Source organism: Cupriavidus sp. HE11, from assembly GCF_056097175.1.
This window is the reverse complement of the sequence record NZ_CP184465.1, coordinates 681,522-1,142,894: the sequence shown is the minus strand read 5'-3', so window position 1 is coordinate 1,142,894 and position 461,373 is coordinate 681,522. Positions and strand designations below refer to the sequence as shown.

Below are 461,373 nucleotides of genomic sequence, written 5' to 3'. Positions count from 1 at the left end.
ATGGAGGCCGCCTTTGCCGCAGCACCGCGCCGCAAGGCCGCCGCCTTCGCGTCGGCCACGTTCACCGGCATGGCCGCGCCCACGCTGGACAACGCCGCGGCCATGGCTACCACGACGGTGGGTTCGTCGCTGAAGGTGTCGTATGCCGACGGCACGGAGCAGGACTACACGCTGGCCTACCAGCCGTTCTTCGTCACCGGCGACCTGGTGCCGGACGGCAAGGGCGGCAAGGTGCTGGCCGGCGGCTACTACGACATCCAGAACCGGCCGATCATGGACACCTCGGTGCCGGGCAAGACGCGCCATTTCTATTCCGATGCTCCCGACGGCAGTTCGCTGCTGACGCTGCGCAACGCCAGGGGGCGCGGCGTCAAGGGCAACACGGTGTTCGCGGTGGTGCAGTTCGAGTACACCACGCGCGACCAGGCCGACGCAGAGATGCACGGCATGCTGCCGTCGCCCATCGCCGTGCTGACGCTGGACCAGGACCCCAGGACCGGCAAGCTGAGCCTGGTGAGCTATCACAACGTGGACACGTCTGGCGTGAACGGGCTGTGGATCACCTGCGGCGCGAGCCTGTCGCCCTGGAACACGCACCTGTCGAGCGAGGAATACGAGCCCGACGCGGCCAGGGCCAGCACCGACAAGAAGCTGCGTGGCTTCAGCCAGCACCTGTATGGCGATGCAGGACGCGCCAATCCGTACCACTACGGCCACCTGCCGGAAGTGACCGTGAACCCCGACGGCACAGGGTCGATCCGCAAGCACTACTGCCTGGGCCGCATCTCGCACGAACTGGTGCAGGTCATGCCCGACGAGCGCACGGTGCTGATGGGCGACGATGCCACCAATGGCGGCCTGTTCATGTTCATCGCCGACCGTCCGCGCGACCTGTCGGCGGGCAAGCTGTATGTGGGCAAGTGGCACCAGACATCCGGCACCGGCCCGGGCGCGGCTACGTTGTCGTGGATTCCGCTGGGCAGCGCCAGCAGCGACGAGATCCGCAAGCTCGTGGACAGCGGCATCAAGGTCACGGACATCATGGACGTGCAGTTCAAGGACCCGGAGGATGCGAGCTACACCCGCATCCTGTTCGACGGCAAGCCGAACTGGGTCAGGCTCAGGCCGGGGCAGGAAAAGGCCGCCGCGTTCCTGGAAACCCACCGCTACGCCGCGCTGGTGGGTGGCAGCCTGGGTTTCACCAAGATGGAAGGCACCACCGTCAATATCGCCGACAAGAAGGCGTATTCGGCCATCTCGCGCATCGAGTCCAGCATGCTGGCCGGCAATGCCGCCAATGCGGGCGATATCCGCGTGGAAGGCCCGTACTCGGGCGCGGTCTACGAGCTGAACCTGCGCGGCGCGCAGTCTGACCAGGCGGGCGCCCGCATCGACAGCGAATGGGTGCCGGTCGACATGGCGGCCGTGCCGGCGCTGGTTTCGGAAGACCTTGGCGGTGGCCCGAAGAAGGCGCAGGACGCGCTGGGCAACTACGCCAACCCGGACAAGGTGGCCACGCCGGACAACCTCAAGTTCTCCGAGACGCTGCGCACGCTGTTCATCGGCGAAGACAGCAACACGCACGTGAACAACTTCCTGTGGGCGTACAACGTCGACACGAAGCAGCTGTCGCGCGTGCTGTCGTGCCCGGCCGGTGCGGAATCCACCGGGCTGCACGCGGTGGACGAGATCCACGGCTGGACCTACATCATGAGCAACTTCCAGCACGCCGGCGACTGGGAAAAGGGGCTCCATGACAAGGTGAAGGGCACGCTGGACCCGCTGGTGCGCGCCAACTACAAGGACCGCTTCGGTGCGGCCGTCGGTTACCTGACGGCCACGCCGTCGGCGTTGCGGCTGAACCGGCGCGCGTAACGCACGCATCGGACCTTTCCGACCCTGTCTGACTACGCAGGCAGGGCAGGCCTGCTACCCTGTGGGCTGGCGCCAGGCGCATCGCCCGGCGCACGCTCACAGGAATCCCCATGACACAGCCCGCCGCAGACCTGACCGCGCGCCGCATGGCGCCCGCCACTGACCGCAACCGCGCGCCCATCCTGGCCGTCTTGCGCGACGCCCTGCCGAAAACCGGCACGGTGCTCGAGATCGCCAGCGGTACCGGCCAGCATGCGGTCTACTTCGCGGCCGCGCTGCCCGGGCTGACCTGGCAACCCAGCGACCCCGATGCCACGCACCGCGAATCGATCGCGGCCTGGACGGCTCACGACAAGACTGCAAACGTGCTGCCGCCCCTGGCCATCGACGTCAGGCAGGAGCCCTGGGGCATCGACGCGGTGGATGCCATCGTCTGCATCAACATGATCCACATCGCGCCATGGGCCGCTGCCGAGGCGCTGTTCGCCGGCGCCGGCCGCCGCCTGTCGCCGGGCGGCGTGCTGTATCTCTATGGTCCGTACCGCCGCAACGGCGCGCATACCGCACCGAGCAACGAAGCATTCGACCGGCAACTGCGCGTGGCCGATGCCGAATGGGGCGTGCGCGACATGGAAGCCGTGATCGCACTGGGCGCGGCGCAGGGCCTGACCTGCGCAGAACCGGTTGCCATGCCGGCCAACAACTTCAGCCTGGTGTTCCGCAAGGCCGCTTGAGGGCTGCGCGCAATGGAATGTTGCGGCATGGCGGTGTGCTTCCGCGTTCTGCCACCAGCAGTTCATGCATTCTCGGCAAGCGTGCGCTGACGCTCGACGCCCGGCATGGCGAGATAGTCTGCCTGGTCGGCATTCCGCGATGAACAGGGATAGTGCGATCAGCGCGTGACGGACTGCCTACCCCCGCACCAGCATCACCACCGCCGTTGCAATCAGGCATACCGCGAATGCCGCGCGCAGGCGTCGCTCGGGCATGCGGTGGGCCAGGGCCACGCCCCAGGAGATTGTCAGCATGCCGCCGAGCGACAGCGGGATGCCGCTGTACCAGTCCACATGACCGGCGTGCGCGTAGGTGAGCAGGGCGACCACGGCGCCGGGCGTGACCAGGGCCAGGGCCAGCCCCTGGGCGGCGGCCTGGCGCATGCCGAACAGGCCGACCAGGGCAGGGGCGGCTACCACGCCACCGCCCACACTGAAGAATCCGGAGAACGCGCCGCCGACCACGCCAACCGCCGGAATCCAGGATGCGGATACGCGGGCCTGCTGGTGTGTCGCGGCGCGGCCGGGCAGTAGTCGCCAGAGGAAGTAGAGGGCCAGTCCGATCATGAACACGGCGAAGATGCGGCGCAGCAGGGCGGCGTCGATCGACGTGGCAAGTCTTGCGGAAAGATAGGTGGACAGCATGGCCGACAGGCCAAGGACGACGGCGGTCCTGAGATCGATATCGGCGCGCTTGCGGTATTGCCAGAAGCCGATCACGACATTGGGCGCGATCATGACCAGTGAGGTGCCTTGCGCCAGCTGCTGGTCCATGCCGTACAGCAGGCCGATGGCGGGAATGGCGATCAGGCCGCCGCCGATGCCGAACAGGCCGCCGACGCCGCCGAGTAGCCCTCCAAGTCCGAAGATGAGCAGGGCGGACAGCAACGAATGGTCAGGCATGGCGAATCAGGGGCGGGTACGGATCTGGCGAGCCCCGATGATACGCGGACATGGAGCAGACATTAGGGAAATTACCGACACGAAGCCGGTCGCGCAAGGCGGGGATCGGCGGCCCCCGCCCTGACTGCCGGGCCGATCAGTCCACCTGGGCGCCCGACTGCTTGACGATCTTCGCCCATTTGTCGATATCGGTGCGCAGCGTGGTGGCCAGCTGCTGGGGCGTGCCGCCCAGCGCTTCGGCGCCCTGCGCGGCCAGCTTGTCGCGCAGCGACTTGTCGGCCAGCGCAGCCTGCATGGCCGTGGACAGCTTCTGCACGACGTCCTTCGGCGTGCCGCGCACCGCGAACAGTCCGACCCACAGGTCGCCGCTATAGCCGGGCACGGTTTCGCCGATGGCCGGGATATCGGGCGCGAACGGCGACCGCTTGGCCGAGCTGACGCCCAGCGCGCGCACCTTGCCGGCCTTGATGTGCGAGAGCACCGACGGCAGGCTTGCGAACGCCATCGGCACCTGGTTGCCCAGCACATCGTTCAGTGCGGGCGCCACGCCCTTGTACGGCACGTGTTCCAGCTTGATGCCGGCCGTCGTGTTCAGCATTTCGCCCAGCAGGTGGTTCAGCGTGCCGTTGCCGGCCGAACCATAGCGATAGAAGTCGGGCTTGGCCTTGGCCATCGCGATCAGTTCCGACATCGACTTGGCCGGGAAGGCCGGATTCACCACCAGGACGTTGGGCACGGTGGCAACCAGCGAGATCGGTTCGAAATCCTTGACCGGATCGAACGGCACGCTCCGGTAGAGCGACGGGTTGATGGCCTGCGTGCTGCTGATGGTCATCAGCAGCGTATAGCCGTCGGGCGTGGCGCGCGCGGCAGTCTGCGTGCCGATATTGCCGCCGGCGCCGGGACGGTTTTCCACTACCACCTGCTGGCCGATCCGCTGCGACAGGTCGGCTGCCACCAGCCGCGCAACGATGTCGTTGGAGCCGCCGGGTGCCTGCGGCACGATCATCTGGATCGGTTTCGACGGATAGGTGTCTGCCTGGGCGTGGCCGATGGCGGCTGCCGCCAGCGCCAGGCCGGCCATGGCGCGAAGGGTACGGGTCATGCTGTCTCCTGATGAGTGCGGCCCGGCCGGTGTTATGGAGTCTTGCCGGGCGTAGTGGCGCTCACTCTAGCCCAGGCCTGCACGCAGGAGAAATTCAATCGGCGACTGGCGCCATAAGCTTTTCTTATTGGCCTGCCCCGCCAGGCGGCGGCGCGGCGGCTGGCTCGCGGGCCAGCTGCCAGCCGCCGCCCATCGCCTGGTACAGGGCCACGCTGGCATTGAGCCGATCCGCGTGGGCCTGGATCAGGTTCAGTTCGGCGCTGAACAGTTGCCGTTGGGCATCCAGCTGTTCCAGATAGGGCGAGTAGCCGGCGCGATAGCGATTGGTGGCATGGCGCAGGGCGGCCGCCAGCGCGTCGCGCTGATCGCGCAGCCGTGCTTCCTGTTCGCCCAGTTTCTGTACGGCGGCCAGGTTGTCGTTGACCTCGCGGAAAGCCGTCAGCGCCACGCGGCGGTACGCATAGGCGGCCTCGTCGCGCTGGGCGGCAGCGGCGTCGGCGCCGGCCACGATACGCCCGCCTTCGAACAGTGGCGCCAGCACGCTGCCGCCAAGGGTCCAGATCCGGATCGGATTGGCTAGCCCGGTGACATAGACCAGCCCGCCCGAGGCGGTCAGCGGGATGCGCGGCAGATAGGCCTTGCGTGCGGCGGACAGGCTGGCGTCGGTGGCCGCCAGCGTGTATTCGGCCTGGGCGACGTCGGGGCGCCGCCGCAGCAGTTCGGACGGCAGACCAGCCGGTACGGGCGGTTGCTGCAGTGCCCGCAGCGGCAGGCCGCGCACGATGGTGGCCGCATCGGGATTGCCGACCAGTACGCCCAGCGCGTTTTCCTGCCGTGCCACGGCCAGTTCGGCCTGGGGCACCGCCTGGGCGGTCGATTCATACTCGGCACGTGCCTGTTCGTATTCGAGCTGTGACGTATAGCCGGCCCGGGCACGATCGCGCGCCAGCCGCAGCGCATCGGCGCGCGAGGTCAGCGTCTGGCGCACCACGTCGAGTTGGGCATCGAGCGCCCGCAGTGTGATATAGCCCCGCGCCGCGGCGGCCGACACGGACAGGATGGTGGTGTCGCGTGCCGCCTCGCTGGCCAGCAGGCTGTTGCGCGCGGCGCCCACTGCGTCGCGGATGCGCCCGAACAGATCCACCTCGTACGAGGCATCGAACGCAAGCTGCCCGGTATTGAGCGTGCCCGCCGTGCCAAACGCATTTATGGCGCGGGCGCGCGTCCCGCTGGCCGTGAAGTCCAGTGTCGGGAACAGGTCGGCGCGTGCGATGCGCGCCTGGGCATCGGCCTGGCGCACGCGCGTGACGGCGATGGCGATATCGTCGTTCTGCCCCAACGCCTGGGTCACCAGCGCGGTCAGCGCCGGATCGCCGTAGGTCTGCCACCATTCGCGCTCGATGGCGACGGTGGGGCCCGGGTCCACACGCCAGGCGGTCGGCGGCGCGACGGGCTCCGGCACGGGCGGGCGCGGTCCCATGCATCCGGCCAGCAGCACGGCGATGGCGGGCAGCGCGGCGCGGCGCGTGAGGCGCAGCGCGATGCGGGGCGGAACGCCGATCCGGTGTGTCATCGCGTCGGCGGCCGGTTGGTGCTGGTGTCGACTTCGGCCTGCACCGACATGCCCGGGCGCAGGCGTTCGGCCATCGGCTGGTCGGGGTCGATGGCGATGCGCACCGAGATGCGCTGCGCCACCTTGACGAAGTTGCCCGTGGCGTTGTCGGCGACGATCACCGCGAATTCGGAGCCGGCCGCCGGCGACAGGCGCTCGACGCGGCCGGTCAGGCGGGCGTTGTCCAGCGCATCCACGCGGAACGTGGCCCGCTGGCCCGGTGCCATGCGCGCGGTCTGGGCTTCCTTGTAGTTGGCGATGACCCAGCGCTGCGGCGGCACCAGGAACATCAGCTGCGTGCCCGATGTCACGTACTGGCCCAGCCTTGCGCCGATCTGGCTGAGCCGGCCGTCCTGCGGCGCGTTGACGATGGTGTTCGACAGGTCGATTGCGGCCAGCTGCAGGGCGGCGCGCGCCTGTTCCACGGCGGCCTTGAGCCCATCGCGGCCCACGATGATGGCTTCCACATCCTGCCGGGCGATTTCCACCGCGGCGCGCGACTGCTCGACCGCGGCTTCGGCCTGGCGCAGCGCCGCGCGGGTCTGGTCGCGCTCGCGCAGCGACACCGAGCCATCGGCCACCAGTTCGTCCACGCGCTTCATGTCGGCCTGGGCACGCAACAGCTGGGCGCGGGCGTTGTCGGCATTGGCAAGTTGCGACTTGACCGTGGCCTCGCGGGCGCGCTGGGTCTGGTCGGCGTTGGCGAGGTTGGCGATCTGCGTGTTCAGCGACGCACGTGCCTGCGCCACGCGCTGCCGGTAGATCCGGTCGTCGATGCGCAGCAGCACCTGGCCGGTCTTGACCAGATCGAAGTCATGCACCGCTACTTCGGTCACGTAGCCGCTCACCTGCGGGCTGATGATCGTGGTCTGGCCGCGCACATAGGCGTTGTCCGTGCTCTGGATTGCCGGCGAGAACGGCGGCAGGCCCCACGCGTACAGGATGATCAGCACGCTCACCAGCGCCACGACGATGATCAGCGCCGTCAGCCGGCGCGAACCGCGCGGCGGTGCCCAGCCCTTGGGCGCGGTCTCGACCTCCACCGGGTCCTTGAGCCGCTCGGGCTTGCCGGCGGACGGTGGGGCGGCGGGGCGATCGGATGGCTCGGGCGAGGTGGGCGAGTCGGGCGGCGGGGTCAAGTGCCTGTCTCCGTGGATGACGACGGTGGCGGTGGCTTCTTCTCGGGAACATGGCCCGGCACCACCCTGTTCAGGTACAGCGCCAGCAGCCAGACGAACGTGACCGTGGACAGGATGCCGATCACCAGGAACACATCGTTGAACGCCAGCACGTTGGCTTCGCGCGTCACCTGCTGTGCCAGCGCCATGGCGCCCTCGGTCTGGCGCAGCACCGGGTCGGCCAGCACGCGGCTGTAGACGTTGCCCAGCAATTGCAGGCGCGCGGCGTCGAGCGGATCGGACAGGCTGATGCCCTGCACCAGTGCATGCGAATGGAATTTCTCGCGCCAGGTCTGGAACGTGCCCAGCAGCGCCGATCCGGCCAGCCCGCCCAGCGACTGGGTGATGCTGAACAGTGCGGAAAAGCTGACGAAATGGCTCATGCCGCGCTGCAGTGCGCTGCCCATGCCGATCAGCAGCGTCGGCCCCAGGAAGTAGACCGCGGCAAACGCGATCAGCGACTGCGTGAAGTACATGTTCTGCGGGCGCGTCAGGTTCGTCGAGCCGGCGTCGACGAACGCGCCGATCGCGATCAGGATCAGCGAAATGCGGATCGGCCGCCCCAGGTTCTGCGGGTTCAGGGTCAGCGCGCTGGCGGCGATGCCGGCCACGGTAGCCATCGACACGACGATATAGAGCGAGATCAGCTGGTCGTTGCCCATGCCCAGCGCCGTCAGCAGGCCCACCGCGCCATACGGCTGTTCGGACAGCAGGATGCGCACCGAGGTAGCCACCACGGCAAAGCGGATGATCGCCATGCTGCCAAGCCAGCGCGTGTTGAGCAGCGGATTCACGCGGTTGTGCTCGATCCACAGCGCAGCCGCGATCAGGATCACCGCGCCGCACAGCGCGTAGCCGAGCCACGGCGCCTCGGTCCACCACAGGATGCGGCCCTGGCCCAGTACCGCGCACAGCAGCGCCATGCCGGGCGCAAACAGCGCGAAGGTGACGAAGTCGAGCGGCTCGAACGCCTTGATCCGTTCGCTGGGCGGCAGCGGCAGCAGGGTCACCGTCACCAGCGACAGCAGCGACAGGCCAAATTCGAACTGGTAGAGCGTCTGCCAGTTGCCTGCTTCGAGCATGCCCGTGGAAAACGTGCGCGCCAGCGGCGTGGCCAGCTGCGGCACGCCGAAGCCGATCACCACGGCGCGCATGCGATGCCGGGCCGGCAGCGACTGGATGATGTAGTAGAGCGCCAGCGTGGACATGCCGCTGGCCGCGATGCCGTTGGCGGCGCGGGCCAGCAGGGCGGTGGCGAACGAGTGGGTCAGCAGGTGCGCGCCGGTGACCAGCGCGTAGGACAGCAGGAAGACCTTGGTGAAGCGCTGCAGGCCGTACTGCTGGCGGAACTTGATCACCAGCATCGACATGCAGACATTGGTCATGACATAGACCGTGGACAACCACGCGGCCTCGTCGCTGTACAGGCCGAACACCCCCTGGATGTTGTTCAGGTTGGCCACCACCAGCGCGTTGCCGAAGCCGCCGGTCAGCCCGATCAGCACCCCCACGCAGAAATAGGCCACGCGCCGCGGCGTGGGGTGGTCTGGCGTGGCAGGCGACCCCGGCATCGACGGCCGTTCATGCGGCTTGAACTCGTAGCTGGCAGTTGCCATGGCTGACTGGGTAGGCGACGAACGACGAGGGATGTGGCGATGATGCGGGAGGAACCGGCGCGTGGCAAGCGCGGGCCGGGGCGCCGCGCCGGGCTTGGGTCGGCCGCTAGCGGGTTTGCAATGCCGCTGGCGCCAGCGAGCCGCCTTCTGCAATTCTTTCCTTGACGATCTCGCGCAGCACGTCGGCCACGGCCTCTGCCGCGTTGGACCTCGGCAGAGCGCGCGGCCAGCACAGCGACAGCGTGCGCCGCAGTTCGGGCACGATGCGCCGGCGCGGCACGGCGGCGTCGCTTTCGTCGAGCGACGAGGCCGGCAGGATCGTGCAGGCCAGCCCCTCGCGGGCGGCGGCCAGCAGGAACGGCAACGAATCCAGGTCGGCCACCACGTTCAGGTCGATGCCGGCCTGGGCAAAGCGCCGCTCCACCACCTCGCGCAGGCCTTGCGATCCGCTGGGCAGCACCAGCGGGATGCCGTCGAGCGCCTTGAGCGCCACCGTCTCGGTGGCCTTGCCGCGCGGCGCCGGGCCGGGCGGCGCGCCGATCAGGTACAGCGGTTCGCTGGCCAGCGGCTCGGGCTCCACGGCGCGCGACGGTGTATCGCGGAACAGGATGGCAAAGTCGAGACGGTTCTGGTTCAGCAGTTCGGAGATATAGCCGCTCATGCTCTCGAACAGCTGCAGCCGTACCTGCGGGTAGCGCTGTCGCACCGCACGCACCAAGGCCATGCCGAAGGCGGCGGCGGCCGTGGTGGGCAGCCCGATGGCTACGGTGCCCGAGACCTCGGTGCCGGCCACGCGCACGTCGGCTCCGGCAATCTCGATCTGGCGCAGGATATTGCGCACATGCCGGTAGAGCGTCTTGCCGGCTTCCGTGGGGCGCACGCCCTTGGCGCCACGATGTACCAGCGGCACGCCGAATTCGTCTTCCAGCGCGGCCAGCTGCTGCGACAACGCGGGCTGTGCCACGCACACCACCTCGGCGGCGCGGGTCAGGCTGCCGTGGTCGACGATGGCCACGAAATAGCGCATGGCGCGGATGTCCATGATTACGGGTCTCCCCCCTCGGCTTATCAGATATGAAAACTCCAGGGTATTGATTCTACTTATGGTGCCTTCCGCAATCCCTATTTCACATGGCTGGCGGCCGCGGGTAGATTGTCGGCATCGCGCCATGCGCATCTTTCGCCCCCGACACTGCCATGTCCAGACCGCTTGAAGGCATCACCGTAGTCTCGCTCGAACAGGCCATCGCCGCGCCGTTCTGCACCCGCCAGCTGGCCGACCTGGGCGCCCGCGTCATCAAGATCGAACGTCCGGGCCCTGGCGATTTCGCACGCGCGTATGACACCCGGGTGCGCGGGCAATCGTCGCACTTCGTCTGGACCAACCGCTCGAAGGAAAGCCTGACGCTGGACGTCAAGGCGCCGGGCGCCACGCCGGTGCTGGAGGCCCTGCTGGAAAAGACCGACGTGCTGGTGCAGAACCTGGCGCCGGGGGCATCCGCGCGGCTGGGGCTCGACTATGAAACGCTGTCGAAGCGCTATCCGCGCCTGATCGTCTGCGATATCTCGGGCTACGGTGGCGACGGCCCTTACCGCGACAAGAAGGCCTACGACCTGCTGGTGCAGAGCGAATCGGGCTTCGTGTCGGTGACCGGCACGCCCGACGAAGGGGTCAAGGCCGGAGCCTCGGTGGCGGACATCGCCGCCGGCATGTACGCCTACAGCAACGTGCTGGCGGCGCTGATCGAGCGGGGCCAGACCGGGCGCGGCAAGCGTATCGACGTGTCGATGCTTGAATCGATGGTCGAATGGATGAGCTTCCCGATGTATTACGCGTTCGAAGGCGCCGAGCCGCCGCCGCGCGCCGGTGCCGCACACGCCACGATCTATCCCTACGGGCCGTTCCCGACCGGCGACGGCAAGACCGTGATGCTGGGCCTGCAGAACGAGCGCGAATGGGCGGTGTTCTGCAAGGTGGTGCTGCAGGAACCCGAACTGGCCACGCAGGCCGCGTTTGCCACGAACAGCCTGCGCAGCGCCAACCGCGCCCAGTTGCGGGCCCGCATCGTCGAAGCCTTTGGCCGGCTCAGCGCCACCGAGGTGGTGGCGCGCCTGGAAGCGGCGAAGATCGCCAACGCCAGCGTCAACACCATGGCCGATGTGTGGAATCACCCGCAACTGGCCGCCCGCGAGCGCTGGCGCCAGGTGGATACCCCGGCCGGGCCGATTCCGGCGCTGCTGCCGCCGGGCATGACCGATGCGCGGATGGACGCCGTGCCGGGCGTCGGCCAGCACACCGATGCCATCCTGGCCGAAGTGGGCTGCAGCGCGGCGCAGATCGCCAGCCTGCACGCCGACGGTGTGGTCTGAGGAGGGCGGCATGAACACAACCCGCGCCCTGGCGCGCGTCCCGCGCAGCTACCTGTTTGTACCGGCGTCGCGCCCGGAACGTATCGGCAAGGCGATTGCGGCGGGTGCCGACGCCGTGATCGTCGACCTGGAAGACGCCGTCGCGCCGGATGCCAAGACCGAGGCACGCGATGGATTGAATGCCGTATGGCGCACCTTGCAGGGGCAGGCCGACGCGGCTGGCGTGGCGTTGCTGCTGCGCGTGAATGGCGCCGATACGGTGTACTTTGCCGACGATCTTGCGTTTTGCCGGACACAGGCAGTGCAGGCCATCGTCTTGCCGAAGACTGACAGGGCGTCGCTGGCGGCCCTGCGCGCCGTGCTGCCCGATACGCCGTGCCATGCCTTGCTGGAAACCGCTGTCGGTTTTGTCGATCTCCCCGATGTGGCACGTGCGCCCGGCGTCACGCGCCTGCTGTTCGGCAGCATCGACCTGATGTTCGATCTCGATGTGATGGATGACGACCTGCCGCTGCATGCCTGCCGCAGTGCGCTGGTGCTCCACTCCCGCGCCGCCGGCCTGCCCGCGCCGGTGGATGGCGTGTGCACCGCCATCGGCGACGCCCAGGCGCTGGCCGCCGATACGTTGCGTGGACGCCGCTTCGGGTTTGGCGCCAAGCTGCTGATTCACCCGAACCAGGTAGCGGGTGTGCATGAGGGGCTGGCGCCTTCCGATGCCGAAGTGTCATGGGCCCGCCGCGTGGTGGAGCAGGCTGCCGCCGCCCAGGGGGCAGCTATTGCCGTCGACGGCAAAATGGTCGACCGGCCGGTGCTTGAGCGTGCTCAAAGAATCGTGGGCGTCTCAACTAGTTAATATTCTATTAATGTTTTAACGAAAAAACATCCACGCAGCCATTTACGCTTGCGACACGCCAATCGGTGTTTTCCCTGACCGGTGGGTTCGACGCAAATGCTGAAATTTATCGGCAGGATGAAAGCCGCTTGTAATCAAGATGCTGTCAAATGCGCATGGGAGATCGTGCGCTGTCCGGCATAAGGAATAAAGGGGCGCCATTCGGGCAAGAAAGAACAATAAAAGTCACTTGTCCGGTGCACCATTCGGGTGGCACGGTCGTTTACTGCAGACTGAAAGTCGACTTGAGCCAGACTGATCGTGCATTTTCCTGTTTCCCGTGCCGCCGCGGCAACGCTGCTTGCCCTGGTGGCCAGCGCTGGTCACGCCGCCAGCGAGCCGATGCCGCCCGACGGCCCCTGCGTGCCACCACCGGCCAAGGCTGCCCTGACTTTGGCGCAGGCGCGGCTTGACGCGCTGCGCTGCAACCGCGACATCATTGCCGCCCGCCGGAATGAAGAGGCCAGCCAGGCCGATATCCAGATTGCTTCCCAGCGGCCCAACCCGGTGCTGAGCCTGGGCGTGGCGAATATCAACCCGCACCTTGGCGTGGGCGCCGGCAACCTGCGCAGCAAGACGGTGGACTCGACCGTTCGCGTGGACCAGGTCATCGAGACGGCCAACAAGGGTAATCTGCGTACCGAGGCCGCCCGCAAGGCCAGCGCCGCCGCTGGCGAACAGACCCAGGCGGTGGTGGCCCAGCAGTTGGGCGCCGTGGACCAGGCCTGGTACGAAGCCGCGGTCAGCCAGAACCGCGTGGAAGTGCTGACCGAGACGGTCGGGCTCTACGGGCGGACCCAGCAGGCCAATGAAACACGGCTCAAGGCGGGCGATGTGTCGCGCGCCGACGTGACCAAGCTCCAGCTCGAAACGCTGCGTGCCCAGAGCGACCTGCGCGCCGCCATCGCCGACCACAGCAGTGACAAGGCCGCACTGGCCGCCGCGATGGGCGTGCCCGGCACGCTGATGGACAACCGCCTGGTGGCGGACTGGCCGGCGCCCGATGCGACGGTGCCGCCGTTCGACCCCGAGGTGCTGCAGCGCCGCCCCGACGTGACGGCCGCCGAAGCGCGGCTGGCCGCCGCGGCGTCGCAGCGCGACCTGGCCCGTGCCGGCCGCGTGCCCGACGTGACCGTCGGTGTGCAGTACGAGCACTATCCGGTCTCGGAAGCCAATACCACCGGCAGCGGCAACAGCTACGGCGCCTTCGTGTCGATTCCGCTGTTCGTGCGCCACAGTTTCGGCGGCGAGGCGCGCCGTGCCGAGGTTGACTACTACGCTGCGCTGGATGACCGCAACCGCATCCTGCTCGAGGCCCAGAACGAGATCGGCAGGCTGCGTGCGCAGCTGGATGCCGCCCGGGCGTCGCTGCAGCAGATGCGCGAATCGGTGCTGCCGGCCGCCGAAAGCGTTGCCAACAGCGCAGAATTCGCCTATTCGAAAGGGGCCAGCGGCGTGCTGGACCTGCTCGATGCACGCCGCGCGCTGCGCCAGACCCGTGTGGATGCCGTGGAGGCACAGGGCAACTATGCCAAGGCATTGTCGGCATACCTGACCGCGCTCCAGTCCACTCAATCCGATATCAACAAGCTTCCCCAGGTTCGTACCGATGCGTCGCGCCCTTAATATCCCGTCTCTCTCCGGCCGTTTCCGCATGGCCGCCGTGGTGTCGCTGTGCGCGCTGGCATTGGCCGGCTGTGGCAAGAAGGAAGTCCCGGAAAACGATGACGAGCCGAAGATCACCGGCCAGACGATCACGTATCCGGCCAGCGTGAAGGCCCTGTCGGGCGTTGTCGGCCAGCCCGTGCAAAGTGGCGGCGACCGCATGCTGAGCATGCCGGGCCGCCTGGTCTGGAACGAGGACAAGACCGTGCGCGTTGCCACGCCGTTCGTGGGTCGCGTGATGGAAATCATGGTGCAGCCAGGCACCGCGGTGAAGGCCGGCCAGGCACTGGCCATGCTGACGTCGCCCGACTACGGCGTGGCCCAGGCCGACGCCCGCAAGGCCGCCGCCGACAGCGCCGTGGCCGCCAAGGCCCTGGCCCGCCAGCGCGAGCTGTACCAGGCTGGCGTGATCGCCCAGAAGGACCTGGAGCAGTCCCAGGCGGACAACGCCCGCGCTGCCGCCGACCTGGCGCGCACCCAGGCCGCGCTGCGCATGTATGGCGCTGGCGGTGGCGATGCCGTGAACCAGCGCTTTGCGCTGCGCAGCCCGATCGACGGCCTGGTGGTGGAGCGCAATATCAATCCGGGCATGGAAGTGCGTCCCGACCAGCAGCCCAACGCGCCGCTGTTCCTGATCACCGATCCCAGCACGCTCTGGGCGCAGCTCGACGCCACCGAGGCCGACCTGGGCCTGTTCAAGTCCGGCATCAACGTCCAGCTGATCAGTGCCGCCTACCCGGGCGAGACGTTCACGGGCACCGTGGTGAAGATCGCCGACTATGTCGATCCGTCCTCGCGCAGCGTGAAGGTGCGCCTGGCGGTGCCCAACGCCGACCGCCGCCTGAAGGCCGAAATGTTCGTCACGGCCAGGCTCCAGGCCGCGTCGTTCCAGGGCATCGCCGTGCCGTCCAAGGCCGTGTTCCTGGCCGACAACAAGAACTATGTGTTCGTGCGCACGTCCGCCGCGCCGTTCGTGTTCGAACGCCGCGAGGTCAAGCTGGGCGTGTCGTTGCCGGGCACGACGGAAGTGGAGTCGGGCCTGAAGGCCGGTGATGTGGTGATCACCGACGGCAATCTCTACCTGCAGGACATCCTGCGCGATGCCACCGCGGTGAATGCCGTGCGTGCGGCCGCCAAGCAATAAGGGCGGCCCGATGATCCAACGTATCGTTCATTTTGCGCTGCACCAGAAGCTGTTCATCTGGCTCGGCCTGATCATCTTCATCGCGGGCGGCCTGGCCGCCTTCAAGAACCTGCCGATCGAGGCCTTCCCGGACGTCTCGGACATCCAGGTCAACATCATCACGCTGTACCCAGGCCGCGCCGCCGAGGAAGTGGAGCGCCAGGTCACGATCCCGATCGAAACGGCGCTGGCCGGCACGCCGAACTCGGTGCGCGTGTTCTCGCACACCCAGTTCGGCCTGTCGTTCATGATGGTGACCTTCAATGACAAGGCCACCGACGTCACCGCGCGCCAGCAGATCATCGAGCGCCTGCGCAGCGTTGACCTGCCCGACGGCGTGCAGCCGGAGCTGGCGCCGCTGTCCACGGCCATCGGCGAAATCTTCCGCTTCCGCCTGACCGGCAAGGGCTATACGGCGCAGGAACTGCGTACGCTGCAGGACTGGGTGGTCGAAAAGAACATGCGTCAGGTGCCGGGCGTGGCCGACGTGGTGACCATTGGCGGTTCGATCAAGCAGTACGAGGTGAACCCCAACCTGGGCCGCATGCGCGACGCCAAGATCTCGCTATCGCAGCTGTTCACGGCGTTGCAGCGCGGCAACTCGAATGCCGGCGGCGGTGCGGTGGCCCATGGCCGCCAGCAGTACCTGCTGCGTTCGCTGGGCAGCTTCCGTTCGTCGGCGGATATCGCCAACGTGGTGGTGGCCGAGAACAACGGCACGCCGATCCTGGTCAAGGACATTGCCGAGGTGAAGATCGGCTCGGCGCCGCCGCAGGGCCTGATGGGCCAGGACAACGAGGACGACATCGTCTCGGGCATCGTGGTGATGCGCAAGGGCGAGAACCCGTCGGTGGTGCTTGAGGCACTGAAGCAGAAGATCGAGCTGCTGGACACGCAGATCCTGCCCAAGGGCGTGAAGATCGTGCCGTACTACGACCGGTCCACGCTGATCGACAAGACGCTGCATACGGTGTTCGGCAACCTGGTGGAGGGCGCGCTGCTGGTGCTGGCCGTGCTCTACCTGTTCCTGGCCAATGTGCGCGCGGCGGCCATCGTGGCGCTGGTGATCCCGCTGTCGCTGCTGTCGACGTTCATCGGCCTGACGTGGGTGGGCATTCCGGCCAACCTGCTGTCGCTGGGTGCGATGGACTTCGGGATCATCGTCGACGGCGCGGTGATCGTCGTCGAGAACATCTTCAAGCGGCTGGGCGAGCTCAAGGAACAGCAGATCAAGGACAACAAGGCGCGGCTTTACGCGATCCTGCAGGCCACCACCGAAGTGGGCCGGCCGACCGTGTTCTCGATGATCATCATCATCGCGGCGCACATCCCGATCTTCACGCTGCAGCGCCACGAGGGCAAGATCTTCGCGCCGATGGCGTACACGGTGACGGGCGCGCTGATCGGCTCGCTGATCCTGTCGCTGACCGTGGTGCCGCTGCTGTGCCACCTGCTGCTGACCAAGAACATCGCCCACGAGGACAACTTCGTGGTGCGCTACTGCAAGCGCATCTACGAGCCGATGCTGGCCTGGGCACTGGACAACAAGAAGACGGTGGTGGGCATTGCACTGGGCCTGCTGGTGGCGACCGTGGGCGTGGGCAAGTTCCTGGGCAGCGAATTCCTGCCCGAGCTGGACGAAGGCTCGATGTGGGTCAGCTTCGACCTGCCGGCGTCGGTGTCGCTGGACGAGGCGCGCGATCAGGCCCGTATCCTGCGCACCGTGATTCGCAAGACGCCCGAGGTGAACACCACGATTTCCAAGGTGGGCCGCCCCGACGACGGTACCGATCCTAAGCTGATCAACACCGTCGAAATCCTGGTCGACCTGAAGGCCGACAAGCAATGGCGCGCGGGTTTCGACAAGCGCAAGATCATCAACGAGATCAACCACAACCTGCGCCAGTTGCCGGGCATCGAGCCGAACTTCTCGCAGCCGGTGCGCGACAACATCCTGGAAAGCATCTCGCAGATCAAGGGCCAGATCGTGATCAAGGTGCAGAGCGACAGCCTTGAGCACAACAAGAAGGTGGCCGACCAGATCCTGGCGAACGTGCAGTCCGTCCAGGGCGTGATGCGCGCGTTTATCGACCGCGACGGCGAATTGCCGCAGTACGTGCTGGAATTCGACCGTGCCCAGGCCGCCCGCTACGGCATCAACGTGGCCGACGTGCAGGACCTGATGGAAAGCGCGCTGGCCGGCAAGGCCGCCACCGAGCTGTGGGAAGGCGAGAAGCACTTCAGCGTGGTGGTGCGCCTGAAACCGGGCGAGCGCGAACTGCCGAACCTGCCGAACATCTTCATGCAGACGGCCGACGGGGCGCAGGTGCCGTTGTCGCAACTGGTGACGTTCCGGGCGGCGTCCGGCGCGATGAACATCAGCCGCGAGAACGGCCAGCGCACCACGTCGATCGGTATCTTCATCCACGACCGCGACATGGGCAGTGTGGTGAAGGACATGCAGGCGCTGGTGAAGAAGAACGTGAACGCCGAGGACGTCAAGATCAGCTGGTCTGGCGAGTTCGAGAACCAGGAACGCGCCATGGCGCGGCTGTCGATCGTGGTGCCGCTGTCGGTGCTGCTGATCTTCCTGCTGCTGTTCAACGCCTTCCAGTCGTTCAAGAGCGCTGCGCTGATCATCTCGAACATCCCGTTCGCGCTGATTGGCGGTGTATTCGCGCTGTTCCTGACCGGCATTCCGCTGTCGGTCTCGGCGGCCATCGGCTTCATCGCGCTGTTTGGTCAGGCGGTGCTGAACGGGGTGGTGATGGTGACCTACTTCAACCAGCTGCGCCAGGAAGGCATGCCGGTGCGCCAGGCCGTGCTGACTGGCTCGATGGACCGTCTGCGCACGGTGCTGATGACGGCCATGCTGGCCATGCTGGGCCTGTTCCCGATGGCTATCTCGCGTGCCATCGGCTCGGAAACGCAGCGCCCGCTGGCCATCGTCATCATCGGCGGCCTGATTACGGCCACGCTGCTGACCCTGATCGTGCTGCCAACGCTCTACGAGTGGATGGTGGGCCGCAACTGGCCGGACGAGGAAGGCCAGTCGAACAACCATAACCGCCTGAACGATTCCATGGCGAATTGAGCAGGGCTGACAGAGCGGCAACGAAGACCGGGGCAATCGCCCCGGTTTTTTTTGGTCCGTCGCCGAGAGGCAAGGGATGACTGCGGGTTTCCGCAGGGGGATGCGGCCAGTTCAGTCCAGCACGGCGGCCTCGTTTCTTCCACCAGCCCCGCATAGCGAGGATATGACCCGGATGCCGCGCGACGGCCAGGCGCTGAACGGAGCGAAGCAGGGCATATCGATATCGGCTTTCGTTCGTTCGCGTTCCCGGGTTTCCTGCCTATGCTCATCGGCTGGACCGTATTGCCAACGCGCACCCGCGTCTCGCCACCATGACCAACGCCTTGCCGCCCGCCCGGCTTCACCTGAATCTCAACGCGCTTCACTCGGGCTTCGTGCCGTCGGCCTGGCGCCTGCCCGCCAGTGATCCACGCGCCTTTGTCGACGTGCAGCACTATGTCCGGCTGGCGCAGATCGCAGAGGCTGGCAAGTTCGATGCCATCTTCCTGGCCGACAATGCGTCCATTGCCGATCAGGTCAACTTCCGACCCATCACCGCGCTGGAGCCCACCATGCTGCTGGCCTGCGTGGCGGTGGCAACAAGCCATATCGGGCTGGTGGCAACGGCTTCGACGAGTTACAACGAGCCCTACAACATCGCGCGGCGCTTTGCCACGCTGGATCATGTCAGCGGTGGACGCGCCGGCTGGAACGTCGTGACCACGGCCGACGCCGGCTCGGCGCGCAATTTCGGCCGCGCCGCGCCGCCGGACCATGCGCAACGCTATGCGCGCGCCGACGAGTTCACCAGCATCGTCAAGGCGTTGTGGGATAGCTGGAAGGACGACGCATTTGTAGGCGACCGTGATTCGGGCCGCTTCGTGGACACCGAAAGACTGCAGCCGATTGCCCATCACGGGGCGTTCTTCGATGTGCAGGGGCCGCTGAACCTGCCGCGCCCGCCACAAGGGCATCCGGTGCTGTTCCAGGCCGGTGGATCGAACGACGGGCGCGAACTGGCCGCGCGGCATGCCGAGGCCGTTTTTTCGGCGTCGCAATCGCTGGAAGAGTCGCGCCAATACCGCGCGGCGCTGAACCGGCGCGCCGAATCGCTGGGCCGGAGCCCGGCGGCGATCAAGGTCCTGCCGGGCCTGACAACGATCATCGGCGCCACCGAGGCCCAGGCACGCCAGCGGCGCGACGCGCTGGTCGACCTGATACCGTGGGACTACAGCCTCAACCGGCTGGCTGGCACGCTGGGCATTACCGCCGACCAGCTGTCGCTCGATGCACCGTTGCCGGACGGTCTTGTGCTGCCGGCCAATGGCAACCACACGTTCTTCCACGCGACGATCGCGCTGGCACAGCGCCAGAACCTGACGGTGCGTGCGTTGATCCGCGAGCTGGCGGGCGGGGGCGGGCATCGTGTCATTGTGGGCACGCCCGAGCAGATCGCCGATGATATCGAGCACTGGTTCCGCAACGGTGCCGCCGATGGCTTCAACCTGATGCCCGATGTGCTGCCCGATGGCGTGCAGGATTTCGTGGACGGCGTGGTGCCCATCCTGCAACGGCGGGGACTGTTCCGCACGGATTACGAGGGCAGTACCCTGCGCGAGCACATGGGACTGGCCCGCCCGGCAGGCAGGGCGCACGCACGCGCGGCGGCGTAGTCCGCATTTGCTATCTCGGATTACTTCTTGGACCGGGGGCGAAGGGCTTCATAGACTGGTGCTTCCCAAACTCTCGCACCTGTCATCATGAAACGACGCTCCGCCTTTGGTGTCATCGCCGCGCTGGCTCTGGCGCTGACCTTGCCGATTGCATCGGCCTACGCCCAGACAGCGGGCGGCAAGACGTTGAAGGTGGGCGTGCGGGGCGGCGTGGACGAGGAAATCTGGGAGGTCGTCACGCGCGAAGCCGCCAGGAACGGCCTGAAGGTTGAAACGGTGATCATCACCGGCACCGCCAGCCCGAACGAGGCGCTGAACAACGGTGACCTCGACGCCAATTCGTTCCAGCACATCCCGTTCCTGCGCGACCAGATCCGGCAGCGTGGCTACAAGATCGCCAACGTGGGCGACACGCTGATCTCGCCGATCGCTTTCTACTCGCGCAAGGTGAAGTCGCTGGAAGCGCTGCCCAACGGCGCCCGCGTCGGCATTCCTAACGATCCGAGCAACCAGACCCGCGCCCTGGTCATTCTGCGTGATCATGGGTTGATCAAGCTGAAGGACGGATTCGACCCGTACACGGGTACGGTGTCTCTGGCCGATATCACGGCCAATCCGCGCAAGCTCGAGTTCATCGAAAGCGCATCGGTGGTACTGCCGCGCGCGTTGCCCGATGTCGATGCGGCGGCCATCGTCAACACGTTCGCATACCAGGCGGGCCTGATCGCCGCGCGCGATGGCATTGCGGTGGAAAGGCGCGAGAACAACCCCTACGTCAACGTGATTGCCGTGCGGGAGAAAGACAGGAACGCACCGTGGGTGCCGCAGCTGGTCAAGTCGTACCAGTCGGAGGCAGTGCGCAGGTTCATCCTGACAAAGTACCAGGGTTCGGTGATTCCGGCGTTCTGAGGGCCGACGGCAAGGGGCTATCGCATGCACACGATCTCGCAATTGCCGGCACGTGACCCGCACATCGTGTTCGAGCAGGTTGGCAAGACCTATCCGGGGGCGGCGTCGCCTGCACTGGCGGACGTCTCGTTCACGATCGAGCGGGGCGAGGTGTTCGGCATCATCGGCCGCAGCGGCGCGGGAAAATCCACGCTGCTGCGGAGCATCAACATGCTGGAGCGGCCCGATCGGGGCCATGTGTGGATAGACGACACCGACATCGGCCGCCTCGACGAGCATGGGCTGGTCAGGCTGCGCCGGCGCATCGGCATGATTTTCCAGCACTTCAACCTGATGTCCGCCAAGACGGTCTTCGACAACGTGGCCCTGCCGCTGCGCGTGGCCGGCGTGCGGCGCGCCGAGATCGAAACCCGCGTCGGTGATCTGCTGGCAACGGTGGGGCTTGCCGACAAGGCGCAGGCTTATCCGGCGATGCTGTCGGGCGGACAGAAGCAGCGCGTGGGCATTGCACGTGCGCTGGTGCATCGTCCGGAGATCCTGTTGTGCGACGAAGCGACTTCGGCGCTCGATCCCGAAACGACCGAACAGATCCTCGCGCTGCTGCGCGGCATCAACCGGCAGCTTGGCCTGACCGTGGTGCTGATCACGCATGACATGGCCGTAATCGAGGAGGCGTGCGACCGCGTGCTGGTTCTGGACAATGGTCTGGTGAAGGAACAGGGGCCGGTGTGGCGCGTGTTTGCCACGCCACAGGCCGAAGCCACCTTGTCGCTGCTGCGGCCCCTGCGCAAGCGTCTGCCGGCAAGCGTTCATCCTGTGGAGGTAGCCCACCGTGTTGCCAATGGCTGAAAAATACCTGAAAGCGTTCGGCGAAACCCTGCTGATGACGGGCAGCGCCTGCCTTGTGGTGTTCGTGGTCGGCATGGCATTGGCCATTGTGCTGACGGTCACCGCGCCTGGCGGGCTGGCCCCGAGGCCGCGCACGAATCGCGTGCTGTCGGTGCTGGTGAACATGTTCCGCTCCATCCCGTTCATCATCCTGCTGGTAGCCATGCTGCCGGTCACGCGGCTGATTGTGGGTACCACGATGGGTACGTGGGCGGCCGTGGTACCGCTCAGCGCACACCTGATACCGTTCTTCGCACGGGTGTCGCAGGTGGCGCTCAACGAGACCGACGCGGGGTTGATCGAAGCGGCGCGCGCAATGGGCTGCCGACGCTGGCATATCGTACGGCACGTGCTGTTGCCGGAGGCGCTGCCGGCGTTGATCGGAGGCGCTACGGTGACCGTGATTGCAATGATCGGGTCATCGGCCATGGCCGGTGCGGTGGGGGCGGGGGGGCTCGGTGACCTGGCGATCCGCTATGGCTACGAGCGCTATGAAACGGCCGTGATGTTCAACGTGATCGGAATCCTGGTGGTTCTGGTCACGGCGGTGCAGTTCGCGGGCGAGCGGCTGGCCCGCCGCTTCGATCACCGGCGATAGCGACGCCGCTGTGCCCATCGGGGCACAGCGGCAGCTCTTCAGAAGAGGCCGGTGGTAGGCGGCGGTTCGTCCTTCAGCAGCCATGCGCCGACAGCCGCGGCCTTCCATTGACGCGGATTGTGATTGGCTACGGTGCGGGCATTGCGCCAGTGCCGGTCAAGGTTGTACTGGCGGTCGCAGGTGGATGCCCCGCCGACATCGAACGCCAGCTCGGCACTCTTCAGCGCGGCCGCCACGGCGAAGTACTGCGCCTGGGCGACGTCGGTGGATGCCTGCGTCAGCGATGCGTTGCTCAGGTTGTCCGCCCACGCAGCGTCTATGGAATCCGCGGCGCGCAGCGTGGCGGCTTCGGCCGCAAACACCTGCGCGGCAATCTGGCCAATCGTTTCCTGCACGTAGGGATCGTCCACCGATCGCTCCGCCGAACTGTGCTTGATCGGCCGGGCCTTGTTGCGCGCGAACCAGACCGCATCGTTCAGGGCGTTGCGTGCGATGCCGGCTTCCGTGGCGGCAAGAAACAGCTGGAAGACCGGCGAGACCGGATTGCGGCGGTCGCGCGGAAGATGGCTGGCGCGCAGTTCGTCCGCCTCGACACGCATGTTCGTGAATTGCGTGGTGCCGCTGGCAGTCAAGCGCTGGCCGATGGTGTCGAAATCGTCGACCAACGTCATGCCGGCTCGCTCGCGAGGCACCGCGAAGTGCGTTTCCTTGCCAGCCTCGTCCACGGCAATGGAGCTGATCCAGTCGGCATAGAGCGCGCCGGTACTGTAGTACTTGGTGCCGTTGACCACGTAGTGATCGGCCTGGCGCACGATAGTGGCCTGAATGGCGCCATGCTTGCCGCCGCGCTCCACGCCACCGTTGCCGACGATGTGGCCCGCCAGCAGCCGATCAAACCAGCGCTTGCGCTCGGCGTCATTGTCCTGACCCGCGAGCAGCCCTTCGATGAGTCCAAAGTTGGGCCGCAATGCCTGAGCCAGGTTTGCATCGACGGCGGCCAGTTCCTGCACAAAGCGGATCGCGTCGCGCATGCTGCCACCGGGGCCACCATACGCCTTCGGGATGCGGAAGGTCAGCAGGCCGGCATTGGCTACCTGGCGGGCAAAGTCGAAAGGCAGTTCGCGGCGGCCTTCTCGCTGCGCAGCATCTTGCGCGATGGCGGGCAGCAGTGCCTGCGCGCGCTGGCGCAGCACGGCCACATCCGGGGCCGGAATCTGCGGTTCAGGCGCCGGCGGCCGGGGTACCGCTGCCGCGTCGGTAGCGACAGCGGGCGCGATGGATTCTTGAAATGGCATGCAGTTGTCCTTCGGGTCTCTCGTGGAATGAGCACGAAAGACATCGTGCAGCAATTCTCGCGACCGGTAACGACCGATTTCGCATGCCGTTATGCGGCTAGTGCGTGGCGCCCCCGATTTCCTTGAGATCGACGGACACTTCCAGTGCGGTGGCTACCATGACCTCGACGGCGGCGATCAGCGTGCCAATATCCATGCTCGGCGCGCCAGGGTGCGCAGCGGCCATCTGCGGCAGGTACGGCACGTGGATGAAGCCACCGCGCAGCGTCGGCCGTTCGGTTGCGATGCAATGCAGCAGCGAATAGAAGATGGCGTTGCAGTTGTATGTGCCTGCGGACTGCGAGACCGATGCGGGGATGCTCGACGCGCGCAAGCGCCTGACCAGTGCCTTGATCGGGAGCGCGGAGAAATAGGCGACGGGGCCGCCGGGGATCACGGGTTCGTCGACGGGTTGCCGGCCGGCGTTGTCGGGAATGCGCGCGTCCACGACGTTGATTGCCACCCGTTCGATCGATACGTCGCTGCGTCCGCCCGCTTGTCCCAGGCACAGAACGACGACGGGATCGACCTCTGCGATGGCGTGCAATAGTGCCTGCCGGACGTCGGCGATGACGCAGGGCAGCTGGCGCGCCACCACACGGGCGCCGCCAATCACGCGCGCATCGACGGCGCGGGCCGCTTCCCATGAAGGATTCAGGGTTTCGCCATCGAATGGCTCGATGCCGGTGACAAGTACGGTTTGCATTTGGCGCTGCTCTCAGGAGAGGCGAATGGGAAATGAGATGGCCCATCGTAACGACCGGCGCGGGATTCTTGAAATGGATATTCGATATCCGTTAAATTCATGGCATGAATCTATCCCGGATCGACCTGAACCTTCTCGTGGCGTTCGAGGCGCTATATCAGACGCGCAGTGTCACGCTGGCCGGCAAGCGCCTGAACCGCGCCCAGCCGTCGGTGAGCAATGCGCTGACCCGGCTGCGGGCGCTGTTTGGCGACGATCTGTTTGTGCGCACCCATGCCGGCATGCAGCCCACGGAGCTGGCGCACGCGCTGATGCCGGGTATTTCGTCTGCGCTCGACCACGTTCGCCAGGCCGTGGGCCAGTCGGTGGCGTTCGACCCGGCCGCGCCGGCCGGGCGGAGCTTTACCATCGCGGCCACCGACTACGCCGACATCGTCCTGTTGCCGCATGTGATCGGCCGGCTCAGGCGGCAGGCGCCGGACATCGATCTGCGGATCATGGCGCTTGACCGCGCTGCCCTCTACGAGCAACTCGATCAGGGCGTGGTGGACGTTGCGATTGGCGGACACCTCGCCGCACCGAAGCGCATGGTGCAGACCAGGCTGTACGAGGAAGACTTTGTCTGCATCGCCAGCCGTTCGCATCCACAGCTAGGTACGCGTGGCCGGCGCCGCGGCATCGACCTGAAGACCTATCTGCAGCTGCCTCATGCGCTGTTTGCTCCGGGCGATAGTGGATCGCGGCGCGGGGTCATCGACGGCAGGCTGGACAAGCTGGGCCTGCAACGGCGTGTCGCAGCCACGTTCTCGCATATCGTGGCACTGCCGCTGGCAGTGGCGCACAGCGATCTGGTGGCGACCGTTGCCAGGCGGGTGGCACTGAGACTGGCGTCCCCCGAGGTGCAGATCCATGAAGTGCCCGAGGAGCTTGCCGATACCGCATTCGACATCGAGCTGATTCACAACCGGCGTACGCAGGCCGATGCCGCGGCCGTGTGGCTCAGGCAGGAGATCCGGTCAGCCGTCAGTGACATGCGCTGACGTGCGTGCATCAGGCCGGGTCGCGTTTGGTGTGCCAACCTCACGCCTGCCGGCCTGTTACCACGTGTATTTGACCCCCAGGCGCCCGATGAATGCGTGGTAGGCCTGCGATCCCCACTGCCATCCGACGTTGCTCCAGCCGGTCCAGCCCTTGCGCCCCTGCACGTCGAGCCCCAGCTTGACCTCGTAGCGGTTGCTCGGATAGAGGTCGCCCATCGACACGCCGTTCAGCGCGACATTGTTGTCGACGCTGTCGTGCCACCAGTTGAGAGTCAGGTAGGGCTGGTAGCGGTGGCCCTTGTCGTCGATCCAGGTGCGATGCAGCCGCACGCCCAGCCGGGTGATGATGCCATCCGAATCCGCGCCGCCGACCTGCGTGCCCGACGGTTCGGTGAAGGTGCCCTGGTAGCCCCGGACGTAGATGACCTGGGCCTGCGGTTCGACCACCCAATCCCGCGTGTGGCTGGGCAGCCAGGCATAGCCGGTCTCGGCGGATAGCGCGAGCACCTTCGAGTTGTAGCTGGCCTGCTGCAGCAGTTCGCCGTTGACGTGGTTGTTGAACCAGCCGAACTGCATCCACAGGTCGGTGTACCAGCCCAGGCGGGACTTGTCGTTCTGGAACCAGGTGCCGTAGACGCCGACGTTCACGCCTTGCACGTCGCTGTCTGCCTTGAACGGGTTGCCGGCGGCGCGCCCCGTGCTCGATCCCCAGTTGTACCCGAGCATGCCACCCAGGTGCAGGCGGTCGTCGCCCCGGAAAAGCGACCACTGTGCGACGTCCCCGCCAAGCTGGAGCATCCATGCCGTGCTCTGTGCGTCGAAGGTGCCGTTGCTGGTGCGCGAGCCGATGTCCTTGCCGACAAGGCGCACCCAGCCCGCCCCCCGTTTCTGGTCGTCGTTCTCGAAGGTTTGTTGCTCGGTCCATTGCGGCTCGCCCAGCCGGTCGTGCAGGCTGTGCACGAGGAACCCCGCCGCCAGCCGCTGGTTGGCCAGGTAGGCGCCTACCTCGGGCCGGAACAGCGGCACGATCACATCGGGATTGGGCGCCGGGGGTGTGGGCGGCGTTGGCGGATCGGCCCGCTCGCTGCGCAGATACCAGGCGTCAGGGTTCGTGCCATCGGCGGCGCCTCGGAACAGGCGGTATTCGTAGACGCCGGCGACGGCACGGCCAGACTGCGTGAACGCGCTGGCTCCGGTAGTGCCGCCGTTGACGACGTCCACCACCAGAATCCCGTTGCTGTGGGTCAGCGCCCCCTGGCCGCCGGCATTGGTGACTCGTAAACCAGACGTGCCGGACGCCGTGCCGCCATCGATGACGAGCTTGTCGGATGGAGAGCCGTCGGTACCGAGCGCGGTGTTGACGCCCAGCACGCCGCCGTTGCCCACGTAATTGCGTGTGGTCAGCGTCTTGAACGTGCCGCCGGTGGGTGCCGTGAATGCCACGGTGCCAGCGTTCGCCACCTGCTGCCGGACGGTGGAATCGCCGGTGACGGACCACGTGCTGGTGCCGTCGACACTGACATTGGACGCCCCCAGGGACGCGCCAGACCAGCGCGACGCCGTGGCCAGCGCCAGGTTGGCGGTGGCGGCGTCATCGACGACGACGTTGCCCGCCAGTACGCTGCCGTTCTGGGCCGTGATATCGACCAGCGTTGCCTGCGGCGGCGGCGTGCCGGGCGGGGTGGGGTTGGGCGCGACCGCGCGCAGCAACTGGGTGCCGCCCGTTATCGATGTCCGGTCGGCGGTGATGGTGGTGGGGCCGCCGAACGCGTAGATGGCGCGGCCGTTGGGCGCGGTGATTTCGCCGCCCGTCACGATGACGCGATTGGTGAGCGTTTCCGAGTAATTCTGCGTGTAGATGCCCAGCGTGCTGCCGGTGGTCGTGACTTTTGTGTCTGTCAGTGCGATCGTGGGGCCGACGCCGCCCGTCACGGTCTGGCCAGTCACGAGATAGAGGGCGCCTGAGCCCGAGGCGGTGACGGTGGAATTCGTGGCGCTCACGAATCCGTTCTGGTCCGCACCCAGTGCGTAGCTGCCTGCCGCCGGGGTGTTGACCGTGCTGCCGGTCAGGTTGATGCTGTTCAGCCCTGAAATCGTTCGCGCGCCGGCATATACGCCATAGCCGTCCGACGCATTCATGTTGATGGTGGTGTTGGTTGCGTTGATCGTGCTTTGGGACTGAAGCGACCCGTTGCTGCTGGGCGACGCGCGCAGCCCGGCCGGCGTGGAGTTATTGACACTGACCAGGTTCGACGCGGTGCCGGTATTACTGACCAGGGCTGCACCTGGCGACGCGCTGACGGTCATGGTGGTGCTGCCTGCACGGTTGATCGTGATGAGCGAATCCGCAAGCGTGACACTTGAACTGGTGCCGGCGTTGGCGGCGCCGGTGAAGCGCGGATCGCCGGCATATGCCACCACGCCGGAGCTGGCGTCGGCACCGTCGATGGTCAGGCCGCGGAATGTCGCGGTAGATCCGCCGAATGCCACCACCCCGGCACTACCGTTGAGGTACGTCTCACCCGAGCCGGTCAGGTGGATCGACAAGCCGTTGCCGATGGCGGTGTCTGCCTGCGGCGAGGCTTCGAGCACGATGCCGGTACTGCCTTGACCGTTCATGTTTATCTGCGTGCCGGCCGGCAGCGTGAACGTGCCGCCGTTGTTCGCGTAGAGTCCGACCGAGCGCGCGCCGCTGGACGAAATCGTGTTGTTGCCTTGCAGCGTGAGGCTGCTGCCCGCGCCAGACGTGCCCAGGGCAATGGCATTGGGCTGGGTAACGCTCACGGTACTGTCGGTGAGGGTGATACGCCCGCCGCTCTCGGCCACGGCGCCATAGCCGCTGCTGCTTCCGGTGCCCGTGTTCAGGATGTTCAGGCCGCTGGCGGTGATGCTGGCCGCCGTGCCGTACGCCACCGCCCCGGTGCCCGATCCGGACGTGGCTACCGTGACGCCCGGGAGCGAAACGATGTTTGCTGCCGCGCTGCCGGAATTCGCGAAGAGTCCAACCCCGTTGACCGACTGGATACCGATCGGACCGGCCGCGAACCCGGCTGCATTGGGATCCAGCGTCAGCGTGCCGGCCGTCACCGACGTGGCGGATGTCGTGCCGGAGGTTGTCACCGTGGTGTTGCCGACAATCGTCTGGTCGCCAGTCGATCCGTCGTTGACGACCGTCGTGTTGATGGTGCCGGGGCCTAGCGCGCGAGCCAGGAGCGGCGTTGCCGCCATTGCCGTGCAGAGCACATGGAACAGGGTCTTGTGGCCGCCGCTCATTGGCTGCTCACCGGGATGGGCAAGGCAACATCGGGGCGTGCCAGCGACCGCGCGAAGGGCGAATCGGCATTCAGGTAGTCGGTCATCACCTTGCGCAGGATCTCGGCATCGTCGCCAAGCAGGAGCGGATCGCCATCCTTGCCGACATAGTGCACGGTGGCGATGCCTCGCTGCGTGTCGTACAGCGCGGCAACCCGGTGGGCGGGGTTTTCCGGATCGGTCATCCGGCCGAGCAGGTAGGGCCGCTCGTCGATCCGCAGCGGCAGCATGGCCGACGCCGTTACCGCAGGAGGTGGGTCACTGCGTGCCTTGCCGCCGGGCAGCTTGTCCTTGACCCAGTCCGGCACCTGCTCGCCGCCATGGCGCAGGCTCAGCGACAACGCATGGCGGAACGCTGGCGTGGCAGCGTACACATCATCGAACAGCGGACACTGGTTGGCTTGCGTGCATTGATTTGCCATCGCGGCGCCGCGCGGGGCGTCCTGCTGCACGGGTCCCGTGTCTTCGGCCGCCAGCGCCGTGCCTGCCAGCAGCATCAGAAGACAGGCGCAGCAGTGTCTGTGGTGTGATGGTGGTACGCGCTTGCGTGGCACGCGCATGGCGATCGCTCCTCGTTGTGCCTGCCCCGTCTGCCGTCTCGCAAGACTGGCCGTTCGAATCCATTGAATCAAAGTTCACGGGAAAGCATAGTGATGATTTTGGTAAATATGTCTTTAGTGACTTCGAATGGCGTGTGTGTAGATTCTGTTCGGTCAGTGTGTGGGCCGGGTTCATGGCCGGTTCGTCTGGCGCCTGGCCGGAGGCGGAAACAGCGGCCAGACGCCCAGCGCCACCAGGGCCGTCGTCGCCCAGACCACTGACCACGACGTCTGCGCCAGCCAGAGCGGCAGGACAAGCGGCGTCACGAAGAATCCGAAGAACACCACGGTGTTGGCCATGCCCAGCGCGGTGCCCGCGCGGTCGGCCCCGGCCATGGCAGCCAGTTCGGTGTAACCCACGCCGTGCCAAGCGGATACCGCGATACCGGCGAGCGCCAGCATCACTGGCACCACGGCCATCAGCCGGGCGCCTGCGGAACTGCCATGCACGCAGGCAGCCAGCAGCAGGAAGGCCGCCACGGTCATCAGCGCGCAGCCACGCAGATAGGCGCGGCGGTTGTCGTGCCGGTCCGTCCAGCGACCGCTCCAGACACGCGTGACCATCGCGCCCGCCTGGATCGTGACCAGCGTGGCCGTGATCGCGCCAAGCCCGGCATGCACGTAGTCGTGCAGGAAGATCGATGCGAACGTCAGCACTGCGAATTGCGGCACGCAAAGCAGGCCGATAGCCAGCACGATGCGCCAAACGGCCGCCCGGCCAAGCGGATTCGGGCTGCGCAACCGGGCCGCGGCCGTCGCCTGGAAGTCAGGGGGTTCATGTAGCCAGCACCAGGTGAGAACGGCAGAGACGCCGCACAGCAGTGCGACCCAGCCAAAGGCCCAGGCAAAGCCGAAGGTCGATGCCAGCCATGGCAGGGTCAGCGCGCCAATGCCGCCGCCCATCGGCACCGCAGTCTGGCGGATGCTCATGGCAAGTCCGCGCTCGCCTTCATGGAACCAGCGCATGACCGCGCGACCGCTGGCGCCGTTGACGCTGCCACCGACCAGGCCGACCAGCGTCATTGCCAGCACCAGCCATGACAGCGAGGGAATATGTGCGGTCGATCCGATGGCTGGTGTCAGCCAGATTGCCATCGCCAGCAACGCCGCGCTGGTGGCGGCCAGTCCGCCCAGCAACACGGGGCGGTCGCCCCATCGGTCGGCGGCCAGACCCCAGGGCAGTTCGGACAACGCGGTGCCCAGGCCGAGCGCGCCCACGGCCAGGCCGACTTGCGCGGTGTCCAGCTGATAGCCGGTGCGCATCCAGACGGCCGTTGTCGGGATGCCGCTCACGGCGGCCAGTACGCTGGCGTTGGCCGCCACGCCAACGCCCAGTACTTTCCAGCGATGGGAAGGGGCCAGGCGCCGGGCCGGCGCTACGGAAAGTGGAGCGGTGTGCGAGGTCATGGGTGACAGGTGAATGGAGAGTCGTTTGACGCGAACCAGTCTGTCACCGAGAATTCATCCTGAAAATCAGAAAATATTTCACGATTCGTTCGATAAAACAGGATGGTTGCGATGTCCCGAACCAATCTCGATCTGGCTGCGCTGCGTAGCCTTCTGGCTGGCATGGAACTGGGCAGTTTTGCCCGCGCCGCCGACCGCGTAGGCCGCTCCACGTCGGCCATCAGTGCCCAGATCCGGAAGCTTGAGGAGCAGGCGGGCACCCCGTTGTTCCGCAAGTCCGGGCGCGGGCTGGCGCTCACGGCCGCCGGCGAGGCGATGCTTCGCTATGCACGCCGCCTGGTGGAGCTGAACGACGAAGCGGTCAGTGCGGTGCGTGGGGTCGACCTCGCGGGCGGCATACGTCTCGGTCTGCAGGAGGAATTCGGTGAAGGATTGCTGCCCGAGGTACTGGGCCGCTTCGCCCGGGCGCACCCGAAGGTGCGCATCGAGGCGGTGGTGTCACGCAATGCCGACCTGCTGGAACGGATCGACACGGGGCGCTGCGATCTGGCGCTGGTGTGGGCCGACATGCATCCCGCAGTGTCGGACGATGTTGCCGGCTACGCGATGGGACACCGGTTCGTCGAACGCATCGACGATGTGCCGATGTGCTGGGTAGGGGCGGCCACGGGGGCGGCGACGATCCCCTGGCAACCGGGCGATGGCGAGCCGTTGCCGTTGGTGGCCTTTGATCGCCCGTGCCAGTTCCATTCGGCTGCCATGGCTGCGCTGGAGCGCGCCGGCATACCCTGGCGGGTGACGTTCTCGAGTCCGAATCTTGGCGGATTGTGGGCCGCGGCCGCAGCCGGGCTTGGGCTGACAGTGCGGTCGCGCTACGGGTTGCCCGCAGGCGTGCGCGCGCTGCAGGCCGGGGAGTGCGGCCTGCCCGCGTTGCCATCGATGTCGCTGGCAATGGTACGAGCGTCGGCAACGATGCCGCCCGAGGTGGAGCGGCTCGCGGACATCCTGCGCGCAGCCTTGCCCGGCGCACCGGTACAGGGCGTCCTGGCTGCCTGATTCAGCCTGGCGGCATGCCGTTGTGTCAGTCGCGTCAGTCGTCGTAGCGGTCCCCGTGGCGCATCGGCCGACACAGCAGCGCGCCCAGCAGGATGCCGAGGCCCAGGGCCATGCCCAGCGCCTTGACCGGCTCGCGGTGCGTGTATTCGGTCACGCATTCCTGCCCGCGCGACATGCTGTCGGTGACCGATGCCTTGATCGATGCCAGCTTGTCCGATCCCTGGGCTGCCTTTGTCAGGAAGGTCTGCTTGGCAGTCTCGATCGCTTCGCCCGTCAGGTTCGGCAACTGCGCAAGCAGGTCATCCAGATCCTTGGCCAGTTGCCGGGTATCGGCCTGCAATTTCTGCTGGGCGTTGGATGGATTGATGTCGTTGGGGTCATAGGCGGCCATGGGCGTCTCCTGGCTGGATGCGGATGCGGAAATCTGCTGGTGCAGGTTTCATACCAGCGGCCCATGCGCGTCGGCTGGCGGCTGGCCGGCATTCGATCTGGCAACCGGCAGCACCGACTTACCGGCGTTTGTAATTTGCGCCATCGCAACCCGGGGCGAGCGCCACCGATGCGCGTCGGGTGGCCTTTGTGTCGTATGAGAGCAATCTGATTCTGGGCGCGATGAGACAAATACGATTTCGGATGGATGCGCGCTGCGGTATGGTGGTCCCGTGTGATGAAGTCCGCCCACCGAAGAGCGGGCCACAGACAGGCAAACCTTGTTCAGGGGTCAATCATGATGATTTTTCGAAGCTCCACAACGGCAGAACACTGCGCCAACGACGCAATCGATACGAAGCCGCAAGCTGGCCGGCCGGGCGCATCCGGCTACGCAAGAGGGCCGCGCCCAGGGCGCCACGGCGTGGCGGACTGGGCGCCCGTCCTCGCCATGGTGGGGGCGGGGGTGATGTTCGTGCTCTACATCATGACAACGATCAACGCGTCGATGGCCGACAAGCTGGTTGCCGTGACGCGAAGTATCGAGGAACTGGACAAGCGGGTGAATGTGCGTTTCGACGAGATGGACAAGCGGTTCAACGGCCAGTTTGATGCGATGGGCAAACGGATGGACCGCCTGGAGGCGCGAGTCGATCGGACCGACGAGCGGTTGAACAAGCTGGAGACGCAACTGACGTCGATGGACGCCAAGCTGGACCGCGTGCTCGAACTCGTCATCAGGCGCCGCTGACTGGCTGCGCGGCTTGTGCCCTGACTGAACGCAGCGTGGCGATCAAGCGAAGCGATTGTTGCCGATGCTGCGATGGTGCCTATTCCCTGCCGGCGCCGGTGCAGATGCCATGCAGCTTGCGCAGGCCGGTATAGAGTCCCAGCCGCTCCTCGGGCGTCAGCAGGCGGATCACCGAAGCCTGGCCGCGCCGCGCCAGCGGGATCACCTGCGCGTGAAGCGCGGCGCCGGCATCGCTGATCTTGCAGGACAGGCGCTTGCGGGGCGTCGTGCCTTCCGATTCCAGCGTGACAAGGCCGCGGTCTTCGAGCAGTCGCAGCGTGCGGCTGACCAGGGCCTTGTCCGACGTCGACTGCTTTACCAGCTCCGCGAACGACATCGGCTCGCCGTGCGCCAGCAGCGCCAGGATGCGCCATTCCGGTACGGTCAGGTCGAATTGCGTCGCATAGGGCTCGGTCACGCTGCTGCGCAAGGCCGTTACCAGCTGGCTCAGCATGGTCGTCAGAAAATCGTTGACGTTCAGCCCGGTGCCGGCTTCGTCGAGATGCGACCAGGGATCGATGCCCTCGGTGGTGGCCGGAGTGTGCTGGGTGGTACTGGACATGTACGGGGCGCTTAGAAGGTATGCCGGGAAATCGCCCGGAAAACGCCTGCGATTGTCTCACAACGCTTGTTGTTCGCAACTTTGTGGCGCCACGCGTCGTATCCGGTGCCGGGAGTTCATGGGGAGGTTGGATGTCCGTCCGCTGGCTTGAGGCGTCAACCGGCCGGCCGCATGACGACAGCCAGCCCCTTGCCCGCATGGGGGAAGGGGCTGGCATGGCCCGGGTGGACGCTGCCGTCACGCCCCGGGGGCTTCCGGTATTACGCCGCGAAACCGCCGTCCACGTTCAGGCTGGCACCGGTCACGAAGCTCGCTTCCGGGCCCGCCAGGTAGGCGACCATGCTGGCGATTTCGTCGGGCTTTCCGTGACGCGGCAGGGCCATCAGGCCGTGCAGCGATGTGGCGAATTCCGAGTTTTCCGGGTTCATGTCGGTGTTGACCGGGCCTGGCTGCACGTTGTTGACGGTGATGCCCTTGGGCCCGAGGTCGCGCGCCATGCCTTGCACCAGGCCCTTCAGGGCCGACTTGCTCATCGCGTAGGCGGCACCGCCCGCGAACGGCATGCGGTCGGCGTTGGTGCTGCCGATGTTGATGATGCGGCCACCTTCACCCATATGCGACAGCACGGCCTTGCTGGCGACAAACACGGCGCGTACGTTCACGGCGAGTGTCTTGTCGAAGTCGTCTAGCGAAAAGCCTTCGACCGGGCCCAGGAACAGCACGCCGGCGTTGTTCACCAGAATGTCGATCCGGCCGAAATGGATGGCGGCGTCGTTGATGGCGCTGGTGAGCGCGGCGGCGTCGGCGGCGTCTGCGCGGTAGGCCTTGGCGCGGCCGCCGGCAGCCTGGATCGATTCCACCAGTTCCTGCGCGGCGGCGCCGGAGCTCTGGTACGTAAAGGCGACGGCGGCGCCGTCCCGCGCCAGGCGGCGTACCACGGCGGCGCCGATGCCGCGTGCACCACCGGTAACGAAGGCAACTTTGTTCGAGAGCGAGGTCATGATCGGTTTCCTTTCAGGTGAGGGGTTGGTGAGCGAAGTATGGTTTTTGCGATCCCCTACCGGTAGTCACAAATTAAGATCAACTTTTTCAACCGTTGGTATAAGCTTGTGGGCATGGACGCCCTGAACCTGCTTGAATCGTTTATCCAGAGTGCCGAGACGGGCAGCTTTTCGGCTGCGGCCCGCCGGCTTGGGCTGACGCCGGCGGCGATCAGCAAGAACGTGGCCCGGCTCGAGGATCATCTCGGGCTGCGGCTGTTCCAGCGCAGCACGCGCAAGCTCACGCTGACCATGGGCGGGGAGCAGTTTTTCCGGCAGGTGTCCGATCCCTATGCCACGCTGCGCGATGCGTTTGCCAGCGCCGCCCAGGAAGACGGCCGGCCGGCCGGCGTGCTGAAAGTCAGCATGGGCGTGGCCTTCGGGCGCGAATACCTGGTGCCGCTGCTTGGCGAGTTTCTGGCGATGTATCCGGCCATCGTTCCTGACTGGCACTTCGACAACCGGAGCGTGGACCTGATTGCCGGCGGCTTCGACGCGGCGATCGGTGGCGGCATCGAACTGACCGAAGGCGTGGTGGCGCGCGAGCTGGCACGTACGTATGTGGTGGCGGTGGCGTCGCCGGCCTATCTGGAAGGACGGACGCCGCCCAAGCATCCGGCCGACCTGTCCGCGTTCGATGGCATCGTGCGCCGGTCGTCCTCGACCGGGCGCCTGCGGCTGTGGAACCTGCGCAACCAGATTGGCGAGGAAGCCCTGGCCGAGCCGCGCACCCGCCTGATCTTCGATGACCCGGAAGCCATGGCCCATGCCGCGATGCAGGGGCTGGGCGTGGCGCTGCTGCCGATGCCGCACGCCGCGCCATGGCTGGAACGCGGCGCGCTGGTGCGCCTGCTGCCGGGGTGGTGTGCTGACAATGGCCCTCTTGCGCTTTACTATCCCAACCGCAAGCTGCTGCCGCCCAAGACGCGCGTGTTTGTCGATTTCATCGTCGATGCCTTCCAGCGCAAGGGCCTGGCCCGCAGATTCGACGGACGCTGAACTGTCATTTCACGAAGCACCCCACATCGGGAGGGCTGTATGGCAACGGCAGTGCGACGGAGCGTGCCGCTCCATCTCCATATCTGGACGTGGTTCGGCTCGCTGGTGCTGCTGGTGGGGGCGCTGGTCTGCGGCATCAACTACGTGATGACCAAGGCCGCGCTGGAGCGGTCGGTGACGGACACCACGCAGCGCGTCAGCCGCGAAAGCCTGGAGGAAGTCGAGAACCTGCTGCAACCCGCCCAGATGGCGGTCAGGCTGCTCAGCCACAGTTCGCTGGCCGATGCCACGACGCTGGCGCAGCGCAGGCAGCGCATGGCGCTGATGCGCGACGCGCTGGAAAGCTCCCCAATCCTGCAGGCGCTGTATCTCGGCTATGCCGACGGCAGCTTCTTCTATATGCGTCCGCTGCGCGACGAAGGCGAGCGCGCCGCCTACAAGGCGCCTGCAAGCGCGGCATTCCTGGTGCAAAGCGTCGACCACGACAGCGGCAGCGCGGTGGGTCGCTACTACTACATGACTGCCGACCTGCACCCCATCGGCGAGGCCCCCGCCGCCGAGCTTGCCGCCCGCTTCGACGCACGCACGCGGCCCTGGTACACCGAGGCCATGGCTTCCGGCACGGTGGTGCGCACAGATCCGTACATGTTCTACTCCGACCGCGAGTCCGGCGCGACGCTGGCCGTGCGTACGGCCAATCGCCAGGCAGTTGTCGGCGGCGACTTTCGCCTGGACGCACTGGGACAACTGCTGAACCACGAAACGTTGACGCCACGGGCGGTGCTGGCCTTGCTGGACCAGAAGGGCGTGCTGGTGGCGATCAACCGCAAGCCGCCCGAATCCGTTGCCGCGCCAGACTCGCTGAACATGAATCCGGCGGGCCGCCCCGAAGACTACGGACTGGCCGTCTTCACGCGACTGGCCGCCGGCGTGGCGACCCCGCCCGACCCGTCGGCGGGGGCACATGGCATGGCGCTGGAGCGAGCCGATGGCGAGGACTGGTACACGTCGGTCGACCGCCTCAACCCCAAGGATCCGGATTCGCTGGTGCTGGTGTCGGCCATCCCGCAGGCGGAACTGCTGCACGACGCCCGGCAGCAGGCTGCGCTGGGCATGGCCCTGACCGGGCTGGTGCTGCTGCTGGCGTTGCCGGTCACCTGGCTGGTGGCACGCAGCGTGGCGCGGCCGCTGCAATCGCTGGCCGCCGAGGCCGACGCCGTACGGCGCTTCGATTTCGTGCGTCCGGTGTCGGTGCGCTCGCGTATCGGCGAGGTGAACGCTCTTGCGGTGACGATGGACCAGATGCGCGGCACCATCCAGCGCATGCTGCACGTCATGCGGGCCGTATCGGCCGAGCATCGCCTCGACCGGCTCCTGCCGCTGCTGCTGCAGGAAACGCTCAGCGCCGCAGGCGGTCAGGCGGGCGCGCTTTACCTGACGGCCAGTGACGAGGGCCTGAGTCCGGCCGTGGGCTTCGACCGCAGTGGGGCCGAGGTGACCACGATGAACGAGACGCTGACGCTCGATACCTTGCCCCTGGTACGTACGGCCGTGCGCGAAGGCAAGGCGCACGCCGGCCATCTGACGTCTGCCGACGTGGGCGCCGCGCGGCTCGATGTCCTGTCGGGGGCCGCGCCGGTACACGCCGCGGTCATTCCGCTGATCAATCGCCAGCAGGCGCTGCTGGGCGTCGTGCTGGTGCTGCGCGACACGCCGATCGAGGCCTCGCAGCTGGCGTTTGCCAGCACAATGGCAAGCCTGTCGGCCGGCGCGCTGGAGATGGGCGAACTCACCACCGCGCAGCGCGACCTGTTCGATGCGTTTATCCGCCTGCTGGCCGGCGCCATCGATGCCAAGAGCCCGCACACCGGCGGCCACTGCGCGCGGGTGCCGGAACTGGCCAAGCTGTTGGCGCGGGCCGCCTGCGATGCCACCGACGGGCCTTACCAGTCGTTCGACCTCACCGATACGCAATGGGAGGCGCTGCACGTGGCCGCCTGGCTGCATGACTGCGGCAAGGTCACGACGCCCGACCACGTCATCGACAAGGCGACCAAGCTGGAAACGCTGTACGACCGCATCCACGAAGTGCGCATGCGTTTCGAGGTGCTCAAGCGCGATGCGGAAATTGCCTGCCTGCAGGCCGTGGCCGATGGCGACAACCCGCAGGCGGCGCGCGAGCGGCGCGATGCGCTGCTGCATGAACTCGACGAGGAATTCGCGTTCGTGGCGGCGTGCAACGTGGGCGGCGAGCAGATGGATGCCGCGCACCAGGAGCGCCTGAGGCAGATCGCCACGCGCACCTGGCGCCGCACGCTCGACGACCGGCTTGGCATCTCGCACGAGGAGCTGGCACGCCGGCATGACGTGCCAGCCACGCCGTTGCCCGTCATGGAGCCACTGCTGGCCGACCGGCCCGATCACCGGATCGAACGTGCCGCGCGGGACCACATCGCCGACATCAATCCCTGGGGCTTCCAGCTTCGCACGCCCGAGTATCTCTACGATCGTGGGGAGTTGCACAACCTGACGATTTCGCGTGGCACGCTGACCGCGGAAGAGCGCTTCAAGATCGAGGACCATATCGTGCAGACGCAGATCATGCTGTCGCGGCTGCCATTTCCCAAACACCTGCGTGACGTGCCCGAGATCGCGGGCGGCCACCACGAAAAGATGGATGGCACCGGCTACCCCCGGGGCCTCAAGCGCGATCAGATGAGCCCGCTGGCCAGGATGATGGGCGTTGCCGATATCTTCGAGGCCTTGACGGCGGCAGATCGTCCGTACAAGAAGGCCAAGACGCTGTCCGAGGCCGTGGGCATCATGACCCGGCTGCGCAACGAGCACCATATCGATGCAGAACTGTTCGACCTGTTTATCGCGGCCGGCATTCATCGCACCTACGCCGAGCGCTACATGGACCCGGCGCTGATCGACATGGCCTGAGACGCAAGCCCGCGGGCCCTTGCGCCGGGGCATGCCCCATACGCGAAACCGTAGCGTGGACTATGCTTCGGGAGTTCGCACAATGCGTTTCCAGGGGGCGGTGATGAGCGTCGAAAAGATCGAGATTCCCGGCAGCCAGGGCGGCACGCTGTCTGGCCGGATGGAGTGGCCAGACGGTCCGGTGCGCGCACACGCGCTGTTTGCACACTGCTTTACATGTGGCAAGGACAGTCTGGCGGCCACGCGCATTGCGCGGGCGCTGACAGCCCAGGGCATCGCCGTGCTGCGCTTCGACTTCACCGGCATCGGCGCCAGCGAGGGCGATTTCGCCAGTACTAATTTCTCGTCGAACCTGGCCGACCTGGGAGCTGTGGCGATGTATATGCGTACGCGCGGCCAGGCGCCCACGCTGCTGATCGGCCATAGCCTGGGCGGCGCCGCCGTGCTGGGCGTGGCCCGCCGCCTGCCGGAGTTGCGGGCCGTGGTGACCATCGCCGCGCCCAGCGATCCGCGACACGTGCTGGGTTTGCTGGGCGACAACGTCGAGCGCATCCGCGCCGAGGGCGAACTCGAGGTGAAGCTGGCGGGGCGTCCGTTCCGCATCGCGCGGCAGTTCATCGACGATGTGTCTCGCCATGCGCTGCTCGATGAGGTCGCCAGGCTTGGCAAGCCCTTGCTGGTGCTGCAGTCGCCGACCGACGATACGGTGGAAGTCGAGAACGGCCTGGCGATCTTCGAGGCCGCCGCGCAGCCCAAGAGCTACGTGGCGCTGGAAGGCGCCGACCACCTGCTGCAGAACCGCGCCGGTGCGGCCTATGCGGCGAGCATGATCGCGGCCTGGTCGCAGCACTACCTGCCAACGCTGACCGAGGACGTGCAGGCCGAAATTCCCGAACCGGGCGTAGTGGTGGTGGCGGAGCGCCATCGTGGCCGGTACCAGCAGACCGTGCGCGTGGGCGGCCATGAGTTCGTTGCCGACGAGCCCGCCGCATTGGGCGGCGACGATGCCGGCCCGAACCCCTACGAACTGTTGCTGTCGGCGCTGGGCGCCTGCACGTCGATGACGATGCGCATGTACGCCGAGCGCAAGGCGTTGCCGCTGGAACACGTGGCGGTGCAGTTGCGGCACGAGAAGATCCACGCGAAGGACTGCGCCACGTGCGAGACCCAGGTGGGCATGGTGGACCGAATCGAGCGGCGTATCGCGATCAGCGGCGAACTGACGGCCGACCAGCGTGCATCGCTGATGAGCATCGCCGACAAATGCCCGGTGCATCGCACGCTGCAATCGGAAATCCGCATCGACACGCTGCAGGCCTGAGCCACGCGCTAGCCGATTCCCAGCACACGCCGGCGCGCGGCATCGAATGCCGCGCCTTCGGCCACGAGCCAGGCTTCGACCTCGGCCACCTGGGCGGTCTGCCCGTGCGCGCAGACAAAGTGATATGACGCCTGGCTGCGTGCATGGATGCCCCACAGGTCCACCAGGCGGCCAGATTCCAGGTCTTCCAGCACCAGCGCGGAGCGCCCCATGGCCACGCCTTGTCCGGCCAGCGCCGCATTGATGGCAAGTTGCGACAGGTTGAAACGCTGGCCGTCCGAGACATCGGGCAGCGTCAGGCCGGCATGGCGCAGCCAGCATTGCCACTCTTCGAACTCGCCGGCGCCATCCCATGGGCTCACATCGTGCAGCAGCATGCTGGCCCGCAGGCCATCGGGCGATTGCAGCGCGGGGTGCGCCTCCAGGTACGCCGGGCTTGCCACCGGGATCAGCCATTCCTCCAGGAACTGGTGCGCCTTCAGGTCCGGATAGCCGCCCGGGTCGAAGCGCACAGCGGCCTCGGTGCCGTCGCGCAGCATGCGCGAGCGGTCGAGCGCATGGAATTCGCCATAGACACGCAGGCCGATATCCGGATGCTGGCGAAAGAATCCACCCAGCCGGGGCGTGAGCCAGACCATTGCGAACGACGGCGAGCACGACAGTGCAATGGGCTGCTTGTCGCGCGGCTTGCGCAACTGGGTCAGCGTGCCTTCGATGGCCTGGAACGACTCGCGCAGCACAAAGCGCAGGCGCTCGCCTTCCGGCGTCAGCACCAGCGCACGCGGCGTGCGCAGGAACAGCGGCCGATCCAGCCACTGCTCCAGTTGCTTGACCTGCTGGCTGACCGCGCCCTGGGTGACGCACAGCTCTGCCGCGGCCTGTGTGAAGTTGCAATGTCGGGCCGCCGCCTCAAAACAGCGCAGCCAGCCCAATAATGATGCAGAAAGCGTATTTGCCATTAGTCAGGCTAATGCTTGGATCAGTACAAATGGTTTGTCACGACGGTGTAATGGGACAAGAATGGGGTCACCACATCCCGCTTCCATTGCTTCATGCCGACCGATTTTTCCGCACTGCCGCAACAACTGCTCGCCGATCTGCAGGCCGCTCGCCCGGTCTTCTGGGGCAACCCCGACCGCAGCGACGCAGCCGCCGTAACGACCGTCGTGGACGGGTGCGGCATTAGTCTAGCTGATGTGAAGGCCGCCCGGGCGCGCTTCGACAAGTTCGCGCCACTGCTGGCGCGGCTGTTTCCCGAACTGCAGGGCAGCGCGGGCCGGATCGAGTCGGATCTGCTGCCGGCGCCCGCCATGCAGCGTGCGCTGGATATGCCTTCCTCGGCCGGCGCGCTCTGGATCAAGGCCGATCACAGTCTGCCCGTAGCGGGCTCCATCAAGGCGCGCGGCGGTATTCACGAAGTGCTGGAGTTTGCCGAATCGCTGGCGCTGGAACACGGCCTGGTGACGCGCGACGCAGACTACGGCGTGCTGGCCGAAGCCCCGGCGCGCGAGCTGTTCGGCCGCTACCAGGTGGCCGTGGGTTCCACCGGCAACCTCGGCTTGAGCATCGGCGTGATGGCGTCGGCGCTGGGATTCCGGGCCGCCGTCCATATGTCGGCCGATGCCAAGGAATGGAAGAAGGCCCGCCTGCGGGCGCGCGGCGTGGCCGTGGTCGAGCATACGGGCGACTACGCGGCCGCCGTGGCGGCTGGCCGCCGCGAGGCCGATGCCGACCCGTACAGTTATTTTGTCGACGATGAGCGGTCGCTGTCGCTGATGCTGGGCTACAGCGCCGCCGCGCTGCACCTGCACGACCAACTGGCCGATGCGGACGTACAGGTCGATGCCGCGCATCCGCTGTTCGTCTACCTGCCCTGCGGCGTGGGCGGTGCGCCGGCCGGCATCGCGTTCGGCCTGCGCCAGCTCTATGGCCCGCACGTGCATCCGGTGTTTGTGGAGCCCACGCAGTCGCCGTGCTTCCTCGTGGAAATGCTGGCGCCGGGCGCGTCGGTGTACGACGTGGGCCTGACCAACCGGACCGAGGCCGACGGGTTGGCCGTGCCGCAGGCGTCGGAACTGGCCGCGCAGGCCATGCGCCCGCTGCTGGCCGGCGTTTGCACGGTGGCCGACGACACGCTGTTCGCCAATCTCCATCGCGTACGTGAGGCCGAAGGCCTGCGTATCGAGCCGTCGGCTGCCGCGGGCTTCAGCGGCCCGGGCATGCTGACCGGCACCGAAGCCGGGCGCGCCTACCTGGCGCAGCACAAGCTCGATGGCGCGATGGTCAATGCCATCCATCTGGTGTGGACCACGGGCGGCCTGTTCGTGCCCCCCGAGGAATACGCGCGCTTTGCCGAGCGCGGGGCGGCGCTGGCCGCCTGACTTGTCCCTTGACCCGAATCCTGATCTTTCCATTGCATCGTTGCGGAGCTTCATCATGACCCGTTTGCCTTCCCGAATCGCCCACGCCGTTGTCGCGTGCAGCCTCGCAGCCGGTGCCTCGCTGGCGTTTGCGGACACCTTTCCGTCCAAGCCGATCCAGCTTGTGATTCCATTCCCGCCGGGTGGTGCCACCGACGTGATCGGCCGTCTGGTCGGCAAGAAGCTTGGCGACAAGCTTGGCCAGACCGTGGTGGTCGACAACCGCCCGGGTGCAGGCACCATCGTCGGCGCCAGCTACGTTGCCAAGGCCGCGCCGGACGGCTATACGCTGCTGGCCAGTTCGGGCACCACGTTCACGGTGAACCCGGCCATCCACGCCAAGCTGCCGTACGACCCCGTGAAGAGCTTCGAGCCGATCGGGTTTGCGGGCCGCACCGGCCTGATCCTGCTTGCCAACAAGGACCAGCCCGTCAGCAACCTGAAGCAACTCGTGGCCGCCGCCAAGGCGCAGCCGGGCAAGCTGACGTACGGATCGTTCGGCAGCGGCACCACGGCCCAGTTCGCGGGCGAGATGCTGTTCAACCTGGCCGGCGTGAAGCTGCTGCATGTGCCGTACAAGGGCAGCGCACCGGCCATGACCGACCTGATCGGCGGACAGATCCCGTTCACGGTGGATACCGTGGCCGCCGCGATCCCGCAGGTGAAGTCGGGCAAGGTCAAGGCCATCGCCGTGACGACGGCCAAGCGCTCCACGCTGCTGCCTGACGTGCCCACTGCCGCAGAGGCCGGCTATCCCGGCATCGATGCCGATACCTGGCTGGCGCTGGTGGCACCGCGCGGCCTGCCGGCCGACGTCAAGCAGAAGCTGGAAAAGGCGCTGGCCGAAGTGATGGCCGATCCCGAAACCCGCAAGGCGCTGACCAACGCCGGTTTCGAGCCGCTGGACGGCAATGGCGCGGCGGTGTCGGCACTGATCAGCAAGGAACTGCCGCTGATGCGCGCCACGGCGCAGCGTGCGAATATTACGGCCGATTGAGAAGGTCTCTGGAGACAGTAGTGAACGAAGCACAGAAGACGCTGGTGGCGCGCCCCGCCACCGAGTTGCGGCGCATGATCGGCAGCAAGGAAATCTCGCCGGTCGAGTTGCTGGATGCCTGCATCGCGCAGATCGGACAAGTGAACCCGTTCCTGAACGCATTGACGGCCACCTGCTTCGACCGCGCCCGCGACGAGGCCCGCGCCGCCGAACGTGCCGTGCTCGACGGCAAGCCGCTGGGCCTGCTGCACGGCCTGCCGCTCGGCGTGAAGGACCTGGAGGCCACCGCCGGGCTGCTGACCACGTATGGCTCGCCGCTGTATCGCGACAACGTGCCGGCCGAAGACAACGTACTGGTGGCGCGCCTGCGTGCGGCCGGTGCCATCGTGGCCGGCAAGACCAACATCCCCGAGATGGGCGCTGGCGCCAATTCGCGCAACGACGTCTGGGGTGCCACGGGCAATCCGTTCAATCCGAACCTCAATGCGGGCGGATCGTCGGGCGGCTCGGCGGCGGCGCTGGCGGCAGACCTGCTGCCGGTCTGCACGGGCTCGGACACCGGCGGTTCGCTGCGCATCCCGGCCGCCAAGTGCGGCGTGGTGGGCTTCCGGCCGTCGCCGGGCGTGGTGCCGAGTTCGCGCAAGCTGCTGGGCTGGACGCCGATTTCGGTGGTGGGGCCGATGGGCCGCACCGTGGCCGATGCCTGCCTGCAACTGGCCGCGTCGGCCGGGGTGTCGGCGGGCGATCCGCTGACCTACCCGCTCGATCCGCTGTCGTTCCTGACGCCGATGCCGGTGGACCTGGGCAGCCTGCGCGTGGCGTACACCGAGGACTTTGGCTGCTGCGATGTCGACGACGGCATCCGCCGCACGTTCCGCGAGAAGATCGCCGCGATGCGCCACCTGTTCCGCACCTGCGACGCCATCGATATCAATCTGGGCGAAGCGCACCGCTGCTTCGACGTGCTGCGCGCGGAGAGCTTCGTGGCCGGCATGCGCGACGCCTACGAGCGCGATCCGTCGAAGCTGGGCCCGAACACGCGGGCCAACTACGAGATGGGCGCGCGGATGTCGCTGGTGGACAGCGCCTGGGCGCAGGCCGAGCAGACGCGCATCCTGCAGCGGTTCCAGCAGCTGTATCGCGACTACGACGTGATCCTGTCGCCGACCACGCCGGTATCGCCGTTCCCGTGGACGTCGCTCTACGCCGAATCGATCAACGGCGTGCGCCAGGAGAACTACTACCGCTGGCTGTCGCTGACCTACGTGGTGACGCTGACCACGCATCCGGCGCTGTCGCTGCCTTGCGGCCGCGATCACGCGGGCATGCCGTTCGGCCTGCAGATCGTGGGCGGCTTCCGCAAGGACCACGAGACGCTGGGCGTCTCGTACGCGATGGAGCAGGCGTTTGCGGCCATTCCGTCGCTGCGCCGCCCGCTGCCGGACCTGGCCGCGCTCAAGCCGGCCGAGCCCGCGCTGACGTCGATCGTCACCGCGCCGCCGGTGCTCGATGCCAAGGTGAAGCAGGGCAAGGAAGCGTCGGCGGTCTAGTCACCTCGCGCTTGTTGTCTCCCCTGTCCCGCACGGCGGGACGGGGGAGACGGTCTTCCGTCATTTCCATGTGGCGGAATTGACCGGCTGCGCCAGCCCGGCCATCGGCCTAACCTCCTGTCATACGAAAACGACAGGAGACAACCTTGGCAACCGCAGCAATCCGCGCCGCGCGCCGCCTGGCCGCGCTGGTCTTTCCTTTCGCGGCGATGGCCGCACTGGGCGCCGCCGCCGCGCCGGCGCACGCCGCCTATCCTGACAAGCCCATCCGCATCGTCGTGCCGTTCTCGCCCGGCGGCGGCACCGACCTGATTGCCCGCGCAATGGGCGTCGCCATGGCGCAGGACCTGGGCCAGCCCGTGGTGATCGACAACAAGCCTGGTGGCGGCACCATCATCGGCACGGACAACGTTGCCAAGAGTGCGGCAGACGGCTACACGCTCGTGATGGCCACGTTTGCCCATGCCGTCAACCCGAGCCTGCAGCCCAGGCTGCCCTACGACACCGAGAAGGCGTTCACGCCAGTGATGCTGGTGGGCCGTTCGCCGAACGTGCTCGTGGTGCGTGCCGACAGCCCGTACAAGTCGGTGCGCGATGTGATCGCCGCCGCCAGGGCCAGGCCGGGCGCCATCTCGTTTGCATCGCAAGGCCCTGGCACATCGGCACATCTGGCCGGCGAACTGTTCAAGAGCCTCGCAAAGGTCGACCTGAACCACATTCCGTACAAGGGCGCCGGCCCGGCGATCACCGACCTGCTGGGCGGACAGGTGGACATGATGTTCGCCACGGCCTCGGCCGTGGGCAACCTGCTCGAAGCCGGCAAGCTGCGCGCGCTGGGCGTGACCACCTCGCAGCGTTCGACCAGCCCGGACCTGGCGAAGGTGCCGACGATTGCCGAAAGCGGTGTGCCCGGTTACGCGGCGGAAAGCTGGTACGGCCTGTTCGCGCCCGCCGGCACCCCGCCGGCCGTGGTGGCGCGGCTCAACGCGGCCGCCAGGAAGGCTGTCACCGCCGAAGCGTTCCGCAAGCGTGCCGACGCCGAAGGGCTGATCGTCAGCCCGGGCACGCCGGACGAGTTCGGGCGCTACGTCCATGGCGAAGAAACACGCTGGAGCAAGGTCGTCAAGGACTCCCGCATCACGCTGAACTGAGCCTCCGAACATCACATCGAATATCACCTTGAACTCACCATGACCCAATACACCCTGATCCAGCTCGAAGTGCGCAACGGCGTGGCCGTGCTGACCCTGAACCGCCCGGAGAAGCGCAACGCCATCAGCGACGACATGCGCACCGAACTGATCGACGCGCTGGAGCGCGTGACCGCCGACCGCAAGATCCGCGCGCTGGTGCTGACCGGCAGCGGCAAGGGCTTCTGCGCGGGCGGCGACGTGGCCGGGATGCAGCGCCGCATGGACGCGCCGCCGGGCGAGGTCGGCTTCAATGGCTGGACGCGCCAGCAGCGCGTGCATCATTCGGTGGCCCTGCTGCACAACATGCCCAAGCCCGTGATTGCCGCGGTCAACGGCGGTGCCAACGGCCTGGGCGCCGATCTGGCGATGGCCTGCGATCTCGTGATCGCGTCGTCGGCAGCCAGCTTCACGTGGTCGTATATCCATCGCGGCCTGATTCCCGATGGCGGTGGCATGTATTTCCTGCCGCGCCGCGTGGGTCTGGCCCAGGCCAAGCAGCTGATCTTCGGCGGCCGCAAGGTGGAGGCCGGCGAAGCCCTGCAGCTTGGCATCGCCGACCGGCTCAGCACGTCGCCAGAAGCGCTGGTCGATGAAGCGGTGGCCTGGGCGGCGGAGATGTCGCATGGCTCGGCCACGGCGCTGGGGCTGGGCAAGTCGATCCTGAACCAGACCTTCGAGCTGACGGCCGACCAGGTCTTCGCGCAGGGCAGCCAGGCACAGGGCATCTGCTACACCAGCAGCGAACACCGCGAATCGGTCCTGGCGTTCCTGGCCAAGACCGCCAGCAAGGGTTGAGCATCATGGCAGCACATCCTTCCGCCATCGCCCGGCTCGTCAAACCGCGCAGCGTGGCCGTGATTGGCGCGTCCGCCGATCCGAACAAGACAGCCGGCCGCCCGGTGTCGTACCTGACCCGGCACGGCTTTGCCGGCGAGATCTATCCGGTCAATCCGAAGGTCGATGCCATCGACGGCATCCGCTGCTATCCCGATATCGGCTCGCTGCCCCAGGTGCCCGACGTGGGTATCGTGCTGCTGGGTGCCGAGCGCGCGCACCAGGCCGTGCGCGAACTGGCCGAACGGGGCACCGGCGCGGCCATCGTGCTGGCCAGCGGCTATACGGAAACCGGCGACGTGGGTGCCCGGCGCCAGGCCGAGCTGGTGGAGGCCGCGGGCAGCATGCGCCTGCTGGGGCCGAACACGATCGGGCTGGTCAACCTGACCGACAACATCCCGCTGTCGGCCAGCGGTGCGCTCGCCATGGACCATTTCCCGGCAGGCAGCATCGGCGTGGTGTCGCAGAGCGGCGGCATCCTGGGCGCGCTGCTGTCGCGGGCCGCAGCGCGCGGCATCGGGTTGTCGAAGCTGGTGTCGACCAGCAACGAGGCCGATCTGGAACTGGCCGATTTCATCGACTATCTGGCCGACGATCCGGCCACGCGTGTGATTGCGCTGTACGTGGAGAGCGTGCGCAATGTCGAGCGCTTCCGCGCGGCGGCGTTGAAGGCAGCGGCCGCCGGCAAGCCGGTGGTGGCGTTCAAGATCGGCCGCTCCGAGGCCGGCGCCCGCGCGGCGGTGTCGCACACCGGGGCCATGGCCGGCGCCGACCGCATGTACGACGCGCTGTTCCGCCAGGTTGGCGTGATCCGCGCGCAGACGTTCTCCGACCTGATCGACATCCCGGCGGCGCTTGCCACCGGGCGCGTGCTGCATGGCCGGCGCATCGCCGTGCTGACGTCCACCGGCGGGGCCGGCACATTGGTGTCCGATAGCTTGGGGGTGTCGGGCTTCGAGACCCCTGCGCCCGACGCCCGGACGGCCGAACGGTTGCGCGCGCTGCAGAAGGGCGATCACGCCGCGCTGGATCGCAATCCGATCGACGTGACGCTGGCCGGCCTGCAGCCGGACCTGCTGCGCGGCGCCATTCGCGCGCTGCTGGACAGTCCCAGCTACGACGCCGTGACGATCATCGTCGGCTCGTCCGGCCTTGCCATGCCCGGCCTGATGGCCGATGCCATCAACGATTGCCTGCCCGAGAGCGACAAGCCGGTGCTGGCCTACGTGAGCCCGCATGCACCGCAGGTGGCGGCGGTGCTGAACCAGCGCGGCGTGCCCGCCTTCAGCGCGCCCGAAAGCTGTGCGGTGGCCTTTGCGGCGATGCTGGCGGCTGGCGAGCGCCCGGCGGTGGTGCCCGATGCGTCGCTCGCGGCTATCGATCCGGGCAGCCTGCCGTCAGGCTCGCTCGACGAACATGCGGCCAAGCAATTGTTTGCGCGATTTGGCGTGCCCGGCGTGCGCGAGACCGTGGTGCATGACGCGGCGGGTGCCGAAGCGGCGGCGCGCGAGCTTGGCGGGCGCGTGGTGCTCAAGATCCTGTCGGCAACGGTCACGCACAAGAGCGATGTCGGCGGCGTGGCCGTCAACGTGACGCCCGAGACCATCGGCGCCCGGCTGGCGGCGATGACCGACGATGTGCGCCGCCATACCGGCCACGCGCCCGACCGCTTTGTGGTGCAGGAAATGGTGGGCGGTGGCGTCGAACTGATTCTGGGCACCCATCGTGATGCATTGGGCACGGCGATCCTGCTCGGCATGGGCGGCATCACTGCCGAACTGTTCCAGGACACCACATTGCGGCTGCTGCCCGAGTCAGGTGGGCTGACCCCTGCCGAAGCGCTGTCGATGGTGCGCGAGCTGAAGACCTGGCCGCTGCTGGACGGCTACCGGGGAAGGCCAAAAGCCGACGTCGATGCGTTGGTCGATGCTATCGTGGCGTTTTCGCGGATGGCGGCCGCATTGGGGCCGCGTCTGGTGGAAGCCGAGATCAACCCGGTTTTCGTGCTGCCGGCGGGCCAGGGGGTTCGCGCGGCGGACGGCGTGGCGGTGCTCGGCGCGTAACGGACAGGAGAGCGCAGGATGACGGAAGCGGCCGCCAGTGAAGCGGAATCGATCGACAACATGGCGGCAGCCTCGGGCACGCCGGACGCGCGCCAGGCGGCCGGGTTCGTGCACGCACTGACGCAACACGGGCATATCCATACCACCGAAGTCGACGGATGCCGCATCGTGTGGCGCCGCTTCGGCTCGGGGCCAGATGTGCTGCTGGTGCATGGCGGCCATGGCAGCTGGCTGCACTGGGCGCGCAATATCGAGGCACTGGCCGCGCGGCATACGGTCTGGGTCCCCGACCTGCCGGGCTTTGGCGCCTCGGGCGATCCGGCCGATGGCGAGATGTCGACGCTGGTGGCTACGGTGGCCACCGGTTTCGCGCAACTGCCGGTACAGGGCGCGGTCGACCTGGTCGGTTTTTCCTTCGGTGGCCTGACCGCGTCGTACCTGGCCAGCGCGTTGCCCAACGTGCGCAGTCTGGCCCTTCTGGGGCCGGGCGGTCACGGCGGCGTGCGGCGCCAGACCATCAACCTGGTGGACTGGCGGCGCGCCGGCGATGCGGCCGCGCTGGCCGAGGCGATGCGCCACAACGTGGCGGCCTTCATGATCGCCGACCCGGACAGGATCGATGCGCTGGCCCTGCTGGCCTACACCGAGTCGTGCCGGCACACACGCTTCCGCAGCAAGCAGATTTCGCGCGCAGGGGGGCTGGCCGCTGCACTGGACCGGTTCCAGGCCCAGGCCGGCCGCCCCGTGCTGATCGCCTATGGCGAGCACGATGTGACGGCCGACCCTTCCGCCGTGCTGGCGGCGCTGGTCGATGGCCGTCCACACCGTCGGGGCGCGGTAATCGATGGCGCCGGGCATTGGGTCCAGTACGAGGCACACGACGCCGTCAATGCCTTGCTGCTGGACTGGCTGGCACGCCAGGCGGGCTGAACCGGTGGATGCGCGGGATGCGCAGCGCCGGGCGCGCGGCCGGCCAGCCAACCTGCTGGCAAACCGGTCGCTGGAGCGAGGCATCGAGATCCTTCGTGCGTTTCGGCCGGGGTCGGAAGTGCTTGGCAACGGCGAACTGGCCGAGCGCACCGGGCTGGCGCGCTCCACGGTCAGCCGCCTGACGCAAAGCCTGGTCGACACGGGATTTCTCCAGTACGACCCGGCGCTGCGTGCCTACCGGCTGGGCGTGCCGGTGCTGAGCCTGGCCCACGCCATGCGCAGCGGGTCGACGGTACTGCAGCTGGCCGCGCCGATGATGCGCGAACTGGCGCAGGCCGAACACCTGAACGTGGGCCTGGCGATGGCCGACCGCGATGAAATGGTGTACCTCGAATCGATCCGCCATGGCCGCAAGGCGTCGCTGCGCAGCGTGGTGGCGGGGCAGCGCGTGCCGATGGCGCTGACGTCGCTTGGACGCGCATGGCTGGCGGCGGCCCCCGAGGCCGAATATGCGGCGCGCATGGCCGCGTTCTCCGGCAATGCGTCGGGGCATGCCCCGGGTCGCGCGGCGCACTGGCCTGCACTGCGGGCCGAGATCGAGGCGGCAGTGGCGCATGTGCGCCAGCACGGCTGGTGCGCGGCCAGCTGGCAGCCCGAGGTGGTGGCGATCTCGGCGCCGCTGGCGCTTGAACACTATCCCGTGCATGTGCTGAACATCAGCCTGTCCACCCGCGCATCGGTCGCGGAAGTGGCGCGCGAACTGGCGCCCCGGCTGATGCGGCTGGCCGCCGGCATCCGCACCGCCGTGGAGACGGCGCAATCCGAGCCGCTGTAGCGGGCCCGGCTTCCTCCCGACCGCAGCCTTATCGCGGCGCGGCCGCCCAGCGCCGCACTTCGATGGCCTTGACCGCCACGGCGCTGCGCGGCCCCAGCCGCAGGTCTTCCAGCGAGGTCAGCTGCACGCCGCCGCCGGCGGCCGGCAAGACTTCGCCATCCTGCTCCACCACCAGCATCGCCCCGCGCCCGATCGGCGAGTTGTACAGCTCGTGCCAGGTGAACAGGCACACATAGCCGTCCGCTGCATGCACCGCGATGACCAGCTGCTTGCATTGCGCGCGCGGCAGGCCCTTCATGCCGGCCAGGTCGAGCAGATCGGTCAGCAACACGCCGCGCTGCTCGTGCACGTCGCGGATATGGCGGCCCGTGAAGCACTCGATCGTGGCCGGGCCGGCCGATGTGCGCGACATGGACAGCAGCGCGGCGCGGTCGAAGCGGCGGGCACCGGACAGGTCGCCCAGGATCTCGATGCAGTCGGAATAGTGGGTGTGCTTGGTGAAGTAGGGGTCTTCGGCGGTGACAGCGTCGACAGCATCGAGGGCGGTGGGAGCAGCTTGCATCGCGATTCCTGGTTGGGGTTCCGTGTGGCGGGCCGTTGTCATTCCGGCCGGCTTCTGTCATCGTTAACCGCTATATACACGATTACATAACGACGGACCAGAGGCAATTTGCGAGAAGGCGTGCATGGTATGCGGCGCGCCACATATTTCCGCAGGGCCATGGCTCCGCACAACGGGAAGGAGATGGTTCGATGGCATTGCATCGAGGGGAAGCCCTTGGCTGGCGCCGGTTGGCGCTGCACCTGTGCTGGATGGCGCTGTTGCCGGTGGCGACGGCCTGTGGCGGATCGGATGACGCCACGGCCTCTACCAGCCCGCCGGCTGCTACGCCCGCTCCGACCGAGCCGGCCACGCCGGCAACCCCGCAGGCCACGCTGGCGCTGGCCGGCGAACTGACCACGCCGGGGCAGTTGACGCTCTCGCAGTTGCAGGCCATGCCGGCTGCCACCCAGACCGTGTCGTTTTCCAGCGGCAGCGGCCCGCAGACCCATACCTACACGGGCGCCAGCCTGTGGACCCTGCTGAACCAGGCCGGCATCCAGGTCAACGCGGCGGTCCACAACGACGTGCTGGGCAAGTACGTGGTGGCGACGGGCAGCGACAACTATCGTGCCGTGTTTTCGATGGGCGAACTGAGCCCGGACTTTGGCAATCGCGCCAGCCAGGTGGTCTACGCCGAGACGCTCAACGGCACCAGCGCCGCGCTGGCCGCACCGGATGGCCCGCTGCGCGTGACCGCGCCGGGCGACATCAAGGGCGGCCGCTATGTCTCGGGGCTGGTCAGGCTGGAAGTCCGCAGCGCCACGTCGACGGCCGTGGGCGTGGGCGGGGGTGTCAGCACGCAGTTCCAGTTGAGCGGCGCCGTGGCCCGCCCGGCCACCTACGGCCTGGCCGCACTGCAGGCGCTGACGCCGGTCACGCGTACCGTTGGTGCCAATACGTACACCGGGGTCGGCCTGTGGGACCTGGTCAGCGCGGCCGGCATCGTCACCAGCACGGCGGTCAAGAACGACCTGCTGGGCTTCTACGTGGTGGCAACGGGCAGCGACGGCTATCGCACCGTCATCTCGCTGGCCGAACTCTCGCCCGACTTCGGCAACCAGCCCGACATGGTCGCCTATGCGATGAACGGCACGCCGCTGACCACCAACGGGTTTGCCCGGCTGGTGATCCCCAATGACGGCAAGGCGGGGCGCTACGTGTCGAACCTGATCAGTCTCGAGGTGGTGTCGGCGGCCCGATGAACTGGCGCCGCGCGCCCCAGCGGCGCGCGCGCCTGACCAGATGGTGCCGGTGCCCGCGCAGCAGGGCGCGCGTCAGCACGTCGTCGGCCACCGGCATGATCGCCACCACCAGCAGCAGCGCGGCCAGCGGCAAGGTGGCCGAATAGCCGATGGCACTGAAGGCCTGCGCGCCAACCAGCCCGCCCAGGAAGAACAGCCCCACCAGCACGGCCAGCAGCCGCAGCTTTTGCCGGTCGGCCATCACGGGGCCCGGCCCCGAGCGGGCGCTGGCTCGTGCCAGGCCGTTCCAGTAGCACAGCTTGCCAAGCTCGATGCCGATGTCGGTCACCATGCCGGTGACGTGCGTGGTCCGGATTTCGGCATTCGACAGCTTGGTGATCAGCGCGTTCTGCAGCCCCATCATGAAGCACAGCAGCATCACCGTGGCGGGCACGAACAGCCATTCCATGTCGTCCAGGTGCGTGCCGAGCAGGCCGAAGCCCAGCAGCAGCAATGCCTCGAACAGCAGCGGAATGGCGTACTCGCTGCGCAGCCGCGCGCGGCGCGCCCAGTGGATCAGCATGGCGGAACAGGCCGCGCCGCCGATAAACGACGCCAGCGCGCCGATGCCGTTCAGCACCATGCCGTAGCGGTGCAGCACCAGTTCGTCGGCGATCGAGGAGACCACCCCGGACATGTGCGAGGTGTATTGATGTACCGCCAGGAAACCGCCCGCGTTGGCGGCGCCGGCCACGAAACAGAGCACCCGTGCCAGCCGGCGGTTGGACACCGGGTTGCGGCGGTGGGCGGTCAGACTGCGCAGATACCCGAGTGGCATGGCGGCAAGGGCGGGGGCGACGGAAGCCCCCATCATACGACTGCGATGGCAGCGCGTGCATCCCGCTTGCGTACGGGCAGTTGCGCGCCGCAGACAGGCGCCGCGGGGCAGCGCCTCTGGCGCCGCGTCAGGTCAGGCGCGTGTGCGTCACCGATACCACCTTGGCCCAGCGCGTGATCTCGCCCTGCAGGAACTGGGTGAACTGCGCGGCGCTGTTGCCGATCGGGTCGAGCCCTTCGCTGGTCAGGCGCTTGCGCATGGCTGGCGAGGCCACGGCCGCTGCGGCGGCGGCCTCCAGTTCCTTTACCGTCTCGGGCGCCATGCCAGCCGGGCCAAGCAGGCCATACCACGACCGGTAGTCGAAATTCGGGATCACGGCGGCAATCGGCGCCAGGTTCGGAAAGGCCGGCAGCCGCTGCGGGCTGCTGACACCCAGGCCCTTGATCTTGCCGGCCTGCAGCAGCGGCTGCACGGTGGCGACATTGCCCAGCAGCAGGTCGGCCTGGCTGCCCACCACGTCGGCCACGGCGGGGCCGGCACCCTTGTAGGGCACGCTGACGATATCGACCCCGGCCTCGTGCTTGAGCATCTCGCCGGCCAGGTGGTTGGCGCTGCCCACGCCGGCCACGGCCAGGCTGATCTTGCCGGGTTTGGCCTTGGCAAGCGCGATCAGCTCGCGCACGTTGTTCGCCTCCAGCCCGGGGCGCGCCACCAGGATCAGCGGGGAACTGGCAATCAGCGAGATCGGCGTGAAGTCCTTGATCGGATCGAACGGCTTCTTTTCGAACAGGGCCGGGTTGATGGCATGGCTGGTATAGCTGAGCAGCAGCGTGCCGCCATCGGGCTCGGCCTTTGCCACGGCCACGGCGGCGATATTGCCGGCCGCACCGCCACGGTTCTCGACGATGAACGGATGCTTGAGGCGCTGCTCCAGGTCGGCCGCCAGCGAGCGGGCGACGATATCGGTGCCGCCGCCGGGCGTGGCGCCGACCAGCAGCTTGGTCACGGACGGGGCCGCGTGAAGATCGGGGGGCAACACCAGCGCTGCGGACAGCAGCGCCAGAAAGTCGCGTCGTTGCATGGGTTGTCTCCGTTTCTCTTTATGAGGCCGGCGCCTCGTCAGGCGGGCGCCGTGCGGGGTACGTCGCGGCCGGAGGGCGCCGGCCGTCTGGCTGCGATATCAGGCGGTGGCGGCCTCCGTGCCGGCGGCGGCGCGGTTTCCGGCGCTTGCCGACCAGGGCATCAGCGGCATGCCCAGCGTGGCGGCCTGGCGCTGCTCGAAGGCATCGAATGCGGCACTGCGTGCGCTGCCCCGCAGGCCGCCGCGCACGGCACCGGCGCGCACGTCGGTGAAATAGACGGCCCAGTCATCGGGCAGCGGCTGCGATCCGGGCACGGCCAGCCACAGGCGCAGCAGGTGGCGCTTGCGGTCGAATTCCTCGTAATCCTCGAAGTTGGTGCGCGAATGCACGGTCACGTAGTTGTTCAGCAGCTGCATGTCACCTTGTTCGAGTTGCATGGCAAAGCAGAGTTCGGGGTCGGTCAGCAGCGTGTCGAGCAGGTCCAGTGCATCGGTCTGCGCCTGGGTCAGGCGCGGCACGTCGTCAAAGTCGCGCTGCGCGGCCACCACGTTCTTGCGGTTGATGCGGAACGCAAAGGCCGACGGGTGGCTGCCCAGGATCGGCAGCGGGTAGTAGGGTGGCTGCGACGGGTCCTGCGCACCCTGGTAGCTGTAATAGAACGGCTGCTGCAACACGGGAATCAGGTCGGGGCGGCGCTGGGCCACTGCATCGCGCAAGGCGATCGAACTGACCACCTTGCTCTCGCCGCCCGACTTGGCGGCGCGGCGGCAGATCAGACCGACGATATCGCCCGAATCGGTATGGAAGTCCAGCCCGGCATTGGTGTTGTAGCCGCGGCCGTTGGTGGTCTTGTAGGCCGCGCCCACGTCGCGCACATCGTTCATGAAATCGCTGGTGCGGTTCTGCGTGCGGGCCACGCCCATATGCAGGCCCATGCCCCAGTAGGCCAGGCGGGTGTCGTCCTCGCTCCAGCGGTCCACCGGAAAGCCCTTGACCAGGCACATGCCCCAGCGGCCCTGCGTGATGTCCACGGCGCGCGCCAGTGCCTGGCGTGCGCCTTCATCGAGCGGAAAGTCGTCACGGGTCATGTCCAGCGGGGCCTTGCCGACGGACTTGGCATGCGCCAGGGCGTTGTCGAAGCTGGTCACGTCGGCGGCGGTCAGGCGCACGATCCAGGAAGTGTCGCGCTGGGCGTCGGCGGCGAGCCAGGCTTGGGGGCGTTGTGCAGGCATCGGAATCGTCTTCTTTATCGGTTCAGGCTTGGGTTGGAACGGGGGCTGTGCAGCCTTGCGCGACGTCGTGAAGCCAGTCTATGCTTGCCCGGCACCAAGAAAAAGTGACGTTGTTTGACGTCTTTCATAAGGATTCTTGATGAAGCTGGAGACCTTCGCCACGCTGGCGGCCGTGATCGAGGAGGGGTCGTTCGCGGCGGCGGCGGCCACCATGCACCTGACGCCAAGCGCGGTCAGCATGCAGATGAAGCAGCTGGAGCAGTACCTGGGACAGCCGCTGTTCGACCGTTCCGGTCTGCAGGTGCGGCCCAATGCGCTGGCGCGCGAGGTGGCCGCGTCGATGGAAGGCGGGCTGCGGCACCTGAACACGCTGCGTCGGCGGGCGAGCGTGGCGGTGGAGGGCGTGGTGCGGCTCGGGGTGATCGAATCGATGCAGCCGGTCCTGCTGCCGGGCACGCTGCGCTATCTGCGCGAGCGCTATCCGCGCCTGACGGTCAAGCCGCTGCGCGGCCGCAGCACCGGGTTGATGGAGATGGTCAAGGCCGGCCAGCTCGACGCGGCAGTCGTGGCGCGCCCCGAGTCGGGCCGCGTAGCCAGCCTGCGCTGGTATCCGGTGGCGACGCGCGAACTGATGCTGATCGCCCCGCCCGACGCTGGCGGCCGCAACGAGTCGCCGGCCGATCTGCTGGCGCGCTATGACTGGATTCGCTATGACCGGGCCACCGTGTCGGGCGCGATGGCCGCGCGCCATGTCCACGGGCTGTTGCCGGACAAGCGCAGTGCGATGGAATTCGACAGCGTGACGGCGATCGTGGCGATGGTCAGTGCGGGCCTGGGGGTGTCGGTGGTGCAGTTGATGGACCCCACCGTGGTGGACCGCTATCCGGTGCGCCGCATCCGCCTGGGGCCGGACGCCCCGGTGCTGCAGATGTCGCTGGTGCTGCGCAAGGCCGACGAGGACAGCCGGCTGCTGCAGGCGCTCAGGGAGGCGGTGGAGGCCACGCTGAAGACCCCGCGCACGTAGGTCGGGGGGGCGGCTTTCTCCCCTCTCCCGGGCGCAGGAGCGGGGAGCCGCCATCAGTCAGCCATAAGTGGGAGGGGGAAGCAGAGATCAATCCGCCTGCTCGCGCGCCATCAGCAGCCGCACGCTGTCCGCGCGCGTTTCCGCCAGCGCCACCGCCTGTGGAAACAGCGGCTGGCACAGCCGCGTCAGCACGTTGCCGGGCGGCATCTCCACCGCGAGCCGCATGTCGCAGGCGCGCGCCAGCAGCATCGTTTCATGCCAGCGCACCGGCAGTGCCATATTGCGTGCCAGGTCTTCGGCAATCCGGGCCGGGTCGCGCAACTCGCGCGCCGCACTGGCGCTGAAGTAGCGCAGCGCCGGGCGCCGGCACTGGACGTCGGCAAACGCGCGTTGCAGCGCCGCGGCGGCATCGTCCAGCAGCGCGCAGTGCGACGGCACTGCAATCGCCACCCGCTGCGCCGTGCGGGCACCCGCCGCCAGTGCCAGTTCGGCCACGCGGGCCATCGCGGCGTCCGATCCGGCAATCACAAGCTGGGTGTCGGCGTTGTAGTTGGCGACATGGACCGGCATGCCGGACCGGTGCACGGCGGCGACCACGGCTTGCAGTGGCCCTTGTTCCAGCCCCAGGATCGCGGTCATGCCATAACCGGATGGATAGGCGGCCTCCATCAGCCCGCCGCGCTGCGCCACCAGCCGTACGGCATCGGCAAACGGCAGCACGCCGGCCGTGACCGCCGCCGCGTAGGCCCCGATCGACAGCCCGGCCACGGCATCGGCGGCAGCGCCGTCGTCCAGCAGGGCGCGGGCGCTGGCGACGCCGGCCACCAGCAGGCAGATCTGCACGGAGACGGTGGAAGCCAGGTGCGCGGCATCGTCGTGCAGCAGGATGCTGGTGCCCAGCACGTCGCTGGCCTCGGCCAGCGTGCGTGCCACCGCAGGGTGATCGGGCAGCGCGTGGAGCATGCCGGGGCGTTGCGCGCCCTGGCCGGGAAAGGTCAGCAGGGTTGGCATGGGGCGCGCCAGGGGTCTTCGCAGAGCACCGGGCCGGTGTCGGTTTTCAGCAGCACGCGGCCCTGGGTGCGCAGCCGTTCACGCAGCGCAAAGGCGCCGTACGGGGTAGCCACCTGGATATCGAGCCGCACCCCGTCGGTATCGATCAGCGATTGCAGCGCCGCCAGCGTGGCGGTCGAGAGCGGCTCGGGGGCGTCCAGCAGCAGGTCGATATCGCTGCCGGCATGCAGTACGTCGATACCGGAGGCCAGCGTAAAGCCCACCGCGCCGGTCACACCCCACGGGTGCGGCAATGCGCCAAGCTGACGGGAAAGCGGGTCCAGCGCGTGCAGCGCGGGAATCTCGTCGCGGCGCGGATGCAGGCGCCAGAAGCCCTCACGCGCGATATCGAATGGCGAGACCACGGTGGCGCACTGGTCGGCATCGATCCAGCCGGCGTGCCGCTGCGCGCGGTTGCGTCCCCGGACGCCTACCGGGATGCGCGGGATGCGCGCAAGGGTATGCCCCGCCGTATCGCGGTCGCGCCGCACCACCAGTGGCGCCTGCGCGAGCCAGTCCGCATCGGCCCAGTCCGGCACATGGCCCGTGGCGATAAACGCCGCGGGATCGCGTAGCCAGATGAGGTCGTGCGGCCGAAGGCGCATGTCAGTCCTTGTCCTGCCATTGGCTGGCCAGCAGCGCGCGGGCCTGGCGCGTGGCGCCGCGGTTTTCGCCCTGCAGGCGGCTGCGCAGGTCGCGTTGCGGGTCGGCGTCGATATCGGCCAGCGCCTCGGCAAGCTGGCCCTGCACTGCGGCCAGGTCTTGCGCGGCGGGCGCGGCGGCATCCTGCACGGCAATCGTGCGCCACAGCAGACCCAGCGTGGCGTAGTTGTCGAGGTCGTATGCCATCGGCGGCACGGTGGCGGCAAACGCCTCCAGGTCTTCGACACTGCGCAGCGTGATGCGGGCGGCGGCTTCCTTGCCCATCGCGTGGACCTGCACGCCCGGATCGCGCAGCGCCAGGATGCGGTTGGCCTGGTAGCCGTGCGCCAGGAAGGCGCCCGACATCGCCTTGCCCACCAGCAGCGCGATCACGGGATGACCCTGCAGCCGCGCCGTGGCATACGCGGCAGCGGCGCTGGCGAGCGCCTGGTGAATGCCGAAGGCTTCCTCGCGGCGGCCATAGGCCTGGCTGGGCGTGTCGACGATGGCGATGATGGCGCGCTTGACCGGACGGTCGCGGTCGGCGGCCACGGCGTCATGCACGGCGCGCGCCAGCGACCAGCCTTCGAGCAGCCCCACCTCGCCCTGGCGGGCCCGCGGGAATGGGCTGGCGGCGTCGGGAACCACGGCAATCAGGCGCGCGGCACGGCCAGCGGTCTCCACGTCGGCAACCAGGACCGATGCGGGATAGCCGGGCAGCCGCGCGGCGTTGCCGCCCAGGGCGGCCAGCCAGGTTTCGCCCCGGCTCGTGGCGGGTTGTGCAGCGTGTACGGGCGTGGCGCTCATTGACGTTCTCCATAGAGGCGGCGCACGGTGGCCGGGTCCGGTTGATGGACGGTATCGCCGGCGGTATAGGTGGCGATGCGCTGCAGGTAGTCCGCGTAGCGCTCGCTGCGTGCGGTGTCCTGTACGGGCGCGGTTGCCAGTTCGGCCACCACGTCGCGGATCTCGGCCGCGTCGTCGTCGACATAGCGGTCGGCCAGGCCTGTGGCATGGCGTTGCTCGCCGCCGGTCAGGCCCCAGATGAACGGGCGGTCGCGCGAGTCGTATTCGCCCACGCCGGCTTCCTGTTCGATCACGGCCGGGCCGTTCAGGCCAAGGCGCGCCTCACGTGTGACCACCAGTGCGCTGCACAGGCCGGCGGCAATCGACATGCCGCCAAAGCAGCCCACCTGGCCGGCAATCACGCCGATCACGGGCTGGTAGCGGCGCAGATCGACGATGCCGGCGTGGATCTCGGCAATCGCGGCCAGGCCCAGGTTGGCTTCCTGCAGGCGCACGCCGCCGGTTTCGAACAGGATGACGGCACGCGTGGGCACGCCGCGGCGGTTATCGTCGGCGGCCAGTTCCAGCGCACCGGCGATCTTGGCACCGCCCACTTCGCCCAGGCTGCCACCCTGGAACGCGCCTTCGATGGCCAGCACCACGGCGGGCTGCCGGTCGATCCGGCCCTTGGCAACGATCACGCCGTCGTCGCCTTGCGGCACCACGCCCTGGCGTTCCAGCCACGGCGACGTCAGGCCGTCGAAAGGCCCGGCCAGCTCGCGGAAGGTACCGGGGTCCAGCAGGGCGCGCGCACGTTCGCGTGCGCCGAGTTCGACAAAGCTCTCGCGCGAGAGCATTACGGCGCGGGTCATGTCGGCTCCTTGCTGTCGAGGGCTTCGAACGCTTCGGCCAGGCGCATGCCGACCACGCCGGGTGTGGCGCCGAAGTCGTGGATGCGGATCTTCATCGCGGCGCGCGGCTCGGCACTGAACACGCGGTTGAGCTGGGCGTCCCAGACACGGCCGTATCCGTTGATCGATGTGGTGACGTCGATCAACGTCTTGCCGGCTTCGCCCGGCTCGATGATGACTTCCAGGTCGCCAGACCCGACTACGCCCACCAGCACGCGGTGCGCGGCCGGGGCGCCGGCGGCGTATTCGAAACGGAGCTGTTCCATCAATGTTCTCCAGATGGCGCGGCCGGAAGCCCGCCAAGCCGATCAAGAAAGAGGGTGGCGGCCAGCAGGTCGGCGCTGCCGCCCGGCGATGCATGGCGCGCGTGCATCGTCGCTTCGAGTTCATGCAGGCGGCGGCGCCCGGCCAGCGTGCCGATGCCGCCAGCGTCAAGCACCGCGTCGGCGCCGGCCTGCACATCGGCCAGCCCGGCACGGCCGGCGCGCGCCAGCACGCAGGTATCGTCGAGCCGCGCCATGATGGCCAGCAGTGCGTTGACCTGTGCCGTGGGTTCGGCATCGCCGCGTGCGCGGGCCTCGCGCAGCATCGGCAGGCCGATGCCCATCACGTGCGGAAAGCCCGCTTCGGCCTGTTCTCGCGCGCCGCCCACGCCGTAGGCGGCGCGTGCCAGTTCGCCCTTGTTGCCGGTGTGGGCGGGGCGATGCCGGTCGGGCAGGCGGGCGATCACGGCGGCCATCTGCGCGATGGCCTTGGCGTTGGGTACGGTGCCGCGCGTCTTGCCCAGCCAGCCAGCCGCACCGGCCAGCAGGCCCAGTGACCAGATCGCGCCGCGATGCGTGTTGACGCCGCCCGTGGCACGCAGCATGGCGGCTTCGGCCTCGCGGCCCAGCGCACCAAGGCGTTCGCGCAGCGCCATGTCGATGCGGCGCGCCTGCTGTCCGGCCAGCGCCATGGCCGTGAAGCTGTCGGCCAGGCTGTGCGCCGAAGCGATCATCAGCGACAGCGACATGTCGGCATGGGCGCCGTTGCCGCGCGCGTCGACCAGCCCGGGCTTGGGCGCCAGCGTGGCTTCGTCCACCAGGACCGTGACGGCCAGGTCACCGATGGCGGCGGCCAGGCCGGACGGCGCGAAGTTGCGACAAGAGGCCGATGGGAGGGGTGCCAGCGCAGCCATCACCAGCTCCTGAAGCGGGCGGGCGGGTTGTAGAGGCCGCCCGACCATTCCACCAGGTCGGCCATGCTGCGCGCGGCCAGCAGCGAGCGCGTGGCCTGCGCGCGATGCACGCCAAGGTCTTCTGGCAGCGCGATCAGGCCGTCGCTGCGCATCTGGCGCGTGGTGGCCGGATCGTGCCGCATGCCGATCGGCGTGACGCCGGCCACGGCGGCAATCATGCGGCGCCGCTCTTCCAGCGAGCGCGCCTTGTAGAGGTAGGCGATGCCTTCCTCGGTCAGCACGTGCGTGACGTCGTCGCCATAGATCATGACCGGCGCCAGCGGCATGCCGCTGTCCCTGGCAACCTGCACGGCATCCATCGATTCCACGAAGGTCGGCTTGCCGCCGGCCTGGAACGTTTCCACCATCTGCACCACGAGCTTGCGGCCACGGGCCAGCGGATCGTCGGTCTCGATCAGGTCCAGCCAGGCAGGCGTGGCGTGGCGGCGGCCGCCGGGGTTGTGGCCCATGTTCGGTGCGCCGCCGAAGCCGGACAGCCGGCCGCGCGTGACCGTGGACGAATGCCCGTCGCCATCGATCTGCAGCGTGGAACCGATAAACAGGTCTACCGCGTACTGGCCGGCCAGCTGGCACAGCGCGCGGTTCGAACGCATGCTGCCGTCGCGGCCCGTGAAGAACACGTCGGGCCGGGCGGCCACATAGTCTTCCATGCCCAGTTCGCTGCCGAAGCTGTGCACGCTTTCCACCCAGCCCGATTCGATGGCCGGAATCAGCGTCGGGTGCGGATTGAGCGTCCAGTACTTGCAGATCTTGCCCTTCAGGCCCAGCTGCTCGCCGTAGGTGGGCAGGATCAGTTCGATGGCGGCGGTGTTGAAGCCGATGCCATGGTTCAGCGACTGCACGTTGTGGCGCTCGTAGATGCCGCGGATCGCCATCATCGCCATCAGGATGTGTACCGGCTTGATCAGGCGCGGGTCGCGCGTGAATAGCGGTTCGCAGAAGAACGGCTTGTCGGACTGCACCACGTAGTCGATCCAGGAGCCCGGAATGTCCACGCGCGGCAGGTCGGCCGGGTCGTCGACGATCTCGTTGACCTGGGCGATCACGATACCGTCGCGGAACGCGGCGGCTTCCACCAGCGCCGGCGAATCCTCGGTGCTGGGACCCGTGTACAGGTTGCCGTCGCGGTCGGCCTTGTAGCCGGCCGTCAGCACGATCTGCGGCGTCAGGTCGACATAGAGCCGCGAGTACAGTTCGATATAGGTATGGATGGCGCCCACTTCGAGCAGGCCGTCTTCCAGGAACTGCGAGATCCGCACGCTCTGCGCGCCCGCGTAGGCGAAGTCCAGCTTGCGGGCGATGCCGCGCTCGAACAGGTCCAGGTGTTCCACCCGGCTCACGCTCGGGATGATCATGTGCAGGTCATGCACGCGCGACGGATCGGCCTCGGCCAGGGCGCGCGACAGGAAATCGGCCTGTTTCTGGTTGTTGCCTTCCAGCACCACGCGGTCGCCGGGGGCGGTGATGGTCTCCAGAAAGCGCACGATGTCGCCGGTGGGCACCACCTTGCCCGTGGCGATCTTCGCGCCCAGGTCCTGGCGGCGCCGTTTTTCGGTGCGGCGCGTGTCCCATTGTCGTTCCGGTATCGGGTTCAGCATGACGTCTCCGGTGTGCTGCGGTCGTTACGGCAAAGATAGGCCACGCGGTGGCGGGCGAACAATCAACGTCGGCGACGGACCGTTACGGCGGGCGTAACTAAATGCTTAACAGCAAGGTAACCAAACGATTAACCGGACCGTAACGATCATGTGCCGCTGGTTGATTGATGCGGCGCGCCACCGTTCCTAGAGTTGTCTGCAAATGTCCGCCCCACCGGGGAAGCGGCGACTACAACACCAACTGGAGACAACCATGATCATCTACGGAACCGCGCTACTGGCCATCTGCCACCTGGTGGGCCTGTACCTGGGCGACCTGCTCGGCGCCGCCATCGGCGTGAAGTCGAATGTGGGCGGGGTGGGCATCGCCATGCTGCTGCTGATATTCATCCGGCTCTACCTGCACGACCGTGGCCTGATGCCGAAGGAGACCGAGGCAGGCGTGGGCTTCTGGGGCGCGATGTATATCCCCGTGGTGGTGGCGATGGCTGCCCAGCAGAACGTGGTGGCTGCGCTGCGCGGTGGCCCGGTGGCCGTGCTGGCGGCCATCCTGGCCGTGGCGGCCTGTGCCTGCCTGATTGCGCTGCTCAGCCGCACCGGCGACCACGAGCCGCTGCCCCCGCTGCCGGCCGAAGCCGTTTCGCAATAAGCCAGGAGACCGCCATGACGATCGCTGCTCCGGCCATGATGTTCGACAACGTCCTGCTCCACAACGGCCTGGTGACGGCCTTCGCCACCGTCGGCATTGTGATGTGGGTGTCTTCCCAGATATCGAAAAGGCTGACAAAGGGGCGCCTGCACGCGTCGGCCATCGCCATCATGATTGGCCTGGCGCTGGCCTATTACGGGGGCGTGGTCACCGGCAAGGAAAAGGGCCTGGCCGATTTCGCGCTGTTCTCGGGCATCGGCCTGATGGGTGGCGCCATGCTGCGCGACTTCGCCATCGTTGCCACGGCTTTCGAGGTGCAGGTGCGCGAGGCGCGCAAGGCGGGCATGGTGGGGGCCGTGTCGCTGCTGCTGGGTACCGTGGTGCCGTTCATCGTCGGCGCGCTGGTGGCGCGGGCGTTCGGCTACAGCGACGCGGTCAGCATGACGACCATCGGCGCCGGCGCGGTGACCTATATCGTCGGCCCTGTGACCGGCGCCGCGCTTGGTGCCAGTTCCGATGTGATTGCGCTGTCGATTGCCACCGGGCTGATCAAGGCCATCATCGTGATGGTGGGCACGCCGTTCGCGGCGGGCTTCCTGGGGCTGAACAACCCGCGCGCCGCCATGGTGTTCGGCGGGCTGGCGGGCACGGTCAGCGGCGTATCGGCCGGACTGGCCGCCACGGATCGCCGGCTGGTGCCCTATGGCGCGCTGGTCGCCACGTTCCACACCGGGCTGGGCTGCCTGCTCGGGCCGTCGGTGCTGTTCCTGGCGACCAAGGCGATTGTGGGCGGCTGATCAGGCTGATCAGCCGGGCGTGCGGCCGCCGGCCTGCGTCAGCATGCGGCAGACCGCCGCCAGCGCCAGCAGGTTGGGATCGCGCTCGCGGCGGCGCAGGAAGCTGAGCCCGATGGTCTGCTTCATGCCGTAGTCGGCCGTCAGCGGTACGAAGGCCACGTTGCGCGCGAACACGTCGCGCACGCGGCCGGGCAGCAGCGAGTAGCCGATGCCGCCGCCCACGAGGTTCATCAGCGAGAAGATGTCGCCGACCTTCATCACCACGTTTGGCGTGAAGTCGGCAATGCGGAACGCCTCGGCAAAACCGCTCGATGTCACGAATCCGTCGCCCAGCGACACGAACGGCTCGTCGCGGCACTGGCGCAGGTCCACCGCGGCCAGCCTGGCGTAGTGCGAGTCGGCCGGCGTGGCAAAGAAGATGTCGTCCTCGAACATCGGGATCGACTCGATTTCGGCACTGGGCTCGGGCAGCCCCATCAGCGTGGCGTCGATGGTGCCCTGGCGCAGTTTGTCGAGCAGGTCCGCGTTGGAGCCCAGCACCAGTTCGGTCTGCAGTTCGGGGCGGCGCATCTTGATGCCTATCACCACCTGCGGCACGGTCCGGATCGTCAGCGAATAAAGCGATCCGATCTTGAGCTGGTCGGCTGAATAACCGGCGGCCTCGCGCGTCACGCGCACGCCGTCGGCCATGGTCTTGAGCACGTCGCGCGCCACATCGGCCAGCACGTGGGCCGCCTCGGTGGGCAGCAGGTTGCGGCCCTCGTGGCGGAACAGGGCGCAGCGCAACCCCTCCTCCAGCGAATGCAGGGCCCGGTGCACGCTCACTGTGCTGACTTCCAGCATCTCGGCGGCCTTGGCAAGGTTGCCCGTGTCCATGAACGCAAGCAGCGCTTCGAGCTTGCGGAACGTGATGTCTTCGCTGATGCGTTCGGGCATGGCGTGGGGGCGGCGGGAGGGAAGTCAGGACAGGCCACGATGATCGCACACCGGGGCCCTGCGATGTGCATGACGCACGTGGCGGAGCGCTTCCGCCAGGCAATTATTTCGCCCGATGTCACCAGCCCGGCGTGACATATTCCGACATGAATGGCAGGGCGACAGCCGCTGGTCCGCATCCTAGAGTTCAGCCCGTCGACGCGACACCGCGCGTCAAACGAATCGAACCGAGAGGACACACACCATGGCTAACCGCCTCCTGATCGCCGCAGCCGGATCGCTGATGCTGCTTGCCAATGCCTCGGCCTTCGCCTGGAGCGGTGGTCATTTCAATGCCTATACGCCGCGCGGCGAGTTCAGCGGAGGCCATGCGATGTCCTGCGGCGGCGGCAGCTGCTCGCATGCCGGTGGCGCAGTCGGCCCGTGGGGCAGGACGGCCACCAACACCGGCACCGTGACGCGCAACGCACCGGGCCAGTTCTCGAACACCGGTACGGCGGCAGGACCGAACGGTCGTTCGGTGCAGCACGACGGCAGCACCAGCTGCGCGGGCGGCACCTGCAGCCATAGCGGCGACATGACCGGCTCGAACGGCCGCACGGCCAGTACCAATGGCAGCGTGACGCGCGACGGCCCGGGCCAGTACAACTCGTCGGGCACCGTGTCGGGCGGCAATGGCAACAGCTGGAACCATTCGGCGGCGACGAACTGCGCCGGCAACACGTGCGACCGCTCTGGCACCGTCAGCAACAGCTATGGCGGCAGCGTCACCCATTCCGGCAGCGCCACCCGCGTGGCCCCGGGCGTGGTGACCACGGGCGGCGGCAGCACCGTCTACCACGGGTCGACGGTCAGCACTGGCAGCACGGTGGTGGTGGGCGCGGCGCCGGTCTATGTGGCGCCGCTTCCGCCGGTCACGGTGGTGGCACCGGCCCCGGTGGTGGTGCCTCCGCCCGTGCCCGTGGCCGTGGTCGCCCCGGCGCCGGTCGTGGTGCCCGCACCTGTGGTGGTGACGCCGCCTCCGCCGATGCGCGTGGCACCCGTCGTGGTGGCTCCGCCGGTTTATGTGGCGCCGGCCCGGGTGGCCGTCCTGGTACCGGGCCACTGGGTGGGCCGCGTCTGGGTGCCGGCGCACTACGCCTGACCGGCCACGGTTGCACCCACGATTTTTGACCTCACCGGCCAGGGGCAGAACGCCAGGCGCCGGCAATCCAACGGAGTTGCATCATGAAGAAGATGATCACGGTAATGATCTTGTGTATTGTTTCTGCAGGGGCCAGCGCACAGGGCCTGGCGGGCGGCGGTGGTGAAAACCGCATGGAACGTACCGAGCAGGTGCTGTCGCAGTTGCAGACGCGCTTTGTCCACGCCAATACCACGCGTGACGGCAAGCTGACGCGCGAACAGGCGCAAGCGGGGATGCCGATGGTGGCGCGGCACTTCGACGAGATGGATACGCATCACGCGGGCTACCTGACGCTGCCGCAGATCGAGGCGTTCATGGCCCAGCGCATGCGGTCGCGTTGATGGCGCAACAGTAAATGGGCAACACCAGGGGCAGGTCAGTCCAGCATCAAAAATCATAAGAACCGGAGGGATGCCATGGAGCAGGGACACCGCATCATCGTGCTCGACGACGAGGCCGAGCTGCGCAACATGCTGCAGCGCTTTCTGACCGGCCATGGTTTCCAGGTGCGGGCCGTGGCCGACGGCAAGCAACTCAACCGCTACCTGCAGCGCGAGCCCTACGACCTGCTGGTGCTTGACCTGATGATGGAGCCCGAAGACGGGCTCACGATCTGCCGCCGGCTGCGGGCCGAAGGCCAGACGCTGCCCATCCTGATGCTGACGGCCAAGGGCGACCCCGCCGACCGCGTGGTAGGCCTGGATACGGGCGCCGACGACTACCTTGCCAAGCCGTTCCTGCCCGACGAACTGGTGGCCCGCATCCGCGCGCTGTTGCGGCGCCAGAAGATTGCCGCGGGCGACCCGACGGTGATCAGCCAGACCCTGAGTTTCGGGGAATTCCGCTTCGATGTCGGCAAGCAGACGCTGACGCGCGGCGGGGTGGCCGTGGAAGTGCACTCGGCCCAGATGCTGTTGCTGCATGCGCTGGGGTCGTCGCCCAATCGCGCGGTCAGCCGCGAGAACCTGCTGGCGCGGGCCCGCGGGCGCGACCATGACGCGCTGGACCGCAGCATCGACGTGCAGATCCTGCGGCTGCGCCAGATCGTCGAGGAAGATCCATCCAAGCCACGCTTCATCAAGACCGTCTGGGGCGTCGGCTACATGCTGGTGGCCGGCGTGGACGCATGATGCGCCACGTGCTGCCGCGCTCGCTGCTGGCGCGCAATATCGTCCTGCTGGTGATCCTGGTATTCCTGACACAGGCCTGCTCGCTGTTCGTGCTGCTGCACTATGTGCAGCGTCCGCGCGTGGAGCGCGCCGCCGCCGTGTTCTCGCACTACGTCACGCTGATGGACCGCGCGCTCGGCACCATGCCGGCCGGCGAGGCCCAGGCGGCTGTGGCGCGCATGGGCGGCCAGAACGATCCGCCGCCCGACGATCCGCCCGGCGCCGATGCCGCCCACCTGTTCCGCACCTGGCAGCGCGATGTGTTCATGCGGGCGCTGCGGCGCGATCTGTCGCGCGATACCGATGTGCGCTGGCAAGGCAGCGACGAGGACGAAAAGCTCTGGATCCAGGTGCACGCCGCCGGATCGCCCACGTGGATCGCGCTGCCGATGACGGCCGATGCGCAGGCCAGCGGCATCACGGCCGCCATTGCGCTGTCGGCGGCGCTGGCGCTGCTGGCGGCGCTGACCGGCTACCTGCTCCAGCGCCATATCAACCGGCCGTTGCAGGATCTGGCGCAGGCGGCCAATCGCATCCATGCGGGGGATATGCCCGATGACCTGCCGACCAATGGGCCCACCGAAATCGCCGAGGTCAGCCGCGCCTTCAACGACATGACCGAGGCGCTGCGCCAGGCAGAGAAGACGCGTGCGTTGATGCTGGCGGGTGTATCGCACGACATCCGCACGCCGCTGACCAAGCTGCGCCTGGCCATGGCGATGACGTTGCCGCGTGGCACCGACGATGCGTTCGTGGCATCGGTGGAAGGGTATCTCGATCACATCGACATGATCCTTCAGCAGTTCATGGACTACGCCGGCAGCGGCGAGAAAGAGGCGCCGCAGCCCGGCGACCTTAATGCGCTGGTTAGCCAGCTGGCGGCCGATTTCGCGGGGCTGGGGCACGAATTCGAGCTTGACCTGGGGCCGCTGCACCCGGTGGTGTATCGGCCCACCAGCATGTTGCGCATGCTGATGAACCTGATGCAGAACGCGATCAAGTACGGCAAGACGGGCCTTTTCGTGCGCACCTGGCAGGACGGCCAGCAGGCCCACGTGGCGATCTGCGATCGCGGCACGGGGCTGGGAGCGGCCGAACTGGAGCAGCTTCGCGCACCCTTCAGCCGGGGCCGCAATACGCATGGCGAGGGTGGCACGGGCCTGGGGCTTGCCATCGTCGACCGCATTGCGCGGCTGCACGGCGGTGCGCTGTCATTCCGCGAACGCGAAGGGGGCGGGCTGGAGGTGGTGGTGTCGCTGCCGGCGTGACATCGGATGAAATAGTTCTCGCCTGGCCTGTTGCCGGGCTTCGTCCAATACTGGGTCTGCCCGGCACCGATGTCCGGTGCCAACCGAAATCCCAGCAAGGACCCCATCATGAAGACCACTTTCCAGACCCTCTCGTGCACCGCCAGGCAACTGACCATCGCCGCCGTGGCGGCGGCTTCGATGATGATGGCCGGCGGCGCGTCGGCCACGACCATGATCTCCGAAGCGTCTGTGCCGGCTTCGCTGTCGCACGTGCGGGCCGATGTGGTCTATGTGCGCGGCTTCGACGTCAGCGCCAGCCAGGTCAAGGTCGACAACACCATGATGCACCGGATCAAGGCGATGGCTTCGGGCGATGGCACAGGGAGCGCGGACAGCGCCCAGACGCAGGCCGCGCTGGCCGCGCGCAACGCCACGGCCGACGAGATCGTTCGCCAGCTTCAGGCCAGGGGGCTGCGCGCGGTGCGCATCGATGGCCCGGTGCCGGCAGACGCCAACGCGCTGATCGTGGAAGGCCGCTTCGACAGGATCGACGAAGGCAAGCAGCGCCGCCGCACGATGATCGGTCTGGGTGCCGGCAAGAGCGATGTGTCGGCATCGGTGCAGGTGCTGTACCAGCCGGCCCATGCGCAGCCGATCCCGCTGGCACTGTTCGATACCAATGCCGACAGCGGCCATATGCCCGGCGTGGCCGAGATGGCCGTTGTGGGTGCGGCGGCCAGCCACGTGGCGACGTCCGTTGCGGCCAGCGCGGGCGTGCATGGCGCGACCGAAGCGCGGCGCGACAGTGTTGCCGCCGACGCGCAGCGCGTGGGCGACGCCGTGGTCAAGCAGGTGATGGCCGTGCTGGGCCAGCCGGGCGGGGCGGCACGTATCTGAATCGTCCGATCTGAAATGGTTGGAAACGATTGGAAGCGATTGGAAGCGGCAGGAGCGGGAAAGGCACCCACGGGTGTCCTTTCCTTTTTCTGACGCCTCAGATACATTGGCATTTCCTGATTTGCCTGAAATGCCGTGAAACACTACACACGCGAAAACTTCCAGCTAACGCAAAGTGTCGGATTTCACCTGAACCGGGCGCGTAACAGCCTGCTCATGGAGATGGACGCCGCGCTGCGCCCGCTGGATATCACCGCCCAGCAGATGGGCATCCTGCTGTCGCTGATGCGCGGGGCGGCCAGCACGCCGCTGGAGGTGAGCCGGTTGCTGGGCATCGACACCGGCCTGATGACGCGTATGCTGGACAAGCTCGAAAACAAGGGCTTGCTGCAACGGCAGCGCAGCGACGAGGACCGGCGCATGATCCACCTGATCCTGACCGACAAGGGCAGGGACGTGGCGGCGCAGCTGCCCCATATTGCGCCGGAAGTGCTGAATCATCGCCTGCGCAATTTTTCCGAAGGCGAGTTGAACGAGTTCATGCGGCTGCTGCAGAAATTCGCGGACGGCAGCTGAGGCCGCCGTCCGGGGTTCATGCCTGGGCGCGCGCCGGAGCCGCCTGGCGGACGGTGAAGTCCGCAACGAATGCCACGGCCATGGCTACCGCGCCGCACGCAAAGATCAACGAGTAGTTCTCGTGGGTATGCGAGAACAGCCAGGCGTAGCCATAGCCGCCCAGGGCCTGGAACAGCGCAAACGATGCCGTCGCGCGGCTCCAGGCGGCGCGTTGCGCCGTGGGATCGTGCGGCAGCAGTTCCTGTACGCGGCCCAGCACCATCGGCACGATACCCGGTGTGAAGGCGCCAAGCACGATCGTCGCCGCCCACAACGCCACCGTGTGATGCGACAGCGCCAGCAGGCCGACCGCGAGCCCCTGCAGCACCATGGCGATACGGTAGCCACGGCCGAAGCCGATCCGGCCGCCCAGCCAACTGCAGACCACCGGGCCGGCAATCGCGGCGATGCCATACAGCACCCAGTATCCGGCGCCCACCGACGCACCCTGACCCAGGCCGCGCGCCACGTAATCGACCAGCAACATCATGGCGGGCACCAGTCCCAGGGCATTGGCCGCGTACTGGACATAGATCACGCGCAATGTGCGCCGATGCGAGGCCAGCGCGCCGTCGGCCGCATGATGGCCCGCCGGGGTGGCTGCCGGCATGCCTGATGGCGCATCTGTGGCAGGCCAGCCCGCCCAGCTCAGTACGGTGAGCAACAGCGCCACGGCGCCAAGGCCGAACCACGTGGTGCGCAGCCCGAGCTTGAGCAGTTCTGGCACCAGCGTGCCCGATGCAGCGATGCCGAGACCCAGGCCGAGGAAGATCATGCCGCTGACAAAGGCGCGTCGTGCCGGCGCGATGTGCGGCAGGATGGCCGTAGCAACCAGCACCATGATCGCGCCGCCCGACAGGCCCGAGAGAAAGCGCCAGACGAAGAACCAGCCCACCGACAACGGAAACGCGCAGGCAAAGAATGCCGCCGTGACGGCCACCATCAGCCAGCGCAACGCATGCCGGTTGTACAGGCGCGCAGCCAGCGGGCGCCCCAGCAACGCGCCAGCCAGGTAGCCGGCAAAGTTGGCGGCGCCCAGCGTGACCGTATCGGCCGCGCTGAACCAGTGGGCCTGGATCAGCGAAGGGATCAGCGGCGTATAGGCAAAGCGGGCCAGGCCGATCGCCACCAGGCTGGCGGACAAGCCGGCAAACGCGGCATGGAGGGCGCGCGTGTCGAGCGACCTGGCGTTGGGCAGGGTGCCCGGAACAGGGGCGGCGGGGGCATCTTGTGACATGGATATTCCTTCGCGAATGTCGGGGACGAACGTCTCCGCCACGCGGCGGAAGGCCGCGCGGGGCAGGTGTGCAGCAATGGGAGGGCCGGGGCCTGGGTTGCTAGACCGGCGGGGTGTCTGCCGTCTGCAGGCCCAGCGACGCCAGCGCGGGGCGCACCGAAGCCTCCAGCAGGGCGCGATCCGGCATCACGCGCGACAGCACGCGCATGCCCACCTGCAGCGACAGCAGCATGGCGGCCGCATCGCCGGGGGCATGGCTGGGCTCGATGGTGCCGTCGGCCTGGGCGGCTCGAATTGCCCGCTCGAAGAAGGCCCGCAGCAGTGAGAGTTCCAGCGCTACGGCAGCCTTCAGTTCGGGGTCTTCGTTCGAGGCTTCCAGCGCCGTATTGATCAGCATGCAGCCACGGTGCGGCAGTTCGGTGGCACCGCGCTCGACGCTTTCGGCAAAGAATTGCACCAGCGCCTGTGCAGGCGGATAGCTGGCTTCGATGCGGGCAATGCGCTCGCGCAGCGTGCGGTTCAGGTAATCGTCCAGCGCCTGCATGAACAACTGCCGCTTGTCGCCAAACGCGTTGTACAGGCTCGGCTGCGTCAGGCCCATCGCCTGGGTCAGTTCACGCGTGGACGTGGCGTGATAGCCCTTGGCCCAGAACGTTGCCTGGGCGGCGGACAGCGCCGCGTCCGCGTCGAATTGTCGGGGTCGTGCCATGGTGGATCTCGTTTTGTATCGATCTGTATGAAACCGTGGGAGCGATTATAGATCGATCGATACAAAACGCAAGTGACCGATTACATGGCCTCGGCACGGTACCTCTTCACTATTCGTGAAGTGGTCTTCTTGAAATGTGACTTGGCTGCGATGCCCTGCCGTCTCTATATTCCTGCGGTTCCATGCACGGCTTGGCCCACAGGGAGACACAAGAACATGATCAAGAGCTGGATGGCGGCGGGCGCCGCTTCGGCAATGCTGCTGGCGCCGGGTGCCCATGCGCAGGCAACCACGCCGTCGACCGATCTCTACGTGATGATTTCTGGCGGATTTACGGCTGCCTATCAGAAGCTGGCGCCAGACTACGCGGCGCAGCGCGGCGCCCGGCTCGACACCGAACACGGGCCGTCGATGGGCAAGTCGCCCGAAGCCATCCCGAACCGGCTGGCGCGTGGCGAACATGCCGACGTGGTCATCATGGTTGGCTATGCGCTGGACGACCTGATCAAGAAGGGCGTGGTCGATCCGCAGTCGCGGGTGGAACTGGCGGATTCGCGCATCGGCATGGTGGTGCGCCAGGGCGCGACCGTGCCCGATATCCGTACGGTCGAGGCCCTGCGCCAGACGCTGGTGCAGGCCAGGTCGATCGCGTATTCGGATAGCGCCAGCGGTGTCTACGTGGAGCGCGAACTGTTCGCGAAGCTTGGCGAGCCGTCGCTGGCGGCCAAGGCGAAGAAGGTGGAAAAGACCCCGGTGGCGTCGACGGTGGCAAATGGTCAGTACGAAATCGGCTTCCAGCAGGTAGCCGAACTGCTACCCGTGCCGGGTGTGACGTTTGCCGGCCGCATTCCCGAGGAGGTGCAATCCGTCACGCGTTTTGCGGGCGGTGTGCCGGTCAAGGCAGACCATCCTGCCGAGGCCAGGGCCTTGCTGGAATACCTGGCGGCGCCTGCCGCGCAGGCCGTGGTGAAGGAAACCGGTCTCGACTCCGTGCCGCACTGACATCGACACCGTTTTTAAGGGCCAGGCGCACGCGCCTCAGTCATTGCCCGGGGCCGGCCCACGCCGGCCCTTTTTCATTGCACGGCTGCCTCATGCCGCGACGCGCGCGGTGCACTTGCATTAAGCAAATGTGATGCTGTGGGAATTGTCTTACGAATGTTTCAGCAGCGGTCTTCTGCTTTGCCGGGGTGGCAAAACATAACCTGCAACTACAGCAGGGCCACAACGCAATCCAACGGTTTCAGCGCGGAGATTGCCGGGCCTGACAGGTATCCACCTCGAGAAAAGGAGCACGACATGATCGCAAAGAAATGGCTGAGCGCAGCAGTGTGTTCGTTGATGGTGGCCGCGCCGATGGGCATGGCCTATGCACAGGCTGGCTCGAAAGCGGACTATGACGCCGCCGTGAAGCAGGCCGATGCCGACTACAAGATGGCCAAGACCAAGTGTGACGGGATGTCCGGCAATGCCAAGGACGTCTGCAAGGCCGAAGCCAAGCGTGACCATGATGTTGCCAAGGCCAATGCCGAAGCCAAGCGCGACGGCACGGAGAAGGCCCATGCCAAGGCCATGAAGACCAAGGCCGACCGCGACTATGACGTGGCCAAGGAAATGTGCGACGACAAGAAGGGCAACGACAAGGACGTGTGCGTGAAGGAAGCCAAGGTATCGCACGAACGCGCTCTGGGCGAGGCCAAGGTCGACAAGGCCGCCGCCACCGGCACCAGCACCGATGTGGCCGAGGCTCGCGCCGATGCCCGCAAGGACACTACCGAAGCTGCCTACAAGGCTGACAAGGAAAAGTGCGATGCGATGTCCGGCGATGCCAAGGACAAGTGCCAGGCCAACGTAAAGGCCAAGTACGCCAAGTAAGACCGCCCGGATGACACGGGCAACGCGCGAACCGGCACGTACGTGACGCCGCAACGCGGATGATCCACAGTCCACTGACACGAAGGAGCCAGATATGAACTGGGACCAGATCGAAGGTAAATGGGATCAGGCCAAGGGCAAGATCAAGGAAAAGTGGGGCAAGCTGACCGACGACGACATCACCGTCATCAACGGCAAGCGTGATCAACTGGCCGGCCGCATCCAGGAACGCTACGGCTATACGAAGGAACGGGCGGAAGAAGAAATGAAGGCCTGGGAACGGGACGCACGCTGGTAACCCGGCGCACCCCCGGCCCTCAGGGCCAGACACGCGTCATGCGCGGAGGCGCGTGACGACCAGGAAGCGGAGCCTCAGGCTCCGTTTTTTTTTGCCCTACAAGCAACCAACTGACGTGTGACACGATTGTCGATGATTTGTAACAGCGTCAACGTATAATATTTCAACGCGTTACGGATTATTACTAACCGGCCGCCACCCCACGAATTCATCCAACAAAGGGCAGGTCGGCGCGCGTCGCGCCGGATTTCGCCAGCGGCGACGAGGGTCGCAATTGCGTGCTCAAGGTATCGTAGATCAAGGTCTACCGGATCGAGGTCTCATAGAATCGCCGACACGCCAACTAGGGGAGCAGTCAGTCGTGCATGGACCAGTTTCATGTCTGCAGGGGCTTCAGAGCCACGCAGGGGGAATCCTTTACCTGTTGCCGGGCGATTATGTGCGCTATCTGGGTACGGTCGCTTCGATTTCAGCATTTTGCTATCCCACCGGCAGCCGCAAATGGCTGTCGCGCCGGATCAAGCTGGTGGCGCTTTCGGCCGTCAGCCGCAGCGCCACCCAGCCGTGGCTGCGCGCCGCGTCGTCATGTGCGTTGCTGCAGCGCGTGATCGCCGAGCGCCCGCTGGTGCTGGAAAAGCCGTTCCGGCCGCTTGGCGCCTATGGGCTGCGCTTTGGCGAACGTGCCCGGCTGGTGCTGGAGCACTTTGCGGTCATGCACGAGACGCTGCCTGTGTGCGTATGCGACCGCATCTACCTGAGCGGCGGCCTGGACTGGGCCTTCGGTGACGGTCGTTACACGCTGCGGGTGACCGACTCCGGGCCGAATCCCAAGGAAGGCGAACTCGGGCTCTACTGGATCGATAACGAATCCGGCGCCAGTCTGGCGCAACTGAGCTTCTACCTGCGGCGCGCCGCCGACGGCGTGGAGCTCTATATAGGTGGGTTGCAAGGGCCGATGAACAACGCCAGCCTGGACTGGATCCGCGCTGCCACCAAGGCGTGCGAGGGACTCCGGCCCAAGGACGCGCTCATGCAGGCGCTGCTGGCGCTGGCCGGCCAGGTCGGCGCACATCGGATCGTGGCGGTATCGCGCGCCAATCATGTGGGACGCCAGCGGCACCGGCCCCGGGAGATCCAGGCTGATTACGAAAGCTTCTGGATGGAATACCACGGCACGGCGCTGCCCAACGGCAACTTCGAGATGCCGGTGCAGCAGCCCGAGCGAGACATTTCCGAAGTGGCGTCGAAAAAGCGTTCGGCCTGGCGACGCAAGCAGGCGCTGGCTGCATCGATCCGCCATGCGGTGAGTCTGGGCCTGCGTCCACAAGCCGATGCGGCGAGCAACGACGGGTTTGCGCTGGTTGCCGTTCCGGCGGCCTGAGTCGCGTCCCTTGCCGCGATCGGGGTACACCCGGCCCGCAGGGCGGAACGGGTGGGGCGTAAACCCTAGTAGTCTAGCCAGCTAGACTTTTAATAGAGTCCGGTATCGGCCTGATGGGCCGGTGCAGTCACGCACCGGCATCGGCCGCGCCATGTCGCCCACGATGCCGGACGCCACCGACCTTCTTTCCCGCAGCCGCGAGCCGGTCTACCTGCAGCTCGCCACGATATTTCGCCGACAGATCGAAAGCGGTGCGTGGCGGCAGGGCGAGCAGCTGCCATCGCTCGATGCACTGTGCCGCCAGTACGGCGTGGCGCGCATGACGATGCATCACGCCATTTCCCAGCTCGACGCCGAAGGACTCGTGGCCCGCTCGCGCGGCCGCGGCACCTTCGTCAAGGCCGCCGGGCGTGCGCGCCGGCCGCTGGCGTTGCCCATCAGCTGGGACCAGGCCGTGGCCGTGGGCGACCAGCTATCCACCGAAGCCATGGTCGAATCCACCGCCGACGTCGCCCTGCCCGACGATCTGGGCATGCCTTGCGACGGCCGGCGGGCCGACGCCTACCATTTCCTGCGCCGCGCGCACCGGCTCGAAGGCCGGCCCTTTGCCGTGGGCGAGGTCTATATCGCCGCCGATGTGTTTGCGCGCGAGCCCGAGGCGTTCCGCCAGGGCGCCTCGGTCCCGGTGCTCGACCGTTTTCCCGAACTCAAGGTCAATGCCGCCCGGCAGCGCCTGTCCATCGTGCCGGCCGGTGCCGAGTGCGCCGGTGCGCTGGAACTGGCCGTGGGCGCGCCCGTGGCTGAGCTGCGCCGCTTTGCCTGCGTGGACGATGTGATCGTCTATTACGCCCGTATCGAATTTCCCACCGAGTACGTCTGCCTGGATTTCGACCTGCTCGCCAATCGTTGCTGATAACCGCCAACCCGCACGGAACCCAAGATGGAGACACAAGACAAGATGAACGGCGCAGAAAGCCTGGTGAAGACGCTGCTGGCCTGTGGCGTGGACACATGCTTTGCCAATCCCGGCACGAGCGAGATGCACTTCGTGGCCGCCCTCGACCGCATTCCCGGCATGCGCTGCGTGCTGGGCCTGTTCGAAGGCGTGGTGACGGGCGCCGCCGATGGCTATGCGCGGATGGCCGACAAGCCCGCCGCCACGCTGCTGCATTGCGGGCCCGGCCTGGCCAACGGCCTGGCGAACCTGCATAACGCTCGCCGCGCGCAGACGCCGATCGTCAACATCATTGGCGACCAGGCTACGTACCATCGCCCGCTCGACGCGCCGCTGACGGCCGATACCGAAGGCTGGGCGCGGCCCGTTTCGGTGTGGACGCGCACCGCCACGCATGCCGCATCGGTAGGTGCCGACGCAGCGGTGGCCGTGCAGGCGGCGCGCAGCGCGCCAGGTGGCGTGGCCAGCCTGATCCTGCCGTCCGACGTGTGCTGGGATGACGGCGGCCAGGTGGCGGCGCCGCTGCCGCCGCTGGCCGTGCCGAAGGTGTCGCCGGACGCCGTGCAGAACGCCGCGCGCATCCTGCGCAGCGGCCAGCCCACGCTGATCGTGCTGGCCGGCAGTGCGCTGCGCGAAGGCGCGCTGTCCGATGCCCATCGCATCGCGGCAGCTACCGATGCCCGCCTGATCACGCCGATGTCGAACTCGCGTGTGACACGCGGCCGCGGCCGGCTGGCAATCGACCGGATTCCATACTCGGGCGACGCTGCACGCCAGAAGCTTGCCGGCATCCGCAATGTGATCCTGGTGGGCGCGCCGACCCCAGTCACGTTCTTCGCCTATCCCGGCAAGTCGCCGCGGCCGTATCCGGAAGATGCGGCGATCCATGTGCTGGCCCGCGCCGAGGAAGACCTGGGCGAAGCGCTGGCGCGCCTGGCCGATGAACTTGGCGCCCGCAATGCGCAGCTGCCTGCCGCTGCCACCATGCCGGTGGAAGCGGCAAAGGGTGCCATCACCTCCGAAGCCGTGGCCCAGTCGCTGACCGCGCTGCTGCCCGAGCATGCCGTGGTGGTGGAGGAAAGCGTGAGCTTTGGCCGCGCGTTCTATCCGGGCACTGTCCACGCCGCGCCGCACGACTGGCTGCAGCTGACCGGCGGGGCGATCGGTGCCGGGCTGCCGCTGGCAACCGGTGCCGCCATTGCCGCGCCGGATCGCCGCGTGGTGGCGCTGCAGGCCGACGGATCGGGCATGTACACGCTGCAATCGCTCTGGACCATGGCGCGCGAGAAGCTCGACGTGACCGTCGTGCTGCTTGCCAACCGCAAGTACGCCATCCTGCTGGGCGAACTGGCTGGCGTGGGTGCCAACCCGGGCAAGACCGCCATGGACATGCTGGACATCGGCAATCCGGACCTCGACTGGGTCAAGATGGCTAACGGCATGGGCGTCGAAGCCGCGCGCGCCGACAATATGGACGCGTTCAATGACCTGTTCCAGTCGGCCAACCAGCGCAAGGGACCGTTCCTGATCGAACTGGTGATCTGAGTCTCGGGCCTGTCGTCGGGCCACCCGCCCCGGCATGGACCGGGGCGGATCCATGATGCAATACCACTAGGCTGCAGCCGTCATCCACCTGTACCGCGTGTCGACGGCCTGGGCCGAGGACACCGTCGCGGCGCAGCAACGCGCCGCCCTGCGAGGGCGCCTTGGCGGACATGGACCTGGACATGGACCTGGACGTCATCCAGTACCGCACGTTCAAGGTAGGCAACGCCATCGACGAAGCCATCCCGGAAGGCAAGGACACCATCGCATCCTGCCTGCGCACCAGCGGCGACCGCTTCTACATGTTCGGCGGCCGCGACACCGGCAACCTGCCGCTTCAGGTGATGATGACCCTGAACCCGCTCGGCTACCAGGCTCAGCCTTCGGTCTCGGCCCAGCCGGACATGGCCTGGCCGCCGGCGTTGTCGCCGGTCCACAGCAGCACCCGGCCCGGCGTGCCGGCATCGTCGGCGCCACCCACGGCCACGGTGTCCTGGTGGAACAACGGCGCCAGCCCGCGAAAGCCGAAGCGCTTCACGCGGGCGCCGGGCCGCTCGTGGCGCAGCAGTTCCAGCATCAGCATGGCCTGCAGCGGGCCATGCACGATCAGGCCGGGATAGCCCTCCACGTCGCGCACGTAGTCCAGGTCATAGTGGATGCGGTGGGCGTTGAACGTCAGCGCAGAGAAGCGGAACAGCAGCGCGGGGTCGGCCTGCAGCGTGCGGCCGAACTGCGCGGCCTGCTCAAGTGCCGGGCGCGGCGGCTGGGCCTGCCCCTTCGGCGGCATGGCGCGGTAGACGATGTCGTGACGTTCGGTCAGCGCCGTTTCGCCGCCGACCGTGAACACGTGATCGACGGACACGAAATACAACTCGCCGGAGCGGCCGGCCTTGTGCTGGACGTCGGTGATGGTCGATGTCCGCGTGACCGTTTCACCGACGCGCAGGCCCCGGTGGAAAGACAGCTCGCTGCCCGCCCACATGCGGCGCGGTAACGGCACGGGCGGCAGGAATCCGCCCAGCGTGGGGTGGCCGTCCTGTCCCAGCGTGCGCTGCGGGGCGCGCGGCAGGAAGTACAGCCAGTGCCACAGCGGCGGAAGCGGCTGGCTGGCGATGGCCGCACCATCGAGATCGAAGGTGGCCGCGAGCGCCTGGACCGGCTCGGTGGCGAGCGTTTCGGTGCGCGATTCCGAACGGCCGATCCATTCGCGCAGTTGTTCTAGCGTAGGGGTGGTCATGGCGATGGGGGTCGGTTACCAGTTGGCGGTTAGCGGGTAGTCTGGCGCGGTGCGGGCAGCCAGTCGTTGACGTTGGCCTGCTGGTCCAGGCGCCAGACGCGGTCGATGATCGTGCGCATCTCGGCCTCGGAGGCGCCATGGCGGAACGCGCCCAGCTGGATCGCCTTGGCTTCGAGTTCCGGCCGCGACAGCGTGTTGTCGGGATCGCCCTTGGGCACGTCGACGCGCGCTTCCAGCGAGCGGCCATCGGTGGTGCGTACCGTCACGCGGCCGATCCACTGGCGCGGATAGGCGGCGTTGATCTCGTCGTCCAGCGCCATCGTCACCTTGTTGCAGAACGCCGCGATGCGCGGGTCCTGCAGCGCATGCTGCTCGAACTCGCCCAGGCCGGCATGCGTATGCACGGCCACCAGACCCAGCACGGTGCCCATCGAGAACTTGGCCTGATGGATCGTGACCGGGTTCACCACCGGACCCAGCACGTCGATGGCGCCCTGGTGCACGTGTGCGGTCACGGCGTCGACTTGTTCGGCCTGCAGGCCTTCGCGTTGCATCAGCGCCTTCAGCGCATCGGCCGCAGGGTGCGTGTGGCGGCACGACGCAAAGAACTTGAACGACGTTTCCGCGGTGGCCCAGCGTGTGCCGAGCCCGTCGGTCAGGGCGGCGGGGTTGGCGTCGCTGGACATGCCGGCCGCCATGCCTTGCGCGCCTTCCAGGATCTGCTTCGCGCCGGTGAAGCCCGCGCGGGCCAGCCAGGCCGACTGCAGGCCATCGGCGGCCGCCTTGGCAGTATGCAGCTGCTTGGAGTCCGCCGCATCGCGCAGGAATTCCCACAGGCCGGCTGCCTGCGTGCCGGCGGAGCCCAGCGCCTGGTTGATGCCTTCGGCATCCAGCCCGTACAGCTTGGCAACAGCGGCGGCTGCGGCCAGCGTGCCGACCGTGCCGGTGGTATGGAACACGCGGTAGTGCGAGCGGCCCATGAATTCGCCGATGCGGATGCCGGCCTCGTAGCCGGCGATGGAGGCCAGCAGCACTTCGGCGCCGGTCTTGCCCTCGGCCTGAGCGGCGGCCACCACGGCCGGGAACACCACGGCAGCAGGGTGCAGCACCGATCCGTTGTGGACGTCGTCCTGCTCCACCACGTGCGACGACGCGCCGTTGATCAGCGCGGCAAAGTAGGGCGACGTGCGGCGGCGGTCGACGAAGACCTCGGCATCGCCGGACTGCGGCCCCATGGCGGCAGCGAATTCCTGGATGCGGCGGATTGCCGGCGCGTCCTTGCCGGCGATGGCCGAGGCGATCCAGTCGAGGAACAGGTCCTTGGTGCGCTCGACCACGGGCGCGGGGACGTCGGAGAGCTTCAGTTGCGCCAGGAACTCGCAGAGCTGGCGCGTCGGGTAGGTTTCGTTGGGCATGTTCGGCGTTGGCGTCGGGCGGTCAGAACGAACGCGGCAGTTCGAGCACGTGCTCGGCCACGTATGACAGGATCAGGTTCGTGGAAATCGGCGCCACCTGGTACAGGCGCGTCTCGCGGAACTTGCGCTCGATGTCGTATTCGGCGGCGAAGCCGAAGCCCCCGTGCGTCTGCAGGCATACGTTGGCGGCTTCCCACGAGGCATCGGCCGCCAGGAGCTTGGCCATGTTGGCTTCCTTGCCGCACGGCTTGCCGGCGTCGAACAGTTGCGCGGCCTTGTAGCGCATCAGGCTGGCCGCTTCCACGTTGACGTAGGAGCGCGCGATCGGGAACTGCACGCCCTGGTTCTGGCCGATGGGGCGGTCGAACACGATGCGTTCGCGGGCATACCCGCTGGCGCGCTCCACAAACCAGTAGCCGTCGCCGATGCATTCGGCGGCAATCAGGATGCGTTCGGCGTTCAGTCCGTCGAGGATGTACTTGAGGCCGCGCCCTTCCTCGCCGATCAGGTTCTCGGCCGGGATTTCCAGGTTGTCGAAGAACAGTTCGTTGGTCTCGTGGTTGACCATGTTGCGAATCGGCTGGACCGTCAGGCCGTTGCCGATGGCTTCGCGCAGGTCCACCACGAACACGGACAGGCCTTCCGACTTCTTCTTTACCTGGTCCAGCGGCGTGGTGCGCGCCAGCAGCAGCATCAGGTCGGAGTGCTGCACGCGCGAGATCCACACTTTCTGGCCGTTGATCACGTACTTGTCGCCCTTGCGTACGGCCGTGGTCTTGAGCTTGGTGGTGTCCGTGCCGGTGGTGGGCTCGGTCACGGCCATCGACTGCATGCGCAGTTCGCCCGAGGCGATGCCGGGCAGCCAGCGTTGCTTCTGCGCGTCGGAGCCGTGGCGCAGCAGGCAGCCCATCACATACATCTGGCCGTGGCAGGCGCCGGAATTGCCACCGTTGCGGTTGATCTCTTCCATGATGACCGACGCGGCGGTCAGCGGCAGGCCCGAGCCCCCGTAGGCCTCGGGAATCAGCGCCGACAGCCAGCCGGCCTGGGTCAGCGCCTGGACGAATTCTTCAGGAAAACCGTTGTGTTCCTCGATGCGCTGCCAGTACGCGGAGTCGAACTGCAGGCAGAGGTCGCGTACGGCCTCGCGGATTTCGGGGTAAATCTGGTCTTGGTCCTGTGCAGCATGCATGGCAATGTCCGTCTATGTCGGGGGTGAGGCCATTATTCCCGAGCCGCCGCGGCAGCAACATTCGCATTTGCTGAAGCGCGGCTTCTGTCCGGCTTAGGGATGGGCCCGGGGATCGGCTCAGGGTATTCCCGTGGCTTTTCCCGGGCCGTCTCCTCCCTTCGGCAAATCGGAATTGTGTGCAGCGTCCAATGCTTGCACGCTGCGGGTCACGATTCCAGGACAACCAGACGCGTGCCATACGCGCAGACAGGAGACAGTCAATGATGTTCTACCGGCAACTTTCAGCAACCGTGACTTGGGCCGCACTGGCGGCGGCCGCTGTGGTGGTTGTGGCGCCTGGCGTCGCGCGGGCGGCCGACGCCTATCCCTCGCGGCCCATCACCATGGTCGTGCCGTTTGCCGCTGGCGGGCCTACCGACGTGGTGGCGCGCTCGGTGGCGGCGGCCATGTCGAAATCGCTGGGCCAGAGCGTGGTGGTGGAAAACCGGCTCGGCGCCGGCGGCACCGTATCGGCCGCCTACGTGGCGAAGTCCGCGCCCGACGGCTACACGATCCTGATCCACCATAACGGCATGGCCACGGCCCCGGCGCTGTATTCGAAGCTGCCGTACAAGCCGCTGACCGACTTCTCGTTCGTGGGGCAGGTGGCCGACGTGCCGATGACGCTGCTGGGCCGCCATGACCTGCCGGCCAACACGCTGCCTGAACTGGTCAGCTATATCAAGCAGAACCAGAGCAAGGTGAACCTGGCAAACGCTGGCCTGGGCGCCGTGTCGCAGCTGTGCGGCATGCTGTTCCAGAAGGCGATCGGCGTGGACCTGCAGACGATTCCCTACCAGGGCACGGCACCGGCGCTGACCGCACTGCTGGGCGGCCAGGTGGATGTCCTCTGCGACCAGACCACGCAGACGCTGCCCCATATCAAGTCTGGCAAGGTCAAGCTGTACGGCGTGACCACGGCCGAACGCATCCCGGCGCTGCCGGACGCGCCCACCCTGCGCGAGGGCGGTCTGAAGGGCTTCGAGGTCAAGGTATGGCACGGCATCTATGCGCCGAAGAACACGCCGCCGGCCGTGATCGACAAGCTCAATGGCGCGCTGCGCACGGCGCTGAAGGACCCGGCCGTGGTGGCGCGGATGAAGGATCTGGGCGCGGTGATCGTGCCGGCGGACAAGCAGACGCCGGAAGCCCTGCACAGCTGGCTGGCATCGGAGATCGACAAATGGTCGCCGATCATCAAGGCCGCCGGGGTGAGTGCGGACTGAGTGCGGACTGAGATTGAACGCCGATCCAGCGTCTGACGCCGGACTGGCAAGGGGAGGGGGCCGCCGGGCCCCCTTTTCCTTTCGCGTTCAGACCGGCTCTCTCGCCGCGTCGGCCAGGTAGCGGATCAGGGTTTCCGCGAACTGCGGCAGTTCGCGGCCGGGCCGGCGCACCAGGCGCAGTTCGCGCCGCGCCCAGTCGTCTTCGAGCCGGATGAAGCGCAGCACCTTGCGGCTGGCGTAGCGCCGCGCGCAGCTGTTGGGCACGATGGCGATGCCCGCGCCGGCCTCGACCATGCGGCACACGGCGTCGAAGCTGCCTACCTGGATGCGCAGGCTGATGCGCTTGCCCATGCCGCTGGCAATGCGGTCCAGGAACGACTGGATAGCCGATGACTGGTTCAGGCCCACGAAGCGGCAGGTATCGAGCAGGTCGGCAAAATGCAGCGCCTTGAAGGCCGGCAGCGGATGGTTGACCGGCGCAATCACGATCAGTTCGTCGCTGCAGAGCTGCATGGTGTCCAGGTCGGCCGTGGCGACTTCCCCCGCCACGATGCCCAGGTCGGCGGCACCGGTGCCGACCGCCGAAACGATATCGGCGGACAGATGTTCTTCCAGTTCCACGTCGACATCGGGGTTTTCAGACAGGAAGCGCGACAGGCCATTTGCCAGGAACGAGTTGGTGGCCGTGGTGTTGGCCAGCAGCCGTACGCGGCCCTTGACGCCCTTGGCATAGGGGCGCAGGTCCGCATGCAGGCATTCCAGCTGGCGGAACACCTCGCGGGCATGGCGCAGCAATTCGTCGCCGGCGGGCGTCAGCCGCACGCCCTTGACCTGGCGGATCAGCAACTGGGTCTGGAAGGACTCTTCCAGCTGCTTGATGCGCGAACTGGCGGCGGGCAGCGACAGGAAGCTGCGTTCTGCAGCGCGGGTCAGGTTTTCGGTCTCGCCCACGTTAAGGAAGAGGCGCAGGTCGGTCAGGTCGTAGTGCATGGGTTCAGCGAGCGTGAAGCCCACTTTTGTCATTCGTGAATTCCAGAAACTCCGCCGACAATTTATCGTATCCGCCTTGGCAATAGAACGGGTGACGTTCCGGAACCCGGCAATCTCGCACCCAAGGAGGCGAAGATGAGTGGAATGATGGCAGGCAAGGTCGTGGTGGTAACGGGCGCGGGCGGTGGCATTGGCCGCGGGATCGCGCTGGGCATGGCTGCGGCCGGTGCGCGCGTGGTGGCGAACGACCTGGGCGTATCGATGAGCGGGGAAGGCGGCGACGCCGGCCCGGCGCAACGCGTGGTGGAGGAAATCCGCGCGGCTGGCGGCGAGGCGGTGGCCAATACCGACAGCGTGTCCACCTGGGCGGGTGCCAACGCCATCGTCCAGTGCGCGCTCGACAATTTCGGACGCATCGACGCCGTGGTCAACAACGCCGGCAACCTGCGCGACCGCATGTTCTTCAAGATGAACGAGGAAGAATGGCGGTCGGTGATCGACGTGCACCTGCATGGCACGTTCTTCGTCAGCCGCGCGGCCGCCAACTATTTCAAGGACCAGGAAAGCGGCGCCTTCGTCCACATGACGTCGACGTCGGGGCTGATCGGCAACCTGGGCCAGGCCAATTACTCGGCCGCCAAGCTGGGCATCGCCGCGCTGTCCAAATCCATTGCGCTGGACATGGCGCGCTTCAACGTGCGGTCGAACTGCATCGCCCCCTTCGCGTGGAGCCGCATGACCAGCTCGATCCCGGCCGAGACGCCCGAGGAGAAGGCCCGCGTGCAGCGCCTGCAGAAGATGGAGGTCGGCAAGATCGCGCCGGTGGCGGTGTTCCTGGCAAGCGCTGCGGCCAGCGAGGTGAACGGCCAGATCTTTGCCGTGCGCGCCAATGAAATCATGCTGATGAGCCAGCCGCGTCCGGTGCGCTCGGTGCATACCAGCGAGGGCTGGACGCCAGAGACGGTGGCCGAGATCGCCATGCCGGCCATGCGTTCGAGCTTCTTCAAGCTGGATCGCTCGCCCGACGTCATCAACTGGGATCCGATCTGACAGAGGCAAGGGGCGCTCGCCCCTCCTGTCTTTTCCGCGCTTCTCTCTACGCTTCGCCCCTGGCCTCTTCCTGTGCCACGTGTGTCACGCGCTGCACTGCAGCAATTCATGCGCGCGTGGCACGCATTCTGCTCATCTCCCGTTCATGGCGGCTTCACGCACTCGGACTGTGCGATGCGGGCTGGTTCCAACGCTAAAGCGGTGCACGCACGCGGCGGAGGCGGTCTTCCATCCAGGGGCTGGCACTCTCGGCCTGACAGTGCTGACGCGTGGCAACCGCGGCAAGTGGTCGCAGCGATGTTGTCGCCATGACTGGCGCAGAGGCATCGCGTGGTGTCTGTGCGGAACAGTCGGAAGCGATGCGTGGGGCAACGCACGGCACCGGCAATTGGGAATTGCGCAGGTCGATATGCGAAAAGCGGTGCAAATCATGCATTTGCACGATGTCGGTCGCAACGTTGTCCATTCACAGTGGAAACGTGGGTGTAGGACCATGGCTGACAGTGCGTGTCAGATGTGTCTGGATTTGATCGGTCGTTACACAACACGCTGTGCAGGACGCACGTGAAAGGTGTAATGTGTGTCACAAGCATGGTCGATGGCCCGTCGCAGCGGGGTGATGAAACGAGTGTCCGGTCGCATGTCGTGCATGTCATGAGCGTGCATTGCAGCGACTGAACTGACAGCAACACACGGTCAACTCCGGATTCACGTTCGCCGTTATTTGACTATGATGAAGTAAAGACTTCGCAACTTGGCAACTCCACCAAGCCGGGGTGGCGGAACAGCAAAGTTGCCGCGAAGTCTTAGGGGAGTAGAACTACCTTCGCCTCGGACGTGGGACTCTGACGGGAGTGAGGTATGGACATTTTTGGCCACTACGCCACGCGCTTCGAAGCTCGCAAGGAAGAGGAATACAGCATCCAGGAATATCTGGAGATCTGCAAGAAGGATCCTGCTGCCTACGCGACCGCCGCCGAACGCATGCTCGCCGCTATCGGACAGCCTGAACTGGTGGATACCCACCACGATCCGCGCCTGTCCCGACTGTTCTTCAACAAGGTTATCCGGGTCTACCCGGCGTTCCGCGACTTCTACGGGATGGAAGACACGATCGAGCAGATCGTCTCCTTCTTCAAGCACGCGGCGCAGGGCCTGGAAGAACGCAAACAGATCCTGTACCTGCTTGGGCCCCCCGGTGGCGGCAAGTCGTCGCTGGCCGAGAAGCTCAAGGCGCTGATGGAAGAGATTCCAATCTATGCGCTCAAGGGTTCGCCCATCCATGAATCGCCGCTGGGCCTCTTCTCTCCCGAAGAGGACGGCAAGATCATGGAGGAGGACTACGGCATTCCGGTGCGCTACCTGAATACCATTCCGTCGCCCTGGGCCGTCAAGAGGCTGCACGAATTCAACGGAGACATCACGAAGTTCCGCGTGGTGAAGCTGCGCCCGTCGGTGCTGGCGCAGATCGCCATCTCCAAGACCGAGCCGGGCGACGAGAACAACCAGGACATTTCGTCGTTGGTCGGCAAGGTCGACATCCGCAAGCTGGAAGATTTCCCGCAGGACGATCCGGATGCCTACTCCTATTCCGGCGGCCTCTGCCTGGCCAACCGCGGCCTGCTCGAATTCGTGGAAATGTTCAAGGCGCCGATCAAGGTGCTGCACCCGCTGCTGACTGCCACGCAGGAAGGCAACTACAAGGGCACGGAGGGCTTTGGCGCGATTCCTTTCGATGGTGTCATCCTGGCGCACTCGAACGAGGCCGAGTGGCAGACGTTCAAGGCCGACAAGAACAACGAGGCCTTCCTTGACCGGATCTATATCGTCAAGGTGCCTTACTGCCTGCGCGTGTCCGACGAGGTGAAGATCTACGACAAGCTGTTGCGCAGCAGTTCGCTGTCGGCGGCGCCCAACGCACCGAACACGCTGAAGATGATGGCGCAGTTCGCCGTGCTCACGCGGATCAAGGAGCCGGAGAATTCGAACATCTTCTCGAAGATGCGCGTCTATGACGGCGAAAGCCTCAAGGACGTGGACCCGAAGGCGAAGTCGTACCAGGAGTACCGCGACTACGCCGGCATCGACGAAGGCATGAACGGCCTGTCCACGCGTTTCGCGTTCAAGGTGCTGTCGAAGGTATTCAATTTCGACAATACCGAGGTGGCGGCCAATCCGGTGCACCTGCTCTACGTGCTCGAACAGCAGATCGAGCGCGAGCAGTTCCCGCCGGAGCAGGAAGCCAAGTTGATGTCGTACATCAAGGAGTACCTGACCACACCGTATGTGGAGTTCATCGGCAAGGAGATTCAGACCGCGTACCTGGAGTCGTATTCCGAATATGGCCAGAACATCTTCGACCGCTACGTCGTGTTTGCCGACCTGTGGATCCAGGATCAGGAATATCGCGATCCGAATACCGGCGAGATCCTGGACCGCAACGCGCTGAACGACGAACTGGAGAAGGTGGAAAAGCCGGCCGGTATCTCGAACCCGAAGGATTTCCGCAACGAGATCGTCAACTTCGTGCTGCGGGCCCGTGCCAACAACGGGGGCAAGAATCCGGTCTGGACCAGCTACGAGAAGCTGCGGATGGTGATCGAAAAGCGCATGTTCTCCACCACGGAAGACCTGCTGCCGGTGATCTCGTTCAACGCCAAGTCGTCGCGCGAGGATCAGGAAAAGCACGAGAACTTCATCAACCGGATGGTTGAGAAAGGCTATACCCCCAAGCAGGTTCGACTTTTGGTGGAGTGGTATCTGCGCGTCAGAAAATCATCGTAACCGGTTCCGGACGCGGTCTTTTTCCACGGCGCGCTTTTCTTGGCGTCTCTTACCAGGGCGGACGGACGGCATATGGGCACGGTCATCGATCGGCGCGAGAACGGCGGCAACAAGAGCGCCGTCAACAAGCAACGCTTCATCAAGCGCTACCGCGAGCAGATCCGTCAGGCGGTGGCGAAGGCGGTGTCCGGCCGGAAGATCATGGACATCGAGCAGAGCGGGCAGGTGTCCATACCGGTCAAGGACATCTCCGAGCCGATCTTCCATCACGGCCAGGGCGGCAAGCGGGAGTGGATTCACCCGGGCAACAAGAAGTTCGTCAGGGGTGACAGCTTCGACCGCCAGCAGCAGGGCAGTGGTGGCACCGGGTCTCGTGCCAGCGACAGCGGCGAAGGCGAGGACGATTTCGTCTTCACGCTGTCGCGCGAGGACTTTCTCAATTTCTTCTTCGAGGACATGGCGCTGCCGGACCTGGCGAAGCGCCACCTTGCCAAGATTGCCGAGGTGCGCAAGGTGCGCGCCGGCTTCTCGATCGACGGCACGCCATCGAACCTGTCGATCCTGCGCACCATGCGCAGTTCGCTCGGGCGGCGCATTGCGCTGTCCAGCCCCTACATGAAGCGGTTGCACGAACTGGAGATCGAGTACAACGAGGTGCTCGAGAAGGAGGGGCCGTACTCCGAACAGGCCGAGGCGCTGATGGAAAAGATGCGCCATCTGCGTGCCCAGGTTGACCGCGTGCCGTTTATCGAGAAACTGGACCTGCGCTACAACAACCGCGTGCTGAAGAAGCGGCCGCAGGCGCAGGCGGTGATGTTCTGCCTGATGGACGTATCGGGATCGATGGACGAAAGCCGCAAGGATCTGGCAAAGCGCTTCTTCATGCTGCTGTACCTGTTCCTGAAGCGGAACTACGAGCGCATCGACGTGGTATTCATCCGGCATCACACGGTTGCCAAGGAGGTGGAAGAGGAGGATTTCTTCCATTCCCGGGAATCCGGTGGTACCGTGGTTTCAAGCGCGCTGAAGCTGATGGTGGAAGTGATTCATGACCGCTACCCGCCCAGCCAGTGGAACATCTATTGCGCCCAGGCGTCGGACGGCGATAACTGGGCCGGTGATTCCGAGCTGTGCGGCCGGCTGCTGCGCGAGTCGATCCTGCCGCTGGTGCAGTACTACGCGTATGTGGAGGTGGCCTCGGAAGAGCCGCAGAATCTCTGGGAAGAGTACCTCACGGTAAAGAACCAGTTCGAGCACTTTGCGATGCAGCGTATCATTGGTGCGGACGAGATCTATCCCGTGTTGCACGACCTGTTCCAGAAACGTGCGGCGTGGCCGGCCCACAGGTAGCAAGGCATTCGGCAGCAAACCGGCGCTGCGCGTGGCGCGGGCCGGCATGTCACTGGGGAAGTCTATGGCCTATCTTTCGACGGGCTCGGAGTGGACCTTCGAGCTGATCCAGCGCTATGACCGCGAAATCGCCCGCATCGCCGGCGATTTCGGGCTGGACACCTATCCGAACCAGATCGAGATCATCACGGCCGAGCAGATGCTCGACGCCTATGCGTCGGCGGGCCTGCCGGTCGGCTACAGCCACTGGTCGTACGGCAAGCACTTCCTGGCGTCGGAACGTGGCTACCAGCGCGGCTACATGGGGCTGGCCTACGAGATCGTGATCAACTCCAATCCCTGCATCGCATATCTGATGGAGGAGAACACGATGCCGATGCAGGCGCTGACCATCGCGCATGCCTGCTACGGCCATAACTCGTTCTTCAAGGGCAACTACCTGTTCCGCACCTGGACCAACGCTGACGCGATCATCGATTACCTGCTGTTCGCCAAGAACTACGTGGCCGAGTGCGAGCAGCGCTATGGCGAGCAGGAGGTGGAACTGCTGCTGGATTCGTGCCACGCGCTGCAGAACTACGGGGTGGACCGCTACAAGCGGCCCAAGAAGCTGTCGATCACCGAGGAGCAGGCGCGCCAGGCAGAGCGCGAGAACTACCTGCAGATGCAGGTCAACGACCTGTGGCGCACGCTGCCGAAGCATCGCCCCCATGCCCTGCGCGAGGAAGAGGAAGCCGCCGAGTTCGAGGTGACCTTTCCGCCCGAGCCACAGGAGAACCTGCTGTACTTCATCGAGAAGAACGCGCCGAAGCTGCAGCCGTGGCAGCGCGAGATCGTGCGTATCGTGCGCAAGATCGCCCAGTACTTCTATCCTCAGCGGCAAACCAAGGTCATGAATGAGGGCTGGGCCACGTTCTGGCACTACACCATCATCAACCAGCTGTACGAGGAAAAGCTGGTCAATGACGCGTTCATGCTGGAACTGCTGCAGGCGCATACCAACGTCATCTACCAGCCGCCGTACCACAGCCCGTACTACAGCGGCCTGAATCCGTACACGGTGGGGTTCCTGATGTTCCAGGACCTGCGCCGCATGTGCGAGAACCCGACCGAGGAAGACAGGCGCTGGGCGCCCGAGATTGCCGGCAGCGACTGGCGTCAGACGCTAGACTTTGCGATGCGCAACTTCAAGGACGAGAGCTTCCTGCTGCAGTTCCTGTCGCCGCGCGTGATTCGTGAGCTGAAGCTGTTCTCGGTGCTGGACGACGACCGCGAGGGCAAGCTGCGGGTCACCGCCATCCACGACGACGAAGGCTATCGCGAGATCCGCCGCCTGCTGGCTACCCAGTACGACCTGTCGAACATGGAGCCCAATATCCAGGTAACCAATGTCGATATCGGCGGCGACCGCTCCCTGACTTTGCGACATCTACAGCAGGATCGCCGTCCGCTGGCGCAGAATTTCGACGAGGTGATTCGCCACGTCACGCGGTTGTGGGGCTTTACGGTGCGCCTGGAAGTGGTCTACGAGGATGGCCGGCGCGAACTCAAGTACGAGTGCAAGCCGGAGCGCCGCCACAATCTGCATCGCAAGGCAGCCTAGCGCTTCATTGACACCCCCCGCCGCCTGGTGGGGGGGATATTCGCAAGGTGATGTTACCGGGGGCGCCCCTGGCCGCGCGGCCGTGCCGTCGAGCATGCGCCCACGCGCTCCAGGTCCACGCCAGGCAGCAGGTGCAGCAAGCGCACCAGTTCCGACTGGCGGTGCGTGCCGGTCTTGCGCAGCGTATCGCGGATATGCACGCGCACCGTGTGCGGCGACAGGAATTCGCGCTCGGCGATCTCGTTGAGCGTCTCGCCGGCCGCCAGGCGGATGGCGATGATGCTCTCCTTGCGCGACAGCCCGAACAGCGACGTCAGTACGGCGGCGTCAAGCACCGAACGGGATTCTGAATTGCCCAGCAGCATCATGGCCATCGGCAACTGCCACGGCCCTTCCACCGGCTGGCGCGATACCAGCGGCATGACGATGATCGGCACGGGCTGGCCGCCCGAGGTGATGTGCATCCACGAGCCCGCCGCGGCGCCGCCATGGCGGCCGCCGTGTACGGCACTGTCCAGCAGCCTGGCCAGTACCGATTGCAGTGATTCGGGATGCGCGCACAGCACGCCGTTGTCGAGCGCCAGGTTGGAGTCGGCCTGCACCAGTGCTTCGGCCCAACTGTTGGCGTAGCGCACGCGCATGTCGGCTTGCAGCACCATCACGCCGAAATCGAGTGTGTCGAGTCCGGCCAGCCCCATCGAAGCCAGGCCGCTCAGCTCGAAATTGCGATGCTGCATGCGCGCGGCACGTGCCCAGTGCGGCATCACCTGTGCCACGCGCTGGTTGCAATCGAATGGCCGGCAGGCATCGCAACCCGGCGTCGCACTCATCCAGACGCAGACATCGTGCGTATCGAATAGGCGGATGCCATTGGCCAGGCCGTTGCAGTCGAAGGGCGTGGGGCCGTCCGGGTCGGGCCCGGGCAGCATGCCGGCATCGGCGGTGGCCGCCACGGCCGCGTGCGTCGGCAGCGCCCGCATGCTTTCGGGCATGGTGCTGACGCTGGTAAAGCAACCGTGTGGCGTGACACCCAGGCGAGTCTGGCCCGCGAGCTTGTCCCAGATCAGGTAGCTCGGGCTGGCAGAGCAGGTGTAGCGGGAAAACAGGTCGAGGGCCGCCGGCATGGCCGCCACGTCCATGGCGGATTCATAGATGCTATCGACCAGACGATAGAAGACGTCGTCGGCAGACAAGTGTTCGCCCATTTCTTTTTTCCCCGGTGGCAAACGCCTTTTTCCTCAAGACCGCTGCGTCGAGGCGCGGTCATTCTTTGTATGGTCACAATGTCGGGCCCGGTGTTACTGGGAGCGCGTGGCCTCGAAAATGTGTACAGCGATGATCCTGCAAAAGCAGGGTACGGGAATATCCCGCAAAGGGAGGGGGATACGCCGCTTTTCGGCACCGCGCCTGCCTTTCCGCCAACCGGCGCAGGCGGCTGGTGGCCCCCGCGGATTGTCTGAGTTCGCGAGATAGTAATGCGGTGACCCCTGTATTTCAAACGATTCGCGGCCAAGTTCGCTTGTCGCCATTGCGCAAATGCGACAACGCGCCGGCCGCGCGCCCGTATCTTCACATTCAGGTAGCGAATGTTAAGACTTGCCCTTTGTGGAGGTGACTAATTCGGCGCCCGCGCCGGCTGCGGCCGTCAAGGCGGCTTCGGCAGCGGCCCCGTTGTTGCCGCCGTCGACCTGCACGGTCACGTAAGGTGCCGCCATCCGGATGCCTTCGGCATCGAAGTTGCGCTTGAGCCGGACGTTGAAGGCACGCGAGATCTCGGCCTGGGTCAGTGGCCGTGTCTTGAACTGGGCAAGCACCACCTGGCCGTTCGGATCGAAGCGGTCCAGACCCAGGATGTCCAGTCCGGACATCAGGTTGCGGGCGTAGCGGTGGTCGCGGGCCACCTCGGCCCCGGTCTCGCGGATGATTTCAAGCGCGCGGTCGAAGTCGCTCTGGTAGGCAATCGAAACGCTGAACACCGCAAAGGCGTAGTCGCGCGACAGGTTCTTGACCGCCTTGATCTGGCTGTAGGGCAGCGTATGCAGCGCGCCCTTGCCATCGCGCAACCGCAACGTGCGGATCGTCATGCCTTCGACCACGCCGGCGTGGTCGGGCAGTTCGATGGAATCGCCAATCGCGATGGAATCCTCGATCACGATGAACAGCCCCGTGATCAGATCCTGCACCAGGCTCTGCGCGCCAAAGCCGATGGCCAGGCCCACCACGCCGGCACCGGCCAGCAGCGGCGTGACATTGACGCCCAGGTTGGCCAGCACGGCGATCATCGCCACCACCAGCAGTGCCACGAACGAGGCGTTGCGCACAAGCGGCAGGATGGTCTTGGCGCGCAGGCTCGGTTGTGCCGCACGATTGTTGGTGGGTGACAGCGATTGCGTGATCGCCGTGTCGATCAGCAGCCATACCAGCCAGGCCAGCAGCACCACGCCGATCACGCTGAGCACGGATCGAGTGATATGCCGCCCCAGCACGGTCGAGTCGGCCAGCATCATGAGCGACGTGCCCCAGATGCGCGCGTTCAGTTCCAGGAATGCCAGCCAGATGATCACGCGCATCAGCGCCACGCCGAAACGGCCAAAGCGCCGCATGTAGGCCGAGCGCCGGCGGTCGCGCAGCCGGGGTGCCCGGACTGCGGCCTTGGGCGAGCGGCCCGCCACCAGCGTGAGCAGCATGGCGCCCACGAACAACGCCACGGTGATCACGGCCCGGCGCAGGAATTCGTCGGCGCGCCCGGTCGCCATGATCGTGCCGACAACCGACGCCGCCACCACCGCCAGCATGGGCAGGTACCAGGCCTGGCCGGCCATCCTCAGCAGTTCCATCAGCGCCGGATGCTCCTGCCGGAACGCAAATGGGCGGAAGGCGATCAGCTGCCCGACGGCCCGGCGGAACCGCAACGTGAAGACACCAATCAGTACGGCGGCCAGGATATTGGCGAAGGTGCTCACCAGCGCAGACAGGTTTACGCCCAGCGCGGCGATCACGCGGGCATCGGTATTGGCTTCGCCCAGCGCGGCCAGGGCGCCCGTGACGAACAGCAGGATCGGCGAATGCCTGAGCAGGTCGCGCACCGCATGGGCGCGGTGGCCGGACTGGAACAGCGCAAAGATGACCTGGCAGACCGCTGACATCAGCGCGCCGGCCACGATGGCGTAGGCCACCAGCACCGCCCCCATGCTGGCCGGCGTCCGGCCGAAGACCTTGTAGGCCAGCAGCACCGTGAGCGCGAAGGCGACGATCCACGGCCCGATCCGGCGCAGGAAATAGATGCCGACATCGACCCACGACGGCACCAGCGGCAATTCGGTGGAGCGCGCCGGACGCAGCCGGTTGCGGTGCAGCCGGCGCGACAGCTCGAACAGCAGCCACCCGGTGAGCGCCCAGCCAGCCAGCACGATGCCGAACTCGCGCCACGATTCCAGCGCCGCGCGCGTGTCGCCAATCGTGATCGCCTCGCGCAGTTCCTCGCCGGCAAAGCGGATGCGCCAGCGCCAGTACTGCCACGGGCCGCGGTTGTTTTGCGGGGTGTTGTCGATTTCCTGTAGCGCCTGGGTCACCGCGCCGATCAGCCCCGGCGCCGGTGTGCTGGCGGCTGCGGCCGGGGCGGGGGCGTCCAGCCCCCGGCGCAAGGTCTGCAGTTGGGTGAGCAGAGCCTGCCGTTCGGTGTCGCTCTGCAGCGTGCCGATGACATGGTCCAGCGATTTGGCCAGCGCGTCGCTGGCCGCGGGTGCCGACGCGGATTTGTCGGCAGCAGGAGCCTTGATGGCATTCAGCAACGGCGAACCGGCGCCGAAGGCGTGGCCGCTCAGGAGCATCAGCAGCAGGATGGCCTGGAGCCAGGCCAGGGCCGGAAGAAGACGGGGGCGCGAGCTGTGCATGTCAGTCAGAAATGCGGACGGAGTTGGTCGCCATCAGGTGCCATCAGGTAGCCAGCATGCGCGTCACTGTAGCGCATTGCAGCAGGCTGCCGGCAACACGTGGGCTTGCCGGCGCTTTGCGGGAAGTTTCTTAAATTCAAAAAAATTGAATAACTTGTCCGCGAATGGATCACTTTCGCCTCGGGCGGCAGGCCTATAGTTCTGTTCATGGACGGCGCGCAACACAGCGCAAACAAGAAAGCAGCAGCAACGAAGCGCACCGGGACCATTCATACAAACTGAATAAATCTGCAAAATCTTTTACGGAGAGAAATCATGACCAAGACCACCGCCCTCAAGATCGCTTCGACTCTGGTTCTGTCGCTGGCCGCCCTCGGTGCCGCCCAGGCTGAAACGGTATCGGCAGACAAGTATGGCTACACGTTCCGCAGCACGGTTGCCGCTGACAAGTACGGCTATGAATTCCGCACGCACGACGCCTTCACCGACGGCGCCCGCGTCGGCAAGCCCGATACCTTCACGGACGGTGCCCGCACGGTAGCCGGCCTCGACAAGGTGGGTGTCTCGGCAGCCCCCGGACGCACCGCCGACCCGTATCTGGACGGCGCCCGCAATGCCGACCCGTACACGGACGGCGCGCGCTTCGTCGCCGGTCTCGATAACGTGGGTGTCTCCGCTACGCCGGCCCGCACCTTCGACCCGTACCTGGACGGCGCGCGTGCATGATGACTGTTACCCGAAACGAGCAAGGCGTTACGTAACCCGTAACGCCTTTTTTGTTTGTGGAACGTCGGCCGGCGGCCGATTCGGGGGAGCGCAGGCGCCCGTCTGAAGTGGGGTAACGGTTCCCGGAAGGTCCGCGCGGCGCGCCCTGGCGGGCTGTTGATTGAAACGCGGGTATGGAGACGGCACCGGCCTGCCGATATTGGCATGTCGTTTGCAGAACCTGATCGGAGAACACGATTTGAAACGCAGCGCCAGACTAGCCGACCAGGAGACCATCATGTTCCAGACCCTTGCCGCCCACCCCAACGCCGTGATCGTGCGCGATGCCGCGATCGATGCAGCCATCGTCGCTGCCATCGACGCCGCGATGCTGTGCCGTCGCGACGAATACAGCGGTCAGCCGATGGCATGGAAGATGTTCTGCGAAGCCTCGCACGTTGCCACGCTGAACGACGTGGTCCGTTCCGCCTTTATCGAGCGCGTCGCAAACGAACGTGGCGCCGACGTCGCGCTGCGCCTGAAGGCCAAGGCCGAGTCGATCCGGGCGGAGGCCATCGCGCGCCTGATGTAGACGCCCGATCCCCCGCCCGCGCCGCGTCAGGGCAGTACCGGGTTTGCCACCGCGCGGGCGATGATCGCATCGGCATCGCGTTGCAGCAGGAACCGCTGTGTCACGAGATCGTTGGCCGCCACGGTCACCGCCGTCACATAGCCGACCTGGTCGATATAGAGCGATTCCAGCGACGGGCGTCCATCGCCCGCAGCCACCCGCGCGGCCTCGGTCTTGTGGAACGGAATGAACGATCCGGTCAGGTTGGACAGGTCGACAATGCCCGCCGTGGCCACGTAGTTGAACTCCAGACTGGTGCCGATCGGCGCCCGTGCTTCCACGCTATGGATCCCCGCGCGCGGGATGCCGGTCGATGAGTCGGTCTGCGGCACCAGGATCGCGTAGTCGCGGTTCAGATAGGCGGGGGGCAGGATCGTGGCGATGCCGGACTCATCCTCGCGCCGGTACTGCGGGCCGAAGTCGAGCAGCGGATAGCCGTTGTAGCGCGCCAGGTACTGGAAGTCGGGAATCGGCGTCGACGCGCCAGACACGGGCCAACTCACGCCTTTCATCGCGGGCAGCGTCAGGCTGGCAGGCCGTACCAGCGTGCCGTCGGCCAGCGTCGGTACCTGGCTTGCCGGCGGCGTCGTGCCCTTCACCACCCAGTCCTCCAGGTCGATGAACAACGCGCGGAAGGTGTCGTTGTGGTGGATCACCGTGCCGGCCGGATAGACATTGCGCGTGGGGGCGAACGCGATGCTGCTGGCGCCGCCTGCGCCGCCGTGCTGCGTACCCGCGTAGTAGTAGATGCGCACGTTGTCGGGCTGCTTCAGGTCGCGGAAGCCGTTCGCGTCGGTCAGCACCGGCGAGCCCTGCAGCTGCCAGAATTCGGTGCCCGACAATCCGAGGAAGAACTTCGGGCAGGTGCTGCTGGCCGAGCAGCGCGCCATCACGCCGCCGGTCTTGCCGGAGATATCGTCCACATAGTACGTATCGAGCCCGCGCGGCGCAGTCTGGCCGAAGGCCGTGTGGTCGGTGCGCAGGCCGCCGCCGCCGCCGGGCACGGCAAAGCGCGTGTTGATATTGGTCTGCCGCGCGGCCACGTGGGCGTAGATGCCATCGAATACCTTCGAGCCGTCCAGCGCCTGGTTGAAGCCCAGGTGCAGGAACGTCTTCATGGCATTGCCTGACTGCGACGTGCCCTGACCAATCGCGTACCGGATGCGGCCCGCCAGCGGATTCGGCGTGCCGGCGCTATCCGCGGCCTTGTTGCGGAAGAAGCTGACCGTGTCGCGCAAGGCGGCCAGCCCCACGCCCATGACCTTGGGGTCCTTTGCCACGTAGACCAGCTCGTACAGGTACTGCGGATCGAAGCCGCCGCGCAGGCAGACGTTGGCGGGGTCGGCGGTGCCCGGGAAGGGGCTGCCGGCATCGCATTTTGCGAATTTCCAGTCGCTGGCCGGGATGGCCACGCGCGGATCGGTTTCGTTGACGCGCCGGGTCAGCGAATAGCCGGGTTGCGTGTTGTCGAGGCTGGCGGGCGCGTAGGGCAGCATCGTGCCGTTGAACACGCCGCCGGGCAGCGACATCATCGGGGTGGCGGCGGTGGGAACCAGTTCCGAGCGGTAGGTGCCGGTGATCGACGTGCCGTCGGCATTCTTTGCCACGGGTACTGTCACGGTCAGGCGCGCGGCGGTGGACTTGGGTACGTCGCCCTGCCAGGCCGAATACAGCAGCACGTAGCCGCGTTCCAGGTACACCGCATCGCTGGGCGTGGCGGACGGATTTGGCATCGTCAGGATGTTGCCGCGATTGGGCGCGTCGTAGCGCAGCACACCGCTGGCCTTGCTCATGTCCTTCGGCTTGAGCATGACGAAGTCAGCCGAGTATTCGACCATGCCGTTGGCGTTGACCGGTGCCAGCGACAGGTCCTGGATGATGGCGTTTTTGGGGTCCTTCGGATCGACTTCGCCGCTGACGGTGCCGGTCACCTGCTCGTACTGGCCGACGCTGCCATAGGTGCCCGCGAAATCCTGTGTGCCTGTGATTTTCAGGGTCACGGCCGGCGTGCGGGTCGAGCCATTGCCACTGTTGCCGCCGGTGCCGGCACTGCCTGCATTGCTGCCGTTGTCGTCACTGCCGCCGCAGGCCGCGAGCAGTGTGACCGTTGCCGCAAGGGCGAGCGCCGCCGCGTGCCGCCCATGTGCACGTGCTTCCATCGATGTCTCCTCGTCTTTGTTTTCGAATGGCCGTCCCGTCATGCGCGGGAGGCGACTCGAATATAGGCCGCCGCGATTGTGCTGATAAATTGATTGTTTGAATGGATTAATCGATCCTGCAGAAAAGCGCCGGCACGCGGGTGGCGCAGCCATCGGCTACCATGGCGTCTCACTTTCCTGGAGCGCCCACATGCCGCCGCTTGAAACACTGCTGCCTTTCCTGGGGATTGCCGTCCTGCTGAGCCTTGCGCCGGGGCCCGACAACATCTTCGTGCTGCTGCAGTCGGCGATGCACGGCACGCGCGCGGGGCTGACCGTGGTGCTGGGTCTGTGTACGGGCCTGCTGGTCCATACGGCCGTGGTGGCCGTAGGCCTGGCCGCACTGCTGGCGGCATCGGTGGTGGCGTTCACCGTGCTGAAGATCGTCGGCGCGCTATACCTGGTCTATCTAGCGTGGCAGGCGTTTCGTGCGCCGGTGGGGGACATCGGCAAGGATGCAGCCGCCGCGCGCCCCGTCAAGAACATGTACTTGCGCGGCGTGGTCATGAACCTGACCAATCCCAAGGTGGTGATCTTCTTCCTGGCGTTCCTGCCGCAGTTCGTGAATGCGAAGCAGGGTCACGTGGCGCTGCAGATCATGGTGCTGGGCTTTGCCTTTATCGTGGCCACGCTGCTGGTGTTCGGCTCCATCGCGTGGTTCTCGGGCCTGTTCGGCCGCGTGCTGATGCGCTCGGCGCGCGTGCAGCGCGCCGTGAACTGGTTTGCGGGAACGGTCTTCCTGGCGCTGGCCGGCAAGCTGGCGCTGTCGCAGCGCTAGCGCGGTACCGGTCAGGCGAACGTGATCGCGCGGCGCCGGTCGGGGTGTTCCAGGTGCGGCACGTTGTTGAAGCTCAGCAGGCGCTGCGTGCCGCGGCCGACGATCAGTTCGCAAAAGCCGGTGTTGCGGAACTGCAGGTTCAGTTCGATGGCGGTCTGCGTGGGCGCGCCAAGCAGATCGGCGATGGCCCGGCCAATGGCGCCACCGGAGCTGACCACCAGTAGTGCGTCCTCGCGTGCGGCGCCCTCCGTGGCCGTCGATAACGCGGCCTGCATGCGCGTGCCGAATTCGCCCCAGCTTTCGGGCATGCCGGTGAGCTGGTCCTGCGTCCACGCCGCGAATGCCGCGCGGAACGTGCGCCAGTAATCCTGGTAGTCGCCGTTCTGGTGCGCGCGATGATCGGCGCCATTGGTGAAGCTGCGGTAAAGCGTTTCGCCGTCGTATTCGTTCAGGCCCTTGTGCGTGTCCACCGCAATGTCCGTGGCGCCCATGCCGCTCAGGATTTCGGTGGCGGTGTCCTGCTGGCGCACCAGCGAACCGGCCATCACACGCTTGAACTCGACGCCCCGGTCCTTGAAATACTCGCCAAGCCAGCGGGCCTGCTGGCGGCCGACATCCGACAGGCAATCGTAGTTGGCGGCGCCAAACGAGGCTTGGCCGTGACGTACCAGGAAGAGCGTGGCCATGATGTGGAAATCTGCAGAAGAGGATATGGCGCGATTCTAGTCGGGCGATGCCTGCGGGCCCAGCAAGACCCGCAGGAATTCATGACGGCCATGGTTTCGCTGCATGCCGTGCAGCGGGCGGCACGCCGCTGGCGAAGGACCGAAGTCAGTCGAGCGTCACGCCGGTGTCGGCCGTCAGCTTCAGCACCACCGGAAGGTATGCCTTGTACGCACGTTCGGCCTCGGGCGGGGTGTTGCCGATCGGCTCGGCGCCCATTTCGTCGATCTTTGCCTGCAGTTCGGGCGTCCTGACCAGCGACGCCACTTCATGGCCCAGCCGCTCGACGATGGCATCGGGCGTCTTCGCCGGCGCCAGCAGCGTGGTCGGCCCCACGATCTTGTAGGCGGCATCGCCGTAGCCGGCCTCGGCGAACGTCGGCACGTCGGGCAGGGCCCTGGCGCGTGTGGTGCCGGCCACGGCCAGCGGGCGCAGCTTGCCGGCGGCGATGTGCTGGCGCAGCGTGGTGACCGATCCGATCGTCACGTTGACCTGCCCGGCCAGCAGATCGGTGACCATGGGCCCTTCACCGCGATACGGCACATGCAGGATGTCCACGCCATAGGTCTTGTCCATGTAGGCCTGGATGGTGTGCGGCTGCGTACCCGGCCCCCAGGATCCCATGCGGAGCTTGCCCGGTTCCTTCTTGGCATAGGTGATCAGTTCGTTGACGGTCTTGACCGGCACGCCGCTGTTGACGGCCAGCACCGTGCGGGCCATGGCCACGTCCGAGACCGGACGCAGGTCGGTGCGCGGATCGTAGGGCAGCTTCTTGTACAGCGCGAGGTTGGCCGTGATCGGACCCGGGATCGTCATCAACAGCGTGTAGCCGTCAGGTGCCGACTTGGCAACGAAATCGGTGCCGATGATGCCGCCCGCGCCGCTCTTGTTTTCCACTACCACCGGCTGGCCCAGCCGTTTGGACAGCCCGTCGGCCACCTGGCGTGCCAGCGTGTCGGTCAAGCCACCGGCCGGATAGGGCACTACCAGGCGGATAGGCTTGGTCGGATAGTCGCCCTGGCCAGCGCGGCCAGCGGCAGCAGCGACAGCGCCGCGCAGGCAACGCGTGCCGCCCACCGCCGGCGCGGCAACGTGGATTGCTTCATGGTGTGTCTCCTCTTTTTGTGCCCGGTCTGCATGCCAGACATGCCGCTATGGCTGCGGCTGATGCGGGCGGTTGGACAAATGAAGCGAGGGAATGCGGTTGGGGCGGCTTGGCGTAATCAGGCGTCGGTGCCCACGTCAATGCCCAGATAACGGCCGACCATGCGTGCCATTTCGTGGGGCAGGCGCTCGTCGTCCAGATGCAGCGGCCCCGGATTGTTCAACACGGCGTTGACCAGCATCCCGAACACCATCTGCATCGCAAATCGCACGCGCAGTTCGGCTTCCGCGGCCGGGCCGGACAGGCGCGGCACCAGCAGGATCACGAGCCGGTCGATCAGCTCCTGTCCGTTCTTCTGGTGCGGCAGCCACTGCTCGGGATGAGTGGTGGCGTGTTTGAGTGAAGCGCGAATCACGCCGCGATTGGTGCGGCAGCCATTGACCATGAAGCGCATGGTCTTGTCGATGATCTGGGCCGCCGGGGCTTCCTGCCAGCGATGCTCGGCCATGTAGCGCGCCACCGACGCATCGGACTCCTCCATCACCGATGCACGCAGCGCATCGAAGAACGCCATCTTGTCGCGAAACCGGCCATAGAACGCACCCACGGACACCTGGCATGCAGCGGCAATCTGCGCGACCGACACGGCCGCGAAGTCGCGTTCGGCCAGCAACTGGCGCCCGGCCGTCAGCAGGGCCTGCTCGGTCTCCCGGGCCCGACGCTGGCGCGGTGGCTGCAGGATCGACGACGTGTCCACGCGGGGAAAAGCCGTGGTGGGAGTGGCGGTTTCGGTACGTGTGGCAGGGGCTTGCATGGGGCTTTTCCGTATGCGAATTCGGATTCGGTTTTGCACCTTACGATTCGGCCCAATGCACCGTCAAGTCAGGGTTTACGCTCCGGATTTCCAATATATGGAAATTCGTTCCGCTTTTTGACACGATGCCGAATCGACGCCCACACTGGAATCCAGGAGACGACATGCCCATGAACACCCCGGTCGAACAATTCATTGCCGAGCGCCGCCGCGAAGATCCTTCGTTCGGCGGGCTGCTGGCGAAGGGGTTTGCGCTGCTGCGCTGCTTCATCGACGATCCCCGCCCGCTGGGCAACGGCGAACTGTCGCAGCGGCTGCAACTGCCGCGCGCCACGGTATCGCGCATCTGCCGCACGCTGTTCGAACTGGGCTATCTCGACTGGGATCCCAAGCTCGACAAGTACTTTGTGGGCGCGCAGGTGCTGGCGCTGGGCTACCCGTACCTGGCCGGGCTGCAGGTGCGCCATCTGGCGCGCCCGCTGATGCAAACGCTCGCCAACCAGGTGGAGGGTGCCGTGTCGATGGGCGTGGCGCACCGGCTCGACGTGACGTACCTGGAGTCGTGCACGCACATGGAGGGCACGTCCGCGCGGCCAGCCGTGGGCGCGGTGCGCTCGGTGCTGACCACGGCGATGGGGCGGGCGTTCCTCTGCACGCTGTCGAAAAGCGAGTTCGAGAAGCTGATGCTGCTGGCGCGCACCGAGCGTCCGCAGGAATTCGCCGTGTGCTACGAGACCGTCTGCCATAACGTGGCGCACTACCCCAAGCGCGGCTTCACGCTCAACGAAGGCGATGCCGGCGAAGACATCCATGGCGTGGGCGTCTATTCGCGCATCACGTACCTGAACCGGCCGCTGCTGTTCAACTGCGCGCTGCCGGGCCTGCGTGTCAGGCGCGGGATGATGGAAAAGCGCGTGGCGCCGCTGCTGCGCGAGATGGTGCGCGCCATCGAGAACATGGCCGGCGTGGGACGCTAGCCGCCGGGCGCGGGCCCGGATCGCCCGCAAGACAGAACGCCTTGGCACGTACCGGGGCGTCATCAACGGAGACACCATGCAGGACCTGCAGCCCTTGTTGTGCCCGCGATCGATCGCGGTGGTCGGTGCATCGACGCAGCCCGAAAAGGTGGGAGGCGTACCGATTCGCCTGCTTGGCGAACTCGGCTACGGCGGCCGCGTGTTTCCGGTCAATCCCGGTGCCGATACCGTGCAGGGGTTGCGCGCCTACGCGTCCGTGGCCGACATCGGCGAGCCCGTGGATCTTGCCATCGTGGCTGTACCGGCGCCCGCCGCCCCGGACGTGATGGCGCAACTGGGCCAGGCCGGCACACGGGCCGCCGTGGTGTTCACCTCGGGCTTTGCCGAAGTCAGCGGCGGCGACGTCCTGCAGCACGCACTCGCCACGCAAGCCCGCGCACATGGCGTGCAACTGCTGGGCCCCAACTGCCTGGGCGCGATGAACCTGCGCGAGCGCATGTTCGCCACGTTCTCGCCGATTCCGCTCAGTGGCGTGCCGCCGGTCGGGCATGTGGGGCTGGTCAGCCAGAGCGGTGCATTCGGCGCGTACGCGTTTGCGCTGGCGCGCGAGGCGGGCCTGGGCCTGAGCCATTGGGTGACCACGGGCAACGAGGCCGGGCTGCAGGTGGCCGACGTGATCGAATGGCTTGCCAACGATCCGCAGACGCGTGTGATCCTGGCCTATATCGAAGGCGCGCGCGACGGCGTGCGGCTGCGCCGCGCGCTGGCTGCCGCCCGTGCCGCCGGCAAGCCCGTGGTGGTCGCCAAGGTGGGTACCACGGCGGCCGGCGCCAGTGCGGCGCAATCGCATACGGCCAGCCTGGCCGGCGAAGACGCGGTGTACCAGGCCGTGTTCGACGAATATGGCGTGCATCGCGCGCATACGCTCGAAGCATTTTTCCGCCTGGGTTATACGCTGGCGCGCGGACGCCGGCCGGCGCACAGGCAGTCGGCGTCGGGCCTGGCTGCGGATGCGGTGGCACCGGTGGCGATCGTCACGGTGTCGGGCGGCGTGGGCATCATGATGGCCGACAGCGCCGAGACGCTGGGTCTGCCATTGCCGCCGATGCCCGATGCCGCCGCGCAGGCGCTGCGCACGGCCATTCCGTTTGCCAGCACCGCCAATCCCATCGACGTCACCGGTCAGGTCGTGGCGCAGCCACAGGTGTTTGTCGACGCGCTGGCGAATGTGGCGCGCTGCGGCCAGTATGGCGCGGTGGCGGCATTCCTGGCCGGCGGCGTCAATGCGCCGCGCCTGTGGCCCGTGCTGCAGGACACCGTGTCCGCGCTGGAAGCCGATCGGCAAGCCGCGCCGCTGTTGATCTCGGGCGTGATGGACGACGACAAGCGCGCGTGGCTCGAAGCGCGCGGCTGCCTGGTGTTCCGCGAACCCGCACACACGATGGAAGCCGTGGCGGCGCTGGCCAAGGCGGCGGCCATGGAAGCTGCCCCGCATGCCGATGACAGTGCGCCCGCGTTGCCGGGACTGCGGCAGGTCATGCCTGCCGACGCCTCCGCACTGTCGGAGGCCGAAGCCATGGCCTTGCTGGCGCAAGCCGGCGTGCCAGTGGTGCCGCACGGCCTGGCCCGCGACGCCGATGCCGCCGTGGCGCTTGCCGAATCGATCGGCTATCCGGTGGCGGTCAAGATCTGCTCGCGCCATATCCTGCACAAGAGCGATATCGGCGGCGTGGTGCTGAACCTGCGCGACGCCGATGCCGTGCGCGCCGCGTTCGAAAAGGTGCGCCAGGCAGCAGCGCAGGCTCGCGATGCCGGTGGCCACGCGGTGCCGTTCGAAGGGGCCATCGTCGCCGGCATGGCACGCGGCTGGGGCGAGATCATGGTGGGCGTGCGGCGCGATCCGGTGTTCGGGCTGGTGGCGCTGGCCGGCATCGGCGGCACCGCCGTGGAGATCTTCCGGCAGATGGCCTTTGGCCTGGCGCCGCTGTCGCGGCAACGGGCCCGCGCGATGCTGACGCAGAGCCGGGCCGCCGCGCTGTGCAACGGGCACCGTGGTCATCCCGCGATCGACCTCGACGCGGTGGCCGACGTGCTGGTCAATGTATCGCGTGCCGCTGCCGCGATTGGCGACCGGCTCGATACGCTCGAAATCAATCCGTTCATCGTTGGCCCCGACGGGCTGGTGGCGGCGGACGCCGTAATCACGCTGCGCTGACGCAGCGGCCATCCAGACAATACGGAGACAGATCATGCGATCAACGATTCGCAGGATGCGGCACGCCCTGGCGTTGTGCCTGGCGGCAGGCGTGGCAGGCGCAATGACGTTGCCCGTGGCAGTGGCCGCCGATGCATATCCCGGCAAGCCCATCCGGCTGGTGGTGCCGTTTCCGCCCGGCGGCGGCACCGATGTGGTAGGGCGCATGGTGGCCGCGCGCCTGTCGACGGTGCTCAAGGGCACGGTGGTGGTCGAGAACGTGGCAGGTGCCACCGGCACCATCGGCGCGGCACAGGTGGCTCGCGCCGCGCCCGACGGCTACACGATCGTACTCGGCATTTCGGCCACGCATGCCATTGCCCCGGCGATCTTCCCGAAGCTGACCTACGATCCGCTGCGCGATTTCGTGCCCATTGGCCGCATTGCTTACGGCGGCAATGTACTGGTGGCGAATCCGGCGTTCCCGGCCCATGACGTGCGCGCGCTGATCGCGATGGCGAAGCAGCCCGGCGCGGACCTGGCCTATGGCTCGTGGGGCCAGGGCTCCGGCGGGCATCTGGCGGGGGAAAGCCTGAACGTGTCCGCCGGCATCCATTTGCGGCACGTGCCCTACAAGGGTGTGGCGCCGATGCTGAACGACGTGATGGGCGGCACGGTGCCCATCGCCATGTCCGACCTGGCCGGCACCTTGCCGCTGATTCGCAGTGGCAAGGTGCGTGCGCTGGCCGTGTCGGGGTCCGAGCGCTCGGCCGCGCTGCCCGATGTGCCGACGCTTGCCGAGTCGGGCATCGCGTTCCGTGTCGACAGCTGGTACGCGCTGTTTGCGCCGGCCAGGACGCCGCCGGCCATCGTCGACCGGCTCGAAGCCGCGGTGCACGAAGCCATGCAGGACAGCGCGCTGCAGGCACAGATCGCGGCCATGGGCATGCGCTACCAGCCCGTGTCGCGCACGCAGTTCACAAGCCAGATGCGCGACGACGCGCGGGCGTGGGCCGCGCTCGTGAAATCGAGCGGCGCCGCGCTGGAATGAACCCGATATCCCTAGCCATCCGAACCATCGACATGAACCATCCTGCCTTCCCCGCTCATCCCGCCATCGTCCCGCCCGTCCACGCCAGCCCGCAGGAGGCCCTGGTGGCTGCCGCCGCGCTGCCGCTGGTGATCTACGGCTACCCGCTGATCGAGACCCTTCGCACCTGCCGGCTGCAGACGTCGGTGGATGCCCCGACGCGTTACGGCCGTGCGCCGATGAACATGCTGTCCGCCAGCGCGCGCCAGTGGACGCACGAAGACCGCGACATCGTCACGCCCGCCAACGACCTGCTCTACTTCTGCGGCTGGCTGAACCTGGCCGACGGCCCGGCCACGATCCGCGTGCCCGTGCTGCCCGATGCCGACCGCTACTACGTGGTCGAACTGCTGGATGCCCACACCAACAACTTCGCCAACCTGGGGCCGCGCAGCGTGCCGCGCGAAGGCGCCAACGTCGAGATCATCGGGCCCGGCCAGCGAGGCAGCGGCGTGCACGTGGTGCAGGCGCCGACCACCCTGGTCTGGGTGATTGGCCGCGTGCTGGTGACCGGCCCCGACGACCTGGCACGCGCCAATGCCTTCGAGCAGGGCTTCCAGGTCGTGCAAAGCGCTGGCCCGGCCCGGCCGGTCAGCGTGGCGCAGTGGCAGGACACCGACGACGCCGGCGTGGACTTCTTCCAGAACCTGTTCCGGGCGATGCGCGATTTCCCGCCCAGCGCCCAGGAACAGGGCCTGTTCACGCTGCTGCGCAAGGTAGGCATGCGTCTTGAAGACGACGTGGAAGTGGCGGCGCTGCGGCCGTCGATCGTCAATGGCCTGCGCAGCGCCTACGCCCAGGGCATGGCGCTGGTCGAAGCCCATACCCGTAGCCAGGGGCACAAGGCCTGGGGCTACAGCATGCGCCTGGGGATCTATGGCGACGACTGGATGCTGCGTGCCTGCACGGCCATGAAGGGGCTGGGCGCGTTGCGCGGGGACGAGGCCGTCTACGCGATGGCCGATTTCGACGCCGATGGCGAGCCGCTGCAAGGCCAGCACCGGTATGAACTGCGCTTTCCGCCCGGCATGCTGCCGCCGGCCGAAGCGTTCTGGTCGGTATCGCTCTATGGGCAGGATCGCTATTTCTCGGCCAACGAGATCGGCCGCTATGCGGTCGGCGACCGCACCCCGGGCCTGCGCATGGAGGCGGACGGCACGCTGGTCATTCCCATCGGCCATGCCCGGCCGGCCGACGATGCCAACTGGCTCCCCGCGCCGGACGGCCCGTTCTACCTGATCCTGCGGCTGTACCACCCGTCCGCCGGTTTTATCGCCGGCCAGTACACGATTCCCGCCGTACGCCGGATCGGCTGAGGCCGGCGCGGAACACGCATCCCTATATAAGAGAGAAGGAGACACCCACCCATGCCCGAACCCCGCACCGCCGACAGCGTCGGCCTGCCGCAGCTGGCACGCGAAGCCGTGATCTACACCTTGCCGCTCTACGAGATGGCCCGCATGCGCGCGGCCACCTGCCCGCGCCGCAACCGGGCCGGCCAGTTTGCCGGCGACGGCCCCGATTCCTCGCTGCGCTGGGTCAACCACCTGATCCACACGCGCGAACTGCTGGGGCCGCAGCATCGCCAGGTGGTCACGCCGAACAACGACACGCTGTACACCAATGCCTGGATCGACCTGTCGCGCGAGCCCGTGGTGCTTGAAGTGCCCGATTTTGCCGGGCGCTACTACGTGTTGGGTCTGCTCGATTTCTATACCAATCCGTTTGGCTATCTGGGCAGCCGCACCACCGGCACCGGCGCGGGCCGCTTTCTGCTGCACGGGCCCGACTGGCATGGCGAGGTGCCTGCCGGCATGCAGGCCATGGCGTGTCCGACCAACGCAGTGTGGATGATCGGCCGGCTGCTGGTGGACGGCGACGCCGACCTGGCCGCCGGCCATGCGCTGCAGGACGCCATCGCGCTGAAGCGGCTCGATGGCGAACCCGCGGCGTTTGCCTTCGACGTCGGCATGCAGCCGCGCGAGCATCTGGGCGATCCCCAGCGCTTTGCCGCGATAGTCAACCGGATGCTTGCGGACAATCCGCCGCCGCGCGCCGAAGCCGACATGGTGGCCCGCTTTGCCGAAGCCGGGATCGGCAGGGGGCTCAAGCCCACGCCGGCGCAGGTCGAGGCGCTAGGGGCGGCGCTGCAGGGCGTGCTGGCCGACCTGGCCGAGCCGCAGGCGTCCGACATGGGCGGTGGCTGGGCGATGTCGGTGGACGTGCGCGAGTCGTACGGCACCCACTATCTGCAACGCGCGCTGGTGGCGCGCAACTATATCGGTGCGCTGGGCGTGCAGGAGGCCATGTACGTGATGGCCGACCGCTGCGCCGATGGCGCGCCGCTCGAAGGCGGCCATGCCTACCGGCTGCACTTTGCGGCCGACAATCTGCCACGCGTGGGCGCGTTCTGGTCGCTGACCATGTATGACAAGGGCGACTGCATGCTGGTGCCGAACGCGCTGGCGCGCTACTCGCTGGGCGACAGGTCGCCCACGCTGGCCCGTGGCGCCGATGGCAGCCTGACGCTGTACCTGTCGGCACAACCGCCGAAGGATCGCGCATTGCATGGCAACTGGCTGCCGGCGCCGGCCGGGGCTTTCTACGTGGCGCTGCGCCTGTACGTGCCCCAGCCGGAACACCTTGACCGCACCTATCGCTATCCCGCCATCGAGCGGGTGAGGGAGGCATCATGACCCCATCGCAACTGACGCGCCGCCGCCTGCTGGGCGCGATGGCACTGGCCGGCGTGGTGCCGCACGCCTTCGGCAATACGTGGCCGGGCAAGCCGGTGCGGCTGGTGTCGCCCTACGGGCCCGGCGGATCGAACGATACGTCGGCACGCGTGCTGGCCGAGGCACTGAGCCGCAAGTACGGCCAGCAGGTGGTGGTGGAGAACAAGCCGGGCGCCGGCACGCGCGTGGCCAGCGAAACCGTGGCGCACGCCCCGGCCGATGGCTACACGCTGCTCTGGGCCGCCGCGCCGTTCGCCATCAACACGGCTGCGGGGCTGTCGCAGCGGTTCGATATCCACAAGGATTTTGTCGCCGTGGGGCCGCGCGTGCTGGGGCCGGTGTTCCTGATCGTCAATGCGGGTTCGCCGGTCAAGACCGTGGCGGATTTTGTGAAGATGGCGAAGCAGAAGCCCGACGGCGTCACGTTCGCATCGCCAGGCATCGGCTCGGGGCCGCATCTGACGGCCGAGCTGTTTGCCGCGCAGTCGGGATTCAAGGCGCTCAATGTCCATTACCGGGGCGATGCCACGGCCTATACCGAACTGCTGGCGGGTCGCGTCGATGCCACCCTGACCGCGATCACGACGGCGCTGCCATTTATCCAGGCCGGCAAGCTGCGCGTGATCGCAGTGGCCGCAGATGCGCGCACGCCGGTCTATGCCGACGCGCCAACCTTTGCCGAACAGGGCGTGCCTGGCGTGGTGGGCTACGGCTGGTTCGGTATCGTGGCGCCAGTCGGCACACCGCCGGCCATCGTGCAGCAGATCAATCGCGATGCCAGCCAGGCACTGGCCGACCCGCAGATCAACCAGAAGCTGCTGGCGCTGGGTCTGCAGCCGTCGCCGGGCAGCAGCGCGGACTTTGCCGGCTTTATCGATGGCGAGGTAAGGAAATGGGGCGCGCTGATCAAGGCGCGAGGCATCGTGCTGGAATAGGGCCGTCGGGCCGGAGCTTTCAGGCAGCGGCAAAAGCGCTTCACAAGAATGTCATAAAAACGTCACAATACCGGACCGGTCCCTGCCGCGTAGAGCGGGGCCGCATCCGGAGAGAGAAATGACGTTGTTCGCTACCCGCCGCGCCCGGCATGCCCTGGCAGCCATGGTCCTTACCCCACTGGCGCTGACCGCCGGCGCCGCGCAGGCCGCCTGGCCGGACAAGCCGATCCGCATGGTGGTGGGCTTTCCGCCTGGCGGGCCGGTCGATACCCATGCACGCATCCTGTCGGAAAAGCTGCAGCCGATCCTGGGCCAGACCGTCGTGCTCGACTACAAGGCCGGGGCCGCCGGCAATATCGGATCGGACAACGTGGCCAAGGCCGCGCCCGACGGCTATACGCTGCTGATTGCCAATACCGGCCAGATGGCGATCAACGGCTCGCTCTATCCCAAGCTGCCGTATGGCATGCCGAAGGATTTCGCGCCCGTGGCACGTACCGCGCTGATTCCGCTGGTGATGGTCGTCAACAACAACGTGCCGGCCAAAAACCTGAAGGAATTCATCACCTATGCCAAGGTGAATCCCGGCAAGCTCAACTTTGCATCGGGCGGCAATGGCGGCATTTCGCACCTGATGCCCGAGATGTTCAAGCAGGCGTCGGGCACGTTTATCGTCCACATCCCCTACAAGGGCAGTGCACCGGCGCTGACCGACGTAATGGGTGGCCAGGCCCAGATGATGGCCGACTCGATTCCGCTGTTCACCCAGCACATCAAGGCCGGCAAGGTGCGCGCGCTGGCGGTGACGTCGGGCAAGCGCTCCCCGGCGCTGCCCGATGTGCCGACCATGGAGGAATCGGGCCTCAAGGGCTTCGAGGTGGTGGGCTTCTACGGCGTGCTGGCACCGGCAGGCACGCCGAAGGAAATCGTCGACAAGCTGTCTGGCGCGCTGCGCACCGTGCTGGCGGACCCGGACACCAAGGCCAAGCTGGAAGCACAGGGCGCCGAGCCGGCCTGGCAATCGCCGGAGGCCTTTGCGGCAACGATCGTCAGCGAGCAGAAGCGCTGGGGGCAGGCCGTCAAGGTGTCGGGCGCGAAGATCGATTGATGGACCGATCGACGGATCGGCGGGACGGTTGGCGATCTGGCCGGTCAGCCGGTTGGTCGGTTGGTCGGTAATCAGCCGGTGGCCTTGCGGGCCAGTCCGGCACAGGTGCCGACCAGGCTCTGGGTGCAGCACGCGCTGCCGCTCCATTCGCCGCGGCTGACGTTGCCGTCGGGGCCGGCCACCAGCTTGCGCTGGCACTGGCCTACCCTGGCTGGCGGCTCCAGCCCGGCATCGCGGGGGCCACTGCCCGGCGGGCGGGCGACGGGCATTTCGTCCGTCCAGACATAGGCCGTGCCGCCCGGCACGGCTTGCACCGACTGGGGTGGCCCCCACTGTGCCTTGGCCTGATCGATCGGCACCCCTTTCCACGAATCGAAGATGCGCTGCATGGTGCCGGCCTCGATATTGGCGCACGCGGTGGCCAGGACGATGGCGCCGGCAGCCAGCGGCAAGGCGCGGCAGGCGGCAGGTCGGGGCGAAGCAGGCATGGCGGCTCCATCTCGCGGGTGCAATCCCGCCTGTCGGAGACTAGCCGACCTGGCCGAGGGCTGGCAACGCGTCTATGCGCGCCGCCGCACCAAACGGCGTCCGCAACCTATCTCCTTTTAGCCAAACAGCGATGGCTGGGCGTCCGCCAGCGACGCCGTGCGCCTGGGCGCGGTGCGCGGCTTTGCCGGCGATTCGGCCTGGTCAGGTGGGGTGAGCGTGGCCGCAATTGGTGCGCTGGTTGCGATTGGCGCAACCGGGGCCGTCAATACAAAGGGGCGGGCCGATTCCAGCAGCACCGCCGTTGCCTTGAGGCTGGCGAGTTGCGGCGCCAGGATCAGGTAGGTATCGATATCGAAGCGGGCCGGCAGGGCGGTCAGGCCTTGGGCTTCCGTCAGCGTCCCCGCCGTTCCCAGGTAGCACCAGTCCTCGATCACGTGCCAGGGCTGGTCGGGCTGGTCGCCCTCGCGCCAGGCAATCGCCCCATCGAAGGGCCATGGCACGACCGTCAGCGCATCGAGCGCGGCCAGCGTCCGTTGGCGATGGTCGGCCCGCGATTCATGACCCGTGCAGGCCCCCGCGCAGCGCTGCACCTGCCGCGCAAAGCAGGGGTTGCCACGGCGCGCCGTTGGCTCGAGCATCAGGGTGACCAGGCAAAGCTGATGCTCTTCGGCCAGCGCAAGCAGGCGCGCGCGTGCCGCGGCGCGGCTCGGAAATACGCCATAGAGCCTGGCGTGGCGGCTGAAGTCCACCTGTCGATCCGAGCGCAGTCGGGGAGCGGGCAGACCATCGACCATTTCCCATGCGAACAGCTCTTCGTTGTGACGCAACTGATGGTTGTGCAGCGGCCGCAGCGTCTTGACGAGGCTTGCCTCCAGCAGCAAGGCGCCGATCTCGCCGCCGGTTTCGCGCCAATCCACCCGCCTGACCGCGCGCGCGATGCGCATTTCCTTTGGATTGGTGTGATCGCCGGAAAAATGAGCGCGAATGCGCTGCCGCAGGTGGATGCTCTTGCCTATATATAGCAAGGCGTCGTCGTCGCCATGGAACAGATAGACACCGGGGCGGTCTGGCACATCGTCCAGGGCGGTCTCGCTCAGGCCGGCGGGCAGGCTGGCATGCTTGACCAGCGTCCTGACAGCCGACTCGACCAGATCGACGGAATAGAGGCCGTGGATCTTCTGCCAGAACTGCCAGAGTAGTTCGGCGTCGGCCAGCGCGCGGTGGCGGCCCTTGGGTATCAGGTTGAAGCGGGCGATCAGCGCGTCCAGCCCATGGCGCTCCACGGAGGGGAACAGCGACCGGGACAGCCGCAGCGTGCAAAGGACATCGGCGCGGAACGTCACGCCGGCGCGCCGGAACTCGTTCTTCAGGAAGCCGTAGTCGAAGCGGGCATTGTGGGCGACGAACAGTCGGCCCTGTAGCCGTTCGGCCAATAGTTCGGCAATCGACGCGAAGGTGGGTTGCCCGCGCACCATGTCGTCGGTGATTCCGGTCATCCCCTGGATAAATGGCGGGATGCTGGCCTGCGGATCGACAAGGGTGTCCCACTCGTGAATGCCCTCGGGGCCCACTTCCACGACGCCGATCTCGGTGATCCGGTCGCGCTGGGCATCCGGCCCTGTCGTCTCCAGATCCACAAAGGCAATGGGGCGGGCCAGCGCGGTGGCCAGCGCAAGGGCATCAAGCGCCCCCGCGTCCCGGCTGGACAGGCGTTCGGGGAGATAGGTGGGCGGTTCCGGCATCGTCGTCATCCGGCGATTCTAAGGGATCGGAAAATTCTTTTGCGAAACCCCTTGCGCACCTGCCGAAAGCCATCTAATATTCGCCCCCTCGCAACACGAAGCGCACTGCAAACGCAGCAGCGACAAGGGTTTGCGGGGTTGGCAGGGGGTTGGGGTTGCGAGGGTTTGCAGCGCAGACCGGCAGAAAAAAGTTCTGCAAAAACTGTTGACGAAACGTTGAATGCTCTGCATAATCTCGTTTCTCCGCTGCAACGAAATGACGAAACGTCAGCGACGCAGCGACAGCGAACGGCAAAGCCGGCGCTGAAGTTCTTTAACAACCAAACAACCGATAAGTGTGGGCGCTTGATGGCGAACGCCACGGAGACCTCGGTCTGCGTGATGCTTCAAAAGTTATCAGTGCTCGCACAGTAAAACATGTTGGTTTGCGTCGCGAGACGTGAGCCAGTCAGTTTTCTGAGAGTGAGCGACCGCTCGAAAGAGCGAGGTGCTTCGGCACCACACAGAGATTGAACTGAAGAGTTTGATCCTGGCTCAGATTGAACGCTGGCGGCATGCCTTACACATGCAAGTCGAACGGCAGCGCGGACTTCGGTCTGGCGGCGAGTGGCGAACGGGTGAGTAATACATCGGAACGTACCCTGTTGTGGGGGATAACTAGTCGAAAGATTAGCTAATACCGCATACGACCTGAGGGTGAAAGCGGGGGACCGAAAGGCCTCGCGCAGCAGGAGCGGCCGATGTCTGATTAGCTAGTTGGTGGGGTAAAGGCCCACCAAGGCGACGATCAGTAGCTGGTCTGAGAGGACGATCAGCCACACTGGGACTGAGACACGGCCCAGACTCCTACGGGAGGCAGCAGTGGGGAATTTTGGACAATGGGGGCAACCCTGATCCAGCAATGCCGCGTGTGTGAAGAAGGCCTTCGGGTTGTAAAGCACTTTTGTCCGGAAAGAAAACGCTCTGGTTAATACCTGGGGCGGATGACGGTACCGGAAGAATAAGCACCGGCTAACTACGTGCCAGCAGCCGCGGTAATACGTAGGGTGCGAGCGTTAATCGGAATTACTGGGCGTAAAGCGTGCGCAGGCGGTTTTGTAAGACAGGCGTGAAATCCCCGAGCTCAACTTGGGAATTGCGCTTGTGACTGCAAGGCTAGAGTATGTCAGAGGGGGGTAGAATTCCACGTGTAGCAGTGAAATGCGTAGAGATGTGGAGGAATACCGATGGCGAAGGCAGCCCCCTGGGACGTCACTGACGCTCATGCACGAAAGCGTGGGGAGCAAACAGGATTAGATACCCTGGTAGTCCACGCCCTAAACGATGTCAACTAGTTGTTGGGGATTCATTTCTTCAGTAACGTAGCTAACGCGTGAAGTTGACCGCCTGGGGAGTACGGTCGCAAGATTAAAACTCAAAGGAATTGACGGGGACCCGCACAAGCGGTGGATGATGTGGATTAATTCGATGCAACGCGAAAAACCTTACCTACCCTTGACATGCCACTAACGAAGCAGAGATGCATTAGGTGCTCGAAAGAGAAAGTGGACACAGGTGCTGCATGGCTGTCGTCAGCTCGTGTCGTGAGATGTTGGGTTAAGTCCCGCAACGAGCGCAACCCTTATCTTTAGTTGCTACGCAAGGGCACTCTAGAGAGACTGCCGGTGACAAACCGGAGGAAGGTGGGGATGACGTCAAGTCCTCATGGCCCTTATGGGTAGGGCTTCACACGTCATACAATGGTGCGTACAGAGGGTTGCCAACCCGCGAGGGGGAGCTAATCCCAGAAAACGCATCGTAGTCCGGATCGTAGTCTGCAACTCGACTACGTGAAGCTGGAATCGCTAGTAATCGCGGATCAGCATGCCGCGGTGAATACGTTCCCGGGTCTTGTACACACCGCCCGTCACACCATGGGAGTGGGTTTTGCCAGAAGTAGTTAGCCTAACCGCAAGGAGGGCGATTACCACGGCAGGGTTCATGACTGGGGTGAAGTCGTAACAAGGTAGCCGTATCGGAAGGTGCGGCTGGATCACCTCCTTTCCAGAGGCTTGTGTTCACAAGTCAAGCGTTCACACTTATCGGTTGTTTGCTGTTACAGCCAAGGGTCTGTAGCTCAGGTGGTTAGAGCACCGTCTTGATAAGGCGGGGGTCGTAGGTTCAAGTCCTACCAGACCCACCAAGTTATCACGCGGGGGATTAGCTCAGCTGGGAGAGCACCTGCTTTGCAAGCAGGGGGTCGTCGGTTCGATCCCGTCATCCTCCACCACTTACCTGGATCAAGGATCGGGGTAACGAGATTACTTGGTTGGTAGCCAAATGAAAGCATTCAATGCTGAGTGCTTTCATTTGGCATTGCCAAGCGACGCAAGTCGGCTGTTCTTTAACAATATGGGATGTAGTAAAGGTGTCGCGAAGCGTTGATGAGACGCTGCAGTACAAACGCGATACCGGGTTGTGATTGTATCAACCAAAATGTATTTAAGTGATCGAAAGATGACTTGGAATACGGCACAAACGCGAGAACTCAGACCTGTAGCCAGCGTGGATAACGGAAGCGTTAGACACACTCGTTATAGGGTCAAGCGAACAAGTGCATGTGGTGGATGCCTTGGCGATCACAGGCGATGAAGGACGCGGTAGCCTGCGAAAAGCTTCGGGGAGCTGGCAAACAAGCTTTGATCCGGAGATGTCCGAATGGGGAAACCCGGCCCGAATGGGTCATCCCTGACTGAATACATAGGTCAGGGAAGCGAACGCGGCGAACTGAAACATCTAAGTAGCTGCAGGAACAGAAATCAACCGAGATTCCCAGAGTAGTGGCGAACGAAATGGGAAGAGCCTTGCACTCTTTAGCAGAACTGTTAGCAAAACGGGATGGAAAGCCCGGCCATAGCAGGTGATAGCCCTGTATGCGAAAACAGATTTGTGGAACTAGGTGTGCGACAAGTAGGGCGGGACACGTGAAATCCTGTCTGAAGATGGGGGGACCATCCTCCAAGGCTAAATACTCGTGATCGACCGATAGTGAACCAGTACCGTGAGGGAAAGGCGAAAAGAACCCCGGGAGGGGAGTGAAATAGATCCTGAAACCGCATGCATACAAACAGTCGGAGCCTGGAAACGGGTGACGGCGTACCTTTTGTATAATGGGTCAGCGACTTACATTCAGTGGCAAGCTTAACCGATTAGGGAAGGCGTAGCGAAAGCGAGTCCGAACAGGGCGTTGAGTCGCTGGGTGTAGACCCGAAACCAGATGATCTATCCATGGCCAGGTTGAAGGTGCGGTAACACGTACTGGAGGACCGAACCCACTAACGTTGAAAAGTTAGGGGATGAGCTGTGGATAGGGGTGAAAGGCTAAACAAATCTGGAAATAGCTGGTTCTCTCCGAAAACTATTTAGGTAGTGCCTCGTGTCTCACCTTCGGGGGTAGAGCACTGTCATGGTTGGGGGGTCTATTGCTGATTACCCCGCCATAGCAAACTCCGAATACCGAAGAGTGCAATCACGGGAGACAGACATCGGGTGCTAACGTCCGGTGTCAAGAGGGAAACAACCCAGACCGCCAGCTAAGGTCCCCAAATATAGCTAAGTGGGAAACGAAGTGGGAAGGCTAAAACAGTCAGGAGGTTGGCTTAGAAGCAGCCACCCTTTAAAGAAAGCGTAATAGCTCACTGATCGAGTCGTCCTGCGCGGAAGATGTAACGGGGCTAAGCTATATACCGAAGCTGCGGACGCGCGTAAGCGCGTGGTAGGAGAGCGTTCTGTAAGCCTGTGAAGGTGTCTTGTAAAGGATGCTGGAGGTATCAGAAGTGCGAATGCTGACATGAGTAGCGATAAAGGGGGTGAAAGGCCCCCTCGCCGTAAGCCCAAGGTTTCCTACGCAACGTTCATCGGCGTAGGGTGAGTCGGCCCCTAAGGCGAGGCAGAGATGCGTAGCTGATGGGAAGCAGGTTAATATTCCTGCACCGTCGTATGATGCGATGGGGGGACGGATCGCGGAAGGTTGTCCGGGTGTTGGAAGTCCCGGTCCCTGCATTGGAGAAGGCGCTTAGGCAAATCCGGGCGCGGAATTCAAGGATGTGGGGCGAGCGGCTTTATGCTGCGAAGCAATCGGAAGTGGTTCCAAGAAAAGCCTCTAAGCTTCAGTCATACGAGACCGTACCGCAAACCGACACAGGTGGGCGAGATGAGTATTCTAAGGCGCTTGAGAGAACTCGGGAGAAGGAACTCGGCAAATTGGTACCGTAACTTCGGGATAAGGTACGCCCTGGTAGCTTGACTGGCCTGCGCCAGAAGGGTGAAGGGGTTGCAATAAAATGGTGGCTGCGACTGTTTAATAAAAACACAGCACTCTGCAAACACGAAAGTGGACGTATAGGGTGTGACGCCTGCCCGGTGCCGGAAGATTAAATGATGGGGTGCAAGCTCTTGATTGAAGTCCCGGTAAACGGCGGCCGTAACTATAACGGTCCTAAGGTAGCGAAATTCCTTGTCGGGTAAGTTCCGACCTGCACGAATGGCGTAACGATGGCCACACTGTCTCCTCCCGAGACTCAGCGAAGTTGAAGTGTTTGTGATGATGCAATCTCCCCGCGGCTAGACGGAAAGACCCCATGAACCTTTACTGTAGCTTTGCATTGGACTTTGAACCGATCTGTGTAGGATAGGTGGGAGGCTTTGAAGCGTGGACGCTAGTTCACGTGGAGCCGTCCTTGAAATACCACCCTGGTTTGTTTGAGGTTCTAACCTTGGCCCGTGAATCCGGGTCGGGGACAGTGCATGGTAGGCAGTTTGACTGGGGCGGTCTCCTCCCAAAGTGTAACGGAGGAGTTCGAAGGTACGCTTGGTACGGTCGGACATCGTACCTAAAGTGCAATGGCAAAAGCGTGCTTAACTGCGAGACCGACAAGTCGAGCAGGTGCGAAAGCAGGACATAGTGATCCGGTGGTTCTGAATGGAAGGGCCATCGCTCAACGGATAAAAGGTACTCTGGGGATAACAGGCTGATACCGCCCAAGAGTTCATATCGACGGCGGTGTTTGGCACCTCGATGTCGGCTCATCTCATCCTGGGGCTGTAGCCGGTCCCAAGGGTATGGCTGTTCGCCATTTAAAGAGGTACGTGAGCTGGGTTTAAAACGTCGTGAGACAGTTTGGTCCCTATCTGCCGTGGGCGTTGGAATCTTGACGGGGGCTGCTCCTAGTACGAGAGGACCGGAGTGGACGTACCGCTGGTGTACCTGTTGTCTCGCCAGAGGCATCGCAGGGTAGCTATGTACGGAAGAGATAACCGCTGAAAGCATCTAAGCGGGAAACTTGCCTGAAGATGAGGATTCCCTGGAGGCTTGACCTCCTTGAAGGGTCGTTCGAGACCAGGACGTTGATAGGCTGGGTGTGGAAGCGCAGTAATGCGTTAAGCTAACCAGTACTAATTGCCCGTAAGGCTTGATCCTATAACCAGTGTGTTTGACCTGGTTGGACGAGAGTCCGCGTGTGCCGAAGGCATACAAACACAACCTCTTTACTACACCCAGATTCGCTGCGCTGACCTCGGTCAGTGCGGCAACCAGTCATGCCTGGTGACCATAGCGAGTTGGAACCACCCCTTCCCATCCCGAACAGGACCGTGAAACGACTTTGCGCCGATGATAGTGCGGACTACCCGTGTGAAAGTAGGTCATCGCCAGGCTCTTATACCCAGAACCCCCAAGCCCAAAAGCTTGGGGGTTTTGCTTTTGCGCGAAACAAACGCGAAGGGCACGTTGACGGCAAAATGCCCGTCGGAAGTGACTTCCACCCATCATGCCAGCGGGTGCGAAGCCGCAGCAGTTCCACATCAGACCCCTTCGATGCAGCCCTTACCGGAGACTTGTAAAAGCTCAAGGGCACATCCGCCTTATTTCCCCGCAATCCCTGTTGATTGTGCCGATATCGGCGCAAAATCATCCGGCACGCCTTTCGCTCATTAGCGGCTACAGGGACAGCACGTCTGTTGTCCCACTGCTCGCCGGAGGTGAGGCCATGCCGATGATTCGACCCCGAAGTGTGATTGCAGCCGGGGCGCTTGCCCTGATTTCGATATCCGCTTTCGCACAAATGACGCCGGGACCGCGAGATCCGTACACCAGCGGTGCGCGTGCCGGCGACAAGTTCGACCCGTACACCCAGGGCGCTAACAGTTCGACAAGACAAGACCTGGCGCCGCAGCCGCAGACCTATCAGTCGCCTGCGCCTTCATATCAACAGGCGGCGCCGGCGGCTACGATGGAGCCGGATCGTGTTGGTGCATCTGCCTATCGCGGTGACATGCGCTGGAATGGTCCGATGTTGGGCAACCGGCTTGGTCCCCGCAATCGATTTCTCGATGGCGCATAACGAATCTCCGGACTACAGAGAATCCACCACCCCGCCAGCTGGCGGGGTTTTTTATTGAAGTAATCGACACCTCGGGATTTCGATCACTGTTCCAGCCACGCAAAACACTGTCTCGCAAACAGGCTGAGCGGGACGTGCGTTATTCGCTTTCCAGGCAATTCTTTAGGATTCCCCCGGAGAAATGGAGTATTTCACTTCATTACAGCCAATTTTCTGTCATCCTGATTTATCTTCGAACTGGTAGCATATGGGCCGGCGACAAGAATAGGCAGCATGCTTATTGAACTGTTTGCCAGGCAGGCGGCTCAAATGCTGCATTGCGGTATCGGCGGCTCACCTTGGAGGAGGGAGCTGCCGAAGCCGGGGAACCGGCACAGATTGTGTAAAAGACGCCACAAGAAAAGTGAGCGTCTGCAGATATCGGTGAAAACGATTATTGTTGTCGATCGGCAAGACGATGCCCGCCCAGATCGGAGCACGGCCTTACGCACGCAACAGTAGTCCCGATAATCGAAGATTCGGGCAGGACATTTGAGAGTACGGGGAGCAGGATGGTCCAGACGGACGGTCCTGTGCCGGACGCGCGCGCGGCGTGGCCGGTGTTCAGTTTTCCTCCAGGCCGGCGAAGCCGGCGAAAGCAGGGGCCCATGGCGACAATCCGTTGAGCCGTTATCCGATACGTGCCTGGTGCAGGCACGCCAATTGCGTCCACGCGCGTCGTGGCGCCCGCCTGGCTTCGGCCGGGACCAAGAAGACCAATTCCGTTTCATCCTCGAGGAAATCGCTATGCAAGCAATGCGCGCCAGGCGTGCTTTGATTCCAGGCATGCTGGCTCTTGCCGTGACGGCCCTGACCGCCTGCGGCAAGAAGAACGAAGCCCCCGCGGCCCAGACGCCTGAAGTGAAAGTTGTCACGCTGAAGGACGAAACCGTCACGCTGGACACGTCCCTGCCCGGACGCACCCTGCCGTACCGGATCGCCGAAGTACGCCCGCAGGTCAACGGCATCATCCAGAAGCGTCTGTTCGTCGAAGGTACGGACGTCAAGCAGGGTCAGCAGCTGTATCAGATTGACCCGTCCACCTACGAAGCCACGGCGAAAAGTGCCGAGGCCACGCTCGCGTCGTCGAAGCTGCTGGCCGAACGCTACGGCCGTCTGGTCGGCGACGAGGCGGTCAGCAAGCAGCAGTACGCCGAAGCCCAGGCTTCGTACCTGCAGTCGAAGGCCTCCGTGGACCAGGCACACATCAACTTGCGCTACACCCGTGTGCTGGCACCGATTTCGGGCCGAATCAGCCGTTCGCTGGTCACCGAAGGTGCGCTGGTCACCAATGGCCAGGCCAACGCACTGGCGACGATCCAGCAGCTTGACCCCATCTATGTGGATGTGACCCAGCCGTCGGCATCGATCCTGCGCCTGCGCAAGGAACTTGCCAACGGCCAGCTTCAGGGCGCCGGGTCCAACGCCGCCAAGGTGCTGCTGCAGCTCGAAGATGGCAGCACCTACGCCGAAGCCGGACGGCTGGAGTTCTCCGAAGTGGCCGTCGATCAGAGCACGGGGTCCGTGACGCTGCGCGCCGTGTTCCCGAACCCGCGTAACGAACTGCTGCCTGGCATGTTCGTGCATGCCCGCCTGGCCGAAGGCGTGAAGCAGTCGGCCATCCTGGCGCCGCAACGTGCCGTGACGCGAGACCTGAAGGGGCAGCCGACGTCACTGGTGGTCAACGCCAACAACGAAGTGGAGCTGCGCGTGCTCAAGACCGACCGCACCATCGGCACCAGCTGGCTGGTGACCGACGGCCTCAAGGCCGGCGACCGTGTCATCGTCGAAGGCCTGCAGTTCGTGCGGCCCGGTGCCAAGGTGAAGGCGACCGAAGCCAACGCGGCGCAAGCGGGCGCGACACCGGCCTCTGCCCCGGCCGCAGCTTCGGCGCCGGCCGCCAAGTCCTGATCGGGACCGACGCATAAGGATTTGCCATGTCTAATTTCTTTATCGAGCGGCCGATTTTTGCCTGGGTGATCGCGCTCGTGATCATGCTGGCCGGCGTGTTGTCGATACGCTCGCTGCCGGTCACGCAGTACCCTGCCATCGCGCCGCCCACCATCGCCATCTCCGTCACCTATCCGGGCGCCTCGGCGCAGACCGTGCAGGATACGGTGGTGCAGGTGATCGAGCAGCAGCTGAACGGCCTCGACCGGTTGCGCTACATCTCGTCGGAATCGAACTCCGACGGCAGCATGACCATCACGGCCACGTTCGAACAGGGCACCAACCCCGATATCGCGCAGGTGCAGGTCCAGAACAAGCTGGCCCTGGCGCAACCACTGCTGCCGCAGGAAGTGCAGCAGCAGGGCATCCGCGTGACCAAGTCCGTGCGTAACTTCCTGATCATCGTGGGCCTGATCTCGACCGATCCGGCTACCACGCGGGAAGACCTGTCGAACTACATCGTCTCGAACCTGCAGGATCCGATCTCTCGTACCTCGGGCGTGGGTGACTTCCAGGTGTTCGGCTCGCAATACGCGATGCGGATCTGGCTCGACCCGGCAAAGCTCAACAGCTTCCAGCTGGCGCCGCTCGATGTCAGCAACGCCATCAAGGCGCAGAACGTCCAGGTGGCCTCGGGCCAGCTGGGTGGCCTACCGGCGGTGCGCGGGCAGCAGCTCAATGCCACGGTGATCGGCAAGACCCGTCTGCAGACTGCCGAGCAGTTTGGCGACATCCTGCTGAAGGTGAACCCGGATGGCTCGCAGGTGCGCCTGCGCGATGTGGCCGAAGTTGGCCTCGGCGGCCAGGATTACTCGATCAATGCGCAGTACAACGGCAAGCCCGCATCGGGTATCGCCATTCGTCTGGCATCGGGCGCCAACGCGCTCGAAACGGTCAAGAACATCCACAACACGCTGAATCAGCTGGAGCCGTCGTTCCCGCCGGGCATCAAGGCGGTGTTCCCGTATGACACCACGCCGGTGATTGCCGATTCCATCCAGGAAGTGGTCAAGACGCTGCTCGAAGCTATCGTGCTGGTGTTCCTGGTGATGTACCTGTTCCTGCAGAACTTCCGTGCCACGCTGATCCCGACGATCGCGGTGCCGGTGGTGCTGCTGGGCACGTTCGGCGTGCTGGCTGCGTTCGGCTACTCCATCAACACCCTGACAATGTTCGGGATGGTGCTGGCTATCGGCCTGCTGGTGGACGATGCCATCGTGGTGGTGGAAAACGTCGAGCGGGTGATGTCCGAGGAGGGCCTGGGGCCGAAGGAGGCCGCCCGCAAATCGATGGGCCAGATCCAGGGCGCCCTGGTGGGTATCGCGCTGGTGCTGTCAGCCGTGTTCCTGCCGATGGCGTTCTTTGGCGGTTCCACCGGCGTGATCTATCGCCAGTTCTCGATCACGATTGTCTCCGCAATGGTGCTGTCGGTGCTGGTTGCGCTGATCCTGACGCCGGCACTGTGCGCGACGATGCTCAAGCCGATCGAAAAGGGCGACCACGGCGAGCACAAGGGCGGCTTCTTCGGCTGGTTCAACCGCGGCTTCATCCGGTCCACGCAGAAGTACGAGCGTGGCGTGGTGGGTATCCTCAAGCGCCGCGCGCCGTTCCTGCTTATCTACGTGCTGATCCTGCTGGCGATGGGTTTCCTGTTCACCCGGATCCCGACGTCGTTCCTGCCGGAAGAAGACCAGGGCGTGCTGTATGCCCAGGTGCAGACGCCGCCGGGGTCGTCGGCCGAGCGCACGCAGACCGTGCTGGACCAGATGCGCAACTACCTGCTCAATGACGAAGGCAAGATCGTGGAATCGCTGTTCACGGTCAATGGCTTCAACTTTGCGGGTCGTGGCCAGAGCTCGGGTCTTGCGTTCATCCTGCTCAAGCCGTTCAAGGACCGCGAAGGCGATGCCACGAGCGTGTTCGACCTGACCAAGCGCGCGCAAGCCAAGTTCAGCACGTTCCGCGACTCGCTGGCTTTTGCCTTTGCGCCGCCCGCGGTGCAGGAGCTTGGCAATGCCACCGGCTTCGACTTCTACATGCAGGATCAGGCCGGCCTGGGCCACGAGGCGCTGATGGATGCACGCAACAAGTTCCTGGCGCTGGCCGCCAAGAACCCGGCGCTGCAACGCGTGCGTCCGAACGGCCTGAACGACGAGCCGCAGTACGTGCTCGAGATCGATGACGAACGCGCCCGTGCGCTGGGCATCTCGCTGACCGACATCAACAGCACGGTGTCGATCGCGTGGGGCTCCAGCTACGTGAACGACTTTATCGACCGCGGCCGCGTCAAGCGCGTGTACCTGCAGGGCCGTCCCAACGCGCGGATGAACCCCGAGGATCTGAACAAGTGGTTCGTGCGCAACGACAAGGGCGACATGGTGCCGTTCTCGGCGTTCGCCACCGGAAAGTGGGGCTATGGCTCGCCGAAGCTGCAGCGCTACAACGGTGTGCCGGCCGTGGAAATCCTGGGCGAGCCGGCTGCCGGCAAGAGCTCGGGCGAGGCCATGGCGGCCGTCGAGGAAATCATGAAGCAGATGCCGCAGGGCATTGCGTACTCGTGGACTGGCCTGTCGTACGAAGAGCGCCTGTCCGGTGCGCAGGCGCCGGCGCTCTACGCGCTGTCGCTGCTGGTGGTGTTCCTGTGTCTGGCCGCGCTGTATGAAAGCTGGGCGATCCCGTTCTCGGTGATGCTGGTGGTGCCGCTGGGCGTGATCGGCGCGCTGCTGGCGACACTGGCGCGCGGGCTGTCGAACGACGTGTTCTTCCAGGTGGGCCTGCTCACCACGGTGGGCCTGTCGGCGAAGAACGCGATCCTGATCGTCGAATTCGCCAAGGACCTGCACGACCACGGCAAGGGCGTGGTCGAGGCGGCGGTCGAGGCCTGCCGCATGCGTCTGCGCCCGATCATCATGACGTCGCTGGCGTTCATGCTTGGCGTGTTCCCGCTGGCGGTGTCGCAAGGCGCCGGCGCGGGCAGCCAGCACGCCATCGGTACCGGCGTGATCGGCGGCATGATTACCGCCACCGTGCTCGCCATCTTCTGGGTGCCGTTGTTCTTCGTCGTAGTCACGTCGATCAAGGAGCGGCGCCGCAAGTCCGGACCATCCTCCCAGGAAACGGGAGCCCAAGCATGAGAAAGACTCTAATTTGCCTGGCCGCGGCGGCGGCCCTTGCCGGCTGCAGCCTGATCCCGTCGTATGAACGGCCGGCTGCGCCGGTTGACGCGGCCTATCCGCAGGGAGACGCCTACGCAACCTCGGCCGGCGATGCACAGCTGGCCGCCGCAGCGGAACTGGGCTGGCGCGACTACTTTGCCGATCCGCGCCTGCACCGGCTGATCCAGGTCGCGCTGGACAACAATCGTGACCTGCGCGTGGCCGCGCTCAACGTCGACGCGTACCGTGCGCAGTACCGCATCCAGCGCGCCGACCTGTTCCCCGAAGTGGGGGTCGCCGGCCAGGGCACGCGCCAGCGTGTGCCGGCCGATCTTTCCACGACCGGCCAGCGTGTGATCAGCAGCCAGTACGGCGTGTCGCTGGGCACCACGGCATGGGAGATCGACCTGTTCGGGCGCCTGCGCAGTCTCAGCGAGGCGGCGCTGGAGCAGTACTTCTCCAGCGAGGAAGCGCGCCGCAGCACGCAGATCGCGCTGGTAGCCAGCGTAGCCAACGCCTATCTGACGCAGCTTGCGGATGAAGCGAACCTGCAGGTCACACGCGACACGCTGGGCGCGTACGAGCGCACGTACAACCTGACGCGGCGCAGCTTCGAGGAAGGCATTGCATCGCGCCTGGACCTGCGCCAGTCGCAGACACAGGTCGAGAACGCACGGGCGCAGCTGTCGCGCTATACGCGTCTGGTGGCACAGGATGTCAATGCGCTGACGCTGCTGCTTGGCGCCGGCATCCCGGCCGACCTGCCTGCAGGCCTGACGCTGGACCAGAAGCTCGTTGCGGAAGTGCCTGCCGGCATGCCGTCGGACCTGCTGCAGTTCCGTCCCGACATCCTGTCGGCCGAGCACCGGCTGAAATCGGCCAATGCCGATATCGGGGCGGCGCGCGCGGCGTTCTTCCCGCGTATCGCGCTGACTGCCTCGGGTGGCACGGCCAGCAACCAGCTCTCCGGCCTGTTCTCTGCGGGCTCGGGTACCTGGCTGTTTTCGCCGCAGATCACGTTGCCGATCTTCACGGCCGGCAGCCTGCGCGCGAGCCTGGATTACGCCAAGATCCAGAAGGACATCAACGTCGCCACGTACGAACGCACCGTGCAGTCCGCGTTCCGCGAGGTGTCCGATGGCCTGGCCGCGCGCGGTACGTACACCGACCAGGTCGCGGCGCAGACACGGCTGGTGGAAGCCAGCTCCGACTACTACCGTCTTGCGGAAGGACGCTATCGCACCGGTGTCGACAGCTACCTGACCGTGCTCGATGCGCAGCGCCAGCTGTTCACGGCGCGCCAGGCGCTGATCGAGGCCCGCCTGAACCAGCTGACCAGCGAGGTCAACCTGTACAAGGCGCTCGGTGGCGGCCTGAACGAGGCGACCGGTGCGGCGGCGCCCGATGCCGGCACCACCACGGGCAGCACGTCGAACGGCAGCAAGTCGGCGTCCTGACCCCGTCCCGCGGCATGGTCCGCAGGCATGAAGGAGGCGGCTTCCGGGCTGCCTCTTTTTTTTGCGCGAGCCGCACGCTGTGCAGGCAAAAGCGTTGCTGGACTTTCGTAGCGGCAACTGCAACGACATCGTCGAGCTGCTGTTCGTGCTGATGACGCTGGGCGATGACCGGGCGGTGCGCGTCACCTGTGTGGCGGGGGAATGGGTGTATGACCGCGATTCGGGCGGCAAGGCTGGCGGCAATCCATTCGGCTATCCGGCTCCCGCCGCCGAACCGGCACCAGGCGTGCGCCAGTAACTACAGCGTCGACTTGCCGAACAGACTCTCGAGCAGTTCCACCACCAGTTCGGCGGTCTGGTTATGCACGTCGCGCGCAGGGTTCAGTTCGAGCACGTCAAGCGAACCGAGCGCCCCGGTGTCCTCGATCATTTCCAGGGCCAGGTGCGCCTCGCGGTAGGTGGGGCCGCCACGCACCGGGGTGCCCACGCCGGGAGCGATCTGGCTGTCGAGGAAGTCGACGTCGAAGCTGACGTGCAGGTGCGTATTGCCATCGATGCCGGACAACGCCTGCTCCATCGTCTGGCGCATGCCGTTTTCGTCGATATAGCGCATGTCGTAGACCGTCAGCCCCAGTTGACGCAGACGCAGCTTTTCTTCGGCATCGACGCTGCGGATGCCAATCTGGCGGATCTGCTGCGCCAGCAGCGCCGGCGTGACGCCGCTGAGCGCCGTCAGGGGTGCCGGGCCGTCGCCGCACAGGCAGGCCACGGGCATGCCGTGGATATTGCCGGTGGGGCTGGTGCTGCCGGTGTTGGCATCGGCGTGGGCGTCCAGCCACAGCACCATCAGGCGCTTGCCCTGTTCGCGGCAATGGCGCGCGGCCGCGCTGACCGAGCCGATCGCAAGGCAATGATCGCCACCCATCAGCAATGGCATGTGACCCGCGGCCAGCGTTGCATAGGCCGTCTCGAAGACCTGCTCGTTCCAGGCCAGTACCTCCTGCAGGTGCCGCATGCCGTCGACCGGTGCCTGCCACGGGTTGCCGGGTCCGCTCAGGTTGCCCAGGTCGCGCACCTGCAGCCCGTTGCGCGCCAGCGCGCTGGCAATATCGGCCACGCGCAGCGCGTCCGGTCCCATCGATGCACCGCGAATGCTGGCGCCGACGTCAGTGGGCGCGCCGATCAATGTGACTGGCTTCATGCAATCTCCCGGGGGCTGGATGATGCGAATGATGCGTCGTGGTGCTTCCGGTTCAGGCCTGCGCGCGCCGCCGCCGTTCCCGCTTGCGCAGGAAACGGGTCAGATTGGGGGAGGTCATCGGCGTGTTTCCTTTGGCGCACCTGTGGCCGCCATCTGCAAACCTGCTGCCGCCAATCATCGCATCGATCCGAAAAGCCCATCGCAGGAACGCCAAAAATCTTCTGCGGAACCAATTGGGGCGCCCTATAATCCGAAGATCATTGATCGCACAATTATTGATCGGGCAACAGAAATGACATCGGATTCGGGTCACGTGCAGGGTGAGGCGCAGTTGGGCAGCAAAGGGCAGGTGTTGCCATTCCGTGAGTCGCTGCTGGCAATGCTAGGTATCGCCTTTGTCGTGATGCTCGTGGCGCTGGACCAGACTGTGGTATCCACGGCGCTGCCAACCGTCGTGGCGGAATTGCAGGGGTTCGAGTACTACGCCTGGGTTGCCACGGCGTATCTGCTGACATCGGTAGTAACCGTGCCAATCTTCGGCCGGCTCGGTGATTACTATGGGCGCAAGCCGTTCGTGCTGGCATCGATCGTTGTATTTCTGGTTGCTTCGGTGCTGTGCGGCATGGCGTCGAGCATGCCCTACCTGGTGGCGGCGCGTGCGCTGCAGGGGATTGGCGGCGGCATGCTGGTGGGCACGGCGTTCGCCTGCGTTCCCGACCTGTTTCCCGACTCGCATGTTCGCTTGCGCTGGCAGGTCATTCTGAGCACGGCCTTCGGGCTGGCCAACGCGCTGGGGCCGTCGCTGGGCGGCCTGCTGACCGAGTGGTATGGCTGGCGCGCGGTGTTCTATATCAACGTGCCGGTGGGGCTGCTGGGTCTGGTGATTGCCTGGCGCTATCTGCCGCACCTGCGACAGCAGCGTCAAGGGGGGCCGGTTCGCATCGACTGGCTGGGCGCACTGCTGATCGCGGCCGGTCTGGGCAGCCTGCAGCTGTCGGTGGAATGGCTGCCGGAGCGCGGCTTCGATATCGTGACCATCGGCCTGATGGTGCTGTCATGTGCATCGTTCGTCGCGTTGTGGCAATGGTCGCGCCACTGCGAGGCCCCGATCCTGCCGCTGGACATGTTCCGCAATCCGGCGCTGGCGCCGTTGTTCGTGCTTGGCGTGCTGGGCGGCTTTGCGATGTTTGCGCTGTTGCTGTACGCGCCGCTGCTGTTCCAGGGCGGGTTTGGCTACTCGCCCAAGGAAGCGGGCCTGCTGGTCACGCCGCTGGTGGTCTGCATCACGATCGGCAGCATCGTCAATGGCCGTATCATTACGCGCATTCCGCAACCCAACAGCATGCTGTACGCCGGGTTTGCCATGCTGGCGTTGGCGCTGCTGGGGTTGTCGCAGGCTACGCGGAGCATGCATCACAATATGCTGCTCGCCATCATGCTGTGCGCTGGCCTGGGGCTGGGCTTCGTGCTGCCGAACCTGACCGTTTTCGCCCAGCAGACGGCGGGGCGCTCCCATCTGGGCATCGCCACCGCGATGTTGCAGTCTCTGCGCATGGTGGGCGGGATGGTCGGCACGGCGCTGGTGGGCACGCTGGTGACGCGCAGCTATACCGCAGGGGTGACGGCGTCGCTGGCATCTGCCAATGTATCGGACTGGGCGTCCAGGCTGATCGACCCGCAGATCCTGATCGACAAGGCTGCCCAGGCGGAATTGCTGACCCATCTGCAAAAGGCAGGGCACAATGGAGCCCTGCTGCTGGAGCAGGCGCGGGTGTCGCTGGTAAGCGCCATCCATCTGGGCCTGCTGCTGGCGGCCGTTGCGGCGCTGATCGGCATATGGCGGGTGCGCCGCGTACCGCCGATCAGGCTGGCGCGGGTGCACGAACCCGCGATGGCCGCGGACTGATATCTGCCAACTGGAGACTGGATTTTGGAACTGGAGCGACAAAGCCTGGCCGTGCTGCAACAGTTCGGACGCACGTACCGCGCATACGCCGCCGCGTTCGAACAGCGCATCGGGCATCCGTTGCCGCGCTGGCGCATTCTGTTTGCCCTGTACGGGCACGAAGGCCCGATCGCGCAAAAGCCGTTGGCCGACCGCGTGGGCATGGACCCCGGCGCCCTGACGCGCCAACTCAAGGCCCTGCAGGAACTGGGCTGGATCGAGCGCTCCACCAGCGAGCGCGACAACCGCATGACCAACGTGACGCTGACCGACCTGGGTCGCGGCATCGTCGATCAGGCCATGCCGCGCCGTTCGGCTTTCCTGCAGGATGTTCTTGCGGACGTGTCAGAAACGACGATGCACAACCTGTCGAAGGGGCTGGCCCAACTGGAAGCCGGTATCGCCGACGCCGTGGCTCGCACCGAGCGCGACGCCGCCTGACCGGCGGGCGCCGTCCAGCGCCGCGGCTATCCAATACCCGTCATCACCGCCCCCAGCACCGCCGCAATCGCGGCGGGATTCGACGGGAAATAGAAATGGACATACGATGCGATGAGGCTGCCGGCCTGGTACACCGCTTCGCCCGTGCCACCATCGCGCGGCGATACGGCCCTGACCGCCGGCGTCAACGTCGTTGCCGCGCTCGAATAGTGGAACGTATGGCCGCGCAGCACTTCGCCGGTCCCCGGTAGCGTCACCGCCTGGTGACCAATCGCGGCAAGCCTGCGTTGCATCGTCACCGTTCCCGGCAGCAGGCCGGCCATGGCATGGCTGGTGCCATCCTTGTCGACCAGGTGCTCGAACAGCGCCATCATCCCTCCGCATTCCGCCAGCATCGGCACGCCGCGCGCATGCGCGTCGCGCAGGGCTGCGTGCATCGCCGTATTGGCCGCCAGCGCTGCACCATGCAGTTCTGGATATCCGCCCGGCAGCCACACGGCGTCGCATGGCGGCAAGGCGTGGTCGCGCAACGGCGAAAACCACGCGACATGCGCGCCGAGCGCGGTCAGCGTATCGAGATTGGCGGGATAGATGAAGCGGAAGGCTTCGTCGCGCGCAATGGCAATGCGCCGGCCCTCCAGCAGCCTTGGCGGCGCTGGGTTGGCCGCCGGAGCAAACGTGACGGGCTCCGGCAGGTGCGATAGTGGCAGCGCAGCCAGTGCGTCGGCCAGGGTGTCGAGCCGGGTCATGAGATCGGGCAATTCGTCGGCACTGAACAGGCCAAGATGCCGTTCTGGCAGGGTGGCCGAAGCGTCACGGGCCAGCGCACCGGCCCACGCGATGCCCGGCGGCACGCTTTCGCGCAGCATCTCGGCGTGACGGGCCGTACCAACGCCATTGGCCAGTACGTGCATCGCCCGGAACGGCTCGCCATAGTGCGCCAGGCCATAGGCCAGCGCGCCAAACGTCTGGGCCATGGCGCCCGCCTGGATCACCGCCAGCACCGGCAGGCCGAACAGGCGCGCCACATCGGCGCTGCTTGGCGTGCCGTCGTGCAGTCCCATCACGCCTTCCACCAGGATCAGGTCTGCCTGGGCCGCTGCGTCGGCCAGACGCGTCCGGGCGTCGACTTCACCGGTCATCCAGAGATCGATCGACTGCACCGGCGCGCCGCTTGCTGCCGCCAGCAGCGTCGGATCCAGAAAATCGGGCCCGGTCTTGAAGACGCGCACGCGTCGGCCCTGGCGTGCGTGCAGCCGCGCCAGCGCCGCGGTGACGGTGGTCTTGCCCTGACCCGATGCCGGTGCGGCAATCATCAGGGCCGGAACCGTTCGTGCCGGGGGAGCAGGAGAAGATGGAGATGGTGGCAACATGGGCGTAGAGGGCGCGGCGGGCATGCCCACGCGCGGCAGGGGATTCGGCAGGGCCAGGGTGTGTGGCCGAAGGCGTGGCTGATTATAGCGAGCAGCATGCATGGTCAATACCCCTGTGGCAGCACCATGCCTTGCAGGGCCGCGCATTCGAACAGCTCGCGGTCGTTGCTGACCCCGAGCTTGTGCATCGCGCAGTTCTTCTGCCTGCTGATGGTCTTGACGCTGCGGCACAGCGTGGCGGCAATCTCGGTCACCGTGCGCCCGGTCAGGTACAGGCGCAGGACTTCCGTTTCCCGTGCCGACAGCCGCTGCATGCCTTCGCGGCCAATGGGCATCATGGGACGCACTTCGGTGGGCGCCAGCGCCCGCAAGGCAGACTTGCCGATATAGGTAAAGCCGCGCTGCGCGCGCGCGATGGCCGTCACGATCTCGGACAGCTGGCTGTCCTTGAGCATCAGGCCTTGCACGCGGACATCGAGAATCGTGCGCAGCACCAGCGGATTGGTGATCATCGTCAGCACCACCACGGCCATGGCCGGATACCGGCGGCGCAGCGCCGTGATCAGGCGTACCCCATCCAGCTCGGCTGGGCCGGGCATGTGATAGTCGGTGACCACGACATCGGGTCGCAGGATATCGGCCTGCTGCAGCAACTCGGTGGCACTGATCACTTCCCCGCAGACTTCCCAGCCGGTCTGCGTCTGCAACCGGGCCCGGATCGCCGCCGTTATGACGGGGTGGTCGTCGGCCAGCAAAATCCTCAACGTCATCCATCGACTCCTGTCCTGTACACATGTCTCTTCAGCGTTCGGCTTCGCGCTGGCGTCAAAAATTGCGCCGCACGCGGGCGTGGCGTGCGGCGCAAACACGCATCTTCTGCGCGCATCCGGCGTTGCGGATTGAATGGGAGACAATCCGCAATACTGCGATGCCCGGCGAGGTTAATGCGCGCGGGCGTGGATGGGAGTAAGAGGATTCGCAAAATGCACGAAAGAGTCGTGCGATTGCGCAGGGGAAATGAACAAGGCCCCGCGATGTCGCCATCGGGGGCCTTGTCAGCCGATAAGTTTTCTGTGATGCGTGGTGTCTGCCGGACGCGAGGCTCAGGCTATCGCGGCCAGTGCGGGCGCGTGGTGCTGTGCGTGGCGGCGACCGTCGATGGCCTTGAGCGGATCGCGCAGGATCGACGCGCCCACGTCCATGATGTCGCGCAGGGCCGTGCGGTCCTGCACCCGCTGGGGGGTCCAGAAATGCAGCGCCGCCCAGGCGGGGAAGGCTGCCGGGGGGGGCAGGAGCCGGGTCTTGCGGTCGCGCGTGACCAGCGGCACGTTGAAATCCAGTACCGGGCAGATGCCGCCGGCCGAATGCAGCAGCGTGATCTGCGAATGCCACGACGGCACCACCGTCTCGCGATGCCCCGGCGTGTTGGCGCGTCGCGCCAGGAACGCATGCAGCGGGCTGCCGCTTTCGCAATCCTCCTGCAGCAGGATCCAGTCGGTTTCGGCTTCGTCGTTCGTGCCGCCGCGCGTGGCGCTCACCAGGCGCCGGGGCGTGGCGAGGATACTATGCGGCGTCACGCTGTCGGGCACCTGGCCACCATCCACCACGAACGCGCAATCGAGAGCGCCGGCATCGAGACTGTCGCCCAGCGAGGCATCGGCGATGACCGGACGCGTGACGAAGCTGTCTTGCGGAAAGCGTTCGCAAAGGGTGGTGAGGATTTCCGTGATGACCGGATCGCCGATCGACGATGAAAACCCGATCGAAATGCGCCGGCCATTGCCGGCCGCGAGGGCCGTCTGGTCCTGCGGCTGCACCAGCTGGCTCCAGCGCGCAAGGATCTGCCGGGCCGTCTGTTCGAGCCGCATCGCATGCGGCGTTGGCTCAAGTGTGCCGTTGCGCTTGACGAACAGGGCGTCGCCCGTGATCTCTCGCAGGCGGGCCAGGCTGTAGGCCACGGTTGGAATGCGCCCCTGGGTGCAAGCTGCCACCGCGCCAAGGTCGCGGTACTCCATGAGCAGGACGAACACATGCAATAGCTTGGTACTGACGTGCCGCATACTGACTTCTCCCGATCCGAGACTTCTGTTTTTTTTGTTTTGGCGAAGCGTTGCAACTTCGTGACTGCGAGACCTGTCGTTGCCGGTCCTGCCACCACGCAACGCCTGCGACCAATACAGCATGAAACTACAAGAGGCGGGGAACGAAAAACATGTACGCCCGGGTAATGCAACCCGCGACTTTGCACGCGGGCACATCCACGAATGCCGCGCTTCTTCGACGGTGCGTCGAAGGCATGTGCGGTACGGCAGTGGCTCCTCTTCCTCAGGCCCGGACCCGGCAGTCGCCATCATCACCATGACAGTGAGGGGCTGCCGGACGCCTGTCTGCGAACGCCGGAGAGGCGTGCCTTGCAGGCGTTTGAAATTTAGTTGATGCGAAGAAATCTTAATACAACATTTTGGAAACTACTAGAACGGCGTTTGATGTCATGTTTGTCAGCGCTCGTGCAAAGGCGCTTTGTTCGCACATACATACAAGGCGAAAACCCGCACGGTGCGGCCAATACCGGGCGATAGCCAACACGCGGCATTCACGAAACGCTATCGCGCGGGGCACCAGAATAATGTTTCAACCGGATGTTCGGACGTGAATTCGGCATCGGAATATTCCAAGTTGGAAAAACGAAATTTGATGGCATCGGCAATGCGTGCCCCATATGGGGGTCGAGTCCGCATGGCACTGCCGCCGCCAGCGTCGCTGACCCTGCCGACGCATTGATTCAATTTGCTTAACTCGTGCGGCGAAGACACTGAATTCCTTTTGCGCAGGGGCTGGGCTACCTTACCGGCATGAACGGCAGGCCGTTGCGCCCGCCGCGCGGGGGGAGGCCACGAGCGGAGGCATCGGTGAACAGACGCTATTCGGAGGAGCAGATCCGCATGTACCTCGCCGAGGCCGCGAATGGCGTGCCCGTGCGGGAACTGTGCGCGCGCTACGGCTTCAGCGATGCCTCGTTCTATGGATGGCGGGCGAGATACGGGCCGCCAAGGCATGCCGATGCCGCTGACGTGCGGCGCATGCGCCAGCTTGAGGAAGAAAATGTGCGTCTGAAGAGTATGCTTGCGGATGCGCTGCTGCAACTGGAGCTGCTGCGCAACCGTACCGGCAGGCGGGGCAGCAAGGCGGATGCATGACACCGCGGCCGCCGCCCGCAAGCCGGAAGCTGTCGCAAGGCAACGATCGCGTTGCCATTGAATTCTGGAGTTTTTCTGGTGAGAAAGGTTTTTGCAGCCATTGCTGCAGCAGCAGTATGCGTGGTCCCGATCGTCGCCTACGGGCAGGCGACGCCGTCGACGGACCCATCCACGCCGATGATCGCCCCGCCGCCGCCGCGCATGCTCGATCCCGCCACGTCCACCGTGGATGATCCGGGCGCCTCGTCCGGCACATCGCAGCGGGAGCATTGCCGCCAGTTGCTCGACAAGATCAATGCATTGCCCGCGGGGCCGCAGTGGTCGCAGGGGCAGTCGAGTGTCACCACGGCGGACGGGCGCAGCTATTCCACGCTCGAACGGGCGCCCGAACGCAAGCGCCTGGAAGAAGCCTACCGGCAGGAATGCGCGCAGGCCCGCAAGTAAGTCATTGAGATCGGGCAACGGCCCGGGCCGGCGTTGGCAGGCAGGTGTAGCGGTCCTTTTTCGTTTTTGAGGGAGTGATCATGTTGCGCGTGCGACAAATCCTTGCCTGGCTGCTCGGGCTGACCCTGCTGGCCACGGCTGGCAGCGTGTTGGCCCAGGCCAAGCTCGACAAGCCACATCTCGACCAGTTGCTGGCGCCCGTGGCGCTATATCCCGATGCACTGCTGTCGCAGGTGCTGATGGCGTCGACGTATCCCGCCGACGTGGCCGCCGCCGCGCAGTGGTCGAAGTCGAATCAGAGCCTGTCTGGCGATGCCGCCACCAAGGCGGTGGCCAGCGAGCCGTGGGATCCTAGCGTGCAGTCGCTGGTGGCGTTCCCGTCGGTCATGGACATGTTGGGGCGCCAGCCGCAGTGGGTGCAGTCCGTTGGCGATGCGTTCCTTGCGCAGCCCGACGACGTCATGGATTCGGTGCAGCGGCTGCGCGTGCAGGCGCAGAAGGCCGGCACGCTGAAGACCAACGAGCAGCAGAAGGTGGTGACGCAGCAAAGTGGCGGTACGACGATCGTGCAGATCGAACCGGCCAACCCGCAGGTGGTGTATGTGCCTGCCTACAATCCCACCGTGGTCTACGGCGCCTGGCCGTATCCCGCCTATCCACCCGCCTACTATCCCCCGCCGCCGGGGTCGGTGTTCGCGACCTCGCTGGTTGCCGGCATCGGTTTCGGTCTGGGCGTGGCGGCCGTGAATTCTATGTGGGGCGGCTTCAACTGGGGCGCGCATGACGTCAACATCAACGTCAACCGCTACAACAATATCAACGTGAACCAGCGGCTCGACGCGAACCGCGCAAACGTGAACTGGCAGCACAATCCCGCCAACCGCGGCAACGTGCCTTACAACAATCCCAATGTCGCCAACCGGTTCGATTCGCAGCGGCAGCAGGCGCTGGCAAATCGTTCCCAGCCGGGGCAAGCCGGTGGGCAGCGGCTGGGACAAGGCGGTGGAGGCGTACAGAATCCGCAACGGCCGGGGCAGGCCGGTGGCGGGCAAAGCCAGCGCGATGCCGCACGCGACCGGGCCGCGCAGTCGTTCGAAGGCCGCACCGGCCAGTCGATCGCAGGACATGGCTCGCCGGGTGTCAACCGCCAGGGTGGCGGGCAGAACCCGCGCCCGGCCGGGGCCGACCGCCAGCACGCCGACCAGGCGGACGCGCGCAACCGGGCGCGCGACAGCAATCACGCCAACGCCTTCCACGATGCCGGCAATGGCGACCGCATGCGCCAGCAGACCCAACGCGGCGGCAGCGGGCTGCAGCACGCGGGAGGTCAGGCAACGCAACGGTCGATGCCGGAGCGCGGGGGTGGCTTCCAGGGCGGTGGAAACGCGGGTGGCGGACATTTCGGAGGCGGAGGCGGTGGCGGTGGTGCTGGCGGCGGTCATTTCGGTCACGGTCGGAGGTAACGATGAAGCTCAACCAGGGAACTGGCGGAAACGCAGGCGGTTGGAAGTCGTTGCGCGCGCTGACCATGGCCGTGTTGGCGGCCGCGTCGATCGCCGCGCCGGCCATGGCGATGGCGCAGCAGGTATTCCCCTCGCCCGAAGCAGCAATGGATGCGTTGGGCGATGGCGTGGCGCGCAGCGACACCGACGCGCTCAAGCGCGTGCTGGGCGCGCAGTATCTGCGCATCGTGCCGCCGCGTCTGGACCAGCAGGACATCTACGACTTCCTTGGTGCGTGGGCCAACCACCATGCCATCCGCAAGGACGGCGAGAACACGGCCAGCGTGGAAGTCGGGAGCAGTGGCTGGACCTTTCCGGTGCCGATCGTGAAGCGCAAGGCGGGATGGCAGTTCGACCTGGCCGCAGGCGAGCGTGAAGTCCGGGTTCGCCGGATCGGCCGTAACGAGATCGTGGCGATGGACACGTTGCTGCAACTGGCCGATGCGCAGCAGCGCTATGCCGAGCAGGTTGGCAAGGGTGCCTATGCCAGTCAGCTGGTCAGCGCGCCGGGCAAGACCAATGGTCTGTACTGGCCGTCGGCGTCGAAGGAAAACGATAGTCCGCTGGGTCCGGACGCCCTGGCCATGGGCCCGGAGACGCCGCCCGATGAAGCCTTCTTCGGGTATCGGTACCGCGTGATCGCACCGCCGAAGGGCAGCGATGCCAAGTTTGCGTTTATTGCATGGCCTGCGCGCTATGCCGAATCGGGCGTGCATACGTTCATGCTCGACAGCGAACGCCGCTTCTATGAGCGCGACCTGGGCAAGGGCACGGCGTCGCGGGCCGGGGCCATCCGGACGTTCACGCCCGAGGGATGGGACCAGGTGGCAAAGCAGTAGTCAGAAGCCGAGACCGCGCCGAGCCCCATCTGCGCGGTCGGGCGCCACTGAGCGGGGTGCTCAGTCGCCCGGGCCGCGCAGCGCGATGCGCTCCGGGTCCGCGTGGACGTCGGCCAGCCCATCGGGATCGACGATCCGCAGCATGCGGTGCCGCACCGTGATCAATCCCACCGAACGGAAACGCGACAGCAGTCGCGACACCGTTTCCAGTGTCAGACCAAGGTAGCTGGCGATGTCGTTGCGTGTCATCGCCAGCGTCAACACGCCGTCGGAGATGCCGCGGCGCGCCTGTTCGGCCGCCAGGTCCAGCAGCAGCATCGCCAGCCGCTGTGACGCTTTCATCGAGCCGATGGCAACCAGCAGTTCGGCCTGCCGGCTAGCCTGCTGACGCAGGTTGCCCAGGATGGCGGTGCGCAAGCCCGGATCGGCCAGGCTGCCGTGGACGGCTTCGATGGGGATCGAACAGCATTCGGTGTCTTGCAGCGCGACGGCGCTCGCACTATGGGTAGTGGGTTCGTTCGCTTCCAGGCCGCATACGTCGCCGCATTGGAAGAAGCCGCTTACCTGGCGCCATCCCAGGCGCGATTCGTAGACCTGCTTGAGCCCGCCGGTTCGTACCGGATAGACCGCCAGCGTGGGGCGGCCCTGCGCATAGAGCACATCACCGGCGCGCAAGCGCACCCGGCCAGGGGTCAACGGCACTGTGGCGCGCAATGCGCTATCTCCGCCGGCATGGCGACACGCCTGGCGGAATGGGCATAACGTGCAGGAGGGGGCGCTTGCGCCGTGACGGTCGAAGGACATCGCCGCGCGGATCGATCCACTGGATTTTTATCTTGCTCAGTATAAATGTCCCTAAATGACATGTATTTGCCGCCGTTCTGCATTCTTTCGTCGGTATGACGTTAGTTTTTTCGAATCAGATCCCGCGTTCGGGGGTGAGGACGGTCCTGCAAGGAGATCTTTGTTTCCAAATTGCATGTTGCATCTTGCAGACAATGACGGTAATTCGTCACGCCGGCTGTGTTATGCTGCATCGCACAAATACAGGAGGGGACTCGTTCCTAGTTGAGCAGGAGTCTTCATATGGCCAAAAGCCTGTCTCCGGCCTGGGATGCGCAGTGGCGACAAATCGGTCACTCGCAATACCGGGCCGCGAAGCAAATTCGTTCCTGGCTGGGGCGCCTTGATCCGGCGCAGCCGGCCGCACGGCGACTGGGATACCCCGCTGCGGGGGAACCTGCGCCGGTCGAACTGCCCGGTACGTGGCAATCCCACAAGCTGGGCCTGGAACCGCTGCCCGGCGAGCTGGTGCCGCAGCTGTCCTATCGTCTCTATATTCCGTCTGGCGCCAAGGGCGCGTTGCCGCTGGTGGTGATGCTGCACGGCTGCCAGCAAACACCCGAAGACCTGGCCGCCGGCACGCGTATGAACGCGCTGGCCGAGCGCGAGGGATTCATGGTGGCCTATCCGCAGCAGCCATTGCGCCGTTCGGTTCACCGCTGCTGGCAGTGGTTCGATCTCGGTGATGGCGTGGGCGGGCGCGAGGCGCAGGCCGTGGCCATGCTGATCGACGAACTGGCGAGCCGGCCCGACGTACGCACGGGCGAGGTTTATCTGGCGGGCTTGTCCGCCGGGGCGGCCATGGCTGCCGTGGTGGCGTTGCGCTACCCCGAGAAGGTGGCGGCTGTGGGTTTGCACTCGGGCGTGGTGATCGGTGCGGCCGGCAATCCGGGCGCCGGGCTGAAGGCGATGCGCCATGGCACCGAACTGGAACCGGCCCTGCTGCTCGATGCCGCTGGCGTGACGCCCGGTGGCCCCCAGATGCCGGCCATCGTCGTGCATGGCATGACCGATGATGCCGTGAACCCCGTCAACGGCCGCCTGCTGGCACGCCAGTTCCTGACCTACAACGGGCTGAGCGAACGCGCCGGCGAGCGTCTCGATTGCGCCAACGACGCCCCGCCGCTGGAGGCGGGCGACTATCGTGAAGCGCGCTTCGGCCGCTGGAATCGCGATCTGGTACGGCTGGTGGAAGTGGCTGGCCTGGATCACGCCTGGAGCGGCGGCGATGCCAGCGTGCAGTACCACAGCGACATCGGCCCCGACGCGAGCTGGATGATGTGGCAGTTTTTCCGGCAGCATCGCCGGGCGGCATGACGCGGCGGCAGCGGGAATGAAAAAAGGGGAAGGCTTCTGGCCTTCCCCTTTTTTCATTCCGGACGCGCCGGTGAACGCGGCAAGCGTTACATCAGGCTTCGCGCTTGCGCACGAACAGCGCGGTGATGATGCCCATGATGCAGACACCGACCACATAGTGTGCCGGGGCCAGCTTGTCCGTCTTCAGCATCAGCGAGACGATCACCGGGGTCAGGCCGCCGAAGATCGCGTACGAGACGTTGTACGAGAAGGACAGGCCCGAGAACCGCACTTGCGCCGGGAACGCATGCACCAGCACGTACGGCACGGCGCCGATCGTGCCGACAAAGAAGCCGGCCAGCGCGTACAGCGGCAGCAGCAGGTCAGGACGCGTGCCGATGGTGGTGTACAGCAGGTAGGCCGTGGCCGCCAGCAGCGCACCGCCGATGGTCAGCGTCAGGCGGGCGCCGATGCGATCGGCCAGCACGCCGGCCACCACGCAGCCGATCGACAGGAACAGCGTGGCCGCGCTGTTGGCGATCAGCGCCGTGCGGGCGTCGAAGCCGAACAGCGTCTGCAGGTAGGTGGGGGTCAGCAGGATCACCACCACGATGCCGGCCGACAGCATCCACGTCAGCAGCACAGAGATCACCACGGCGCCGCGATGGTCGCGCACCACGGCCTTCAGCGGCATTTCGGCGGCCAGCGCCTTGCGTTGCTGCAGTTCGGCGAACACCGGCGTCTCGTGCAGCCAACGGCGCAGGTACATCGAACCCACGCCGAAGATGCCGCCCAGCACGAACGGCACACGCCAGCCATGGGCCAGCAGTTCCTGCGGGTCGAAGATCGCGTTGATGCTGGTAGCCACCAGCGAGCCCAGCAGGATGCCGGCCGTCAGGCCTGCCGTCAGCGTGCCGCAGGCATAGCCGATGTGGCGCTTGGGCACGTGTTCGGACACGAATACCCAGGCACCCGGCACTTCGCCGCCCACGGCGGCGCCTTGCAGGATGCGCAGCACCAGCAGCAGCATCGGGGCCATCAGGCCGATGGTCGCGTAGGTGGGCAGCAGGCCCATCAGCAGCGTCGGCACCGACATCAGCAGGATCGACAGCGTGAACATCTTCTTGCGGCCCAGCAGGTCGCCGAAGTGAGCCATGATGATGCCGCCCAGCGGGCGCGCCAGGTAACCAGCCGCGAAAATGCCGAAGGTCTGCAGCAGGCGCAGCCAGTCCGGCACCGAAGCCGGGAAGAACAGCTGGCCAATAACCTTGGCGAAGAAAACAAAAATGATGAAATCGTAGAACTCAAGCGCACCGCCCAGTGCAGCGAGGGCAAGCGTCTTGTAGTCCTGGCCGGTCAGCGGGCGGGCGGCGTGGCCGCCTTGCGCACCCATTGCCCCGGCAGTACTGCTGGAGGTGGACATGAAAAGACTCGCATGGATACATTCACATGCGAAGCGCGCAACACGGATGACGTGGAGGGAGACGGCCGAGGGATGACGACACGAACTTGGCGAACCGGGGCCGGCGGGTAAGCAGGCGGGCACGACGGGACGCTTCGCAAAGGCGTAAAGATACCAGATCGACGTGTTTCATCTCCGATTTTCATCAGATTGAATACTAAATCGTCCTTTGCGCTGCCATAATCCGTCTCCATAATGCAAAAGCAAGTGAAATCCGGGGCACAAAGCGCCAAATGCGCGGGGTCATATTTTCTGGGGTGACATGGCTTTCAAGGATTCCATCCAGGCTGCGACAGGGGCGGCCATGGCGACGCCGCGCCGGCGCGTGGCAGTGCGCGTCGCGGGCGGTGTGGTGGCTGCGCTGGCCGTTTTCGGGCTGGCCGGCTATTTCGGCGGGCCGCCGCTGATCAAATACCTGGTAGAAAAGAACGCCACCGAGGCGCTGGGCCGCAAGGTCACGCTGGGTGCCGCGCAAGTCCGGCCTTTCGAACTGGCTGCGACGCTGAACGACCTGACCATTTTCGAACCCGATGGCAAGACGCCCATGCTGACGCTGGGCGAGGTCGAGGCCAATACGTCGGCCGCGTCGATCTGGCATCTGGCGCCCGTGGTCGATTTCCTCCATGTGGACCGGCTCAGCGTGCATGTGGTGCGCAATGCCGACGGCCGCATGAGTTTTGCCGATATCCAGGAGCGCTTTGCCGCGCAACCGCCCAAGCCGGCCGACAGCAAGCCGGCGCGGTTCTCGGTCAGCAATATCGCCGTGTCCAACAGCAGCTTTGTCTATGACGACAAGCTGCTCGATACCGTGCAGCGCGTGGAGAACTTCACGCTGACGCTGCCGTTCCTGTCGAACCTGCCACACGATGTGACGATCAATACACGTCCGTCGCTGTTCGCCAAGATCAACGGCACGCCGCTGGCGCTGGATGGCACGTCGCAACCGTTTTCCGACAGCCACCAGACCGATCTCAACGTCAATCTGGACGGGCTGGAGGTGGCGAAGTACATGGCGTTCGCGCCAAAACTCAAGGATGCGCAGGTCAAGGGCGGGCTCCTCGATTCCCGCCTGAAGGTTGGCTTCCGGCAGGAAAAGGACAAGCAGGACCTGTATGTGTCTGGCACGATCGCGCTGCGCGAAGCCGATGTGCAGACCCATGCCGGTGCGCCGATCGTCAAGGCCGGTCGCCTGGCCGTCGACCTGGATCGCGTGGAGCCGCTGGCGCATACCGCCCACGTCAAGAGCATCGAACTTGAAGGATTCGACCTGCAGACGCTGCGCCGCCAGGACGGTTCGCTGAACCTGGCGACCGCCTTCCTGCCGGAAGCCGCGCCTGTGCCGAAGGCCGCTGCGCAGGCACCGGCCAAGGCGGCAGCGGCAGCATCGGCAGCTGCGGCCGCTGCTGCCGCTTCGTCGGCAGCAGCCTCTGCATCGGCGCCCGCCGCGGCCGGCGTGCAGGCACCGCCCAAGGCCGAAGAGGTGCCATGGTCGTATGTCATCGACCGCGTGACGGTGAAGGAGGCCCGGCTCGGGTTTGTCGACGAACTGGCGCCGTCCGGCCCCGGAAAGCTCGATATCGGTCCGGTCAACATCGATATCGCCAACCTGGCCAGCACCGGCGAGAAGCCCGCGAAGCTCGATGCCAACATCACCATTGCCAATGGTCAGACCGTCAGGCACACCGGCGAACTGGGCCTGAAGCAAGGGACGCTGACGGGTACGTTGGAAACGGCGGGCCTGCGGCCGCAGGGCTTCTCGGCGTGGTGGCCGCGTGCGCTGCACAGCCAGTTTGGCGAGACCGCCGTCAACGCCGAACTGCATTACACGATGGCGTGGGCGCAACCGGTATTCCAGTTCACGCTGCAGAAATCGAGGGTCGAGCTTTCGCCGCTCTATGTGGCCACGCGCGATCCGGTGAAGGTAGCGGCGGCATCGCCTTCATCGCCTTCGTCGCCTTCGTCGCCTTCGTCGGCTTCGTCGGCTTCGTCCGGCGCATCTGCCGCCGCCAATGGCGACGACGACGCCAAGGCCGCGCCGGCCAGGCGCGGCGCCCGGGCGGCGCGTAACGTGCGCACGGCCCGCGTGGCGGATGCTGAAGGTGCCAACCTGCCGCTGATCAACGCCGACAAGCTGATCCTGGACGATATCCAGCTCGACCTCGCCAGGCAGACCTTCGAGGCCGGGCAGGTGGCGCTGGTGAAGCCGCGTTTCGCGGCCACGCGTGATCGCCGCGGCCAGCTGCTGGAATCGGCCCAGATCTGGGCGACCGAGTCCGCCGAGCAGAAGGCTGCGGCGCAGAAGACCGCCGCCAGGCCTGCGCCCCAGGTCCAGGCCAATGGCGGCGCGGCTGCGCCGGGCTGGAAGGTGCGCGTTGGCAAGGTGGCCGTGGATGGCGGCGAGGCACGGCTGGCGGACTATGCGCCGGCCGAAGCCAATCGGGGCCGTCCGGTGATCCACCAGTTCCGCAATATCGGGCTGAGTACCGGCACCATCACCTGGCCGTTGTCGCCGGGGGCGCTGCCGATGAAGCTGCACGCGGAAAGCGGCCGCAAGGGCGTGATGAACATCGACGGCCAGGTCATGCCGACCGGGCCAGCCGCGCAACTGCAGCTGGACCTGCGCGATCTCGACATGGCGCAGTTGCAGCCGTATATGGCCGATCGATTCAATGCCGCGTTGCGCAGCGGCACGATGACGCTCAAGGGCAAGGTGGCCTACGATGCGCCGGCCGGCAAGCCGATCGCCGTGCGCTTCAACGGCAATGCGTTTGCCGGCAACGTGCGTACCGTCGACCGCATTACCGGCGACGACTTCCTGCGCTGGCGCGCGCTGGCGATCAATGGCATCGACTTCAACATGGACGATGCCAAGGGGCCGATGCAGGTGGGCGTCGGCAACGTGGCGCTGAACGACTTCTATGCGCGTGTGATCCTCAATGCCAACGGCCGGCTGAACCTGCAGGACGTGATGGCCGGTGGTGCGGAGAAGGGCGAGGCCGCCCCGTCGACGAGCCTGACGCAGGCCAGTCCGGCATCGGCGCCGGAGGCAAAGCCTGCCCCGCAGGCTGCCTCCGCTGCGCCCGCCAGGGAAGCTGCTGGCCCGAAGCCCCAGATCCGCCTGGGTGGCGTGACGATCAACAAGGGCAACATCAATTTCTCGGACTTCTTCGTCAAGCCCAACTACTCGGCCAACCTGACCGATATGAAGGGTTCGGTGTCGAAGGTGTCGTCGGCCGATCCCACGCCGGCAGACCTCGTGCTCGACGGCAGGCTCGATGACGATGCGCCGGTCAGCATCAGCGGCAAGCTCAATCCGCTCGGTGAGCAGCTCTATCTGGACATCGCGGCCAAGGCGGCGGGCGTGGAACTGACGCGCCTGACGCCGTACGCGGCCAAGTACGCGGGCTACCCGATCACCAAGGGCAAGCTGACCGTCGATGTGGCCTACAAGATCGAGAACGGCAAGCTGGACGCGAAGAACCACCTGTACCTGGATCAGCTAACGTTTGGCGACAAGGTGGATAGCCCCGATGCCGTCAAGCTGCCGGTGCTGCTGGCCGTGTCGCTGCTCAAGGACCGCAACGGCGTCATCGACATCAACCTGCCGGTATCGGGCTCGCTGTCGGATCCGGAGTTCAGCATTGGCGGCGTGATCGTGCGCGTGATCGTGAACCTGCTGACGAAGGCGATCACATCGCCGTTCTCGCTGATCGCTTCGGCATTTGGCGGCAGCGGCGAGGAGCTTGGCTATATCGAGTTCGCGCCGGGGTCGTCGACGCTGACCGATGACGCGCGCAAGAAGATCGAGACCGTGGGCAAGGCGCTCAACGATCGTCCGTCGCTGCGCCTGGAAATCAGCGGGCGTATCGACCCGGCTACCGACGCCGATGGCGCACGCCGCGTCTGGCTGGACCAGCGCGTGGCAGAGGCCAAGCAGCGTGACCTGCGCCGTTCAGCCCAGGCTGGCGCGCAGGCCGAAGAAGGCGAGGGCGGCGACCAGGGCGCCCGGGTGACCGTGTCGAAGCAGGAGTACCCCAAGTACCTCGAAGCGGTCTACAAGCGCGAGTCGTTCAAGAAGCCGAAGAACTTCATCGGCCTCAACAAGTCGCTGCCGCCGGGCGAGATGGAAAAGCTGCTGCTGGAAAATGCACCCGTCACCGATGCCGAACTGCGTGCGCTGGCGGACCAGCGTGCGCTGGCGGTCAAGCAGTCGCTGGAGCGTGACGGCAAGGTGCCCGACTCGAAGCTGTTCCTGACGGCGCCCAAGCTGACCGCCGAGGGCATCAAGGACAAGGGCACGCCGAACCGCGTCGACTTCTCGATCCGGCAGTAGCCGTTGCCCGGGCATGCCGCCGGCCGCGGCGTTTGAACAAAAGCCTCGAACGCCGCGCCGGGTGGCCGAATCGAAACCGCGTATCATTCGCCCCGGACTGAAAGTTTGACGATCAAAGGAGCGAGTGTTGGAGCAGGAAGCGATTGCCTACAAGACCTGGGTTTGCCTGATTTGCGGGTGGGTGTACGACGAGGAACAGGGCTGGCCCGAGGACGGCATTGTGCCCGGCACGCGCTGGGAAGATATCCCCGAAGACTGGCGTTGCCCGGAGTGCGACGTAAGCAAGGGCGACTTCTCGATGATCGAGATCTGAATCCCGGTAGGGATTCAGGGCATATGGGAGTGCCTTTGCCGCAACTCCCGGCACAGGCCGGCGCGCGCGCGCCGGTGTGCGCATCGTGTGTAGCGCATCCGGTACGGATGGCTGCAGCGCCATAGCGCGGACGCCACGGTCAAGACCAGAAGCGCGGCCATCGCGGCAGCGAGCAGTGTCAGCGACATCGCGCCTCCTTCTCTCTCAAAGGCGCATCTCTCAAGCTACCGGGCCGCTATATCAGCAGTGGCAGCGCTTCCAGCACGAGCACCCCCAGCAGCACCCCGATGATTGCGCCCGCGCAACGGCAGCTGATACGCAGCGCCTTGGCGGCCACCGGGATCGCACCCATCGCCAACAGCCCGACGAGTGCCATGGGGATCAAAAACACAAGATCGTGCGCCTGAAGGTGAATCATGGCGGTCTCCTGTCTTGTTTCTTTCTGTTTTCCAGTATAGGCCGTGGGTGGCGAATACAAGGCCGGAAGCGTCAGGGTTGTCCCGCAATGTTTGAAACGCTTGCAGAAATTCTTTCGTGTCGCGCACGTATGGCGAGGGAAGCGTCTGTCAGGCAGTACGTGTGCCACGCCGCGCTGCACAACGCCTGGAGCGGCCCCAGTGTGCGCACGTGCCATGAGCGGTGTCCTATGCTGGACTCATGATGGCCATCATCGGTCACCAATGGAGGAAGCTATGGAACTTCACATGCATTCGCACCATTACGTGCGCCGCCTGCCCGACTGGTCTGCCGCCGCGGTATCGGGCCTGGCCGCGGGTGCGTTGCTGATCGTTGTGGAGATGTTCTGGTCGAGCATGGTCGCCGGCGTGCATCCGTGGGGCACCACTCGCCTGATCGCCGCCATCGTGATGGGGCGCGACGTGCTGCAGACGTCGATGTTCAGCGTCAGCACGGTGGCCGTGGCGTTGATCATTCACTTCGTGATCGGCATTGTGCTGGGCTGCGTGCTCTGTGCCCTGATCGCGCCGTTCCAGCTTGATTCCAGCGTGGGCATGTCGATGCTGGTGGGCGCCGCGTTCGGGGTGGTGGTCTACCTGTTCAACTTCTACGTGATGACGGCCGCGTTCCCGTGGTTTGTCGATGCGCGCGGCTGGCACACGCTGGTGGGGCACCTGATCTTCGGCATGTGCATCGCGCTGTGCTACTGGAAACTGGAATCGCGCGATGTCGTGCATTAGATACATCGTCATGTGATGCAATGCGTTGCGCGCACGGCATGGCCGGGAGCCACGGCCCGCGTGCGCCACGGATGGCAGTCGGGACCGGCAAGGTCCCCACTGCCATTTTTTTGCTGTGCCGCACGCGAGACACCGGGCGCACCGGCCCGCGAGCGACTCCGAACGCGACGGGGCGCGTGTCGCCTTGCAGTGGCCTGAACCGATGCACTAGTCTTATTCCACGTGCGTGAACGGGCGCACCTGCCTGCCCCTGCCTTCCGGCCCGTTCCCTTGCGTGCGTAAGAGGAGGGGGACATGGCGATAGCGGTCGTGCTCGTCATCATGGTTGCCGCTTCGGTGCTCTTTCATTTCCTGAGCCCATGGTGGCTGACACCGCTGGCGTCCAACTGGAAACAGATGGACGACACGCTCACCATTACCCTCGTCATCACCGGCCTGTTCTTCGTCGGCATCAATGTGCTGCTGGGCTACATCGTCTGGCGCTTCCGGCATCGCGATGGCCACCGCGCCGCCTATGAACCCGAGAACCGTCGGCTGGAACATTGGCTGATCGGCCTCAGCGCGGTCGGCATCATGGCGCTGCTGGCGCCGGGCCTGATCGTCTATGCCGACTATGTCAGGCCGCCTCACGAAGCGATGGTGATGGAGGTGGTGGGCCAGCAATGGCAATGGGCCTTCCGCTTTCCCGGCCGGGGTGGCGTACTCGGTACGACGGATCCGCGCTTCACCAGTGCCACCAATCCGATGGGACTCAACCCGGATGACCCGAACGGCCAGGACGATGTAGTCGTGCTGGGGCCGGAAGTCCACCTGCCGCTGAACCGGCCGGTCAAGGTGCTGCTGCGATCGAAGGACGTGCTGCACGACTTCTACGTGCCGCCGTTTCGGGCGCGCATGAACATGGTGCCTGGCATGGTCACGTCGTTCTGGTTCACGCCCACGAAGGCGGGCAAGTTCGACATCCTGTGCGCCCAGCTCTGCGGCGTGGGGCACTACAACATGCGCGGGCATGTTGTAGTGGATGAGCCCGCTGCCTTCGATGCATGGCTGGCAAAACAGCAGACCTTTGCGATGACTCAGGCCAAGGCCTCCCAGCCGGCCGGACTGCCGGGTACTGGCGTGGCCGCCGGTTCGGGCGCCAGCGGAAGTGTCGAGCAGGGCCGGGCGCTGGCGCAGAGCAAGGGCTGCGTGGCATGTCACAGCGTTGACGGCACGCAGGGGGTGGGGCCATCGTGGAAGGGACTGTATGGCAGCACGCAGACATTTGCCGACGGCAGCAGCGCCACCGTCGACGACGCCTTCCTGAAAAAGGAAATCGAGGATCCGCAGGCGCGGGTGGTCAAGGGCTTTGGCCCGGTCATGCCGAAGCTGCCCGTGACCGACGCGGAAGTGGCGGCGCTGTCCGCCTATATCCATTCGCTGGGCTCCGGCGCCGGTGCGGCGCCCCAGGCCGGGAAATAGGCAAGGAGGGACACGATGGCCTACGCCGACGATGCCGCCCATCACGGCCCGCAGAGCTTCTGGACGCGCTATATCTGGAGCCAGGACCACAAGGTGATTGCCGTGCAATACACGCTGGTGGCGATCTTCGTGGGGCTGGTGGGCGTGGCGCTGTCCAACCTGATGCGCATGCAGCTGGGGTTTCCTGGCAAGTTCGATTTCATCGACGCCAACCGCTACTACCAGTTCGTCACCATGCACGGCATGATCATGGTGATCTACCTGCTGACGGCGCTGTTCCTGGGCGGTTTCGGCAACTTCCTGATCCCGCTGATGGTGGGGGCGCGGGACATGGTGTTCCCGTTCCTGAACATGCTCAGCTTCTGGGTCTACTTCCTGTCGGTGATCGTGTTGCTGACCAGCTTCTTCGTGCCTGGCGGGCCCACGGGCGCAGGGTGGACGCTGTACCCGCCGCAGGCGATCCTGCCCGGTACGCCGGGGCATGAGTGGGGCATCATCCTGATGCTGGTCTCGCTGCTGATCTTCATCGTCGCGGCCACCATGGGCGGCCTGAACTACGTGACCACCGTGCTGCAGGCGCGCACCGAGGGCATGACGATGCTGCGCATGCCGCTGGCCGTGTGGGGCATCTTCATGGCCACCATCCTGGCGCTGCTGGCGTTCCCCGCGTTGTTCGTCTCCGGTGTGATGATGCTGCTCGACAAGACGTTGGGCACCAGCTTCTTCATGCCCGCCATGGTATCGATGGGCCAGCAGCTCAACTACAAGGGCGGCAGCCCGCTGCTGTTCCAGCACCTGTTCTGGTTCTTCGGCCATCCCGAGGTGTATATCGTGGCGCTGCCGGCATTCGGCATCGTCTCCGACCTGGTCAGCGTGCATTCGCGCAAGAGCATTTTCGGCTACCGCACGATGGTCTGGGCCATCCTGGCGATCGGGTTGCTGTCCGTGGTGGTCTGGGCGCACCACATGTTCGTGAGCGGCATGAACCCGTACTTCGGCTTCTTCTTTGCCACGACCACGCTGATCATCGCCGTGCCCACGGCGATCAAGGTGTACAACTGGGTCATCACGCTGTGGCGTGGCGATATCCATTTCACGGTGCCGATGCTGTTCGCCATCGCGTTCATCAGCACCTTCGTGATTGGCGGCCTGACCGGGTTGTTCCTTGGCAACGTCAGCGTCGACATACCGCTTTCCAATACCTATTTCGTGGTGGCGCACTTCCACATGGTGATGGGGGTGTCGCCAATCCTGGTGGTGTTTGGCGGCATCTACCACTGGTATCCGAAGGTGACCGGGCGCATGCTCAACGACACCATGGGCCGCATCCATTTCTGGGTGACGTTCGTGGGCACCTATGCCATCTTCTTCCCGATGCACTACCTGGGCATCATGGGCATGCCGCGCCGCTACTACGCATGGGACAACTACAGCTTCATCCCGGAGTCGGCGCACACGATGAACATGTATATCTCCGTGGCGGCCTTCGTGGTGGCGGCGGCCCAGCTGCTGTTCGTCTTCAACCTGTTCTGGAGCCTGTGGCGCGGTCACGCGGCCGGGGGCAACCCGTGGCGCGCCGCGTCGCTGGAATGGCAGACACCACAGACGCCGCCCGTGCATGGCAACTGGGGACCGCATCTGCCCGTGGTGTACCGCTGGGCCTATGCGTACAGCGTGCCGGGCGCCAGCGAGGACTTTATCGCGCAGAACGCGCCACCCGATGCCGGCGGGGCCGAGCCCGAGCCGCATCCCAGCCGGGGAGCCGTTGCATGAATGCCGATCCGATGGCCGCCGAAGCCAGAGCCGGCGTGTTTCGCGTATCACCCGATTCGCCCGGCAGCGGCGCGGGCGGCGATGCCATGCATGGACATGGCCAGCGCGCGCCGGGCAGCACCGGGCTGTGGGTGTTCATGGGCGTGGTGACGGCGCTGTTCACGCTGTTCCTGGCGGCATACATCATGCGCATGGATAGTCCCGACTGGCACCAGATCGCCTTGCCCTGGCAGGTCTGGTTGTCGACCGCGTTGCTGGCGACGGCCAGCGTGTCGATGGCGGTGGCGTCGCGGGCGGCCGAGGCTGGACGGATGGCGCGGGCGCGCGGGGCGCTGCGCCTGGGCGGACTGGGCGCGCTGGCGTTCGTGGGCTCGCAGCTCTGGGCGTGGGCGGCGCTGTACGCCGCGCATGTGGTGCCGGCCAGCAATCCTGCCGGCAGCTTCTTCTATCTGCTTACGGCGATGCACGGCCTTCACATGATCGGCGGGCTCGTGGGCTTTGCGTTTGTGGCGTTCGACCGTGGCAGCGGCACGCGTACCCAGGTACGCATCGGTCTCTGCGCACGTTACTGGCACTTCCTGCTGGCAGTATGGGTCGTGCTGCTGGCTGCGCTGGCCTGGCTGACGCCCGAAGTCGTCAACTACATCTGCGGCCGGGGATGAGGGAGGTACACCGATGAGTTCGCAACTCTCCACGCCGGCGGCGTCGCCGCACGATCACCCACCGGGCGGCCTGCGCGGCCTGGTCGCGGACTGGTCTTCGGACCAGCGCGCGTTCAAGGTGTCGTGGGGCAAGGCGATGATGTGGATCTTCCTGCTGTCCGACACCTTCGTCTTCAGCTGTTTCCTGACCGGCTACATGACCGTGCGGATCTCCACCACGGTGCCCTGGCCGAACGTGGCCGAACTTTTCGGCATGAACATCGGCGGCCGGCAGGTGCCCATGCTGCTGATCGCTATCATGACGTTTACGCTGATCACCAGCAGCGGCACGATGGCCATGGCGGTCAACTGCGCCTATCGGCGCGACCGGATGAACTGCGCCAAGCTGATGTTCGTGACGGCGTGGCTGGGCGAAGTCTTCGTGTGCATGCAGGCATTCGAATGGACCAAGCTCATCGTCCTGGAAGGGGTGAGGCCGTGGGGCAACCCGCATGGCGCTGCGCAATTCGGCTCCGTGTTCTTCATGATTACGGGATTCCACGGCTTTCACGTGACGTGTGGCGTGATCTACCTGCTGGTGATCGCCAGCAAGGTGCTACGCGGCCATTACGACATCAGCGGCAACTACCAGCCGGTGGAGATCGCCGGCCTGTACTGGCACTTCGTGGACCTGGTCTGGGTCTTCATTTTCGCGCTGTTCTACCTTTGGTGAGGCGCATCATGGCATCGACACCAACCCAAGCGGCACCGCACGCCGAGCCGGCCCAGGAGCACGGCGGGCAGTCGCATTCGATCAAGCTGTACCTGAAGGTCTGGCTGCTGCTGTTTGTGCTGTCCACCATGTCGTACATGGTGGACTACTTCAACCTGACGGGCCACCTGCGCTGGTTCCTGCTTCTGCTGTTCATGGTGCTCAAGGCAGGGCTGATCATCGCCGTGTTCATGCATATGGCCTGGGAACGCCTGGCCCTGATCTGTGCGATCCTGCTGCCGCCGCTGTGCCTGCTCGTACTGGTATGGCTCATGGCGGCCGAAGCGGATTACACTTTCCTGACCCGCGGCGTATTTTTCCGCTAGCGTCCCCATGCCGGCGGCGGGCGCCGCGACGTATCCACCACGGACATCGCCTATGCACGCCGTCACCGAAAGCATCCTGCTCTACAACCATGGCCGTGATCCGGACCGGCTGACCATGAAGCTTGCCGCCATCGCGGCGGAGCCGTTCGCGTTCTTTCGTGGTACCAACCATCTCTACGCGGCATCGCTACGAGGCGAGATCGGGCTCGATGCGCCGCGCACCTACGTTTGCGGCGACCTGCACGTGGAGAACTTCGGTTCCTTCAAGGGCGACAACGGGCTGGTGTACTTCGACCTGAACGATTTCGACGATGCGCTGGTGGCGCCATTCACCGTGGACGCCGTGCGCATGCTGTCGAGCGTGCTGGTGGCCGCCCACCAATACGGGCTGTCCGAAGCGGACGCCCGCGTGGCGTGCGCCAACATGCTGGGCGAATATACGCATACGCTGCGCACCGGCAAGCCGCGCTGGATCGAACGCGCCACGGCAACCGGATTGGTCGCCACGCTGCTGCGGCAGGTGAAGCGCCGCCGGCGCGGAGCGCTGCTGGCGGCGCGTACCGTGATGCGCGGCGGGCGCCGGCGGCTCAACCTCGACCGGCGGGCGCTGCGTGCCGACCGTGATCAGCGGGATCGTGCCGCGCACATCCTCGCCATCTACTCGCAGCAGGAGCATCACGGCCATCGCTTTGCCGGGGAAGACGTCGCCCGCCGCGTGGCCGGGGTAGGCAGCCTTGGGTTGGAGCGCTACGTCGTGCTGGCGCATGACTTGCAACTACCCACGTCACGCCGGCTTGTGGATATCAAGCGTGCGGCGCCCAGCGCCTGGGTGGACATGCAGCGTCATCAGCCGCACTGGAGCAGCGACGCCCAGCGCGTGGTCACATCCCAGCAGATCATGCAGGCGGCGTCGCCAGCGCTGCTGTCGTATGTGGCGCTGGACCGGCGCGAGTCGTTCGTCGTCAAGAGCCTGCAGCCAACCACCGATCGCGTGGACCTGGCGCATTGCCGCAACAAGGTGGCGTTGCTCGATGTACTGGCCACCATGGCGCGCGCGGCGGCGTGGGCGCACCTGCGTGGCTGCGGCCATCAGGCGGCGGACCGGATCGAAAAGCTGCAGGACTACGCCGCGGGCGGTCGCTGGCAGTCCATGGCGCTACGGCTGGCGCGGCATGGGCGCGACGTGTCGCTGGCGCAGTGGAAGATCTACGCAGAGGACTACAGGAAGGCGAAGGGAGGGAGGTAGGGAGGCGAAGAGCGCCGCAGGGCGTCGGTACGGCAGAAGGGGCGGGGTACCCCTCTCCCGCAGGCGGGAGAGGGGTAATGCAACGCTTAGACCTGTGTAATGAATTTCGTCACCAGGTAGCCGTCAAAGGTCTCCTGGCCGCCTTCGCTGCCGATGCCGGAGTCCTTGATGCCGCCGAACGGCGTTTCCGGCAGCGCCATGCCAAAGTGGTTGATGTTGACCATGCCGGCTTCCAGGCCGTTCGAGACCTGGTGGGCCGTCTTCAGCGAGTTCGTGAACACGTACGACGCCAGGCCGAACGGCAGGCTGTTGGCGCGACGCAGCACTTCCTCGGTGTCCTTGAAGCGCGTCACCGGCGCCACCGGGCCGAACGGCTCGTCCACCATCAGCTTGGCGTCGTCGGGCAGGTCGGTCACCACGGTCGGGGCGAAGAAGAAGCCCTTGTCACCGATGCGCGAGCCGCCGGCCACGATCTTGCCGCCGCGATGGCTGGCGTCATCCAGGAACTGTTCCATCGAGGCGATGCGGCGCTCGTGAGCCAGCGGGCCCATCTGGGTGCCGTCGTCCAGGCCGTTGCCGACCTTGATCGAGCCGATCACTTCCGTGAAGCGCGCCAGGAAGCGGTCGTACGCCTTTTCCTGAACGTAGAAGCGCGTCGGGGAGACGCATACCTGGCCGGCATTGCGCAGCTTGAAGCGGGCCAGCATCTCGGCGGCCGGCTCGATGTCGGCGTCGTCGAACACCAGCACCGGAGAATGGCCGCCCAGTTCCATCGTCACGCGCTTCATGTGGGCGCCGGCCAATGCGGCCAGCTGCTTGCCCACCGGCACCGAGCCCGTGAACGAGATCTTGCGCACGATCGGCGACTCGATCAGGTACGTGGACACTTCGCCGGGCACGCCCCAGACGATGTTCAGCACACCCGGGGGCAGGCCTGCATCGTGGAACAGGCGCGCCAACGCCACCACGGCGCTGGGCGAATCCTCCGGACCCTTCAGGATCAGCGTGCAGCCGGCACCGATGGCCGCCACGATCTTGCGGATCGCCTGGTTGAACGGGAAATTCCAGGGCGTGAACGCCGCGCAGACGCCGATCGGCTCGCGCACCACGATCTGGCGCACATTGGGGTTGCGCGGGGGGATCACCCGGCCGTAGATCCGGCGGCATTCCTCGGCGTGCCATTCGGCGTGCTCGGCGCAGATGGTGACTTCGGCCACGGCTTCGGCCAGCGGCTTGCCCTGGTCCAGCGTGATATCGCGGCCGATTTCCTTCGCGCGCGTACGGGTCAGTTCCGCCACGCGGCGCAGAATGGCCGAACGCTCCAGCGGAGAAGTCTTCTTCCACGTCTCGAAGGCACGCTGGGCAGCGGCCAGCGCGCGGTCCAGGTCGGCCTTGCTGGCGTGGGGCAGCTTGCCAAGCAGCTCCTGGGTGGCCGGGTTGATGACGTCCTGCTCGCGCCGGTCGCCTCCCTTGACGAATTCTCCATCGATGTAGAGGGCGAGATCCTGGTACACCATGCGTGTCTCCTGTGCGGGTTGGGACGGCGCGCCGGCCGGCGGCCGCGAACGATCGGTCGGAAAAACGCAAGCTTAACGCTTCGCGCCGGATTGCGCACAGAGATGATGGTTGGTCGATAATCGCCCTTTTCGTGTCAGCGGATCGCCGGTGGCACAGGGGCAGGTCGCGAACTAGACTGACTGGTCCGCGCTTGATTGTTGCTCATCCAACCCTTCCGCGCGAGCCGTTCATGTTGCAGCGCGGAAAAACCGACTTCCCTATGAAGCCCGATGCCAGACTGACCACCGGCCCGATTGGCCGGACGTTGCTGATGTTCTCGCTGCCCGTGCTGGGCAGCAACATCCTCCAGTCGCTGAACGCCTCGATCAATTCCGTATGGGTCGGCCGTTACTTGGGCGAGGCGGCACTGACCGCCACGTCCAATGCCAACATCATCCTGTTCTTCCTGCTGGGTGTGGTGTTCGGCATCAGCATGGCCAACACGATCATGATCGGCCAGGCCATCGGGGCGCGCGACATCGACGAGGCACGCCGGGTGGTGGGCACCAGCACCACGTTCTTCGTGGGGATGTCGGTGCTGGCGGCGGTGCTGGGGTTCGTCTTCACCCCGCAGATACTGGCGGCGATGCAGACGCCGCATGACGCCGCGCCGCTGGCCGTCTTCTACCTGCGCATCATTTTCGTCGCGCTGCCATTCATGTATTTCTACAACTTCGTGATGATGACGCTGCGCGGTGCGGGCGACTCGCGCACGCCGTTCTATTTCATGCTGTTGTCGGCGGTACTCGACGTGGTGCTGAACCCGGTGCTGATCTTCGGCGTCGGCCCGATCCCGGCGCTTGGCATTGCCGGGTCCGCGCTGGCAACGCTGATTGCACAGATGACCAGCCTGGTGGCGATGATCGTGCTGCTCTACCGCCGCAAGCACTTCCTGCTGCTGCATCGCACGCAACTGGCGCTGCTGAAGCCCGATACCGCCATCCTGAGGGCGCTGGTCGCCAAGGGCCTGCCGATGGGCCTGCAGATGGTGGTGATCTCGTCGTCGGCCATCGTCATGATGTCGCTGGTCAACGGCTACGGGTCGCAGACCACGGCCGCCTACGGCGTGGCGTCGCAGTTGTGGACCTACGTGCAGATGCCGGCGCTGGCCGTCGGGGCCAGCGTGTCGTCGATGGTGGCGCAGAACGTGGGGGCGGGCCTGTGGGCGCGCGTGTCGCGCATCACGCAGGTGGGCCTGCTGTTCAACGTGCTGATGACCGGCGCGCTCGTGGCGCTGGTCTACCTGTTCAACCGCCATTCGCTCGGTATCTTCCTGGGCGACGACAGCGTGGCGATCGAGATCGCCCAGCATATCAACCGGGTGGTGCTCTGGTCGTTCATCCTGTTCGGATTCACGATCGTGGTGTTCGGCACGGTGCGGGCAACCGGCGCGGTGATGGCGCCGCTGGTCATCCTGTTTATCTCGATGTGGGTGATCCGGCTGCCGTTCGCATGGGGCCTGGCAAAGCATGTCGGGGCCGAATCGATCTGGTGGAGTTTCCCGCTGGGGTCGGTGGTTTCGGTGGTGCTGGCCTTCCTTTACTACCGGTTCGGCAACTGGAAGCGCAGCCATATCCTGCCCGCCACGCCACACCCGGAAGCGGTGGGACAGGCGCCCGACACCAGCATGGGATGCCCGTGCGAGGACGTCGACGCCGGTGTCGAAGCAGTCCGCTGAACAAAATGACGCATGCACACATAAACCAGGCCGTCTGCATGACCATACATATGACCTCTGCCGGCCATCGTTCGGTGCGCCTGTAAGCCAGTCGAAAGCTGCGCGACGCCCCGTCGCCGCGCAGCCGCTTCACTGCGCGATCTTTCCTTTCATTCGTCTTACTGCCTCGCCTTTCAATTGGCTTGCATCGGCGCATCCGTTGCGCGATAAATACATCACAATGTGATGTATAGCAACAGGATGGCTGCTGAAGCGGGCATCGGGAAATACCCTAAACCCCAGACAAATGAAAGGCGGCTGAAAGTTCCCATTTTTATCGTTCGTCCCATCGCGTCGAACGTGTCCGCACTCGCGCGTTCGCAGCGTGGCCTGCCAGAGCCGGCGATCCACGCGTACCGCTTTCACAACTTTGAGGAGAATCGTTTTGCGCATACGCAGCCAAAAGGACTTTGCCTCCGGCCTGATGTTCATTCTGGTCGGTCTGGGCTTTTCCTTCGTCGCTCGCGGCTATTCCATGGGAACGGCCGCCAAGATGGGTCCCGGATACTTTCCGTTCCTGCTCGGGCTGGTGCTTGCACTGCTGGGCGCGGTCGTGACGATCGGGGCCCTGTCGTCCAAGGGTGAGCAAGACCAGCTTGCCCGCTGGGACCTCAAGATCCTGCTGTGGATTCTCGGTTCCGTGGTGCTGTTCGGCCTGCTGCTCAAGCCGCTCGGCATGGTGCTGTCGGTGTTCGTGCTGGTGATCGTGTCGTCGATGGCCAGCCATGAGTTCAGCTGGAAGGGCGCACTGCTCAACAGCGTCGTGCTCGTGCTGATCAGCATGGGCGCGTTCGTGTACGGCATCAACCTGCAGATGCCGGTGTGGCCTGCCTTCATCACCGGCTAAGGAGTCGCCCCAAATGGAATTGTTTGAACACCTTGCCCTGGGCTTCTCCACGGCACTGACCCTGCAGAACCTGGCGTACGCCTTCCTGGGCTGCGTACTGGGTACGCTGATTGGCGTGCTGCCGGGCCTCGGGCCTCTGGCTACCATCGCCATGCTGCTGCCGGTGACGTACTCGCTGCCCCCGGTGGCCGCGCTGATCATGCTGGCCGGTATTTACTACGGCGCGCAGTACGGTGGTTCCACCACCGCCATCCTGGTGAACCTGCCGGGCGAATCGTCGTCGGTGGTGACCACCATCGACGGCTACCAGATGGCACGGCGCGGCCGCGCTGGCGTGGCGCTTGCCACTGCCGGTATCGGTTCGTTCTTCGCCGGCTGCGTGGCTACGCTGATCCTGGCTGCCTTCGCAACGCCGCTGTCGGAACTGGCATTCAAGTTCGGTCCCGCCGAGTACTTCTCGCTGATGGTGCTGGGCCTGATCGGTGCCGTGGTGCTGGCTTCGGGCTCGTTGCCCAAGGCTGTGGCGATGATCGTGCTGGGCCTGCTGATGGGCCTGATCGGTACCGACGTGAACTCGGGCGCTGCGCGTTTCTCGTTCGACGTGCCTGAACTGACCGACGGCATCGACTTCGTGGCGCTGGCAATGGGTATGTTCGGTTTTGCGGAAATCATCGCGAACCTGGAACAGAAGGAAGCCCGCGAGACGTTCACGAACAAGGTGACGAACCTGTTCCCGACCCGCGACGACTTCCGGCGCATGATCCCTGCCGTGCTGCGTGGCACGATGCTGGGTTCGGCACTGGGTATCCTGCCGGGCGGCGGTGCGGCACTGGCTTCGTTTGCAGCCTACTCGCTGGAAAAGAAGACCTCGAAGTACGCACACGAGTTTGGCAAGGGCGCCATCGAAGGCGTGGCAGGTCCGGAATCGGCCAACAACGCCGCGGCACAGACCTCGTTCATCCCGCTGCTGACGCTGGGCATTCCGCCGAACGCCGTGATGGCGCTGATGGTGGGCGCGATGACGATCCACAACATCCAGCCGGGCCCGCAGGTCATGACCAGCAACCCGTCGCTGTTCTGGGGCCTGATCGCCTCGATGTGGATCGGCAACCTGATGCTGATCATCCTGAACCTGCCGATGATCGGTATCTGGGTGAAGCTGCTGACCGTGCCGTATCGCTTCCTGTACCCGGCCATCCTGACGTTCTGCTGTATCGGCGTGTACTCGGTCAACAACCAGACCTTCGACGTGTTCATGGCGGCCGCCTTCGGTGTGATCGGCTACCTGTTCCTGAAGCTCAAGTGCGAACCGGCTCCGCTGCTGCTGGGCTTCGTGCTGGGACCGATGATGGAAGAGAACTTCCGCCGTACGCTGCTGCTGTCGCGTGGCGAGTTCACGGTGTTCTTCACCCGTCCGCTGTCTATGGGCCTGCTGATTGCTGCAGCCGCACTGGTGGCCGTGGTGGCGCTGCCGTCGATCAAGGCGAAGCGCGAAGAAGCGTTCCAGGAAGAATAACGCTCCGTGGCGTTCCTGAACCACCGCGCCGCCCAGGCGGCGCGAAACTAGCAAGCTTTCGGGGTGCCACTGCGTGCACCCCGTTTTTTTAGCCATTCAAGAAGAGGAGCCTGGCTGCGTCAGCAGTCTCGGGCTGCGCATGATGATTAGACTTACCGCACCTTTGGCTGCGTCACCTGCGCCTATGAAAACGCCTTCGCTCGACCGGGTCGTTTCCCGGCTGTACATCCTGAAGCTGGTGCAGGCCAGCCCATCCACGGTGTTCAACCTGATGGAGCGTCTGCGCGACCGGGGGATCGACAAGAACATCCGTGCGCTGCGCCCCATCCTGCGCAGCCTGATGATGGCGCGCGCCATTACCGCCGAGCTGGTGGAAGGCAACGGTCGTGTCTACACGATCACCGATCAGGGCCGGGCGGAACTTGACGCCTACCTGTCGCACCTCGACGTGCTGAAGCGCGAAGAAGAGTAAGGCGACTGCGCCTGTACACAATAAAAAAATGCCCCGGTGCCGCAAGGGCACCGGGGCATTGCCGGCGAGCCGCGATTACTGCGCCGCCGCCTGCGTCACCAGTTCCTGGGCCGTCGCATTGCTGGTGTTGCTTTGGGCCACCAGCACCTTGATCTTGTTCGGCACCACCGCGCCGAAGCCGTCGGCCGGGATCGTGGTGATCAGCCAGTCGGCATTCTTGCTGATGGTCAGCGCACCTGAATCGAAGATCACGGTCTTCGTGCCTGCCGTGGTGATGCGCAGGCGATAGGTGCCCCCATCCACATACTGTGAGTCCTGGCCCGATGCCGGCACGGCGGCCTTGTACTGCACCGAGGCCATGTTCGGCTGCACCGAGTTCAGATCCACGGCCGGCGTCGTCAGGTACACGTCGATGTTCTGCGCATTGATCGACGCATTGAACGTCCGCACGCGTGCCGAGGTATCCAGCAGGCCCTTGCCATACGGGTCGTCGATCTGTGCCACGTCGGCTGCCGTGGTGCCGGGCAGGGCGATCACGGTGTACTTGTGCCCCGTATGCGCGTCAACCGTGGTAGCGCCGATCTGTGTCGACGTACCGGCCAGGTTGAACGCGAACAGGTTGTTGCCCGTGGATACGTCGAAGTAACCGGACACGGTCTTGTACGGAATGTTCTGCAGCGATGTCAGTGCGCCGTTCTGCAGCACGTCCACATTGGGGCCAGCCGTGACTGCATGGATCACGCGCACCGACGGCTTGCTGATGCCGATGCGGTCATCGATGCCGTCGTCGCCGCCGCCGCAGGCCGCGAGGACCGCCGTGGTTGCCAGCGCCAGTCCCAGAATGATCCTTTTCCTGAATTGCGTCATGTGTTCACCTCTTTTCCGTTTGAAGTTCAGGGAGCGAGCGAGACATGCTGAGACGACGTTGCTGCCAGAGGAATTCGTCGTTGCGTGCGATGCGCGCCGCGCTCGGCAATCGTTGATGCGGGTTGCAGCTGGCAGCCTTGTGTCATTGCGCTTGTGTCATTGCGCTTGCCGTGATGAAACGATAGGCATCCGGAAAAAAGGGAGACAGACGCAGGGCTCCGAAATCAATGTCGGAGGAATCCCACAATTTGGTTGCAAAGCTGACACACGACCGTACGTTTCAAACGCAGCCATGCACGGGCGGCAAGAAGGGAAGCAAAGCTGGGACGAAAGATGCGAAGGCGTGCGAGCCACCTGTGAGCGGTAGCGGCAGCAACGGCCGTCACGTACTGCGGCATGGCGATGGCGCGAAAAAAAACGGCCGCAACAGTGCTGCGGCCCGTCTTGTAAATCTGACCGGCAATCAGGCTTTCACGGCGCGCGCGGTTTGCGGTTTCCGAGGCTGCAGACAAGGGCGTGAGCACGGCGCGGCGCAGGCCGACGCCACGTAGCCCCCGCAGATCCGCAACGCGCCCCGATCTCCATCGGTCCATCCCAGTCCGAAGCAGTACCGGCGTTTGAATCACCGGCTTGTAAGGCATGCCGGCGCGGGCAGATCCGTACGTCCGGCGGGCCCGCGCACCCTTGGCGTACAGGTGCGCGATGCCGCATCGGGTGCCGATTGGCTATATTGTGCCGCCAACATTGGTCCAGTACGGATCGCGTCCGTAGTACTCGTGGACGGTGGTGGCCCACTGTGGGTCGGCCATTCGCGGCCAGCTATCCTTGTTGAAGCCCGGTGCGTCCTTGATGCGGTCGGCTGTCAGTCCCAGCCGGAAGCACTTGGCGTCGGTGTCCATCACCAGCGCGCTCCAGGGAATGGCGTGGAGCGTGTCGCCAATGCCAAGAAAGCCGCCGGTGGTCAGCACCGCATAGGCAACCCGTCCGCCTTGAACGTCGATCATGATTTCCTTGATCTCGCCAACGTGCTCGCCGTCGGACGCATAGACCTTGGTGTCGTCGAGGCTTGAAGCGGCCATGACCTCGGGGCCGGGGCCATCTCCAACGCCGGAACCAACGATGCCGGCGCCCCGTGAGGAAGAGAGATTGGATGCCATTGCAGTCTCCTGTGATGTGCAATCGGAAACCACGGTGGCGCAACAAGCGTGCCCGTCGACGCTGCCCTGGTGCCTGTTACGTGAAGGACAGTTCAAGCTATCCCGTGTTGTTCGACGCCGACCGGCGCGTAGCGCGGTGTCGGCGAGTTGCCCAGCGAGTTGCCCAGATGAGCGGGCGCGGCCTGGCTGGCGTTTTGCGTGGCTTTCGTTGGTGTGTTGCTCATGGTCGTCTACGCGGCCATTCGCCGTCGCGGCACGTTTCTTGCGCCACGCACGATATCTGCAACCATCAGGAGCGGATCATGTTCGACTTCCTGCGCCGTCACCGGCATGAGCGGAGCGATAGCGACGCCACGAACGACGCCACGAACGACGCCACGCGCGACGCGGCGCGCGATACCGGCCCGCAGTTCCGAGAGCCCTCGGGGTCCGAGAGCTGGCGCGCGCACGCGCACCGGGACCGCGCGCAGCGTCAGGACGAGCCGGGCTATGGTGGCGCCGGGTACTTCGGCAGCAGCGACAGCGGTGGGCAGTTATTCAACGGTGCGCAGCGCCTGTATCCTGGCGACCCTGGATACCGCACCCATCCGACCCACCCGGTCAGCTCCGCGCGTATTGGCACGGCACGTTACACGGGCCCGAAGGACTACCAGCGCGCAGACGACCTGATCCGCGACGACATCTGCGAGCGCCTGACGATGCATGACGGTATCGATGTGTCAGAAGTGTCGGTCGAAGTCGCGGGCGGTGTCGTCACGCTGTCCGGCATGGTCGACGGCCGCTACGAGAAGCACCTGATCGAAGACATTGCCGACGACGTGTTCGGGGTACAGGACATCGAAAACCATATCCGCGTGCAGCGCCGCGACTATCTCCACGACCGGCATGACGACCGGCTCGAAGACGGGTCGGGCGCCGAACGATCGGAACGCACGCTGAACCTGAGCTGACGGCGCAGGCACTGCACGGCGGCGTGCGACGACATGCTCGTGGTGGTGACCTGTCATCCGTCGTTCGCCTTGCGCCAGCGTTCGTCCGAGGCGCGCGAACCCGCGCTCGACAGGATCGTGGCGAGCCTCAGGCAGGCGGCCCGCATTGCGCATCTGGACGTGCGCACGCCGGGTGACGGCGCAGGTCGATAGCGGGCCGCCGAACGGAGCGGTGTAGCGCGGCGCGACTGTGGCACGCCGCGCCACAATCGCGTCGCCGTCACGTCAATCAGACCGGAATCTTCATCGCATCGGGCCGTTGCCACCAGCGGTGCTGGCCCAGGGCATCAAGAAACGCCTGATGGGTTTTGGTGTCCTCGCTCTTCCCGATGACCAGGCCGGGCCCGGCGAAGCCGCCCTGTATGCCGGCTCGCCGCGCGGCCTCGGCCACCAGCACTGCGCCGTTGCCGCCGGCGCCCACTGCCTTGAAGTGCTTGTAGGCTTCGCTGACGAACAGCAGCGCCCTGGGGTCCGGGTCTGCGGGCGGGTTCTTGCAGTCGGGTACATAGACCGCATCGAACAGCACCGAGCCGACGGACGACAGCGCAAAGTCCACTTGCAGCGTGGCGCCGCCTGCAGTGGTCACGCTGCTGGCGCGCGGGCCCACGATCTTCGCGCCGGCACGCAGGCCTTCGGCCATCGACCGCAGCGACAGGATCGCCGCATCGTCCACGCCGTCGTTGACCAGCACCGCAATCTTGCGGCCCGTGATATCGCCCTTGGGCTGGGCGTCCAGGCTGAGCTCGGGCGATGTCTCCACACCGTAGTCATTGATCTGCACCGCCGGACCCACGGGCTCTACGGCGATGCCGAGCTGCTGCGCGACACCATCGGCCAGCGCCTGCGCGATGTGTACGATCTGGCCCACCACGCGCGAACGGATGGCCGGGTCCTGCACCTTGGACAGCTCGAAGCTGTAGGCGTCGATGATCTGCTGCTGCTCCACGTCCGACTGGCTGCGCCAGAACAGGTTGGCCTGCGAAAAGTGATCGGCAAACGTATTGCTGCGGACGCGGGCCTTGACCGCGCCGTCCTCTGCGGGCGCCGGATAGTGCCGGTAGGCGTCCTTGTCGCCGGCCAGGAACGGACAGCCGCCACTGACCGAGTTGGGCTGGTAGCTTTCCTTGCCCTGTACCACGGTCTGTCGCATGAATCCGTCGCGCTGGTTGTTGTGTACCGGGCAAAGCGGGCGGTTGATGGGCAATTCATGGAAGTTCGGCCCGCCCAGCCGTGTGATCTGCGTATCGATATACGAGAACAGGCGCGCCTGCAGCAGTGGATCGTTGGTGAAGTCCATGCCCGGCAGAAGGTGCCCGGGATGGAATGCCACCTGCTCGGTCTCGGCAAAGAAGTTGTCGGGGTTGCGGTCCAGCACCATTCGCCCGATGCGTTTCACGGGCACCAGTTCCTCGGGGAGGATCTTGGTCGGGTCCTGCAGGTCGAAGCCAAGCTTGAGCATCTCGGTCTCGGGCACCAGCTGCACGCCGAACTCGTACTCGGGGAACTGGCCCATCTCGATCGATTCCCAGAGGTCGCGCCGGTGGAAGTCGGGGTCCTTGCCGTTGATCTTCAGCGCCTCGTCCCAGATCAGCGAATGCGCACCGCCCACGGGCTTCCAGTGGTACTTGACCAGCGTCGCCTCGCCTTTGGCGTTGATAAGCCGGAACGTGTGGACGCCAAAGCCCTCCATCGTCCGGAAGCTGCGCGGGATTGCACGGCCCGACATCGTCCACAGCACCATATGCATCGACTCGGGCTGCAGCGAGACGAAGTCCCAGAACGTGTCGTGAGCCGACGCTGCCTGCGGAATCTCGTTATGTGGCTCCGGTTTCACCGAGTGCACGAAGTCCGGGAACTTGATGCCGTCCTGGATAAAGAATACCGGCATGTTGTTGCCCACCAGGTCGAAGTTGCCCTGGCGTGTATAGAACCGGGTGGCAAAGCCGCGCACGTCGCGCGCCAGGTCGGCCGACCCGCGCGATCCGGCCACCGTGGAGAATCGAACGAAGACCGGCGTCTTCTCGCCGACGCGGGTGAACAATCCGGCTGTCGTGTAGTCCTCGATCGACTCGGTCAGCTCGAAATAGCCGTGCGCCGCCGCGCCGCGTGCGTGCACGACCCGCTCGGGGATTCGTTCGTGATCGAAGTGGGTAATCTTTTCACGCAGGTGGAAATCTTCCAGCAGCGTGGGGCCGCGCAGGCCGAGCTTGAGCGAGTCGTCGTCCTCGGGAATCTGCAGGCCCTGGTTGGTGGTCAGCGTCTTGCCGGCATTCGATACCAGGTTGCCGACGCTCGGCGATCCCAGGTGCTGCGGGCGGCCCGACAGACGGTCGGCCACGGCCTTTTCGTAGGTGCCGTCCTGATTGCTGCCCGACGCGCGGTCCTGGCTGGGATTGTTGCCAGAGTGCTGGGGCGTGGTCTGGCTCCCGGTGCCTGCCGTGGCAGGGTTCGACTTTGGTGGTGACTGCTTGGGCATGGTGGCGGCCTCCTTGTGCGCACGAAGACGTATGTGGAGCCGTTCGTACCGCAGAATGCATGCCAAGCGGGCACGCTGGCATATGCGCGCCGCCGCCGTGCCGGGGTCCCTACACCATCACCACCTGGTTGCGGCCGTTGCGCTTGGCCTGGTACAGACCGGTATCGGCCGCTTCGACCAGCCGGCTGAAGTTGCCGTCGGCGCCCGGTACGATCACCGCGCCGCCGATGCTGACCGTGAGAAAGCCGCTGGTGGGCGATCCGCTGTGCGCGATACGCAGCGTCTCGATGGAGCGGCGTACCTTCTCGGCCAGCAGGCGCGCGCCGCCGGGCGACGTCGCCGGCAGGATCATCGCGAATTCCTCGCCGCCGAAGCGCGCGGGCAGGTCCGCCGGCCGTGCGCAGTTGTCGCGGATCACGGCGGCTACGCGGCGCAGCACTTCATCGCCCGCCACATGGCCGTAGGTGTCGTTGTAGGCCTTGAAGGCGTCGACGTCGATCATCAGCAGCGCCAGTTGCGTCTGCTCGCGCTGGGCGCGTTTCCACTCGGCGCCCAGGTATTCGTCGAAATAGCGCCGGTTGGACAGGCCCGTCAGACCATCGGAGTTGGTCAGGCGCTGCAACTCCAGGTTGGTCTCCAGCAACTGCTGCTGGCTCTGGCGCAGCGCACGGTAGGCCTCGTCGCGCTGCAACAGGTTCAGGTACGAGCGCGAGTGATAGCGGATGCGTGCCACCAGCTCGATCGTGTCGGGCAGCTTGACCAGGTAGTCGTTGGCGCCGGCGGCAAACGCGGCGCTCTTCATCGTGGGCTCTTCCTTGGTGGAAAGTACGATGATCGGAATGTCGCGCGTGCCGGCGTTCTCGCGATACCGGCGCACCAGCGTCAGGCCATCGGTGCCGGGCATGACCAGATCCTGCAGGATCACGGTGGGCTGCGTGCGTTCGGCCACGGCCACCGCTTCCTCGGGATTGGCGCAATAGTGGAAGTCGATGTCGGTCTCGCCGGCCAGCGCGCGGCGGATCGCTTCGCCGATGATGGCCTGGTCGTCGACCAGCAGCACCATGGCCAGGTATTCGTTGCCGGAGGCCGACGGATCGGCCGGGTTCCCAGGTCTAGGCATTTTCCATTACCCCTTGTTTCTTGTTGTCTCCTGGCCGCCGAAGGCCCGGACCAGCCGGGGCGCGATGCGTGGCAGCGGCAGGATCTCGCTGGCCGCACCCAGTGTGGCGGCGGCCTTCGGCATGCCATAGACGGCGCTGGTGGCCTGGTCCTGCGCAATGGTCAGGAAGCCGCGCTCGCGCATGGCCTTCAGGCCCTGGGCGCCGTCGCGGCCCATGCCGGTCAGCAGCACGCCCACGGCATCGCCGCGCCAGTGTTCCACCACGCTTTCAAAGAACACGTCGATCGACGGGCGGTACAGATAGTCGCCCGGTTCGGGCGTATAGGCCATCCGCGTGCCCGCCACCAGCCGCAGATGATCGTTGGTGCCGGCCAGCAGCACGGTGCCGGCCTGCGGCGTTTCGCCGGCCCGTGCAACGCGCACCGGCAGCGGACTTTGCGCGTCGAGCCATTCGGCCATGCCCTGCGCAAAAGCTTCGTCAACATGCTGCACCGCCACCACCGCCGCGCCGAATTCGGCGGGCAGGGCGCCCAGCAACGCGGCCAGTGCAGCCGGGCCGCCGGCCGATGCGCCGATCGCCACCAGCCGAGGTGCGGCCGGTGTCGATGCCGCGGCTGAAAGTGTATGCGACGTCTGGGGCCGGCCCGCCAGCAGCCGGCCGATATTGCGGATCTTGCGCAGCAGCGGGCCCGCGGCGAGCGTCGCGTCGGACTGGGTCAGCGTTGGCGTGTCCACGGCATCGATGGCGCCATGTCCCATGGCATCGAACACCTGGTTGGCATTGCGGCCCAGGTCCATCGTCACCACCACGATCGCGCAAGGCGTGGCGGCCATGATGCGGCGCGTGGCCTCCACGCCGTCCATCACCGGCATCAGCAGGTCCATCAGGATCAGGTCGGGTGTCTGGCTGGCGGCCATCTGCACGCCCTGCTCGCCGTTGCCGGCGACCCAGGCGATCTCGATCGAAGTGTCGAGTGCCAGCGCGCGTCGCAGTGCGGCCACGGCCAGTGCGGAGTCGTTGACGATGCCGATCTTCATGTGCGCGCCTCGCCGATCAGGTCCCGCACGGCATCGAGCAGCGCGGTGTCATGGAAACTGCCCTTGGCCAGATAGTAGTCCGCACCGGCCTGCATGCCGCGTTCGCGATCCTGCTCGCGGTCCTTGTACGACACGATCATGACCGGCAGCTGCGCCAGCCGTGCATCGCCCCGGATACGGGTGACCAGCTCGATACCGTCCAGGCGCGGCATGTCGACGTCGGTGATGACCAGGTCGAATGCCTCGGCGCGCAGCGCGTTCCAGCCGTCCATGCCATCGACGGCCACGCTCACGTCGTAGCCGCGCCCGGCCAGCAGCTTGCGCTCCAGTTCGCGCACGGTCAGCGAGTCGTCCACCACCAGCACGCGTTTGCGGCGTACCACGACGGCCTCGGTGCCGGCCTGCCGTACGCGCTCGATACGGCCTTCGGAGACGAGCTTTTCCACCGAGCGCAGCATATCCTCGACATCGAAGATCAGCACCGGCGTGCCATCGTCGGTCAGGCTGCCGGCGGCGATGTCCTTGATCTTGCCCAGCGCCTGCGCGAGCGGCTGCACCACCAGCATGCGCTCGCCCAGCAGGCGATCCACGGCGATGCCGTAGACCCGCTCCTGTTCGCCAATCACCACGACGGGCGTGGTATCGCCTTCGCGCGGCTGTTCCGGGCGCTGCAGGATCTGCGCCGCGCTGACCAGCCCCACCGGGCGGCCTTCGTGGCGGAAGTGCTGGTGCTGCTCGGTCTGCTCGATGGCATCGCGTGGCAGGGCCACGGCACGATGCACGAGCCCGAGCGGGAACGCATAGGCCTCGCCCGAGATTTCAACCAGCAGCGCGCGCACGACGGACAGCGTGAGCGGCAGTTCCAGATGGAAATGCAGGCCGCTGCCGGGCTGCTGCGACAGCTTCAGGCTACCGCGCACGGCGCGGACCATGTCCTGCACGGCATCGAGCCCCACGCCCCGGCCGGACACTTCGGACACGGTCTCGCGCAGGCTGAAGCCGGGCAGCAGCAGGAATTCGAGCATCTCGGCCTGCGACAGCCGCGCGGCGGTTTCGGTCTGGGCCAGGCCGCGCCGTACGATGGCGGCGCGCAGCGCGTCGAGATCGACACCGGCACCGTCGTCGAAGATCTCGATCACCAGGCGACCCGCGTTATGCCGCGCCATCAGCGTGATCCGGCCTTCCTCGGGCTTGCCGGCTGCGCGGCGCGCATCGGGAAGCTCGATGCCGTGGTCGACGGCATTGCGCAGCAGGTGGGCCAGCGGCGCATCGAGCTGTTCCAGGATGTCGCGGTCTACCTGCGTCTGCTCGCCCGAAAGCACCAGATGCACATGCTTGCCCAGCGCGCGGCCCAGGTCGCGCACCATGCGCGAAAACCCGGTCATGCCGTCCGACAGCGGACGCATGCGGCACGACAGCGCGGTGTCGTAGATCCGGCGCGACAGGCGGCTGGCGCGATGATCGTACCGGTCGAACTCGTCCACGCGCTGCGAGAGCTGGCCGTGGCCGTCCTCAAGCAGCTGGCGCACTTCGGACAGCGCGGCGCGCATGCGCGTCACCGAGCCTTCGGGCGTGTCCAGCAGCGCCTGCACGCTGTCGAGCGCCTGCAGCGCGCGCATCTGCTGGCGGCGCGCCTGTTGCATGGCGCCGCCGAACGGCCGCAGCCAGTGCGATTCGACCATGGCCTCGCCAGCCATCGCCAGCAGGCGGTCCAGGCGGTCGGCGTTGACGCGCAGCATGCGTTCCTGCGTGTCGCCCCCGAAGGCAGGCTCGGGCGCAGTCTCGGGAGGCGCCGCGTGAACGGATTCGGCGGCAGGCCCGGCAGCGTGCCCGGGCGCTTCCGGCTGGGCCGCCAGCGGTGCCGGTGCGGACGCGGCCACCGGGTCCGGCAGCCCTTCGTCACCGTCAAGCAGCCGGCTCATCCGCGCGATCCAGGCGTCGATCTCGGCCCGCCCGTCGAGTTCGGGCCAGTTGAGATTGCCGCCGGGCGGGTGCCCGATGCGCTGGAGCAGGTCGGTGCCTTGCAGCAGGGCGTCGATATGGGCAGGCTGCAGCACGATGCCGCCGCGCTGGGCTGCCACCAGGCAGTCTTCCATCACATGGGCCACGCGTACCCCGCCATCGAGCCCGACGATCCGTGCCGCGCCCTTGAGCGAGTGGGCGGCCCGCATGCAGGCTTCCAGATGCGAAGCGGCGGCGGGGTCGCGTTCCAGCGCAAGCAGGCCGGTGTTCAGTACCTCGGCCTGCGCGTCCGCTTCGAGCGCGAACAGGTCCAGCATCGAGGCATCGCGCAATTGCTCCGGATTCATGCCAGGCTCCGCGACAGTGCCTGACGCAGCAGGTCGGCATCGAGCAAGCCCACGCTGTGGCCGGCGTGCTCGAACAGCGCCGTCGTGTAGCGCGACGAAGCGCGCGTCAGCGTGGCGGGCAGTGGCAGCAGCGCGAGGCGCGGCACGTGCTCGACGCCCGCCACTTCCGCTACAGGCAGCGCGATGGCATTGCGGCCCTGGCCCAGGACCAGGCAGCGCGTGGTCTGCTGGCCCGCGCCTTCCGGGGCGCCGAACAGCAGCGCCAGCGACACGCACGTGAGCAGCACCCCGCGTACCGCGGCCACGCCGATCAGGGCGGCGTGGCGCCGGTGCGGCAGCGAATGCACCGGCACGGGCGCGGTGATCTCGCCAAGCGCGGCGGTGGGCAGGGCCAGCCATTCATCGCCCACCCGGAAAATCAGCAGCGACTGGGCGGCGGTGCGGTCACGACCCGCGGCGTCCTCGGCTTGGGCGTCGTCGGCAGTGCTGTCCCACAGGCTGCCGGCGGACAAAGAATCGAGCACCGTCACGGCGGCCTGCGCATAGACCGGGCAGTTGCGGCAGCGCAGGTGATCGTTGAGCCTGGGGCAGGAGCGGTCGCCGCCGGTGCCGATGCGGCGCCAGCAGTCGTCCACGGTGCCGGCGGCCAGGCCGGGCAACGTGGTGGGGGCGTAGTGGACGATCGAATCAGCCATGGCTCAGTCGGGCATGACGCTGGGCGCGTTCGCGCAGCCGGTGGGCGCCGGGGGCATCGCCCTCGCTATCGAGCAGGGCGGCCAGGTGGTAGAGCGCTTCCTCGTGCCCCGGGTCAAGATACACCGCCTTGCGGTAGGCGGCATGTGCGTCGGCGATGCGGCCGGCCGCATCGTGCAGTACGCCCAGCAGGCACCAGCCGTCGGGCGACGATCCATGACCGGTCAGATACTGCTGACACGCTGCCGTAGCGGCATCAAGGTCGCCCCGGTCGGCCATGGCCGAGATCGATGCCAGCGGGGTGCCGGCCGCTGCGTTGTCCACATGGGACGGGCTTCCGGCTGGCGGCACATACGTGGCTCGGGGCGCAGGCATGGCGGGAGCCGGGGGCGCCTGGCGAACGGACGCTGCGGGCGCTGCGGGCTTCCAGGCGCGCGGCTGCGGTGCGGGCGGCGTAGCTGACGTTGTGGCAAGGGCCGGTGCGGCGGGCGCAGGATGAAACGCAAACGCAAGCGGTACGCCGGCACTGGTCAAGCCTTCGCGGGTCAGCAGGCTCGCTTCGGCCGGGCCCACGAAGATCAGCCCGTGCGCGGCGGTCAGCCGCTGCAGCGTCAGTGCTGCCTGCCGTTGCGTGGCCGGATCGAAGTAGATCAGCAGGTTGCGGCAGAACACGAAATCATACGGGGGCTCATTGCCCAGCAGCCCGGGCGACATCAGGTTGCCCTGCAGCAGCCGCACCTGCGCGCGGACCTTGTCCGATAGCTGGTAGCCGGTGGGTGCGGGGGCGAAATAGCGGTCGCGGAAATCGAGCGGCACGCCGCGAAAGGCATTGCTGCCGTACAGGCCGGTGCGGGCGCGTTCCAGCGCCCGGGCGCTGACGTCCACCGCATCCACACGGAAGCGGTCGGCGGGCAGCCCCGCATCGAACAGCGCCATGGCGATCGAATACGGCTCCTCGCCCGTCGAGCACGGCACGCTGAGCACGCGCAGCAGGCGCTCGCCGTCGCCGAACGTGCGGTGGGCGGCAAAGTGGCCCAGCGCCAGCAGGGCCTCGCGGTGGCGGAAGAACCAGGTCTCGGGTACCACCACGGCTTCGATCAGCGCCTGCAGTTCGTCGGGCACCGCGTGCAGCAGATTCCAGTAGGCGGCGGGGTCCCGCGCCCCGACGGCCTGCCGGCGTTCCTCGACCGCGCGGGCAATCACGGCCGGCCCGATCGCGGCGGCGTCCAGCCCGATGCGCTCCTTGAGCAAGGCTTCGATCTGCGTGGGAGGATGGGGCAGATCCGTCATGCGGGGTTTGGCTCCGGAAATAGCAGGGTGTGTACGGCGTCGGGTAGCAGGTTGGACACGCGGATCCATTGCACGAGCCCCCGGGCGTCCTGGCGCACGGGGCCGAGATAGCGCGCCGGGCCGGGATCGATGCCGCTGTCGGCGAACGATGCCGGATCGCAGCGCAGGGTGTCGGTGGCATATTCCAGCCGCAACCCCAGCAGGTGCGTTGCGCCGTCGACCGTGCCCGGGCGCCGGTAATGGACCAGCACCGTGCGCGTGCTGGTGCGCGCCCCGGCGGCCATGCCGGTGGCCAGCGCAGTCACGTCGATCACGGGTACGGTCTGTCCGCGCCTTGTCATCAGCCCGCTGACCCAGGCGGGCGCCCCCGGGATCTGCTTGGTGGCGGTCAGCGGCAAGACCTCGGCCACTTCGGCGCTATCCAGCGCGTAGTAGTCGGGGCCGATGCGGAACAGCAGGAAGAGCGCCATGGCGGAAAGCGGCGGGTCCGCTCAGACCTTGAAGCGCGACACGCCGCTGCGCAGTTCGTTGGCAACCAGCGTCAGTTCGTCGATGGCCTGGCTTGACTGGCGCAGCGATTCCACGGTCTGCTGGGCGGCTTCGGACAGTTGCATCAGCGCCTGGTTGATCTGCTCGGCGCCGCCGGCCTGGGCCTGCATGCCCTCGTTGACCATCTGCACGCGCGGGGCCAGCGACTGCACCTGGCCGATGATCTGCGACAGCTGGTCGCCCACCTGCGTCACCTCGGACATGCCACGCCGCACTTCTTCCGAGAACTTGTCCATGCCCATCACCCCGGCCGATACGGCCGACTGGATCTCGCGCACAATCTGCTCGATATCGTAGGTGGCCACGGCGGTCTGGTCGGCCAGGCGGCGGATCTCGGTGGCCACCACCGAGAAGCCGCGGCCGTACTCGCCGGCCTTCTCGGCCTCGATCGCGGCGTTGAGCGACAGCAGGTTGGTCTGGTCGGCCACCCGGGCGATGGTGGTCACCACCTGGTTGATATTGCCGGCCTTCTCGTTGAGCGTAGCCAGCCGGGCGTTGACCGACCCGGCGGCATCCATCACGTGGTGCATGGTGGTTTCCATGCGCGACAGCCCCACCTGGCCCGTGCCGGCCAGGCCGGCCGTCTGTTCGGCCGCGTGCGAGACCTCGTTCATGGTGCGGACCAGGTCGCGCGAGGTGGCCGCGATTTCGCGCGACGTGGCGCCGATCTGCGTGGTGGTGGCGGCCGTCTCGGTGGCGGTGGCCTGCTGCTGGCGGGCCGTGGCGGCAATCTCGTTGACCGAGGTCGTGACCTGGATGGCCGAGCGCTGGGCCTGGCCCACCAGCGAGGTCAGCTCGCCGGCCATCTGGTTGAAGCCTGCCTCCACGGCCTGGAATTCGTCGCGGCGGTTCAGCGTCATGCGCTGGCGCAGGTCGCCGCCGCGCATGGTGCCCAGCAGCGAGACGATCGAACGCATCGGGCCGTTGATTGCCCGCAGCAGCAGGTAGCCGCAGACCAGGGCGGCCAGCACGGCGATGGCCAGCGCTACCTCGATGCTGGTCTTGGCGGCGCTCACGGAGTCGATGATGCCGATGGCGGCGCGGTCGTTGACGGCGCCGTTGTCGTCCACCAGCTCCTGCAGCGCCTTGCGGCCGTCAGCCCAGATGTCATGGGCGCTGCTGCGCAGGGCGGCTTCGGCGGTGGCCGTGTCGCGCCAGCGCGTGGGGTCCAGGTACGGTTGGGCTGCCTGCTCATATCTTGCGCGAACATCGAGGAACGCCTTGAAACGGGCGCGATCGTCTTCACGCTGGATCGAGGCGGCATATTGTTTCTGGAGCTTGTCCAGCCGGTGCGTGGCCTCTTCGGTCTGAGACAGCAGCCTGGAGCGCTGGGCCGGGTCGGAAGCCGTCACGGTCTGCCAGGCCAGCACGTAGATCTCGCCCCAGACGCCGCGCATGCCGGCACTGTAGTTCAGGCCGGGCAGCGCGTCGGTACGCATGACCGTGGTTTCATGCTCGATGGCGGACAGCCGGTTGTAGGCTGCCGCGCTCATCAGCGTCATGACCAGCAGGATGAAGGTGAAGCTTGCCAGGATGCGCGTGCGGATGGTCCAGTGGTTCACGGTCGATGGAGTCTCTCGTTGGGCGGACAGCCGCGGCCGGCGGGACCGGCGGGGGCCGTCTGCCAGGGCCCCCACTCGAATAGGGGGTATCCCTCGAACGGGTGGTAGGCGTTTGCGGCGTAGGGTACTGTAACGTCCGGGCCATTTCAACGGCCGACGGCTTCCCGCCAGCCAGGGCCGTTGCGCGGCTGCGGCGCCAATTTGAAGCCCTTGCTTTTTTCAAAGTTTTCGTCACACTTGCCAGATAGCTTGAGCGGGGAAAATGTTCATCACAACTGATAGGGCAGGGATGGTGGCCAAGTCGGAGGCACAGGTGACTGGCGCCTTGCCGCCGGCGGATCTGGATCCGCTGACCGGCGTGGTCGTCCGCCAGGCATTCTTGAAGCGGGTAGAGGCGCGTCTGCATGGCGAGACGACGCCCCGCTTTGCCTTGTTGCTGGTGGGTGTCGACGATTTCCGCGCGTTCAATGACATGCACGGCCACCTGGAAGGCGATGCCGTCCTCCAGCACGTGGCCCGCCGCCTGCGCGACGCCTCGCCGCGCGATGCCGTGGTCGGCCGGGTGGGAGGCGACGAGTTCGGCGTGCTGCTGACCTCCATTTCAGACCCCACATTGGTGCGTCACGTCAGCGCGGCCATCCTGTCGATGCTGTCGGCCCCCTACGAGCTGAACGGCAACCGCCACCATGTGCTGGCGAGCCTGGGTGCCTGCGTGATGCCCGCCGGCGGCGACTCCACGGCCGACGTGCTGGCGGCAGCCAGCCTGGCGCTGGCCCGGGCCAAGCACGACGGCGGCCGGACCATCCGTTTTTTCAAGCCGCAGATGCGTACCGACGTGACGACGCGCCTGTCGCTCGTCCAGGCCCTGCGCGAAGCCTACGCCCAACGCCAGTTTGAATTGCTCTACCAGCCGCAGGTGGATCTGCGCGATGGCCGCGTGGTGGGTGCCGAGGCGCTGATGCGCTGGCGTCATCCCACGCTGGGCCTGCTGACCCCGGCGGCGTTCATCGATGCCCTGGCCGCCAGCAGCGTGGCCGCCGACGTGGGCATGTGGCTGCTGCACACGGCCTGCGCGCAGGCGCGGGCGTGGTCGCTGACCTTCCCAGACGCGCCGCGCGTGGCCATCAACCTGTTTGCCGCCCAACTGGCCGAAAGCCGGCTGCTGACCGAGGTGCGCCACGTGCTGCGCGCGCTGGAACTGCCGCCGGACCGGCTGGAGATCGAGATCACCGAGACCATCGCGCTGCAACAGGGCGACGAGGTGTCAGACCAGCTCCAGGCATTGCGCCGCGATGGCGTGACGCTGACCTGCGACGATTTCGGTACCGGCTATGCCTCGCTGAGTTTCCTGAAGACGTTCCCGGTGGACCGGCTCAAGATCGACCAGTCGTTCATCCGCAACGTTACGCAGGACAGCGTGGATGCCGCCATCGTCCGGTCGGTGATCAATGTCGGCCAGAGCCTGCGGATCGGCGTGGTGGCCGAGGGCGTGGAAACGGCCGAGCAGCGCGACTTCCTGCTGGGCAACGGCTGTATCGAGGCCCAGGGCTACCTGTATGGCCGGCCGATGCCGGCCGACCGCCTGACAGACTTCCTGCGCAACCAGCCGCGCTGAATTCCGGCGCGGGCGCTGATTCCCGAGCCGTAATGCTGCAATGCAGCATCGTCTGCAGGCGGGCTGCCATGCTGGCACCGGCCTGCGCGTATTTCCCCCATCTGCAAGACTTGTATCCACCTTTGTCCCGCACGCCAGCATGAGGCGGCGGGGAAATATGTGCTTACAAAGTCCGGTACACACCCCGGTCGCTGCGCCGTTATCCGATATACGGTGGCAGCGGGTGCATGCCGCCAAGGTCGCCGGCATGGCCCCCCGGAATCAGGTATTCGATCATGCAATCCCGTCATCGCTTCGCGTTCGTGCCAGCCGCCATCGGCCTGGCTGCCGCCCTCTGTGTCCAGGTGAATGCCCGTGCACAGGACTACAACCCCGGCGCCCCCGGCGTGCCTCCCGGCTATATCCAGCAGGATCCTGCCGATGCCAACGTGCTGGGCGATCCGTCCGCGATGGTGGCAGATCCGCCCTCGCGTATCGCCACGGTGACCGAGATGGCCGGCGGCCTCAGTTTTGCGCCCGCCGGCTCGGACGAATGGGCGGCCGTGGGCCTGAACCGGCCGATCACGACCGGCGACCGGCTGTGGGTAGACCCGGGCGGCCGGGCGGAACTGCACGCCGGCACCACTGCCATGCGGCTGGGGGGCGGTACCGCCGCGACGATCCTGAACCTTGACGACCGCGCGACCCAGGTGAAGCTGACCCAGGGCACGCTGCAACTGCGCGTGCGTGCGCTGCCGGCCGACCAGCAGGTCGAGGTGGATACGCCGAACCTGGCATTCGTGCCGCGCGAGCCGGGCGACTACCGGATCGACGTGTCGCCCGACGGCACGTCCACGCTGGTGTCGATGCGCCACGGCAGCGCAGTGCTGTATGGCGATACCCGCTCGATCGAGCTGGCTCGCGGACAGCGCATGCGATTTACGGGCACCGACCTGGCCGACGCAGGCCCCGGCAACTATCCGCCGCCCGACAGCTTCGACCAGTGGACCGCGGCCCGCGATGCCCGAGAGGATGCATCGCCGTCCGCGCGCTATGTGCCGCCCGACATGACCGGCTACACCGCGCTGGACGACTACGGCGACTGGCAACAGGACCCCGGCTATGGCGCCGTGTGGTTCCCGCGCGAAGTGGCGGCGGGCTGGGCGCCGTACAGCACGGGCCACTGGGCCTGGGTGGCGCCGTGGGGCTGGACCTGGATCGACGACGCGCCGTGGGGCTTCGCGCCGTCGCACTACGGGCGTTGGGCCTACTTCGGCAGCCGCTGGGGTTGGGTGCCGGGGCCGGTGGCGGTGCGGCCGTGCTACGCGCCGGCCGTGGTCGGCTTTGTCGGCAGCACCAGCATCCGCATTGGCGGCGGACCGGGCGTGGCCTGGTATCCGCTGGGGCCGCGCGACGTTTACCGGCCGGTGTACCGGGCCAGCCCGCGCTATGTCACGCGTATCAACAACTTTCCCGTGAACAACACGTGGATGCGCGGCGGTGACCGCGACCGCTGGATGAACCGCAATGTGCCGGGCGCGATCACGGGCATGCCGTCACGCAATTTTGTGGAGGGGCGGCCCGTACCGCGTGGCAGCCACCGCGACGAATGGCGCCAGCTGCCTGCAGGCGAGGGGCGCGGCGGCCCGATCATGGGGCCGGTGAAGTCCAGCCTGATCGGCGGTGCGCGGCCGCAGGGGTTGCCGCCGATGGCACGGCAGGGCTTCGAGCGCCAGGCCATTGCCGCGCACCAGCCTGGGCGCGTCGGTGCCGACGACCTGGCCCGCCGCTTTGCGCGCGAAGGCGGTACCGGTGGCGCCGGGCCGGCCTGGCATGGGCCGGCGCCTGGCGCGGATAACCGCCGGCAGGGCCAGCCAGGCCGGGACGACGCGCGGCGCGGCCCGCAACCGGCGCAGGCCTGGCAGCCGGACGTACGCATGAGCCAGGCGGCCCAGCAGGGCCGTGGGCCGGGTCAGCGGCCCGACGGGCTGCGCAGTGGGGTGTCGGATGCCCAGCGCCAGCAGTTCGAGCAGCAGCGTGACCAGCAGCGCCAGATGCACGACCAGCAACGGCAGATGCAGGACCAGCAGCGCTTGTCCACGGACAACCAGCGGCAGCAACAACAGGCGCTGCAACGCCAGATGCAGGATCAACAGCGTCAGATGCAGGATCAGCAGCGGCAATCGCAGGATCAGCAGCGTCGCCAGCAGTTCGACCAGCAGCGCGCCCAGCAGGAACGCCAGCAGCAGGACGTCCAGCGCCAGGCCCAGGAACGCCAGCGTCAGTTCGACCAGCAGCGCGCCCAGCAGGAGCGCCAGCAGCAGGACGTCCAGCGCCAGGCCCAGGAACGCCAGCGTCAGTTCGACCAGCAGCGCGCCCAGCAGGAGCGCCAGCAGCAGGACGTCCAGCGCCAGGCCCAGGAACGCCAGCATCAGTTCGACCAGCAGCGCGCCCAGCAGGAACGCCAGCAGCAGGACGTCCAGCGCCAGGCACAGGAGCGCCAGCGTCAGTTCGACCAGCAGCGCGCCCAGCAGGAACGCCAGCAGCAGGACATGCAGCGCCAGGCCCAGGAACAGCAGCGCCAGCAGATGGAGCAGCAACGCCAGCAGGCCGCACAGCGTCAGCAACTGGAGCAGGCACGCCAGTTCCAGGATCAGCAGCGTCAGCAGTTCGAACAGCAGCGGCAGCAGGCGATGCAACGCCAGCAGATGGAGCAGCAGCGTCAGGCCCAGGAACAGCAGCGGCGCGCGCAGGAGCAACAGCAGCAGATGCAGCAGCAACAGCGGCAGGCGCAGGACCAGCAGCGTCAGTTCCAGGAACAGCAGCGCCAGCAGCAGGACCGGCAACGGCAGTTCCAGGAGCAGCAGCGCCAGCAACAACAACAGCAGCAACAGCAACGGGTGCAGCAGGAGCAGGCGCGACATGGGCAGCAGCAGGCGCGTAACGACGACCGGCGCTGATCCCTGGATACGGTAAAGACAAAGGGCGTCCGGTTGTGCCGGACGCCCTTCGTTTCTCTCCACTTACGCTTTTTTCAGACTGCTACGTCAGTGCTGGCTTGCCCGCCAGCCGGGTACGGCCCCCTCCGCCTCTCTCTCTCCCTCTCTCTTCGGTCCAGCTGCGTCCTTACTTCGCCAGTTCCGACAGGCGCACCGGCTCGATCTTGCCCTTCTGGACCCAGCCCACCACGGTATCGGCCACCGAGCCGCCCTTGGCGTCGATGCCATCCACCTCGTTCGGATTCACTTCCTTGGGCAGCGCCTTCACGGCGTCGGGCATCTTGGCGCGGATCGCCGTGGCATCGGTGGTGGTGCCGGCCAGTTTCATCGCGTTGGCGAGCGCCCAGGTCATCGTGTAGTTCAGCGACATCTCGGTGGTGGCGTCGCGGCCGTCGTGCAGCTTCTTGTAGCGTGCGTTGTAGGCCTGCGCGGCCGGGCGGGCGTCGTTGACCAGCGGCATCACGCCGATCGAGCCTTCCAGCATGGCGAGGCCATTGGTGACCTTCGCCATTTCGTCCATCTTGGCCTGGTCCATGATGATGAAGCCACCCTTGAAGCCCAGTTCGCGGGCCTGTTTGACCACCAGCGCGGTCGGTTCGGACGGCCCGCCCACGAACATCACGTCGGGTTTGTCGGCGATGGCGCGCGACACGCCGGTGTAGAAGTCCGTGGCCTTGGTGTACGACATCGGGTTGTTGCCCACCACCTTGCCGCCGGCGCCTTCCCAGGCCGGCACGAACGCCTGTACCCACGCCTTGGCGTAGTCGTGATCGGCCGGCACCATCGCCACGTTCTTGCCATAGCGCTTCATCTGCGCCTTCACGAACGGCTCGATGTAGCCGGTGTAGGCCGGAGGGATGCGAATGGTGAGCTTGTTGCCCGCGTCGGTGATGCGCGGCACGCTGGAATAGGCCATGACCAGGAATTTCTCCTGCTCGTTGAACGCCTGCAGCGCAAAGATGCCCCCCGAGTGCGGCACGAACACGGCCGGCGTCTTGTGCTGCTGCACCAGGCGGCGTGCGTTGATGGCGGCCTCGGCCGGCGCGTACTTGTCGTCCAGTGCCACCACTTCGAGCTTGACCTTCTTGCCGGCTACCTGCAGGCCCGAGGCGTTGATTTCATCCACGGCCATCTGGATGCCGGACAGCACATTCTTGCCATAGAGCGCGGCGCCGCCGGACAGCGGGCCCGTGTAGCCGATCTTGACCACTTCCTGCGCCGCTGCCGGCGACGAGGCGATGATGGCGGCGGCTGCGCACGTAGCCAGCGCGAAGAAACGACCCAATGTCTTGTGTTGCATGTGTTGTCTCCTTTGGATTCTATTGTTTACGCCGTTCTTTCTCCCCTCTCCCGCAGGCGGGAAAGGGGAGAAAACCCGTCAAACCTCACCCGCCGATATACGCCTTGCGAATTCCCTCGTCCTTCAGCAGCGCGTCGCGGTCGCCTTCCATCACGATGCGGCCGCTTTCGATGACATAGGCGCGATGGGCGATGCCAAGCGCCGCGTAGGCGTTCTGTTCCGCCAGCAGCACCGTGGTGCCGGCGCGGTTGATGCGCTGGATCACCTCGAACATCTGCTTGACCACCAGCGGCGCCAGCCCCAGCGACGGTTCGTCCAGCAGCAGGGCGCGGGGGCGGCCCATCAGCGCGCGGCCCAGTGCCACCATCTGCTGTTGCCCGCCGGACAACGAGCCGGCCGGATCGTCCTTCTTCTGGCGCAGGATCGGGAACATCTCGTAGACCTCTTCCAGCGTCGTCCTGATGCCAGGGCGGTCGCGCCGATGCACATACGCGCCCAGCGTCAGGTTTTTCTCGACGCTCATGGCCGGAAACAGCTTGCGGCCCTCGGGGCAATGCACCAGCCCGGCCTGCACGATCTGCGACGGCTTCATGCCGCCCAGTTCGCGGCCATCGAAGCGCATGCTGCCGCCGCTGGTGCGGTGGATGCCGCTCATCGCCAGGAAGATCGAACTCTTGCCTGCGCCGTTGGCGCCCAGCAGCACCACCAGCTCGCCGGCCTTGGCATGCAATGTGATGTTGTCCAGCGCGCGGAAGCTGCCGTACGACAGCGAGACACGTTCAAGCTGCAACATGGTCGGCTCCCAGGTAGGCTTCGATGACGCGCGGGTCCTGCTGGATCTGCGCGGGCGTGCCCTCGGCGATCTTCTCGCCGTAGTTGAGCACCATGATCTTGTCGGCCAGCCGCATGATCATGTCCATCTTGTGTTCGATCAGGCAGACCGTCTTGCCATGGCGCACCATCTTGCGGATCAGCTCCGCCAGGCCTACGGTTTCCTCGGGGTTCACGCCGCCGGCCGGTTCGTCGAGCAGCAGCAGGTCGGGGTCGGTGGCCAGCGCCAGCGCAAAGGCCACGCGCTTGCGGGCTTCCTGCGTGATGTCGGCGGCCACTTCATGCGCCAGGTGCGACAGGCCGACAAAGTCGAGCGCGGCCTCGGCCTTCTCGCGGCAGAGCTTTTCTTCCTCGCGCAGACGGCGCGAGTTGAGCAGCACGTCGACCAGGCCAGACCGGGTGCGCAGGCGGTGGCCGACGATCAGGTTGTCCAGCACCGTGGCACGGTCGAACAGCGCGGTCGCCTGGAACGTGCGGGCCACGCCCAGCCGGGCGATCTGGTCGGCGCGCAGGCCGGCCACGTCCTGGCCCTTGAACAGGATCTGGCCCGAAGACGGCGCATGCGTGCCGGCAATCAGGTTGAAGAACGTGGTCTTGCCCGCGCCATTGGGGCCGATGATCGCGTTGATATGGCCGGCTTCGAACGTCACGGAAACATCGTGTACCGCGGTCAGGCCGCCAAACTTCTTGGTCAGGTTGCGGATCTCAAGCATTCTCGGCTCCCGGGCGGGTGGTGGGGACGGGGGCGGGCTGCGCCGCCCGTGCAGCGGCCAGCTGGCCACGGCGCTGCGCCGCGGCACGGCGCGCCTGGCGCTTGAGGAACGACCCCACGATGCCATCGGGCACGAAGATGATCAGCAGGATCAGCACCGGGCCGAACACCAGCATGCGGTAGTCCTGCAGGAACTGCAGGGTCTGCGTGACCCAGGGCACCAGCACCGCGCCCAGCAGCGGACCCAGCAGCGTGCCCGTGCCGCCCACCAGCATCGACATCACCATGTCGAACGTGATGTCGGTGCGGGCGATGTCCGGCCCCAGGAAGCGCACCTGGCCGGCATAGAGCGCACCGGCAAAACCGGCGTACGCCACCGACAGCACGAACGACAGTACCTTGGTGCGCATCAGGTTGATGCCCAGCGCCTCGGCCAGCGCATCGCTGTTGCGCACGGCCATGAAACTGCGGCCCAGCAGCGAGCCGACGATGCGGTGCATGACGAACGTGCCCACGGCCAGGAAGAACAGCACCATGTAGTACTGCGCCTGCACGCTGTCGAACGTAACGGGTCCGATCGCGGCCGGCACCGGGATGCCGATCAGCCCCACGGCGCCGTGCGTCAGGCCTTCCCACTTTTCGATCACCAGGTAGATGATGTAGCCCACGCAGAGCGTGAAGATCGAGAAGTAATGCCCCTTCAGGCGCAGCGACACCAGGCCCACGCCATACCCCAGCACCATGCAGACCACGCCCGACAGCGCGAAGGCCAGCCAGAACGGCATCTGGTGGTCCACCGTCAGGATGCCCAGCGTATAGGCGCCGATCGCCATGAAACCGCCGTGCGCCAGGTTGAGCTGACCCGTGTAGCCGGTCAGCAGGTTCAGGCCGAGCGTGGCAATGGCCGTGATGAACGCGAGCGTCATCACGGTCAGGAAGTAGCTGTTGGGAACCACCAGCGGAAACGCAATGGCGGCCGCCAGCAGCAGCGCCCAGCCCGTCTTGCCTTGCAGTGCTTTCATGTTGGTGTCCTCCTCAGGCGGCGCGGCCGGCGAACAGGCCCTGCGGGCGCACCGACAGGATGATCACGAGCAGCAGGAAAGCGATGATGTCCTTGTAGTCGGTGGAGATGTAGAAGCCACCGAAGCTCTCGGCCATGCCGATGATCAGCCCGCCGACGATGGCGCCGGGAATGCTGCCCATGCCGCCCAGGATGATGATCACGAACGCCTTGGTGATCACCAGGTTGCCCATGCTCGGGTACACGAGATTGATCGGGGCGTAGAGCGTGGCGGCAATCGCGGCCAGCGCCCCGGAGATGGCGAACACCAGCAGCGTGACCCGCGTGGCATCGATGCCGACCAGTGCCGCGCCTTCGCGGTTCTGGGCCATCGCCATGATCGTGGACCCGGTGACCGTGCGCGTCAGGAACAGGTGCAGCAGCACCATCAGCCCGAACGCGGCCACGATGATCAGCAGGCGCTGCAGCGGCGCGGTAAGGCCGAAGATTTCCACCATCTGGCCGTACGGCGTGGGCATGCGATGGAAGTCGGCACCCCACAGCGCCTGCGCGCCGGCTTCGAGAAACAGCAGGATGCCGATGGCGGCGATCATGTCGTGGATCTCGGGCGCATTGCGCAGCGGATGGAAGACCAGGCGATCGGCAAGCATCGACAGCACGGCCACCACCGCGGCGGCGGCCAGCATCGCCAGCCAGTAATTCAGGCCGAGCGTGGTCATGGCGTAGTACGACACATACGCCCCTGCCATGTAGAACGCGCCGTGCGCGAAGTTGGGCACATGCAGGATGCCGTAGACAAGGGTTAGTCCCAATGCCACGAGGCTGTAGACGCCGCCCAGTGTGAGACCGTTGAGGAACTGCTGGAAAAACAATGCCATGCGTTGTCTCCTTGCGTTGGTGTGCCGTGACGGCACCCGCGCTGTCTCTGACGCCGTGTCGCGTTCTCGCACGGTCGTTCGTTTTCGGCGACTTTGCATAGCGTTTCAGCGAGCGTCAAGCAATCGGACGTAGTATTCCGCTACGCGAAATAGAGGGGCCGCATGCCACCGTGCCACGTCCGTGAATTCCCTGATTTCAGCCTGCAAGTAGCCCGGGGCGGAGCGGCGTGGGGCATATTGGCTGCGATATTTACCGCGCGTATGGCCCCAATGATTTCGCTACATAGCGTCGTGCATCGGGCACGGAAACTGATATCAATCGCACCATGAAGCGCACGACCTCGATTCCGCAGCCGCCCGATTCCGCACTGGTGTCGCGCGAGGCCGCGCACCCGATGGATGGCGAGGACCGTAACTTCGTTACGGCGCTGGCGCGCGGGCTGGAGTTGCTGCGCGCCTTCGGCCCCGACGATGACTTCCTGGGCAACGCGGAACTGTCGCGGCGTACGGGTATTCCCCGACCCACGGTGTCGCGGCTCACCTACACGCTGGCAAGCGTCGGCTATCTCGTCTACGTGGAAGACCAGGAGAAGTACCGCATCGGCCAGGGCGCGATGCTGCCTGGTCAGCGCTATCTGTCCGGCGCGGGCATCCGCAATATCGCGCAGCCGCTGATGCAGTCGCTTGCATTTGCCACGGGATGTACCGTAGCGCTGGCGGCGCCGGATCGGCACGACATGCTCTACCTGGAGGTCTGCCAGCCGCGTGGCGCGCTGGTCATGCGTCTGACGCCGGGGTCGCGGCTGCCGATGGCGACGTCGGCCATCGGCCGTGCCTGGCTGGCAGGACTGCCGGCGCAGCGCCGCATGGCCGTACTGGCGGAGCTGGAGCGCCAGCACGGCACGCGCTGGCCTGGCGTGCGCACCAGGCTGGAACGCGCCATGCGCGAGCACGCGCGCCGGGGCTTCTGCGTGGCCCATGCGGAATGGGACAGGTCTGTCAGCGGCGCTGCGGCGCCGGTCCGGTTGCTGGATGGCTCCGAAGTGCTGTCGATCAATATCGGCGGTGCTTCTACGCGCCTGTCTCCCGAAGTCCTGGAAGGCAATCTCGGGCCGCGAATTCGCGAACTGGCCGACACGCTTGCAACGCGGCTATGGCAACCCGCGTGACGGAATTCTGAAAACGAGAAGGAGATATTGATGGACATTCGCAACAAGACTGTGATCGTCACGGGTGGCGGCACCGGCATCGGACGTGCGCTGGTACTGGCATTTGCCCAGGCCGGCGCGCGTGGCGTGGCCGTGGCGGATATCGATGCCGCCGGCGCGGCGCAGGTGGCCGGCGAAGCGGCAGCCGTCGCACCGGAGTGCCAGGTGTTCTCGCAGCGCGTGGACGTGGCCGACGCTGCCGCCGTGCAGGGTCTGGTCGATACCGCCACGCAGCGCTTTGGTCAGGTCGACGTCTTCTGCTCGAATGCCGGCATCATCCTGCGCAAGGGCCTGGACGCGTCCGCCGACGAATGGCAGGGGATCTGGAACATCAACGTCATGGCCCATATCCACGCTGCAAAGGCCGTGCTGCCGCAGATGCTGGAGCGCGGCGACGGGTACCTGGTCAATACGGTGTCCGCCGCCGGCCTGTTGTCGCAGATCGGCTCGGCGCCGTATGCCGTGACCAAGCACGCGGCCATCGGCTTTGCCGAATGGCTGTCGATCACGTACGGCGACCGTGGCATCAAGGTGAGTTGCATCTGCCCGCAGGGCGTGCAGACGAAGATGCTGTTTGGCGAGGACGGCGAGCGCAAGGGGTTCCTGCAGGCGGGGTCCGTCACGCCGGAGCACGTGGCCGAGAAGACGCTGGAGGGCATGGCCGCCGAGAGCTTCCTGGTGCTGCCGCATCCGGAAGTACTGGAATACTATCGCCGCAAAGGGCAGGACTATGATCGATGGCTGCGTGGCATGCGTCGCCTGCACGATCAGGTGTCAAAGGAATTCGGCAATATCGTCGTCTAGCAGCAACCCGCTTCCAAATAAAAATCGATTCAGGAGACAGAATCATGCGTGCTCGAATGATCCGGCGCCGCCAGGTGCTGGGGATGCTGGCCGCCACGGCCACCCTCGCCGTGGTGTCCGCAGCGCCTGCCGCGCAGGCCGCCGACGCCTACCCCACAAAGCCCGTCCGTATCGTGGTGGGTTTTCCGAGTGGCGGGGCACCCGATATCCTGGCACGCATCTTCTCCGAGAAATTCTCTCTGGGCCAGCCGGTGGTGGTCGACAACAAGCCCGGTGCGGGCGGCAATATCGGCGGCGAGGCGGTGGCCCATGCCGCCCCGGACGGCTACACGCTGGCCATGGGCACCGTGGGCACGCACTCGATCAACGGCGCGCTCTACAGCAAGATGCCGTATGACATGGTGAAGGACTTCACGCCGGTGATCCTGGTGGCGTCAACGCCGAACGTGCTGGTGGTGCATCCGTCGGTGCCGGCAAAGAACGTGCAGGAACTGATTGCGCTGGCCAAGTCGAAGCCGGGGCAACTGACGTTCGGCACGCCCGGGGTGGGCACGTCGCTGCATGTGGCGGGCGAACTGTTCAACACCATGGCCGGCACGAAGATCGTCCACGTGCCGTACAAGGGGCGGGCCATGGCGATTCCGGACCTTCTGGGTGGCCATATCACGATGATGTTTGACAACCTGCCTTCGGCGCTGCCGGTGGTGAAGGAAGGCAAGCTCCGTGCGCTGGGCGTAACCAGCGCGCAGCGCTCGGCGTCGGCGCCGGACATTCCCACTATCGCGGAACAGGGCCTGCCCGGCTACGAGGCCACCTCGTGGTTTGCGATCTTCGCTCCGGCCCACACGCCCAAGGACGTGGTGGCCAAGCTCAACGCGGAGCTGAACCGCATCTTCACGCTGCCCGACGTCCAGACCAAGCTGAAGACGCTGGGCCTGGACCCCGTGCTGGGCACGCCCGAGAAGCTGGCCGAATATCAGCGCAGCGAGATTGCCAAGTGGGCCAAGGTGGTCAAGGACTCCGGCGCGAAGGCCGAATGACGGCATGAAGCGGGGCGGCTAGCGGTCAGATGACGCGGGCCGCCGCGCCAGTCTGCGGACGAAATCGGTAGCCCACCTTCGGCACCGCCGAAACGCAGCTGTCCAGCCCTAGCGGATGCAGCGCGCGCCGCAGCCGCGATACCAGCTGCGTCAGGCAGTTCTCGTCCACCATCGCAGCCGGCCCCCAGACCGCGGCGATGATCTGCTGCCGCGACATGACCTTCTCGCCGTGGTCCTTCAGTACGATCAGCAGCCGCAATTCGAAGCGCGTCAGCTTGGCGATAACGCCATGACAGGAGATGATGCCCTGAGACTCGTCGATATGGAGCGCATCGTCGATATCCGAGAACGTCGAAGCTGATGACGTGGAGATCGGCATGCCAAGGCGCGCGAGCACATGGGCCAGTCCACGTGCCTGCTCCAGTCCGGATTCCGCCGGCGGCACCGTCTCCGGTGCGGGCGGCACGGTAGTGATGTATGGGACCGGAATGAACCGGTAGCCCTGGCGCGGCACTGTCACGATATGGGCGTCGAGGCTGACCGGACTCAGCGCCTTGCGCAGACGGTAGACCAGTTGTACGAGGTAAAGCTCGTCCACCAGCGCCGCGCGTTTTCCCCATACGCCCTTGAGCAGGGAATCGCGCGATTTGATGGCGGGCTTGCCTTCTACCAGCAGGCGCAGCAGTTTCTTTTGCTGGCCGGTTATCTTCGCTACCACGCCGCCGCGTAATACACGGTCGGTGTCCCAATCAAAAAATACCGAATCGCTATTCCGGATCATTTCGATTACCCCACGTCGTCTGCAATGGACGACAAGCGTATCGATCCGCAGAAATAGCTCCCATGGAAGATATTTCTTTCGGTATCTGACCCGCACGGGTGACGACTCAATGTCGTTCTCTGCCGTATATCGCCAATTATTGAAACAATGGATGGTGCACAGTGCCTGAAATCTTCGTGTCGACAAGAATATCCGCACGCTTTGTCCATTTGTCAGTACAAGATGACCTGACGATATTAATGTCTGTGCGCCAAGGATACTGCCCGCATCTTAACCCATTCGGGTATTAATTCATTGCGCCAATCAGGCAATGGCGGATCGATGGATTTGCGAGAATCCACGTCATCCATTTGTCGCGATAGTTCACGAACGATCCATGTGCGGGGATTTCCTCGTGTTGGTGCGTAACGCTGAATCGCATATACGCACACGGATAAGTTTCGAGAATCCGGATGGAACGGATATCACCGTCAATATTCCACGCCGAATCCATGTCATTGCAGTTGCGTCGGTAGAAAGATGCGTCTGGCCGCCGGTAATGCCGACCCGAATCGAAAAGGTCTGGTGCGCTGACGGCATTCAAACCATTCTGCAAGGACAGATGTCATGACAAAGAAATCGTGTGACAGCAACGACCAACCGGCCGCTCAGGCTACCCAGGGGCGTGCTGGCTGGAACTCGCGCACGTATCGCAGCGGGGACCCCTCGGATACCGAACCGCCGCGCGTACCGCGCCGCCGTTTCGCCGGTGTGCGCAACCAGCTGGGCAGCGGGCGCACCAACAGCAAGCTGGTCTACGCGGAAGATCCGGGCGATCCCAATATCCCGGATTCGAAGGGCGCGTCGGATCGCACCTACAAGCAGAACAACTTCGAGCCAGCAACTGAGGTAGAGAAGTACTCGTACACGTCGACGCGGGTCGCCAAGCGTGTGTACAACACCTATGGCGCCACGCAGCAGGCAACGCAGGTGTTCGGCTACTACACCGACTGGTCGCAGTACGATGGCCGGCTGGATGGCAATTACGCCAATAGTGCAGCGGGTCGTGGTACGGACCTGATGCTGCTCAATGCATCGGCGTATGACCGCCTGATCATCGGCTTCGCCGGCATCGTGGGCGACACGGGCGAGAAGCAGTACACGATCGACCAGGCAGCGGTGGACTTCGGCAAGAAGCTCAACGAAGCCACCTTCACAGATCCGTGGGGCGATGTGGCGTCGTATCGCAACGTGGGCTTCAGCGGCTGGGTCAGCAACGACTATCGCGAGCTGTTCGACCAGAGCAAGGCCCAAGGCATCCTGGGTGGCCTGGCAAAGCTCAAGCAGCAGAATCCGAACCTGAAGCTGTCGTTCAGCCTGGGCGGCTGGACCATGAGCGGTGCCTTCCACGCGGTGGCGGCCGATGCCACCAAGCGCCAGACGCTGATCGAGAGCATCGCCTACATCTTCGACCGGTTCCCGATGTTCACCGAGGTTGACCTGGACTGGGAATATCCGGGCATGCCGGGCGCAGGTAATCCGCACGGCCCCGAGGACGCTGCCAACTTCCAGGCGCTGGTGCGCGGCATCAAGCAGCGCCTGCCCAGCGTACGCGTATCCATTGCCGCGGGTGCGGCAATGGACACGATGCTCGCCGCCGACATTCCGGGCATGCTGGCCGCCGGCGTCGAAGGCATCAACCTGATGACGTACGACTTCTTCGGCACGCCCTGGGCCGAGAAGCTGGCCCACCACACGAACCTGTTCGACTACGAGGGCAGCCAGTTCAGCATCGACAAATCGGTGCAGTACCTGCTGAGCGTGGGCGTGCCGTCGCAGAACATCTTTGTGGGCTATGCGGCATACAGCCGCAGCGCACGCAATGCCGTGATCGACAACTGGTCACCGCTGGTGGGTACTTACAGTCCCGGCGCCGGTACCACCACCGGGACGTATGAGTCGGGTGCCAGCGAGTACTACGACATTCTGTACAACTACCTCGACCTGGAAAACCGCACGGCCATCAACGGGTTCAACCTGTACACCGACCAGGAGGCCGACGCCGATTACCTGTACAACCCGGAAACCGGCCTGTTCCTGTCGATCGACACGCCCCGTTCGGTGAAGGCCAAGGGCACGTATGTGCTCAACAACAAGCTGGGCGGCCTGTTCACCTGGACCATCGACATGGACAACGGCGTGCTGCTTAACGCGGCGCGCGAGGGCCTGGGGGCGCCGGTGAAGACCGAGGTCATCGACATGGAGCCCTTGTATTTCGAAGGGATCAACACCGAGAACATGAACGCCACGGTGGCCGTGATCGAAGGACCGACGGAGGCATTCGAGGGCGAGCTTGTGTCGTTCTCCGGCCTGCGGTCGTGGGGTGCTGAGCCGCTCACCTACAAGTGGAGCGCGCCCGGGCTGACCTTCCTCGACGGCAAGACCACTGCCGTGGTGGAGGGCCTGCTGCCGCTGGTCACCCGTACGTACACGGTGACGTTGACCGTGACCGACGTCAACGGCAAGACGGCCACGGACACCCAGAGCCTGGTTGTCAAGAAGAAGACCCAGGAACCGCCCACGTCGCGGATCACCGTACTGCTGGAATCGGGCACGCCGTACGCACTGTCCGCCGAAGCCTCGTTCGACCCCGATGACAATCCGCTGACCTATGTCTGGGATGCGCCCGACCTGCCCTTCGACGGCAGTACGGACGAACTGGTGGAAGGCACCGCGCCGTCGGTCACGACGCCGACCGACTACTGGGTCAAGCTGAGCGTGAACGACGGCACCGAAACCGACCAGAGCGCCATCTTCCTGACGGTGGTGCCCGGCGAGGCATCGGAAGGTGATGTGGTGGCCGTGATCACGGGTCGCACGCAGGTGGAAAGTGGCGCGCCGATCCAGCTGTCGGCCAGCGACTCCAGCGGCCCGCCGCCGCTGCTGTTCTCGTGGACGGCACGCGGCCTGTCGTTCGATGGCGCGGATTCCGTGACGGTCAATGCCAACGCACCGCTGGTGGATCGGGACACCATCATCGAGGTGACGCTGACAGCCCAGGGCCTGGCCGGTACCGGCGACAAGGACGCCACGTCGGTGCAACTGCGTGTGCTGGCAGGCGGCAGTTCGGATACCGCGGGTACGTGGCGTCCGCAGTCCTACGAGACCGGTGCCGAGGTCACCAACAAGTACCAGGGCCAGGCGCTGCACAAGTACCGTGCCAAGTGGTGGGTCGGTGCTGATCAGGAGCCCGGCGATCCGAACTTTACGTCGACAGTCGAAGGCGGCGATTCCAAGCCGTGGCTCGACCTGGGCGCAGTCTGATCCAAACCGAGAAGGACCCTGCCGGCGGGTAAGCCGGTAGCGGTACCGGGCAATGCGCAGTCATGCAGGCTGTGCGTTGCCCGTTTTTTTAACTGGCTGGCCTGTGATGAGGTGCGGATCATGGCAATTCGAGGCTTGCAGTGTGTGGTGGCGTTGGGGTGTCTGCTGACGGGCTGCACCGTGATTTCGGTGGAGGGCGATCACAACTGGATTCGCGATGCTGGCGGCCACGGTGGCGTGGTGCGGCAGCAGGAACAGGAACGAGGGCAGGGACAGGATCGCGCAAGGACGTGGCTGGAGCGCCTGGAACGTATCGAGCAGGCGCTTGGCATTGCTCACCGGGGCGGGCAGCACTGAGGCCCCCGCACTGCTTCGTGCCTACGAAACCTGGCGGTCGCGCAAGCGGCTCAGGCTGACAATGGCACCGATCGTGGCGACCGTGGCCGCCACGTACAGCGCGGATCGGGCGGCGTCGCCGCGATCGAGGCTGAACAGCAGCGCGACCACGGCGGTGCCCGTGGTCTGCCCAAGCAGGCGCGTGGTGGCCTGCGCCCCGCTTGCACCACCGCTGCGTTCATGCGGCGTGGCACTGATCATCGCGCGGTTGTTGGGCGACTGGAAGAACCCGAAGCCGACACCGCACAGCGCGGTGCGCCAGGCGATGTCCAGGCTGCCGGCGTCGTGACCCAGCACAGCCAGGCCGACCAGGCCCGCCGCCAGCATCATCAGCCCCGCACCGGCCAGAACGCTGGCCGGATAGCGGTCGGACAGCCTGCCGGACAGGGCGGCCATGACCGCCACCATTAACGGCCATGGCGTGATCAGCAAACCGGTCTCCGCCAGGCCGCGGCCCAGTTGGTATTCGAGATAGAACGGTAGCGACACGAACGCCAGCATCTGGGTCATGAACGAACAGAACGACGTGGCAACGGCCAGCGTGAACGCCCGATTGGCAAACAGGTCCACCGGCACCAGGGGGGCGGGCTGGCCGCGCTGCCGGCGCACCAGCAGCCATCCCAGCAGGATCGCCAGCAACAGGCCCGCTACGCCCGCGATACGCAATGTATCGTGTCCCAGCCCATCGACGCCAAGCACGAACAGCCCGATCACGACGGCGGAAAGAACGGCGCTGGGGTAGTCGAACGCCCGCGGCTGCGGCGGCGTTTCGGGCAGCGCGCGGCGCGATATCGCCAGGGCGAAGATGGCGACAGGCACGTTGACCGCGAAGAGCCATGGCCAACTGCCGAATCCCAGGATCAGGGCGCCCAGCGAAGGCCCCACGGCAATGGTCACCCCGACCACCAGCGCATTGAGACCGATGCCTCGTCCCAGCCGGGTGGGGGGATAGATGTAGCGGACCAGCGCCGTATTGACACTCATGATGCCAGCGCCGCCAATGCCCTGAATGACCCGCGCGGCAACCAGCAGCGGCAGATTGGGCGACAGCGCGCAAAGCAACGACCCCACCAGGAACGTTGCCAGCCCGACGCGGTAGACGCGCTTGTAGCCGAGTATTTCGCCGAGCGACGACAGTGGCAGAAGGAAAATCGTGACCGAGAGCTGATAGGCGTTCACGACCCAGATGGTCCGCGCCGGGTCGCTATGCAGATCACGGGCAATGGAGGGCAGTGCGATATTTGCGATCGATCCGTCCAGAACGGCCATCACCAGGCCGCAAAACACTGTCAGGATTGCCCAGGTACGCTGGGGGCGCGGAAGACCTTGGTGGGACTGCATCGGGGGAAGGACGGACGGCTTGCGCTGTTCTTGGGAAGCCCTCAACCCGCTGCGGAGCACCGCCAGCGCGCGTTCGGACGCGCCATTATCGTCCGCCACGGCGGACCATGCAAATTTGGCGCACCTTCCCGGCGGAATGTGTGGTGCAGCCGCACCGCCGAGCCGGCCAATGGCCGCTGGCTCAAGCGTTCAGGCCAGTAGCCTCGTCGCAATACGCGTGCACGGCCTCATGCAGCGCGCTGGCGGCGCTGGCAATTTCCGGTGTCCAGTTGGTTGCCTGACCGCAGAGCGATTCCACCTGGCGGCACAGTTGCACCATCTTTTGTGCATTGACCACCAGGAAAGCGCCGGCCGAGCGATGCGCCCAATGGCAGAGCGCCTGGGTGTCATGACGCAGCAGGATGGCAGCCAGTTCCGGCCCGTCGCTCCGCAGATGTTCGAGCAGCATGGTCTGGTAGCGCGCAATTTCGGAGCCTGGAATTGGCGGCTTGTCCTGTTTGCGGCTTGCGGGTATGGCGCCATGTGCGTCGGGAGGGCTCACGGCGACGGCGCCCGGAATGGCTTGCAGCGCCTGTTCCAGCGCCTTCAACGAAGCCGGTTTGGCGATATGACCAGTAAATCCGCGAGTCTTCCACTCACCGGCCTGTTCGGTGCGCGTGACCGCGCTGAACGCCAGCACCGGCACGACCGGATCGATGGCGCGGATCGCTGCAAGCAACTCATAGCCGTCCATGACCGGCATATGGACATCGGTGAGGACCGCTTCAAAGTGCCCATGTTCGAAGCTCGACAGCGCCTGGCGCCCGTCGCCGACCACCACGGGGTCCCAGCCCAGCGTCACGAGTTGCTCGGCGATCAGCGTCTGGTTCAAGGCATTGTCTTCGGCCACCAGAATCGCACGGCGCGGAACGTTGCCGCTGCCGGTGCTGACGACGGCGGGGGCCGGGGCAGGGTGCGGTACGGCGATGTCATTCGGCCGACCATCCTGCACGCTGGCACAGATTTCGGCTGGCTCTGCGTTCAGGGCGGCGATTGTGCCCGTCAGGATAGCGTTATGGCTAAATGTCGATACCTCGAATACGCCTTGCCCACGATCGGCAGGGCGCTCGGGGCCGTCCCGGGTGACCCACACCACATTGGCGGGGTGCAACTGCCGAAGCGCTGCGATGGTGTCGAGCCCGTATTCCCCCGTGACCACGAAAATATGAGACCGGTTGGCGCGTAGCCATGCCTGGGCAGCCCCGAGATGATGGAAGACGTCGCAGCGCCAGCCAGCACGTTCCAGCCAGGCTTGCAGCATGGCGCCCGACTCGGTTTCCTGGCAGAGAATCATCGCGCGGGTGCCATGGGTCAGCGGTTCAGGCGCGGCCGCCGGCGTGGCTGCCTCGCCAAGCGGTACCGCCACCGTGAACGCGCTGCCGACGCCCTCCACGCTTTCCACCGTGATATGGCCGTTCATCAGTTCGGTCAGCCGTGCGCAGATCGACAGGCCGAGCCCGGTTCCGCCATATCTCGCCGATGTGCTGGCCTCCCCCTGGACGAACGGATGAAAGATCCGGGCGACCAGCGCGGGTGGCATGCCAATGCCGGAGTCGCGCACGCGGCAGATGAGTACGTTGCGGTCCTGGGTGTCGGTGGTGATCTCGGCGCTGAGCGTGATCTTGCCGCACAGCGTGAACTTGAACGCATTGCTTAGCAGATTGTTGATGACCTGTGCGATGCGTGTGCGGTCGCCGGTCAGCACGGTGTCCAGCGTGGGCGACAGGTGGACGTAAAAGCGGATCGGCTTGCCTTGAACCATCGGCGCGTAGGACATCGACAGGCTTTCCAGGTCGTCGATCGGCCGGAACGGCTCCTTGACCAGCTTCATTTCGCCGGCGTCGATTTTCGAGAAATCGAGGATGTCGTTGACGATCCGTTGCAAGCCTTCCGAAGCCATCTGCAGGGCCCGAAGCCGGGGCGCCTGGGCCTCCAGGCCGTCCGCGCGGGCCAGGAGTTCCAGATTGCCAAGCAGGGCGTTCAAGGGCGTCCGGATCTCGTGGCTCATCGACGCAAAGAAATTCGACCGTGCACGCATCATGGCTTCGGCTGCCTCGCGCGCACCGCGCAACTGCTGTTCGAGCTGGTGCTGTGCCGTGACGTCCTGTATCGCGCAGAACAAGACCGCTTCGTCCCGGTACCTGGCCGGCGCGCAGGTTACCTGCAGGAACTGGCGTGTGACCGCAGCCGGTGGCTCAGGGAGGGATGCGACAGCTGCGTCGGTACCGGCCGCGGCTGCCGCCGGCACCGTTACCTGCACGATCGACGCGAGCGTGGCCTTGCCAGGCAGTGCGCCTTGAGCCCGCAGCGCATCCATGATGTATGCGGGCATGCGGGCTCCCTGGGTGTGGCCGAGCAACGAGTCGGCCACCGCGTTCGATGTCAGGATCGACTCGTCGTGCTGGCGCACGATGCACAGCCCGATTGGCGTTGCGCTGACCAGAATATGGTTGATGGTCTCGTTTTCCAGCGAACGGGCAGCTTCGGCGTGGCTGCGGCGCAGCAGATGGATATCCCAATAGCGCGCGGTCAGGACAATGCAGAAGATCAGCACCAGTCCGGCACCGAGGATGGCAAGGAGTTCGGTGGAGATGGCGTGCAGCAGCGTGCCGTAGGAAAGCAGATAGACCAGCGTCCCGAAGGCCGGGTCCAGTTGCTGCACCAGCAGCAGCCCGTCGCGGGTCGCGCTGGGCGTGTCGGGAGGCATGCCGCTGGCACGCGCCAGAATCCTGTCCGACAGGCTGTCATCGGTGTCGGGAGATACGTCGATCCTGTCGTTGCCGCGATTCACCAGCCAGAGCGTGGCGGGATCGGCGGGCCGAGCAAGGCCGGCAAGAAATGACCGGGCCGGAATGCTCGCGGCTACGACGGTGGCTTGTCCGCTCGAATTGGAGCCGCGTGCGTCAAGCGTTGCCATCATTGCGCGCGTGTGCTGCACCGGATCGTCGACGGGGCCGATCCAGTGCGGCCCTGCCTGGCCAGTGCCGGCCTGGTCTGCCCGGTCTGCCGTTTGCGGGACGTGTCGCACCAGGTCGTCGCGCAGATGGGCCACGAAACCGGCATTGGGTATCGTGGCGACATCGATCTCCGCAGGAGATACCAGGATGGCGAACGATGCGTCGGGCGCAACCACGTATGCCTTTGCATCGAGCCCGAACGCCGTCCCGGTGGTCAGTGTGGCCGTGGCGATCTGCTGGAGTTGCCAGACCTTGTGCGGCAGCGCATCGCCCAAGGCCCGCCGCGCGGCATCGGACACGAGCAGCACATACTTGCCATCGCGCGACCGGGCGGCGCCGGTACGGCGAATCTGCGCGAGGAGATCTGGATCGGGCGGCGCGTCACTGGAAGCGGCGAGATAGTAGTCGACGGTCAGCACCGTGCGGCGCAGGAACGACGTCTGGCTCTGCAGCTTCAGCGAGATGCTGCTGACGTACTGCGCCACGTGGCTGCGGCGAACGTCGAGATGGCGCGCGGCAGCCAGCCCCGCCAGCAGCAGGCCGGACACGATGATAATGGCGATCAGAAGCCCGACGGTGGCGTAATAAAGATGCTGCTGGCGCCGCGCGTTGCGTGCGAGAGCGGCAAACGACTGCGCCAGGGACTGCTGGGTGCGATCCAGTATCTGCTGCATGGCAAAAGATCAGATCAGCCCGTTTTCGTAGGCGTAGCGAATCAGATCCGTGTTGGTCTGGACATTGAGCTTGCGCATGGCAACCGTTTTCTGGCTGGAGATCGTGCTGACCGATCGGCCAAGCTTGCTGGCAATCTCGTTCAGCTGGAAACCCTGCGCATACAGACGCACGACTTCCAGTTCGCGCAGCGTGAGTTCGGTAGCGGGCGCGGCCGATGCAACGCTGTCCAGGACGGCGCGGATCGAGGGCGAATAGAAGTTGCCGTTGCTGACGGTCACGTGGATGCAGGCGCGTACGATCTCGTCGAGTTCGTCTTCCTTGCTGACGAATGCGCGGGCCCCCAGCTTCATCGCGCGCACGACGACGCCCGGATTTGTCTGCGCACTGACAATGACAATGCGCGTTTCGGGGTAAAGGCGGCCGAGCCTGCGCAGCAGGTTGAAGCCGTCGAGCGACGTATCGCCATGTCCCATGCTGAAGTCGGTGACGGCCACATCGACCGGGTTCTGGGCCAGGGCGCCGATCAGCTCGCTGCCGTTTGTGCATTCACACTTGACCTGGAAGCCCGGCGTACGCTGCAGACAGTCGCGCAGGGCCGTGACGACGAGGGGATGGTCGTCAGCCAGAGCGACCCTAATGGTTTTTGCAGGCATGCCTCAAAGTCCTTTTCGCAGACAGATGACGCGTCCGGTAGGAATCGCGACTCGTTTTGGTGCTTTTTCAAGCATAGGAAAAATACTCCATCCGTTCCCGAAAATCACAGTTATGTGACAAGGCGAATTGCGTATTGTCAGATATCTATTACATAGAAAAATACTCTCTGAGTTTCGTCATCGGATGAGAGGATGAAGGGCAATGACACGGCTGTTCATGACCGTGAAGACCATGCAATGGCGTTGCGTCAATCAGTCGAACCATGCATCGGATCGGTCGCATTTTGGCGTTTGCGGATCGATTGAGAAATAGCAGATCAACTAGATTTCCGACGCGCGACCATTACGGATGTATCTCCGAGAGGCTTTGTGCCTGCTTGTCGATGGCATCGGTAAATGCACGGTACTGCGGCAGCAGCCGGCTGACGCGTTCGATGAACCCTGCGCAGCGTTGGGACTGCACCGGTGGGCTGCCCTTGATCAGCATCGCCGCAGGGTGCGACAGCGCGGCATGTTTCATCAGGTAATCGGGCAGCTGGTTCGAGCCCCGCAGTCGCATCAGCATGAGCAGTTCGACCGGAATGGTCTGCTCGACCGGATGATCGAAGTCAAATAGCGGGTGATCTGTATCGAGCCTGCATTGCATGAGGTGGCGGTCGGCAAGTTCGAATGCCAGCGGCATGAACGTCTCGTCGTCCGCTTGCCAGCGCTCGACGATGCGGGCGAGCAGCGCATCGCTCTTGTGGAAGACGGTTTGCGGAACGCTGACACCCAGCGCCTGCCCGGCAACGCTCACGATCATCCCGGTCATGCCATTCAACGGGTGCAGGGCCGCAAGGTCGCTATCGATGCCGAACCAGGCGTCGAGACAGAAAGACCCAAGGTCCTTCCAGTCGAGCGCCAATAGCATGGCGATCTGTTGCGACATGTCGCGTTCGTAGGTCTGGCGGCGGGTCGGGCCGCTCCATTGCTCCTTGTGCAGGGCCAGTGCATGCGTGCCGGACACGGACTCCACCACGCCAAGCTGCAGCGAGAGCCAGTTCGGTGTGGGGCAGGTCTCGCCATTGTCCAGATCGATCGCACGCCATTGCCTGAGCCGACCGAGCCAGAATATGGCGCGCGCGGCCCGGGGAACCGGCACGGCCGAAGGTGTGGACATGAAGGTGGCAAGCGTGTCCCGGTACATGCCATGCAGGGCATGGGCCTGTGCCTGAGCCGTATGGAAGATGGTCTGACGCCGTTGCTCGCCTTCTGTCTCTTGAGTGATCTTCTTGCGCATTGTCGTTTCCATAGGGATGGAGATAAGGATGTCGACACTACGAGTCCGCGCAATCACGGTCTATCACTGTTCATTTAAAAATTACGAGAATCTGCAAAGTCCAGCGTACGGCGTCACGGGATTACGAAGGCGATACGTTGAGTTCAGAAAATGGACATCGCATTCTTGGACGAATTGTTATCTCCGGGGGCGCGTTCGAGCGTGTTGGAGTGCGTTGGGTGGCACGCCGCAACGGATCACGATGATGTGCCAGAGAGAATTCGTAAAAGCGCTATGAACTGGATCGCTATCCCGGCGCGCGCCGGCCGACGGCCAGGAGCGGCGTGTATCGGCGCGGTGTGACGCTGAAGTTTCAATACATTCGAGAAGGGTGTGGTCTTTCGCACTGCGTCACGGGCGGCAGGGAAAAGTGGCATGCTATGGCCGCGCGCAAATGCCCGCGTGGAGGTGTGCCATGACGATGCGTCAATTCGACGAGTTTCCCCCGCAGGAACGGCAGGACGTCGAGGCCGTGTTCAGACAGGTCGGTCTCGCTGTGCAGGAATTCGACATTTCCGATGTCAATGGCACGGCGGCGCGCCAGGTGACGGTGCGAAGGCAGGGTACCGGCGCCGAAAGCGTCTACGACGCCGGGCCGGGCACATCATGGGTGGAAGAACTGGAGAGCGACCTGGAGTGCGGGCTGTTCGGCCAGTTGTCGGCCTGAACGGCTCCTGGCCCTGCCATCCGTATCAGCTTCGTCCGCGTTCCGGACTGCGCCCGACGATAGAAGCCCCGGCAATCAGTTCCTTGAGCAATGCCAGCGATGCCGCGCCAGGCATGCGGTACGGGTCGAGTTCGCCCTGTGCCGAATACTTGAGCAGCGTCGCGGCGTTGATCTTGCCAGCGTTGACGCGTCCCATCGACCACCCCGAAAACGCCCGCTCGGCGATTTCCTCGTAGTGCAGCAGCACCACGTCGTGGTGGCGCTTGTCCTGGCCGATATTGAGATAAAGGCGCGACACCGCTTCCCGGCTGCCTTCCAGCGCCTGCAGGAAGATGCTGTTGCCATGGCACAGCACGCCGGTGATGCCGTGGCGCGGATTCTGCGCCAGGCTGGTTTCGAGGATGGCATCCAGCACATCGGCGGCCAGGGGTTCCCTGGCGCGGCTGGCATAGAGCAGACGAACTAGCATGGTGGCCTCCTGCAGGGGCGGGGCGGATCAGCGTCGGTTCAGGTTCAGCAGCGTCAGGAATTCACGGCGCAACTTGTCGTCCTTCAGAAACGACCCGCGCATCACGCTGTTGGTCATCTTGGCATCGGTGTCGCGCACGCCGCGCCAATGCATGCAGAAGTGTTCGGCTTCCATCACGATGGCCAGGCCGTCGGGATTCATCTTTTCCTGCAGCAGGTCGGCCACCTGGGCCACGGCTTCTTCCTGGATCTGCGGGCGGCACATGATCCATTCGGCCAGCCGGGCGTATTTCGACAGACCGATCAGGTTCGAATGCCGGTTCGGCATCACGCCCACCCAAAGGCTGCCGATAATCGGGCACAGGTGATGCGAACAGGCACTCCGGACGCGGATCGGGCCCACGATCATCAGCTCGTTGAGCTGTTCGACGTTGGGGAATTCCGTGACCTCGGGCGCCTTGGCATACCGTCCGGCAAAGATCTCCTTCAGGTACATCTTTGCCACGCGGCGGGCCGTCTCGCGGGTGTTGTGATCCTGGTCGACGTCGATCACCAGCGTGCGTAGCACCTCTTCCATGCGCGCCTCGACCTCGGCCTGCAAGGCATCGAGTTCGCCGTGTTCGATAAAACGGGCGATGTTGTCGTTGGCATGAAAGCGTTCGCCGGCGTCGGCGATCCGGGCGCGAATCCGGTCGGAAACCGGTGTGTGGGCAGGGTGCCTGCCTCCCTCGGGGTGGTCCTTGTGTGACATGTGCGGCCGCTGGCGATCGGCGGGATAGGGGCGCGGTGCGCGGTGCTTCACTATAAGCGAAAACGCGCCGGGCGGATTCAGCGCAAGACGGCCAGCGCCGGCAGCAGTGCCAGCGGCATCACGATGGCGCCGGTTCTGAGGAATGTGCCAGCACTGACGGCATGGCCCTCGCGGCGCAGCGCCGTCAGCCACAGCAGCGTGGCAAGCGAACCGGTTACCGACAGGTTTGGCCCCAGGTCCACGCCGATCAGCACGGCGGCCGTCACCGTCTCCGACGCATGGCCGGCGGCCAGTGCCGACGCGGCGAACAGCCCGGCGGGCAGGTTGTTGACGATATTGCTGACCACGCCCACCAGCACGCCGGCCATGCCCGCGCCGATCACTGCGTCGGTGCCTTGGCGTTGCGACAATTCCTGCACCCAGTGGGCCAGCTGGCCGGTCAGGCCGGTCTGCGACAGGCCTGCCACCAGCACGAACAGCCCGGCCACCATCGGCAGCACCCCCCAGGACACTTCGGTCAGCGCAGGACGCAGCAGCCGCGGCTGCGTGGCGCAGACGGCCAGCAGCGTTGCGGCGCCGCCGATAAAGGTGGGCCAGCCCAGGTCCATGCCCCGCAGCGACGCCGTCAGCAGTGCCGCTCCGGTCAGGAAGATGCCGGCCGTGGTCAGCCATGCCTGCCGTGACAGCGGGGGCGTTTCCACGTCGTCGGCGATGCGCTCGGCCAGCGCGTCACGCTGGGTCCAGTACAGGGCCACGAACGTCATGACGATGGCCACGACCGAGGGCAGCGTGAAGCGCGTCAGCCAGCCCAGCAGCGGTGGCATGCGTTCGCCGAACAGCACGAGGTTGGCCGGATTCGAGATCGGCAGTACAAAGCTGGCCGCGTTGGCGATAAACGCGCAGGCGTAGAGATAGGGCAGGGGGTGCCGTACGCGTGCGGCGCGCGTGGCGGCCAGCACGGCCGGTGTCAGCACCACGGCCGTGGCGTCATTCGACATGAAGGCCGTGACGGCGATGCCGAAGCCGTAGACCAGCACGAACAGGCGGCGCGCCGAGCCCCGGGCGCTGCGCACGGCCAGCGCCGCCACGTGGTCGAACAGCCCGGTCTTGCGGGCCAGTTCGGAGATCAGCATCATCCCCGCCAGGAACAGGTAGACGTCGTTGCCGCGCGCCACCGCTTCGAGGGCATCGCGCCAGGGCAGGAGGCCGGCCACGCAAAGCAGCAGCGCGCCGGACATGGCCCAGAACGGCTCCGGCAGCCGGAACGGGCGGAACAGCACGCCCAGGGTGGCCAGCGTGGCAACTGCCCAGATCAGCGGCGTGGCGTAGACAGGCATGGTCGGCGTCAGAAGGGTGGCGTCGGCGCGGTGATATCGACGATCAAAGGGCAGCGCCGCTGGCACGCGGCGCGCTGGTCGATGCCGGCACGTCCAGCGCGGCCGGCGTCGGGGTCGGGGCAACGGGCACGCCGGGCGCACTGCCGTCGGCCGGCAGGTCGGGCACGGCCGGCGGGGGCGGGAAACCCAGCGACGCCATGCCGTGGCTGCCGTCGGCGTTCTCGGCATAGGCCCAGTCGTTGTTGAACTGGGCCAGTTGCGGCGGTGCCGCGAAGCCCGCGTCGGGCACGCCCGCAAGGCGGCCTTCCATATAGGCGGCCCAGATCGGCAGTGCCGTGGTCGCGCCGAACTCGTGCCGGCCCAGGGTGCGGTTGTCGTCGAAGCCCATCCATGCCACGGTGACCACCTGCCCCGCGTAGCCCGCGAACCAGCCGTCCACCGAATCGTTCGTGGTGCCGGTCTTGCCGGCCACGTCATCGCGGCGCAAATAGCGCTTCACGCCAGTGCCCGTGCCTTCGTCCACCACGCTCTGCAGCAGGCTGTTCATGACAAAGGCATTGCGCTCGGAAATCACGCGCGGCGGCTCGGTGGTATCGGCGGCAAACAGCACATTGCCGTCGCCGTCGGTAATCTTCTCGATCAGATACGGCTCGATGCGGTGGCCCTGGTTGGCGAACACACCGTAGGCCGCAGCCAGCCGCATCGGCGACGTGGTGCCCGTGCCCAGCGCCATCGGCAAGTACGGTGGCAGGCGCTTGGTCGCGAAGCCGAACTTGCCCGCAAAGTCGATCGCATACGGAATGCCGATGGCTTGCAGCGTGCGGATGGCCGGCAGGTTGCGCGATTCGGCCAACGCCTGGCGCACCGTGATCGGGCCGACAAAGCGGCCGTCGTCGTTCGACGGCTGCCAGCGTGGCGAATTGTCGAGCGGCGCGTCGTTGATCAGCGTGCCCGGCGAGATGCCGCGCTCCAGCGCCGCCGAATAGACGAACGGCTTGAACGTCGAGCCCGGCTGGCGCTGTGCCTGCGTGGCGTGGTTGTACCGGTTGGTGTTGAAATCGGTGCCGCCCACCATGGCCTCGATGGCGCCGGTGCGGGCGTCCAGCGATATCAGCGCAGCCTGCGGCAACGCCGTGGCGGCCTTTGCTGCGCCATGCCGCTTGCCGTAGCGCTCGATGCCGGCCTGCACGGCGTCGTACGCCAGCGTCTGGTGCATCGACGACACCGTGGTGTAGACATTGATGCCGCGTGTGTAGGCCTCGTCGCCAAAACGGTCGTGCGCCAGCTGGCGCGCCAGTTCGGCAACGTATTCCGCGTGCCCGTCGAAGCGGCCATTGGCATCGTGGCTGACCACGACCTGCGCGTTGCGTGCGTCGCGATACTGGTCCTGCGTGATCATGCCCAGCGCCAGCATGCGGCCCAGCACGTACTCCTGGCGGCGCTTGGCGCGCGGCAGGTTGACGATCGGATTCATCGTCGAGGGCGCCTTGGGCAGGCCGGCCAGCATGGCCGTCTCCGCCAGCGACAGCTGCGCCAGCGGCTTGCCGAAGTAGGTCTGCGCCGCACTGCCGAAGCCGTAGGCGTGCTCGCCCAGGTACACCTGGTTCATGTAGAGCTCGAGAATGCGCTCCTTGGGCAGCGAACGGTCAATCTCGAAGGCGAGCAGGATCTCGTACCACTTGCGCGACAGCGTTTTCTCGCGCGACAGGTAGAAATTGCGTGCTACCTGCATCGTGATGGTCGACGCGCCCTGGGCGTAGCCCTCGCCGATATTGGCCAGCGCGGCGCGGACCAGGCCCGGCACGTCCACGCCCACATGGCTGTAGAACTGGTCGTCCTCGGCCGCCAGCAGCGCGTCGGACATCAGCTTCGGCATGCGGTCCATCGGAATGAACTCGCGATGCTCGGTGCCGAATTCGCCGATCTGCACGTCATCACGGGTGAATACGCGCAGCGGTACCTGGGGGCGATAGTCGCGCAATGCGTCGACGGACGGCAGCTGCCGCAAGCTGACCACGGCGGCAAAACCGGCCAGCAGCACACCGGCCGCCGCCAGGCCTGCGGTTACGGCCGCGGCCTTGACTACGATTTTTTTCATGGCGCGCATTCTACCGTGCTGCGGAAAGCGGCAACGGCACACCGGTTTCAGTGACGTCGGGAGGTGGCGATTTGGACGCGCGCCGCGGCGCTTCGGATAACGGGGGCGGCTGATGCGGCACCTGCTGGGCGAATTCGCAAAGCGCGAGCCAGGTTTCGGGCAATTCGACGATGGTGTAGTGGTCGGCCCCGGCAATGGTCTGCACGGCCACCGGGCCAGGCCATGCGGCCATCAGGCGCTCGGAGCATGCGTGTGGCACCACGTCGTCGCGTTCCGCAAGCAGCACCTTGGTGCTTTGCACGACCTTCTTGCAGTGGGAGATCGAATCGAAGTGATGGCGCATCAGCTGGCGCAGCGGCACCAGCGGAAAGCGCTTGCGCACGATTTCCAGCAGCGAATCGTAGGGGGTGATCAGCTGCAGGCTTTCGAAATCCTGCAGGTCGGCCAGCTGGATCGCCACGCCGGTACCCAGCGAGCGGCCCACCACATGCACGCGCACGCCCGGGAAGGCGCGGCGCAGATGCAGCAGGAACTGGCTCGCATCGGCCACGGCCGCCGCCTCGGACGGCATGCCGTCGGAATGGCCCAGGCCGCGGTAGTCGAAGGTGGCGAAGCCCATGCCAGCTGGCAGCCATTTCATGAACTGCAGCGTGTCCAGGACGTCTTCGCCGCGTCCGGGCAGGTAGAACAGCAGGTCGCGCACGCCTTCGTGGTCGGCGTGATAGGTGTAGCCGCGGAACTGGCCGCCCGGCACCGGGTGCGAATAGGCGTCGATGCCGTCGGGCAGGTCGCGCGGCGGGCGCCGCCGGGCGTCGAACAGCAGGCGCTCCTGGTTGACGGTGAGATAGGTCCAATAGCAGGCAAAGCCGCCGGCCGTCACAAGGGTGGCGGCCAGTGTCCTGCGCAATAACGACGATGACATGGGGGCGTTGAACGGTGACGACGGGCGGTGACGGACAGGGTCACGGGGCTGTTATGACTCGTCCAGCCTACCCGAATTTCTGGCAATGCGGCGTTGGACCCGGCAGGGTGCCCGCAAGTTCTTGTACGATATGCCGCATATCGACATTACGGCCACGGGGGGCTGTTGCATGAGTGACGAACAGAAACGCGCCGAGGAGGCGCAGGCAATGGAACGCGTGGTCAATGCCACGCGCCAGGTGCAGGTAGCCTTCACCGCGCTGCAAGGCCAGTATCCGCCGCAGGGCGGCGGCAAGCCGTCGAAGATCGCATTGCAGACCTTCGACGCCGCGCTGCAGGCGCTGGAAGACGCCCAGGCGGCCTTCGACGAAGTGCTCAACGACCTGCTGGACGGCAATCGCTGATCCTTCCTGCCGATGATGCCTGACGCCCCGATCCCGCGCGGAGCCGGGGCGTGGATACCGGTCATTCCAGCGTGAACTTCGCTTCCTTCACGGCAGCCGAGTCAAAACCCACCTGCACGTTGAACTCGCCCGGTTCGGCCACGTATTCCAGCCTGGCGTTGTAGAACCTGAGCTTGTCCTCGCCGATCGGGAAGTCGATCACGCGCGACTCGCCCGGCGCCAGCATCACCTTGCGGAAGTCCTTCAGTTCCTTGACCGGCCGCACGGTGGATGCCATCACGTCCTGCAGGTACAACTGCAGCACCGCTTCGCCGGCCCGGTCGCCGGTGTTCTTCACGGTCACGCTGGCCGTGATCTGGCCGTTGCGCGCCAGTCTGGCGCCGGACAGCCGCACGTCGGACATGCTGAAAGTGGTGTAGCTGAGCCCGTAGCCGAACGGGTAGAGCGGGCCATATTCCTCCTCGAAGTACTGCGAGGTGTAGTTCGGCGCCTTGCCCGGCGTGAACGGCCGGCCGATGCGCAGCGCGTTGTAGTAGGTGGGGATCTGGCCCAGCGAGCGCGGGAAGGTGACCGGCAGCTTGCCTGACGGATTGGCGTCGCCGAACAGCAGGTCGGCGATGGCATGGCCGCCCTCGGTGCCGGGATACCAGGCTTCCAGGATCGCGTCGGCGTTCTCCTTTTCCCAGTTGATCGTCAGCGGGCGGCCGTTCATCAGCACCAGTACCAGCGGCTTGCCGGTGCTCTTGAGTGCCTTGAGCAAGGCCAGCTGGCTGCCAGGCAGCCCCAGGCTCGACCGGCTCGATGCCTCGTGCGACATGCCGCGCGTCTCGCCCACGGCCACCACGATGGTGTCCGCGCCGCGCGCCACGCGCACGGCTTCCTCGATCATGTCGCCGTCGGAGCGCTTGTCCTGCACAACTTCGGGATCGTCCCAGTTCAGGAAGTTCAGGTAGCCCACCACGCGCTGGTCGTCGGTAATATTGGCGCCGCGCGCGTATGTCACCTGGCCCTTGCCCGCCAGCGCATCACGCATGCCCTGCAGCAGCGTGACCGACTGCCTTGCCACGCCGGCGGCCGACCAGCTTCCCATCATGTCGATCTGCGAATCGGCCAGCGGGCCGATCACAGCCACGGTGCCGCCCTTCTTCAGCGGTAGCGTGCGGTTGCGGTTTTCCAGCAGCACCATCGACTTGCGCGCCACCTCGCGCGCCTCGGCGCGGTGCAGGCGGCTTTCGGCATTGACGTCGGGTGGGTCGTCGGCGGCGCGGCCGATGCGGCGGAACGGGTCCTGGAACAGGCCCATGTCGTACTTGGCGTTCAGCACCTCTCGCACTGCTTCGTCGATCACTGACATCGGCACCGCGCCGGACTTGACCAGCGTGGGCAACTGCTCGAGGTAGCGCGTATCGGCCATGCTCATGTCCACGCCGGCTTCGATGGCCAGCCTGGCGGCGTCGCGGCCCGTGCTGGCCACGCCATGGCGCAGCAGCTCGTCGATGGCGCCGTGGTCGCTTACGGTCACGCCCTTGAAGCCCCATTCCTTGCGCAGCAGGTCGCGCAGCAGCCATTTGTTGGACGTGGCCGGCTGCCCGTTGACAGAATTCAGCGCGATCATCACGCCGCCAGCGCCCGCATCCAGGCCGGCGCGGTAGGGCGGGAGGTAGTCGTTGTACATCCGCTGCAAGCTCATGTCGACGGTGTTGTAGTCGCGACCGCCTTCCACGGCGCCGTACAGCGCGAAATGCTTGACGAAGGCCATCACGCTGTCGGGGTTGGCCGGCGACGCACCCTGGAAGCCCTTCACGCTGGCGCGCGCGCATTGCGACACCAGGAACGGGTCTTCGCCGAAGCCTTCCGACATGCGGCCCCAGCGCGGATCGCGCGAGATGTCGACCATCGGCGCGAAGGTGGCGTCCAGGCTGTCCGACGCGGCTTCCTGGCCCGAAATCCGCGCGGCTTTCTCCACCGCGCCCATATCCCAGCTCGACGCCAGGCCCAGGCTGATCGGGAACACGGTGCGGTGTCCGTGCACGACGTCATAGGCGAAGAGCATCGGGATCTTCATGCGGCTGCGCATGGCCGCTTCCTGCAACGGACGGTTGTCCTTGCGCGTGACGGAGTTGAAGGTGCCACCCACGCGCCCGGCCGTGATTTCCTCCATCAGCTTCGGCGCGGGCATTTCGGGCCCGATGCTGATCAGGCGCAGCTGGCCGATCTTCTCGTCGAGCGTCATCCGGCCGATCAGGCCGTCGATGAACGCCTGCCTGTCGGTGGCAGGCGCCGTGTTGGCCGGCGCCGGGGCGGTGGTGTCGGCAGGTGCGGCGCCGGCAAACATGGGCGCGCAGGCAAGGCTGGCGGCAAGGGCCAGCGTGGAAAGCATTCGCATTCTTCGTTGTCTCTGATGAGCGGACTGGCGGACGGACTGCCGGGATCATGGCCCGCCATGATGCGGCAAGGGCGCTTGGCCGGCTGTCGTCACGTGTCTGACAGGCACGTCAGGCGAAATCGGTTATTTTTCTGAACTGCGCCGCAAGTTTACAGCCTTACTGTGCCTAAAATGGCCGGTTTGTGGCCGTTGTGTGGCTTTTCCCGATGTGAATTCAGGAGATTGATTGGTGTTTGCCGCTTTCGTCGCTCGCCCCGTCGCGTCGTTTCGTAACAGGTTGCAACTTGTCTTGCCGGGCGTCGCCCTTGCAGGCTGCCTGCTTGGCGCCGCGCACGCCCACGCGTTTTCGCTTGACGACGTGACCGCCCGCGCGAAGAAGCTGGCCGACCAGCCCTACGCGGCGCCGGTCAGCAACCTGCCGCCCGTTTTCGCACAGATGCAGTTCGGCGACTACATCAAGATCCAGCCGAAGATGGACAACGTGGAATGGAAGGAGCAGGGCACGCCGTTCAAGCTCGGCTTCTACCACCAGGGCATGCATTTCAGCACGCCGGTGCGGATCAGCGAGATCGTCGACAACCGCGTCCACGAGATCAAGTACGAGCCCAGCCGCTTCGATTTTGGCGATCTCAAGCTCGACAAGGCCGCCACCAACAAGCTTGGCTACGCAGGCTTTCGCGTGCTGTACCCGATCAACCGCGCCGACAAGCTCGACGAGGTGATGAGCGTGCTGGGGGCCAGCTATTTCCGCGTGATCGGCAAGGGACAGGTCTACGGGCTGTCTGCGCGTGGCCTGGCGATCAACACCGGGCTGTCCGAGCCCGAGGAATTCCCGGCCTTCCGCGAGTTCTGGATCGAGCGCCCGAAGCCCGAGGACAAGCGCCTGGTGTTCTACGCGCTGCTCGATTCGAAGAGCGCCACCGGCGCCTATCGCTTCGAACTGCAGCCCGACTCCGATGCGGTGCTGAAGGTGCAGGCGCGCGTCTTCATGCGCAGCGCGGTCAAGAAGGTGGGGATTGCCCCGCTGACCAGCATGTTCCTGTTCGGCCCGCAGCAGATGCGCGATGCCAACAACTTCCGCCCGGCACTGCATGACTCGAATGGCCTGTCGATCCATACCGGCGACGGCGAATGGCTGTGGCGTCCGCTGAACAACCCGAAGTACGTGGCGCTGAGCATGTTCCAGGTGAACAATCCGCGCGGGTTTGGCCTGATGCAGCGCGGCCGCGATTTTGCGTCGTATGAAGACCTGAAGGACCGCTACGACCTGCGCCCGAGCGCGTGGATCGAGCCGCAGGGCGACTGGGGACGCGGCAAGGTCGAGCTGGTGGAAATCCCCACGCCGGACGAAACCAACGACAACATTGTGTCGTTCTGGACGCCCGACCAGCTGCCGCCCAAGGGCACGCCGATCCAGGCCGACTACACGATCCACTGGACCATGGACGAGCGTGGGGTGTTCGCGAAGGACCTGGCGTGGGCCAAGCAGACGCTGCGCACGGCCGGCGAGATCACGCAGAAGAACCTGATCCGCCATCTGGATGGCAGCCTGGGCTTCGTGATCGATTTCGAAGGCGGTCCGCTGGCCTCGCTGCCGCCGAACACGCCGGTACAGGCGCAGTTCAACGTGGGCGACAACGCCGAGGTCATCGAGAACGTGCTGCAGCCGAATCCCGTGACCAAGGGCTACCGCGTGACCCTGCGCATCAGGGTCAAGGACCCGAACAAGGTGGTGGAAATGCGCGAGGCCCTGGTGGCCAACGGCAAGCCGCTCAGCGAAACCTGGAGCTACCAGATTCCGCCGGGTACCGCCAACCAGCCCACGCCGGCCCAGGCGGTCAAGTAGGCGCTGGCGGCGCGATGGCAGGCAGCAGGGCGGCAGGGCCGGCCACGTGGCTGGCCCTTCTTTCGTGGTCTAGCGCTTCGGCAGCCGTGCGCGCAGCGGCTTGAGCAGGTCCTTGAGGCCGTTGTGGTCAAGCTCGTGCATCAGCGCCAGCAGGCGGCCGATCTCGCCGGGCGGAAAGCCCTCGCGCGCAAACCAGTTCAGGTAATTGCCCGGCAGGTCGGCGATCAGCGTGCCCTTGTGCTTGCCGAAGGGCATCTCGCGCGTGACGAGCAGGAGTAGCGATTCGCTGTCCGGCAGCATGCATCGGTTCCCAGTGGTAAAGAGCGCGCATTGTAGCGCCGCATTGCCCGGACCCGGCTGCCGCCGCTATGCCGCGCCAGGGCCGCTTCTGTGATGCTTCTATGGCGCGGCGGCGTAGCACGTTGCCCGCCCGCAGACATACCGCTTGCGTGATCCGGCCCATTTCCGGTAGTCTCCGTTTTGCATACAAAAAATGAACACAAATCGGAGACAACCCCCATGGAGCTTGCTGCTCAAATCCCTCAATTGCTGACTGGTCTCGAATGGTCGGGGTGCGCCCTGGCCATGAGCGGATCGTTCCTGGTGGCGCTGCACAACCGCGCATCGCGCTGGGGATGGATCGCCTACCTGTGCTCGAACCTGGTGTGGAGCGCCTTTGCGCTGGTTACCGGTACGTATGGCCTGTTCGTCCAGCAGCTCGGCTTCACGGCCACGAGCCTGTACGGGCTCTATCGGCACACGCGCCACTATCGTCAGGCGGCCCGCGAAGCCAGCGCCGCGCAGCCAGCCTGAGCGGCCCGACGCGGCCCGCCGCAACGCGTGCCGGCGGCCGGGAACGTCCTGCCGGCCGGGGAGCATGAAACTTCCCGGCCCGCCCGGGCGTCGAAGCCTGCAATTGCTACGATTCAGGCCCTGCCATGCGCATCATCTTCAGCACCATCGGCATATTTTTCCTGCTGGCCATGGCCCAGGGATGTACGACCGTTTCCGACACCGGCGGTCGGCAGTCCAGTGTGACCGCCTACGGCACCGTGGATGCCGGCGTAAGCGTCACCCGGGACCGCTAGCCGCGTCCCGGCGTCCCCGGTCTCATTTCACAGTTTTCAGGCCGCTTCGGACACATGTGCCGCATAACCGGTCTGCCCCGGGGCGATATCGGGCCGTAGCGTCAGCGCCGGAATCTCGTAGGCGCCGCTGTTCTGCGGACGGAACGCAATCGGTGGGGCCGTGAACAGCTGGTCCAGACGCTCGCCCAGCGCATCGGTCGTGGCCTGGTAGCGCGCCGCATCCATGCGGCTGGTGCGATAGACCAGGAACGGCGGCAGCACGTCGAAGCCGGGGTAGTACAGGATGCCGTGCTGGATCGGGAACAGGATGTCGTCCATGGGCCCATTGATACCGCGCGGGCCATAGTGCGATTCCCAGCCGCCCGTGGTCACCATCAGCATCGCCCGCTTGCCGGCCAGGGTGCCTTCGCCATACCGGCTGCCCCAGCGCATGTCCGAATGCTCGCCCACGCCGTACGCAAAGCCGTAGGCGTACACGCGCTCGACCCAGCCCTTGAGGATGGCCGGCATCGAGAACCACCACAGCGGAAACTGCAGGATCACGGCATCGGCCCAGCGCAGCTTTTCCTGCTCCCGGGCAATATCGGGGCTCTGCACGCCGTTCTCGAAGGCGTGGCGCGAATCGAGCGACGGATGGAAGGGCGCGCCACCTGGGCGCCGCTCCAGCGTATCCCCGGCATCGAGCGGTGCCTTCCATTGCATGGCATAGAGATCCGAAACCTGCACCTGGTGCCCGGCGGCCTCCAGGCGCTGCACTGCGAAATCCCGGAGCGACCCGTTCAGCGACGTGGGTTCGGGGTGGGCGTAAACAATCAGTACGTTCATGGCAGCCTTCCATTGATCAGTCGGTGAAGGCAGGATAGGTCGGGCATTGGTATATTAGAAATGAATATCCAGAATCCCAGCCATTAAAGAATGCCATGACGAACCTGCGCCGCCTCGACCTGAACCTGCTGGTCACGCTGGATGTGCTGCTGTCGGAGCACAACGTCACCCGCGCAGCCGAGCGGCTGCACTATTCGCAGCCATCGGTCAGCGTGCATCTGGCGAGACTGCGCGAGATATTCGACGATCCGCTGCTGTTACCGGGGCCGCGCGGCATGCGGCCCACCGCGCGCGCCGAATCGTTGCGGGCGCCATTGCGCGAGGCGCTGGCGGCGCTGGAACTGGCCGTGTCGCCCGAACACCCGTTCGATCCGGCGGTAGCCGCCAATACCTGGCGTATCGCGGCTACCGACTACAGCGAATCGACGGTGTTGCTGCCCGCGCTGGCGGGGCTGCGCCAATCGGCGCCGGGTACCCGGGTGGCCGTAGTGGAGATGGTGCCGGCCAACCTGGTGCGCCAGGCCGAGCGCGGCGATATCGACCTGGCCTTCCATACCACCGAAGGCTCGCCCGATTCGCTGCATCGGCTGCCGCTGTTCACCGAGCGGTATGTGCTGGTGGGGCGCACCGGACATCCGCGCCTGAAACGCAAGCCGACACTGGCGCAGTTCTGCGCGCTGGAGCACGTGATCGTGTCGCCCGATGGTGGCGGCTTCTTCGGTGTCACTGACGAGGCACTGGCGGCGGCCGGAATGTCGCGCCGCGTGGCACTGTCCGTGCCGCATTTCCTGTACGTGGCGGCGGTGGTGGCGGGCACCGACCTGGTGGCAATGCTGCCGGCGCGGCTGGTGGTCGACAACCCGGCGTTGCAAGTGGTGGATGCACCGGTCGAAGTCCCGGGCTACGAGATGTCGATGCTCTGGCACGAGCGCCTGCATCGCGACCCCGCGCACCAGTGGCTGCGCCAGGCCATCGTTGCGTCGCTGCCGGCCACCTGAGCCGGCGGGCGCCCGGTTACCGGCGGATCAGTTGCAGGCCGTACCCGGCACGGGCTTGCCGGTGGTGGTCAGTCCCTGGCAGGTATCGCCGGCCACCAGCGGCGCGTCGCCAGACTGCGGCGGCGACAGGCGCAACTTGCCTGCCACGGTGCAGCAGCTGCGCGGCACGCTGACGTGTTGCGACTGCGGCTGAACCTGTGAGGGCGCCGAGGGCTGCTGCATTGGCTGCGGCGACTGCATTGGCGAGGAGGGTTGTGCCGGAGACGATGGCTGTGGCGACAGCTTGATCGTCGGCATCGATTTGCTTGACGATGAGGTTGGCGCCGACGCATCGGGGCTGTCAGCATCGGGCGCCATGCACGTGCCCATGTTGCAGATCCGGTCGCCCTTGCACTGCATGTCGTGCTGGCATCCCTGCGCGAAGGCGGGAAGGGTCCAGGCCAGGCCAATGGCCGAAAGAAGCAGAGCATTACGCAGGGACATATCCCCTCCCACACGACAAGACGCGCGGCACCCGGCGCCATGCTTCATGGGTACGGTACCCCGGCGCCGCATGTCTCCAGCATAGGGCGGCGAGTACATGCACCGCCATGCTCTTGTGCCCTATCCCACAGTGGTGACCGCGGGCGCTGGATACCGGCGGATACAGGACTGCGGCAAAGGGGCATTGCACCGGCCATCGGCAGCGAATACGGTTTTGCTTCACAATAGCGCCCTCGCGTAGCCGTGCCGCCCCCGGCGGTGCAACGTAGTACTACGTAGCCGCATCATTCGCATTACCCGCATTACCCAATCGACGCCGCACCGGAGCACGCTGGAGCCCCCGAGGCAGGACGCAAGATCCTGCCCGCCAGTGCGCGGCGCAAAGCCATAACAGATGTCTCGCGATCTCTCCTCATGACCGCTCCTTCCGGAAACTTCGATAACGTCCCCGATCTCGCCACCCACGCCCACTCCGATACGCCCCGCAACCGTGCCGCCGACCGCCGCGCGCTGCTGGCGCTTGGCGTGGGCAGCTTTGGCATTGGCACCGGCGAGTTCGTCATCATGGGCCTGCTGCCCGATGCCGCGCGCGACCTCGCCATCAGCATCCCCGAGGCCGGCCATCTGATCAGCGCCTATGCGCTGGGCGTGGTGATCGGTGCGCCGCTGCTGGCGGTGCTGGGCGCGCGCTGGCCGCGCCGCAACCTGCTGATCGCGCTGATGGCATTCTTTGCCGTCGGCAACGTGGCCAGCGCGCTGGCACCGAGCTATCTGTCGATGCTGGTCCTGCGGCTGCTGACCGGCTTTCCGCATGGCACCTACTTTGGGGTGGCGGCGCTGGTGGCGGCCAGCCTGGTGCCGCGCGAACGCCGTGCCCAGGCGGTGGGCCTGGTCATGCTGGGCCTGACCGTAGCGACGCTGGTCGGCGTGCCCATCGCTGCCGGCATCGGTACATGGCTGGGCTGGCGCGCCGCGTTCATGATCGTGGGCGCGATCGGTGCGCTGACGGTGCTGCTGGTGTGGCGCTGGGTGCCGTTCGTTCCGGCCGACCGCCGTGCCAGCCCGCTGCGCGAACTGTCGGCGCTGGCGCGCAAGCAGGTGTGGTTCACGCTCGGCATTGGCGCGATTGGCTTTGGCGGCATGTTTGCCGTGTTCAGCTATGTCAAGCCGACCATGCTCGAGGTGGCGCACATGCCGGCCAGCGGTATCCCGATCGTGCTGGCGCTGTTTGGCGTCGGCATGGTGGCGGGCAACCTGGCGGGTGCCAAGCTGGCCGACCGCGCGCTGATGCCCACCGTGGGCGGTGTGCTGGTGTGGTCGGCACTGGTGCTTGGCGCGTTCGTATTCACGGCGCACCACGCCTGGCTGGCGTCGCTGAACGTGATGCTGGTGGGTACGGCGGTGGCGCTGGGCCCGCCGCTGCAGATCCGTCTGATGGACGTGGCCGGCGACGCACAGACGCTGGCCGCCGCACTCAATCATTCGGCCTTCAACATGGCCAACGCGCTGGGCGCCTGGCTGGGTGGCGTGACCATTGCCGCCGGCATGGGCTGGACGTCCACGGGCTGGGTTGGCGCGCTGCTGGCGCTGGGCGGGCTCGTGGTGTTTGCGTGGTCGCTGGCCGGCACGCGGGACCGTGACGTTACCGTGACGGCTTGATATCAGTCCCGGGCGCCGGCCGCCCGGTGGGTTTGCCGGCCGGCGGGTTGGCCGGCTGTGGCGCGTGGCTGGCATGCTCGCGCGCCGCGGCATCGATCACGCGATGCACGAATTCCAGCTTGGCTACCACGCCCGGGGATAGCGTGAACGGGTAGCCGTCGGGCACGCCCAGGCTGCGGTTCAGGCTGTTCAACACGTAGGTCAGCGGAAACCAGCGCTGCATCAGGCTGCGGAAGCTGGCGTCCTCCACGGGCGTCTGGTCGGTCAGCGTAGGCTCGCGCGGGCTTTCCGGCTTGAGCACCAGCCCGCATGACACGGCCGTGTCAAGCGTATCCACCATATGCAGGTAGTGGGCCCAGGTTTCGGCCCAGTCCTCCCACGGATGCATCGTCGCGTAGGCGCTGACGTACGACGCCTGCCAGTCGGGCGGCGCGCCATGGTCGTAATGCCGCTGCAGCGCCGCCGCGTAGTCGACGCTTTCGTCGCCGAACAGCTTGCGGAACGGTTCGATGCGCCGCGTGCCGGCGATCAGCCGGTTGAAATAGAAATGTCCAACCTCATGCCGGAAATGGCCCAGCAGCGTGCGATAGGCTTCGCCCATTCTGGTGCGGGTGCCTTCGCGGTACGCGTCGTCGGCTTCGGCGATGTTGATGGTAATGCGGCCGTTGTCGTGCCCGGTCATCGCCGGGTCGTGCGGGCCGGTGTCGGCCAGGAAGTCGAACTGCAGGCCCGACACGGGATCGTCATCGCGCGAGATGACCGGCAGCCCCAGCGACAGCAGCGTATAGAGCAGGCGCCGCTTGGCGGATTCCAGCCGGAACCAGTACAGCCGGTTCTCGGGCGCATCGAGGTTTGGAATGGTGTGGGTCAGCTTGCACGCCTCGCATAGCGTGCCGGGATTGTCCGCCGGCACCATCCAGTTGCACACCGCTTCCACCTGGTAGTTGTGGCAGCGGCGGAACATGGCGCCGCGGGCGTCGGGATGGAGGCTGCGCCAGCCGCCGGCATCGTCGCCTTCGAAGGCGGCCAGCTGCGATAACCCGGGAATGAAGCCGAGCGTGGCCTGGCAGCGTTCGCACGCGATGTTCTCGAAGAACACCAGGTTGTCGCAGCGGTTGCAGTGGAACGTCTTCATGGCGCCGGCTCCCGTTGTCCCGGGCAGGCGGCGCCCGGTTGCCCTGATCCTGCCCGCAATGGGGCAGGCCGGCAACCGGTGGCTGTCCTACAGAGGCGGTCAGAAGAACGACGAGTCGTCGTCCTGACCGGCGTCGATATAGTCGTCCAGCCCGTTGTCGAGATTGCCGTTGTCGGCCAGCAGCGCGTTGTCGCGCTGGCTGCCGCCGTTATCGTCGCCGTAGAAATTGTTCACCACGGTCTCGGAGCCCACTGCCGGCTGCCCGCCGAAGAAGCCGCCGCCGCTGCTGCCGCGATGGAACAGGTTCTCGATGCCCTGGAACAGCATCGCGCCGCCTGCCACGCCGGCCGCCGTAGTGGCGATGGTGCCCAGCGTGCCGCCCAGCCCGCCGCCAAGAAAGCCCGGGCGGGCTGCCTGCGCGGGCTGCGCCGGTGCGGCCTGGTACTGGGGCGCGCCAGGGTAGGGCTGCTGCGGCGGATACTGCGGCGCCGGGGCGGCCTGCGGCACACGGCCGGCGCTGTTGCCCCAGGCGGTGTCGTTGTCCATGAAGCCGCGCGAGCCGGCGCCGCTGGCGGCCTGCGCCGTCTGCAACCGGGCCTGCAGCGACTGGATCTGCGTCTGCGCCTGTTGCAGTGCGCGATCCAGCAGCATCGACCGCTGCACCAGCAGGTAGGCGGTATCGGGCTGGCGCGCGGCCGCATCGGCAATCATTGCCGCGGCCTGGGCGTCCTTGTTGTCCACGCGCGCCTGGGTCAGTTGGCTCAGGAAGGCTTCCAGTGCTTGCACGTCTTGGGGATTCATGGCTTCACCTCTTGGGGGTTCGGTTGCAGTACGGCTCAAATCTAGGGCCGCAGACTTAAACGAAACTTAAAGCCAATCGTCCTGCCCGCGGCTACACTTTTTGTTTCGAATGATCTCCACGCGAAACATTTCATGTCCGCCCTGCGCACGCTTTATCCCGAAATCGAACCCTACGAGACCGGTACGCTCGATGTTGGCGACGGTCATGTCCTGTATTTCGAACGCGTTGGCACGCGCGGCGCCAAGCCGGCCGTGTTCCTGCACGGCGGGCCGGGCGGCGGCATTTCGCCGGACCATCGCCGCCTGTTCGATCCGGCGTGCTACGACGTGCTGCTGTTCGACCAGCGCGGCTGTGGGCAATCCACGCCGCATGCGTCGCTGGAGGCCAATACCACCTGGCATCTGGTCGACGATATCGAAAAGCTGCGCCAGTTGATCGGCGTGGAACAATGGCTGGTGTTTGGGGGTTCCTGGGGGTCGACGCTGGCGCTGGCCTACGCGCAGGCGCATCCGGCGCGTGTCAGCGAACTGGTGCTGCGCGGGGTCTACACCGTGTCGCAGGCAGAGCTCGACTGGTACTACCAGTTCGGTGTCTCGGAGATGTTCCCCGACAAGTGGGCGCGCTTCCAGGCCCCGGTGCCCACCGCCGAGCGCGGCAACATGATGGCCGCCTACCGCAAGCTGCTGACCGGCGACGACCGGCAGAAGCAGCTGGAGGCCGCACGCGCCTGGAGCGTATGGGAAGCCGAGACCATCACGCTGCTGCCCAATCCCGAGATTGCCGCCAAGCACGACGAGGGCCACTTCGCGCTGGCCTTTGCGCGCATCGAGAACCACTACTTCACGCATCGCGGCTGGCTCGACGACGGTCAGCTGCTGCGCGATGCCCACAAGCTGGCCGGCATCCCCGGCGTCATCGTGCATGGCCGCTACGACATGCCGTGCCCCGCGCGGTACGCCTGGGCGCTGCACCAGGCGTGGCCGGACGCCGACTTCCACCTGATCGAAGGCGCGGGCCATGCGTGGACGGAGCCAGGCATCATGGACCAGTTGCTGGCGGCCACCGACCGATTTGCGACCAACTTTTCAGGGAAACCGAGGAATTAATCTATCCGCCAGAAAGCCCGTGGCGATCGAACGATCGTGCGCCTATACTGGCCCCTGTTGCGCTGCAGCAATGTCTGCAAGTAGGGGGGACATGGTTGTTGCAAGGTCCGAAGTCAGAGTCTGGAGAGCACGATGGTTCCTTGCGAACTTTGCAAGAACCTGCTGGGTCGTCCCGGTCATGTTCCGCCTCATCCGCGCCTGGCGCGGTCTGGCGATGCGGCGATGCACGCCGGCAAGCAGGTCTTTGTCTACACATGCCAGCATTGCCATCAGAGGATTGTGCTGTCCACGCACGACGATGGCGCCGATTACTGGACGGGGCACGAGCCCGGCGGGACGTGAGCCCGCCGGGAGCCGGCCGATGTGATGGCCGCGGTCCTTACGTGCCGAGCGCCGCCGCCATGTTTTCCACGCGCAGCGTCTGCGGTTCGGACAGCGATATCTTGGCGGCCCGCAACCGCTTGAGGATCTCGAACAGCAGGTCGCTCTTGGTGCCCCCCGCGATGCGCGGGCTGCCTACGTATCCCGTCACGCTCAGCGTGATGCCGTTGGGCGCCAGCTGGCTGAACGTGACCGATGGTGCGGGAATGTCCAGGATGGTCTCGTTCTCGCGATAGACCTCCAGCAGCAGGTCGCGCACGGCCTCGGGGTCGGTGTTGAGCGGGAAAGTCAGCTGCAGCGTCGCCACGCCCTGGGTGCTGTTGCTCATCGTGACGTTGCGCACGTTCTGCGAGATCAGCTGCGAGTTCGGCACGATCACCGTGGATCGGTCGCCCAGCTGGATCTCCGTGGCACGCACGTTGATGCGGCGGATATCGCCTTCCACGCCGGCCAGGCTGACCATGTCGCCCACCTTCACCGGGCGCTCGGTCAGCAGGATCAGGCCCGACACGAAGTTCTTCACGATCTCCTGCAGGCCGAAGCCGATACCCACCGACAGCGCGCTGACGATCCACGCCAGGTTTTCCCATTTCACGCCCAGCAGTGACAGTGTCAGCAGCACCAGCAGCACGTAGCCGACATTGGTGAACAGCGTGATCAGCGACGCGCGCAGCCCTGGCTCGGAACAGAGCTTGGGCAGCAGTTCGGCGTCGAGCCAGCGGCGCACCGAGCGTAGCAGCCAGATGCCCACGGTCAGCGCGATCACCGCATTCAGGATGCGGTCGGGCATGATGTTCATGCTGCGCAGCCGTTCGCCGCCCAGCACGGTCAGCAGGCTGTTCAGCAGATCGACCGGCGTGGTGCCGAAGCCGCCCGTCAGCAGGGCAAGCACGGCCAGCAGCAGCAGCGCGCTGGCGCCAATGCCGGACAGCACCGTCGATACCTGCTCCAGATGCGAGTCGCCCACCCCGAACAGCTGCTTGATGACGCGGCCGCTGCGGTGGCTGGCCGAGAACAGCGCCTCGCAGATGTCGCGCGTCAGCTGGGTCAGCAGGTACAGGCTGCACAGCACGATATCGAACCAGACCAGTTCGTAGGTCAGGAAGCGCGCAAAGCTGATATAGCCGACCAGCAGGGCACCGAACGACACGATCACGATCAGCGTGACGGCGGCGTGGATCAGCCCGGCCAGCGTGGCGCGCTCTTCGGGCCGCTCGCCGGCCGCCACCAGTTCGGTGCGTACGCGGTTGGCGCGCAGCAGCGCCGCGCCGATGGTCAGCACCACCACCAGCGAGACCAGCCCCCGTCCTAGCAGCGTGACCTGCACCGTGGTATCGGCCATGCGGTTGAGTTGCTCCAGCGTGCCCGCGAGCAGCAGCATGCCAGCCAGCACCGTGGGGAATGGCCGCATCGCCAGCGCCACCGGATCGGCCAGTGCAGGCAGCCGCCAGCTGGGGTGGCGCGTGCATAGCAATGCGCGGCCCAGGCCGGCAATCAGCGCGCTGGTCATGGTCAGCTTGGCGATCTCGTTCATCAGGTCCTGCAACGCAGGCGATATTTCGTCGCCGCCGGTAAAGGCCGCATAGACGATGCGCACGGCCAATGCCGTGGTGACAACCGTGGTCAGTGCCGTGGCAAGGGCCAGCGCGCTGCGCCGCAGGCGCGTTTCAGGCAACTGGGTCAGGCAGAACCAGGCCAGCCCGCGCTCCAGCAGCCGCCGGCCGAGCGACCAGACCGCCAGCGCCACGGCCAGCAGGATGATGGTCTTGCCGCGCTGCGACGGCTCCCAGGCCATCTGGATGCGCGGCCAGATATCGTCGGTGAAGTTGCCCAGGCGCTCGCGGTCTTCGTCGGACACCTTGAACAGCGGCGTCCAGAAGGCGGGGTTCAGGATGCTGTCCGAACGCAGCGCGAGCTGGTCCTTCAGGCGGCTGCGCTGCAGCTTGGCGAGCTGGTCGCGCAGGTGGGCGATGTTGTCCTTGCTGTCGGCCGCCTGCTTCAGTTCGTCGTCGAGCTGGCTCTTGCGCGCGTTCAGTTCCGCCCGCTGCCTGATGACGGCGGGCGCTTCCTTGGCGGCGTCCTTGGCCTTGCTGTCGGGGCTGGCGTCGGGCGGCGGCCCCAGCAGATCTACCTGGGCCTGCAGCTGGGCGCGCTGCGGTGTCAGCGACGCGGCGAGCTTGTCGACATCGTCGTCGAGCTGCTTGAGCGCGTCGTTGAGATCGCCCAGCTTGATGTTGCCGGACGCACTGGACGCCTGCTGCTTGACGCGGTCCTGCTCGGACTGCAACCGCTTCAGTTCGGAGATGGCTTCGGCGTGCGTCAGCGTGGGAATTTGCTGCGCTTCCGCCTCGGAGGCGGGCTCGGCCGCGAAACCTGCGGGCACTTGGATCAGTGCCGCGATGACAAGGCTCATGATGAGCCAGGAGATTCGGCGCATGACTTGGGGCGCGGTGGTTGACCGGCCCGGCAGTATAAAAGCCGCCCTCCGCTGGCCCGGTGTACATTACGCCTTGCACTGCACAGCTACACATGCTGTTACATAATCGCCGCTCCCACGGATCACCTCAGGGACCACAACAGGACACCACGCCATGACGCTTGCGATCGAACGCCTTGACCATATCGTGCTCAATGTGAAGGACGTGGAGGCCAGCGTGGCCTGGTACGAACAGGTGCTGGGCATGCAGCGCGAAGACTTCGAGTCGCGCACCGGCAAGCGCGTGTCGGTCAAGTTCGGCCAGCAGAAGATCAACCTGCGCCCGGTGAACGAAGACACGGTGGCGTGGTTCACCGGCGTGCATCCCACATCGGGCAGCGACGACCTGTGCTTCATCACGAAGATGCCGCCGCAGGAGGTGATCGCCCATTTCCTGGCGCACAAGGTGGCCGTGGAAGTGGGACCGGTGCAGCGCACCGGCGCGCTGGGACCGATGACGTCCGTGTACTGCCGCGATCCCGACGGCAACCTGATTGAAGTGGCGAGTTATCCGGTGTAGCAGGGCGCGTCATATGGCAGGCGCTTGCCTTTTTCCCCGCCCCTCTCCCGCAGGCAACAGACGGTGTTTCAATGCTGCTGGTTTGCTCCTCTCTCCCGCAGGCGGGAGAGGGGCGGGGGGAGAGGGCAGGCCGATTCAATTCTCATCACGCATCATGAAGTACGCTGCACTGCTTGCATTCACGTTGTTTGCCGTCACCACTGCCCACGCCGCCGGCGACATCGAGAAGGGCAAGGACATCTTCACCACGCGCTGTGCGTCGTGCCACCACGTAGGCCCGTCGGCGCGTGCGGCGTTCGGGCCGCAGCTGAACGGCGTGTTCGGCCGCAAGGCGGGCGGCACCGACGACTACCGCTATTCCGATGCCATGAAGGCGTCCCCCGTGGTGTGGGGCGACGACACGCTGCGCGCGTTCCTGCAGGCGCCGGCCAAGGTCGTGCCCGGCACCAAGATGCGCTTCTGGGGCATGAGCAATGCGCGCCAGCTTGATGACCTGCTGGCCTACCTGCGCACGTTCCCGCCGCAGCCGTAACCGCAGGGCGCTACTCCACGTGGGCTTCGAGGATGTCGATCATGCGCTGGGCCAGCGGTGACAGGTAGGCCCCGGCACGCGTGATGACGCCCACGCGGCGGCCCAGGTCCAGCGCGTCGGCGCGCAGGGCAATCGGCCGCAGGCCCATGCGCTTGCTGTTGGTGGTCGATCCGGCGATACACAACATCTCCGTGCCGCGCACCAGATCGAACAGCGTGGTGCTGCCGAAATCCGTCTCCACGCGCAGCGTCGGTGCCGGCAATCCAGCGCTGGCAAAGGCGCGGTCGATCTGCTGGCGGATCAGCACGTGTGCGGTCGGCAGCAGCCAGTGCTGGCCCACCAGATCGGCCAGCGTCAGATCGCGCCGGCGCTGCAGCGGGTGGTTCTCGTCGGCCACCACGGCCAGGCGGTCGGTGAACAGTTCGCGTGTTGCCAGCGCGGGATTGGCCTGGCGCGGCAGCGGGGCCACGGCCAGGTCCAGTTCGCCGGCCTGCACCTGGTCCATCAACTCGCGCGCCACGCGCATGCTCAGGCGCAGCCGCGCCACGGGCCGTTCGCGCAGCAGCTGCTGGCAGGCGCCCAGCACCAGCGCATTGGGCATCGATGGCGAATAGCCAAGCCGCAGCAGGCCCTGTTCGCCGGTCTGGATGCCGCGCATCTCCTTGATGGCATCGTCGTATTCCAGCCGGATGCGGCGCGCCCGCTCCAGGAACACCGTGCCAGCCTGCGTCACGCGCATGCCCAGCGTCGTGCGCTCGAACAGGGGCACGCCCAGTTGCGCCTCCACCCGCTGGATCGCCTTGGTCAGCGCCGGCTGGGTCATGCCCAGCGCCTCGGCGGCGCGGCCGATGCCGCCGTGGGCGCCCACGGCCAGCACGTAGTCCAGGTCACGTGTCTCCATGGTGTCTCGTATTCCTCATTCCCATCGTTTATGACTTTATTCCAATCGCGACATTGTGGTGATGTCACGCATCTTACAGACTTGGGTCACACCACACCTATCCAGATTGGAGACAACGATGACGTTCGCCTATTTCCTCAGGCGTGCGGCGCGCTATTGGGGCGACAACCCCGCCGTGCTGTACCGCGACCGCGTGCTGACCTACCGCCAGCTTGACGAACGGTCGACACGGCTTGCCATTGCGCTGCTGGCGCTGGGCCTGCAGCAAGGCGACCGCGTGGCAATCCAGTCGCGCAACTGCCCCGAGATCGTCGAGATCGAATGTGCGCTGTACAAGGCCGGGCTGGTCAAGGCGGCGCTGAATCCGCGCTTTACGGCCAATGAGGCGTCCGATGTGGTCGAAAACTGCACGCCACGCGTGATGATCGCGGGCCCCGGCTACACCGGCTATTCGCGAGACACGCGCGGGTTTGGCTGCGTCGAGCATTTCGTCGCCATCGCGGGCGCGGAAGGCGCTTACGGGGCCTATGAATCGCTGATCGAGCGCGGCGCCAATTCGGCCATCGACTATGCCCCCCAGCCGGGCGACCTGGCCGTGCTGCACTTTTCGTCGGGCTCCACGGGCAAGATCAAGGCGGCCATGCAGACCTACGGCAACCGGCTGGCGTCGATGCGCAAGATGATCCTGACCATGGATCGCCCCGCGCGCCCCGGCGACCGGCTGGCGTTGATCGGCCCGGTCACCCATGCATCGGGCATGCTGATGCAGCCCTATCTGTTCCTGGGCGCCACGCTGGTGCTGTTCGAGAAATTCGAACCGGCCCGCTTCCTGGCCGATGTGGCGCGCCTGAAGCTGACCCACGTGTTCATGGTGCCCGCCATGATCAACATGCTGCTGGCCGAGCCGACGCTGGCCACGGCCGATCTGGGCAGCCTCAAGACGCTGGCCTACGGCGCCGCACCAATGGCCCCGGCACGCATTCGCGAAGCCTGGGAACGTATCGGCCCGGTGCTGTCGCAGGGCTATGGCGCCAGCGAGTCCACATCGGGCGTCACGCGCCTGTCCACGGCCGACCACGCGCTGGCGATCGAAAGCAAGCCCGAGCGGCTGGCATCGTGCGGCCGCGCGCTGGGCGAAACAGAAGTGCGCGTGGTCAACGAGCGCGGCGAAGAGGTCACGGGCGATGAAATTGGCGAACTTGTGATCCGGGGTGCCGATGTGTTCCAGGGCTACTGGGGCGAGCCGGAGCTGACGCGCGAGGTGCTGATCGACGGTTGGCTGCACACGGGCGACCTGGCGCGCGTGGATGCCGATGGCTACCTGTACCTGGTCGACCGCAAGAAGGACATGATCATCTCGGGCGGCTTCAACGTGTATCCGACCGAGGTGGAAGCCACGCTGTACCAGCATCCCGACGTGATGGAAGCCTGCGTGATCAGCGTGCCCGACGACACCTGGGGCGAGAGCGTCAAGGCCGTGGTGGCGCTGTGGCCGGGCCGGCAGGCTAGTGCGGCCGAACTGATCGGCCATTGCCGCGCGCGCATTGCCGACTACAAGTCGCCGCGCTCGGTCGACTTCGTCGCCGAACTGCCCAAGAACGCCAGCGGCAAGCTGGCCCGCAAGCTGGTGCGCGAGCAGTACTGGCTCGGCGCCAGCCGCCGCGTGAACTGATCCACGGAGCCAAGACATGTTCGACCATCTGACCAATCCGGTGCTGATCGAAACGCGCGCCGCGGTGCAGCGCTTTATCAACGACGAACTGCTGCCGATGCAGCACGAGCTGGGCCTGGGCACCGAAGACCCGTGGCCGCGCGAGGTGCTGCGCAACGTCTGGCGCCGCTCCAGCGAACTCGGGCTGTACGCGGCCTGCCTGCCTGTGGAACTGGGCGGCAAGGGCCTCAATATCTCGGAGCAGTGCGCGTTGAAGGCCGACCTGGCTGCCAGCGGCGCAGTGCTGGCCCCGCATGTGCTGGGCGACCTGGGTGGCCCGCCGCGCGTGGGCAACATGCTCAAGTACGCCACGCCGGACCAGGTGGCACGCTACTTCCAGCCGGTGATCCGGGGCGAGAAATCCACCTGCTTTGCGCTGACCGAGCCGCATTCGGGCTCCGATGCGCAGAGCATCCGCACCAGCGCGGTGGTGGACGGCGACGATCTGGTGATCAACGGCGAGAAGCATTACATCAGCGGCGCGCCGTTTGCGGACTTTGCCATCGTGATGTGCGTGACCGATGCCACCACCACGCCGCCGTCGATCACGGCCGTGCTGGTCGACCTGGACCTGCCGGGCGTCACCGTCAGCACCGAGTACGTGCCGATGTCGGGCCAGCATATCGATGCCGATATCCGCTTCGAGAACGTGCGCGTGCCGCGCGCCAATATCTTTGGCGGCGAAGGGCGGGGTTTCAAGCTGGGCATGTCGCGCATCAACGTGAACCGGCTGCTGCATTGCCCGTCGATGCTGGGGCTGGCAACGCGTGCCTACGAGGCATCGGTGGCCTACGCGGGCCAGCGCCGCCAGTTTGGCGGGCCGATTGCGCGCTTCCAGGCCATCCAGCACATGCTGGCCGACATGGCGGCGGCACTGTGGGCCTGCGAGAGCATGATCGCCCAGACCGCGCTGCTGGCCGATGCCGGTGCCGACCTGCGCATGAAGGCGGCCGCGTGCAAGCTGTTCGTGTCGGAGCGCTGCTTCGAGGTGGCGGACAAAGCCGTGCAGATCCACGGCAACCTCGGTGTCACGCGCGGGCATCCGGTGGAGCAGACCTGGCGCAAGCTGCGCATGTTCCGCATCTTCACGGGCACCAGCGAGATCCAGCGCAATACGATTGCCAAGGCCATCCTGGACCCGGCCGAGGCCTGATTGCGCCACACGCGCGCCACACATCAGAAAAAAACACAGGAGACAACATGAATCGTCGTCAATGGCTGGCTACGGCAGGCGCCGCAGCCGGTGCCGCCGCACTGGGTGGCGTGATGAGCCGCGTGGCCGTGGCCGCCGCGCCGTATCCTTCGCGCCCGATCCGGCTGATCGTGCCGTTTATCGCGGGCACCGCACCCGATTCCATCGCCCGGACCATCTCGGCGGAACTGTCGCCGGTGCTGGGCCAGCCGCTGGTGGTGGAGAACATCGGCGGGGCTGGCGGCATCATCGGCGCCCGGGCGCTGAAGCGCGCCGAGCCCGATGGCTACACGCTGGGCATCCTTGCCAACCAGCACGTGATCAACGTCCATCTGTACAAGGATCAACCGTACGACGCCGCCCGCGACTTCACGGCGATCTCGGCGCTATCGGGCGGCCCCGTGGTGCTGGCCGTGCCAGCGTCGTCGCCGTTCAGGACGGCGCGGGAACTGATCGAGGCGATGAAGAAGAAGCCGGGTGCGCTGAACTACGGGTCGGGCGGCAAGGGCAGCGTCTCGCACCTGGCCGTGGAATCGCTGCTGCACCAGAATCATGTCGAGGCCGTGCATATCCCGTACAAGGGCGCCAGCGAAATCCTGACGTCGATGCTGAGCGGCCAGACGCAATTCGGCATGCCGGTGATGTCGACGGCGGCGCCGTTCCTGCGCAACGGCCAGATTCGCGCGCTGGCGGTGTCATCGGCTGCGCGGACCAGCTATTTCCCGAACGTGCCGACTTTGGCGGAATCGTTGCCGCCGGGGTTTGTGCTCGATAACTGGAGTGGCTTGTTTGCCCCGGCTGGCTTGCCGGCGCCAATGGCGAAACGGCTATTCGACGCGGTGGTCGCGCTGCAGAACAGCGGCAAGCTCGACGCGACGATGAAGGCGAATGCAGGGGAGCTTCGGAAGAGCGATTCGCCGGCGCAGTTCACGCAGATGGTGGCGGCTGACAATGCGCGGTACCGGAAGCTGATTGGGGAGATTGGGATGCGGGGGGAGGCGGGGTGAAGAGGCGGGGCTAGAAGTTGCGGCCCCTGAAATGAAAAAAACCCTGGGGAAAGTCCAGGGCTTTTCTTGAATGCTAGATGCCAATTACATTGGGCAGCTTGCCGGTGCAAACGAAGCGTTGAACGTGGCCGGAGCAGTCGTGATGGCGCAGCCCCAGCTACCGTTCGCATCGCGGGTCCACGTGATGGTAGCGCCAGCCACTGCGGCTTGTGCAGCACCGCCCAACACGCCACTAATGGTCGACGCATTGGCAGCCAGGGCCACAGTGGCGATACCGCCGAGGGCCGTGGCGTTGTCCGTGATCAGGTTCGAAGCGGTACGACCCATGTTGCAGTCGGTGGTGGCAGCAGGCGGCACATCCGGCGTAGTGATGACCGTGCGGCCTTCGTTCAGGCAGGTCTCGGCTGCCGTGCGCAGGGCCGACAGTTCACCGATCACTCGGCTAACTTGCGACTTGGCCACGTACGTCTGATATTGCGGAATCGCAATAGCAGCCAGGATACCGATGATCGCGACCACGATCATCAGTTCGATCAGCGTGAAACCCTTCTGGACCCGTTGGTGGATTCCCATCCGTGCTTTTTTCATGGAATTGACCCCTTTGAATTAATTGAGAACAGCAGTTGCTGTCGGGTGCATATAGAGCAACAGGCGTGCCAGGTCGTAATTCGGCTAGAAATCGCCGAAATGTGAGATTTCTTGTCACCTGTAACCAGATGTATCTGACAATTCCCGTCACCCCACTCTCGGAGGGTATGGCTCAAGAAGCACAAGGTGACGGTTTTTGTCAGGGAATGTGGCGCTTAATTCGCCCTTAATTCTGATATTAGCGCGGCTGAAACACGATCACGGCCATGCCGGCGACGGCAATTGTGACACCTGTCATATCCCAGACGCTGGGCCGGACGCCGTCGACCAGCCAGAGCCAGGCGATGGCCACTGCTATATAAATACCGCCGTAGGCGGCATAGACCCGGCCCGAGGCGTCGGGGTGCAAGGTAAGCAGCCACGCGAAGGCGGCCAGCGAGGCGGCGGCTGGGATCAATACCCATGCGCTGGCGTTCTGACGCAGCCAGAGGTAGGGCAGGTAGCATCCGAGGATTTCGGCCAGGGCGGTCAGGAAGTAGAGTCCGACGGTTTTCATGCTTGCTTCTGTGTAGTCGTTGATCAGGGCGTCTTACGCCACCGCCGCCTTTAGCGCCGCCACCAGCGGCATCACCAGCTCATTCTCTTCCGTCTCGCGCCGCCACATCACGCCCACGGGCGGCAAGTCCCAGCTCAGCGAGAACGGCAGCGCTGCCGCGTCGCCCAGTTCGATCAGCTCGGCGGCCACGGCGCGCGGCACGATGGTGATGGTGTCAGGCTGGCTGCGCAGCAGCGTGGCCATCGGTTTGATCGAATAGGTTTCGACGATGGGCAGCGGCGGTGCCACACCGGCCACCGCGAACATCGTATTGATCGTGCGGCGCACCGGCGTGTGTGGCGGAGGCAGGATCCAGTCGAGTTCCGCCAGCCGTTTCCAGTCAAGTTCGCCACGCGACAGGCGCGCCTTGGCCCGCGAAGGTACCACGAGCACGGGCTCTTCTCGATAGAGCGGTTGCTGCACGATATCTTCGCCTGCCAGGTAGAACGAGCGCGCGATCACGCAGTCCAGTTCGTGCTGGCGCAGCGCGCTGACCAGTTCGTCGGTGGTGCCTTCGCGCACCACCACCGAGATGCGCGGTTGCTGGTTGAGCCCATAGGCCAGCGCGGCGTCCAGCACTGCGCGGGCCGTGTAGGGAATCACGCCCAGCCGCAGCCGGCCCCGCCGGCCGGCCTCGATCACCGCCAGTTGCCGGCCCAGCGCCTCGGCGTCGGCCATCGTCATGCGCGCATGGCTCAGTACGGCGGCTCCGGTGGCCGTGGGCTCCAGCCCGTTGCGGGTGCGGGTGAACAGCGGCGTCATGAAAATGTCCTCAATCTCGCGCAGCGCCTTGGTCACGGCCGGCTGGGACAGGTTCATCTCCGCCGCTACACGCGATACCGAACGCTGGCGCTCCAGCGCCAGCAGCAGCGGCAAATGACGCAGGCGCAGGCGCGATACGATCTGATGCAGCAGCTTGTCGGTGGCAATCGGCATAAGGGAGGGACGTTGCGGTTGATGGGTATAACCAAACGGTAATACTACGATAAGTAATTCGATACTGGCAGTTATTCCATCTGCCTATACTCGAATCACAAGTCAAATGCATCAAAGAGGAGTCATTTCCCATGTTCACGACACGCCCCGAGATCGTCGGCACGTTCGGCGTCGCCGCATCCACCCACTGGCTTGCCACGCAGACGGCCATGGGCGTGCTGGAGCGCGGGGGCAATGCCTTCGATGCCGCGGTGGCGGCGGGTTTCGTGCTGCAGGTGGTGGAACCGCACCTGAACGGCCCCGGCGGCGAGGTGCCGATCCTGTTCTGGAGCGAGAAGGACCGCGCGGTGCGCTCGGTCTGTGGTCAGGGCCCGGCCCCCGCGCTGGCCGATCCCGAAGCGTTGCGCAAGCAGGGCATGGAACTGATGCCCGGCATCGGCCTGATGCCCGCCACGGTGCCTGGCGCGTTTGGCGCATGGCTGACCATGCTGCGCGACCAGGGCACATGGTCGCTGGCCGATGTGCTGGCGCCCGCCATTGGCTACGCGCGCAACGGCTTCCCGCTGGTGCCGCGCATCTCGCAGGCCATCCTGGCCGTGCAGCAGCTGTTCCGCGACGAATGGCACAGCTCGGCCGATACCTGGCTGCCCGATGGCAAGGTGCCGCGCCCCGGCGCGCTGCACACGCTGCCGGTGCTGGCCGACACTTACACGCGCATCGTCGAGACGGCCGTGAGCCAGAGCGACAGCCGCGAGGGCCAGATCGATGCGGCGATGCACTGCTGGTATCGCGGCTTCGTGGCCGAGGCCATCGACGAGTACTGCCGCAACACCCCCGTGCGCGACACCACGGGCGAAAAGCATACGGGCCTGCTGCGCTACGACGACCTGGCCGGCTGGAAGCCCACCGTGGAAGCGCCGGTCTCGCTCGACTTCGGCCGCTATTCGGTAGCCAAGTGCGATATCTGGAGCCAGGGCCCGATGTTCCTGCAGCAGCTTGGCATGCTGCGCCATGCCGGCCTCGACGCCCACGCGCCGACCTCGCCCGAGTTCGTCCACAAGATTGCCGAGGCCGCCAAGCTGGCAATGGCCGACCGCACCGCCTGGTATGGCGATCCGTTGTTTGAGGACAGCCATCTCTGCGCGCTGCTCAATCCGCACTACCTGGCGTCGCGCGCCGCGCTGATTGGTGACCGGGCGTCGCTGACGATGCAGCCGGGCACGCTCAAGGGCATCGCGCCGCGCATGCCGGACCTGGCCGCGGCCGATCGCACGCTGGCCGTGGCCGATACGCGCTTTGGCATTGGCGAGCCCACGTTCGCCGCGCTGCCGCCGGTCAGCGAATGGGCCGAGCGCGAAGTCTTTGTGGGCGACACCTGCCATATCGACGTCATCGACCGCCACGGCAACATGGTGGCCGCCACGCCGTCCGGCGGCTGGCTGTCGTCAAGCCCGACCATCCCGTCGCTGGGCTTTGCCCTGAACACGCGCCTGCAGATGACCTGGCTGGAGCCGGGTCTGCCCAATACGCTGGCACCTGGCAAGCGCCCGTGCACCACGTTGTCGCCGTCGCTGTGCCTGCGCGACGGCGAACCGTACATGGTCTTCGGCACGCCTGGCGGCGACCAGCAAGACCAGTGGTCGCTGGCCTTCTTCATGCGCCACGCGGTACACGGCATGAACCTGCAGGAAGCGATCGATGCGCCGGCCTGGCATATCGACCATTTCCCGCAATCGTTCTGGCCGCGCCAGACCACGCTGAACCGCATTACCGTTGAATCGCGCTTCCCGGCTGCCACCATCGAAGCGCTGCGCGCACGCGGGCACGAAGTTCGCGTAGGAGACGACTGGTCCGAAGGCCGCATGTCGGCCTGCACGCGCGAACGCGACGCCAGGGGTCGCCTGGTGCTGCGCGCGGGCGCCAATGCGCGCGGCATGCAGGGTTACGCCGTGGGCCGCTGAACCGAATCACATCAGATAGTCCGAAGACAGAAGGGGAGTTGCATCATGAGGTCCGTATTGAAAAGCCTGCTGTGCGGTGCCGCCGCACTGGCACTGTCGTTCACCGGCCAGGCCGGCGCAGCCGACGCCTATCCCACCAAGCCGGTCACGCTGATCGTGCCCTGGGCCGCCGGTGGCTCCACCGACATCCTGGCGCGCGTGCTGTCCGAGCACCTGACCAAGTCCTTGGGCCAGCCGGTGATCGTGGACAACAAGCCCGGTGCGTCCGGCAACATCGGTTCGGCGATGGTGGCGCGTGCCCAGCCTGACGGCTACACGCTGCTGATCGGCTCGATGAGCACGCACGCGATGAACCCGGCGCTGATGGCGAACATGCCGTTCAAGGGCGTGGATGACTTCACCCCGCTGGGCCTGCTGGCCTACGTGACCAACACGATGGTGGTGAATCCGTCGGTGCCGGCCAACAACGTCAAGGAACTGATTGCCTACGCCCGCGCCAACCCGGGCAAGCTGGCCTACGCCAGTGCCGGCCCTGGCTCGACCAACCACCTGAGCGCCGTGCTGTTCGAGAAGATGGCGGGCGTGCAGATGCTGCATGTGCCGTACAAGGGCGGTGCGCCGGCCGTGGTTGACACGGTGGCGGGCCAGACCCAGTTGCTGTTCTCGGCCGGCACGCAGACGCTGACGCACGTGAAGGCCGGCAAGCTGAAGCTGCTGGCCGTGACCGAGGCCAAGCGCTCGCCGCTGCTGCCCAACGTGCCCACCGTGGGCGAGACCATCCCCGGTTATGAACTGTCGGTGTGGTACGGCGCGTTTGGCCCGAAGAACATGCCGCCCGCGCTGGTGGCAAAGCTGAATACCGAAATCAACCGCGTGATGTCGCTGCCCGAGGTCAAGGCCAAGATGGACTCGATCGGCGTGGAAACGGCCACGTCGACGCCGCAGGAATTCGGCAAGATCCTGCGCCGCGATGCCGACCGCTACGGCAAGCTGATCAAGGAACTGGGCATCCACGGGGAATGACGATGGCAAGCGTCGATACGCTGGGCCACTGGCAAACGCATCTGCATCCGCTGTTCGACCGTCTGCGCGCCGCCGCCACGCCGCAGGCCGTGCTCGATGCCATCGGCGCGGCCACGCTGGACATTGTCGGGGCGGGTTTGCTGACGATCAACGCGTGGCACGCGCAGAGCCGCGAAATCTGCCGGATCTGGTCGTCGGATCCGGTGGCCTATCCGCCCGGCGGCAAGAAGGTCAAGGGCGATACCGCCTGGACGCGCCAGTTGCTGGAGCGCGGCGAAGTCTTTGTGGGCGAGGGCGACGCGGCGCTGGCCGCCGTCTTTGACGACATCGCCACGATTCGCGGACTGGGCCTGAACGGCGTGGTCAACGTGCCGCTGTGCCATGGTGGCAAGGTCATCGGCACATTCAACTACCTGGCTGGCGTGGAGACTTGGACGGCCGAGGACATCACCGCGCTGCGGGTCCTTGGCCAGTTTGCGGTGGGGGCGGTGCGGGAATCCATCGAGGGCTGATGGTTTTGCCCCTCTCCCGCGCGGCGGGAGAGGGGAGTCAATACGGCGGCCAGCAGTTGCCCTACTCCGTCGTACTTGCGCTCCAGAACGCCTGGCTCACCACGCTGGTGCCGCCCAGGCGGGTCACGATCTGGTCGAGGATGTCGCCATCGACCGACGTGGCCGCCAGCGCCGCTTCGATTTCCACATCCTGCTCGCCGAACGCGCGCACCTCCAGGTCGCGCGTCGGATACTGGGCCGACTCCAGCGCTTCCTCCAGCAGTCGCATCGCCGTCTTCTGGTAGTCGCGCGCCGTAATCACGTGAACCGTGTGCGTAACCTCTACGGCCATGGTGTCCAGCGGCTGCCGGTTGATCCGGTTCACCACCGGGCGCAGCAGCGTGTTGGCGGCCAGGATGAACAGCGCGCCGATGGCCGCTTCCACGATCATGTCGGCGCCACAGCAGGCGCCCACCGCTGCCGAACACCACAGCGTGGCGGCGGTATTGAGCCCGCGCACATTGCCTTCCTCGCGCATGATCACGCCCGCGCCCAGGAAGCCGATGCCCGACACCACATACGCAATCACGCGCACCGCACCGTCATGCCCCGCGATATGGTTGGCCAGGTCGACGAAGATCGCCGCGCCCACGGCCACCAGCACGTTGGTGCGCAGGCCGGCCGTACGCTGGCGATACTGCCGCTCGAAACCGATCATGCCGCCCAGGACAAAGGCGGCGGTCAGGCTGATGGCGGTGTCGAGCAGTGATTGCGGATTGATGTTCTGCAGGGCTTCCAGGGACATGGGCGGAATCCGGTCGGGCCAAAAACTGGCGCGATTGTGGCACAGCGATGTGCCGCCCGTCTTCTGAAAAATTCCTCAGAAAAGATGAGAGAACAGCCAGTAGAGGCTGCCCGACAGCACGATGGCCACCGGCAGCGTCAGCACCCAGGCCAGCGCCAGATTGCGGATGGTGGACAGCTGCAGGCCCGAGCGGTTGGCGGCCATGGTGCCGGCCACGCCCGACGACAGCACGTGCGTGGTCGACACCGGCAGCCCGTACATGTCGGCCGCGCCAATGGTGACCATTGCCACCAGTTCGGCCGAAGCGCCCTGCGCGTAGGTCAGGTGCGATTTGCCGATCTTCTCGCCCACTGTGACCACGATGCGCTTCCAGCCCACCATCGTGCCCAGTCCTAGCGCAATGGCCACGGCCACCTTGACCCATAGCGGAATGAACTTGGTGGCGGCGTCCAGTTCGCGCTGGAAGGCCTTCAGGTTTGCCTGCGTCGGGGCGTCAAAGCTGACGCGCTTTTCCTTGCCGAGCAGGCGGATTGCCTCGGACGCCAGGTACATGTCGTTGCGGACGTTGGTCACTGTCTCGGACGGCATCTTGGCCAGCGACTTGTGCGTGCTCACCTGCTCGCCAATGCTGCCCGAGATGCCGGCCAGCGCTGGCACCACCTGGTCGTTGAATGCCTTGGTGCGCAAATAGTCCGACAGCACGGCACGCGTATCGGCGGCTGTATCGGCGCGCGTATCGCCGGGCATGCTGGCGCGCAGCGAATCGCGCGTGACCTGCGCGACGGCGGCAAAGCGCGTGGTTTCGTCAACTGGCATCGCACGATTCAGTGCGTACGAAATCGGCACGGTGCCCACCAGAATCAGCATGATCAGGCCCATGCCTTTCTGCCCGTCGTTCGATCCATGGGCGAATGAGACGCCGGTGCACGTCAGCACCAGCAGGCAGCGAATCCACCAGGGCGGCGGCCGGTTGCCCTTGGGCTCCTCGTACAGCGCCGGGTTTTTTACGAGGCTGCGCAGCACCAGCAGCAGCGCCGCTGCGAAGGCGAAGCCGATCAGCGGCGACAGCAGCAGCGAATAGCCGACCTTGACGGCCTGCGGCCAGTCCACGCCGGAGGTGCCATCGCGACCATGCATCAGCGCATTGGCCACGCCCACGCCGATGATCGAGCCGATCAGCGTGTGCGACGAAGACGCGGGCAGGCCCAGCCACCACGTGCCGAGATTCCAGATGATGGCGGCGATCAGCAGTGCAAAGACCATTGCAAAGCCGGCCGACGTACCGACCTGCAGGATCAGTTCCACCGGCAGCAGCGAGATGATGCCGAATGCCACCGCGCCGCTGGACACCAACACCCCCAGGAAATTGAACAGCCCGGACCAGACTACGGCAAAGTGGGGCGGCAGCGAATGGGTGTAGATGACGGTGGCCACCGCATTGGCGGTGTCGTGAAAGCCGTTGACGAACTCGAAGCCCAGCGCGATCAACAGCGCCACGCCCAGCAGCAGGTAGGGCAGCAGCGTGCTGGATGGCGGCTGTGTGCTGGATACATCGCGGAACAGGCTACTGCCGGCATAGCCAACCCCGATCAGCAGCAGTGCAATAAACAACGCCCAGGTAATTTTTCCTGGGCGGCGATCGAGGTCGGGACGGGCGTGCGGCGTTGCAGCGTTGGCAGCCGCTTGCGAGTGGGTGTTCATCGTTGCGCTCCCCAGACAGGACGAAACAGGCGATGGCTGCCGCAGGGTGCGCGGCACCATCCCATCGTCATGTCCGAAGATGACAATTCCGTGACAGCAGTGGCGCGAACTGCACGCGCCGGGAGCGGAATTTCAGCGCCAGCTTCCGGTAGCCAGCGCCTGCGGCGACGCCCCATCAGGGTCGATATCCCAGCGTAGCGGCAAGGCCCGGTCGCGCCGCACGACCTGCCCGGGCATGAAGCGCCACAGCCGTTGCGCGCCCTCGAAGCCGGCAATTTCTGGCGAATCGACGATGACCTCGGTGCGGCCGGTCAGCTGCAGCAGATCGCCGGTGGCATAGCTGACGAACACCAGGCCAGCGACCGGGTTCACCATCATGTTGCCGAGCGTGTTGAAGAACGTGTTGCCCTGGAAGTCGGGAATCGTCAGCGTGCCGTCGTCATCAACGCGCACGAAGCCGGGCTTGCCGCCGCGATGCGAAACATCCACCTGGCGCTGCCCGCCGGGCAGATCCACGTAGGTAGCGACGAAGAACGAATCGGCGTGGCGGATCAGCGTGCGCGCACGGGCGTCCAGCGCGTCCAGCACCACGGGCGGCTCGGCGGCCGGGATGGCCGGGTCGCGCGTCATCACGGGGGCGCGCTTCTGGATGTATTGCGGGCAATTGCCGAAGCTCTGGCCCACGGCCACCTGGAAGCCGCTGGCGCCCGTGGCGGTATCGCGATGGATCGTGCCGTTCATGCGGTTGCGGCGCCGGGTATGCGGCTGGATGCCGAGCAGGCCGATGGCATTGCCGTCTTCCATGCCCGCATCGGCCGGATCGGCGGCGTCGCGCACCAGCGCGACGTCGAGCTGGCGCGGATCGGGCGAATGCAGGAAACCCGGCCGGCCGCCGCGCACCGTGGCCCACGGGCGCCCGTCCGGCGCCACCGCGCCGATCACGATCGACGGCAGCATGGCAAAGAAATCGCGATGCTGGTCCGGCATATAGTCGCGCACCACGCGCGAGCCCACTTCGGCCAGGCGTTCGTCGGCGCCGATGCTGGCCTGCAGCAGGCGCTCGCCGGTGTGCCAGGGCGTGCCGGGCAGGATTTCCACATGGGGAACCGGGTGCGGGGTCATGGCGGACTCCTGAAGTCGAGCAGTGTTCGGAAGGGCCGGAAGGGCAGCGGACGGCCGGCGAGCCGGGGCTCAGGCTGCCAGGCCGACCGCCGTGGCCTGGAACGGGGCGAAACCGGGCAGCGCCTCGACGCGCGCCAGCCACTGGCGCACGTTGGCGTATGCCTTCAGGTCGACAAAACCTTCGGGCGCACGCGCCGTGTAGCTGTACAGCGCCACATCGGCAATGGTCGGATGATCGGCGGCAATCCAGGCGCGGCCGGCCAGCGCGTCGTCCAGGCGCTGCAGCACCACGTGGGCGCGTTCGATGGCTTCCTTGCTGTCGTACGGCGCCTTGAACACGGTGATGATGCGGGCGCGGGCCGGGCCGAACGCAATGTCGCCCGCTGCCACCGACAGCCAGCGCTGCACGGCGGCGGCCTCGGCCGGGGCGTCGGGCAGCCAGTCGGTCCGGCCCAGCTTCTTGCTCAGATAGACCAGGATCGCGTTTGAATCGCTGATCACCGTGTCGCCGTCGACCAGTACCGGCACCTGTCCGAACGGATTCATGGCCAGGAATTCGGGCGTCTTGTGGGCGCGGCCCAGCAGGTCGACGTCGATCCACTCGGCCGGCTGGCCCAGCAACGACAGGAAAAGCCAGGCGCGGTGCGAATGTCCGGAAAGCGGGTGGCCGTACAGTTTCATGATGGGTGTCCTTGGTCGATTATTGCGATACGGGACGCAAACGCTGCGTACGGATCGACTATAGACACCCGGCTGGCCGGGAAAAATGGGGATGGCGCGAAGGGACCCTTGCGAAATCCAGAAGAATCAGGCGGTGTCGCGTGGATTCAGCGATGCCTGGCCGCGCAGCAGGTCGACGGCCAGGTCGATAAAGGCCCGCACCTTGTGCATGGCGTGCCGGCCCTCGCGGTGGATCACATGGATTGGCAGCGGGTCGGGCTCGAAGTCTTCCAGCACGATCCGCAGCCGGCCGTCGCGCAGTTCGTCGGCCACCTGGTAAGACAGCACGCGCGTCAGCCCGAAGCCGGCCACGGCGGCGGCAATCGCCGAATCGTTGGTAGTGGTTGCCATGCGTGGGGCCAGCCGTACTGGCAGCGGATCGCCGTCCCGCATGAAGCGCCATTCGGGCGCCGTGGAGATACCCGTGGTCTGGATCACCGCATGGCGCGCCAGGTCGTCCGGCGATGCTGGCGCGCCATGTTGCGCCAGGTAGTCGGGTGCGGCGCAGACCACGCGCCGCACATGGCCCACCGGAATGGCCTGCAGCGACGAACTGGGCAGCGGCCCGATCCGCACGCCGACGTCGATGCCCTCGTCGATGAAATTCACCACGCGATCGATAAACAGGCAGTCGACATCCACCTCCGGGTAGCGGCGCAGGTATTCGACCACCACCGGCGTGACAAAGCGCCGGCCGAACAGCACCGACGCGGTAATCGACAGGCGCCCGCGCGGCGCCTCGTGCGTGCCGGCGGCGGCCAGTTCGGCTTCGTCGATCTCTGCCAGGATGCGGCGGCAGTTCTCGTAGTAGGCGGTGCCGGTGGCGGTGGGGCGCACCACGCGCGTGGTGCGCGTAAGCAGGCGCACGCCCAGGTGTGTTTCCAGATCGGTCACGATCCGGCTGACCACGCTCAGCGACGCATCGAGCTTGCGCGCCGCCGGTGTGAAGCCGCCGCACTCCACCACCGCCACGTAGGTCTTCATCGCCTGCAGTCGGTCCACGGGGTCTCCTGGGCTGGCGTCAGCGGGCCGCCGTGTCTTCGGCGCTGTTCAGGTCCCAGCAGGCGATGAACAGGGCGGCAATCAGCGGCCCGATCACGAAGCCGTTCAGCCCGAACAGTGCCATGCCGCCCAGCGTGGAGATCAGCACCACATAGTCCGGCATCTGGGTGTCCTTGCCGACCAGGATCGGGCGCAGCACGTTGTCCACCAGGCCGATCACCAGCACGCCAAAGCCGATCAGCACGCAGCCCTTGAGCACCGAACCGGTCAGCAGGAAGTAGACCGCCACGGGCGACCAGATCAGGCCCGCGCCCACTGCCGGCAGCAGCGACAGGAAGGCCATCACCACGCCCCACAGCAGCGCCCCCTGGATGCCAAGCACCGCGAAAATGCCGCCGCCCAGCACGCCCTGCGCCACCGCCACGGCGATATTTCCCTTGACCGTCGCGCGCACGACCGTCGTGAACTTCTGGATCAGGTGCTGCTTGTGGGCGGCGCTGAGCGGCACGGCCTGGCGCACGCGGCGCGACAGCTGCGGGCCATCGCGCAACAGGAAGAACAGCAGGTACAGCATGATGCCGAAGCCGATCATGAACTGGGCCGTGTTCTGGCCGATGCTCAGCGCCCGCGTTGCCAGCAGCTGGCTGGCGGTCAGCGCGCTGGCGCTGAGCTTGTCCTTGACATCGGAAATGCTGGCAAGGTCGGCACGCGCCAGCATGTCGCGCACGAACGGCGGCAGTGCGTCGGCGGCGGACTGGAAATAGTGGCCGAAGTTGATGCGGCCCGAGCGGATGTTGTCGTAGAGGCTAACGCCTTCCTGGATCAGCGACATCGTGATCAGGGTCATCGGCAGGATCACCAGCAGCAGTACCAGCAGCAGGGTGAGCAGCGCGGCAATATTGTTGCGGCCACGCAGCGCTGCCACCAGCCGCCGCTGCAGCGGCGCAAAGATGATGGCAAGCACCGCGCCCCAGAACACCGCGCCGTAGAAGGGCAGAAGAATCCAGAAAAATGCGATGGTGACCATCGCCAGCAATAGCAGGAACGTCTTGTGATGCAGACCGGTGGGGTCGGCCATGGGTCGATCCTCAGATTGCGAGCCAGTGGCCATTCTACGATGTTTGCCGGATGGCTCCGGTGGGTGTCCGGCCTGGCGCGGTCAGTCCGCGTCGGGGTGGCTGGTGTCGGAGGGGGCGCTGGAGCCGGCAGATTCCGCCACGAGGCTGTCCCACATCGACAGCAGCCGGACGGCGCACGGGTACAGGCGGTGCGCGGCGGCCGTGGGGTGCATCGACGATGCCTCGCGCACGAACAGCGTGGTGCCGAACCGATCTTCGAGCCGGCGGATTGCGTAGTGGATGCAGGCCGCCCGGATGCCGGTGTGGCGTTCCGCCGCAATGGCGGACTCGTGCTGCATCAGCATGACAAAGCGGCGCAGGTGGATGGTGTTGACGTGCCGAAGGGGCAGGGGGCCGTGCACGCTGTCCGGCGGGCGGACCGGCAGGGAGACTGCGAGACGCGTGCGGCGCGGTGCGCTGCAGAGAAATGCGGAGTCCTGCTTTGCTTTATCAATGTCCCACATTCTCGTACTGGCCAAGGCGGTAATGCAATGAGGCCGGATTGTGCAGCGATTCACGGCCCTGGCACTTGTCCCTCGACAAGTTGCGGCAGTGTGAGGGGCCGCCGAAGGCAAGCGGGGTGCAAGACACGCCATCGGCATCGGAATTTTCCGAGTAACCGAGTTGGTGGTGATCGTATTTCTACTATTTCGCGGTAGAGGTGGGCGTGGCGGTGGAAGGGGTGGCGCCGGCCTGCCGCGCCGCCGCAAGATTGGCTGCCACGCGGGCCGCTGTCTGCGAGTCGGGCGGCAACAGGCGGTACAGGTGCTGCCAGTAGTCGATGGCGCTGCGGGCGTCGCCGCGCTCCGCGGCTGCGCTGGCGGCCAGTGCCAGGCTCTTGGGGTCGTCGGGATCGGCAGCCAGCGCGGCGCGGATCTGCTCCATGGCGGCGCCTTCGAGCGAGCCGCCATTGAGGCTTGCCAGCACATCGGCGTAGTCGGCGCGCAGTGCGGCCACGTCGGGTGCCAGTGCAACGGCCCGGGCATAGGCCGCCGCCGCATCGTCAAACCGTTCGAGCACCGTGTAGGACCGGGCCAGCATGGCCCAGCCATCGGCATCCTGCGGCTGGGCCTGCAGGCGCCGCGCCAGTTGGTCGACCATGGATTCGATCTGCGCGATCTCCGGCGTGTGGGCGTCGCCAGACAGGCTATGCGCATCGTCGACCTGCATCACGGCGGCCGGATTGCCCAGGTGCAGGTAGAGCATGGCCGCAGTGGGCGGCAACATCACGCAAAGCGTGGCCGTGGTCCACTTCGAGCGGGGCCTGCCGTTAGCGTCAGGCGTGCCGGGGGGGCGGCTCCGCTCTTGCGCCTGCGGGGGCATGGCCGATGCGGCGGGAACGTGCTTGCGCCGCCGCCAGAGCCACCCGGCCACCGCCACCAGCAACACAAATGGCCCGAGCCACAGCAGCCACGTCGACGGCTTGAACGGCGGATCGTAGAGCACGAAATCGCCATACCGCTGCACCAGATACTCCTTGATGGCCCGGTCGCTGGCGCCCTGTGCCAGCTGTGCGCGAATCTGCCGGCGCAGGTCGACCGCCAGTTCGGCGTTCGAATCGGCCAGGGTCTGGTTCTGGCACACCAGGCAGCGCAGTTGCTGCGAAAGCGCGTGGACGCGCGCGTCGAGTTCGGCGTCGGACAACTGCGCGGCGGCGGCCTGCCAGGCCAGTACGGCCATCAGGCACGCCAGCAGCCATCGGATCAGCGGTGCCGGTCTAGGCTGGATTCGCACGCGGGCCCCCCGATTGCAGCTGCCGCAGCAGCGGCTTGATCTGCCGTTCCAGCACGTCGGGCGTTACCGGCCCCACCTGGCGGTACCGCACCACGCCCTGGGCGTCGATGATGTAGGTCTCCGGTACGCCATACACACCGAAGTCGATGCCGACACGACCATCGGTGTCGACCCCCGACAGCGCATAGGGGTTGCCCATCTGCCGCAGCCAGGCCTGCGCGGCCGGCGCGGTGTCCTTGTAGTTGAGCCCGTAGAGCGGCACCGGCGATTTCGCGGCGAAGTCCACCAGCACCGGGTGTTCGGTGCGGCAGGCGGTACACCACGACGCCCAGACATTGAGCATCCAGACCTTGCCGCGCAGGTCTGCGGCACGCAGCGTCTGTGTGCCGCCCGGGGTATCGAGCACGGGCAGCGCAAACGCCGGCGCCGGCTTGCCGACCAGCGCCGAAGGCAGTTCGCGCGGGTCATGGCGCAGCCCCGCGCCCAATGCCACGACCATCGCCAGGAAGATGCCCAGGGGCAGCAGGAAGCGCGTCATGGCGGCGTGGTGCGATCGAGTGGAAGGCTCCCCTCTGCCGCAAGTGGGAGAGGGGCCGGGGGAGAGGGCAGAGGCTTCACGTACGCGACGGCCGCAACTGGAACCGCCACGCCCTCTCCCACAAGCCCTTTGCCACGGTGCGGCAGAGAGGAACGGATCGCACGCCTCATCCGGTAACGCCGGTCGCAGACGGCCACCAGGCCGCCCAGTGCCATCAGCGCGCAGCCGGCCCAGATCCATTTCACGAACGGCTTCACGTAGATGCGCACGGCCCAGGTATTCTCGCCGGCCGCTTCGCCGATTGCCACGTACAGGTCGCGCGTGAAGCCGGTATCGATCGCGGCTTCGGTGGTTGGCATGTCCTGGCTGCGATAGATGCGCCGCTCGGTGGCCAGCGTGGTCATCAGGCGGCCATCGCGATGGACGGTCATGATGCCGCGCAGCGCTTCGTAGTTGGGGCCCACGGCCGGCAACACACCCTCGAAGCGGAATGCGTAGCCATCCACGGTCACGGTGTCACCGGGCCGCATCGGCAGTTCGCGCATGGTTTCCTGGCTGTTGACCAGCGTGACGCCCGCAATAAAGATCCCGACGCCGGTATGTGCCAGCTGCATGCCCCAGTAGCCGGCCGGCAATTGCCGCAAGCCTTGCCACCATCGCTGCGGCCTGCCGTGCGCATGCCTGAGCCGCGCGGCCAGGCTGACCAGTGTCGTGGCGATGCACCAGACGGCCAGCGTCAGGCCCAGGCCGGTCAGGGCCGACCGGTTGCGCAATACCAGAAACAGCCCGACGCCAATAACCAGGCTCGCCACGGCCGCCCAGCGCAGGCGCCGCGCGATGGGCGGCAGGTCGCCGCGACGCCACCGCGCCAGCGGCGCCGCGCCCATCAGCAGCACGGCGGGCGCCATCAGCGGTACGAACACCTGCTCGAAGTACGCGGGCCCCACCGACACCTTGCCCAGGTCCAGCACATCCAGCAGCAGCGGATACAGCGTGCCCAGCAGCACGGCCGAGGCCGCCACGGCCAGCAGCACGTTATTGGCCAGCAGGAAGGTCTCGCGCGACGCCAGGGTGAAATCGGTACCGCGTTTCAGTTGCGGGGCACGCCAGGCAAAGATAGCCAGGGCCAGGCCGGTGACCAGACCAAGCAGCGTGAGGATGAAGATACCGCGCCGGGGATCCACGGCGAACGCATGCACCGACGTCAGCACGCCGGAGCGCACCAGGAACGTCCCCAGCAGGCTCAGCGAGAACGTGAAGATGGCCAGCAGCGCGGTCCACGCACGGAATGCGCCGCGCTTCTCGGTCACGGCCAGCGAGTGGATCAGGGCAGTACCGGCCAGCCACGGCATGAACGAGGCGTTCTCGACGGGGTCCCAGAACCACCAGCCGCCCCATCCCAGTTCGTAGTAGGCCCACATGCTGCCCAGCGCAATGCCCACCGTCAGGAACATCCAGGCCAGGATGGTCCACGGCCGCGACCAGCGCGCCCACGCGGCATCGAGCCGGCCTTCGAGCAGCGCCGCCAGCGCGAAGGCGAACGCCACGGCGAAGCCCACGTATCCCATGTAGAGGAACGGGGGGTGGAACACCATGCCGGGGTCCTGCAGCAGCGGATTCAGGTCGCGGCCCTCCATGGCGCGCGGCAGAAGGCGGATGAACGGGTTGGACGCGAACAGCAGGAACAGCAGCAGGCCGCTGCTGATGGCGCCCATCACGCCCAGCACGCGCGCCACGAACGCCAGCGGCAGGCGGCGGCTGAACACGGCCACGGCCAGCGACCAGGCGGCCAGCATCAGCGTCCAGAGCAGCATCGAGCCTTCATGCCCGCCCCACACGGCGGCCATGCGATAGACCAGCGGCAATGCGCTGTTGGAATTCGCCGCCACGTAGCGCACGCTGAAGTCGTTGCCGACGAATGCTGCCGTCAACGACACGTAGGCCGCCAGTACCAGCATGGCCTGCGCCACTGCGGCGGGCCGCGCAAGGGCCATCCACGGCACGAACGCGCGGGTGGCACCCGCGAGCGGCAGCACCCCCTGCACCAGCGCGGCGAGCAGGGCGCAGATCAGGGCGAAGTGTCCGAGTTCGACGCTCATCGTTGTGCCTTCTGGCTGGCGGAGTCATCGTTGGCGGCGCGCTTGAGTGCTTCGGCGGCTTCCGGCGGCATGTAGTTCTCGTCGTGCTTGGCAAGTACCTCGCTGGCGACGAAGGTGCCATTGGCATCAAGCGTGCCGCGCGCCACCACGCCCTTGCCTTCGCGGAACAGGTCGGGCAGCAGGCCCTGATAGACCACCGGCACGTCGTGGCGCGTATCGGTCACCACGAAGCGGATCTTCAGGGTGCCGTCCTGCCGTTGTACGGAGCCGGGCGCCACCAGGCCGCCCAGCCGGAACGGGCGGGCCGCCGGGGCCTCGTGCGCGGCAATCTGGCTGGGGCTGAAGAAGAACACCAGGTTCGACCGGAAGGCATTGAGCACCAGCGCGAGCGCCACGCCGCCACAGGCCAGGGCGGCCAGCAACAGTCCCAGGCGGCGTTGGCGTGACGTCATGGCGTGTCGTCCGGATCCACGGTGCGTTGGCGGCCGCGCCGGGCCAGCCAGAACAGTTCGGCCACGATAGCCAGGCAAGCCACGCCGAAGGCGCCGGCGATGTAGGCGGCGTGTCCGCTCATGGCGCGATCTCCCGTGCAGTTTCCGCTGCAGTGGCGTCGTGGACTTCGCCTCGCTCGCGCAGGATGCAGCGCACGCGCACCAGCGCGACGGCAATCGTGTACATCCAGCAGGCCAGCGTCATCGCCAGCATGCCGGCCAGCATCGTGGCGGCCATGCTTGGGGCCGCCGTCAGGCTGACCGATGCGCCCTGGTGGAGCGTGTTCCACCATTGCACGGAGAAGTAGATCACCGGCAGGTTGACCACGCCCACCAGCGCCAGCACGGCACTGGCGCGCTCCGCGCGGCGCGGTTCGTCGATGGCCGATTCCAGCGCCATAAAGCCAAGGTAGAGGAACAGCAGGATCAGTTCCGACGTCAGCCGCGCATCCCAGACCCACCACGTGCCCCAGGTGGGCTTGCCCCATAGCGCGCCGGTCCACAGTGCCAGGAACGTGAACATGGCGCCCGTGGGCGCCAGCGCCGACGCCATCATGGCCGACAGCCGCGTGCGCAGGACCAGCGCCAGGGCGCAGTACACGGCCATCACCAGGTAGATGAACATCGACATCCACGCGGCCGGTACGTGGATGAAGATGATGCGATAGACCTCGCCCTGCTGCGCGTCCGTGGGCGCCACGGCAAAGCCGAGCCAGAGGCCGGCGGCAAGGAACAGCGCGGCCAGCGCGAAGAACCAGGGTGCCAGCCTGCCGGCCAGCGGGTAGAAGCGCACCGGCGCGGCCAGGCGTGTCCAGCGGGCGCGCACGGCGGGCGGGGGGCGGGTGGATGCGTCGGGCAGCGAAGCGTGGCGGGTCATCGGTCACTCCATCGCAATCCGCAGGCCGGCTGCGGCCGCCAGCGGGCAGACCAGCAGCGAGAGCGCCAGGCAGGCGCCCAGCAGCGAGAAATGCGGCGTCACGTCGAGCCCGGCATCGGCGGCCGCGCCCGCACTGGCGCCGAATACCAGCACGGGGATGGACAGTGGCAGCACCAGGATGCACAGCAGCACGGCGCCGCCGCGTACGCCCAGCGTCAACGCGGCGCCCACCGCGCCAATCAGGCTCAGTGCCGGCGTGCCGACCAGCAGCGACGCCGACAGCAGCAGCGTGGCACCGGCAGGCAGGCTGTATTGCTGGGCCAGCAGCGGGGTCAGGACCAGCAGCGGCAACCCGCTGGTCAGCCAGTGCGCGCAGATCTTGCCCAGCACCAGCAGCGCCAGCGGATGTGGCGACAGCAGCAGCTGGTCCAGGCTGCCATCGGCGTACTCCTGCGCAAACAGGCGCGACAGCGACAGCATCGAGGCCAGCAGCGCAGCCACCCAGAGAATGCCCGGCGCCAGCGCGCGCAACTGCTGCGGGTCGGGGCCGATGGCAAGCGGAAACAGGCTCGACACGATGACGAAGAACACCACGCTTGCCAGCAGGCTGCTGCGCCGCCGCCACGCGATGGACAGGTCGTGCGCCACCACGGCGCGCAGCGCGCCGATCATGCAGCACGCGCGCCACTGGCGCCCAGTTCCAGCACGCTGCCGCCCGAACCGGTCATCGGCAGCAACTGGTGCGTGGCGATGACCGCCATGCCGCCCTGCGCGAGATGGCCGTCCAGTAACGCCAGGAAGCGCGCGGCGGCGGCATCGTCCACGGACGTCAGTGGTTCATCGAGCAGCCACAGCTCGCGCGGCGCCAATGCCAGGCGTGCCAGGGACACGCGCCGGCGCTGGCCTTGCGAGAGGGTACGAACGGCCTTGCTGGCCACGGCGTCCAGGCCCAGCCGCCCCAGCGCCTGGCGCAGCGCGTCGGCACCGGGCCGGAGCCCGGCCATGCGCGCGGCAAAGGACAGGTTCTCGGCGGCACTGAGATCGGCGTCGATGCCGTTGGTGTGGCCCACATAGGCCAGGTTAGCCAGGTAATCGGGGTCACCGGGGCGTACGGTGCGGCCGCGCCACGCCAGACGCCCGGTGGCTGGCTGCAGCAGGCTGCTGAGCACGCGCAGCAGGCTGGTCTTGCCGGCGCCATTGGGGCCGATGACCTGCAGCAGGCCGCCCGGGGACAGCGCCACATCCACATCGCGGAAGATGGCCCGGCCCATGCGCCGGACGGTCAGGTTGCCGGCCTCCAGCACCGTAGCGGCCATGACGTCACTGTTCCCCGGCCTTGGCAACGTCGGGCAGCCGGTGCGCGATGCCCTTGTGGCAATCGATGCAGGTCTTTTCCTTGTCGGCCAGGTACGTGGAGTGCATGGCCTGGGCGCGCGGGCTCTGGCGGGTGAAGTCCATCGACTGGTAGTCGTGGCAGTTGCGGCATTCGAGCGAATCGTTGGCCTTGAAGCGCGCCCATTCGTGCTGGGCCAGTTCCAGCCGATGGGCCTGGAATTTCTCGCGCGTGTCCACCGTGCCGAAAATCTTGGCCCAGACCTCCTTGGACGCCTGCATCTTGCGCGCCATCTTGCTGGTCCAGTTATGCGGCACGTGGCAGTCCGAGCATTTGGCGCGCACGCCGCTGCGGTTGGTGAAGTGGATGGTGCCCTGCAGCTCCTGGTAGACGTTGTCGCGCATCTCGTGGCAGCCGGTGCAGAACTGCTCGGTATTGGTCAGCTCCAGCGCCGTGTTGAACGCGCCCCAGAACAGCACGCCGGCGATAAAGCCGCCTACTGTCAGGAAGCCCAGGCTGAAATACGCGCTGGGCCGGTTGATCGTGCGCCAGTAGCGCTTGATGAGATCCCAGATTCTGCCCGTCATCGCATGCCCCGGTCGGTCCGGCTATTTGGTGCTGCTGGTGTCGGCCTTCGCGCTGCCAGCCTTGGCCTTGGTGCCTGTGGTGCCTTTCTCGCCGCCGCCGCGCTTGAGCATCGTCTCGACATCGACGAACGTGTTGTTCACCAGCGGCTTGGCATCGGCCTGCGGCACATGGCATTGCGTGCAGAAGTAGCGTCGGGGCGAGACTTCGGCCAGCACGTTGTTGTCGCGGTCCATGTAGTGCGTGATGCTGACCGGAATCGCGCCGGTTTCCTCGGTCCGGGTGCGCGCGTGGCAGAACATGCAGCGGTTGAAGTCGCGGTCCAGCTGGTAGCCGTCGATCTTGTGGGGGATCGTCGGCGGCTGCATGGTGTAGTTGCGCGTGCGGCGGATGTCCTTGTTTTCGGTGGGGTACAGCAGCGGCGCCTTGGTTTCGTCGGCGACGGGCGTGGGGCCGCGCATGGCGTCGACCAGGCCCTGCGCGCCGGCTGGCGGCACCAGCAGCGTGAACACCGCAATCAGCACCCAGGCACCGAACGCGAGCAGGGCTGTCCAGGATCGGCTCGGCTTCATGGCGTCTCCTTCATGGCGTCTGTCATACCTTCACGATCTTGACCGCGCACTTCTTGAAGTCGGTCTGCAGCGAGATCGGGCAGGTGGCATCGAGCGTGACCTTGTTGATGAGCTGGCTGGCATCGAACCAGGGCACGAAAACCAGGCCGCGCGGCGGGGTATCGCGGCCGCGTGTTTCGATACGGGTGCGCATGCGCCCGCGCCGTGACACCACCTCTACCTCCACGCCGCGCCGCAGGCCCATGGCCCTGGCGTCTTCGGGATGCATGAAGCAGACCGCGTTCGGGAATGCGCGATACAGCTCCGGCACGCGGCGCGTCATCGAGCCGGAGTGCCAGTGTTCGAGCACGCGTCCGGTTGCCAGCCAGAACGGGTATTCCTTGTCGGGCGACTCGGCCGGTGGCTCGTATGGCAGGGCGAAGATCACCGCCTTGCCGTCCGGGTTGCCATAGAACTGGAAGCCCGTGCCGGCCTTCACATACGGGTCGCTGCCCTCGCGGTAGCGCCAGCGCGTTTCCTTGCCGTTGACCACGGGCCAGCGCAGGCCGCGTGCCTCGTGGTAGGCATCGAACGGCGCCAGGTCGTGGCCGTGGCCCCGGCCAAAGCCCGCGTACTCCTCGAACAGGCCCTTCTGCACATAGAACCCGAAGGCCTTGGCCTCGGCGTTGTGGTACTCGCTGCTGACTTCCTTGATCGGGAACTTGTCGACGTTGCCGTTGCGGTAGAGCACGTCGAACAGCGTCTTGCCGCGCACATCGGGCTGTTTGGCGATCAGGTCTGCCGGCCAGACATCTTCCACCTTGAAGCGCTTGGAGAATTCCATCAGCTGCCACAGGTCGGAGCGCGCGTCGCCCGGCGCGTCCACCAGCTGGTGCCAGAACTGGGTGCGGCGCTCGGCATTGCCGTAGGCGCCTTCCTTTTCCACCCACATGGCGCTGGGCAGGATCAGGTCGGCCGACAGCGCGGTGACGGTGGGGTAGACGTCGGAGACGACGATGAAGTTGTCGGGGTTGCGATAGCCGGGCAGGCCCTCCTGCATCATGTTGGCGGCGGCCTGCATGTTGTTGTTGACCTGCACCCAGTACGCGTTGAGCTTGCCGTCCTTGAGCATGCGGTTCTGCAGCACGGCGTGATAGCCCACCTTGTCCGGGATTGTGCCTGCTGGCAGCTTCCAGATGCGCTCGGCTTCCTCGCGGTGCTTGGGATTGGTCACTACCATGTCGGCCGGCAGCCGGTGCGAGAACGTGCCCACTTCGCGCGCGGTGCCGCAGGCGGAGGGCTGGCCCGTCAGCGAGAACGGGCTGTTGCCCGGCGTGGCGATCTTGCCGGTCAGCAGATGGACGTTGTAGACCATGTTGTTGACCCACGTGCCGCGCGTGTGCTGGTTGAAGCCCATGGTCCACAGCGACATGACCTTGACGTTCGGATCGGCATACAGTTCGGCCAGCTGCTGGAGCTTGTCCTTGGGCACGCCGGACAGCTTGCTCACGTAATTGGCGTCGTACTTGGAGACAAACTTCGCGAACTCGTCGAACGTGATCGGCTTGGCGTCGGTGGGGTTGCCTGCGTTCTTGGCGGCCTTCTGCAGCGGGTTGTCCGGCCGCAGGCCATAGCCGATGTCGGTCACGCCTTCCTTGAAGACCGTGTGCTTGTTGACGAAATCCTTGTTCACCCGGTTGGTCTGGATGATGTGATTGGCGATGTAGTTCAGCATCGCCAGGTCGGTCTGCGGCGTGAAGATGATCGGCAGGTCGGCCAGGTCGAAGGACCGGTGCGTGAACGTGGACAGCACCGCCACGCGGGTCTTGGGATGGCTCAGGCGGCGGTCGGTGATGCGGGTCCACAGGATCGGGTGCATCTCGGCCATGTTCGAGCCCCAGAGCACGAAGGCGTCGGCGTTCTCGAAATCGTCATAGCAGCCCATCGGCTCGTCCATGCCGAAGGTGCGCATGAAGCCCGTGACGGCCGACGCCATGCAGTGGCGCGCGTTCGGGTCGATGTTGTTCGACCGGAAGCCTGCCTTCATCAGCTTGGACGCGGCGTAGCCTTCCCAGATCGTCCATTGCCCGGAGCCAAACATGCCCACGGCCGTAGGGCCCTTTTCCTTGAGCACGCGCTTGAACTGCTGTTCCATCTCGTCGAACGCGCGATCCCAGCTGACCGGCGCGAAATCGCCGTTCTTGTCGTACTTGCCATTCTTCATGCGCAGCAGCGGCTTGGTAAGCCGGTCCTGGCCGTACATGATCTTCGACAGGAAGTAACCCTTGACGCAGTTCAGCCCCTTGTTGACCTCGCATTGGGGGTCGCCCTGCGTGGCCACCACCTTGTTGTCGCGCACGGCCACCGTGACCCCGCAGCCGGTGCCGCAGAACCGGCATGGCGCCTTCGACCACTTCAATTTGGTGACTTCGCTGTCCGTGACAAAGTTGGCGGCTTCGCCAGGCAATGTGACGCCGGCTACCGATGCGGTGGCCGCGATGGCGGTCTGCTTGATGAAATCACGTCGCGTGACTGGCATCGGAGAGCTCCTCGTACATGGCTGCGGCGTCTTCGTTGTGCTGGTAGACGAGCGTGGCGGAGATCACTCCCTCCAGCTGGTGCAGGCAGGTGAGCTGGGCCACGATGGCCTGCGAGGTAGGGGCTTCCACGGTGACCACGAGCTTGCCCGTGTCACTGGCGGCATGGATCTCGGCGCCCGTCATCGCGTCGATGGCATGACGCACGCGCTCCAGGCTGGCGGGATGGGCAAACACCATGATGCCGGCGATATGCCATTCGTCATCCGAGGCAACCGGATGAATGGGGATAGAAGGTCTTCCAGGCATGCGTATTCCCCTGACAAGACTGCTTTTGCAGGTTTTCCTTCTTTTGGCAATTGGCCCTTGGGCCAATCCGCGTTTTTTCTACCGGCGCACTGCCGGTCAATGCTTGGGCGGTCCGCTGATCAGCTGGCTCATCCAGACAATGAAGCCATAGCCCGCCACGATGATGACGGACAGCACCGGCACCATCACGGCAGTCAGAAAAAGAAAGCTGCGCGTTTCTTCCTTCTTGCGCTGCGGATCGTCAACGCTGCCTGAATCCATATTCCCCTCGGCTTATGAACTGGCCTGCCGGACGTGAATCCGGTTATGCGTAACTTATTAAAGGAACGACGACGCGAGGTGTCAAGACATGCACCCGCATGACAGAAGTAGACGGGGTCGGCACTGATCTGCAAGCGACCGCTGCGACCGCCGGCACGCCAAAGCCATCCAGCGCGCAGCATGGCATCACGTCGTGATGTGAAATTCTTCGAAAAGGTACTGAATAAATTCGAAGCTGCGGCGTGTCGCAATTGGCGGCTTTCCTCTCCCCATGGTCCTTTCTGCCTCTGCCAAAACTAGTACATCTGTCGCCAAACCATTGCACTCCGTTGCGCCGATACGCCACTGAAATCAGAGTTAAAAAAGTATCAGATCAGCCACTTGTACGTACGAAATCTGGCGATTTTTCGAAACTGTCTTTTCGCTTTCTTTTGCCGGCCGGCACGCTTGGCTGCGCTGTTGCACCAGTAACAAGCGTGTGATCAAAAATGAACGAACGTTCATAAATAGAGGGGCTTTCAGCACTTCCTGGCCTCCAGTAACCTGCGCGCCGTTTCGATTTACTTGTCCGGTTACAAGCGGCAAAGCGTGCGACAGGCAGATTCTCGGGTCCGAATGATCCGGTGTTGCCGGGGCAAAGACGCAAGAAGCCGTGTGCGTACCGGAGTCACGGGTCACGATGAATCGGCTTTGTTTTCGCATTGTTTTCAACCGCACACGTTCCATGCTGATGGCCGTGGCGGAGACGGCTTCGGGTCATGCGGGCGGCAAGCCCGCCGGTCAGGGCGGCAGCACGCGCCGTGCGCCGCCCGACGTGGCATGGCTCGGCGTGCCGGCGATCAAGCTGGCCGTCTGGGCGTGCATGGGCCTGCCGATGCTGGCTGGCGCGCAGATCGTGGCCGACCCGAATTCCGGCGCCAACCGGCCCACCGTGATCGGCGCGCCGAACGGCCTGCCGCAGGTCAACATCACGCGGCCGTCCGGCGCCGGGGTGTCCACCAACCACTACACCCAGTTCGACGTCAACAAGGCCGGCGCCATCCTGAACAACTCGCCCGGCATCACCAACACCCAGCAGGCGGGCTACATCAACGGCAACCCGAACCTGCTGCCTGGCGGATCGGCGCGGCTCATCGTCAACCAGGTCAACAGCATGTCGCCCAGTCAGCTGCGCGGCTACCTGGAGGTGGCGGGGCCGCGTGCGGAGGTGATCGTTGCCAACCCGAACGGCATCCTGGTGGATGGCGCCGGCTTCATCAACACCAGCCGCGCCACGCTGACCACGGGGTTGCCGGTCTACGGCGGCAGCGGCAGCCTGGACGCGTTCCGCGTGACCGGGGGCCAGATCCAGATCGAGGGCGCGGGGCTGAACGCGGCTGGCGTCGACCAGGTGGATCTGATTGCCCGCGCGGTACAGGCCAACGCCGCCGTCTACGCGAACAAGCTCAACGTGGTGGCCGGGGCCAACCAGGTCGACTACAACTCGCTCAACGCCACGGCCATTGCGGGCACCGGGCCGGCACCATCGGCCGGTATCGACGTCAGCCTGCTTGGCGGCATGTACGCCAACAAGATCCTGCTGGCATCGACCGAGCAGGGCGTGGGTGTGTCGCTGCGCGGCGTGATGGCCGCCCAGGCGGGCGACATGACGCTGAACGCCGCCGGCAAGCTTGTGCTGGCAGGCAGCACGAGCGCCGCCGGCAACATCAAGGTGACGGCCCGCGATGGGTTCGATAACAGTGGCTCGACCTACGCCATGGGTGCGATCGGCATCCAGACCGATGCCACGCTGAGCAACAGCGGCACATTGGCGGCGCAGCAGTCGCTTGGCCTGGCCGCGCAGAGCGTGGCGTCGACCGGCACGCTGGCGGCGGGCTTGAATCCGGACGGTGTTCCCGTCGGCGGCGCAGACCTGACGGTGAACGCCAGCGGGGCGGTGTCGGCTACCGGCCGGAATCTGGCCAGCGGCAATGCGGTGATCCATGGCGAAAGCGTCAGCCTGGCGGGCAGCCAGACCGCGACGAACGGCAACCTGAGTGTCTCGGCAAGTGCAGGCGGCCTGGACCTGACGGGCGCAACCACCACGGCGGGCGCGGCGCTGGTCGTCAATGTCCGGGGGGCGCTCAACAACGACCGGGGCCAGATGTCCAGCGGGGCGGCCACCACGTTGACGGCGGGCAGCGTGTCCAACCAGGGCGGACAGATCGAAGGTGCCGAGCTTGCCATCCGCACGTCGGGCGATCTGCTCAATCAGGGCGGCAGCCTGAAACAGCTGGGCCAGGGCGATAGCACGATCACCGCAGGCGGCAAGCTGGACAACACTGGCGGCGCGGTAGCCGCCAATGGACAGAACCTGACCATCGATGCAGCAAGCCTGATCAACGATGGCGGCCGGATGTCCCATGCGGGCACCGGCACGCTGTCGGTCACGAGCCAGGGTCGAACTGGCAACGCGGGCGGTGTCATCCAGACCAACGGTGACCTCCAGGCGCAGGCCACAACGCTGGACAACAGCCGTGGCACGATGTCCGCACAGGGCAAGGTCACGGCCATCGCGAGCGGCAATCTGTCGAACCGGCAAGGCAGCGTCTACGGGAATACGGGCCTGATGCTTGCCAGTGGCGCCACGATAGACAATGCTGCGGGCTCCGCGCAGACGGCCGGCGATCTGGCGGTGTCGGCCACCGGCGCCGTGCTGAACCAGGATGGCACGCTTGCCGCGAATGGCGAGCACGGCACCGCAACGGTGTCCGCAGCGAGCATCGACAACACGCGGGGCGTGCTGGTCAATGCGGGCGACGGCGCGACGACGGTCACGGCAGCCGATGCGCTGACCAATACGGCCGGCAAGGTGGGCGGCAATGGCGATGTCACCGTGGCCGCGCAGTCGCTTGCCAACGATACGAATGGCATGTCGGGCGGCCAGGTGGTGGCCGGTGGCGCGCTCGACCTGAAGGTCAGGTCCCAGCTCGATAATCGCGGCGGCATGTTGTACGGCGGCCGGAGCCTGACCCTCGACCAGGCCGGCGCGACGCTCAACAATGCCGCCGGCCAGGTGCTGGGTGGCGTGGACGTCAAGCTTGGCGTTGCATCCCTCTCCAATCTGGCCGGTGCGGTCAAGGCCAACCAGGACGTTGCCGTGTCGGGCGCCATGTCCGGTAGCGGGACGATGGTTGCGGGGCGCGATCTGACGCTGAATGCGGTGGGGGACTACACCAACGACGCGTCCAACCAGATCAAGGCGAACGGGAACATGCAGGTGACGGCCACCGGCACGCTCACCAATACGGGAACGCTCGCAACGGCCGGCGCGCTGACGGTCTCCGGTGCCAACGTGGTGAACGGGGGTGGGGCGGACATCAATTCGTCCAATACCACGGTCAAGGCGGGTAACCAGGTATCGAACGCCGGACGCATCGAGGGCGACACGGTGCAGGTCAACGGCCCGTCGGTAGTCAACACGGGGACCGTGATCGGCAACAACGTGCAGGTGCAAGGGGCCGATATCGTCAATAACGGGCCATCGGCCCTGATGGCGGCCGTCCAGAATCTGAACCTGTACGCTGGCAACTCGGTGCAGAACCTGGATGGCGCCACGCTCTACAGCGCGGGCAACCTGCAGATCGCCCGCGATGGCGCGCGGGACCCCGACACCGGCCTGCTCGCCAACCAGACCAACGCGCTGATCAATCGTTCGGCCACCATCGAGGCGGAAGGCGACATCGACATCGCGGCCAGCCAGGTCAGCAACACGCGCACGAGCATTGTGACGACGGCCGGTACGCCGGTGCAGACGGCTGTCAAGACGCTCACGCTGTGGCAAGGTGGACTTCCCGGGACCGAACTGAACTATCACGGCAGCATCACCTTCCCTGGGTGGAACTGGGCGACTGGCAGCGCGCCGATCAGCACGCCGCAAACCAACGCCCTGCGGGCGCCGGTCACCGTGACGGTGGACAAAGCAACGGTCACGAACTTGGACGCCAGCAAGCAAACGCTGTCGTTCACGCAGTCTCCGGTGGAGGTGTACGGCTCGATATTCCAGGGTCCAAACTGCGACATCGATACGTCGATCTGCACGCGCCCGATTGCAACCCGGCCAACACAGTACTACCAGTCCATCACGGACAACGGGTCCACCTATAGCATCACCTTCTGGCCGGATTGGGATCCGAACATCCATATCCGGCCCGATGAGGTACGCCAGGCCAACTTCGGCACTGACTTCAATGAAATCTCGCGCACGACCGTCACCTATACGGCGACCGACCAACTCGTGAGTGCGTCCGACGCGGCCAGGATCCAGGCGAGCGGCAACATCCGCATCAACAGCAACGGCGGAAATATCCTGAACCAGTCCTCGACCATGGCTGCGGGGGGCAACCTCGTGCGGGTGGCGGCCAATGGCACGATCCAGGATGTGGGCACGGTGCTGCAGCAGACCGTGACCACCGAGGACACTTCCACCTTCTACTGGCACCAGCGGACCGGCAACAGCCAGAGAACGGAGGTCGTGGCCTATCCGGGCGCGCCGCAGGCCCCGACCACGGTGGCCGCCCTGCCGGCCGTTGCCACCGCCAACCAGGCGGTGCAGACCACGGCGCAGAACGTGACGGTCGCCTCGGTGAATACCGTCGGTGCGGCCGTGACGGGCAGCAGCGTTTCAGGTGGCGGTGCAAGCGGCACGCAGCTGGCCCGCGCAGCGGGCAATGCCGGCATCCCCAACCTGAAGCTGCCAACCAACGGCCTGTATCGCTTCCGCACTGCACCGGGCGACACCTACCTCGTCGCCACAGATCCGCGCTTCACGCAGTACACGAATTTCATCTCCAGCGATTACATGCTCAAGGCGCTGGATCTTGACCCACAGAAGACGCAAAAGCGCCTGGGCGATGGCTTCTACGAAGAAAAGCTCGTTCGCGACCAGATCACGCAACTGACGGGCAAGACGTTCCTGACCGGCTACACCGACCAGCTGGAGGAATACAAGGCGCTGATGAACAACGGCGTCGCCTATGCCAAGACCTTCGACCTGACCCCCGGCGTGGGCCTGACCGACGACCAGATGCGCCAGCTCACCACCGACATGGTGTGGATGGTGTCGCAGGACGTGACGCTGCCCGATGGCACCACGCAATCGGTGCTGGTGCCGAAGGTCTATCTGGCGCAGGGCAATGGCGTGGACCTGAACGCCACGGGCGCGCTGGTCGCCGGCAATACCGTGGCGATCCATGCTGCCGGCTCCGTCGAGAACAGCGGCTCGATCGTTGGCGATATCGCCACGCAGGTGGTGGGCGGCAATATCGTCAACCGGGGCAGCATCGGTGGCGCCGGCACGACCGTCGTGCAGGCCACGCAGGACGTACGCAACCTGGGCGGCCGCATCGGCGGGCAGGACGTATTGGTGGCGGCGGGCCGCGATATCGTGAACGAATCGCAGACCATCACGAATACCACCACCCTCGCGAACGGCAACAGCGCCAGCGCCACCGGCATTGGCGCGGCGGCATCGATCGCTGGGACGAACAACGTAGCCTTGCTGGCCGGGCGCGACATCAACATGGCAGGGGCCACCGTCAATGCCGGCAGCAACGCCCTGCTGGCCGCAGGCCGTGACCTGAACATCGGCACCACAACGCTGGGCACCACGCAGGATGCCACGGCACACGGCGGCCAGGACTATCTGCGGGACCGGACGATCATCAACCAGGGCAGCACCGTGCAAGCCGGCGGCAGCGTGACGGCCGTCGCCGGGCGAGACGCTACGCTCACGGCTTCGACGATAGACGCGGGCGCCGATGCCGCACTGGTTGCGGGCCGCAACACCACGGTGACGGCGGCAATGGACTCGCGCACGCAAGAGGCAGGCGCATTCAGCAACAAGGCGTCGCAGTTCACGCAGTCTTCGTATGATGAGGGCGCGCGGGGCGCCACGGTCCAGGCTGGCAACCATGTCACGCTGGGCGCGGGGCAGGCGGCGGCCGTGGGCCAGATCCTGCAGGCCAACGGCATCGCCCCGGCCGCGCTCGACGGCAACGCCACCGGCAACGTGGCCGTGCTCGGCTCTGCCGTCAGCACGGGCAGCGCGACGACCGACGGTGGCACGGTCAAGCTGGTGGCGACCGGCGACGTCACCGTTGGGGCGGTCACCGAGCAGCACAACGCCCGGAGCTGGTCGCACTCGGAAAGCTCGGGCTTCCTGTCCAAGACCGAAACGACGACGACCTCCAGTTCACGGGAAACCGTGGCGGTGGGCTCGGTGGTGTCGGGCGACACCGTCGTCGGCAGTGCTGGCCGCGACATGACGATCAGCGGCTCGACCGTGGCAGCCACGCAGGACGTGTCACTGGAGGCCGGCCGCAACCTGATCATCACCACGGCCGAGAACACCAGCGAGAGTCAAAGCTATTCGCACACGAAATCCACGGGCTTCGGCGCCACGGGCGGCGGCATCTCGTACGGCATGCGCGACCAGAAGGACACCATCAACGACAGTTCGGTCACGCAGACCGGCAGCCTGGTGGGCAGCACGGACGGCAATGTCAGCCTGAAGGCCGGCAGCACGCTGCACGTGACCGGCAGCCAGGTAATCGCAGCCAAGGACCTGACGGGCATCGGCGCCGATGTGATCATCGACGCCGCAAAAGGCAGCGAGCATCACGACGAAACCCACGAGATCAAGCAGACCGGCTTCACGCTGGGCGTGAGCGGCGGTGCCATTGGCTCGGCGATCAACGCGGGCCAGAAGATCAGTTCGGCAAGCAAGAGCCAGGACGGGCGCGCGTCGGCGCTCTGGGGCATCGCGGCGGGTCGCGATGCGTACGACGCGGCGATGGGCGCGGGCGACGCCATGAAGAGCCTGGCCGATGGCAAGGGGCCGGCAGGCACGGCGGTGACGCTGTCCTTCGGCACCAGCAAGAGCAAGAGCACCTTCACGCAGGACAGCACCACGCACACCGGATCGAATGTGCAGGCCGGCGGGACGGCAACGTTCGTCGCCACGGGCGTGGATGCCGACGGCAACAAGACGGCCGGCAACCTGGACATCATCGGCTCCGATATCTCCGCGACCAAGGTAGGGCTGGGCGCCAAGGGTGACGTCAATATCGTCTCGGCCACCGATACCTACGAGAACCACAGCACGAACAAGTCCAGCAGCGGCAGTATCGGTGTGTCGTATGGCGCGCAAGGCTTCGGCGTGTCGGTGTCGGGCTCCACCAGCAAGGGCAACGGCGACACCACCGGCACCGCGCAGGTCAACAGCCACGTGACGGGCAGCGAATCGGTGTCGATCGTGTCCGGCAACGACACGAACATCCTGGGTGGGGTGGTCAGCGGCGGCAAGGTGTCGGCGGACGTAGGCGGCAACCTGAACCTGGCCAGCCGCCAGGACACCGAAGAAAGCCACGCGCGCCAGCAGAGCGTGGGCGGCGGCCTGAGCTGGAGCCAGGGCGGCGGCGTAAGCGGATCGTTCTCGGCGACGAAGGGCAAGGGCGACGGCAGCTACGCCAACGTAGCCGAGCAATCGGGCATTCTGGCGGGCGACGGCGGCTTCGACATCAAGGTCAAGGGCAACACGGACCTGAAGGGCGCCTTCATCGCCAGCGCGGCCCCCGAGGACAAGAACAAGCTGAGCACGGGCACGCTGAGCTGGAGCGATATCGAGAACAAGTCGGACTACAGCGCGACATCCATAGGCGTGAGCGGCGGCTTCACGTTCGGCCCGAAGGTCGAGGACAAGAATTCCGGCCAGACGTCAGGCAAGAACACCGGCGGCATGAGCCCGATGATCCCGCAGCACGAAAGCGGCAGCCAGCGCGGCGTGGCGCAGTCTGGCATCGCAGGCGGCACGATCACGATCACCGACCAGGCCAACCAGGCGCAGGACGTGGCGACGCTGAACCGTGACACGTCGAACACCAACACGACGGTGGGCAAGGGCCCGGACCTCAGCAACGTGCTGGGCAAGCAGGCCGACATGATGGCGGCGGCGCAGGCGGCTGGGGAGGCGGTGGCGAAGACGGTAGGGGATATTGCGGGGAGTAGGGAGAAGGCTGCGAAAGATGCCTTGAAGGTTGCCAACGACGCTTACGGCAAAGACCCGAGCGATGCCAACCGCGCGGCGGTTGCCGAGGCGCAGGCCGATGTCGAAGGCTGGAAGGAAGGCGGCGAGTATCGCGCGGCCTTGCATGCGGCTGGTGGGGCGATGATCGCTGGACTGGGCGGCGGCAATGCGATTGCGGGCGCGGTGGGGGCGGGAATGTCGTCTCTTGCCGCGGACAAGCTTGCATCCCTGGGCAAATCGGTCGCCGACGGGGTCGATAGTGGCAACAAGAATCTGGACGAGGCTATCGGCAATCTGGCAGCGAATCTTGTGGCTGGAGGTATGGGTGCTGCGGTGGGTGGTGGATCAGGGGCGGCGACTGCGGCGAATGTAGATCGGTTTAATCGGCAGTTGCATCCGGATGAGCGGAAGTGGGCGAAGGATAATGCAGAAAAGTTCTCACAATTTTACGAGAGAACAACAGGGCACGCGCTAACAACGGATCAAGCTGAGCAGATGCTGTTGGCAAGCGGGTACAGGCTGGTTGATGGCGCAGCGAGCAAGGGGCCGGGAGGCGATAAATACGCGACCGCATATATTAGTCAGCACGCGGGCGGCATATTTACTGCAACGACTGCGGAGTACAACGATCCGTTCCGCTACGGTAATGTCGACGGCACGTTGACACCAGAGCAGAAGGCACTCCCGGGCGCGCACGCCAATCCTGCCGCAGGAATCGCCGTGGTGGGCGCTCTTGCCCTGGGCGCAGGGGGAGCTTCTATTATCGCCACGCTGAACGTTGCGTCGCGCGCGTGCATTGCCAATCCTGTCCTATGTGGGAATCAACTCGGAATTGCCCTTGGCGAGGCGGCGGCGGGTGGTGCGATGCCTGCCGGAACTGGGGCGGCAGTAGCGGTAGCTGGGAAATTGGCGCGAGAAGCCGAAACATCGAAGGTCTTTCGTGTCCAGGGCGGAACGCCGCCGTCAGCGAGTCGTACATTGATATCGATAGACGAGAACGGAAACCCGCTGATTAACAGGTCAACACTGAACGTCAGTATTGGTGATCCTGGGCACGCTGAGTATTTCCTCAGTAAGCGTCCTGGGGCCAACATAACGTCGTTCGAAATACCGAAATGGATGGATGATTTTATTCAAGAGCAGGCGATACCTCAGGTTGGATATCGCATGAATCCCAAAAATCAAGGAGGCCTTGCGCCAAAGTTGGTCGATCCCGCTACACCCGGAAGATCATATGAGCTACCATCGTTATGGAGCGAGTGGTTGCAGGAAAATGCTATTCCGAGATCTGGAAGGGTAAAGAGATAGGGGGTATCATGATTGACGATGTAGAAGAAAATTCAGTTGTGATGGTGAGATTTTGCGGAAAAATAAGGTGGTTTCGCAGCGATCGGGATTTATGGGTACTCGATATTGATAAGTGGAGAAATGAATTTATCAGTCACGGGTACGATGTCCCTGATTTCGACGAATCGTATAGATTCGGTATAAGATCGGTTAATCAAAACAATGCAAGAATATTTCTTGAAAGCATGTCTGAATTCGAGGTCGATCGCGAAGAGTTGAGCTTTGAGCTGGCAAAACGTTTTGTTGGTGCAAAATCGTGGTGGGATGTGAAGGACCTGTTTCCTATCATGTTTGTCGATTTCGATGGGAGGCGGGTCGCCGCATTTTATTCAGAAGGGACCCCGATGGAACGATACATTCCAGATGGCTGGGTTGGTGAATTCGTAGATTTTGCAAATGAATATGATGAGACGATGTTACCTGAAGGTGAGAAATTTTGGGTAAAGGCGGGCTCAGATTTGCTAAGGTTGCTCAACGAACGAGGGGCCGCTCTCTGATCGACGGAGAAGTTAGTAACTTCAGATCCATCATAGGCGGCGATGCGCATAGCAATCCGCCCCTATCCCTAATCAACACGCACTCTTCTGGCGGGCGACTCGGTCCCGCCTGCCCCTTGTCACGCCGATGTTTTCGAAGTCGCCGCACATTGCCAAGCTCGCGTCACTCGCACTTGGCCTTTCAACCATCCTATCCCATCGCTTGCGCTGGCCCAAGTCCCGCCGCCCCCCGGCCAGGCCACCGCCCTGACCAACGCCGAGCAAGACCAGCGCACGCGCCAGCAGCAGGAAGCCCGCGAACGCGCGGCCATTGTTGATGCACCGGCGGTGCGCGCTGAAGCAACCGCCCGCGCCGAATTTCCTGCGTTGCCGCAGGAATTCCCGTGCTTCCGAGTCAACCGCTTCGCCCTCGAAGTCCCCAGGGACCTTCCTGCTGACCTGCAAGCCGCAGGCGCCTCGGCCCTGCCGATGGACCCGTTTGCCTTTGCACAACTGTGGCTTGACCATTACCAGGGCGAGTGCGTTGGCAAGCAGGGTGTCGAGACGCTGGTCAAGGGGCTATCGCAAACGATCCTGTCGAAGGGTTACGTCACCACGCGCGTGCTGGTACCCGAACAGGATTTGTCGTCGTGACGGCGGGGATGCAGGTGGTTTATCAGTATTAGGCCATGATCACGTGCCGGCGGCCGCGCGGAACGCTAATCTCCGCTTGACTCCTGCCCTTTCTCCTCCTGCGCAATCCGTCGCGCTACCGATACAAACCGCTGCACATGCAGGTCGTCGGTGTCCTGCTGCGTCGCCAGCGCAATGCCGATGCGGTTGGTCGGGCGCGGGCTCGACAGGCGCAGAAAGCGCACGCGCCGGTTGGTATAGCGTGCCGTCACCCCCGGCACCAGCGCCACGCCCAATCCGCTCTCCACCAGGCTGACGATGGTCTGCACCTGTACGGCTTCCTGTGTGATGCGCGGCACGAAACCGGCCTGCTGGCATAGCAACATCGCCACGGCCTGAAGGTTGGGCACGTCGGCGCTGGGATGCATGATGAAGGGTTCGTCGGCCAGTGCCTTGAGCGCGATGCTGTCCTGGGCGGCGAAGCGGCTCTCGGCCGGCACGGCGGCCATGAACGAATCGGATTCCAGTGGCAGCAGCTGGAAGGGACCGCTGCTCAGGATGGGAAAGCGCACCAGCCCCGCGTCGAGCTGCCCGCGTTCAATGCGGTCGAGGATCGCGGCCGAGGTGGATTCGTGCAGGATCAGTTCGATACCGGGGTGTTCGCCCCGAAACGCCGGAATCAGGCGCGGCAGCAGCGCATAGGTGGCCGATCCGACAAAGCCCACGCGCAGTGCCCCGCGCTCGCCATGCGCGGCCGATTGGGCGGCGGCGCGCGCCTGCTCCGCATGGAACAGCGCGCGACGGGCATCGTTCAGCGCTGCCTCGCCGGCCTGAGTCAGCCGCACGCCACGCGTGGTTCGCACGAACAGCGCGGTGCCCAGCGACGCTTCGAGCTTGCGGATCGAGATGGACAGCGGCGGCTGCGCCATATGCAGGCGCTCGGCGGCACGGTGAAAGTTGCCGGTCTCGGCAAGCACGACAAACTGCTGGAGCTGGCGCAGGTCCATGGTGATATACAACCGATATCAGTTCTTAAATATCTAATATTAGACGCAAGCGGCCGGCTGGACTACGCTAGGCCCCCATCAGATCCATAAAAGCCATAAGGAGACACCACGATGCTGCCCCTGTCAGGTGTTCGTGTCGTCGACCTGTCGACAGTTGTCATGGGCCCGTACGCCAGCCAGTGGCTGGCCGACCTGGGCGCCGAAGTCATCAAGGTGGAAACGCCCGACGGCGATTCCACGCGCCGCACCGGCCCGGCTACCGAAGATGGCATGTCCGCCATTTTTCTGGGCGTAAACCGCAGCAAGAAGAGCGTGGTGCTGAACCTGAAGCAGCCGGCCGCCCAGGCGGCGTTGCACAGGCTGCTGGAAACGGCCGACGTGTTCCTGCACAGCATGCGCCCGCAGAAGCTGGGCAAGCTGGACCTGGAGCCGGCCAGTGTCATGGCGCGCCATCCGCAACTGGTCTACGTGAGCCTGCTGGGCTTTGCCGAGGATGGCCCCTACGGCGGCCGCCCGGCCTACGACGACATCATCCAGGGGCTGTGCGGCAACGCCGCGCTAATGGCTGCGCAGACTGGCACCGTGCGCTATTTCCCGACGATTTCGGCTGACAAGACCAGCGGCCTGGTGGCGGCGCTGTCGATCTCCGCCGCGCTGGCTGGCCGCGAGCGCAATGGCGGCAATGGCGGCATGGTGGAAGTGCCGATGTTCGAGTCGATGGTGGCATTCAATCTGGTCGAGCACCTGTATGGGCAGCACTTCGAGCCGCCGCGCGCCACCGCCGGCTATCCGCGCGTGCTGGCGCCGTTGCGTCGGCCTTACCAGACGGCCGATGGCTACGTCTGCATGATGCCGTACACCGATGCCCACTGGCGCGACTTCTTCCAGGCCGCCGGCCGCGACGACCTGGCCGCCGATGCGCGCTTCACGGACATCGCCGCGCGCACACGCCATATCGAGACGCTTTACGAGATCACCGGCGAACTGGTGCGCGAACGCAGCACCGCCGACTGGCTGGCGCTGTGCGAGACGCTGCAGATCCCGGTGGCCCGCGTCAACGACCTGAACGAACTAGTGGACGATCCGCACCTGCGGGCCACCGGTTTTTTCGATCAGGTGGACGACCCGGCCATGGGTACGCTGCGTTTTCCGGGGGCGCCGGTGCGATTCGACGGCGAGCGCGCCCATGCCACCGTGCCGCCGCGCCTGGGCGAGCATACGCGCGAGGTGCTGGGCAGCCTGGGCCTGAGCGATGCCGAGATCGCCGCGCTGGGCGATTGACCATCGAACCCTTCCCCATCGATACACGACACGGAGACAACATGACCGCAGCACAGCCGCAACGCCTGGGACAGGGCTTCTACTGGCAGGACATCCGCGAAGGCCAGGTATTCGAAACCTTCCGCCGCACCGTGACCGAGACCGACCTGGTCAACTTCATCTCGGTCACCGGCATGCTGGAGGCCATCTTCATCGAGGAGGGTTACGAGGCGGGCGCGATCAAGGGCCGGCCGGTGCCTGCCGCGCTGACCTACGCGCTGATCGAAGGGTTCATCCTGCAGACGATGATCCAGGGCACGGGCCTGGCGATGCTCGAACTGACGCAGAAGATCCACGGCCCGGTGCTGGTGGGCGACACCATCCACGCACGGATCACCGTGACCGGTGTGCGGCCGACGTCGAAGAGCGGCCGCGCCGTGGTGGATTCGTCGATCGAGGTATTCAACCAGCGCCAGGAGCTGGTCATGACCTATACCGCGCGGCGGCTGCTGGCCGGACGCGAGGCCTGACGGCCGGGTCGACACACCCGGGCACGGACGGGCGCGGACGGGGCGCAACCAAAGCGCCATCGAGGGCATCACGGCGCGCGCCGCCCGGCCACTGACAGGCCAGGCAGGACACGGTTTTAACCGGAGGAGACAACCATGCCATCACAGAGCAGAATTGCCAGGCATTGCTTCAACGTTCCATCGCGCCGCACATGGCTGCTGGCGCTGACAGGCTGCGCGCTGGCCGTAGCCATGCTGCCACGCCCGGCGCAGGCCGCGGCCTATCCCGACCGGCCCATCCGGCTGGTGGTGCCGTTCCCGCCCGGCGGGCCTACCGACCTGGTGTCGCGCGTGATCGCCAGGAAGATGTCGGATGAACTGGGCCAGCAGGTGCTGGTCGACAACCGGCCCGGAGCCAACGGCAATATCGGCAACGAGATCGTCGCCAAGGCGCCCGCCGATGGCTACACGGTGCTGTACAACACGTCGTCGATCGCGCTTAGCCAGGCGCTGTACAAGAAGCTGCCCTACGACGTGAAGCGCGACCTGGTGCCGGTAGCCATGACGGCCAACGTGCCGCTGGTGCTGGAAGTCAACGCGCAGGTGCCGGCGAACACGGTGCCCGAGTTCGTGGCATGGCTCAAGGCCCATCCCGGCAAGATGACCTACGGCTCGGCCGGCAACGGCAATGTCACGCATCTGGCCGCGTTCCTGTTCCTGCAGGCCAACGGACTGGACGCAGTGCACGCGCCGTACAAGGGTAGCGCCCCCGCGCTCACCGATCTCGCCAGCGGCCAGGTGCAGTTCATGACCGATACGATCAACTCGTCGCTGCCGTTTATCCGCGACAAGCGCATGAAGGCGCTGGCCGTGACCAGTGCCGCGCGCAGTGCGCAGTTGCCGGACGTGCCCACGCTGGCGGAATCGGGCATGCAGGGGTTCGAGGTTGGCGCCTGGCAGGGCATGATGGTGCCCGCCAGAACGCCGCCCGATATCGTGCGCAAGCTGAACGCCGCCGCGCTGAAGGCGCTGGGTTCGGCCGATGTCCGCGCCAGCCTGGCCGCGCAGGGGGCCGAGGCACGTGGCTCCAGCCCCGACGCCTACGCGAATTACCTGGCCCATGAAATCGACCGCTGGCAAAAGGTGGTCAAGGACACGGGCGTCACGCTGGACTGACCGGCATTGACCGGCTGCCGGCCGCTGGATCGATCAGTAAAGGAGTCGACATTGCATTCGCTGTTTGGCACGTTTGCGCTGACTGCCTTGCCTGCCGGGGCCGCCGCGTTCCGGCAGGAGGTCAAGGCCTTCCTGCAAGACCATCTGCCCGCGCTGCCGCCCGATGTGCGGGCGCGCTCGTGGATGGGATTCGATGCCGGGTTCAGCCGCGCGCTGGCCCGGCGCGGATGGGTCGGTATCACGCTGCCCGCGCAGTACGGCGGCGCCGGACTCGATGCGTTCTCGCGCTTCGTGCTGGTGGAGGAGTTGCTGGCCTGCGGCGCGCCGGTGTCGGCGCACTGGATCGCCGACCGTCAGAGCGGCCCGCTGATCCTGCGTTACGGCAGCGACGCGCAGCGCGCCTTCTACCTGCCGCGCATCTGCCGCGCCGAAGCGTTCTTCTGCATCGGCATGAGCGAGCCCAATTCGGGGTCCGACCTGGCAAGCGTGGCGACGCGTGCGGTGCCGCTGCCCGATGGCGGATGGCGGCTCAATGGCCGCAAGATCTGGACGACCAACGCCGACCGCTGCCACTTCATGCTGGCGCTGGTGCGGACGTCCGGCGAGGCCGGTGACCGGCAGAAGGGCCTGTCGCAGGTGATCGTCGACCTGTCGCTGCCGGGCGTGACGGTACGGCCCATCCAGGACCTGGCCGGCGACGCCCATTTTTCGGAGGTCAGCTTCGATGACGTGTTGCTGCCTGCCGACGCGCTGGTGGGGCAGGAGGGCGCGGGCTGGGAGCAGGTCAACGCAGAACTGGCTTTTGAGCGCAGCGGCCCGGAGCGGCTGTATTCGAGCGTGGTCCTGCTCGATGCATGGATGGCGGCGCTGCGCCGGCTGCCGGCGGTGCGGCGCGATGTGGTGACAATCGGCCGGATCATGGCGCAGCTTGCCACGCTACGCGCCATGTCGCTGGCCGTGACTGCCCGGCTGGCCGCCGGTGAAAGCCCGCTGGTCGAGGCCGCGCTGGTCAAGGACCTGGGCACCGGGCTGGAACAATCGATTGGCGCGCTGGCCGAGGCGGCACTGGGCGACGACATGGACCTGGCCACAGACGCCGACCTGTATCGCACGGCGGCCTATGTGAGCCAGATCTCGCCGACCTATTCGCTGCGGGGCGGCACGCGCGAAATCCTGCGCGGGATGATCGCGCGGGGCCTGGGGCTACGCTGACACGGAGAATGGGCATGGACGACATTTACGCCGATGCGCTGGAAACGGTGCTGCGCGATCACTGCACGCCAGCCGTGGTGCGGGCCATCGAGGCCGGCGACGCACCCGCGGCCGCCGCGCTCTGGGCGCAACTCGATGCCAGCGGTTTCGCGGACAGCCTGCTACCCGATGCCGGCCTGACCCTGCGAGACATCTTGCCGATGCTGCTGGTCACTGGGCAATACGCGATACCGCTGCCGCTGGGTCAGACCATGTTTGCGCGCGCGGTGCTGCACGCGGCCGGCGTTGCGATACCGGACGGGCCCGTCGCGCTAGCCAGTTTCGGGCAGCAGGGGCGTGCCAGAGTGGCCGATGGGGCCACGGCAAGCTGGTTCCTGGCGCAGCAGGCAGGCCGTGCCTGGCTGTTGCGTCGCGACGCCGCCAAAGTGGCGCCAACCGGCGTGCATGGCGACCTTACGGTCAGCATTGCCAGTACGCCTGGGCCGAGCTTCGACCTGGCGCCGGGCACGCTGCAAACCATCGGTGCCGCGCTGCATGCCGCGCAGATGGCAGGTGCCATCGCGCGCGTGTTCGACCTGACCCTGCAGTACGCCAACGACCGCGTGCAGTTTGGCCGCCCAGTGGGCAAGTTCCAGGCGATCCAGCACCAGATCAGCGTGATGGCCGAGCAGGTGGCGGCCACGCGCATGGCCGCGCAGATCGCATTTTCCGCCGAAGGCCCGACGCCGCATCGCATGCACGCGGCCATCGCCAAGTTCGGAGCCAGCGATGCCGTGACGCCGGTCACATCGATGGCCCACGCCGTGCACGGGGCCATCGGCGTCACCGCTGAATACGACCTGCAGCTTTATACGCGCCGGCTGCATGCATGGCGTGTGGCCGATGGTTCGGAGCAATACTGGGCACGCGAAATCGGCCAGGCGGCCTGCGAGGCGAATGGCGCCGCGGAAGCTGATGCGGGGATAGGTGCGGGCACAGGTGCGGTGGACATCATTCGCGCCTGGAGTGGTGAAGCCGTGCAGCGTCCAATCGGCCCAGCCGTCGCATAAAAAGCGTAAAGCGACGATCAGGCCGGCAGCACCGTGGTCCAGTAGCGCGTCATGAAATGGATGCGCACCGGCAGCATGCCGCGTAGTGCGTCGAGGATGCGGTCAGTGTCGGCGATAGGGAAGGTGCCGGACACGCGCAGGGCCGCGATGGCGGGATCGCAGCGCAGATGGCCCGGGCGATAGCGGTCGACATCGGCCAGGAATGCATCGAGCCGCATGTCGGCCGCCACCAGCATGCCGTCGGTCCAGGCAGTGGCGGCGTCGGAAAGCGGTGCAGGTGCCTCGACACGTGTGGACGTGAAGTGCGTGGCCTGGCCGGCCTTGACGATGCGCTCGGCGTCCGTGGCTTCGGCGGGGCGCACCGACACGGCGCCTTCGGTCACGCCGATCCAGCCCGCATCGGGCAGATGCCGCACCGCGAAGCGCGTACCCAGCGGCTGCAGCGTGGCCGCCTGCATGGCGACGACGAACGGTCGTGGCGACACGGCTGCCGCATCGCGTGCGGTCTCGATCTCGATCTCGCCGCGCTTCAGGATCACGCGGCGCTCGGTGGCCGAGAAGGCGATGTCGATGGCGGTATCGGTATTGAGCTGCACAAGCGTGCCGTCGTCGAGCGTCAGCCGCCGTTGCTCGCCCACGGCGGTGTGCGCGTCGGCCAGCCAGCCCTGCAAGGGCGTGTGCTCGCGCGTCATCCAGCCTACGCCACCGCCCACGAACAGCACGGCAAGCGCCCGGACGGCCTGGCGGCGATTGGCCGAGCGGGGCGGCGCCAGCGCGGCACTGGCCATGGCGCTGGCTAGTGGCGAAGCCACGCCGCGCAGGCGGGCATTGACGGCTTCGATATGCGCCCACGCGCGGGCGTGTTCGGGATGCTGGTCGAGCCAGCGGCGCCAGGCTGCGCGCGTGGCATCGTCGGCATCGCTGCCTTGCAGCGTGACCAGCCATTCCACGGCGGCATGTGCCACGTCGGGCCGGATGGCGGCGGCGGGGGGCGTGCGGGTCATGGCGCGCAGGTCACGGTGAGGAGATGGCGAAATAGCACTGCGTGCCGGCGCGGATCAGGTAGCGCTTGACGGTGGTGACGGAGATATTCAGGGCGGCTGCGATGTCCGCCTGGCTCAGGCCGTCAAGCTGTGCCATCAGGAATGCGCGCTGGACCGGCACGGGCAGGCCGTCGAGCAGTTCGGCAATTTCCTGCAGCGTTTCCAGCAGAATCGCCCGTTCCTCGACCGAGGGCACCAGCGACGGCGGCTGGTGCGCCAGCGCTTCGAGGTACGCCTGTTCGAGCTTGTCGCGGCGCCACTGGTTTGCCATCACGCGTTGCGCGACGGTGGTCAGGAAGGCGCGCGGCTCAAGAATGGACGGGGTTTCCTCGCGGGCCAGCAGCCGCATGAACGTGTCCTGGGCCAGGTCCGCGGAACGGTGCCAGCAGCCCACCTTGCGGTGCAGCCAGCCAAGCAGCCAGCGGTGATGGTTGCTGTATAGCGCGTGAATGTCCTGATGCGGACCGGCGTCGGCGGCCATTGTCCTTTCCTTGTCGCCGCGGCGGGCCTGCAGAGGTACGGAGTACCGGGAAATGAGAATCGTTATTATATGGACGCGTGCCGCGCGGGGCAAATGAAACGTGGCCGGCACGTGGCGAACGTCGTGCCCGTGCCACGTTTTGGCCGCTGTCAGTTGGCGGTCATCTCCACGCGGCAGTTCATTTCGGGCTTGCCGGGCAACGCCAGCCGGGCGTCGGGGCCCTTGTCCCAGAACTGCGCCTCGCCGTCCTTGAGCGTGGCCGCATAGCGGGCGCCGGAGGCGGCCGGCGCTTGCTGCAGCACCAGTTGCTGGTCAAGCCAGCGCAAGTACGCGTAGCCCGGGTCGGTCTGCACGAAGGTGCCGGCGATGACTGCCTCCACGCCGGGGCAGCGGATATTGAACGGGCCCCGGCTGATGCCTCGGTCGTCCTGCGTGCGGGCGCCGGCATAGCCATGGCGCAGATCGTAGATTCGCTGCAGATAGTTGGTGGCCGTGCAGGCATGCGCGTCGTCGGCCTTCCAGCAATCGTTGCGGCCCTTGATCCAGCCCCGCTGCTCGGCAATCAGCGACTTCTTCTGTGCGGTCGGCAGCGACCGTGCATCGAGTGCCAGGCCGTAGAGGCGCGTGGTCTCGCGGTCCAGCCGTGCCAGCGTGGCGTCCTTGCAGACCATCTGCTCGATCTGTCCATCCGCCTTCTTGCAGTCGAAGCTCGGCGTGGCGGCGGCCTGCGCGGCTTGTACAGGGGCAGGGCCGGCGAAAGAGAGTGCGGCGAGAGCGGCAGGGAGGATGGTCGGCAGGGCAGGCAGCAGGGCGGGGCGTCTGGACATGGCAGGGGTCTCCTGCGGGCCGCTCAGCCCGCGTTGCGATCGATCACGACGAAATGCTTGCGTACGGGTTCGATGACTTCGAATACGCCTTCGAATCCCGCCGGGATCACGCAGGCATCGCCCGGGCCGAACTCCCGTGCGCTACCAGTATGGCTGGTGATGCGCAGCCGGCCACTGATGACACAGAAGAATTCTTCCTTGCCGGCCGGAAAGGCGATGCGCCACGCGCCCGGCTGGCATGCCCAGATGCCACAGTCGAAATCGCCCTGTTCGGCGCTGTAGTGCGTCCAGGTGGTGCGGTCCGGATTGCCCTGCACCAGGCGGTCGGGCCGTGGATTGTCGTGTGTGGGGGCCGGATCGGCACGGAAATCGACCAGGGAGACGGGGGCGGGGGAAGTCGGGTGCGGCATGGGTGGCGACCCGGGGAAAACCGGGCGAGGCAGGGTCTGAAGGGTTTGAAGGGGCTGAAGAGGGTGTACAGCCGTAAGTGTAGCTGCCGATGCCGCGCGTGGCCGGACGCCGGCCGGACACGCCGGCCAGCGATCAGCGGTCAGCGGCCGGCCGCCTTGTCCCGCAGGAAGGCAACCAGCGTCGTGACTGCACGCGTCTGGTAGCGGGCCGGCATGTACATCAGGTACATGGTGGTGCGCAGGAACGCCAGGTCCTGGGGTGGCAGGGGCAGTTGCAGCAAGGTGCCGGCGGCCAGGTCGCGGTCGACCATGTAGCGGGGTACCAGGCCCACGCCCAGCCCCTGCAGGATGGCGTCGCGCAGGAAGAAGAAATTGGCCGACATCAGGCGCGGCCGGATACTCGGCACCCCGCCCGCCGCGCCGGCCCGGCCCGCGGCATGCAGCTTCTGACCGGTCAGCTCGGACGTAATCAGCGGCAGGTCCCGAAACTGGTCGAGCGTGCGCGGCATGCCGTATTCGCGTACCAGATGCGGGGTGGCACACGCCACATATTCGACATCGCCCAGGCTGTGGGCCACGGCATTGGTGGGCGTTTCCGCCATGACGCGGATGGAAAAGTCCACCGCCCCCTTGATCAGGTCCTCGATGTCGTTATCGAAAATGACATTGAGCGTGATGGCGGGGTACATCGTCATGAACTCGATAAACCAGGCCGACATGGTGTGCTGGCCGAATCCGCTCGGCACGCTAAGCCGCACCGTGCCGCTCAGGCGTTTGCCCAGGCTCTGCACAGACTCCTGGGCGGCCATCAGTTCATGGCGGATGGCGCGGCCGTGTTCGTAGAGTTGCCATCCCAGCTCGGTCGGTTCGAGCTGCCGGGTGCTGCGCCTGAGTAGTTCGGCCCCAAGCTGGCGCTCGAAATGATTGAGCCGCTTGCTCACATTGGCGCGGCTCATGCCGAGCTGGCTGGCGGCGCGGCTCAGGTTGCCGGCGTCGATGATATCGACCAGCAATGCGAGTGCGTTCAGGTCCATTGTCAACCTTGAGTATTCATATATGGTGAAAATCGGTTGCAATTGTCAAGCATAAGGAACATATGGACAATGCATGCTCGTAAAGACAACCGGACCTCCCTGGCAGGAACAGATCCGGACGCGGGGAGACGCAGCAAAATGAATCACGAAAACATGGCATCGCTGCCGCTGGCCGGCGTGCGGGTGCTGGATCTGTCACGTGTGCTGGCAGGCCCGATGTGCGCGATGGCGCTGGCCGACCTGGGTGCCGACGTCATCAAGGTGGAGCATCCCGCCCGAGGCGACGACACCCGCGACTGGGGCGTGCGCATCGGCTCGCGCAATACTTCCTATTTCAATAGCGCCAACCGCAACAAGCGTTCGGTGACGCTGGACCTGCAGGACGAGGCCGGCCTGGCGCTGGCCCGGCAGCTCGCCGCGCAGTGCGACGTGGTGATCCAGAACTTCAAGGTGGGTGGCGCCGAGAAACTCGGGCTGGGCTACGAACAGCTCAGCGAGATCAATCCGCGCCTGGTCTACTGTTCGATTTCCGGCTACGCCCGCTTCACGCCCGAAGCCGAACGCCCCGGCTACGACCTGGTGGTGCAGGGCGAGTCCGGCGTGATGGCGACCAACGGCGAGGCCGGACAGGGCCCGCTGAAGTTCGGCGTGGCGGCCGTCGACATGTTCACGGGCATGTATTCCGCCCAGGCGATCCTGGCCGCGCTGTTCGCGCGCCAGTCCACCGGCCGCGGCCGCCACGTGCAGATGGCCCTCTACGATTGCGGCGTGATGATCACGTCCTACTACGGCATGGAGGCCTTGCTCAAGGCCGGCGACCCGCCCAAGTTCGGCAATGCGCATCCGTCCATCGTCCCCTACGGCGTGTTTGAAGCCGCCGATGGTCCGCTGGTAATCACGGTCGGCAACAACGGCCAGTTCCAGCGCTTCTGCCGCGAGGTCATCGGCTGCCCCGAATGGGCCGATGACGAACGCTTTGCCACCAACACGGCCCGCTCTGCCCATCGCGACGAACTGCTTGCACAGGTGCGGGAGCGGCTGCAGCGCTTTACACGTGCCGACCTGCTGCAGCGCCTGACGGTTGCGCAGATTCCGTGCGGCGAGGTGCTGGGCATGCTGGACGCGCTGCAATCCGAGCGCACGGCTCAAGCCGGCCTGCTGCATCGATTCGAAGACAGCGAGGCCGGCGAACAGGCCGTGCTCGCCCCGCCGTATGCACTCGATGGTCAGCGCCTGCCCGTGCGCATGCCGCCGCCACACATGGGCCAGCATACGCATGAAGTGTTCAAGGAATTGCTGAAGCTCGACGACAACGCCATCGCGGATCTGCAATCCCGAGGCGTGATCTGACACCCCGAATTTTCGATCGACAGGAGACAAGACAATGACCAAGCTGCTACTGAGCCGCCGCCAGGTACTGAAGGCGGGTGCTGCCGCGTCGATGGCCGCCGTGATGCCTTCGGTGCTGGCAAAGACCGGCTGGCCCGACAAGTTCATCAGGATGGTGGTGGCCTTCCCCGCTGGCGGCCCCACCGACACCGCCGCGCGCATCGTGGCGCAGAAGCTGTCGGAACGCCTTGGACAGCAGGTCATCATCGAGAACAAGCCCGGTGCCTCGGGCTCGATCGGCACCGCCAGCTTTATCCGCAGCCCGGCCGATGGCTACAACCTGTCGATGTTCGGCATGCCGGCCCTGCTGGCGCCGCTGATGTACAAGACCAACGCCTACGACGTGAAGAAGGACTTCCTGTCCGTTGCCACGGTCTATGTGCTGCCGATGGCCATCGTCATCAACCCGGCCGTGGTGCCGCACGTCGAGACGCTGGCAGACCTGATCCGCTTTGCCAAGGCCAGCAAGACGCCGTTGAGCTATACCAGCTCGGGCACCGGCAGCTTTGGGCATCTGGCCATGGAGCAGCTCAAGGACCTGGGCGGCTTCGACGTGCTGCACGTGCCTTACCGTGGCAGCGCTCCGGCCGTGGCCGACCTGCTCGGCGGCCAGGTGGGCATCATGTTTGCCGATGTGGTCGCAGCGTTGCCCCATATCCGCGCCGGCAAGCTCAAGGCCATCGCGCTGAGTTCGCCCAATGCCCGCGTGCTGCTGCCGAACGTGAAGACCGTCTCGGAGCAGGGCTTCCCGGGCTTCGACTTCGATTCCTGGGGCGGCCTGATCGCGCCGCTGGACACTCCGCAGCCTATCGTCGACCGCATCGCCAGCGAGACGCGCGACATCATCGGCAAGGACAAGGAGTTGCAGCAGAAGCTGGTCAGCGCAGGCGCCATCGCTTCGTTCCAGGACGGCAAGCAGATGCAGGCGCGGCTCAACAAGGACTACGACCGCTGGAGCGCCATCGTCAAGGCGAAGGGCATCAGTGCAAGCTGAGGCTCGTCGCGGCTAGCGGCTCCGGGGCCGACTTGTGGGCCGATGCGTGGGCCGATGTGCGGTTCGGCGCGAGCGGCCCGGGCGGCCCCCTCCCGAACGGATCGACCAGCCGCACACCGGTCTGGGCGAAGTCCCGCACATTGCGCGTGACCACGGCCAGACCGTGGATCATCGCGGTGGCCGCGATCATCTTGTCCAGCGGGTTCTCCGGATGGGGTACCCGCAGGTGGCCCCATAGTTCCACCACGCGCCCGTCCACGCCAAGGATGTTGTGCGCGTAGCGGCGTTGCACCGCCACCAGCCATTCATCGAGCGCGTGGCATTGCTGCCGGTCACCCCGGAAGCGCTTCAGTTCCACACCGCGCCGCAGTTCCCCCATTGTCACCACTGACACGTACAGGGCGTGTCCATCGGCCTCGGCATCCTCGAAGAAGGCGCGCACGCCGGGATCGGCCCGGCGCCCCTTGCGGCTTTCGCTGATGACATCGGTATCGATCAGATACATGTCCCGTCTCCCCCGTCATTGAATCCGTGCGAAGTCCTGGTCGTCGTAGGCGTCACCAGGCGGAATCCTCTTGAGGAACGCCGCGAAGGTCGGCTTGCGCGCCGGCCTGGCGCGGGCCGTACGCGATTTGCCGTCGCGTGACGCACCGCCAGTGTCCGTGCCGGCCGCGCTGTCGTCGAGATGCCCGGGTTTGGATTTGTCGTGCTGTTTCATGCTGGACCTCCGTCATGGGTGAATGAACGAGGCGCCATGGTGCATCCGGAAAGCCCCCAAATTTGTGTCCGGATGTGACGGGTGATTGACTGTTGATCCAGCACAATGGGGTTGCTGGCGAGCGCGAGGGATGTAAAATCCGGCCCGGAAAAGAAATACCCCGACGCGCGGGATCGTCGGGGTAGTAAGAGTTGCCAAGTCGTTTAGGGTCGCGTCGAAAATGACCCTGCGTCAGTGTGACGTTCCCGATGTGCTACGCCAATAACTCACATGAGTTATTGGCGTATGCGGAACAATCACGACGAAATGCGGCGCTGCGTCACGGAATTCTGAACAAAGGAACGAAATTCCGAATACCGGACGTAACAGGTCCGGCCAGCCGTTGTGGCACCACGATCCGGCCGGGCCGGCATCATTGTTCGCCTGTCTCCGGGCGGCCTGCCTTGCTGTGCTGCGCCGGGTGCCACGGATACATGTCCAGTAGTGCGCTGACCACGCCGTTGGTCCACCCGAAGCCGTCCTGCAGCGGATATTCGCCGCCGCCGCCCCCTTCCGCACCGCCGGCATGGCGCCGCTGCAGCCGGTATTTTTCCACCAGCTTGTATTCCGAGACATAGACACTGGCCACCGTCTGCAGCCACCGGTGCGCAATGTCGTTCGCCAGCGCGTCGCAGCCATAGCGCCGCAGGCCCATGATGCCGATCCACTGCAGCGGCGCCCAGCCGTTCGGGCGGTCCCATTGCTCGCCGGAATCGATCTCCGTGGTAGCCAGGCCGCCTTCCTCGAGCAGCCGGGCAGCGACTACGTTGGCGACCTGTGCCGCGTGCTCGGTGGTGGCCAGTCCCAGGAACAGCGGCATCAGGGCGGCCGCGCTGAGATACGGCCTGGGCGTGCCGCGATGCCAGTCGAAATCGACGAACGCGCCCATGCCTTCGTCCCACATGATCGACGAGATGGCTTGCCGCCGACGGTCCGCCGCTTCGCGATAGCGCGTGGCGCCGTCCATGTCACCGGCGTGCTTGCACAGTTCGCCAAGACGGCATTCGGTATGCCAGAGCAGGGCGTTCAGGTCGATGGGCAGGATTGCCGTGGTGCGGATGGTCGCCAGGTCGCACGTTGGCCGGCCGCTGGCGAGGTCGGGCTCGCACCAGCGCGAGCTGAAATCCCAGCCCGACTCGGCAGCGGCGCGCAGGTCGCGGAACACCAGGTGCGCGGGGCGACCGGCGCGCCGGGCCGTTGCCACGTCTTCCAGGTACGCTTCCTCGCGCGGATGGGCGCGGTCGTCCCAGTAGCGGTTGAGCAGGGCGCCGCCGGGCATGCGTACCAGGCGCCGGTAGGCGTTGCCAGGGGCCAGGTGCGCGGCGCCGTCCATCCAGAACGCATATTCGCGCTCAAGCTGGGGCAGGTAGCGCACGGCCGCATCGACGCCCTCGTCCTCGAAGAGATCGGTCATCAGCGCGAACACCGGCGGTTGCGACCGGCTCAGGTAGTAAGACCGCGTGCCGTTGGGCACCAGCCCGTAGGTGTCGAGCAGATAGGCGAAGTTGTCGGCCATCGCGCGCAGCAGGTCGTGCCGGCCGCTGGCCGACAGGCCCAGCATGGTGAAGTACGAATCCCAGTAGTACAGCTCGCGAAAGCGCCCGCCCGGCACCACGTATGGCCGGGGCAGCGGCAGCAGCGAGCAGCGTGGCGGATGTTCGGCCGGCTCGCGCGTGAGCACGGGCCACAGGCCGTCGATGTGCTCGCGCATCGAGTTGTCCGGGTCCGATTCGTAGTGGTCGTCCGACACGGTCTCGCGGGCAAAGAAGTTGCGTACGAAGGCCTCGAGCGAAAAGCCGGGCCCGTCCCGCTCGGCCCGGTAGCGCGCCAGGATGGCTTCGGGCGCATCGAGCGGAATGCAGTCGGGAAAGGTCTTGCTGTCCGCGAACATGCCGCTGGCCTGCACGTCGACGAACAGTTCGGCGTAGCGTTCGGCCGGCGACAGGGCGTCGGCTTCCGCGCAGCCGGGCAGCGTGCACGGGGCGGGCGTCGGCAGATGGGTGATGGCGGGTGCGTGACCGTGGCAGTGCGACGGCGAGGCTGGCTGCGTGGGCGCCTGAGCCGGCGCCGTGGCCGGGGCCGCGGCAGTTGCGTCCGCCTCGGCGGCGGCCGGGACCGCAGAAGTCACCGCCGCAGGATGCGGCGCGGCGTCCGCCTCGGCGGGCCGGGTGCGCGCGAGGACGTGGGGCGTGCCGCCGGCAGTTTCGACGTTATTGTTCCGCATAATTCCAGAGCAGTCCGCCATCGATCACGAGCGTGGCACCGGTGATGTAGTCGGCATCGGCGCTCGCCAGGTAGGCCACCAGTCCGGCAACTTCGTCGGGCTGGCCCAGCCGCCCGAGCGGGATGCCGGCCAGCAGCGCCTGCAGTTCGGCGGGGTCGGCCATCAGCTTGCGGTTGATCGGTGTCTGGATGGCGCCCGGTGCGATGTTGTTGACGGTGATGCCGGCCGGTGCCAGTTCGATGGCGAGGTTGCGCATCATCATGCGCAGGCCGCCCTTGCTGGCGCAGTAGCTCGTGAAATGCGGGAACGGCAGGTCTTCGTGCACGGAGCTGATATTGATGACCTTGCCGCCCAGCTTGCGCGCCAGCCGGTGCTTCACGAACTGCTGGGTGAGGAAGAATGGCCCCTTGAGATTGGTATCGAGCACGCGGTCGTAGTCGGCCTCGGTCACCTCGGCGAACGGCGCGCGGACTTCGACCCCGGCGTTGTTGACCAGGATGTCCAGACCGCCGGGGTTTGCCATTGCCGCCACGGCCTGGTCGACAATGGCAAACGCCTGCGCCACGTTGCCGATATCGCCAGCCACCACATGGGCCCGACGGCCTGCCGCACGTACGCCAGCGGCGGTCTCGTCGGATTCGGCGTCGAGCTTGTGCGCCGCAACAACGATATCGGCGCCCTCCTGGGCCAGGCGCAGCGCGATGGCGCGCCCGATGCCGCCTGCGCCACCCGTAACCAGTGCCGTCTTGCCTTGCAGCCGCATGGGGAACCTCCTGCATTCAGGGGGGTGTCACCGTCAGAGCCACGCGCCCGGCACGAAGTTCAAACGGAAGCCACACCATGCTCCAACCTTGCCACGTCCGGTGGCGCGGCGCTGTCGGCGCATTCCGATTGGCCTGTCGGTCGGGCGCTCAATCGTGCGTGGCGGGGTCCTGGGCGGGCGCATCGGCGGCTGGCAGGCCAAGCAGGGCCAGCACGCTGGCGGCAGCCTGCGCCACGGTACCGGCATGGGCCGGCATGATCAGGTGGGCGATTTCGCGGTAGAGCGGATCCCGTTCGCAGAACAGCGCTTCGAGCCGGGCGCGCGGGTTGTCCACCTGCAGAAGCGGACGATTGCGGTTGCGGCGGACGCGGCGCCATAACTCGGGCAGCGCGGCGTCAAGATAGATCACGTGGCCGCGCGAACGCAGCATTTCGCGGTTCTCGGGCCGCAGCACGATCCCGCCGCCAGTGGCCAGCACGATGCCGCTGCGCTGCGTCAGTTCGTCGAGAACGCGCGTTTCACGGCGGCGGAAGCCTTCCTCGCCTTCCAGCTCGAAGATCGTGGTGATGCGCACCCCGCAGCGCGATTCGATCTCGTGATCGGTATCGAAGAACGGGCGGCCAAGCTGACGCGCGACGGTTCGCCCGATCGTCGTCTTGCCGGCGCCCATGAAGCCGATGAAAAAGAGGTTGTCTGACGCGGATCGGGGTTCCAAAAGTGTGCGCCGCAGCGTGCCATGCCATTCTACGCAACGGTAGCACGTAATGGCGTTTTCGCCATAGCGAAGCAGATCGCGAGACCGAGGCAAATCGCGATGCGCTGCGGCGGTATTTCAGTGTCCGGTCACGGCCTTGCCAGCCGGTTCGCTGCCATCGGCTGCAGCCCCCGCACCGGAGAACTGCTTGACCACCAGGGCCCCGGCCGCGATAAAGGCCGGCACCGTCAGCAGCGTGAAGATCGCGTCGAAGCCCAGGTGCATGCGCAGCAGTTCGGCGCCGAGCAGCGCGCCCGCAATGCCGCCGAAGCGGCCGATGCCGAGCATCCAGGCCACGCCGGTGGCACGGCCCTGCGTGGGGTAGAAGCTTGCGGCCAGCGTCGGCATCGACGATTGCGCGCCATTCATGGCCGTGCCGGCCAGGAAGATCAGCAGGCCCAGCATGAACTGGTCGCCGCCGGCGCCGTGGCCCACCGCGTAGATCAGCACGCCGGTCAGCGCGTAGGTGAAGGCAATCACCTTGTTCGGGTTGAAGCGGTCCATGAACCAGCCGGCGGCAATGGTGCCGATGCCGCCGCCCAGCGGAAACAGCGCGGTCAGCAACGATGCGCGCTGCAGCGTGAAGCCGGCATCTTTCATCAGCGTCGGCATCCAGCTGGTCAGCAGGTAGAAGATCACCAGACCCATGAAATACGTGAGCCAGAGCATGGCCGACCCCACGCGATAGCGCGGCGCCAGCACCGTGCCAACCGCCGAACTGGCGGCCGGTGCCGTCTCGTTGACCGTGAAAGCCTGTACGGCGCCCAGCGCGGCGCCGGTCACGCGTGCCAGCACCTTGCGGATCTGGTCGGCAGGATACTGGCGCACCACCATGTAGCGGATCGATTCGGGCAGCGCCGCCACCAGCACCACTGCCAGCACCAGCGGCACGATGCCGCCGAAGACCAGCACGCTATGCCAGCCGAAATGGGGAATGATGGCTGCCGCGAAAAAACCGCCGCCGGCCGAGCCCAACGGGAAGCCGCAGAACATTGTGTTCACCAGGATCGCGCGGCGGCGTGCCGGCGCGTACTCGGACATCAGCGTCACCGCATTGGGCATCGCAGCGCCCAGCCCGACGCCGGTCAGAAACCGCAGCATGGTCAGCCAGGTCACCGACGGCGCAAAGGCCGTGGCCAGGCTGCATGCGCCAAAGAAGAACACCGACAGCACCAGCACGCGCTTGCGACCCACGCGGTCGGCCATCGGCCCCGCGAAGATGGCGCCGAACGCCAGGCCGAACAGGGCGGCGCTCATGACCGGGCCAAGTGACGATTTCTCGATGCCCCACTCCTGCACCAGGGCCGGGGCGATGTACCCCATGGCTGCGGTATCAAAGCCGTCAATCGCGACGATCATGAAACATAGAATCAGGATGAGCCACTGATAGGCGGAGAAGCGGTGGCTGTCGATAAATGACTGGACGTCGAGCGTGCCAGTCGCGGGGCGCGTGGTCTGGGACATGGTGTCTCCGTTCTTCGGATCGAATCAGGCCCGATCAAGCGGTTCGCCGGGCACTTCTTGTTGTCGTTTCGCCCTGTCTGTTCTAAAGGCGAACGTATGTTCTCAATAGGAACGGATCATACGCAGCGTTTTTCGCGTCGAAATATCGGCGTTAACCCGTAAAGGGCGCGACGCGAAACGGGGTCGAACCGGCGCCGGCCCGCACGGCCAAAGGGCTGGCGGTGGGTGCGATGGCACCCCGAGATTTTTTTCGAAACGGCGCGGTGGCATGGCAAAAGTGCCCCGCAGCGATCAGGCCGGACGGGTGTCTGGCTCAGGCGGGGTGGGTGGCAGCGGTGCGCCGGATGGTTTCCGCGAATGCCTCGGCCACCGGCCCCAGCGTGCGGTCACTTCGGCGCAGCAGGCCGATCGGTTCCTCGGTGCCTTGCGTGTCCACCGGCAGCAGCACCATCTCGCCTGCTGCTACCGCGCGGCGCGTGGCGGACAGCGGCGCGGCCCACACACTGTCGCCCTGCTGTGTGAGCAGGCGCCCCAGGTAGGCATCGGCCGTTTCCAGGCAACCCTCGGGCAGCGCAAAGCCGTGGCGGGCCAGCAGGCTTTCGGTGCTGTGGCGCGGGATCGAGCCCACGGCCGGCACCACCATCGGCCACGCCACCACGTCGCGCATGGTCGGCCTGGCCTGGCCGGCCAGCGGATGCCCGGTGCGCACGGCCAGCACCAGCGGCTCGGCCGCCAGCGATTCGAACCACAGGCCTTCCATGGCCGCCGGGTCGTCCATGCGACCGATCACAACGTCGAGCACATCGGCCTTGAGCAGGTCGATCAACGTGCGGTTCATGCCACTCTGCACGGCCAGCGCCACCTCGGGATGGGAGTCGCGGAACGCGGTCACGGCGTCGAGCAGCAGCGCCGGCACGATGCTGGGCAGGGCACCCACGCGGATGTGCTCGTGCCGCGTGGCGTCGGCGGCAGTCAGGCTGTCGGCGGCGGCCTCGACGTCCTCGAGGATGCGCAGCGCATGACGCAGGAAGCGCATGCCGGCCGCGGTCAGGTTGGTGCCGGCGCGCTGGCGCACGAGTAGCCGGGCGCCGACCAGTTCCTCGAGTTCCGTCAGCGTCTTCGACACCGCCGGCTGCGTCAGCCCGAGCTGCTCGCCGGCCCGCCCCAGGTGCTGCGCCTGGGCCACGGCCACGAAGCAGTGCAGGTGCCGCAGCCGGATGCGGCTGCGAAAGGCGTCGAGCGATGGCTGCGCGGGTGCCTTGGGCGTGGCGTTCGGTGGGGGCGGGCGTTCCATAATAAAAATTCATCGTAATTACGCCAAAACTCAATTTACATGACTTCTGGCGTTGCATACAGTCCTCCCCATCGATTCACACAACAACGGAGACAGCGCGATGCCCCACCGCTCCGATCGCCCCGCCCAGTACCGTCGTCCGTACTGGGACACCCAGCCCGAGTACCGCTTCGACCCCTACGCCTCGACGCAACTGCGCTCGCCGGCCCAGCCGCTGATTGCACTGCCGCAGTCGCTGTCCGAGGTCACCGGCCCGACGTTTGGCCCCGAGTTCGTCCGCGAGGGCGACAACGACCTGACCGTCGGCAACGGCGGCGAGCCGATCGGCGAACGCATGCTGGTCACGGGGCGCGTGCTCGACGAAAACGGCCGTCCCGTGCCGAATGCGCTGATCGAGGTCTGGCAGGCCAACGCCGCCGGCCGCTACACGCACAAGCGCGACCAGCACGACGCGCCGCTGGACCCGCATTTTTCGGGCGAAGGCCGCACCATCACCGACGCCAACGGCCTGTACCAGTTCAAGACGATCAAGCCCGGCGCCTACCCCTGGCGCAATCACCACAACGCCTGGCGGCCGCAGCACATCCACTTCTCGCTGTTCGGCAATGCCTACGCCACGCGGCTGGTCACGCAGATGTACTTCCCCGGCGATCCGCTGCTGGCGTACGACCCGATCTTCCAGTGCGTGCCCGACGAGAAGGCGCGCAACCGCCTGATCGCCACGTTCGACTGGGAAACCACGGCACCCGAGTACGCGCTCGGCTACCGTTTCGATATCGTGCTGCGTGGCCGCGATGCCACGCCGATGGAGTAAGGCCATGCTGTACGCCACCGCATCCCAGACCGTAGGTCCGTACCTGCATATCGGCCTGACCGGCCTGAACTGCGCGGACCTGACCGCCGACGCGCCCGACCTGGCCGCGCAACGCATCGTGATCGAAGGCCGTGTCGTCGATGGTCGCGGCGAGCCCGTGCCTGACGGCATGGTCGAGGTCTGGCAGGCCAACCCGGCCGGCCGCTACCGCCACCCCGACGACGCCCGCGAATTGCCGCTGGTGCCAGGTTTCACCGGCTTCGGCCGCGTGCCGACCGAGGCCGACGGCTCGTTCCGCTTCACCACGGTCAAGCCGGGCGCCGTGCCCGATGGCGATGGCCGTCCGCAGGCGCCGCACATCATGGTGTCCGTCTTCACGCGCGGCCTGGTCAAGCACGTTGCCACGCGCATGTACTTCCCCGAAGACGCTGCCGCCAACGGCGCCGACGCGGTGTTGTCGCTGGTGCCCGCCGACCGGCGCGACACGCTGATCGCCAGGGCCGACGGCCAGAACCGCTACCGCTGGGACGTTGTGCTGCAGGGTCCGGGCGAGACGGTGTTCTTCGATATCTGATACGTCGCTATCGTTGCCCCGTTTGCGCGAACGCGGCGCCGGCTCACACCGGTGCCGCGTTTTGCATCACAATCGGCGCATTCCTTGCCGGCAATCCAAGCGGTTCGCCCCCAACCGACCATGCCAACGTTTTCCCGCCTGACCGATCCGATGTTCGGCAGCCCCGCCGTGCTCGACATCTTTTCCGACACCGGCACGGTACGCCGCATGCTGGATGTGGAAGCCGCGCTGGCGCGCGCCGAGGCGCGCTGCGGCGTCATTCCCGAAGCGGCCGCCCTGGTGATCGAACAGACCTGCGCCCGCGAGCCGGCGCAGGTCATCGACCTCGATGCACTCGCGCAGGCCGCCGTCTCCGCCGGCAACCTGGCAATCCCGTTCGTCAGGCAGCTGACAGCCGCCGTAACGCAGCGCGATACCGAAGCCGGCCGCTATGTGCACTGGGGCGCCACGAGCCAGGACATCATTGATACGGCGCTGGTGCTGCAGCTCGCCGACGCATTGCAGGAGGTCGATGCCGGCCTGCTGGCGCTCGGCGATGCCTGCGCCGCGCTGGCGATTGCCCATCGCGCCACGCCGATGGTGGCACGCACCTGGCTGCAGCACGCATTGCCCACCACGTTCGGCCTGAAGGCCGCCGGCTGGCTCGACGCCCTGCGCCGCGACCTGGCCCGGCTGGACCTGGCGCGCATGCATGCGCGGGCGCTGCAGTTCGGCGGCGCGGCCGGCACGCTTGCCAGCCTGGGCGACGACGCGCCGGCCGTGGCCGCGCAGCTGGCGCAGGCGCTGCAACTCGATCTTCCCGCGCTGCCCTGGCATGCGCACCGCGACCGCATGGTCGAAGTGGCGACCACGCTCGGCATGCTGACCGGTACGCTGGGCAAGATGGCGCGCGATATCTCGCTGCTGATGCAGACCGAAGTGGCCGAGGTGGCGGAGCCGTCCGGGCCGGGCCGCGGCGGCTCCAGCACGATGCCGCACAAGCGCAATCCCGTGGGCTGCGCAGCGGTGCTGACCGCTGCGGTGCGGGTGCCGCCGCTGGTGGCGACGATGCTGGCCGGCATGACGCAGGAGCATGAGCGCGCGCTGGGGGGCTGGCAGGCCGAGTGGGACACGCTGCCGCAAATCGTCACGCTGGCCGCCGGCGCGCTGCGCCAGATGGGCGACGTCGTGGCCGGCCTGCAGGTCGACGCGGCGCGTATGCGCCAGAACCTCGATATCACGCATGGCCTGATTCTTGGAGAGGCCGCCATGCTCGAACTGGGCCGGCGCATCGGCCGGCTGCCCGCCCATCATCTGGTGGAGCAGGCATCGCGCCGCGCCGTGGCCGACGGCACGACACTGCGCGACGCACTGGCGCGCACGCTGGCCGACGACCCATCGCACCAGGGCCTGCTCGACGACGCAGCGCTCGACCGGCTCAGCGACCCCGCGCAGTACGCGGGCCAATCAACAAGCTTTGCCGATGCCGCCGTGGATGCCTGGCGGCAGGCGCGCGAGCAACGCAACCACGCCTGACTGGAGACGACCTTGCCTTACCTCGATCACGCCGGTGCCCGGCTGTTCTATACCGTCGACGGCCCCGACACCGCGCCCGTCATCATCTTCTCGAACTCGATGGGCACCGACCACACGATGTGGAAGCCGCAGGCCGATGCGCTGGCCGGCCGCTTCCGCGTGGTGCGGCACGACATGCGCGGACACGGCCGGTCATCGACCGATGCGTCCGAGACCACGGTCGACGTGCTGGGGCGCGACGTCCTGGCGATCCTCGACGCACTGCAGGTGAAAACGGCCGTGTTCTGCGGCCTGTCGATCGGCGGGCTGATCGGCCAGTGGCTGGCCGCGAACGCGCCGGAGCGATTCACGAAGGTCATCGTTGCAAACACCGCGCCGAAGATCGGCACGGCGGATTCGTGGAGCGCACGCATCGATGGCGTGCTGCGCGACGGCATGGCGCCGCTGGTCGATGCGTCGCTGGGGCGCTGGTTCACCGAAGGCTTCCGCGATACGGCGGGCCACGCGCTGGACGACTTGCGCGCAGTGCTGCAGGGGCTGGACCCGCGCGGCTACGCGCTGGGCTGCACGGCGTTGCGCGATGCCGATCTGCGCGAGGCCGTGAAGACGATCCAGGTGCCGGTGCTGGTGATTGCCGGCAGCGGCGATCCGTCGACCACCGCTGCCGAGGGCCGGGCGCTGGCCGATGCCATTCCGGGGGCGCGCTATGTGGAGCTGCCGGCCGCGCATCTATCCAATCGCGAGCAGCCAGGCCGTTTCACGGCGGCGCTTCTGGATTTCGTCCATGGCCGCCTGCCCGTGACCGACGATCACGCGCGCTACGAAGCGGGCCTGTCGGTGCGCCGCGCCGTGCTGGGCGGCGCCCATGTGGACCGCTCGCTGCAGAAGCTGACGCCGCTGAACGAGGAATTCCAGAACCTGATCACGCGCTATGCATGGGGCGAGATCTGGACGCGCGAAGGCCTGCCGCGCCATACGCGCAGCCTGGTGACCATCGCGATGATGGTGGCGCTGAATCGTTCGGAAGAACTGAAGCTGCATCTGCGCGCGGCGGCCAACAACGGCGTGACGCGCGACGAGATCAAGGAAGTGCTGCTGCAGACCGCGATCTACTGCGGCGTGCCGGCCGCCAACTCGGCCTTCCACATGGCCGAGGAAATCTTCACGGAAGTCGACAAGGCGCGCGGCTGACGCGCGCCGACACCGCATCGGGGCTCAGCCTTCCCGCGTGGCGAACGCGGGAAGGCGCGCACGCCCCGATTCGCGGAACGCGGTGGGCGTCTGGCCCGCCAGCCGCGCAAAGAAGCGCGAGAAGTACCCCGCATCCGAAAATCCCAGCGTCATGGCGATCTGCTTGATATCGAGATCGCTGAACAGCAGGTCGCGCTGGGCCTCCGCCAGCACCCGTGCATGAATCAGCTGCAGCGCGCTCTGTCCGGCCAGCTGGCGGCAGATGCGGTTGAGCTGGGTGGGCGTGATGCCGATGGCGTCGGCGTAGTACGTCATCTCCTTCTGCTCGCGATAGTCGGTCTCCAGCAGTTGCTGGAACTGCTGGAAGTGCCGCACTGGCCGGCTGCTGGCACGCGTGGTGGCGGGCGCCGATGCCTCGGCGATGCGCGCGATTCCCACCAGTACCAGCGTGAGCAGCGCGGACAGCGCGGCGCCGCGCCACGGGGCCACCGAGGCCATCTCCATCCTGAACATCGCCAGTGCGCTGGCTAGCGGGTGCTTGCGTGCCACGCGCTCGTGGCGCGGATGCTCGAACAGCGGCAGCGTGCCCGGCACGCCGGCCAGCAGCGTGCGCAGGTAGCTGTCGGTCATCGTCACGATGATGCCGTCCACGTCGGGCGAGAACACGAAGCCGTGCACATGGTGGGGCGGCACACAGATCAGCGATCCGCCCGACAGGCGTTCGCGGCGGCCGTCGAGCAGTGCTTCGCCGCTGCCGCTGTGGATGTACAGAATTTGAAGGAAGCGCTCATGCCGGTGAGGCTTGATCTCCCACGCGTAGAGCTGGCTGCGCGACGCGATCGATTCGAAATGGAGCTGGTCCAGCAGCGGTTCGGCGGAATTGACGCCGTAGAGCGAATAGGTGGGGACGGTTCTCATGGGGGCGTACTGGGTGCTTCCGGGAATGTTCGGATTTTCACGTTCTTGGTTCGATCTGTCCATTCCGGCCGGGCGCGCGAAGCTCTATCGTTGAGCCCAACAAACACATTCCAATCAGGAGACACGCCATGGCCCCCAATGGCTCCCCGCATTCCCGTTCCACCCGCGTCGCCATCGTTGGCGCAGGCCCCGCCGGCCTGCTGCTCGGCCAGCTGCTGACCGTGGCCGGCATCGACAACATCGTCATCGAACAGCGCAGCCCGGAGTACGTGCTGGGCCGCATTCGCGCCGGCATTCTCGAATGCGTGACCGTGGAGGCGCTGCAGCGCGCCGGTGTGGATGGACGCCTGCGCGAGGAAGGATTGGTGCACCACGGCATCGAACTGTCGTTCGGTGGCGCGCGGCACCGGATCGACTTTCATGCGCTGATCGGCCGCGACGTCACGGTGTACGGGCAGACCGAAGTCACGCGCGATCTGATGGCGGCGCGCCAGGCAGCCGGCGTGGAGACGATCTACGAGGCCGCTGACGTTGCACTGCACGACTTCGACGGTGGCCGCCCGCGCGTGTCGTATCGCAAGGGCGGCGTCGAACATGAGGTGGTCTGCGATTTCATCGCGGGATGCGACGGCTTTCATGGTGTCAGCCGCGCCAGTGTGCCCGAGCCGTCGAAGCGGATCTTCGAACGGGTGTATCCGTTCGGCTGGCTGGGCATTCTGTCGGAAACCCCGCCGGTGGCTGACGAACTGATCTACGCCGCTCACGAGCGCGGATTTGCGCTATGCAGCATGCGCTCGAAGACGCGTAGCCGGTACTACGTGCAGGTGCCGTCTACCGAGAAGCCGGAAGACTGGTCCGATGCACGCTTCTGGGATGAACTGCGTGGCCGCCTGGATCCGGAGGCCGCGGAAACGCTGGTCACGGGCCCAAGTATCGAAAAGAGCATCGCGCCGCTGCGCAGCTTTGTTTGCGAGCCGATGCGCTATGGCCGGTTGTTCCTGGCCGGCGATGCCGCGCACATCGTGCCGCCGACCGGCGCCAAGGGTCTGAACCTGGCGGCCAGCGATGTGCTCTACCTGGCTGACGGCTTCATCGCCCACTACCTGCACGATGATTCGCACGGGCTGGACCGCTATTCCGAAAAGTGCCTGGGCCGGGTGTGGAAGGCCGAGCGGTTCTCTTGGTGGATGACGTCGCTGCTGCACCGCTTTCCGGATGCCGACGACTTTGCGCACCGTATCCAGCAGGCCGAGCTTGATTACCTGGTCAGCTCCGAGGCCGCTTGCCGGTCGCTGGCGGAAAACTACGTCGGGCTGCCGCGCTGATCGATTCCTATACATATCTAAATGGTATGGATAGATCAATTGACATATATTTTACGGGGCATCACCCCGGTGATACCGTCTCGCTCCAGCATGCCGGCACAAGTACCGGCTGTACTGGAGGAGACAAACAATGACAACCGGATACAAGGGCCGCCACCCTGCGTGGCGGCTGGCCGCCGCATTTTCCGTGGCGCTGCTGGTAACGGCCTGCGGGGGTGGCGACGACGCGCCTGCAACGGCCAGCACGGGCAACGCGGGCAGCGCCGGAGCCGGCGGTGACGCGGGTACGACGACCCCGTCCGCGCCGGCGCTCAGCGCGCAGGATGCGTGCAATGCACTGAACGGTGCGAGCCTGCCGGCATCGGCCCTGGCGCTGCCTACGGGCGGTGTCACCGTCAGCAAGGCCACGCTGATCGCGGCCGATGCCACCGGCAACACACTGGGCGAGTACTGCCAGGTGCGCGGCGCGATTGCACCGGTGGATGCCTCGGCGTCCAGCATCAATTTCGCCGTCAACCTGCCCACGCAATGGAATGGCAAGGGCATCCAGTTTGGCGGCGGCGGTTTTGACGGCACGCTGATCGACGGCACGGAGACCGTGCGTTTTGCCTTGCCGGGCGACCCCGCGCCGCTGTCGCGCGGGTATGCCACCTGGGGCGACGACTCGGGCCACCAGAGTTCCAGCATTACCGATGGCCGCTTTGCCACCAATGACGAGCAACTGGCGAACTACGGCGGCGACACGCTCAAGAAGACGCACGACGTGGCCATAGCGCTGATCACTCAGCGCTATGGCAAGGCGCCGGTGCGGGCGTACTTCCTGGGTACCTCGACGGGTGGCCGCGACGCGCTGAGCTATATCCAGCGCTGGCCGACGGACTACGCCGGCGTGATCGCCAACGAGCCCGCGCTCAACTACACCGGTACGCGGCTGTCGAACGTGGCCGTGGGCAGGGCGCTGTACCTCAATGGCGGCGCGGGATGGCTCAATGTGAACAAGACGCTGATGGTGCAGAAGGCGGCCATGGATGCGTGCGACACGCTCGACGGCGTGGCCGACAAGGTCGTCAGCAATGTGGAAGGCTGCCGCGTGGGTGCCATGCAGGTGCTGGCCAACCTGCGTTGCGCGGGCGGCACCGATACGGGCGACACCTGCCTGTCCGATGCCCAGATCGCCACGGTCAAGGTAATCGAGCAGCCGCTGCAGCTCAACTATGCGCTGGCGAACGGCGTGACGGTCGCGGGCGGCTACAACATCATGGAAGGCGCGCTGGTGGCCGGGCCGTTCACCACGCGCGACCTCGGTACGCGCGCCGTGCCGGGCAATCCGGCCACCACGGCCGACGCCAACATGTACGTCACCGGCGACCAGTGGGTGAAGTACTTCGTTACCCGCAATGCCACGTTCGATGCACTGACCTTCGACCCGGCCACGCCGGGCAGCTGGACGTCGCGCGTGCAGACCGTGTCGGCGCTGACCGATGCCACGAACCCGGACCTGTCGGCGTTCCTGGCAAAGGGTGGCCGCCTGATCATGCTGCACGGCCTGGCCGATGAGGTGATCAGCCCGAATTCCACCATCGCCTGGTACAAGGCCGTCATCGCCAGGGTGGGGCAGACCGCAGTGGACCAGGGCATCCGTTTCTACACCGTGCCCGGCATGGGCCACGGCACAGGCAGCTTCCTGCCGGCGTGGAATTCGCTCACCGCGCTCGAAAACTGGGTCGAGATGGGCGTGGCGCCGGGTACCCGCGAAGTGATGGACACGAACGCCGGCACCTATGGCCGCACGCGTCCGCTGTGCCAGTACCCGTCGTGGCCCAAGTACAAGGGCACGGGCAGTGCCGACGCCGCCATCAACTACACGTGCGAAGGCGCTTCAGGCATCGTGCAGTCGTGCCTGAACCTGCCGTCGGTGGCGACCACCTGGAAGGGGGGCAACACCAATGGCGAGGAACTGTCGGTGCGCATCGACCCGGCCACGCTCAAGTACACGGTGACGATCGATGCCAGCGCCCAGCGCCTGCCGAACACCGTGCTGACCGGCCAGCTCGTGTCCCAGGGCGCCTGCACGTATGGCAGCGACGAGAACGGTGCGCAGTTCACGCTGACCGGTGGCGGTGTGCTGGCCGGTGGCGTCAAGCCGGCATCGGGCGGCGGTTTCTTGCCGCTGGTGGCGTTCCAGAACGTGTCGGCGGAATTCAAGGCGGTGGCCGACATCTACAATGTGAACGGCATCCAGACCGCCGTGGCGGATGGCTCGGTCACGTTGCGCAACGGCTCGGCGCGGCTGCGGTCGTCGGCGGCCACGTGGCAGACGTGCGCGGCCACGGCCAGCGGCGGCTACATCGTCTATGACGCCGCGTGTACGAACACGACCAAGGGCTACATCGTATGGAATGCCGCCCGCAACGCGTTCGACTACTTCGTGGGCGGCACCATCGCGGCTGGAGACGGCGTGCGAAGTGGGTCGCTGATCAGCGGCATGGTCAATGGTGCGCCGGTGCCGATGATCCTGACGCGTTCGGCCACCGGCTACGGTATGGACATCTACGCGCAGCAGTCGACGGCGGGCCTGGCAGCCGGCGCGGCTGACGGCGCCTATCGCGTGATGGCCTCCACTGGCATGCAGGTCAATGCGGACCTGAACGGCACAAGCATCGTGCGTGACGGGGCGTCGGGCACGCTGGCGTACAACAATCCGGTGCCGGGCGTGATTGGCGCAACGGGTGGGGTGGTCGCGTCCTACCTGTACAACAGCGGCCTGTTGATCGGCACGGCCGCCGGCCGCTTCGAGGTCGGGCTGCTGCACTGACATCCGCCGCGCTGCCAAGGGATCGCCCCTGTATTCGCGGGGAGCGGGGCGATCCCGTTCGGTGGCTATTCTTCCTCTTGCGACTTCTTGCGATGACGTGCGGCGATGCGGTGGGTCAGCGCTACCAGGGCCGCCAGCGCGGCGTCGTCCTGGCCCTCGCGGTAGCCTAGCGTCAGCGGCGCGCGCAGCCGATCGGCCTCGACCATCCGGCAATAGGCCACGCCGTGGCGGTTCAGGCCGGCCATCGACGCCGGCACCACGCTGACCCCGGCGCCGGCAGCCACGAGATTGAGGTTGGTCAGCATGCGTTCCACTTCGGCGCCGATGCGTGGCGTGAAGCCCAGCGCCTCGCATTCGCGCAGCAGGTCGCCATACATGCCCGGCGCGCCCGGACGCCGCACCAGGATGAACGGGTCGGATGCCAGTTCGCTCAGCGACACCGGTGCGGCAGCGTTCTGGCCGCGCGAGGCACGGCGCCGCAGCAGGGCGTGATCGAGCGGCAGCGCAATCACCATTTCCTCTTCCAGCAGCAGGTCGAAACGCACCCCTTCGGGATGCAGGACGGGTGCACGGAGCAGGGCGGCGTTCAGCGTGCCGTCGGCCAGCCGTTCGATGGCTTCCGCCGCGTTGCATTCGGTCAGCGACAGGGCCACGCGCGGGAAATGCCGGCGGCATGCGCGCAATACCTCGGGCGTCAGCTTGTGGGCGGCGGCGGAACTGGTAAAGCCGATGGCAAGGGCCCCTTCGTCGCCGCGGGCCATACGTTGCATGCGTGCGCGCATCTGCTCGATTCGCGCGAACAGGTCGACTACGTCGGTGTGCAGCGCCGCGCCGGCGGCCGTGAGCGCCACGCCACGCGGCTGGCGCTCGAACAATGTCACGCCAAGTTCCGACTCAAGTGCCTTGAGTTGCTGCGAAAGCGGCGGTTGCTGAATGCCGAGCTGTTCGGCGGCGCGCGTGACAGAACGGGTTTCCGCCACGGCCAGGAAGTAACGCAGGTGTCTCAGCTCCATCGATCTATATCCAATGCATATGGAATTCTTGTCATGCATATATTTTACGTGCAGCCGGCGTGGCCGTAATATTGGCGTTTCGCCCGATGCGCGCGGGCGGCCAGAACATCAAAGGAGACACCCTCATGCGCCGCATTACGCAGTATTTGCCCGCCACCGTCCTTGCCGCGGGGGTCGTGGCGCTGGCCGGTTGTGCCAGTCAGTCAGGCACGACGCCAGCCTCGCCCGGCGCGACGGCGGCCAGGCCGCAGTGGCAGCGCGTGCACCTTGGCACCGGTGCCGGCTATGACTTCCCGGTCTATGCGAATCACGCACTCAGCGGCGACCTGCGGGGTATCCGCGAAGTTGTGTTTGTCCAGCATGGCCTGCAGCGCAATGGCGATGACTACTACGAGGCCGGCGCGGCCCTGCTGAAGGCCAGCGGCCGGAACCCCGACGAAGTGCTGCTCGTGGCGCCGAATTTCCCCGGCACACCCGACGCCGCCAAGCATTTCGACAACATGCCGGTATGGACCGTGCAGGGCTGGATCGGCGGCGAGGACGCGGTATCCGGCCCCGGCGCCGGCGTCAGTTCGCTGCAGGTGCTTGACGACCTGCTGGCCTACGTGACCGACAGGCAGCGCCTGCCGATGGTGCGCAAGGTGACCGTGGCCGGCCATTCGGGTGGCGCGCAGATCGTGCATCGGTACGCCGTGCTGAACAACGTGGACGAAAAGGTGCGGGCATCCGGCATCGACCTGCGCTATGTGGTCGCCAATCCGTCGTCCTATCTGTACTTCACCCCCGATCGCCCGGTGGCGCCCGACTACCGCCGCTTCGCGCCGTACAGCACCAACACCTGCGCCGACTATGACAAGTACCGTTATGGCATGCGCGATATGGTGGCGTACGCGCGCGGCGCCGATGGTATGACGCTCTATCGGCGCTACATGCAGCGCCAGGTCACCTACATGGTGGGCAGCGAGGACAACGATCCGAATCATCGCGTCCTGGACAAGGCTTGCGGCGCCGAGGCCGAAGGGCCCACGCGCCTGCAGCGCGCACGCGCTTACTGGCGCTACGAGCAGATGCTGGCGACGCCGGGGCAGGCCAGTGCCCACCGGTCGTTCGAGGTGGCAGGCGTGGGTCATGACCAGGCCCGCATGTTCGGTTCGCAGTGCGGGGCGCAGGCGGTCTTCGGCATGGACCCTGCCGCCAACGGCAAGGGCGCGGCCTGTCGCGCCCCGCAGCCGTGAGATGACGGGGCGTTAGCCCCGTTGGCGCCGCTCCGGGCGGGTTTGCCCGGGCGGCGGAGGTTGGCGCGCGGTGCTACGATGCCGCAGTTTTCCGATTCGTGCCGCCGCCTTCATGTCTGTTCCCGCTCGCCGGCGCGTCACTGCGGCATTGTTGGCCCTGCCGTTTGCGCGCCCCTGGCGGCCAGCCGCCGCTGCCCAATTCCTGCCTTACGTTCAGCCCCTGCATCTGCTGGTGGGTTATGCGGCCGGTGGTGGCGCGGATCATGTTGCGCGTATCGTGGCGGACAGCCTCGCAGGCGATGGCGAGCCGACCATCGTCGACAACCGGCCTGGCGCCTCTGGTCAGATTGCGATGTTCGAGGCCGCACGGGCCGGCACCGACCGCCAGACGCTGCTGCTGGGCACGGTCGGCTCGGTCAGTATCGGCCCCTTGCTGGACAACAGCCCCGAAGCCCCCGCGCGCCAGCTGCACCCGCTGGCAATCGTTGCCAGCACGCCGCATGTATTGCTGATGGCGGGCGATGGCACGCGAACGCAGCCGGACCAGGCACGCGCCACATTGCAACGCCTGCTTGCCGATGCCCGGCAACGCCCCGGCGAAATCGCCTATGCCTCGCTTGGCATCCATTCCAGCGCCCACCTTGTTGGTGAACTGATGTGCCGCCAGGCGGGCGTCTCGATGGCACATGTGCCCTATCCCGGCAGTGCGCGCGCGCTGGTCGATCTGCAGGGCGGTCACGTGGCGCTGCTGGTCAGCACGCTGCAGGCAGCGTTGCCATTGATGCGCCAAAGCCGTGTGCGGGCCCTGGCGGTCACGGGCAGGGCGCGAAGCCCGTTGGCCCCCGCCGTGCCAACGTTTTCCGAAGCGGGCATCGTCGGGATGCTGCAGGATGCCTGGTACGGCGTGCTGGCGTCCCCGGGCGTGCCCGAAGCGCGCCGCATCGCGCTGTCCGCGCGATTGACCCGGCTGCTGCGCGAACCATCGCTGCGGCAGCGGCTGGCACAGGACGGCGCCGAACCATTGAGCCTGACCGGCCAGCAGGCCATCGACTATCTCGACCGGCAGCGCGAAGTGTGGCGGCAAGCGCTGGCGGCCGTATCGGGAAGGCTGGGTTGAGCACGCGCCTGCCGCACGCAAGAAAAATAGATTTCCCTTATGAATTGGACACAACTCCACAACGGGCCGCGTGGGGCATGGGATCCAGGGCCTTGCATGAAAGACGCCGGAACACATGAAAGACGCCGGAACACCCATGGCGGATGTTCCGGCGCGGGGCCCCGCTTCTGGCACGCCTTGACTTCAAACGTGTTGTGACAACCGTGGAGATGTCACTGCGGGGCCCGGAAAGGTGTGGGCGTCGGCAGCGTTACTGCTGACGGTTCTTCTGCTGCTGGGATCCTTGTTCCGATCCCTGCTGGCCGCCCGTGCCGCTTTGCTGCTGATGCTGGCCCGAGCCCTTGTCCTGGTTGCCCATCTGGCCACCACCCTGCTGGCGTTGCTGATCCTGGCTACCTTGCTGCTGGTTGCCGCGCTGGCCGGGTTGCTGCTCCTGCTGCTTTTGTCCCGATTGGGATTGGCTACCTTGCTGCTGTCCCATTACTGTCTCCAAGTCCAAGTCGCGGCGGGCTGCCGCACGGTTGGAGCAGCAATCGGCGTGCCACACGCCAAAGTCGGGGGTATGACATTTGTGGGACATACAGGTAGCCGATGCACGACATGCCCGGTGCACCGATTTACAACGCATGCATGCTTTTCACGCGCGATGGGCAGGGTGGCCGCGCTGCCATGCGGCGACGTGGGCGCATGCTCTCCGGGCGAGGCCCGCGGCGCGGGCCTCCGGCACGAGATGAGCGGCCCGTGCCATCGCTTTGGAACGCTCCTTGCAGAGTCATGGACAAGTTGCCGGGCTGCCGTGCCAGCGCCAGATACGCTGCGTCCGGGGTTCCGGCTTCGTGCATCCATGTGAATCGGACTTGATTCATTGCGATTCAAACGCTAACAAGGAGATAGCACCATGAAAACCGTACACAAGCTTCGCATTGCCACGATGGTTGCGGCGCTGGCTGCCGCCGGTGGGGCGTACGCGCTGGACAACAGCGGCTTTATGAAGGTTGCCGACACGGGCACGACCAGCGGATCGGCAATGCATCCGGCTCCGGCGAATAACGCCTCGGGCATGCCGGGCGGCACGGAAGGCGACCATGCGACCGGGGCGACGACCGACACCAGGACTGATGCAAGCACTGAAGGTGCGAAACAGGCGGTGACGGACGGGGCGCTGACGACCAAGATCAAGACAAAGCTGCTGGCGACGAAGGACCTCAAGTCCACCGGCATTCACGTCAAGACCAAGGATCGCGTGGTGAACCTGACCGGTTCGGTGCCGACGTCCGAGCAGAAGCAGATGGCTCTGGACACGGTGAAGTCGGTGGAAGGCGTGAATTCGGTGAGCGACAACCTGAAGGTGTCGTCACGCTGATCCGCGCAGGCCAAAGCGGCCTGCAGAGACAGGTAGTACCAGTTGATGATGCGCGGCGACCAAGGTCGCCTCTGCGCTGAGCCGCGACCATCCCACGTGTCGCGGCTCTTTTTCTTGTGCGTTCGGATCGATGTTTCCGGGCGTGCGCGGGGCTTCGCCAGTCTTGACCGCTAGGCGGCCTTGCGTGCGGTGCCGCGTGCCGGCGTCTTCGCCGCCTTTGCGGTCTTTGCGGTCTTCACTGCTTTCGCACGCGTCGGTTTCCGTGCCGGTGTCTTCTTTACGTGGCCCGTTGCGGCGGCCTTCCTTGTGGTTGACGCCTTTGCCGGCGCCTTCGTGGCGGCTGGCCGTTTGGTACCACCCGTCGCCGCGCGTCGCGCGGCCTTCTTCGGCGTCGCCTCGCCTTCGTCGACGGTGTCCGACGCATCGGGATGCGCTGCGCTGGCCCCGCGCTTGCCACGCTGCCCCAGGCTCTGCTTGAGCAACGCCATCATGTCGATGACCTTGGCACCCTTGCGGGCGGGCGTGGCGGTCTCCCCGGCGGCAGGCGCCAGCAGATGGGTCTTGCCGGCCTTGACCCGGGCGTGAATGCGGGCCAGCAGATCCTCGCGATAGGTGTCGTGGTACTGCCCGGGGTTGAAGTCCTCGCTCATGTCTTCCACGAGCCTGGTCGCCATCTGTACCTCGCGGGCACTGGCGGCGTGCTGCTTTCCGCCGGGCAGGCTCAGATCGGCGACGGGCACCAGTTCGTCCGCAAAGCGCATCGTGTTGAGCACCAGCGCCTTGCCTGCCACGAGTAGCGCCGCCAGGTGCTGGCGGTTGCGCAGCACCACCAGCGCCAGGGCGGCACGCCCGGTCTTGCGCATGGTCTCGTGCAGCAGCGCGTAGCCGCGTTCGCCGCGCTTGTCCGGCTCCAGGTAATAGGGGGTATCGAAGAAGTAGGGCGGAATCGCGGCGGCGTCGACGAAGCTGACGATATCCACCGTCTGCGTCGCTTCCACGTTGGCCTGCCTGAAGTCCTCGTCGGTCAGCACGACGTACTCGTCTTTCTCGTACGCGTAGCCCTTGACGATATCGCCGCGTTCCACCGGCTTGCCGGTGTGCTTGTTGATGCGCTGATACCCGACCGGCGCCATGTCGCGCTTGTCCAGCAGATCGAGGTCAAGCGAATGCGAGCGCGACGCGGGCTTGACCGCTATGGGGATGTTCACCAGCCCGAAGCTGATGGCGCCCTTCCAGATCGCACGTGACATGGCACGTCAGCCATCATGCCGCTTGGGTCGCGCGCTGCGGCGGAGGCGGGGGCGTGTCGCCGGGGGGCGGATCGCTGACCGGCTCGGGGGTCGTGTCAGGGGGCTCCGGCGGCGGCATTTCCGGCTTCGGTGGCGTGATATCCGGTTCGGGAGTGATATGCATTGCGGTCCTTGTGCTGGCGCTTGCCAATCAGGCGTCGAGCTCTTCGAGCAGGCGCGTCAGTGCGTTGAGATCCGCCGGCTTCACCAGATGCAGGTCGAAGCCGGCGGCGCGGGTACGGCGCCGGTCGTCGGGCTGGCCGAATCCGGTCAGCGCCACCAGCCGGGCATTGCGCAGTTCGGGAATCTCGCGCAGCCGCCGGGCGGTTTCGAATCCATCCATGGTCGGCATGCCCAGGTCCAGCAGCACGACATCCGGTCGCACGCTGGCGGCGCACGCGATGGCGCTCTGGCCATCGGGCGCGGTCACCACGGTGTGGCCCAGTGTTTCCAGCGTCATCGTCATGGCCTCGAGGGCGTCGATGTTGTCATCCACCAGCATGATCGTGTGCGTGGCCGTGGTTGCCACACGGGTCTTGCCGCTTGTCGGATGCCAGGTCTGCCAGGGTTCCACCGGCAGTTCGACGATAAACGTACTGCCAAGGTTCCGGCCCGGGCTTTCGGCGCTGATGCGTCCGCCATGCAGCGTCACCAGCTTCTGGACAAGCGTCAGGCCAATGCCGGCACCTTCGCGCGCGGCAAAGGCATCGGGGTCGGTAGTGGACGATTGCTGGGCCTGCGGTTGCGTCTGGCGCTCGCCAGTCGGCCGGTCATCGTGTTCGCCATTGCCATGGGCCCATGCATCGCCGCCCGCGCCCGGCGCCAGCGGGTCGAAAAGTTGCCGCTGCATGTCCGGCGACAGGCCATTGCCGTTGTCGCGCACGCGCACCACTACCTTGCCGTCGGATGCCGTGGCCTCGACGGCGATCTGGCCGCCTTCCGGCGTGAACTTGGCGGCATTGTGGAGCAGGTTGGCAAAGATCTGCGTGAGCCGGACCATGTCGCCGCGCACGGGCAGTGGCTGTTCCGGCAGCGACAGGCGCAGCGTGTGGCGGCGCGATTCCAGCAGTGGCCGCACGGTTTCGACGGCCGTATTCAGCGCGCCACGCAGTTCCACCAGGTCGCGCCGCAGCGTGATCTTGCCCTGATTGAAGCGGGACACGTCCAGCAATTCGTCGACCAGGCGCGTCAGGTGGTGTAACTGGCGGCTGATGATGTCGCGGGCCCGGAACATATCCTCGCGGCTCGGGGAAAACTGCTGGAGCAAGTCGACGGCGCTGCGCATCGGCGCCAGCGGGTTGCGCAGTTCGTGGGCCAGCATCGCCAGGAATTCGTCCTTGCGGCGCTCCTCATTGTGCAGTGTGCGCTCGGCGCGGTTGTGGCGCGTCACGTCCTGGCAGATGCCGGCCACGCGCAGGCATCGCCCATCGGCGCCGCGTACCGGAAACGCCCGCATATGCACTTCGCGGATCTCGCCGTTGGGGCGCTCGAGCTGGAACTCGGTATCGAGCCGGCCATCGCGCAGCATGCTCAGCCATGCCTGTTCCAGCCGGGGGCGATCGTCGGGCGTCACCCACTGCAGCCAGCAGGTTGGGTCGTGCTTGACGGAGTCGACCGGGCGGCCCCACAGGGCCTCGAACGACGGGCTGACGAACACGTAGCGGTGGGCAGCCGGGTCGATGATCCAGACCACGTCGGCCAGCGCTTCGGCCAGCTGGCGGAACATGTCCTCGTTCTCGTGCAGCGCCTGCGACGTGCGCCGGAAGGCGTCCTCGGCGCCGCGCATGCGCAGCAGCGCGTTGATGTTCGACACCAGTTCCTCGGGCTCGACCGGTTCCACCAGGAAACTGTCGGCCCCGCCGTCCAGTGCCTGCACGCGGCGATGGGAGTCGGTCACGCCCGGTGAGGTCAGCAGCACCATGGTCCGGGCGGTTTGCGGGTCGCTCTTGATCAGGCGGCAGACGTCCAGGCCGTCGATATCGGCAAGCTGGCCCGAGAGCAGCACCAGGTCTGGCGCGTGCTGGCGCACCAGCGAAAGCGCGGCCTGGCCGTCGGACGCCTCGAGCACGGCGAAGTCCGCGCGGTTCAGGATGCGGCTCTTGACGTAGCGCGGCCCCTCGCGGCCCTCGACATTGAGGACAAGCGGTCGACGCGTCGGGTGATGGGCAGGCGTGGCATTCATGGCTGACAGGCGGCAGGCATCGCCGCTTTGGCTTGGGTGATGGCAAGGACTGGCGCGCTCAGGGCACGATCCGGCACAACATGACCCCCTGCACCCTCTGCAGGTGGCGCCGGCCTATCCTGAATTGTAATTTTTACCTTCATTCCGCCCATTCCAATTGTACTTATGACATTTGTACGATGCGCGTGCGACGGGGTGTCAGCCGCCCGCCGTATGGATATACAGCCGCGTAGCATTGACGCGCGCGTCGGCCGGCGAAGCCAGCAGATAAGCCAGTGCCAGCATCAGAACGCCGATGATGGCGCGTTGCCAGAATTCGCTTGAATACCAGGGATCGGGGTCTTGTCTCATCGGTTCCAGTCCGGCCTTGGGCATCTCGGGCCCGGGTTCTGGGTGCTGTGTGGCAAGAACCGTGCCGCGCATGGCGCGATGGCTGACAGACGGACGCCGACAGGACGACCAGCCCCTTGTGGCGTGAGGGATGCGCGCGCCGCGATCAGGCGTTGTCGAGCAGCTTGCGGGCCTGTGTCAGGGTCTGGCGCAACTTGTCGTGGCCGGCCCAGGGGTCGTGGCGTGCCATTTCGTCGAGGCGCTCGCCAACGTTCGCAATCGTCCACTGCGCCGCGCCGGTCAGGTCATCCAGTTCGTCCCAGCTGACCGGAATCGATACCCCTAGGCCGGGCCGGGCCCGTGCCGAAAACGCGGCGGCCGTGGTAGCGCCGACACCGTTGCGCAGGTAATCGATGAAAATCTTGCCAACCCGGTTGCGCGGACCGCTCTTTGCTACAAAGCGCGCGGGAATGGTCCGGGCCATGTGCGTTACCACGTCCTGCGCAAAATCGCGCACGGCGTCCCACCCGGCGCGGGCAGACAGCGGCACCACCACATGCAGCCCCTTGCCGCCGCTGGTCTTCAGGAAACACTGCAGCGACAGCGCGTCGAGCAATGTCTTGATCAGGCTGGCGGCCTCCTGGATCTCGCGCCATTTCACGCCCTCGCCGGGGTCGATATCGAAGACGATCTGATCCGGCTTGTCGATGCTGCGCGCCCTGGCGTTCCAGGTGTGGAATTCCACGACGTTCAACTGGGCTGCCTCGACGATCGCGGAGGCCGTCGTGATTTCCAGCAGGGGCGGATGGTCCGGCCAGAGCCCAGGGTCCAGGGCCTTGACGCCTTTCACGTGCAACGTATCGCCATGGCGCTGGAAGAACTGCTCGCCATCGATGCCCGACGGCGCACGGACCAGCGCCAGTGGTCGCCCGCGCAGGAACGGCAGCATCAGCCCGGCGGCGCGCGCGTAGTAGCCCACCAGGTCGCCCTTGGTCAGGCCGGTGGACCTGTCGATCACGCGGTCGGCATGGCTCACCACGACATTGCCGATGGCGGCTTTGGCCGGCTTCGTGGCTTTCGTCGCCTTCGCCGCCTTCGTTGGTGTCTTCGTGCTGGCTGTCACGGCTGCCTTTCCCGCAGGCGCGCGGGCCTGGGTATCGGTATCGGGTTTGACGGGCACCTCCAGCGTCACGGCGGCAGCCGGCTTGTCCGTGCGCAGTGCGTGGAACACGGAATGGCGGATGCGGCCTTCGCGAGTCCAGGCGCCGAACGTCACCTCGGCCACCAGCCTGGGCTTGACCCAGTGGCCCTTGATGCCGTGTGGCAGGGGGTCGAAGGGCGTGTCATCGATGCCCAGCGGTTCCAGCCGCTTGCGCAGTGCATCGAGCATCGCCGTGTCGAAGCCGGTGCCCACGTTGCCGACGTAACGCAGCCTGCCCTCGGCATCATGCAGGCCCAGCAGCAGTGACCCCAGCCCGCTGCGGCTGCCCTTGGGGTCGGTATAGCCGCCAATCACGAATTCCTGCCGGCTCTGGCACTTGAGTTTGATCCATGACGGCGAGCGCGAACTGACATAGGCGGCGTCCACCCGCTTGCCGATGATGCCTTCGAGCTTCATGCGACAGGCGGCGTCGAGCATATCGGCCGGGTCGCCTTCGAAGTTGTCGCTGAAGCGCAATCGGCTCGATGGATGTCCGGCCAGCAGGCCGTGCAGCAGGTTGCGACGTTCGGCCAGCGGCACCGCGCGCAGGTCGTGCCCGGCAAACCAGGGCAGGTCGAACGCGTAGAGCTGGATCGATTCGGCATGCGCCGTTTCAAAGGCATTCTGCAGCGCCTGGAAGTCGGTGATGCCGTGCTTGTCCACCACCACGATTTCGCCATCGAGCCATCCATCGGGCCAGCCCAGTGCGGCGATCTCGGCGGCCAGCGCGCGCAGCTTCGACGTCCAGTCATTGCCATTGCGGGTAAACAGCCGCACATCCGCGCCGTCGATACGCGCCAAGATGCGGTAGCCATCGAACTTGATCTCGTATTGCCATTGGGTGGGGTCAGCCGGTGGCTTGTCGACCAGCGTGGCCAGTTGCGGTGCCAGCGTCAGGGGCAGGGCAGCCTTTCTGGCGCCGGCGGGCAGCGGGGGCATCTTGCCGGTCGGCTTTCTCGATGTCTTGCGCGCGGTCTTCTTTATCGCCGATTCCGATTTCCCGTTGGCAGCCCGCTTCTTCGACGCCTTCCCGGTGCCGGCCAGCACGCTGTCCGGCATCGCGTCCACCACATCGAACTCCGACGCGGGCCGTGCATATTCGTCGCGCTCCTTGATCAGCAGCCAGGCGTTGTCGTCGCGGGCCTTCTTGCCGCCCATGCGCACCAGCGTCCAGTGGCCCCGCAGCTTTTCACCGCGCAGCTCGAACTTCAGCTTGCCGTCCCGATAACCGGCCTCGGGGTCAGTGTCGGGGATCCACTGCCCCCGATCCCAGACGATTACCGTGCCCGCCCCGTAGTGACCCGCCGGAATCACGCCCTCGAACCCGGCGTAGTCGAGCGGATGGTCTTCCACGTGGACGGCCATGCGCTTGTCCGCCGGATCGTAGCTGGGCCCCTTCGGCACGGCCCAGCTCTTTAGCGTGCCGTCCAGTTCCAGCCGGAAGTCGTAGTGCAGGCGCCGCGCCGCGTGTTTCTGGATGACGAAGGCATGGGCGCCGTTGCCGCTGGCCGCCTTCCTGGCGCGCGGGGCGCGCTTGCCGCTGGGTTCGGGCGTGGCCGCGAAGTCGCGCTTGCGCTGGTATTTGCCGAGCGGGGCGTCGGAGGCTGCGGGCTTGGCCATGGGCGGGGTGTGGGGGGAGTGGGGAGTGGTCGTTCCAGCTTATGCAGCGCACGTCGCCTGCGAAAGCAGGGGCCGTCCTACATCGACGGGCGATTTTTCCCGCATTTGTAATTCCTGACCGGCTTTGCTGCGCTGCACATCCGGCGCGGCGGGTTGCCAGGCGCGGGCACGGGATGTGCGACGGCAGCGAAGGATTCGACCCAACCCCTTCTATCCAGGCAAGAGAGGCAACATGAAGACGCTGAAGAAGATTGGCTCGCAGGTCATCGTGCTGACGGGCGCCACGAGCGGCGTGGGGCTTGTCACGGCGCGCAAGGCCGCTGCACTGGGCGCCAAGCTGGTACTGGTGGCGCGCGGCGAGGATGCCTTGCAGAAGCTGGCCGAGGAACTGCGCGAGCAGGGTACCGAAGTGATCACGGTTGCCGCCGACGTCGGCAAGCATGAGGACGTGGCACAGATCGCGCAATCCAGCATCGAACGCTTTGGCGGGTTCGATACCTGGATCAACAATGCCGGCGTGACGATATTCGGCCGTCACGACGACGTGCCGCTGGAAGACCACCGCCGGCTGTTCGAAACGAACTACTGGGGCGTGGTGCATGGATCGCTGGCGGCCGTTGCGCACCTGCGGCAGAACGGCGGGGCAATCATCAACATGGGTAGCGAGTCGTGCGATTGCGCGCTGCCGCTGCAGAGCGCATACGTGGCGTCGCAGCATGCCATCAAGGGGTTTACCGATACCTTGCGGCTGGAACTGGAACAGGAAAAGGCGCCGGTGTCGGTCACGCTGATCAAGGCGGCGGGGATGGATACGCCCATCGTCACCCACGCGAAGAACTTCCTGCATGTGGAGCCGAAGCAGGCGTCGCCGCTCTACGACCCGTCAATGGCCGCCGAGGCCATCCTGTTTGCCGCCGAGCATCCACGCCGCGACATGTTCGTGGGGGCGGCTGCCAAGGCGTACTCGGCGGCGGCGTACTATGCGCCGCACACGTTCGATCGCTTCATGCGGCGTTTCATGGGCCGTGCGCAACAGACCGACATGCCGGCCGGGCCGCGCGACGACAACGCGCTGCATGCGGCCGGCAACAGCCTGGTGGAGAGAACCGGAGACCGCCGGGCGCTGAAATCGTGTCCGTACACGGCTTCGACCCGTCATCCGATACTGACGACGGCGCTGGTGGTGGGTGCCTCGGCGGCCATGGCGGCGCTGATGCGCCACCGGCGCGGCTAGGCAGGGCGGCCGCCGGGCGACGCGGGAGCAGCTGGCGTCAGATAATCGAGTCGACCACGCCGCCGTCGACGCGCAGGGCCGCGCCGGTGGTGGCAGACGCCTGCTTCGAGCACGCGTAGACGATCATGTTCGCCACCTCGTCGACGCTGGCTGCACGCTGGATCAGCGACGTGCTGCGATGCGCCTTGACGAAATCGGCGGCCACCTCTTCGGCCGGCTTGCCGGTCTTCGCGATTTCATCCTTGAGCATGGCTTCCACGCCTTCTGACAGCGTGGGGCCTGGCAGCACCGAGTTGACCGTCACGCCAGTGCCGGCCAGGCGCTTGGCCAGGCCGCGCGACACCGCCAGCTGCGCGGTCTTGGAGAACCCGTAGTGAATCATCTCCACGGGGATGTTGATGCCGGACTCCGACGCCACGAACACGATGCGCCCCCATTTGCGCTGGACCATGCCCGGCGCATAGGCGCGCGACAGCCGCACGCCGGTCAGCACATTGACCTCGAAGAAGCGCGACCATTCGCTGTCCGGGATGTCGAAGAAGTCCTGCGGTTGGAAGATGCCGAGATTGTTCACCAGGATATCGACGTCGGGATGGGCCTTGACCAGCGTGTCGCTGATGGCGGCATCGACCAGGTCGCCGGCAAAGCCCACGACATCGGCGCCGGCAACGTCAGCCTTCAGCGCGGCGATGGCCTTGTCGACGCTGCCCTGGCTGCGGCCGTTGAGAATCACGCGTGCGCCGGATCCGGCCAGGCCGCGCGCGGTGGCAAAGCCAATGCCGGCGGTGGATCCGGTTACCAGGGCGGTCTTGCCCGACAGGTCGATCTTCATGTGAACTCCAAGGGTGGGTGGCCCGTCAAGTGTATGAGGCCGTCGGCAATGTGCAAGTCTGGTTTGAGGAATGCAGCGTTCCGGCCGTGCATTGCCGAAAAAACGAAAAAAGGCCGCAATCGCTTGCGGCCTTCTGTGCGTGCCCGGAGCGGGCGGGCGCTTAGTGGAACAGCTTCATCGCCTGGGTGATGGTGTTCGACACCCCCCACACCAGCGGTACGAGCACATAGAGCCAGAAGACGGCCAGCAGGCCCTTGTTGGTCGATTGTGCGTTGAGGTTCTGGTTTTCCATTTGCATGACTCCTGATCAGTGGGCCGCGCCGGCGCTGGCGCCAAGCCTGGTCACGTCGGCATCGCTCATGTGGTGCTTGGCATTGACGCGCGACACCAGCAGGTTGCAGACGAAGCCCACCACCAGCAGGCCGGCCATGATGTGCAGCGTCATGGCATAGGCGTCGGCGCCGGTCACGCCGTGTGCCACCTGGTATTCGCGGATGTAGTTCACCAGCACCGGGCCGGCGATGCCTGCGGCTGCCCAGGCGGTCAGCAGGCGGCCGTGGATGCCACCCACGAAGGCGGTACCGAACATGTCGGCCAGGTAGGCCGGGATGGTGGCGAAGCCGCCGCCGTACATCGACATGATCACGCAGTAGCCCAGCACGAACAGCGCGATGTTGCCGCTGGCGCCCAGTTGCGGCACCAGCCAGTACAGCACGGCGCCCAGCGCGAAGAACACGAAGTAGGTGTTCTTGCGGCCGATCCAGTCCGACGACGAGGCCCAGAAGAAGCGGCCACCCATGTTGAACAGCGACAGCAGGCCAACGAAGCCGGCCGCGGCCGCGGCGCTCACGCTGCCCTTGAAGCTTTCCTGGATCAGCAGCGACGCCTGGCCGAGCACGCCGATACCGGCCGTCACGTTCAGGAACAGCACCAGCCACAGCAGGTAGAACTGGGGCGTCTTCAGCGCTTCGTCGATATGCACGTGGTTACGCGTGATCATCTTGTTCTCGACCACGGGCGGGGTCCAGCCTTCCGGCTTCCAGCCGGGCGGCGGGACGCGGATTGCCAGCGAGCCGATGGTCATCGAGATGAAGTAGCCCACGCCCATGACCAGGAAGGTCTGGGTCACGCCCACCGAAGTGGCGCTCTTGAAGTAGTTCATCAGCGCCACCGACAGCGGCGCGGCGATCATCGCGCCACCGCCGAAGCCCATGATGGCCATGCCGGTTGCCATGCCGCGGCGGTCCGGGAACCAGCGGATCAGCGTCGACACCGGCGACACATAGCCCAGGCCAAGCCCGATGCCGCCCAGCACGCCGTAGCCCAGGTAGAGCAGGACGATCTGGTGCGTGTAGACGCCCAGCGCGGAAATCAGAAAACCGCCACCGAAGCAGCAGGCCGCCGTGAACATCGTGCGGCGCGGGCCGACGCGTTCCAGCCATTTGCCGGCAAATGCCGCCGAAATGCCCAGGAAGAAAATCGCCAGCGAGAAAATCCAGCCCAGCGTGGTCAGCTTCCAGTCGTCGGCGACGGATTCGGTAATGCCGATCACCTTGGAAAGGGGGGCATTGAATACCGAGAATGCATAGGCCTGGCCGATACAGAGATGCACCGCAAGCGCGGCCGGCGGCACCATCCAGCGGGAAAATCCCGGTTTGGCGTAGGTCGCTTCTTTCGAGAAGAACGGCGCCGGCCCGTGGGACGACATGCCACCTTCATTCATAACACTGCTCATTGGATGTTCTCCAGTCGTGGATCCTCGGTAATCCGTCCGTGCAGTCTGGCGCGTCCGCCGGGTCTGGCTGGCCCGTCGGTTGACCCCGTCACACCCTTGGCGCGGATTACCTCCAGAGGTTGTCGCCGTACCGGGCTTTCAGAGACGTTTTGGCCCGGGAATGGCGACGGTTGCTACGGGTTGCTACAAAACAGATAAACGGAACCGGCCGCGCGGACGCGCGGCGGCATGACCCGGAGGGGCCAGGAACGAGGGCGGCTGGAGACGACTGGTGCGTCCCGTCATGGAATGGCTCATTGTTTTTCCGGCTGGGGCGAACAATATATGCAGAAAATTGCATATATTGCCGTGGAAAATATTATGCGCAGAACCTTAGCCGTCCGGATTGATCACTTCAATAGGCTAAAGATGACATATTCCCCGGATACCTGAATTTCTGGTGCTCATGAGAAAAATTTCGGAGTGGCTTCACGCATCCGTTTGATTTTCACCACACTCGGGTGACCATTGAACCGCTGGTTTCGCCCCCGCCGCCTGACTGCCATGACAAACATCAGCCATGGATTTGCCTGGTTGTATGTAAAGACACGTTGTCATGAAGCCGACATCATCGGCCACTACGATGCGGACCCGTGGCGGTTTTCCTCTGCCATGAAAGGACAAGCCGGTCGAACCAGAAATGGGGTGCAACGGGCGACATAGTGGGTGTCGTGCGGACCGGCGAATTGACGCGCTGCGGCCAGATCCTGGCTGCGGCGTTTTTTTTGCCCGCGATTTTTACCGGTGCGCGACCGGACAGGCAACCGTGTGTTGGATGTATGACTCATTCACGTCGGGTTCAACTTGTTGTCATAAACGCTCAATAGGATGCGTCCCGGTGCGGACTTGTGCCGCCGGCCTCACAAGGACGAAAGGCCTGTCAATGGCATGGGCGCGTTCGATAACAACCAGACGGGAAACAAACAGATGTTCGAAAAACCTGACGCTTCGCGCCGCAAGGCACTGAAACTCCTGGCCGGCGCGCCGATGCTGCCGCTTGGCCTGGCTTCCACCTCGTTGCTGGCTGGCTGCGGCGGCGGCGACGATGCACCGGCGGCCGTGACGCCGGGCGGCACGACGACGCCGGGTACCGTCACGCCGAGCTTCGTGTCGGCCGAGTTCACGGCCATGCCGGCGCCTTCGCTGAGCAACCCGGCAGCCATGGCTACGACCACGGTCGGCTCCAGCCTGACGGTGAAGCTGAGCGACGGCACCAGCCAGACGTACAAGCTGGCCTACCAGCCGTTCTTCATGACCGGCGACATGGTGCCGGACGGCAACGGTGGCCAGATCCTGGCCGGCGGCTACTTCAATATCAACAACAACCCGATCCTCGACCCGTCGTCGACGGCAACCAACAAGCAGTTCTTCTCCGATTCGCCGGATGGCACGTCGCTGCTGAAGATCGAAGGCGCCAAGGTTGCCGGCGTGAAGGGCAACACGGTTTTCGCCGTGGTGCAGTTCGAATACACGACGTGGGACCAGGCCAAGCTCAAGGACATGTACGGCCGCCTGCCGTCGCCGATCGCCGTGCTGACGCTGGACCAGGACCCGGCCACGGGCAAGCTGTCGCTGGTGAAGTACCACAACGTGGATACGTCGAGCGCCAATGGCCTGTGGATCACCTGTGGCGCCAGCCTGTCGCCGTGGAACACCCACCTGTCGAGCGAAGAGTACGAGCCGGACGCACGCACCGCTGCAACGAACCAGCAGTGCATCGACTACGCGCTGAACCTGTACGGCACCTCGACGATCGCGTTCAACCCGTACCTGTACGGCCACCTGCCGGAAGTGACGGTCAACGCCGACGGCACGGGCTCGATCAAGAAGCACTACTGCGTGGGCCGTATCTCGCACGAACTGGTGCAGGTGATGCCTGACAACCGCACCGTGCTGATGGGCGACGACGCCACCAACAGCGGCCTGTTCGTGTTCGTGGCGGACAAGGAAAAGGACCTGTCGGCCGGTACGCTCTACGTGGCCAAGGTGGGCGCAGGCTTCTCGGTGGACCCGGCCGCGGCCGGCGCCGACCTGACGTGGATCAAGCTGGGCCACGCCACGAGCGCGCAGGTGGAAGCCTGGGCCAAGTCGCACACGTTCGCCGACATCATGGACTACTCGGCCACCGATCCGGCCGATACGACGTACACGAAGATCATGCTCAGCGGTGCGGCGCAGTGGGTCCGCGTCAAGGCCGGCAAGGAACTGGTTGCCGCGTTCCTGGAAACCCACCGCTACGCGGCCCTGATGGGCGGCAGCATGGGCTTCACCAAGATGGAAGGCACGACGGTCAACATCAAGGACAAGATCGCCTACTCCGCGCTGCAGAACATCGTGGACTCGATGGTGACCAACAACACGGCCAAGGGCTGGTACGCCGAAAGCGGTATCAGCGTGCCTGCCGCGATCAACTCGGGCGGCGTGCTGCAGCACAAGCTGGCCGGCGGCCAGAAGGACACCGCTGGCGCGGCCATCAACAGCGAATGGATGCCGGTGCATACCCAGGCGCTGATCGTCGGCAAGGACATCACCGCTGACGCGCTGGGCAACACGTCGGATCCGGAAACCATCGGCAACCCGGACAACCTGAAGTTCTCGGAAAAGCTGCGCACGCTGTTCATCGGCGAGGACAGCAGCCGCCACACCAACAACTTCCTGTGGGCGTACAACATCGACACGAAGAAGCTGTCGCGCCTGATGTCGGTGCCGGCCGGTGCCGAATCGACGGGCCTGCACGCCGTTGACGAGATCAACGGCTGGACCTACATCATGAGCAACTTCCAGCATGCTGGTGACGGCATCAAGACGCAGGTCAAGACGCAGGTGGAGCCGCTGGTGTTCGCCAACTACAAGAACGGCCTGGGCGCCTCGGTCGGTTACCTGACCGCCGACGCCACGAGCGTGAAGCTGGGCAAGTAAGACTGGCAGCCGTCAGTCATGAAGGCGCCGCGGGCCGTCCGGTCCGCGGCGCTTTTTTTGTTCCAGCGTTGGTGGCGAGCCGTCTAAGTTCTGACCGGCGTCCTCCTGCGGGCTATCGCGCCACTCCCGCGCGGGAGTGGTGTGTGCTGCATCTGCTCACGCGGCGCGGGCCCTCACGCCACGTCACGCCGGTAACTCAATCGAGTAGTTCTGTTTGCAACCCGGCGCAGGCCTTCGCGGCGTCCGCTTGCGGTGCCTACACTGTTCCTACGTTGGTGATTCGGGGGAAAAACGTGGGGAAGATCAACGTGGCGACCCATGAGTGCAGTCGCGCATCGATAGTCACCGGGAGTGACGACATGACGGGAGACCAACGACCCGCCGATACTCACTGAACGCAATCGGCTCACACCTGCCGTGACCGATACCGAACACGACGACCTGTTCAGGCGCGTGGGTTATTACGGCTTCCGCGCCTATACGCAGCTCACATCGAATGGGCTGAGTCAGGGTTTTGTGCTTGCGAGACATCACTTGCTGGTCGGGACCATCCAGTCGGTATTTCGCGCGGGCAAGCCGCATGAGCGAAGCGCGATTGCACTGTCCCGGGCGCTTGAGAAGCTCGAGCAACTTGTGGCGATTGCCGCCCAGGACGATCTGCCGATGGGTTCGGGCGAGCAATCGATCTGAGCTGCCGCCTGCGGCAACCACTACCATCACGCCTGCCGGTAGCGGATGCGCGTTCAGAACGCCTCGTTGATCTGGAAATAGACACCCTTGGTATTGCGGCCGACACCCACGTCGAAGCGCACGTTGACGCGGGGCTTGAATTCGAACCGGTAGCCCACCCCGGCGTTGGGCAGCCAGTGCGCCGACGTGAGCGCGCCCGGGTTGCCGGCGATGGCGCCCGTGCCGGCCCAGAACACCATGCCCTGGCGTCCCACGATATGCCAGCGGTATTCCACCTGTGCGGTCATCATGGCCTTGTCGCGGTACTGTCCCATGAAATAGCCGCGCATGCGCCGGTTGTCGCCGAGCTTGGACATCATGCTCCACGGCACATCGCCCCAGTTGAACTTGCCGTAGATGTCGAATGCCAGCACGTCGCGCTCGCGCATGAGGAAGTACTTGTCGTAGATGATCTCCAGCGATTCGAAGTCGTTGTCGCTGCCGATGGCCCGCCGGTAGACCGTGCCGTTGATCAGCAGCGCCTGGCCCTTGTACGGGTTGGGCAGGAAGTCGCGCGTGTCGTACGAGAAATGCGCGGTCAGGCCGCTGCTGAGCACCCGCGTGCCGTGCGGGTCGGTAGCCAGCGCGCTGCTGGCGCCGCGGTCGAGCTGGGCCGCGTCGTCGTACTCGAAGTCGTAGCCGCCGCCCACGTAGATATTGGGGCGCACCCGCATCATGACCCGGGGCTGCACGACCACGCCGCGCCGTGTGTAGCCTTCCTTGTTGGCGTCGTTGATCGCCTTGTCGTAGCCGATGCCCCAGTACGAAGTGGGCATGTTGATCAGGGCGCCGCTGAAGACGAACCGATAGCTGTCGTCGGCGAAGAACGTGTTGTTGTCCACGCCAATGCCCACCGCGCCCGAGGTGGTCAGGAAGCCATGCAGGTTCAGCGTGGATAGCTGCGTGTCCTTTTCGGCATTCTTCGGCTTGTACAGGCCCACCGCGGCGGCCCCGACGCCAAGCCCCATCTCCGGGTTGTAGAACGGCCCGGGCAGCACGCCCCAGTCGATGCCGTGGCTCAGGTCCACTTCCTTCGAGGCACCGAGCTTGTTGAGCACCTTGTCGATCCAGCTTACGTGCTCCGGTTCGGGTTTGGGCTCCGGGCTGGCCTCGGCGCCGGTCTGTGCCACGGCGCTGGCTGCGCAGGTGGCCAGCATCAGCGCGCCAAGTCGGGCTGGAAGTCGGGCCTTGATTCGGACCGGAGGCGGGGCGGCGCGCATGGTTGTCAGAACCGGAAGAATCCGGTGGCGATGATGTTGTTGCGGTTATAGCCGTAGCCGATTTCCATCAGCAGGCCGAAGCTGCGATTGATCGTCCAGCTGGCGCCGAAAGACCCGCTCCAGTACCCCGTCACATGCTCGCCGATCTGGTAGTTCAGTCGCGCGGTCTGCCCGTCGGTGTCGGGCAGCGGCACGTCGAAATGGCCGGTGATGGTGGCGCGCGTGCGGAAGTACGTGGCCCCCACGTATGGCGTCAGCAGCCCCAGCCCATGGCCGAGCCGGATATTCCAGCCCACGCGCGGCCCGATATTGATCGACTTGATCGGCGTCTCCGACATGGTGATGTCCGACACCGTGTATGTCACCGGCAGCGAAAAGAACAGGTGCTTGTAAGTGCCCACCAGCGTAAAGCCGCCGCCATAGGTGTGCCCGCTGTAGTTGGCGTGCTGGGTCGGTAGCTTGATCGCCTGGCTGCACGCTGCCCGTGGCCGGCGCCCGCCACAGCCGATATTGATGCCGAAGAAGCGTTCCAGGTCGGTCAGCGACGAGAAATTGATGTCGATCGATCCGCTGCCCTGCACATTGCCGACGATGCCGTACACGTTCATGAACGGAAACAGCCAGGCCCCGACCTGCACCTGGTTCGACGTGTTATGGATGCGCGATTGCTGGAACTGGACGAAATCGGCCGCGCGCAGCGGATTGTTGCCGGCGGATATCTGCAGGTCGCTGAGCTGGTAGCGCTGGTAGCCGTCGAAGTACGAATAGCCGATGTCGTACGGGTTGGGCAGGTTGTAACCCTTGTCGATCACGCGCTGGGCAAAGAAGGGCAGCGCGCGGTCCCAGAGCGGCGGTTCGGCCGGTGCGGGTTCCGGCGTCCCGACCGGGCCGACGATGCCGCGATACGGGCCCGAATGCGTATCGGGCGAGGCCGTGGCCGCCGCCGCACCCCCGCCACCGCCCGCCGTCCACGCATGGACAATGCCCGGCAGGGCGAGCAACGCCGCCGCCGTCAGGCAGGCCAGCCTGTGGCACAGGGACGATCGGACGGAGGGGCCGCGCTGGCTGCCGCAGGCGGTCATGGGTGGCTGGATTCCTGGGGATTGAACCGGATGGCACCGATGTTCCCCGATTGCCCGCCATCGCCGAAGTGAATGTTTTCGTAATGCGACTTAGGAGATTCAGATGCCCGCGACGGCACCCGGCTCGGGTATTCTTGCGCCATTGCCAACCGCCGGTTGTGAATACATCGCAAGGATCATGGACAGGGCGCGTGTCTTGACACTGTTTCTGGGCGTGGTGCGGGCCAGGAGTTTTGCCCGTGCCGCAGTGGAGGCTGGCGTGACGCCACAGGCCGTCAGCAAGGCCGTGCGCACGCTGGAAGAAGACTTGGGTGTGCGGCTGCTGCATCGCACCACCCGCAAGCTGAGCCTGACGGACGAAGGCGCCCGCCTGTTCGAACTGGCCGATCCCGGGTTGCGTCAGCTTGACGAGGCGCTGGCGCAAGTGCGCAGTGCCAAAAGCGAGGACGACGGGCTGATCCGGCTGACCGCGCCGCCATCGGTCGGCACGCATGTGCTGGTGCCGCTGATGCAGCAGTTTCGCGCCATGTACCCGGGCATCACGTTCGACCTGCAACTGAGCGATTTCTTTACGGATCTGGTCGAGTCACGCATCGATGTCGGTTTCCGGTCGGGCACGAGCCCGGGCCAGAACCTGGTGGCGCGCCGGCTGTGCGACCTGCCGATGACGATCTGCGCTGCGCCCGCGTACCTGGAACGGCATGGCGAGCCCCGCACGCTGGACGAACTGCTGCAGCACGCCTGCACCGGCTTCCGGCGACCCGTAACGGGGCGCATGGTGCCCTGGGAACTGAGCATCGATGGCGACCTGGTGTTCCAGGACGTGCCGGCCGTGGCCACGTTCAACGACGTGCAGACAGAGATCGCCGCCGTGCGGGCCGGCATGGGCATCGGCCAACTGTCGATGTTCCTGGTGCGCGACGACGTGGCCGCCGGCCGCCTGATACCGATCCTGCGGCAGTTCGACAGCAACAACGTCGGCCTCTATATGTACTACCCGCACCGCACCCATATTCCGGTGCGCGTGCGTCGGTTCATCGATTTCGTGGCCGAAGCGGGCCGCGCGGCGGCGCTGACCGGCGCCTGAGCCGGCAATCTGTCTGCGCGGCTGGCTTAGCTGGTATGGATCGGCGCCAGGGCGGCCTTCGGCGCGCTGGCCGACGGGGCGGTGCTGGTGCCGGGGCCGCTTGCGGTCTCGCAATGGCATGCGGCGGGCTTGACCTGCTGACGCTGATGGGCGTTGGCACGCGCGCGCTCGATCACGGCAAAGTCGGGACCAGCGACGGCGGACAGCGAGGCAAGGAGGGAGGCTGCGCCACACAGGGCGAGCAGGGCGGACTTCATCGAAGACTCCGGTGGGTGGGGAAACCGTTGCTCGCGATGATCCGCCTTTCCGGCTATAGCGTCCAAGACCGGTTTGTTATGCGGGGGATAGGCTGGGCCAATAGTGGGCGGCCGGGGGCGTTACGCGGTCTGTCCACCCTGCATGGCGTGGCGCGTCGCTGGCGGCCGTGGCGTGCCGAAGCAGATCTAGCGTGATGCCGAATCTGTCATGGAATGATGATTCAAGATCGTGACCGGGCGGCCAGCCCAGGCTGCGATTCAGCGACGTCGGGCTGGCGCGCCTGTGGGGTGCCTCGAACAGCAACCGCATCAGGCGCTGCGTCCGGCACAGGTCGCCGAATGCCGCACCTTCGGCAAACAGCATCCGCCGCAAACGGTCGGGCGATTCCCCCAGCAAACCGGCCGCAAAGGCGGCGCTCCACGGCAGGTCGGGTTGCAGGAAAATGCGTCGCGACAGATCCCGATGCAGGCTTGCCTGATCCGGACCCGCATCGGCCGGGCCTGCAGGAACCGGCGCAGCCGACGCCAGCGCGATCTCGATCCGGCAGCCCGCCGGCTGCGCCACGCTGCCGGCCACGAGCAGGTCGAACGACTGGAACGGCATGACCATGCACGGCACGCCGGGCAACAGCGTGCGTGCGAAGCCATCGCGCCGCATCACGGCCGTGCCGCGCGTGGCCGTGACGGTCATCCCGAATGCCGGTGCGAGACGCGCCAGACGCAGGTGCGACGCCGACCCGATACTGAGCCGCATGTCGGCAACCGGCTACAGCACGCCCTTGGCCCGCAGGTCCGCCACCGCCTGCGGCCCGAGACCCAGGCAGTCGCGCAGCACTTCGTCCGTGTGCTGGCCCAGCGCGGGGGGCGCGTGGCGCAGCGTGGGCGGCGTGTCGGACATTCGCAGCGGGCTGGCCGTGGAGCAGATCCGGTTCACGGTGTCCGCTTCGGGACGGTCGGCCGTTGCATAGCGGTACTGCTCCACGCGCAGCCCGCGATGCTGGACGTGCTCGTCGGCAAACGCCTGTCCGATGTCGTTGATCGGGCCGCACGGCACCGAGGCAGCTTCGAGCAGGCCAATCCAGTCCTGCGTCGGCCTGGCGCGGGTCACCTCGCACATCATCGGAATCAGCGTGTCGCGATGCGTGACGCGGGCGCTGTTGGTGGCGTAGCGCTCGTCGCGTGCCCAGTCCACGTCGGCCACCTCGCAGAAACGCGCGAACTGCCCGTCGTTGCCGATCGCCAGCAGCATGTTGCCGTCCCGCGTCGGGAAGTCCTGGTAGGGCACCACGCTCGGATGCACATTGCCCTGGCGCGTCGGCACCACGCCGGCATTCAGGTAGCCGGCACCCTGGTTCGCCAATACCGCCATGGCTACGTCGAGCAGGGCAATGTCGATGCGCTGGCCGCGCCCGGTGTGATGCCGCGCCTCGATCGCGCCAAGGATGGCGGTGGTGGCATACATTCCCGTGAACACGTCGATCACCGCCACGCCCACGCGCAGCGGTCCCCCGCCGGGTTCGCCATCGGGCTGGCCCGTGATGCTCATCAGTCCGCTCATGGCCTGCACCAGCAGGTCGTACCCGGGCCGGGCCGCGTAGGGTCCGGTCTGGCCGAAGCCGGTAATCGAGCAGTAGACCAGGCGCGGGTTCAGCGCGCTGAGCGTCTCGTAGTCGAGCCCGTAGCGCTTGAGGCCGCCGGTCTTGTAGTTCTCGATCACCACGTCGCTCTGCTGCGCCAGTTCGCGCACCAGCCGCTGGCCCTCGGGCGTGGCAATGTCCACCGTCACCGAGCGCTTGTTGCGGTTGCAGGCCGCGAAGTAGCTGGCCTGGCGCGTGGGGCCGTCATCGCCGTCCAGATACGGCGGGCCCCAGTGCCGGGTGTCGTCGCCCGCGCCGGGCTTCTCGATCTTGATGACGTCGGCGCCCATGTCGGCCAGGTTCTGCGTACACCACGGGCCCGCCAGCACGCGCGAGAGATCGAGTACGCGCAGATGGCTGAGCGCGCCGGTCTGCCGCGACGGCGGCGGCAGGCCGGGAGTTGGTTCGTTGGAAGCGGTCATATCGAAGCGAAGGTATCGGGCAGGATCAAGGGGCCGTCGCGCTCAGGCAATCTCGGCCCAGCCGTGGCTGAGCACGATCTTGTCGCGCTCCAGCACCCGGGCGCGCAACTGGAACTGGCCGGCATGCCGGGGGTCGCGCCAGATTTCGGTCACCAGCGTTTCTCCGGGGAAGACTGGCGCGGCAAAGCGGATATCGAACGCGCGCAGTCGTGCGGGGTCATGGCCCGCGCATTGCCGCAGCAGCGCGTGGGCCACCAGCCCGTAGCTGGCAAGACCATGAAGGATTGGCCGCTCGAAACCGGCGGCGCTTGCCACGGCCGGGTCGGCATGCAGCGGATTGAAGTCGCCCATGAGCCGGTACAGCAGCGCCGCTTCGGGCCGCGTGGGCTGGGTATCGACGAAATCGGGCGGGCGGTCTTCGGGCACCGGGCGCAGCGCCGGCAGCGGTTCGTCGCTGGGCTGGCCGCCGTCCAGTTCGCTGTAGCCGCCGTCGCCGCGCAGGAACGACACCTGCTGGATGGTGGCAAGCAGTTCGCCCTGCATGGTTTCCAGCCGCCGCTCGGTGACCATGATGGCGCCCTTGCCCGCACCCTTGTCGGTCAGGTGGGTGATGCGGTTATGGCCCACCACTTCGGCATCGGCGGGCAGCGGGCGATGCAGCCGCAGCCGCTGCTCGCCGTGCAGCAGCCTGACCCAGTCGATGCCGGTGTCGGGCTCGCGCGCCCAGAAGCCGGGATAGCCCAGCACCACGGCCTGCGAGGGCAGCGCGCGCAGCCCGCCCGGCGTGCCTTCGTAGACAAAGGGCAGTGCCGACGCGTTCATCGGGTCGTTGCCCAGGCCCAGGCTCAGTGCGTACAGCATGGTGTCGCGCATGGTGTAGCGCTGGCGCACCGGGGGAAAGGCGCGGTTGCGCAGGTGCGGGTAGCGGATTGCCATCGGGTGCTCCGCTCAGGCCGGCTCGGCGGGCGCGAAGACCGGCACCGGCGCGCCGCCTTCGGTCTCGGCAAAGCGCACCTTCACACGCTGGCCGATCCGCACGCTGTCCAGGTCGGTATCGACGATATGGGTGAGCATCGTCACACCCTCGTCGAGCTTCACGTAGGCGATGCAGAACGGATGGGGGCCGGCACGGCGCGTGATGCTGAACGAATAGATCTCGCCCAGGCCGCTGGCGTCCTTCCAGTCGGTGTCGCCCATGCAGAACGGGCACAGCGCACGCGGATACCAGTGGGGTTTGCCGCATGACTTGCAGTGGCGCACCAGCAGCCGGCCTTCGCGGGCGGCCTGCCAGAACGGCGCGTTGTCGGGCAGTTCGTCCGGAGCCTTGAAAACGGTGGGAACGTAGGGAGTGGTCATCGGTAGCCTCGCTCTTATTCGCGTTCCAGGATCAGGGTGGCCGAGCCATGGCGCGATCCCATGTAGCCGCCGGTCCCCTGGGCCAGCGCGAGCTGGCAATTCTTGACCTGCACGGCCGGGTTGGCCTCGCCGCGCAACTGGCGCACGGCCTCGATCACCTTGGTGATGCCGCCGCGATTGGCCGGATGGTTGTTGCACAGGCCGCCGCCATCGGTATTGATCGGCAGCTTGCCCACCCCCGAAATCAGGTTGCCGTCCATCACGAACCGGCCGCCTTCGCCCTTCTTGCAGAAGCCCAGGTCTTCCAGCTGCATCAGCACGGTGATGGTGAAGCTGTCATAGATCGACGCGTACTGGATATCGGACGGCGTGACGCCAGCTTCGGCAAAGGCCGCCGCGCCCGAGACGCGCGCGGCCGACCACGACAGGTCCACCTGTCCGCCCAGCAGGCCCTTGACGTGCTCGCCAGCGCCCAGCACCTTGATCTTCGGCCGGTTCAGCTTCGCCGCGATCTCGGGCCGTGCCACCACCAGCGCGCCGCCGCCGTCGGACACCACGCAGCAGTCCAGCCGGTGCAGCGGGTCGGAGATCATCGGCGAATTCAGCACGTCTTCGACGGTCACCAGTTCGCGCAACATCGCGTTCGGGTTGTGCTGCGCGTGATGCGAGGCGGCCACCTTGATCCAGGCAAGCTGCTCGGGGGTGGTGCCGAATTCGTACATGTGGCGCTGCGCCACCATCGCGTACAGGTTGACGGTGACCGGGCTGAACGGCGCCTCGAACGGCTGGTCGGGCAGGTTGGCCCCCCAGTTGCGGGCCTGCGTGCCGCTGGAGCCTTCGGAGCGCGGGCGTCCGGCCAGCGTGATCAGGGCCACGTTGCACTTGCCGGCGGCAATCGCCTGCGCCGCGTGCGAGACATGGGCGATATAGGACGAACCGCCCATTTCGCTGGAATCCACGTGGCGCGCGTTCAGGCCCAGGTAGTCGACCATATTGACCATGCCCAGGCCGGGCGCGTCGCCGGCGCAGAAGTAGCCGTCCACGTCGGCCAGCGTCAGGCCTGCGTCTTCCAGCGCGCCCCGCGCGCTCTCGGCGTGCAGTTGCGGCACGGTCTTGTCCGGTGCCTTGCGGGTCGGGTGCTCGTAGGCCCCGACGATGTATGCCTTGCCATTGATTGTCATCGGTGTGTCTTCCGTCTGGTGTTCGTGTCAGGCCGCGATGGCGGCCATGCTGGCGCTGTAGCGCTCCATGTGCAGGTCGGTATCGCCGAGCAGCACATCGGTCATCGCAAGCGCCTTGAAATAGTCGCCAACTTCGAGTTCGTCGGTCATGCCCATGCCGCCATGCAGTTGCACGGCCTGCTGGCCGACAAAGCGGGCCGCCCGCGCGGTGACGACCTTGGCGGCCGATACCTTGCGGCGGCGCTCGTCCGCATCGGTGGCATCCAGCCCCTGCGCGGCCACATAGGCCATCGACAGGGCCAGTTCCTTCTGCAGCAGCATGTCCGCCATGCGGTGCTGCAGCGCCTGGAACGATGCCAGCGGCTTGCCGAACTGCTTGCGCGCGCCCAGGTATTCGGCGGTGATCTCTATGAGCCGCTCCATCGCGCCGGCCGCCGCCGCACATTGCGCGGCAATACCGTGGTCGATGCCAAGCTCCAGCGCCTCCAGCCCGTTGATGGTCACGAGCGTGGCCGGTACGTCCGCAAGCTGCAGGTCGGCGCCGGACAGCCGGTCGATGGTGGGGTAGGCGGTCACGGTCAGTCCGGGGGCGTCGCGGCTGACCAGGAACAGCGCCAGCTTGCCATCGAGCTTCGCCGAGACCAGGTAGGTGTCGGCGGCACCGCCATGCCACACCACCGATTTCGTGCCGCGCAGCACATAGCCGTTCGGCTCGCGCTGTTGCGCCACGGTCTGGGCTGCGTCCAGCCGATAGCGCGTGGCGGGCTCCAGGTACGCCAGCGCCACGACATGGCTGCCATCGGCGATGGCGGGCAGCCATTCGGCCTGTTGCGCCGCCGGCGCATGGTGCGCCAGGATCGCCGAAGCGATGGCTGCCGGAATCACGGGCTCCTGCACCAGCCCGCGCCCGAGTTCGCGCTGCACCACCACCTGGCTCGCGGGGCCTTCGCCAAAGCCGCCGTGGTCGGCCGGCACCGTCAGGCCCAGCACGCCCATGTCGGCCAGCTGCGACCACGTGGCGCGGTCGAAGCCGCCATGCTCGCGCGCATTGCGGCGGCGATGTTCGAACGAATACTCGGATGCGACAAAGCGGCGCAGGCTGTCGGCCAGCATCTGCTGTTCTTCGCTGTAGGTGAAATCCATGCCTGTCGTCCCCTGCTTAGAAACCGATGATCATCTTCGAGATGATGTTTTTCTGGACCTCGGTCGAACCGCCGTAGATCGTGGTCTTGCGCATGTCGTAGTAGGTCGATGCCGCCGGGGCGGCCCAGTCGGGGCCGCTCACGGGCTGCGGTGCGCCCGGCTCCATCCAGTCCGGCGAGTACGGCCAGCCGTTCGGGCCCGCCACTTCCATCTGCAGCATGGCGATGTCCTGCTGCAGCTCGGAGCCGCGAATCTTGACGATCGATGCCTCGGGGCCCGGCGTGCCGGCTGCCTGGGTAGCCACGCGCAGCAGCAGCATTTCCAGCGCCAGCAGGTCCATCTCCACGCGGGCGATCCTGTCGCGCATGCGCACGTCCTCGATCAGCGGGCGGCCGCGGCCGTCGGTGGTTTCGGCTGCGTAGTGCCGGAGCTGGCGCAATTCGCGATAGCAGTGGCCAATGCCGGCGATGCCGGTGCGCTCGTGCCCAAGCAGGTACTTGGCGTAGGTCCAGCCCTTGTTTTCCTCGCCCAGCAGGTTTTCCACGGGTACCTCGACGTCCTCGAACCAGGTCTCGTTCACGTCGTGGCCGCCGTCCAGCGTCTTGATCGGCCGCACCGTCACGCCGGGCGACTTCATGTCGATCAGCAGCATCGAGATGCCTTCCTGCGGCTTGGCCTCGGTGTCCGTGCGGACAAGGCAGAAGATCCAGTCGGCAAAGTGCGCCATCGTTGTCCAGGTCTTCTGGCCGTTGACGATGTACTTGTCGCCCTTGCGCACGGCGCGGGTCCGCAGCGACGCCAGGTCGGAGCCGGCGCCCGGCTCGGAATACCCCTGGCACCAGAAGTCTTCCACGGTCGGAATGCGCGGCAGGAAGCGGGCCTTGTGCTCGGCGCTGGCGTACTTCATCAGCACGGGGCCGATCATCGTCAGCCCGAACGGCAGCATGCGCGGCGCGCCGGCGCGGAAGGTCTCGATCTCGAATATCAGGCGCTGCAGCGCATTCCAGCCGGTGCCGCCCCACTCGGTGGGCCAGGTCGGCGCGCCCCAGCCCTGGGCGTGCAGGATGCGGTGCCAGCGCACGTAGTCGTCCTTCTCCACCCGGCGATGGCCCAGCACCTTGTCGCGGATATCGGCGGGCAGGCTGGCCCGCACAAAGGCGCCGACTTCCTCGCGGAAGGCTTCTTCTTCTCTTGTGAAACGCAGGTCCATGAACTGTCTCCGGTCAGTGAAAACGATTCTATGGGCGTGTACGCCACGCTGGTTCGAGATTGCCGAATCCAGCCTTCCGGATACCGGAATGCACCGGCGCCCGCATTGACGCAGCGCGGTTTCAGGCCAGCGAAGCCGGCCCTTGTGATTTACGAATGGCGCCTGCCAGGCTTTGGCGCCATGCTGCGCGGACCTCTTCATCGCATTGACGCAAAAGGACGGCTAGCGTGACCACCCGGATTCATGAGCTGCTTGACCATTGGTTGGCCGAGGCCCCCGATCAACCGTTTCTCCACCTGCCGGACGGCCGCAGCCTGAGCTTTGTCGACCTGGGTGCGCTGACGGACACCGCCGAGGCAGAGCTGCGCGAGCTTGACGTGCGGCCCGGCGACCGCGTGATGGTGGTGGCCGAGAACTGCCCCGAGCACGCCGCGCTGATCCTGGCCTGCAGCCGCGTGGGGGCGTGGTCGTGCGGCGTGAATGCGCGCATGGCCGCCGGGGAGATCGATGCCTTTGCCGCCCGGGCCGATGCCCGGCTGGTGTACTTTACCGCCGCGGCCTCACGTGCCGCAGCCGGGCATGCCGACCGTTTCGGGGCCGCGCCATCGGCGTTGTCCGGCATGCATCGCTCGGCCGTGCGCACCGATGCCATGCCGGAGCCGGCGCCGCTGCGCGACCAGGTGGCCGCCCTGATCTTCACATCGGGCACCACGGGCGAGCCCAAGGGCGTGATGCTGACGCACGACGCGCTGATCCACTTCGCGCGAGTGACGCGCGAGGCCCGCGCGTTGGGGCCGGCCGACCGCAGCTATGCCTTTGTGCCGATGACCCATATCTTCGGCCTGGGCACGGTGCTGCTCAGTTCGCTGCTGGCAGGCGCCCAGCTGGTAATGCGGCCCCAGTTCGATCCCGCCGATCTGCTCGACGCGCTGGCCCATCACGGCGTGTCGCAACTGCAGGGGCCGCCCACGCTGTTCTCGCGGCTGCTGGCCTATCTGCAGGAACAAGGCATTGCGGCGCCGGTGGCCCCGGCGCTGCGCTATCTCTACACCGGCGCCGGTCCGCTCGACCTGTCGCTGAAAACGCGCGTGGAATCCACGTTCGGCCTGACGCTGCATCACGGCTACGGGCTGTCCGAATACGCCGGATCGGTCCATGTGACGCGCCTGGGCGAGCAGCGGCCCGACACCAGCGCCGGCTACGCCGTGGCAGAGGCCGAGGTGCAGGTGACCGATGCCGTAACCGGCCAGCCGCTGCCGCTGGGCCAGCGCGGCGAACTGTGGCTGCGGGGCAGGGGGCTGATGCCGGGCTACTTCCGCGATGCGGCGGCCACGGCGGCGGTGATGCGCGAGGGTGGCTGGTACGCCAGCGGCGATCTTGGCGAGATGCACGCCGATGGCGCGCTGTTCGTGGTGGGCCGTCTCAAGGAAATGATCATCCGCTCGGGCTTCAACGTCTATCCGGCCGAGGTGGAGACCGCGCTCAATACCCATCCGAGCATCCAGCGTTCGGCCGTGGTCGGCGTTGCCGAAGGCGACGGCAACGAGGAAATCGTCGCCTTCGTGGAACTGCGCCCCGGCGCTGCGCTGGAACCGGAGGCGCTGCGCAGCCACCTGCACAGCCGCCTGGCCCCGTACAAGCGACCGGCCCGCATCGTGGCGCTGGCCGAGCTGCCCACCAATAACAACGGCAAGATCCTCAAGCGCGTGCTGCAGGAGCAGGCCGGTTCGATGTCGACCCAAGGAGACCCAGCATGAACCCATCGTCCGCCATGCGCCGGCGCCTGTTGGCAGCCGGCCTGTTCGGCGCCGTGGCGCATCCGTTTGCGTCGTTCGCCGCGGAAACGTGGCCGGCCAAGCCTGTGCGCCTGATCGTGCCATTTCCGCCTGGCGGTCCGGTGGACAGCACGGCGCGCATCTTCAGCCAGAAGCTGGGCGAGATCTGGAAGTACCCGATCGTCATCGACAACCGCGCCGGCGCGGGCGGCACCATCGGCGCCACCATTGCCGCCAAGGAGGCGCCCGACGGCTATACGCTGTTCCTGGGGTCGATCCATCACGCGGTCAACCCGTCGCTGATGGGCAAGCTGCCCTACGACATCGAGAAAGACTTCGCGCCGGTCAGCTTCGCGGCGATGTTCCCGGTCTTCGTCGTCGCGCATCCGTCGGTGCCGGCCAGCAATATCAAGGAGCTGATTGCCTACGCCAGGAGCGGCCACACGCTGGCCTATGGTTCGTCCGGCAACGGCGGCGGTACGCACCTGGCGGGCGAACTGTTCAACATGGAAGCGGGCACCAAGCTGCAGCACGTGCCGTACAAGGGCAGCGGCCCGGCCATGAACGATCTGCTGGGTGGGCAGGTGCAACTGATGTTCAGCGATGCGCCAACGGCGCTGCAACATATCAAGTCAGGACGTATCAAGGTGCTGGGCGTAGCCAGCCGCCAGCGCTCGGGCATGCTGCCCGACGTGCCGACCGTCGCCGAATCGGGGCTGCCCGGCTACGAGGCCTATTCCTGGGCGGCGCTGTTCGCACCGGCCCAGACGCCGAAGCCGATCCTCGACAAGATCAATGCCGACTTCAACGTCGCCATGAAGGACGCGGGCGTCAAGCAACGGCTGCTGCAGGCCGGCGCCGAGGCCGATGCCGGCACGCAGGAGCAGATGCGCCAGCGGTTGCACAGCGAAATCGAGAAGTGGCGCAAGGTGATCCAGACGGCGGGGATCACGGCGGGCTGAGATGACGAAGGGCGCGGATATGCGCGCCCCTCTCTCATGAAGTGGGAGAAGGGCGCACACCATCGGGCGGGAGAGGCGTGATCCTCGCGCGATAGCGAAGGGGCTGGCTATGCGCACCCCTCTCCCATGAAGTGGGAGTAGGGCGCACACCGTCGGGCGGGAGAGGCGTGAATCCCCGCGCGATAGCGAAGGGGCTGGCTATGCGCGTCCCTCTCCCATGAAGTGGGAGTAGGACGCACACCATCGGGCGGGAGAGCCGTGAATCCTCGCGCGATAGCGAAGGGGCTGGCTATGCGCTCCCCTCTCCCATGAAGTGGGAGAGGGGTGGGGGAGAGGGCATCGAGGTTCTGCTTGCCGATCTGTCGCATTCGGAGCCGCTTGCCCTCTCCCCCGGCCGCTCTCCCGCAGACGGGAGAGGGGAGCAAACCATCGGGCGGGAGAGGGTGGCAATCCTCAGCCTGCCGAACTCGGCCACTGGAACAGCGGCGGCTCCTTTTCCTTGAAGCGGCGTACGGCCTCATGGTGGTAGTCGGTGGTGAAGGCGATGCCCTGTCCAAGCGATTCCAGTTCCAGCATGGTGCGCACATCGGCGCCGTTTGACTGGTTCAACGCGCGCTTGGTCAGCGCGAACGCCGTTGGCGAAGCACCGGCCAGGCCGCGCGCGACCTGGTCGGCGCGGGCGTGAAGCTGGTTCTGCGCCACGATCTCGAACACCGCCCCGATCTGCTTCGCCTCTTCCGCGCCGACTTCGCGTGCGCTGAAGACCAGGTCACGGGCGCGCGCCATGCCTACCACGCGTGGCAGCGTGTACAGCGCGCCGCAATCGGGTACCAGCCCGACCTTCATGAACGGCATGCAGAAGCGTGCGCGCGGTGTTGCCACGATGAAATCGGCCAGCAATGCCAGGCTGAAGCCGGCACCGTACGCCACGCCATCGACGGCTGCCACCACCGGGCGGTCCAGGTCGACCAGCAGGGCAATCCAGCCGTGCAGGTCGTCCATGCGGTTGCGGCCGGCGTCGGCGGCGGTGACGTTCATCGCGCGGATATCGCCGCCGGAGCAGAAGTCGGTGCCTGCCCCGCGCAGCACCACGGCGCGTACGGTGCGGTCGGCATGGATCTGCTGCACGGCTTCGCGCAGGGCGTCGCGCATTGGGCCGTTCAGCGCGTTCTTGTATTGGGGGCGGTTCAGCGTCAGCGTGGCAATGCCGTCCGCGATGTCAACCAGCAGGGTCTGTTCTTCTGCCATCGGGTGTCTCCGTGAGGGTTCGATGGCACAGCTTGACCGATGCGCGGCCCCCCGGCTATTTGCATGTTTTGAATCCGGCATTCGCCGGCAGTGAAGGCTTCTCCGTAATTGCGAGAATGGAAAAAATGCTGGCGTTCGGGGGATAATCGCTGGCTACCCTGGAGACAACGACATGCGCTTCGATCTGGTCGATCTGAATCTCTTCACGCATATTGCGGAAGCCAGCAGCCTGACCCGCGGTGCAGAACGTTGCCACCTGTCGCTGCCGGCGGCCAGCACGCGCATCAAGAACCTGGAAGAACAGGTGGGGGTCAAGCTGCTGAGCCGCAGCAGCCAGGGCGTCAAGGTGACGCCGGCCGGCGAGACGCTGCTGGCCCACGCGCGCCGCGTGCTGCGGCAGATCGAGCAGCTGAGCGGCGACCTGCAGGAGTACGCGTCAGGCATCAAGGGGCACGTGCGCGTGTTCGCCAACACCACCGCCATGAGCGAATTCCTGCCGGGGGTGCTGCGTACGTACCTGGTCAATCATCCCGACGTGACCGTCGATATCCGCGAGCGGCTCAGCCCGGACATCGTGCGCGCCGTGCAGGAGGGCATGGTCGATATCGGCATTGCCGCCAGCGGCGTCAACATGGAAGGGCTTGAAGTGATGCCGTACCGGCTGGATCGCCTGGTGCTGGCCACGGCGCTGAGCCACCCGCTGGCCCAGCGCAAGCGCGTACGGTTTGTCGAGACGCTCGACTACGATTTCATCGGCCTGCCCGAGGAAAGCGCGATCCACAATTTCCTGAAGCGCGCCGCCTCGGACCTGCAGCGCCAGTTGCACTGGCGCATCCAGGTCAGCAATTTCGAGACGGCTGGGCGCATGATCGAGGCCAACGTCGGCATCGGCGTGCTGCCCGAGAGCACCGCGCGCCGTCACGCCCAGACCATGGCGCTCAATATCGTGCAGATCGAGGACGACTGGGCCGAGCGCAAGCTCCAGATCTGCGTGGCAGACCTGGATGCGCTGCCGGTCTTCGCCCGCAAGCTGGTGGACCTGCTGGTGGAAGACGGCACTGGCACCCCGGCCTGAAAGGGCCGGGCGCCTGCGTACGGAGGGCTAGGCCATCTCCGCGACGATGCCGCGCAACTGGTGCTTGTGCAGCTTGCCGCTGGCCGTGGTGGGAATGGCCGGCACCCGCACGATCTGCGCGGGGCGCTTGTACGGCGACAGCCGCTCGGCAAGATAGGCGTGCAATTCGGCCGCATCGAAGGTCTCGCCTTCACGAAGCTCCACGAACGCCACAATCTCCTCGTTGCCATCGGCCGCCGGCCTGCCGACCACGGCGGACAGCCGCACCGCCGGATGCGTGTTGATGACCGATTCCACCTCGATCGGATAGACGCTGAAGCCCGAGCGGATGATCAGGTCGCGCGTGCGCCCGACGATATACAGCGCGCCGTCGGGTCCCAGGCGGCCAATGTCGCCCGTGTTGAGCCAGCCTTCCGGGCGCAAGGCTTCCGCCGTCTGCGCCGGATCGCGATAGTAGCCACGCATGACGCCGGGCCCTTTCACCCATAGCTCGCCAGCCGTGCCCGGTGGCGCCGTCTCGCCGTTGGTGCCTACGATCCGCAGTTCGGCGCCTTCGACAATCTCGCCGGCCGAGCAGTCGCTGCGCGGGCGGTCCATGCGGGTGATGAACAGCGATCCCGCGTATTCGGTCATGCCATAGCCATGATGCAGGGGCTGGCCGAATACGGCTTCGACGTTGCGCTTGAGCGTCGGCTCCAGCGGGCCGCCGCCGGTGTAGAGATAGCGCAGGCGCGTGGGGTGCAGCGTGGCGATGCCCTGCTTCTGCAGGTGCGCCAGGATGCGGCTGAACATGGCCGGCACGCCCTGCAGGATCGAAATCGCCTCGCGCTGCAGCGCGGCACAGGCATCGGTGACGTTGAAGCGGGCCACCAGGTACAGGCTGCCGCCGCCCTGGAAGGTGGCCAGCAGCAGCGTGGCGAGCCCGAAGATATGGGACATCGGCATCACGGCATAGGCGCAGTCGCCGGGGCCGATCCTGCGCGTGTCGGCCGTGACACGCGCGTAGTGCAGCAGGCCGCGATGGGTGACCATCACGCCCTTGGGCTGGCCCGTGGTGCCCGACGTGTAGATCAGTGCCGCCACCTCGTGCGCCAGCGCCTGCGGCTCGCGCTCGCTGCGTTCGTCCACATCGGCGGCCATCAGTGGCCCCAGCCCGGGCGGTGCGATCTCGCGGGCGCGGTAGCGCAGGCCGTGGCGCAGGGCGTCGGGGGACGCCGCGTGGGTGAACAGCATCAGCCGGGGCGTGCAGTGCGCGCGGATTTCCTCGATCTCGCGGGCCGTCAGCCGGGCGTTGGTCACCACCGGCCAGGCACCGAGTTCGGACAGCGCAAAGACCAGCGTGATGACGGCCAGACAGTTCTCGCCGGTAATCATGACGCGGTCGCCGGTGCCGACGCCCTGGGTTTCCAGGTACTGTCGCGCCAGCCCGACGCCTTCCCAGAGTTGCGCAAAGCTCACCGTGCGCTCGCCTTCATGCACGGCCACATGCCCGGGCGCGTGGGCAGCCCAGTGGCGGGGAATGTCGCTGATGCGATTCGCGATGGCTCGGTCCTGCGGCATCTCGCTCAAGTCCTTTGCAAAATGGATGTCGGAGTGGCGCCGGCCCCGCGGTCAGGTGCAGGCCGGCTCGTCGCAGTGTATGGGCAGCCCGGAGGCCGCGCAATTCGTCATCGGAAAAGCGGTACTTCGCCCGGGCGGAACGGTACCGCCCGGGCCGGCCGGCTTATTCCACCTCGATATTGGCGGTCTTGACCACGTTGCCCCACAGCGCCAGTTCCTTCTTGATGCGGTCCTGCAGCGGCGCCGGGCCGGTGACGTTGAGGTCGTAGCCGCCTTCGGCCATGCGGGCGCGGAACGCCGGGTCCTGGCCCACGGTCTGCTGCGCCTTGACCAGCCGGTCGGTGACATCTGCCGGCATGCCGAGCGGGCCGACCAGGCCGTACCAGCCGGTCAGGTCATATTGCTTGAGCCCGGATTCGACCAGCGTGGGCACGTTCGGCAGCGCCGCGTTGCGAGTCTTCGACGTGACGGCCAGCGCGCGCACCTTGCCGCCCTGGATATGGCCGATGGCCGTGCCGGTGATATCGAACATGAACGTGACCTTGCCGCTGATGACGTCGGCCATGGCCGGGGCGTTGCCCTTGTACGGCACATGCAGCATCTTCACGCCGGTCATCTGCGCCAGCAGTTCGGCAGACAGGTGGTTCGACGCCCCGATGCCGGCCGAGCCGAAGCTGACGTCGCCCGGATGCTTGCGCGCGTACGACACCAGTTCGTCGACGTTCTTGGCCGGGAAGTCCTTGTTGATCAGCAGGACGTTGGTGTAGTCGGTGATCAGGCCCACGTACGTGAAGTCCTGCGCCGGCTTGAAGCTGACCGATTTCTGGATCAGCGGCGTCATGGTCATCGTGGGGCTGGCCACGAAGTAGAGCGTGTAGCCGTCCGGCTTGGCGCTGGTGGTCATGCCGGCCGCGATGGCGCCGCTGGCACCGGCGCGGTTGTCCACGATGACCGGCTGCTTGAGCACCCGACCCATGTAGTCGGCATAGATGCGCGCGGCGGTATCGACCGGGCCGCCCGGCGCATAGCCCACCAGCAGGCGCACCGGGCGAGAGGGATAGGTGTCGGCCAGGGCCGCTCCGTGGGCCAGCGCCAGTACCGCGCCGGCAAGCATGATTCGCAGCATCGTCTCCTCCTGTTTCTGTATCAGGCTGTTGTTGGGGAGACTTTGCGTCACGGCCGCCGGTCAGGCAATTTGCATTTGTTGAAGGTGGCCTTTGTTGATCCGATAGCGGGCCGCCGGGCCGCCTCCCACGCGCCGGTGGCGGCGCCTTCAGTCGAGCTGGATGCGTGCGGTGCGCACGATCTCGGCCCATCTCGGGGTGTCGTTGCTGACCACCGTCGCCAGCTCGGCCGGGCTGGAGGCCACCGGCTGCAGGCCCATGGCCGTCAGCCGCTGAGACACCTCGGGCTGCTTCACGATGCGCCCGATCTCGGCGGCCAGCCGGTCGGCAATCGGGCGTGGCGTGCCGGCGGGCAGGAAGATGCCGAACCAGCCATTGGGCTCGAATCCGCTCAGGCCGGCCTCGGAGAACGTGGGTACCGCAGGCAGGGCCGCGTGCCGTTGCGTGCCCGTGATGCCCAGCACGCGGAATTTTCCGCCAGTCAGGTAGCTGTTGGCCGACGTGACATCGACAAACGCGGAATCCACCTGGCCGCCGAGGATGTCGCTGACCAGCGGCGCCGCGCCCTTGTACGGGATGTGCACGATATCGATGCCGGCCTGGATCTTGAATTGCTCGCCGTGCAGGTGCGACGACGTGCCATTGCCATACGACCCGTAGCTCAGCTTGCCCGGGCTGGCCTTTGCCAGGGCGATGAATTCGGCCAGTGTCCGGGCCGGCACGCGCGACGGCACCACGAACAGGTCTGACGACCGCGCCACCAGCGACACAGGCAGGAAGTCGCGCTCCACGTTGTAGGGCATCTTCCGGTACAGGCTCGGAGACTGGATCATCGCGGTGATCGCCAGCAGCAGCGTATAGCCGTCAGGGGCCGCCTTGGCGACGATATCGTTGCCCAGGATGCCGCTGGCGCCCGGCTTGTTGTCGACCACTACGGGCTGCTTCCAGGCCTGCGCCAGCTGCTGCCCGATCAGGCGCGCGATGGTGTCGGTGCCGCCGCCTGCCGGATAGGGCACGACCAGCCGCAACGGCCGCCCGGGATAGGCGCTGTCGGCCTGCGCGGGCCAGCTTGCCAGCGCCGCTGCGCCACCCAATGCCGCGGCCTGGCAAAGCCAGTGTCTCCTGCTGTGCTGCATGTCAGTCTCCTTGGTCTGGTCTTTTATGCGGTCTCGCCCGGCGCGATCACGCCGGCAGAGGCCAATGCCGCCACATCGCTATCGCCATATCCCAGCTCGGCCAGGATTTCGCGGCTTTGTCGGCCCAGCGTCTCGCCAGCGTGCCGGTACACCGGCGCGGTTGCCGAATAGCGCACGGGATGGGCAATCTGGGGCAGCGTGTCGGCATCCGCCGTGTCCGCCGTCCCAGCCGTGCCGGCCACCGGGACATCGACCACCATGCGGCGTGCACGCAACTGCGGATGGCAGGCCGACTCCTCCAGCGTGAGCACGGGCTCGACGCAGCAATCCACATCGGCAAATTGCGCGCACCAGTACGCGAACGGCTGGCTGCCGAACGCGCTGGCGATCTCGCGCTTCAGGCGCGGCATGTCTGACTGCGCCAGCGCAAGCCACTCGGGGTGCCCCATCGCATCGCAGAAGCGCTGCAGGAACTGCGGTTCGAGACTGCCAACCGAGAAATACCGCCCATCGGCCGTGGCGTAGTAGTCATAGAAGCAGCCACCGTTGAGCCGCTCGGACCCCGGGCGCGGCGCGCGGCCGCCGGCCAGGTAGGCCGCGCCCGACATGGCGTTCAGGCTGAAGGCGGCGTCGGTCATGCTGACGTCCACGTGCTGGCCTTCGCCGGTACGGTGCCGGTGTGCCAGCGCTGCCAGGATTGCCACGGTGGCGTGCAGGCTGCCGCCGGCGATATCGGCCACCTGGATGCCCAGCGGGGCAGGATTGTCGTGGCCGTTGTAGCTGGCCGCACCGGCAATGGCCAGGTAGTTGATGTCGTGGCCGGCGCGGTCGCGGTAGGGGCCGTCCTGGCCGTAGCCGGTAATGGAGCAGTAGATCAGCGCCGGGTTGATGGCGCGCAGCTGGTCATAGCCCAGGCCCAGGCGGGCCATCACGCCGGGCCGGAACTGCTCGACCACGATGTCATGCGTGCGCAGCAGCCGGTGCACGATCCCGATGGCATCGGGCTGCTTGAGATCCAGCGCCAGCGAGCGCTTGTTGCGATTGAGCCAGGCGTGCACGGCCGACACGCCATGGCGCTGCGGCGTCAGCCGCCGCACGGGATCGGCGCGCGTGGGCGCCTCGATGCGGATCACGTCGGCGCCCAGGTCGGCCAGCGCCAGCGTGGCGAACGGGCCCGGCAGCAGCGTCGAAAAGTCAAGAATCTTCAGTCCTGCCAACGGTCCACCCATGCCAGTCTCGCCCGTGATGTCGAAGTCGGGCCGATTCTTTCACCGGGGGGCGGAAGCTGTCTTGGTCCGTTCGGACCAATCGCACTGCAGCATGCAAATTGGTTCGTTCGGAGCACGACACGGCGCCGGGCCGTCCGTACAGTCGACTCCCATGACATCGCACCAGGCCACGTACCTGGCGTTCGCATCACATCAAGGAGACGAGACATGTATCTGACGCAGGGGCTGCATCGCTGCATGCAGCAGACGCCGGACAGCCGTGCCACCGTCTTTGGCGGCCGCACCCGCACGTTCCGGGCCTTGCATGACCGCGTGGCCCGCCTGGCCGGGGCGCTGCAGGCGCTGGGCATGGCGCCGGGCGACCGGGTTGGCATGCTGGCACTTAACTCGGACTGCTATATCGAATACATGCTGGCCGTGTGGTGGGGCGGCGGCGTGCTGAATCCGGTCAATATCCGCTGGAGCGTGCCCGAGATCGTCTATTCGCTCGACGATTGCGATACCGGCATCCTGATCGTCGACGACCAGTTCGTGCCAATGGTGGCGGGCATCCTGGCCACGGCCAGACGGCCGCCGCGCGTGATCTATGCCGGCGAGCACGAAGCGCCCGACGGCATGCTCGACTACGAGGCGCTGATTGCCGGATCAGTACCGGTGGCCGACGTGTTCCGCGGTGGCGAGGACCTGGCGACCATCATGTACACGGGCGGCACCACCGGCAAGCCCAAGGGCGTGATGCAGTCGCACCTGAACCTGTGGGCGTCGGCGGTCTCGCGCATGGCCGAGTTTCGCGCCGGTCACGGTACGTTCGTGTCGCTGCACGTGGCGCCGCTGTTCCACACCGCCGCGATGGCGCGGGCCGTTGGCCATGTCGTGGCCGGCGACGTGCAGGTGATTCATCCGGGCTTTGCCCCGGCGGCGGTGCTGCGGACCATCGAGCACGAGCGCATCGAGGAACTGATGATGGTGCCGACGATGCTGCAGGCCGTGCTCGACGATCCGTCGTTTGGCGATCACGATCTGTCCAGCCTCCAGCGCATCTACTACGGTGCCTCGCCGATTGCCGCCGGCGTGCTGGACCGTGCGCTGGCCGCCATGCCGGACATCGCGTTCTATCACGCCTACGGCATGACCGAGGCGTCGCCGGTCATCAGCGTCAATCCGCCCGACAACCATGGGTCGGCAGGCCGCGCCAGTGGCCTGTACCGTTCGGCCGGCCGCGCCAGCTTTGGCGTGACGATGCGCATCGTCGATCCGCAGGGCAACGAGGTGCCGCGCAACACCGTGGGCGAGATCATCGTGCGCGGCGCCAATATTACGCGCGGCTACTGGAATCGTCCGCAGGAGACCGCGCAGGCGCTGCGCGACGGCTGGCTGCATACCGGCGACGGTGGCTACATGGACGACAACGGCTACCTGTTCATCGTCGACCGGCTCAAGGACATGATCGTCACGGGCGGCGAGAACGTGTACTCGGCCGAAGTGGAGAGCGTACTGTCACTGCACCCTCAGGTGGCGAGTTGCGCCGTGATCGGCATCCCCGACGAGCGCTGGGGCGAGGCCGTGCACGCCGTGGTGGTGCCGCGCGCCGGGATGTCGCCTACCGACGTGGTGTTGCGCGAGCACTGCCGCGCCGCACTGGCCAGCTACAAGTGCCCCAAGAGTTTCGAGTTCCGGCCCGCGCTGCCGCTGTCGGCCGCAGGAAAGATCCTCAAGCGCGATCTGCGCGAGCAGTACTGGCGCGGCCAGGCCCGCCAGGTGAGCTGAACCGGTTCCCCCAGTTCCCAAAGTCCCCAATCTTCAAGGAAACGAACATGAGCAGGAAAGTGTTGGTTGCAGGCGTCGGCATGATTCCGTTCACCAAGCCCGGTGCCAGCGATGACTATCCGGTCATGGGCGCCAACGCCGCCCGCGCGGCGCTGGCCGATGCCCGCGTCGACTATGCGCTGGTGGAGCAGGCCTACGTGGGCTACGTGTACGGCGACTCCACGGCCGGACAGGCGGCCATCTATGGCGTGGGGTTGTCCGGTATTCCGGTCATCAACGTCAACAACAACTGCGCCACCGGGTCGACGGCGCTGTTCCTGGCGCGCCAGGCCGTAGCCAGCGGCGCGATCGAGTGCGCCATCGCGGTGGGCTTCGAGCAGATGGTGCCCGGCGCGCTGAAGGGCGCCTATACGGATCGCCCCTCGCCGATGGCGCGGTTCGTCGACGCGATGCAGGCCATCCAGGGCTTTGACGAAGCCGCGCCGCGTGCCGCCCAGTTCTTTGGCGGCGCGGGCCGCGACTATATCAAGGAGTACGACATCCGGCCCGACACGTTTGGCCGCATCTCCGTCAAGGCGCGCCAGCACGCCGCGCGCAACCCGTTCGCGGTGTTCCGGAACACGGTCACGCTGGAAGAGGTGATGGCGTCGCCCGCCGTATTCGATCCGCTGACGCGGCTGCAGTGCTGCCCGCCAACCTGCGGCGCGGCGGCGGCAATCCTGTGCTCGGAGGAATTCGCCAGACGGCATGGCCTGGATACGCGTGTGGCAATCCGCGCGCAGTCGATGACCACCGACCGCAACAGCACGTTCGACGAAGGCGACATGCGCAAGGTGGTGGGCTACGACATGACCCGTGCGGCGGCGCAGGCGGTCTACGAGGCGGCCGGCGTGGCGCCCACTGACATCAACGTGGTGGAGCTTCACGACTGCTTCACCGCCAACGAACTAATCACCTACGAAGGGCTTGGCCTGACTCCCGAAGGCACTGCCGAGAAGTTCATCATCGACGGCGACAACACATATGGCGGCCGCGTGGTGACCAATCCGTCCGGCGGCCTGCTGTCGAAGGGGCACCCGCTTGGCGCCACCGGCCTGGCGCAATGCGCCGAACTGGTCTGGCAACTGCGCGGCCAGGCCCAGGACCGGCAGGTGCCGGGCGCGCGGCTGGCGCTGCAGCACAACCTCGGGCTCGGCGGCGCCTGCGTGGTGACGCTGTACGAACGCCAGTAAGGAGCGCGCCGATGCTGGACACCAAACATATCGGCACGGTGGTGTCGCGCCACGTGGCGGAGGTGGAGGCCGGGCGCCTGCGCTTCTTCGCCAAGGCCACGGGCCAGGCGGACCCGCGCTATACCGATGCCGAAGCGGCCAGGGCTGCAGGATACCCGGGCCTGCCGGTGCCGCCGACCTTCCTGTTCTGCCTGGAAATGGAGGCGCCGAACCCGCGCGCCACGCTGGACCTGCTTGGCATCGATATCGGCCGCGTCCTGCATGGCGAACAGGCCTTTCGCTACCACCGCATGGCGTTTGCCGGCGAGCGGTTGCACTTCGAGATGTGCATCGCCGACATCTACGAGAAGAAGGGGGGTGCGCTGGGCTTCGTGGTGCGCGAGACCCGCGTGACCGATGCCGACGGCGCCGCCGTGGCCGACCTGCGCAGCGTGGTCGTGGTGCGCAACAGCCAGGAGACAGCATGAACCCGGTTCGATTCGAGGCGCTGGAAGTGGGCAGCACGCTGCCGTCGTTCACCGCCGAGCCGCTGAGCCGGCTCACGCTGGCGCTCTATGCCGGGGCATCCGGCGACCACAACCCGATTCACGTTGACACCGACTTCGCCAGGCGCGCCGGCATGCCGGACGTATTTGCGCACGGGATGCTGTCGATGGCCTATCTGGGCCGCCTGCTGACCAACTGGGCGCCGCAGCACGCGATCCGCGAGTTCTCGGTGCGTTTCGCGGCCATCACGCACGTGGGCGACGCGGTGTCGTGCACGGGCGTGGTCACGGAGAAGGACGAGGCGGCGGGGACGGTGCGCATCGCGCTGTCCACGCGCAACCAGCAGGGCGAAATCAAATTGACGGGCGAGGCGCTGATCGCGCCCGACCGCTGAACATCAAGGAGACAACACAATGAGCAAGCTCAATGGCAAGGTTGCCATCGTATCGGGTTCGGGCCGTGGCATTGGCCGCGAGATCGCGCTGAAGCTGGCGGGCGAGGGCGCCGCCGTGGTGGTCAATGACCTCGACGCCGAGCCGGCGAATGCCGTGGTGCGCGAGATCGTGGCGGCTGGCGGGCGGGCCGTGGCCTGCACGGGCAGCGTCACCGAGGCCGATTTCGGCCAGCGTTTCGTGCAGACGGCGCTGCAGTCGTTTGGCGCGCTCGACATCATCGTCAACAACGCGGGCTATACGTGGGACAACGTGATCCAGAAGATGAGCGACGAACAGTGGTCGTCGATCATGGATGTGCACGTGACGGCGCCGTTCCGCATCCTGCGCGCCGCCGCCGACCATTTCAAGGAGACCGCCAGGGCCGAGGCCGACGCCGGCCAGGAGGTCTTCCGCAAGGTGGTCAATATCTCGTCGGTATCGGGCGTGATGGGTAACGCCGGGCAGGCCAACTATTCGGCCGCCAAGGCCGCCATCAACGGGCTGACCCGCGCGCTGGCCAAGGAGTGGGGGCGCTACAAGGTCAACGTCAACAGCGTGGCCTTTGGCCTGATCAAGACGCGCCTGACCGAAGCCGTGGCCGGCGACGGCAACAGCGCGACGATCGATATCGCGGGCAGGGAGATCAAGGTGGGGGTCAATGCCCAGCTCATGAAGAACGTCGAGGCGATGATCCCGGTGGGGCGCGGCGGCACGCCGGCCGAGGCTGCCGGTGCGGTCTACCTGCTGTGCATTCCGGAGTCGAACTACATCAGCGGCCAGGTGCTGGTGGTGGGCGGCGGCCGTCCCTGAACCGCGCTACGAAAGGAGCACTGCCATGCCCAGCCCACAGAGCCCGTGGATCACGGACGATCTTTCGATATTCCAGGATGCGATCCGCAAGTTCATCGAGCGCGAACTCGTGCCGCACGAAGAGCGCTGGTGGAAGCAGCAGCATGTGGACCGCGAGACCTGGCGCAAGGCGGGCGAGGTTGGCATGCTCTGCGCCAGCATCCCCGAAGCCTACGGCGGCGGGGGCGGGTCTTTCGCGCACGAGGCGATCATTGCCTACGAACAGGCGCGAGCCATGGCAACCAGCCTGGGCACCAATGTGCACAGCGCCATCGTGGCGCACTACATCCTGCGCTATGGTTCCGAGGCCCAGAAGCAGCGGTGGCTGCCGAAGATGGCGACCGGCGAGATGGTTGGTGCGATTGCGATGTCCGAGCCCGGCGCGGGATCGGATCTGAAGAGCGTCAAGACGCGGGCGGTGCGCGATGGCACGCACTACGCCATCAACGGCTCGAAGACGTTTATCTCGAACGGCCTGCTGGCCGACCTGATCCTGGTGGTGGTCAAGACCGATCCGGACAAGGGCGCCAAGGGCGTGTCGATCGTGGTGGTGGAGACGGCCGGCCTGGAGGGCTTCCGGCGTGGCCGCGTGCTGGAGAAGATCGGCCAGAAGGGGCAGGACACCGCCGAGCTGTTCTTCGACAACGTTCGCGTGCCCTGCGAAAACCTGCTGGGCGACGAGGAGGGGCGCGGCTTCTACCAGTTGATGCAGCAGCTGCCGCAGGAGCGCATGATCATCGCGCTGGGCGCACTGGGGTCGATGGAGCGCGCGCTGGAAACCACGGTGGCCTATGTGCGCGACCGCCAGGTCTTCGGCGCCCCGCTGCTTGAGATGCAGAATACGCGCTTCAAGCTGGCCGAGTGCAAGACGCATGCAACGGTGGCGCGTGCCTTTGTCGACGACTGCATGGGCAAGGTGCTGCGCGGCGAGATGACACCCGAGACGGCCGCCATGGCGAAGTGGTGGTGCACGCAGAAGAGCTGCGAGATCATCGACGAATGCCTGCAACTGCACGGCGGCTACGGCTACATGGCCGAGTATCCGATCGCCCGGCTCTACGTCAACGCGCGCGTGGGCAAGATCTACGGCGGATCGAACGAGATCATGAAGGAACTGATCGCGCGGACGCTGTAGGTCTATTCCCTGGGTTTTTCTCCCCTCTCCCGCTTGCGGGAGAGGGGCGGGGGAGAGGGCGGGCCAATCAAGATGCGCGATCGCAATTTGAAACGTCTGCCCTCTCCCCAACCCCTCTCCCACGTATGGGAGAGGGGAGCCATTCCGCAATCAATCCAGCAACCCTCTCGTCCGCGCAATGGCCACCACCTCCGTGCGGCTTTGCGCGCCAAGCTTGGCGCTGATGCGGCGCAGGTGCGACTTCACGGTCAGTTCCGAGACGAACAGCTTCTCGGCAATTGCACGATTGCGGTGGCCCAGCGAGAGCATGCGCAGGACATCGAGTTCGCGGGCCGTCAGGGCGTCCGGGCCCGCGTCCGGTGCCGTCGGGCTTTCTGCCGGCGATGGCGATGGCACGGGCGCGGCAGTGATTTCCGGCATCCCCATGCGCGCCAGCAGCGCCGGCACGAACGTCGCGGCCACGCCGGACACCGCGTGATCGCGTTGCGCCGTCATCCAGCGCTGCAGCAGGCCGGCCAGCCGGTCGCCTTCGTCGACGAAGGTGCGGATCAGTCCTTCGTGGCTGGCAAGGCGCAGCGCGGCGGTCAGCGCAGCGAAGGCGGCCCGTTCGTCGCCCACCGCATCGAGCGCCATCGCATGCAGCAGCCGCAACTTGATCAGGCGCCAGTGGCGCTGCTGCGCCGTGGCGGCGGCAATGGCGACCGCCAGGGCATCGCACAGCGCCTGATCGGCGCCTCGGACGATGTCGAGCCGCCAGCGCGCCACCGACGGGGTGTCCACTTCATTGCCGTAGCCGGCGTCGTCGAGTGCTTCCCAGGCGCCGTGCGCCTGTGCGGCATCCAGCGACTGGGCGGCGGCATCGAGCGCGCCGTCGAGCGTAGCCACGCGCGCACGTTCGAGCCATGCCGAGCAGAGCGCGCGTTGCGACTGCACCTGGCGTCCCAGTTCATCAAGCTCGTGCAGGCGGCGGTGCCAGAGATCGCGGTCGCCGCGCACCAGGGCAATCCGGGCACTGAGGATATGGCAGGTCGTCATCGAGTCGACGGGGCCCGTCATCTTGGCGAACGGCAGCGTGTCGTTCACAAAACGCGCGGCTTCGTCGATCTGGTCCGATTCATAGAGCAGCAGGCCCAGGATCACGCCGGCTGCGGCGCGTCCACCGGTGACCGCATCGGGGCGCTCGTGCCATGCCTGCTGGGCGGTGCGCAGCCGTGCCATCGAGCGGCCAAGCCTGCCGTGGATCAGGTCGATGATGCTCTCCAGGCAATCGGCCACGCTGCGCAGCAACGCGGCGCCCGGGGCCGGGCCGGGCCTGCCACCGGCGCCCGCATGGGCCAGCACCTGGCGCGCCTCGTCGTGCCGGCGCGCGGACACCAGGCCGTACGCCACCGAGTTGGTCAGCATCCAGTACTGGAACGAATCGTCGGGCGGCAGGCGGTCGAGCAGGGGCAGGCCGGTGCGGCGGCAGGCATCGATCTGGTCCGTCATCGCGAACAACACGCAGCGCAGGGTCTCGGCCTGCAGCAGCACCGCCTCGCGTGCCGCATCGGCCACGGTGTCGTCGGCGATCTGCTGGACCGTGGACATGGCTTCGTCGAAGCGGCGGTTCAGCAGCAGGGCCCATGCCGCGCTGATGCGCACGCGCGGGTCGGCGGTACGTAGCTTGTCGCGCACCAGGTCGAACCAGCGGGACAGCAACCGGACACGCCCGTTGTTGAGCAGTGCGTCGGCGTGCAGGGCCATTAGTTCGATGGCTTCGCCGTGCAGGCCCGCGCGCAGCAGATGATCGATGGCGGGGACGGGCCGGTCGGCTGCCAGATACCAGCGCGCCGCCGCGGCATGCAGCGCGGTTTCACGTGCGGGGTCAAGCGTGTGCAGCCGATGCTGCAGGAAACTGGCAAACAGGCTGTGGTAGCGGTATTCGTCGTGCTCGCCGTTTAGCGGGAACAGGAACAGGTTGTTGCGCTCCAGCGTGGACAGCATGGCGTGGCTGTCGGTGCGGCCCAGTATCGCATCGCAGAGCGGCGCCGACAGCTGCGACAGGATGCTGGTTTCCAGCAGGAAGCTGCGCACCGCCGCGCTTTGTCCGCCGAGGATGTCTTCGGCAAGATACTCGGCCAGTTCAGTGTTCGATCCCGAGAACGACGAGACAAAGCGGCCGTAGTCGGTGCGCTGCCGCAGCGACAACGTGGCGAGGAAAATCGCCGTGGCCCAGCCCTCGGTGTAGCGGTGCAGCCTGGAGATTTCGGCATCGCCCAGCGGAATTCCGCATTTTTCGCGGATGAATACCGTGGCTTCGGGCAAGGTGAATCGCAGGGCGCCGGGCTGCAGTTCGAGCAGGTGGCCGCGTGCGCGGATGCGGCCAAGGCCCAGCGCCGGGGTCGTGCGCGACGCCACCACCAGCGTGCCGATGGGCGGCAGCGATTCCAGCAGGAGCTGCACGAAGTTCAGCACCGGTTCGCTCTGGATCGTCTCGAAGTCGTCGAGCAGGATCGCGAACGGCGCCTTCTGCGAAGCCACGGTGGCGATCACGCTGGCCGCCAGCCGTTCGGCCGAGGCCTGCCCGTTGTCGGGCTCCAGGGCGCGCAGGCCGGCGCCAAGATGCCCCAGGAAGCGCGGCAGGTCGTTGTCGGCGGCGTCCAGCCGCAGCCATGCCGTGGTGTGCCCCAGCGCCTGCCGTGCGGCCACGTATTGCTGCATCAGTGTGGTCTTGCCGAAGCCGGCCGGCGCACGAATCAGCAGCAGCCGCGCGCTGTGCGCGGCCAGCATGCTGTCGACAAGGTGCGCACGTGCCAGATGGGAATCGGCACAGGCCGGTGGCACCAGTTTCGACGCAACAATCGTCGGCATCGTCGGCATCGCCTGCGGCCTTGGTGTGCCATCGGCGTCGTGCCGCCGCGCACCCGGCGGGCTGGGCTGCATGGCGGAAAGTCTCCTGGATCGATGTTCTTGTGGACGCGATTGTTACATGGGTTTTGCGCGCATGGATACCCGGGCCCGCCCCGGTTTGCGGCAGGCGAAGGCCCGATTCGCAAATCGTAAATACGCAATGCGGCGCCCCCGTACTATCGTTGGTCGCCGTGTTTCCCGATGACTTCCAGACTCCAAGATGACCTTCGCATCCGTGGCGCCCGCATCGACCCTGATCCGCTCGCCGCACTGGCCCGCCGGACTCCCCCGCACGATCCACGTACCGGCCACCAGCCTCGTCTACAACGTCGAGCACGCCGCGCGCCGCTATCCCGGCAAGACGGCCATCCAGTACTTCGGCACGGCCATCACGTACATGCGCCTGCTGCAAGACATCGAACGCCTGGCCGGATATCTGCAGCAGGACTGCGGTGTAAAGCCCGGCGACCGGGTAATGCTGTGCGCGCAGAACTGTCCGCAATACATCATTGCCAGTTACGCAATTCTGCGCGCCGAGGCTGTGCTCGTGCCTGCCAACCCCATGTGGCTGACGGGGGAAATCGAACACGTGGCCGCCGACAGCGGCGCGCGCGTGGTCATCGTTGCCGAAGACCTCTACGCGCAACTTGCACCGCTGCATGGCACGGCCATCGAGCGCGTGGTCACCTTTGCCTATGCGGATGTGCTCGACGACGACGGGGGCCTGCCCGTGCCCGGCTGGGTGCGCGAACGCCTGGACCTGCCAATGTCGGCCATGGCTGGCCCGGCCACCACGTGGACGGCGGCGATGGCGGCGCAGCGCGCGCCGGCGCCGCACCAGGCTGGCCCGGAGACGCTGGCGTTGCTGGCCTACACATCGGGCACCACCGGACGGCCAAAGGGCTGCATGCACACGCATCGCTCGCTGATGTGCGCGGCGGCGGGTTCGCAGGTCTGGCGCGCGAATGGGCCCGAGAGCGTGTTCCTGGCCGTGGCGCCAATGTTCCATATGCTCGGCCTGCAGAACGGCGTGCACGCGCCGCTGTATCTGGGCGCGACCATCGTCCTGATGCCGCGCTGGGATGCACCGCTGGCGGCGGCGCTGATCGAACGCTTCCGGGTCAGCAACTGGAATGCGCCGCCGGCGATGCTGGTGGACTTCTTCGCGCAGCCTGGCATCGAAGGCCGCGACCTGTCGAGCCTGTCGTTCCTTGGTGGCGGGGGCGCGGCCATGCCCGAAGCAGTTGCCACCACGCTTCAGACGCGCTTCGGTTTGCCTTACGTGGAGGCGTATGGCATGACCGAGACGGCCGCGTTCATCCTGTCGAATCCGCGCCATCGCGCCAAGCGCGAGTGCCTGGGCGTGGCGACGTTCGGCGTGGACGCCCGCGTGGTGGACCCGGCCACGTTGGCGGAACTGCCGGCCGGCGAGACCGGCGAGATCGTGCTGCACGGCGGGCAGATCATGCGTGGCTACTGGCGCAACCCCGAGGCCGACGCAGAGACGTTTATCGAGATCGACGGCAAGCGCTTCCTGCGCACGGGCGACCTGGGCTACGTGGACGACGAGGGGTACTTTTTCATGCGCGACCGGCTCAAGCGCATGATCAACGCCAACGGCTACAAGGTGTGGCCCGCCGAGGTGGAAAGCCTGCTGTACGGGCATCCGGCCATCCACGAAGCCTGTGTGGTGGCCGCACAGGACGCCCGGCGCGGCGAGACGGTCAAGGCGGTGGTGGTGCTCAAGCCCGGGTCGTCCGGCGCGGACGAGGCATCGATCATTGCGTGGTGCCGCGAGCACATGGCGGCTTACAAGGTGCCCCGCATCGTCCGCTTCGTGGACGCGCTGCCCAAGTCGGGCACGGGCAAGATCCAGTGGCGGGCGCTGCAGGAAATGGACGACTGACCGGCGGATTGTTGATTTCATATCAACATTTATTCGCCGATACACGGCTTAATCGGCAAAGGTAGCTTCGGCATACTGCGGTCATCCCAGCAAGGACCGAGTCCGCAATTTCACAGGAGTTACCGATGAGCATCCCGTCTTTTGGTGTTGGCACGTTTCGTCTGACCGGCCAGGCCGCCGTGGATTCGGTGCGTAACGCGCTGGACCTGGGCTATCGGGCCGTCGATACCGCGCAGATCTATGGCAACGAGGCCGATGTCGGCCAGGCCATCGGCGAAAGCGGCGTCAAGCGCGACGCGCTGTTTGTGACCACCAAGATCTGGACGGCCAACTACGCCGCCGACAAGCTCGTGCCCAGCCTGCGCGAGAGCCTGGACAAGCTGCGCACCGACTACGTGGACCTGACGCTGATCCATTGGCCGGCCCCGGACAACGGCGTGTCGCTGCCCGAGTTCATGGCTGCGCTGGCCGAGGCCAAGGCACGCGGCCTGACGCGCCAGATTGGCGTGTCGAACTTCAATATCGCGCTGACCCAGCAGGCCATCGATGTGGTGGGCCAGGGCGAGATCGCAACCAACCAGGTCGAACTGAGCCCGTACCTGCAGAACCGCAAGCTCGTGGCGTACCTGAAGGAACAGGGCATTGCCGTGACGTCGTACATGACGCTTGCCTACGGCAAGGTGCTGAAGGACCCGGTGCTGGCGCGCATTGCGGAGCGGCATAACGCCACGGTGGCGCAGGTGACGCTGGCCTGGGCGCTGCAGCTTGGCCATGCGGTGATTCCTTCGTCGACCAAACGCGAGAACCTGGCCAGCAACCTGCTGGCGCGCGACCTGAAGCTCGATGCCGACGACATGGCGGCCATCGCCGCGCTGGAGCGCAACGGCCGCGAGGTCAGCCCCGAAGCGCTGGCCCCGGCGTGGGACTGATCCCTTAGCCGGAAGAATCGAGCCGTCGTCTCCAATAAGCGAACGGCAACGGAGGGTGCGCCACATTGCAACCGCGCGCGAGTCGGTTCCGCGCATCCTTCGTCTCGTTGGTGCGTACCGTGGTGCAGGTTCGACGCCGACACCTCACTCATCGCCCACTGTCGTGGCGAGGCTGGCGCTGCTGCCGGCCCCGCCTCAATAAGAGGCGACCGTTCCAGGAGACATCCATGAGAAATCGGCTTCGTGCCGGGCGGCTCGCGCTCGCCCCTATCGTTCGCTTTTCGGCCACGTCGGTGCTGGCGTGGCTCACCCTCTGCGTGGCAACCGCGGGCCTGGCGGGCTGCGGCGGCGACGGCAGTTCCACCGCTTCATCGGGCAGCAGCACGACCACCACATCCCCGGGTACGGGCACAACGACCACCACCACGTTGCAGGTGGTGGCGCCCGTGGTGGACTGCGCAAAGCTGGCGTCGGTCGACCTGACCGACATCGGCGGTGCGGGCAGCACGATTGCATCGGCCACGGTTACCACCGCAACGGTCAATGGCGCATCGGTGCAGTTCTGCACGGTCAAGGGCACGCTGGCGCCAGCCAACACGTTCGAGGTGGCGCTGCCGGTCAGCACCTGGACGCAACGCTTTGCCGAACTGGGCTGCGGCGGCCTGTGCGGCAACCTCAGCGATCCGACCAAGCAGAGTTCGTTCAGCTTCAGCTACAACTGCCCGCTGGTACAACAGGGCGGCTTTGCGACGGCGGCAACCGACATGGGCCACACCGGCGCGGATGCCACGTGGTCGTCAGACCCGCAGAAGCAGGCCGACTTTGCCTATCGCGGCCAGCACATCACCACGCTGGCGGCCAAGAAGCTGATCCAGACGTACTACGGCCAGCCGCAGAAGTATGCGTACTTCGTGGGCTGCTCCGATGGCGGCCGTGAAGCGCTGATGGCCGCGCAACGGTATCCGAACGACTACAACGGCATCATTGCCGGCGCGCCCGCCGCGCACTTCCAGACGCAGAACTCGCTCTATCACGGCTGGAACGTGATCTCGAACAGCACCACTGGCGACAACACCGGCAATGTCGTGCTGTATGCCGACAAGGCCAAGGTGCTGCACCAGGCCGTGGTGGCCGCCTGTGGTGGCACCAGCGGCGCGCCCGACGGGCTGCTGGCCGACCCGCGCGTGTGCCATTTCAATCCGGTCTCGATCCAGTGCGCGGCAGGCGCCACCGACACCAGCAAGTGCCTGACGGCAGCCGAGGTTGCCACCGCCAACCAGATCTACAGCGGCCCGTTCGACACCACCAACGGCAAGCGCATGCTGGCCGGCTCGCCGCAATTCGGCTCGGAGGCCAACTGGATTGGCGTGGAAGTGCCCAGCTCGAATTCGACCGACCCCGCCGTGCCGGTGACCGGCCTGTTCAGCAACATGATCGTGACGGGTGCCTATAACCTGATCTTCACGGGCTCGCCCACCATGCCGAACATCAACACATTCGGCTATCACGATGCCAACTTCTTCACCGACTACCTGCTGGCCAACCATTCGCTGAACGATGCGACCAACCCCGACCTGTCCGCATTCCAGAAGGCCGGCGGCAAGCTGATCCTGTGGCATGGCTGGGCCGACCAGCATATCTCGCCGCTGTTCACCATCGCCTACTACGAGGCGATGCAGAGCACGATGGGGGCATCGGCGGTCGACGGGTTTGCGCGGATGTACCTGATCCCCGGCGTCAGCCACTGCGGCGGCGGCGAGGGCAATCCCAATATCGACCTGGTATCGCGCGTCACCGCCTGGGTCGAGCAGGGCACGGCCCCCAACGACGTGATGACCTACCAGACCGATGCGACGACCAACGCGGTCACGGCTTCGCGACCCGTGTATCCGTACCCGGCGGTTGCCAAATACAAGGGCTCGGGCGACTGGCACGACGGTACCAACTACACGCAAGGCGCCGCGCTGTACAACGTTGCCACCGCGCCGTGGGCGGGATCCAGCTTCTACACGCCGTACGCAGCCCAGATGCGGGGGGTGGCGGCACCCTGACCTGTGGTTTGCTCCCCTCGCCCATTGCATGGGAGTGGGGAGCAGGACTACCTGCCTGATTGTTGATTCCAGTTCAAAGGTATTTCGTCGATTCGCGGCTTAATCTGCAAACGACAAATCGGCACACTGTGTCCATTCCGATCGTCCCGATCGATCCACACAGGAGTTTCCGATGAGCAATCCTTCGATCGACACCGCTTCCCCAGCGCCGCTGTTCCAGCCCTATGCGCTGGGTGGGCTGGCACTGCCCAACCGCATCGTGATGCCGCCCATGACGCGCTCGCGCGCCAGCCAGCCCGGCGATGTGCCCAACGACCTGATGGCCGAGTACTACGCGCAGCGCGCCGGCGCCGGCCTGATCGTCAGCGAAGGCACGTGGATATCGCCGCTGGGCAAAGGCTATGCATGGACCCCGGGCATCCACACGCCCGAGCAGGTGGCGGGCTGGCGCAAGGTGACCCGCGCCGTGCATGCCGCTGGCGGACGCATCTTCGCCCAGCTCTGGCATGTGGGCCGGCTCAGCCATATCAGCCTGCTCGACGGCCAGTCGCCGGTATCGTCGTCGGCCATCCAGGCAGCGGGCGTCAACGTCTTCGTGGCCGAGCGCGACGGCACGCCGGGCTTCGTGCAGGCATCGCAGCCGCGTGCGCTGAGCGTGGGCGAGATCCATGCGATCGTCGACGAATACCGCCAGGCCGCGCGCAACGCGATGGCGGCCGGGTTCGACGGCGTGGAACTGCATGCGGCCAACGGCTACCTGGTGAACCAGTTTATCGATTCCGGGGCCAACAACCGCACGGACGAATACGGCGGATCGCTGGACAACCGGCTGCGTTTCCTGGGCGAAGTAGCCCAGGCGCTGATCGAAGGCACGGGCAGCAAGGATCGGGTCGGTATCCGCCTGGCGCCGCTGACCACGCTGAATGGCTGCGTCGACGCCGATCCGGAAACCACCTATGCGGCAGCGGCCAGGCTGCTGGGCGAGCTTGGCGTGGGCTACATCCATATTGCCGAAGCCGACTGGGACGATGCCCCGCATATGCCGCTGGCGTTCAAGCAGCGCCTGCGCGAGGTGTTCCCGGGCACCCTGATCTACGCCGGCAAGTACACCGCCGAACGCGCCAACGCCGCGCTGCACGAGGGCTGGGCCGACCTGATCGCCTTTGGCCGCCCGTTCGTGGCCAATCCGGACCTGCCCGAGCGCCTGCGCACCGGCGCCGCGCTCACCCCGCACGACCGCAACACGCTGTTCGGCGGCGGGGAGCAGGGGCTGACCGACTACCCCGCGCTGGCTGCCAAGGCCGCCTGAGACATAGCGGGCACTGACGATGCAATTACTGAAGACACTTGCCCTGGCCGCGGCGTTGCCGCTTGCCATCTACACCGCTGCCGCTTCGGCGGCCCCGGCCGCTCCCTCCACAGACTGGGCACCGTCCCCGTACGGCGCCAGCGACGAGATCGGCGCGGCCAACCTGCTGACGCCCGAGGTGGTCCGGCAGGCGGTCACGCTGGTCAAGACCGGCAAGACCTATCCGCTGGCCGTGCCGGTCGACAAGAACCTGCCGGCGTTCCGGCACCGCAGCTTCCGGCTCTACAACGTGCAGGTCGGCCAGCAGGCCGGCAAGTCGCTGGGGCCGAACAAGTTCACGTTCAATGACGAACTGGTGAACGCGTGGACCGGCGTGGGCACCCAGCTCAACGGTATCGGCCATATCGGCATCGACAACGTCTACTACAACGGCAACAAGGCTGCGGATTTCGTCACGGTCGACGGCGTGAAGAAGCTTGGCGTGGAAAAGGTGCCGCCCATGGTCACGCGTGGCGTGGTGCTGGACATGACCGCGCACTACGGCAAGGCCATCGTGCCGGGCGGCACCGAGTTCACGGTGGCCGACATCCAGGCGGTGCTGAAGAAGCAGGGCATCACGCTGCGCAAGGGCGACGTGGTGCTGTTCAATACCGGCTGGCTTGAACTGATCGGCAAGGACAACCAGCAGTTCCTGGAGGTGGAGCCCGGTATCGGCATGGAAGCGGCCAGGTGGCTGGCCGACCAGGGCATCGTCGCGTTCGGGGGCGACACCTGGGCGTCGGAGGTCTACCCCAATCCGCACGGCAAGGACGAGTTTCCGGTGAACCAGTTCATGCTGGCAAAGCGTGGCATCTATAACCTGGAGCTGATCGATAGCCGCGCCCTGGTGCGCGACAAGGCCTGGGAATTCCTGTTCGTGCTGGGCCAGCCGCTGTATGTGGGATCGACCCAGGTGAATGTGAATCCGGTGGCGGTGCGGTGAAACGGGCGCAAGACGCCGTGGTTTGAGCGGCGAGGCGGGTGCCGGCAAGGCGCCCGATGCCATGCAAAACGGGGGTGCGCGGGCGGATCCAAAGGAACTCGTAGCCGTTTCCCGAGTCCATTGTTGCGTTCGGTTACAATGCTGTACCGCAGCAATGTCGTCGGCATTGTCTGTCAAATGTCTGCAATCGCGCCCCCATCTTGTTACGTTTCGTCCTCTTCCTGCTGACTGCCATGTGCTTGTCCGCGCTGTCCTTTTCGGCAGCGGCGAACGTGCGCGCTGGCGCGCCGCAGGCAGGGCAGGCGACGCAGATGTCCGATGCGGTGCAAGCGGCACACGTGGCCGCGGCGGCCGTTGTGCCTGATGTGGCCGATGCCGCTGACGCGCCCGACTACGCCATGCTGGCCACCGGCGACGATCTCGCCCAGCTGGTGCTGCCCGGCGATCCCGACTTCGGTGCCGACGATGATGCCGTCGACGACGGCCCGCCGCCGGGCTACTGCAATATCTGGTCGGCCGACCTGCTCGATCCGCTCGACCTGTTCGACGCGGTCGACGAAACCAGCGCCCTTTTTGTCCTCCCCAATTTCGAACTCGCTGAATCCGTCAGTGACCGGTTCCAGGCGCCCACGGCGCGTACCACGTTCGAGTCCGAAGGCCTGTTCCGGCCGCCCAATCTCCTCGCCTGAGTCTCCAGGCCACCGTCCCGGCTGATGCCGGACGGTGCGCTTATTCCTTGCCCTTGCGCCCCGTAATGCCCGCGACCGCTCCGTGTCGCGGCTGAAAGCGTTTGCCGTTTGCCCCCGGTGTCCTGATGCCGGGCGGCACGCGGCGCGCCTGTCGTGGGTGGCCGGGCAAGCCGTACCGTTTGAACCATTCCGACATGAAGACCAAGAAATCGTTGACCTGGGTCGCGTCGCTGTCGTTCGTGGCGGCGCCGGCCTGGGCCGCCCAGCCCGTGCCGGCCAGTGCCTCCGCGAAAATGGCCCATACCGGGACGCAGGCCGAGGCAGGCCAGTTGCCGACCGCCAGGGCGGCCACGACCGCGACACCGACCGCAACACCGACCACGGCACCCGGCATGAAGCTGGCAGCCAAGGCCATGCCGCGTGCCACCACGCCCGCGGCCGAGAACTTCGCGTTGCCGCAGTTGCTGGAACTCGCGCAATCGACCAACAAGGGCGCAGAGGCCGCGCAGGCCAATGTGGACGCCGCCACCGCGGCGATCAGCAGCGCACGTGCCTATCCCAACCCGCAGGTGGAAGTGATGTACGGACGGCTGTCCGGCAAGCAGCCGGGTGTGACCAGCGGCAACGCACCGTCGTACGCCGTCGTGCAGAAGTTCGACTATCCGAACCAGCGCAACCTGCGCCAGCAGATGGCTGGCCGTGGGCTGGAAGCTTCCGAGGCCCAGCGCCAGACCTTCCGTGCCGAACTGGCCGCGCGGGTCAAGACGGCGTACTTCCAGGTGCTGCGGCGCGAAACCGAACTGGCCGCCGCGCGCGAGGACCTGAACCTGATGCGCCAGATCCAGGAGCGGGCCAAGGTGCGCGTGGACGTGGGCGAGGCACCGCGCTACGAGCTGATCAAGGCCGATACCGAACTGCTGGCCGCGCAGAAGACGCTGCAGACGGCAGAACTGCGTGTCGACCAGTCGAAGGCATCGCTGCGCCAGCAGGTGGGTGGTGCCATGCCGATGCGCTTCGGGCTGACGGGCAGTCTGGCGAATACGCCAGACGTGCCCAACCTGGCCGTGCTGCGCGACGGCATGCAGGCCAACAACGCCGAGCTGAACCAGCGCCGCAGCGAACTGGAACGCGCCCGCCTGGGGGTGGACTACCAGCGCTCGCTGCGCTGGCCCGAGGTGTCGCTGCGCGCCAGTACCGATCGCCAGCCGGACAACAACGTCTCGCAGATTGGCCTGGTCATGACGATCCCGTTGTGGGACCGCCGCAGCGGCCCGGTGGGCGAAGCCACGGCGCAGGCCACGCAGGCCCGCACCGCGCTGGAGGCGCGCGAGTTCGAACTCGCGCAGGAGCTTGATACCGCCTACCAGCAGTACGAGATCACGCAGGCGCAGGTCACCGCGCTGGAATCGGGCATCGTGCGCGAAGCCGAATCGGCGCTGGGCGTGGCGGAAGCCGCCTACCGCTTTGGCGAGCGCGGCATTCTCGACTATCTCGACGCCCAGCGCGTGCTGCGCAATGCGCGCAGCGAACTGATCAACGCGCAGTACGAGCTGCAGATCGCCGCCATCCAGATCGAAAAGCTCATGTCGGCCACGCCTGGCGCCGCTGCCGTCGTGCCCTCCCGGCCCGTCTCCCAGAATCTGAACTGAACATGCGTCCCTCTCATTCCCTGCTTTCGATTGCCGCCGCCGCCGTGATGGTGATGTCGCTGGCCGGCTGCTCCAAGGAACCCGAAGCCGTTGCCGAGGCGCCCAAGCTGCCGCCCGGCATCGTCAAGGCCGAAGACAACCTGCAGAAGACCCTCAAGGTCGCGCCCGTGGCAGCGTCCCCGTTCAGCGAGATGCTGCGCGTGGCCGGCCGTATCGACTTCGATGAACAGCGCGTCTCGCGCATCGGTGCCACCGTCACCGGCCGTGTGACCGACCTCTACGCCATCCTGGGCCAGGAAGTGAAGGCCGGCCAGGTGCTGGCCCGTCTGCACAGCAGCGAACTTGGCGCCGCGCAGATGGCCTTCCTGAAGGCCGAGGCCCAGAACGACCTGCAGGCCCGCAACGCCGAGCGCGCGCGCCAGCTGTTCGACGCCGATGTGATCGGCCGGGCCGAACTGCAGCGCCGCCAGAGCGAATACGCGATTGCCGCCGCCGAGATGCGCGCCTATCGCGACCAGCTGCGCGTGCTGGGCATGTCCGCGCAGGCCATTTCCACGCTGGCGAAGAACGGCAGCATCGAATCGTACTCGCCGGTGTTCTCCAGCATCAGCGGCACCGTGGTGGAGCGCAACGTGGCCCAGGGCCAGGTGGTGCAGCCGGCCGATGCGCTGTACACCGTGGCAGACCTGTCGCGTGTCTGGGTGGTGGCCGAGGTGCCCGAGCAGCAGGCCGCCCAGGTGGCCGAAGGCCAGGCGGTCGACATCGAGGTGCCGTCGCTTGCCAATACCAATGGCCGGATTACCGGCAAGCTGATCTACGTGGGCCGCACCGTGAATCCGCAATCGCGCACGGTGCTGGTCCGTACCGAGCTGGAGAACAAGGAAGGGCGCCTGAAGCCGGCCATGCTCGCCAGCATGCTGATTGCGGGCAAGCCCATCGATACGCTGGTGGTGCCCGGCTCGGCCGTGGTGCGCGACGGTAACGACGAACAGGTCTACGTGGAAACGGCGCCCGGCCAGTATCGCCTGACCAAGGTGAAGCTGGGTTCGGAGAGCGACGGCATGCGCGTGGTTCAGGGCGGAATCAAGGCGGGCGACCGCGTGGTCGTGGAGGGCGCGTTCCACCTCGACAACGAGCGCAAGCGCCTGGAACAGGGGTAAGCCGCCATGATGACATCGCTTGTGGAAGCCGCGATCAAGCAGCGGCTGGTGGTGTGCGTGGTGGCGGTGGTGCTGTTCTTCTTTGGCCTGCGCGCGGCTGGCAAGCTGTCGGTCGATGCTTTCCCGGACGTAACCAACGTCCAGGTGCAGATCGCCACCGAAGCCACCGGCCGTTCGCCCGAGGAAGTCGAGCGCTTTGTCACCGTGCCCATCGAAATGTCGATGACGGGCCTGCCCGGACTCGAGGAGATGCGTTCGCTGAACAAGGCCGGCCTGTCGCTGATCACGCTTGTGTTCACCGACAAGACCGACGTCTACTTTGCGCGGCAGCTCGTCATGGAGCGGCTGATCGAGGTGACGGGCCGCATGCCGGAAGGCGTGACGCCAGTGCTGGGGCCGGTGTCCACCGGCCTGGGCGAGGTCTACCAGTACACGCTGGACCGGCCTGACGACGGCGACCGCGAACTGACGCAGGAAGAGCTGGCCGAGCGCCGGATCGCGCAGGACTGGGTGGTGCGCCCGCTGCTGCGTTCGATTCCGGGCGTGGCCGAAATCAACTCGCAGGGCGGCTACGTGCGGCAGTACCAGGCACTGGTCAACCCGGAGCGGATGCGTCACTACGAGGTCAGCCTGCAGCAGGTGTACCAGGCGCTGGCGCGCAACAATGCCAACTCGGGTGGCGGCGTGCTGCCGCACTACGCGGAGCAGTACCTGATCCGCGGCGTGGGCCTGGCGAAGGGCGTCGACGACATCGGCAGCATCGTGCTCAAGCAGATCAACGGCACGCCAGTCTACGTGCGCGATGTGGCGCAGGTGACCATCGGCCACGAGGTGCGCCAGGGGGCCGTGATCAAGAACGGCCAGACCGAGGCGGTGGGCGGCATCGTGATGATGATGCGCGCCGGCAACGCCAAGGAAGTGGTGAGCCGGGTCAAGGCACGCGTGGCGGAGATCAACGAGAAGGGCATGATCCCCGGCGGCCTGCAGATCGTGCCGTACTACGACCGCAGCGAGCTGGTGGACTCCGCCTTGTGGACGGTCACCAAGGTGCTGCTCGAAGGCGTGGTGCTGGTGGTGATCGTGCTGTTCCTGTTCCTGGGCGACGTGCGCTCGTCGGTCATCGTGCTGGCGACGCTGGTGCTGACGCCATTGCTGACGTTCATGGTCATGAACCGGATCGGGCTGTCGGCCAACCTGATGTCGCTGGGCGGGCTGGCCATCGCCATCGGCCTGATGGTGGACGGGTCGGTGGTGGTCGTGGAGAACGCGTTCGAGCGGCTGGGCCATGCGGACAAGTCAGGGCTGACGCGCAACCAGATCCTGGTCAAGGCGGTGCAGGAAGTGGCAACGCCGGTGATCGTTGGCGTGGGCATCATCATCCTGGTGTTCCTGCCGCTGATGACGCTGCAGGGCATGGAAGGCAAGATGTTCGCGCCGCTGGCGATCACGATCTCGATTGCGCTGGCGATCTCGCTGTTCCTGTCGCTGACGTTGTCGCCGGTGCTGTCGTCGTACCTGCTCAAGGGCGGCGCCGAGCATGACACGCGCGTGATCGCGTTCATGAAGCGCCACTACCTGCGCATGCTGCACTGGGCCCTGCTCAACAGCAGGAAGACGGTGCTGTCGGCCGTGGGCCTGTTTGTCGCCTCGATGCTGGTCGTGCCGATGCTCGGGACATCGTTCATTCCGGAAATGAAGGAAGGGTCGATCGTGCCGGCGCTGGACCGTGTGCCGAACATCTCGCTGGAGGAATCGCTCAAGCTGGAGCGCCAGGCCAACAAGCTGGTGCTGGAGGTGCCGGGCGTGAAGTCGGTGGTGTCCGGCGTGGGCCGTGGCGAAAGCCCGGCCGATCCGCAGGGCCAGAACGAGGCGACGCCGATCGTCAGCCTGAAGGACCGCGACGAATGGCCCGACGGCTGGACGCAGGACGACATTGCCGACGCCATCCGCAAGAAGCTCCGGGCCATTCCGGGCGTGCAGGTGGTGATGGCGCAGCCGATCTCGGACCGCGTGGACGAGATGGTCAGCGGCGTGCGTTCGGACATCGCCGTGAAGATCTTCGGCGACGACCTGGACCGCCTGCGCGAGCTGGCCGGCGAGATCGCGCGCGTGGCGGGCGGCATCAAGGGGTCGGAGGACGTGCGGATCGAGCGCATTTCGGGCCAGCAATACCTGTCGATCGAAATCGACCGGCAGGCGATTGCGCGCTACGGGCTGAACGTGTCGGACATCCACGACATCATCGAGATCGCCATCGGCGGCAAGCGGGCCACGGACATCTTCGAGGGCGAGCGCCGCTTTGCGGCGGCGGTGCGCCTGCCGGAGGAGTTCCGCGGCAACGTGCAGGCCATTCGCAACCTGCTGGTGCAGGCGCCCGATGGCGTGCAGGTGCCGCTGCAGAGCGTGGCGAAGATCGAGGTCAGCGACGGCCCCGCGCAGATCAGCCGCGAAATGGCCAAGCGCCGCGTGGTGGTGATGATCAACGTGAAGGACCGTGACCTGGGCGGCTTCGTGGCCGAACTGCAGTCCGCCACCGAGTCCAAGGTCAAGCTGCCGGAGGGCTACTACTACGAGTGGGGCGGCCAGTTCCAGAACATGGAACGTGCCATGGGCCACCTGAAGCTGATCGTGCCGATCACCATCGCCGCGATCTTCTTCCTGCTGTTCCTGCTGTTCAACTCGTTGCGCTTTGCCACGCTGATCATCACAGTGCTGCCGTTTGCATCGATCGGCGGCATCATCGGGCTGTTCGTCACCGGCGAATACCTGTCGGTGCCGGCGTCGGTGGGCTTTATCGCGCTATGGGGCATGGCGGTGCTGAACGGGGTGGTGCTGGTGTCCTACATCCGCACATTGCGCGAGTCGGGCATGTCGCTGCGCAATGCGGTGGTGCGCGGCGCTACGCAGCGTTTCCGGCCGGTGATGATGACAGCCACCATCGCCATGCTGGGCCTGGTGCCGTTCCTGTTCTCGACCGGTCCGGGTTCCGAGGTGCAGCGGCCGCTGGCCGTGGTGGTGATTGGCGGGTTGATCACGTCGACGCTGCTGACGCTGGTGATGGTGCCTACGCTGTACCGCTGGTTCGACGACCGCAAGCCCGAGCCGCGCGACATGTCGGTGTAATGGCGTGAGCGCGTAAGGGATTTCTGCCGCAGTACAATGGCAACCGGCCGGCATGCATCGCGCGTGCCGGCCGTTTTCGTTCTGGAGTACATCTGTGACAACACACATGCGCCGCAAGCTCGTGACGTCCCTGGCCTGCATGGCGATCGGGTTGCCGATGGTGGCAGCCGCCGCCGACGCCCCCGTCAATATCGAAATGGGCCAGCGTGGCGGCCGGCCCGAAGCGCCCGAGGCGCCGGTGGCCTGCATGGAGGCCGTCAAGGCCAAACTGCCGAATCCCGACAAGTTCCGCTGGGTGCAGGGCACCTCGCGTCGCGTGGCGGAAGACGTCTATAGCGTGGTGGGCAGTATCGAGTTCGTGAACCAGGGCGGCGAGGCGCGCAAGGGCGAAGCCCAGTGCGACGTGATGCGCGCACCGGGCAACCAGTTCATCGTGCCGAAGGTCCGGCTGCCGCAGTAACGGGCAGGTCAGGCCGTTTCCGTCGCCCGCACGGGCGCCGGGGCGGCAGGCACTGCTTGCGAAGGCAGCAGCGTGCCACGCAGCAGCAGCGCCACCGTCTTCCAGATCAGCAGGCCAATGATCGCGTTAGCCGCGACGAACAGCGCGAACGCAGCGCCTTCCAGGTCGCCGCCGCCGCGGGCGACCATGCGGATCGCCATGCCGGGCAAGGCGGCCACGCCGAAGCTGAACGCCCAGTAGCCCGGCGAGAATCGCTGCGTGCCGATCCACGGCAGCAGCCGCAGCATCAACAGCGCCTGGTACAGGCCATAGCCCAGCAGCGCATACGCGAACAGGTCGGGCTGGCCTTGCGTCAGCGCCAGGTAGGCCGTGCCGCCCACCACGGGCGGCGCAATCTGGATGCCCAGCAGCGCACGACGTGCCTCGGGCAGCGGCGCGTTGACGGCGGCGCGGTTCAGCAGCATCGATTCGATGGCGATCCACGACAGCAGGCTTGCGCCGAACAGCAGCATGCCGATGGTGTGCCATCCGAACAGCATGGCCGACGTGGCGCCCACGAAGCCCGGCGCCACAGCCGGCAGATAGGCGGCCGGTGTCACGGCTTCGGGCCGGATGCCGCCTTGCCAGAGCCGGCCATGCAAGGCCGCGCCCAGCGCCAGTTGCCCGACCGTCGCGGCGACGAACAGCGCAACCGCCACCTGCGGCGCATAGGGATGCACCAACTGCGTCGCAAGAAGCGTGGAGGTGGGGATCAGCGCCGCGAACGACGACTGCACCGGATCGGTCATTTCCGCGCGGGCAGCCGTCGGCGCCACCAGCCATTTACGGGCATAGGCACCCAGCAGCACCATCCAGATCCCCAGGCCCAGCCAGGCCAGCACCGTGGCCGGCAGCGCAGGGAGGGCCCACACGTGGAGGGCGCCGCGCCAGACATTGGCCAGCGCCAGCGTGCCGACGGCCATGCCGAAGAACGACAGCGGAATGGTCCGGACGGTGGGGAATGAGGTAGGGGATGGGGTGGGGGCGCCCATGATCGGCTCGCATTCGGTTCTTGTTGATGTATCGGATAGTACGCAGACATGGACGGGGCCGCAGACGCGGGCGGCTCAATGTCTTGCTCATCCGTCTCAATGCGTCTGGCACCGCGCAAAAGTGGCGCACGAGACCCAAGATTAAGTTTCTGTCATTCAGCCACGCCAATGTGGACATCGATCCGATCGTCACCTACGATTTGTGTACGCTGTACACAAAGCAGCGGCACCGATCTGAACCTATCCACTGGAGACCCTGGCATGTATGTCGAAACCACCAACGAACACCGCTGGCTGCACAGGCTGGTTGGCAACTGGACTGCGGAAGGCGAAGCCCAGATGGGCCCGGAAGGCCCCACCGAGAAGTGGAAGATCCCCGAGCAGGTGAGCAAGGTTGGCGAGACCTGGGTGCAGACCCGCTCCGAAGGGGAATTCCCCGGCTGCGGGCCGGCCATGACGGTCATGACGCTGGGCTACGACCCCGCGCGCAAGCACTTTGTGGGCACCTTTATCGGCTCGATGATGACCCACATGTGGATCTACGAGGGCGATCTGGAGGCCGACGGCAAGACGCTGACCCTGCGCGCCGATGGTCCGGCGTTCGGCCCGGATGGCACCGTGGTGCCGGGCAAGATGGCGAAATATCGCGATGTGGTGGCGTTCCAGGACGACGATAACCGTACGCTCACGTCGTTCATGCAGGCCGGCAACGGCGAGTGGATCCAGATCATGCAGGCCCGCTACCGGCGGGACAGGTAGGCGGGAACCCGCCTGCATGCCCGGGCGGTTTGACCCATCGCTATATACAGGACTATATTGCGTTGCGAAGCCCGTCGCCCGGGCGGGCGCACCATGATTGCCGTCCCAAGATGAACCGCTCGTTACTGTTGCTCGATGCGTTTGCCGCCTATCCCGGAGACCCCGTCACGCGGGCGTTGGCAGGCGTGCTGGAAAGTGCCTGCGCGGGGCGCCTGCCGCGCTTTGCACAGTGGCTGGGCCTGCCGCCGGGGGAATTCCGGCGCATGCTCGATCACCATTTTCCGGGTGCCGCGGCGGCTGGCTGGGAGCCTGATGCACCACCCCAGGATGCCGACGCGCTGCCGTGCGAATTCGCCGATCTGGTCGACATGCTGGAAGACGGCCACACGCCGGGCCAGTACGGCCCGGATGTCCATTGGGCCGCGCATGCGCTGGCGTCTGGCTGCTTCGGCCATACGCACCTGTGGCAGGACATGGGACTGTCGGGGCGTGACGATGTATCGACGCTGCTGCAGCAGGTCTTCGAGCCGGTATTCGCGGCCAACACCACCGAAATGAAGTGGAAGAAGTTCTTCTACCACCGGGTTTGCGAGCGGCTGGACATCCATCCGTGCCCGGAGCCGTCATGCGAGGGGTGCGATCACTACGCGGCGTGCCATGGCGCCGAGGTGCCCATCGTGGCAGCGCAGCCGATCATCCTGCGACCGGCCTGAATTCAGGCGCGGTCCAGTTCGCTGCTGTTCCACCAGGCTTCCAGCAACGGCTGGAAACGGTCGTCGGGGGCTGGCGGAATGCGCGTGCTCCTGCGGGCCGGCGGCAACTGGCGGCCGGTCAGCTGATAGAAGACGGCGGCCGGCGGCGTGCCGGGGCCGTAAGGCACATGATCGATCACGCTCATCTGCCGCGCGGCTTTCAGGGCGCGCGTGGTCTCCTCGGCGGACAGGCCGCAGGCGTCGGCCAGCCCGTCACGGCGCACCGGGCCCTGACGCTGCAAACCTTCCATCAGCAGATGCACGCATTCGCGCGTATTCCTTTTCATGCCGCGCATTTTTCCGCACTGCCTGACACTTCACAATGACACTTGACACTTGTTTGCATTCGTCCGCGTGCAAGTGTGGCAAGGACGCAAAAATCACTTCGAATGCGTCGTTTTCGGCACCCGGATAGCGTACCCCTTGCGTCGGCCTCGATACTGTATAAACATACAGTATTCGACAAATTCCCATGTCCGCGCCGACTGCGCGTGGGCCGACCACCTGATCATGATCCCAGCCCCGCATGGGCAGCCTTCGCTTCTGACGGAGGACCATGCGCCCCCATTCCTTCAGCCCGCCGAGCCGCCTCGCGAATCGGTGCGCGAACTCGAACAGCGGTATCCCGGCCTGTGGCGTGCGGGCCAGCTGGGCCGTGCCGGCCGGCTGCCTGTCTGCCCGACTGGCTATGACGCCCTGACGGCCGAGTTGCCGGGTGGCGGCTGGCCGGCCGGCGCAGTGACGGAACTGCTGCTGACGCAGGACGGGGCGGGCGAATTGCGCCTGCTGATGCCGGCACTGCGCACGCTGGCGGCCGGTGGCCGGCGCATCGCGCTGGTCAATCCGCCTCACCTGCCCAATGCGGGCGCACTGGCGGGCATGCTGGACGATGGCCGCCTGCCCGCTCGGCAGCTCTATTGGGTGCGCCCGCCCGTGGCCGCCACGATGGCCTCGCAGCGCACGGATATGCTCTGGGCAGCCGAACAGATGCTGCGCAGCCAGGCATTTGGCGCGGTGCTGGTCTGGCTGGCCGGCGCGCGGCCCGAGGCGCTGCGGCGCCTGCAGGTGCTGGCGCAGGCCGGCGATACCGTGGTGTGGGTGCTGCGCCCGGTGCGGGTGCTGCACGATTCGTCGCCGGCAGTGCTGCGGCTGGCGCTGTCGCCGCAGCCCGGCAACCTGATGTCGATCGTCTTCCACAAGCGGCGCGGCCCGGTGCGCGATACGCCGTTGCTGTTGCCACTCGAAGGCATGGCCCATGTGCCCCGGCGCACGGGCGTGCCTGCTGTTCCCACGCCCGCCGTTCCGGCGGGTATCGATCCGATTGCCCATGACGTACTGGATCGCGGTACATCTGCCGCGCCTGCCGCTGGACGCGCTGCAACCGAGCTGGCCTGAGCCCGCCGGCAGCCCCTCCACGCATGGCAACGGTACGCTGCAACAACTGCCGGTGGCCGTGATGGCGCACGAGCGCGTGGTGCTGGCCAATGGCTCGGCCGCGGCGCTGGGCGTGTGCTACGGCATGCGGCGCGGCGGCGTGCAGGCATTGTCGGCCGACGTGGTGCAGCTCGAACGCGACCCGGCCGCCGAGACCGATCTGGTGACCTCGGTGGCGCTGACGCTGTTGCATTTCACGCCGGCCGTGACGATCGATCCGGAACCCGAATCGGCGACGGTGATGCTCGACGTCACGGCCAGCCTGCGCCTGTTCGGCGGGCATCGCGCGCTGTGCCGGGCGATCCGTAGCCGCGTGCGGCAACTGGGCACGTTCGTGCAGATCGGCAGCGGCACCACGGCGCAGGGCGCGGCATGGCTGGCGCGCCAGCCGCTGCGCAAGACATCGCGCGGCATCGTCCGTCCGGCCCGGCGCGCGATGCAGGCGCCGCGCATGGTGCGCCTGCTGGACCGCTTGCCCGTGAGCTGCCTGCAGGCGTACACCGATCCCGACTGGCTCGAAGGCGTTGGCTGCCACACGCTGGGACAGGTGCGGCAGTTGCCGCGCGCGGGTTTGTCGCGCCGCATCGGCACCGAACTGCTGGCGCGGCTGGACCAGGCCTATGGCAAGGCGCCTTCGGGCTTTGCATGGTTCGAAGCGCCGCCCGCGTTTGCGCAACGCATGGAACTGCCGGGCCGTATCGAATCGGCCGAAGGCGTGCTGGCCGGGGCGCAGCGGCTGCTGCTGGCGCTGTCGGGCTGGCTGGCGGCGCAGCAGGCCGGCGTGACGCGCTGCGTGCTGATGCTGGAACACGAGCGCTACCGGCTGGGCGAGGACACCGAAAGCACGCCGGTGCCGCTGGCGCTGGCGCAACCGAGCCGCGACCCCGTACATCTGTCGAAGCTGCTGCGCGAGAAGCTCGACAAGGTGCGTTTTCATGCGCCGGTGGGCGGCCTGGGGCTGCGCGTGGAAACGATGGAAACCTGCGTGCCGCAGAGCGATTCGCTGTTTCCGGAGCCCGGCGCCGAACCGGCCGAACTGGGCCGGCTGCTCGATACGCTGGTGGCCCGCCTGGGCCGCGACAACGTGCTGCAGCCGCAACCGCTGCCCGACCATCGTCCCGAACGCGCCAACCAGTGGTGCCCGGTGGGCGAGACGCCCGCGCGTGCGCCGGCGGCGGGAGCCTTGCCGCCGGAGCGGCCGCTCTGGCTGCTGGAAGCGCCGCAGCCGCTGCGCGTGGAAAGGCATCGCCCCGTGTACCAGGGGCCGCTGGTCATGCTGACGCGCCCCGAACGCATCGAGGCCGGCTGGTGGGATGGCGGCCTTGCCACGCGCGACTATTTCATTGCCGAACGTGCCGACGGGCTGCGCTGCTGGGTCTATCGCGAACGCCCCGGCCGCCCCACGCGCGACGGGCAGGAAGACGGCGGCGAATACCGCTGGTTCCTGCACGGCCTGTTTGCCTGAGTGCCCGGGAGTCTGGCGATGTTGCCCGGATTGTCTTCCCTGCTGCCGTCGTTGCCCGACTATGTCGAGCTGCACTGCATTTCCAATTTCACGTTCCTGACCGGTGCGTCGCACCCGCAGGAACTGATCTCCCGCGCGTTCCAGCTGGGCTACAGCGGCCTGGCGCTGACCGACGAGTGTTCGGTCGCCGGCACCGCCCGCGCGCACCACGCCATCAAGGTATTGCGCGAGGACATGTGGGAGGCCGTGGCCCGCAGCGCACGGCGTCTGGCGGCGGGGCAGACCGCCGGGGAGGCCGACGACGTGGAGGACATCGTGGCCTTCGTCGAGGAGGAGGAAGACGAAGAAGGCGAGGACGATGAAGGGGGTGATGAAGGGGGCGATGACGGAGAGGGGCACGGGGCGCCGGTCGACTTCGGCGAAGACCCCGATGCCGCCGCCCGCCGGCATGCGATGCTGGAAACGCTGGCCGCCGCGGCCGATGCGTTCAACCTGATCATCGGCAGCCGTTTCACGCTGACTGCGGACCCCGGCGACACCATGCCGCCGCCCCGCCTGGTGTTGCTGGCGCAGAACCGCGAAGGCTTTGGCAATCTTAGCGAATTCATCACGCTCGGCCGCCGCCGCGCCGACAAGGGCAGCTACGTGCTGTATCCGTCCGATATTGCCGATCCGCAGCCCGACGAGCATCACCTGCGCGGCATGCCCGATTGCCTGGCGATCCTGCTGCCCGATTACTGCCCCGATGCCGACGTGCTGCGCGCGCAGGCGCAGTGGTGCCGCGACGTGTTCGGCGATCGGGTATCGATCGCGCTGGAACTGCTGCAGGGTCACGCCGAAGCGCTGCACCGCGAGCGCCTGCAGCAGGTGTCGCGCGACACCGGGGTGCCGCTGGTGGCTACCGGCGCGGTCAATATGCACGTGCGTTCGCGCAAGCCGCTGTCCGATGTGCTGACCGCCATCCGGCTTGGTCAGCCGCTGCCCGCCTGCGGCATGGCGCTGGCGCCCAATGCCGAGGCTCACCTGCGCATGCGGCAGGTGCTGTCGCGGCTCTATCCGCGCGAGACGCTGGCGCGCACGCTGCATATCGCCGACCAGTGCCGGTTCTCGCTCGACACGTTGCGCTACGAATATCCCGAGGAACTGGTGCCCGATGGGCTGACGCCGATCGGCTATCTGCGGCAGGAGGTCAGGAAAGGCATTGACGAGCGTTTCCCGCACGGCATGGAGCCCGAATGGGAAAAGCAGCTCGAAGGCGAACTCGAACTGATCGAGGAAAAGAGCTACGAGCCGTTCTTCCTGACCGTCTACGACATCGTCAGCCATGCGCGCAAGCTGGGCATCCTGTGCCAGGGGCGCGGCTCGGCCGCCAATTCACTGGTCTGCTACTGCCTGCATATCACGGAGGTCAGCCCCGAGCAGGCCAACCTGCTGTTCGGGCGTTTCCTGTCGCGCGAGCGCGACGAGCCGCCCGATATCGATGTCGACTTCGAGCACCAGCGGCGCGAGGAAGTCATCCAGTACATCTACGACAAGTACGGCCGGCATCGTGCCGCGCTGGCCGCGTCGCTGATCACGTATCGCTCGCGCAGCGCGTTGCGCGACGTGGGGCGCGCGCTCGGCATCGATCCGAGTGTGGTGGAGCAGGTGGTCAAGGGCCAGGCGTGGTGGGACGGCGGCACCGCGTTCATCGAGCGGATCTCGCGCTACGGGCTCGACCCCGATTCACCGGCCGTGGGGCAATGGGCCAGCCTGACCGAGCAGTTGCGCGGCTTCCCGCGCCACCTGTCGCAGCATGTGGGTGGCTTTGTGATCGCGCGGCACAAGCTGTCGCGGCTGGTGCCGATCGAGAACGCCGCCATGAAGGATCGCAGCGTGATCCAGTGGGACAAGGACGACCTGGAATCGCTGGGCCTGCTCAAGGTGGACGTGCTGGCGCTGGGCATGCTGACCGCCATCCGGCGTGCGCTGGCGATGATCCCGAACCCCGAGCCCGAGCGCGCGGGGCTGCCCACGCGCATGGAAGACCTGCCCGAGACCGACGACGCCACCTACGCGATGATCTGCAAGGCCGACACCATCGGCGTGTTCCAGATCGAATCGCGGGCGCAGCAGTCGATGCTGCCGCGCCTGCAGCCGCGCCAGTACTACGACCTGGTCGTGGAAGTGGCTATCGTGCGGCCCGGTCCGATCCAGGGCGGCATGGTCCATCCGTACCTGAAACGGCGCGAGGACCTGCGCCGCACGGGCAAGCTGCCAACCTACTTCAACGACGTGATCCGCCGCGTGCTGGGCCGTACGCTGGGCATTCCGATCTTCCAGGAACAGGTGATGCAGCTGGCTATCGAGGCGGCGGGCTTCACGCCCGGGCAGGCCGATCAGCTGCGCCGTTCGATGGCCGCCTGGCGCCGCCGGGGCGATCTCAAGAAGCACCAGGACGCGCTGGTGCGCGCGCTGACGTCACGCGGCTACCCGGAGGCATTCGCGCTGGCGATCTGCAGGCAGATCGAAGGGTTTGGCGAATACGGTTTCCCGGAAAGCCATGCGGCCAGCTTTGCCAAACTGGTCTATGTGAGCGCGTGGATCAAGTGCCACCACCCCGACGCGTTCCTGTGCGCGCTGCTCAATAGCCTGCCGATGGGGTTCTATTCGGCATCGCAGCTGGTGCAGGATGCGCGCCGCCATCTGGTGGAGACGCAGCCGGTGGATGTGACGATCTGCGGCTGGGAGAGCGTACTGGAACCGCAGCGGCCGGGGCAGCGGTTTCGCGACGTACGGCTGGGCATGAATCGCGTCAAGGGCATGCGCGAGGCCGCCGCGCTGCGCATCGAGGCCGCGCGTGCCGAACGGCCTTTCGAAAGCGTGGAAGACCTGGCACGCCGCGCTGGGCTCGATGCGCACGACATCGACGTGCTGGCCGCGGCCGACGCGCTGGTGTCGCTGGCCGGCCATCGGCGCCAGGCGCGCTGGCATGCACGTGGCGCGGCGGTGCAGACCGCCCATCGCGACCTGCTGCACGAGGCGCCGCCGCAGGAGCAGACACTGGCATTGCCCGAGCCGAAGATCGGCGAGGACGTGGCGGCCGACTATGCAAGCATGGGCCTGTCACTGAAATGCCACCCGCTGACGCTGCTGCGGCACCGGCTGACCGCGCTCAAGTACCTTACCGCGCAGCAGCTGTCACGCCTGGGCAACGGCCGCCGCGTGCGCGCGTGCGGCATCGTGACGGTGCGCCAGCGTCCATCCACGGCCAGCGGCACGATCTTCACGTCCATCGAGGACGAAACCGGATCGATCAACGTGATCATCTGGCCCGACCTGGTCGAACGCCAGCGCAAGGAGGTGTTGGGCGCAACGCTGCTGGGGGTGATCGGCACCTGGCAACGGCAGGGCGACGTCAGGCACCTGGTGGCCCACGAACTGGTGGACCTGAGTCCGCTGCTGGGCAGGCTGATGGTGGGGAGCCGGGATTTTCATTGAGAGGGCACGCCGGCCGTGCCCCCGACCGAACTCAGTCTCCCGTCGGCACATCCCGCTGCGGCTGCCCGTCGTACGTCCACAGGAACTGCCGGGGGATCGGGCCCTTGTTGCGGCCGCCCTGTTGCGACTGCTCCCAGGCGTGCGACAGGATGCCCACCGAGCGCGACAGGCAGAACAGCCCGCGCGCCAGCGGTGCCGGGAAGCCCAGTTCCGCGTAGATGACGGCGGTGGCGCCGTCGATGTTCATCGGGATCGGTTTCTCGCGGCCTTCGCCAAGCTTCTTCTCGACGGCGCGCGCGATGGCGGCAAAGCGGCCCGAGACCACGCCGGCGTCGGCGGCCTGGTCCACCAGTGCCAGCAGGCGCGGGGCGCGCGGATCCAGCGGATGGAAGCGGTGGCCGAAGCCCGACACGAACTTGCCGTGCAGATCGCGGTAGTTCGCCAGGCCGGCGGCCACGGCGTCGTCGAACGGCACGCCTTCGTCGAAGCGTCGCGCGATATCCTGGTAAAGCTCCACGGCCTGCTCGCCGGCGCCACCATGCACGTCGCCGAGCACGTTGACGGCCGAGGCCATCGCGTTGTTGAGCCCCACGCCGCAGGTGGCGGCCATGCGGGCAATGGCGATGCTGGGCGCTTGCGGGCCGTGGTCGACGGCGGCCATCAGGGCCGCGTCAAGCAGTTCGCCTTCGCGCTTCTCGGGCAGTTCGCCGCGCAGCATCAGCCAGATCATCTGGGCAAACGACACGTTGCCGATCAGTTGCTCGATCGGGTAGCCACGGTAGCGGATCTCGCCGGGCTTCATGTCGATGATCTTCGTGCGCCACCAGTCCTGCGAGGCCTGCCGGCCGGCGTCCATCGGGAATGCTTCGCTCATAGTGCACGCTCCTGTTTCAGGGTGGCGATGTCGTCGGCGGCGTAGCCGAGTTCGCCAAGAATGTCGTCGGTATGCTGGCCCAGTTGTGGCGGCGGGGTGTCCACCGACGGCGCCGTGCCGTTGACCTTGAAGCCCGTGCGGACCAGGCGGATGTCGCGGCCCACGCCAGGCACGTTGGCGAAGTCGCCGATCATGCCGCGATCACGCACCTGCGGATGCGCGAGCACGTCAGGCACCTTCAGCACCGGACCAGCCGGCACGCCGGCCTCGTTCAGCAGCTGCCACCATTCGGTGGCCGGCTTCTTCGCCAGCTCGGCTTCGAGTTCGGCGGTCAGCGCGGCACGGTTGGCCAGGCGCGACTGGCGCTCGGCAAAGCGCGGGTCGCTGGCCAGGTCGGGGCGGCCCACCACCCGGCACACGGCTTCGAACTGCTCCTGCTTGTTGGCCGCGATATTGAGCGGGCCGTCGCCGGTGCGGAACGTGCCCGAAGGGCTGGCGGTCATGTTCTCGTTGCCCATCGGCACCGGGTCCTTGCCGGCCACGAGGTGGTTCGACACCACCCAGCCCATCGTGGCCATGGTGGCTTCGAGCATCGACACGTCGAGGAAATAACCCTCGGTGCGGTCGCGATCGGCCAGCGACGCGGCGATGGCGAATGCGGCCGTCATGCCGCCGATGGTGTCGGAGACCGGATAGCCCACGCGCAGCGGTGCGCTTTCCTTGTCGCCGGTGATGCTCATCACGCCCGACATGCCCTGGATGATCTGGTCATAGGCGGGCAGGTCCGATAGCGGGCCATCCTGGCCGAAACCCGAGATCGCGCAGTAGATCAGGCGCGGATTCACCAGTTTCAGGTCGTTGTAGCCCAGGCCCAGCCGGGTCATCACGCCAGGGCGGAAATTCTCGACGACCACATCGGCGCTCTGCACCAGCTTGCGGAACACTTCCTTGCCGCGCGCGTGCTTGAGGTTGATCGTGATCGATCGCTTGCCGGGGTTCTGCGCCAGGAACGACACGCCCATCAGGTTGCGGTTCAGCTCGGCGTCGGCGCCCAGCTGGCGCGCCAGGTCGCCGGTGCCCGGCGTTTCCACCTTGATGACCTCGGCGCCCATATGGGCCAGCTGGTGGCAGCAGAAGGGCCCGGCCAGCACGTTGGTGAGGTCGAGCACGCGGATATTGCGAAGCGGCTTGTACATACGGTCCTGCCAGGAAATGGTTAGTCGACGCGGATCAGTCGACGCGAGCGCCCGATTCCTTGACGATCGCGCCCCAGCGCGTGTTCTCGCTCTTGATGAAGGTAGCCAGTTCCGCCGCCGTGCCGCCGCGCGGCTCGCTGCCTTCGTCATGAAGCTTGGTGATGGTGTCCTTGTCCTTCAGAGCCTTGTTGACTTCGGCATTGAGCCTGGCTACCACGTCGGCCGGCGTGCCAGCCGGTGCCACCAGCGCCTTCCAGTCCTCGGCCTGGAAGCCGGCATAGCCCTGTTCCGCCACGGTCGGCACGTTGGGCAGCAGCGCCACGCGCCTGGCCGACGTCACCGCCAGCGCGCGCAGCTTGCCGGCCTTGATCATCGGCATGGCGATGGGCGGCGTGGCGAAATAGAAATCGGTCTGGCCGCCCATCAGGTCGGTCAGCGCGGGCGATGCACCCTTGTACGGCACGTGCAGCGCCTTGATGCCGGCACGGCGCTGGAACATCTCGCCGGTCAGGTGCCCCACCGTGCCGGTCCCGGCCGATGCCATCGACAGCTGCTTCGATTTCGCGGCGGCCACCAGATCGGCCAGGTTCTTGTACGGCGCATCCTGGCGCACGATCAGCACCACCGGCTGCGCCGCCACCAGCGCCACGGGCGTGAAGTCCTTCAGCGCGTCATACGGCATCTTCGGGTACAGCGTCGGGTTGATCGCCAGGTTGGCCGTCTGGCCCATGCCGATCGTGTAGCCGTCGTTCTTCGCCTTGGCTACGAGATCCAGGCCGATATTGCCGCCCGCGCCGGCGCGGTTTTCCACCACGACGGTCCATTTGGTGGCGATGCCCACCTTGTTGAACACCAGGCGCGACAGCACGTCGGTGCCGCCCGCCGGCGGGAACGGCACCACCAGGCGGATCGGCTGGGCAGGGTAGGCATCGGCGGCAATGGCGGGGCCGGCCAGCAGCGCGGGGGCGGCGGCGATAGCCAGCAACGTGTAGGCGAACTTGCGGCGCAAGGGCAGGCGGGGCATGCGTGTCTCCATTTCTTGTGTTCTATAAGATAGAACAACGATCTTAAAGAAGGAATGATCGTGAGGATAGGAGCGATGGGGAGGGCTGTCAAGCCGGGCCTTGTCCGGGTAAGGAATCTGAAAGGCGAACGCTCGCCCGGCACCGAATCCGTAGTGGATCAGGGGGCACCCGGCGTTGGAGGGACTGGCGTGGGTGTGCCTTCCTCTCCCGCATGCGCGGAAGAGTGGAGAGCAGCAGGAGGGAGGAAAAGTGGAGGCGGTGCGGCCTTCAGGCTGCGGCGAGTTCGGGCAATGCGAACCCGGCGCCCACGGCCTGGCGCGCCCCCGCCAATGCCTTCTTCGCGATCGACGCGTCGCGCCCCAGCCGCAGCAGGCCGCCGAGCTGGTGTGGCGCCTTCAACAGGCCGCGAATGATCGCGCCCACGTCGGTGCTGCCGTCGGCTGCCATGCCGGCGAATGCCAGCGGCGGCACGGCACGGTCGGCGGGGTCGATGACCACGCGCAGCGCGGAGAACGGGATGCTCAGCGCCTGGGCGGCGCGTGCCGCGATATGCGATTCCATGTCGACAGCCAGCGCGCCGTGCGCGTCGTGGAGTGCGGTCTTGTCGGCCACGGTCAGCACGGGAGTGTCCGAGCCGGCCAGCAGGCCGCTTTCGGCGTGGGGCAGGGCGCGTCGCAATGCGGCGGTCCAGTAGGGCGCCGTGCTGTACGACGTCTGACCGCTGCGCACGGCGGTAGCCACGATGACGGCGCCGGGCGGCAGCGTGGGATCGAGCCCGCCGGCCACGCCAAAGCTGATGACGCCGGCGCAGCCCTGCATCAGGCGGACATCCAGCGCGCGCGCCAGCATCACGCCGCGCTGGCCGTACAACGTCTCCACATCGGGGCTGGCCGCGATGCGGGCTTCGAAATCCATCCCGCAGACCACCAGTACCGGCGACTGCGGGGAAGCCACGGCGCTCACAGTCCCCAGGCCACGGCGTGGTTGCCGTCGCGCAGCAGGTTGCGGAAGCGCGCCAGCGCCCAGAGCGGGAAAAAGCGCGAATAGCCGTGGTAGCGTAGATAGAACACGCGTGGGAAGCCCACCGCCGTGAAACAAGGTTCGTCCCAGAGGCCATGGCTGGCCTGGGTGCGCAGCAGGTATTCCACGCCGCGCGCCACGGCCGGGTGATCGCCGGCGCCGGCGGCCATCATGCCCAGCATGGCCCACGCGGTCTGCGATGCGGTGCTGGGCGCCTTTTCGTAGCCCTGGTATTCAAGCTTGTAGCTGTCGCCCGATTCGCCCCAGCCGCCATCGGCGTTCTGGATCGATGCCAGCCATCGCGCGGCGCGTTGCATTTCGGGCGCGCCGGTGCCGATGCCGGCGGCGTTGAGGCCGCACAGCGCGCTCCACGTGCCATAGATATAGTTGGTGCCCCAGCGGCCAAACCAGCTGCCGTCGGCTTCCTGTTCATCCAGCAGGTAGCGCAGCGCGCGTGCCGCCGGCTCGCTGTTGGCCGGCATCTGGCCCAGCTGGCACAGCATGGCCAGGCAGCGTGCCGATACATCGGCGGTGGGCGGGTCCAGCAGCGCGCCGTGATCGGCGAACGGAATATTGTTCAGGTAGAGATGCGTGTTCTCGGGCTCGAACGCCCCCCAGCCGCCGTTGCCGCTCTGCATGCCGATGACCCACTCGCAGGCGCGCGCAATGGCGGGCGTGTAGCGGTTCGAGCAATCGCCGCGCTCGGCGCGGTCCATTGCGGCGGCCACCACGGCCGTGTCGTCCACGTCGGGGTAGTGCGCATTGTTGTACTGGAACGCCCAGCCGCCCGGCCGCACGTTCGGGCGCCGCACGGTCCAGTCGCCGCGCAGTTCCAGTTCCTGGAGCGGCACCAGCCAGTCCAGCCCGCGCGATGCCGCGGCAATCGCGCGGGGCTCGCCCACTTCCAGCAGGGCGTGGGCGGCCAGCGAGGTGTCCCATACCGGAGACAGGCACGGCTGGCAGTAGGCTTCGTCGTCGCGCACCACCAGCAGCTTGTCGATGGACTTGCGGGCAATGGCGCGGTCGGGATCGTCGGGCGGCACGCCCAGCACGTCGAACATCAGCACCGAATTGACCATTGCCGGGAAGATCGCGCCCAGGCCATCCTCGCCGTTGAGGCGTTCGACGGTGAACGCGCGGGCGCGCTCGATGGCCCGCTGGCGCATGCTGCGCGGAAATAGCGGTTCGGCCATGCGCACCACGGCGTCAAGCGTGCGGAACACGCCTACCCACAGCGGGCTCTGGTGCGGCGCGCGGCGTGGCAGGCGCGCGGCCTGGCACGGCCGTACAAACAGTTCGTCGATGCCGACCTTGCGCGGGTTGCGCGCCTGCGGCCGCAGGCTGTTCAGCACCAGCAGCGGCACGATGACCGTGCGCGCCCAGTACGAGACCTTCGACAGGTGGAACGGAAACCATTCGGGCAACAGCATGATTTCCACGGGCATCATCGGCACGGCCTGCCACGGCATCACGCCGTACAGGGCCAGCAGCGTGCGCGTGAACACGTTGCTTCCCTCGGCACCACCCATCGCGTGGATGCGGCCGCGTGCCCGGCGCATATGCTCGGCTTCGGGGTCGTCGCCGGCCATCTTCAGCGCGAAATACGCCTTGACGCTGGCGCTGACGTCGGACGCGCCAGCGTGGAACAACGGCCAGCCGCCGTCGGCGTTCTGGATGCGGCGCAGATAGGTGGCGATCTTGCCTTCGAGCACCAGGTCGGGTGTCTCGCCCAGGTAATGCACCATCAGGATGTACTCGGCCGGGATGGTGGCATCGGCTTCGAGCTCGTAGACCCAATGGCCGTCGTCCTGTTGCTGCGCCAGCAGCGTATCCACGGCGTGCGCGATGCCGTCGTCGAGCGGATCGGGCAGAGACGCCTCGGTGGAGCGCCGGTGCAGCGCGTCGTCATGAGGGCGGGTGATCGTTGCAGCCTGGTTCATCAATTCGGGGGCACTTCTCTCATGGCGATGCGGCGGCCACGGCCGCGTGCATCACATCGGCAAAAAACACGGGCTCACGCAATGGCATGCCGCAGCACGATCCAGGCAAGCTTGGCCTTGTTGACGCGCACCCGCGTGCGCGGGGCCAGCCAGCCACGGGCCAGCAGGCGCGTCAGGATCTCGTGATAGACCTCGTACATGATGCGCGGCGAGCGCACCACGCGCGACGGGCAGCGCGCCATGATGGCAGTCGACGCGTCGTAATGTGCCTGCGCGTCGCGGGCGATGCCGCGGCAGACCGTATCGATCGCCGGATGATCGATCACGGCACGCGGGGTGCCGGACGGAATGCCGGCGGCGGCCAGCGCCTCGGCGGGCAGGTAGAGCCGGCCGATCTCGGCGTCCTCGTCCAGGTCGCGCAGGATATTGGTCAGTTGCAGCGCCCGGCCCAGGTGATGGGCCAGTTCGATGCCCGGCTGTTCTTCCAGGCCGAACACGCGTACCGCCAGGCGGCCCACGGCACTGGCCACGCGGTCGCAATACAGGTCGAGCGTGGCCGCATCGGGCGCCACGATCGTGCTGACGACGTCCATGATCATGCCGTCGATGACGGCATGGAAGTCCTGCTGCTGCAGATTGAACGCCTTGATCTGTTCGTCGAGCGAGCGCAGCGCGGCGGGCGCATTGCCGGCGTAGCAGGCGGCGATGTCCACGCGCCAGTCTTCCAGTGCTGCCAGGCGGTCGGCGTGCTGGGTATCGCCGTCGGCGATGTCGTCCACGGCACGGCAGAACGCGTAGATTTCGAACATGGCCTGCCGCTGCGACGGCGGCAGGATCCGCATGGCGGTATGGAACGAGCTACCGGAAGACACGGTGGGTCCGGCGAGCGGAGCGCCAGGCGTTGCGATTTCAGTACCGGCCACGGGTTTCCTCGGCACGCTAGATATCAGGCGGTCTATTGGAAGCCGCCCGGTTTCGGGGTTTTCAGGGTCGGGCGATTATAGCAACATCACCGATTCGGGGTATTTGTGGGTGATGAGTCACCCGAGGCGGGGTATCGCACGTACGGTACGCCACGTGACGGCGTCGCGGTGGTCTGGTCGATGACCTTCTCGACGTCGGGTATTTCGCGCATCGCGGCCAGGAACGCCGGCCGGTTGAAACCGGCGCCCACGCAGCCTTGCACGGTCAGCCAGCGGCCGCGCACCATGATCCAGAGCGAACTGTCTTGCCAGGCGGGCAGCGTACGGCGCAGGTCCTGCAGTCGCCGTTGCAGCGATTCGGCGATTTCGCTGTCGTACCGGTACGCGTTGGCCAGTCGGCAGCGACCTTCTGCATAGCAGTGGTTGCCTTCCTCGATGCGATGGTGCGCCTCGCGTTTCCATTCATCCTCGGAAACCCTTGGTCCGGCCGGTTCGGGACAATTCGCGACGGCGCTTGAAACGCGCACGAACGGATCGTTGCCATAGTTGTGCAGCGATTGAGCATGCACGATTTTTGTCGCCACTATAAATAAGGCGACAATCGGAATCCCGACAATCCATGCCATTCGCCTATTAATCGACCAGCCGGTCAGAACGTCAGCAAGGCAATACATTATCGATCGGCATAAAAGCAGAAAGCCCCGCCGAAGCGGGGCTTCCCAGGCCAGATAATTGGCCCGGCGATTCAGGCTCAGAGAGCCTGGATCTTCGTGGCTTGCTCGCCCTTCTGGCCCATCGCCTTCACGTAGCGGACCTTCTGGCCTTCCTTCAGCGACTTGAAGCCATTGCCCTCAATCGCCGAGAAATGCGCGAACAGGTCGTTGCCGCCTGCGTCCGGGGTGATGAAGCCGAAGCCCTTGGCGTCGTTGAACCACTTAACGGTACCGGTTTCCATATTCCTATCCAACCTTGAATTTCAAATGAGCGTGATTGCCCGACCAAGCATGTTGCCCACAACGAACCGGAGCAAAAACGCTACAGGCCGGTGCACATGCGAGCAGTCATTCTGACGGTTTTTTTTCGCGTGTCAATCAGACTATGCCCCTAACGGTATTTCGGCATGCGAACAGCAGATATTAGAGATTTCTAGATCATTTGGGGATTTGTCTGACATCAGACTGATTCGCCTGGCGGTACGACACGCATTTCCATATCTGTGGTACCGACAGTTCGTACGCAGCCGTAACCGCTGGCGGTACCACGCCGACATGTATGCCACAAAACCGTTCCGCCAACGCTACTCCATATGGACTATGGCTACCAATGGATGATGCCGTGACAATGCGCGTCATAACCAGAAACTGGCGGCCGCAACCCACCTTGCGCGCAAGCCGGGAAAATCGCGGTGCCCGAGGCGCCGGATCCGAGAACGGGGAATCAGATGTCAATACATAGCTAGCCAGGTCCATGGCACGCGGGCCTTCGAACGCCCGCCGCCGGCATGATGCCGGCCGTCTTCCTGCCGCGTCTCCCTCCTTGCAGAGGTTATTGCAGGTTCATGCCATGCCTAACCCGGCAGGGTGGCACGCGCCTGTGTCCGCCATATGTCACGGTGGCTTCGGCACAATTTTTGACAATCTCGGTCCGGCGAATGGCCTAGCATCCGACCTGCCCGGGAATTAGGAAAAACACTAGTTCGAATGGGCCAACGGCATAATGCGAGGCGCGCGCCGCACGACGCGGATGCGTCCGGACGCGCAGCAACGACCGCGCGCCATACCAACAAAGAAAAAGCGGACAACAACGAGTGAAGCCATTGCAGCGTTTAATCCGGGGACTTTTCCATGAAGTTGGCAACAATGCGCCACGCCGCGCCGTGGGGCGCATTTGTCGTCACACGATGCTGGCCGTTGCCGTCGTGGCATCGGCGGGCGCAGTGATGCTGGGCGCGCTGACGCCGTCGGCCGACGCGCTGGCCCAGGCGGCGCCGGCCGTTCAGGCGGGCCAGGCCGTCCAGGTCGAGAGCACCCCCACCGCGCCCAACGTGGCCTTCCACTACGGCAGCAAGCCGCCCGTCGACCTGCTGCAGGCGTTCGATGTGGCCGTTGTCGAGCCCGATAGCGGCTTCGACCCGCGCAAGGCCAAGACCCCGAATACCGCCTGGTTTGCCTACGTGAGCCTGGGCGAGGTGCTGCCCAGCCGCGCCTACTTCAACGCCATCCCCAAGGCATGGCTCACCGGGAGTAATGACGCCTGGAACGCCCGGGTGGTTGACCAGGCCGCCGAAGGCTGGCCCGCTTTTTACGTCGACAAGGTCATCGCGCCGCTGTGGGACCGCGGCTACCGCGGTTTTTTCATCGACACGATGGATTCGTACCACCTTGTTGCCAAGACCGACGCCGACCGCGCCAGGCAGGAAGCCGGCATGGTGCGGGTGATCCAGGCCATCAAGGCGCGCTATCCCGACGCGAAGCTGCTGTTCAACCGCGGCTTCGAGATCCTGCCGCAGGTGCACGGGCTGGCCTATGGCGTGGTCTTCGAATCGCTGTTCCGGGGCTGGAACCAGGCGCAGCGCGCCTACACCGAGGTCAGCCAGCAGGACCGCGACTGGCTGCTGAACCAGGCCCGCATCATCCGCGACCAGTACAAGCTGCCGGTCATCTCGATCGACTATTGCCCGCCGGCCGACCGCACTTGCCAGCGCGACGCCGCTCGCCGTATCCGCGCGCTCGGCATTACGCCGTATGTGACCGATTCCGGGCTGCAGACGGTGGGCGTGGGCCAGATCGAGGTATTGCCGCGCCGCGTGCTGGTGCTGCAGGAAAGCCAGCCGGGCGTGTCGATCGACAACAGCGAAGGCGTGCGCTTCGTGTCGATGCCGCTGAACTACCTTGGTTATCGCGTCGAATTTGCCGAGACACGCGATGAGCTGCCGGAGATCACGCCCGACCGCTATGCGGGCGTGGTGGTCTGGTCCAACGGCTATTTCTCGCGTAACGCCGGCCGTTACCAGACCTGGCTCGAAAAGCTGACCCAGCAGGGCGTGCCCGTGGCATTCATGAACGGCTTTGGCATGCCCGCAAACAGTCCGCTGCTGCGGAGTCTTGGCCTGAAGTCAGTCAAGGGGCGTGCGTCCAGCCCGGTGCAGATCGTCTCGCAGGACAAGATGATGGGCTTCGAGCAGCCGGTGGCACCCGATGCCACCGAGGCGGTCGCCGTACAGGTGCAGGACGGGGCGGCCAACACGCGCTCGCTGCTGCGCCTGCGCGCCGGTACGCTGACCTACGACGCCGCGGCCATCACGAACTGGGGTGGCTATGTGACGGGCCCCTATGCCGTCCGCCAGAACTACGCGATCCGCCAGAACTCCTCCAGCGACCAGGACCGCTGGATCGTGCAACCGCTCGATTTCCTGCGCGAGGCCTTGCGCCTGCGCCCGATGCCGGTGCCCGACACCACCACCGAGAGCGGGCGCCGCCTGCTGACGATCCATATCGACGGCGACGGGTTTGCCTCGAAGGCCGAGATTCCGGGCGGCGGCTTCTCCGGCGAGGTGCTGTTCCGGGAAATCTTCGACCGCTATCGCCTGCCGATGACGATGTCGGTGATCGAGGGCGAGGTCGGCAAGTCGGGCATGTACCCGAAGCTGACTGCCGAACTGGAGCCGATTGCACGCAAGATCTTCGCGCAGCCGTATGTCGAGGTGGCCAGCCACACCTATTCGCACCCGTTCGAATGGGGCCGCACGGTGCCTGGCCAGCAGAGCGACGCAAGGATTACCGAGGGCGACGAGGAATTCCACCTGGCGATCCCTGGATACAAGATGGATCTGAACCGCGAGATCGGCGGGTCCATCGACTATATCAACAAGGTGCTGTCGCCGAACAAGCCGGTGAAGATGCTGCTGTGGCCGGGCGATTGCCAGGCCCCGCCGGAAGCCATCAAGCTGACCGATGCCGCCGGCGTGCTGAACATGAATGGTGGCGACACGCTGATCACGCGCAGCAACCCCACCTGGACCGCTATCGCGCCGCTGGGCATCCACAAGGCAGACCACACGTTCCAGGTATTCGCGACCAACCAGAACGAGAACGTCTACACGAACCTGTGGCGGGGTCCGTACTACGGCTTCGAGCGCGTGATCGAGACCTACGAGATGACCGAGAAGCCGTACCGCTTCAAGGCCGTGAACATCTACTACCACAGTTACGCGGGCACCAAGGCCGCATCGCTGAAGGCGCTGCGCAAGGTGTACGACTACGTGCTGACGCAGAACCTGCTGCCGATGCATTCCACGGACTACGTGCTCAAGGTGCTCGACTGGCAGAACATGGCCGTGGCGCGCGAACTGGGTGACGGCACCGATGGCGCTGCGGCCAGCGGCGCGTGGGTGGTGCGTGGCGACGGCAACCTTCGCAATCTGCGCTGGGTTGGCGCCGGCGTGCCCGACGTGGCTTCGGCAAGGGGCGTGACCGGCTCGTCGCCGGCGCCCGGCGGCGGCATCTATGTGCATCTGGACGGCGGCAATGCGCGCTTCAGCTTCGTGCCGGCCGCCACGCGCGCCGTGCCGGAATTGCCCGAGGCCAATGGCCTGGTGCGCGACTGGCGTCGCGACGGCGGCGTGACCCGTTTTGCTTTCTCCGGCTACTACAAGCCGTTCTTCCGGCTTGCCAATGCCGGCCAGTGCAGCGTGACCATCGATGGCAAGCCCGCCCGTGGCGTGCACGAGAACAACACGCTGCGTTTCGATACCCCTGCGGTGAATGATCCGATCCATGTCCAGCAACAAGTCGAAGTCCGCTGCGGCGCCTGAGCGCGAGCGGCTGTTGCCGCCGGCCCTGGTTCTGACCTTTACCGCGATGGTAGGTGTCGGCCTGGCGCTGATGTTCCCGCGCGAGACGCTGCGCGAACGCCTGCTTGGCCAGGGCCGTACGGTCGATGGCCTGACCGTGGCCTATCTGGAAGCGTGGTCGCGCGTGGCGCCCAACGACACCAGCTTCATGAGCGTGCTGGCGGAACAGTACGCGCGCAGCGGCCGGCTCGATGAGGCCGAGAAGATGCTCGAACGCATGATGGCGGTGCAGGGCCAGGACCTGGGTGGCCAGATCCTGCGCACGCGCATCGAGATCACGCAGCAGCGCGCCTACGCGGCGCAGCCCGAATCGCCCGAGCGCGCCGAGCGCCTGGCGCTGATGAAGGACCTGCTCAAGCAGGCGACTGCCGAGAGCGCGATGCGCCGCTGGTCGCTGGCAGACCTGCAGACGCTGGCCACGCAGTCGCGCCAGATTGGCGATGCCGAAGCGGCCAGCGTGCTGTTCCGCGCGCTGGGCAAGCGCGATCCGGCCAACCTCGACTTCTATAACCGCCAGCTCGCCAGCATCGCGCTGGCCGGTGGCAACTATCGCGATTCCGCGCAGGCGCTGTTCGACGCGCAGGCGCGTGCGAAGAACCTGTACGAGCAGCGCACGCTGTTCCTGCAGGCGCTGCAAACGCTGCAATCCGGCAATCTGCTGGACGAAGCACTGGTGGAAGCCGAACGTCGTGGTGGCAAGCTGCTCGACGACCCCGAAGTGCTGCGCTACCTGACCAGGCTGGCGCTGGCCGCCAACAAGCCAGATGTGGCGGCAAAGTATGTCGAGCGGCTGCTGAAGCTGTCGGCCAGCAAGCCGTCCGGCGCGGCGCAGATTGCGCTGGCCGAATTGCGCCGCGACGCCGCACGTGCCGAAGTTCGCGCTGAAGTGCGCCGTGTTTCCGATACCGAGCCGTGGCTGGCCCGCGGCTATGTCTTCCTCGACGGCCCGCGTGGCGCGGCCAGGCGTGAACAGATGGGCGGCTTCGGCCTGCGCCGTGTTCACGCCGAGCCCGCGTCGACGCCGATGCTGGCCCAGGCAACGCCAAGGCCGGGCCCGGGCAATCCCACGCAGGCCGAGGCCCAGGCGTCGGCCAAGGACGAAGTGGCCGCAGCCGTGGCGGCCGGCAAGTCTTTCAACGCCGACGACTACGACCTGGCCTACCGCGTGTTCCTGGCGGCCGGCAAGCTGGACCAGGCCCAGGAAGTGGCCCAGACGGCGGTGCGCAAGCTGCCGCACGAGCCGGTCTGGCGCGAGCGGCTGGCGCAGGTATCCGAATGGAACCGCCAGCCGATGATCGCGCTGCAGAGCTGGCTCGAGTACGCGCAAGCGACCAACGACGAGCGCGCCTGGAACAACGTGATGCGCCTGGCGCCGGGTCTCAACGACGACCGCGCCTATCTGGCCGCGCTGCGCCACCGCGCCACGGGCGGCGACCTGAAGACCATCGACGAGGTGGTGGCGGCCTACGAGCGGCTGGGCGAGCCCGAGGCCGGCATGGCCTTCCTGGACACGCTGGCAAACGGCCCGACCGGCCGCCAGGCGATGGAGCGCAATGCCGATCTGGCCGAGCGTGCGGGCAAGGACGATCGCGCCTTCGAACTCTATGGCCAGCTGGAAAAGCGCTTCGGCGCCCGGCCGCGATATGCGGTCAAGCGCGCCAACATCCTCTTCGTACGAGGCCGCCTGAACGAGGCGATGGATGCGCTGCTGCCGGCCCGCAAGCAGGCGGGCCCGCAGGACCTGCTGTACTGGCGTACGTACACCGAACTGGCCCGCCTGACGCAACGCGACGACCTGCTCAAGGACGGCTATCGCCAGATGATGTTCGCCATGGCCGAGACCCGTGACGACCACTGCATGCAGTTTCCGCCCGGCGCCGCCCGCAATGACTGCATTGCCGAAGTGCGCGACACGGTGGAAGCCGACTATTCGAACCTGATTGCGTACTACGACCGCTCGCCCATCGACGCGGGACGGATCGCCGAAGCAAGCTGGCGCAAGAACGGCAAGTTCGACCAGTTCCAGCTCGCGGTGTACTACTACACGCGCGCGCACGCCTGGCGCCGCATCGACCAGCTGCTGGCCGACCTGACGCCCGAGCTGCGCAGCGAAGCCGAATCGTCGGCCGTATTCCTGATGCGCCGCGCCGAGTACTGGCGCCTGACCGGCAACCGCGACCGGGCTCTGGCCGACCTGCGCCGGGCCGCCGGGCAGCCCGACGCCGACAGCGAGACCTTCGGTGCGCTGCTGTGGGCGCTTGTCGACAGCGGCACCGACAGCGAAGTGCGCGCCGTGATGCAGCGCCTGAAGCCCAGTGCCGAGCAGGACCCCGGCCTGTGGGGCGCGTATGCCGCCGGCGCCATGCGCTTCCAGGACGGCTACACGGCGCTGCATTACCTGCGCAAGATGCAGCAGGGCAAGAACGCCGATCCGCTCTGGCTTGGCCTGACCGCCGACGCCTACGAAGCCATCGGCCAGACGTCGACGGCCTGGCGCATCCGCAGGCAGGCGTGGATCGACCTGCATCATGCGTGGGCTGCGGGCGGCCAGAACTGGGCCAATGCATCGGCAAGCGACGACGAAGACGGCGACGCGGAAGACGACGCGCAGGATGGTCCGGCACGGGGCGACCTGCGCCGCCAGACCGTGGCGCTTGGGCAGATCTTCGCGTCAGGCGATGTGTCGCGCAGTCTCGTCATCGAGATGCTGCGGCGTGATCGCGCCGAAGTGGCCGCGCGCCGTGCCGCGCCGGGCGATGCCAGGTCGCCGTCGCAACTGGGCAATGTGCCGGGCCTGCCGTCGCTGGAGCCGGTGCCGCCCGCCGCGCTGACCGAGGCGCAACGCCGCCGCCAGGGTCAGATCTCGGCGGCCAGCCGCGAGGTAGCACTGGCCTGGGCGATGTCATCCGAATCGAACGATCTGGCGCGGGCCTGGCTGGCCCGGCACTATGCCGACCGGATGCAGCGGCCCGCGTATGCCGAGATTTCCATCGCGCTGGACCGCAACGACATGGATCAGCTCGACCGGATCATGGAGCGCCAGGGCGGCCGCGTGCCGGTGGCGAACCAGATCGAGGCCAATCGCCAGCTGGACCGCCTGTCCACTGCGCAGACGCAGGCGTTCGAGACGCAGGAACTGGCCCGTACCGACGACACGCTGCAGCAGACGCTGGAAGACGCGCTGCTGTTCAATGCCCAGGCCATCGAGCCGCGCGTGACGTTCCAGCGCCAGAAGCCGCTCGAATATTACGAGTACAGCCTGGCGGGCGGCGCGCGCCTGTGGGACGGCTATGCGCTGAACCTGCGGGGCGTGTTCCGCGACCAGCGCAGCGCCGACCGCACCCAGCTGGACAACGTGCCGGGATCGGACCGCCGTGCCGAACTGGCGCTGAGCTATCGCGACAGCCAGAAAAGCTGGCTGCTCGGGGTGGGCCGGCGAGACGGCCTGGAGAGCTTCACCACGGCCCGCCTGACCGGCAACTGGAACCAGGAAGGGCGCATCCAGTACACGGGTACGGTGGGCTACAACCAGCAGGCCGATGAATCGGCGCAACTGCGCGTGGGCGGCATGAAGGACGTGGTCGAACTTGGCGCGACGTGGCGGCTTGGCCTGCGCGAGTTCATCAGCGGCCGCGCCCAGTACAACCACTTTTACGGCCAGGACCGCACCGCGCTGGGCCATGGCATGGTCTTCGACGTCGAGGCCGGCTATCGTATCCGCACGCAGTATCCGGACTACACGGTCCGCATCGTCGGCACGCGCGGTATCTACAGCGCCAATGGCGGTACGCTGTCGCCGACCATGCAGCGGCTGCTGCCGGCCGGCGATGACGAGGCGACGCCGGCGTTCTATATGCCGCAGAGCTTCACGCAGGCCGGCGTGCTGTTCGGTTTCGGCACCGACCTGATCGACGACTACACGCGCAAGTGGCGGCCGTTCCTGGAAGCCGGTGCGCTGTACGACACGCGCGCGGGGCACAACTTCCGCGGGCAGGTGGGCGTGGCCGGGTCGGTGTTTGGCAACGACCATCTGTCGCTGTATGTCTCGCACGACACCGCGGCCCGTACCACGGGTACGCCGCTGACCGAAGTAGGCCTGCGTTATCGCTGGCTCTATTGATGAACAATTGACTGGATTTCAAGGTAACGAGGGGGATCGAAGATGAACAGGACCAATACCCGCACGGGTCGCCTGATGGCATGGGTTGCGGCAATCGGTGCCGCGCTGTGGCTGGCCGGTTGCGCCGTGACCGACGTGGGCCGCGCGCCCCAGATGGCCGCCGGCGACACCGTTGCCGTGCTGCCGATCGTGAACTACACCGAAACGCCGCAGGCTGGCCTGCGTGCCGAAGCCATTGCCGAGTCGTTGCTGAAGACTGGCGGCGTGGCGAACCTGAAGCGCTATCCGGCGTCGCTGAACCCGGAAACGCTGTTCGAGCCGGCCGAGCGCGAGTCGGTGAACAAGGCGCTGGAATGGGCGCGCGGCGAACGGGCGCGCTATGCGCTGACGGGCGCCGTGCAGGAATGGCGCTACAAGGTTGGCGTCGATGGCGAGCCGGCCGTGGGCATCTCGCTGCAACTGATCGACGTGTCGAGTGGCCAGGTAGTGTGGTCGGCCACGGGCAGCAACGCGGGCTGGAGCCGCGAGTCGCTGTCGGGCGTGGCCCAGAAGCTGCTGCGCCGCCTGCTGGCACCGCTGATGCAGGGTTGAGTTGAACCGGGTAGAAAAAAGGACGGGTGACAAGCGTGGCTAACACCGCGGATAAAAAGCGCCAGACGACTCGCCAGGGGCAGGGCATCAGCCTTGGCGGGCGCTATGCGCGCTGGCTGGCGCCCGCGGGAGGCGGGGCGGCGGCAGTGCTGGAAATGATCGTCGTGATGGCGGTGGCGATGGCCATCACGTGGGCGATCCTGCCGCAAAACCCGCTGCTGCTGGGTCTGGGCTTTCCGTGGGCCTGGCTGCTGCCGGTCATCCTGGCGCTGCGCTACGGAACGCTGGTAGGCGTGGGCGCCGTGCTGATGCTGCTGGGCGGCTGGTTCTTCTTTGACGGCATTGGCGGCCACAGCAACGCGTTCCCGCGCATGTTCTTCCTGGGCGGCCTGCTGCTGGTGCTGGTGGCTGGCCAGTTCGGCGACGTGTGGAACACGCGCCTGGCACGCGCACGCGCCGTGAACCGCTACCTGGACGAGCGGCTGTCCGCGCTGACCAAGAACCACTACCTGCTGCGCATTTCGCACGCGCGCCTGGAAAACGATCTGCTGGCCCGCCCGACCACGCTGCGCGACACGCTGTCGCAGCTGCGTGCCGTGGCCATGCAGGATGCCGCGCGTGGCAGCAAGGTCGAGCTCCTGGCTGGCGCGCAGCCGATGCTGCAGGTGGTGGCACAGGCCTGCCAGCTTGAAGGCGCCGCGCTGTTCGCGTGCGTGGGCGAGAGGCTCCAGCCCGAAGCCGTGGCCGCCATCGGTCCGGACTTCACGCTGGACGTGGACGATCCGCTGGTGCGCCACTGCATGGAAACGCGCGAACTCGCGCATCTGCGCACCACGGGCCTGCAGCAGGACGCCGAGACCCGCTACGTGGCCGTGGCGCCGGTGCTGGCCGGTTCCGACCGCCTGATCGGGGTGCTGGTGGTCGAGCGCATGCCGTTCCTGTCGCTGACCTATGAAAACCTGCAGCTGCTGATGGTGCTGATGGGCTACTACGCCGATGGCGTCGAGCATGCCCAGGCCACGCACGGCATCCAGGAACTGGCCCCGGCCATTCCGTACGCATTCGCGCTGGACTACGCGCGCCTGTCGCGCCTGCGCCGCGAAACCGGGATCCAGAGTTCCGTGGTGGCGCTGGTGTTCGATCTGGACGAAGCGCGCGACGCGCTGTTCGAGCAGGTGGTGCGCAGCCGCCGGGCGCTGGACGTGGCCTGGCCGGCGCGCGGGGCGCATCAGCGCGCCATGCTGACGCTGATGCCGCTGTCGGACAGCCAGGCCGTGTCGGCCTACCTGGTACGTATCGAAGACATGCTGCGTGCGCAGTTCGGCACCGATTTCGCCAGTGCGCACATCGGCGTGTACACGCTGCCGGTGCCGGCGGCCGGCGCGGAAGAGGCGCTGGTGCGCCTGCTGCACCGCTGCCATCTGGACGGCAAGGACGGCGGCGGCAACGCCACGCCGGCGGTCGGCGCCAATGCCACCCCCGGGCCGGGCGCTGCTCCGTCCGCCGGCCAGACGCAGGCGGGCTGACGCATGGGCAAGCTGACCATCGGCGGCACCGCCTCGCAGATCGCGGCACTGTACCTGCTGTTCCATGGCGGTTCGGGGCTGCCGTTGCTGCTGTCGTTCCTGGGGTTGCAGGCCATTACGGCCGGGCTGCTGGGCCTGGCCGTGTGGCGCCTGCTGCCGCGCCGCTTCCGCACGCCGTTCGGGTGGAGCTACGCCTACATGGCGGCGTTCTGCTTCTTCGTGCCGCTGGGCGGGACGCTGGTGTGCGCGGGCAGCCTGCTGTTCTCGAAGCTGTTTCCGCAACAGCGCGACAGCGCCGGCATTGCCTCGGTGGCGCTGCCCGAATTCGTGACGCACCTGATCCAGCGCGTGACGCACGGCGGCGGTGCGCGCCTGCGCGCCCAGCTGGGCAACACGCGTGCGCCGCTGCCGGAACGCATGACGGCGCTGGTGGCGATGCAATCGATGCCTACGCGCACGGCCAGCCCCGTGCTGCGTGAACTGCTGGCCGACAGCACCGACGATATCCGCCTGCTGGCCTACGGCATGCTGGATGGCGCCGAGAAACAGCTCACCCAGAAGATCCTGGCAGAGCTGCCGCGCCTGGAATCGGCCGACACGCCGCAGGCGCGGCTGGAAATCAACAAGCGCCTGGCCGACCTGTACTGGGAACTGATCTACCAGAACCTGGTGCAGGGCGACGTGTATCGCTACACGGCCAGTCAGGTGGAGCGCTACGCCAGCGCCGCGCTGGAGATCGACGACAGCAACGCCGCGCTGTGGTACATGCGCGGCCGCCTGGCGCTGACACGCAATGCGCCCGGCGAGGCGCGCGACTTCCTGGGCCGTGCCGAGACGCTGGGCTTTGCCCGCGAGCGCGTGCTGCCGCTGCTGGCGGAAGCCGCCTTCCTGGAACGCGACTACGCCGCGGTCCGCCGCCTCATGGCGGCTTTCGACAGTCCTTCGCCGCTCCCGCTGGTGCGGCCCCTGCTGCGGTATTGGCAATCATGAGCGAAATTCTGGTCAAGGGAACGTCTGCCGACGTCATGCTGCTGCTGGAAGGCACGTTCCCGTATGTAAGCGGGGGCGTGTCGAGCTGGGTCAACCAGATGATCCGCGCGTTTCCCGATATCCGGTTCGGCATCGTCTTCATCGGCAGCCGCCGCGAGGACTATGGCGACATGGTCTACCAGTTGCCCGAGAACGTCGTGCATCTGGAAACCCATTTCCTGTACGATTTTCCGCCGCCGCCGCTGGTGCATGGCACGCCGGGCGACCCGCGCGCGTTCGACAAGTCGGACGCGCTGCACGAACTGCTGCGCGAGCCGGGCAAGGAAGCCGAGGCCGGCGAACTGATCCGCGAACTGATGCCGCAGCTGCGCGAGGGCGGGGCGCTGTCCGAGGACGCGTTCCTGTACAGCAAGCGGGCCTGGGACACGATCACGAGCCAGTACCGCCAGTTCTGCACGGACCCGTCGTTCACGGACTATTTCTGGACCATCCGCATCATGCACAAGCCGCTGTGGCAGCTGGTGCGGATTGCCGACGGCCTGATCCCGGCCAAGGTCTACCACACGGTGTCCACGGGCTACGCGGGCTTTCTGGGTGCGATGCTGCGCCACCGCAACGGCCGTCCGTTGCTGGTGTCCGAACACGGCATCTACACCAAGGAACGCAAGATCGACCTGTTCCAGAGCCAGTGGATTCGCGACAACCGGAACATCTTCGAACGCGACATTTCCCAGATCAGCTATTTCCGCGAACTCTGGGTGCGCTTCTTCGAAACGCTGGGGCGCGTCTGCTACGAGGCCGGCGACGAGATCACCGCGCTGTACGAAGGCAACCGCCGCCGCCAGGTGCTGGACGGCGCGGTGGCCGAGCGCACGCGCAATATCCCGAACGGCATCAACCTGCCGCGCCTGTCGGCGCTGCGCGAGAAGCGCGCACCGGGTGTGCCGCCGGTGCTCTGCCTGATCGGCCGCGTGGTGCCGATCAAGGACATCAAGACCTTTATCCGCGCGATGCTGACCGTGGTGCGCGAGTATCCAGAGGCCGAAGGCTGGATTGCGGGCCCCGAGGACGAAGATGCCGAATACGCGCGCGAATGCCGCAGCCTGGCCGAAAGCCTGGGCCTGGGCGACAAGGTCAAGTTCCTGGGCTTCCAGAAGATCGACGAACTGCTGCCCAAGGTGGGCGTGCTGGTGCTGAGCTCGATTTCCGAGGCGCTGCCGCTGGTGGTGCTCGAAGGCTTTGCCGCGGGCGTGCCATGCGTGACCACGGACGTAGGCTCGTGCAGTGAACTGATCTTCGGCCTGCCCGGCGACGACGCTGCGCTGGGCGCCGCGGGCGACGTGGTGCGCATTGCCGATCCGGCTGCGCTGGCCGGCGCGGCACTCGGCCTGCTGCAGCATCCGGACCGCTGGTACGCGGCCCAGGCTTCGGGAATTGCGCGCGTGGAAAAGTACTACACGCAGGAACAGATGGTGGGCAGCTATCGCACGCTCTATACCGAACTGATGGCGATGCCGGACAACACGCGCCGCGAGCATGGTGGCGCCAGCCCCGCGAAGTGCCCGGTGCACCACGGCGCGCAGGCAGGAGGACGCTGAGATGGCCGGTATTGGATTCGAACTTCGCAAGATGCTCCGGCGGGACAGCCTGTCGGGCATGCTCAGCGCGTACGCGTATGCGGGCGTGATCAGCTCGGGCCCGTGGGTGCTGTCCATCCTGGGCATCCTGCTGATCGGCCTGCTGTCGATCGGCTGGGTCATTCCCGGGGCGCTGATCACGCAGTTCCAGGTGTCGGTGACTTATCTGATAGCGTGCAGCCTGATACTGACAGGGCCGATGCAGTTGTCGTTCACGCGCTTCACGTCAGACCGCCTGTTCGAAAAGCGCGCCGACCTGGTGTTGTCGAACTATCACGCCGTGGCGCTGCTCTGCACGGCGCTGGCGGGCGCCATTGGCCTGGCCTGTGCAATCTGGGCGTTCCCGGAGCAGTCGGTGCTGTACCGGCTGCAGATGGTGGCGGGCTTCGTGATCATGAGCAATATCTGGATCGCGGCCATCTTCCTGTCGGGCATGAAGCAGTACAAGGCCATCGTGTGGACGTTCTTTGTCGGCTACACGATCACCGTGCTGGCGGCCCTGGCGCTGCGCTCGCACGGGCTCGAAGGCCTGCTGGGCGGCTTCGTGTTCGGGCAGTTGTGCCTGCTGATCGGCATGATCACGCTGATCTACCGCAACTACACGAGCCACCGGTTCATGTCGTTCGAGGTGTTCCAGCGGCGCTTTGCCTACCCGAGCCTGATCGCCATCGGGCTGTTCTACAACCTGGGCATCTGGATCGACAAGTTCATGTTCTGGTACGCGCCGTCCACGGGCCAACCCGTGATCGGGCCGCTGCATGCGTCGATCATCTACGACATCCCGGTGTTCCTGGCCTACCTGGCCATCATCCCGGGCATGGCCGTGTTCCTGGTGCGCATCGAGACCGACTTCGTGGAGTACTACGACGCGTTCTACAACGCGGTGCGCGGCGGCAGTTCGCTGGAGCATATCGAGGACATGCGCAATACGATGGTGCAGACCATCCGCCTGGGCCTGTACGAGATCGTCAAGGTGCAGGCCATCGCGTCGCTGCTGCTGTTCGTGGTGGGTGGCTGGCTGCTGCGGCTGCTGGGTATTTCAGAGCTTTACCTGCCGCTGCTCTATGTGGATGTGATCGGCGCCAGCCTGCAGGTGGTGTTGCTGGGGGTGCTGAACATCTACTTCTACCTGGACCGCCGCCGCGAGGTGCTGATGCTGACCGGCACGTTCGTGGTGCTGAACTTCGTGCTGACCCGCCTGACGCTGTCGCTGGGCCCGGCCTGGTACGGCTACGGCTTCGCGGTGTCGCTGCTGATCGTGGTGGCGCTGGCCCTGTACCTGCTGGACCGCAAGCTCGACCGGCTGGAGTACGAGACCTACATGCTGCAGTAAGGCAGCATGTGCCGGGGCCGCCGCCCGTACAGCGTGGCGGCAGCCCCGGGGTCTTTCCGACTGGCACGCCCGGGGCCACGTTTTCATTACGCCCGCAAGGCACGGTGCCGGCCTGCGGCGCGCCTGCAACACCCTGCGCGGTGTATCCCCTCTAATGTAGCCTCGACGTTCCACTGCGCGTTTCGGTAACATGACGCCGCCGTGCCAGACACACAGGCCGCAGTCATCAGAGGGATGTAATGAGAATTGCCTCAGTAGAGGACGATGCCGCCCAGGCCGAACAGATCCGGCAACTACTGGAAGAGGCGGGCTTTAGCTGCACCAGCTTTGCGACCGGTTCCGCGTTCCTGCGCGCGCTGCGCGATCAGGCGTTCGACCTGATCCTCATGGACTGGCAACTGCCCGATACAAGCGGATACGAACTGGTCAGCTGGGTGCGCCAGCACTCAGGCCGCCTGCCGCCGATCCTGTTCCTGACCAGCCGCATCGACGAGGCCGACATCGTCGCGGGCCTGAGCGTGGGTGCCGACGACTACCTTGCCAAGCCGCTGCGCCCGGCCGAATTCGTGGCGCGCGTGCGTGCGCTGCTGCGCCGCGCCTATCCCGACGCCGTTCACGACGACGAACTGATCCGGCAGGGCGACTACGTGGTGGATGCGCGCCGTCGCACCATCGCGCTGGCCGGGCAGATTGCCGACCTGTCGCCGCGTGAATTCGACCTGGCGCTGTTCCTGTTCCGGAATATTGGACGGCTGCTGTCGCGCGACGTGATCGAGCAGGCAGTCTGGGGCCGCGCCATGGATGCCGGATCGCGCACCCTCGATACCCATGTCTCGCGCCTGCGTATCAAACTGGCGTTGCGCCCCGAGCACGGGGTGCGGCTGACCTCGGTCTACTCGCACGGCTATCGCTTCGAGGCCGCGGGGGCCGCCGATGCGTAGACGGCGCTGGCTCGGCCGTGCGGTGCTGTGCGGCGGCATGGCTTGCATTGTTCTGCCTGGCAGTACATTGGCGGGTCCGGCCGGAAGCCAGGGCGGCGACTTTATCTATGAGGTGGAGCCGGGCGACACGCTGATCGGTCTGGCTGCCCGCTATATGCAGAGCCCCGACGACTGGCGTCTGCTGCAGACACGCAATCGTGTGGAGGATCCGTATCGGCTGGTGCCGGGATCGCGCATCCGCATGCCGTTGTCGAGGATTCCGGTGGCACCTGCGACGGCAAGCGTGGTCTTCGTGCGCGGCGAGGTGCAGGCCGACGGACGGCCGGTGCAGGTTGGCCAGACGCTGGCCGAGTCGTCCCATGTCAACACCGGTGCCGATGGCGCTGTCACCCTGGAGCTGCCGGACGGCACGCGCGTGGCGCTGCCGGCCGATACGTCGATGGCCGTGCGCCGGATGCGGTCGTTCGCGCGCAGCGGGCTGACCGATACCGTGATCGGCATCGATCGTGGCGCGGCGGATTCCCGCGTGGCGCCCAGAGGCAACGGGGTCGGCCGTTATGAAATCCGTACCCCGGTGATGGTGACGGGGGTGCGCGGCACGCGCTATCGCGTGGCCGTGGACGGTGCAGGCAGCCGCAGCGAGGTGGTCGAAGGGCGCGTTGGCGTGGGTGCACGTACCACGTCGCAGGATGTGGCCGCCGGGTTTGGCGTAGGCGTGTCGGCGCGGGGCCAGGTGGGCAAGCCGGTGGCGCTGCTGCCGGCCCCCGAGGTGGCGCCCGTGGCCCAGCCGGTGATGTCGCGGTCGCTGGCCGTGCAATGGCAGGCCGTGCCCGGCGCCGCCCGCTATCGCATTGGCGTGGCGCGCGATGCCGCGCTGACCGAATGGGTATCGGCCGCCGAGGTGGCCGGGCCCGCCGCGACGCTGGACGATATGCCCGATGGCGCGCTGTACGTGGTTGTCAGTGCGCTGGCTGCGGACGGCATGACTGGCCAGGCCGGCGTGTTGCCGGTCACGGTCAGGCGCCACCCGCCCGCGCCGTTCTCGCTGGCGCCGCGCCCCGATGGCGTGGCCTATGGCGGTGGCGCGCAGTTCCTGTGGGCCGCCGTGCCCGATGCCACCGGCTACGAGCTTGCCGTGGCGGCCGATGCCGGCTTTGCGCAGCAGGCGGACGTCCGGCGCGAAACCGGCGTGGAATCTCGCCTGACCCTGCCGATGGGCCAGTGGTGGTGGCGCCTGCGTTCGCTGGATGCACGCGGCCAGCCTGGCCCCTGGAGCGATGCCCAGCGCCTGCGCGTGGAACCCGCGCCGCCGCTGCCCGCCGCCAGCGACAGCGGCGCCGAACTGCTGGTGCGCTGGCCCGCCGATGCAACCGCCCAGTCAGGCTATGTCGTGCAGATTGCCGGCGACGGCAGTTTTGCCCAGGGGCTGGAGACGCTGCGCGCTGCGCACAATGAACTGGCCCTGCCGCGCCCGGAGGCTGGCACGTACTACGTGCGGGTGGCGCGTGCCGAGGGCACCGATATTCCGCCGGGGGCCGCGTTCTCGGCACCGCAGCGCATCGTACTGCCAGCCGTGCTGCGCGATGTGCGCGGTGGCGTGGTGGTGTTGGGGGGCACCGATCGTGGCATCGAGACGGGTATCCGCTAGCCGGGCTGCCGCCTTCTTTCATCGCCGCACCCGCGTGGAGTGGGTGCTGCTGCTGTCCGCCGTGGTGGTGGTTACCGCGCTGGTGGCACGCTTCAACTGGTTCGAGCGTGCCGACCTGGCGCTGCTCGACTTTGCCATCGCCAGCCAGCCGCACGCTCCGCGCAACGACATCGTGCTGGTAGCCATCGACGATGCCAGCATCGGCGCCATCGGCCGCTGGCCGTGGCGGCGCACCGTGCTGGCGTCACTGATCGACCATATCGCGGCCGACAAGCCGCGTGTCGTTGGCCTGGACGTGATCCTGTCCGAGCCCGACATCCGCTATCCGGCCGACGACATGGAACTGGCGCAGGCCATTGCGCGTGCCCGCAACGTGATTCTGCCCGTGGTGGCGGAAACGGGCGTAGCGGGCCCCGTCATGCGGCGTCCGCTCGAAGCGTTTGCTGCGACCAACGGCCATATCAACATGAGCGTCGATGCCGATGGCGTGGCCCGTTCGGTCTATCTGCGCGAGGGTGATGGCGAGTCGCCGCCGGTGTGGCACTTTGCCGCCGCGATGGCCGCCTACGGGCAGCCGTCGCCGCCATCGCCGGATTCGTTCCGCCACGAACGCGCGCGGCGTATCGACAGCGCCGGCTGGGTCAGCCAGGACCGCCTGCGGATTCCGTTCGTGGGCCCGCCGGGCACGTTCGAACGCGTGTCGGTGCTCGACGTGCTGTCCGGCCAGCTTGCCGCCGGCTTTTTCCGGGACAAGTACGTGATCGTGGGCGCGATGGCTACCGGCATCGGCGACGTCTTTGCCACCCCGGTATCGCACGACGGGCGCGGCATGAGCGGCGTGGAGATCCTGGCGAACACGCTGCAGGCCCTGCGCGACGGCACGGGCATCGTGCGCGTACACGACCTGGCCGGGTGGTTTGCCACGCTGCTGCCGGTACTGCTTGCCGCACTGGCCGCCTGGATGCTGACGCCGCGCGACGCACTGATCGCCGTGGCCGTATTGGTGGCGGCCCTGATCGGCGGCAGCATCATGCTCGTGGGCAGCATGCAGCTGTGGTTCGCGCCATCCGCGGCGGTGTTTGGCTGCCTGCTCGTGTATCCGCTCTGGAGCTGGCGGCGCCAGGAAGCCGCGCTGCGATTCCTGTCCGAGGAACTGGCGCGACTGGTGCGCGAGCCCGGCCTGCTGGGCGCGCCGGCGCCTGTCGACCATTCGCTTGATGGCCGCATGCAGGCCGTCTACGACATGACCGCCCGGCTGCGCGACATGCGGCGCTTTCTGTCGGACGGACTGGAAAGCCTGCCCGAGGCCACCGTCATCTGCAATCTCGACGGCGGCATCCTGGTGGCCAATCGCCGCGCGGTGGCACTGGTGCCGGTGGTGCTGCAGGGCATCAACGATCTGCCGCAGCCGGCCGGGCTGGGCGATCTGTCGTCTGCCGGCGCCTATGCGGATGCCTATGCCGATGCCTACGGCGGACTGGAGCGCCCGGGTCTGCCCGATATCGTCGAGACGCTGTTCCCGGTGCCCGGCCCCGGGCTCGCATACTGGGATGCCTTGTGCGGCGCGCTGGACGCCGACGCACCGGTGATGTCGTCATCCGATTCGCACGGCGTGGAACTCGCCACCGAGGACGACCGCCGCTACCTGCTGCACGGCGCGCCGCTGCACGGCGAGACGGGGCGTCCGGCGGGTGTCATCGTCAGCCTGATCGACATCACGACCGTGCGCCGCGCCGAGCGCCAGCGCGAGCAGACACTGCATTTCCTGTCGCACGACATGCGCTCGCCGCAGGCGTCGATCCTGGCGCTGATCGACCTGCAGTCGCGGCCCGAGCGGGCTCTGGCGCAGACCGAACTGCTGGGCCGCATCGGCGAACACGCACACCGTACGCTGGCGCTGGCGGACGATTTCATCCGCCTGGCCCAGGCCGAATCGCAAAACCTGGCATTTGCCGAAGTCGACCTGACGGCGCTGGTGCTGGACGCCACCGACGAGCTATGGGCGCTGGCGAAGACGCGCGGTATCGAGTTGCGGCTCGATCTCGATGGCGACGGCGTGACATTGCGTGCCGCGCCAGCGCTGCTGGTGCGCGCCATCGCCAACCTGGTCAGCAATGCCATCAAGTTCAGCCCGGACGGCGTGCCGGTCACGGTGGGACTGCGCCGGCTCGGGCCTTACATGGCCATCGAAGTGACCGATCTGGGCCCCGGCATTGCGCCCGAGGCCCAGGCGCGCCTGTTCCGGCCGTTCAGCCGCGTGCATGCACCGGCCAGCGATGCGCCGTCGGGCAGTGGTCTGGGTCTGGTCTTCGTGAAAACCGTGGCAGAACGCCACGGTGGACGGGTGATGCTGCGCAGCGCGCCAGGTGAGGGTGCAACGTTCTCGATCTGCCTGCCGCTGCGCTCGCGCGCCAGCTGACGCCGAAGGCGCGCATCGGTCGCGCGACGATTGCCCTGCAAACCGCGCAACGAGCGCGTCAGCAATGCTTGCCGACACAATTGTTGGCAATCCCTCTTGCAGAAATTGCCTACGATCTGTCGGGCCACGGACACCGCATCCGTGGTCTTGATGCCCACGTCGTGCCCCGGCGTGGGCGTTTTTTTATCCGTTATCGTATGCTTGATTTGTTCCCTCTCCCGCAAGGCAGGAGAGGGAAGCAGGCGGCGCCTACTTGGCCATGCCCGGTGCCGGTGCCGGCGTGGCCGGGGTCTCGGGTTTGCTCGACGTGTCGGGCTTGGCCTCGCCTTCCGGAGTCTTGGGCGCCGCCTTGCCCCCCGGTGCGGGTGCCGACGATTCCTCGTCCTCGTCATACGACGGCAGTGCGTCGCCGCCGCCGGTCAGCAGGTACTGGCGGCGCTGCGTGTAGGCATCGCGCACGAACGCGTACTTGTCCAGCGCGGCCTGCGACAGCAGGTCGGTGGCGCCCAGCATGTTGGTCCGCGTGTTCACCACGTTGATGCCGAACATCGAATAGCGCCAGGCCGTATCGAAGTAGTGCGCCGGGTCCAGGAAGATGCTGCCCGCCACGCCCACGCCGTCGCGGATCGAGCTTGGGCCGAACAGCGGCAGCACCAGGTACGGGCCGGCCGGCACGCCCCAGGTGCCCAGCGTCAGGCCGAAGTCCGTGGAATGGCGCGGCATGCCGGCGGCGGTGGCAACATCGATCAGGCCGCCGATGCCCAGCACCGTGTTGACCGCCACGCGCATCATCGTTTCCACCGCTTCAACGGGCTTGCCTTGCAGCACGTTGTTGGCGAAGTTGCCGACGTCCGAGAAATTGTTGAAGAAGTTGGTGACGGCCAGGCGTGCCGGCTCCGGCGTGACGGCCTTGTAGCCCTTGGCCAGCGGCTGGGCCACATAGGTGTCGGCCTTGTCGTTGACCGTGAAGATTGCCCGGTTCATCGGCTCCAGCGGGTCTGCCGGGTTGGCATTGGGGCCGCTGGCGCAACCGGTGGCGAGCAGGGTGAGCGATGCTGCGGCCAAGGTTGTGGCAAGCCGGGGCATATCAGGCGCCGCGGCGCGCAGGAGCGAAAGACGGGAGAGCATGTCGAGACAGTCTTGAACGTTTCTTGTCATGGAGGACGGCGTACCCGGCAGCGCCGGGACACGTCCGTCCGAACTGCGCCGGTGGGCGCCCGGGCTATCGCCGGGACTTGCCAGAATCCGACCCTGAAGATTTATCGGCAGATTGTGCCATGGTCGTAGCCACCGTGAGAGGGGGGAGCGACGGCCCGAGCGGTTCCGCGCGGCCATTCAGTTCGCGGCGCGGACGGCCCATCAGGATCGGCTGGAAGAACACCGCGCCAGCCAGCGTGCAGATCAACGCCAGCGCCAGCAGCTTGCCCATGCTGGCCGTGCCCGGATGGTGCGACAGCCAGAGGCTGCCGAAAGCCGTGGCCGTGGTGGCGGCACTGTACAGCACCGCGTGCGTGAGGCTGGACTGGAGCAGCTTGGTCTTGCCGTGGCGCCAGGCGATTACGTAGTAGATCTTGAATGCCACGCCAATGCCCAGCAGCAGCGGCAGCGCGATGATATTGGCAAAGTTCAGCGAGATGCCGAACACCACGCACAGTTCCAGCGTGACCAGCCCCGAGACCAGCAGCGGAATCAGGGTGCGCAGCACATCGCCCACGCGGCGCAGCGTGATCCAGAGCAGCACCGTGATCGACAGCACCGCCCAGATGCCGGCATGGATAAAGGCGGTCATGATGGTGTCGGCCGACCCCTTGATGGCGATCGGGCCGCCCGTGGCGTCAGGCTGCACGCGGGCCATTACGGCAATGAACTTGCCCAGCGCGGCTTCGCGGGCGGCTTCGTTCCTGACGCCGGGCGGCGGCAATTTCGGGCTTACGTTGACCAGCGCCTGGCCGTTCGGTGCGAGCCAGTCGCGTACCAGTTCGGGCGGCAGCGTCTGCTGCGACACCGGTTCCGGCTGCAGCGCGAGTTGCAGCGTGCCCAACGCCAGGCGCAGCGGCAGGGCCACTGCCAGCTCGGCGCGGTCGCGCACGGCAGGCGTTGCATCGGCCAACTGCTTGAGCGCACGCGACAGGTGTTCGGCCGATTCGGCGCCCGGGCCCGGATGATCGAGTGCGGCCAGCGACAGCTGGCGTGATGCATTGCGCAGCGACGCCACGCGCAGCGCGTCGGTGGCCGGGGTGGCGGTCGGCTGCGTCAGCACCGGCATCAGGCTCTTTGCCATGCCAGCGATGATGGCCAGCTTGGGCGCCTGGTCGTCGGGGATAAAGGTCTTTAGCGTGACCACGCGCGCCACCTCGGGCAGCGCCTTGAGCCTGGTGGCGGTGGCTTCCGCATCCTTCAGCGTCGGCGCCAGCACCTTGACGTCGTCAGTGCCGGCCTGGGGGGCATCCTTCAGCGCCAGCAGCGTCGACATCGATTCCGAATGCGGGTCTTTCAAGTGCAGGGGGTCAAAGTCGAAGCGCAGGTGCGGCAGCAGCGGGGCGCCGCCGATCAGCACGGTCAGCACGCCTACCAGCGTGCCCTTGCGATGACGCTCGAAAAAGGCGTCGGCCGGGGCCAGCCAGCTGAAGCCGGGCATATCTTCCTCGGCGCGCGGCGCCAGCACGCGAATCAGCGCCGGCAGCATCGTGAACGTGGTGGCAAAGGCGATGAACATGCCCACGCCGGCAATCTTGCCCAGTTCCGCCACACCGCGGTAATCGGTGGGCAGGAAGCAGAAGAAGGCGGCCGCCGTGGCCGCCGCGGCCAGCGTCAACGGGCCGGCCACGTCGCGGGCCGCCAGCGTCAGGGCCTGGTCCAGGTCGCCGTGGTCGTGCCGCTCGGCGCGATAGCGCACGCCGAACTGGATGCCGAAGTCCACGCCCAACCCGACAAACAGCACCGCGAAGGCTACCGAGATCATGTTGAGCGCGCCCACCATCATCAGGCCCAGGGCGGCGGTGATGATCAGGCCGGAGATCAGGCTCACCAGCACTGCAGTGATCAGGCGCGCGGAGCGCAGCGCCATCCACAGGATGCCCATCACCACGATCAACGTCAGCACGCCGTTGAGCACGGCACCTTCGCTGACCGAAGCAAATTCGTCGTCGGCCAGCGGCTGCGGGCCGGTTAGGCGTACCACGGCGTTGTAGCGCTCGGTCAGCTTCAGTTCGGTGGCGGCGGCCCGGATGGCGTCGCTGGCACCCGAGCCGGCCTTGAGGTCGCTGAAGTCCAGTACCGGCGACAGCGTGACGAAGCTGAACGCGCGGCCGTCGGGATTGGGCTTCAGGCTGTCGTCGACCAGCCCGGCCCACGACAGCGCCGCGGGCTTGTCGGCCAGCACACCGTCGATGGTGCGGGCGCTTTCGCCCAGCAGCCGGTCCATGTCGGACAGCTTGATCTGCCCCAGTTGCAGCGGCAGGTTGAGCGTGGTGGTGAGCAGGTCGGACAGGCCGCGCAGCGTGGGGTCATGCGCCAGGTTGTTCAGCAGCGGCCGGGCCTGGCCGAGCTTGCCTGCCATGTCCTGCACGCTGGCGGTATCGGCGAACAGCAGGCCATTGCGTTCGAAGAACGGGCCCGAACCGGGCTGGCCCACGGCCTTGAAGCGGTTGGGCTGCTGGCGTAGCGCATTGGCCAGTTCGTTGGCGGCGGCATCGGCCAGTTCCTTGGCCGGGGCCTGCACGACGGCCAGGATCATCTTGTCGCGCTGCGGAAACGCGGCGCTGATTGCGGCGTCGTTCTCTGCCCAGGGCGCGTCCGATTCCAGCAGGCGGCTGATGTCGGTGTTGATGGCGAAATTGCGGGCAGCGTAGTAGCCGCTCCCGACGGTGAGCAGCAGGGTGATGCCGATCACGAGCCAGGCGTGAACGGTGGCGAATTTGACGGTGCGAACCAGCAGCGGTCTGATCATGAGTCCTGTATCTTCAGCGCCCGATGCGACGGGGGCGCATGGGCGGCACCCGGAGTATAGCGGTTGAAGCGGGGCATTCCGCACCCGCCGCCACCCGCGGCAGACCGCAAGGCAACATCGCGATCCGCTATATACTGGCCCGACTGGCCAACCCGGCCGTATTGCTTCGATGAGTCATGAACCGTTACGGAATCCTTCCCGCCGCCATCATCGCGCCGATCGCCGCGGTGGTTGTCGTGTCTACCGCGCATGCGCAGGTCAACACCAGCGCCGCGCCGGACAAGCTCGTGCAGTCCGCCGTCGAAGGCGTGATCACGAAGATCAAGTCCGATCCTGAAACCCGCGCCGGCGACCTTGCAAAAATTACCGCCGTGGTCCAGCGCGAATTCCTGCCTTACACCGATTTTGGCCGTACCACGCGGCTGGCGGTGGGCAATGCATGGAAGCAGGCCACTCCGGAGCAGCAAAAAACGCTCCAGGAACAGTTCACGGCACTGCTGGTGCGCAGCTACGCCGTGTCGTTGTCGCAACTGCGCGAGCAAAGCCCGAAGTTCTCGTACAAGCCGGCCAAGTCTGGCAATAACGCCAATGACGCGGTCGTGGCCACGCGCGTCATGAACAACGGCGATGAAATGCTGATCGACTACCGGCTGCAGAAGGGCAGCGACGGCTGGAAGATCTATGACATCAACATGATGGGCGCGTGGCTGATCGAGGTGTATCGCAAGCAGTTCGCCGACATCGTGGCGCGCGACGGCATCGACGGGCTGATCAAGTACCTGAACAATCACAACGCGCGCGGATAACCAGGGCGCCAGCCATAAAAAAACCGGGTCTGGTCGCCCAGTCCCGGTTTTTCTTCAAACGGCCGTCGATCGCGATCGAACGGCCGTTTTTCATGGTGCTCAGTGAACCTGTGCGGCCTGCACGGCCTCGGCGCGGCTGCCCTGCGCCTTCTTCAGGTTGCCGATCTCGGCCAGCTTGATCTCCACGTGCTGCGAGAACACGTATTCGGCAGGACGCTGCTTGTCCAGCGGGATGTCCGGGGCCATCGGGCCGTCGGTCTTCACGCCACGCAGGCTCACGCCCAGTGCCTTGAGCGGGTGCGAGAACGTGTCGGCCACGGCCGTTGCCTCGAAACCGCTGTGCACCATGCAGTTGGCGCACTTTTCGTAGTTGCCAACGCCGTAGGCGTCCCAGTCGGTGCCTTCCATCAGTTCCTTGAAGGTCTTCACGTAGCCTTCGCCGACCAGGTAGCACGGACGCTGCCAGCCGAACACGGTACGTGCCGGGTTGCCCCACGGCGTGCACTTGTAGGTCTGGTTGCCGGCCAGGAAGTCCAGGAACATCGTCGACTGGCTGAACGCCCACTTCTTGCCGGCGTTGCCGCGCGCCAGGATGTCGCGGAACAGTTGCTTGGTCTTGCCGCGGTGCAGGAAGTGCTGCTGGTCCGGGGCGCGCTCGTAGGCATAGCCCGGCGACACCGTGATGCCGTCCACGCCCATTGCCTTGACCGAGTCGAAGAACTGGGCCACGCGATCCGGCTTGGCGTCGTTGAACAGCGTGCAGTTGATGTTCACGCGGAAGCCACGTTCCTTGGCCATGCGGATGGCTTCGACGCAGCGGTCGTACACGCCTTCCTGGTTCACCGAGTGGTCGTGCATCTCGCGGTCGCCGTCCAGGTGGATCGACCACACGAAATACGGGCTCGGCTGGTACTGGTCAATCTTCTTTTCCAGCAGCAGGGCGTTGGTGCACAGGTAGACGAAACGCTTGCGGGCGATGATGCCACGCACGATTTCCGGCATGTCCTTGTGCAGCAGCGGCTCGCCGCCGGCGATCGACACCACCGGTGCGCCGCATTCGTCGACCGCTTCCAGGCATTCCGCCACCGACAGGCGCTGGTTCAGAATGGGATCCGGATAGTCGATCTTGCCGCAGCCCGAGCAGGCCAGGTTGCAGCGGAACAGGGGTTCGAGCATCAGGGCCAGCGGGTAGCGCTTTTGCCCGGACAGATGCTTGCGTGCGATGTAGGCGCCTACGCGGGCGACCTGGAGAAACGGAATGGCCAAGGGGGTGCTTCCTGTCAGGTTCAGTGTGCCGGTTCAGCCGGCCGCCATATGGTCGGCAAGCTGGGCGTCACTGATATCAGTTGTTCTTCTGGCCCCTGGGGCCAGCGTTGCATCGGCTAGTTCAGCCGGCAGGCGGAATTCGGCATGTTCCTCGATGCCTTCCATGACCGATACGTTGACCGGACCAAGGCGTCGCAGGGCGGCAATGACGTCTTCCACCATGTCTTCGGGCGCCGAAGCACCCGCGGTAATGCCAACCACTCCGGCATTGCGGACCCACGCCGGGTCCAGTTCACTGCCATCGGCAATCAGGTAGCTCGGCACGCCACTTTCCGCGCCGATTTCGCGCAGCCGGTTCGAATTCGAACTGTTGGTGGCCCCGATCACGAGAATGACATCCACGCGCGCGGATAATTCCCTTACTGCACTTTGCCGATTTTGCGTGGCATAGCAGATATCGCGCGTGCTGGGCCCCACCAGATCGGAAAATCGACGGTGGAGCGCCGCAATGATATTACGGGTGTCGTCTACCGACAACGTGGTCTGGGTGATATACGCCACAGGTGCGTCGGCCGGCAGGTCCAGCCGGCCCACTTCGGCCTCGTCCTGCACCAGCAGCACCTTGCCCGGGATCTGCCCAATCGTGCCTTCCACCTCGGGGTGGCCGGCATGGCCGATCAGGACCACGTGGCGCCCCGCAGCCGCGTACTGGCGGCCCTGGTTGTGCACCTTGATAACGAGCGGGCAGGTGGCATCGATCGCGTGCAGCTCACGGCGCTGTGCTTCGGCGATCACACTGCGCGAGACGCCGTGGGCACTGAAAATGGTGACTGCATCACCCGGCACCTCGTCGAGTTCCTCGACGAAGCGCGCACCCTTCTGCCGCAAGGACTGCACGACATGCTTGTTGTGGACGATCTCGTGGCGGACATACACGGGGGCGCCGTGTTTGATCAGGGCACGGTCCACGATTTCAATCGCTCTGACGACGCCGGCGCAAAAGCCCCTGGGTTGGGCGAGTATCACCTGCATGGAGACGGCCCCCCGACCCTCTTGTGAAGATTCGAAGACATCAGTTATTTTGGTATTCCGGCATCACTTTTCCGGTTCACGGTAGGTACTATATACCGGGTCGGATTTTCATGCCGCCGCGTCGGCTGTTGCCAACAGCGTCATTCCGGTGAAAATGCGGCCCTCTGCACTGGTATAACGGCGGATTCTCGTACAACGCGTCCGCAACGCCCATAGGGGATTTGAAATTCACAATTGCATTCTCGTGACAGGGGCCTCGGGCTTCCTGGGCTCTTCGGTCATGCGCCAGGCGCTGGAGCGCGGCTTCCAGGTGCGGGTACTGGTTCGAGCCACCAGTCCGCGCGCCAACCTGGCCGGCCTGCCGGTAGAGGTGGTGGAGGGCGACATGCGCGATCCGGCGTCGATGGCGCGTGCCATGGCCGGTGTCCGCTACCTGTTCCACGTGGCGGCCGATTACCGCCTGTGGGCACCCGATCCCGAGGAAATCGTCCGTTCCAACGTGGACGGCACGGTCACGACGATGAACGCCGCCCGCGATGCTGGTGTCGAGCGCATTGTCTATACCAGCAGCGTGGCTACGCTGCGGGTGGCCGGCGCGACGGGGCCGGTGGACGAAACCGCCGCCATGGCGGGCCACGAGGCCATTGGCGCCTACAAGCGCAGCAAGGTGCTGGCCGAGCGCGAGGTGGAACGCCTGGTGGCCGAGGGGCTGCCTGCCGTGATCGTGAATCCGTCCACGCCGATCGGACCACGTGACGTAAGACCCACTCCGACGGGCCGGATCATCGTCGAGGCGGCCACCGGCAAGATCCCTGCGTTCGTCGATACGGGCCTGAACCTGGCCCATGTGGACGATGTGGCGAACGGTCATTTCCTGGCGCTGGACAAAGGCAGGATCGGCGAGCGCTACATTCTGGGCGGCCAGGATGTGCTGCTGCGCCAGATGCTGGCGGACATCGCCGGCATGGCCGGGCGCAAGGCGCCGACGATTGAATTGCCGCGCTGGCCGCTGTACCCGATTGCCCGGGTGGCCGAAGCCGTCGCCCAGTTCACAAAAAAAGAACCTTTCGTGACCGTTGACGGCCTGAAGATGTCGCAATACCGGATGTTCTTTACGTCGGCCAAGGCCGAGCGCGAACTGGGCTACCAGGCGCGCCCGTACCAGGAAGCGCTGCGCGATGCGCTGAACTGGTTCCGCGACAACGGCTACCTGAAGTAGCAGTTCGCTGGCCGGGCCGGAGGCGGCCCGGCGTCCGGGCGATCGATCAGGAACGGACAGGCGCCTGGCTGCGGCCCTTCCACTGGCCGCCCCGGCGCAGATAGAAGCGGCGCGCCGAATCGAGCGTGGCGCCCAGATAGAACAGCGCCGTCAGCGGCAGCAGCGGTGCCAGCCATGCGGGCTGCCGGTATTCGCGCAGCATCGGGCGGTAGCTGATTGCCATCAGGATCCACGCCAGCCAGGCCGGCCATGCCGCCGCGCCCCCGGCCAGCGCCAGCACGGGCGGCGCCAGATACGTCAGGATCATGCCCAGCGTGGCGCCCGCCAGCATCAGCGGCGAATAGTGCAGTTGCGTGTAGGCGCTGCGCGCAATCATGTTCCACAGGCTCTGCCAGTCGTCGTACGGACGCAGCGACACGCTGTCGTCGGCCAGATCCAGCCGGATCGAACCGCCCGCCTTGATCTTCGCCGCCAGGCTGCAATCGTCGATCAACTCCCCCCGAATGGCCGCGAACCCGCCAATGCGGGCCAGTGCCGACCGGCGCGCCAGCATGCAGCCGCCGGCCGCGCCGGCCACCTTGCTGCGTGGGTCTGCCACGCTCTTGAACGGGTAGAGTTTGGCGAAGTAGAAGACAAAAGCCGGTACGATCATGCGTTCCCACCACGATTCGCAGCGCAGCCGCACCATCAGCGAGGTGAGATCGCGCTGCTCGTGCTCGGCGCGGGCCACGAGTTCGCGAATGGTCTGCGGGCCGTGCCAGATATCGGCATCGGTCAGGAACACGAACGCGGCGTCGGGCATGCGCTGATCTGCGGCTGCCAGCCCCTCGGACTGGGCCCAGACCTTGCCGCTCCAGCCAGCCGGCAGGTCACGCGCGCCGATCACGGTCAGCGCGTCGCCCTTGCCGATAGAAACGGCGGCTGCACGGGCGATATCGGCCGTGCCATCGGTGCTGTGATCGTCCACTACCACCAGCTGCAGCCGGCCGGGATATTGCTGGCTCAATACGCCGGTCACGGCCCGGGCAATCACGTCGGCCTCGTCACGGGCGGGAATGACGCCGATCACGGGCGGCCAGTCGGCCAGTTGAGGGGAGGGCGCAGGCTTGCGCACACGCCAGAAGCCGGCGCGGGCGAATACCAGCACGCACCAGACCACCAGGGTCAGCAGGGACAATCCGAACAGCAGCATGGGTCTTATTTGATGAATCGGCGCGCCAGGCGAGCCAGCCTGGGCACGGTGGTTGGCCGGACAAGGCGCGCATCATACCCTGCCATGCGTCGTTCGTTCTCGGCCAGGCACAGGTCGATCATGGCGCCTGCGGACAACGTCTGGCCCAGCGAGCCGGCAGCATTCATCGGAAAGTTGGCGTCCTGCGCGGTGCCGTCGGCCTTGACGTCGATGCCCTTCGCCAGCCCGATGCGCTCGCGGACCAGGAACAGCCAGACGCGCATGACCTTGAGCGCGAAGCCTGGCCGGCGCCACCAGGGCAGGCTGGCGCGATACCACGCCACCCAGTTGGCAAAAAACAGGATATGGCGGCCTTCTTCCTGGATCACCGGTTCGAATGTTTCCACGAGTTCGGCCGGAAAGAAGCCCGAGTCCCTGGCTGCCGTGAACAGGCCAAACGCGGCAAAGCTGTCGATGCACTCGCTGTAGCCGGTAACCAGCCAGCCCCATTCCGCATCGGCCGGCGGCAGGTATTCGGGTTCCGGCGCCAGGGTGATGCCGTACGCCTGCACCAGCTTCGACAGCACTACCTTGTGGCGGGCCTCCTCGTCGGCGTCCATTTCCAGCGCGCTGCGCAGCAGGGCGTCCTTCTGGCGGGCGGCAAAGCTGTGCACCCGCACCGAGGCGCGCCCTTCGGTCTGCACGGCGATATCCCAGATTGGCAGTGAAGTCACGCGCCTGAGCGCGTCGGGTGACAGTGCCGGCCAGTCGATGACCGACGGTTTATAGGGGTTGTGGGTCTGCAGCAGCATGTTGCAGAACATGCGCAGATGCTCGGCGGAGCCGATGCGCACCGGACCGTCGAGCGGATCGGTCCAGTTGCGCATGGCATGGTCGGCCTGTTCGATGGCCGTGCGGGCCACGGTGGCGGCCACGGCAGCGGCGCGGGCCTCACTGGTTTCCGGGATCGACTGGGCGCGGGCAACGGGCAAGCCGTCTACCTCGCCTTCGATTTCGAATGCTTTCTTCATCGGCGCTCCGGGCAGGGATAGCGGCAGTCATTGTATCCAGCCGGAGCCGTTGGTGCAGGATTGTGTCGAAAAAGACAGTCCAGCCGGAAAGCCAGTCGGCAAACCGGCATGCGGCAGGCCGGCGCTGCACTATGCGATGCGCCGGGTCCGGGGCTGTCCTTCGATGATGGGGGCCGCTCAGCGTGCGCGTGCGTGATGCGCGCGTTGCGGGCCCGGAGGTTGGGGATGCCAGTCCTGTGCAATGTCCGGGAAGACGTCGCACTCGCCGCGCACGATGTTCTCGATCGTGGCGCAAATCCCCTCGGTGCCACGTGGCCCCACGCAGACCAGGCTGCGCGGGGTGTCCGAATGGGCCGGAATGGCATAAACATGCATCCCCTCGCGATACAGGGGATGCTGGGTCAGCCGCTCGTTCAGGATTTCGACAAAGCGGCTGGGGCTAACGGTCGGCTTGTCCATCGCTTTTCTCCCTACGGGTTTTCAGCCTATGGCGGGCGCCGGCCATGTTCAAGGGGCTCAGGGGTGCTTCAAGCGCTCATTCGGTCTCATCGTCACGCAATGTCACGCAAATTCACGCATTGCAACCATTGGTGTGGCGCTCAGTGGGTCAATCTGGCGCCGGTAACTTCACTTGCGGTGCGTGGGCCATCGAGCATGCCATTGCCGGCGGCCCAGCAGGCGGCTTCGGCTTCGGCGTGCGACGGGTAGTCGGTCTGGGCCTCGATGGTGCTGTCGCAATCGGCGCCGCCGCATTTTTCCTCGACGACGATTCGCCAGGTGTAGCGTCCTGGCGGGTCTTCCATGACATGCATGACCAGGGTGCGGCGCTGGTCTGACAGGGACATAGGATGGGTCTGCATGGCGGTACTCCCTTGATTCTCCACAGGGCGGCGGCCCCGGTGGACTTTCAACATAGCACCGGCTCGCGGCATTTCCAGCAGGAATTGATGCGGTGCGGCGTCGGCGGCCTATGCTGGGGGCATCGGTCCTGATATCGTGTGCGGCCTTGGGTTCCTGGGAGCAAAGCCGCCCCCGGGGACGGAAGACCGGACCTCTGCCATGCCTGTTTCCACGACCCTTACCGACCGCATTGCCGCGCTGCTGGCGCATTTCGATACCGCCGTCCTGCCGGCCTGGACCGGGCGGGGCTGGAATCCGTCGATGGAACTTGCGCATGAGGCGCTGGACGGCGTGTCAGGCCTGCCGCTGCCCGACAAGCGCTACCGCGCCATGGCCTGCGCGCGCCAGCTCTATGTCTTTGCGACGATGGGCAACCTGCCGCACGCGGCCACGCTGTTCAGCTCGCTGTTTCGCCATTTTGGCGACGGCGCCGGTGGGTGGATCTACAGCATCGACGCGCAGGGTGCCCCGCTGGATACCACGCGCGACCTCTACACCCACGCCTTCGTGGTCTTTGCCTGCGCGCATTACTACCGCGCCAGCGGCGATGCGGCGGCGCTGGAGGCCATGCAGCGCACCATCGCCGTGATCGAGGCGCGCTTTGCCGATGGCAGCGGTCTCTATCACGCGGCGTTGGCCCAGAACTTCGGGCCGAACGCGAGTGGGGTCCAGCAGAACCCGATCATGCATCTGACCGAGGCCTACCTGGCAGCGCTGGAGGTGACCGGCGATGCCTGGATGGCGCAGCGGCTGAAGACGCTGGCCGATACCGTCCACGCCAGTTTTGTCGACCCGGCGGACGGCTGCGTTGCCGAACTGCCGCAGGGCACGGTGGGCAACCGGATCGAGCCCGGCCACCAGTTCGAATGGTATTCGCTGGTCATGACGGCCCCGTCGCTGTTTGCCGACGGCCCGCTGGCCGCGTCGTTGCCACGGGCGTTTGAGTTTGCCCGCCGCCACGGCGTGGCCGACGACACGTTTGGCGTATGTGCCGCGCTGGACGGGCAAGGCGCGGTGCAGGACGCCACCGAGCGCATCTGGGCGCAGACCGAGTTCGCGCGGGCGCTGATGGTCAAGGCATCGGTCGACAACGATGCGGCGGCGCTGGCCGGGCTGGAAACCTGGATCGAGCGGTTCCGCGCGCGTTTCCTGCATGCCGGCGGGTGGCACGAATGTCTGGCACCGGATGGCGCCGTGGTGCGCGCCGAAATGCCTTCGACCACGCCGTATCACCTGCTGACGTCGTGGCAGGCGCTACGTACGCTGCTGCCCGGAGGCTAAGGCGTCTCCTGGATGTTTGACCAGTCAGTCCACGCGAGCCCGCAGGTCGCTCTTGCGGATCAGCTGCAGCAGGGTGTCGGCCGGGCGCGACAGGCGCCGGGCGGCCAGCGTGATGAATTCGACCTCGGGCAGGGCGGGCAGGGCATCGACATTGACCGGGGGCACCAGCCCGCCGCCGGTCAGGTTCTGCGCCCGTACCGTGATGCCAAGGCCGCCGCGCGCCGCGGCAATGCAGCCCGAATGACTGCTGCTGGTGCAGACCACGCGCCAGCGCCAGCCGGCCGTTGCCAGGGTGTCGAGCACCACCGAGCGCGTGACGCTGGGCTCGTTGACCAGGATCAACGGTAGCGGTTGTCCCACATCGACCACGGTGCCCGGCCGCGCCAGCCATTCGAGCTGGCCGCGAAACAGCGGCACCCCGCGCCGCTCGCCTTCCCGCCGTTTGCCGATGATCAGGTCCAGCGTGCCGGCCTCGATCCATTCGTAGAGCTTGCTGGTCATGCCGATCGTGATTTCCAGCTCCACATCGGGGTGCGTGGCGCGAAAGGCGGCCAGCACATTGGGCAGCGGCCCTTGCGCCAGGTCTTCGGAGCAGCCCAGCCGGACGCGGCCCTGCAGGCGCGGCGCGCTGAACTGCTGCTCGGCGCGCGCCAGCGATTCCAGGATCAGCCGGGCATGCACGAGCAGGGCCTCGCCATCGGGCGTGAGCGCCAGCGAATGGGTGTCGCGCACGAACAGGCGCCGATTGACGCTTTGTTCCAGGCGGCGGATGTGGTCGCTGACCGACGATTGCGACAGGCCAAGCTGGCGGCCGGCATCGGTAAAGCTGTGCGCGGTAGCCACCGTGGCGAAGGTGCGGATCCAGACGGGATTGAGCATCGGGACATTGTGATCGGATTTTCCGATGGCAGTCAATAAATCCAGAGGGGTTCCCGATGGGGTGCCGGGTGCGTACCATGCTTGCACGGTCCGGGTTTCCCCGGACAGGCATCACCGCTGGATTTTCCCCAATGAACACCGCTTCCGCCCCCGCCGCCAACCAGGCCTTTTCCCAGAAGGCCATGCTGTGGATCGTCTTCGCCGGCTTTTTCATGCAGACGCTGGACACCACGATCGTCAATACCGCGCTGCCGTCGATGGCGCACAGCCTCGGCGAAAAGCCGCTCGACCTGAAACCTGTGGTGGTGGCCTACACGCTGACCATGGCGATGCTGACGCCGGCTTCGGGCTGGCTGGCCGACAAGTTCGGCACACGGCGCGTCTATTTCAGTGCCATCCTGATCTTCGTGCTGGGTTCGGTGTTCTGTGCCACGGCCCATACGCTCACGCAGCTCGTCATTGCCCGGGTGCTGCAGGGCGTGGGCGGCTCGATGCTGCTGCCGATCGGCCGGCTGGCCGTGCTGCGCAATATCCCGGGCGAGCAATACATCGCCGCGCTGGCATTCGTGTCGATCGCCGGGCAGGTGGGGCCGATCTTTGGGCCGGTGCTGGGCGGCTGGCTGGTCCAGAGCGCGTCGTGGCACTGGATCTTCCTGATCAATGTGCCGGTGGGCATGGTGGGGCTGTTTGCCGTACGCCGCTACCTGCCGGCGGGTGAAGCCGGCGCGGCGCCGCCGTTCGACTGGATCGGGTGCGGCCTGCTGTCGCTGTGCATGGTCACGTTCTCGCTGGCGCTCGAAAACGGCGTACACAGCCCGTGGAGTGCCCTGCTGGCCGCCATCAGCATCAGCAGTGCGCTGTTCTACATTCCGCATGCGCGCCGCCATGCGACGCCGCTGTTCCGGCTGGCGCTGTTCCGCGAGCCCAACTTCACCGTGGGCCTGATCGGCAACCTGGTCTGCCGGATCGGGTCGGGCGCGGTGCCGTTCCTGCTGCCGCTGCTGTTCCAGCTGCAGCTTGGCTACTCGCCGCTGCACTCGGGCATGATGCTGCTGCCCGTGGCGATTGCCGGCACGATCTCCAAGCGCTGGATCGTGCCGCTGGTGAACCGCTTTGGCTACGACACGTTCCTGCTCGTCAACACGGTGATCGTGGGCGCGTCCATCGCGTCGTTCTCGGCCATCTCGCCGGGCTGGCCGCTGGCCATGTCGATCGTGCAACTGGCCACCTTTGGCGCCGCCAATTCGATGCAGTTCGCGGCGATGAACAGCGTGACGCTGAAGGGTCTGACGCGGGAAGACGCCGGTAGCGGCAACAGCCTGTTCTCGATGGTGCAGATGCTGGCCATCGGCCTGGGCGTCACCATCGGCGGCGGCCTGGTCAGCCTGTTCTCGGCAAAACTCGGCGTTGCGGCACCGGCCTACCGGCTGGCATTCCTGTCCGTGGGCATCATCACGCTGCTGTCCTCGCTGGTGTTCCGCCGGCTCGACGCCGAACGGCTGAATCCGAAAAGCGTGAAGCGGGCAGCGGTGCAGGCGCGGTAGGGGAGGCGGGACTCAGTCTTCGGACGGCGGCCAGCCGTCCCGCTTGCCGCGTTCCCGGAAACCATTCGCCCGACTTACTCCTCCACCCCGTTCTCCCGCAGCATCCGTTCGCATTCGTCCAGCATGTCGTGGGCGAAGGCCGACTGGTAGTTCGGGTCCAGCGCTTCCATCATCTCGTGGGATGCGTACAGGCCGGCTTCGCGCGAGAGCGTGGCGGCCAGCTGGCGGGCCAGCTGATCGCTCAGGTCCGACAGCAGACGGCGCTCGGACAGCGCCAGCTGCAGCTTCGAGCGCGACAGCCAGTTGCCGGCCAGCGTGGCGCCCTGTGCCTCGGTCATCCATTGGCCGTGTTCGTAGAAGGCGGATAGCCGTTCGGCCATCAGCGCGAACATCAGGGCCTTGCGGGTGTTGAAATCGATACGCGGCGGCGAGGCGGGGATCATTTGCGAAAGTTCTGAATGGCGGGGCGCGCAATGGTAGCGCAATCCCCGCGGTGTCCTGTCAGTCGAAGCGCGCCTGCAGCCACGTGCCGATATCGGCAATTTCTTCCAGGCAGACCGAGTGGGGCATGTTGCCGTATGCGTGCCATGTTACCGGCTGACCCCGTTCGGCAAGGAAATCGCGGGCGCGGGTGCCAAGGCCCAGGGGCACCACGTCGTCGGCGGTGCCATGGGCGGCGAAGACCGGGGTGGCGGCATTGGCCGGCGTGGCTTCGGCGGCGATCAGTTCGGGCGACGGGATATAGGTGGACAGCGCGATCACGCCGGCCAGTGCCTGCGGATGCGTCAGTGCCGTGGTGTAGGCGATGGCGCCGCCCTGCGAGAATCCGGCCAGCACGATGTTGGCGGCCGGAATGCCCCGGGCGTTTTCGCGGTCGATCAGGGCGCGGATGGCGTCGCGCGATTGCCCGATGCCTGCCACGTCGGCCTTGCGGCCGGCTTCATCGAGCGAGTAGATGTCGTACCAGGCGGGCATGACATAGCCGCCGTTGCAGGTCACCGGAATGGCCGGAGCATGCGGAAAGACAAAGCGCACGGCCAGCGTATCGGGCAAGCCCAGCTCGGGCACCACGGGAACGAAGTCGCTGCCGTCCGCGCCAAGCCCGTGCATCCAGATCACGGCGTGGGTCGGATTGGGGGCGGTTTCGATTTCAATCGCGGGCAGCAAGCTCATGGCCGTTCCTGTGGATGCGGGAAAACGGCCAGTATCGCACGGGCGCGGGGGCGTCCGTGCGATGGCTTGTCAGGCTTCGAGGCTGGGTCAGGCGGCCGTGGGAACGATCGGGATCGTGGCCAGGCCAGGGGTGCTGCGGGCCGGGGCCGACTGCAGCTGGGGCGTTCCGGATTGCGGAGCCGGCGCAAAGCGCCGGTCGGCCACGCCTTCCACGCCGGTGGCGTGTACCTCTTCGAGGAAGGCGATCATGTTGCGGTAGTAATCGACTTGCATCTGCGCTTCAAGCAGGCGACGTTCTGCCTGGAAAAGCGTCAGCCTCATGTCTTGCAGTTCCTTCTCGGCGATCTTCTCTGGCGTCGGCGGACTGAACAAGTTTGCAAGCGAACGCATGGCAGTTACCTCCCGGGGCTGTCGTACGGCTGGTGAGTCGTATCGGTTGTGTGCGCGCCATGCGGTCAAATATAGACGATCCGGCGCAAGGTACACGATGGGTCACCATGGATCATGTGGGGTCCCCCACAAGAATGATTGCCGTCACCCGGATGGTGGGGTAGATTTACCGCCCATCAGCCGGGAATTGCCTTGGGGCACGTCCCGGCTTTGTCTTTTTTACCTCCGGCCTTACGGTGAACTTGCCGATTGTGGCGAAAGCTGCCGTTTGAAATCGTTATCACGGTGGGCCCCGGCAAAAACTGTCATCGGTAAAAAAACCACATACCGTCAGGATCCTGCAACAGCCGTGGCAAGCGCTGGCCGTCGCGCATGACGGCTACATCACAGCCGCACGACGGATGCGCCTGCCTGGGCGGGTAGAATGCCGCGCCGGCGTCCCTTCTTGCGCCGTTGTCACGCTTCTCTTCAAGCGTCTTTTTACGCATTCCAGTCCGCTTCTGACGTGTCCGCGATGCCTGCCGCCTGCCAGCGCCTGCTGCCGTACCTTCTTGGCCTGTGCCTGATCCTGCCGATGCTGGCATGGGGCGCCCCGGTGCACGTGCTGGTGTTGGCCTCGCAAACGCACCTGCTGCCAGCCGCCGCCGAGGCATTCCGCGCCGCGCATGGCAACGACATCGCCGAATTCACGTTCGCAACGACCGCGCCCGATGCCGGCACGCTGGCGCGGGCCGATGTCATCCAGACCTGGTTCGTACCCGGTGCCGTGCTGCGCCAGTTGGCGCCCGGCGTGCGGCAGGCGCAAATGCGTGGCGCGCTGCTATCGGCCGCGCCTGCCGATGTGGCCGAGGCCGCCTGGCACATCCGCACCGACGCCGCGCTGAATGCCGCCGTACAGCCCTACTGGGAAGCGGGCGGTGTCGATAACCTGGCCGCAGCGCTCGCGGTGGCCGTGGCGGCCCGGCAGCGTGCCGCCGGCATGACGCCGATTGCCGTGCCACCGCTCAAGCCTGCGCCGGCGGCCGGCATCTATCATCCGCGCGCACCGCAACCGTTTGCGTCGCTGGCCGAATACCTGCGCTGGTATCGGTCGGCCGGATTTGTGCCCGGCGATGCACCGCTGGTCGGTATTTCGTTCTATGCCACCAATTATCGCCAGCGCGACCTGGCGCACGTCGATGCGCTGGTCGATGCGCTGCAGCGGCAGGGCATTGGCGTCGTGCCGGTTTTTGGCTGGCCGGTGTCGGGCCTGGATGCCCTGCTGACGCAGGACGGCACCACGCCGTTGCGTGCGCTGCTGGCCCTGAACCTGACGATTCCGCGTGCCGAAGACAAGGACTGGCTGACGCGCCACGGCCTGCATACCATCAACCTGGTTGCCACGCGCGATAGCGCGGCGGCCTGGCATGCCGACGTGCGCGGCATTTCGGGCGAGCGGCTGCCGCTGTTGCTGAACGCGCCCGAACGCAGCGGTGCCACGGAGCCGGTGCTGTTCTCCACGCAGGAAGACCGCGACGGCGTGAAGGCGAGTGCCGCCGTGCCCGAGCGCGTGGATGCGGTGGTCGCACGCGTGCAGCGCTGGATCGCGCTGCAGGACAAGCCAGCCGCGCAAAAGCATGTGGCGGTGCTCTACTACAACAATCCGCCGGGGCGGGGCAATATTGGCGCGAGCTATCTGGCGACGTTGCCCACGCTCACGCAGATCCTGCGGCGGCTCCGGGCGGCCGGCTACGACACCGGGCGCGACCTGCCCGATACCGCCACGCTGACTGCGCTGCTGGAGGCCAACGGCCGCAATGTGGAAACCTGGTCGCCCGGCGAGCTGGACCGCATGGTCCGCGCCGGACACGTCAAGCTGGTGCCACTGGCGCAATACCGCCGCTGGTTCGATGCCTTGCCCGCGCCGTTCCGCGAATCCGTGCTGCGCGCCTGGGGCCCGCCGGAACGCAATCCGCTGATGCTCGCGCACGACGCCCATGGCGCGCCGGCTTTCGTGGTGCCGGGGCTGTTCTTCGGCAATGTCTTCGTCGGCCCGCAACCGCTGCGGTCCACGTTTGACCGGGCGATGGACGCCGCGCACGACACGATTACGCCGCCGCCGCATTCGTATGTGGCCGCCTACCTGTGGTACCGCCATGCATTGGGTGCCGATGCCGTGGTGCATGTGGGCCGCCACGGCACGCTGGAATGGCTGCCCGGCAAGCAGGTGGGGCAGTCTGGCGACGATGCGTCGGAGGCCCTGCTGGGCGACCTGCCGAATGCCTATATCTACATCCAGGATGGCGGCGGCGAGGCCATCCAGGCCAGGCGCCGCAGCGCGGCTGTGCTGGTGAGTCATCTGGCGCCGCTGCTGGCGGCCGCAGGGCAGGCGCCGGCGCTGGCATCGCTCGACGAAGCGATCGAACAGGCCGATGCGACGCGAGACAGCGCGCCGGAACTGTCCGAGCAGTACCGGAAGCAGGCGCTGGAACAGATCCGGGCGCTGAAGCTCGACCAGCAACTGGCACTGGACACCCGGGCGCCGTGGGACACCATCGAGCCGGTCGTGCATGCGTTCCTGCACAAGGTGGAGGCCGAGCCGATGCCGCTGGGCATCCACGTGCTGGGCCAGATGCCGGCGCAAGCCGACCAGACCGACGCGCTGGCGATGATGCTTGGCGCCCGGGCCCGGGCCGACGCGGCCCAGTTGCACGCATGGGCCGCCGACCTGGTGGCAGGCCGCCAACCGGCCCTGGGGGACGGTGCCGGCGACGATGCGCGCCGCGCCCTGGATGCCGGCCGCCAATGGCTGGCCGACCTGCGCGCATCGCCCCAGGCCGAGCTGGACGGGCTGGTCACGGTGCTGGCCGGCCGCTACCTGCCCAGTGGCCCGCTGGGCGACCCCGTGCGGGTTGCCGACAGCCTGCCCACCGGCCGCAACCTGCACGCTTTCGACGGGGCCCGCATTCCCACGCGTGCCGCCTGGACGCTGGGCAAGGCGATGGCCGGACAGACGCTGGAGCGTTTTCGGCGCGAGCACGGCACATGGCCGGAATCGCTGTCGATGGTGCTCTGGTACGGCGAAACGGAACGCCACCAGGGGGCAATGGAAGCCGAGGCGCTCTACCTGATGGGCGTGGAGCCGGTCTGGAATGCGCGCGGCAACGTGGAGGATGTGCGGCTGATTCCTGACGCCGAACTGGGCCGGCCGCGCGTGAACGTGCTGCTGACCACGTCCGGCATCTACCGCGACGGGTTTGGCGACAAGATCGCGCTGCTGGACAAGGCTGCGCGGCTGGCTGCCGCTGCCGGAAATAATGCAATTAGCCGCCATGACCGGGACGTCGCCGCGGAGTTGGTCCGGCAGGGCGTGGAGCCGGAGCAGGCCGGCAGGCTGGCACGGGCGCGCGTGTTTGCGGCCAAGCCGGGCAATTACGCGATTGGCGTGCAGCAGATGGTCGAGCAGAGCCGCGACGCGCAGGGGCCGCCCGATGGCCTGGCCCGCCAGTACCTGCGCTACATGAACTTCGCGTATTCGGCCGATGGCTGGGGGGAATCGGCGCCGGCAGCGCTGGCCAGCCACCTGAAATCGAACCAGGCCGTGCTGTTTTCGCGCACCAGCACGCTCTACGGAGCGCTGGACAACGATGACACCTACCAGTATGCGGGCGGGCTGACGGCCGCCACACGGGCGGTCAGCGGCACGGCGCCGCCGCTGTGGCTGCACAACCTGCGCCGCGAGGGGCAGACGCAGACCGTCGATGCGCGCACGTGGCTGGCTACCGAACTCAACGCGCGCCAGTGGAATCCGAAGTGGATTGCCGCGATGCAGCGCTCGGGCTACGCGGGCGCCCGCGAGATGTACAAGGAAGTGGAGCATTTGTACGGCTTTCAGGCCACCGTGCCCGAGCAGATGCCGGGCGCGTTCTGGCAGCAGACCTACGACGTCTATGTGGCCGACAAGCTCGGCATGGGCATGGATGCGTTCTTCCGCTCGGCCAATCCGCACGCGCAGCAGGGCATCCTGGCGCGCCTGCTGGAAGTGGACCGCCAGGGCAGCTACCGCTTTACCGATGCCGAGCGTCGCGAACTGCTGCGCCAGTACGCCGAAAGCGTGCGGCGCGACGGGCTGTCATGCACGGCCAATACCTGCGGCAACCCGGTGCTGATGGCGCATATCGCACGGCAGGGCAAGGCCGCCCGGATCGACATGAAGGCGCTGGGGCGGGAACTGGCCGATGCGGTGGTGGGGCCGGCCGGGCCGGGTGCAAAGGCCGTGTCGACACGGCCAGTGGAGGCGAAGGTGGCACCGGTGCGGCCGGTGCGCCCGGAGCCTGCAGCGCCTGTTGTGCCGCCAGTTCCGGCCGTCGCACAGGCGGATACCGAACACGTGACTGGCCAGAGGCTGTCGCCACAGGCCATGCCGGTAGCGGCAGCGCCCGCCGAACGTGCGCGGCACCTGGCATTTGCGCTGGCACTGGCGGCGCTGACGATCGGCGCCGGAGCCTACGCCGGGTGGCGTCGGGGCAGACGCTAGTAGCCGTGGATGCGCTGGCCCTCTCCCCCGCCCCTCTCCCGCGGTGCGGGAGAGGGTAGAACAACCTCGGTTTTGTCGAAGACCGCGGCGGGTTTTGCTCCCCTTTCCCGCAACGTCGGATTTATCGATGGCGGCGGGTTTTGCTCCCCTTTCCGCAACGTCGGATTGGTGGATGGCGGGTTTTGCTCCCCTTTCCCGTCGGATTTGTCGATGGCGGGTTTTGCTCCCCTCTCCCGCGAGCGGGAGAGGGGTTGGGGGAGAGGGCGCGGTGCATCAGGTGAAGACCAGTCGTGGATTGCACCGCTGGCCCTCGCGTCTGGGCGGGATAGGGGACAGCCCATCGCCACACGCAAATAGACAGCCCCCGCCGATCTCCGTATCCTGATTGCCTTCGCAAATTCCGCCCGAGCCTCCGCATGCAAACCTCCAAGATCCCGGCCACCATCGTTACGGGCTTCCTTGGCAGCGGCAAGACCACGCTGCTGCGCCACATCCTCGACAACGCCAACGGCCGCCGCATTGCGGTGATCGTCAACGAATTCGGCGAACTGGGCATCGACGGCGAGATCCTGAAGGGTTGCGGTATCGGCTGCGACGACGCGGGCGAGCCCACCGGCCAGCTGTACGAGCTGGCTAACGGCTGCCTGTGCTGCACGGTGCAGGAGGAGTTCTTTCCGGTCATGGAACAGCTGCTGGAGCGCCGCGACCAGATCGACCACGTGCTGATCGAAACGTCGGGCCTGGCGCTGCCCAAGCCGCTGGTGCAGGCCTTCCACTGGCCCAGCATCCGCAATGCATTCACGGTGGATTCCGTGGTGACCGTGGTCGACGGCCCTGCCGCTGCCGCCGGCCAGTTTGCCGCCAATCCGGTGGCGGTGGACGCCCAGCGCCGCGCCGATCCGAACCTGGATCACGAATCGCCGCTGCATGAACTGTTCGAAGACCAGCTTGCCAGCGCCGACCTGGTGATCCTGAACAAGACCGACCTGATGGACGCCGCGCAGGTGGCTGCCGTGGAAGCGCTGGTGCGGCCCGAGATTCCTGCCGAGGTCAAGATCGTGCCGGCGCAGGCCGGCAAGCTCGACGTGAGCATGCTGCTGGGCCTGCAGCGCGCGTCGGAAGACACGATCCACCTGCGGCCCGATCATCATGGCAGTGCCGACGACCCCGACCACGCCGATCACCATCACGACGAGTTCGACTCGGTGGTGGTGCAGGCGGGCACGGTGGACCGCGATGCGCTGGTGGCCGCGTTGCAGAAGCTGGTGGCCGAGCACACGATCTATCGTGTGAAGGGCTTTGCCACGCTGCCGGGCAAGGCCATGCGCCTGGTGCTGCATGGCGTGGGCCAGCGCTTCGACAGCTATTTCGATCGCGCGTGGCGTGCCGGCGAGCCGCAGGGCACGCGCGTGGTGCTGATCGGCCAGGAACTTGACGGCGCCGCGCTGCAGGCGTCGCTGGATGCCGCGCTGGCGCGCTGACCGCTGAAGCAGTCCAGGCAACCGAAGCGATGCACCTGCTGTCCACCCGGCCCGGCGGCTTTGTCGAAGACAGCGCCGTGGTGCTGCGCATCGAGCAGACGCCGGGCGATATCGTCGTCCTGAGCGCGGCCGACACCACGCTGTCGCTGCTGGCCGCCGCGGTGCCCAGGCTCGGTGCCGGCTACCCGAGCGTGCGGCTTGCCAACCAGATGTACCTGCGCCAGCCGGCGTCTCTCGATCTCTATATCGACGAAGTGCTGCAGCACGCGCGGGTGGTGGTGGTGGACCACCTGGGCGGGGCCAGCGACTGGGCCTACGGGCTGGAACGGCTGCCCGAACTGGCGCGCGCACGCGGCCAGCTGCTGGTGATGTTCTCCGGCGACCTGGACGAGGACGACAACCTGGCGCGGCTTGGCAATGCGCCGGCGGCGCTGTCGCACCAGCTCTGGCGCTATCTGCGCGAGGGCGGGGCCGGCAACGCCGAACAGTTTTTCCGCTGCCTGGGTCAGCATGCCTGGGGCCACAGCACGCCGGTGCTGCCGGCGCAGGTGCTGCCGCAGGCCGCGCTCTACCATCGCGATCGCGGCGTAGCCACGGTGGAAGACTGGCAGCACGAATGGACGGCGCGCGGCCTGGACGGTGCGCCCGTGGTGGCCCTGCTGTTCTATCGGTCGCATCTGCAGGCCGGCAATACCGATGTGTTCGACGCAATGGCCGAGGCGCTGCTCGATGCAGGCCTGTGCCCGTTGCCGCTGGCCGTCAGTTCACTGAAGGAACCGATCTGCCGCGAGGTGCTGCAACGGCTGTGCGACGCGCACGGCGTATCGCTGGTGCTGAATACCACCGCGTTCTCGGTGGCGTCGCTCGACAACGCCGGGGACGGGGCCGGTGCCGATCACCCGCTGGCGAACGATGCGCCGGTGCTGCAGGTGATCCTGAGCGGCGGCAACCGCGAGGACTGGCTGGCCGACAGCCAGGGCCTGGGCACGCGCGACGTTGCCATGCATGTGGCAATGCCCGAAGTGGACGGCCGCATCATCACGCGCGCGGTCAGCTTCAAGGGGCTGGCGTATCGCTGCCCGCATACCGAAGTCGATGTGGTGCGCTACCGGCCCGACGCCGAACGCATCGGCTTCGTGGCCGAGCTGGCGCGCCGCTGGTGCCGGCTGCGCACGCTGCCGGCCGCTGAAAAACGCCTGGCGCTGATCCTGGCGAATTATCCGGCCAGCGAAGGGCGCATCGGCAATGGCGTCGGTCTCGATACGCCGGCGTCGGTGGTGCAGATCCTGACCATGTTGCGCGATGCGGGCTATGCCGTAGGGCCGCTGCCTGCGGATGGCGATGCGCTGATGCATGGGCTGACGCGCGGCGTGACCAACGATCTGGCGCAGCATGCATGGCGCCCGGCGTTCCAGAGCGTGGCGATGGCCGATTACCAGGCCTGGCTCGCGCAACTGCCGCAAGCCAACAGGGATGCCATCGCCGCCCGGTGGGGTAGCCCCGAGTCCGATCCGATGGTGCGCCAGGGCCGCTTCATGATTGCCGGCGTGCGCACCGGCAATGTATTCGTCGGCATCCAGCCGGCCCGGGCCTATGGCGTGGACGACTACGCCAGCTATCACGATGCCGAACTGGTACCGCCGCACGGCTACCTGGCCTTCTACTTCTGGCTGCGGCACAGCTTCGGCATCGATGCCGTGGTGCATGTCGGCAAGCATGGCAACCTGGAATGGTTGCCGGGCAAGAGCGTGGCGCTGTCCGATGCCTGCTGGCCCGATGCGATCCTGGGGCCGCTGCCGCACCTGTATCCGTTTATCGTCAATGACCCGGGCGAGGGGGCGCAGGCCAAGCGGCGCACCCAGGCCGTGATCATCGATCACCTGATGCCGCCGCTCACGCGTGCCGAGAACTACGGGCCGCTGCAGGATCTGGAGCGCCAGGTCGACGAATACTACGAGGCGCTGACCGTGGACCCGCGCCGCGCAAAGCTGCTGCGCCGGGAAATCCTGAAATCGATTGTCGGCCAGCAGCTGCATCGTGAACTGGGCATCGACGCGCCGGCCAGCGGCGAGGAAGAAGACGCGCTGCTGAACCGCACCGACGCCTGGTTGTGCGAACTGAAGGAGTCGCAGATTCGCGACGGGCTGCACGTGTTCGGCATGTCGCCGCAAGGCCGTCAGCGCCGCGACACGCTGGCCGCGCTGGCGCGCTTTCCGGTGGGCGATGGGATCGATGAGCGCGCCAGCCTGCTTGCCGCGCTGGCGGCCGACCTGTCGCTGGGCGATGGCTTCGATCCGCTCGATGCCGACTGGGCGGCGCCCTGGACCGGACCCCGTCCGGCAGCGCTGGCCGCCACCGACGATGGGCCGTGGCGTCATCATGGCGATACGCGCGAGCGGCTCGAAGCGCTGGCGCTGCGCCTGCTGGACGAGGATGAGGGGATCGGGCCGCAGTCGGGCGCGGTGCTGGCACGCTTGCGCGAACAGGTGGCGCCGCGCCTGGATGCCTGTGGCCCGCAGGAACTGCTGCAGCTGGAGCGCGGCCTGGGGGGGCGCTTCGTGCCCGCCGGGCCCAGCGGCGCACCATCGCGCGGCCGGCCCGATGTGCTGCCCACCGGCCGCAACTTCTATTCGGTCGACACGCGCGCCGTGCCGACGCGTACGGCGTGGACGCTGGGCTTGCGCGCGGCCGACCAGCTGATCGAGCGGCACCTGCAGGAGCACGGCGAGTATCCGCGCGCGGTGGGGCTGTCGGTCTGGGGCACGGCCACCATGCGCACGGGCGGGGACGATATTGCGCAGGCCATGGCGCTGCTGGGCGTGCGGCCCAAATGGGCCCATGGCAGCCATCGCGTGGTGGATTTCGAGATCCTGCCGATGGCGATCTTCGACCGTCCGCGCGTGGACGTGACGCTGCGGGTGTCGGGTTTCTTCCGCGATGCGTTTGCCAACCTGGTGGCGATCTTCGACGCCGCCGTGCGCGCGGTGGCGGCGCTTGACGAACCCGAGGACGTCAACCCGATCCGCGCCCGCGTTCTGGCCGAGCAACGCGCGCTGGCGCAGCAGGGCATGGATGCCGACGCCGCGCTGGAACGGGCCAGCTGGCGCGTGTTCGGCGCGCGGCCGGGCGACTATGGCACGGGCCTGCAGGCGCTGATCGACGGCCGACGCTGGCAGACCGATGGCGATCTGGCGCAAGCCTTCCTGCACGCGGGCGGCTACGCCTACGGCCAGCGGGCCGATGGCGTCGAGGCCCGCGACACGTTTGCCACTCGGCTGGCGGAGATCGATGTGGTGCTGCAGAACCAGGACAACCGCGAGCACGACATCCTCGACGCCAACGACTACTACCAGTTCCAGGGCGGCATGGTGGCGGCCGTGCGCCATCTGGGCGGCACGCAGCCGGCCATCTATCATGGCGACCACGCCAACCCCGCCGCGCCGCGCGTGCGGACGCTGGGCGAGGAGATCGCCCGCGTGATCCGCACGCGCGTGGTCAATCCGAAATGGATCGATGGCGTGAAGCGGCACGGCTACAAGGGCGCATTTGAAATGGCGGCGACGGTGGACTACCTGTTCGGCTACGACGCCACGGCCCGCGTGGTGGGCGATCACCAGTACGCGCTGGTGGCCGACGCCTATGTGCATGACGACGCCACGCGCGACTTCCTGGCGCGGCACAACCCGCGCGCGTTGCAGGGCATTTGCGAGCGCCTGCTGGAAGCGATGGAGCGCGGGCTATGGCAGGAACCGGGCGACCAGCGCGAGCGCATTGCCCACCATCTGCTCGACAACGAACAGCGTCTGGAAGGGATGCAATGACCCACTCTGCCCACGGCGCGGCCATGCGCCCGATCTTTCCGTTCAGCGCCCTGGTAGGGCAGGACGCGCTGCAGCAGGCACTGCTGCTGGCGGCGGTGGACCCCGGCATCGGCGGCGTGCTGGTCACCGGGCCGCGCGGCACGGCCAAGTCCACGGCCGCGCGTGCGCTGGCGGAACTGCTGCCGCATGGCCAGTTCGTGACGCTGCCGCTCGGCGCCAGCGAGGAGCAACTGACCGGTACGCTGGACCTGGGCCATGTGCTGCAGCAGGGCGAGGTGCGCTTCCAGCCGGGCCTGCTGGCGCGGGCGCACGATGGCGTGCTGTATGTCGACGAGGTGAACCTGCTGCCCGATCCGCTGGTGGACCAGTTGCTGGACGTGGCGGCCAGCGGTGTCAACGTGGTGGAGCGCGATGGCGTCTCGCACCAGCATCCGGCGCGCTTCGTGCTGGTCGGCACGATGAATCCCGAGGAAGGCGATTTGCGGCCGCAATTGCTGGACCGCTTCGGACTGGCGCTGGCACTGTCGAATTACGAAGACCCCGCCGCGCGCCAGGCAATCGTGCGCGCCCGGCTGGCGTTCGATGCCGACCCCGATGCCTTCCGCGCCAGGGTGGCGCAGCATCAGCAAGCGCTTGCCAGTCAGGTCGGGCGTGCCCGGGGGGCGCTCGGTGCACTGGCATTTGGCGATGCCGTCCATGACCGTGTCAGCGCGCTGTGCCTGGAGGCTGCCGTGGACGGCGTGCGCGCCGACCTGGTGATGCTGCGGGCGGCCCGCGCACTGGCCGCGTGGCAGGGCGCGGCGGATATCGACACCAGCCATGTGGACGCCGTGGCCGAGTTGGTGCTCCACCACCGCCGCCACGCTGCCGCGCCGCAGCGGGAGGGACAGGCAGGGCAGGCACCAGCTCCGCAGCCTCATGCCGCGCAAGCCGCCGACCCGTGGGGCGCACTGCCGCCGCCGCAAGCCTCCGGCATGGCCGAGGTCAAGCCGCTGAAGCCGTTCGGGAAGCTCCCGCCAAAAAAAGCCTGAGCCACCGGCGGCCGTCCGGCCCGGAGCGGCCCGGCGGCCATCGGTGGCAAACCATCCGTGCGTCATCCCCGCTATCCCCGGGCCACGCCGCGCAGGGCCGCACGCCCGGTACGCGCATTCACTGGCCGCGCACGCTGGCGGCCAAGCGGCGCGCGCTGCTGGATGCCGCGCATCTGCGCTACCGCCGTACCGATCCGCGCGCCGGGGTATTGCACTGTTTCTTGCTGGACTGTTCGGGCTCGATGGCGCATGGCGAGCCACTGGCCCTGGCGAAGGGCGTGCTGGCACGGCTGGTCGAGCGGGCCTATCAGGCGCGCGCCGATGTGGCGCTGGTCTGCTTCGCGGGGCAGCACGCCGAGGTGCGTTTGGCGCCGTCGCGCGCGCGGCCATGGAATGACGACTGGATCCGCCCGATTGCCGGTGGCGGTGGCACGCCGCTGTCGCTGGGTGCCGCGCGGGCCGACCAGTTGCTGGCGTGGCAGGCCCGGCGCCGGCCCACGCAGCAGCGCTGGCTGTGGCTGCTGACCGATGGCCGCAGCGCCGAGTCGCCGGCGCGACCGGCCTGGGCCGATCATGTCGTGGTGGTCGATGTCGAACGGCACACGCTGCCGCTGGGCCGTTGCCAGCAACTGGCGCAGGCCTGGGGCGCCGACTTCCAGACCGCCGGTTCGCTGCAGATCGGGCCCTAAAGTTTTGCGACGGGCCAGCCGTTAGTCCATCGATAGCCCCGGATAACTCGGGGCGGAAATCGAGGAGCGGAACCGTCATGGGCTGGGACAACTTGAGTATGCGCACCCGATTGGGCGCGGCATTTGGGGTAATCGTGCTGCTGGTGGCGGCAATGCTGGTGCTGGCGCTGGGCCAGGTGGCCGATGGCAGCACGCGCAGCTGGCTGTGGACGCTTGCCATCGTCGTGCTGGTATTCAGCGTGATCTGCTGGTTCCGGCTGGCCCGCGCGATCGAGGAACCGCTCAAGGAGGCCGAGTTCATCGCCGAAACCGTGGCGGCGGGCGACCTGAGCAAGGATTTCGAGACCGAGCGCGGTGGCGACTTCGGCCGCCTGCTGGGCGGACTGGGCGAGATGGAAGACATGCTCACCGACCTGGTGACGCGCATCAAGGGCGCCAGCGATTCGATCTCGTCGGCTTCGCAGCAGATCGCAGTGGGCAATACCGACCTATCGCAGCGCACGGAGGAACAGGCGGCCACGCTGGAGGAAACCGCGTCGAGCATGGGCGAGCTGACCGCCATGGTGAAGCAGAACACCGAACGCGCCCGCACGGCCAACGGGCTGGCGGCGTCGGCGTCGGGCATCGCAGAGCGCGGCGGCACCATCGTCAGCAACGTGGTCCAGACGATGGATGCCATCAGCGTCAGCTCGCGCAAGGTGACCGACATCATCGCCGTGATCGAGGGCATTGCGTTCCAGACCAATATCCTGGCCCTTAACGCCGCCGTGGAAGCGGCGCGCGCAGGCGAGCAGGGGCGCGGCTTTGCGGTGGTGGCGGGCGAGGTGCGCACGCTGGCCCAGCGCAGCGCGGCGGCCGCCAAGGAAATCAACGTGCTGATCAGCGATTCGGCGCGCCAGGTGGAAAGCGGCTCGGCGCTGGTCGGCCAGGCCGGTCAGACCATGGAGGAAATCGTCCAGGCCGTGCGCCGCGTGACACAGATCCTGGGCGAGATCGCCGTGGCGTCGGAGCACCAGAGCGAGGGCATCGAACAGGTCAATGTGGCCGTCACGCAGATGGATGACGTGACGCAGCAGAACGCCGCGCTGGTGGAGCAGGCCGCGGCGGCGTCGGCCGCACTGGCCGATCAGGCCCAGGAACTGCAGAAGGTGGTGGGCGAGTTCAGGCTGTAATCGCCCTCGTGCCCGGGGCCCGGCTCCTGGCTGCAGGGCGCCAGGGTTACAGCCTGCCGCCCTGCAGCCAGGCGATCACCGGCGCCCAGAACGTCTTCATGAACGGCGTCTCGATCGCGGCGTCGTGCGGCAGGTCTTCGAACACGATAAAGCGGCTTGGGCCATTCACGGCACGGGCCAGGTGCTCGGCCTGCCGGAACGGGATGGTCTCGTCGCGCCGGCTGTGAATCAGCATCACGGGCAGCTTCGACATGCGCAGCCGGGCGATGTTGTCCCACGGGTTTGGCAGCGCCCAGGCCAGCCAGCGCGGCACCAGGCCGGTGGCCACGGCCGCGGAGCGCGCCGAGCAGAAGCCCGCGCCGATCACCAGCCCGTCGGGCTGGGGTCGTAGATCGTCCAGAACGTCGAGCAATACGCCGCTGCCCAGCGAATACCCCATGACATAGTGTCGTGCCGCCTTCGGCGAGGCTGCGCGGAACTGGGCGAAGGCGGCCAGCGCGTCCTGGCGCAGATGGCTGACGCTCGGCGTGCCGGTGCTGGTGCCATAGCCGCTGTAATCGAACACGAACGAACTGATGCCGGCCGCGTGCAGCAATGCCTGCACGGGCGCCCAGTCGGCCAGAGATTCCTCGTCGCCATGGAAGACCGCCAGCGCAGGCGCCGCTGGGTCGGCAGCTGCCACCCATGAGGCATGCAGCGCCCGGTCGCCGCTGTCGAACGTGTATTGCCGCGACGCCACGCCCAGGTCATCGGGCAGCAACGTGCCGACCTCGCCGGGCACGAACGCCTCGCGCTCGATGGCGCGGTACAGCAGCAGGCGGCCAACGCCAGCCATCACGGCCAGTCCGGCCAGGCCGACCGCGCCCACGAACCAGCGCCGGTAGTTGATGGGAGCAGGTTGAGCAGTCGGGACGGGCGGCATGGGGCGATGGGAAAAAGGCAGGGCAGGTGTGATAACCCTAGCACTTGTGGTGCCAATGGGAAGTGGGCTCGGAGCGCATGCGGGCGTTGTCAGCGAGAAAAATCTTTAAAAATCAACCGCATATCTACGAAATTAACGCCTTCAATCGGGTCGATAGAAATCTTTTTGACCCTGATCGCGAATTCCCCTTGCTTATCTATCTACAGGTAGATAGTATTCGAGCCATGGACAGCGACGCAGCGCCAAACCGAAAGAAGAAGACGGCAAGGCAACGCGAAACGGTCCAAGCATCATCAGGCAGTTTCAGTAACCGGAGGCGGTCTTTTTTTTAGCCCTGGTCCTCTATCTAGCAGTAGGTAGCAGATGCGGTGAGGACCAAAAAAAAGGCCGCTGAAATTGCAGCACAGACCCATTGCCCGGCGATCGACCACCGAACCAGATCGCCCGGCCAAGCAAGGAGAGCATCATGAACGCCAAGACCATCCTGACCGCCGCCGCCCTCGCAGCCGCTTTCGTAACGGGCGCAGCCCAGGCCGCACAACCGCGCGGCGAAGCCTACGGTTATTCGTATCGTGTGAACGACCAACGCAGCGCCTTTACCGATGGCGCCCGCATCGGCAACCGCGATGCCTTCACGGACGGTGCCCGTATCGGTAACCGCGATGCCTATACCGACGGTGCCCGCATCACGAACCGCGACGGTTATACCGACGGTGCCCGTACGGCCGATCCGTACCTGGACGGTGCGCGCTTCGTCGCCGGCCTGGACACGAAGGGCGTTTCCGCCAGCCCGGCCCGCAAGGTCGACCCGTACCTGGACGGCGCCCGTGGCAATGGTCCGCGCAACCCGTACTTTGACGGTGCCCGCTCGACCGACGTGTACACCGACGGCGCCCTGGCCTGATCCCGGGCCCAGGCCAGAAATCTCGCCATGATCTGGCGATAACCCCGACGCAGACGGCACCTCACAAGGGTGCCCGTCTGCTTTTTACTAGGCGAACTACCATGAAAGCGATCGGACACGATGCCCTGGTCCTGGGCGGATGGCTGGCGCTGTGCGCCGTCAGTGGTGCAGCCATCACAGTGGTGGTGCAGACACTGGCCTGAGCCGCCTGGCGGTTGACTCCGGGAAAATCCCGGTTGAGTATCTATCTTCGTGTAGATAAAGTTCCAGCCATGAAAACGCAACCCGTCCGCGAGCAACTGCTCGAACATACGCTGGTCCTGATCCGCAGCCGCGGTTTCAATGGATTCAGCTATCGCGACCTGGCCGAACTGGTGGGGGTCAAGACCTCCAGCATCCACTATTACTTCCCGTCGAAGGACGATCTGGTTCTGGAGGCGGTGAAGGAGTACAGCCGGCGTATTTCCGAGCGGCTGGCCGGTATCGATGCGAGCTTGCCGGTGCTGGAACAGGCGCGTCAGTACCTGGACCCGCTGCGCCAGACCTGCGGCTCGGGGCAGATTTGCCTGGCTGGCATGCTGTCCACCGAAATCCTGAGCCTGCCGGAGTCGGTGCACCATGTGCTCAAGGAGTTCTATCACATCAACGAATCGTGGCTGACCAAGCTCCTGGAGCGCGGCCAGCACGAGCGTGAGACGCCGTATCCGGTGCCGCCGGCGATGCTGGCCCAGGTGATTTATGGTTCGCTGCAAAGCGGCCTGATCGCGGCCCGCCTGTTTGGCACCCACGAACGCCTGGATGCGGCGGCCGAGACGCTGCTTGGCGCGCTGTGCAACCAGCGTGCGAAGGCCTTGCTCGAATCCCAGGTGGCTTGCGGATCGCTGTAAGGGCCTGGCAAGGAACGGAATCGCTGAACGGAAACCGCCCGATGGTGTTGTGCCATCGGGCGGTTTTTTTTGCCTGGCCGATCCGTGCCGGCCAATGAAAATCAGAAGCGGAACACCACGCTGACCATCGGCCCCTTCAGTGTCAGCCGCTGCACCAGGTCGCCGCTACCAAGCTGGTAGGTCAGGTAGCGATAGGTCAGTTGCACGTCCCCCCACTTTGCCGCATAGGCCGCGCCGCCGGACGCCTGCACGGTATATCTGGAAGCGCCGGTCCCGACGTCGAGGTAATACGGCAGATACCACCGGTCGCTGCTGCCCAGCCGTATTCGCCCGCGCACGCCTATGATCGCGTCGACGATATTGGCGGTCTGCGCCACGCTGCCCTGCGTCGCCAGTGTGGCGCCTTGCTGCGTGAACGTGGCGGATAGCGTCCAGTTGGCGCTGGCACTGAGGTTCAGGTATCGAATGCCGCCGAGCGGCTCGACTGTTCCCCATGGCGCCCGCAGCGCCGTATAGGCCGCGGAGAGTCCGAAGATGCCGCCGCTCAGGCTGCTGCCGGTATTGGTCGCCAGTTCCCGGGGGATGGCAACCGCGCCGCCGCCTGCACCGACGGTGTTGAGGGTGGTCTGGTGGTTGCTGAAGTCCAGGTATGCCGCATCGGCGATGATGGTCCAGTCCCCCTTGCTGGCCTCCGCCTGCATCATGAAGAGGAACTTCAGGTTCTTGAGATAACTGTCGGGCCCGGTTCCCACGTCGAGCCTGCCGCCTCCGGTGGACGAGTCGCCGGAGAAGCTGAAGGCGCCGCTTACGTTGGGTAGCCAGAGGTACGGCGCAATCGCGAAGCGCCAGCCGTTTGCATCCGGTGACTCGGCATGTCCCGGCCCGGCAGCAATGGCAAGCAGGATGGCGATGCCGAGTCGCATCCTGCCCAGCCCCGCAAAAGACAGCCTGGGGTCGTTCCCGCCGAAGCGACTACCCCCTTGCATCGCTTTCATCGTTCATGCCTTCGCTCTGCCTTGCGGTTGTCGCCAATGTGCCTTGCGGTATCGCCTGCCTGCAGGCACCTCTTGCCAAGCCACTTCCCGATTGCCACGCTAGCCGGACTTGATGTGGCGCTCAATTGGCCCAAAGGGCTAATGCAGTGGCTGACGGGGCCTGCCATCCGACCGGCGGCTTGGCGGATGGCCTTTGGTCCAATGGACGAATCGGCCGGGTAAGAACAGATTCGAACGCCATCCACGGCAAGAACAGGAGGGCGCATGTCGTGGCGCGAACGGAAGCCCGTGTGGGTGGCTGCGTGGCGGCGGAAGGTCATGCGCCCGGCGACGGTGCTTGCGGCAATGCAGGTCCTGGCACCATCTTTCGCACACGCCCAGGCGGCGCAGCCGTTGGCGCCCACAGCGGTGTTGAACGTGGTCGGCGCCAATGTGCAACAGCGTGCCAATGGTGTGCTGTCGATCATGGCGTACTCCGTTGTGCCGGACCTGACCACCAGCGCGCTGTCGATCAGCAATGCGCAATCGGGTAACCCCGGCGTCGTCCTGTCGCAACTGACCGGTGGCTTTACTGTCAGCGAGTCGCTTCCGCTCTATCTGGAGGGTGCGCTCGCGTACAGCCGCTACGACCCGCAGTTTGTCGCCACGAATGGCGGCGAGTCGGTGTTGGTGCCAACCACCTGGAGCTCGGTTTCGGGCACGGGCGGCGTCGGGTGGGATTTCCCGCTGACCGCTGACCGGGAACTCGTGTTTCGGCCAATCTTCAATTTTTCGCTCGGCTATGTTTCCAGCGACCTCTCCGTCGCCAGGTCTGCCATTGGTGGAATCGGCGGACTGGTGATCGATTTTCTGGATCGCGGCACGTTGAATGCATGGGGTGTGGGCGGCTCGGCGATGCTGGACTGGCGACGCCGCCGCCCCGAATACGAAGCCGATGCCAGCGTGCGCTACACGAACATCCATCTGCAGAGCATGGGCGGATCTTCGGCGGCCGTGCAGGGCTCGGCGTCGGCGCAGGCCGTCAACATGTATGCGCGCTGGCGCGCGCCGACCGGCATGGTGGCGTTGGACAGGCCGCTGCGTTACGTACTGGAAATGTCGCACTCCCAGTATCTGGGCAGCCAGGCAGGCGTGCTGGGTTTCAACCGGCTGACGTCGATTGGTGTTGGCCTGGAACTGGATGCCAGTGCGCACGAGGTGTTTCTCACGCGCATCCGCACGGTGGTCCGCTACGTCTTCGGCAATAACGTGTCAGGTGTCTCGCTGGGGCTGGCTGCAAGCTTCTGAGCCGAGGCCCGGGCGACCTACCACTGCTGCTGTTGCTTGCCCTTGATGTTGCCCGCCACACCGCCGGCCACGGCGCCAATGGCGGCCCCGGTCCAGCCGCTGCCGCCCGCAATGGCGGCGATGCCGGCGCCCGCGGCGGCACCGAGGCCAGCGCCGGTCACGGTGCCTTGCTGCTGCGGTGTCATGTTCGTGCATCCCGCAGCGCCAGCGGCGATCAGCATCGCCCCAACCAGTTGAAGTCGTTTCATGGCATCACCTTACTTCCTGGTCTGCAGGCCTGGCACGACCATCTCGAACCAGATCGTTTCTATGACGGGCCGCTGCAACTGGTCAGGATGCGCGGCATACCAGCGATCCACGCCCTGGCGCACGGAGTCCAGCGATTGGCCCCTGAGCCCTCTTGCAAACCGGGGCACAATGCTCTGCGCGTCGGGCGGCGGCTTGCCCTCGTGATAGGCAATATCCACCTGGACCAGATTGGCGATGCCGACGAGATAGGCTTTCTTGGTCTGCTCGGTGGAGTCTGTCCACTGCTTGCCGGTAATCAGCGGGATTTCATCGGCGCGGGCGCCAGTCCCCAATGCCAGAGTCATGAGTGCCGCAGCCGTCACTGCGAGCCGGCTTGGTATTCTTGCCATTGCGGTCTCCATCAGTGTTGCCGTTACTTCACGCAGCCATGCGCTCGTTCATATTAGTCGCAATTCCGGCGTTCGGAAGACGGCTAAACCCACAAGCCTTTGCTCAGAACTTGTGGCGTAGTCCCAATGCGATGCCCAGCATCGAACTCTGCCCGTTCGCCAGCGCATAGCTGTTGCCGAGCGAGAGGCTGTTGGCATAGAAGATGGCCGCGGATTCCAGGCCAAGGCCCGCATTTTTCGCGTAGGCGGCACTGATATAGACATCGGTGCGCTTGGAAAATGCGTAGTTCGAGATAAAGGCGATCTGCCAGGGATTGGGCTGGTTCGCGTTGCCGAACTGGTTCTTGACGTCGTCGTAGTTGTACTCGAGCATCAGGCCAATTGAGGTCGTCAGCTGATAAGTCCCGCCGATCCAGTAGAAGTTGTCACGAAAGAACTCGGCGCCCACCTGGTTCTTGTTCTGGCCCCAGCGGTAGCCGCCCATGAGCTTGGCGGCGCCGAAGGCGTAGCTGACCCCCGCGGCGGCCTTCTTGAACGTGCCGCTGCCGGCATTGGTTGGGTTTGCGGCCGGCGCGATGGTCGGATTGAACTGGTCATAGCTGAGAACCACGCCCACTGGGCCGGCTGCATAGACCACCGACGCGCCATAGGCGGTGTCGCGCCGGAACTGACCCGGTACCTCGCCGTTGCCGCCGAGAATGAACGGTGCGCCAACGGTTGGCGGCAACGCCAGACCGGTACCGAAGGACCAGTGCGCCAGTGCCGTGACAGGACCGAACGTGCCGGTGTACTTGATCGTGTTGTCCTCGCGGAAATTGGCCCCGGCCAGCACTACGGCCGGTTCGTATTGCGTGGCATAGGCGGCCGGCACGAAGTTCGCCAGCGACTCGAACATCGACGTGTACTGGCGGCCGAGCGACAACTGCCCGTATTCGCTTTGCAGGCCGACGAAGGCTTGCCGGCCGAACAGCCGGCCGCCTTGCTGCGAGGTGCCATTGTCAGCATTGAAGCCGCTTTCCAGCACGAACACCGCCTTGAGGCCCATGCCCAGTCCCTCGGTGCCGCGCAACCCCCAGCGCGACCCCGATACGCCGCCGGAATCCATCCGCACGACACTGTGCGACGGGCCGGAATTGAAGCCATTGGCGGCCACCGGTACGGCGCCGAGGTGATTGACATACTCGACATTGACGTCGACCACGCCATAGAGCGTCACGTTCGACTGCGCGTGCACCTGGCAGGCCAGGGCCTGCAACGCCACAACCGCAAGAAGTCTCAGTCTCATGTCTGCCTCTCCTCGATCTTGTTATGGGTGTCATGGCGTGCCGGCGCTCTGGGTCCACGCGTGTCGCTTGCATGGAATGCCACCCTGACACTTCGATCTGTCTGCTGGCGCACGCTGGCATCGCACTTTGGCCGCCAATCCCTTCCTGGTCGCGCACCGCGTCGATGCTTGATATGGCAAGGGCCCGCAAGCTTCCGCAAATCTATCGATCCATTCTATTTCGGAATATCGAATGGCGATTGGCTGCGCCACTATCTGACCATGCAGGGGCAGGTACTGCCGACCGAACGGTTCATGCCTCTTGTCCGTCGTGGAGACATCATGAGATTGCCATTTTCGTGGGCGATGGCGGAGTTCGGCCGTCCGCCCGTTAGTTGTGTGCCGACGTTGCCAGTCATGCCGCCGGGGCCATCGCTGGCTCCCCCGGCTGTGCATCCCGTCCCGGATGCGGGCGATGGCATCATGCAGGGCTTTCCGCCGCCCCCCGGCAAGCAGGTGATGCGAGGCAGCGGACTGCGTCCGCCGTTCATGCGATGGGCCCTGAGCCACACCCGGGAGCTGGCGCCCACCGTGGGCATCCGGCATGCCGCGCAGCCCATGCCGCTGCCAGAGGCGCCAGGCCATCAGATCGACGATCTCACATTGACCGTGGCGGCCCGAAGCCTGCGCGTGGACGACTACCTGCGCGCGACCCACACGGATGGCTTTATCGTGTTGCATCGGGGGCGCGTGGTCTACGAGAAGTACTTCGGTGACTTCCATCGTCACCAGCCGCATATCTGGGCATCGATGACCAAATCGGTGACGGGCTTGCTGGCGTCGATGCTGATCAGCGAAGGCAAGCTCGACCCGCAGGCGCCGTTGTGCCAATACGTGCCCGAACTCAAGGGGAATCCGTTTGGCGACGCCACCGTGCAACGCAACCTTGATATGGAAGTGTCCGTCGGCTATCCGCAGGAACTGCCGCCGGACCTGGGCCTGTTCGGGGCCGTAGGCATCGTGCCGCGCAAGGACGGAGCGCCCGACAACATCTACGACTTCCTGCAGATCACGCACGCCACCGGCGCGGCCACCGATGCGCCCATCTGGTACTACCAGAATGGTTCGGCCGAGGCGATTGCCTGGGCACTGCGCCGGCTTGCGGGCCAGCGCTGGTCGGAACTGGTGACCGACCGGATCTGGTCCAGGATGGCCGACGACGACGCCTACGCCAGCGTGGACCGTCTTGGAACCGAGATGGCAAGCGGTGGCCTGAATTCCACGCTGCGCGACGCGGCACGCTTTGCCGAGGCGGTGCGCCGCGCGATGCAGGGCGAGCCGACAGGGCCGATTCCGCCCGCCGCCGTACGCATCGCATTTCAGCCAGCCGAAAATCAGTCCCGGTTTTCCCGCGGCAACCTGGTGGCGGGCCGCGATGGCTATGGCTATCGCAACTACTGGTTCCAGTGCAACGACGGGGATGGCAGCGTGGAGGCGAGCGGCCGATTCGGCCAGCGCATCTATATCAATCCGCGCAGGGACCTGGTTGCCGTCAAGTTTGCTTCGAGCCCGGACGATGCCGCACGTCCCACGAGCGCCGCCGATATCCGTCGCGCCGATGATCCCGCTCGGTTGCTGGAGACATCCGCGGCGCTGATTGCGGCCGTGCTGGCGGTGCAGCGCAGTGTCATGCCATGACCCGACCGCATGCATGCCGTCGCCGCAGGGTACCTGGCCCCGGTCCCAGGCAATGAACAGAGAGATCGAAGGAGTTTCAAGGTGGGTAATGATTGCGTGACAGATGGGATGAACCGGGCCCGACGCCGGTTTCTTGTACAGGTCGGTGGCACCTTGGCGATGGCCCTTGCCGGCCCTGCCATGGCGGAAAAATGGCCCTCGCGGCCGATCCGGTTCGTGACGGCATCGGGGGCTGGCGATCCGGTGGACCTGCAGTTGCGCGAATACCTGAAGTCGCTGTCACCGGCGCTGGGCAATGTTCCGATGATCGTCGACAACAAGGTGGGGGCGGCCGGCCAGATCGCCGCGCAATCCGTGTTGCTGGCGCCGCCGGAAGGGTACGACTTCCTGCTGGCCAGCGCGAACTTCACCATCACGCAGAGCTACTTTCGCAAGCTGACGTACCGGCCGATGGCCGACTTCACGCCGGTAGCCATGACAGGCTCGGCGCCGGTCGGCCTGGCGATTCCGGCGTCGAACCCGAGCCGTACGCTGCGCGAATGGACGACATGGGCGCGTCGTCAGGGCGGTGCGCTGAATTACGCGTCGCTTGGCAACGGCACCGTTCCCCATCTGTACGGATTCCAGCTCACCAATGATGCTGGATTCGACGCCACGCATATTCCATACAAGGGGGCCGGCGCAGGGCTGATGGATCTGCTGCGCGGGCAGATCTCGTTCATGATGCTGGACATCGTGAACCTGTGCCCGCTACTGGCGAAGCAGCAGGTCAGGATCCTGGCGGTGACCGGCAATGAGCGATCGCCGCACCTGCCCGACGTGCCCACGTTCAGGGAGCAAGGGTTTTCCGGATATGACCGGACTGGCTGGACTGCCCTGATGGCCCGCCATGGCACTTCGCCAGACGTCGTGCAGAAGCTCAACGAGTCCATGGACCGCACAAGTGCCACGGACGAGTGGCGCCGCAAGCGCGCTGAAGTCTGGTCGAACTGGAAGCCGATGGCACCCGGCGACATCGCGCGCCAGATGCAGGGCGAGGCCGCCGCGTGGGGAGAACTGGTCCGGCGCGTTGGCGTATACGGTGATTGATCGGGGTGGATGACGATGTACGGCGGCGCACGGACTGCGCCGCCGGTATCAATGCTTGCCGCCGACGGAGCGAAAGGCCGCCGCCCGCTTGACGAGGATTTCCACCAGCCGGGCGGCAAGTGGCGACTGGTAGCCGTCGTTGCGGCGCAGGATGCCCACATGGCGCGGCCACCTGAGATTGGGCACGTCCAGCGCGCGCAGCCCCCGCGTGGACTGCGCCAGCGTTCCGCGCCCGATTACCGTGAGCAGGTCGGTCTTGCGAATCGCCTCCATCAGGCCTTCTGCCGACGAGTTTGTTTCGAGGGCGACAGCGGGCGGCGGCAGGCCCGCATCGGTGAAACTGGCATCCACGAGCTTGCGGGCGATGACCTCGGCATTGGGCAGCAGCCACGGATAATCGCCAAGATCAGCCAGGCGCAACGACCGCTTGCCATGGAGCGGGTGCTGGTCACGGGCCACCACAACCAGGTCGTCCTCGAAAAGCAGCGTTTGTTCCAACTCGGCGTCCGGCTTGCGTGACAGGGTGGCGATGCACAGGTCGAGTTCGCCGCGGCGCAGGCCGGTCACCAACGGATCGTTCAGCCCGATCGTCACCTGCACCCGTGCCGCGGGACGCTGTCTGATCAGGTCCGCGAAGGCGTCCGAGAAGACCGTGCCGACGAGCGACGACGGCACGCCCACCCGAACCACGCCAAGCTTGCCAAGGTGGAGATCGTTGGCTTCCCTGATGGCATCGTGCAGCGAACTCCGGACAGTCAGAATGCGCTCAAGGAACACAGCGCCCGAGGTGGTCAGGTTCATGCCCCGGGACGATCGCACAAACAGCTGGATACCGAGTTGTTGCTCCAGGCGTTGAATGCCCTTGGTCAAGGCAGGCTGGCTCTGTCCCATCTGTTCCGCCGCCCGTGCAATCTGCCCGGCCTGGGCAACCGCGACAAAATAGTTCAAATCCTCGAGACGCATGGTATTCCGTGCTGTTATCAAACACCGAATACCGATAATGAAAGGAAGGGTGGCGAATCGTCAAGCTGCCTGCGATGCATTGCCCGTTGGCAGCCTGCGTTGCAGGACGACATGCGTGGCTTTTTCCGTCGCGACGAATTCAACGCATTCGTATCCAAGGGCCCGCAGGTCAATGCCTTCGAACAGCGATTCTCCCCGACCAAGCAGGACCGGCGCGATGGCAAAATGCAGTTCGTCGATCAGGCCCTGGCGAAGGTATTGCCGGATCGTGTCCGCGCCACCGCCGATTCGCACGTCCTTTCCGGCTGCGGCCTCGCGCGCACGGTCGAGTGCCTCGGTGGCCCCGCCCGTGATGAAGTGGAAGGTCGTTCCGCCTTCCATTTCAATGGAGGGGCGCGCGTGATGGGTCAGGACAAAGACTGGCACGTGATACGGTGGACTATCGCCCCACCAGCCTTTCCAGTTCGTGTCGGGCCATTCTCCGCGAATGGGGCCGAACATGTTTCTACCAAGAATCCAGGCCCCGACATTCTGAAAACCACGGGCGGCAAAATCATCGTCAATCCCGGTCGTGCCGCCGTCCTTGCCAAACAGGGACCGCTGGAACGTGCGTGTGGGAATCAGCCACTGATGCAGATCCGTTCCACCCACGCCCAGCGGATGGTCGATGTCCTGATCCGGCCCTGCGCCGTATCCGTCCAGCGAGATGGTGAAGCCTTCAACGCGAACGCGTGCCATGGTTTGCCTCCGTATTGTCGTTCGACGGTAAATGTACCGGATACCGACAAACAGGGTAAATCCGGTTACTGCGGCGCCAGGTCTCCGTACCAATAGGCGGCGGTCACGCCTCCGTCCATCAGGAAGTCGCTGCCGGTAATAAAGCCGCCGTCCGGCCCCATCAACAGTGCCGCCACGTTGGCAACTTCGTCGGGCGTGCCGGGGCGTTTCGCGGGGCAGCCGTCGATCATGCGTTGATACCCTGCGCCGCGAGGCCCGGAAAGTTCGTCCCTGGCCAATGGCGTAATGATGATGCCCGGGCTGATGGTGTTGACGCGCGCGCCGTGCCTGCCCCATCGGACAGCTTCGGACATGACCCGCAGGGCGTTGCCGCGCTTGGAGAGCTGGTACGCATGAAGCGAATCCCTGACCTGGTCGCCTTGCAGCATTGGCAACTGCAGCAGTTGCTCGGCCGGTGTTGTCGCTAGTGCCCGGGATTGTTCCTCCGGCAGCGGCCCCAGACGGTGGCCGGACTGCGAAGCGATGACGATGCCCGAACCGCCACCCTCGATGACGTTTCCGAATGTCTCAAGGATGACGGCAGTGCCGTAGAGGTCGACCTTCAGGATGGTCTCGGGCGATGCTTGCGATGGCGATACGCCAGCGGCATGGACAAGGCCATGCACGGGCCCCAGCGCCGTGGCCTTGGCGACCAGCGCCTCGATGGAAGCGCGCGACGAGACATCGACAACCGTCGTGGTGACGTCGAATCCCGCGTCGTTCAGGGTTTTCGCGGCGGCTTCGGCATTTTGCTGGTGCAGGTCGGCAAGCAGCAGGTGCTTGCCGACCCCCACGCGCCGGGCGATGGCCAAGCCAATGGAGCCGGGTCCGATGACGACGATGACTTGGGCCATCTGTTTCTCCGTCTGAAGCGTCAGGCAGTTGGGCTTGCCGTTGCGGTGGGGTCGAGCGTGGACATATCGATGACAAAGCGATATTTGACGTCGCCAGCCACGGTGCGGTCGTAGGCGGTGTTGACATCCTTCATCGCCACCATCTCGATATCGCAGGTAATGTTGTGTTCGCCGCAGAAATCAAGCATTTCCTGCGTTTCCGGCAGACCACCAATCAACGAGCCAGCCATCGAGCGCCGGCGGAAAATAAACGGAACCCCGCTTGTGTGCGTCAGCGTTTCAACGGCGCCGACGATAACCATCGTACCGTCACGCTTCAGCAGGTTCATGTAGGGGTCGGTATCGTGGCCGACCGGGATGGTATTCAGCAGGAAGTCGAACGTGTTGGCCGCATTCGCCATGGCGTCCGCATCCTTCGAAATCAGGATCTCGTCCGCGCCGAGTTTCCTGGCGTCGCGTCCCTTTTCTGGCGAGGTGGTAATCATCACGACGTGTGCGCCCATGGCATGTGCGAACTTCACGCCCATGTGCCCCAGGCCGCCCAGGCCGACGATGCCCACCCGCTGGCCGGGTCCGACCTTCCAGTGCTTCAGCGGGGAATACGTGGTAATGCCCGCGCAGAGCAGCGGGGCCGCCGCGGCCGGGTCCAGGTTTTCGGGCACGCGCAGTACGAATCGCTCGTCGACCGTGATCTTGTCGGCATATCCGCCGTAGGTGACGGTATGCGGCGTGCCGCCAATCTTGTCTTCGCTGTTGTAGGTAGCCGTCCAGCCATTTTCGCAATACTGCTCCAGCCCGTCGCTGCAAGACTGGCAATGGCGACAACTGTCGACCAGGCAGCCTACGCCCACCAGATCGCCGGCCTTGTATTTCGTGACTTCCGCGCCGACTGCCGAAACGCGCCCGACAATCTCATGTCCCGGGACGAACGGATAGGTGGTGCCGCCCCACTCGTTGCGAGCGGAATGGATGTCCGAATGGCAAATGCCGCAGTAAAGGATATCGATCGCAACATCCTGCGGACGCGGTTCGCGCCGCTCGAAGCGGAAGGGGCCGAGTTGGGATTCGGCCGAATGCGTGGCGTAGCCAAATGCTTTCATTGGGGTTCTCCTGAGTTCAGCGCCATAGACGAAAGCCTAGCAGCGCGAACGCATGCGATTAAGAACCGCAATCTGCATGAGCCTATAAAGGCCGCTAATGAATGGCGCGCCACGCACTTTCGGTTCACGCAACGCCCCGCGGGCAAAAAAAACGCCAACCCGTAATGGGTTGGCGTTTTGCCGAGGTTGTTTCCGACGGTATTCCCGTCAGTACTCCCGACGCTTGCGCGTGGCGGATATCAGAACTGGTTCATCGTGTTGTCTTTGCCGGCGGCCTTCAGGGCTGCGTCGCCGCTGAAGTATTCCTTGTGATCGTCGCCGATATCCGAGCCGGACATGTTCTGGTGCTTGACACATGCGATGCCCTGGCGGATTTCCTTGCGCTGCACGCCAGCCACGTAGCCCAGCATGCCCTGGTCGCCGAAGTATTCCTTGGCCAGGTTGTCAGTCGACAGCGCGGCGGTATGGTACGTCGGCAGCGTGATCAGGTGGTGGAAGATGCCGGCTTCACGCGATGCATCGGCCTGGAAGGTGCGGATATTCTCGTCGGCCAGCTTCGCCAGTTCGGTGTCGTCGTATTCGGCGCTCATCAGCTGGCCGCGCTCGTAGGCCGACACGTCCTTGCCGGCAGCCTTCATCGTGTCGTACGCCTGCTGGCGGAAGTTCAGCGTCCAGTTGAATGACGGGCTGTTGTTGTACACCAGCTTTGCGTTCGGGATGACCTTGCGGATCTCGCGGACCATGCCGGCGATCTGCTCGATATGCGGCTTTTCGGTTTCGATCCACAGCAGGTCGGCGCCGTTCTGCAGCGACGTGATGCTGTCCAGCACGCAGCGCGCTTCGCCCGTACCGGCGCGGAACTGGAACAGGTTGCTGGGCAGGCGCTTGGGACGCATCAGCTTGCCGTTCTGCTTGATCACGACGTCACCGTTGCCCAGCGTGTCGGCCGAGATCTCCTCGCAATCCAGGAAGGAGTTGTACTGGTCGCCCAGGTCGCCCGGCGTGTGGGTCACGGCGATCTGCTTGGTCAGGCCGGCGCCCAGCGAGTCGGTACGGGTCACGATGATGCCGTCGTCCACGCCCAGTTCCAGGAACGCGTAGCGGATGGCGCGGACCTTGGCCAGGAAGTCTTCATGCGGCACGGTGACCTTGCCGTCCTGGTGGCCGCACTGCTTCTCGTCGGACACCTGGTTTTCGATCTGGATGCAGCAGGCGCCCGCTTCGATGAACTGCTTGGCCAGCAGGTAAGTGGCTTCCGCGTTGCCGAAACCCGCGTCGATGTCGGCGATGATGGGCACCACGTGGGTCACGTGGTTGTCGATCTTTTCCTGGATGGCGGCCTTGGCAGCACCCTGGGCAGCGTCCAGCTCGCGGAACAGGCCGCCCAGTTCACGGGCGTCGGCCTGGCGCAGGAACGTGTACAGCTCGCGGATCAGCGCGCTGACCGAGGTCTTCTCGTGCATCGACTGGTCCGGCAGCGGGCCGAACTCGGAGCGCAGCGCGGCAACCATCCAGCCCGACAGGTACAGGTAGCGGCGCTCGGTGCTCTTGAAGTGCTTCTTGATGGAGATCATCTTCTGCTGGCCGATGAAGCCGTGCCAGCAACCCAGCGACTGGGTGTACTTGGCCGGGTTGGCGTCATAGGCGGCCATGTCGGCGCGCATGATCCTGGCGGTGTACTTGGCAATGTCCAGGCCCGTCTTGAACTTGTTCTGGGCACGCATGCGGGCGGCATACTCGGGATTGATGGCATCCCATGCGCTGCCGTGGCTTGCCTTCAAACCTGCAATTGCCTTGATGTCGTCTTGATACTGGGCCATGTCGATTTCCTGAGAAGTAAGGGTGTCTGCGAGAAGGGTTTCAGGGTGCCGCCGGGTGTTTCGAAGCAAGCAGCGTGGAAATAATTGTATGAGCGTTTTGCTGCGCAGCAACTAACTCTTATATAAGACATAAGACTTTGTTTATCCTTATTATTCAATGAGATAGACGATGAATTTTGAGATGTGAAACGCGTTTTCTCAGAACGAAACCCGCGCGCAGGGGGAATGCCTCCCCGGATTTCGCAATGTGAAAGGTGCTTTCAGGTGTCGGATTCCGGGGCGGTAGACGGATGGCCCGGGAGACGAACGCAAGTGCGGTCGTCAGAATCCGGCCAAATTCGGGGCGAGTGCGCCCCGCCATCCGCAGGATCAGGGAACGATCTATCTATTACCGGTGCATCGCGGCGCCGGCGGTCTCGCATAGCCACTGCGGATCGTCGTGCGGCAGGTCATGCCCGGCCCATGGGTGGCGCGCGTGGGGTACGCCCCAGGCCGCTGCCAGACGTGCGGAGCAATTGGGGTTCACCAGCCGGTCGGCGTCGGATGACACCACCAGCGTCGCGCACTGCGGCGGCTGGCGGTGCGCACGAAAGCGAGCGGCGGCCACCAGTTGCAGCCATGCCGCCTCGCGCGAGACCGGGGCGGTCTGGCCAATTTCCACCCAGCGCGCGAGGTCGGCGTCGAGGGTATCGAGCCGCTCGCAGGTCAGCCGGTGGACTACGCGCTCGCAGCGCGGACGATTGTCCCAGTAGCGGGCCATGCCCAGCAGGGCCGCCCAGTTGCGCAGTCGCAGCCGCTCGGCGGGATGGCTGAACGGCCGCATGCTCGTATTGACCAGCACCAGGCCGCCGATCTCGCCGGGCCATCCTTGTGCCCAGTCAGTGGCAACCATGGCGCCCAGCGACATTGCCAGGACGCGCCACGGACCGCTGCGACCCGTGGCCCGTGCCGCTGCCCGTACGGCCTCTGTCATGCCCCGGACGCTGCCCGGTACCGGCAGGTGGCGTGCACTGCCGTTGCCAGGCAGGTCGATCATCAGTGGCGCGGGCAGGCCGTGCGCGGACCAGCGTTCGGGCAGTTCGCCCCAGTGGCGCGACTCGCGGGTCAGGCCGCGCAGGAAGATCCATCCGCTCATGGCGCGGGCTTGCCGTTCTGCCAGTGCGCGCGGGCCTGCTCCAGCAGATGCTGGCGATGCGAACCCTGCGGCAGCCAGCGCGAGGGCGCCACTGCCACGCGGCCCAGGAAGTCGAACAGGCTCACATGGCGCCGCAGCACGCGGGCGGTGCGGTGTGCCTTGATCGGATTGAAGATACCGGCCCGCGAGAACAGCTGGCGCGGATTCTTCTTGATCCAGAGCCACGACCCAAGCTCCAGCGTCATCGGCAGGAACAGGCATGCCGGCGGCGTGCGATCGTAGGCGTAGTCCCAGAGGTCGCCATGCAGCAGGTACTGGTGGCTCTGCGGCTCGAAGGCATAGCCATGGTGCGGGTGAGCCTGTTCGAACATGGTCTTGAGCAGATACATCTCAGGCAGGTGTTGCATCGGCGTATGCGTGCGCGCATACGGAAACCAGATGCTGTCGCGCCAGCCGTAGCCGGAATGGCAGTCCACGGCAAAGCTCAGTGGCCGGGGCAGCAGTTCGGTTTCCACCACGCGCAGCAGCGCCATGCTTTCGGCTTCCATCGGCGACCCCGCGCGGCCGCGATACCACGGCAGCCAGCTGCCGATGCGCTGGCCGCCGGCCAGGAACGGCACCCGGGCATCGGCATTCTGGGGCGCATTGCGCATCAGGTCCACGCCATTCGGATTGGCGCGCGTGGCGATATACATGCCCCCGGGGTTCACGATCGGCATGAACACCAGCCGCACGCTTTCGAGCTGCCGGTGCAGCAGGTCGTCCCAGCTCAGCCGGCACAGCAGCGAACGCATGTAGCCCAGCACCAGCTGCGTGCCAATGCGTTCCAGGCCGTGGATGCCGCCGAATATACCGATGGCTGGCGCATCGGGGGCATGCGTGCCCAGGCTGGCCACCGGTACGGCGAACGTGCGGTCGAGCACGGTGACATGGCATGCCGTGCGGGTTTCGAACCACGGTGCGCCCAGTTCCAGCAGCGTCAGCAGTTGATCGTATTCTGGAAAGCTCGAAGGGACCGTACCGGTCATCGGCGGGGCTCGGGGGGCTGGATGGGGCGGTTCAGTTCAATATAGGCGCTGGCGGCGGCGCTTCGCAATGCAGCGCGGCCGCGCCTGCGGGCGCCACCAGACAGTCGAGAAGGGCGCCCACCAGGCGGGTGTGGCGGCGGCCGTTCAGGCAGTACAGGTATTCGTGGATAACCGGTGCCGCGCTGGCGAACGGCACCACCACCAGCGCCGGATCGCGCGGCACTTCTCCTGCCGGCATGACACTGGCGCCGAGGTTGTGGCGAATGGCCTCGCAGATGGCCTCGCGGCTGCCGATCACCGTATGCGGCGGCATGCCTGTACCCACTGCGCGCAGCGAAGCCTCGGTGGCCTCGCGCGTCATCGATCCCTGTTCGCGCACCAGCAGATGGCACGCGGCCAGCTCTGACACCTCCACGCGTGGCCGGCGCGCCAGCGGATGCACCGGGTGTACCACCAGCACCATCGGGTCGGCCGCCAGCGTGACGCGGTGCAGGCGGTCGTCGTCCAGCGCGTGCGACGACACGGCAGCGTCGATGCGGTACTCGTACAGCGCCTCGATCATCTGCTTGGAGTTGCCGATCTCGATACTGATCTCGATGGCCGGATAGCGCTGCCGGAAGGCGGCAACGCTGCGCAGGATGTAGTAGGGCCCGGTGGCGCCGATACGCAGGTTGCCAAAGCGCAGGTTGCCCGCGTTGCGCAGCAGGAAGTCGGCATTGCTTTCCTGTTGCATGATCTGCTCGGCCAGCGGCATCAGCGCCACGCCAACGTCACTGAGGTCCACGCGGCTGGCCCGGCGATGGAACAGTTCCACGCCGTACAACTCCTCGAGCTGCCGGATGCGTCCGGTGACCGTGGGCTGGCTCACGCGCAACTGACGCGCGGCCGTGGTGATGCTGCCCTGTCGCGCCACCTCGTAGAAGGTCATCAGCAGGTCGCCAAGCATGGGACTCCCGGGGACAAAAAAGCGATAGCCGGGGACTATAAGGCGGAAATATGACAGCGTGACGAATCCATGCGTTCGGTCAATCGCCACGGTGAGGTGGCTGGCAATAATGCCGCCTCGGGGCGCGAATGACCATCCAGAGATCACCAGACAGCGCCGACGCCGAGAGGGGTGTTTCACTCAGGAGTCACACGATGTACAGGACAATGCTTGGCGCGGCGGCCATCGCCGTCACGATGATGATGTCTTACGGCTGCTCGGACAGTGTCGCCGCGCCGCCTGCCTACGACAGCGCGCTCGACGCCGCCGCCCGTGCGCAGCAGGCGCCCACGCTTGCCACGCTGGAAGCGCTGGTCAATATCGAAACCGGCCCCGGGGATGCGGCCGGCATGAAGGCAATGGGCGACTACCTGGCCACGCGGCTGGCCGGTCTGGGTGCCGCCGTGACCCGACACCCGGCGCAGGCCGGCGTGGTCGGCGACAACATCGTGGGCGTGTTCCAGGGCACCGGCACCACGAAGATCCTGCTGATGGCCCATATGGATACCGTGTATCCGCACGGATTTTTGGCCAAAGCACCATTCCGGATCGATGGAAACCATGCCTACGGGCCCGGCATTGCCGACGACAAGAGCGGGCTCGCGGTCATCCTGCATGCGCTGCAGTTGCTCGATGCACGCGGCTTCCGCGACTACGGCACGCTGACCGTGCTGTTCAATACCGACGAGGAAACCGGGTCGTTCGGGTCGCACGCGCTGATCGAGCGGCTGGCGGCGTCGCACGACTATGTCCTGTCCCATGAACCGGCCTTTGCCACGGCCGAGAGCTTTGGCCTGGCTACGTCGGGCATTGCCCATGCGGAAGTCACGATCAAGGGGGTGGCCTCGCATGCCGGCGTCGCGCCCGAGCTTGGCGTCAACGCCCTGACCGAAGCTGCGGACCTGATCCTGCGTACGCAGGACATCGACGACAAGGCGCGCGAGATCCGCTTCAACTGGACGCTGGCGTCCGCGGGGTCGGCGACGAACGCGATTCCGGCCACGGCGACGCTCACGGCCGACATGCGGTACGGCCGCAATGACGACTACGACGCCATCGTCGCCATGCTCGACGAGCGCGCCCGGCGCAAGCGGCTGCCGGCCGCCGAGATCACCATCGACATGAAGCGGGGCCGGCCCGCGTTCAATGCCTCGGCCGCCGGCCAGGCACTGGCCGCGAAAGGGCAGGCGATCTATCAGGAAGTGGGCGGCAGCGTCGGCATTGCCGCCGCGCGCACGGGCGGCGGCAGCGACGCCGCCTACGCCGCGCTGTCAGGCAAGCCCGTGCTGGAGGGCATGGGCCTGCCCGGCTTCGGCTATCACACCAATGCCGACGAATACATCCTGATCGATGCCATTCCACGCCGCCTGTACCTGGAGGCGCGCATGATCATGGACCTGAGCCTGGGCCGGTAGCGCGGCCGCTACCTCTCGGCAACTCAGACGCCCATTTCCGGATCGGACGTGGTGTGCGTGCCGTTCTCGAGCCGCCCGGCAAAGCGGCGGCTGAACCCGCCTTGCTGGGTGGTCACCGTAAAGTCGTACCAGTTGCCCTGCAGCCTCACGGGCCAGTGCTGGTCCAGTTCCTTGCCCGGCGGCAGCTCGAACGCGGTCGGGCCGTCGTTGCGGTAGGCATTCGGCTTGACCGTGAACGTACAGCTCGCGGTGCCCCGGTTGATCATCGTCAGCCAGACTTCGGCATTGGTTTCGTCATAGCAGACGCGGATCTCGGGCGCGGCTCCGCCGCCGGCGGCCTTCTGCGCGCTGACATCGCCCACGAAGGCGCGGTGGTAACCGTTCGGGCCCAGCACCCAGAAGTTGTAGCGGCCGCCCTCCGCGCTGACGTCGATCCTGGCGGTATGGGAATCTCCGGCGTCGAGGGCGTAGCGGCGCGGTACATCGCCCAGATTCAGGCGGTCGTAGACGTGGAACACGGCGGCCTGCTTGCCGTCATTCTTGAACAGCAGCGAGAACGTGTTGGTCACTGGGTCTTCCAGTCCGCTCGTATGCAGCGTGTATGGCAGTGCGCGCGACGGGCGCGTGCCGCGCTTCTGCGTGGGCATCGACTGGGCGGCCACGGTCGGCGCGGGAATCTGGGCCTTGGCATCCTGGGCGGCACGCTGGGCGTCCGCACCGGTCTGCGTCAGTGGCGTGACGCCCAGCGCCACGTTGGCGTTCGGATTGACGAAGTCGAACGCCGTCATCAGATCGCCCATGATGGCGCGTCGATACGCGCTGATATTGGTTTCGGCCACGCCGAACCGCTGCTCCAGGAAGCGCAGCACCGACGTATGGTCGAATACCTGGGAATTCACCCAGCCGCCACGGCTCCATGGCGATACCACGTACATCGGCACGCGGGGGCCGGGGCCGAATGGGGTCTTGTCGAGGCTGTAGTACTCGGACTTCGTTGGGTCCAGTGCATCCGATGTGTAGCCGATCGGTTCGCCCTTGGCCGTGAGTGCCGGGGCGCACGGCGGCGGCACGTGGTCGAAGAAGCCGTCGTTTTCATCGAAGTTGATCAGCAGGACCGTGCGGCTCCAGACGTCGGGGTTGGCGGTCAGTGCATCGAGCACCTGCTGGGTGTACCACGCGCCCTGCACCGGGCTCGACGGCCCGGGGTGTTCGGAATAGGTGGCCGGAGCGACGATCCACGACACCTGCGGCAGCGTGCCGGCGGCGATGTCGTCGCGCAGCGCCTGCAGGAAGCCACCGTCCGGCATGGTGTTGCCGATGCCCTTGAACAGCGGGTTGGTGGTGTCGTCGGCTGGCGTGTAGGCGGGATACGGCGAGCCATTCGCGGCATTGCCGCGCGCGGCGTTGGCGGCGCGGTACTGCTGGAAGCCGGCCAGCGGGTTGTCGGTGTAGTTGTCCGGCATGTTCTGGTAGACCTTCCAGCTTACGCCGGCCGCCTGCAGGCGTTCCGGATACGTGGTCCACGTGTAGTTGATGCCGGTGGCGCCGAGCGAATCACCGGCGTTGTCGATGACCGGCCCGCCATGGGTGCCGAGCGGGTCGTTGGTGCCGGTCCAGTGGAACAGGCGGTTGGTGTTGGTGCCGCCGTGAAAACTGCAGTGGTAGGCGTCGCACAGCGTGAAGGCATTGGCCAGCGCGTACTGGAAGCCCAGTTCCTGCTCGGTGTAGTAACCCATCGACTGGGTCTTCTTCGACGTGGGCCAGGCGCTCATGCGGCCCAGGTCGTACGCGGCCTGGGCATCGGGCTGGCTGTGCGGCGTGCCGCTTACGCGCTGGGCGTTGCCGACCGTCTGGTCCAGGTGGTAGGGCAGCACAACACGATTGGTATTGCCGCTGGCGTAGGTTTGCTGGAACACGTTGCGGCCGCCCGGCAGCGGGATCGTGAAGCGGTCGCCAAAGCCGCGCACGCCGTTCATGGTGCCGAAGTAATGATCGAACGAACGGTTTTCCTGCATCAGCACCACCACGTATTCCACGTCGCGGATGGACTTGGTGGCGTTGTTGGCCGGAATGGCCAGGGCGCGGCGGATGGCTGGCGGAAAGGCGGCAAGGGCGGCGGTGGCGGCGGCGCTGCCACCGGCCATCTTGAGGAAATTGCGTCGGCTGCTGGAATTCATGTCGGATTGCCCTGAGGGATCGGATGCGCGGTCTGTGGATTGGCGTATGGGGTCTGGCGCGGCAATCAGGGCGCGCACTTCATCTGCGGCTTGGCATCGGGTGTGCCGTTGCCCGGGCTGCTGGGGTTGTTCGACGGGGGCGTGCCGTCGCTGTCGCCGCCGCAGGCGGCAAGAGCCGTGCAGAGCAGCAAGGCGGCGAGCATGCCCAGCGGCCGGCGCCGGGCAAGGGTTCGAATGGCTTCGGTCATGGTCTGGGTCTCGTGCGGGGAGTGGCAAGTTGCAGCGCGTGAGGCGCGATGCGTCCGCAGCGTAAGCAGCGGGCAGGTCACCCGGGTGACATCCAGGACAAGATTTCCGATACCGCTATTCGTGATTTTTACGGTCCATGTACAGACATTGCATACATGGCGATGCTGGGCAAACGTTGTGTGGCCAACGCTTTCGGCAACCTTTCACGGCGCAATTTCTGCTGCGATGCACCACGTCGTGTGCTAAGGTTTTAGACGTTTCCCTCAAATCACGAACGGGTGCGCCAATGCAGCGACATCCGCGGATTTTCGGGAAGCCGCGCCAGTTCTGGCCTGCAGGGAAGTGACGCGAGACCCGAGACCTCTTGCTCGATATTTGTTGCGGTTGCAACACGCCGTGACCTTGCTTGTAAACGGGGCATCCCGCCACCAGAGTGGTAGGCGGAAAGGGCGTTCGCAGGAGCTGCACATGGAAAACGAAACTGGTTACGTCTGGCATTACACGGTAGGTACCCCGCTGGTCGCCATTGCGCGCTCCGGCCGGCTAATGCCTGCCGCCGCACATGGATCGGAATCCCGGTCCGGTGACGGGATTCTCTGGTTCTCGCGCAACCAGCAATGGGATCCGTCCGCCACGCGCGACGACGGACTGAGTCAGGCCAGGCAAACGCTGTCGCGTGCAGCGTTGCACACACGATTCGGCCTCTACCGTTTCGGCCTGCCCGAGCACGACATGCGCCTGTTGCCGTGGCCCACGGTCACGCGCGTGGCCGACATCGATGTGCCCGAGGCCATGACGATGGTCGCCAGCGGCCTGCGCTGCGGCGCGGCCCCCACCGACTGGATCGGCACGCTGACGGACGTACCTTTGGACGATCTACGGTTCGAAAAATGGACCGGCGCGGCCTGGGTGCCGACCGACCTCGACGAACTGGTGGCCCAGTTCGCCTGAGTTGCAATGACCAGGGCCTAGCGGCTCAGCCCGCGCGCCGATACCGGCCACACGCTCTCCACCACGCCCGCCCGGATGCCCACGATCTCGTCATAGAGGTTCAGCGTGGGATCGCAGTGGCCGGGTACCAGCATCATCCGGCTGCCCAGCGCGGGTAGCTTGCCCACCAGGTCTTCATGTTTCGGCATCACGATGCCGTGCTCGTCGTTGGCCGCCACGTAGTCGAGCGTGGCGGACTGCTTGCCATCGGCCCAGATCCACGGCAACCCGGAATCCACGGCCATCGATTTCAGACCAGCATCCACCACCACGCGGTCGCCTGCCGCCACGCTCATGACCGCCGTGGCGATAAACAGGCTGTGCGAGAAACGCAGCGCGCCTGTGTAGTCGTTGGCGCCGTAGTCGGCATCCATGAAGACATACGAGCCCGGCTGGATTTCGGTATAGACGCCGCTGCCCAGGTCGAACTCCACGCTGCCGCTGCCGCCGCCCGTGACCACGTCGCAGCGCACGCCGGCGGCTTGCAGCCGCGCAATGAAACTGCCGGTGCGATCGGCCGCCCGCGCCGCGCCATCGCGCCGCTCGTTCCAGCCGCGCAGATGCTGGATGCCGCCGTGATAGGCCTGCAGTCCGCGCATCGTCAGCCGGCTATGCCGGGCAATGCGTTCCACCAGCGTCAGCGCCGCAGCCGGGTCGGTGACGCCGCAGCGCCCCTGACCGACATTGACCTCGACAAAGACGCCGAGCTTGCTGCCGGCGGCTTCGGTGGCGGCGGCCAGGGCGTCGACCTGCGCGATGTCGTCCACGCATACGCTCAGCGTGGCATACCGCGCCAGGTCGGCCAGCAGCGCCGCCTTGGCGGGCCCGGCCACTTCGTTGCTGATATGGATATCGCGCACGCCGGCGCGCACGAACGGGACGGCCTCGCTTACCTTCTGGCAGCAGATGCCAACGGCGCCCCGGGCAATCTGCGCCAGCGAGATATCGGGGCACTTGTGCGCCTTGGCGTGCGGCCGCAGCTTGATGCCGCGCTGGTCGGCGGCGGCCTGCATGCGGTCGACGTTGCTGGCGAAAAGATCCAGGTCCAGGACCAGGGAAGGGGTGTCGATGGTGTCGGCGGACTGGCCCGGCCGCGCGGCCGGTGGCAGATCGAAGGCGATGGACATGGCAATGAACGAAAGGCTTCAGCGGGGGTGGAAGGCGACCCACAGCGTACCACGGCGTGCGGGATGCTCCGCCTTGCGCTCCGGCGCGGGTCACCTACGATGGGTTGGGTGTTCTGCCTCCTCCTCCAGCCCCTCTCATTCAGACTGGGAGTCTTGCCATGATCTTTCCCCGCATTGCCGTTTCCCGCAGCGCCCTTTGCCTGGCCGCCGCCACGGCGCTGGTCAGCCTGCCTGCCGTTGCCCATCACGGGTGGTCCACCTATGACGAGACCAAGCCACTCACGGTGACCGGCAAGATCGTGGAGACGCACTATGAGAACCCCCACGCCACGATCCGCGTGGACGTGCAGGGCAAGCGCTGGCTGGCCGTGCTGGCGCCCGTGTCGCGCATGGAGTCACGCGGCGCCACGGCCGAAAAGGTGGCTGTGGGCAAGCAGGTGACGATGATCGGCTACGCCAGCAAGGAAAAGGCCGATGAAATGCGCGTGGAGCGCATCACGTTCGACGGCGGCCAGACCGTGGAACTGCGCTGATCGATGGCGGCACTCGATGTCCTGGCCGGCCAGCTTGTGGCGTCGCCGTTCGCGGTGTGGCTGCGCGCGTCGGCATGGGCCTATCCGGTTTGCGAGATGCTGCACCTGGCTGGCATGGCGCTGCTGTTCGGATCGATCGTGGTGGTGGACTTGCGCCTGGCCGGGCTGGGGCGCCAGTTGCCGGTGACGCTGCTGCTGCGGCATGCCTTGCCGGTCACGCTGGCCGGCTTTGTGGTGATCCTGATCAGTGGGGCATTGTTGTTCGTGGCCCATGCCGACGATCTGATCGGTAATCGGGCATTCCTGGTCAAGCTTGGCCTGATCGTGCTGGGGCTTGCCAACGCCGCCTGGTTCCACGCAGGCCCCTACCGGGCGCTGCACGCCGGCGATGGCGCCGACAACAGCGGCGGCTGGGAAACCCAGGGCGCGTCGCCGCCGGTGGCACGCGCCTGCGCCGTGCTGTCGCTGCTGACCTGGGCGCTGGTGATATGCGCCGGCCGGCTGATTGCATACGTCTAGCAGGCCTCGATGGCCGTCTGGCGTGGCTTATGCGCCACGTGCTTGGTTTGGAATTTGATGTAACGCAAAGGCTGTGTATCGCAAGCCTCAAGGTTTAAGGACGGGGGACGTTAAGGCTGGGCTGAACCCATACGTGTAGAGCCCCCTGATGAACAACCTGAGTATTCGCCACGGCCTGCTGGCGACGCTTGTGATTTTTGGCCTGATGATCGTGTTTGGCGCCGCGCTGGGTGTCAGTCAGTTGAGCGCCAGCAGCGATGCCGCCGAACGGATCCACCTGATTTCGTCGCGGGCGATCCTGCTCAACGACGCCTACAAGGACATGACGCGCGCGCGTTCCGCGCTGACGCGGGCGTACAGCTCGGCCAAGGCCAGCGGCCAGGTCAACGACGACGCGCTGGCAAGTGCCGCCAAGTCGATCGGCAAGTCGAAGGACGAACTCGAACGGTTCGAGAAGGCGGCCGCCTTCGCGGAACAGGATGCCTCCACGCGCGACGACATCATCGCCGCCGGGCGGGCCCACATGGATGTGGTGCAGCGTGGCCTGGATGCGCTGCGCGGCGGCGATCCGGACGGCTACGCAGCCATCAACGACAAGGACATCACGTCGTCGGGCGCCAAGTACTCGGCCGGTGTGGAACGCTTCCAGCAGTTTGCCGAAAAATTGAATGACGAAGCAGCAGGCGAGGGCCGCCAGCGCCTGAATCGCGTGATCCTGCTGGTCTGCGTCGGTCTGGCGATGTCCGCCGGCTTGATCGTGGTGGTACACCTGGCGCTGCGCCGCCTGGTGGTGACGCCGCTGTATCTGGCGCGTGACCTGATCATGCGTGTGGCCGATGGCGACCTGACGATCAAGGTGCCGAAGGCGGGGCGCAATGAAATCGGCCAGTTGCTCGACGCCGTGTCGCGCATGCAGGCCGGCCTGACGCAGACCGTAGCCAGGGTGCGTGCGGGTTCCGATGCCGTGACCACCGGCGCGCGCGAGATTGCCGCGGGTAACACGGATCTGTCGTCGCGTACCGAAGAGCAGTCGTCGGCGCTGGAAGAAACGGCGGCCAGCATGGAGCAGCTGACGTCGACCGTTGGCAACAACGCGGAAAGCGCCACGCATGCCAGCAGCCTGGCGCGCAATGCGGCAGACCTGGCCGCACGCGGTGGCGAGGTGGTGCGCGGCGTGGTGCATACGATGAGCGAGATCAACACCAGCTCGCAGAAGATCGTCGACATCATCGGCGTGATCGACGGCATCGCGTTCCAGACCAACATCCTGGCGCTGAACGCCGCCGTGGAAGCGGCGCGTGCCGGCGAGCAGGGGCGCGGGTTCGCGGTGGTGGCCGGCGAGGTGCGCAGCCTGGCGCAGCGCAGTGCCAACGCGGCCAAGGAAATCAAGGGCTTGATCGATTCGTCGGTGGACAAGGTGGATGCCGGCAGCCAGCAGGTGGAGCAGGCCGGCAGCACGATCGAGGAGATCGTGGCCGCCGTGAAGCGTCTGGCCGATACCGTCAGCGAGATCTCGGCGGCATCGATCGAGCAGTCCAGCGGCATCACGCAGGTCAGCGAAGCCGTGTCGCAGATGGAACAGGTCAACCAGCAGAACGCCGCGCTGGTGGAGCAGGCGGCAGCGGCCGCCGACTCGCTCGAATCGCAGGCCAACCATCTGGCCGCCGCCGTGGCGACGTTCCGGCTGGCCTGATCCCTGCCAAGGGGCAAATCGAACGTAACGAACGACTAGCCGGCCAGCTGTTCCTCGACGAACAGCAGCCGGTCGTTGCCCCAGTACAGCTTGTCTTCCACGATGAAGCTGGGTGCGCCAAAGATGCCGCGCGCCACGGCTTCCTCGGTCACGCGCTTGAGGTTGGCCTTGACCTCGGCGTCGTCCAGCATCGCCAGCGCCTCGCGCGGGTCCAGCCCCGCCGCCACCAGAACCTGGCCGATCTCGACTGGGTCGTTCAGGTTCCTGCCCGTTTCCCACATGGCCGTGAAGATGGCGTCCACATACTGGTGGAATGCCGCCTCGCCCTTGCGCTGATAGCCGATGGCGCCGCGCATCAGCGCCAGCGTATTGATCGGAAAGTGCGGATTGAGCTGGAACGGCACGCCATAGCGCCGGGCCCAGCAGTCGAGATCGCCATCGGACCATTGCCGCTTGGCGGGAATCTCCATCGGGCTATGGTTGCCCGTGGCCTTGAACACGCCGCCGAGCAACATGGGCCGCCACACGATGGTGGCGCCGGTGCGCGCCGCCACGCGGGGCAATTCCTTGTACGCCAGGTACGAATAGGGGCTGCCGAAGTCAAAAAAGAATTCCACCTGCCTGGTCATCGCCTGTCTCCGTAGTGATTTGTTGTGTTGCGCCGTGGTTGGGGGTGTTCAGGTGACTTGCATTGTGACAGGAACTCCGCCACCCCGACACCCGCGAATTCGCCTTGACTTTATATCGTACGATATATATCTTACGATACGTCTTACGATATATTGGAGTGAAGAATGCGACACCATTTCAATCGAATGCACGATCACATGGGCCATCATGGCCCGCACGGCCAGCGCCATGGCGGCATGCGCGCCATGATGGCAATGAAGCTGATGGGCATGATGGGTGGCCGGGGCGGCGGGTTCTGGTCGCAGGGCGGCGGCGGTTTCGATGGCGATGGCGACGGCTTCGACGGCGACAACCTGCGCCGTGGCCGCAAGTTCAGCGCAGAAGACCTGCAACTGCTGCTGCTGTCGCTGCTCGATGAAAAACCATCGCATGGCTACGAATTGATCAAGGCGCTGGAAACGCGTACGGGCGGCTTCTACAAGCCCAGCCCGGGCGTGGTGTATCCCGCACTGACCTTCCTGGAAGACGTCGGCTACGCCACGGTGGACCTGGAAGGCAACAAGAAACGCTACCAGCTGTCGGAAGCGGGTCGCGCCTATCTGGACCAGAACCGCGCGCGGCTGGAGCAGATGGTGGCGCGCCTGCAGCATGTGGCACGCAAGATGGAATTCATGCGCCGTGCCATGAGTGGCCAGCCTCAGCGCGATGTCGAGGAAGGCGGCTGGGCACCGGAACTGGTGCAGGCACGCGGACGCCTGAAGCAGGCCCTGATGATGCGCAGTGGCGCCACGGCCGACGAGCAGCGCCGCATCGCGGCCATCCTCGAACGGGCGGCCGACGAGATCGAACGCGGCGCCAACCAACCGGAGTGAATATGAGCGATACCCGTGACCTGACCGTACAACGCGTGCGCCATCCGCTGAAGATGCGCCTGCTCAAGGTGCTGCGCACCCGCCAGGTGTCGCCGCAACTGCTGCGCGTGACGCTGGGCGGCGAAGACCTGGCCGATTTCGTTTCCGGATCGTTCGACGACCACGTCAAGGTCTTCTTTCCCGAGCCCGGCACCGACAAGCCCGTGCTGCCGCAGGCAGGCCCGGACGGCATCAGGTTTCCGGAGGACCAGCCGCGTCCGCAGGCGCGCGACTACACGCCGCGCCGCTACGACACGGGCGCCCGCGAACTCGATATCGAATTCGTGCTGCATGGCGACGGCCCTGCATCCACGTGGGCCGCGCAGGCGCAGCCAGGCCAGTATCTGGGCGTGGGCGGCCCGCGTGGATCGTTCGTGATTCCGCGCGAGTTCGACTGGCACCTGCTGATTGGCGACGACACCGCGCTGCCGGCCATTGGCCGCCGCATCGAGGAACTGGGTCCGGATGCCCGCGTGATCGTGGTGGCCGAGGTGGCCGACGAGTCCGCGCGCACTCCGCTGGCCACCGGCCCGCATGCCGAGGTCCACTGGATCCATCGCGACGAGCATGACCAGGCCGCGCCCGAGGGCAGCCAACTGACGCCCACGTTGCGCTGGTTGAGCCTGCCGGCCGGCGAGGGCTATGTGTGGGCCGCCGGCGAAGCGGCGGCGATGCGCGAGGTGCGCCAGTACCTGGTGAACGAACGCGGCATCCACAAGACGCGCATCCGGGCATCGGCCTACTGGAAGCGCGGCAACGCGGCCGTTCACGAAACGATCGACGATTAACCCAAAGTCTGGTTTCCGGGGCGATGCGGCGCGGATACACTGCGTAGACGCCCATTGCCACGGACCCTGCCATGCCTCGCCTTCGCCCGTTGTTGCCGATTGCCGTGCTGACCGCTTCGATCGGACTGGCCGCCTGTGCGCCCGATTCGTTTCGCAACTACGAGGCCCGCGGCCTCAACAACTACCTCGACAAGATCCAGGGCGTCTGCGCCAATACGCGGCTGAACAACCAGCCACTGGGCGAATGGCTGCGCAGCGGTTCGGACGACAGCGACAGCAACTACGTGTACTGGCTCGACCAGACGTCGCGCCTGTACTACAACCGGATCACGGTGCCGCAGTATCGTGACGCCATCGCGGGCGCGTTCGGCGGCAGCCAGCCCAATGCCGAAGCGCTGGACTGCATCGTGCGCAATCTCCCGCCCGACCGGCCCACCAGCCCGCCTGGCGGCATGTTCTGATTTCCTGATTTTTTATTCGCCGGCCCGTTGTGCAAATGCGCGCGGCTGGCTAATATCAGTCCCCAGTGGCCGAGACAACGGCCACGACGTCGCTCGGACGGTTCCGGGCGCTTACGTAAAGGACTCCTCCATGACTGCCGAATCCGGCAAGCGCCGCTTTGCGCGCATCGATCGTCTTCCCCCGTACGTCTTCAATATCACCGCCGAGCTCAAGATGGCCGCCCGCCGCCGTGGCGAGGACATCATCGACATGAGCATGGGCAACCCCGACGGGGCCACGCCGCCGCATATCGTGGCCAAGCTCGTGGACGCCGCGCAGCGGCCCGATACCCATGGCTATTCGGCGTCGAAGGGCATCCCGCGCCTGCGTCGCGCCATCTCGCACTGGTACCGCGACCGCTATGACGTGGAGATCGATCCGGACAAGGAGGCCATTGTCACGATCGGCTCGAAGGAAGGGCTGGCGCACCTGATGCTGGCGACGCTGGACCGTGGCGACACGGTGCTGGTGCCCGATCCGAGCTATCCGATCCATATCTACGGCGCGGTGATTGCCGGCGCCGATATCCGCTCCGTACCGCTGACACCGGACATCGACTTCTTCGCCGAACTCGAACGCGCGATTCGCGGCAGCTATCCGAAGCCCAAGATGATTGTGCTGGGCTTCCCGTCGAATCCGACGGCGGCTTGCGTGGAGCTGGATTTCTTCGAGCGCGTGATCGCGCTGGCCCGCAAGCACGATATCTTCGTGGTGCATGACCTGGCCTACGCGGACATCGTGTTCGATGGCTGGAAGGCGCCGTCGATCATGCAGGTGCCCGGTGCCAAGGACATTGCGGTGGAGTTCTTCACGTTGTCGAAGAGCTACAACATGGCCGGCTGGCGCATCGGCTTCATGGTGGGCAACCCCGACCTGGTGGCTGCGCTGACGCGCATCAAGAGCTATCACGACTATGGCACGTTCACGCCGCTGCAGGTGGCGGCGATCGCCGCGCTGGAGGGCGACCAGGCGTGCGTGAAGGAGATTGCGGCCCAGTACCAGGCGCGCCGTGATGTGCTGGCGCGCGGGTTGATCGAGGCCGGCTGGCAGGTCGATATCCCGAAGGCGTCGATGTATATCTGGGCGCGCATTCCCGAGCCCTATCGCGCGCTGGGGTCGCTGGAATTCTCGAAGCAGCTGCTTGCCAAGGCCAAGGTGTCGGTATCGCCGGGGATCGGCTTTGGCGACTTCGGCGACGAGTACGTGCGCTTCGCCCTGATCGAAAACGAGTCGCGGATTCGCCAGGCCGTGCGCGGCATCAAGGCAATGTTCCGCGCCGACGGGTTAGTCAAGCCGGCCGAGGCCTGAGTCGAGGTGGTTTTCGTTTTTCTCCCCTCTCCCGCTAGCGGGAGAGGGGTTGGGGGAGAGGGCTGGACGCTCTGCTTGCCGATGGATCGCAATTTGAACCGCCTTGCCCTCTCCCCCGCCCCTCTCCCATGAATGGGAGAGGGGAGAAAACCGAAGGGGAGCAACCATCCCCCTCAGAAATACCCCACGAACCGCTTCATGATCGGCGATAGCGCTTCCGCGCGATGTGCCATCAGGATGCGGCTGGCGGCGTCCGGGCCGGCAATCGGCAGATAGGCCACGCCCGGAATGCCTGTCCGCACATAGATCTGCGGCAATACCGAAATCCCCGCGCCGCTGGCTACCAGGCCGATGATCGTGGTGGCCTCGCGCGCTTCCTGCGCGACGTTGGGCGCGAACCCGGCGCGATTGCACAGCGTGGTCGCATGGTCGAACAGCCCGCAGCCCAGGCCACGCGGGAACAGCAGGAAGCGTTCGCCCGACAGTGCGCTGATGTCGATCTCGTGCGGGCCTGCTGCCAGCGGATGGGCCACCGGCACTACCGCCACCAGCCGGTCGGCCAGCACCTCGCGCACGGCAATGCTGGCCGGTGGCCGGAACTGCGGCGACGGCCGCAGGAACGCGATATTGATCTCGCCGTTTTCCAGTTGCTGCAACTGCTGGCCGGTCGACATATGGACCAGCTCCAGCCTTGCATTGCGATGCGCCTCGCGGAAGGCGTGCACCGCGCGCGGAAACATGTCCTGCATCGGCACTGATGCCGTGAACCCCACCCGGATCTCGCCGGCCTCGCCCGACGCCACCTGCTTGACCACTTCGCGCGCCTGATCCAGGTTGGCAAGCGCCGCGCGCGCCTTGTCCAGGAACAGTTCGCCGGCAGGGGTCAGGGCCACGTGATGGCGCGAGCGTTCCAGCAGCGGACTGCCCAATTCCTCTTCCAGCGCCTTGATCTGCACACTGAGGGGCGGCTGACTCACGTGCAGGCGCCGCGCCGCCTCGCTGAAGCTCAACGCCTCGGCCACGGCCACGAAATAGCGAAGTTGACGGAAGTCCATTGATAGGGATTCGAAATAACAAGCTATCTGAAAACGTATTGGACAGTATCACGGGTGCCGCCCAGAATGCGAGGACATCCTCAAAACATCTGGAGACTTGCATGCTGCGCGGGCTCGCTCGTAATCGTAATCTGCAGGGCGGGAGCCGCCCCGTACTGGCAACGCTGATGGCCGCAACGGTGGCTGCCCTGGCGCTGGGCGCCACGGGGGCCCGGGCCGACAGCTATCCCGACAAGCCGATCCGCCTGGTGGTGCCATACGCGGCCGGCGGCGCGGTCGACATCGTGGCCCGCTCGGTGGGCCAGCGCATGAGCCAACTGCTCAAGCAGCCGATCATCGTCGACAACCGTCCCGGCGCCAGCACCAATATCGGCATGGATTACGTTGCCAAGGCACCGGCCGACGGCTACACGATCATGATGGCGTCGAACAGCCTGGCTACCAACGCGGCACTGTTCAACAAGCTCAGCTTCAACCCGACCACCGATTTCGCGCCCGTAGCGCGCATTGGCGAGGCATCGCTGGTGGTGGTGGTGCCGGCCAAGTCGCCGTTCAAGTCGCTGAAGGACCTGGTTGCCCAGGCCAAGGCGCAGCCGGGCAAGCTCAACTACGCATCGGCAGGCAACGGCAGCTCGGGCCACCTGGCCGGCGAAATGCTCAAGGACACGGCCGGTATCGACGTGCTGCACGTGCCCTACAAGGGCGGCGCGCCGGCCATCACCGACCTGATCGGCGAGCGCATCACGTTCATGCCGATCAATCCGCTCGAAGTGATTTCGCATATCAAGGCCGGCACGCTGCGCCCGCTGGCAGTCGCCAGCACCCAGCACTCGGCACAACTGCCGAACGTGCCGACGGCCAAGGAAGAGGGCCTGCCGAACTTCACCGCATCGGTGTGGTGGGGCCTGGTGGCCCCGGCCAGGACGCCGGCACCGATCATCAAGCAACTGAATACCGCCGCCAATAGCGCGCTGGCCGACCCCGAAGTGAAGAAGCAGCTGGGCCAGCTTGGCGTGACGATCGTATCGGGCTCGCCGGAACAGTTCGGCCAGTTCGTGAAGAACGAAACCACGACGTGGAACAACGTGATCCGCAAGGCCGGCATCACTGCGGACTGACGTTTTCAAAGCTACAGATTTAAGGAAGTTACGATGTCCCAACCCCAAGCAACCCAGCCGTCGATCCTGGTGGTCAGCGCGCATGCGGCCGACTTTGTCTGGCGTGCGGGCGGCGCGATCGCGCTGTATGCCGAGCGTGGCTACCACGTGCGCATCGTCTGCCTGTCGTTCGGCGAACGTGGCGAATCGGCCAAGATGTGGCGCCAGCCGGGCATGACGATCGAGCGCGTCAAGGCCGCGCGGCTGGAAGAGGCGCAGCGCGCCGCCGACATCCTGGGCGGCACGCTGGAATGCTTCGACCTGGGCGACTATCCGCTGCGCGTGCCCGACGCAGCGCTGCTGCGCCTGGCCGATATCTATCGCGAGATTCGCCCGGAACTGGTGCTGAGCCATTCGCGCGAGGATATCTACAACTTCGACCATCCGCTGGCCACGCACGTGGCGCAGGAAGCGCGGGTCATCGCCCAGGCCCACGGCTACAAGCCCGAGGTGCCGGTGATTGGCGCGCCGCCGGTGTTCCTGTTCGAGCCGCATCAGCCCGAACAGTGCAACTGGAAGCCTGACGTGCTGCTGGATATTTCGTCTGTCTGGGAGAAAAAGCAGCGGGCGTTCACGACCATGGCCGCGCAGGAACACCTGTGGGAGTACTACACCCGCGTGGCGCTTCAGCGCGGGGCCCAGGCCACGCGCAATTCGGACAGCAAGATTCAATACGGCGAGGGCTATGCCCGCGTGTTCCCGCAAGTGACGGAGGTGCTGGCATGAGAAACGTTGCCTACCGCAACATCCTGCGCGCCGAGGCGCGCGACATCGAGTTGCTGGGCAAGTCCGGCGTGGCGACGGTGCACGAGGCCCAGCGCCGCACCGGCCTGATGAAGCCGTACCTGCGTCCGATCCAGTCGGGCACGGCCATCGCCGGCAGCGCCGTGACGGCGCTGATGCATCCGGGCGACAACTGGATGATCCACGTGGCCGTGGAGATGATCCAGCCCGGTGACATCCTGGTGGTGGCGATGACCAGCGACTGCACCGACGGCGTGTTCGGCGACCTGCTGGCAACGTCGCTGAAGGCGCGCGGCGCGCGCGGCCTGATCCTTGATGCGGGCTGCCGCGACGTATCGACACTCAATGCGATGGGGTTCCCGGTGTGGTCCCGTGCGGTGTCGGCGCAGGGCGCCGTCAAGGAAACCGTTGGCGCGGTCAACGTGCCGGTGGTCTGCGCAGGCGCGCAGGTACGCCCCGGCGACGTGATCGTCGCGGACGACGATGGCGTGGTGGTGGTGGCGCGTCCGCACGCGGCCGAGATCGCCCGCAAGGCGGCCGAGCGCGAGGCGCTGGAGGCGGGCAAGCGCGACAAGCTGGCGTCCGGCGTGCTGGGCGTGGATATGTACAACATGCGCCCCGGCCTGGCCGACAAGGGTCTGGTCTACCTGGACCAGACCGTGGACTGGTACAGCGGCGCCGACGAGGCGTGATGCGCTGAGGTACTGGTGCGCTGGCGTCGCGCGGACCGCGATGCCGGCGTATCTGGTATAAGTCCCCCCACAACATCGAAGCCGATCCCCCGCTGGCGCGGGCGGGCCGGCCCAGCAGGGGGACCAGATGGAATTGCGCCAGCTTCAGTATTTCGTGCGGGTGGTCGAACTGGGCAGCATGAGCCGTGCCGCGCTGGAACTCGACATGGTGCAATCGGCGGTCAGCCAGCAGATCAGCCGCCTGGAGAGCGAACTCGCCACCCGCCTGCTGCGCCGCACGCCGCAGGGTGTGACCCCCACCGAGGCCGGCCTGGCCTTTTTCCACGAAGCCCAGCTGACGCTGCGCCACGCCGAGCAGGCGCGTCGTGCTGCGCATCAGGCACGCCTGTCGGGTGCCGTCAGCGTGGGCTTGGCGCCGACCACGGCGTCGGTGATCGGTGTGCCGCTGATCCGCGCGATGCGCGAACGCTATCCCGACGTGCGGCTGCATATCGTGGAAAGCCTGTCGGGCCACCTGACCGCGATGCTGAATGCGCGGCAGCTCGACCTCGCCGTGCTGTTCGGCACCCATGCCGCCCGCCGCTGGACCGTGATACCGCTGCTCGAGGAAACACTGTTCCTGATCCAGTCGCGCCAGGCGCTGCCGCAGGGCAAGGCCGATCCGCCCACGCAGCGCTCGGTGGCCGACCTGGCCGATGTGCCGCTGATCATGCCAAGCGGCGTCCACGGCCTGCGCAGCACGCTCGACGCCGCGTTTTCCCGCGCGAAAGTCACGCCCCGCGTGATCCAGGAGGTGGATTCGCTTGCCATGCTGATGGATGCCGTCGACATGGGCTTCGGCGCCACACTGCAGCCGTGGGCGGCGGTGGGGCGCTATCCCGACGCGGAAGCGCGCTTCCATCTGGCACAGATCGACGATCCGCAAGCGGGTCGCCAGAACCTGCTGTGCAGCTTGTCCGACGATGAACTGTCGCCTGCCGCGCTGGCCTTGCGCGTGGTGCTGGCCGATACGGCACGCGGGCTGGTGCGTTCCGGCGAATGGCGCGGGGCGCGGCTGCTGGAGAGCTAGCCCCGTCATGTGCCAGCCGGCCTGCGACAGCGGGCTGGCCGCTGGTGAAACGCCTGGCCGCTTCCTATGCTTGCTGTGGACAGGGCGCCGGCATCGTGCAGCGCCCGCGACATAGGGCAGGGTGGCCGTCATGCGCGCATTGATCCTCTGTGCCGTGCAGTTCCTGCTGGCGCTGACGTGGACACTCTACGTCTCATTCCTGCCGCAACTGGCCGCGCAGGCGGGCTTGCCGCGCGCGCAGGTGGCCTGGATCCTGATGATGGACCAGGTGATCTTTGTCGTCACCGATCTTGCGCTTGGCGTGATGGCCGACCGCGTTGCCGATGCCATGCGCCGGCTGGGCGGCTGGGTGCTTGCCGTATCGGTGGTGTCGGCGCTGGCCTTCGTGCTGCTGCCCCGGGCGGTGTCACCGGCCTGGCTTGTGGCGCTGACCGCGCTATGGGCAGCCACCTCGTCGGCATTGCGCGCGCCACCGATGGTCATGATCGCGCGCCGGCTGCATGGCAGCACGCCGTCGTTCCTGGTGGCCTGTTCGCTGCTGGGCGTGGGGCTTGCCGGCGCCCTGGCCCCGATCCTGACCGCGCGGCTGCGCGACGCTTCGCCGGTGCTGCCGTTTATCGCGGCCAGCGTGGCGCTGGTGGTTGCGGTGATGGCCTTGCGATGGATGGAGCCCACCGCCGCACCGGGCCATACCGGTGCGGCCGAACCGGCCCCTTCATCGGGCCACCGGCCACGCTGGACGCACGCATGGCTGCTGTTTCCCGCCTTCGGCCTGCTCGCGCTCGGTTTTCAGATCCATACCGCCGTCAACTCCGCGCCGGCCTACCTGCGCTACGTGTCGCCCGCGCAGCTCGTGCAGGTGACCCCCGCCTTCTGGATCGGCTTCGCGCTATGCGTGTTGTTGCCCGAACTGGCCGCACTGCGCCGCTATCCCGCTCGTTTGCTGTTGCTCCTGGCTGCCGCATGCGGCGCGCTGGCGCTGTTCGGGTTTGCGGCCGCCGGTTCGCTGAAGGTCGTGCTTGTTGCGCAATGCCTGGTGGGAGGGCTCTGGGGCGTGCTGTTTGGCGCGATGCTTCGTGCCGCGCTGGACGCCGGCCATGTCGGCCATGAAGGGGCGTTCACGGGATTGGTATTTGCCGTCGCGGCGATTGCCGCGTTCATCCGTATCGCGACGGTTTCTTCGGGCGCCAGCAAGGCGGCGCCTTTGGCGGGCTGGCTGCCGTGGATGCCCGCCGTGGCGTGGAGCATGGCCGCCTTGTTGCTGGCGGCGCTGGTGCTGACGAGCGCGGCGCCGGGCCGCTGGGATGCCCGTTCGCTGGCAGGGCGGTGATGGCGCGTTGTCAGTGACTGATCATCCAGGGGCGGCCGCCCGGCTGCTTGACGGCGTTGGGCGGGCTGGCGAGCTTGACCGGCCCGCAGCAACCGCACCCCGCGCCGTGCGACCGGCTTTCTTTCGGCGCTGCCGCGCTGCGCTCGTTGGTCGCATGCGCGGCCAGCGTCGCCGCGCCAAGGCTGCCCAGCGCCGGGGCCGCCACCAGCGCGCGGCCGGCGGCGGTGCCGCAGCCGGGGCAGGCCGCCGGTTCGTCACGCCGGGCGATCGGACGCATCACGGTGAACATGCCACAGTCATGGCAGCGATAGTCGTAGGTGGGCATGGCGGCTCCGGCGGCGGGGTGGGCAGGCTCAGATCAGGTCCGGCGACAGCGGCAAGTCCACGCCGCCCTGGATCATCCGGGTGGGCCCGCTCGCGCTGGGACGGATGTCGAAGTCGAAGATCTGCGTTGGCAGCCACAGCGTGGCGCAGGCATTGGGCACATCCACCACGCCGCTGATATGCCCCTGCACGGGCGCCGTTCCGAGGATCGAATAGGCCTGCGCGCGCGAGTACCCGAACTTCGTCAGGTACTCGATGGCATTCAGGCAGGCCTGACGATAGGCAACGTTGACGTCCAGGTAGTGCTGCTTGCCCGATTCATCGACCGAGATGCCTTCGAAGATCAGGTAGTCGTTGTAGCTGGGCGTAATGGGGCTGGGCTTGAAAATCGGATTGCGAACGCCGTACTTGGCCATGCCGTCCTTGATCAGCGTGACGCGCATATGGACCCAGCCGGCCATCTCGATGGCGCCGCAGAACGTGATTTCGCCATCGCCCTGCGAGAAATGCAGGTCGCCGACGGACAGGCCGGCACCATCGACATAGACCGGGAAGTAGACCTTGGCGCCGCGCGACAGGTCCTTGATGTCGCAGTTGCCGCCGTGCTCGCGCGGTGGCACGGTGCGGGCGCCCGTGGCTGCGGCCTGGTTGCGGGCATCGCCCTGGAGCCGGCCCATGTGCGCGGTGGCGGCAAACGGCGGATTGGCAAGCGCGGGAACACGGTTGGGGTCGGTGGCCAGCAGGTCGGCCTCGCGCTGGTTCCATGTGTCAAGCATGGCCGGGTCCGGCAGGCAGCCGATCAGCCCCGGGTGGATCAGCCCCGCGAAGTTCACGCCCGGAATATGGCGCGACGACGTGAACATGCCGTGGAAGTCCCAGATCGACTTCTGGGCCTGCGGGAAATGATCGGTCAGGAAGCCGCCGCCATTCTGCTTCGAGAAGAAGCCGTTGAAGCCCCACTGGCTGTCGGCCTTGGCGCCGATGTCGAGCAGGTCCACCACCAGCAGGTCGCCCGGTTCGGCGCCTTCGACGCCAACCGGGCCGGACAGGAAGTGGACGATGGACAGGTCGATGTCGCGCACATCGTCGGCGGAATCGTTGTTCTTGATAAAGCCGCCGGTCCAGTCGTAGGTTTCCAGAATGAAGTCGTCGCCCGGCTTGACCCAGCAGGCCATGGGAATGTCGGGGTGCCAGCGGTTATGGACATCGGGATTCTCGTACGGCGATTGGGCCAGATCGACCTTGATCAGGGTATCGGTCATGCGCTTGCCTCCTGGGTGCGTGCAGGGATGGATGAAGGGATGGACGAAGGGTTGGAAACTGGGGGCGGACTAGACGGACAGGTACTCGCGGATGTGCGCCACATCGGTGCCATTGCGCTGGGTCTCGTGGACAAAGCGTCCGCCCTCGATGACGAACAGGCGGTCTGCCACATCCAGCGCAAAGCTCAGCACCTGCTCGGAAAATACGATGGTGATGTCGCGGGTGCGCCGGATCTCGTTGAGCGCGCGCGCGATGTCCTTGATGATCGACGGCTGGATACCTTCGGTGGGCTCGTCGAGCAGCAGTACCTTCGGGTTGGACACCAGCGCGCGGGCAATTGCCAGTTGCTGCTGCTGTCCGCCGGACAGGTTGCCGCCCTTGCGGCGCCGCATGTCGAACAGCACCGGGAACATGGCAAAGATCTCGTCGGGAATGCGGCGGGTGCTGCCCTGTTCCATGCCGGTCAGGATGTTCTCCTCGACCGTCAGGTGCGAGAAGATCATGCGCCCCTGCGGTACATAGCCGATGCCGGCGCGCACGCGACGATAGCTTTCGTCGCGCGAGACGTCGTGCCCGTTCACGCACACCTGGCCGGCGCGCAGCGGCAGCATGCCGATCATGGCCTTGAACAGCGTGGTCTTGCCCATGCCGTTGCGGCCCATGATGGCGACGGTCTCGCCCTGTGCTGCCGCGAACGACACGCCGTGCAGCGCCTCGCTCTGGCCGTAGTTCACCACCACGTTATCGACGGTCAGCATGCGGATGTTCTCCTTCTCCGGTGGCTTGCGGGCCTAGTGGCCCAGGTAGACGTCGATGACGCGCGGGTCGTTCTGCACCTGCGTCATCGATCCTTCGGCCAGGATCCTGCCCTGGTGCATCACGGTGACCTTGTCCGCGATCTGCTGCACGAAATCCATGTCGTGCTCGATCACGATCACCGCGCGGCCCTTGCTGATGCGCTTGAGCAGCTCGGCGGTCAGCTCGCGCTCGCGCACGCTCATGCCGGCGATCGGCTCGTCCAGCATCAGCAACTGCGGCTCCTGCATCAGCAGCATGCCGATCTCCAGCCATTGCTTCTGCCCGTGCGACAACTGCGCGGCCTCGCGCTCCAGCGCGTCGGCCAGGCCGATTTCCGCGGCCACATCGGCCACGCGCTGGCGCACATCGTCGGTCGTGCGGAAGGCCAGGGCGCCGAATACGCCGCGTCCGCGCGGAAAGGACACCGCCAGGTTCTGGAACACGGTCAGGTTCTCGTAGATCGAGGGCGTCTGGAACTTTCGGCCCACGCCGGCGCGCACGATCGCGTACTCCGACAGCCCGGTCATCTCGCGATTCGCGAACTTGATGCTGCCGCTGCTGGCGCGGGTCTTGCCGCACACCAGGTCCAGCAGCGTGGTCTTGCCAGCGCCGTTCGGGCCGATGATGACGCGCAGTTCGTCGCGGTCCACATACAGCGTGAGGTTGTCGATGGCCTTGAAGCCGTCGAACGACACGGACAGGTCTTCCACCGCCAGCATGAAATCGGTATTGCTCATGATCGCTCCCGCTCAGGCCGTGGTGGCCGGCATGCCCTCGGCAGGCTCGGTCGGTTCGCCGGTGCGCCGCCGGCGGCTCACATACTTGCGGTAGAGCCCGGCCAGGCCATCGGGGAACGCCACCACCACGCCGATGAACAGCGCAGCCATCAGGAATAGCCAGAGGTCCGGAAAACTCTCCGAGAAATAGGTCTTGCCGGCATTGACGAGCAGCGTGCCCCAGACGGCACCCACCAGGCTCATGCGTCCGCCTACCGCCGCGAAAATCACCATTTCGATGGAAGGCACGATGCCGACGAACGACGGCGACATGAAGCCCACCTGCAGCGTGAACATGGCGCCACCGATGGCCGCCAGCGCGGCGGCCAGGCAGAACACGAAGACCTTGAACATCGAGACGTCGTAGCCAGAGAACCGCACGCGGTCTTCCTTGTCGCGCATGGCCAGCAGCAGTACGCCGAGCTTGGTGTGCTGGATCCAGCGGCATAGCAGCATCATGGCGAAGAGCAGGGCGACGTTGGCGAAATACAGGACCAGTTTCGCGCTATCGGTGCGGATGTCCCAGCCGAGCATCGTCTTGAGATCGGTGATGCCGTTGACGCCGCCGGTGTAGCCTTGCTGACCGATGATCAGCACCGACAGGATCAGCGCCACGGCCTGCGTGATGATGGCGAAGTACACGCCGCCGACGCGGCGCCGGAACATGGCGAAGCTGACCACGAAGGCGAGCAGCACGGGCACCGCGATCACGCCCACCAGCGCGAACGGCAGATGCCGGAACGGCTCCCACCACCAGGGCAGTGCCGTGAGCTGGTTCCAGTCCATGAAGTCAGGAATGCCCGGGGTGGACTGGATGGCCGTGCTCCTGGCGTCCGATGCCTCCAGCTTCAGGAACATCGCCATGGCATAGCCGCCGAGGCCGAAGAACACGCCCTGGCCCAGGCTCAGCACACCGCCGTAGCCCCACAGCATGACCAGGCCCACGGCTACGAATGCATAGCTCAGGTACTTGCCGACCAGGTTCAGGCGAAATACGTCGAGCGCCAGCGGCAGGACCACGACCAGGACCAGCGCCAGCAGCGCGTAGCCGATCCATTCGCCGCTGAAGGCGCGTAGCCGTTGCCGCAGCGGCAGCGATTTGGTGGGAGACATCATCCAACTCCGTGAGCAGATAGGTTCTGGGTCAGCGCCGTACGGCCGGGGCGAACAGGCCCTGCGGGCGAATCATCAGGATCGACACGATCAGCAGCAGCGTCAGCACGCGCGCCATCGACCCCGTCATGAAGAACTCGGTGATCGATTGCGTCTGGGCAATACCGAAGGCCGAGGCCACCGTGCCGGCCAGGCTGGCCGCGCCGCCAAACGTCACCACCAGGAAGGAATCGACGATGTAGAGCGCGCCGCTGGTGGGTCCGGTGGAGCCGATCGTCGTGAACGCCGCGCCCGCCACGCCGGCAATGCCGCAGCCGATGGCGAACGTCAGGCGGTCGGTGCGTTTCGTGTTGATGCCGGCGGCGTTTGCCATGGCCCGGTTGGCCGTGGTGGCGCGCACGCGCAGGCCCCAGCGGGAGCGGTACAGCGCCAGCCACACCAGGCCCGTCACGCCCAGGGTCAGTGCCATCACGAACAGGCCGTTGATCGGGATATCGAGCCCTGGCGCGGGGGCCCACGAGCCCATCAGCCAGTCGGGCAGCGTCGGGCTGACCTCCTTGGGGCCGAAGGTCGAACGGAACATCTGCTGCATGCCCAGCGACAGGCCCCAGGTAGCCAGCAGGGTATCGAGCGGGCGCTTGTACAGGTGCCGGATCAGCGCCCATTCGGCCAGCCAGCCTGCCGCGAAGGCAATGCAGAAGGCCGCGCAGATCGCCACCGGGAAGTACCAGGCCATCCACGAAGGCGCCAGCCGTTCCACGGTGGTCGACGCCAGGTAGATGGTGTAGGCGCCGATGGTCATGAACTCGCCATGGGCCATGTTGATGACGCCCATCTGCCCGAAGATGATGGCCAGGCCCAGCGCCATCAGCAGCAGCACCGAGAACAGGCTCAGGCCCGCAAAGCCCTGCATCAGGCCGATGTTCAGCATGTCGGAGAGATTCATGACCGTGCTCCCGCGTTGGCGTTTACTGGTAACCCTTGGGGAACGGGTTCGGCGGAATCAGCTGCGGCGATTCGGCCACCACCTTGAACTGGCCATCCAGCTGCGCCAGGCCCACGCGGGTCTTGCTCCAGAGGTGGTGGTTCGGATCGACCTTCACATACCCTTCGGGTGCGCTCTTCAGTTCGATGCCCGGAGACGCCGCCACCACCTTGTCGATATCGAAGCTGCCGGCCTTTTCCACCGCGGCCTTCCACAGCCAAGGGCCCAGGTAGGCGGCCTGCGTGACATCGCCAATCACGGACTTGGCGCCGAACTTTGCCTTGAAGGCGTCCACGAACTGCTTGTTGTTGGGGTTGTCCAGCGACTGGAAGTACTTCATCGCGGCATAGAAGCCGGCAATGTTCTCGCCGCCGATGCCCAGCACCTCGTCCTCGGTCACGGAAATGGTCAGCAGGAACTGCTTGTCCGCCGTGATGCCCGCCGCCTTGAACTGCTTGTAGAAGGCCACGTTCGAACCACCCACGACGATGGCGTAGATGCAGTCGGGCTTGGCTACCTTGATCTTGTTGATCAACGAATTGAAGTTGGTGTGGCCCAGCGGGTAATACTCCTCGCCCACCACCTTGAGCTTCTGGAAGTTCTCGATGTGCTTGCGCGCGATCTTGTTCGACGTACGTGGCCAGATGTAATCCGAACCGATCAGGAAGAAGCTCTTGGCGTTCTTCTGCTTGGCGGCCCAGTCCAGACCCCAGATGATCTGCTGCGTGGCTTCCTGGCCGGTGTAGATCACGTTCTTCGACTGCTCCAGCCCTTCATAGAAGGTGGGGTAGTACAGCAGGCCGTTTTCCTTTTCGAAGACCGGCAGCACGGCCTTGCGCGAGGCCGACGTCCAGCAGCCGAACACGGCCGCGACGCGGTCGTTGACGAGCAGCTTCTTCGACTTCTCGGCGAACGTGGGCCAGTCCGAGGCGCCGTCTTCCTTGATGACCTTGATCTTGCGCCCCAGGATGCCGCCGGCCGCGTTGATCTGGTCGATGGCCAGTTGCTCGGCCTGGATCGAACCGGTCTCCGAGATCGCCATGGTGCCCGTGGCCGAGTGGAGCTGGCCGACCGTGACTTCGGTGTCGGTCACTGCCAGTTTTGTCGTGTTGATGGCCGACGTGGGCAGGTTGGCGCCGTGTGCCTGGGCCGCCATGCCGGCCAGCGGCAACGCGGGCAGGGCGGCCAGCCCTTGCATCAGCCGGCGCCGGTTCAGCGATACCGCACGATCTTCGGACGATACCGCCGGAGACGACCCGTTTTCGTTCTTGTCACGCATGTTCAACGCTCCTGGGAGGCAAGTTGGGGGTGGATGCTGCGTTGGGCGGATCATGCGGGGGGCATGCGCACGGCGGAATACGTCATTCAACGTACAGCCGTGGCTGCCATGCGGCGGCGGCAGGCACGGCACGCCTCTTGCATTCGCAAGGCGGTTCGACCTTGCCCGCATCCACAATATGTCGAGTGCCACCCAGCCCGTGCAGCGCATCAGCAAGATCCGGCGCGATTACAACCGCTGGGTTGCCGACGAGACGCTCGAGGACTACGCCCTGCGCTATGCACCACGGTCGTTCCGAAAATGGAGCGCGTTCCGGGTCGCCAATACCGCTTTTGGTGCAGTGGCCTTCCTGGCGCTGGAGGCGATCGGGGCGGCCATCACGCTCAGCTACGGCTTCACCAATGCGATGTGGGCGATTGGCGTGGTCAGCCTGGTCATCTTCCTGACCGGCCTGCCGATCTCCTACCATGCGGCGCGCGACGGCCTGGACATGGACCTGCTTGCGCGGGGCGCCGGGTTCGGCTACCTGGGATCGACCATCACGTCGCTGATCTACGCCAGCTTTACGTTCATCTTCTTTGCGCTCGAAGCGGCCATCATGGCGCAGGCGTTCGAGTTGCTGTTCGGCATGCCGCGATGGATTGGCTACCTGCTGTCGTCGATCATCGTCATCCCGCTGGTCACGCATGGCGTCACGCTGCTGTCGCGCATCCAGTTGTGGACGCAGCCGCTCTGGCTGGTGTTGCTGGCGCTGCCCTACGCGCTGATCCTGTGGCGCGAGCCGCAGCACTACACAGCGTTCCTGTCGCTGAACGGCCGGCTGGCCGATGGCGATGGGTTTTCCTGGCACGCGTTCGGGGCCGCGGCTACCGTGGCCGCGGCGCTGATTGGCCAGATTGCCGAGCAGGTCGACTTCCTGCGTTTCATGCCGCCGCTGACGCGGACCAATCGCGTTCGCTGGTGGACGGCGCTGATCGCCGCCGGGCCAGGCTGGATCGTGCTGGGTGCCGCCAAGATGGTGGGCGGCGCCTTCCTGGCATTCATCGTGTTGCAGGCGGAGCTGCCGATCGCCCATGCGCTGGAGCCCACGCAGATGTACCTGGCCGGCTTTGCGCGCGGACTTGGCGATGGGTGGCCGACGTGGGCGCCGGTGGTGCTGACCGGGCTGCTGGTGCTGGTATCGCAGACCAAGATCAACATCACCAATGCGTACGCCGGGTCGCTGGCCTGGTCCAATGTGTTCGCGCGGCTCACGCACAGCCACCCGGGACGCGTGGTCTGGCTGGCATTCAATGTGCTGATTGCCGTGATGCTGATGGCGATGGGGGTGTTCGAAGCGATGGAGCAGGTGCTGGCCCTCTACGCGCACCTGGCCGTAGCGTGGGTGGGCGCGATCTTCGGCGACCTGGTCATCAGCAAGCCATTGGGGCTCTCGCCGCGCCATGTCGAATTCCGACGCGCCTACCTGTTCGATATCAATCCCGCCGGCTTCGGCAGCATGGCGCTGGCCTCGGCGCTGTCGCTGCTGATGCATCTGGGCGTCTTCGGCGAAGCGCTGCGGCCCGCATCGATCGGCGTATCGCTGGCGCTGGCGACGGTATTGCCGCCGCTGATCGCGCTGGTGACGCAGAGCCGCTATTTCATGGCGCGCACGCCGGTGGACTTTGGCGCCCGGCATGCGGTGATCCGTTGCACCATCTGCCGCAATCCGTTCGAACGCGAGGACATGGCCGGCTGCCCCGCATATCGAGGACCGATCTGTTCGCTGTGCTGCACGCTCGATGCGCGCTGCGGAGACCGCTGCAAGCCGGGCGCCAGCGCGCCGGAGCAGATTGCCACCGCGCTTGCCCGGGTGCTGCCGGCGGGCACCCCGCCGGTGGCCGCGCGGCGCATCGGCCAGTTCGTGCTGATGCTGGCCGGCATGGTGTTCGCGTTTGGCACGCTGCTCTGGCTGCTCTATACGCAGGAGCGTCTATCGGGCGTGCTGGCACCGGCCGGGGCGCCCGGCGGCGCGTTGTTCCTGAAGATCGGCGCGGGGCTGACGCTGTTCTCGGCCGTGGCGGCATGGTGGCTGGTGCTCGTCAACGAAAGCCGCACGGTGGCGCAGGAAGAGTCCGAACGCCAGAACGTGCTGCTGCAAAAGGAAATCGACGCGCACCGCCAGACCGATGCGCTGCTGCAGCACGCCAAGGATGTGGCGGAGAAGGCCAACGTCGCCAAGAGCCGCTTTATCACCGGCATGAGCCACGAGATGCGCGCCGGCCTGAATTCGATTCTCGGTTACTCGCAGTTGCTGCTGCGCGCGTCGGCGCTGCCAATTGCCTGCCGCGAGGACGTGCGCACGATCGGGCGCG

General features: G+C 66.2%; 386 protein-coding genes, 2 tRNA genes, 3 rRNA genes and 3 pseudogenes (2 of these 394 running past the window's edge). 199 read left to right on the top strand and 195 right to left on the bottom strand.

What is annotated here, in order from left to right; all coding sequences use genetic code 11:
• Both ACOABP_RS22480 and ACOABP_RS22475 read left to right on the top strand, forming a co-directional pair.
• Positions 1-1,875: the 3' portion of a PhoX family protein gene (locus ACOABP_RS22480; protein WP_474230393.1), read on the top strand. It extends 111 nt beyond the left edge of the window; the window shows 1,875 of its 1,986 coding nt (coding positions 112-1,986); its start codon lies beyond the left edge, outside the window; it ends in the stop codon at positions 1,873-1,875.
• 110 nt (positions 1,876-1,985) lie between these two features.
• On the top strand, positions 1,986-2,609 hold the full coding sequence (locus ACOABP_RS22475) for a DUF938 domain-containing protein (RefSeq protein ID WP_474230392.1): 624 nt from the start codon (positions 1,986-1,988) through the stop codon (positions 2,607-2,609).
• A 177-nt stretch (positions 2,610-2,786) separates the two neighbouring features.
• On the opposite strand, the gene ACOABP_RS22470 is transcribed toward ACOABP_RS22475, so the two are convergent.
• The 6 genes from ACOABP_RS22470 to ACOABP_RS22445 form a co-directional block, all read right to left on the bottom strand.
• Entirely contained in the window at positions 2,787-3,551 is a 765-nt protein-coding gene (locus ACOABP_RS22470; protein ID WP_474230391.1) for a sulfite exporter TauE/SafE family protein, read from the bottom strand.
• A gap of 136 nt (positions 3,552-3,687) precedes the next feature.
• Positions 3,688-4,656: a tripartite tricarboxylate transporter substrate binding protein gene (locus ACOABP_RS22465; RefSeq protein ID WP_474230390.1), complete on the bottom strand. Its 969-nt coding sequence runs from the start codon at positions 4,654-4,656 to the stop codon at positions 3,688-3,690.
• A 124-nt stretch (positions 4,657-4,780) separates the two neighbouring features.
• Positions 4,781-6,229 carry an efflux transporter outer membrane subunit gene (locus tag ACOABP_RS22460; RefSeq protein WP_474230388.1) on the bottom strand — a complete coding sequence of 483 codons (1,449 nt, stop codon included), beginning with the start codon at positions 6,227-6,229 and terminating at the stop codon, positions 4,781-4,783.
• Positions 6,226-7,407, bottom strand: coding sequence for an HlyD family secretion protein (locus ACOABP_RS22455; protein ID WP_474230387.1), 1,182 nt, complete (start codon positions 7,405-7,407; stop codon positions 6,226-6,228). Before ACOABP_RS22455 ends, ACOABP_RS22460 begins: the two co-directional genes overlap by 4 nt.
• Positions 7,404-9,062 carry an MFS transporter gene (locus ACOABP_RS22450; protein ID WP_474230386.1) on the bottom strand — a complete coding sequence of 553 codons (1,659 nt, stop codon included), beginning with the start codon at positions 9,060-9,062 and terminating at the stop codon, positions 7,404-7,406. Before ACOABP_RS22450 ends, ACOABP_RS22455 begins: the two co-directional genes overlap by 4 nt.
• 106 nt (positions 9,063-9,168) lie before the next feature.
• Positions 9,169-10,104, bottom strand: a complete 936-nt coding sequence (locus ACOABP_RS22445) for a LysR substrate-binding domain-containing protein (protein WP_474230384.1) — start codon at positions 10,102-10,104, stop codon at positions 9,169-9,171.
• A gap of 155 nt (positions 10,105-10,259) precedes the next feature.
• Here ACOABP_RS22445 and ACOABP_RS22440 point away from each other — a divergent pair, with 155 nt between their 5' ends.
• The 9 genes and pseudogenes from ACOABP_RS22440 (at position 10,260) to ACOABP_RS22400 (ending at position 22,313) form a co-directional block, all read left to right on the top strand.
• Positions 10,260-11,432 carry a CaiB/BaiF CoA transferase family protein gene (locus ACOABP_RS22440; RefSeq protein WP_474230382.1) on the top strand — a complete coding sequence of 391 codons (1,173 nt, stop codon included), beginning with the start codon at positions 10,260-10,262 and terminating at the stop codon, positions 11,430-11,432.
• 10 nt (positions 11,433-11,442) lie between these two features.
• Positions 11,443-12,285, top strand: coding sequence for an HpcH/HpaI aldolase/citrate lyase family protein (locus ACOABP_RS22435; protein WP_474230380.1), 843 nt, complete (start codon positions 11,443-11,445; stop codon positions 12,283-12,285).
• Positions 12,286-12,585: 300 nt separating this feature from the next.
• Positions 12,586-13,950: a TolC family protein gene (locus tag ACOABP_RS22430; protein WP_474230379.1), complete on the top strand. Its 1,365-nt coding sequence runs from the start codon at positions 12,586-12,588 to the stop codon at positions 13,948-13,950.
• A complete protein-coding gene (locus ACOABP_RS22425) occupies positions 13,934-15,133 on the top strand; it encodes an efflux RND transporter periplasmic adaptor subunit (protein WP_474230378.1) in 1,200 nt (399 codons plus the stop codon). Before ACOABP_RS22430 ends, ACOABP_RS22425 begins: the two co-directional genes overlap by 17 nt.
• A 10-nt stretch (positions 15,134-15,143) precedes the next feature.
• Entirely contained in the window at positions 15,144-18,266 is a 3,123-nt protein-coding gene (locus ACOABP_RS22420; RefSeq protein ID WP_474230377.1) for an efflux RND transporter permease subunit, read from the top strand.
• A 311-nt stretch (positions 18,267-18,577) separates the two neighbouring features.
• Positions 18,578-19,918: an LLM class flavin-dependent oxidoreductase gene (locus ACOABP_RS22415; RefSeq protein WP_474230376.1), complete on the top strand. Its 1,341-nt coding sequence runs from the start codon at positions 18,578-18,580 to the stop codon at positions 19,916-19,918.
• Positions 19,919-20,005: 87 nt separating this feature from the next.
• Entirely contained in the window at positions 20,006-20,827 is an 822-nt protein-coding gene (locus tag ACOABP_RS22410) for a MetQ/NlpA family ABC transporter substrate-binding protein (protein ID WP_474230375.1), read from the top strand.
• A 24-nt stretch (positions 20,828-20,851) separates the two neighbouring features.
• A pseudogene (locus ACOABP_RS22405) lies at positions 20,852-21,637 on the top strand (methionine ABC transporter ATP-binding protein); the annotation flags it as partial.
• Between the two features lie 31 nt (positions 21,638-21,668).
• Complete coding sequence (locus ACOABP_RS22400; RefSeq protein ID WP_066741076.1) at positions 21,669-22,313, top strand: methionine ABC transporter permease; 645 nt, start codon at positions 21,669-21,671, stop codon at positions 22,311-22,313.
• 38 nt (positions 22,314-22,351) lie between these two features.
• On the opposite strand, the gene ACOABP_RS22395 is transcribed toward ACOABP_RS22400, so the two are convergent.
• Both ACOABP_RS22395 and pcp read right to left on the bottom strand, forming a co-directional pair.
• Positions 22,352-23,608, bottom strand: coding sequence for an acyl-CoA dehydrogenase family protein (locus tag ACOABP_RS22395; protein WP_474230373.1), 1,257 nt, complete (start codon positions 23,606-23,608; stop codon positions 22,352-22,354).
• A gap of 97 nt (positions 23,609-23,705) precedes the next feature.
• Positions 23,706-24,353, bottom strand: a complete 648-nt coding sequence (pcp, locus tag ACOABP_RS22390) for a pyroglutamyl-peptidase I (RefSeq protein ID WP_474230371.1) — start codon at positions 24,351-24,353, stop codon at positions 23,706-23,708.
• A 104-nt stretch (positions 24,354-24,457) separates the two neighbouring features.
• Here pcp and ACOABP_RS22385 point away from each other — a divergent pair, with 104 nt between their 5' ends.
• Positions 24,458-25,393, top strand: coding sequence for a LysR family transcriptional regulator (locus ACOABP_RS22385; RefSeq protein ID WP_474230369.1), 936 nt, complete (start codon positions 24,458-24,460; stop codon positions 25,391-25,393).
• 57 nt (positions 25,394-25,450) lie between these two features.
• Here ACOABP_RS22385 and ACOABP_RS22380 read toward each other — a convergent pair whose 3' ends face one another.
• The 3 genes from ACOABP_RS22380 to ACOABP_RS22370 form a co-directional block, all read right to left on the bottom strand.
• Entirely contained in the window at positions 25,451-28,666 is a 3,216-nt protein-coding gene (locus tag ACOABP_RS22380; RefSeq protein ID WP_474230367.1) for an autotransporter family protein, read from the bottom strand.
• The gene (locus tag ACOABP_RS22375) at positions 28,663-29,202 is read right to left on the bottom strand and encodes a hypothetical protein (RefSeq protein WP_474230366.1); all 540 of its coding nucleotides are present in this window, start codon (positions 29,200-29,202) and stop codon (positions 28,663-28,665) included. The genes ACOABP_RS22380 and ACOABP_RS22375 overlap by 4 nt, the downstream gene beginning before the upstream one ends.
• A 234-nt stretch (positions 29,203-29,436) precedes the next feature.
• Entirely contained in the window at positions 29,437-30,711 is a 1,275-nt protein-coding gene (locus ACOABP_RS22370) for an MFS transporter (RefSeq protein WP_474230364.1), read from the bottom strand.
• A gap of 111 nt (positions 30,712-30,822) precedes the next feature.
• Here ACOABP_RS22370 and ACOABP_RS22365 point away from each other — a divergent pair, with 111 nt between their 5' ends.
• Positions 30,823-31,767: a LysR substrate-binding domain-containing protein gene (locus ACOABP_RS22365; RefSeq protein ID WP_474230363.1), complete on the top strand. Its 945-nt coding sequence runs from the start codon at positions 30,823-30,825 to the stop codon at positions 31,765-31,767.
• Between the two features lie 34 nt (positions 31,768-31,801).
• Here ACOABP_RS22365 and ACOABP_RS22360 read toward each other — a convergent pair whose 3' ends face one another.
• A complete protein-coding gene (locus tag ACOABP_RS22360; protein WP_474230361.1) occupies positions 31,802-32,158 on the bottom strand; it encodes a hypothetical protein in 357 nt (118 codons plus the stop codon).
• 336 nt (positions 32,159-32,494) lie between these two features.
• Here ACOABP_RS22360 and ACOABP_RS22355 point away from each other — a divergent pair, with 336 nt between their 5' ends.
• Positions 32,495-32,947, top strand: coding sequence for a hypothetical protein (locus ACOABP_RS22355; protein ID WP_474230360.1), 453 nt, complete (start codon positions 32,495-32,497; stop codon positions 32,945-32,947).
• A 79-nt stretch (positions 32,948-33,026) separates the two neighbouring features.
• Here ACOABP_RS22355 and ACOABP_RS22350 read toward each other — a convergent pair whose 3' ends face one another.
• Together ACOABP_RS22350 and ACOABP_RS22345 are read right to left on the bottom strand one after the other, a co-directional pair.
• Entirely contained in the window at positions 33,027-33,548 is a 522-nt protein-coding gene (locus ACOABP_RS22350) for a MarR family winged helix-turn-helix transcriptional regulator (protein ID WP_474230358.1), read from the bottom strand.
• A gap of 260 nt (positions 33,549-33,808) precedes the next feature.
• Complete coding sequence (locus tag ACOABP_RS22345; protein WP_474230356.1) at positions 33,809-34,549, bottom strand: SDR family oxidoreductase; 741 nt, start codon at positions 34,547-34,549, stop codon at positions 33,809-33,811.
• 114 nt (positions 34,550-34,663) lie between these two features.
• Here ACOABP_RS22345 and ACOABP_RS22340 point away from each other — a divergent pair, with 114 nt between their 5' ends.
• The 3 genes from ACOABP_RS22340 (at position 34,664) to ACOABP_RS22330 (ending at position 39,854) form a co-directional block, all read left to right on the top strand.
• Positions 34,664-35,587: a LysR family transcriptional regulator gene (locus tag ACOABP_RS22340; RefSeq protein WP_474230354.1), complete on the top strand. Its 924-nt coding sequence runs from the start codon at positions 34,664-34,666 to the stop codon at positions 35,585-35,587.
• A 39-nt stretch (positions 35,588-35,626) separates the two neighbouring features.
• The gene (locus ACOABP_RS22335; RefSeq protein WP_474230353.1) at positions 35,627-38,533 is read left to right on the top strand and encodes an HD domain-containing phosphohydrolase; all 2,907 of its coding nucleotides are present in this window, start codon (positions 35,627-35,629) and stop codon (positions 38,531-38,533) included.
• A gap of 82 nt (positions 38,534-38,615) precedes the next feature.
• On the top strand, positions 38,616-39,854 hold the full coding sequence (locus ACOABP_RS22330; RefSeq protein ID WP_474230352.1) for a bifunctional alpha/beta hydrolase/OsmC family protein: 1,239 nt from the start codon (positions 38,616-38,618) through the stop codon (positions 39,852-39,854).
• 8 nt (positions 39,855-39,862) lie between these two features.
• Here the strand turns inward: ACOABP_RS22330 and ACOABP_RS22325 are convergent, their stop codons facing one another.
• Positions 39,863-40,813, bottom strand: a complete 951-nt coding sequence (locus tag ACOABP_RS22325; protein ID WP_474230350.1) for a LysR family transcriptional regulator — start codon at positions 40,811-40,813, stop codon at positions 39,863-39,865.
• 93 nt (positions 40,814-40,906) lie between these two features.
• Between ACOABP_RS22325 and ACOABP_RS22320 the strand changes: the two genes are divergently transcribed.
• The 8 genes from ACOABP_RS22320 (at position 40,907) to ACOABP_RS22285 (ending at position 50,676) form a co-directional block, all read left to right on the top strand.
• A complete protein-coding gene (locus ACOABP_RS22320; RefSeq protein WP_474230348.1) occupies positions 40,907-42,235 on the top strand; it encodes a D-serine ammonia-lyase in 1,329 nt (442 codons plus the stop codon).
• Between the two features lie 55 nt (positions 42,236-42,290).
• Positions 42,291-43,271: a Bug family tripartite tricarboxylate transporter substrate binding protein gene (locus ACOABP_RS22315; protein ID WP_474230346.1), complete on the top strand. Its 981-nt coding sequence runs from the start codon at positions 42,291-42,293 to the stop codon at positions 43,269-43,271.
• Positions 43,272-43,345: 74 nt separating this feature from the next.
• Positions 43,346-44,821, top strand: a complete 1,476-nt coding sequence (locus tag ACOABP_RS22310; RefSeq protein WP_474230497.1) for an amidase — start codon at positions 43,346-43,348, stop codon at positions 44,819-44,821.
• Between the two features lie 209 nt (positions 44,822-45,030).
• Positions 45,031-45,972, top strand: coding sequence for a tripartite tricarboxylate transporter substrate binding protein (locus tag ACOABP_RS22305; protein ID WP_474230496.1), 942 nt, complete (start codon positions 45,031-45,033; stop codon positions 45,970-45,972).
• 39 nt (positions 45,973-46,011) lie between these two features.
• Entirely contained in the window at positions 46,012-46,809 is a 798-nt protein-coding gene (locus ACOABP_RS22300; protein WP_474230345.1) for an enoyl-CoA hydratase/isomerase family protein, read from the top strand.
• A gap of 5 nt (positions 46,810-46,814) precedes the next feature.
• Positions 46,815-48,911 (top strand): acetate--CoA ligase family protein, encoded by a 2,097-nt coding sequence (locus ACOABP_RS22295; RefSeq protein ID WP_474230344.1) that lies wholly within the window; start codon positions 46,815-46,817, stop codon positions 48,909-48,911.
• A gap of 18 nt (positions 48,912-48,929) precedes the next feature.
• The gene (locus ACOABP_RS22290; protein WP_474230343.1) at positions 48,930-49,841 is read left to right on the top strand and encodes an alpha/beta fold hydrolase; all 912 of its coding nucleotides are present in this window, start codon (positions 48,930-48,932) and stop codon (positions 49,839-49,841) included.
• 4 nt (positions 49,842-49,845) lie between these two features.
• Positions 49,846-50,676 (top strand): IclR family transcriptional regulator, encoded by an 831-nt coding sequence (locus tag ACOABP_RS22285; RefSeq protein WP_474230341.1) that lies wholly within the window; start codon positions 49,846-49,848, stop codon positions 50,674-50,676.
• Positions 50,677-50,704: 28 nt separating this feature from the next.
• Here ACOABP_RS22285 and ACOABP_RS22280 read toward each other — a convergent pair whose 3' ends face one another.
• A complete protein-coding gene (locus ACOABP_RS22280) occupies positions 50,705-51,238 on the bottom strand; it encodes a hypothetical protein (RefSeq protein WP_474230339.1) in 534 nt (177 codons plus the stop codon).
• Positions 51,239-51,429: 191 nt separating this feature from the next.
• On the opposite strand from ACOABP_RS22280, the gene ACOABP_RS22275 reads away from it, so the two are divergent.
• On the top strand, positions 51,430-52,482 hold the full coding sequence (locus tag ACOABP_RS22275) for a molybdopterin-dependent oxidoreductase (protein WP_474230338.1): 1,053 nt from the start codon (positions 51,430-51,432) through the stop codon (positions 52,480-52,482).
• A 16-nt stretch (positions 52,483-52,498) separates the two neighbouring features.
• Here the strand turns inward: ACOABP_RS22275 and ACOABP_RS22270 are convergent.
• The 3 genes and pseudogenes from ACOABP_RS22270 to ACOABP_RS22260 form a co-directional block, all read right to left on the bottom strand.
• A pseudogene (locus tag ACOABP_RS22270) lies at positions 52,499-53,299 on the bottom strand (YoaK family protein); the annotation flags it as partial.
• A gap of 127 nt (positions 53,300-53,426) precedes the next feature.
• Positions 53,427-54,380, bottom strand: coding sequence for a tripartite tricarboxylate transporter substrate binding protein (locus tag ACOABP_RS22265; RefSeq protein ID WP_474230336.1), 954 nt, complete (start codon positions 54,378-54,380; stop codon positions 53,427-53,429).
• Positions 54,381-54,479: 99 nt separating this feature from the next.
• Positions 54,480-55,613, bottom strand: coding sequence for a TauD/TfdA family dioxygenase (locus tag ACOABP_RS22260; RefSeq protein ID WP_474230335.1), 1,134 nt, complete (start codon positions 55,611-55,613; stop codon positions 54,480-54,482).
• Between the two features lie 139 nt (positions 55,614-55,752).
• Here ACOABP_RS22260 and ACOABP_RS22255 point away from each other — a divergent pair, with 139 nt between their 5' ends.
• Entirely contained in the window at positions 55,753-56,637 is an 885-nt protein-coding gene (locus tag ACOABP_RS22255) for a LysR family transcriptional regulator (RefSeq protein ID WP_474230334.1), read from the top strand.
• Positions 56,638-56,724: 87 nt separating this feature from the next.
• Here ACOABP_RS22255 and mdcH read toward each other — a convergent pair whose 3' ends face one another.
• The 7 genes from mdcH to mdcA are packed head-to-tail and all read right to left on the bottom strand — an operon-like array spanning position 56,725 to position 62,861.
• Positions 56,725-57,648, bottom strand: coding sequence for a malonate decarboxylase subunit epsilon (gene mdcH, locus ACOABP_RS22250; RefSeq protein WP_474230333.1), 924 nt, complete (start codon positions 57,646-57,648; stop codon positions 56,725-56,727).
• Positions 57,633-58,292 carry a malonate decarboxylase holo-ACP synthase gene (locus ACOABP_RS22245; protein WP_474230331.1) on the bottom strand — a complete coding sequence of 220 codons (660 nt, stop codon included), beginning with the start codon at positions 58,290-58,292 and terminating at the stop codon, positions 57,633-57,635. The genes mdcH and ACOABP_RS22245 overlap by 16 nt, the downstream gene beginning before the upstream one ends.
• A gap of 1 nt (position 58,293) precedes the next feature.
• Positions 58,294-59,136 carry a biotin-independent malonate decarboxylase subunit gamma gene (gene mdcE / locus ACOABP_RS22240; RefSeq protein WP_474230329.1) on the bottom strand — a complete coding sequence of 281 codons (843 nt, stop codon included), beginning with the start codon at positions 59,134-59,136 and terminating at the stop codon, positions 58,294-58,296.
• Positions 59,133-59,987 (bottom strand): biotin-independent malonate decarboxylase subunit beta, encoded by an 855-nt coding sequence (locus ACOABP_RS22235; protein WP_474230327.1) that lies wholly within the window; start codon positions 59,985-59,987, stop codon positions 59,133-59,135. The genes mdcE and ACOABP_RS22235 overlap by 4 nt, the downstream gene beginning before the upstream one ends.
• A complete protein-coding gene (locus ACOABP_RS22230) occupies positions 59,984-60,292 on the bottom strand; it encodes a malonate decarboxylase subunit delta (protein ID WP_474230325.1) in 309 nt (102 codons plus the stop codon). Before ACOABP_RS22230 ends, ACOABP_RS22235 begins: the two co-directional genes overlap by 4 nt.
• Complete coding sequence (locus ACOABP_RS22225; protein WP_474230323.1) at positions 60,292-61,203, bottom strand: triphosphoribosyl-dephospho-CoA synthase; 912 nt, start codon at positions 61,201-61,203, stop codon at positions 60,292-60,294. Before ACOABP_RS22225 ends, ACOABP_RS22230 begins: the two co-directional genes overlap by 1 nt.
• On the bottom strand, positions 61,203-62,861 hold the full coding sequence (mdcA, locus tag ACOABP_RS22220) for a malonate decarboxylase subunit alpha (RefSeq protein ID WP_066741133.1): 1,659 nt from the start codon (positions 62,859-62,861) through the stop codon (positions 61,203-61,205). Before mdcA ends, ACOABP_RS22225 begins: the two co-directional genes overlap by 1 nt.
• Before the next feature lie 253 nt (positions 62,862-63,114).
• On the opposite strand from mdcA, the gene madL reads away from it, so the two are divergent.
• Both madL and madM read left to right on the top strand, forming a co-directional pair.
• Complete coding sequence (gene madL / locus ACOABP_RS22215) at positions 63,115-63,510, top strand: malonate transporter subunit MadL (RefSeq protein WP_066741134.1); 396 nt, start codon at positions 63,115-63,117, stop codon at positions 63,508-63,510.
• A 14-nt stretch (positions 63,511-63,524) separates the two neighbouring features.
• Positions 63,525-64,307 (top strand): malonate transporter subunit MadM, encoded by a 783-nt coding sequence (gene madM / locus ACOABP_RS22210; RefSeq protein WP_474230321.1) that lies wholly within the window; start codon positions 63,525-63,527, stop codon positions 64,305-64,307.
• A 9-nt stretch (positions 64,308-64,316) separates the two neighbouring features.
• Here madM and ACOABP_RS22205 read toward each other — a convergent pair whose 3' ends face one another.
• Complete coding sequence (locus ACOABP_RS22205) at positions 64,317-65,243, bottom strand: LysR family transcriptional regulator (protein WP_474230319.1); 927 nt, start codon at positions 65,241-65,243, stop codon at positions 64,317-64,319.
• Between the two features lie 244 nt (positions 65,244-65,487).
• Here ACOABP_RS22205 and ACOABP_RS22200 point away from each other — a divergent pair, with 244 nt between their 5' ends.
• The 6 genes from ACOABP_RS22200 (at position 65,488) to ACOABP_RS22175 (ending at position 70,321) form a co-directional block, all read left to right on the top strand.
• The gene (locus tag ACOABP_RS22200; protein ID WP_474230318.1) at positions 65,488-66,387 is read left to right on the top strand and encodes a hypothetical protein; all 900 of its coding nucleotides are present in this window, start codon (positions 65,488-65,490) and stop codon (positions 66,385-66,387) included.
• Positions 66,388-66,470: 83 nt separating this feature from the next.
• Positions 66,471-66,770: an EF-hand domain-containing protein gene (locus ACOABP_RS22195; RefSeq protein ID WP_474230317.1), complete on the top strand. Its 300-nt coding sequence runs from the start codon at positions 66,471-66,473 to the stop codon at positions 66,768-66,770.
• Between the two features lie 75 nt (positions 66,771-66,845).
• Entirely contained in the window at positions 66,846-67,559 is a 714-nt protein-coding gene (locus ACOABP_RS22190) for a response regulator (RefSeq protein ID WP_474230315.1), read from the top strand.
• Positions 67,559-68,866, top strand: a complete 1,308-nt coding sequence (locus ACOABP_RS22185) for an ATP-binding protein (protein ID WP_474230495.1) — start codon at positions 67,559-67,561, stop codon at positions 68,864-68,866. Before ACOABP_RS22190 ends, ACOABP_RS22185 begins: the two co-directional genes overlap by 1 nt.
• 108 nt (positions 68,867-68,974) lie before the next feature.
• The gene (locus tag ACOABP_RS22180) at positions 68,975-69,745 is read left to right on the top strand and encodes a DUF4410 domain-containing protein (protein WP_474230314.1); all 771 of its coding nucleotides are present in this window, start codon (positions 68,975-68,977) and stop codon (positions 69,743-69,745) included.
• Positions 69,746-69,880: 135 nt separating this feature from the next.
• Complete coding sequence (locus ACOABP_RS22175; RefSeq protein WP_474230313.1) at positions 69,881-70,321, top strand: MarR family winged helix-turn-helix transcriptional regulator; 441 nt, start codon at positions 69,881-69,883, stop codon at positions 70,319-70,321.
• Positions 70,322-70,337: 16 nt separating this feature from the next.
• Here ACOABP_RS22175 and ACOABP_RS22170 read toward each other — a convergent pair whose 3' ends face one another.
• Together ACOABP_RS22170 and ACOABP_RS22165 are read right to left on the bottom strand one after the other, a co-directional pair.
• Positions 70,338-71,597 (bottom strand): YbfB/YjiJ family MFS transporter, encoded by a 1,260-nt coding sequence (locus ACOABP_RS22170; RefSeq protein ID WP_474230312.1) that lies wholly within the window; start codon positions 71,595-71,597, stop codon positions 70,338-70,340.
• Positions 71,598-71,697: 100 nt separating this feature from the next.
• Positions 71,698-72,306, bottom strand: a complete 609-nt coding sequence (locus tag ACOABP_RS22165; RefSeq protein WP_474230311.1) for a TetR/AcrR family transcriptional regulator — start codon at positions 72,304-72,306, stop codon at positions 71,698-71,700.
• 255 nt (positions 72,307-72,561) lie between these two features.
• Between ACOABP_RS22165 and ACOABP_RS22160 the strand changes: the two genes are divergently transcribed.
• From ACOABP_RS22160 to ACOABP_RS22135, 6 genes are all read left to right on the top strand, one after another.
• A complete protein-coding gene (locus ACOABP_RS22160) occupies positions 72,562-73,308 on the top strand; it encodes a substrate-binding domain-containing protein (protein ID WP_474230494.1) in 747 nt (248 codons plus the stop codon).
• Between the two features lie 300 nt (positions 73,309-73,608).
• Positions 73,609-74,181 (top strand): hypothetical protein, encoded by a 573-nt coding sequence (locus ACOABP_RS22155; protein WP_474230493.1) that lies wholly within the window; start codon positions 73,609-73,611, stop codon positions 74,179-74,181.
• Between the two features lie 94 nt (positions 74,182-74,275).
• Complete coding sequence (locus ACOABP_RS22150; protein WP_066741149.1) at positions 74,276-74,479, top strand: CsbD family protein; 204 nt, start codon at positions 74,276-74,278, stop codon at positions 74,477-74,479.
• 424 nt (positions 74,480-74,903) lie between these two features.
• On the top strand, positions 74,904-75,860 hold the full coding sequence (locus tag ACOABP_RS22145) for a DUF535 family protein (RefSeq protein ID WP_474230309.1): 957 nt from the start codon (positions 74,904-74,906) through the stop codon (positions 75,858-75,860).
• Between the two features lie 163 nt (positions 75,861-76,023).
• Entirely contained in the window at positions 76,024-76,773 is a 750-nt protein-coding gene (locus tag ACOABP_RS22140) for a GntR family transcriptional regulator (protein ID WP_066741257.1), read from the top strand.
• Positions 76,774-76,818: 45 nt separating this feature from the next.
• Complete coding sequence (locus tag ACOABP_RS22135; RefSeq protein WP_474230491.1) at positions 76,819-78,360, top strand: acetolactate synthase large subunit; 1,542 nt, start codon at positions 76,819-76,821, stop codon at positions 78,358-78,360.
• A 376-nt stretch (positions 78,361-78,736) separates the two neighbouring features.
• On the opposite strand, the gene ACOABP_RS22130 is transcribed toward ACOABP_RS22135, so the two are convergent.
• From ACOABP_RS22130 to ACOABP_RS22120, 3 genes are read right to left on the bottom strand one after another with little or no spacing between them, the layout of a single operon-like run.
• A complete protein-coding gene (locus ACOABP_RS22130; RefSeq protein WP_474230307.1) occupies positions 78,737-79,597 on the bottom strand; it encodes an HTD2 family dehydratase in 861 nt (286 codons plus the stop codon).
• A 29-nt stretch (positions 79,598-79,626) separates the two neighbouring features.
• Complete coding sequence (locus ACOABP_RS22125; protein WP_474230306.1) at positions 79,627-81,012, bottom strand: MmgE/PrpD family protein; 1,386 nt, start codon at positions 81,010-81,012, stop codon at positions 79,627-79,629.
• Positions 81,013-81,034: 22 nt separating this feature from the next.
• A complete protein-coding gene (locus tag ACOABP_RS22120) occupies positions 81,035-82,204 on the bottom strand; it encodes an acyl-CoA dehydrogenase family protein (protein ID WP_066741158.1) in 1,170 nt (389 codons plus the stop codon).
• A gap of 260 nt (positions 82,205-82,464) precedes the next feature.
• Between ACOABP_RS22120 and ACOABP_RS22115 the strand changes: the two genes are divergently transcribed.
• Entirely contained in the window at positions 82,465-83,469 is a 1,005-nt protein-coding gene (locus tag ACOABP_RS22115) for a tripartite tricarboxylate transporter substrate binding protein BugD (RefSeq protein ID WP_474230304.1), read from the top strand.
• An 87-nt stretch (positions 83,470-83,556) separates the two neighbouring features.
• On the opposite strand, the gene ACOABP_RS22110 is transcribed toward ACOABP_RS22115, so the two are convergent.
• Entirely contained in the window at positions 83,557-84,459 is a 903-nt protein-coding gene (locus ACOABP_RS22110) for a LysR substrate-binding domain-containing protein (protein WP_066741263.1), read from the bottom strand.
• Positions 84,460-84,594: 135 nt separating this feature from the next.
• On the opposite strand from ACOABP_RS22110, the gene ACOABP_RS22105 reads away from it, so the two are divergent.
• From ACOABP_RS22105 to ACOABP_RS22090, 4 genes are all read left to right on the top strand, one after another.
• Complete coding sequence (locus ACOABP_RS22105; RefSeq protein ID WP_474230303.1) at positions 84,595-85,509, top strand: SDR family NAD(P)-dependent oxidoreductase; 915 nt, start codon at positions 84,595-84,597, stop codon at positions 85,507-85,509.
• 861 nt (positions 85,510-86,370) lie between these two features.
• Complete coding sequence (locus tag ACOABP_RS22100) at positions 86,371-88,293, top strand: PrkA family serine protein kinase (RefSeq protein WP_474230301.1); 1,923 nt, start codon at positions 86,371-86,373, stop codon at positions 88,291-88,293.
• A 72-nt stretch (positions 88,294-88,365) separates the two neighbouring features.
• Positions 88,366-89,643: a YeaH/YhbH family protein gene (locus tag ACOABP_RS22095; RefSeq protein ID WP_474230299.1), complete on the top strand. Its 1,278-nt coding sequence runs from the start codon at positions 88,366-88,368 to the stop codon at positions 89,641-89,643.
• A 64-nt stretch (positions 89,644-89,707) separates the two neighbouring features.
• Complete coding sequence (locus ACOABP_RS22090) at positions 89,708-91,246, top strand: SpoVR family protein (RefSeq protein WP_474230298.1); 1,539 nt, start codon at positions 89,708-89,710, stop codon at positions 91,244-91,246.
• 53 nt (positions 91,247-91,299) lie between these two features.
• Here the strand turns inward: ACOABP_RS22090 and ACOABP_RS22085 are convergent, their stop codons facing one another.
• Positions 91,300-92,451, bottom strand: coding sequence for a helix-turn-helix transcriptional regulator (locus tag ACOABP_RS22085; protein WP_474230297.1), 1,152 nt, complete (start codon positions 92,449-92,451; stop codon positions 91,300-91,302).
• A 384-nt stretch (positions 92,452-92,835) separates the two neighbouring features.
• The gene (locus ACOABP_RS22080; protein ID WP_474230295.1) at positions 92,836-95,139 is read right to left on the bottom strand and encodes a mechanosensitive ion channel family protein; all 2,304 of its coding nucleotides are present in this window, start codon (positions 95,137-95,139) and stop codon (positions 92,836-92,838) included.
• A 315-nt stretch (positions 95,140-95,454) separates the two neighbouring features.
• Between ACOABP_RS22080 and ACOABP_RS22075 the strand changes: the two genes are divergently transcribed.
• Together ACOABP_RS22075 and ACOABP_RS22070 are read left to right on the top strand one after the other, a co-directional pair.
• Positions 95,455-95,865, top strand: a complete 411-nt coding sequence (locus ACOABP_RS22075) for a hypothetical protein (protein WP_474230294.1) — start codon at positions 95,455-95,457, stop codon at positions 95,863-95,865.
• Positions 95,866-96,142: 277 nt separating this feature from the next.
• The gene (locus ACOABP_RS22070) at positions 96,143-96,436 is read left to right on the top strand and encodes a DUF7696 family protein (RefSeq protein ID WP_474230293.1); all 294 of its coding nucleotides are present in this window, start codon (positions 96,143-96,145) and stop codon (positions 96,434-96,436) included.
• Positions 96,437-96,462: 26 nt separating this feature from the next.
• On the opposite strand, the gene ACOABP_RS22065 is transcribed toward ACOABP_RS22070, so the two are convergent.
• Entirely contained in the window at positions 96,463-98,634 is a 2,172-nt protein-coding gene (locus ACOABP_RS22065; protein WP_474230292.1) for an alpha/beta hydrolase domain-containing protein, read from the bottom strand.
• A gap of 190 nt (positions 98,635-98,824) precedes the next feature.
• Here ACOABP_RS22065 and ACOABP_RS22060 point away from each other — a divergent pair, with 190 nt between their 5' ends.
• Complete coding sequence (locus ACOABP_RS22060) at positions 98,825-99,451, top strand: LysE family translocator (RefSeq protein WP_474230291.1); 627 nt, start codon at positions 98,825-98,827, stop codon at positions 99,449-99,451.
• 11 nt (positions 99,452-99,462) lie between these two features.
• On the opposite strand, the gene ACOABP_RS22055 is transcribed toward ACOABP_RS22060, so the two are convergent.
• The 4 genes from ACOABP_RS22055 to ACOABP_RS22040 form a co-directional block, all read right to left on the bottom strand.
• Positions 99,463-100,137 (bottom strand): histidine phosphatase family protein, encoded by a 675-nt coding sequence (locus ACOABP_RS22055; protein WP_474230290.1) that lies wholly within the window; start codon positions 100,135-100,137, stop codon positions 99,463-99,465.
• Positions 100,138-100,282: 145 nt separating this feature from the next.
• Complete coding sequence (locus ACOABP_RS22050) at positions 100,283-101,137, bottom strand: Bug family tripartite tricarboxylate transporter substrate binding protein (RefSeq protein WP_474230289.1); 855 nt, start codon at positions 101,135-101,137, stop codon at positions 100,283-100,285.
• A gap of 20 nt (positions 101,138-101,157) precedes the next feature.
• Positions 101,158-101,280, bottom strand: a complete 123-nt coding sequence (locus tag ACOABP_RS22045; protein WP_474230287.1) for a hypothetical protein — start codon at positions 101,278-101,280, stop codon at positions 101,158-101,160.
• Between the two features lie 117 nt (positions 101,281-101,397).
• Positions 101,398-102,093 carry a TetR/AcrR family transcriptional regulator gene (locus tag ACOABP_RS22040; RefSeq protein ID WP_474230286.1) on the bottom strand — a complete coding sequence of 232 codons (696 nt, stop codon included), beginning with the start codon at positions 102,091-102,093 and terminating at the stop codon, positions 101,398-101,400.
• A 170-nt stretch (positions 102,094-102,263) separates the two neighbouring features.
• Between ACOABP_RS22040 and ACOABP_RS22035 the strand changes: the two genes are divergently transcribed.
• The 7 genes from ACOABP_RS22035 to ACOABP_RS22005 all read left to right on the top strand — a co-directional run bounded on the left by ACOABP_RS22035 (position 102,264) and on the right by ACOABP_RS22005 (position 111,132).
• Positions 102,264-103,070: an IclR family transcriptional regulator gene (locus ACOABP_RS22035; protein ID WP_474230489.1), complete on the top strand. Its 807-nt coding sequence runs from the start codon at positions 102,264-102,266 to the stop codon at positions 103,068-103,070.
• A gap of 76 nt (positions 103,071-103,146) precedes the next feature.
• Positions 103,147-105,285 carry an acetate--CoA ligase family protein gene (locus ACOABP_RS22030; protein ID WP_474230285.1) on the top strand — a complete coding sequence of 713 codons (2,139 nt, stop codon included), beginning with the start codon at positions 103,147-103,149 and terminating at the stop codon, positions 105,283-105,285.
• 34 nt (positions 105,286-105,319) lie between these two features.
• A complete protein-coding gene (locus ACOABP_RS22025) occupies positions 105,320-106,315 on the top strand; it encodes a Bug family tripartite tricarboxylate transporter substrate binding protein (protein ID WP_474230284.1) in 996 nt (331 codons plus the stop codon).
• A 32-nt stretch (positions 106,316-106,347) separates the two neighbouring features.
• Positions 106,348-107,670 (top strand): DUF1254 domain-containing protein, encoded by a 1,323-nt coding sequence (locus ACOABP_RS22020; protein ID WP_474230283.1) that lies wholly within the window; start codon positions 106,348-106,350, stop codon positions 107,668-107,670.
• 51 nt (positions 107,671-107,721) lie between these two features.
• A complete protein-coding gene (locus tag ACOABP_RS22015; protein ID WP_474230282.1) occupies positions 107,722-109,050 on the top strand; it encodes a DUF1254 domain-containing protein in 1,329 nt (442 codons plus the stop codon).
• Positions 109,047-110,024: a Bug family tripartite tricarboxylate transporter substrate binding protein gene (locus ACOABP_RS22010; RefSeq protein WP_474230281.1), complete on the top strand. Its 978-nt coding sequence runs from the start codon at positions 109,047-109,049 to the stop codon at positions 110,022-110,024. The genes ACOABP_RS22015 and ACOABP_RS22010 overlap by 4 nt, the downstream gene beginning before the upstream one ends.
• Positions 110,025-110,142: 118 nt before the next feature.
• The gene (locus ACOABP_RS22005) at positions 110,143-111,132 is read left to right on the top strand and encodes a Bug family tripartite tricarboxylate transporter substrate binding protein (RefSeq protein WP_474230280.1); all 990 of its coding nucleotides are present in this window, start codon (positions 110,143-110,145) and stop codon (positions 111,130-111,132) included.
• 71 nt (positions 111,133-111,203) lie between these two features.
• Here the strand turns inward: ACOABP_RS22005 and ACOABP_RS22000 are convergent, their stop codons facing one another.
• Positions 111,204-111,620: a hypothetical protein gene (locus ACOABP_RS22000; protein ID WP_474230278.1), complete on the bottom strand. Its 417-nt coding sequence runs from the start codon at positions 111,618-111,620 to the stop codon at positions 111,204-111,206.
• 117 nt (positions 111,621-111,737) lie between these two features.
• Positions 111,738-113,363, bottom strand: a complete 1,626-nt coding sequence (locus ACOABP_RS21995; RefSeq protein WP_474230487.1) for an exonuclease domain-containing protein — start codon at positions 113,361-113,363, stop codon at positions 111,738-111,740.
• A 511-nt stretch (positions 113,364-113,874) separates the two neighbouring features.
• Here ACOABP_RS21995 and ACOABP_RS21990 point away from each other — a divergent pair.
• The 10 genes from ACOABP_RS21990 (at position 113,875) to ACOABP_RS21945 (ending at position 126,642) form a co-directional block, all read left to right on the top strand.
• A 16S ribosomal RNA gene (locus ACOABP_RS21990) occupies positions 113,875-115,406 on the top strand.
• A 62-nt stretch (positions 115,407-115,468) separates the two neighbouring features.
• A tRNA-Ile gene (locus ACOABP_RS21985) sits at positions 115,469-115,545 on the top strand.
• A gap of 11 nt (positions 115,546-115,556) precedes the next feature.
• Positions 115,557-115,632: transfer RNA gene (locus ACOABP_RS21980), tRNA-Ala, on the top strand.
• A gap of 310 nt (positions 115,633-115,942) precedes the next feature.
• A 23S ribosomal RNA gene (locus tag ACOABP_RS21975) occupies positions 115,943-118,821 on the top strand.
• A gap of 122 nt (positions 118,822-118,943) precedes the next feature.
• A 5S ribosomal RNA gene (rrf, locus tag ACOABP_RS21970) occupies positions 118,944-119,057 on the top strand.
• The 16S, 23S and 5S rRNA genes sit together here with 2 tRNA genes alongside, the layout of an rRNA operon.
• A 332-nt stretch (positions 119,058-119,389) precedes the next feature.
• On the top strand, positions 119,390-119,743 hold the full coding sequence (locus tag ACOABP_RS21965; protein ID WP_474230276.1) for an endonuclease: 354 nt from the start codon (positions 119,390-119,392) through the stop codon (positions 119,741-119,743).
• Positions 119,744-120,529: 786 nt separating this feature from the next.
• The gene (locus tag ACOABP_RS21960; RefSeq protein ID WP_474230275.1) at positions 120,530-121,693 is read left to right on the top strand and encodes an efflux RND transporter periplasmic adaptor subunit; all 1,164 of its coding nucleotides are present in this window, start codon (positions 120,530-120,532) and stop codon (positions 121,691-121,693) included.
• A 26-nt stretch (positions 121,694-121,719) separates the two neighbouring features.
• Positions 121,720-124,866 (top strand): efflux RND transporter permease subunit, encoded by a 3,147-nt coding sequence (locus ACOABP_RS21955; RefSeq protein WP_474230274.1) that lies wholly within the window; start codon positions 121,720-121,722, stop codon positions 124,864-124,866.
• Positions 124,863-126,344: an AdeC/AdeK/OprM family multidrug efflux complex outer membrane factor gene (gene adeC, locus ACOABP_RS21950; protein WP_474230272.1), complete on the top strand. Its 1,482-nt coding sequence runs from the start codon at positions 124,863-124,865 to the stop codon at positions 126,342-126,344. The genes ACOABP_RS21955 and adeC overlap by 4 nt, the downstream gene beginning before the upstream one ends.
• Before the next feature lie 94 nt (positions 126,345-126,438).
• Positions 126,439-126,642 carry a hypothetical protein gene (locus ACOABP_RS21945; RefSeq protein WP_474230270.1) on the top strand — a complete coding sequence of 68 codons (204 nt, stop codon included), beginning with the start codon at positions 126,439-126,441 and terminating at the stop codon, positions 126,640-126,642.
• Here the strand turns inward: ACOABP_RS21945 and rocF are convergent, their stop codons facing one another.
• The gene (rocF, locus tag ACOABP_RS21940; RefSeq protein WP_474230269.1) at positions 126,643-127,545 is read right to left on the bottom strand and encodes an arginase; all 903 of its coding nucleotides are present in this window, start codon (positions 127,543-127,545) and stop codon (positions 126,643-126,645) included.
• A 292-nt stretch (positions 127,546-127,837) separates the two neighbouring features.
• Between rocF and ACOABP_RS21935 the strand changes: the two genes are divergently transcribed.
• Entirely contained in the window at positions 127,838-129,451 is a 1,614-nt protein-coding gene (locus ACOABP_RS21935) for an MFS transporter (protein ID WP_474230268.1), read from the top strand.
• A gap of 24 nt (positions 129,452-129,475) precedes the next feature.
• Entirely contained in the window at positions 129,476-129,931 is a 456-nt protein-coding gene (locus ACOABP_RS21930) for a MarR family winged helix-turn-helix transcriptional regulator (protein WP_474230267.1), read from the top strand.
• Between the two features lie 26 nt (positions 129,932-129,957).
• On the opposite strand, the gene ACOABP_RS21925 is transcribed toward ACOABP_RS21930, so the two are convergent.
• From ACOABP_RS21925 to ACOABP_RS21915, 3 genes are all read right to left on the bottom strand, one after another.
• Positions 129,958-131,304, bottom strand: coding sequence for a cobyrinate a,c-diamide synthase (locus tag ACOABP_RS21925; protein ID WP_474230266.1), 1,347 nt, complete (start codon positions 131,302-131,304; stop codon positions 129,958-129,960).
• A 104-nt stretch (positions 131,305-131,408) separates the two neighbouring features.
• A complete protein-coding gene (locus ACOABP_RS21920; protein WP_474230265.1) occupies positions 131,409-132,074 on the bottom strand; it encodes a response regulator in 666 nt (221 codons plus the stop codon).
• Between the two features lie 333 nt (positions 132,075-132,407).
• Positions 132,408-133,364: a LysR substrate-binding domain-containing protein gene (locus tag ACOABP_RS21915; protein WP_474230264.1), complete on the bottom strand. Its 957-nt coding sequence runs from the start codon at positions 133,362-133,364 to the stop codon at positions 132,408-132,410.
• 849 nt (positions 133,365-134,213) lie between these two features.
• Between ACOABP_RS21915 and ACOABP_RS21910 the strand changes: the two genes are divergently transcribed.
• The 4 genes from ACOABP_RS21910 to ACOABP_RS21895 all read left to right on the top strand — a co-directional run bounded on the left by ACOABP_RS21910 (position 134,214) and on the right by ACOABP_RS21895 (position 137,286).
• A complete protein-coding gene (locus tag ACOABP_RS21910) occupies positions 134,214-134,501 on the top strand; it encodes a transposase (RefSeq protein ID WP_474230263.1) in 288 nt (95 codons plus the stop codon).
• Positions 134,502-134,621: 120 nt separating this feature from the next.
• A complete protein-coding gene (locus ACOABP_RS21905; RefSeq protein WP_474230262.1) occupies positions 134,622-134,945 on the top strand; it encodes a hypothetical protein in 324 nt (107 codons plus the stop codon).
• Positions 134,946-135,025: 80 nt separating this feature from the next.
• Positions 135,026-136,408, top strand: a complete 1,383-nt coding sequence (locus ACOABP_RS21900; protein ID WP_474230261.1) for a DUF3300 domain-containing protein — start codon at positions 135,026-135,028, stop codon at positions 136,406-136,408.
• A gap of 2 nt (positions 136,409-136,410) precedes the next feature.
• A complete protein-coding gene (locus ACOABP_RS21895) occupies positions 136,411-137,286 on the top strand; it encodes a DUF2950 family protein (protein WP_474230260.1) in 876 nt (291 codons plus the stop codon).
• Positions 137,287-137,346: 60 nt separating this feature from the next.
• Here the strand turns inward: ACOABP_RS21895 and ACOABP_RS21890 are convergent, their stop codons facing one another.
• The gene (locus tag ACOABP_RS21890) at positions 137,347-138,000 is read right to left on the bottom strand and encodes a Crp/Fnr family transcriptional regulator (RefSeq protein ID WP_474230259.1); all 654 of its coding nucleotides are present in this window, start codon (positions 137,998-138,000) and stop codon (positions 137,347-137,349) included.
• Positions 138,001-138,372: 372 nt separating this feature from the next.
• Here ACOABP_RS21890 and ACOABP_RS21885 point away from each other — a divergent pair, with 372 nt between their 5' ends.
• On the top strand, positions 138,373-139,446 hold the full coding sequence (locus ACOABP_RS21885) for an extracellular catalytic domain type 1 short-chain-length polyhydroxyalkanoate depolymerase (RefSeq protein ID WP_474230258.1): 1,074 nt from the start codon (positions 138,373-138,375) through the stop codon (positions 139,444-139,446).
• A 91-nt stretch (positions 139,447-139,537) separates the two neighbouring features.
• Here ACOABP_RS21885 and ACOABP_RS21880 read toward each other — a convergent pair whose 3' ends face one another.
• Entirely contained in the window at positions 139,538-140,848 is a 1,311-nt protein-coding gene (locus tag ACOABP_RS21880) for an MFS transporter (protein ID WP_474230257.1), read from the bottom strand.
• 301 nt (positions 140,849-141,149) lie between these two features.
• Between ACOABP_RS21880 and ACOABP_RS21875 the strand changes: the two genes are divergently transcribed.
• Positions 141,150-145,220 (top strand): DUF748 domain-containing protein, encoded by a 4,071-nt coding sequence (locus ACOABP_RS21875; protein WP_474230256.1) that lies wholly within the window; start codon positions 141,150-141,152, stop codon positions 145,218-145,220.
• Between the two features lie 127 nt (positions 145,221-145,347).
• The gene (locus tag ACOABP_RS21870; protein WP_066736329.1) at positions 145,348-145,533 is read left to right on the top strand and encodes a rubredoxin; all 186 of its coding nucleotides are present in this window, start codon (positions 145,348-145,350) and stop codon (positions 145,531-145,533) included.
• 235 nt (positions 145,534-145,768) lie between these two features.
• On the opposite strand, the gene ACOABP_RS21865 is transcribed toward ACOABP_RS21870, so the two are convergent.
• Positions 145,769-145,951: a hypothetical protein gene (locus ACOABP_RS21865; RefSeq protein ID WP_066736414.1), complete on the bottom strand. Its 183-nt coding sequence runs from the start codon at positions 145,949-145,951 to the stop codon at positions 145,769-145,771.
• 274 nt (positions 145,952-146,225) lie between these two features.
• Between ACOABP_RS21865 and ACOABP_RS21860 the strand changes: the two genes are divergently transcribed.
• The 7 genes from ACOABP_RS21860 (at position 146,226) to ACOABP_RS21830 (ending at position 152,948) form a co-directional block, all read left to right on the top strand.
• On the top strand, positions 146,226-146,729 hold the full coding sequence (locus ACOABP_RS21860) for a hypothetical protein (protein WP_066736331.1): 504 nt from the start codon (positions 146,226-146,228) through the stop codon (positions 146,727-146,729).
• Between the two features lie 294 nt (positions 146,730-147,023).
• Entirely contained in the window at positions 147,024-148,190 is a 1,167-nt protein-coding gene (locus ACOABP_RS21855) for a cytochrome c oxidase subunit II (RefSeq protein WP_474230255.1), read from the top strand.
• 15 nt (positions 148,191-148,205) lie between these two features.
• The gene (locus tag ACOABP_RS21850) at positions 148,206-149,963 is read left to right on the top strand and encodes a cytochrome c oxidase subunit I (protein ID WP_474230254.1); all 1,758 of its coding nucleotides are present in this window, start codon (positions 148,206-148,208) and stop codon (positions 149,961-149,963) included.
• An 11-nt stretch (positions 149,964-149,974) separates the two neighbouring features.
• Complete coding sequence (locus ACOABP_RS21845) at positions 149,975-150,625, top strand: cytochrome c oxidase subunit 3 (protein ID WP_474230486.1); 651 nt, start codon at positions 149,975-149,977, stop codon at positions 150,623-150,625.
• Positions 150,626-150,638: 13 nt separating this feature from the next.
• Positions 150,639-151,337, top strand: a complete 699-nt coding sequence (locus ACOABP_RS21840) for a heme-copper oxidase subunit III family protein (protein WP_474230253.1) — start codon at positions 150,639-150,641, stop codon at positions 151,335-151,337.
• An 8-nt stretch (positions 151,338-151,345) separates the two neighbouring features.
• Positions 151,346-151,702: a cytochrome C oxidase subunit IV family protein gene (locus tag ACOABP_RS21835; protein ID WP_474230252.1), complete on the top strand. Its 357-nt coding sequence runs from the start codon at positions 151,346-151,348 to the stop codon at positions 151,700-151,702.
• 52 nt (positions 151,703-151,754) lie between these two features.
• Positions 151,755-152,948 carry a DUF2252 family protein gene (locus ACOABP_RS21830; RefSeq protein WP_474230251.1) on the top strand — a complete coding sequence of 398 codons (1,194 nt, stop codon included), beginning with the start codon at positions 151,755-151,757 and terminating at the stop codon, positions 152,946-152,948.
• A gap of 86 nt (positions 152,949-153,034) precedes the next feature.
• Here ACOABP_RS21830 and ACOABP_RS21825 read toward each other — a convergent pair whose 3' ends face one another.
• Entirely contained in the window at positions 153,035-154,462 is a 1,428-nt protein-coding gene (locus tag ACOABP_RS21825) for an NAD-dependent succinate-semialdehyde dehydrogenase (protein ID WP_474230484.1), read from the bottom strand.
• A 263-nt stretch (positions 154,463-154,725) separates the two neighbouring features.
• On the opposite strand from ACOABP_RS21825, the gene ACOABP_RS21820 reads away from it, so the two are divergent.
• The 4 genes from ACOABP_RS21820 to ACOABP_RS21805 all read left to right on the top strand — a co-directional run bounded on the left by ACOABP_RS21820 (position 154,726) and on the right by ACOABP_RS21805 (position 159,057).
• Positions 154,726-156,183 (top strand): MATE family efflux transporter, encoded by a 1,458-nt coding sequence (locus tag ACOABP_RS21820; RefSeq protein WP_474230250.1) that lies wholly within the window; start codon positions 154,726-154,728, stop codon positions 156,181-156,183.
• A 424-nt stretch (positions 156,184-156,607) separates the two neighbouring features.
• Positions 156,608-157,069: a tripartite tricarboxylate transporter TctB family protein gene (locus ACOABP_RS21815; protein WP_092602634.1), complete on the top strand. Its 462-nt coding sequence runs from the start codon at positions 156,608-156,610 to the stop codon at positions 157,067-157,069.
• A gap of 13 nt (positions 157,070-157,082) precedes the next feature.
• A complete protein-coding gene (locus ACOABP_RS21810; protein ID WP_474230248.1) occupies positions 157,083-158,585 on the top strand; it encodes a tripartite tricarboxylate transporter permease in 1,503 nt (500 codons plus the stop codon).
• 184 nt (positions 158,586-158,769) lie between these two features.
• Positions 158,770-159,057: a helix-turn-helix transcriptional regulator gene (locus ACOABP_RS21805; protein WP_474230247.1), complete on the top strand. Its 288-nt coding sequence runs from the start codon at positions 158,770-158,772 to the stop codon at positions 159,055-159,057.
• A 75-nt stretch (positions 159,058-159,132) separates the two neighbouring features.
• Here ACOABP_RS21805 and ACOABP_RS21800 read toward each other — a convergent pair whose 3' ends face one another.
• The 4 genes from ACOABP_RS21800 to ACOABP_RS21785 all read right to left on the bottom strand — a co-directional run bounded on the left by ACOABP_RS21800 (position 159,133) and on the right by ACOABP_RS21785 (position 161,305).
• Positions 159,133-159,924 (bottom strand): DUF4397 domain-containing protein, encoded by a 792-nt coding sequence (locus tag ACOABP_RS21800; RefSeq protein ID WP_474230245.1) that lies wholly within the window; start codon positions 159,922-159,924, stop codon positions 159,133-159,135.
• Positions 159,925-160,148: 224 nt separating this feature from the next.
• Positions 160,149-160,565 carry a hypothetical protein gene (locus ACOABP_RS21795; RefSeq protein ID WP_474230243.1) on the bottom strand — a complete coding sequence of 139 codons (417 nt, stop codon included), beginning with the start codon at positions 160,563-160,565 and terminating at the stop codon, positions 160,149-160,151.
• An 84-nt stretch (positions 160,566-160,649) separates the two neighbouring features.
• Complete coding sequence (locus ACOABP_RS21790) at positions 160,650-161,081, bottom strand: PRC-barrel domain-containing protein (protein WP_474230241.1); 432 nt, start codon at positions 161,079-161,081, stop codon at positions 160,650-160,652.
• Positions 161,082-161,173: 92 nt separating this feature from the next.
• Positions 161,174-161,305, bottom strand: coding sequence for a hypothetical protein (locus ACOABP_RS21785; RefSeq protein WP_474230239.1), 132 nt, complete (start codon positions 161,303-161,305; stop codon positions 161,174-161,176).
• Positions 161,306-161,383: 78 nt separating this feature from the next.
• Here ACOABP_RS21785 and ACOABP_RS21780 point away from each other — a divergent pair, with 78 nt between their 5' ends.
• Positions 161,384-162,031: a BON domain-containing protein gene (locus ACOABP_RS21780; RefSeq protein WP_474230237.1), complete on the top strand. Its 648-nt coding sequence runs from the start codon at positions 161,384-161,386 to the stop codon at positions 162,029-162,031.
• Positions 162,032-162,064: 33 nt separating this feature from the next.
• On the top strand, positions 162,065-162,223 hold the full coding sequence (locus ACOABP_RS21775) for a hypothetical protein (RefSeq protein WP_474230235.1): 159 nt from the start codon (positions 162,065-162,067) through the stop codon (positions 162,221-162,223).
• Positions 162,224-162,299: 76 nt separating this feature from the next.
• On the opposite strand, the gene ACOABP_RS21770 is transcribed toward ACOABP_RS21775, so the two are convergent.
• The 8 genes from ACOABP_RS21770 to ACOABP_RS21735 form a co-directional block, all read right to left on the bottom strand.
• Positions 162,300-164,546, bottom strand: a complete 2,247-nt coding sequence (locus ACOABP_RS21770) for a catalase (RefSeq protein ID WP_474230234.1) — start codon at positions 164,544-164,546, stop codon at positions 162,300-162,302.
• A 109-nt stretch (positions 164,547-164,655) separates the two neighbouring features.
• Positions 164,656-165,666: a diguanylate cyclase gene (locus tag ACOABP_RS21765; protein ID WP_474230232.1), complete on the bottom strand. Its 1,011-nt coding sequence runs from the start codon at positions 165,664-165,666 to the stop codon at positions 164,656-164,658.
• A gap of 6 nt (positions 165,667-165,672) precedes the next feature.
• The gene (gene cheB / locus ACOABP_RS21760; RefSeq protein ID WP_474230231.1) at positions 165,673-166,704 is read right to left on the bottom strand and encodes a chemotaxis-specific protein-glutamate methyltransferase CheB; all 1,032 of its coding nucleotides are present in this window, start codon (positions 166,702-166,704) and stop codon (positions 165,673-165,675) included.
• Positions 166,701-169,013: a hybrid sensor histidine kinase/response regulator gene (locus tag ACOABP_RS21755; RefSeq protein ID WP_474230229.1), complete on the bottom strand. Its 2,313-nt coding sequence runs from the start codon at positions 169,011-169,013 to the stop codon at positions 166,701-166,703. The genes cheB and ACOABP_RS21755 overlap by 4 nt, the downstream gene beginning before the upstream one ends.
• Positions 169,010-169,708, bottom strand: coding sequence for a chemotaxis protein CheW (locus ACOABP_RS21750; RefSeq protein WP_474230228.1), 699 nt, complete (start codon positions 169,706-169,708; stop codon positions 169,010-169,012). The genes ACOABP_RS21755 and ACOABP_RS21750 overlap by 4 nt, the downstream gene beginning before the upstream one ends.
• A complete protein-coding gene (locus ACOABP_RS21745; protein WP_474230226.1) occupies positions 169,701-170,996 on the bottom strand; it encodes a CheR family methyltransferase in 1,296 nt (431 codons plus the stop codon). The genes ACOABP_RS21750 and ACOABP_RS21745 overlap by 8 nt, the downstream gene beginning before the upstream one ends.
• On the bottom strand, positions 170,993-171,466 hold the full coding sequence (locus tag ACOABP_RS21740; RefSeq protein ID WP_474230224.1) for a chemotaxis protein CheW: 474 nt from the start codon (positions 171,464-171,466) through the stop codon (positions 170,993-170,995). Before ACOABP_RS21740 ends, ACOABP_RS21745 begins: the two co-directional genes overlap by 4 nt.
• A gap of 21 nt (positions 171,467-171,487) precedes the next feature.
• Complete coding sequence (locus tag ACOABP_RS21735; protein ID WP_474230223.1) at positions 171,488-173,107, bottom strand: methyl-accepting chemotaxis protein; 1,620 nt, start codon at positions 173,105-173,107, stop codon at positions 171,488-171,490.
• A 289-nt stretch (positions 173,108-173,396) separates the two neighbouring features.
• Between ACOABP_RS21735 and ACOABP_RS21730 the strand changes: the two genes are divergently transcribed.
• On the top strand, positions 173,397-174,722 hold the full coding sequence (locus ACOABP_RS21730) for a putative bifunctional diguanylate cyclase/phosphodiesterase (RefSeq protein WP_474230221.1): 1,326 nt from the start codon (positions 173,397-173,399) through the stop codon (positions 174,720-174,722).
• Positions 174,723-174,997: 275 nt separating this feature from the next.
• Entirely contained in the window at positions 174,998-177,661 is a 2,664-nt protein-coding gene (locus ACOABP_RS21725) for a DUF6600 domain-containing protein (RefSeq protein ID WP_474230219.1), read from the top strand.
• Positions 177,662-177,827: 166 nt separating this feature from the next.
• Here ACOABP_RS21725 and ACOABP_RS21720 read toward each other — a convergent pair whose 3' ends face one another.
• The 5 genes from ACOABP_RS21720 to ACOABP_RS21700 all read right to left on the bottom strand — a co-directional run bounded on the left by ACOABP_RS21720 (position 177,828) and on the right by ACOABP_RS21700 (position 182,442).
• Positions 177,828-179,000, bottom strand: coding sequence for an ABC transporter substrate-binding protein (locus ACOABP_RS21720; protein WP_066736379.1), 1,173 nt, complete (start codon positions 178,998-179,000; stop codon positions 177,828-177,830).
• A gap of 85 nt (positions 179,001-179,085) precedes the next feature.
• Positions 179,086-179,793 (bottom strand): ABC transporter ATP-binding protein, encoded by a 708-nt coding sequence (locus tag ACOABP_RS21715; protein WP_474230217.1) that lies wholly within the window; start codon positions 179,791-179,793, stop codon positions 179,086-179,088.
• Complete coding sequence (locus ACOABP_RS21710; RefSeq protein WP_474230216.1) at positions 179,780-180,544, bottom strand: ABC transporter ATP-binding protein; 765 nt, start codon at positions 180,542-180,544, stop codon at positions 179,780-179,782. Before ACOABP_RS21710 ends, ACOABP_RS21715 begins: the two co-directional genes overlap by 14 nt.
• On the bottom strand, positions 180,537-181,565 hold the full coding sequence (locus ACOABP_RS21705) for a branched-chain amino acid ABC transporter permease (protein WP_066736384.1): 1,029 nt from the start codon (positions 181,563-181,565) through the stop codon (positions 180,537-180,539). Before ACOABP_RS21705 ends, ACOABP_RS21710 begins: the two co-directional genes overlap by 8 nt.
• A gap of 13 nt (positions 181,566-181,578) precedes the next feature.
• The gene (locus tag ACOABP_RS21700; RefSeq protein ID WP_474230214.1) at positions 181,579-182,442 is read right to left on the bottom strand and encodes a branched-chain amino acid ABC transporter permease; all 864 of its coding nucleotides are present in this window, start codon (positions 182,440-182,442) and stop codon (positions 181,579-181,581) included.
• Positions 182,443-182,768: 326 nt separating this feature from the next.
• Between ACOABP_RS21700 and ACOABP_RS21695 the strand changes: the two genes are divergently transcribed.
• Genes ACOABP_RS21695 through ACOABP_RS21685 form a run of 3 tightly spaced genes read left to right on the top strand, consistent with a single transcriptional unit; the run spans position 182,769 to position 185,494 of the window.
• Entirely contained in the window at positions 182,769-183,611 is an 843-nt protein-coding gene (locus ACOABP_RS21695; RefSeq protein ID WP_474230212.1) for an IclR family transcriptional regulator, read from the top strand.
• Between the two features lie 30 nt (positions 183,612-183,641).
• Positions 183,642-184,454 carry an SDR family oxidoreductase gene (locus ACOABP_RS21690; RefSeq protein ID WP_474230210.1) on the top strand — a complete coding sequence of 271 codons (813 nt, stop codon included), beginning with the start codon at positions 183,642-183,644 and terminating at the stop codon, positions 184,452-184,454.
• A gap of 44 nt (positions 184,455-184,498) precedes the next feature.
• Entirely contained in the window at positions 184,499-185,494 is a 996-nt protein-coding gene (locus tag ACOABP_RS21685; RefSeq protein ID WP_474230209.1) for a Bug family tripartite tricarboxylate transporter substrate binding protein, read from the top strand.
• A gap of 25 nt (positions 185,495-185,519) precedes the next feature.
• Here ACOABP_RS21685 and ACOABP_RS21680 read toward each other — a convergent pair whose 3' ends face one another.
• On the bottom strand, positions 185,520-186,461 hold the full coding sequence (locus tag ACOABP_RS21680) for a winged helix-turn-helix domain-containing protein (RefSeq protein ID WP_474230207.1): 942 nt from the start codon (positions 186,459-186,461) through the stop codon (positions 185,520-185,522).
• Positions 186,462-186,881: 420 nt separating this feature from the next.
• On the opposite strand from ACOABP_RS21680, the gene ACOABP_RS21675 reads away from it, so the two are divergent.
• Positions 186,882-189,578, top strand: a complete 2,697-nt coding sequence (locus tag ACOABP_RS21675; RefSeq protein WP_474230205.1) for a glycoside hydrolase family 18 protein — start codon at positions 186,882-186,884, stop codon at positions 189,576-189,578.
• A gap of 120 nt (positions 189,579-189,698) precedes the next feature.
• Positions 189,699-189,935 (top strand): hypothetical protein, encoded by a 237-nt coding sequence (locus ACOABP_RS21670; protein WP_474230204.1) that lies wholly within the window; start codon positions 189,699-189,701, stop codon positions 189,933-189,935.
• A 21-nt stretch (positions 189,936-189,956) separates the two neighbouring features.
• On the opposite strand, the gene ACOABP_RS21665 is transcribed toward ACOABP_RS21670, so the two are convergent.
• The 4 genes from ACOABP_RS21665 to ACOABP_RS21650 form a co-directional block, all read right to left on the bottom strand.
• Positions 189,957-191,315, bottom strand: coding sequence for an MFS transporter (locus ACOABP_RS21665; RefSeq protein WP_474230202.1), 1,359 nt, complete (start codon positions 191,313-191,315; stop codon positions 189,957-189,959).
• A 181-nt stretch (positions 191,316-191,496) separates the two neighbouring features.
• Positions 191,497-194,985 carry an ATP-binding protein gene (locus tag ACOABP_RS21660; protein ID WP_474230200.1) on the bottom strand — a complete coding sequence of 1,163 codons (3,489 nt, stop codon included), beginning with the start codon at positions 194,983-194,985 and terminating at the stop codon, positions 191,497-191,499.
• A 9-nt stretch (positions 194,986-194,994) separates the two neighbouring features.
• On the bottom strand, positions 194,995-195,639 hold the full coding sequence (locus tag ACOABP_RS21655) for a response regulator (protein ID WP_474230198.1): 645 nt from the start codon (positions 195,637-195,639) through the stop codon (positions 194,995-194,997).
• 343 nt (positions 195,640-195,982) lie between these two features.
• Complete coding sequence (locus ACOABP_RS21650) at positions 195,983-196,918, bottom strand: hypothetical protein (RefSeq protein WP_474230196.1); 936 nt, start codon at positions 196,916-196,918, stop codon at positions 195,983-195,985.
• A gap of 454 nt (positions 196,919-197,372) precedes the next feature.
• Between ACOABP_RS21650 and ACOABP_RS21645 the strand changes: the two genes are divergently transcribed.
• Positions 197,373-197,624: a hypothetical protein gene (locus ACOABP_RS21645; protein WP_066736407.1), complete on the top strand. Its 252-nt coding sequence runs from the start codon at positions 197,373-197,375 to the stop codon at positions 197,622-197,624.
• Between the two features lie 25 nt (positions 197,625-197,649).
• On the opposite strand, the gene ACOABP_RS21640 is transcribed toward ACOABP_RS21645, so the two are convergent.
• The 5 genes from ACOABP_RS21640 to ACOABP_RS21620 all read right to left on the bottom strand — a co-directional run bounded on the left by ACOABP_RS21640 (position 197,650) and on the right by ACOABP_RS21620 (position 203,200).
• Entirely contained in the window at positions 197,650-198,093 is a 444-nt protein-coding gene (locus tag ACOABP_RS21640) for a BLUF domain-containing protein (RefSeq protein ID WP_474230194.1), read from the bottom strand.
• A gap of 27 nt (positions 198,094-198,120) precedes the next feature.
• Positions 198,121-198,843 (bottom strand): GTP cyclohydrolase I, encoded by a 723-nt coding sequence (gene folE / locus ACOABP_RS21635; protein WP_066736424.1) that lies wholly within the window; start codon positions 198,841-198,843, stop codon positions 198,121-198,123.
• A 77-nt stretch (positions 198,844-198,920) separates the two neighbouring features.
• Positions 198,921-200,180, bottom strand: a complete 1,260-nt coding sequence (locus ACOABP_RS21630) for an arsenic transporter (protein WP_474230191.1) — start codon at positions 200,178-200,180, stop codon at positions 198,921-198,923.
• Between the two features lie 43 nt (positions 200,181-200,223).
• A complete protein-coding gene (locus tag ACOABP_RS21625; RefSeq protein ID WP_474230190.1) occupies positions 200,224-202,278 on the bottom strand; it encodes a penicillin-binding protein 1A in 2,055 nt (684 codons plus the stop codon).
• A 10-nt stretch (positions 202,279-202,288) separates the two neighbouring features.
• Positions 202,289-203,200 carry an alpha/beta hydrolase gene (locus tag ACOABP_RS21620; protein ID WP_474230189.1) on the bottom strand — a complete coding sequence of 304 codons (912 nt, stop codon included), beginning with the start codon at positions 203,198-203,200 and terminating at the stop codon, positions 202,289-202,291.
• A gap of 169 nt (positions 203,201-203,369) precedes the next feature.
• On the opposite strand from ACOABP_RS21620, the gene ACOABP_RS21615 reads away from it, so the two are divergent.
• Complete coding sequence (locus tag ACOABP_RS21615) at positions 203,370-203,603, top strand: hypothetical protein (protein ID WP_066736452.1); 234 nt, start codon at positions 203,370-203,372, stop codon at positions 203,601-203,603.
• Between the two features lie 61 nt (positions 203,604-203,664).
• On the opposite strand, the gene bglX is transcribed toward ACOABP_RS21615, so the two are convergent.
• Positions 203,665-205,983 (bottom strand): beta-glucosidase BglX, encoded by a 2,319-nt coding sequence (gene bglX, locus ACOABP_RS21610; protein WP_474230187.1) that lies wholly within the window; start codon positions 205,981-205,983, stop codon positions 203,665-203,667.
• A gap of 295 nt (positions 205,984-206,278) precedes the next feature.
• Between bglX and ACOABP_RS21605 the strand changes: the two genes are divergently transcribed.
• Positions 206,279-207,835, top strand: coding sequence for a glucan biosynthesis protein G (locus ACOABP_RS21605; protein WP_474230185.1), 1,557 nt, complete (start codon positions 206,279-206,281; stop codon positions 207,833-207,835).
• A 69-nt stretch (positions 207,836-207,904) separates the two neighbouring features.
• Here ACOABP_RS21605 and ACOABP_RS21600 read toward each other — a convergent pair whose 3' ends face one another.
• Positions 207,905-208,135 (bottom strand): DUF3820 family protein, encoded by a 231-nt coding sequence (locus tag ACOABP_RS21600; protein ID WP_066736431.1) that lies wholly within the window; start codon positions 208,133-208,135, stop codon positions 207,905-207,907.
• A gap of 219 nt (positions 208,136-208,354) precedes the next feature.
• Here ACOABP_RS21600 and ACOABP_RS21595 point away from each other — a divergent pair, with 219 nt between their 5' ends.
• Positions 208,355-208,648 (top strand): nicotinamide mononucleotide transporter, encoded by a 294-nt coding sequence (locus ACOABP_RS21595; RefSeq protein WP_474230184.1) that lies wholly within the window; start codon positions 208,355-208,357, stop codon positions 208,646-208,648.
• A gap of 125 nt (positions 208,649-208,773) precedes the next feature.
• The gene (locus ACOABP_RS21590; RefSeq protein ID WP_474230183.1) at positions 208,774-208,923 is read left to right on the top strand and encodes a hypothetical protein; all 150 of its coding nucleotides are present in this window, start codon (positions 208,774-208,776) and stop codon (positions 208,921-208,923) included.
• Between the two features lie 36 nt (positions 208,924-208,959).
• Here the strand turns inward: ACOABP_RS21590 and ACOABP_RS21585 are convergent, their stop codons facing one another.
• Entirely contained in the window at positions 208,960-209,748 is a 789-nt protein-coding gene (locus ACOABP_RS21585) for an NAD(P)H-dependent oxidoreductase (RefSeq protein ID WP_474230182.1), read from the bottom strand.
• Between the two features lie 95 nt (positions 209,749-209,843).
• On the opposite strand from ACOABP_RS21585, the gene ACOABP_RS21580 reads away from it, so the two are divergent.
• Positions 209,844-210,746 (top strand): LysR family transcriptional regulator, encoded by a 903-nt coding sequence (locus ACOABP_RS21580; protein WP_474230181.1) that lies wholly within the window; start codon positions 209,844-209,846, stop codon positions 210,744-210,746.
• A gap of 27 nt (positions 210,747-210,773) precedes the next feature.
• On the opposite strand, the gene ACOABP_RS21575 is transcribed toward ACOABP_RS21580, so the two are convergent.
• Positions 210,774-211,229 carry a hypothetical protein gene (locus tag ACOABP_RS21575; protein ID WP_474230180.1) on the bottom strand — a complete coding sequence of 152 codons (456 nt, stop codon included), beginning with the start codon at positions 211,227-211,229 and terminating at the stop codon, positions 210,774-210,776.
• A gap of 414 nt (positions 211,230-211,643) precedes the next feature.
• On the opposite strand from ACOABP_RS21575, the gene ACOABP_RS21570 reads away from it, so the two are divergent.
• On the top strand, positions 211,644-212,888 hold the full coding sequence (locus ACOABP_RS21570) for an MFS transporter (RefSeq protein WP_474230179.1): 1,245 nt from the start codon (positions 211,644-211,646) through the stop codon (positions 212,886-212,888).
• On the opposite strand, the gene ACOABP_RS21565 is transcribed toward ACOABP_RS21570, so the two are convergent.
• Entirely contained in the window at positions 212,872-214,023 is a 1,152-nt protein-coding gene (locus tag ACOABP_RS21565; protein WP_474230178.1) for a zinc-binding metallopeptidase family protein, read from the bottom strand. The genes ACOABP_RS21570 and ACOABP_RS21565 overlap by 17 nt on opposite strands.
• A 99-nt stretch (positions 214,024-214,122) precedes the next feature.
• Positions 214,123-214,824, bottom strand: a complete 702-nt coding sequence (locus ACOABP_RS21560) for a DUF2076 domain-containing protein (RefSeq protein WP_474230177.1) — start codon at positions 214,822-214,824, stop codon at positions 214,123-214,125.
• Positions 214,825-214,956: 132 nt separating this feature from the next.
• On the opposite strand from ACOABP_RS21560, the gene pip reads away from it, so the two are divergent.
• Both pip and ACOABP_RS21550 read left to right on the top strand, forming a co-directional pair.
• Positions 214,957-215,931, top strand: coding sequence for a prolyl aminopeptidase (gene pip, locus ACOABP_RS21555; RefSeq protein WP_474230176.1), 975 nt, complete (start codon positions 214,957-214,959; stop codon positions 215,929-215,931).
• A gap of 132 nt (positions 215,932-216,063) precedes the next feature.
• Complete coding sequence (locus ACOABP_RS21550; RefSeq protein WP_474230175.1) at positions 216,064-216,273, top strand: hypothetical protein; 210 nt, start codon at positions 216,064-216,066, stop codon at positions 216,271-216,273.
• Positions 216,274-216,310: 37 nt separating this feature from the next.
• Here ACOABP_RS21550 and ACOABP_RS21545 read toward each other — a convergent pair whose 3' ends face one another.
• The gene (locus ACOABP_RS21545; RefSeq protein WP_474230173.1) at positions 216,311-218,749 is read right to left on the bottom strand and encodes a DUF3772 domain-containing protein; all 2,439 of its coding nucleotides are present in this window, start codon (positions 218,747-218,749) and stop codon (positions 216,311-216,313) included.
• Between the two features lie 154 nt (positions 218,750-218,903).
• On the opposite strand from ACOABP_RS21545, the gene ACOABP_RS21540 reads away from it, so the two are divergent.
• Together ACOABP_RS21540 and ACOABP_RS21535 are read left to right on the top strand one after the other, a co-directional pair.
• A complete protein-coding gene (locus ACOABP_RS21540; protein WP_474230171.1) occupies positions 218,904-219,308 on the top strand; it encodes a VOC family protein in 405 nt (134 codons plus the stop codon).
• A 154-nt stretch (positions 219,309-219,462) separates the two neighbouring features.
• A complete protein-coding gene (locus ACOABP_RS21535; RefSeq protein WP_474230169.1) occupies positions 219,463-219,840 on the top strand; it encodes a c-type cytochrome in 378 nt (125 codons plus the stop codon).
• A gap of 10 nt (positions 219,841-219,850) precedes the next feature.
• Here ACOABP_RS21535 and ACOABP_RS21530 read toward each other — a convergent pair whose 3' ends face one another.
• On the bottom strand, positions 219,851-220,741 hold the full coding sequence (locus ACOABP_RS21530; RefSeq protein WP_474230168.1) for a LysR family transcriptional regulator: 891 nt from the start codon (positions 220,739-220,741) through the stop codon (positions 219,851-219,853).
• Between the two features lie 118 nt (positions 220,742-220,859).
• Here ACOABP_RS21530 and ACOABP_RS21525 point away from each other — a divergent pair, with 118 nt between their 5' ends.
• The 3 genes from ACOABP_RS21525 to ACOABP_RS21515 are packed head-to-tail and all read left to right on the top strand — an operon-like array spanning position 220,860 to position 224,651.
• The gene (locus ACOABP_RS21525; protein WP_474230166.1) at positions 220,860-222,413 is read left to right on the top strand and encodes an AMP-binding protein; all 1,554 of its coding nucleotides are present in this window, start codon (positions 220,860-220,862) and stop codon (positions 222,411-222,413) included.
• 16 nt (positions 222,414-222,429) lie between these two features.
• Positions 222,430-223,605 (top strand): acyl-CoA dehydrogenase family protein, encoded by a 1,176-nt coding sequence (locus ACOABP_RS21520; RefSeq protein WP_474230164.1) that lies wholly within the window; start codon positions 222,430-222,432, stop codon positions 223,603-223,605.
• A gap of 47 nt (positions 223,606-223,652) precedes the next feature.
• Positions 223,653-224,651, top strand: a complete 999-nt coding sequence (locus tag ACOABP_RS21515) for a tripartite tricarboxylate transporter substrate-binding protein (protein WP_474230162.1) — start codon at positions 223,653-223,655, stop codon at positions 224,649-224,651.
• Positions 224,652-224,735: 84 nt separating this feature from the next.
• Here ACOABP_RS21515 and ACOABP_RS21510 read toward each other — a convergent pair whose 3' ends face one another.
• From ACOABP_RS21510 to ACOABP_RS21500, 3 genes are all read right to left on the bottom strand, one after another.
• Positions 224,736-225,239 (bottom strand): pilin, encoded by a 504-nt coding sequence (locus ACOABP_RS21510; protein ID WP_474230160.1) that lies wholly within the window; start codon positions 225,237-225,239, stop codon positions 224,736-224,738.
• A gap of 238 nt (positions 225,240-225,477) precedes the next feature.
• Positions 225,478-225,795 carry a YnfA family protein gene (locus ACOABP_RS21505; protein ID WP_474230158.1) on the bottom strand — a complete coding sequence of 106 codons (318 nt, stop codon included), beginning with the start codon at positions 225,793-225,795 and terminating at the stop codon, positions 225,478-225,480.
• 33 nt (positions 225,796-225,828) lie between these two features.
• Positions 225,829-226,770, bottom strand: coding sequence for a LysR substrate-binding domain-containing protein (locus ACOABP_RS21500; protein ID WP_474230157.1), 942 nt, complete (start codon positions 226,768-226,770; stop codon positions 225,829-225,831).
• A 131-nt stretch (positions 226,771-226,901) separates the two neighbouring features.
• Here ACOABP_RS21500 and ACOABP_RS21495 point away from each other — a divergent pair, with 131 nt between their 5' ends.
• The 3 genes from ACOABP_RS21495 to ACOABP_RS21485 are packed head-to-tail and all read left to right on the top strand — an operon-like array spanning position 226,902 to position 230,266.
• The gene (locus ACOABP_RS21495) at positions 226,902-228,731 is read left to right on the top strand and encodes a gamma-glutamyltransferase family protein (protein ID WP_474230155.1); all 1,830 of its coding nucleotides are present in this window, start codon (positions 226,902-226,904) and stop codon (positions 228,729-228,731) included.
• Positions 228,732-228,776: 45 nt separating this feature from the next.
• Positions 228,777-229,754: a Bug family tripartite tricarboxylate transporter substrate binding protein gene (locus tag ACOABP_RS21490; protein WP_474230153.1), complete on the top strand. Its 978-nt coding sequence runs from the start codon at positions 228,777-228,779 to the stop codon at positions 229,752-229,754.
• Between the two features lie 2 nt (positions 229,755-229,756).
• Positions 229,757-230,266 carry a GAF domain-containing protein gene (locus ACOABP_RS21485; protein WP_474230151.1) on the top strand — a complete coding sequence of 170 codons (510 nt, stop codon included), beginning with the start codon at positions 229,757-229,759 and terminating at the stop codon, positions 230,264-230,266.
• A gap of 61 nt (positions 230,267-230,327) precedes the next feature.
• Here ACOABP_RS21485 and ACOABP_RS21480 read toward each other — a convergent pair whose 3' ends face one another.
• From ACOABP_RS21480 to ACOABP_RS21380, 21 genes are all read right to left on the bottom strand, one after another.
• Complete coding sequence (locus ACOABP_RS21480) at positions 230,328-231,050, bottom strand: MgtC/SapB family protein (RefSeq protein ID WP_474230149.1); 723 nt, start codon at positions 231,048-231,050, stop codon at positions 230,328-230,330.
• Between the two features lie 75 nt (positions 231,051-231,125).
• On the bottom strand, positions 231,126-232,751 hold the full coding sequence (locus tag ACOABP_RS21475) for an inorganic phosphate transporter (RefSeq protein WP_474230147.1): 1,626 nt from the start codon (positions 232,749-232,751) through the stop codon (positions 231,126-231,128).
• 132 nt (positions 232,752-232,883) lie between these two features.
• Positions 232,884-233,873: a flavin-nucleotide-binding protein gene (locus ACOABP_RS21470; protein ID WP_474230145.1), complete on the bottom strand. Its 990-nt coding sequence runs from the start codon at positions 233,871-233,873 to the stop codon at positions 232,884-232,886.
• 69 nt (positions 233,874-233,942) lie between these two features.
• Positions 233,943-234,554, bottom strand: a complete 612-nt coding sequence (locus ACOABP_RS21465; protein WP_474230143.1) for a glutathione S-transferase family protein — start codon at positions 234,552-234,554, stop codon at positions 233,943-233,945.
• 126 nt (positions 234,555-234,680) lie between these two features.
• Positions 234,681-235,595, bottom strand: a complete 915-nt coding sequence (locus ACOABP_RS21460) for a LysR family transcriptional regulator (RefSeq protein ID WP_474230141.1) — start codon at positions 235,593-235,595, stop codon at positions 234,681-234,683.
• A gap of 19 nt (positions 235,596-235,614) precedes the next feature.
• Complete coding sequence (locus ACOABP_RS21455) at positions 235,615-236,673, bottom strand: AI-2E family transporter (protein WP_474230140.1); 1,059 nt, start codon at positions 236,671-236,673, stop codon at positions 235,615-235,617.
• Positions 236,674-236,754: 81 nt separating this feature from the next.
• Complete coding sequence (locus ACOABP_RS21450) at positions 236,755-237,075, bottom strand: LysR family transcriptional regulator (protein ID WP_474230138.1); 321 nt, start codon at positions 237,073-237,075, stop codon at positions 236,755-236,757.
• A gap of 283 nt (positions 237,076-237,358) precedes the next feature.
• Entirely contained in the window at positions 237,359-238,447 is a 1,089-nt protein-coding gene (locus ACOABP_RS21445; RefSeq protein WP_474230136.1) for a cytochrome c-type biogenesis protein CcmH, read from the bottom strand.
• Positions 238,431-238,985: a DsbE family thiol:disulfide interchange protein gene (locus ACOABP_RS21440; RefSeq protein ID WP_474230134.1), complete on the bottom strand. Its 555-nt coding sequence runs from the start codon at positions 238,983-238,985 to the stop codon at positions 238,431-238,433. The genes ACOABP_RS21445 and ACOABP_RS21440 overlap by 17 nt, the downstream gene beginning before the upstream one ends.
• On the bottom strand, positions 238,982-241,084 hold the full coding sequence (locus ACOABP_RS21435; RefSeq protein WP_474230133.1) for a heme lyase CcmF/NrfE family subunit: 2,103 nt from the start codon (positions 241,082-241,084) through the stop codon (positions 238,982-238,984). The genes ACOABP_RS21440 and ACOABP_RS21435 overlap by 4 nt, the downstream gene beginning before the upstream one ends.
• Positions 241,081-241,536 (bottom strand): cytochrome c maturation protein CcmE, encoded by a 456-nt coding sequence (ccmE, locus tag ACOABP_RS21430; protein ID WP_474230131.1) that lies wholly within the window; start codon positions 241,534-241,536, stop codon positions 241,081-241,083. Before ccmE ends, ACOABP_RS21435 begins: the two co-directional genes overlap by 4 nt.
• Positions 241,533-241,658, bottom strand: coding sequence for a heme exporter protein CcmD (gene ccmD, locus ACOABP_RS21425; RefSeq protein WP_474230129.1), 126 nt, complete (start codon positions 241,656-241,658; stop codon positions 241,533-241,535). Before ccmD ends, ccmE begins: the two co-directional genes overlap by 4 nt.
• Positions 241,655-242,452 (bottom strand): heme ABC transporter permease, encoded by a 798-nt coding sequence (locus ACOABP_RS21420; protein ID WP_474230127.1) that lies wholly within the window; start codon positions 242,450-242,452, stop codon positions 241,655-241,657. Before ACOABP_RS21420 ends, ccmD begins: the two co-directional genes overlap by 4 nt.
• Before the next feature lie 3 nt (positions 242,453-242,455).
• Entirely contained in the window at positions 242,456-243,124 is a 669-nt protein-coding gene (gene ccmB / locus ACOABP_RS21415) for a heme exporter protein CcmB (protein WP_474230125.1), read from the bottom strand.
• A complete protein-coding gene (ccmA, locus tag ACOABP_RS21410; protein ID WP_474230124.1) occupies positions 243,121-243,768 on the bottom strand; it encodes a cytochrome c biogenesis heme-transporting ATPase CcmA in 648 nt (215 codons plus the stop codon). The genes ccmB and ccmA overlap by 4 nt, the downstream gene beginning before the upstream one ends.
• Positions 243,769-243,772: 4 nt before the next feature.
• Entirely contained in the window at positions 243,773-244,360 is a 588-nt protein-coding gene (locus tag ACOABP_RS21405; protein WP_066736523.1) for a NapC/NirT family cytochrome c, read from the bottom strand.
• A gap of 33 nt (positions 244,361-244,393) precedes the next feature.
• Positions 244,394-244,942: a nitrate reductase cytochrome c-type subunit gene (locus tag ACOABP_RS21400; RefSeq protein ID WP_474230122.1), complete on the bottom strand. Its 549-nt coding sequence runs from the start codon at positions 244,940-244,942 to the stop codon at positions 244,394-244,396.
• A 22-nt stretch (positions 244,943-244,964) separates the two neighbouring features.
• Positions 244,965-247,460 carry a periplasmic nitrate reductase subunit alpha gene (gene napA / locus ACOABP_RS21395; RefSeq protein WP_474230121.1) on the bottom strand — a complete coding sequence of 832 codons (2,496 nt, stop codon included), beginning with the start codon at positions 247,458-247,460 and terminating at the stop codon, positions 244,965-244,967.
• Positions 247,441-247,767 carry a chaperone NapD gene (locus ACOABP_RS21390; RefSeq protein ID WP_474230119.1) on the bottom strand — a complete coding sequence of 109 codons (327 nt, stop codon included), beginning with the start codon at positions 247,765-247,767 and terminating at the stop codon, positions 247,441-247,443. Before ACOABP_RS21390 ends, napA begins: the two co-directional genes overlap by 20 nt.
• 96 nt (positions 247,768-247,863) lie before the next feature.
• Positions 247,864-248,028, bottom strand: a complete 165-nt coding sequence (napE, locus tag ACOABP_RS21385) for a periplasmic nitrate reductase, NapE protein (protein ID WP_066736517.1) — start codon at positions 248,026-248,028, stop codon at positions 247,864-247,866.
• A gap of 357 nt (positions 248,029-248,385) precedes the next feature.
• A complete protein-coding gene (locus ACOABP_RS21380; protein WP_474230117.1) occupies positions 248,386-248,754 on the bottom strand; it encodes a hypothetical protein in 369 nt (122 codons plus the stop codon).
• Between ACOABP_RS21380 and ACOABP_RS21375 the strand changes: the two genes are divergently transcribed.
• The 3 genes and pseudogenes from ACOABP_RS21375 to ACOABP_RS21365 form a co-directional block, all read left to right on the top strand.
• On the top strand, positions 248,753-257,401 hold the full coding sequence (locus ACOABP_RS21375; RefSeq protein ID WP_474230115.1) for a hemagglutinin repeat-containing protein: 8,649 nt from the start codon (positions 248,753-248,755) through the stop codon (positions 257,399-257,401). The two genes, ACOABP_RS21380 and ACOABP_RS21375, sit on opposite strands and share 2 nt — an antisense overlap.
• Before the next feature lie 8 nt (positions 257,402-257,409).
• Entirely contained in the window at positions 257,410-257,937 is a 528-nt protein-coding gene (locus ACOABP_RS21370) for a hypothetical protein (RefSeq protein ID WP_474230113.1), read from the top strand.
• A 207-nt stretch (positions 257,938-258,144) separates the two neighbouring features.
• A pseudogene (locus ACOABP_RS21365) lies at positions 258,145-258,567 on the top strand (POTRA domain-containing protein); the annotation flags it as partial.
• A 68-nt stretch (positions 258,568-258,635) separates the two neighbouring features.
• Here ACOABP_RS21365 and ACOABP_RS21360 read toward each other — a convergent pair.
• The gene (locus ACOABP_RS21360) at positions 258,636-259,556 is read right to left on the bottom strand and encodes a LysR family transcriptional regulator (protein WP_474230111.1); all 921 of its coding nucleotides are present in this window, start codon (positions 259,554-259,556) and stop codon (positions 258,636-258,638) included.
• Positions 259,557-259,667: 111 nt separating this feature from the next.
• Between ACOABP_RS21360 and ACOABP_RS21355 the strand changes: the two genes are divergently transcribed.
• The 5 genes from ACOABP_RS21355 to ACOABP_RS21335 all read left to right on the top strand — a co-directional run bounded on the left by ACOABP_RS21355 (position 259,668) and on the right by ACOABP_RS21335 (position 264,762).
• Positions 259,668-260,837, top strand: a complete 1,170-nt coding sequence (locus ACOABP_RS21355; RefSeq protein WP_474230109.1) for a CaiB/BaiF CoA transferase family protein — start codon at positions 259,668-259,670, stop codon at positions 260,835-260,837.
• 41 nt (positions 260,838-260,878) lie between these two features.
• Positions 260,879-261,346: a MaoC family dehydratase gene (locus tag ACOABP_RS21350; RefSeq protein ID WP_066736886.1), complete on the top strand. Its 468-nt coding sequence runs from the start codon at positions 260,879-260,881 to the stop codon at positions 261,344-261,346.
• Between the two features lie 135 nt (positions 261,347-261,481).
• Entirely contained in the window at positions 261,482-262,501 is a 1,020-nt protein-coding gene (locus tag ACOABP_RS21345) for a Bug family tripartite tricarboxylate transporter substrate binding protein (RefSeq protein ID WP_474230107.1), read from the top strand.
• Positions 262,502-262,552: 51 nt separating this feature from the next.
• On the top strand, positions 262,553-263,713 hold the full coding sequence (locus ACOABP_RS21340) for an acyl-CoA dehydrogenase family protein (RefSeq protein WP_474230106.1): 1,161 nt from the start codon (positions 262,553-262,555) through the stop codon (positions 263,711-263,713).
• 14 nt (positions 263,714-263,727) lie between these two features.
• The gene (locus tag ACOABP_RS21335) at positions 263,728-264,762 is read left to right on the top strand and encodes an acyl-CoA dehydrogenase family protein (protein WP_474230105.1); all 1,035 of its coding nucleotides are present in this window, start codon (positions 263,728-263,730) and stop codon (positions 264,760-264,762) included.
• Between the two features lie 17 nt (positions 264,763-264,779).
• Here the strand turns inward: ACOABP_RS21335 and ACOABP_RS21330 are convergent, their stop codons facing one another.
• From ACOABP_RS21330 to ACOABP_RS21310, 5 genes are all read right to left on the bottom strand, one after another.
• Entirely contained in the window at positions 264,780-265,766 is a 987-nt protein-coding gene (locus ACOABP_RS21330; RefSeq protein WP_474230103.1) for a FecR domain-containing protein, read from the bottom strand.
• 10 nt (positions 265,767-265,776) lie between these two features.
• Positions 265,777-266,286, bottom strand: coding sequence for a sigma-70 family RNA polymerase sigma factor (locus tag ACOABP_RS21325; RefSeq protein WP_474230102.1), 510 nt, complete (start codon positions 266,284-266,286; stop codon positions 265,777-265,779).
• A gap of 149 nt (positions 266,287-266,435) precedes the next feature.
• Positions 266,436-267,113 (bottom strand): MliC family protein, encoded by a 678-nt coding sequence (locus ACOABP_RS21320; RefSeq protein WP_474230100.1) that lies wholly within the window; start codon positions 267,111-267,113, stop codon positions 266,436-266,438.
• Between the two features lie 23 nt (positions 267,114-267,136).
• A complete protein-coding gene (locus ACOABP_RS21315; RefSeq protein ID WP_474230099.1) occupies positions 267,137-267,523 on the bottom strand; it encodes a cupin domain-containing protein in 387 nt (128 codons plus the stop codon).
• Between the two features lie 140 nt (positions 267,524-267,663).
• Positions 267,664-268,557: a LysR family transcriptional regulator gene (locus tag ACOABP_RS21310; RefSeq protein ID WP_474230097.1), complete on the bottom strand. Its 894-nt coding sequence runs from the start codon at positions 268,555-268,557 to the stop codon at positions 267,664-267,666.
• A gap of 138 nt (positions 268,558-268,695) precedes the next feature.
• Between ACOABP_RS21310 and ACOABP_RS21305 the strand changes: the two genes are divergently transcribed.
• Positions 268,696-269,907, top strand: a complete 1,212-nt coding sequence (locus ACOABP_RS21305; protein WP_474230095.1) for a CaiB/BaiF CoA transferase family protein — start codon at positions 268,696-268,698, stop codon at positions 269,905-269,907.
• 34 nt (positions 269,908-269,941) lie between these two features.
• The gene (locus tag ACOABP_RS21300) at positions 269,942-270,940 is read left to right on the top strand and encodes a tripartite tricarboxylate transporter substrate binding protein (RefSeq protein ID WP_474230094.1); all 999 of its coding nucleotides are present in this window, start codon (positions 269,942-269,944) and stop codon (positions 270,938-270,940) included.
• On the opposite strand, the gene ACOABP_RS21295 is transcribed toward ACOABP_RS21300, so the two are convergent.
• The 7 genes from ACOABP_RS21295 to ACOABP_RS21265 all read right to left on the bottom strand — a co-directional run bounded on the left by ACOABP_RS21295 (position 270,927) and on the right by ACOABP_RS21265 (position 278,196).
• Positions 270,927-271,445: a PIN domain-containing protein gene (locus ACOABP_RS21295; RefSeq protein ID WP_474230093.1), complete on the bottom strand. Its 519-nt coding sequence runs from the start codon at positions 271,443-271,445 to the stop codon at positions 270,927-270,929. The two genes, ACOABP_RS21300 and ACOABP_RS21295, sit on opposite strands and share 14 nt — an antisense overlap.
• Positions 271,446-271,460: 15 nt before the next feature.
• Positions 271,461-271,658, bottom strand: coding sequence for a hypothetical protein (locus ACOABP_RS21290; RefSeq protein ID WP_474230091.1), 198 nt, complete (start codon positions 271,656-271,658; stop codon positions 271,461-271,463).
• 412 nt (positions 271,659-272,070) lie between these two features.
• Positions 272,071-273,825, bottom strand: a complete 1,755-nt coding sequence (gene treF, locus ACOABP_RS21285; protein ID WP_474230089.1) for an alpha,alpha-trehalase TreF — start codon at positions 273,823-273,825, stop codon at positions 272,071-272,073.
• An 82-nt stretch (positions 273,826-273,907) separates the two neighbouring features.
• The gene (locus ACOABP_RS21280) at positions 273,908-274,684 is read right to left on the bottom strand and encodes an SDR family NAD(P)-dependent oxidoreductase (RefSeq protein ID WP_474230088.1); all 777 of its coding nucleotides are present in this window, start codon (positions 274,682-274,684) and stop codon (positions 273,908-273,910) included.
• Between the two features lie 148 nt (positions 274,685-274,832).
• A complete protein-coding gene (locus ACOABP_RS21275; RefSeq protein WP_474230482.1) occupies positions 274,833-275,354 on the bottom strand; it encodes a shikimate kinase in 522 nt (173 codons plus the stop codon).
• Between the two features lie 162 nt (positions 275,355-275,516).
• Entirely contained in the window at positions 275,517-276,902 is a 1,386-nt protein-coding gene (locus tag ACOABP_RS21270) for an aromatic acid/H+ symport family MFS transporter (protein WP_474230087.1), read from the bottom strand.
• 313 nt (positions 276,903-277,215) lie between these two features.
• A complete protein-coding gene (locus tag ACOABP_RS21265) occupies positions 277,216-278,196 on the bottom strand; it encodes a LysR substrate-binding domain-containing protein (RefSeq protein WP_474230086.1) in 981 nt (326 codons plus the stop codon).
• A gap of 100 nt (positions 278,197-278,296) precedes the next feature.
• On the opposite strand from ACOABP_RS21265, the gene pcaH reads away from it, so the two are divergent.
• The 4 genes from pcaH to pcaDC all read left to right on the top strand — a co-directional run bounded on the left by pcaH (position 278,297) and on the right by pcaDC (position 282,290).
• Positions 278,297-279,010 (top strand): protocatechuate 3,4-dioxygenase subunit beta, encoded by a 714-nt coding sequence (pcaH, locus tag ACOABP_RS21260; protein ID WP_474230085.1) that lies wholly within the window; start codon positions 278,297-278,299, stop codon positions 279,008-279,010.
• 4 nt (positions 279,011-279,014) lie between these two features.
• Positions 279,015-279,584, top strand: a complete 570-nt coding sequence (gene pcaG / locus ACOABP_RS21255; protein ID WP_474230083.1) for a protocatechuate 3,4-dioxygenase subunit alpha — start codon at positions 279,015-279,017, stop codon at positions 279,582-279,584.
• Positions 279,585-279,734: 150 nt separating this feature from the next.
• Positions 279,735-281,099: a 3-carboxy-cis,cis-muconate cycloisomerase gene (locus tag ACOABP_RS21250; RefSeq protein ID WP_474230480.1), complete on the top strand. Its 1,365-nt coding sequence runs from the start codon at positions 279,735-279,737 to the stop codon at positions 281,097-281,099.
• Positions 281,100-281,111: 12 nt separating this feature from the next.
• The gene (gene pcaDC, locus ACOABP_RS21245; RefSeq protein WP_474230081.1) at positions 281,112-282,290 is read left to right on the top strand and encodes a bifunctional 3-oxoadipate enol-lactonase/4-carboxymuconolactone decarboxylase PcaDC; all 1,179 of its coding nucleotides are present in this window, start codon (positions 281,112-281,114) and stop codon (positions 282,288-282,290) included.
• Positions 282,291-282,314: 24 nt separating this feature from the next.
• On the opposite strand, the gene ACOABP_RS21240 is transcribed toward pcaDC, so the two are convergent.
• Complete coding sequence (locus ACOABP_RS21240; protein ID WP_474230080.1) at positions 282,315-283,208, bottom strand: helix-turn-helix domain-containing protein; 894 nt, start codon at positions 283,206-283,208, stop codon at positions 282,315-282,317.
• Between the two features lie 128 nt (positions 283,209-283,336).
• Between ACOABP_RS21240 and pobA the strand changes: the two genes are divergently transcribed.
• Both pobA and ACOABP_RS21230 read left to right on the top strand, forming a co-directional pair.
• Positions 283,337-284,533, top strand: coding sequence for a 4-hydroxybenzoate 3-monooxygenase (pobA, locus tag ACOABP_RS21235; RefSeq protein WP_474230078.1), 1,197 nt, complete (start codon positions 283,337-283,339; stop codon positions 284,531-284,533).
• Positions 284,534-284,663: 130 nt separating this feature from the next.
• Positions 284,664-287,348: a tannase/feruloyl esterase family alpha/beta hydrolase gene (locus ACOABP_RS21230; RefSeq protein WP_474230077.1), complete on the top strand. Its 2,685-nt coding sequence runs from the start codon at positions 284,664-284,666 to the stop codon at positions 287,346-287,348.
• A 65-nt stretch (positions 287,349-287,413) separates the two neighbouring features.
• On the opposite strand, the gene ACOABP_RS21225 is transcribed toward ACOABP_RS21230, so the two are convergent.
• Positions 287,414-288,361 (bottom strand): LysR family transcriptional regulator, encoded by a 948-nt coding sequence (locus tag ACOABP_RS21225; RefSeq protein ID WP_474230076.1) that lies wholly within the window; start codon positions 288,359-288,361, stop codon positions 287,414-287,416.
• A 125-nt stretch (positions 288,362-288,486) separates the two neighbouring features.
• Here ACOABP_RS21225 and ACOABP_RS21220 point away from each other — a divergent pair, with 125 nt between their 5' ends.
• Together ACOABP_RS21220 and ACOABP_RS21215 are read left to right on the top strand one after the other, a co-directional pair.
• Positions 288,487-289,596, top strand: a complete 1,110-nt coding sequence (locus ACOABP_RS21220; protein ID WP_474230075.1) for an alpha/beta fold hydrolase — start codon at positions 288,487-288,489, stop codon at positions 289,594-289,596.
• Between the two features lie 112 nt (positions 289,597-289,708).
• Positions 289,709-290,713 (top strand): tripartite tricarboxylate transporter substrate binding protein, encoded by a 1,005-nt coding sequence (locus ACOABP_RS21215; RefSeq protein WP_474230073.1) that lies wholly within the window; start codon positions 289,709-289,711, stop codon positions 290,711-290,713.
• Positions 290,714-290,963: 250 nt separating this feature from the next.
• On the opposite strand, the gene ACOABP_RS21210 is transcribed toward ACOABP_RS21215, so the two are convergent.
• Positions 290,964-291,194, bottom strand: a complete 231-nt coding sequence (locus ACOABP_RS21210; RefSeq protein WP_474230071.1) for a hypothetical protein — start codon at positions 291,192-291,194, stop codon at positions 290,964-290,966.
• 417 nt (positions 291,195-291,611) lie between these two features.
• Here ACOABP_RS21210 and ACOABP_RS21205 point away from each other — a divergent pair, with 417 nt between their 5' ends.
• On the top strand, positions 291,612-292,076 hold the full coding sequence (locus ACOABP_RS21205) for a BON domain-containing protein (protein WP_474230069.1): 465 nt from the start codon (positions 291,612-291,614) through the stop codon (positions 292,074-292,076).
• Between the two features lie 170 nt (positions 292,077-292,246).
• On the opposite strand, the gene ku is transcribed toward ACOABP_RS21205, so the two are convergent.
• The 4 genes from ku to ligD form a co-directional block, all read right to left on the bottom strand.
• Positions 292,247-293,326: a non-homologous end joining protein Ku gene (gene ku / locus ACOABP_RS21200; protein ID WP_474230067.1), complete on the bottom strand. Its 1,080-nt coding sequence runs from the start codon at positions 293,324-293,326 to the stop codon at positions 292,247-292,249.
• Positions 293,327-293,516: 190 nt separating this feature from the next.
• A complete protein-coding gene (locus ACOABP_RS21195) occupies positions 293,517-295,547 on the bottom strand; it encodes a response regulator (RefSeq protein WP_474230066.1) in 2,031 nt (676 codons plus the stop codon).
• Between the two features lie 198 nt (positions 295,548-295,745).
• The gene (locus ACOABP_RS21190; RefSeq protein WP_474230065.1) at positions 295,746-295,898 is read right to left on the bottom strand and encodes a hypothetical protein; all 153 of its coding nucleotides are present in this window, start codon (positions 295,896-295,898) and stop codon (positions 295,746-295,748) included.
• 145 nt (positions 295,899-296,043) lie between these two features.
• Positions 296,044-298,698, bottom strand: a complete 2,655-nt coding sequence (gene ligD / locus ACOABP_RS21185) for a DNA ligase D (protein WP_474230063.1) — start codon at positions 298,696-298,698, stop codon at positions 296,044-296,046.
• A gap of 232 nt (positions 298,699-298,930) precedes the next feature.
• On the opposite strand from ligD, the gene ACOABP_RS21180 reads away from it, so the two are divergent.
• Entirely contained in the window at positions 298,931-299,932 is a 1,002-nt protein-coding gene (locus tag ACOABP_RS21180) for an SDR family oxidoreductase (protein WP_474230062.1), read from the top strand.
• 37 nt (positions 299,933-299,969) lie between these two features.
• Here ACOABP_RS21180 and ACOABP_RS21175 read toward each other — a convergent pair whose 3' ends face one another.
• From ACOABP_RS21175 to ACOABP_RS21165, 3 genes are all read right to left on the bottom strand, one after another.
• A complete protein-coding gene (locus ACOABP_RS21175) occupies positions 299,970-300,764 on the bottom strand; it encodes an SDR family NAD(P)-dependent oxidoreductase (RefSeq protein ID WP_474230061.1) in 795 nt (264 codons plus the stop codon).
• A 160-nt stretch (positions 300,765-300,924) separates the two neighbouring features.
• Positions 300,925-301,056: an MFS transporter small subunit gene (locus ACOABP_RS21170; protein WP_066736950.1), complete on the bottom strand. Its 132-nt coding sequence runs from the start codon at positions 301,054-301,056 to the stop codon at positions 300,925-300,927.
• Positions 301,057-301,071: 15 nt separating this feature from the next.
• Positions 301,072-302,499, bottom strand: coding sequence for an L-lactate MFS transporter (locus ACOABP_RS21165; RefSeq protein WP_474230059.1), 1,428 nt, complete (start codon positions 302,497-302,499; stop codon positions 301,072-301,074).
• A 966-nt stretch (positions 302,500-303,465) separates the two neighbouring features.
• Between ACOABP_RS21165 and ACOABP_RS21160 the strand changes: the two genes are divergently transcribed.
• On the top strand, positions 303,466-305,457 hold the full coding sequence (locus tag ACOABP_RS21160; protein ID WP_474230057.1) for a PhoX family protein: 1,992 nt from the start codon (positions 303,466-303,468) through the stop codon (positions 305,455-305,457).
• A 417-nt stretch (positions 305,458-305,874) separates the two neighbouring features.
• Positions 305,875-306,147 (top strand): hypothetical protein, encoded by a 273-nt coding sequence (locus ACOABP_RS21155; RefSeq protein ID WP_474230056.1) that lies wholly within the window; start codon positions 305,875-305,877, stop codon positions 306,145-306,147.
• A gap of 53 nt (positions 306,148-306,200) precedes the next feature.
• Here the strand turns inward: ACOABP_RS21155 and ACOABP_RS21150 are convergent, their stop codons facing one another.
• Together ACOABP_RS21150 and ACOABP_RS21145 are read right to left on the bottom strand one after the other, a co-directional pair.
• Positions 306,201-307,343, bottom strand: coding sequence for a BamA/TamA family outer membrane protein (locus ACOABP_RS21150; protein ID WP_474230055.1), 1,143 nt, complete (start codon positions 307,341-307,343; stop codon positions 306,201-306,203).
• A 68-nt stretch (positions 307,344-307,411) separates the two neighbouring features.
• Entirely contained in the window at positions 307,412-308,488 is a 1,077-nt protein-coding gene (locus ACOABP_RS21145) for a hypothetical protein (RefSeq protein WP_474230053.1), read from the bottom strand.
• 178 nt (positions 308,489-308,666) lie between these two features.
• On the opposite strand from ACOABP_RS21145, the gene ACOABP_RS21140 reads away from it, so the two are divergent.
• Positions 308,667-309,575: a LysR family transcriptional regulator gene (locus tag ACOABP_RS21140; RefSeq protein ID WP_474230478.1), complete on the top strand. Its 909-nt coding sequence runs from the start codon at positions 308,667-308,669 to the stop codon at positions 309,573-309,575.
• A 26-nt stretch (positions 309,576-309,601) separates the two neighbouring features.
• On the opposite strand, the gene ACOABP_RS21135 is transcribed toward ACOABP_RS21140, so the two are convergent.
• From ACOABP_RS21135 to ACOABP_RS21100, 8 genes are all read right to left on the bottom strand, one after another.
• Positions 309,602-309,832, bottom strand: coding sequence for a hypothetical protein (locus ACOABP_RS21135; protein WP_474230052.1), 231 nt, complete (start codon positions 309,830-309,832; stop codon positions 309,602-309,604).
• 76 nt (positions 309,833-309,908) lie between these two features.
• The gene (locus ACOABP_RS21130; RefSeq protein ID WP_474230051.1) at positions 309,909-310,586 is read right to left on the bottom strand and encodes an AraC family transcriptional regulator; all 678 of its coding nucleotides are present in this window, start codon (positions 310,584-310,586) and stop codon (positions 309,909-309,911) included.
• Between the two features lie 12 nt (positions 310,587-310,598).
• Complete coding sequence (locus ACOABP_RS21125; RefSeq protein WP_474230050.1) at positions 310,599-311,891, bottom strand: CaiB/BaiF CoA transferase family protein; 1,293 nt, start codon at positions 311,889-311,891, stop codon at positions 310,599-310,601.
• 42 nt (positions 311,892-311,933) lie between these two features.
• On the bottom strand, positions 311,934-312,827 hold the full coding sequence (locus ACOABP_RS21120; protein WP_474230049.1) for a MaoC family dehydratase: 894 nt from the start codon (positions 312,825-312,827) through the stop codon (positions 311,934-311,936).
• A 12-nt stretch (positions 312,828-312,839) separates the two neighbouring features.
• Entirely contained in the window at positions 312,840-313,247 is a 408-nt protein-coding gene (locus ACOABP_RS21115; protein WP_066736963.1) for a Zn-ribbon domain-containing OB-fold protein, read from the bottom strand.
• A 14-nt stretch (positions 313,248-313,261) separates the two neighbouring features.
• Positions 313,262-314,428 carry a thiolase domain-containing protein gene (locus ACOABP_RS21110; protein WP_066736965.1) on the bottom strand — a complete coding sequence of 389 codons (1,167 nt, stop codon included), beginning with the start codon at positions 314,426-314,428 and terminating at the stop codon, positions 313,262-313,264.
• Between the two features lie 27 nt (positions 314,429-314,455).
• The gene (locus ACOABP_RS21105) at positions 314,456-315,571 is read right to left on the bottom strand and encodes an acyl-CoA dehydrogenase family protein (RefSeq protein ID WP_474230048.1); all 1,116 of its coding nucleotides are present in this window, start codon (positions 315,569-315,571) and stop codon (positions 314,456-314,458) included.
• A 16-nt stretch (positions 315,572-315,587) separates the two neighbouring features.
• On the bottom strand, positions 315,588-316,781 hold the full coding sequence (locus ACOABP_RS21100) for an acyl-CoA dehydrogenase family protein (RefSeq protein ID WP_474230047.1): 1,194 nt from the start codon (positions 316,779-316,781) through the stop codon (positions 315,588-315,590).
• Positions 316,782-317,008: 227 nt separating this feature from the next.
• On the opposite strand from ACOABP_RS21100, the gene ACOABP_RS21095 reads away from it, so the two are divergent.
• The gene (locus ACOABP_RS21095) at positions 317,009-318,538 is read left to right on the top strand and encodes a class I adenylate-forming enzyme family protein (RefSeq protein ID WP_474230045.1); all 1,530 of its coding nucleotides are present in this window, start codon (positions 317,009-317,011) and stop codon (positions 318,536-318,538) included.
• Positions 318,535-319,518, top strand: coding sequence for a tripartite tricarboxylate transporter substrate binding protein (locus tag ACOABP_RS21090; protein WP_474230043.1), 984 nt, complete (start codon positions 318,535-318,537; stop codon positions 319,516-319,518). The genes ACOABP_RS21095 and ACOABP_RS21090 overlap by 4 nt, the downstream gene beginning before the upstream one ends.
• Before the next feature lie 453 nt (positions 319,519-319,971).
• On the opposite strand, the gene ACOABP_RS21085 is transcribed toward ACOABP_RS21090, so the two are convergent.
• A complete protein-coding gene (locus tag ACOABP_RS21085; protein WP_474230042.1) occupies positions 319,972-320,766 on the bottom strand; it encodes an enoyl-CoA hydratase/isomerase family protein in 795 nt (264 codons plus the stop codon).
• Positions 320,767-320,938: 172 nt separating this feature from the next.
• Here ACOABP_RS21085 and ACOABP_RS21080 point away from each other — a divergent pair, with 172 nt between their 5' ends.
• On the top strand, positions 320,939-321,841 hold the full coding sequence (locus tag ACOABP_RS21080) for a LysR family transcriptional regulator (RefSeq protein WP_474230041.1): 903 nt from the start codon (positions 320,939-320,941) through the stop codon (positions 321,839-321,841).
• Between the two features lie 27 nt (positions 321,842-321,868).
• On the opposite strand, the gene ACOABP_RS21075 is transcribed toward ACOABP_RS21080, so the two are convergent.
• The 4 genes from ACOABP_RS21075 to ACOABP_RS21060 all read right to left on the bottom strand — a co-directional run bounded on the left by ACOABP_RS21075 (position 321,869) and on the right by ACOABP_RS21060 (position 326,890).
• Positions 321,869-323,401 carry a class I adenylate-forming enzyme family protein gene (locus tag ACOABP_RS21075; protein ID WP_474230039.1) on the bottom strand — a complete coding sequence of 511 codons (1,533 nt, stop codon included), beginning with the start codon at positions 323,399-323,401 and terminating at the stop codon, positions 321,869-321,871.
• A gap of 163 nt (positions 323,402-323,564) precedes the next feature.
• On the bottom strand, positions 323,565-324,527 hold the full coding sequence (locus ACOABP_RS21070) for a Bug family tripartite tricarboxylate transporter substrate binding protein (RefSeq protein ID WP_474230038.1): 963 nt from the start codon (positions 324,525-324,527) through the stop codon (positions 323,565-323,567).
• A 147-nt stretch (positions 324,528-324,674) separates the two neighbouring features.
• Positions 324,675-325,661 carry a tripartite tricarboxylate transporter substrate binding protein gene (locus tag ACOABP_RS21065; protein WP_474230037.1) on the bottom strand — a complete coding sequence of 329 codons (987 nt, stop codon included), beginning with the start codon at positions 325,659-325,661 and terminating at the stop codon, positions 324,675-324,677.
• A gap of 23 nt (positions 325,662-325,684) precedes the next feature.
• Positions 325,685-326,890: a CaiB/BaiF CoA transferase family protein gene (locus ACOABP_RS21060; protein ID WP_474230036.1), complete on the bottom strand. Its 1,206-nt coding sequence runs from the start codon at positions 326,888-326,890 to the stop codon at positions 325,685-325,687.
• Positions 326,891-327,097: 207 nt separating this feature from the next.
• Here ACOABP_RS21060 and ACOABP_RS21055 point away from each other — a divergent pair, with 207 nt between their 5' ends.
• From ACOABP_RS21055 to ACOABP_RS21030, 6 genes are read left to right on the top strand one after another with little or no spacing between them, the layout of a single operon-like run.
• Positions 327,098-328,657 carry a long-chain-fatty-acid--CoA ligase gene (locus ACOABP_RS21055; protein WP_474230034.1) on the top strand — a complete coding sequence of 520 codons (1,560 nt, stop codon included), beginning with the start codon at positions 327,098-327,100 and terminating at the stop codon, positions 328,655-328,657.
• 47 nt (positions 328,658-328,704) lie between these two features.
• Positions 328,705-329,889 (top strand): lipid-transfer protein, encoded by a 1,185-nt coding sequence (locus ACOABP_RS21050; RefSeq protein ID WP_474230033.1) that lies wholly within the window; start codon positions 328,705-328,707, stop codon positions 329,887-329,889.
• A gap of 11 nt (positions 329,890-329,900) precedes the next feature.
• Positions 329,901-330,356 carry a MaoC family dehydratase N-terminal domain-containing protein gene (locus ACOABP_RS21045; protein ID WP_474230031.1) on the top strand — a complete coding sequence of 152 codons (456 nt, stop codon included), beginning with the start codon at positions 329,901-329,903 and terminating at the stop codon, positions 330,354-330,356.
• Positions 330,353-330,769 (top strand): MaoC family dehydratase, encoded by a 417-nt coding sequence (locus ACOABP_RS21040; RefSeq protein ID WP_474230030.1) that lies wholly within the window; start codon positions 330,353-330,355, stop codon positions 330,767-330,769. The genes ACOABP_RS21045 and ACOABP_RS21040 overlap by 4 nt, the downstream gene beginning before the upstream one ends.
• Positions 330,770-330,788: 19 nt before the next feature.
• Positions 330,789-331,619: an SDR family NAD(P)-dependent oxidoreductase gene (locus ACOABP_RS21035; protein ID WP_474230029.1), complete on the top strand. Its 831-nt coding sequence runs from the start codon at positions 330,789-330,791 to the stop codon at positions 331,617-331,619.
• A 25-nt stretch (positions 331,620-331,644) separates the two neighbouring features.
• Positions 331,645-332,793: an acyl-CoA dehydrogenase family protein gene (locus ACOABP_RS21030; RefSeq protein ID WP_474230028.1), complete on the top strand. Its 1,149-nt coding sequence runs from the start codon at positions 331,645-331,647 to the stop codon at positions 332,791-332,793.
• A gap of 150 nt (positions 332,794-332,943) precedes the next feature.
• Here the strand turns inward: ACOABP_RS21030 and ACOABP_RS21025 are convergent, their stop codons facing one another.
• Positions 332,944-335,715: a winged helix-turn-helix domain-containing protein gene (locus tag ACOABP_RS21025; protein WP_474230026.1), complete on the bottom strand. Its 2,772-nt coding sequence runs from the start codon at positions 335,713-335,715 to the stop codon at positions 332,944-332,946.
• Positions 335,716-335,902: 187 nt separating this feature from the next.
• Here ACOABP_RS21025 and ACOABP_RS21020 point away from each other — a divergent pair, with 187 nt between their 5' ends.
• The 10 genes from ACOABP_RS21020 to ACOABP_RS20975 all read left to right on the top strand — a co-directional run bounded on the left by ACOABP_RS21020 (position 335,903) and on the right by ACOABP_RS20975 (position 349,940).
• Entirely contained in the window at positions 335,903-337,588 is a 1,686-nt protein-coding gene (locus tag ACOABP_RS21020) for a long-chain fatty acid--CoA ligase (protein ID WP_474230025.1), read from the top strand.
• A 125-nt stretch (positions 337,589-337,713) separates the two neighbouring features.
• A complete protein-coding gene (gene dkgB, locus ACOABP_RS21015; RefSeq protein WP_474230024.1) occupies positions 337,714-338,517 on the top strand; it encodes a 2,5-didehydrogluconate reductase DkgB in 804 nt (267 codons plus the stop codon).
• Between the two features lie 227 nt (positions 338,518-338,744).
• Positions 338,745-340,568 carry a tannase/feruloyl esterase family alpha/beta hydrolase gene (locus tag ACOABP_RS21010; RefSeq protein ID WP_474230022.1) on the top strand — a complete coding sequence of 608 codons (1,824 nt, stop codon included), beginning with the start codon at positions 338,745-338,747 and terminating at the stop codon, positions 340,566-340,568.
• A gap of 172 nt (positions 340,569-340,740) precedes the next feature.
• Entirely contained in the window at positions 340,741-341,877 is a 1,137-nt protein-coding gene (locus ACOABP_RS21005; RefSeq protein WP_474230021.1) for an alkene reductase, read from the top strand.
• 19 nt (positions 341,878-341,896) lie between these two features.
• On the top strand, positions 341,897-342,859 hold the full coding sequence (locus ACOABP_RS21000) for a cyclase family protein (RefSeq protein WP_474230019.1): 963 nt from the start codon (positions 341,897-341,899) through the stop codon (positions 342,857-342,859).
• 311 nt (positions 342,860-343,170) lie between these two features.
• Positions 343,171-343,548, top strand: a complete 378-nt coding sequence (locus ACOABP_RS20995; RefSeq protein ID WP_474230018.1) for an auxiliary protein of the heavy metal cation-transporting efflux system HmyCBA — start codon at positions 343,171-343,173, stop codon at positions 343,546-343,548.
• Between the two features lie 194 nt (positions 343,549-343,742).
• On the top strand, positions 343,743-345,197 hold the full coding sequence (locus tag ACOABP_RS20990) for a TolC family protein (protein WP_474230016.1): 1,455 nt from the start codon (positions 343,743-343,745) through the stop codon (positions 345,195-345,197).
• A gap of 2 nt (positions 345,198-345,199) precedes the next feature.
• Positions 345,200-346,357 (top strand): efflux RND transporter periplasmic adaptor subunit, encoded by a 1,158-nt coding sequence (locus tag ACOABP_RS20985; protein ID WP_066737003.1) that lies wholly within the window; start codon positions 345,200-345,202, stop codon positions 346,355-346,357.
• A gap of 6 nt (positions 346,358-346,363) precedes the next feature.
• On the top strand, positions 346,364-349,480 hold the full coding sequence (locus tag ACOABP_RS20980) for an efflux RND transporter permease subunit (protein ID WP_474230014.1): 3,117 nt from the start codon (positions 346,364-346,366) through the stop codon (positions 349,478-349,480).
• Between the two features lie 94 nt (positions 349,481-349,574).
• Entirely contained in the window at positions 349,575-349,940 is a 366-nt protein-coding gene (locus tag ACOABP_RS20975) for a DUF2880 domain-containing protein (RefSeq protein WP_474230012.1), read from the top strand.
• 8 nt (positions 349,941-349,948) lie between these two features.
• Here ACOABP_RS20975 and tehA read toward each other — a convergent pair whose 3' ends face one another.
• Positions 349,949-350,971: a dicarboxylate transporter/tellurite-resistance protein TehA gene (gene tehA / locus ACOABP_RS20970; RefSeq protein WP_474230010.1), complete on the bottom strand. Its 1,023-nt coding sequence runs from the start codon at positions 350,969-350,971 to the stop codon at positions 349,949-349,951.
• A 261-nt stretch (positions 350,972-351,232) separates the two neighbouring features.
• On the opposite strand from tehA, the gene ACOABP_RS20965 reads away from it, so the two are divergent.
• The gene (locus ACOABP_RS20965) at positions 351,233-351,730 is read left to right on the top strand and encodes a DUF1579 domain-containing protein (protein ID WP_474230009.1); all 498 of its coding nucleotides are present in this window, start codon (positions 351,233-351,235) and stop codon (positions 351,728-351,730) included.
• Positions 351,731-351,840: 110 nt separating this feature from the next.
• Entirely contained in the window at positions 351,841-352,443 is a 603-nt protein-coding gene (locus tag ACOABP_RS20960) for a nitrogen fixation protein NifQ (protein WP_474230008.1), read from the top strand.
• Between the two features lie 2 nt (positions 352,444-352,445).
• On the opposite strand, the gene ACOABP_RS20955 is transcribed toward ACOABP_RS20960, so the two are convergent.
• Positions 352,446-352,769: a hypothetical protein gene (locus tag ACOABP_RS20955; RefSeq protein WP_474230007.1), complete on the bottom strand. Its 324-nt coding sequence runs from the start codon at positions 352,767-352,769 to the stop codon at positions 352,446-352,448.
• A gap of 223 nt (positions 352,770-352,992) precedes the next feature.
• On the opposite strand from ACOABP_RS20955, the gene imuA reads away from it, so the two are divergent.
• Genes imuA through ACOABP_RS20940 form a run of 3 tightly spaced genes read left to right on the top strand, consistent with a single transcriptional unit; the run spans position 352,993 to position 358,861 of the window.
• A complete protein-coding gene (gene imuA / locus ACOABP_RS20950; protein WP_474230006.1) occupies positions 352,993-353,877 on the top strand; it encodes a translesion DNA synthesis-associated protein ImuA in 885 nt (294 codons plus the stop codon).
• Positions 353,810-355,381 carry a Y-family DNA polymerase gene (locus ACOABP_RS20945; protein WP_474230005.1) on the top strand — a complete coding sequence of 524 codons (1,572 nt, stop codon included), beginning with the start codon at positions 353,810-353,812 and terminating at the stop codon, positions 355,379-355,381. The genes imuA and ACOABP_RS20945 overlap by 68 nt, the downstream gene beginning before the upstream one ends.
• 18 nt (positions 355,382-355,399) lie before the next feature.
• On the top strand, positions 355,400-358,861 hold the full coding sequence (locus ACOABP_RS20940) for an error-prone DNA polymerase (protein WP_474230003.1): 3,462 nt from the start codon (positions 355,400-355,402) through the stop codon (positions 358,859-358,861).
• Between the two features lie 31 nt (positions 358,862-358,892).
• Here the strand turns inward: ACOABP_RS20940 and ACOABP_RS20935 are convergent, their stop codons facing one another.
• From ACOABP_RS20935 to ACOABP_RS20900, 8 genes are all read right to left on the bottom strand, one after another.
• Positions 358,893-359,735, bottom strand: a complete 843-nt coding sequence (locus tag ACOABP_RS20935) for a citryl-CoA lyase (protein WP_474230001.1) — start codon at positions 359,733-359,735, stop codon at positions 358,893-358,895.
• A complete protein-coding gene (locus ACOABP_RS20930; protein ID WP_474229999.1) occupies positions 359,732-360,931 on the bottom strand; it encodes a CaiB/BaiF CoA transferase family protein in 1,200 nt (399 codons plus the stop codon). The genes ACOABP_RS20935 and ACOABP_RS20930 overlap by 4 nt, the downstream gene beginning before the upstream one ends.
• 34 nt (positions 360,932-360,965) lie before the next feature.
• Positions 360,966-361,955 (bottom strand): Bug family tripartite tricarboxylate transporter substrate binding protein, encoded by a 990-nt coding sequence (locus tag ACOABP_RS20925; RefSeq protein WP_474229998.1) that lies wholly within the window; start codon positions 361,953-361,955, stop codon positions 360,966-360,968.
• Positions 361,956-362,223: 268 nt separating this feature from the next.
• Positions 362,224-362,871 (bottom strand): phosphorylase, encoded by a 648-nt coding sequence (locus ACOABP_RS20920; protein ID WP_474230476.1) that lies wholly within the window; start codon positions 362,869-362,871, stop codon positions 362,224-362,226.
• Between the two features lie 44 nt (positions 362,872-362,915).
• Positions 362,916-364,916, bottom strand: a complete 2,001-nt coding sequence (shc, locus tag ACOABP_RS20915; protein ID WP_474229996.1) for a squalene--hopene cyclase — start codon at positions 364,914-364,916, stop codon at positions 362,916-362,918.
• Positions 364,917-364,990: 74 nt separating this feature from the next.
• On the bottom strand, positions 364,991-365,839 hold the full coding sequence (gene hpnD, locus ACOABP_RS20910) for a presqualene diphosphate synthase HpnD (RefSeq protein ID WP_474229995.1): 849 nt from the start codon (positions 365,837-365,839) through the stop codon (positions 364,991-364,993).
• Between the two features lie 86 nt (positions 365,840-365,925).
• Positions 365,926-366,465: a BON domain-containing protein gene (locus ACOABP_RS20905; protein WP_474229994.1), complete on the bottom strand. Its 540-nt coding sequence runs from the start codon at positions 366,463-366,465 to the stop codon at positions 365,926-365,928.
• Positions 366,466-366,590: 125 nt separating this feature from the next.
• A complete protein-coding gene (locus ACOABP_RS20900; RefSeq protein ID WP_066737067.1) occupies positions 366,591-366,794 on the bottom strand; it encodes a cold-shock protein in 204 nt (67 codons plus the stop codon).
• A gap of 945 nt (positions 366,795-367,739) precedes the next feature.
• Between ACOABP_RS20900 and ACOABP_RS20895 the strand changes: the two genes are divergently transcribed.
• The 10 genes from ACOABP_RS20895 to ACOABP_RS20850 all read left to right on the top strand — a co-directional run bounded on the left by ACOABP_RS20895 (position 367,740) and on the right by ACOABP_RS20850 (position 385,896).
• Positions 367,740-370,652, top strand: a complete 2,913-nt coding sequence (locus ACOABP_RS20895) for a bifunctional glycoside hydrolase/polysaccharide deacetylase family protein (protein WP_474229993.1) — start codon at positions 367,740-367,742, stop codon at positions 370,650-370,652.
• Positions 370,615-374,811: a tetratricopeptide repeat protein gene (locus tag ACOABP_RS20890; protein ID WP_474229991.1), complete on the top strand. Its 4,197-nt coding sequence runs from the start codon at positions 370,615-370,617 to the stop codon at positions 374,809-374,811. The genes ACOABP_RS20895 and ACOABP_RS20890 overlap by 38 nt, the downstream gene beginning before the upstream one ends.
• A 42-nt stretch (positions 374,812-374,853) precedes the next feature.
• Positions 374,854-375,402, top strand: a complete 549-nt coding sequence (locus ACOABP_RS20885) for a penicillin-binding protein activator LpoB (RefSeq protein WP_474229989.1) — start codon at positions 374,854-374,856, stop codon at positions 375,400-375,402.
• Positions 375,403-375,428: 26 nt separating this feature from the next.
• Positions 375,429-376,928 carry a PelD GGDEF domain-containing protein gene (locus ACOABP_RS20880; RefSeq protein WP_474229987.1) on the top strand — a complete coding sequence of 500 codons (1,500 nt, stop codon included), beginning with the start codon at positions 375,429-375,431 and terminating at the stop codon, positions 376,926-376,928.
• A 3-nt stretch (positions 376,929-376,931) separates the two neighbouring features.
• On the top strand, positions 376,932-377,918 hold the full coding sequence (locus ACOABP_RS20875) for a tetratricopeptide repeat protein (protein WP_474229985.1): 987 nt from the start codon (positions 376,932-376,934) through the stop codon (positions 377,916-377,918).
• Complete coding sequence (pelF, locus tag ACOABP_RS20870; RefSeq protein ID WP_474229983.1) at positions 377,915-379,516, top strand: GT4 family glycosyltransferase PelF; 1,602 nt, start codon at positions 377,915-377,917, stop codon at positions 379,514-379,516. The genes ACOABP_RS20875 and pelF overlap by 4 nt, the downstream gene beginning before the upstream one ends.
• Before the next feature lies 1 nt (position 379,517).
• Positions 379,518-380,888: an exopolysaccharide Pel transporter PelG gene (gene pelG / locus ACOABP_RS20865; protein ID WP_474229981.1), complete on the top strand. Its 1,371-nt coding sequence runs from the start codon at positions 379,518-379,520 to the stop codon at positions 380,886-380,888.
• A 239-nt stretch (positions 380,889-381,127) separates the two neighbouring features.
• Positions 381,128-381,829: a response regulator transcription factor gene (locus tag ACOABP_RS20860; RefSeq protein WP_474229980.1), complete on the top strand. Its 702-nt coding sequence runs from the start codon at positions 381,128-381,130 to the stop codon at positions 381,827-381,829.
• Complete coding sequence (locus ACOABP_RS20855) at positions 381,822-383,477, top strand: FecR domain-containing protein (protein WP_474229978.1); 1,656 nt, start codon at positions 381,822-381,824, stop codon at positions 383,475-383,477. Before ACOABP_RS20860 ends, ACOABP_RS20855 begins: the two co-directional genes overlap by 8 nt.
• Complete coding sequence (locus ACOABP_RS20850; RefSeq protein ID WP_474229976.1) at positions 383,413-385,896, top strand: CHASE2 domain-containing protein; 2,484 nt, start codon at positions 383,413-383,415, stop codon at positions 385,894-385,896. The genes ACOABP_RS20855 and ACOABP_RS20850 overlap by 65 nt, the downstream gene beginning before the upstream one ends.
• A gap of 249 nt (positions 385,897-386,145) precedes the next feature.
• Here the strand turns inward: ACOABP_RS20850 and ACOABP_RS20845 are convergent, their stop codons facing one another.
• A complete protein-coding gene (locus tag ACOABP_RS20845; protein WP_474229974.1) occupies positions 386,146-386,982 on the bottom strand; it encodes an MlaA family lipoprotein in 837 nt (278 codons plus the stop codon).
• Positions 386,983-387,118: 136 nt separating this feature from the next.
• Positions 387,119-389,845: a hopanoid transporter HpnN gene (gene hpnN / locus ACOABP_RS20840; protein ID WP_474229973.1), complete on the bottom strand. Its 2,727-nt coding sequence runs from the start codon at positions 389,843-389,845 to the stop codon at positions 387,119-387,121.
• Between the two features lie 176 nt (positions 389,846-390,021).
• Here hpnN and ACOABP_RS20835 point away from each other — a divergent pair, with 176 nt between their 5' ends.
• On the top strand, positions 390,022-390,651 hold the full coding sequence (locus tag ACOABP_RS20835; protein ID WP_474229971.1) for an MlaC/ttg2D family ABC transporter substrate-binding protein: 630 nt from the start codon (positions 390,022-390,024) through the stop codon (positions 390,649-390,651).
• Between the two features lie 99 nt (positions 390,652-390,750).
• Here the strand turns inward: ACOABP_RS20835 and hpnH are convergent, their stop codons facing one another.
• A complete protein-coding gene (gene hpnH / locus ACOABP_RS20830) occupies positions 390,751-391,917 on the bottom strand; it encodes an adenosyl-hopene transferase HpnH (protein ID WP_066737085.1) in 1,167 nt (388 codons plus the stop codon).
• 33 nt (positions 391,918-391,950) lie between these two features.
• The gene (gene ispH / locus ACOABP_RS20825; protein WP_474229969.1) at positions 391,951-392,949 is read right to left on the bottom strand and encodes a 4-hydroxy-3-methylbut-2-enyl diphosphate reductase; all 999 of its coding nucleotides are present in this window, start codon (positions 392,947-392,949) and stop codon (positions 391,951-391,953) included.
• Between the two features lie 280 nt (positions 392,950-393,229).
• Here ispH and hpnA point away from each other — a divergent pair, with 280 nt between their 5' ends.
• Complete coding sequence (gene hpnA, locus ACOABP_RS20820) at positions 393,230-394,168, top strand: hopanoid-associated sugar epimerase (RefSeq protein ID WP_474230474.1); 939 nt, start codon at positions 393,230-393,232, stop codon at positions 394,166-394,168.
• A gap of 46 nt (positions 394,169-394,214) precedes the next feature.
• Here the strand turns inward: hpnA and ACOABP_RS20815 are convergent, their stop codons facing one another.
• The 4 genes from ACOABP_RS20815 to ACOABP_RS20800 form a co-directional block, all read right to left on the bottom strand.
• Positions 394,215-395,360, bottom strand: a complete 1,146-nt coding sequence (locus tag ACOABP_RS20815) for a glycosyltransferase (protein WP_474229967.1) — start codon at positions 395,358-395,360, stop codon at positions 394,215-394,217.
• 5 nt (positions 395,361-395,365) lie between these two features.
• Complete coding sequence (locus tag ACOABP_RS20810) at positions 395,366-396,226, bottom strand: ferritin-like domain-containing protein (protein ID WP_474230472.1); 861 nt, start codon at positions 396,224-396,226, stop codon at positions 395,366-395,368.
• 321 nt (positions 396,227-396,547) lie between these two features.
• Positions 396,548-396,829, bottom strand: coding sequence for a hypothetical protein (locus ACOABP_RS20805; protein ID WP_066737092.1), 282 nt, complete (start codon positions 396,827-396,829; stop codon positions 396,548-396,550).
• A gap of 140 nt (positions 396,830-396,969) precedes the next feature.
• Positions 396,970-397,230 carry a hypothetical protein gene (locus tag ACOABP_RS20800; RefSeq protein ID WP_066737093.1) on the bottom strand — a complete coding sequence of 87 codons (261 nt, stop codon included), beginning with the start codon at positions 397,228-397,230 and terminating at the stop codon, positions 396,970-396,972.
• A 199-nt stretch (positions 397,231-397,429) separates the two neighbouring features.
• Here ACOABP_RS20800 and ACOABP_RS20795 point away from each other — a divergent pair, with 199 nt between their 5' ends.
• Positions 397,430-398,551, top strand: coding sequence for an AGE family epimerase/isomerase (locus ACOABP_RS20795; RefSeq protein ID WP_474229965.1), 1,122 nt, complete (start codon positions 397,430-397,432; stop codon positions 398,549-398,551).
• Between the two features lie 24 nt (positions 398,552-398,575).
• Here the strand turns inward: ACOABP_RS20795 and ACOABP_RS20790 are convergent, their stop codons facing one another.
• Complete coding sequence (locus tag ACOABP_RS20790) at positions 398,576-399,430, bottom strand: LysR family transcriptional regulator (protein WP_066737123.1); 855 nt, start codon at positions 399,428-399,430, stop codon at positions 398,576-398,578.
• 131 nt (positions 399,431-399,561) lie between these two features.
• Between ACOABP_RS20790 and mdtD the strand changes: the two genes are divergently transcribed.
• Positions 399,562-400,974, top strand: coding sequence for a multidrug transporter subunit MdtD (gene mdtD / locus ACOABP_RS20785; RefSeq protein WP_474229963.1), 1,413 nt, complete (start codon positions 399,562-399,564; stop codon positions 400,972-400,974).
• Between the two features lie 74 nt (positions 400,975-401,048).
• Here the strand turns inward: mdtD and ACOABP_RS20780 are convergent, their stop codons facing one another.
• The 3 genes from ACOABP_RS20780 to ACOABP_RS20770 all read right to left on the bottom strand — a co-directional run bounded on the left by ACOABP_RS20780 (position 401,049) and on the right by ACOABP_RS20770 (position 402,537).
• Entirely contained in the window at positions 401,049-401,417 is a 369-nt protein-coding gene (locus tag ACOABP_RS20780) for a hypothetical protein (protein ID WP_474229961.1), read from the bottom strand.
• A 58-nt stretch (positions 401,418-401,475) separates the two neighbouring features.
• Entirely contained in the window at positions 401,476-402,147 is a 672-nt protein-coding gene (locus tag ACOABP_RS20775) for an alpha/beta hydrolase (protein WP_474229959.1), read from the bottom strand.
• Between the two features lie 87 nt (positions 402,148-402,234).
• Positions 402,235-402,537, bottom strand: coding sequence for a hypothetical protein (locus ACOABP_RS20770; protein WP_474229958.1), 303 nt, complete (start codon positions 402,535-402,537; stop codon positions 402,235-402,237).
• 514 nt (positions 402,538-403,051) lie between these two features.
• On the opposite strand from ACOABP_RS20770, the gene ACOABP_RS20765 reads away from it, so the two are divergent.
• The 6 genes from ACOABP_RS20765 (at position 403,052) to ACOABP_RS20740 (ending at position 415,247) form a co-directional block, all read left to right on the top strand.
• Complete coding sequence (locus ACOABP_RS20765) at positions 403,052-407,053, top strand: cobaltochelatase subunit CobN (protein WP_474229956.1); 4,002 nt, start codon at positions 403,052-403,054, stop codon at positions 407,051-407,053.
• Positions 407,054-407,469: 416 nt separating this feature from the next.
• Entirely contained in the window at positions 407,470-408,534 is a 1,065-nt protein-coding gene (gene cobW / locus ACOABP_RS20760) for a cobalamin biosynthesis protein CobW (RefSeq protein ID WP_474229954.1), read from the top strand.
• A 29-nt stretch (positions 408,535-408,563) separates the two neighbouring features.
• The gene (cobN, locus tag ACOABP_RS20755) at positions 408,564-412,355 is read left to right on the top strand and encodes a cobaltochelatase subunit CobN (protein ID WP_474229953.1); all 3,792 of its coding nucleotides are present in this window, start codon (positions 408,564-408,566) and stop codon (positions 412,353-412,355) included.
• Complete coding sequence (locus ACOABP_RS20750) at positions 412,352-413,386, top strand: magnesium chelatase ATPase subunit I (RefSeq protein WP_474229951.1); 1,035 nt, start codon at positions 412,352-412,354, stop codon at positions 413,384-413,386. The genes cobN and ACOABP_RS20750 overlap by 4 nt, the downstream gene beginning before the upstream one ends.
• A 221-nt stretch (positions 413,387-413,607) precedes the next feature.
• Entirely contained in the window at positions 413,608-414,075 is a 468-nt protein-coding gene (locus tag ACOABP_RS20745) for a vWA domain-containing protein (RefSeq protein WP_474229949.1), read from the top strand.
• Positions 414,076-414,173: 98 nt separating this feature from the next.
• Positions 414,174-415,247 carry a methyl-accepting chemotaxis protein gene (locus tag ACOABP_RS20740; protein WP_474229947.1) on the top strand — a complete coding sequence of 358 codons (1,074 nt, stop codon included), beginning with the start codon at positions 414,174-414,176 and terminating at the stop codon, positions 415,245-415,247.
• A gap of 46 nt (positions 415,248-415,293) precedes the next feature.
• Here ACOABP_RS20740 and ACOABP_RS20735 read toward each other — a convergent pair whose 3' ends face one another.
• Complete coding sequence (locus tag ACOABP_RS20735; RefSeq protein ID WP_474229945.1) at positions 415,294-416,169, bottom strand: alpha/beta hydrolase; 876 nt, start codon at positions 416,167-416,169, stop codon at positions 415,294-415,296.
• Positions 416,170-416,635: 466 nt separating this feature from the next.
• Here ACOABP_RS20735 and ACOABP_RS20730 point away from each other — a divergent pair, with 466 nt between their 5' ends.
• On the top strand, positions 416,636-417,073 hold the full coding sequence (locus ACOABP_RS20730; protein ID WP_474229944.1) for a copper resistance protein CopQ: 438 nt from the start codon (positions 416,636-416,638) through the stop codon (positions 417,071-417,073).
• Positions 417,074-417,345: 272 nt separating this feature from the next.
• The gene (locus ACOABP_RS20725) at positions 417,346-417,960 is read left to right on the top strand and encodes a TetR/AcrR family transcriptional regulator (protein WP_066737115.1); all 615 of its coding nucleotides are present in this window, start codon (positions 417,346-417,348) and stop codon (positions 417,958-417,960) included.
• A gap of 101 nt (positions 417,961-418,061) precedes the next feature.
• Here ACOABP_RS20725 and ACOABP_RS20720 read toward each other — a convergent pair whose 3' ends face one another.
• The gene (locus ACOABP_RS20720; protein ID WP_474229943.1) at positions 418,062-418,955 is read right to left on the bottom strand and encodes a hypothetical protein; all 894 of its coding nucleotides are present in this window, start codon (positions 418,953-418,955) and stop codon (positions 418,062-418,064) included.
• Positions 418,956-419,273: 318 nt separating this feature from the next.
• On the opposite strand from ACOABP_RS20720, the gene ACOABP_RS20715 reads away from it, so the two are divergent.
• Positions 419,274-420,242, top strand: coding sequence for a hypothetical protein (locus tag ACOABP_RS20715; protein WP_474230470.1), 969 nt, complete (start codon positions 419,274-419,276; stop codon positions 420,240-420,242).
• A gap of 17 nt (positions 420,243-420,259) precedes the next feature.
• Here the strand turns inward: ACOABP_RS20715 and ACOABP_RS20710 are convergent, their stop codons facing one another.
• The 3 genes from ACOABP_RS20710 to ACOABP_RS20700 all read right to left on the bottom strand — a co-directional run bounded on the left by ACOABP_RS20710 (position 420,260) and on the right by ACOABP_RS20700 (position 422,165).
• Complete coding sequence (locus ACOABP_RS20710) at positions 420,260-420,490, bottom strand: YMGG-like glycine zipper-containing protein (protein ID WP_474229941.1); 231 nt, start codon at positions 420,488-420,490, stop codon at positions 420,260-420,262.
• A gap of 9 nt (positions 420,491-420,499) precedes the next feature.
• Positions 420,500-420,880, bottom strand: a complete 381-nt coding sequence (locus ACOABP_RS20705; RefSeq protein WP_474229939.1) for a hypothetical protein — start codon at positions 420,878-420,880, stop codon at positions 420,500-420,502.
• Positions 420,881-420,983: 103 nt separating this feature from the next.
• Positions 420,984-422,165 carry a porin gene (locus ACOABP_RS20700; protein WP_474229938.1) on the bottom strand — a complete coding sequence of 394 codons (1,182 nt, stop codon included), beginning with the start codon at positions 422,163-422,165 and terminating at the stop codon, positions 420,984-420,986.
• A 321-nt stretch (positions 422,166-422,486) separates the two neighbouring features.
• Between ACOABP_RS20700 and ACOABP_RS20695 the strand changes: the two genes are divergently transcribed.
• Together ACOABP_RS20695 and ACOABP_RS20690 are read left to right on the top strand one after the other, a co-directional pair.
• On the top strand, positions 422,487-423,842 hold the full coding sequence (locus tag ACOABP_RS20695) for a serine hydrolase domain-containing protein (RefSeq protein ID WP_474229936.1): 1,356 nt from the start codon (positions 422,487-422,489) through the stop codon (positions 423,840-423,842).
• Between the two features lie 159 nt (positions 423,843-424,001).
• Positions 424,002-424,931: a Bug family tripartite tricarboxylate transporter substrate binding protein gene (locus ACOABP_RS20690; protein WP_474230468.1), complete on the top strand. Its 930-nt coding sequence runs from the start codon at positions 424,002-424,004 to the stop codon at positions 424,929-424,931.
• Between the two features lie 48 nt (positions 424,932-424,979).
• Here the strand turns inward: ACOABP_RS20690 and ACOABP_RS20685 are convergent, their stop codons facing one another.
• The 8 genes from ACOABP_RS20685 to ACOABP_RS20650 all read right to left on the bottom strand — a co-directional run bounded on the left by ACOABP_RS20685 (position 424,980) and on the right by ACOABP_RS20650 (position 433,554).
• Positions 424,980-425,894, bottom strand: a complete 915-nt coding sequence (locus tag ACOABP_RS20685; RefSeq protein WP_474229934.1) for a LysR family transcriptional regulator — start codon at positions 425,892-425,894, stop codon at positions 424,980-424,982.
• A 60-nt stretch (positions 425,895-425,954) separates the two neighbouring features.
• On the bottom strand, positions 425,955-426,632 hold the full coding sequence (locus tag ACOABP_RS20680) for a dihydrofolate reductase family protein (protein ID WP_474229932.1): 678 nt from the start codon (positions 426,630-426,632) through the stop codon (positions 425,955-425,957).
• Between the two features lie 65 nt (positions 426,633-426,697).
• On the bottom strand, positions 426,698-427,525 hold the full coding sequence (locus ACOABP_RS20675) for an SDR family oxidoreductase (RefSeq protein WP_474229930.1): 828 nt from the start codon (positions 427,523-427,525) through the stop codon (positions 426,698-426,700).
• A 20-nt stretch (positions 427,526-427,545) separates the two neighbouring features.
• Complete coding sequence (locus ACOABP_RS20670) at positions 427,546-428,625, bottom strand: NAD(P)-dependent alcohol dehydrogenase (RefSeq protein WP_474229928.1); 1,080 nt, start codon at positions 428,623-428,625, stop codon at positions 427,546-427,548.
• Between the two features lie 239 nt (positions 428,626-428,864).
• Positions 428,865-430,445, bottom strand: coding sequence for an isocitrate lyase (locus ACOABP_RS20665; RefSeq protein WP_474229926.1), 1,581 nt, complete (start codon positions 430,443-430,445; stop codon positions 428,865-428,867).
• A 388-nt stretch (positions 430,446-430,833) separates the two neighbouring features.
• Positions 430,834-431,580 carry an alpha/beta fold hydrolase gene (locus ACOABP_RS20660; RefSeq protein ID WP_474229925.1) on the bottom strand — a complete coding sequence of 249 codons (747 nt, stop codon included), beginning with the start codon at positions 431,578-431,580 and terminating at the stop codon, positions 430,834-430,836.
• Positions 431,577-432,608: a M14 family zinc carboxypeptidase gene (locus tag ACOABP_RS20655; RefSeq protein ID WP_474229923.1), complete on the bottom strand. Its 1,032-nt coding sequence runs from the start codon at positions 432,606-432,608 to the stop codon at positions 431,577-431,579. Before ACOABP_RS20655 ends, ACOABP_RS20660 begins: the two co-directional genes overlap by 4 nt.
• A 31-nt stretch (positions 432,609-432,639) precedes the next feature.
• The gene (locus ACOABP_RS20650; RefSeq protein ID WP_474229921.1) at positions 432,640-433,554 is read right to left on the bottom strand and encodes a LysR substrate-binding domain-containing protein; all 915 of its coding nucleotides are present in this window, start codon (positions 433,552-433,554) and stop codon (positions 432,640-432,642) included.
• Between the two features lie 194 nt (positions 433,555-433,748).
• Here ACOABP_RS20650 and ACOABP_RS20645 point away from each other — a divergent pair, with 194 nt between their 5' ends.
• Positions 433,749-435,008: a glutamate carboxypeptidase gene (locus ACOABP_RS20645; RefSeq protein ID WP_474229920.1), complete on the top strand. Its 1,260-nt coding sequence runs from the start codon at positions 433,749-433,751 to the stop codon at positions 435,006-435,008.
• Positions 435,009-435,031: 23 nt separating this feature from the next.
• On the opposite strand, the gene ACOABP_RS20640 is transcribed toward ACOABP_RS20645, so the two are convergent.
• Both ACOABP_RS20640 and ACOABP_RS20635 read right to left on the bottom strand, forming a co-directional pair.
• Entirely contained in the window at positions 435,032-437,185 is a 2,154-nt protein-coding gene (locus tag ACOABP_RS20640; RefSeq protein ID WP_474229918.1) for a phosphocholine-specific phospholipase C, read from the bottom strand.
• A gap of 65 nt (positions 437,186-437,250) precedes the next feature.
• Positions 437,251-437,433: a hypothetical protein gene (locus ACOABP_RS20635; protein ID WP_474229917.1), complete on the bottom strand. Its 183-nt coding sequence runs from the start codon at positions 437,431-437,433 to the stop codon at positions 437,251-437,253.
• A 469-nt stretch (positions 437,434-437,902) separates the two neighbouring features.
• On the opposite strand from ACOABP_RS20635, the gene ACOABP_RS20630 reads away from it, so the two are divergent.
• Entirely contained in the window at positions 437,903-438,385 is a 483-nt protein-coding gene (locus tag ACOABP_RS20630) for a hypothetical protein (protein ID WP_474229916.1), read from the top strand.
• Positions 438,386-438,402: 17 nt separating this feature from the next.
• Here the strand turns inward: ACOABP_RS20630 and ACOABP_RS20625 are convergent, their stop codons facing one another.
• Complete coding sequence (locus ACOABP_RS20625) at positions 438,403-439,551, bottom strand: DSD1 family PLP-dependent enzyme (RefSeq protein ID WP_474229914.1); 1,149 nt, start codon at positions 439,549-439,551, stop codon at positions 438,403-438,405.
• A 158-nt stretch (positions 439,552-439,709) separates the two neighbouring features.
• Between ACOABP_RS20625 and ACOABP_RS20620 the strand changes: the two genes are divergently transcribed.
• The 3 genes from ACOABP_RS20620 to ACOABP_RS20610 all read left to right on the top strand — a co-directional run bounded on the left by ACOABP_RS20620 (position 439,710) and on the right by ACOABP_RS20610 (position 442,296).
• Positions 439,710-440,084, top strand: coding sequence for a DUF6152 family protein (locus tag ACOABP_RS20620; protein WP_474229913.1), 375 nt, complete (start codon positions 439,710-439,712; stop codon positions 440,082-440,084).
• Positions 440,085-440,087: 3 nt separating this feature from the next.
• Positions 440,088-440,603, top strand: coding sequence for a DUF6644 family protein (locus ACOABP_RS20615; RefSeq protein ID WP_474229911.1), 516 nt, complete (start codon positions 440,088-440,090; stop codon positions 440,601-440,603).
• 148 nt (positions 440,604-440,751) lie between these two features.
• Positions 440,752-442,296, top strand: coding sequence for a methyl-accepting chemotaxis protein (locus tag ACOABP_RS20610; protein ID WP_474229909.1), 1,545 nt, complete (start codon positions 440,752-440,754; stop codon positions 442,294-442,296).
• A 35-nt stretch (positions 442,297-442,331) separates the two neighbouring features.
• Here the strand turns inward: ACOABP_RS20610 and ACOABP_RS20605 are convergent, their stop codons facing one another.
• Positions 442,332-442,925, bottom strand: a complete 594-nt coding sequence (locus tag ACOABP_RS20605; RefSeq protein ID WP_474229908.1) for a 2-hydroxychromene-2-carboxylate isomerase — start codon at positions 442,923-442,925, stop codon at positions 442,332-442,334.
• Positions 442,926-443,090: 165 nt separating this feature from the next.
• On the opposite strand from ACOABP_RS20605, the gene ACOABP_RS20600 reads away from it, so the two are divergent.
• The 4 genes from ACOABP_RS20600 to alaC all read left to right on the top strand — a co-directional run bounded on the left by ACOABP_RS20600 (position 443,091) and on the right by alaC (position 446,434).
• Complete coding sequence (locus tag ACOABP_RS20600; RefSeq protein ID WP_474229907.1) at positions 443,091-443,798, top strand: PadR family transcriptional regulator; 708 nt, start codon at positions 443,091-443,093, stop codon at positions 443,796-443,798.
• 2 nt (positions 443,799-443,800) lie between these two features.
• Positions 443,801-444,625, top strand: a complete 825-nt coding sequence (locus ACOABP_RS20595) for a siderophore-interacting protein (protein ID WP_474229905.1) — start codon at positions 443,801-443,803, stop codon at positions 444,623-444,625.
• A gap of 71 nt (positions 444,626-444,696) precedes the next feature.
• Positions 444,697-445,086 carry a hypothetical protein gene (locus ACOABP_RS20590; RefSeq protein WP_474229904.1) on the top strand — a complete coding sequence of 130 codons (390 nt, stop codon included), beginning with the start codon at positions 444,697-444,699 and terminating at the stop codon, positions 445,084-445,086.
• Positions 445,087-445,216: 130 nt separating this feature from the next.
• Positions 445,217-446,434, top strand: a complete 1,218-nt coding sequence (gene alaC / locus ACOABP_RS20585; protein WP_066737154.1) for an alanine transaminase — start codon at positions 445,217-445,219, stop codon at positions 446,432-446,434.
• Between the two features lie 173 nt (positions 446,435-446,607).
• On the opposite strand, the gene ACOABP_RS20580 is transcribed toward alaC, so the two are convergent.
• Positions 446,608-447,489 (bottom strand): LysR family transcriptional regulator, encoded by an 882-nt coding sequence (locus ACOABP_RS20580; protein ID WP_474229903.1) that lies wholly within the window; start codon positions 447,487-447,489, stop codon positions 446,608-446,610.
• 101 nt (positions 447,490-447,590) lie between these two features.
• Here ACOABP_RS20580 and ACOABP_RS20575 point away from each other — a divergent pair, with 101 nt between their 5' ends.
• From ACOABP_RS20575 to ACOABP_RS20555, 5 genes are all read left to right on the top strand, one after another.
• The gene (locus ACOABP_RS20575) at positions 447,591-448,607 is read left to right on the top strand and encodes a tripartite tricarboxylate transporter substrate binding protein (protein ID WP_474229902.1); all 1,017 of its coding nucleotides are present in this window, start codon (positions 447,591-447,593) and stop codon (positions 448,605-448,607) included.
• A 33-nt stretch (positions 448,608-448,640) separates the two neighbouring features.
• A complete protein-coding gene (locus tag ACOABP_RS20570) occupies positions 448,641-449,372 on the top strand; it encodes a PIG-L deacetylase family protein (protein WP_066737168.1) in 732 nt (243 codons plus the stop codon).
• Positions 449,369-450,082, top strand: coding sequence for a 4-carboxy-4-hydroxy-2-oxoadipate aldolase/oxaloacetate decarboxylase (locus tag ACOABP_RS20565; RefSeq protein WP_474229901.1), 714 nt, complete (start codon positions 449,369-449,371; stop codon positions 450,080-450,082). Before ACOABP_RS20570 ends, ACOABP_RS20565 begins: the two co-directional genes overlap by 4 nt.
• A gap of 127 nt (positions 450,083-450,209) precedes the next feature.
• On the top strand, positions 450,210-451,151 hold the full coding sequence (locus tag ACOABP_RS20560) for a LysR family transcriptional regulator (RefSeq protein ID WP_474229900.1): 942 nt from the start codon (positions 450,210-450,212) through the stop codon (positions 451,149-451,151).
• Positions 451,152-451,281: 130 nt separating this feature from the next.
• Entirely contained in the window at positions 451,282-452,481 is a 1,200-nt protein-coding gene (locus ACOABP_RS20555; RefSeq protein ID WP_474229898.1) for an MFS transporter, read from the top strand.
• A gap of 10 nt (positions 452,482-452,491) precedes the next feature.
• On the opposite strand, the gene ACOABP_RS20550 is transcribed toward ACOABP_RS20555, so the two are convergent.
• From ACOABP_RS20550 to urtA, 7 genes are all read right to left on the bottom strand, one after another.
• A complete protein-coding gene (locus ACOABP_RS20550) occupies positions 452,492-452,806 on the bottom strand; it encodes an FmdB family zinc ribbon protein (protein ID WP_066737176.1) in 315 nt (104 codons plus the stop codon).
• 28 nt (positions 452,807-452,834) lie between these two features.
• Positions 452,835-454,067 carry a formamidase gene (gene fmdA, locus ACOABP_RS20545; RefSeq protein ID WP_066737178.1) on the bottom strand — a complete coding sequence of 411 codons (1,233 nt, stop codon included), beginning with the start codon at positions 454,065-454,067 and terminating at the stop codon, positions 452,835-452,837.
• Between the two features lie 69 nt (positions 454,068-454,136).
• On the bottom strand, positions 454,137-454,826 hold the full coding sequence (gene urtE / locus ACOABP_RS20540; protein WP_066736293.1) for an urea ABC transporter ATP-binding subunit UrtE: 690 nt from the start codon (positions 454,824-454,826) through the stop codon (positions 454,137-454,139).
• A gap of 33 nt (positions 454,827-454,859) precedes the next feature.
• Positions 454,860-455,603 carry an urea ABC transporter ATP-binding protein UrtD gene (urtD, locus tag ACOABP_RS20535; protein ID WP_474229895.1) on the bottom strand — a complete coding sequence of 248 codons (744 nt, stop codon included), beginning with the start codon at positions 455,601-455,603 and terminating at the stop codon, positions 454,860-454,862.
• A 12-nt stretch (positions 455,604-455,615) separates the two neighbouring features.
• Complete coding sequence (gene urtC, locus ACOABP_RS20530; protein WP_474230466.1) at positions 455,616-456,755, bottom strand: urea ABC transporter permease subunit UrtC; 1,140 nt, start codon at positions 456,753-456,755, stop codon at positions 455,616-455,618.
• 31 nt (positions 456,756-456,786) lie between these two features.
• Positions 456,787-457,701 (bottom strand): urea ABC transporter permease subunit UrtB, encoded by a 915-nt coding sequence (urtB, locus tag ACOABP_RS20525; protein WP_474229893.1) that lies wholly within the window; start codon positions 457,699-457,701, stop codon positions 456,787-456,789.
• 22 nt (positions 457,702-457,723) lie between these two features.
• Positions 457,724-459,019, bottom strand: a complete 1,296-nt coding sequence (gene urtA / locus ACOABP_RS20520; RefSeq protein WP_474229891.1) for an urea ABC transporter substrate-binding protein — start codon at positions 459,017-459,019, stop codon at positions 457,724-457,726.
• A 178-nt stretch (positions 459,020-459,197) separates the two neighbouring features.
• Here urtA and ACOABP_RS20515 point away from each other — a divergent pair, with 178 nt between their 5' ends.
• A protein-coding gene (locus ACOABP_RS20515) for a hybrid sensor histidine kinase/response regulator (protein ID WP_474229890.1) crosses the window boundary here: on the top strand, positions 459,198-461,373 show its 5' portion. It continues 1,178 nt past the right edge of the window; the window shows 2,176 of its 3,354 coding nt (coding positions 1-2,176); its start codon is at positions 459,198-459,200; the stop codon falls past the right edge of the window.

Bases quoted from the DNA above. Each gene is read 5' to 3' on its own strand.
- ACOABP_RS22475 (WP_474230392.1), top strand. From the start codon at position 1,986: ATGACACAGCCCGCCGCAGACCTGACCGCGCGCCGCATGGCGCCCGCC.
- ACOABP_RS22470 (WP_474230391.1), bottom strand. From the start codon at position 3,551: ATGCCTGACCATTCGTTGCTGTCCGCCCTGCTCATCTTCGGACTTGGA.
- ACOABP_RS22465 (WP_474230390.1), bottom strand. From the start codon at position 4,656: ATGACCCGTACCCTTCGCGCCATGGCCGGCCTGGCGCTGGCGGCAGCC.
- ACOABP_RS22460 (WP_474230388.1), bottom strand. From the start codon at position 6,229: ATGACACACCGGATCGGCGTTCCGCCCCGCATCGCGCTGCGCCTCACG.
- ACOABP_RS22450 (WP_474230386.1), bottom strand. From the start codon at position 9,062: ATGGCAACTGCCAGCTACGAGTTCAAGCCGCATGAACGGCCGTCGATG.
- ACOABP_RS22445 (WP_474230384.1), bottom strand. From the start codon at position 10,104: ATGGACATCCGCGCCATGCGCTATTTCGTGGCCATCGTCGACCACGGC.
- ACOABP_RS22440 (WP_474230382.1), top strand. From the start codon at position 10,260: ATGTCCAGACCGCTTGAAGGCATCACCGTAGTCTCGCTCGAACAGGCC.
- ACOABP_RS22435 (WP_474230380.1), top strand. From the start codon at position 11,443: ATGAACACAACCCGCGCCCTGGCGCGCGTCCCGCGCAGCTACCTGTTT.
- ACOABP_RS22425 (WP_474230378.1), top strand. From the start codon at position 13,934: ATGCGTCGCGCCCTTAATATCCCGTCTCTCTCCGGCCGTTTCCGCATG.
- ACOABP_RS22420 (WP_474230377.1), top strand. From the start codon at position 15,144: ATGATCCAACGTATCGTTCATTTTGCGCTGCACCAGAAGCTGTTCATC.
- ACOABP_RS22415 (WP_474230376.1), top strand. From the start codon at position 18,578: ATGACCAACGCCTTGCCGCCCGCCCGGCTTCACCTGAATCTCAACGCG.
- ACOABP_RS22410 (WP_474230375.1), top strand. From the start codon at position 20,006: ATGAAACGACGCTCCGCCTTTGGTGTCATCGCCGCGCTGGCTCTGGCG.
- ACOABP_RS22400 (WP_066741076.1), top strand. From the start codon at position 21,669: ATGGCTGAAAAATACCTGAAAGCGTTCGGCGAAACCCTGCTGATGACG.
- ACOABP_RS22395 (WP_474230373.1), bottom strand. From the start codon at position 23,608: ATGCCATTTCAAGAATCCATCGCGCCCGCTGTCGCTACCGACGCGGCA.
- pcp (WP_474230371.1), bottom strand. From the start codon at position 24,353: ATGCAAACCGTACTTGTCACCGGCATCGAGCCATTCGATGGCGAAACC.
- ACOABP_RS22385 (WP_474230369.1), top strand. From the start codon at position 24,458: ATGAATCTATCCCGGATCGACCTGAACCTTCTCGTGGCGTTCGAGGCG.
- ACOABP_RS22380 (WP_474230367.1), bottom strand. From the start codon at position 28,666: ATGAGCGGCGGCCACAAGACCCTGTTCCATGTGCTCTGCACGGCAATG.
- ACOABP_RS22375 (WP_474230366.1), bottom strand. From the start codon at position 29,202: ATGCTGCTGGCAGGCACGGCGCTGGCGGCCGAAGACACGGGACCCGTG.
- ACOABP_RS22370 (WP_474230364.1), bottom strand. From the start codon at position 30,711: ATGACCTCGCACACCGCTCCACTTTCCGTAGCGCCGGCCCGGCGCCTG.
- ACOABP_RS22365 (WP_474230363.1), top strand. From the start codon at position 30,823: ATGTCCCGAACCAATCTCGATCTGGCTGCGCTGCGTAGCCTTCTGGCT.
- ACOABP_RS22360 (WP_474230361.1), bottom strand. From the start codon at position 32,158: ATGGCCGCCTATGACCCCAACGACATCAATCCATCCAACGCCCAGCAG.
- ACOABP_RS22355 (WP_474230360.1), top strand. From the start codon at position 32,495: ATGATGATTTTTCGAAGCTCCACAACGGCAGAACACTGCGCCAACGAC.
- ACOABP_RS22350 (WP_474230358.1), bottom strand. From the start codon at position 33,548: ATGTCCAGTACCACCCAGCACACTCCGGCCACCACCGAGGGCATCGAT.
- ACOABP_RS22345 (WP_474230356.1), bottom strand. From the start codon at position 34,549: ATGACCTCGCTCTCGAACAAAGTTGCCTTCGTTACCGGTGGTGCACGC.
- ACOABP_RS22340 (WP_474230354.1), top strand. From the start codon at position 34,664: ATGGACGCCCTGAACCTGCTTGAATCGTTTATCCAGAGTGCCGAGACG.
- ACOABP_RS22335 (WP_474230353.1), top strand. From the start codon at position 35,627: ATGGCAACGGCAGTGCGACGGAGCGTGCCGCTCCATCTCCATATCTGG.
- ACOABP_RS22330 (WP_474230352.1), top strand. From the start codon at position 38,616: ATGCGTTTCCAGGGGGCGGTGATGAGCGTCGAAAAGATCGAGATTCCC.
- ACOABP_RS22325 (WP_474230350.1), bottom strand. From the start codon at position 40,813: ATGGCAAATACGCTTTCTGCATCATTATTGGGCTGGCTGCGCTGTTTT.
- ACOABP_RS22320 (WP_474230348.1), top strand. From the start codon at position 40,907: ATGCCGACCGATTTTTCCGCACTGCCGCAACAACTGCTCGCCGATCTG.
- ACOABP_RS22315 (WP_474230346.1), top strand. From the start codon at position 42,291: ATGACCCGTTTGCCTTCCCGAATCGCCCACGCCGTTGTCGCGTGCAGC.
- ACOABP_RS22310 (WP_474230497.1), top strand. From the start codon at position 43,346: ATGATCGGCAGCAAGGAAATCTCGCCGGTCGAGTTGCTGGATGCCTGC.
- ACOABP_RS22305 (WP_474230496.1), top strand. From the start codon at position 45,031: ATGGCCGCACTGGGCGCCGCCGCCGCGCCGGCGCACGCCGCCTATCCT.
- ACOABP_RS22300 (WP_474230345.1), top strand. From the start codon at position 46,012: ATGACCCAATACACCCTGATCCAGCTCGAAGTGCGCAACGGCGTGGCC.
- ACOABP_RS22295 (WP_474230344.1), top strand. From the start codon at position 46,815: ATGGCAGCACATCCTTCCGCCATCGCCCGGCTCGTCAAACCGCGCAGC.
- ACOABP_RS22290 (WP_474230343.1), top strand. From the start codon at position 48,930: ATGACGGAAGCGGCCGCCAGTGAAGCGGAATCGATCGACAACATGGCG.
- ACOABP_RS22280 (WP_474230339.1), bottom strand. From the start codon at position 51,238: ATGCAAGCTGCTCCCACCGCCCTCGATGCTGTCGACGCTGTCACCGCC.
- ACOABP_RS22275 (WP_474230338.1), top strand. From the start codon at position 51,430: ATGGCATTGCATCGAGGGGAAGCCCTTGGCTGGCGCCGGTTGGCGCTG.
- ACOABP_RS22265 (WP_474230336.1), bottom strand. From the start codon at position 54,380: ATGCAACGACGCGACTTTCTGGCGCTGCTGTCCGCAGCGCTGGTGTTG.
- ACOABP_RS22260 (WP_474230335.1), bottom strand. From the start codon at position 55,613: ATGCCTGCACAACGCCCCCAAGCCTGGCTCGCCGCCGACGCCCAGCGC.
- ACOABP_RS22255 (WP_474230334.1), top strand. From the start codon at position 55,753: ATGAAGCTGGAGACCTTCGCCACGCTGGCGGCCGTGATCGAGGAGGGG.
- mdcH (WP_474230333.1), bottom strand. From the start codon at position 57,648: ATGCCAACCCTGCTGACCTTTCCCGGCCAGGGCGCGCAACGCCCCGGC.
- ACOABP_RS22245 (WP_474230331.1), bottom strand. From the start codon at position 58,292: ATGCGCCTTCGGCCGCACGACCTCATCTGGCTACGCGATCCCGCGGCG.
- mdcE (WP_474230329.1), bottom strand. From the start codon at position 59,136: ATGAGCGCCACGCCCGTACACGCTGCACAACCCGCCACGAGCCGGGGC.
- ACOABP_RS22235 (WP_474230327.1), bottom strand. From the start codon at position 59,987: ATGACCCGCGCCGTAATGCTCTCGCGCGAGAGCTTTGTCGAACTCGGC.
- ACOABP_RS22230 (WP_474230325.1), bottom strand. From the start codon at position 60,292: ATGGAACAGCTCCGTTTCGAATACGCCGCCGGCGCCCCGGCCGCGCAC.
- ACOABP_RS22225 (WP_474230323.1), bottom strand. From the start codon at position 61,203: ATGGCTGCGCTGGCACCCCTCCCATCGGCCTCTTGTCGCAACTTCGCG.
- mdcA (WP_066741133.1), bottom strand. From the start codon at position 62,861: ATGCTGAACCCGATACCGGAACGACAATGGGACACGCGCCGCACCGAA.
- madL (WP_066741134.1), top strand. From the start codon at position 63,115: ATGATCATCTACGGAACCGCGCTACTGGCCATCTGCCACCTGGTGGGC.
- madM (WP_474230321.1), top strand. From the start codon at position 63,525: ATGACGATCGCTGCTCCGGCCATGATGTTCGACAACGTCCTGCTCCAC.
- ACOABP_RS22205 (WP_474230319.1), bottom strand. From the start codon at position 65,243: ATGCCCGAACGCATCAGCGAAGACATCACGTTCCGCAAGCTCGAAGCG.
- ACOABP_RS22200 (WP_474230318.1), top strand. From the start codon at position 65,488: ATGGCTAACCGCCTCCTGATCGCCGCAGCCGGATCGCTGATGCTGCTT.
- ACOABP_RS22195 (WP_474230317.1), top strand. From the start codon at position 66,471: ATGAAGAAGATGATCACGGTAATGATCTTGTGTATTGTTTCTGCAGGG.
- ACOABP_RS22190 (WP_474230315.1), top strand. From the start codon at position 66,846: ATGGAGCAGGGACACCGCATCATCGTGCTCGACGACGAGGCCGAGCTG.
- ACOABP_RS22185 (WP_474230495.1), top strand. From the start codon at position 67,559: ATGCGCCACGTGCTGCCGCGCTCGCTGCTGGCGCGCAATATCGTCCTG.
- ACOABP_RS22180 (WP_474230314.1), top strand. From the start codon at position 68,975: ATGAAGACCACTTTCCAGACCCTCTCGTGCACCGCCAGGCAACTGACC.
- ACOABP_RS22170 (WP_474230312.1), bottom strand. From the start codon at position 71,597: ATGTCACAAGATGCCCCCGCCGCCCCTGTTCCGGGCACCCTGCCCAAC.
- ACOABP_RS22165 (WP_474230311.1), bottom strand. From the start codon at position 72,306: ATGGCACGACCCCGACAATTCGACGCGGACGCGGCGCTGTCCGCCGCC.
- ACOABP_RS22160 (WP_474230494.1), top strand. From the start codon at position 72,562: ATGCTGCTGGCGCCGGGTGCCCATGCGCAGGCAACCACGCCGTCGACC.
- ACOABP_RS22150 (WP_066741149.1), top strand. From the start codon at position 74,276: ATGAACTGGGACCAGATCGAAGGTAAATGGGATCAGGCCAAGGGCAAG.
- ACOABP_RS22140 (WP_066741257.1), top strand. From the start codon at position 76,024: ATGCCGGACGCCACCGACCTTCTTTCCCGCAGCCGCGAGCCGGTCTAC.
- ACOABP_RS22135 (WP_474230491.1), top strand. From the start codon at position 76,819: ATGAACGGCGCAGAAAGCCTGGTGAAGACGCTGCTGGCCTGTGGCGTG.
- ACOABP_RS22130 (WP_474230307.1), bottom strand. From the start codon at position 79,597: ATGACCACCCCTACGCTAGAACAACTGCGCGAATGGATCGGCCGTTCG.
- ACOABP_RS22125 (WP_474230306.1), bottom strand. From the start codon at position 81,012: ATGCCCAACGAAACCTACCCGACGCGCCAGCTCTGCGAGTTCCTGGCG.
- ACOABP_RS22120 (WP_066741158.1), bottom strand. From the start codon at position 82,204: ATGCATGCTGCACAGGACCAAGACCAGATTTACCCCGAAATCCGCGAG.
- ACOABP_RS22115 (WP_474230304.1), top strand. From the start codon at position 82,465: ATGATGTTCTACCGGCAACTTTCAGCAACCGTGACTTGGGCCGCACTG.
- ACOABP_RS22110 (WP_066741263.1), bottom strand. From the start codon at position 84,459: ATGCACTACGACCTGACCGACCTGCGCCTCTTCCTTAACGTGGGCGAG.
- ACOABP_RS22105 (WP_474230303.1), top strand. From the start codon at position 84,595: ATGAGTGGAATGATGGCAGGCAAGGTCGTGGTGGTAACGGGCGCGGGC.
- ACOABP_RS22100 (WP_474230301.1), top strand. From the start codon at position 86,371: ATGGACATTTTTGGCCACTACGCCACGCGCTTCGAAGCTCGCAAGGAA.
- ACOABP_RS22095 (WP_474230299.1), top strand. From the start codon at position 88,366: ATGGGCACGGTCATCGATCGGCGCGAGAACGGCGGCAACAAGAGCGCC.
- ACOABP_RS22090 (WP_474230298.1), top strand. From the start codon at position 89,708: ATGGCCTATCTTTCGACGGGCTCGGAGTGGACCTTCGAGCTGATCCAG.
- ACOABP_RS22085 (WP_474230297.1), bottom strand. From the start codon at position 92,451: ATGGGCGAACACTTGTCTGCCGACGACGTCTTCTATCGTCTGGTCGAT.
- ACOABP_RS22080 (WP_474230295.1), bottom strand. From the start codon at position 95,139: ATGCACAGCTCGCGCCCCCGTCTTCTTCCGGCCCTGGCCTGGCTCCAG.
- ACOABP_RS22075 (WP_474230294.1), top strand. From the start codon at position 95,455: ATGACCAAGACCACCGCCCTCAAGATCGCTTCGACTCTGGTTCTGTCG.
- ACOABP_RS22070 (WP_474230293.1), top strand. From the start codon at position 96,143: ATGTTCCAGACCCTTGCCGCCCACCCCAACGCCGTGATCGTGCGCGAT.
- ACOABP_RS22065 (WP_474230292.1), bottom strand. From the start codon at position 98,634: ATGGAAGCACGTGCACATGGGCGGCACGCGGCGGCGCTCGCCCTTGCG.
- ACOABP_RS22060 (WP_474230291.1), top strand. From the start codon at position 98,825: ATGCCGCCGCTTGAAACACTGCTGCCTTTCCTGGGGATTGCCGTCCTG.
- ACOABP_RS22055 (WP_474230290.1), bottom strand. From the start codon at position 100,137: ATGGCCACGCTCTTCCTGGTACGTCACGGCCAAGCCTCGTTTGGCGCC.
- ACOABP_RS22045 (WP_474230287.1), bottom strand. From the start codon at position 101,280: ATGAAGCAATCCACGTTGCCGCGCCGGCGGTGGGCGGCACGCGTTGCC.
- ACOABP_RS22040 (WP_474230286.1), bottom strand. From the start codon at position 102,093: ATGCAAGCCCCTGCCACACGTACCGAAACCGCCACTCCCACCACGGCT.
- ACOABP_RS22035 (WP_474230489.1), top strand. From the start codon at position 102,264: ATGAACACCCCGGTCGAACAATTCATTGCCGAGCGCCGCCGCGAAGAT.
- ACOABP_RS22030 (WP_474230285.1), top strand. From the start codon at position 103,147: ATGCAGGACCTGCAGCCCTTGTTGTGCCCGCGATCGATCGCGGTGGTC.
- ACOABP_RS22025 (WP_474230284.1), top strand. From the start codon at position 105,320: ATGCGATCAACGATTCGCAGGATGCGGCACGCCCTGGCGTTGTGCCTG.
- ACOABP_RS22020 (WP_474230283.1), top strand. From the start codon at position 106,348: ATGAACCATCCTGCCTTCCCCGCTCATCCCGCCATCGTCCCGCCCGTC.
- ACOABP_RS22015 (WP_474230282.1), top strand. From the start codon at position 107,722: ATGCCCGAACCCCGCACCGCCGACAGCGTCGGCCTGCCGCAGCTGGCA.
- ACOABP_RS22010 (WP_474230281.1), top strand. From the start codon at position 109,047: ATGACCCCATCGCAACTGACGCGCCGCCGCCTGCTGGGCGCGATGGCA.
- ACOABP_RS22005 (WP_474230280.1), top strand. From the start codon at position 110,143: ATGACGTTGTTCGCTACCCGCCGCGCCCGGCATGCCCTGGCAGCCATG.
- ACOABP_RS22000 (WP_474230278.1), bottom strand. From the start codon at position 111,620: ATGCCTGCTTCGCCCCGACCTGCCGCCTGCCGCGCCTTGCCGCTGGCT.
- ACOABP_RS21995 (WP_474230487.1), bottom strand. From the start codon at position 113,363: ATGCCGGAACCGCCCACCTATCTCCCCGAACGCCTGTCCAGCCGGGAC.
- ACOABP_RS21965 (WP_474230276.1), top strand. From the start codon at position 119,390: ATGCCGATGATTCGACCCCGAAGTGTGATTGCAGCCGGGGCGCTTGCC.
- ACOABP_RS21960 (WP_474230275.1), top strand. From the start codon at position 120,530: ATGCAAGCAATGCGCGCCAGGCGTGCTTTGATTCCAGGCATGCTGGCT.
- ACOABP_RS21955 (WP_474230274.1), top strand. From the start codon at position 121,720: ATGTCTAATTTCTTTATCGAGCGGCCGATTTTTGCCTGGGTGATCGCG.
- adeC (WP_474230272.1), top strand. From the start codon at position 124,863: ATGAGAAAGACTCTAATTTGCCTGGCCGCGGCGGCGGCCCTTGCCGGC.
- rocF (WP_474230269.1), bottom strand. From the start codon at position 127,545: ATGAAGCCAGTCACATTGATCGGCGCGCCCACTGACGTCGGCGCCAGC.
- ACOABP_RS21935 (WP_474230268.1), top strand. From the start codon at position 127,838: ATGACATCGGATTCGGGTCACGTGCAGGGTGAGGCGCAGTTGGGCAGC.
- ACOABP_RS21925 (WP_474230266.1), bottom strand. From the start codon at position 131,304: ATGTTGCCACCATCTCCATCTTCTCCTGCTCCCCCGGCACGAACGGTT.
- ACOABP_RS21920 (WP_474230265.1), bottom strand. From the start codon at position 132,074: ATGACGTTGAGGATTTTGCTGGCCGACGACCACCCCGTCATAACGGCG.
- ACOABP_RS21915 (WP_474230264.1), bottom strand. From the start codon at position 133,364: ATGCGGCACGTCAGTACCAAGCTATTGCATGTGTTCGTCCTGCTCATG.
- ACOABP_RS21900 (WP_474230261.1), top strand. From the start codon at position 135,026: ATGTTGCGCGTGCGACAAATCCTTGCCTGGCTGCTCGGGCTGACCCTG.
- ACOABP_RS21895 (WP_474230260.1), top strand. From the start codon at position 136,411: ATGAAGCTCAACCAGGGAACTGGCGGAAACGCAGGCGGTTGGAAGTCG.
- ACOABP_RS21885 (WP_474230258.1), top strand. From the start codon at position 138,373: ATGGCCAAAAGCCTGTCTCCGGCCTGGGATGCGCAGTGGCGACAAATC.
- ACOABP_RS21880 (WP_474230257.1), bottom strand. From the start codon at position 140,848: ATGTCCACCTCCAGCAGTACTGCCGGGGCAATGGGTGCGCAAGGCGGC.
- ACOABP_RS21875 (WP_474230256.1), top strand. From the start codon at position 141,150: ATGGCTTTCAAGGATTCCATCCAGGCTGCGACAGGGGCGGCCATGGCG.
- ACOABP_RS21865 (WP_066736414.1), bottom strand. From the start codon at position 145,951: ATGATTCACCTTCAGGCGCACGATCTTGTGTTTTTGATCCCCATGGCA.
- ACOABP_RS21860 (WP_066736331.1), top strand. From the start codon at position 146,226: ATGGAACTTCACATGCATTCGCACCATTACGTGCGCCGCCTGCCCGAC.
- ACOABP_RS21855 (WP_474230255.1), top strand. From the start codon at position 147,024: ATGGCGATAGCGGTCGTGCTCGTCATCATGGTTGCCGCTTCGGTGCTC.
- ACOABP_RS21850 (WP_474230254.1), top strand. From the start codon at position 148,206: ATGGCCTACGCCGACGATGCCGCCCATCACGGCCCGCAGAGCTTCTGG.
- ACOABP_RS21845 (WP_474230486.1), top strand. From the start codon at position 149,975: ATGGCCGCCGAAGCCAGAGCCGGCGTGTTTCGCGTATCACCCGATTCG.
- ACOABP_RS21840 (WP_474230253.1), top strand. From the start codon at position 150,639: ATGAGTTCGCAACTCTCCACGCCGGCGGCGTCGCCGCACGATCACCCA.
- ACOABP_RS21835 (WP_474230252.1), top strand. From the start codon at position 151,346: ATGGCATCGACACCAACCCAAGCGGCACCGCACGCCGAGCCGGCCCAG.
- ACOABP_RS21830 (WP_474230251.1), top strand. From the start codon at position 151,755: ATGCACGCCGTCACCGAAAGCATCCTGCTCTACAACCATGGCCGTGAT.
- ACOABP_RS21820 (WP_474230250.1), top strand. From the start codon at position 154,726: ATGAAGCCCGATGCCAGACTGACCACCGGCCCGATTGGCCGGACGTTG.
- ACOABP_RS21810 (WP_474230248.1), top strand. From the start codon at position 157,083: ATGGAATTGTTTGAACACCTTGCCCTGGGCTTCTCCACGGCACTGACC.
- ACOABP_RS21805 (WP_474230247.1), top strand. From the start codon at position 158,770: ATGAAAACGCCTTCGCTCGACCGGGTCGTTTCCCGGCTGTACATCCTG.
- ACOABP_RS21800 (WP_474230245.1), bottom strand. From the start codon at position 159,924: ATGACGCAATTCAGGAAAAGGATCATTCTGGGACTGGCGCTGGCAACC.
- ACOABP_RS21795 (WP_474230243.1), bottom strand. From the start codon at position 160,565: ATGCCTTACAAGCCGGTGATTCAAACGCCGGTACTGCTTCGGACTGGG.
- ACOABP_RS21790 (WP_474230241.1), bottom strand. From the start codon at position 161,081: ATGGCATCCAATCTCTCTTCCTCACGGGGCGCCGGCATCGTTGGTTCC.
- ACOABP_RS21785 (WP_474230239.1), bottom strand. From the start codon at position 161,305: ATGAGCAACACACCAACGAAAGCCACGCAAAACGCCAGCCAGGCCGCG.
- ACOABP_RS21780 (WP_474230237.1), top strand. From the start codon at position 161,384: ATGTTCGACTTCCTGCGCCGTCACCGGCATGAGCGGAGCGATAGCGAC.
- ACOABP_RS21775 (WP_474230235.1), top strand. From the start codon at position 162,065: ATGCTCGTGGTGGTGACCTGTCATCCGTCGTTCGCCTTGCGCCAGCGT.
- ACOABP_RS21770 (WP_474230234.1), bottom strand. From the start codon at position 164,546: ATGCCCAAGCAGTCACCACCAAAGTCGAACCCTGCCACGGCAGGCACC.
- ACOABP_RS21765 (WP_474230232.1), bottom strand. From the start codon at position 165,666: ATGCCTAGACCTGGGAACCCGGCCGATCCGTCGGCCTCCGGCAACGAA.
- cheB (WP_474230231.1), bottom strand. From the start codon at position 166,704: ATGAAGATCGGCATCGTCAACGACTCCGCACTGGCCGTGGCCGCACTG.
- ACOABP_RS21755 (WP_474230229.1), bottom strand. From the start codon at position 169,013: ATGAATCCGGAGCAATTGCGCGATGCCTCGATGCTGGACCTGTTCGCG.
- ACOABP_RS21750 (WP_474230228.1), bottom strand. From the start codon at position 169,708: ATGGCTGATTCGATCGTCCACTACGCCCCCACCACGTTGCCCGGCCTG.
- ACOABP_RS21745 (WP_474230226.1), bottom strand. From the start codon at position 170,996: ATGACGGATCTGCCCCATCCTCCCACGCAGATCGAAGCCTTGCTCAAG.
- ACOABP_RS21740 (WP_474230224.1), bottom strand. From the start codon at position 171,466: ATGGCGCTCTTCCTGCTGTTCCGCATCGGCCCCGACTACTACGCGCTG.
- ACOABP_RS21730 (WP_474230221.1), top strand. From the start codon at position 173,397: ATGGTGGCCAAGTCGGAGGCACAGGTGACTGGCGCCTTGCCGCCGGCG.
- ACOABP_RS21725 (WP_474230219.1), top strand. From the start codon at position 174,998: ATGCAATCCCGTCATCGCTTCGCGTTCGTGCCAGCCGCCATCGGCCTG.
- ACOABP_RS21720 (WP_066736379.1), bottom strand. From the start codon at position 179,000: ATGCAACACAAGACATTGGGTCGTTTCTTCGCGCTGGCTACGTGCGCA.
- ACOABP_RS21715 (WP_474230217.1), bottom strand. From the start codon at position 179,793: ATGTTGCAGCTTGAACGTGTCTCGCTGTCGTACGGCAGCTTCCGCGCG.
- ACOABP_RS21710 (WP_474230216.1), bottom strand. From the start codon at position 180,544: ATGCTTGAGATCCGCAACCTGACCAAGAAGTTTGGCGGCCTGACCGCG.
- ACOABP_RS21705 (WP_066736384.1), bottom strand. From the start codon at position 181,565: ATGAAAGCACTGCAAGGCAAGACGGGCTGGGCGCTGCTGCTGGCGGCC.
- ACOABP_RS21700 (WP_474230214.1), bottom strand. From the start codon at position 182,442: ATGGCATTGTTTTTCCAGCAGTTCCTCAACGGTCTCACACTGGGCGGC.
- ACOABP_RS21695 (WP_474230212.1), top strand. From the start codon at position 182,769: ATGAAGCGCACGACCTCGATTCCGCAGCCGCCCGATTCCGCACTGGTG.
- ACOABP_RS21690 (WP_474230210.1), top strand. From the start codon at position 183,642: ATGGACATTCGCAACAAGACTGTGATCGTCACGGGTGGCGGCACCGGC.
- ACOABP_RS21685 (WP_474230209.1), top strand. From the start codon at position 184,499: ATGCGTGCTCGAATGATCCGGCGCCGCCAGGTGCTGGGGATGCTGGCC.
- ACOABP_RS21675 (WP_474230205.1), top strand. From the start codon at position 186,882: ATGACAAAGAAATCGTGTGACAGCAACGACCAACCGGCCGCTCAGGCT.
- ACOABP_RS21670 (WP_474230204.1), top strand. From the start codon at position 189,699: ATGGCAATTCGAGGCTTGCAGTGTGTGGTGGCGTTGGGGTGTCTGCTG.
- ACOABP_RS21665 (WP_474230202.1), bottom strand. From the start codon at position 191,315: ATGCAGTCCCACCAAGGTCTTCCGCGCCCCCAGCGTACCTGGGCAATC.
- ACOABP_RS21660 (WP_474230200.1), bottom strand. From the start codon at position 194,985: ATGCAGCAGATACTGGATCGCACCCAGCAGTCCCTGGCGCAGTCGTTT.
- ACOABP_RS21655 (WP_474230198.1), bottom strand. From the start codon at position 195,639: ATGCCTGCAAAAACCATTAGGGTCGCTCTGGCTGACGACCATCCCCTC.
- ACOABP_RS21650 (WP_474230196.1), bottom strand. From the start codon at position 196,918: ATGCGCAAGAAGATCACTCAAGAGACAGAAGGCGAGCAACGGCGTCAG.
- ACOABP_RS21645 (WP_066736407.1), top strand. From the start codon at position 197,373: ATGACGATGCGTCAATTCGACGAGTTTCCCCCGCAGGAACGGCAGGAC.
- ACOABP_RS21640 (WP_474230194.1), bottom strand. From the start codon at position 198,093: ATGCTAGTTCGTCTGCTCTATGCCAGCCGCGCCAGGGAACCCCTGGCC.
- folE (WP_066736424.1), bottom strand. From the start codon at position 198,843: ATGTCACACAAGGACCACCCCGAGGGAGGCAGGCACCCTGCCCACACA.
- ACOABP_RS21630 (WP_474230191.1), bottom strand. From the start codon at position 200,180: ATGCCTGTCTACGCCACGCCGCTGATCTGGGCAGTTGCCACGCTGGCC.
- ACOABP_RS21625 (WP_474230190.1), bottom strand. From the start codon at position 202,278: ATGAAAAAAATCGTAGTCAAGGCCGCGGCCGTAACCGCAGGCCTGGCG.
- ACOABP_RS21620 (WP_474230189.1), bottom strand. From the start codon at position 203,200: ATGTCATCGTCGTTATTGCGCAGGACACTGGCCGCCACCCTTGTGACG.
- ACOABP_RS21615 (WP_066736452.1), top strand. From the start codon at position 203,370: ATGAGTGACGAACAGAAACGCGCCGAGGAGGCGCAGGCAATGGAACGC.
- bglX (WP_474230187.1), bottom strand. From the start codon at position 205,983: ATGCTTTCCACGCTGGCCCTTGCCGCCAGCCTTGCCTGCGCGCCCATG.
- ACOABP_RS21600 (WP_066736431.1), bottom strand. From the start codon at position 208,135: ATGCTGCCGGACAGCGAATCGCTACTCCTGCTCGTCACGCGCGAGATG.
- ACOABP_RS21595 (WP_474230184.1), top strand. From the start codon at position 208,355: ATGGAGCTTGCTGCTCAAATCCCTCAATTGCTGACTGGTCTCGAATGG.
- ACOABP_RS21590 (WP_474230183.1), top strand. From the start codon at position 208,774: ATGCGCATCATCTTCAGCACCATCGGCATATTTTTCCTGCTGGCCATG.
- ACOABP_RS21585 (WP_474230182.1), bottom strand. From the start codon at position 209,748: ATGAACGTACTGATTGTTTACGCCCACCCCGAACCCACGTCGCTGAAC.
- ACOABP_RS21580 (WP_474230181.1), top strand. From the start codon at position 209,844: ATGACGAACCTGCGCCGCCTCGACCTGAACCTGCTGGTCACGCTGGAT.
- ACOABP_RS21575 (WP_474230180.1), bottom strand. From the start codon at position 211,229: ATGTCCCTGCGTAATGCTCTGCTTCTTTCGGCCATTGGCCTGGCCTGG.
- ACOABP_RS21570 (WP_474230179.1), top strand. From the start codon at position 211,644: ATGACCGCTCCTTCCGGAAACTTCGATAACGTCCCCGATCTCGCCACC.
- ACOABP_RS21565 (WP_474230178.1), bottom strand. From the start codon at position 214,023: ATGAAGACGTTCCACTGCAACCGCTGCGACAACCTGGTGTTCTTCGAG.
- ACOABP_RS21560 (WP_474230177.1), bottom strand. From the start codon at position 214,824: ATGAATCCCCAAGACGTGCAAGCACTGGAAGCCTTCCTGAGCCAACTG.
- pip (WP_474230176.1), top strand. From the start codon at position 214,957: ATGTCCGCCCTGCGCACGCTTTATCCCGAAATCGAACCCTACGAGACC.
- ACOABP_RS21550 (WP_474230175.1), top strand. From the start codon at position 216,064: ATGGTTCCTTGCGAACTTTGCAAGAACCTGCTGGGTCGTCCCGGTCAT.
- ACOABP_RS21545 (WP_474230173.1), bottom strand. From the start codon at position 218,749: ATGCGCCGAATCTCCTGGCTCATCATGAGCCTTGTCATCGCGGCACTG.
- ACOABP_RS21540 (WP_474230171.1), top strand. From the start codon at position 218,904: ATGACGCTTGCGATCGAACGCCTTGACCATATCGTGCTCAATGTGAAG.
- ACOABP_RS21535 (WP_474230169.1), top strand. From the start codon at position 219,463: ATGAAGTACGCTGCACTGCTTGCATTCACGTTGTTTGCCGTCACCACT.
- ACOABP_RS21530 (WP_474230168.1), bottom strand. From the start codon at position 220,741: ATGGAGACACGTGACCTGGACTACGTGCTGGCCGTGGGCGCCCACGGC.
- ACOABP_RS21525 (WP_474230166.1), top strand. From the start codon at position 220,860: ATGACGTTCGCCTATTTCCTCAGGCGTGCGGCGCGCTATTGGGGCGAC.
- ACOABP_RS21520 (WP_474230164.1), top strand. From the start codon at position 222,430: ATGTTCGACCATCTGACCAATCCGGTGCTGATCGAAACGCGCGCCGCG.
- ACOABP_RS21515 (WP_474230162.1), top strand. From the start codon at position 223,653: ATGAATCGTCGTCAATGGCTGGCTACGGCAGGCGCCGCAGCCGGTGCC.
- ACOABP_RS21510 (WP_474230160.1), bottom strand. From the start codon at position 225,239: ATGAAAAAAGCACGGATGGGAATCCACCAACGGGTCCAGAAGGGTTTC.
- ACOABP_RS21505 (WP_474230158.1), bottom strand. From the start codon at position 225,795: ATGAAAACCGTCGGACTCTACTTCCTGACCGCCCTGGCCGAAATCCTC.
- ACOABP_RS21500 (WP_474230157.1), bottom strand. From the start codon at position 226,770: ATGCCGATTGCCACCGACAAGCTGCTGCATCAGATCGTATCGCGCCTG.
- ACOABP_RS21495 (WP_474230155.1), top strand. From the start codon at position 226,902: ATGTTCACGACACGCCCCGAGATCGTCGGCACGTTCGGCGTCGCCGCA.
- ACOABP_RS21490 (WP_474230153.1), top strand. From the start codon at position 228,777: ATGAGGTCCGTATTGAAAAGCCTGCTGTGCGGTGCCGCCGCACTGGCA.
- ACOABP_RS21485 (WP_474230151.1), top strand. From the start codon at position 229,757: ATGGCAAGCGTCGATACGCTGGGCCACTGGCAAACGCATCTGCATCCG.
- ACOABP_RS21480 (WP_474230149.1), bottom strand. From the start codon at position 231,050: ATGTCCCTGGAAGCCCTGCAGAACATCAATCCGCAATCACTGCTCGAC.
- ACOABP_RS21475 (WP_474230147.1), bottom strand. From the start codon at position 232,751: ATGAACACCCACTCGCAAGCGGCTGCCAACGCTGCAACGCCGCACGCC.
- ACOABP_RS21470 (WP_474230145.1), bottom strand. From the start codon at position 233,873: ATGACCCCGCACCCGGTTCCCCATGTGGAAATCCTGCCCGGCACGCCC.
- ACOABP_RS21465 (WP_474230143.1), bottom strand. From the start codon at position 234,554: ATGAAACTGTACGGCCACCCGCTTTCCGGACATTCGCACCGCGCCTGG.
- ACOABP_RS21455 (WP_474230140.1), bottom strand. From the start codon at position 236,673: ATGGCCGACCCCACCGGTCTGCATCACAAGACGTTCCTGCTATTGCTG.
- ACOABP_RS21440 (WP_474230134.1), bottom strand. From the start codon at position 238,985: ATGACGCGCTTCCTGCTGCCCCTGGGCATCTTCCTGGCGATGGTCGTG.
- ACOABP_RS21435 (WP_474230133.1), bottom strand. From the start codon at position 241,084: ATGAGCGTCGAACTCGGACACTTCGCCCTGATCTGCGCCCTGCTCGCC.
- ccmE (WP_474230131.1), bottom strand. From the start codon at position 241,536: ATGACGTCACGCCAACGCCGCCTGGGACTGTTGCTGGCCGCCCTGGCC.
- ccmD (WP_474230129.1), bottom strand. From the start codon at position 241,658: ATGAGCGGACACGCCGCCTACATCGCCGGCGCCTTCGGCGTGGCTTGC.
- ACOABP_RS21420 (WP_474230127.1), bottom strand. From the start codon at position 242,452: ATGACCCGCCACGCTTCGCTGCCCGACGCATCCACCCGCCCCCCGCCC.
- ccmB (WP_474230125.1), bottom strand. From the start codon at position 243,124: ATGATCGGCGCGCTGCGCGCCGTGGTGGCGCACGACCTGTCCATCGCG.
- ccmA (WP_474230124.1), bottom strand. From the start codon at position 243,768: ATGGCCGCTACGGTGCTGGAGGCCGGCAACCTGACCGTCCGGCGCATG.
- ACOABP_RS21400 (WP_474230122.1), bottom strand. From the start codon at position 244,942: ATGAAGCCGAGCCGATCCTGGACAGCCCTGCTCGCGTTCGGTGCCTGG.
- napA (WP_474230121.1), bottom strand. From the start codon at position 247,460: ATGCCAGTCACGCGACGTGATTTCATCAAGCAGACCGCCATCGCGGCC.
- ACOABP_RS21390 (WP_474230119.1), bottom strand. From the start codon at position 247,767: ATGCCTGGAAGACCTTCTATCCCCATTCATCCGGTTGCCTCGGATGAC.
- napE (WP_066736517.1), bottom strand. From the start codon at position 248,028: ATGGATTCAGGCAGCGTTGACGATCCGCAGCGCAAGAAGGAAGAAACG.
- ACOABP_RS21375 (WP_474230115.1), top strand. From the start codon at position 248,753: ATGCTGATGGCCGTGGCGGAGACGGCTTCGGGTCATGCGGGCGGCAAG.
- ACOABP_RS21380 (WP_474230117.1), bottom strand. From the start codon at position 248,754: ATGGAACGTGTGCGGTTGAAAACAATGCGAAAACAAAGCCGATTCATC.
- ACOABP_RS21370 (WP_474230113.1), top strand. From the start codon at position 257,410: ATGATTGACGATGTAGAAGAAAATTCAGTTGTGATGGTGAGATTTTGC.
- ACOABP_RS21360 (WP_474230111.1), bottom strand. From the start codon at position 259,556: ATGGACCTGCGCCAGCTCCAGCAGTTTGTCGTGCTTGCCGAGACCGGC.
- ACOABP_RS21355 (WP_474230109.1), top strand. From the start codon at position 259,668: ATGCTGCCCCTGTCAGGTGTTCGTGTCGTCGACCTGTCGACAGTTGTC.
- ACOABP_RS21350 (WP_066736886.1), top strand. From the start codon at position 260,879: ATGACCGCAGCACAGCCGCAACGCCTGGGACAGGGCTTCTACTGGCAG.
- ACOABP_RS21345 (WP_474230107.1), top strand. From the start codon at position 261,482: ATGCCATCACAGAGCAGAATTGCCAGGCATTGCTTCAACGTTCCATCG.
- ACOABP_RS21335 (WP_474230105.1), top strand. From the start codon at position 263,728: ATGGACGACATTTACGCCGATGCGCTGGAAACGGTGCTGCGCGATCAC.
- ACOABP_RS21330 (WP_474230103.1), bottom strand. From the start codon at position 265,766: ATGACCCGCACGCCCCCCGCCGCCGCCATCCGGCCCGACGTGGCACAT.
- ACOABP_RS21325 (WP_474230102.1), bottom strand. From the start codon at position 266,286: ATGGCCGCCGACGCCGGTCCGCATCAGGACATTCACGCGCTATACAGC.
- ACOABP_RS21320 (WP_474230100.1), bottom strand. From the start codon at position 267,113: ATGTCCAGACGCCCCGCCCTGCTGCCTGCCCTGCCGACCATCCTCCCT.
- ACOABP_RS21315 (WP_474230099.1), bottom strand. From the start codon at position 267,523: ATGCCGCACCCGACTTCCCCCGCCCCCGTCTCCCTGGTCGATTTCCGT.
- ACOABP_RS21310 (WP_474230097.1), bottom strand. From the start codon at position 268,557: ATGGACCTGAACGCACTCGCATTGCTGGTCGATATCATCGACGCCGGC.
- ACOABP_RS21305 (WP_474230095.1), top strand. From the start codon at position 268,696: ATGAATCACGAAAACATGGCATCGCTGCCGCTGGCCGGCGTGCGGGTG.
- ACOABP_RS21300 (WP_474230094.1), top strand. From the start codon at position 269,942: ATGACCAAGCTGCTACTGAGCCGCCGCCAGGTACTGAAGGCGGGTGCT.
- ACOABP_RS21295 (WP_474230093.1), bottom strand. From the start codon at position 271,445: ATGTATCTGATCGATACCGATGTCATCAGCGAAAGCCGCAAGGGGCGC.
- ACOABP_RS21290 (WP_474230091.1), bottom strand. From the start codon at position 271,658: ATGAAACAGCACGACAAATCCAAACCCGGGCATCTCGACGACAGCGCG.
- ACOABP_RS21280 (WP_474230088.1), bottom strand. From the start codon at position 274,684: ATGCGGCTGCAAGGCAAGACGGCACTGGTTACGGGTGGCGCAGGCGGC.
- ACOABP_RS21275 (WP_474230482.1), bottom strand. From the start codon at position 275,354: ATGGGCGCCGGCAAGACGACGATCGGGCGAACCGTCGCGCGTCAGCTT.
- ACOABP_RS21270 (WP_474230087.1), bottom strand. From the start codon at position 276,902: ATGTCCCAGACCACGCGCCCCGCGACTGGCACGCTCGACGTCCAGTCA.
- ACOABP_RS21265 (WP_474230086.1), bottom strand. From the start codon at position 278,196: ATGGAACGCCCGCCCCCACCGAACGCCACGCCCAAGGCACCCGCGCAG.
- pcaH (WP_474230085.1), top strand. From the start codon at position 278,297: ATGCCCCACCGCTCCGATCGCCCCGCCCAGTACCGTCGTCCGTACTGG.
- pcaG (WP_474230083.1), top strand. From the start codon at position 279,015: ATGCTGTACGCCACCGCATCCCAGACCGTAGGTCCGTACCTGCATATC.
- ACOABP_RS21250 (WP_474230480.1), top strand. From the start codon at position 279,735: ATGTTCGGCAGCCCCGCCGTGCTCGACATCTTTTCCGACACCGGCACG.
- ACOABP_RS21240 (WP_474230080.1), bottom strand. From the start codon at position 283,208: ATGAGAACCGTCCCCACCTATTCGCTCTACGGCGTCAATTCCGCCGAA.
- pobA (WP_474230078.1), top strand. From the start codon at position 283,337: ATGGCCCCCAATGGCTCCCCGCATTCCCGTTCCACCCGCGTCGCCATC.
- ACOABP_RS21230 (WP_474230077.1), top strand. From the start codon at position 284,664: ATGACAACCGGATACAAGGGCCGCCACCCTGCGTGGCGGCTGGCCGCC.
- ACOABP_RS21225 (WP_474230076.1), bottom strand. From the start codon at position 288,361: ATGGAGCTGAGACACCTGCGTTACTTCCTGGCCGTGGCGGAAACCCGT.
- ACOABP_RS21220 (WP_474230075.1), top strand. From the start codon at position 288,487: ATGCGCCGCATTACGCAGTATTTGCCCGCCACCGTCCTTGCCGCGGGG.
- ACOABP_RS21215 (WP_474230073.1), top strand. From the start codon at position 289,709: ATGTCTGTTCCCGCTCGCCGGCGCGTCACTGCGGCATTGTTGGCCCTG.
- ACOABP_RS21210 (WP_474230071.1), bottom strand. From the start codon at position 291,194: ATGGGACAGCAGCAAGGTAGCCAATCCCAATCGGGACAAAAGCAGCAG.
- ACOABP_RS21205 (WP_474230069.1), top strand. From the start codon at position 291,612: ATGAAAACCGTACACAAGCTTCGCATTGCCACGATGGTTGCGGCGCTG.
- ku (WP_474230067.1), bottom strand. From the start codon at position 293,326: ATGTCACGTGCGATCTGGAAGGGCGCCATCAGCTTCGGGCTGGTGAAC.
- ACOABP_RS21195 (WP_474230066.1), bottom strand. From the start codon at position 295,547: ATGAATGCCACGCCTGCCCATCACCCGACGCGTCGACCGCTTGTCCTC.
- ACOABP_RS21190 (WP_474230065.1), bottom strand. From the start codon at position 295,898: ATGAGACAAGACCCCGATCCCTGGTATTCAAGCGAATTCTGGCAACGC.
- ligD (WP_474230063.1), bottom strand. From the start codon at position 298,698: ATGGCCAAGCCCGCAGCCTCCGACGCCCCGCTCGGCAAATACCAGCGC.
- ACOABP_RS21180 (WP_474230062.1), top strand. From the start codon at position 298,931: ATGAAGACGCTGAAGAAGATTGGCTCGCAGGTCATCGTGCTGACGGGC.
- ACOABP_RS21175 (WP_474230061.1), bottom strand. From the start codon at position 300,764: ATGAAGATCGACCTGTCGGGCAAGACCGCCCTGGTAACCGGATCCACC.
- ACOABP_RS21170 (WP_066736950.1), bottom strand. From the start codon at position 301,056: ATGGAAAACCAGAACCTCAACGCACAATCGACCAACAAGGGCCTGCTG.
- ACOABP_RS21165 (WP_474230059.1), bottom strand. From the start codon at position 302,499: ATGAGCAGTGTTATGAATGAAGGTGGCATGTCGTCCCACGGGCCGGCG.
- ACOABP_RS21160 (WP_474230057.1), top strand. From the start codon at position 303,466: ATGTTCGAAAAACCTGACGCTTCGCGCCGCAAGGCACTGAAACTCCTG.
- ACOABP_RS21150 (WP_474230055.1), bottom strand. From the start codon at position 307,343: ATGCTGGCCACCTGCGCAGCCAGCGCCGTGGCACAGACCGGCGCCGAG.
- ACOABP_RS21145 (WP_474230053.1), bottom strand. From the start codon at position 308,488: ATGACCGCCTGCGGCAGCCAGCGCGGCCCCTCCGTCCGATCGTCCCTG.
- ACOABP_RS21140 (WP_474230478.1), top strand. From the start codon at position 308,667: ATGGACAGGGCGCGTGTCTTGACACTGTTTCTGGGCGTGGTGCGGGCC.
- ACOABP_RS21135 (WP_474230052.1), bottom strand. From the start codon at position 309,832: ATGAAGTCCGCCCTGCTCGCCCTGTGTGGCGCAGCCTCCCTCCTTGCC.
- ACOABP_RS21130 (WP_474230051.1), bottom strand. From the start codon at position 310,586: ATGCGGCTCAGTATCGGGTCGGCGTCGCACCTGCGTCTGGCGCGTCTC.
- ACOABP_RS21125 (WP_474230050.1), bottom strand. From the start codon at position 311,891: ATGACCGCTTCCAACGAACCAACTCCCGGCCTGCCGCCGCCGTCGCGG.
- ACOABP_RS21120 (WP_474230049.1), bottom strand. From the start codon at position 312,827: ATGGCAATCCGCTACCCGCACCTGCGCAACCGCGCCTTTCCCCCGGTG.
- ACOABP_RS21115 (WP_066736963.1), bottom strand. From the start codon at position 313,247: ATGACCACTCCCTACGTTCCCACCGTTTTCAAGGCTCCGGACGAACTG.
- ACOABP_RS21110 (WP_066736965.1), bottom strand. From the start codon at position 314,428: ATGACAATCAATGGCAAGGCATACATCGTCGGGGCCTACGAGCACCCG.
- ACOABP_RS21105 (WP_474230048.1), bottom strand. From the start codon at position 315,571: ATGGATTTCACCTACAGCGAAGAACAGCAGATGCTGGCCGACAGCCTG.
- ACOABP_RS21100 (WP_474230047.1), bottom strand. From the start codon at position 316,781: ATGGACCTGCGTTTCACAAGAGAAGAAGAAGCCTTCCGCGAGGAAGTC.
- ACOABP_RS21090 (WP_474230043.1), top strand. From the start codon at position 318,535: ATGAACCCATCGTCCGCCATGCGCCGGCGCCTGTTGGCAGCCGGCCTG.
- ACOABP_RS21085 (WP_474230042.1), bottom strand. From the start codon at position 320,766: ATGGCAGAAGAACAGACCCTGCTGGTTGACATCGCGGACGGCATTGCC.
- ACOABP_RS21080 (WP_474230041.1), top strand. From the start codon at position 320,939: ATGCGCTTCGATCTGGTCGATCTGAATCTCTTCACGCATATTGCGGAA.
- ACOABP_RS21075 (WP_474230039.1), bottom strand. From the start codon at position 323,401: ATGCCGCAGGACCGAGCCATCGCGAATCGCATCAGCGACATTCCCCGC.
- ACOABP_RS21070 (WP_474230038.1), bottom strand. From the start codon at position 324,527: ATGCTGCGAATCATGCTTGCCGGCGCGGTACTGGCGCTGGCCCACGGA.
- ACOABP_RS21065 (WP_474230037.1), bottom strand. From the start codon at position 325,661: ATGCAGCACAGCAGGAGACACTGGCTTTGCCAGGCCGCGGCATTGGGT.
- ACOABP_RS21060 (WP_474230036.1), bottom strand. From the start codon at position 326,890: ATGGGTGGACCGTTGGCAGGACTGAAGATTCTTGACTTTTCGACGCTG.
- ACOABP_RS21055 (WP_474230034.1), top strand. From the start codon at position 327,098: ATGTATCTGACGCAGGGGCTGCATCGCTGCATGCAGCAGACGCCGGAC.
- ACOABP_RS21050 (WP_474230033.1), top strand. From the start codon at position 328,705: ATGAGCAGGAAAGTGTTGGTTGCAGGCGTCGGCATGATTCCGTTCACC.
- ACOABP_RS21045 (WP_474230031.1), top strand. From the start codon at position 329,901: ATGCTGGACACCAAACATATCGGCACGGTGGTGTCGCGCCACGTGGCG.
- ACOABP_RS21040 (WP_474230030.1), top strand. From the start codon at position 330,353: ATGAACCCGGTTCGATTCGAGGCGCTGGAAGTGGGCAGCACGCTGCCG.
- ACOABP_RS21035 (WP_474230029.1), top strand. From the start codon at position 330,789: ATGAGCAAGCTCAATGGCAAGGTTGCCATCGTATCGGGTTCGGGCCGT.
- ACOABP_RS21030 (WP_474230028.1), top strand. From the start codon at position 331,645: ATGCCCAGCCCACAGAGCCCGTGGATCACGGACGATCTTTCGATATTC.
- ACOABP_RS21025 (WP_474230026.1), bottom strand. From the start codon at position 335,715: ATGCAGCCCAGCCCGCCGGGTGCGCGGCGGCACGACGCCGATGGCACA.
- ACOABP_RS21020 (WP_474230025.1), top strand. From the start codon at position 335,903: ATGACCTTCGCATCCGTGGCGCCCGCATCGACCCTGATCCGCTCGCCG.
- dkgB (WP_474230024.1), top strand. From the start codon at position 337,714: ATGAGCATCCCGTCTTTTGGTGTTGGCACGTTTCGTCTGACCGGCCAG.
- ACOABP_RS21010 (WP_474230022.1), top strand. From the start codon at position 338,745: ATGAGAAATCGGCTTCGTGCCGGGCGGCTCGCGCTCGCCCCTATCGTT.
- ACOABP_RS21005 (WP_474230021.1), top strand. From the start codon at position 340,741: ATGAGCAATCCTTCGATCGACACCGCTTCCCCAGCGCCGCTGTTCCAG.
- ACOABP_RS21000 (WP_474230019.1), top strand. From the start codon at position 341,897: ATGCAATTACTGAAGACACTTGCCCTGGCCGCGGCGTTGCCGCTTGCC.
- ACOABP_RS20995 (WP_474230018.1), top strand. From the start codon at position 343,171: ATGTCCGATGCGGTGCAAGCGGCACACGTGGCCGCGGCGGCCGTTGTG.
- ACOABP_RS20990 (WP_474230016.1), top strand. From the start codon at position 343,743: ATGAAGACCAAGAAATCGTTGACCTGGGTCGCGTCGCTGTCGTTCGTG.
- ACOABP_RS20985 (WP_066737003.1), top strand. From the start codon at position 345,200: ATGCGTCCCTCTCATTCCCTGCTTTCGATTGCCGCCGCCGCCGTGATG.
- ACOABP_RS20980 (WP_474230014.1), top strand. From the start codon at position 346,364: ATGATGACATCGCTTGTGGAAGCCGCGATCAAGCAGCGGCTGGTGGTG.
- tehA (WP_474230010.1), bottom strand. From the start codon at position 350,971: ATGGGCGCCCCCACCCCATCCCCTACCTCATTCCCCACCGTCCGGACC.
- ACOABP_RS20965 (WP_474230009.1), top strand. From the start codon at position 351,233: ATGTATGTCGAAACCACCAACGAACACCGCTGGCTGCACAGGCTGGTT.
- ACOABP_RS20960 (WP_474230008.1), top strand. From the start codon at position 351,841: ATGAACCGCTCGTTACTGTTGCTCGATGCGTTTGCCGCCTATCCCGGA.
- ACOABP_RS20955 (WP_474230007.1), bottom strand. From the start codon at position 352,769: ATGAAAAGGAATACGCGCGAATGCGTGCATCTGCTGATGGAAGGTTTG.
- imuA (WP_474230006.1), top strand. From the start codon at position 352,993: ATGATCCCAGCCCCGCATGGGCAGCCTTCGCTTCTGACGGAGGACCAT.
- ACOABP_RS20945 (WP_474230005.1), top strand. From the start codon at position 353,810: ATGACGTACTGGATCGCGGTACATCTGCCGCGCCTGCCGCTGGACGCG.
- ACOABP_RS20940 (WP_474230003.1), top strand. From the start codon at position 355,400: ATGTTGCCCGGATTGTCTTCCCTGCTGCCGTCGTTGCCCGACTATGTC.
- ACOABP_RS20935 (WP_474230001.1), bottom strand. From the start codon at position 359,735: ATGAGCGAAGCATTCCCGATGGACGCCGGCCGGCAGGCCTCGCAGGAC.
- ACOABP_RS20930 (WP_474229999.1), bottom strand. From the start codon at position 360,931: ATGTACAAGCCGCTTCGCAATATCCGCGTGCTCGACCTCACCAACGTG.
- ACOABP_RS20925 (WP_474229998.1), bottom strand. From the start codon at position 361,955: ATGCCCCGCCTGCCCTTGCGCCGCAAGTTCGCCTACACGTTGCTGGCT.
- ACOABP_RS20920 (WP_474230476.1), bottom strand. From the start codon at position 362,871: ATGGATTTCGAAGCCCGCATCGCGGCCAGCCCCGATGTGGAGACGTTG.
- shc (WP_474229996.1), bottom strand. From the start codon at position 364,916: ATGAACCAGGCTGCAACGATCACCCGCCCTCATGACGACGCGCTGCAC.
- ACOABP_RS20905 (WP_474229994.1), bottom strand. From the start codon at position 366,465: ATGGCATGGATTGTCGGGATTCCGATTGTCGCCTTATTTATAGTGGCG.
- ACOABP_RS20900 (WP_066737067.1), bottom strand. From the start codon at position 366,794: ATGGAAACCGGTACCGTTAAGTGGTTCAACGACGCCAAGGGCTTCGGC.
- ACOABP_RS20895 (WP_474229993.1), top strand. From the start codon at position 367,740: ATGCTGGCCGTTGCCGTCGTGGCATCGGCGGGCGCAGTGATGCTGGGC.
- ACOABP_RS20890 (WP_474229991.1), top strand. From the start codon at position 370,615: ATGTCCAGCAACAAGTCGAAGTCCGCTGCGGCGCCTGAGCGCGAGCGG.
- ACOABP_RS20885 (WP_474229989.1), top strand. From the start codon at position 374,854: ATGAACAGGACCAATACCCGCACGGGTCGCCTGATGGCATGGGTTGCG.
- ACOABP_RS20875 (WP_474229985.1), top strand. From the start codon at position 376,932: ATGGGCAAGCTGACCATCGGCGGCACCGCCTCGCAGATCGCGGCACTG.
- pelF (WP_474229983.1), top strand. From the start codon at position 377,915: ATGAGCGAAATTCTGGTCAAGGGAACGTCTGCCGACGTCATGCTGCTG.
- pelG (WP_474229981.1), top strand. From the start codon at position 379,518: ATGGCCGGTATTGGATTCGAACTTCGCAAGATGCTCCGGCGGGACAGC.
- ACOABP_RS20860 (WP_474229980.1), top strand. From the start codon at position 381,128: ATGAGAATTGCCTCAGTAGAGGACGATGCCGCCCAGGCCGAACAGATC.
- ACOABP_RS20855 (WP_474229978.1), top strand. From the start codon at position 381,822: ATGCGTAGACGGCGCTGGCTCGGCCGTGCGGTGCTGTGCGGCGGCATG.
- ACOABP_RS20850 (WP_474229976.1), top strand. From the start codon at position 383,413: ATGTGCGCGGTGGCGTGGTGGTGTTGGGGGGCACCGATCGTGGCATCG.
- ACOABP_RS20845 (WP_474229974.1), bottom strand. From the start codon at position 386,982: ATGCCCCGGCTTGCCACAACCTTGGCCGCAGCATCGCTCACCCTGCTC.
- hpnN (WP_474229973.1), bottom strand. From the start codon at position 389,845: ATGATCAGACCGCTGCTGGTTCGCACCGTCAAATTCGCCACCGTTCAC.
- ACOABP_RS20835 (WP_474229971.1), top strand. From the start codon at position 390,022: ATGAACCGTTACGGAATCCTTCCCGCCGCCATCATCGCGCCGATCGCC.
- ispH (WP_474229969.1), bottom strand. From the start codon at position 392,949: ATGCAGGTGATACTCGCCCAACCCAGGGGCTTTTGCGCCGGCGTCGTC.
- hpnA (WP_474230474.1), top strand. From the start codon at position 393,230: ATGCGCCAGGCGCTGGAGCGCGGCTTCCAGGTGCGGGTACTGGTTCGA.
- ACOABP_RS20815 (WP_474229967.1), bottom strand. From the start codon at position 395,360: ATGCTGCTGTTCGGATTGTCCCTGCTGACCCTGGTGGTCTGGTGCGTG.
- ACOABP_RS20810 (WP_474230472.1), bottom strand. From the start codon at position 396,226: ATGCGCAACTGGACCGATCCGCTCGACGGTCCGGTGCGCATCGGCTCC.
- ACOABP_RS20805 (WP_066737092.1), bottom strand. From the start codon at position 396,829: ATGGACAAGCCGACCGTTAGCCCCAGCCGCTTTGTCGAAATCCTGAAC.
- ACOABP_RS20800 (WP_066737093.1), bottom strand. From the start codon at position 397,230: ATGCAGACCCATCCTATGTCCCTGTCAGACCAGCGCCGCACCCTGGTC.
- ACOABP_RS20795 (WP_474229965.1), top strand. From the start codon at position 397,430: ATGCCTGTTTCCACGACCCTTACCGACCGCATTGCCGCGCTGCTGGCG.
- ACOABP_RS20790 (WP_066737123.1), bottom strand. From the start codon at position 399,430: ATGCTCAATCCCGTCTGGATCCGCACCTTCGCCACGGTGGCTACCGCG.
- mdtD (WP_474229963.1), top strand. From the start codon at position 399,562: ATGAACACCGCTTCCGCCCCCGCCGCCAACCAGGCCTTTTCCCAGAAG.
- ACOABP_RS20780 (WP_474229961.1), bottom strand. From the start codon at position 401,417: ATGATCCCCGCCTCGCCGCCGCGTATCGATTTCAACACCCGCAAGGCC.
- ACOABP_RS20775 (WP_474229959.1), bottom strand. From the start codon at position 402,147: ATGAGCTTGCTGCCCGCGATTGAAATCGAAACCGCCCCCAATCCGACC.
- ACOABP_RS20770 (WP_474229958.1), bottom strand. From the start codon at position 402,537: ATGCGTTCGCTTGCAAACTTGTTCAGTCCGCCGACGCCAGAGAAGATC.
- ACOABP_RS20765 (WP_474229956.1), top strand. From the start codon at position 403,052: ATGCCTGCCGCCTGCCAGCGCCTGCTGCCGTACCTTCTTGGCCTGTGC.
- cobW (WP_474229954.1), top strand. From the start codon at position 407,470: ATGCAAACCTCCAAGATCCCGGCCACCATCGTTACGGGCTTCCTTGGC.
- cobN (WP_474229953.1), top strand. From the start codon at position 408,564: ATGCACCTGCTGTCCACCCGGCCCGGCGGCTTTGTCGAAGACAGCGCC.
- ACOABP_RS20750 (WP_474229951.1), top strand. From the start codon at position 412,352: ATGACCCACTCTGCCCACGGCGCGGCCATGCGCCCGATCTTTCCGTTC.
- ACOABP_RS20740 (WP_474229947.1), top strand. From the start codon at position 414,174: ATGCGCACCCGATTGGGCGCGGCATTTGGGGTAATCGTGCTGCTGGTG.
- ACOABP_RS20735 (WP_474229945.1), bottom strand. From the start codon at position 416,169: ATGCCGCCCGTCCCGACTGCTCAACCTGCTCCCATCAACTACCGGCGC.
- ACOABP_RS20730 (WP_474229944.1), top strand. From the start codon at position 416,636: ATGAACGCCAAGACCATCCTGACCGCCGCCGCCCTCGCAGCCGCTTTC.
- ACOABP_RS20725 (WP_066737115.1), top strand. From the start codon at position 417,346: ATGAAAACGCAACCCGTCCGCGAGCAACTGCTCGAACATACGCTGGTC.
- ACOABP_RS20720 (WP_474229943.1), bottom strand. From the start codon at position 418,955: ATGAAAGCGATGCAAGGGGGTAGTCGCTTCGGCGGGAACGACCCCAGG.
- ACOABP_RS20715 (WP_474230470.1), top strand. From the start codon at position 419,274: ATGCGCCCGGCGACGGTGCTTGCGGCAATGCAGGTCCTGGCACCATCT.
- ACOABP_RS20710 (WP_474229941.1), bottom strand. From the start codon at position 420,490: ATGAAACGACTTCAACTGGTTGGGGCGATGCTGATCGCCGCTGGCGCT.
- ACOABP_RS20705 (WP_474229939.1), bottom strand. From the start codon at position 420,880: ATGGCAAGAATACCAAGCCGGCTCGCAGTGACGGCTGCGGCACTCATG.
- ACOABP_RS20700 (WP_474229938.1), bottom strand. From the start codon at position 422,165: ATGAGACTGAGACTTCTTGCGGTTGTGGCGTTGCAGGCCCTGGCCTGC.
- ACOABP_RS20695 (WP_474229936.1), top strand. From the start codon at position 422,487: ATGAGATTGCCATTTTCGTGGGCGATGGCGGAGTTCGGCCGTCCGCCC.
- ACOABP_RS20690 (WP_474230468.1), top strand. From the start codon at position 424,002: ATGGCCCTTGCCGGCCCTGCCATGGCGGAAAAATGGCCCTCGCGGCCG.
- ACOABP_RS20685 (WP_474229934.1), bottom strand. From the start codon at position 425,894: ATGCGTCTCGAGGATTTGAACTATTTTGTCGCGGTTGCCCAGGCCGGG.
- ACOABP_RS20680 (WP_474229932.1), bottom strand. From the start codon at position 426,632: ATGGCACGCGTTCGCGTTGAAGGCTTCACCATCTCGCTGGACGGATAC.
- ACOABP_RS20675 (WP_474229930.1), bottom strand. From the start codon at position 427,525: ATGGCCCAAGTCATCGTCGTCATCGGACCCGGCTCCATTGGCTTGGCC.
- ACOABP_RS20670 (WP_474229928.1), bottom strand. From the start codon at position 428,625: ATGAAAGCATTTGGCTACGCCACGCATTCGGCCGAATCCCAACTCGGC.
- ACOABP_RS20665 (WP_474229926.1), bottom strand. From the start codon at position 430,445: ATGGCCCAGTATCAAGACGACATCAAGGCAATTGCAGGTTTGAAGGCA.
- ACOABP_RS20660 (WP_474229925.1), bottom strand. From the start codon at position 431,580: ATGAGCGGATGGATCTTCCTGCGCGGCCTGACCCGCGAGTCGCGCCAC.
- ACOABP_RS20655 (WP_474229923.1), bottom strand. From the start codon at position 432,608: ATGACCGGTACGGTCCCTTCGAGCTTTCCAGAATACGATCAACTGCTG.
- ACOABP_RS20650 (WP_474229921.1), bottom strand. From the start codon at position 433,554: ATGCTTGGCGACCTGCTGATGACCTTCTACGAGGTGGCGCGACAGGGC.
- ACOABP_RS20645 (WP_474229920.1), top strand. From the start codon at position 433,749: ATGTACAGGACAATGCTTGGCGCGGCGGCCATCGCCGTCACGATGATG.
- ACOABP_RS20640 (WP_474229918.1), bottom strand. From the start codon at position 437,185: ATGAATTCCAGCAGCCGACGCAATTTCCTCAAGATGGCCGGTGGCAGC.
- ACOABP_RS20635 (WP_474229917.1), bottom strand. From the start codon at position 437,433: ATGACCGAAGCCATTCGAACCCTTGCCCGGCGCCGGCCGCTGGGCATG.
- ACOABP_RS20630 (WP_474229916.1), top strand. From the start codon at position 437,903: ATGGAAAACGAAACTGGTTACGTCTGGCATTACACGGTAGGTACCCCG.
- ACOABP_RS20625 (WP_474229914.1), bottom strand. From the start codon at position 439,551: ATGTCCATCGCCTTCGATCTGCCACCGGCCGCGCGGCCGGGCCAGTCC.
- ACOABP_RS20620 (WP_474229913.1), top strand. From the start codon at position 439,710: ATGATCTTTCCCCGCATTGCCGTTTCCCGCAGCGCCCTTTGCCTGGCC.
- ACOABP_RS20615 (WP_474229911.1), top strand. From the start codon at position 440,088: ATGGCGGCACTCGATGTCCTGGCCGGCCAGCTTGTGGCGTCGCCGTTC.
- ACOABP_RS20610 (WP_474229909.1), top strand. From the start codon at position 440,752: ATGAACAACCTGAGTATTCGCCACGGCCTGCTGGCGACGCTTGTGATT.
- ACOABP_RS20605 (WP_474229908.1), bottom strand. From the start codon at position 442,925: ATGACCAGGCAGGTGGAATTCTTTTTTGACTTCGGCAGCCCCTATTCG.
- ACOABP_RS20600 (WP_474229907.1), top strand. From the start codon at position 443,091: ATGCGACACCATTTCAATCGAATGCACGATCACATGGGCCATCATGGC.
- ACOABP_RS20595 (WP_474229905.1), top strand. From the start codon at position 443,801: ATGAGCGATACCCGTGACCTGACCGTACAACGCGTGCGCCATCCGCTG.
- ACOABP_RS20590 (WP_474229904.1), top strand. From the start codon at position 444,697: ATGCCTCGCCTTCGCCCGTTGTTGCCGATTGCCGTGCTGACCGCTTCG.
- alaC (WP_066737154.1), top strand. From the start codon at position 445,217: ATGACTGCCGAATCCGGCAAGCGCCGCTTTGCGCGCATCGATCGTCTT.
- ACOABP_RS20580 (WP_474229903.1), bottom strand. From the start codon at position 447,489: ATGGACTTCCGTCAACTTCGCTATTTCGTGGCCGTGGCCGAGGCGTTG.
- ACOABP_RS20575 (WP_474229902.1), top strand. From the start codon at position 447,591: ATGCTGCGCGGGCTCGCTCGTAATCGTAATCTGCAGGGCGGGAGCCGC.
- ACOABP_RS20570 (WP_066737168.1), top strand. From the start codon at position 448,641: ATGTCCCAACCCCAAGCAACCCAGCCGTCGATCCTGGTGGTCAGCGCG.
- ACOABP_RS20565 (WP_474229901.1), top strand. From the start codon at position 449,369: ATGAGAAACGTTGCCTACCGCAACATCCTGCGCGCCGAGGCGCGCGAC.
- ACOABP_RS20560 (WP_474229900.1), top strand. From the start codon at position 450,210: ATGGAATTGCGCCAGCTTCAGTATTTCGTGCGGGTGGTCGAACTGGGC.
- ACOABP_RS20555 (WP_474229898.1), top strand. From the start codon at position 451,282: ATGCGCGCATTGATCCTCTGTGCCGTGCAGTTCCTGCTGGCGCTGACG.
- ACOABP_RS20550 (WP_066737176.1), bottom strand. From the start codon at position 452,806: ATGCCCACCTACGACTATCGCTGCCATGACTGTGGCATGTTCACCGTG.
- fmdA (WP_066737178.1), bottom strand. From the start codon at position 454,067: ATGACCGATACCCTGATCAAGGTCGATCTGGCCCAATCGCCGTACGAG.
- urtE (WP_066736293.1), bottom strand. From the start codon at position 454,826: ATGCTGACCGTCGATAACGTGGTGGTGAACTACGGCCAGAGCGAGGCG.
- urtD (WP_474229895.1), bottom strand. From the start codon at position 455,603: ATGAGCAATACCGATTTCATGCTGGCGGTGGAAGACCTGTCCGTGTCG.
- urtC (WP_474230466.1), bottom strand. From the start codon at position 456,755: ATGTCTCCCACCAAATCGCTGCCGCTGCGGCAACGGCTACGCGCCTTC.
- urtB (WP_474229893.1), bottom strand. From the start codon at position 457,701: ATGAATCTCTCCGACATGCTGAACATCGGCCTGATGCAGGGCTTTGCG.
- urtA (WP_474229891.1), bottom strand. From the start codon at position 459,019: ATGCGTGACAAGAACGAAAACGGGTCGTCTCCGGCGGTATCGTCCGAA.